At 60.7% G+C, this 459941-nt stretch carries 408 protein-coding genes, 16 tRNA genes, 3 pseudogenes and 2 riboswitches (2 of these 429 only partly in view); of the genes and pseudogenes, 278 read left to right on the forward strand and 149 right to left on the reverse strand.

The annotated features are described in order from the left end of the window. From ACIOU9_RS02195 to ACIOU9_RS02220, 6 genes are all read left to right on the forward strand, one after another. Positions 1 to 100, forward strand: partial view of a VOC family protein gene (locus ACIOU9_RS02195; protein ID WP_400342142.1) — the final stretch only. It extends 587 nt beyond the left edge of the window; the window shows 100 of its 687 coding nt (coding positions 588-687); the start codon falls outside the window, past its left edge; its stop codon occupies positions 98 to 100. 60 nt (positions 101 to 160) lie between these two features. After that, positions 161 to 880: a lysoplasmalogenase gene (locus tag ACIOU9_RS02200; RefSeq protein WP_208294235.1), complete on the forward strand. Its 720-nt coding sequence runs from the start codon at positions 161 to 163 to the stop codon at positions 878 to 880. After that, complete coding sequence (locus tag ACIOU9_RS02205) at positions 871 to 1665, forward strand: alpha/beta fold hydrolase (protein WP_181149016.1); 795 nt, start codon at positions 871 to 873, stop codon at positions 1663 to 1665. The genes ACIOU9_RS02200 and ACIOU9_RS02205 overlap by 10 nt, the downstream gene beginning before the upstream one ends. A 121-nt stretch (positions 1666 to 1786) precedes the next feature. Then, positions 1787 to 2221: a GNAT family N-acetyltransferase gene (locus ACIOU9_RS02210; RefSeq protein WP_166650724.1), complete on the forward strand. Its 435-nt coding sequence runs from the start codon at positions 1787 to 1789 to the stop codon at positions 2219 to 2221. Between the two features lie 31 nt (positions 2222 to 2252). Further along, positions 2253 to 2684, forward strand: coding sequence for an OsmC family protein (locus tag ACIOU9_RS02215; RefSeq protein WP_105661525.1), 432 nt, complete (start codon positions 2253 to 2255; stop codon positions 2682 to 2684). A 294-nt stretch (positions 2685 to 2978) separates the two neighbouring features. Next, a complete protein-coding gene (locus ACIOU9_RS02220; protein ID WP_332594813.1) occupies positions 2979 to 4199 on the forward strand; it encodes a mechanosensitive ion channel in 1221 nt (406 codons plus the stop codon). 83 nt (positions 4200 to 4282) lie between these two features. On the opposite strand, the gene ACIOU9_RS02225 is transcribed toward ACIOU9_RS02220, so the two are convergent. Further along, positions 4283 to 5242: a GNAT family N-acetyltransferase gene (locus ACIOU9_RS02225; RefSeq protein WP_402695948.1), complete on the reverse strand. Its 960-nt coding sequence runs from the start codon at positions 5240 to 5242 to the stop codon at positions 4283 to 4285. A gap of 79 nt (positions 5243 to 5321) precedes the next feature. Further along, positions 5322 to 5426: riboswitch (TPP riboswitch) on the forward strand. Here ACIOU9_RS02225 and thiO point away from each other — a divergent pair. The 7 genes from thiO (at position 5424) to ACIOU9_RS02260 (ending at position 11842) form a co-directional block, all read left to right on the forward strand. Beyond that, complete coding sequence (gene thiO, locus ACIOU9_RS02230; protein ID WP_402695950.1) at positions 5424 to 6521, forward strand: glycine oxidase ThiO; 1098 nt, start codon at positions 5424 to 5426, stop codon at positions 6519 to 6521. (Overlaps the previous riboswitch by 3 nt.) 26 nt (positions 6522 to 6547) lie before the next feature. Continuing rightward, positions 6548 to 6793, forward strand: coding sequence for a sulfur carrier protein ThiS (gene thiS, locus ACIOU9_RS02235; RefSeq protein WP_105657546.1), 246 nt, complete (start codon positions 6548 to 6550; stop codon positions 6791 to 6793). Positions 6794 to 6795: 2 nt separating this feature from the next. After that, a complete protein-coding gene (locus ACIOU9_RS02240; RefSeq protein WP_402695952.1) occupies positions 6796 to 7617 on the forward strand; it encodes a thiazole synthase in 822 nt (273 codons plus the stop codon). Further along, positions 7614 to 8759: a molybdopterin-synthase adenylyltransferase MoeB gene (moeB, locus tag ACIOU9_RS02245; RefSeq protein ID WP_402695954.1), complete on the forward strand. Its 1146-nt coding sequence runs from the start codon at positions 7614 to 7616 to the stop codon at positions 8757 to 8759. Before ACIOU9_RS02240 ends, moeB begins: the two co-directional genes overlap by 4 nt. A gap of 67 nt (positions 8760 to 8826) precedes the next feature. Continuing rightward, complete coding sequence (locus ACIOU9_RS02250) at positions 8827 to 9369, forward strand: GNAT family N-acetyltransferase (protein ID WP_181148843.1); 543 nt, start codon at positions 8827 to 8829, stop codon at positions 9367 to 9369. Positions 9370 to 9516: 147 nt separating this feature from the next. Next, positions 9517 to 11424 carry a translational GTPase TypA gene (gene typA / locus ACIOU9_RS02255; protein ID WP_105657542.1) on the forward strand — a complete coding sequence of 636 codons (1908 nt, stop codon included), beginning with the start codon at positions 9517 to 9519 and terminating at the stop codon, positions 11422 to 11424. After that, positions 11405 to 11842, forward strand: coding sequence for a hypothetical protein (locus ACIOU9_RS02260; RefSeq protein ID WP_402695956.1), 438 nt, complete (start codon positions 11405 to 11407; stop codon positions 11840 to 11842). Before typA ends, ACIOU9_RS02260 begins: the two co-directional genes overlap by 20 nt. A 63-nt stretch (positions 11843 to 11905) precedes the next feature. Here ACIOU9_RS02260 and ACIOU9_RS02265 read toward each other — a convergent pair whose 3' ends face one another. Together ACIOU9_RS02265 and ACIOU9_RS02270 are read right to left on the reverse strand one after the other, a co-directional pair. Beyond that, complete coding sequence (locus ACIOU9_RS02265; protein ID WP_105657540.1) at positions 11906 to 12415, reverse strand: helix-turn-helix domain-containing protein; 510 nt, start codon at positions 12413 to 12415, stop codon at positions 11906 to 11908. Positions 12416 to 12540: 125 nt separating this feature from the next. Beyond that, the gene (locus tag ACIOU9_RS02270; protein ID WP_133833693.1) at positions 12541 to 12783 is read right to left on the reverse strand and encodes a hypothetical protein; all 243 of its coding nucleotides are present in this window, start codon (positions 12781 to 12783) and stop codon (positions 12541 to 12543) included. 214 nt (positions 12784 to 12997) lie between these two features. Here ACIOU9_RS02270 and fdxA point away from each other — a divergent pair, with 214 nt between their 5' ends. From fdxA to ACIOU9_RS02290, 4 genes are all read left to right on the forward strand, one after another. Then, positions 12998 to 13321: a ferredoxin gene (fdxA, locus tag ACIOU9_RS02275; protein ID WP_013349521.1), complete on the forward strand. Its 324-nt coding sequence runs from the start codon at positions 12998 to 13000 to the stop codon at positions 13319 to 13321. Between the two features lie 12 nt (positions 13322 to 13333). Continuing rightward, the gene (gene dapC / locus ACIOU9_RS02280) at positions 13334 to 14449 is read left to right on the forward strand and encodes a succinyldiaminopimelate transaminase (RefSeq protein ID WP_105657538.1); all 1116 of its coding nucleotides are present in this window, start codon (positions 13334 to 13336) and stop codon (positions 14447 to 14449) included. 98 nt (positions 14450 to 14547) lie between these two features. Continuing rightward, entirely contained in the window at positions 14548 to 15834 is a 1287-nt protein-coding gene (locus ACIOU9_RS02285; protein WP_105657537.1) for a citrate synthase, read from the forward strand. A 202-nt stretch (positions 15835 to 16036) separates the two neighbouring features. Continuing rightward, positions 16037 to 16585, forward strand: a complete 549-nt coding sequence (locus ACIOU9_RS02290; RefSeq protein WP_133833694.1) for a hypothetical protein — start codon at positions 16037 to 16039, stop codon at positions 16583 to 16585. 62 nt (positions 16586 to 16647) lie between these two features. Here ACIOU9_RS02290 and dapD read toward each other — a convergent pair whose 3' ends face one another. Beyond that, a complete protein-coding gene (dapD, locus tag ACIOU9_RS02295; RefSeq protein ID WP_105657535.1) occupies positions 16648 to 17601 on the reverse strand; it encodes a 2,3,4,5-tetrahydropyridine-2,6-dicarboxylate N-succinyltransferase in 954 nt (317 codons plus the stop codon). An 82-nt stretch (positions 17602 to 17683) separates the two neighbouring features. On the opposite strand from dapD, the gene dapE reads away from it, so the two are divergent. Next, entirely contained in the window at positions 17684 to 18760 is a 1077-nt protein-coding gene (gene dapE, locus ACIOU9_RS02300; RefSeq protein WP_105661518.1) for a succinyl-diaminopimelate desuccinylase, read from the forward strand. An 87-nt stretch (positions 18761 to 18847) separates the two neighbouring features. On the opposite strand, the gene ACIOU9_RS02305 is transcribed toward dapE, so the two are convergent. The 4 genes from ACIOU9_RS02305 to ACIOU9_RS02320 form a co-directional block, all read right to left on the reverse strand. Continuing rightward, the gene (locus ACIOU9_RS02305) at positions 18848 to 19759 is read right to left on the reverse strand and encodes an amino acid ABC transporter permease (RefSeq protein ID WP_105661517.1); all 912 of its coding nucleotides are present in this window, start codon (positions 19757 to 19759) and stop codon (positions 18848 to 18850) included. After that, the gene (locus ACIOU9_RS02310) at positions 19756 to 20433 is read right to left on the reverse strand and encodes an amino acid ABC transporter permease (protein ID WP_105657532.1); all 678 of its coding nucleotides are present in this window, start codon (positions 20431 to 20433) and stop codon (positions 19756 to 19758) included. Before ACIOU9_RS02310 ends, ACIOU9_RS02305 begins: the two co-directional genes overlap by 4 nt. Positions 20434 to 20572: 139 nt before the next feature. Next, a complete protein-coding gene (locus tag ACIOU9_RS02315) occupies positions 20573 to 21403 on the reverse strand; it encodes a glutamate ABC transporter substrate-binding protein (protein WP_105657531.1) in 831 nt (276 codons plus the stop codon). A gap of 31 nt (positions 21404 to 21434) precedes the next feature. After that, on the reverse strand, positions 21435 to 22166 hold the full coding sequence (locus ACIOU9_RS02320; protein ID WP_181148852.1) for an amino acid ABC transporter ATP-binding protein: 732 nt from the start codon (positions 22164 to 22166) through the stop codon (positions 21435 to 21437). Positions 22167 to 22343: 177 nt separating this feature from the next. On the opposite strand from ACIOU9_RS02320, the gene ACIOU9_RS02325 reads away from it, so the two are divergent. The 3 genes from ACIOU9_RS02325 to ACIOU9_RS02335 all read left to right on the forward strand — a co-directional run bounded on the left by ACIOU9_RS02325 (position 22344) and on the right by ACIOU9_RS02335 (position 23768). Further along, positions 22344 to 23129 carry a TIGR00730 family Rossman fold protein gene (locus ACIOU9_RS02325; RefSeq protein ID WP_105661516.1) on the forward strand — a complete coding sequence of 262 codons (786 nt, stop codon included), beginning with the start codon at positions 22344 to 22346 and terminating at the stop codon, positions 23127 to 23129. 3 nt (positions 23130 to 23132) lie between these two features. Beyond that, positions 23133 to 23477, forward strand: coding sequence for a DivIVA domain-containing protein (locus tag ACIOU9_RS02330; RefSeq protein WP_105657528.1), 345 nt, complete (start codon positions 23133 to 23135; stop codon positions 23475 to 23477). 123 nt (positions 23478 to 23600) lie between these two features. Next, positions 23601 to 23768, forward strand: coding sequence for a DUF3117 domain-containing protein (locus ACIOU9_RS02335; RefSeq protein WP_013349509.1), 168 nt, complete (start codon positions 23601 to 23603; stop codon positions 23766 to 23768). A gap of 96 nt (positions 23769 to 23864) precedes the next feature. Here ACIOU9_RS02335 and ACIOU9_RS02340 read toward each other — a convergent pair whose 3' ends face one another. Next, positions 23865 to 24530, reverse strand: a complete 666-nt coding sequence (locus ACIOU9_RS02340) for an O-methyltransferase (protein WP_105657527.1) — start codon at positions 24528 to 24530, stop codon at positions 23865 to 23867. Positions 24531 to 24668: 138 nt separating this feature from the next. Here ACIOU9_RS02340 and sigE point away from each other — a divergent pair, with 138 nt between their 5' ends. Further along, on the forward strand, positions 24669 to 25286 hold the full coding sequence (sigE, locus tag ACIOU9_RS02345; RefSeq protein WP_105657526.1) for an RNA polymerase sigma factor SigE: 618 nt from the start codon (positions 24669 to 24671) through the stop codon (positions 25284 to 25286). 77 nt (positions 25287 to 25363) lie between these two features. Next, positions 25364 to 25768, forward strand: coding sequence for a sec-independent translocase (locus ACIOU9_RS02350; protein ID WP_133833695.1), 405 nt, complete (start codon positions 25364 to 25366; stop codon positions 25766 to 25768). Between the two features lie 12 nt (positions 25769 to 25780). On the opposite strand, the gene ACIOU9_RS02355 is transcribed toward ACIOU9_RS02350, so the two are convergent. From ACIOU9_RS02355 to ACIOU9_RS02365, 3 genes are read right to left on the reverse strand one after another with little or no spacing between them, the layout of a single operon-like run. After that, entirely contained in the window at positions 25781 to 26884 is a 1104-nt protein-coding gene (locus ACIOU9_RS02355) for an Mrp/NBP35 family ATP-binding protein (protein ID WP_133833696.1), read from the reverse strand. Between the two features lie 3 nt (positions 26885 to 26887). Continuing rightward, the gene (locus tag ACIOU9_RS02360; protein ID WP_105657523.1) at positions 26888 to 27496 is read right to left on the reverse strand and encodes a DUF1003 domain-containing protein; all 609 of its coding nucleotides are present in this window, start codon (positions 27494 to 27496) and stop codon (positions 26888 to 26890) included. 42 nt (positions 27497 to 27538) lie between these two features. Continuing rightward, positions 27539 to 28789: a magnesium transporter MgtE N-terminal domain-containing protein gene (locus ACIOU9_RS02365; protein ID WP_105657522.1), complete on the reverse strand. Its 1251-nt coding sequence runs from the start codon at positions 28787 to 28789 to the stop codon at positions 27539 to 27541. Between the two features lie 132 nt (positions 28790 to 28921). On the opposite strand from ACIOU9_RS02365, the gene ACIOU9_RS02370 reads away from it, so the two are divergent. Beyond that, positions 28922 to 29779: a general stress protein gene (locus ACIOU9_RS02370; protein WP_208294236.1), complete on the forward strand. Its 858-nt coding sequence runs from the start codon at positions 28922 to 28924 to the stop codon at positions 29777 to 29779. An 86-nt stretch (positions 29780 to 29865) separates the two neighbouring features. Here ACIOU9_RS02370 and ACIOU9_RS02375 read toward each other — a convergent pair whose 3' ends face one another. After that, positions 29866 to 31413, reverse strand: coding sequence for an aminopeptidase P family protein (locus tag ACIOU9_RS02375; protein ID WP_133833697.1), 1548 nt, complete (start codon positions 31411 to 31413; stop codon positions 29866 to 29868). 65 nt (positions 31414 to 31478) lie between these two features. Between ACIOU9_RS02375 and ACIOU9_RS02380 the strand changes: the two genes are divergently transcribed. Then, a complete protein-coding gene (locus ACIOU9_RS02380; RefSeq protein ID WP_133833698.1) occupies positions 31479 to 32324 on the forward strand; it encodes a PHP domain-containing protein in 846 nt (281 codons plus the stop codon). Here the strand turns inward: ACIOU9_RS02380 and ACIOU9_RS02385 are convergent. From ACIOU9_RS02385 to ACIOU9_RS02410, 6 genes are all read right to left on the reverse strand, one after another. Next, a complete protein-coding gene (locus ACIOU9_RS02385; RefSeq protein WP_105657678.1) occupies positions 32309 to 33193 on the reverse strand; it encodes a site-specific DNA-methyltransferase in 885 nt (294 codons plus the stop codon). The two genes, ACIOU9_RS02380 and ACIOU9_RS02385, sit on opposite strands and share 16 nt — an antisense overlap. Before the next feature lie 78 nt (positions 33194 to 33271). Beyond that, on the reverse strand, positions 33272 to 34897 hold the full coding sequence (locus ACIOU9_RS02390) for a DEAD/DEAH box helicase (protein ID WP_105657519.1): 1626 nt from the start codon (positions 34895 to 34897) through the stop codon (positions 33272 to 33274). A gap of 264 nt (positions 34898 to 35161) precedes the next feature. Further along, positions 35162 to 36607, reverse strand: coding sequence for an RNB domain-containing ribonuclease (locus tag ACIOU9_RS02395; RefSeq protein ID WP_105657518.1), 1446 nt, complete (start codon positions 36605 to 36607; stop codon positions 35162 to 35164). Positions 36608 to 36728: 121 nt separating this feature from the next. Next, positions 36729 to 36950 (reverse strand): DUF3107 domain-containing protein, encoded by a 222-nt coding sequence (locus ACIOU9_RS02400; protein ID WP_105657517.1) that lies wholly within the window; start codon positions 36948 to 36950, stop codon positions 36729 to 36731. A gap of 64 nt (positions 36951 to 37014) precedes the next feature. Beyond that, entirely contained in the window at positions 37015 to 37638 is a 624-nt protein-coding gene (locus ACIOU9_RS02405) for a TetR/AcrR family transcriptional regulator (RefSeq protein ID WP_105657677.1), read from the reverse strand. A 138-nt stretch (positions 37639 to 37776) separates the two neighbouring features. Then, on the reverse strand, positions 37777 to 39096 hold the full coding sequence (locus ACIOU9_RS02410) for a glutamyl-tRNA reductase (protein WP_105657516.1): 1320 nt from the start codon (positions 39094 to 39096) through the stop codon (positions 37777 to 37779). A gap of 148 nt (positions 39097 to 39244) precedes the next feature. On the opposite strand from ACIOU9_RS02410, the gene hemE reads away from it, so the two are divergent. The 8 genes from hemE to hemL all read left to right on the forward strand — a co-directional run bounded on the left by hemE (position 39245) and on the right by hemL (position 48110). Continuing rightward, positions 39245 to 40300, forward strand: coding sequence for a uroporphyrinogen decarboxylase (gene hemE / locus ACIOU9_RS02415; protein WP_332594821.1), 1056 nt, complete (start codon positions 39245 to 39247; stop codon positions 40298 to 40300). Positions 40301 to 40406: 106 nt separating this feature from the next. Continuing rightward, a complete protein-coding gene (hemG, locus tag ACIOU9_RS02420) occupies positions 40407 to 41999 on the forward strand; it encodes a protoporphyrinogen oxidase (RefSeq protein WP_166650727.1) in 1593 nt (530 codons plus the stop codon). Positions 42000 to 42091: 92 nt separating this feature from the next. Continuing rightward, positions 42092 to 42778, forward strand: a complete 687-nt coding sequence (hemQ, locus tag ACIOU9_RS02425) for a hydrogen peroxide-dependent heme synthase (RefSeq protein WP_105657676.1) — start codon at positions 42092 to 42094, stop codon at positions 42776 to 42778. Then, positions 42775 to 43980, forward strand: a complete 1206-nt coding sequence (locus tag ACIOU9_RS02430; RefSeq protein ID WP_133833702.1) for a ferrochelatase — start codon at positions 42775 to 42777, stop codon at positions 43978 to 43980. The genes hemQ and ACIOU9_RS02430 overlap by 4 nt, the downstream gene beginning before the upstream one ends. Beyond that, complete coding sequence (gene hemC / locus ACIOU9_RS02435) at positions 43977 to 44951, forward strand: hydroxymethylbilane synthase (RefSeq protein WP_133833703.1); 975 nt, start codon at positions 43977 to 43979, stop codon at positions 44949 to 44951. The genes ACIOU9_RS02430 and hemC overlap by 4 nt, the downstream gene beginning before the upstream one ends. A gap of 9 nt (positions 44952 to 44960) precedes the next feature. Then, a complete protein-coding gene (locus ACIOU9_RS02440; RefSeq protein ID WP_133833704.1) occupies positions 44961 to 45752 on the forward strand; it encodes a uroporphyrinogen-III synthase in 792 nt (263 codons plus the stop codon). Between the two features lie 62 nt (positions 45753 to 45814). Further along, the gene (hemB, locus tag ACIOU9_RS02445) at positions 45815 to 46798 is read left to right on the forward strand and encodes a porphobilinogen synthase (protein ID WP_402695961.1); all 984 of its coding nucleotides are present in this window, start codon (positions 45815 to 45817) and stop codon (positions 46796 to 46798) included. Between the two features lie 4 nt (positions 46799 to 46802). Then, a complete protein-coding gene (gene hemL / locus ACIOU9_RS02450; RefSeq protein ID WP_402695962.1) occupies positions 46803 to 48110 on the forward strand; it encodes a glutamate-1-semialdehyde 2,1-aminomutase in 1308 nt (435 codons plus the stop codon). Between the two features lie 176 nt (positions 48111 to 48286). Here hemL and ACIOU9_RS02455 read toward each other — a convergent pair whose 3' ends face one another. From ACIOU9_RS02455 to ACIOU9_RS02470, 4 genes are all read right to left on the reverse strand, one after another. Further along, positions 48287 to 49135 (reverse strand): MetQ/NlpA family ABC transporter substrate-binding protein, encoded by an 849-nt coding sequence (locus ACIOU9_RS02455; protein WP_332489383.1) that lies wholly within the window; start codon positions 49133 to 49135, stop codon positions 48287 to 48289. Between the two features lie 103 nt (positions 49136 to 49238). Further along, entirely contained in the window at positions 49239 to 49904 is a 666-nt protein-coding gene (locus ACIOU9_RS02460) for a methionine ABC transporter permease (protein ID WP_105657507.1), read from the reverse strand. A gap of 3 nt (positions 49905 to 49907) precedes the next feature. Then, positions 49908 to 50900 carry a methionine ABC transporter ATP-binding protein gene (locus ACIOU9_RS02465; protein WP_105657506.1) on the reverse strand — a complete coding sequence of 331 codons (993 nt, stop codon included), beginning with the start codon at positions 50898 to 50900 and terminating at the stop codon, positions 49908 to 49910. Positions 50901 to 51146: 246 nt separating this feature from the next. Further along, positions 51147 to 51830, reverse strand: coding sequence for a 3'-5' exonuclease (locus ACIOU9_RS02470; protein ID WP_105657505.1), 684 nt, complete (start codon positions 51828 to 51830; stop codon positions 51147 to 51149). A gap of 88 nt (positions 51831 to 51918) precedes the next feature. On the opposite strand from ACIOU9_RS02470, the gene ACIOU9_RS02475 reads away from it, so the two are divergent. The 3 genes from ACIOU9_RS02475 to ACIOU9_RS02485 are packed head-to-tail and all read left to right on the forward strand — an operon-like array spanning position 51919 to position 58831. After that, on the forward strand, positions 51919 to 52308 hold the full coding sequence (locus ACIOU9_RS02475; protein ID WP_166650728.1) for an MGMT family protein: 390 nt from the start codon (positions 51919 to 51921) through the stop codon (positions 52306 to 52308). Beyond that, complete coding sequence (locus ACIOU9_RS02480; RefSeq protein ID WP_133833705.1) at positions 52305 to 55517, forward strand: ATP-dependent DNA helicase; 3213 nt, start codon at positions 52305 to 52307, stop codon at positions 55515 to 55517. Before ACIOU9_RS02475 ends, ACIOU9_RS02480 begins: the two co-directional genes overlap by 4 nt. Continuing rightward, the gene (locus ACIOU9_RS02485) at positions 55514 to 58831 is read left to right on the forward strand and encodes an ATP-dependent DNA helicase (RefSeq protein ID WP_105661508.1); all 3318 of its coding nucleotides are present in this window, start codon (positions 55514 to 55516) and stop codon (positions 58829 to 58831) included. The genes ACIOU9_RS02480 and ACIOU9_RS02485 overlap by 4 nt, the downstream gene beginning before the upstream one ends. A 23-nt stretch (positions 58832 to 58854) precedes the next feature. On the opposite strand, the gene ACIOU9_RS02490 is transcribed toward ACIOU9_RS02485, so the two are convergent. Further along, positions 58855 to 60165, reverse strand: coding sequence for a phosphotransferase (locus ACIOU9_RS02490; RefSeq protein WP_105657502.1), 1311 nt, complete (start codon positions 60163 to 60165; stop codon positions 58855 to 58857). A gap of 166 nt (positions 60166 to 60331) precedes the next feature. On the opposite strand from ACIOU9_RS02490, the gene nudC reads away from it, so the two are divergent. The 3 genes from nudC (at position 60332) to ACIOU9_RS02505 (ending at position 64118) form a co-directional block, all read left to right on the forward strand. Further along, positions 60332 to 61261, forward strand: a complete 930-nt coding sequence (gene nudC / locus ACIOU9_RS02495; protein WP_105657501.1) for an NAD(+) diphosphatase — start codon at positions 60332 to 60334, stop codon at positions 61259 to 61261. Continuing rightward, positions 61258 to 63381, forward strand: a complete 2124-nt coding sequence (locus ACIOU9_RS02500; RefSeq protein ID WP_105661506.1) for an ATP-dependent DNA helicase UvrD2 — start codon at positions 61258 to 61260, stop codon at positions 63379 to 63381. The genes nudC and ACIOU9_RS02500 overlap by 4 nt, the downstream gene beginning before the upstream one ends. A gap of 125 nt (positions 63382 to 63506) precedes the next feature. Continuing rightward, positions 63507 to 64118, forward strand: coding sequence for a M48 family metallopeptidase (locus ACIOU9_RS02505; protein WP_105661505.1), 612 nt, complete (start codon positions 63507 to 63509; stop codon positions 64116 to 64118). A 61-nt stretch (positions 64119 to 64179) separates the two neighbouring features. On the opposite strand, the gene ACIOU9_RS02510 is transcribed toward ACIOU9_RS02505, so the two are convergent. After that, on the reverse strand, positions 64180 to 65607 hold the full coding sequence (locus tag ACIOU9_RS02510) for a zinc-dependent metalloprotease (RefSeq protein ID WP_105661504.1): 1428 nt from the start codon (positions 65605 to 65607) through the stop codon (positions 64180 to 64182). Between the two features lie 256 nt (positions 65608 to 65863). Between ACIOU9_RS02510 and ACIOU9_RS02515 the strand changes: the two genes are divergently transcribed. The 4 genes from ACIOU9_RS02515 to ACIOU9_RS02530 all read left to right on the forward strand — a co-directional run bounded on the left by ACIOU9_RS02515 (position 65864) and on the right by ACIOU9_RS02530 (position 70745). Beyond that, positions 65864 to 66904: a PDZ domain-containing protein gene (locus ACIOU9_RS02515; protein WP_133833706.1), complete on the forward strand. Its 1041-nt coding sequence runs from the start codon at positions 65864 to 65866 to the stop codon at positions 66902 to 66904. Between the two features lie 130 nt (positions 66905 to 67034). Beyond that, on the forward strand, positions 67035 to 70070 hold the full coding sequence (locus ACIOU9_RS02520; RefSeq protein ID WP_105657496.1) for a UPF0182 family protein: 3036 nt from the start codon (positions 67035 to 67037) through the stop codon (positions 70068 to 70070). A gap of 62 nt (positions 70071 to 70132) precedes the next feature. Next, positions 70133 to 70206 (forward strand) — tRNA-Met (locus ACIOU9_RS02525). Between the two features lie 465 nt (positions 70207 to 70671). Then, positions 70672 to 70745, forward strand: a tRNA-Met gene (locus tag ACIOU9_RS02530). A 161-nt stretch (positions 70746 to 70906) separates the two neighbouring features. Here ACIOU9_RS02530 and ACIOU9_RS02535 read toward each other — a convergent pair. After that, positions 70907 to 72106 carry an IS1249 family transposase gene (locus ACIOU9_RS02535; protein WP_402695966.1) on the reverse strand — a complete coding sequence of 400 codons (1200 nt, stop codon included), beginning with the start codon at positions 72104 to 72106 and terminating at the stop codon, positions 70907 to 70909. Positions 72107 to 72356: 250 nt separating this feature from the next. Between ACIOU9_RS02535 and ACIOU9_RS02540 the strand changes: the two genes are divergently transcribed. Further along, a tRNA-Met gene (locus ACIOU9_RS02540) sits at positions 72357 to 72430 on the forward strand. 358 nt (positions 72431 to 72788) lie between these two features. Next, a tRNA-Met gene (locus ACIOU9_RS02545) sits at positions 72789 to 72862 on the forward strand. Between the two features lie 116 nt (positions 72863 to 72978). On the opposite strand, the gene ACIOU9_RS02550 is transcribed toward ACIOU9_RS02545, so the two are convergent. Then, positions 72979 to 73710, reverse strand: a complete 732-nt coding sequence (locus tag ACIOU9_RS02550; RefSeq protein WP_402695967.1) for a PspA/IM30 family protein — start codon at positions 73708 to 73710, stop codon at positions 72979 to 72981. 70 nt (positions 73711 to 73780) lie between these two features. Continuing rightward, complete coding sequence (locus ACIOU9_RS02555; protein ID WP_402695968.1) at positions 73781 to 75766, reverse strand: TPM domain-containing protein; 1986 nt, start codon at positions 75764 to 75766, stop codon at positions 73781 to 73783. Positions 75767 to 76085: 319 nt separating this feature from the next. On the opposite strand from ACIOU9_RS02555, the gene ACIOU9_RS02560 reads away from it, so the two are divergent. The 4 genes from ACIOU9_RS02560 (at position 76086) to ACIOU9_RS02575 (ending at position 80336) form a co-directional block, all read left to right on the forward strand. Then, complete coding sequence (locus ACIOU9_RS02560; protein WP_133834294.1) at positions 76086 to 77609, forward strand: S1C family serine protease; 1524 nt, start codon at positions 76086 to 76088, stop codon at positions 77607 to 77609. A 190-nt stretch (positions 77610 to 77799) separates the two neighbouring features. Next, entirely contained in the window at positions 77800 to 78621 is an 822-nt protein-coding gene (locus ACIOU9_RS02565) for an electron transfer flavoprotein subunit beta/FixA family protein (RefSeq protein ID WP_181149011.1), read from the forward strand. Between the two features lie 12 nt (positions 78622 to 78633). Next, positions 78634 to 79578 (forward strand): electron transfer flavoprotein subunit alpha/FixB family protein, encoded by a 945-nt coding sequence (locus ACIOU9_RS02570; RefSeq protein WP_133834293.1) that lies wholly within the window; start codon positions 78634 to 78636, stop codon positions 79576 to 79578. Further along, positions 79575 to 80336, forward strand: a complete 762-nt coding sequence (locus tag ACIOU9_RS02575; protein ID WP_105661499.1) for a PIG-L deacetylase family protein — start codon at positions 79575 to 79577, stop codon at positions 80334 to 80336. The genes ACIOU9_RS02570 and ACIOU9_RS02575 overlap by 4 nt, the downstream gene beginning before the upstream one ends. Positions 80337 to 80427: 91 nt before the next feature. Here the strand turns inward: ACIOU9_RS02575 and ACIOU9_RS02580 are convergent, their stop codons facing one another. The 3 genes from ACIOU9_RS02580 to ACIOU9_RS02590 form a co-directional block, all read right to left on the reverse strand. Further along, positions 80428 to 80985 carry an anti-sigma factor domain-containing protein gene (locus ACIOU9_RS02580; RefSeq protein WP_105656839.1) on the reverse strand — a complete coding sequence of 186 codons (558 nt, stop codon included), beginning with the start codon at positions 80983 to 80985 and terminating at the stop codon, positions 80428 to 80430. Positions 80986 to 81108: 123 nt separating this feature from the next. After that, positions 81109 to 81570: a tRNA (cytidine(34)-2'-O)-methyltransferase gene (locus tag ACIOU9_RS02585; RefSeq protein WP_105656838.1), complete on the reverse strand. Its 462-nt coding sequence runs from the start codon at positions 81568 to 81570 to the stop codon at positions 81109 to 81111. A 44-nt stretch (positions 81571 to 81614) separates the two neighbouring features. After that, entirely contained in the window at positions 81615 to 82514 is a 900-nt protein-coding gene (locus tag ACIOU9_RS02590; RefSeq protein WP_105656837.1) for a J domain-containing protein, read from the reverse strand. A 117-nt stretch (positions 82515 to 82631) separates the two neighbouring features. On the opposite strand from ACIOU9_RS02590, the gene ACIOU9_RS02595 reads away from it, so the two are divergent. Beyond that, positions 82632 to 83531, forward strand: a complete 900-nt coding sequence (locus ACIOU9_RS02595) for a diacylglycerol kinase family protein (protein ID WP_166650798.1) — start codon at positions 82632 to 82634, stop codon at positions 83529 to 83531. Here ACIOU9_RS02595 and ACIOU9_RS02600 read toward each other — a convergent pair. Beyond that, entirely contained in the window at positions 83500 to 84258 is a 759-nt protein-coding gene (locus tag ACIOU9_RS02600) for a pyrimidine reductase family protein (RefSeq protein WP_105661497.1), read from the reverse strand. The genes ACIOU9_RS02595 and ACIOU9_RS02600 overlap by 32 nt on opposite strands. Before the next feature lie 12 nt (positions 84259 to 84270). Then, entirely contained in the window at positions 84271 to 85197 is a 927-nt protein-coding gene (folP, locus tag ACIOU9_RS02605; protein WP_105656834.1) for a dihydropteroate synthase, read from the reverse strand. A 112-nt stretch (positions 85198 to 85309) separates the two neighbouring features. On the opposite strand from folP, the gene ACIOU9_RS02610 reads away from it, so the two are divergent. The 3 genes from ACIOU9_RS02610 to mnmA are packed head-to-tail and all read left to right on the forward strand — an operon-like array spanning position 85310 to position 88517. After that, a complete protein-coding gene (locus ACIOU9_RS02610; RefSeq protein ID WP_105656833.1) occupies positions 85310 to 86119 on the forward strand; it encodes a hypothetical protein in 810 nt (269 codons plus the stop codon). Between the two features lie 29 nt (positions 86120 to 86148). Then, positions 86149 to 87384: a cysteine desulfurase family protein gene (locus ACIOU9_RS02615; RefSeq protein ID WP_105656832.1), complete on the forward strand. Its 1236-nt coding sequence runs from the start codon at positions 86149 to 86151 to the stop codon at positions 87382 to 87384. Next, positions 87381 to 88517 carry a tRNA 2-thiouridine(34) synthase MnmA gene (gene mnmA / locus ACIOU9_RS02620; RefSeq protein ID WP_105656831.1) on the forward strand — a complete coding sequence of 379 codons (1137 nt, stop codon included), beginning with the start codon at positions 87381 to 87383 and terminating at the stop codon, positions 88515 to 88517. Before ACIOU9_RS02615 ends, mnmA begins: the two co-directional genes overlap by 4 nt. Positions 88518 to 89196: 679 nt before the next feature. Here mnmA and ACIOU9_RS02625 read toward each other — a convergent pair. After that, positions 89197 to 89556 carry a hypothetical protein gene (locus ACIOU9_RS02625; RefSeq protein WP_105656830.1) on the reverse strand — a complete coding sequence of 120 codons (360 nt, stop codon included), beginning with the start codon at positions 89554 to 89556 and terminating at the stop codon, positions 89197 to 89199. A 227-nt stretch (positions 89557 to 89783) separates the two neighbouring features. Between ACIOU9_RS02625 and ACIOU9_RS02630 the strand changes: the two genes are divergently transcribed. The 13 genes from ACIOU9_RS02630 to secA all read left to right on the forward strand — a co-directional run bounded on the left by ACIOU9_RS02630 (position 89784) and on the right by secA (position 106910). Then, positions 89784 to 91415: an ABC transporter substrate-binding protein gene (locus ACIOU9_RS02630; protein ID WP_133834292.1), complete on the forward strand. Its 1632-nt coding sequence runs from the start codon at positions 89784 to 89786 to the stop codon at positions 91413 to 91415. Positions 91416 to 91561: 146 nt separating this feature from the next. Further along, positions 91562 to 92653 carry an ABC transporter permease gene (locus ACIOU9_RS02635; protein WP_105656828.1) on the forward strand — a complete coding sequence of 364 codons (1092 nt, stop codon included), beginning with the start codon at positions 91562 to 91564 and terminating at the stop codon, positions 92651 to 92653. Positions 92654 to 92655: 2 nt separating this feature from the next. Then, complete coding sequence (locus ACIOU9_RS02640) at positions 92656 to 93642, forward strand: ABC transporter permease (protein ID WP_105656827.1); 987 nt, start codon at positions 92656 to 92658, stop codon at positions 93640 to 93642. Next, a complete protein-coding gene (locus ACIOU9_RS02645; RefSeq protein WP_105656826.1) occupies positions 93639 to 95333 on the forward strand; it encodes an ABC transporter ATP-binding protein in 1695 nt (564 codons plus the stop codon). The genes ACIOU9_RS02640 and ACIOU9_RS02645 overlap by 4 nt, the downstream gene beginning before the upstream one ends. A gap of 110 nt (positions 95334 to 95443) precedes the next feature. Continuing rightward, on the forward strand, positions 95444 to 95815 hold the full coding sequence (locus ACIOU9_RS02650) for a chorismate mutase (RefSeq protein WP_105656864.1): 372 nt from the start codon (positions 95444 to 95446) through the stop codon (positions 95813 to 95815). Beyond that, positions 95808 to 96872 carry a hypothetical protein gene (locus tag ACIOU9_RS02655; protein WP_105656825.1) on the forward strand — a complete coding sequence of 355 codons (1065 nt, stop codon included), beginning with the start codon at positions 95808 to 95810 and terminating at the stop codon, positions 96870 to 96872. The genes ACIOU9_RS02650 and ACIOU9_RS02655 overlap by 8 nt, the downstream gene beginning before the upstream one ends. Positions 96873 to 97008: 136 nt before the next feature. Continuing rightward, on the forward strand, positions 97009 to 97689 hold the full coding sequence (gene mtrA, locus ACIOU9_RS02660) for an MtrAB system response regulator MtrA (protein WP_105656824.1): 681 nt from the start codon (positions 97009 to 97011) through the stop codon (positions 97687 to 97689). Further along, positions 97686 to 99506 (forward strand): MtrAB system histidine kinase MtrB, encoded by a 1821-nt coding sequence (gene mtrB / locus ACIOU9_RS02665; protein WP_105656823.1) that lies wholly within the window; start codon positions 97686 to 97688, stop codon positions 99504 to 99506. The genes mtrA and mtrB overlap by 4 nt, the downstream gene beginning before the upstream one ends. Next, positions 99506 to 101209, forward strand: coding sequence for an LpqB family beta-propeller domain-containing protein (locus tag ACIOU9_RS02670; RefSeq protein ID WP_133834291.1), 1704 nt, complete (start codon positions 99506 to 99508; stop codon positions 101207 to 101209). Before mtrB ends, ACIOU9_RS02670 begins: the two co-directional genes overlap by 1 nt. Positions 101210 to 101278: 69 nt before the next feature. After that, positions 101279 to 102067: a ComF family protein gene (locus tag ACIOU9_RS02675; protein WP_402695972.1), complete on the forward strand. Its 789-nt coding sequence runs from the start codon at positions 101279 to 101281 to the stop codon at positions 102065 to 102067. 169 nt (positions 102068 to 102236) lie between these two features. Beyond that, positions 102237 to 102935, forward strand: coding sequence for a ribosome hibernation-promoting factor, HPF/YfiA family (hpf, locus tag ACIOU9_RS02680; protein ID WP_105656863.1), 699 nt, complete (start codon positions 102237 to 102239; stop codon positions 102933 to 102935). A 20-nt stretch (positions 102936 to 102955) separates the two neighbouring features. Beyond that, entirely contained in the window at positions 102956 to 104128 is a 1173-nt protein-coding gene (locus ACIOU9_RS02685) for a winged helix-turn-helix domain-containing protein (protein WP_166650797.1), read from the forward strand. Between the two features lie 133 nt (positions 104129 to 104261). Continuing rightward, a complete protein-coding gene (gene secA / locus ACIOU9_RS02690) occupies positions 104262 to 106910 on the forward strand; it encodes a preprotein translocase subunit SecA (RefSeq protein ID WP_105661490.1) in 2649 nt (882 codons plus the stop codon). Here the strand turns inward: secA and ACIOU9_RS02695 are convergent. Both ACIOU9_RS02695 and ACIOU9_RS02700 read right to left on the reverse strand, forming a co-directional pair. Further along, positions 106907 to 107431, reverse strand: a complete 525-nt coding sequence (locus ACIOU9_RS02695; RefSeq protein ID WP_105656818.1) for an Rv3235 family protein — start codon at positions 107429 to 107431, stop codon at positions 106907 to 106909. The two genes, secA and ACIOU9_RS02695, sit on opposite strands and share 4 nt — an antisense overlap. A 40-nt stretch (positions 107432 to 107471) precedes the next feature. Next, a complete protein-coding gene (locus ACIOU9_RS02700) occupies positions 107472 to 108194 on the reverse strand; it encodes a hypothetical protein (RefSeq protein WP_133834289.1) in 723 nt (240 codons plus the stop codon). Positions 108195 to 108271: 77 nt separating this feature from the next. Here ACIOU9_RS02700 and ACIOU9_RS02705 point away from each other — a divergent pair, with 77 nt between their 5' ends. The 5 genes from ACIOU9_RS02705 to ACIOU9_RS02725 all read left to right on the forward strand — a co-directional run bounded on the left by ACIOU9_RS02705 (position 108272) and on the right by ACIOU9_RS02725 (position 117293). Further along, the gene (locus tag ACIOU9_RS02705) at positions 108272 to 108877 is read left to right on the forward strand and encodes a hypothetical protein (protein ID WP_146112238.1); all 606 of its coding nucleotides are present in this window, start codon (positions 108272 to 108274) and stop codon (positions 108875 to 108877) included. A gap of 90 nt (positions 108878 to 108967) precedes the next feature. Then, positions 108968 to 109633, forward strand: a complete 666-nt coding sequence (locus ACIOU9_RS02710) for a flagella basal body P-ring formation protein FlgA (protein WP_166650796.1) — start codon at positions 108968 to 108970, stop codon at positions 109631 to 109633. Then, positions 109630 to 110877, forward strand: coding sequence for a chromosome partitioning protein (locus ACIOU9_RS02715; protein WP_133834287.1), 1248 nt, complete (start codon positions 109630 to 109632; stop codon positions 110875 to 110877). Before ACIOU9_RS02710 ends, ACIOU9_RS02715 begins: the two co-directional genes overlap by 4 nt. Before the next feature lie 125 nt (positions 110878 to 111002). After that, complete coding sequence (locus ACIOU9_RS02720; protein ID WP_105656862.1) at positions 111003 to 115796, forward strand: NAD-glutamate dehydrogenase; 4794 nt, start codon at positions 111003 to 111005, stop codon at positions 115794 to 115796. A gap of 9 nt (positions 115797 to 115805) precedes the next feature. Then, positions 115806 to 117293 (forward strand): sensor histidine kinase, encoded by a 1488-nt coding sequence (locus tag ACIOU9_RS02725; RefSeq protein ID WP_105656813.1) that lies wholly within the window; start codon positions 115806 to 115808, stop codon positions 117291 to 117293. 77 nt (positions 117294 to 117370) lie between these two features. Here the strand turns inward: ACIOU9_RS02725 and ACIOU9_RS02730 are convergent, their stop codons facing one another. Beyond that, complete coding sequence (locus ACIOU9_RS02730) at positions 117371 to 119092, reverse strand: lytic transglycosylase domain-containing protein (protein ID WP_166650794.1); 1722 nt, start codon at positions 119090 to 119092, stop codon at positions 117371 to 117373. A 206-nt stretch (positions 119093 to 119298) separates the two neighbouring features. Between ACIOU9_RS02730 and ACIOU9_RS02735 the strand changes: the two genes are divergently transcribed. Next, entirely contained in the window at positions 119299 to 119652 is a 354-nt protein-coding gene (locus ACIOU9_RS02735) for an Rv2175c family DNA-binding protein (RefSeq protein ID WP_105656811.1), read from the forward strand. Positions 119653 to 119752: 100 nt separating this feature from the next. Here the strand turns inward: ACIOU9_RS02735 and ACIOU9_RS02740 are convergent, their stop codons facing one another. Continuing rightward, the gene (locus tag ACIOU9_RS02740; RefSeq protein WP_105656810.1) at positions 119753 to 120859 is read right to left on the reverse strand and encodes a polyprenyl synthetase family protein; all 1107 of its coding nucleotides are present in this window, start codon (positions 120857 to 120859) and stop codon (positions 119753 to 119755) included. A gap of 162 nt (positions 120860 to 121021) precedes the next feature. Between ACIOU9_RS02740 and dinB the strand changes: the two genes are divergently transcribed. From dinB to nrdR, 24 genes are all read left to right on the forward strand, one after another. Further along, positions 121022 to 122188 (forward strand): DNA polymerase IV, encoded by a 1167-nt coding sequence (dinB, locus tag ACIOU9_RS02745; protein WP_133834285.1) that lies wholly within the window; start codon positions 121022 to 121024, stop codon positions 122186 to 122188. Between the two features lie 182 nt (positions 122189 to 122370). Further along, a complete protein-coding gene (locus ACIOU9_RS02750; protein WP_105656808.1) occupies positions 122371 to 122754 on the forward strand; it encodes a DUF3040 domain-containing protein in 384 nt (127 codons plus the stop codon). 527 nt (positions 122755 to 123281) lie between these two features. Then, positions 123282 to 123695: a division/cell wall cluster transcriptional repressor MraZ gene (gene mraZ / locus ACIOU9_RS02755; RefSeq protein ID WP_038990697.1), complete on the forward strand. Its 414-nt coding sequence runs from the start codon at positions 123282 to 123284 to the stop codon at positions 123693 to 123695. 170 nt (positions 123696 to 123865) lie between these two features. Further along, a complete protein-coding gene (rsmH, locus tag ACIOU9_RS02760) occupies positions 123866 to 124858 on the forward strand; it encodes a 16S rRNA (cytosine(1402)-N(4))-methyltransferase RsmH (protein WP_181148802.1) in 993 nt (330 codons plus the stop codon). Between the two features lies 1 nt (position 124859). Continuing rightward, a complete protein-coding gene (locus ACIOU9_RS02765; RefSeq protein WP_105656806.1) occupies positions 124860 to 125630 on the forward strand; it encodes a hypothetical protein in 771 nt (256 codons plus the stop codon). Positions 125631 to 125704: 74 nt separating this feature from the next. Beyond that, positions 125705 to 127519: a penicillin-binding protein 2 gene (locus tag ACIOU9_RS02770; RefSeq protein ID WP_286134108.1), complete on the forward strand. Its 1815-nt coding sequence runs from the start codon at positions 125705 to 125707 to the stop codon at positions 127517 to 127519. Continuing rightward, on the forward strand, positions 127513 to 129105 hold the full coding sequence (locus ACIOU9_RS02775) for a UDP-N-acetylmuramoyl-L-alanyl-D-glutamate--2,6-diaminopimelate ligase (protein WP_105656805.1): 1593 nt from the start codon (positions 127513 to 127515) through the stop codon (positions 129103 to 129105). The genes ACIOU9_RS02770 and ACIOU9_RS02775 overlap by 7 nt, the downstream gene beginning before the upstream one ends. 50 nt (positions 129106 to 129155) lie before the next feature. Then, positions 129156 to 130613 (forward strand): UDP-N-acetylmuramoyl-tripeptide--D-alanyl-D-alanine ligase, encoded by a 1458-nt coding sequence (gene murF, locus ACIOU9_RS02780; RefSeq protein ID WP_402695977.1) that lies wholly within the window; start codon positions 129156 to 129158, stop codon positions 130611 to 130613. Further along, positions 130610 to 131713 (forward strand): phospho-N-acetylmuramoyl-pentapeptide-transferase, encoded by a 1104-nt coding sequence (gene mraY / locus ACIOU9_RS02785; RefSeq protein WP_105656803.1) that lies wholly within the window; start codon positions 130610 to 130612, stop codon positions 131711 to 131713. Before murF ends, mraY begins: the two co-directional genes overlap by 4 nt. After that, positions 131695 to 133239, forward strand: a complete 1545-nt coding sequence (murD, locus tag ACIOU9_RS02790; protein WP_133834284.1) for a UDP-N-acetylmuramoyl-L-alanine--D-glutamate ligase — start codon at positions 131695 to 131697, stop codon at positions 133237 to 133239. Before mraY ends, murD begins: the two co-directional genes overlap by 19 nt. A gap of 43 nt (positions 133240 to 133282) precedes the next feature. Further along, positions 133283 to 134536 carry a putative lipid II flippase FtsW gene (ftsW, locus tag ACIOU9_RS02795; protein WP_133834283.1) on the forward strand — a complete coding sequence of 418 codons (1254 nt, stop codon included), beginning with the start codon at positions 133283 to 133285 and terminating at the stop codon, positions 134534 to 134536. A 99-nt stretch (positions 134537 to 134635) separates the two neighbouring features. Beyond that, positions 134636 to 135757 carry an undecaprenyldiphospho-muramoylpentapeptide beta-N-acetylglucosaminyltransferase gene (gene murG, locus ACIOU9_RS02800; protein ID WP_133834282.1) on the forward strand — a complete coding sequence of 374 codons (1122 nt, stop codon included), beginning with the start codon at positions 134636 to 134638 and terminating at the stop codon, positions 135755 to 135757. 4 nt (positions 135758 to 135761) lie between these two features. Further along, positions 135762 to 137159 carry a UDP-N-acetylmuramate--L-alanine ligase gene (gene murC / locus ACIOU9_RS02805; RefSeq protein ID WP_133834281.1) on the forward strand — a complete coding sequence of 466 codons (1398 nt, stop codon included), beginning with the start codon at positions 135762 to 135764 and terminating at the stop codon, positions 137157 to 137159. A 62-nt stretch (positions 137160 to 137221) separates the two neighbouring features. Further along, positions 137222 to 137956 carry a cell division protein FtsQ/DivIB gene (locus ACIOU9_RS02810; protein WP_133834280.1) on the forward strand — a complete coding sequence of 245 codons (735 nt, stop codon included), beginning with the start codon at positions 137222 to 137224 and terminating at the stop codon, positions 137954 to 137956. Between the two features lie 219 nt (positions 137957 to 138175). Continuing rightward, positions 138176 to 139375: a cell division protein FtsZ gene (gene ftsZ, locus ACIOU9_RS02815; protein WP_105656797.1), complete on the forward strand. Its 1200-nt coding sequence runs from the start codon at positions 138176 to 138178 to the stop codon at positions 139373 to 139375. A gap of 20 nt (positions 139376 to 139395) precedes the next feature. Then, entirely contained in the window at positions 139396 to 140118 is a 723-nt protein-coding gene (locus tag ACIOU9_RS02820; RefSeq protein WP_133834279.1) for a polyphenol oxidase family protein, read from the forward strand. A 125-nt stretch (positions 140119 to 140243) separates the two neighbouring features. Beyond that, on the forward strand, positions 140244 to 140795 hold the full coding sequence (locus ACIOU9_RS02825; protein ID WP_105656795.1) for a cell division protein SepF: 552 nt from the start codon (positions 140244 to 140246) through the stop codon (positions 140793 to 140795). A gap of 23 nt (positions 140796 to 140818) precedes the next feature. Continuing rightward, on the forward strand, positions 140819 to 141115 hold the full coding sequence (locus ACIOU9_RS02830; RefSeq protein WP_105656794.1) for a YggT family protein: 297 nt from the start codon (positions 140819 to 140821) through the stop codon (positions 141113 to 141115). A 230-nt stretch (positions 141116 to 141345) separates the two neighbouring features. Next, entirely contained in the window at positions 141346 to 142095 is a 750-nt protein-coding gene (locus ACIOU9_RS02835) for a DivIVA domain-containing protein (RefSeq protein WP_105656793.1), read from the forward strand. A gap of 97 nt (positions 142096 to 142192) precedes the next feature. Further along, on the forward strand, positions 142193 to 142774 hold the full coding sequence (gene lspA / locus ACIOU9_RS02840) for a signal peptidase II (protein WP_332485981.1): 582 nt from the start codon (positions 142193 to 142195) through the stop codon (positions 142772 to 142774). Then, entirely contained in the window at positions 142771 to 143715 is a 945-nt protein-coding gene (locus tag ACIOU9_RS02845) for an RluA family pseudouridine synthase (protein ID WP_105656791.1), read from the forward strand. Before lspA ends, ACIOU9_RS02845 begins: the two co-directional genes overlap by 4 nt. 106 nt (positions 143716 to 143821) lie before the next feature. Further along, on the forward strand, positions 143822 to 147385 hold the full coding sequence (dnaE, locus tag ACIOU9_RS02850) for a DNA polymerase III subunit alpha (protein WP_105656790.1): 3564 nt from the start codon (positions 143822 to 143824) through the stop codon (positions 147383 to 147385). Between the two features lie 77 nt (positions 147386 to 147462). Further along, the gene (gene hisD / locus ACIOU9_RS02855) at positions 147463 to 148815 is read left to right on the forward strand and encodes a histidinol dehydrogenase (protein WP_105656789.1); all 1353 of its coding nucleotides are present in this window, start codon (positions 147463 to 147465) and stop codon (positions 148813 to 148815) included. Positions 148816 to 148899: 84 nt separating this feature from the next. Further along, complete coding sequence (gene nrdR, locus ACIOU9_RS02860) at positions 148900 to 149388, forward strand: transcriptional regulator NrdR (RefSeq protein WP_105656788.1); 489 nt, start codon at positions 148900 to 148902, stop codon at positions 149386 to 149388. Between the two features lie 82 nt (positions 149389 to 149470). On the opposite strand, the gene map is transcribed toward nrdR, so the two are convergent. After that, entirely contained in the window at positions 149471 to 150346 is an 876-nt protein-coding gene (gene map / locus ACIOU9_RS02865) for a type I methionyl aminopeptidase (RefSeq protein ID WP_402695979.1), read from the reverse strand. 133 nt (positions 150347 to 150479) lie between these two features. Here map and ACIOU9_RS02870 point away from each other — a divergent pair, with 133 nt between their 5' ends. Beyond that, positions 150480 to 150674, forward strand: a complete 195-nt coding sequence (locus ACIOU9_RS02870) for a hypothetical protein (RefSeq protein WP_105656786.1) — start codon at positions 150480 to 150482, stop codon at positions 150672 to 150674. Positions 150675 to 150784: 110 nt separating this feature from the next. On the opposite strand, the gene panB is transcribed toward ACIOU9_RS02870, so the two are convergent. Next, complete coding sequence (gene panB / locus ACIOU9_RS02875) at positions 150785 to 151621, reverse strand: 3-methyl-2-oxobutanoate hydroxymethyltransferase (RefSeq protein WP_133834276.1); 837 nt, start codon at positions 151619 to 151621, stop codon at positions 150785 to 150787. Between the two features lie 136 nt (positions 151622 to 151757). On the opposite strand from panB, the gene glnA (ACIOU9_RS02880) reads away from it, so the two are divergent. The 4 genes from glnA (ACIOU9_RS02880) to ACIOU9_RS02895 all read left to right on the forward strand — a co-directional run bounded on the left by glnA (ACIOU9_RS02880) (position 151758) and on the right by ACIOU9_RS02895 (position 157245). Continuing rightward, on the forward strand, positions 151758 to 153098 hold the full coding sequence (gene glnA / locus ACIOU9_RS02880) for a type I glutamate--ammonia ligase (RefSeq protein ID WP_105656784.1): 1341 nt from the start codon (positions 151758 to 151760) through the stop codon (positions 153096 to 153098). A 52-nt stretch (positions 153099 to 153150) separates the two neighbouring features. After that, a complete protein-coding gene (locus ACIOU9_RS02885) occupies positions 153151 to 156177 on the forward strand; it encodes a bifunctional [glutamine synthetase] adenylyltransferase/[glutamine synthetase]-adenylyl-L-tyrosine phosphorylase (RefSeq protein ID WP_402695980.1) in 3027 nt (1008 codons plus the stop codon). Positions 156178 to 156185: 8 nt separating this feature from the next. After that, a complete protein-coding gene (locus ACIOU9_RS02890; protein WP_105661476.1) occupies positions 156186 to 156668 on the forward strand; it encodes a DUF1990 family protein in 483 nt (160 codons plus the stop codon). A gap of 106 nt (positions 156669 to 156774) precedes the next feature. Continuing rightward, positions 156775 to 157245 carry a nucleoside deaminase gene (locus ACIOU9_RS02895; RefSeq protein WP_105656781.1) on the forward strand — a complete coding sequence of 157 codons (471 nt, stop codon included), beginning with the start codon at positions 156775 to 156777 and terminating at the stop codon, positions 157243 to 157245. 162 nt (positions 157246 to 157407) lie between these two features. Here ACIOU9_RS02895 and glnA (ACIOU9_RS02900) read toward each other — a convergent pair whose 3' ends face one another. Beyond that, positions 157408 to 158832 (reverse strand): type I glutamate--ammonia ligase, encoded by a 1425-nt coding sequence (gene glnA, locus ACIOU9_RS02900; RefSeq protein ID WP_105656780.1) that lies wholly within the window; start codon positions 158830 to 158832, stop codon positions 157408 to 157410. A gap of 274 nt (positions 158833 to 159106) precedes the next feature. Between glnA (ACIOU9_RS02900) and ACIOU9_RS02905 the strand changes: the two genes are divergently transcribed. After that, positions 159107 to 159544 carry an RDD family protein gene (locus tag ACIOU9_RS02905; protein WP_400288256.1) on the forward strand — a complete coding sequence of 146 codons (438 nt, stop codon included), beginning with the start codon at positions 159107 to 159109 and terminating at the stop codon, positions 159542 to 159544. A 70-nt stretch (positions 159545 to 159614) separates the two neighbouring features. Here the strand turns inward: ACIOU9_RS02905 and ACIOU9_RS02910 are convergent, their stop codons facing one another. From ACIOU9_RS02910 to lipB, 3 genes are all read right to left on the reverse strand, one after another. Then, positions 159615 to 160364 (reverse strand): DUF4191 domain-containing protein, encoded by a 750-nt coding sequence (locus ACIOU9_RS02910; RefSeq protein ID WP_105656779.1) that lies wholly within the window; start codon positions 160362 to 160364, stop codon positions 159615 to 159617. A 166-nt stretch (positions 160365 to 160530) separates the two neighbouring features. After that, the gene (gene lipA, locus ACIOU9_RS02915) at positions 160531 to 161529 is read right to left on the reverse strand and encodes a lipoyl synthase (RefSeq protein WP_105656778.1); all 999 of its coding nucleotides are present in this window, start codon (positions 161527 to 161529) and stop codon (positions 160531 to 160533) included. A 34-nt stretch (positions 161530 to 161563) separates the two neighbouring features. Continuing rightward, positions 161564 to 162238 carry a lipoyl(octanoyl) transferase LipB gene (gene lipB, locus ACIOU9_RS02920; RefSeq protein WP_286134117.1) on the reverse strand — a complete coding sequence of 225 codons (675 nt, stop codon included), beginning with the start codon at positions 162236 to 162238 and terminating at the stop codon, positions 161564 to 161566. On the opposite strand from lipB, the gene ACIOU9_RS02925 reads away from it, so the two are divergent. Continuing rightward, a complete protein-coding gene (locus ACIOU9_RS02925; protein WP_402695982.1) occupies positions 162230 to 163828 on the forward strand; it encodes a serine/threonine-protein kinase in 1599 nt (532 codons plus the stop codon). The genes lipB and ACIOU9_RS02925 overlap by 9 nt on opposite strands. A 78-nt stretch (positions 163829 to 163906) precedes the next feature. On the opposite strand, the gene ACIOU9_RS02930 is transcribed toward ACIOU9_RS02925, so the two are convergent. From ACIOU9_RS02930 to ACIOU9_RS02945, 4 genes are all read right to left on the reverse strand, one after another. Continuing rightward, positions 163907 to 164257, reverse strand: coding sequence for a hypothetical protein (locus tag ACIOU9_RS02930; protein ID WP_105656775.1), 351 nt, complete (start codon positions 164255 to 164257; stop codon positions 163907 to 163909). A 111-nt stretch (positions 164258 to 164368) separates the two neighbouring features. After that, positions 164369 to 166075 carry a 2-oxoglutarate dehydrogenase, E2 component, dihydrolipoamide succinyltransferase gene (sucB, locus tag ACIOU9_RS02935; RefSeq protein WP_402695984.1) on the reverse strand — a complete coding sequence of 569 codons (1707 nt, stop codon included), beginning with the start codon at positions 166073 to 166075 and terminating at the stop codon, positions 164369 to 164371. 117 nt (positions 166076 to 166192) lie between these two features. Beyond that, entirely contained in the window at positions 166193 to 167572 is a 1380-nt protein-coding gene (gene lpdA / locus ACIOU9_RS02940) for a dihydrolipoyl dehydrogenase (RefSeq protein ID WP_105656773.1), read from the reverse strand. A gap of 283 nt (positions 167573 to 167855) precedes the next feature. Beyond that, positions 167856 to 169370, reverse strand: coding sequence for a leucyl aminopeptidase (locus ACIOU9_RS02945; protein ID WP_105656772.1), 1515 nt, complete (start codon positions 169368 to 169370; stop codon positions 167856 to 167858). A 254-nt stretch (positions 169371 to 169624) separates the two neighbouring features. Between ACIOU9_RS02945 and ACIOU9_RS02950 the strand changes: the two genes are divergently transcribed. From ACIOU9_RS02950 to ACIOU9_RS02965, 4 genes are all read left to right on the forward strand, one after another. After that, complete coding sequence (locus ACIOU9_RS02950) at positions 169625 to 170587, forward strand: proteasome assembly chaperone family protein (RefSeq protein WP_105656771.1); 963 nt, start codon at positions 169625 to 169627, stop codon at positions 170585 to 170587. Next, the gene (locus tag ACIOU9_RS02955; RefSeq protein WP_105656770.1) at positions 170584 to 171846 is read left to right on the forward strand and encodes a nitrate/nitrite transporter; all 1263 of its coding nucleotides are present in this window, start codon (positions 170584 to 170586) and stop codon (positions 171844 to 171846) included. The genes ACIOU9_RS02950 and ACIOU9_RS02955 overlap by 4 nt, the downstream gene beginning before the upstream one ends. A gap of 85 nt (positions 171847 to 171931) precedes the next feature. Beyond that, positions 171932 to 173035, forward strand: coding sequence for a DUF4192 family protein (locus tag ACIOU9_RS02960; RefSeq protein ID WP_402695986.1), 1104 nt, complete (start codon positions 171932 to 171934; stop codon positions 173033 to 173035). 254 nt (positions 173036 to 173289) lie between these two features. Further along, positions 173290 to 174501 (forward strand): RNA polymerase sigma factor, encoded by a 1212-nt coding sequence (locus ACIOU9_RS02965; RefSeq protein ID WP_332485997.1) that lies wholly within the window; start codon positions 173290 to 173292, stop codon positions 174499 to 174501. Positions 174502 to 174627: 126 nt separating this feature from the next. On the opposite strand, the gene ACIOU9_RS02970 is transcribed toward ACIOU9_RS02965, so the two are convergent. Next, the gene (locus tag ACIOU9_RS02970) at positions 174628 to 174852 is read right to left on the reverse strand and encodes a hypothetical protein (RefSeq protein ID WP_105656767.1); all 225 of its coding nucleotides are present in this window, start codon (positions 174850 to 174852) and stop codon (positions 174628 to 174630) included. A gap of 221 nt (positions 174853 to 175073) precedes the next feature. On the opposite strand from ACIOU9_RS02970, the gene ACIOU9_RS02975 reads away from it, so the two are divergent. Further along, positions 175074 to 177182, forward strand: a complete 2109-nt coding sequence (locus ACIOU9_RS02975) for a type IIA DNA topoisomerase subunit B (protein ID WP_105656859.1) — start codon at positions 175074 to 175076, stop codon at positions 177180 to 177182. Positions 177183 to 177252: 70 nt separating this feature from the next. On the opposite strand, the gene ACIOU9_RS02980 is transcribed toward ACIOU9_RS02975, so the two are convergent. Further along, positions 177253 to 177981 carry a M56 family metallopeptidase gene (locus tag ACIOU9_RS02980; RefSeq protein ID WP_332727150.1) on the reverse strand — a complete coding sequence of 243 codons (729 nt, stop codon included), beginning with the start codon at positions 177979 to 177981 and terminating at the stop codon, positions 177253 to 177255. Here ACIOU9_RS02980 and ACIOU9_RS02985 point away from each other — a divergent pair. Next, complete coding sequence (locus ACIOU9_RS02985; RefSeq protein ID WP_353615986.1) at positions 177904 to 178083, forward strand: hypothetical protein; 180 nt, start codon at positions 177904 to 177906, stop codon at positions 178081 to 178083. The two genes, ACIOU9_RS02980 and ACIOU9_RS02985, sit on opposite strands and share 78 nt — an antisense overlap. 155 nt (positions 178084 to 178238) lie before the next feature. Here ACIOU9_RS02985 and ACIOU9_RS02990 read toward each other — a convergent pair whose 3' ends face one another. Then, positions 178239 to 178610 (reverse strand): BlaI/MecI/CopY family transcriptional regulator, encoded by a 372-nt coding sequence (locus ACIOU9_RS02990; RefSeq protein ID WP_066144398.1) that lies wholly within the window; start codon positions 178608 to 178610, stop codon positions 178239 to 178241. Positions 178611 to 179007: 397 nt separating this feature from the next. Between ACIOU9_RS02990 and ACIOU9_RS02995 the strand changes: the two genes are divergently transcribed. From ACIOU9_RS02995 to cydC, 3 genes are read left to right on the forward strand one after another with little or no spacing between them, the layout of a single operon-like run. Beyond that, positions 179008 to 180606, forward strand: a complete 1599-nt coding sequence (locus ACIOU9_RS02995) for a cytochrome ubiquinol oxidase subunit I (protein ID WP_402695987.1) — start codon at positions 179008 to 179010, stop codon at positions 180604 to 180606. Between the two features lie 24 nt (positions 180607 to 180630). Next, positions 180631 to 181656 carry a cytochrome d ubiquinol oxidase subunit II gene (gene cydB, locus ACIOU9_RS03000; protein ID WP_402695988.1) on the forward strand — a complete coding sequence of 342 codons (1026 nt, stop codon included), beginning with the start codon at positions 180631 to 180633 and terminating at the stop codon, positions 181654 to 181656. 27 nt (positions 181657 to 181683) lie between these two features. Further along, positions 181684 to 185013, forward strand: coding sequence for a thiol reductant ABC exporter subunit CydC (cydC, locus tag ACIOU9_RS03005; protein WP_402695990.1), 3330 nt, complete (start codon positions 181684 to 181686; stop codon positions 185011 to 185013). A gap of 71 nt (positions 185014 to 185084) precedes the next feature. On the opposite strand, the gene ACIOU9_RS03010 is transcribed toward cydC, so the two are convergent. Further along, positions 185085 to 187718: a DNA topoisomerase (ATP-hydrolyzing) subunit A gene (locus ACIOU9_RS03010; protein WP_402695992.1), complete on the reverse strand. Its 2634-nt coding sequence runs from the start codon at positions 187716 to 187718 to the stop codon at positions 185085 to 185087. Positions 187719 to 187816: 98 nt separating this feature from the next. Here ACIOU9_RS03010 and ACIOU9_RS03015 point away from each other — a divergent pair, with 98 nt between their 5' ends. Genes ACIOU9_RS03015 through ACIOU9_RS03025 form a run of 3 tightly spaced genes read left to right on the forward strand, consistent with a single transcriptional unit; the run spans position 187817 to position 192303 of the window. Continuing rightward, the gene (locus tag ACIOU9_RS03015; protein WP_402695994.1) at positions 187817 to 190477 is read left to right on the forward strand and encodes a GNAT family N-acetyltransferase; all 2661 of its coding nucleotides are present in this window, start codon (positions 187817 to 187819) and stop codon (positions 190475 to 190477) included. A gap of 51 nt (positions 190478 to 190528) precedes the next feature. Beyond that, entirely contained in the window at positions 190529 to 191116 is a 588-nt protein-coding gene (locus tag ACIOU9_RS03020; RefSeq protein ID WP_105656760.1) for a DUF5998 family protein, read from the forward strand. Positions 191117 to 191118: 2 nt separating this feature from the next. Continuing rightward, positions 191119 to 192303: an alkaline phosphatase family protein gene (locus ACIOU9_RS03025; protein WP_402695995.1), complete on the forward strand. Its 1185-nt coding sequence runs from the start codon at positions 191119 to 191121 to the stop codon at positions 192301 to 192303. Between the two features lie 89 nt (positions 192304 to 192392). Here ACIOU9_RS03025 and sepH read toward each other — a convergent pair whose 3' ends face one another. Then, positions 192393 to 193460, reverse strand: a complete 1068-nt coding sequence (gene sepH / locus ACIOU9_RS03030) for a septation protein SepH (RefSeq protein WP_402695997.1) — start codon at positions 193458 to 193460, stop codon at positions 192393 to 192395. A gap of 260 nt (positions 193461 to 193720) precedes the next feature. On the opposite strand from sepH, the gene ACIOU9_RS03035 reads away from it, so the two are divergent. Then, complete coding sequence (locus tag ACIOU9_RS03035) at positions 193721 to 194020, forward strand: DUF4193 family protein (RefSeq protein ID WP_105656757.1); 300 nt, start codon at positions 193721 to 193723, stop codon at positions 194018 to 194020. Positions 194021 to 194107: 87 nt separating this feature from the next. On the opposite strand, the gene ACIOU9_RS03040 is transcribed toward ACIOU9_RS03035, so the two are convergent. After that, entirely contained in the window at positions 194108 to 194641 is a 534-nt protein-coding gene (locus ACIOU9_RS03040) for a DUF3093 domain-containing protein (protein ID WP_402695999.1), read from the reverse strand. 140 nt (positions 194642 to 194781) lie between these two features. Here ACIOU9_RS03040 and dut point away from each other — a divergent pair, with 140 nt between their 5' ends. The 4 genes from dut to ACIOU9_RS03060 all read left to right on the forward strand — a co-directional run bounded on the left by dut (position 194782) and on the right by ACIOU9_RS03060 (position 197151). After that, complete coding sequence (gene dut / locus ACIOU9_RS03045; protein WP_105656755.1) at positions 194782 to 195240, forward strand: dUTP diphosphatase; 459 nt, start codon at positions 194782 to 194784, stop codon at positions 195238 to 195240. Positions 195241 to 195278: 38 nt separating this feature from the next. Next, positions 195279 to 195980: a DUF3710 domain-containing protein gene (locus tag ACIOU9_RS03050; protein ID WP_105656754.1), complete on the forward strand. Its 702-nt coding sequence runs from the start codon at positions 195279 to 195281 to the stop codon at positions 195978 to 195980. Between the two features lie 3 nt (positions 195981 to 195983). Continuing rightward, entirely contained in the window at positions 195984 to 196358 is a 375-nt protein-coding gene (locus ACIOU9_RS03055; RefSeq protein WP_105656753.1) for a hypothetical protein, read from the forward strand. A 61-nt stretch (positions 196359 to 196419) separates the two neighbouring features. Further along, positions 196420 to 197151, forward strand: a complete 732-nt coding sequence (locus tag ACIOU9_RS03060; protein WP_402696000.1) for a DUF3159 domain-containing protein — start codon at positions 196420 to 196422, stop codon at positions 197149 to 197151. On the opposite strand, the gene ACIOU9_RS03065 is transcribed toward ACIOU9_RS03060, so the two are convergent. After that, positions 197148 to 197813 (reverse strand): TrkA family potassium uptake protein, encoded by a 666-nt coding sequence (locus ACIOU9_RS03065; protein WP_105656752.1) that lies wholly within the window; start codon positions 197811 to 197813, stop codon positions 197148 to 197150. The genes ACIOU9_RS03060 and ACIOU9_RS03065 overlap by 4 nt on opposite strands. A 16-nt stretch (positions 197814 to 197829) precedes the next feature. Beyond that, complete coding sequence (locus ACIOU9_RS03070) at positions 197830 to 198507, reverse strand: TrkA family potassium uptake protein (RefSeq protein ID WP_133834263.1); 678 nt, start codon at positions 198505 to 198507, stop codon at positions 197830 to 197832. 145 nt (positions 198508 to 198652) lie between these two features. Here ACIOU9_RS03070 and ACIOU9_RS03075 point away from each other — a divergent pair, with 145 nt between their 5' ends. The 3 genes from ACIOU9_RS03075 (at position 198653) to acnA (ending at position 204900) form a co-directional block, all read left to right on the forward strand. After that, positions 198653 to 200647 carry an APC family permease gene (locus tag ACIOU9_RS03075; RefSeq protein ID WP_181148801.1) on the forward strand — a complete coding sequence of 665 codons (1995 nt, stop codon included), beginning with the start codon at positions 198653 to 198655 and terminating at the stop codon, positions 200645 to 200647. Positions 200648 to 200677: 30 nt separating this feature from the next. Further along, the gene (locus ACIOU9_RS03080; protein ID WP_402696002.1) at positions 200678 to 202000 is read left to right on the forward strand and encodes a class I SAM-dependent RNA methyltransferase; all 1323 of its coding nucleotides are present in this window, start codon (positions 200678 to 200680) and stop codon (positions 201998 to 202000) included. Positions 202001 to 202164: 164 nt separating this feature from the next. Further along, complete coding sequence (acnA, locus tag ACIOU9_RS03085; protein WP_208294266.1) at positions 202165 to 204900, forward strand: aconitate hydratase AcnA; 2736 nt, start codon at positions 202165 to 202167, stop codon at positions 204898 to 204900. Positions 204901 to 204996: 96 nt separating this feature from the next. On the opposite strand, the gene ACIOU9_RS03090 is transcribed toward acnA, so the two are convergent. Beyond that, positions 204997 to 205611, reverse strand: a complete 615-nt coding sequence (locus tag ACIOU9_RS03090) for a class I SAM-dependent methyltransferase (protein WP_402696004.1) — start codon at positions 205609 to 205611, stop codon at positions 204997 to 204999. A gap of 94 nt (positions 205612 to 205705) precedes the next feature. On the opposite strand from ACIOU9_RS03090, the gene ACIOU9_RS03095 reads away from it, so the two are divergent. The 6 genes from ACIOU9_RS03095 (at position 205706) to ACIOU9_RS03120 (ending at position 210766) form a co-directional block, all read left to right on the forward strand. Next, positions 205706 to 206560: a phosphotransferase gene (locus tag ACIOU9_RS03095; RefSeq protein ID WP_105656747.1), complete on the forward strand. Its 855-nt coding sequence runs from the start codon at positions 205706 to 205708 to the stop codon at positions 206558 to 206560. A gap of 168 nt (positions 206561 to 206728) precedes the next feature. Further along, positions 206729 to 208696: a 1-deoxy-D-xylulose-5-phosphate synthase gene (gene dxs / locus ACIOU9_RS03100; protein WP_105656856.1), complete on the forward strand. Its 1968-nt coding sequence runs from the start codon at positions 206729 to 206731 to the stop codon at positions 208694 to 208696. 65 nt (positions 208697 to 208761) lie between these two features. Then, positions 208762 to 209313 carry a DUF402 domain-containing protein gene (locus tag ACIOU9_RS03105; RefSeq protein WP_286134572.1) on the forward strand — a complete coding sequence of 184 codons (552 nt, stop codon included), beginning with the start codon at positions 208762 to 208764 and terminating at the stop codon, positions 209311 to 209313. Positions 209314 to 209341: 28 nt separating this feature from the next. Further along, positions 209342 to 209911, forward strand: coding sequence for a hypothetical protein (locus ACIOU9_RS03110; protein WP_133834259.1), 570 nt, complete (start codon positions 209342 to 209344; stop codon positions 209909 to 209911). Between the two features lie 36 nt (positions 209912 to 209947). Further along, complete coding sequence (locus ACIOU9_RS03115) at positions 209948 to 210409, forward strand: GNAT family N-acetyltransferase (RefSeq protein WP_286172232.1); 462 nt, start codon at positions 209948 to 209950, stop codon at positions 210407 to 210409. A gap of 21 nt (positions 210410 to 210430) precedes the next feature. Beyond that, positions 210431 to 210766, forward strand: a complete 336-nt coding sequence (locus ACIOU9_RS03120) for a hypothetical protein (RefSeq protein ID WP_105656743.1) — start codon at positions 210431 to 210433, stop codon at positions 210764 to 210766. A gap of 144 nt (positions 210767 to 210910) precedes the next feature. Here ACIOU9_RS03120 and argG read toward each other — a convergent pair whose 3' ends face one another. After that, the gene (argG, locus tag ACIOU9_RS03125; protein WP_105661468.1) at positions 210911 to 212338 is read right to left on the reverse strand and encodes an argininosuccinate synthase; all 1428 of its coding nucleotides are present in this window, start codon (positions 212336 to 212338) and stop codon (positions 210911 to 210913) included. Positions 212339 to 212473: 135 nt separating this feature from the next. Between argG and ACIOU9_RS03130 the strand changes: the two genes are divergently transcribed. Beyond that, on the forward strand, positions 212474 to 213448 hold the full coding sequence (locus ACIOU9_RS03130; protein ID WP_133834303.1) for an aldo/keto reductase: 975 nt from the start codon (positions 212474 to 212476) through the stop codon (positions 213446 to 213448). Between the two features lie 74 nt (positions 213449 to 213522). Here ACIOU9_RS03130 and ACIOU9_RS03135 read toward each other — a convergent pair whose 3' ends face one another. Beyond that, entirely contained in the window at positions 213523 to 213996 is a 474-nt protein-coding gene (locus ACIOU9_RS03135) for a Rieske (2Fe-2S) protein (RefSeq protein WP_133834257.1), read from the reverse strand. Between the two features lie 1001 nt (positions 213997 to 214997). Between ACIOU9_RS03135 and ACIOU9_RS03140 the strand changes: the two genes are divergently transcribed. The 3 genes from ACIOU9_RS03140 to ACIOU9_RS03150 all read left to right on the forward strand — a co-directional run bounded on the left by ACIOU9_RS03140 (position 214998) and on the right by ACIOU9_RS03150 (position 218623). Next, positions 214998 to 216689, forward strand: coding sequence for a sodium:solute symporter family protein (locus tag ACIOU9_RS03140; RefSeq protein WP_402696006.1), 1692 nt, complete (start codon positions 214998 to 215000; stop codon positions 216687 to 216689). After that, positions 216689 to 216820, forward strand: coding sequence for a putative transporter small subunit (locus tag ACIOU9_RS03145; protein ID WP_219844114.1), 132 nt, complete (start codon positions 216689 to 216691; stop codon positions 216818 to 216820). Before ACIOU9_RS03140 ends, ACIOU9_RS03145 begins: the two co-directional genes overlap by 1 nt. Before the next feature lie 603 nt (positions 216821 to 217423). Next, positions 217424 to 218623, forward strand: a complete 1200-nt coding sequence (locus ACIOU9_RS03150) for an IS30 family transposase (protein WP_402696315.1) — start codon at positions 217424 to 217426, stop codon at positions 218621 to 218623. A gap of 110 nt (positions 218624 to 218733) precedes the next feature. Here the strand turns inward: ACIOU9_RS03150 and ACIOU9_RS03155 are convergent, their stop codons facing one another. The 8 genes from ACIOU9_RS03155 to msrB all read right to left on the reverse strand — a co-directional run bounded on the left by ACIOU9_RS03155 (position 218734) and on the right by msrB (position 228123). Further along, positions 218734 to 220857: a 3-hydroxyacyl-CoA dehydrogenase NAD-binding domain-containing protein gene (locus tag ACIOU9_RS03155; protein WP_402696007.1), complete on the reverse strand. Its 2124-nt coding sequence runs from the start codon at positions 220855 to 220857 to the stop codon at positions 218734 to 218736. A 10-nt stretch (positions 220858 to 220867) separates the two neighbouring features. Continuing rightward, complete coding sequence (locus ACIOU9_RS03160; RefSeq protein ID WP_388022393.1) at positions 220868 to 222118, reverse strand: thiolase family protein; 1251 nt, start codon at positions 222116 to 222118, stop codon at positions 220868 to 220870. 158 nt (positions 222119 to 222276) lie between these two features. Next, a complete protein-coding gene (locus tag ACIOU9_RS03165; protein WP_332486048.1) occupies positions 222277 to 223527 on the reverse strand; it encodes an HRDC domain-containing protein in 1251 nt (416 codons plus the stop codon). A gap of 46 nt (positions 223528 to 223573) precedes the next feature. Next, positions 223574 to 224212: a DUF3000 domain-containing protein gene (locus ACIOU9_RS03170; protein ID WP_105656736.1), complete on the reverse strand. Its 639-nt coding sequence runs from the start codon at positions 224210 to 224212 to the stop codon at positions 223574 to 223576. Positions 224213 to 224273: 61 nt separating this feature from the next. Beyond that, positions 224274 to 225335 (reverse strand): low specificity L-threonine aldolase, encoded by a 1062-nt coding sequence (locus tag ACIOU9_RS03175; RefSeq protein WP_332503008.1) that lies wholly within the window; start codon positions 225333 to 225335, stop codon positions 224274 to 224276. Between the two features lie 82 nt (positions 225336 to 225417). Next, positions 225418 to 226122 (reverse strand): SDR family oxidoreductase, encoded by a 705-nt coding sequence (locus ACIOU9_RS03180; RefSeq protein WP_332486052.1) that lies wholly within the window; start codon positions 226120 to 226122, stop codon positions 225418 to 225420. 22 nt (positions 226123 to 226144) lie between these two features. Next, positions 226145 to 227530: a DUF6421 family protein gene (locus tag ACIOU9_RS03185; RefSeq protein WP_332486054.1), complete on the reverse strand. Its 1386-nt coding sequence runs from the start codon at positions 227528 to 227530 to the stop codon at positions 226145 to 226147. 149 nt (positions 227531 to 227679) lie between these two features. Further along, on the reverse strand, positions 227680 to 228123 hold the full coding sequence (msrB, locus tag ACIOU9_RS03190) for a peptide-methionine (R)-S-oxide reductase MsrB (RefSeq protein ID WP_402696010.1): 444 nt from the start codon (positions 228121 to 228123) through the stop codon (positions 227680 to 227682). A gap of 62 nt (positions 228124 to 228185) precedes the next feature. Between msrB and ACIOU9_RS03195 the strand changes: the two genes are divergently transcribed. Further along, complete coding sequence (locus tag ACIOU9_RS03195; RefSeq protein WP_332503005.1) at positions 228186 to 229409, forward strand: alpha/beta fold hydrolase; 1224 nt, start codon at positions 228186 to 228188, stop codon at positions 229407 to 229409. A gap of 85 nt (positions 229410 to 229494) precedes the next feature. Here ACIOU9_RS03195 and ybaK read toward each other — a convergent pair whose 3' ends face one another. From ybaK to ACIOU9_RS03210, 3 genes are read right to left on the reverse strand one after another with little or no spacing between them, the layout of a single operon-like run. Next, complete coding sequence (gene ybaK / locus ACIOU9_RS03200) at positions 229495 to 229998, reverse strand: Cys-tRNA(Pro) deacylase (RefSeq protein WP_332486060.1); 504 nt, start codon at positions 229996 to 229998, stop codon at positions 229495 to 229497. A 57-nt stretch (positions 229999 to 230055) separates the two neighbouring features. Beyond that, positions 230056 to 230496 (reverse strand): SufE family protein, encoded by a 441-nt coding sequence (locus ACIOU9_RS03205; protein WP_402696013.1) that lies wholly within the window; start codon positions 230494 to 230496, stop codon positions 230056 to 230058. Then, positions 230493 to 231407 (reverse strand): sulfurtransferase, encoded by a 915-nt coding sequence (locus ACIOU9_RS03210; RefSeq protein ID WP_332486062.1) that lies wholly within the window; start codon positions 231405 to 231407, stop codon positions 230493 to 230495. The genes ACIOU9_RS03205 and ACIOU9_RS03210 overlap by 4 nt, the downstream gene beginning before the upstream one ends. Before the next feature lie 214 nt (positions 231408 to 231621). Here ACIOU9_RS03210 and zapE point away from each other — a divergent pair, with 214 nt between their 5' ends. Continuing rightward, positions 231622 to 232662, forward strand: coding sequence for a cell division protein ZapE (zapE, locus tag ACIOU9_RS03215; protein ID WP_332486064.1), 1041 nt, complete (start codon positions 231622 to 231624; stop codon positions 232660 to 232662). 24 nt (positions 232663 to 232686) lie between these two features. Here zapE and ACIOU9_RS03220 read toward each other — a convergent pair whose 3' ends face one another. The 7 genes from ACIOU9_RS03220 to ACIOU9_RS03250 form a co-directional block, all read right to left on the reverse strand. Continuing rightward, a complete protein-coding gene (locus ACIOU9_RS03220; protein ID WP_332728042.1) occupies positions 232687 to 233874 on the reverse strand; it encodes a benzoate/H(+) symporter BenE family transporter in 1188 nt (395 codons plus the stop codon). A 145-nt stretch (positions 233875 to 234019) separates the two neighbouring features. Beyond that, a complete protein-coding gene (locus ACIOU9_RS03225) occupies positions 234020 to 234229 on the reverse strand; it encodes an antitoxin (protein ID WP_133834248.1) in 210 nt (69 codons plus the stop codon). 237 nt (positions 234230 to 234466) lie between these two features. After that, positions 234467 to 234542, reverse strand: a tRNA-Gly gene (locus ACIOU9_RS03230). 19 nt (positions 234543 to 234561) lie between these two features. Beyond that, positions 234562 to 234637: transfer RNA gene (locus ACIOU9_RS03235), tRNA-Gly, on the reverse strand. Between the two features lie 45 nt (positions 234638 to 234682). After that, positions 234683 to 234754: transfer RNA gene (locus tag ACIOU9_RS03240), tRNA-Val, on the reverse strand. A gap of 27 nt (positions 234755 to 234781) precedes the next feature. After that, positions 234782 to 234852 (reverse strand) — tRNA-Cys (locus ACIOU9_RS03245). Between the two features lie 54 nt (positions 234853 to 234906). Further along, positions 234907 to 234979: transfer RNA gene (locus ACIOU9_RS03250), tRNA-Gly, on the reverse strand. A 192-nt stretch (positions 234980 to 235171) separates the two neighbouring features. On the opposite strand from ACIOU9_RS03250, the gene ACIOU9_RS03255 reads away from it, so the two are divergent. The 13 genes from ACIOU9_RS03255 to hisF all read left to right on the forward strand — a co-directional run bounded on the left by ACIOU9_RS03255 (position 235172) and on the right by hisF (position 246422). Continuing rightward, entirely contained in the window at positions 235172 to 236014 is an 843-nt protein-coding gene (locus ACIOU9_RS03255; RefSeq protein ID WP_332486708.1) for a PD-(D/E)XK nuclease family protein, read from the forward strand. 93 nt (positions 236015 to 236107) lie between these two features. Beyond that, positions 236108 to 236671, forward strand: a complete 564-nt coding sequence (gene def / locus ACIOU9_RS03260; RefSeq protein WP_332486710.1) for a peptide deformylase — start codon at positions 236108 to 236110, stop codon at positions 236669 to 236671. A gap of 3 nt (positions 236672 to 236674) precedes the next feature. Continuing rightward, positions 236675 to 237607 carry a methionyl-tRNA formyltransferase gene (fmt, locus tag ACIOU9_RS03265; protein WP_402696015.1) on the forward strand — a complete coding sequence of 311 codons (933 nt, stop codon included), beginning with the start codon at positions 236675 to 236677 and terminating at the stop codon, positions 237605 to 237607. After that, on the forward strand, positions 237604 to 239127 hold the full coding sequence (locus ACIOU9_RS03270; protein WP_133834245.1) for an RsmB/NOP family class I SAM-dependent RNA methyltransferase: 1524 nt from the start codon (positions 237604 to 237606) through the stop codon (positions 239125 to 239127). Before fmt ends, ACIOU9_RS03270 begins: the two co-directional genes overlap by 4 nt. Positions 239128 to 239155: 28 nt before the next feature. Then, positions 239156 to 239818, forward strand: coding sequence for a ribulose-phosphate 3-epimerase (gene rpe, locus ACIOU9_RS03275; protein WP_105661463.1), 663 nt, complete (start codon positions 239156 to 239158; stop codon positions 239816 to 239818). 41 nt (positions 239819 to 239859) lie between these two features. Next, positions 239860 to 239997, forward strand: a riboswitch (FMN riboswitch). A 115-nt stretch (positions 239998 to 240112) separates the two neighbouring features. After that, positions 240113 to 240814, forward strand: a complete 702-nt coding sequence (pnuC, locus tag ACIOU9_RS03280; protein WP_105661574.1) for a nicotinamide riboside transporter PnuC — start codon at positions 240113 to 240115, stop codon at positions 240812 to 240814. Between the two features lie 15 nt (positions 240815 to 240829). Then, positions 240830 to 241870 (forward strand): bifunctional diaminohydroxyphosphoribosylaminopyrimidine deaminase/5-amino-6-(5-phosphoribosylamino)uracil reductase RibD, encoded by a 1041-nt coding sequence (gene ribD / locus ACIOU9_RS03285; protein ID WP_402696018.1) that lies wholly within the window; start codon positions 240830 to 240832, stop codon positions 241868 to 241870. Between the two features lie 34 nt (positions 241871 to 241904). After that, the gene (locus ACIOU9_RS03290) at positions 241905 to 242528 is read left to right on the forward strand and encodes a riboflavin synthase (protein WP_105661461.1); all 624 of its coding nucleotides are present in this window, start codon (positions 241905 to 241907) and stop codon (positions 242526 to 242528) included. Continuing rightward, positions 242528 to 243775 carry a 3,4-dihydroxy-2-butanone-4-phosphate synthase gene (gene ribB / locus ACIOU9_RS03295; protein ID WP_105656718.1) on the forward strand — a complete coding sequence of 416 codons (1248 nt, stop codon included), beginning with the start codon at positions 242528 to 242530 and terminating at the stop codon, positions 243773 to 243775. The genes ACIOU9_RS03290 and ribB overlap by 1 nt, the downstream gene beginning before the upstream one ends. 36 nt (positions 243776 to 243811) lie before the next feature. Then, entirely contained in the window at positions 243812 to 244303 is a 492-nt protein-coding gene (ribH, locus tag ACIOU9_RS03300) for a 6,7-dimethyl-8-ribityllumazine synthase (protein ID WP_332594955.1), read from the forward strand. Positions 244304 to 244375: 72 nt separating this feature from the next. Then, on the forward strand, positions 244376 to 244639 hold the full coding sequence (locus tag ACIOU9_RS03305; protein ID WP_038991810.1) for a phosphoribosyl-ATP diphosphatase: 264 nt from the start codon (positions 244376 to 244378) through the stop codon (positions 244637 to 244639). A gap of 142 nt (positions 244640 to 244781) precedes the next feature. Further along, a complete protein-coding gene (hisG, locus tag ACIOU9_RS03310; RefSeq protein ID WP_105656716.1) occupies positions 244782 to 245630 on the forward strand; it encodes an ATP phosphoribosyltransferase in 849 nt (282 codons plus the stop codon). Positions 245631 to 245651: 21 nt separating this feature from the next. Beyond that, positions 245652 to 246422, forward strand: a complete 771-nt coding sequence (gene hisF / locus ACIOU9_RS03315; protein ID WP_105656715.1) for an imidazole glycerol phosphate synthase subunit HisF — start codon at positions 245652 to 245654, stop codon at positions 246420 to 246422. Positions 246423 to 246476: 54 nt separating this feature from the next. On the opposite strand, the gene ACIOU9_RS03320 is transcribed toward hisF, so the two are convergent. The 4 genes from ACIOU9_RS03320 to ACIOU9_RS03335 all read right to left on the reverse strand — a co-directional run bounded on the left by ACIOU9_RS03320 (position 246477) and on the right by ACIOU9_RS03335 (position 249617). Next, a complete protein-coding gene (locus tag ACIOU9_RS03320) occupies positions 246477 to 247376 on the reverse strand; it encodes a PKD domain-containing protein (protein ID WP_402696020.1) in 900 nt (299 codons plus the stop codon). Next, positions 247376 to 248011, reverse strand: coding sequence for a DUF6318 family protein (locus ACIOU9_RS03325; protein WP_133834239.1), 636 nt, complete (start codon positions 248009 to 248011; stop codon positions 247376 to 247378). The genes ACIOU9_RS03320 and ACIOU9_RS03325 overlap by 1 nt, the downstream gene beginning before the upstream one ends. Positions 248012 to 248240: 229 nt before the next feature. Beyond that, on the reverse strand, positions 248241 to 248873 hold the full coding sequence (locus tag ACIOU9_RS03330) for a hypothetical protein (protein ID WP_402696022.1): 633 nt from the start codon (positions 248871 to 248873) through the stop codon (positions 248241 to 248243). A gap of 102 nt (positions 248874 to 248975) precedes the next feature. Next, on the reverse strand, positions 248976 to 249617 hold the full coding sequence (locus ACIOU9_RS03335; protein ID WP_286134102.1) for a TIGR03085 family metal-binding protein: 642 nt from the start codon (positions 249615 to 249617) through the stop codon (positions 248976 to 248978). Between the two features lie 134 nt (positions 249618 to 249751). On the opposite strand from ACIOU9_RS03335, the gene hisI reads away from it, so the two are divergent. The 12 genes from hisI (at position 249752) to pyk (ending at position 265111) form a co-directional block, all read left to right on the forward strand. Continuing rightward, positions 249752 to 250153, forward strand: a complete 402-nt coding sequence (hisI, locus tag ACIOU9_RS03340) for a phosphoribosyl-AMP cyclohydrolase (RefSeq protein ID WP_105656852.1) — start codon at positions 249752 to 249754, stop codon at positions 250151 to 250153. Between the two features lie 103 nt (positions 250154 to 250256). Further along, positions 250257 to 251828, forward strand: a complete 1572-nt coding sequence (locus tag ACIOU9_RS03345) for an anthranilate synthase component I (protein ID WP_332504010.1) — start codon at positions 250257 to 250259, stop codon at positions 251826 to 251828. Beyond that, the gene (locus ACIOU9_RS03350) at positions 251825 to 252415 is read left to right on the forward strand and encodes a Trp biosynthesis-associated membrane protein (RefSeq protein ID WP_105656710.1); all 591 of its coding nucleotides are present in this window, start codon (positions 251825 to 251827) and stop codon (positions 252413 to 252415) included. The genes ACIOU9_RS03345 and ACIOU9_RS03350 overlap by 4 nt, the downstream gene beginning before the upstream one ends. Positions 252416 to 252571: 156 nt before the next feature. Then, positions 252572 to 252820, forward strand: a complete 249-nt coding sequence (locus tag ACIOU9_RS03355) for an HGxxPAAW family protein (RefSeq protein ID WP_402696024.1) — start codon at positions 252572 to 252574, stop codon at positions 252818 to 252820. A 1-nt stretch (position 252821) separates the two neighbouring features. Then, positions 252822 to 253646 (forward strand): indole-3-glycerol phosphate synthase TrpC, encoded by an 825-nt coding sequence (gene trpC / locus ACIOU9_RS03360; RefSeq protein ID WP_105661458.1) that lies wholly within the window; start codon positions 252822 to 252824, stop codon positions 253644 to 253646. Between the two features lie 110 nt (positions 253647 to 253756). Next, positions 253757 to 255088, forward strand: coding sequence for a tryptophan synthase subunit beta (trpB, locus tag ACIOU9_RS03365; protein ID WP_105656707.1), 1332 nt, complete (start codon positions 253757 to 253759; stop codon positions 255086 to 255088). Continuing rightward, positions 255089 to 255871 (forward strand): tryptophan synthase subunit alpha, encoded by a 783-nt coding sequence (gene trpA / locus ACIOU9_RS03370; RefSeq protein WP_105656706.1) that lies wholly within the window; start codon positions 255089 to 255091, stop codon positions 255869 to 255871. Further along, complete coding sequence (gene lgt, locus ACIOU9_RS03375; RefSeq protein ID WP_286134101.1) at positions 255871 to 256869, forward strand: prolipoprotein diacylglyceryl transferase; 999 nt, start codon at positions 255871 to 255873, stop codon at positions 256867 to 256869. Before trpA ends, lgt begins: the two co-directional genes overlap by 1 nt. Positions 256870 to 256961: 92 nt before the next feature. Further along, complete coding sequence (locus ACIOU9_RS03380) at positions 256962 to 257126, forward strand: hypothetical protein (protein WP_181149008.1); 165 nt, start codon at positions 256962 to 256964, stop codon at positions 257124 to 257126. A gap of 305 nt (positions 257127 to 257431) precedes the next feature. Beyond that, positions 257432 to 262051 (forward strand): glutamate synthase large subunit, encoded by a 4620-nt coding sequence (gene gltB / locus ACIOU9_RS03385; RefSeq protein WP_402696027.1) that lies wholly within the window; start codon positions 257432 to 257434, stop codon positions 262049 to 262051. Further along, positions 262044 to 263513 carry a glutamate synthase subunit beta gene (locus ACIOU9_RS03390; RefSeq protein ID WP_105656705.1) on the forward strand — a complete coding sequence of 490 codons (1470 nt, stop codon included), beginning with the start codon at positions 262044 to 262046 and terminating at the stop codon, positions 263511 to 263513. The genes gltB and ACIOU9_RS03390 overlap by 8 nt, the downstream gene beginning before the upstream one ends. A gap of 86 nt (positions 263514 to 263599) precedes the next feature. Beyond that, positions 263600 to 265111, forward strand: a complete 1512-nt coding sequence (gene pyk, locus ACIOU9_RS03395) for a pyruvate kinase (RefSeq protein ID WP_133834232.1) — start codon at positions 263600 to 263602, stop codon at positions 265109 to 265111. A gap of 182 nt (positions 265112 to 265293) precedes the next feature. On the opposite strand, the gene ACIOU9_RS03400 is transcribed toward pyk, so the two are convergent. Beyond that, a tRNA-Leu gene (locus ACIOU9_RS03400) sits at positions 265294 to 265378 on the reverse strand. A gap of 189 nt (positions 265379 to 265567) precedes the next feature. On the opposite strand from ACIOU9_RS03400, the gene ACIOU9_RS03405 reads away from it, so the two are divergent. From ACIOU9_RS03405 to ACIOU9_RS03420, 4 genes are all read left to right on the forward strand, one after another. Next, positions 265568 to 266185: an ANTAR domain-containing response regulator gene (locus ACIOU9_RS03405; RefSeq protein ID WP_105656703.1), complete on the forward strand. Its 618-nt coding sequence runs from the start codon at positions 265568 to 265570 to the stop codon at positions 266183 to 266185. A 290-nt stretch (positions 266186 to 266475) separates the two neighbouring features. Next, positions 266476 to 267708 carry an inorganic phosphate transporter gene (locus ACIOU9_RS03410; protein ID WP_332486740.1) on the forward strand — a complete coding sequence of 411 codons (1233 nt, stop codon included), beginning with the start codon at positions 266476 to 266478 and terminating at the stop codon, positions 267706 to 267708. After that, positions 267705 to 267953 carry a hypothetical protein gene (locus tag ACIOU9_RS03415; RefSeq protein WP_402696030.1) on the forward strand — a complete coding sequence of 83 codons (249 nt, stop codon included), beginning with the start codon at positions 267705 to 267707 and terminating at the stop codon, positions 267951 to 267953. The genes ACIOU9_RS03410 and ACIOU9_RS03415 overlap by 4 nt, the downstream gene beginning before the upstream one ends. A gap of 94 nt (positions 267954 to 268047) precedes the next feature. Next, positions 268048 to 268593, forward strand: coding sequence for a dihydrofolate reductase family protein (locus ACIOU9_RS03420; protein WP_105656700.1), 546 nt, complete (start codon positions 268048 to 268050; stop codon positions 268591 to 268593). A gap of 84 nt (positions 268594 to 268677) precedes the next feature. Here the strand turns inward: ACIOU9_RS03420 and ACIOU9_RS03425 are convergent, their stop codons facing one another. Beyond that, positions 268678 to 269163, reverse strand: a complete 486-nt coding sequence (locus ACIOU9_RS03425) for a hotdog fold thioesterase (protein WP_105656699.1) — start codon at positions 269161 to 269163, stop codon at positions 268678 to 268680. A gap of 85 nt (positions 269164 to 269248) precedes the next feature. Here ACIOU9_RS03425 and polA point away from each other — a divergent pair, with 85 nt between their 5' ends. The 5 genes from polA (at position 269249) to ACIOU9_RS03450 (ending at position 277480) form a co-directional block, all read left to right on the forward strand. Continuing rightward, positions 269249 to 271861: a DNA polymerase I gene (gene polA / locus ACIOU9_RS03430; protein WP_402696317.1), complete on the forward strand. Its 2613-nt coding sequence runs from the start codon at positions 269249 to 269251 to the stop codon at positions 271859 to 271861. A 67-nt stretch (positions 271862 to 271928) separates the two neighbouring features. Further along, positions 271929 to 272846 carry a polysaccharide deacetylase family protein gene (locus ACIOU9_RS03435; protein WP_402696032.1) on the forward strand — a complete coding sequence of 306 codons (918 nt, stop codon included), beginning with the start codon at positions 271929 to 271931 and terminating at the stop codon, positions 272844 to 272846. A 69-nt stretch (positions 272847 to 272915) separates the two neighbouring features. Then, a complete protein-coding gene (locus ACIOU9_RS03440) occupies positions 272916 to 274229 on the forward strand; it encodes a GNAT family N-acetyltransferase (protein ID WP_166650792.1) in 1314 nt (437 codons plus the stop codon). Between the two features lie 218 nt (positions 274230 to 274447). Continuing rightward, a complete protein-coding gene (gene rpsA, locus ACIOU9_RS03445) occupies positions 274448 to 275923 on the forward strand; it encodes a 30S ribosomal protein S1 (RefSeq protein WP_013349277.1) in 1476 nt (491 codons plus the stop codon). A 246-nt stretch (positions 275924 to 276169) separates the two neighbouring features. Beyond that, positions 276170 to 277480, forward strand: coding sequence for a hypothetical protein (locus tag ACIOU9_RS03450; RefSeq protein WP_105656695.1), 1311 nt, complete (start codon positions 276170 to 276172; stop codon positions 277478 to 277480). A 28-nt stretch (positions 277481 to 277508) separates the two neighbouring features. Here ACIOU9_RS03450 and ACIOU9_RS03455 read toward each other — a convergent pair whose 3' ends face one another. From ACIOU9_RS03455 to ACIOU9_RS03465, 3 genes are all read right to left on the reverse strand, one after another. After that, positions 277509 to 279185: an HNH endonuclease signature motif containing protein gene (locus ACIOU9_RS03455; protein ID WP_332486753.1), complete on the reverse strand. Its 1677-nt coding sequence runs from the start codon at positions 279183 to 279185 to the stop codon at positions 277509 to 277511. Positions 279186 to 279247: 62 nt separating this feature from the next. Then, a complete protein-coding gene (locus tag ACIOU9_RS03460) occupies positions 279248 to 280432 on the reverse strand; it encodes a methyltransferase (protein WP_332486755.1) in 1185 nt (394 codons plus the stop codon). Next, positions 280429 to 281103 (reverse strand): YigZ family protein, encoded by a 675-nt coding sequence (locus ACIOU9_RS03465; protein ID WP_105656693.1) that lies wholly within the window; start codon positions 281101 to 281103, stop codon positions 280429 to 280431. The genes ACIOU9_RS03460 and ACIOU9_RS03465 overlap by 4 nt, the downstream gene beginning before the upstream one ends. A gap of 25 nt (positions 281104 to 281128) precedes the next feature. On the opposite strand from ACIOU9_RS03465, the gene coaE reads away from it, so the two are divergent. The 5 genes from coaE (at position 281129) to ACIOU9_RS03490 (ending at position 285976) form a co-directional block, all read left to right on the forward strand. Next, complete coding sequence (coaE, locus tag ACIOU9_RS03470; protein WP_105656692.1) at positions 281129 to 281725, forward strand: dephospho-CoA kinase; 597 nt, start codon at positions 281129 to 281131, stop codon at positions 281723 to 281725. Between the two features lie 2 nt (positions 281726 to 281727). Then, positions 281728 to 281976 carry a hypothetical protein gene (locus ACIOU9_RS03475; protein ID WP_105656691.1) on the forward strand — a complete coding sequence of 83 codons (249 nt, stop codon included), beginning with the start codon at positions 281728 to 281730 and terminating at the stop codon, positions 281974 to 281976. A 72-nt stretch (positions 281977 to 282048) separates the two neighbouring features. After that, positions 282049 to 284136: an excinuclease ABC subunit UvrB gene (gene uvrB / locus ACIOU9_RS03480; protein ID WP_105656690.1), complete on the forward strand. Its 2088-nt coding sequence runs from the start codon at positions 282049 to 282051 to the stop codon at positions 284134 to 284136. 246 nt (positions 284137 to 284382) lie between these two features. Beyond that, on the forward strand, positions 284383 to 285423 hold the full coding sequence (locus tag ACIOU9_RS03485; protein WP_105656689.1) for a TerC family protein: 1041 nt from the start codon (positions 284383 to 284385) through the stop codon (positions 285421 to 285423). 100 nt (positions 285424 to 285523) lie between these two features. Next, positions 285524 to 285976, forward strand: coding sequence for a MarR family winged helix-turn-helix transcriptional regulator (locus ACIOU9_RS03490; RefSeq protein ID WP_105656688.1), 453 nt, complete (start codon positions 285524 to 285526; stop codon positions 285974 to 285976). Positions 285977 to 286057: 81 nt separating this feature from the next. Here the strand turns inward: ACIOU9_RS03490 and ACIOU9_RS03495 are convergent, their stop codons facing one another. Together ACIOU9_RS03495 and ACIOU9_RS03500 are read right to left on the reverse strand one after the other, a co-directional pair. Continuing rightward, positions 286058 to 287344, reverse strand: a complete 1287-nt coding sequence (locus ACIOU9_RS03495; RefSeq protein ID WP_332486761.1) for an alpha/beta fold hydrolase — start codon at positions 287342 to 287344, stop codon at positions 286058 to 286060. Beyond that, positions 287344 to 287832: a GNAT family N-acetyltransferase gene (locus ACIOU9_RS03500; RefSeq protein WP_133834222.1), complete on the reverse strand. Its 489-nt coding sequence runs from the start codon at positions 287830 to 287832 to the stop codon at positions 287344 to 287346. Before ACIOU9_RS03500 ends, ACIOU9_RS03495 begins: the two co-directional genes overlap by 1 nt. A gap of 62 nt (positions 287833 to 287894) precedes the next feature. Here ACIOU9_RS03500 and ACIOU9_RS03505 point away from each other — a divergent pair, with 62 nt between their 5' ends. Together ACIOU9_RS03505 and ACIOU9_RS03510 are read left to right on the forward strand one after the other, a co-directional pair. Next, entirely contained in the window at positions 287895 to 288647 is a 753-nt protein-coding gene (locus ACIOU9_RS03505) for a metal-dependent hydrolase (RefSeq protein ID WP_105656685.1), read from the forward strand. Between the two features lie 78 nt (positions 288648 to 288725). After that, the gene (locus ACIOU9_RS03510; RefSeq protein WP_402696036.1) at positions 288726 to 289664 is read left to right on the forward strand and encodes a phosphotransferase; all 939 of its coding nucleotides are present in this window, start codon (positions 288726 to 288728) and stop codon (positions 289662 to 289664) included. Between the two features lie 16 nt (positions 289665 to 289680). Here ACIOU9_RS03510 and ACIOU9_RS03515 read toward each other — a convergent pair whose 3' ends face one another. The 3 genes from ACIOU9_RS03515 to ACIOU9_RS03525 form a co-directional block, all read right to left on the reverse strand. Then, positions 289681 to 289872, reverse strand: coding sequence for a hypothetical protein (locus tag ACIOU9_RS03515; protein ID WP_332486767.1), 192 nt, complete (start codon positions 289870 to 289872; stop codon positions 289681 to 289683). Positions 289873 to 289946: 74 nt separating this feature from the next. After that, complete coding sequence (locus ACIOU9_RS03520) at positions 289947 to 290414, reverse strand: NUDIX domain-containing protein (RefSeq protein WP_332486769.1); 468 nt, start codon at positions 290412 to 290414, stop codon at positions 289947 to 289949. Then, on the reverse strand, positions 290414 to 292948 hold the full coding sequence (locus ACIOU9_RS03525; RefSeq protein ID WP_402696038.1) for a DEAD/DEAH box helicase: 2535 nt from the start codon (positions 292946 to 292948) through the stop codon (positions 290414 to 290416). The genes ACIOU9_RS03520 and ACIOU9_RS03525 overlap by 1 nt, the downstream gene beginning before the upstream one ends. Before the next feature lie 197 nt (positions 292949 to 293145). On the opposite strand from ACIOU9_RS03525, the gene ACIOU9_RS03530 reads away from it, so the two are divergent. Both ACIOU9_RS03530 and ACIOU9_RS03535 read left to right on the forward strand, forming a co-directional pair. Next, entirely contained in the window at positions 293146 to 295614 is a 2469-nt protein-coding gene (locus ACIOU9_RS03530; RefSeq protein ID WP_402696319.1) for an SIR2 family protein, read from the forward strand. Between the two features lie 134 nt (positions 295615 to 295748). Then, a complete protein-coding gene (locus tag ACIOU9_RS03535; RefSeq protein WP_402696039.1) occupies positions 295749 to 296540 on the forward strand; it encodes a trans-aconitate 2-methyltransferase in 792 nt (263 codons plus the stop codon). A gap of 45 nt (positions 296541 to 296585) precedes the next feature. Here the strand turns inward: ACIOU9_RS03535 and ACIOU9_RS03540 are convergent, their stop codons facing one another. Both ACIOU9_RS03540 and ACIOU9_RS03545 read right to left on the reverse strand, forming a co-directional pair. Then, positions 296586 to 297227, reverse strand: a complete 642-nt coding sequence (locus ACIOU9_RS03540; protein WP_402696041.1) for a phosphatase PAP2 family protein — start codon at positions 297225 to 297227, stop codon at positions 296586 to 296588. Between the two features lie 111 nt (positions 297228 to 297338). Continuing rightward, positions 297339 to 297992 (reverse strand): MBL fold metallo-hydrolase, encoded by a 654-nt coding sequence (locus ACIOU9_RS03545; RefSeq protein WP_402696043.1) that lies wholly within the window; start codon positions 297990 to 297992, stop codon positions 297339 to 297341. Between the two features lie 82 nt (positions 297993 to 298074). Between ACIOU9_RS03545 and ACIOU9_RS03550 the strand changes: the two genes are divergently transcribed. After that, positions 298075 to 298452, forward strand: coding sequence for a GntR family transcriptional regulator (locus tag ACIOU9_RS03550; RefSeq protein ID WP_402696044.1), 378 nt, complete (start codon positions 298075 to 298077; stop codon positions 298450 to 298452). Positions 298453 to 299103: 651 nt separating this feature from the next. On the opposite strand, the gene ACIOU9_RS03555 is transcribed toward ACIOU9_RS03550, so the two are convergent. Then, on the reverse strand, positions 299104 to 299400 hold the full coding sequence (locus ACIOU9_RS03555; RefSeq protein WP_402696046.1) for a hypothetical protein: 297 nt from the start codon (positions 299398 to 299400) through the stop codon (positions 299104 to 299106). A 259-nt stretch (positions 299401 to 299659) separates the two neighbouring features. On the opposite strand from ACIOU9_RS03555, the gene ACIOU9_RS03560 reads away from it, so the two are divergent. Together ACIOU9_RS03560 and ACIOU9_RS03565 are read left to right on the forward strand one after the other, a co-directional pair. After that, complete coding sequence (locus tag ACIOU9_RS03560) at positions 299660 to 300058, forward strand: hypothetical protein (protein WP_402696048.1); 399 nt, start codon at positions 299660 to 299662, stop codon at positions 300056 to 300058. A 193-nt stretch (positions 300059 to 300251) separates the two neighbouring features. Further along, a complete protein-coding gene (locus ACIOU9_RS03565; protein ID WP_402696050.1) occupies positions 300252 to 300686 on the forward strand; it encodes a GNAT family N-acetyltransferase in 435 nt (144 codons plus the stop codon). A 172-nt stretch (positions 300687 to 300858) separates the two neighbouring features. Here ACIOU9_RS03565 and ACIOU9_RS03570 read toward each other — a convergent pair whose 3' ends face one another. Then, a complete protein-coding gene (locus ACIOU9_RS03570) occupies positions 300859 to 301356 on the reverse strand; it encodes a GNAT family N-acetyltransferase (RefSeq protein ID WP_402696052.1) in 498 nt (165 codons plus the stop codon). Between the two features lie 237 nt (positions 301357 to 301593). Here ACIOU9_RS03570 and ACIOU9_RS03575 point away from each other — a divergent pair, with 237 nt between their 5' ends. Next, complete coding sequence (locus tag ACIOU9_RS03575; protein ID WP_402696054.1) at positions 301594 to 302115, forward strand: hypothetical protein; 522 nt, start codon at positions 301594 to 301596, stop codon at positions 302113 to 302115. Between the two features lie 156 nt (positions 302116 to 302271). Here ACIOU9_RS03575 and ACIOU9_RS03580 read toward each other — a convergent pair whose 3' ends face one another. From ACIOU9_RS03580 to ACIOU9_RS03600, 5 genes and pseudogenes are all read right to left on the reverse strand, one after another. Further along, positions 302272 to 302433 (reverse strand): hypothetical protein, encoded by a 162-nt coding sequence (locus tag ACIOU9_RS03580; RefSeq protein ID WP_402696056.1) that lies wholly within the window; start codon positions 302431 to 302433, stop codon positions 302272 to 302274. Positions 302434 to 303815: 1382 nt separating this feature from the next. Next, positions 303816 to 304856, reverse strand: a pseudogene (trpS, locus tag ACIOU9_RS03585) (tryptophan--tRNA ligase). Positions 304857 to 305156: 300 nt separating this feature from the next. Continuing rightward, positions 305157 to 306095, reverse strand: coding sequence for a ketopantoate reductase family protein (locus tag ACIOU9_RS03590; protein WP_402696058.1), 939 nt, complete (start codon positions 306093 to 306095; stop codon positions 305157 to 305159). Positions 306096 to 306357: 262 nt separating this feature from the next. Then, positions 306358 to 306831, reverse strand: a complete 474-nt coding sequence (locus tag ACIOU9_RS03595; RefSeq protein WP_402696320.1) for a nuclear transport factor 2 family protein — start codon at positions 306829 to 306831, stop codon at positions 306358 to 306360. A 664-nt stretch (positions 306832 to 307495) separates the two neighbouring features. Beyond that, on the reverse strand, positions 307496 to 307798 hold the full coding sequence (locus ACIOU9_RS03600) for a hypothetical protein (RefSeq protein ID WP_402696060.1): 303 nt from the start codon (positions 307796 to 307798) through the stop codon (positions 307496 to 307498). A gap of 659 nt (positions 307799 to 308457) precedes the next feature. On the opposite strand from ACIOU9_RS03600, the gene uvrA reads away from it, so the two are divergent. From uvrA to secG, 12 genes are all read left to right on the forward strand, one after another. Beyond that, positions 308458 to 311328 (forward strand): excinuclease ABC subunit UvrA, encoded by a 2871-nt coding sequence (gene uvrA / locus ACIOU9_RS03605; protein WP_332730836.1) that lies wholly within the window; start codon positions 308458 to 308460, stop codon positions 311326 to 311328. Positions 311329 to 311414: 86 nt separating this feature from the next. After that, positions 311415 to 312122 (forward strand): HAD hydrolase-like protein, encoded by a 708-nt coding sequence (locus ACIOU9_RS03610; protein ID WP_332486783.1) that lies wholly within the window; start codon positions 311415 to 311417, stop codon positions 312120 to 312122. After that, a complete protein-coding gene (locus ACIOU9_RS03615; RefSeq protein WP_105656671.1) occupies positions 312123 to 312794 on the forward strand; it encodes a 1-acyl-sn-glycerol-3-phosphate acyltransferase in 672 nt (223 codons plus the stop codon). 3 nt (positions 312795 to 312797) lie between these two features. Continuing rightward, positions 312798 to 314741 carry an excinuclease ABC subunit UvrC gene (gene uvrC, locus ACIOU9_RS03620; protein WP_332486786.1) on the forward strand — a complete coding sequence of 648 codons (1944 nt, stop codon included), beginning with the start codon at positions 312798 to 312800 and terminating at the stop codon, positions 314739 to 314741. 9 nt (positions 314742 to 314750) lie between these two features. Further along, positions 314751 to 315644 carry an RNase adapter RapZ gene (rapZ, locus tag ACIOU9_RS03625; RefSeq protein WP_105656669.1) on the forward strand — a complete coding sequence of 298 codons (894 nt, stop codon included), beginning with the start codon at positions 314751 to 314753 and terminating at the stop codon, positions 315642 to 315644. A 5-nt stretch (positions 315645 to 315649) separates the two neighbouring features. After that, a complete protein-coding gene (yvcK, locus tag ACIOU9_RS03630; RefSeq protein ID WP_105656668.1) occupies positions 315650 to 316675 on the forward strand; it encodes a uridine diphosphate-N-acetylglucosamine-binding protein YvcK in 1026 nt (341 codons plus the stop codon). Positions 316676 to 316702: 27 nt separating this feature from the next. Then, the gene (gene whiA / locus ACIOU9_RS03635; RefSeq protein ID WP_105656667.1) at positions 316703 to 317683 is read left to right on the forward strand and encodes a DNA-binding protein WhiA; all 981 of its coding nucleotides are present in this window, start codon (positions 316703 to 316705) and stop codon (positions 317681 to 317683) included. 60 nt (positions 317684 to 317743) lie between these two features. Beyond that, positions 317744 to 318373 carry a superoxide dismutase gene (locus ACIOU9_RS03640; protein ID WP_105656666.1) on the forward strand — a complete coding sequence of 210 codons (630 nt, stop codon included), beginning with the start codon at positions 317744 to 317746 and terminating at the stop codon, positions 318371 to 318373. 184 nt (positions 318374 to 318557) lie between these two features. After that, on the forward strand, positions 318558 to 319565 hold the full coding sequence (gap, locus tag ACIOU9_RS03645) for a type I glyceraldehyde-3-phosphate dehydrogenase (RefSeq protein WP_332498357.1): 1008 nt from the start codon (positions 318558 to 318560) through the stop codon (positions 319563 to 319565). 16 nt (positions 319566 to 319581) lie between these two features. Beyond that, complete coding sequence (locus ACIOU9_RS03650; RefSeq protein WP_133834207.1) at positions 319582 to 320811, forward strand: phosphoglycerate kinase; 1230 nt, start codon at positions 319582 to 319584, stop codon at positions 320809 to 320811. A gap of 2 nt (positions 320812 to 320813) precedes the next feature. After that, positions 320814 to 321629: a triose-phosphate isomerase gene (gene tpiA / locus ACIOU9_RS03655; RefSeq protein ID WP_105656663.1), complete on the forward strand. Its 816-nt coding sequence runs from the start codon at positions 320814 to 320816 to the stop codon at positions 321627 to 321629. 22 nt (positions 321630 to 321651) lie between these two features. Continuing rightward, positions 321652 to 321903 (forward strand): preprotein translocase subunit SecG, encoded by a 252-nt coding sequence (gene secG / locus ACIOU9_RS03660; RefSeq protein ID WP_105656662.1) that lies wholly within the window; start codon positions 321652 to 321654, stop codon positions 321901 to 321903. A 66-nt stretch (positions 321904 to 321969) separates the two neighbouring features. On the opposite strand, the gene ACIOU9_RS03665 is transcribed toward secG, so the two are convergent. The 9 genes from ACIOU9_RS03665 to tkt all read right to left on the reverse strand — a co-directional run bounded on the left by ACIOU9_RS03665 (position 321970) and on the right by tkt (position 333330). Continuing rightward, entirely contained in the window at positions 321970 to 322665 is a 696-nt protein-coding gene (locus ACIOU9_RS03665) for a TrkA family potassium uptake protein (protein ID WP_181148794.1), read from the reverse strand. Continuing rightward, entirely contained in the window at positions 322658 to 324019 is a 1362-nt protein-coding gene (locus tag ACIOU9_RS03670) for a TrkH family potassium uptake protein (RefSeq protein WP_105656661.1), read from the reverse strand. The genes ACIOU9_RS03665 and ACIOU9_RS03670 overlap by 8 nt, the downstream gene beginning before the upstream one ends. 229 nt (positions 324020 to 324248) lie before the next feature. Then, positions 324249 to 325232 (reverse strand): NAD(P)/FAD-dependent oxidoreductase, encoded by a 984-nt coding sequence (locus ACIOU9_RS03675; RefSeq protein WP_402696064.1) that lies wholly within the window; start codon positions 325230 to 325232, stop codon positions 324249 to 324251. A gap of 91 nt (positions 325233 to 325323) precedes the next feature. Further along, a complete protein-coding gene (gene pgl / locus ACIOU9_RS03680; RefSeq protein WP_105656659.1) occupies positions 325324 to 326064 on the reverse strand; it encodes a 6-phosphogluconolactonase in 741 nt (246 codons plus the stop codon). After that, complete coding sequence (locus tag ACIOU9_RS03685; RefSeq protein ID WP_105656658.1) at positions 326054 to 326995, reverse strand: glucose-6-phosphate dehydrogenase assembly protein OpcA; 942 nt, start codon at positions 326993 to 326995, stop codon at positions 326054 to 326056. The genes pgl and ACIOU9_RS03685 overlap by 11 nt, the downstream gene beginning before the upstream one ends. Next, on the reverse strand, positions 326992 to 328512 hold the full coding sequence (gene zwf, locus ACIOU9_RS03690; RefSeq protein WP_105656657.1) for a glucose-6-phosphate dehydrogenase: 1521 nt from the start codon (positions 328510 to 328512) through the stop codon (positions 326992 to 326994). The genes ACIOU9_RS03685 and zwf overlap by 4 nt, the downstream gene beginning before the upstream one ends. A 6-nt stretch (positions 328513 to 328518) precedes the next feature. Then, a complete protein-coding gene (locus ACIOU9_RS03695) occupies positions 328519 to 330093 on the reverse strand; it encodes a glucose-6-phosphate isomerase (protein WP_402696066.1) in 1575 nt (524 codons plus the stop codon). After that, positions 330094 to 331197 (reverse strand): transaldolase, encoded by a 1104-nt coding sequence (tal, locus tag ACIOU9_RS03700; protein ID WP_105656655.1) that lies wholly within the window; start codon positions 331195 to 331197, stop codon positions 330094 to 330096. An 18-nt stretch (positions 331198 to 331215) separates the two neighbouring features. Next, positions 331216 to 333330: a transketolase gene (gene tkt / locus ACIOU9_RS03705; protein WP_402696068.1), complete on the reverse strand. Its 2115-nt coding sequence runs from the start codon at positions 333328 to 333330 to the stop codon at positions 331216 to 331218. Between the two features lie 808 nt (positions 333331 to 334138). Between tkt and ACIOU9_RS03710 the strand changes: the two genes are divergently transcribed. The 3 genes from ACIOU9_RS03710 to ACIOU9_RS03720 all read left to right on the forward strand — a co-directional run bounded on the left by ACIOU9_RS03710 (position 334139) and on the right by ACIOU9_RS03720 (position 336590). After that, the gene (locus tag ACIOU9_RS03710) at positions 334139 to 335086 is read left to right on the forward strand and encodes a heme o synthase (protein ID WP_105656652.1); all 948 of its coding nucleotides are present in this window, start codon (positions 334139 to 334141) and stop codon (positions 335084 to 335086) included. A gap of 213 nt (positions 335087 to 335299) precedes the next feature. Further along, complete coding sequence (locus ACIOU9_RS03715) at positions 335300 to 335650, forward strand: PadR family transcriptional regulator (protein ID WP_105656651.1); 351 nt, start codon at positions 335300 to 335302, stop codon at positions 335648 to 335650. Beyond that, a complete protein-coding gene (locus ACIOU9_RS03720; RefSeq protein ID WP_332727184.1) occupies positions 335634 to 336590 on the forward strand; it encodes an HAAS signaling domain-containing protein in 957 nt (318 codons plus the stop codon). Before ACIOU9_RS03715 ends, ACIOU9_RS03720 begins: the two co-directional genes overlap by 17 nt. Before the next feature lie 61 nt (positions 336591 to 336651). Here the strand turns inward: ACIOU9_RS03720 and ACIOU9_RS03725 are convergent, their stop codons facing one another. From ACIOU9_RS03725 to ACIOU9_RS03735, 3 genes are read right to left on the reverse strand one after another with little or no spacing between them, the layout of a single operon-like run. Continuing rightward, positions 336652 to 337590 (reverse strand): heme A synthase, encoded by a 939-nt coding sequence (locus ACIOU9_RS03725; protein WP_105656845.1) that lies wholly within the window; start codon positions 337588 to 337590, stop codon positions 336652 to 336654. 32 nt (positions 337591 to 337622) lie between these two features. Further along, positions 337623 to 338387, reverse strand: coding sequence for an ABC transporter permease (locus ACIOU9_RS03730; RefSeq protein WP_402696070.1), 765 nt, complete (start codon positions 338385 to 338387; stop codon positions 337623 to 337625). After that, positions 338384 to 339337 (reverse strand): ABC transporter ATP-binding protein, encoded by a 954-nt coding sequence (locus ACIOU9_RS03735; protein WP_402696072.1) that lies wholly within the window; start codon positions 339335 to 339337, stop codon positions 338384 to 338386. The genes ACIOU9_RS03730 and ACIOU9_RS03735 overlap by 4 nt, the downstream gene beginning before the upstream one ends. 190 nt (positions 339338 to 339527) lie before the next feature. Here ACIOU9_RS03735 and ACIOU9_RS03740 point away from each other — a divergent pair, with 190 nt between their 5' ends. From ACIOU9_RS03740 to ACIOU9_RS03765, 6 genes are all read left to right on the forward strand, one after another. After that, entirely contained in the window at positions 339528 to 340313 is a 786-nt protein-coding gene (locus ACIOU9_RS03740) for a metalloregulator ArsR/SmtB family transcription factor (RefSeq protein ID WP_105656647.1), read from the forward strand. Beyond that, positions 340310 to 341770 carry a Fe-S cluster assembly protein SufB gene (gene sufB / locus ACIOU9_RS03745; protein WP_133834195.1) on the forward strand — a complete coding sequence of 487 codons (1461 nt, stop codon included), beginning with the start codon at positions 340310 to 340312 and terminating at the stop codon, positions 341768 to 341770. Before ACIOU9_RS03740 ends, sufB begins: the two co-directional genes overlap by 4 nt. 2 nt (positions 341771 to 341772) lie before the next feature. Beyond that, positions 341773 to 343053, forward strand: coding sequence for a Fe-S cluster assembly protein SufD (gene sufD / locus ACIOU9_RS03750; protein WP_133834194.1), 1281 nt, complete (start codon positions 341773 to 341775; stop codon positions 343051 to 343053). Positions 343054 to 343114: 61 nt separating this feature from the next. Then, a complete protein-coding gene (sufC, locus tag ACIOU9_RS03755; protein ID WP_105656644.1) occupies positions 343115 to 343873 on the forward strand; it encodes a Fe-S cluster assembly ATPase SufC in 759 nt (252 codons plus the stop codon). Positions 343874 to 343883: 10 nt separating this feature from the next. After that, positions 343884 to 344228 carry a metal-sulfur cluster assembly factor gene (locus ACIOU9_RS03760; RefSeq protein WP_133834193.1) on the forward strand — a complete coding sequence of 115 codons (345 nt, stop codon included), beginning with the start codon at positions 343884 to 343886 and terminating at the stop codon, positions 344226 to 344228. A 147-nt stretch (positions 344229 to 344375) separates the two neighbouring features. Beyond that, entirely contained in the window at positions 344376 to 344660 is a 285-nt protein-coding gene (locus ACIOU9_RS03765) for a metal-sulfur cluster assembly factor (protein WP_402696074.1), read from the forward strand. 17 nt (positions 344661 to 344677) lie between these two features. Here ACIOU9_RS03765 and ACIOU9_RS03770 read toward each other — a convergent pair whose 3' ends face one another. The 6 genes from ACIOU9_RS03770 to ACIOU9_RS03795 form a co-directional block, all read right to left on the reverse strand. Next, on the reverse strand, positions 344678 to 345841 hold the full coding sequence (locus ACIOU9_RS03770) for a thiolase family protein (protein ID WP_402696076.1): 1164 nt from the start codon (positions 345839 to 345841) through the stop codon (positions 344678 to 344680). After that, on the reverse strand, positions 345838 to 347277 hold the full coding sequence (locus tag ACIOU9_RS03775; RefSeq protein WP_402696078.1) for a class I adenylate-forming enzyme family protein: 1440 nt from the start codon (positions 347275 to 347277) through the stop codon (positions 345838 to 345840). Before ACIOU9_RS03775 ends, ACIOU9_RS03770 begins: the two co-directional genes overlap by 4 nt. A 4-nt stretch (positions 347278 to 347281) precedes the next feature. Further along, entirely contained in the window at positions 347282 to 347863 is a 582-nt protein-coding gene (locus ACIOU9_RS03780) for a biotin transporter BioY (protein WP_332728176.1), read from the reverse strand. Positions 347864 to 347908: 45 nt separating this feature from the next. Beyond that, positions 347909 to 348514 (reverse strand): energy-coupling factor transporter transmembrane component T, encoded by a 606-nt coding sequence (locus tag ACIOU9_RS03785; protein WP_332498347.1) that lies wholly within the window; start codon positions 348512 to 348514, stop codon positions 347909 to 347911. Then, positions 348511 to 349200, reverse strand: a complete 690-nt coding sequence (locus ACIOU9_RS03790) for an ABC transporter ATP-binding protein (RefSeq protein ID WP_332486819.1) — start codon at positions 349198 to 349200, stop codon at positions 348511 to 348513. Before ACIOU9_RS03790 ends, ACIOU9_RS03785 begins: the two co-directional genes overlap by 4 nt. Positions 349201 to 349348: 148 nt before the next feature. Beyond that, positions 349349 to 350065, reverse strand: coding sequence for a LysE family translocator (locus tag ACIOU9_RS03795; RefSeq protein WP_105661450.1), 717 nt, complete (start codon positions 350063 to 350065; stop codon positions 349349 to 349351). A gap of 154 nt (positions 350066 to 350219) precedes the next feature. Here ACIOU9_RS03795 and ACIOU9_RS03800 point away from each other — a divergent pair, with 154 nt between their 5' ends. Further along, positions 350220 to 350666, forward strand: coding sequence for an Lrp/AsnC family transcriptional regulator (locus ACIOU9_RS03800; RefSeq protein WP_105659214.1), 447 nt, complete (start codon positions 350220 to 350222; stop codon positions 350664 to 350666). Here the strand turns inward: ACIOU9_RS03800 and ACIOU9_RS03805 are convergent. Further along, complete coding sequence (locus tag ACIOU9_RS03805) at positions 350663 to 351880, reverse strand: MFS transporter (RefSeq protein WP_105659215.1); 1218 nt, start codon at positions 351878 to 351880, stop codon at positions 350663 to 350665. The two genes, ACIOU9_RS03800 and ACIOU9_RS03805, sit on opposite strands and share 4 nt — an antisense overlap. A gap of 248 nt (positions 351881 to 352128) precedes the next feature. Here ACIOU9_RS03805 and ACIOU9_RS03810 point away from each other — a divergent pair. Beyond that, positions 352129 to 353887: pseudogene (locus ACIOU9_RS03810) on the forward strand (FAD-binding dehydrogenase). 80 nt (positions 353888 to 353967) lie between these two features. On the opposite strand, the gene ACIOU9_RS03815 reads toward ACIOU9_RS03810, so the two are convergent. Beyond that, positions 353968 to 354041, reverse strand: a tRNA-Arg gene (locus tag ACIOU9_RS03815). Positions 354042 to 354167: 126 nt separating this feature from the next. Here ACIOU9_RS03815 and ACIOU9_RS03820 point away from each other — a divergent pair. The 3 genes from ACIOU9_RS03820 (at position 354168) to ettA (ending at position 357380) form a co-directional block, all read left to right on the forward strand. After that, positions 354168 to 355043: a lysostaphin resistance A-like protein gene (locus ACIOU9_RS03820; protein WP_400342454.1), complete on the forward strand. Its 876-nt coding sequence runs from the start codon at positions 354168 to 354170 to the stop codon at positions 355041 to 355043. 91 nt (positions 355044 to 355134) lie between these two features. After that, positions 355135 to 355584 (forward strand): single-stranded DNA-binding protein, encoded by a 450-nt coding sequence (locus tag ACIOU9_RS03825; protein ID WP_400342453.1) that lies wholly within the window; start codon positions 355135 to 355137, stop codon positions 355582 to 355584. Positions 355585 to 355697: 113 nt separating this feature from the next. Next, a complete protein-coding gene (gene ettA, locus ACIOU9_RS03830) occupies positions 355698 to 357380 on the forward strand; it encodes an energy-dependent translational throttle protein EttA (RefSeq protein WP_105661447.1) in 1683 nt (560 codons plus the stop codon). 68 nt (positions 357381 to 357448) lie between these two features. Here the strand turns inward: ettA and ACIOU9_RS03835 are convergent, their stop codons facing one another. Further along, positions 357449 to 357955, reverse strand: coding sequence for a flavin reductase family protein (locus tag ACIOU9_RS03835; protein ID WP_166650788.1), 507 nt, complete (start codon positions 357953 to 357955; stop codon positions 357449 to 357451). A gap of 132 nt (positions 357956 to 358087) precedes the next feature. Here ACIOU9_RS03835 and soxR point away from each other — a divergent pair, with 132 nt between their 5' ends. Together soxR and ACIOU9_RS03845 are read left to right on the forward strand one after the other, a co-directional pair. Beyond that, positions 358088 to 358594 (forward strand): redox-sensitive transcriptional activator SoxR, encoded by a 507-nt coding sequence (gene soxR, locus ACIOU9_RS03840; RefSeq protein ID WP_400342489.1) that lies wholly within the window; start codon positions 358088 to 358090, stop codon positions 358592 to 358594. 109 nt (positions 358595 to 358703) lie between these two features. Next, positions 358704 to 360440, forward strand: coding sequence for an MOSC domain-containing protein (locus ACIOU9_RS03845; RefSeq protein ID WP_332486833.1), 1737 nt, complete (start codon positions 358704 to 358706; stop codon positions 360438 to 360440). A 31-nt stretch (positions 360441 to 360471) separates the two neighbouring features. On the opposite strand, the gene ACIOU9_RS03850 is transcribed toward ACIOU9_RS03845, so the two are convergent. Continuing rightward, positions 360472 to 361365, reverse strand: coding sequence for an acyl-CoA thioesterase II (locus ACIOU9_RS03850; protein WP_105659197.1), 894 nt, complete (start codon positions 361363 to 361365; stop codon positions 360472 to 360474). A 173-nt stretch (positions 361366 to 361538) separates the two neighbouring features. On the opposite strand from ACIOU9_RS03850, the gene ACIOU9_RS03855 reads away from it, so the two are divergent. Further along, positions 361539 to 362198: a hypothetical protein gene (locus ACIOU9_RS03855; protein WP_332486837.1), complete on the forward strand. Its 660-nt coding sequence runs from the start codon at positions 361539 to 361541 to the stop codon at positions 362196 to 362198. Between the two features lie 56 nt (positions 362199 to 362254). Here the strand turns inward: ACIOU9_RS03855 and ACIOU9_RS03860 are convergent, their stop codons facing one another. From ACIOU9_RS03860 to pepN, 3 genes are all read right to left on the reverse strand, one after another. Continuing rightward, positions 362255 to 362773 (reverse strand): globin, encoded by a 519-nt coding sequence (locus tag ACIOU9_RS03860; protein WP_105659199.1) that lies wholly within the window; start codon positions 362771 to 362773, stop codon positions 362255 to 362257. A gap of 12 nt (positions 362774 to 362785) precedes the next feature. Next, on the reverse strand, positions 362786 to 363262 hold the full coding sequence (locus ACIOU9_RS03865) for an OsmC family protein (protein ID WP_332486839.1): 477 nt from the start codon (positions 363260 to 363262) through the stop codon (positions 362786 to 362788). Positions 363263 to 363343: 81 nt separating this feature from the next. Next, positions 363344 to 365899, reverse strand: a complete 2556-nt coding sequence (gene pepN, locus ACIOU9_RS03870) for an aminopeptidase N (protein ID WP_105659201.1) — start codon at positions 365897 to 365899, stop codon at positions 363344 to 363346. A 289-nt stretch (positions 365900 to 366188) separates the two neighbouring features. On the opposite strand from pepN, the gene ACIOU9_RS03875 reads away from it, so the two are divergent. From ACIOU9_RS03875 to ACIOU9_RS03935, 13 genes are all read left to right on the forward strand, one after another. Next, positions 366189 to 366662 carry a ribose-5-phosphate isomerase gene (locus ACIOU9_RS03875; RefSeq protein ID WP_105659202.1) on the forward strand — a complete coding sequence of 158 codons (474 nt, stop codon included), beginning with the start codon at positions 366189 to 366191 and terminating at the stop codon, positions 366660 to 366662. A 2-nt stretch (positions 366663 to 366664) separates the two neighbouring features. Next, positions 366665 to 367633, forward strand: a complete 969-nt coding sequence (locus tag ACIOU9_RS03880) for an Fpg/Nei family DNA glycosylase (RefSeq protein ID WP_105659203.1) — start codon at positions 366665 to 366667, stop codon at positions 367631 to 367633. Between the two features lie 186 nt (positions 367634 to 367819). Beyond that, positions 367820 to 367893 (forward strand) — tRNA-Gly (locus ACIOU9_RS03885). 812 nt (positions 367894 to 368705) lie between these two features. Continuing rightward, a tRNA-Pro gene (locus ACIOU9_RS03890) sits at positions 368706 to 368780 on the forward strand. A gap of 142 nt (positions 368781 to 368922) precedes the next feature. Continuing rightward, a tRNA-Pro gene (locus ACIOU9_RS03895) sits at positions 368923 to 368997 on the forward strand. 157 nt (positions 368998 to 369154) lie between these two features. Continuing rightward, a tRNA-Pro gene (locus ACIOU9_RS03900) sits at positions 369155 to 369229 on the forward strand. Between the two features lie 87 nt (positions 369230 to 369316). Further along, positions 369317 to 370648, forward strand: a complete 1332-nt coding sequence (gene tig / locus ACIOU9_RS03905) for a trigger factor (protein WP_105658461.1) — start codon at positions 369317 to 369319, stop codon at positions 370646 to 370648. Positions 370649 to 370871: 223 nt separating this feature from the next. Then, the gene (locus ACIOU9_RS03910; protein ID WP_286134321.1) at positions 370872 to 371495 is read left to right on the forward strand and encodes an ATP-dependent Clp protease proteolytic subunit; all 624 of its coding nucleotides are present in this window, start codon (positions 370872 to 370874) and stop codon (positions 371493 to 371495) included. Between the two features lie 46 nt (positions 371496 to 371541). After that, positions 371542 to 372201 carry an ATP-dependent Clp protease proteolytic subunit gene (locus tag ACIOU9_RS03915; RefSeq protein ID WP_105658463.1) on the forward strand — a complete coding sequence of 220 codons (660 nt, stop codon included), beginning with the start codon at positions 371542 to 371544 and terminating at the stop codon, positions 372199 to 372201. Positions 372202 to 372368: 167 nt separating this feature from the next. Continuing rightward, positions 372369 to 373661, forward strand: coding sequence for an ATP-dependent Clp protease ATP-binding subunit ClpX (clpX, locus tag ACIOU9_RS03920; RefSeq protein WP_105658464.1), 1293 nt, complete (start codon positions 372369 to 372371; stop codon positions 373659 to 373661). Between the two features lie 40 nt (positions 373662 to 373701). After that, the gene (locus ACIOU9_RS03925; RefSeq protein ID WP_402696081.1) at positions 373702 to 374310 is read left to right on the forward strand and encodes a DsbA family protein; all 609 of its coding nucleotides are present in this window, start codon (positions 373702 to 373704) and stop codon (positions 374308 to 374310) included. 898 nt (positions 374311 to 375208) lie between these two features. Further along, a complete protein-coding gene (locus tag ACIOU9_RS03930) occupies positions 375209 to 376216 on the forward strand; it encodes a trypsin-like serine peptidase (protein WP_402696083.1) in 1008 nt (335 codons plus the stop codon). Positions 376217 to 376286: 70 nt separating this feature from the next. Continuing rightward, complete coding sequence (locus ACIOU9_RS03935; protein WP_146112904.1) at positions 376287 to 376481, forward strand: hypothetical protein; 195 nt, start codon at positions 376287 to 376289, stop codon at positions 376479 to 376481. Positions 376482 to 376537: 56 nt separating this feature from the next. On the opposite strand, the gene valS is transcribed toward ACIOU9_RS03935, so the two are convergent. Then, entirely contained in the window at positions 376538 to 379159 is a 2622-nt protein-coding gene (valS, locus tag ACIOU9_RS03940) for a valine--tRNA ligase (protein ID WP_105658467.1), read from the reverse strand. 459 nt (positions 379160 to 379618) lie between these two features. Here valS and ACIOU9_RS03945 point away from each other — a divergent pair, with 459 nt between their 5' ends. The 11 genes from ACIOU9_RS03945 to ACIOU9_RS03995 all read left to right on the forward strand — a co-directional run bounded on the left by ACIOU9_RS03945 (position 379619) and on the right by ACIOU9_RS03995 (position 390772). Further along, positions 379619 to 380383, forward strand: a complete 765-nt coding sequence (locus ACIOU9_RS03945) for an SDR family oxidoreductase (protein ID WP_332486850.1) — start codon at positions 379619 to 379621, stop codon at positions 380381 to 380383. Positions 380384 to 380413: 30 nt separating this feature from the next. Beyond that, positions 380414 to 381154 carry a sirohydrochlorin chelatase gene (locus ACIOU9_RS03950; RefSeq protein ID WP_105658469.1) on the forward strand — a complete coding sequence of 247 codons (741 nt, stop codon included), beginning with the start codon at positions 380414 to 380416 and terminating at the stop codon, positions 381152 to 381154. Between the two features lie 67 nt (positions 381155 to 381221). After that, positions 381222 to 382922 (forward strand): nitrite/sulfite reductase, encoded by a 1701-nt coding sequence (locus ACIOU9_RS03955; RefSeq protein ID WP_402696085.1) that lies wholly within the window; start codon positions 381222 to 381224, stop codon positions 382920 to 382922. Then, positions 382919 to 383641: a phosphoadenylyl-sulfate reductase gene (locus tag ACIOU9_RS03960; protein WP_402696087.1), complete on the forward strand. Its 723-nt coding sequence runs from the start codon at positions 382919 to 382921 to the stop codon at positions 383639 to 383641. Before ACIOU9_RS03955 ends, ACIOU9_RS03960 begins: the two co-directional genes overlap by 4 nt. Positions 383642 to 383651: 10 nt before the next feature. Further along, on the forward strand, positions 383652 to 384575 hold the full coding sequence (cysD, locus tag ACIOU9_RS03965; RefSeq protein WP_402696089.1) for a sulfate adenylyltransferase subunit CysD: 924 nt from the start codon (positions 383652 to 383654) through the stop codon (positions 384573 to 384575). Position 384576: 1 nt separating this feature from the next. Continuing rightward, positions 384577 to 385872, forward strand: coding sequence for a GTP-binding protein (locus ACIOU9_RS03970; protein ID WP_332594710.1), 1296 nt, complete (start codon positions 384577 to 384579; stop codon positions 385870 to 385872). Beyond that, complete coding sequence (locus ACIOU9_RS03975; RefSeq protein ID WP_105658474.1) at positions 385859 to 386956, forward strand: ABC transporter substrate-binding protein; 1098 nt, start codon at positions 385859 to 385861, stop codon at positions 386954 to 386956. The genes ACIOU9_RS03970 and ACIOU9_RS03975 overlap by 14 nt, the downstream gene beginning before the upstream one ends. Next, positions 386956 to 387699, forward strand: coding sequence for an ABC transporter ATP-binding protein (locus ACIOU9_RS03980; protein ID WP_105658475.1), 744 nt, complete (start codon positions 386956 to 386958; stop codon positions 387697 to 387699). The genes ACIOU9_RS03975 and ACIOU9_RS03980 overlap by 1 nt, the downstream gene beginning before the upstream one ends. After that, the gene (locus tag ACIOU9_RS03985) at positions 387671 to 388528 is read left to right on the forward strand and encodes an ABC transporter permease (RefSeq protein ID WP_402696091.1); all 858 of its coding nucleotides are present in this window, start codon (positions 387671 to 387673) and stop codon (positions 388526 to 388528) included. Before ACIOU9_RS03980 ends, ACIOU9_RS03985 begins: the two co-directional genes overlap by 29 nt. Beyond that, positions 388521 to 389300 carry a uroporphyrinogen-III C-methyltransferase gene (cobA, locus tag ACIOU9_RS03990; RefSeq protein ID WP_105658477.1) on the forward strand — a complete coding sequence of 260 codons (780 nt, stop codon included), beginning with the start codon at positions 388521 to 388523 and terminating at the stop codon, positions 389298 to 389300. Before ACIOU9_RS03985 ends, cobA begins: the two co-directional genes overlap by 8 nt. A 17-nt stretch (positions 389301 to 389317) precedes the next feature. Beyond that, positions 389318 to 390772: an FAD-dependent oxidoreductase gene (locus ACIOU9_RS03995; RefSeq protein WP_105658478.1), complete on the forward strand. Its 1455-nt coding sequence runs from the start codon at positions 389318 to 389320 to the stop codon at positions 390770 to 390772. A gap of 90 nt (positions 390773 to 390862) precedes the next feature. On the opposite strand, the gene ACIOU9_RS04000 is transcribed toward ACIOU9_RS03995, so the two are convergent. From ACIOU9_RS04000 to helR, 6 genes are all read right to left on the reverse strand, one after another. After that, positions 390863 to 392101: an exonuclease domain-containing protein gene (locus tag ACIOU9_RS04000; protein ID WP_402696093.1), complete on the reverse strand. Its 1239-nt coding sequence runs from the start codon at positions 392099 to 392101 to the stop codon at positions 390863 to 390865. A 176-nt stretch (positions 392102 to 392277) separates the two neighbouring features. Further along, positions 392278 to 392721, reverse strand: coding sequence for a DUF2871 domain-containing protein (locus ACIOU9_RS04005; RefSeq protein WP_402696095.1), 444 nt, complete (start codon positions 392719 to 392721; stop codon positions 392278 to 392280). Beyond that, the gene (locus ACIOU9_RS04010) at positions 392714 to 394816 is read right to left on the reverse strand and encodes an MMPL family transporter (protein ID WP_402696097.1); all 2103 of its coding nucleotides are present in this window, start codon (positions 394814 to 394816) and stop codon (positions 392714 to 392716) included. Before ACIOU9_RS04010 ends, ACIOU9_RS04005 begins: the two co-directional genes overlap by 8 nt. Before the next feature lie 112 nt (positions 394817 to 394928). Continuing rightward, positions 394929 to 395546, reverse strand: coding sequence for a response regulator (locus tag ACIOU9_RS04015; RefSeq protein ID WP_388022204.1), 618 nt, complete (start codon positions 395544 to 395546; stop codon positions 394929 to 394931). Next, positions 395543 to 396790 (reverse strand): sensor histidine kinase, encoded by a 1248-nt coding sequence (locus tag ACIOU9_RS04020; RefSeq protein WP_388022202.1) that lies wholly within the window; start codon positions 396788 to 396790, stop codon positions 395543 to 395545. Before ACIOU9_RS04020 ends, ACIOU9_RS04015 begins: the two co-directional genes overlap by 4 nt. A gap of 30 nt (positions 396791 to 396820) precedes the next feature. Continuing rightward, complete coding sequence (helR, locus tag ACIOU9_RS04025) at positions 396821 to 398980, reverse strand: RNA polymerase recycling motor ATPase HelR (protein ID WP_402696099.1); 2160 nt, start codon at positions 398978 to 398980, stop codon at positions 396821 to 396823. Between the two features lie 428 nt (positions 398981 to 399408). On the opposite strand from helR, the gene ileS reads away from it, so the two are divergent. From ileS to ndk, 4 genes are read left to right on the forward strand one after another with little or no spacing between them, the layout of a single operon-like run. Continuing rightward, complete coding sequence (gene ileS / locus ACIOU9_RS04030) at positions 399409 to 402669, forward strand: isoleucine--tRNA ligase (protein WP_402696101.1); 3261 nt, start codon at positions 399409 to 399411, stop codon at positions 402667 to 402669. Positions 402670 to 402725: 56 nt separating this feature from the next. Continuing rightward, complete coding sequence (locus ACIOU9_RS04035; RefSeq protein ID WP_388022955.1) at positions 402726 to 404021, forward strand: bifunctional folylpolyglutamate synthase/dihydrofolate synthase; 1296 nt, start codon at positions 402726 to 402728, stop codon at positions 404019 to 404021. Then, the gene (locus ACIOU9_RS04040; RefSeq protein WP_105658487.1) at positions 404021 to 404455 is read left to right on the forward strand and encodes a DUF4233 domain-containing protein; all 435 of its coding nucleotides are present in this window, start codon (positions 404021 to 404023) and stop codon (positions 404453 to 404455) included. The genes ACIOU9_RS04035 and ACIOU9_RS04040 overlap by 1 nt, the downstream gene beginning before the upstream one ends. A 40-nt stretch (positions 404456 to 404495) precedes the next feature. Further along, positions 404496 to 404912: a nucleoside-diphosphate kinase gene (ndk, locus tag ACIOU9_RS04045; protein WP_105658488.1), complete on the forward strand. Its 417-nt coding sequence runs from the start codon at positions 404496 to 404498 to the stop codon at positions 404910 to 404912. Between the two features lie 63 nt (positions 404913 to 404975). Here ndk and ACIOU9_RS04050 read toward each other — a convergent pair whose 3' ends face one another. Next, entirely contained in the window at positions 404976 to 405182 is a 207-nt protein-coding gene (locus ACIOU9_RS04050; protein WP_105661425.1) for a hypothetical protein, read from the reverse strand. Positions 405183 to 405534: 352 nt separating this feature from the next. Further along, positions 405535 to 406824: an AI-2E family transporter gene (locus ACIOU9_RS04055; RefSeq protein ID WP_105658490.1), complete on the reverse strand. Its 1290-nt coding sequence runs from the start codon at positions 406822 to 406824 to the stop codon at positions 405535 to 405537. Positions 406825 to 407231: 407 nt separating this feature from the next. On the opposite strand from ACIOU9_RS04055, the gene ACIOU9_RS04060 reads away from it, so the two are divergent. After that, a complete protein-coding gene (locus ACIOU9_RS04060) occupies positions 407232 to 408380 on the forward strand; it encodes a M14 family zinc carboxypeptidase (RefSeq protein ID WP_402696103.1) in 1149 nt (382 codons plus the stop codon). A gap of 75 nt (positions 408381 to 408455) precedes the next feature. On the opposite strand, the gene ACIOU9_RS04065 is transcribed toward ACIOU9_RS04060, so the two are convergent. Then, positions 408456 to 409043 (reverse strand): GNAT family N-acetyltransferase, encoded by a 588-nt coding sequence (locus ACIOU9_RS04065; protein WP_105658492.1) that lies wholly within the window; start codon positions 409041 to 409043, stop codon positions 408456 to 408458. A 260-nt stretch (positions 409044 to 409303) separates the two neighbouring features. Continuing rightward, on the reverse strand, positions 409304 to 409927 hold the full coding sequence (locus ACIOU9_RS04070) for a vitamin K epoxide reductase family protein (protein WP_402696105.1): 624 nt from the start codon (positions 409925 to 409927) through the stop codon (positions 409304 to 409306). A 606-nt stretch (positions 409928 to 410533) separates the two neighbouring features. Here ACIOU9_RS04070 and ACIOU9_RS04075 point away from each other — a divergent pair. The 15 genes from ACIOU9_RS04075 (at position 410534) to ACIOU9_RS04145 (ending at position 425702) form a co-directional block, all read left to right on the forward strand. Next, complete coding sequence (locus tag ACIOU9_RS04075; RefSeq protein ID WP_332489128.1) at positions 410534 to 413377, forward strand: Rne/Rng family ribonuclease; 2844 nt, start codon at positions 410534 to 410536, stop codon at positions 413375 to 413377. A gap of 228 nt (positions 413378 to 413605) precedes the next feature. Further along, positions 413606 to 413914, forward strand: coding sequence for a 50S ribosomal protein L21 (gene rplU / locus ACIOU9_RS04080; protein ID WP_013349163.1), 309 nt, complete (start codon positions 413606 to 413608; stop codon positions 413912 to 413914). Positions 413915 to 413962: 48 nt separating this feature from the next. Beyond that, on the forward strand, positions 413963 to 414217 hold the full coding sequence (rpmA, locus tag ACIOU9_RS04085; protein ID WP_013349162.1) for a 50S ribosomal protein L27: 255 nt from the start codon (positions 413963 to 413965) through the stop codon (positions 414215 to 414217). 124 nt (positions 414218 to 414341) lie between these two features. Further along, complete coding sequence (gene obgE / locus ACIOU9_RS04090; RefSeq protein ID WP_402696107.1) at positions 414342 to 415931, forward strand: GTPase ObgE; 1590 nt, start codon at positions 414342 to 414344, stop codon at positions 415929 to 415931. Between the two features lie 3 nt (positions 415932 to 415934). Continuing rightward, on the forward strand, positions 415935 to 417092 hold the full coding sequence (gene proB / locus ACIOU9_RS04095; protein WP_105658496.1) for a glutamate 5-kinase: 1158 nt from the start codon (positions 415935 to 415937) through the stop codon (positions 417090 to 417092). 16 nt (positions 417093 to 417108) lie between these two features. Then, positions 417109 to 418395 carry a glutamate-5-semialdehyde dehydrogenase gene (locus ACIOU9_RS04100; protein ID WP_105658497.1) on the forward strand — a complete coding sequence of 429 codons (1287 nt, stop codon included), beginning with the start codon at positions 417109 to 417111 and terminating at the stop codon, positions 418393 to 418395. 118 nt (positions 418396 to 418513) lie between these two features. Beyond that, positions 418514 to 418726, forward strand: a complete 213-nt coding sequence (locus ACIOU9_RS04105) for a hypothetical protein (RefSeq protein WP_105658498.1) — start codon at positions 418514 to 418516, stop codon at positions 418724 to 418726. 2 nt (positions 418727 to 418728) lie between these two features. Continuing rightward, positions 418729 to 419334 carry a nicotinate-nucleotide adenylyltransferase gene (gene nadD / locus ACIOU9_RS04110; RefSeq protein WP_105658499.1) on the forward strand — a complete coding sequence of 202 codons (606 nt, stop codon included), beginning with the start codon at positions 418729 to 418731 and terminating at the stop codon, positions 419332 to 419334. 82 nt (positions 419335 to 419416) lie between these two features. Next, a complete protein-coding gene (locus tag ACIOU9_RS04115; RefSeq protein WP_402696109.1) occupies positions 419417 to 420742 on the forward strand; it encodes a hypothetical protein in 1326 nt (441 codons plus the stop codon). Positions 420743 to 420799: 57 nt separating this feature from the next. Continuing rightward, complete coding sequence (gene rsfS, locus ACIOU9_RS04120) at positions 420800 to 421180, forward strand: ribosome silencing factor (RefSeq protein ID WP_105658500.1); 381 nt, start codon at positions 420800 to 420802, stop codon at positions 421178 to 421180. 72 nt (positions 421181 to 421252) lie between these two features. Beyond that, a tRNA-Ala gene (locus tag ACIOU9_RS04125) sits at positions 421253 to 421325 on the forward strand. Positions 421326 to 421436: 111 nt separating this feature from the next. Further along, the gene (locus ACIOU9_RS04130; RefSeq protein WP_105661571.1) at positions 421437 to 423173 is read left to right on the forward strand and encodes an HNH endonuclease signature motif containing protein; all 1737 of its coding nucleotides are present in this window, start codon (positions 421437 to 421439) and stop codon (positions 423171 to 423173) included. A gap of 179 nt (positions 423174 to 423352) precedes the next feature. Further along, positions 423353 to 424372 (forward strand): magnesium and cobalt transport protein CorA, encoded by a 1020-nt coding sequence (locus ACIOU9_RS04135; protein WP_332488796.1) that lies wholly within the window; start codon positions 423353 to 423355, stop codon positions 424370 to 424372. After that, complete coding sequence (locus tag ACIOU9_RS04140) at positions 424354 to 425013, forward strand: GyrI-like domain-containing protein (protein ID WP_133833283.1); 660 nt, start codon at positions 424354 to 424356, stop codon at positions 425011 to 425013. Before ACIOU9_RS04135 ends, ACIOU9_RS04140 begins: the two co-directional genes overlap by 19 nt. A 14-nt stretch (positions 425014 to 425027) precedes the next feature. Further along, complete coding sequence (locus ACIOU9_RS04145) at positions 425028 to 425702, forward strand: DNA alkylation repair protein (protein WP_105658503.1); 675 nt, start codon at positions 425028 to 425030, stop codon at positions 425700 to 425702. A gap of 33 nt (positions 425703 to 425735) precedes the next feature. Here ACIOU9_RS04145 and ACIOU9_RS04150 read toward each other — a convergent pair whose 3' ends face one another. From ACIOU9_RS04150 to ACIOU9_RS04160, 3 genes are all read right to left on the reverse strand, one after another. Then, entirely contained in the window at positions 425736 to 427112 is a 1377-nt protein-coding gene (locus tag ACIOU9_RS04150) for an amino acid permease (protein ID WP_105658504.1), read from the reverse strand. Then, positions 427109 to 428170 (reverse strand): histidinol-phosphate transaminase, encoded by a 1062-nt coding sequence (gene hisC / locus ACIOU9_RS04155; protein ID WP_332499062.1) that lies wholly within the window; start codon positions 428168 to 428170, stop codon positions 427109 to 427111. Before hisC ends, ACIOU9_RS04150 begins: the two co-directional genes overlap by 4 nt. A 209-nt stretch (positions 428171 to 428379) precedes the next feature. Continuing rightward, on the reverse strand, positions 428380 to 428886 hold the full coding sequence (locus ACIOU9_RS04160) for an Lrp/AsnC family transcriptional regulator (RefSeq protein ID WP_133833499.1): 507 nt from the start codon (positions 428884 to 428886) through the stop codon (positions 428380 to 428382). 135 nt (positions 428887 to 429021) lie between these two features. Between ACIOU9_RS04160 and ACIOU9_RS04165 the strand changes: the two genes are divergently transcribed. The 4 genes from ACIOU9_RS04165 to ACIOU9_RS04180 all read left to right on the forward strand — a co-directional run bounded on the left by ACIOU9_RS04165 (position 429022) and on the right by ACIOU9_RS04180 (position 432466). Beyond that, positions 429022 to 429870: an SDR family oxidoreductase gene (locus tag ACIOU9_RS04165; protein WP_105661416.1), complete on the forward strand. Its 849-nt coding sequence runs from the start codon at positions 429022 to 429024 to the stop codon at positions 429868 to 429870. Between the two features lie 75 nt (positions 429871 to 429945). Beyond that, a complete protein-coding gene (locus ACIOU9_RS04170) occupies positions 429946 to 430821 on the forward strand; it encodes a VOC family protein (RefSeq protein WP_332488789.1) in 876 nt (291 codons plus the stop codon). A 10-nt stretch (positions 430822 to 430831) separates the two neighbouring features. Then, positions 430832 to 431830 carry an epimerase gene (locus tag ACIOU9_RS04175; protein ID WP_105661414.1) on the forward strand — a complete coding sequence of 333 codons (999 nt, stop codon included), beginning with the start codon at positions 430832 to 430834 and terminating at the stop codon, positions 431828 to 431830. Between the two features lie 9 nt (positions 431831 to 431839). After that, entirely contained in the window at positions 431840 to 432466 is a 627-nt protein-coding gene (locus tag ACIOU9_RS04180) for a pentapeptide repeat-containing protein (protein ID WP_105661413.1), read from the forward strand. Here the strand turns inward: ACIOU9_RS04180 and ACIOU9_RS04185 are convergent. Continuing rightward, entirely contained in the window at positions 432450 to 433370 is a 921-nt protein-coding gene (locus ACIOU9_RS04185) for a LysR family transcriptional regulator (protein WP_105658510.1), read from the reverse strand. The two genes, ACIOU9_RS04180 and ACIOU9_RS04185, sit on opposite strands and share 17 nt — an antisense overlap. A 78-nt stretch (positions 433371 to 433448) precedes the next feature. Here ACIOU9_RS04185 and ACIOU9_RS04190 point away from each other — a divergent pair, with 78 nt between their 5' ends. The 9 genes from ACIOU9_RS04190 (at position 433449) to ACIOU9_RS04230 (ending at position 441377) form a co-directional block, all read left to right on the forward strand. Beyond that, positions 433449 to 435173 carry an FAD-binding protein gene (locus ACIOU9_RS04190; protein WP_402696112.1) on the forward strand — a complete coding sequence of 575 codons (1725 nt, stop codon included), beginning with the start codon at positions 433449 to 433451 and terminating at the stop codon, positions 435171 to 435173. A gap of 376 nt (positions 435174 to 435549) precedes the next feature. Next, positions 435550 to 435852, forward strand: coding sequence for an urease subunit gamma (locus ACIOU9_RS04195; RefSeq protein WP_105658537.1), 303 nt, complete (start codon positions 435550 to 435552; stop codon positions 435850 to 435852). A gap of 27 nt (positions 435853 to 435879) precedes the next feature. Continuing rightward, positions 435880 to 436440, forward strand: coding sequence for an urease subunit beta (locus ACIOU9_RS04200; RefSeq protein ID WP_402696114.1), 561 nt, complete (start codon positions 435880 to 435882; stop codon positions 436438 to 436440). 2 nt (positions 436441 to 436442) lie between these two features. Next, positions 436443 to 438155, forward strand: coding sequence for an urease subunit alpha (ureC, locus tag ACIOU9_RS04205; RefSeq protein WP_332488784.1), 1713 nt, complete (start codon positions 436443 to 436445; stop codon positions 438153 to 438155). 27 nt (positions 438156 to 438182) lie between these two features. Further along, positions 438183 to 438653, forward strand: a complete 471-nt coding sequence (gene ureE, locus ACIOU9_RS04210; RefSeq protein ID WP_402696116.1) for an urease accessory protein UreE — start codon at positions 438183 to 438185, stop codon at positions 438651 to 438653. After that, positions 438634 to 439329 carry an urease accessory protein UreF gene (locus tag ACIOU9_RS04215; RefSeq protein WP_105658514.1) on the forward strand — a complete coding sequence of 232 codons (696 nt, stop codon included), beginning with the start codon at positions 438634 to 438636 and terminating at the stop codon, positions 439327 to 439329. The genes ureE and ACIOU9_RS04215 overlap by 20 nt, the downstream gene beginning before the upstream one ends. A gap of 44 nt (positions 439330 to 439373) precedes the next feature. Continuing rightward, on the forward strand, positions 439374 to 439985 hold the full coding sequence (gene ureG, locus ACIOU9_RS04220) for an urease accessory protein UreG (RefSeq protein ID WP_105658515.1): 612 nt from the start codon (positions 439374 to 439376) through the stop codon (positions 439983 to 439985). Continuing rightward, positions 439946 to 440872: an urease accessory protein UreD gene (locus tag ACIOU9_RS04225; protein ID WP_286134328.1), complete on the forward strand. Its 927-nt coding sequence runs from the start codon at positions 439946 to 439948 to the stop codon at positions 440870 to 440872. The genes ureG and ACIOU9_RS04225 overlap by 40 nt, the downstream gene beginning before the upstream one ends. Before the next feature lie 316 nt (positions 440873 to 441188). Then, a complete protein-coding gene (locus ACIOU9_RS04230) occupies positions 441189 to 441377 on the forward strand; it encodes a hypothetical protein (protein ID WP_105658516.1) in 189 nt (62 codons plus the stop codon). Here ACIOU9_RS04230 and ACIOU9_RS04235 read toward each other — a convergent pair. Genes ACIOU9_RS04235 through ACIOU9_RS04250 form a run of 4 tightly spaced genes read right to left on the reverse strand, consistent with a single transcriptional unit; the run spans position 441327 to position 446248 of the window. Next, positions 441327 to 442061 carry an ATP-binding cassette domain-containing protein gene (locus tag ACIOU9_RS04235; protein ID WP_332728451.1) on the reverse strand — a complete coding sequence of 245 codons (735 nt, stop codon included), beginning with the start codon at positions 442059 to 442061 and terminating at the stop codon, positions 441327 to 441329. The genes ACIOU9_RS04230 and ACIOU9_RS04235 overlap by 51 nt on opposite strands. Then, a complete protein-coding gene (locus ACIOU9_RS04240) occupies positions 442058 to 443665 on the reverse strand; it encodes an ABC transporter permease subunit (RefSeq protein WP_402696120.1) in 1608 nt (535 codons plus the stop codon). The genes ACIOU9_RS04235 and ACIOU9_RS04240 overlap by 4 nt, the downstream gene beginning before the upstream one ends. Next, on the reverse strand, positions 443658 to 444662 hold the full coding sequence (locus tag ACIOU9_RS04245) for an ABC transporter permease (RefSeq protein ID WP_105661406.1): 1005 nt from the start codon (positions 444660 to 444662) through the stop codon (positions 443658 to 443660). Before ACIOU9_RS04245 ends, ACIOU9_RS04240 begins: the two co-directional genes overlap by 8 nt. Beyond that, a complete protein-coding gene (locus ACIOU9_RS04250) occupies positions 444659 to 446248 on the reverse strand; it encodes an ABC transporter substrate-binding protein (protein ID WP_332488771.1) in 1590 nt (529 codons plus the stop codon). The genes ACIOU9_RS04245 and ACIOU9_RS04250 overlap by 4 nt, the downstream gene beginning before the upstream one ends. 115 nt (positions 446249 to 446363) lie before the next feature. On the opposite strand from ACIOU9_RS04250, the gene ACIOU9_RS04255 reads away from it, so the two are divergent. Continuing rightward, positions 446364 to 446708, forward strand: coding sequence for a helix-turn-helix transcriptional regulator (locus ACIOU9_RS04255; RefSeq protein ID WP_105658520.1), 345 nt, complete (start codon positions 446364 to 446366; stop codon positions 446706 to 446708). Positions 446709 to 446809: 101 nt separating this feature from the next. Here ACIOU9_RS04255 and ACIOU9_RS04260 read toward each other — a convergent pair whose 3' ends face one another. Then, on the reverse strand, positions 446810 to 448492 hold the full coding sequence (locus tag ACIOU9_RS04260) for an ABC-F family ATP-binding cassette domain-containing protein (protein ID WP_105661405.1): 1683 nt from the start codon (positions 448490 to 448492) through the stop codon (positions 446810 to 446812). A 30-nt stretch (positions 448493 to 448522) separates the two neighbouring features. Here ACIOU9_RS04260 and ACIOU9_RS04265 point away from each other — a divergent pair, with 30 nt between their 5' ends. Beyond that, on the forward strand, positions 448523 to 448933 hold the full coding sequence (locus tag ACIOU9_RS04265; protein WP_332488767.1) for a hypothetical protein: 411 nt from the start codon (positions 448523 to 448525) through the stop codon (positions 448931 to 448933). Here the strand turns inward: ACIOU9_RS04265 and ACIOU9_RS04270 are convergent. After that, positions 448930 to 449775: a 3-hydroxyacyl-CoA dehydrogenase gene (locus ACIOU9_RS04270; RefSeq protein ID WP_219844345.1), complete on the reverse strand. Its 846-nt coding sequence runs from the start codon at positions 449773 to 449775 to the stop codon at positions 448930 to 448932. The genes ACIOU9_RS04265 and ACIOU9_RS04270 overlap by 4 nt on opposite strands. Before the next feature lie 178 nt (positions 449776 to 449953). Between ACIOU9_RS04270 and ACIOU9_RS04275 the strand changes: the two genes are divergently transcribed. Continuing rightward, positions 449954 to 452488, forward strand: coding sequence for an esterase-like activity of phytase family protein (locus tag ACIOU9_RS04275; RefSeq protein ID WP_332499184.1), 2535 nt, complete (start codon positions 449954 to 449956; stop codon positions 452486 to 452488). A 73-nt stretch (positions 452489 to 452561) separates the two neighbouring features. Here the strand turns inward: ACIOU9_RS04275 and ACIOU9_RS04280 are convergent, their stop codons facing one another. Together ACIOU9_RS04280 and ACIOU9_RS04285 are read right to left on the reverse strand one after the other, a co-directional pair. After that, positions 452562 to 452909 carry a hypothetical protein gene (locus ACIOU9_RS04280; protein ID WP_105658525.1) on the reverse strand — a complete coding sequence of 116 codons (348 nt, stop codon included), beginning with the start codon at positions 452907 to 452909 and terminating at the stop codon, positions 452562 to 452564. A 117-nt stretch (positions 452910 to 453026) separates the two neighbouring features. Further along, positions 453027 to 453815 carry a hypothetical protein gene (locus ACIOU9_RS04285; protein ID WP_105661401.1) on the reverse strand — a complete coding sequence of 263 codons (789 nt, stop codon included), beginning with the start codon at positions 453813 to 453815 and terminating at the stop codon, positions 453027 to 453029. A gap of 60 nt (positions 453816 to 453875) precedes the next feature. On the opposite strand from ACIOU9_RS04285, the gene ACIOU9_RS04290 reads away from it, so the two are divergent. After that, positions 453876 to 454937, forward strand: coding sequence for a PLP-dependent cysteine synthase family protein (locus ACIOU9_RS04290; RefSeq protein ID WP_402696123.1), 1062 nt, complete (start codon positions 453876 to 453878; stop codon positions 454935 to 454937). On the opposite strand, the gene ACIOU9_RS04295 is transcribed toward ACIOU9_RS04290, so the two are convergent. Next, complete coding sequence (locus ACIOU9_RS04295; RefSeq protein ID WP_400342420.1) at positions 454934 to 455293, reverse strand: cupin domain-containing protein; 360 nt, start codon at positions 455291 to 455293, stop codon at positions 454934 to 454936. The two genes, ACIOU9_RS04290 and ACIOU9_RS04295, sit on opposite strands and share 4 nt — an antisense overlap. 84 nt (positions 455294 to 455377) lie before the next feature. On the opposite strand from ACIOU9_RS04295, the pseudogene ACIOU9_RS04300 reads away from it, so the two are divergent. From ACIOU9_RS04300 to nrdE, 6 genes and pseudogenes are all read left to right on the forward strand, one after another. Next, a pseudogene (locus ACIOU9_RS04300) lies at positions 455378 to 455761 on the forward strand (Cmx/CmrA family chloramphenicol efflux MFS transporter); the annotation flags it as partial. Positions 455762 to 456082: 321 nt separating this feature from the next. After that, the gene (poxB, locus tag ACIOU9_RS04305) at positions 456083 to 457807 is read left to right on the forward strand and encodes a ubiquinone-dependent pyruvate dehydrogenase (RefSeq protein ID WP_105658529.1); all 1725 of its coding nucleotides are present in this window, start codon (positions 456083 to 456085) and stop codon (positions 457805 to 457807) included. A 75-nt stretch (positions 457808 to 457882) separates the two neighbouring features. Continuing rightward, a complete protein-coding gene (locus tag ACIOU9_RS04310) occupies positions 457883 to 458620 on the forward strand; it encodes a YggS family pyridoxal phosphate-dependent enzyme (protein WP_105661399.1) in 738 nt (245 codons plus the stop codon). A 514-nt stretch (positions 458621 to 459134) separates the two neighbouring features. Beyond that, positions 459135 to 459365 (forward strand): glutaredoxin-like protein NrdH, encoded by a 231-nt coding sequence (gene nrdH / locus ACIOU9_RS04315; protein ID WP_013349130.1) that lies wholly within the window; start codon positions 459135 to 459137, stop codon positions 459363 to 459365. A 42-nt stretch (positions 459366 to 459407) separates the two neighbouring features. Further along, complete coding sequence (nrdI, locus tag ACIOU9_RS04320) at positions 459408 to 459893, forward strand: class Ib ribonucleoside-diphosphate reductase assembly flavoprotein NrdI (protein ID WP_105661398.1); 486 nt, start codon at positions 459408 to 459410, stop codon at positions 459891 to 459893. Next, positions 459890 to 459941, forward strand: the 5' end (the start) of a protein-coding gene (nrdE, locus tag ACIOU9_RS04325; RefSeq protein WP_105661397.1) for a class 1b ribonucleoside-diphosphate reductase subunit alpha. 2087 nt of this gene lie beyond the right edge of the window; the window shows 52 of its 2139 coding nt (coding positions 1-52); it begins with the start codon at positions 459890 to 459892; its stop codon lies off the right edge, out of view. Before nrdI ends, nrdE begins: the two co-directional genes overlap by 4 nt.

Raw genomic sequence — 459941 nt, forward strand, 5'->3', positions numbered from 1 at the left:
GGAACTGGACCGTCCGTGGGGTACGCTGCCATGGCGGGTATTCCAGGACCGCTCGGGCAATGAATTCTGCGTCCTGGCCCCGTCGGCTTCCAACCGGTGACGGATCCGGCAACGCTCCGAGGCCGCTAAACGCAATTATCGGCACTACCCAAGGAAGAAAGTGCAACCACACCTAGGCAATGAGCACACCGTTGCGGTGATCCCGGGGCAGTCACGCCGCGGGATCGCGGCTCTGGCGCTCCTGCTCGCAACTGCCACCCATTTGCTGGCACAACTGTTCTGGCCTTCGGGGCTGCTGGCGGACGCCACGCAGATCCTGCTGATGCCGCTGTTGGCAGGAACGGTTCTCGCCCTCACCACCTCGCCGCGTGGCACACTGATCCGGCTGGTGCTCATAGCCCTTTTCTTCTCCTGGGTCGGTGACACCTTGCCCCGGTTCATGGACGGCGATTCTGCATTCCTGGCCATGGTTAGCGCATTCCTGGTTGCGCAGTTCTTCTACATCGCCGCTCTGGCAAGATACTGGAAATCTTCGATACTGCGCCATTGGTGGATGCCGCTTCCTTATCTTGCCGCATTTGCCCTGCTGCTGGTCCTCTGCTCACCCGGTGCGGGAGTGCTGCTCGCCCCGGTGATCATCTATGGCTTGGCATTGATGATGATGGCCATCCTCAGTACCGGGCTGGGTCCGATCGCAGGCTTCGGCGGCGCAATATTCTTCCTCTCCGATTCCTTGATCGCGCTGCGCTCATTTGCGGATATCGATGTCCCCGGAATGGGATTCTGGATTATGCTCACCTACGTAGCTGGCCAATGGATGATCAGCTACGCTGCGAGCCAGCGCGAGGCACAGGAGAAGAGCACGGTGAAATGCGAGTAGCCCCAAAGAGCAGGATCCCGTTGTTCATGGTGCATGGCAACGGGGTAGACCACCGTATCCTCAAGCCGCTGGAAGCAGAGCTGGCCAACGCGCAGATCTTCGACTTGCACTACGTCGACTTGCCCGGCTTCGGAACCTGTCCACCGCTAGGGAACCCCGGGGGACTGCCAGAACTTGCAAACTGGTTGGAGGAACTGATCAGGCAAACCGCGGGAGAGGGGCCGTTCGCACTGCTGGGCAACTCCCTTGGCGCCTTGCTCTGCCAGGAGATGGCCGACAGGTTTCCCGGCCAGACCCAAGGACTATTCCTCCTGGCCCCAGTGGTCTTTCCCGATGCCTCGCGGCGCACTGTGCCCGAAGCGCAGGTAGTCGTAGAGGATCCCGGGCTGTTGGCCCGGATAGATCCCCGCCAAGCACAGCAATTCTCCGATATTGCCGTGGTGCAATCGCAGCAGGCGTGGCAGAGCTTCGCGCAGTGGGTGCTACCCGGGCTGGACTGCGCGAACTTGCGCTCTATGGCCAAGCTATCCAAGCGCTACTTCCTGGATCCTCTGCCCGTGGAGCGTAAACGCCAGCTGGATATTCCGGTAACCATCCTGTGCGGGAAACAAGACCACATCACCGGATACCGGGATCCCGAGCAGCTATCGCGCCGGTACCCCTCGATGAGGATCCGCGTGCTTGATTCTGCAGGGCATAACGTGCACCTTGAGCAGCCCGAGCAGGCCGCGGCCGAATTGCGGGACTGGGCCCACCGCACGGGCCGCATGAACGAGCCGGCTTAAGCCGGGGAAAAACCGCATGCTGGTGTGCCGCAACGATCCATGAAAACTTGAGGAATCGCTGGCACCCGGCTACATTTCGAATCAGCAAGTACGGATTCGCTTGAGCATGAAGGAATATGGCATGGAAGAGACTCTCCTGCTGCGCGAGCTGTCGAGCGTAGATGAAGTGCCTGACCTGCTCGACATTTGGCGCAGTTCGGTGGAACGCCGGGGAGACTTCCTCTCGGCTGCTGATATTGATGCGGTGGCCGTCGCCCTGGAAGCTGTCTATAGCCAATCGGTCTCAGTCAGGATTGCCCAGCATGGTCGACGCATTGTTGGCTTTGCGGCATGGAGCAGTACACGCATCGAACTGCTCTGGGTGAGGCACACTGATCGCCAGAAGGGTGTGGGCCGCATCCTGCTGGATGAAATCATCGCCAGCATTCCCGGGATCAGCGTTCATCTCGATTGCCAGCGCCAGCCTGCCATTGCGTTCTTTGGCGACTGCGGATTCGTGCCTGTGCCCGGGGAATCTGCATCGTCGCCGCAACGAGTCGTATTGCGCCACGTGTAGTCTTCAGCCTGGATCGTGGCACGATAGTTTCATGAGTGAAAATAGCCGTGAGATCCGTGAAGTCAGCATCGAACGCGTCGAGGCACGCAAGTACAAGGCCACCAGCCTCGAATCGGGAGCCAGCCTAGAATTCGGCCAGGGCGAAGGGTTGCTAACCCCGGTGGAGTTGCTGCTTGCTGCCATCGCAGGGTGTTCCGCAATTGATGTTGATGTGGCGACCACCAGGAGAAGCGAGCCTGAGAAATTCGAAGTCAAAGCGGGCGGCTACAAGGTCTCTGAGAACTCGGCGAGCCGGATGGAGGACATTCATCTTGGTTTCGATTTGAAGTTCCCCGACACCGAGGAAGGCCGCAAGGCAGCCAGCATGGTGGAGCGCATCGTCAAGCTTTCGCATGACAAATACTGCACCGTCTCCCGCACCGTTGAACTGGGTGCTTCCGTGCGGAGCGAAGTCATCAACTAGGTAGCGGGACTTCCGGTAATTCCCGGATTGATAAAGATCAATGGCTGAATCCGCAATAGCTTCCATGGCAATTCACGGGTTTGGACGCAGCCGCGAACTTTCTAATATTGCGTGGATCGGTTGTCGGTAGGGCCTTATTGTTCGGAATTCGTTGAATCCATCGGGATATAGTCAGCTTTTCGCAATTCGAGCTGTGAAAGTCCAATGATTCAAGCTGGGAGCATGGGTCTTTGCCCTAGTCAGCGGAGAACCTTCATCGTAGGGTCGGATTGTCCCTACGTTGAAGGAGCAGCAATGCAGTCTGAGAACGTTTTAGGCAATATCGACTGGGCGTCGATGCTACAAAAGGTTGGCATCGCGCTAATCATCCTCATCATTACGTGGCTAGTTGCACGCATAGTTCGTTGGGCTGCCGCCAAACTGGTGAACAGGGTGAAGTTCCTGCAAAAGCAGGGCAATGACGGAGAACAAATAGGCCAATCCCTGGGCAAGGTCGCGGGGTTGATTGTCTGGCTCTTCGGCCTCGTGGCAATCCTGCAAGTCTTCGCTCTATCCGAAGTGCTATCGCCGGTGCAGGGCATGCTCGGCGGCGTCATGGCCTTCATCCCCAACCTCATCGGTGCGGGCTTCATCTTCTTCATTGGCTACGTCATCGCGAATATTGTTCGCCAGCTGCTGAGGACCGGTTTGGGAACTGTCGATTTTAGCGGACTGGTCCGCAAGGTCACCCCAGGCAACGAACCAGTAGATGAAGTTCAGTCTCGCGAATCCCAAGCGAAGATCGTTGACATCATTGCCAACATCGTCTTCGCCTTGATCCTGCTAGTCGTCGCAATTTCAGCCCTGCAGGTTCTGGGCATCGCGGCAATTTCGGTACCTGCCCAGCAGATGCTGCAGCTGGTCTTCACCGCAATCCCGCAGGTCATCATGGCCTTGGCGCTCTTGGCCGTGGGTATCCTGATTGCCAAGTTCGTCGGGCAGCTACTTGAATCCACCCTCCACGGCGTGGGTACCGACACTGTTGTTGCCCAGTGGGGCGTAGTTCCCGAGGGCAAGAGCGCTTCGGGAATCATCGCTGGCATCGTCAAGATTGCTATCGTGCTGTTCTTCGGTGTGATGGCGGCCCAGATGCTGAACTTCCCAGCGATCACCAATATCCTCAATGAGATCCTGGCCTTGGGCGGCAAGATCCTCTTCGGCGCAGCAATTATCGCCGCAGGTTTCGTCATCGCCAACGTCATTGGCCGCTTCTTGGGTGACACTACTGCTTCGAAGATCATCCGCTACACGGCAATTGCGCTGTTCGTGGCGATGGGCCTGAAGTACATGGGTATCGCCGATTCGATCATCAACATGGCCTTCGGCGCAATCGTCATTGGCGCAGCATTGGCAGCGGCTCTGGCCTTTGGCCTCGGCGGTCGTGATGCTGCGGCCCGCACGCTGAAAAAGATGGAGGCCCAACAGACCACCAATGGCCCGGACTCGACGCCACCGGCATCGAGCCCAGGCATCTAACCACGCATCACAAAACCTGAGGGACAGATAAGAAGTCGCGGAATCCAAGACCGGATTCCGCGACTTTTTTGATGCCCGCCAAGCTACTGCTGCGTGCCCCACGGCAAGGGCATGACCGCAGAGCCGCCATCGGTACGCAACCGTGCGTAGGTGTGCACATCGATGCGTTCTCCGGCAACCAGGAATTTGCCCCGTTCGACACCTTCGTGCAGGAAGGCGTTGCTTTCTGCCACATGCTTCGACCCGGGATTATTTGCCCGCAAGCCCAGCTCCAAGCGGTACAGTCCCAGCTCGTCGAACAGGTAATCCACTAAGGTTGCCACGGCGCGGGTGGCCAGCGACCGGCCCCGGTAATTCTGGTTCATCCAATACCAAATCCACGCGTTCCGATTGGCCGGGTCTACCGTACCGCACACCAGTCCCACCAGCCGATCCCGATATGCGACGGCCAACGCCTGCTGGCGTTCCCCGGCCTCCAGCAGTGCGCGCACATACGACTCAGCCTTTTGCGGGGAATCGGCGTCGCCTTGGCGCAACATGTCGGGGTTCGAGGAAAATGCCTCGTAGACCGCTTCGGCATCCGAAAGGCGCAGCCGGCGCACCGAGAATTCACCGCCGGCATGCACGGCTTCCTCCGGTCCTGCAGATGGCTGCGGATGAGCGGCGGCCGTGCCCTGGTGGAAGAGCAGCTGCCAGCGGCCCTGCTCATGGATCCACAGTGAACTGCGTTCGCTGGGGGAACCGGCGAGCAGCTTCCAGCGCAGCAGCACCAGCTGGTCTGAAAGCTGGAGAGCCACCGGGCTTTCGACTTTCAACGCCCCGGCATCCCGTGCCGGCTCCCGGGCCAGCTGGGCAATGATGGCCTCGCGATCATAGACTCGCCCGCTGGCTCCCACCTCGGCGAACCGAGGATGCAAGCGCCGCTGCAATTGCTCCTGGCTATGGCGTTGGCTGGATTCCAAGAGTTCTTGCTCCAACGAGATGATGGTGCTGGATAGCGCAGAACCTTGGGGAAGCACGATAGGGAAGTCATGGAATGCCATGTCAGCAAGTACATCACAGAAGATGACGGAACTGCGTTCAATGAAGTTCGACTTTATGAGCTGCATCATGCTTATAATCGCTGTAATCCGCGGGAGCCTGAATCGACCAGGCTGAGAGGGCACCGAGCCGACCGCTACACCTGATGCGGGTCATGCCGCCGTAGGAAGGAAGCGTGCCCTTGTGCATGTCAACATTGTTGGCGCCGGGATAATCGGCCTGGCCGTCGCGTTCGAGCTGGAATCACGCGCACACACCGTCACCCTCATCGATCCGGCACCCGGCCAAGGTGCAAGCTACGCGGCAGCAGGAATGCTGGCCCCGGCAGCTGAAACGGTCTGGGGCAATGGCCCGTTGCACCAGCTGCTTGCCGCCTCGAATGCCGCCTATCCGCAGTTCATCGAGCGCATCGCATCGGCCACCGGGCAACGCCCGGACTACTTGCAGAACTCCACGCTCGTTGTCGCCGCAGAGCCTGCGGACCGCGAAGCCCTGCACGAGCTGGCCGAACTGCAGATATCCCTCGGCCTGTCAGCGCAAAAGCTGCTGCCCAGCCAAGCCCGCAAGCTCGAACCAGCCTTGGCCGCCAATATTGCTGGCGCGGTCCTGTGCCAAGATGACCACCAGGTCGACCCTCGATCCATCGTCAAGATCCTGTTGGAGCATCTGCGTCCGCACCTGGTCGAGGAACGGGCGCAGGCACTGGTGACCGACGGGAAGCGGACCACCGCTGTGCGGACCGCATCGGGCCGAATCCTCGAAGCGGAGCAGACCATCGTGGCCACCGGTCTTGGCACCCTCGATGGCTTGAACGAACTTCCGCTGCGCCCGGTCTACGGGGACATCCTCCGGATCCAGGGACCAGCAGGCCCGCCGCTCATCACCCGCACCATCCGCGGCCTCGTGCACCGGGAACAGGTGTATCTGGTGCCGAGAAGGGACGGCAGCCTCGTCCTTGGCGCCAGCGTCCGTGAAGACCGGCAACAAGCGGTGAACATTGGCGCGATGCACCTGCTGCTGGACAACGCGAGAAAGCTGGTCCCCGGCATCAGCGACTACACGCTGAACGAGGCAACGGCCCGGGCACGTCCCGCCACGCCAGATGACCGGCCGCTGCTTGGACGCCTTGATCCAGGGCTGCTGCTCTGCACCGGGTACTCCCGGCACGGCGTGCTGCTGGCTCCGCTGGGCGCAACGCTCACTGCGGATCTCGCCCACGGCCACCAATCCCACCCCTTGCACCAGGCTGTGGATCCCCACCGCTTTGCCAACGCAACCTAGACCGCTCACCGAACGGAGCAGCAACCATGACAAGCATCGGCATTAATTTCAATTCACGGCAACTGAACCTGGACGAAGGAACCACCCTTCGCGAATTCATCAGCACGCAAATCGGCAAGGAACTGGACGCCAACTCGGTGGCCGCTGACGGCAGCAAGCTCGGAGTTGCCGCCGCCGTCAATGGCGCTGTCGTTCCACGCAGCGCCTGGAATAGCTACCTGCTGGCCGAAGGGCACAGCATTGAACTCGTTACCGCGGCCCAGGGAGGCTAGGCATGGAAACGCGCAACATCACCGAGCTGGACATCCACAGCGACCCATTCCAGATCGCCGGACGCACCTTGTCCTCGCGCTTGATCCTCGGCACCGGGGGAGCGAGTTCGCTGACCTCCCTGGAAAGCGCCCTGCAGGCCTCCGGAACGGAGCTGACCACCGTGGCCATCCGCCACTTTTCGGCGGCCGGCGCAGGCAACGTGTATGAACTGCTGCAGCGCAACAACGTGATTGCGCTGCCCAACACCGCTGGATGCTTCACCGCCCGCGATGCGATCCTCACCGCGCACCTGGCCCGTGAAGCTCTGGAAACCAATTGGATCAAGCTCGAAGTCATTGCCGATGAGCACACGCTGCTGCCGGACCCGCTGGAACTGCATGCGGCCACCGAGCAACTAGTGGCCGACGGGTTCCAGGTCTTCGCCTATACCAATGATGATCCGGCACTTGCCCAACGCCTGCAGGACGCCGGGGTTGCGGCAATCATGCCGGCCGGAGCGCCGATCGGCTCGGGCCTGGGGATCCTGAATCCGCACAATATTTCCACCATCGTCTCCCGCGCGCAGGTACCGGTGATCCTTGACGCCGGGGTGGGCACCGCCTCGGATGCGGCCCTGGCCATGGAGCTCGGCTGCGACGCGGTGCTGCTGGCCAGCGCGGTGACCCGGGCGCACAACGCGCCGCTCATGGCCAGGGCCATGAAGGATGCTGTGCGTGCCGGGCGCGCCGCGCGGCTCGCTGGCCGGATCCCGCGCCGCGATACCGCACTGGCCTCCTCGCCGGACGAAGGCATGATGCAAACCCTGGTCGGTGACTTCTCGTGAGCCGGGAAGCCCTGGTAGCACCCGGCGCGGAGCTGGAACCGGAAGAGCTGGCGCGCTACTCCCGGCACTTGTCCCTGCCCGGGGTGGGAGAAGAAGGGCAACGCCGCATCGCCAACGCCAAGGTGCTGGTTATCGGAGCCGGGGGCCTGGGCAGTCCCATTGCCAGCTACCTGGTCGCTGCGGGAATCGGCACCCTCGGGGTCATCGACGATGACACCGTCGAGCTGTCCAATCTGCAACGACAAACCATGCACCGGCAACAGGATGCAGGGCGCCTGAAAGTGGATTCGGTGCGGCGGATGGCCCACGAGCAGAACCGGAACGTCCAGATCATCACCGTGGATGAAAAGCTGGATGAATCCAACGCCGTGGCGCTTTTCAGTGAATACGACTTGGTCATCGACGGCAGCGACAACTTTGCCACGCGGTACCTGTCCAATGATGCCGCGGAAATCACCGGCACCCCGCTGGTGTGGGGAACCCTCGTCCAGTTCTCCGGGCAGGTGTCCGTCTTCGATCCGCGCACCGGCCCGATGCTGCGTGATCTTTTTCCTGAAATCCCCGACGCGGACTCCGTGCCCAGCTGCGCCGAAGGAGGAGTCTTCGGCGCACTGTGCGGCGTTATCGGTTCGGTGATGTGCGCCGAAGCCCTGAAGCTCATTACCGGAATCGGGACCACCCTGAGCGGCAAGCTCTGGCTCTATGATGCGCTGGAAGCCACTGTGCGGACCCTCGAATTCGCCAGGGATCCGCAACGTGAGCCGGTGACCGGGCTGGGGGAGTACCAGCCGGTTTCCTGCGCTGCCGAAGGGCATGTCCCGGAGCTCACGGTTCAGCAGCTAGCGGAGCTGGAAACGGAAGAACCGGTATTGCTGGTGGATGTGCGCGAATCCTGGGAACGCGACATCATAGCGATCCCGCACAGCCAGCACCTTCCGCTCGCGCAGCTCAAAGAACGGGGACTGGGAAAGCTCGCGCACAGCGCTTCGGCGGTCGTATTCGTGTGCAAAACCGGTGCCCGTTCGCAGCAGGCAGCGCGGATCACCATGTCCGGTCGGGATGCAGGCATTGCCGTCTACAGCCTCAGCGGCGGAACCGTGGAATGGGCCAGGCAAGTGCGGGGCCAGCAGGTGGCCTACTAGGGCTCAGGCGCATCTTTGGCGCGCAATTCACCGGTGGGAAGTGGAGGCGCTCTGGCATACTGGCGCTATGACGTTGGGAAAGACGCTGGAGATCCGTGAATTGGAAAGCCAGGACGAACAGCAGGCAATCGACGCCCACCACTTGATGCTTCGCGAAGACTTCGAGTTCTTGCCGACTTGGTCTGCAGCCGAGGACTGGGAGGACTATATCTACCGGATGAAGGCAGGGCGCCGAGGCGAGCACATTCCAGAAGGCTGGGTTCGCTCGGCGCTGTTCGCCGCCTTTGACGAGGGGGACCTGGTGGGCCGGGTTTCCGTCAGATATGAAATCAACGAGAGCCTTTTTCAGGTCGGCGGACATATCGGCTATGGTGTAGTTCCCGAGTATCGTCGCCGTGGTGTGGCACAGGAACTGTGCAAATTCGGGTTGCAGGAACTTCGCGAATCAGGAATTGAACATGCGCTGGTTACCTGTGATTCCGATAACATCGGTTCAAAATCCACCATAGAAAAATGCGGCGGCTTGCTTGACGCTGAACTCCCGGAAATTGAAGTCAACTTTGGGCCTAGCAAGCTGCGTTTTTGGATGCCAACGCGGTTAATCCGCTGAATTCTTTGCGACAGATACATGAAATTCCTGTATGTTCTGACACAGATCAACAGACTATGAGTCTCGAGCGCGTAAACTGGATTGTTGGGTCGACTTTGGCCCCGACTCCACAGACCCAAATTTTCGAGCGGAAGTGAGCCTTCACGCATGTCAGCAAACACCATTACTCGCGATGAACTTCGCAATGTAGCCATCGTTGCGCACGTTGACCACGGCAAGACCACCCTCGTCAACGCCATGCTCCAGCAGACTGGCGCATTCGACAGCCATGGTGAAACCGAAGATCGCGTGATGGACTCAGGTGAGCTGGAACGCGAGAAGGGCATCACCATTCTTGCTAAGAACACCACCGTGTTCTACAACGGCCCAGCAGCCGAGGGCAAGAAGATGACCATCAACGTCATTGACACCCCAGGCCACGCCGACTTCGGTGGCGAGGTGGAACGCGGCCTGTCCATGGTTGACGGCGTGGTTCTGCTCGTTGACGCATCCGAGGGCCCGCTCCCGCAGACCCGCTTCGTGCTGCGCAAGGCATTGAGCGCCAACCTGCCAGTGATCATCGTGGTCAACAAGACCGACCGTCCCGACTCCCGCATCGATGGCGTCATCTCCGACTCCATGGACCTGCTGCTGGGCTTGGCTTCGGACTTGGCTGACGAAGCTCCGGATCTGGATCTGGACGCAATCTTGAACGTTCCTGTCGTCTTCGCCTCGGGCAAGGCCGGCTACGCTTCGATGAACCAGCCTGGCGATGGCACCCTGCCGGACAACGAAGATCTTGAGCCACTGTTCGAGACCATCATCAAGCACGTTCCTGCACCGACCTACACCGAAGGTGAAGTCCTGCAGGCCCACGTCACCAACCTTGACGCTTCGCCATTCCTTGGCCGCCTGGCGCTGCTGCGCATGATCAACGGCACCTTGCGCAAGGGCCAGCAGGTTAACTGGGCCCGCCAGGATGGCACCATGAAGCAGGTCAAGATCACCGAACTGCTGGCCACCCAGGGCTTGACCCGCGTTCCAGCTGACGAAGCTGGTCCAGGCGAGATCGTTGCAGTTGCCGGTATCGAAGACATCATGATCGGCGAGACCCTCACCGACCTTGAGAACCCTAAGCCACTGCCACTGATCACCGTTGATCCACCTGCGATCTCGATGACCATCGGTATCAACACCTCGCCACTGGCTGGCAAGGTCAAGGGCGCCAAGGTCACCGCACGACAGGTCAAGGATCGCCTGGACAAGGAACTGATCGGCAACGTTTCGCTGAACATCCTGCCTACCGAGCGTCCAGATGCTTGGGAAGTCCAGGGCCGTGGCGAATTGGCACTGGCCATCCTCGTTGAGCAGATGCGCCGTGAAGGCTTCGAGCTGACCGTTGGCAAGCCACAGGTTGTTACCAAGATGGTTGACGGCAAGGTTCACGAGCCAATGGAACGCATGACCATCGACGTGCCTGAAGAGTACCTGGGTGCTATCACCCAGCTGATGGCATCGCGCAAGGGCCGCATGACCGACATGGCTAACCACGGCACCGGCTGGGTTCGCATGGAATTCATGGTTCCAGCACGTGGCCTGATCGGCTTCCGTACCCGCTTCATGACCGAAACCCGCGGCGCCGGCATTGCTGCTTCGCTGGCTGAAGGCTACGAGCCATGGGCAGGCCCAATCGAATACCGCATCAACGGTTCGATCGTTGCCGACCGTTCAGGCGTTGTGACTCCATTCGCGATGATCAACCTGCAGGAGCGCATGAACTTCTTCGTGAAGCCAACCGAAGAGGTTTACGAGGGCATGATCGTCGGCGAGAACTCCCGCGCCGACGACATGGACGTGAACATCACCAAGGAAAAGAAGCTCACCAACATGCGTGCTGCTTCCTCGGACTCGTTCGAGAACCTGACCCCACCACGTAACTTGACCTTGGAAGAGTCGCTCGAATTCGCTCGCGAAGACGAGTGCGTTGAGGTTACCCCGGAAGCCATCCGCATCCGCAAGGTTCTGCTGAACGCCAACGACCGTGCCAAGGCTACCCGTGCACGCGCTCGCTCCTAATAAGCGCAAATCCCTCGGCAGCAACTTCTCCGTGCTCTGGCGCGGTGTTGTTGCCGCCGTGGCAGCAGGATTATTCGGGACCGCAATCCACGCCTCCATCAGCTATGTCGGAAACGACATCCCGCTGGTTTGGGGTGTGGGTCTGGCCTGGCTCCTGCTCGGAGTTCTGGTGTACTGGGCTGCGGTTTCTTCATCGAAGCTGTGGGCCGGTGCGCTGGGGTTCATCGGTTGCTATGTGACCGTTGGCCTGATTTCCTATGTGGGCGATGACCAGCTGATCTTGGGCATGGAGTACTACAAGTACCTGCCCGGGCCAACGCTGGCCTCGGCCTTGTGGATGTATGGAATGGTTATTCCATCCGTGATTGCCCTGCTGTGCTCCTTGCGAGTGCTGCGCAAGCAACAACGCCAGAACTGAAAACAGAAGGAGCTCTTCCCAACGGGAAGAGCTCCTTCTGTGTTTAATTAGGCGAAAAGCAGGCTACTGGTCTTTGCGCGCATTGCCGGTGATATCCAGGTGGTGGGCCAAGAACAACGAGGTGGCAACGCCATCTGGATCCGGATCTCGCATCGCGTAGTCCTCAATCACAGCGCGCAGCCGGCTCATGAGATCCTTCTGGCTTTCCTCATTGAGCTTCAGGCCCAAACGAATTACCTGTATCTCCTGGGGATCAAGTCCCTCGATTTCCTGCAGGAAGGTGTCCACCAGCATGGGGGCCGCGTCGGGAATGCGCGTGCCCCAGGACTGCTTGGTGCTGCGGTAGGGCACTTCTTTGGCGCCACGGTTGCCTCGGCGTGATTCTTCTGCCGCGAGGTAACCGTTGCTGACCAGGGTTCGCACGTGATGCAAGGAGGTGGCGGGATTCAAATCGAGAATGTCCGCAATTTCCTTGTTCGTTCGTGACTCATGCAGGCACAAGCGCAAGATGCGAAGCCTCAGCGGGGAGCTGAGGGCTCGTGCTCGCGATTGGACAAGTTTATCGGAGGGCATGGAAACAGCATACGCGAAAAGCGCTGAGTGATTGGCAGTTTCAAATCACATGTCGTCCCAAGCGGTATGGGTGTGCCCGCGGCAGCAACACCTGGAAGCAGGAAAATTGCACGGCTTGCAGGCTGCTACTCGGTGCGAGGGGCACGGGGCCTGCGGCGCGCCGGAGCCGGCGGTACCCGCTTGGCGTGAGTGATCGCCGCGCGGGGGATGCATACCAGTTCAGCCCGGGTTTGGATGCTCACCGATTCCTCCGTCACTTCCTGCAGCTCGCCCAGTGCATCGGAAAAATGCTCACCGGCCCGGCCGTCGGCCAAGCGGTAGCGGACAACAAGCCGTTCACCGGGCGTCACATCACTGAAATTAAGCATTTGGAAGCGTCATCTTTTCGTAAGAAGAATTCATCTGGACCCCGGGAAGCTGAAATGTGAATGGTCGATTACGTCACAGCGAGCCAATGGGCGGTCCGATGCATGGGTATCAGGACTAGACTGTAGTTTGAGCTGGTAAAGGATTCAAAGAGCATCTGAGGAAACCACTAGCTCCTGTTGAAACCACCCAGTGCAAGGAAAGGTCTCGGCCCTCGTGACTTACATCATCGCTCAGCCGTGCGTCGACGTTAAAGACAAGGCGTGCGTCGAAGAGTGCCCGGTAGATTGTATCTATGAAGGTGAGCGCTCGCTCTACATTCACCCGGATGAATGCGTTGACTGCGGCGCCTGCGAACCTGTCTGCCCCGTTGAAGCCATCTACTACGAAGATGACGTGCCGGATGAATGGGCCGACTATTACAAGGCAAACGTCGACTTTTTCGACGAACTTGGATCCCCGGGCGGCGCCGCTAAAATTGGTAACACCGGCACTGACCACCCACTGATCAGCGCCTTGCCACCACAGAACCAAGGCTAGGTTTTCACTTTTATGCTTGAGCTCCCCGATTACCCCTGGAACCAGCTCGCCCCATACCGCGAGCAAGCATCCACGCATCCGGGGGGAGTCGTGGACCTGTCGATCGGCACGCCGATCGATGGCACGCCGCAACTGATCCAGCAGGCGCTGGCCGAGGCGGCGAACTCGCACGGATACCCGACCACGCACGGCACCATTGAAGTTCGCCAGGCCATCGTCGACTGGTTCGCCCGTCGCCGCAATGTCACCGGTTTGAGCACCGATGATGTCATGCCAACGGTCGGTTCCAAGGAAATGGTGGCATGGCTGCCGCTGTTCCTGGGCCTGGGTGCCGGCGACATAGTGGTACGTCCAGAGATCGCCTACCCCACCTATGACATCGGCGCCCAGCTGGTTGGCGCGACCCCCATCGCCACCGACGACCTTTCGGATTTGACTGCTGAGCAGCGTGAACGCGTGAAGCTCATCTGGGTCAACTCGCCAGGCAACCCGACCGGCAAGGTCCGTGCTACTGCCGAGCTGGCAAGCATCGTGGCCCAGGCGCGTGAGATGGGTGCCGTCGTGGCCTCCGATGAGTGCTACGCCGAACTGGGATGGGATGAATACGAGGGCCAGGTGCCAAGCATCCTGGACCCGGCGGTCAACGGAGGAAACCTCGATGACCTGTTCGCCCTGTACTCGCTGTCCAAGCAGTCGAACCTCGCCGGATACCGCGCCGCTTTCGTTGCCGGCGCCCCGAACCTGATGCCAACTCTGGTCAACAGTCGAAAGCATGCGGGCATGATCGTGCCCGGTCCAATCCAGCACGCCATGGTGGTGGCATTGAATGACGACGAGCATGTTGCGGCGCAGCGCGAGCTGTACCGGGCACGCCGGGCCATGCTGCGGCCAGCGCTGGAGAACTTCGGCTTGGCCATCGATGATTCGGTGGCAGGACTGTACCTGTGGTGCACCGCTGGGCGGCCAAGCTTCGAAACCATCGGGGCGCTGGCGGAACTGGGCATCGTTGCCGGTCCTGGCGTCTTCTACGGCACCGCGGGGGAACGCCATGTACGCGTGGCCTTGACCGCCTCCGATGAGCGGATCGCGGCTGCCGTTGAACGGTTGAATTCTTCCGCCAACCGGTGAAGATGACACCCTAATTAGCTTGAATGGGTCAAATCGCGGTATGTTCTACGGTGACGACTGACCTTTCGGAACTACACGCTTTCCGGTTAGGAGATGCAATGACAGATACCACATCTGCACAGCTACACTTTGGAGAATCCAACCTCGAGCTGCCAGTAATTCAGGCAGCAGAGGGCAATGACGGATTTGGCGTAGCCCCACTTTTGAAGACTACCGGGAACGTGACCTACGATCCCGGCTTCATGAACACCGCGGCTACCAAGTCCGCGATTACCTACATCGACGGCGACGCGGGCATCCTGCGCTACCGCGGTTACCCAATCGAGCAGCTGGCCGAGAAGTCCAGCTTCATCGAGGTAACCTACCTGCTGATCTACGGCGAACTGCCGACTGCTGATCAGCTGGCCGAGTTCGACAATTCGCTGCGCCGCCATACCCTGCTGCACGAAGAGCTCAAGGGCTTCTTCGGCGGCTTCCCGCGCGACGCGCACCCGATGCCGGTCTTGTCCTCGGCTGTTTCGGCCCTGTCGACCTGGTACCAGGATTCGCTGGATCCGAAGGATGACGCACAGGTTGAGCGTTCGACCCTGCGCCTGCTGGCAAAGCTGCCGGTATTGGCTGCGTACGCGCACAAGAAGTCCATCGGCCAGGCATTGCTGTACCCGGACAACTCGATGAACATGGTCGAGAACTTCCTGCGCCTGTGCTTCGGCACCGCTGCCGAGCCTTACCTTGCGGATCCGGATGTGGTCAAGGCCCTCGACTTGCTGCTGATCCTGCACGCTGACCACGAGCAGAACTGCTCCACCTCCACCGTGCGCCTGGTCGGTTCCTCCGAAGCCAACATGTTCGCTTCGGTTTCTGCAGGTATCCATGCACTGTCCGGCCCAGCCCACGGCGGCGCCAACGAAGCCGTGCTGAAGATGCTGCGCGAGATCCAGTCCTCCGGCATCTCCCCAGAAGACTTCATGCAGAAGGTCAAGAACAAGGAAGACGGCGTACGCCTGATGGGCTTCGGCCACCGTGTGTACAAGAACTACGATCCACGCGCCAAGATCATCAAGAAGACCGCTCACGACCTGCTGGCAAAGCAGGGCAAGAACGAGCTGCTTGAGATCGCGATGAAGCTGGAAGAGACTGCGCTGAATGATGAGTACTTCATCTCGCGCAAGCTCTACCCGAACGTGGACTTCTACACCGGCTTGATCTACACCGCAATGGGCTTCCCGGAGAAGATGTTCACCGTGCTGTTCGCCATCGGCCGTCTGCCAGGCTGGATCGCACAGTGGCGCGAAATGATCAAGGACCCAGAGCTGAAGATCGGCCGCCCACGCCAGCTGTACATGGGTGAAACCGCTCGCGACTATCCCGGCTACCAGGCCTAGGGCGAGTTTCCGGATCCCGGCGGCAGGACCTGTCTTCCCACACAAGTGGGGCGACAGGTCCTTCCCTGTTTTAAGCGGTACTTCGGGAGTATCCTATGAGGCAGAGGGAACGACAAGTGTGCCGAAGAGTCAGGTGGTATGCATGTACCAACGTCGTGGAAATAATTGGTCGCTAGCCATAAATACCAATCAGAATATGCTGATGGCGTTGTACCTGCGCGAACTGTCAGGCGTCCACCCCGCGGAGGCCGGACCCAATAGCCGGCTGGCTTCCAATATCAAGAACCGCAACAAGATCGACGACTCGCATGGACAGCTCAAGCAGGAATGGAGCTCCTGGTGGGATTCGCTGACCGCAATAGCGCCGGCCAAGGAGCCGGCGGCCAGCGATGCACTGATTGAACGGCTTCAAGACGACGGCTACCCGGCCCTGGCCCGGCTGGCCCGCGCGCACTACGGCCAGGCCACGGTTTTTGCCCAGCAGCATGCCCAGGACTTTGCAGAAAACAGTGGCAAGTACGTGCCGCACCGCATGGATGAGCTGGAAAGAATCCTCATCGACCACGGGGTGGAGCACGGCATGCAATCCACCCGCCAGGAAATCCAGCTCATTGACGTGCCCCTGGACGAGCCCAGGGCATGGCTGACCGGCACGGCTACCATCGTTGCCAGTACGTCGCTGCTACGCGACTCCAAGGCCTTCCACGGCTTCATCCAGCCGATGGTGACCATCATCTTCCCCGGCGGATAGCCGAGCAATAAAAAACTGGCAGATCACTTCCGTGATCTGCCAGTTGGATTGCAGGGCAAGAACTAGTTGGCGTGCAGTGCGCTGTTCAGCTCTACGGTCTGGCCGGCGCGCGGCAACGCCTCAACGGCGCCGGTGATCGAATTGCGGCGGAAGAGCAGGTTCGGCACGCCGGAAAGCTCCAGCGCCTTGACCTGCTTCTCGCCCAGAACCACTCGGGTGCCGGCAGTCACGTACAGGCCAGCTTCCACTACCGAGTCGTCACCGATGGAAATGCCTACACCGGCGTTGGCGCCCAGCAGTACGCGTTCGCCAATGACAATGCGCTCCTTGCCGCCACCGGAGAGGGTGCCCATGATCGAGGCGCCGCCACCGACATCCGAACCATCGCCGACAACGACCGAAGCGGACACGCGGCCTTCCACCATCGAAGTGCCCAAGGTGCCGGCGTTGAAATTGACGAATCCTTCATGCATGACGGTGGTGCCTTCGGCCAGGTGTGCGCCGAGGCGCACGCGGCCAGCGTCGGCAATGCGTACGCCGGCTGGGACCACGTAGTCGACCATGCGCGGGAACTTGTCCACGCCGTACACGGTGACCGCTCCACGGGCGCGCAGCTTCAAGCGCGTCACCTCGAAGCCCTCTACCTGGCAAGGCCCGAAGTTGGTCCACACGACATTGGCGAGGTGGCCGAAGATGCCGTCGAGGTTGATGCTGTTCGGCTGGACCAGACGGTGCGAGAGCAGGTGCAGGCGCAGCCACACATCGGCGGTGTCAGCTGGTGCTACATCAAGATTAATGGTCAGTGAAACGACCTTCTGGGTGGTGCCGCGGGCTGCATCGTCCTGCGCGGCGGCAGCGAGTTCACCGGAGAGCCCTTCAGCCTTGGCGAGTTCGCCCAAGACTGGAGCCGGGTACCAAACATCAAGGATCGTTCCATCGGATGCGACCGTTGCCAGGCCATGGGCTGAGGCTAAACGGACAGATGATTCGCTGGATGTCACAGATTCTGAAGTCATACACTGATCGTATCTTTGTTGCCCGGAGTAACGTTGATAAATGACAAAAAAGTGAAGCTAGAGACTCAGGACGTAGCCAGCCGTGAACGAATTGGACCTGCAGCAAGACGTTGCCCTGCTTACCGAGCAGATCATGAACATTGAATCCGTTTCCGGCAACGAGCAAGAGCTGGCCGACAAGGTGCACCAGGCGCTGCGGAAGCAGGCGCACCTTGATGTGCACCGGGACCAGGACGCCATCGTAGCGCGCACCAACTTCGGCCGCGAACGCCGCGTCGTGCTGGCCGGGCACCTCGATACCGTGCCTTTGCCGCGCACCGAGGGCGCCAAGGGCACCGTGCCCGCAGAAGTCATCGACGGGGTGCTCTATGGCCGTGGTGCCACGGACATGAAAGGCGGGGTCGCCGTGCAGCTTGCGCTGGCTGCAGAACTGACCGAGGCCAAATACGATATCACCTACGTCTTCTACGACCACGAGGAAGTAGAAGCAGCCAAATCCGGTCTGGGCCGCCTGGCCAAGAACAGCCCGGAACTCTTGGAGGCCGACTTCGCGATCCTGCTGGAACCGACCGACGGCACCGTCGAAGGCGGCTGCAACGGAACCAGCCGCTTCGTCATCCGCACCCGCGGCAAGGCAGCCCACTCGGGACGTGCATGGATGGGGCATAACGCGATCCACGATGCGGGGGAGATCCTGCAGCGCTTGGCTGCCTACCAGCCCCGGACCATCACCGTTGAGGGCTTGGACTACCGTGAAGGCATGAACGCGGTCCGTGTTGCCGGCGGCATTGCCGGCAACGTGATTCCCGATTACTGCGAGGTGGAAGTGAACTACCGCTTCGCTCCGGACAAGACACTGGCCCAAGCTGAAGCCGTGGTCCTTGAGCTTTTCGACGGCTTCGACATTGAACGCACCGATGGCGCTGATGGCGCCAAACCCGGTTTGGACCAGGAGATCGCCGCAGACCTGATCAAGGTACTGGGCCAGGAACCGAAGCCGAAGTACGGATGGACCGATGTTTCCCGCTTCTCCGCCCTGGGCATCTCTGCCGTGAACTTCGGCCCGGGCGATGCGCTGCTGGCGCACAGCGATGATGAGCATGTGCCGCAGCAGGCCATCCGCGATTGCCTGCAGACCCTGCGTACTTGGTTGGGCTAGCGAGGCTGGGATGATCAGCCTTTGAAGAGACAAAAAATCTCCGTACCGCGCGAATCATGCGGTACGGAGATTTTTTTGTTTCAGCTGCTAGGCCTTGGGATCGGAAGGATCCTGTGGCGCTGGCACGTCGAGGCCGGCTGGGGCGCCGACTATGGCTGCGGCCGGGCCGGCCGGGGCATTCTTCTCCTTCTTCACCCGGCTGCTCAGCCGGCGCGAGACAATCACGGCAATCTTGCTCAAGGTGAAGTTGATGATGATGAAGATGGCTGCCGCCACAATCAGCGCCTGCAGGACGTTGCCGTTAGGCGAGGAGTAGGTGCGGGCGAAGAACAGCAACTCGTTGAAGCTGATGATGTAGCCCAAAGCCGAGTCCTTCAAGATCACAACGAACTGGCCGATTAACGCCGGCAGCATGGCGACCAGCGCCTGCGGAATCTCGATGTGGCGCAGCGACATGCCACGGGTCAGGCCGATCGCTATGCCTGCCTCGCGCTGTCCCTTGGGCAGATTGTGAACGCCGGAACGGACCAGCTCCGCAACGACCGAGCCGTTGTAGAAGATCAGCGCCGCGACCACGGCCCACATCGCCGTATCACCTGACAGCTGCAGGGAACGGGAGAAGAAGACGTTGAAGAACACGATCATCAGCAGCACTGGTACCGCGCGGAAGAATTCGACAATCACGGTGGAGATTCCGTTGATCAGCTTATTCTGCGCCAAGCGGCCGACACCGAAGATCAGGCCGAAGATCACCGAGCCGATGATGCCCAGGACTGCTGCCTTGGTGGTGTTCCACAAGCCCGGAAGCAGGTAGTTCTTCCAGGTGCTGCCTTCGATGAAGTCATCCCATTGCGAAGGCTGCATCTGGTCCTTGGCGGCCAGGCCGAGGACGATCCACGCCACGATGCCCAAGGCAATCAAGGCGCCGACTATGTTTACCGCCAAGATGCGGCGGCGGGCCTTTGGCCCGGGAGTATCAAAAAGAATCGACGCGCTCATCGTGCCACCGCCAGTTTCTTAGAAGCCCAAGTAGTCAACAGGCCCACCGGAATGACGATGATCACGAAGCCCACTGCGAAGGTCAAGAAGATCGGGATCACGATATCTGCGCGGAACTCAATCATGGTCTTCATGACCGAGGAGGATTCCGTGGCAACCGAACCGACCGCTGCGACGGTGGAGTTCTTGATCAAGGCGATCAAGGTGTTGCCCAAGGGGACAATCGCGCCGCGGAAGGCCTGCGGCAGAATCACCAAGCGCGCTGCGGGCAAGAAGCTCAGGCCGATGGCACGAGCAGCTTCTGCCTGTCCCAGGGGAACCGTGTTCACGCCCGAGCGGATCGCTTCGCACACGAACGCCGCGTGGTAAACCGCAAGGCCAAGGACGGCGAGGCGGAAGAAGTTTCCCTGGAAATCGCTGCTGAGCACGAATCCGAGCTGGCCGTAGAGGGCCAGCACGCAGAACAGGATGATGATGGTCAGCGGGGTATTGCGAATCAGGTTAACGTAGCTGGTGCCCAGGGCCTGGAAGCTCCCCACGGGGGAGATGCGCAGCAAGGCCAAGATGGTGCCCAGCACGAGGGCGCCAATGGCAGCCCAGAAAGTTAGTTGGATATTGACCCAGAAAGCTCCGGGAATGTCGTACTCAGTGAATATGGATAAGTAATTCTCCACTGCAAGCCTCTGTCTCGATGGCCGGAAAACCGGCCAAGCGGCTATGGGTCCGGTACCTGCATTAGCTGGTACCTGGGAAACGCAGATTGCAGATGGGGGCCAAACACGCTGCGTTTGGCCCCCATCGCATCAGATGCTGCTAGGCGCAGGAATCCGAAAGGGTTGGCGGGTTGGTTTCAGCGTTCGGCTTGTAACCGGTGCCTTCGGTGTTCTTGTCCAGGGCCTTCTGCCACTCGCCGGACTCGATCATCTTGGTGATTGCCGCATTGATGTCGCCGCACTTGTCGGTGCCATCAGGCAGGCCCACGCCGTAGTTCTCTTCGGTGAATGGCGCGCCGACAACCTTGAACTTGCCCTTGTAGGCAGGCTGCGCAGCCAGGCCGGCAAGGATGATGTCATCGGTGGTAACCGCGTCAATGGTACCGCCACTCATCTGGGTGGTGCACTCTGCATAGCCCGGAAGTTCCTGCAGGTTGGTGTTCTGGGCGTAGTTGTCCTTGACCTTCTGGGCCGAGGTGGAACCGGTGACCGAGCACAGGTTCTTGCCATCGAGGTCTTCTGGGCCGGCGATATCCGAGTCGGATGGAACCAGCAGGTCCTGGCCGGCGACAAAGTATGGACCAGCGAAGTCGACAACCTTGTTGCGCTCATCGGTGATCGAGTAGGTTGCGAAGATCATGTCAACCTGGTTGTTCTGCAGCATGGTCTCGCGGTTGGCCGACGGTGCCGAAATGAATTCGATCTTGTCCTCGGTGTAGCCCAGTTCGCTGGCTACGTACTTGGCGACGTCAACGTCGAAACCGGTGTAGTTATCGCCGTCCTTGAAGCCGAGTCCCGGCTGGTCGTACTTGATGCCGATGCGGATCTTGTCGCCGTCGGCTTCGCTGTCGCCGGAGCCGCCACATGAAGTCAGGGCCAGGGCTGCGACGGCGGCCATTGCGGCTACAGTGCCGAAACGAGTCTTGCGCATTGTTCCTCCTATTGGATGCGTGATGATGAAATTAGTGGTTGGTGATCAACTTGCCAAGGAAATCCTTGGCACGGTCGGATTTGGGATTGGTGAAGAATTCCTCAGGAGTGGCCTGCTCGACGATCTGGCCGTCGGCCATGAAGATCACGCGGTCCGCCGCCTTGCGGGCGAAGCCCATCTCGTGGGTGACCACGAGCATGGTCATGCCTTCCTTGGCAAGACCCACCATGGTGTCCAGAACCTCGTTGATCATTTCCGGGTCCAGGGCACTGGTTGGCTCGTCGAAAAGCATCACCTTCGGCTTCATGGCCAGTGCGCGGGCGATCGCCACACGCTGCTGCTGGCCGCCAGAAAGCTGTGCGGGCAGTTTGCCGGCCTGATTGGCCACGCCCACACGCTCCAGCAGCTGCATCGCCAATTTCTTGGCCTCATCCTTCTTCATGCCCTTGACCTTCATCGGACCGAGGGTCACGTTCTCCAAGATCGACTTGTGGGCAAAGAGGTTGAAGGACTGGAAGACCATGCCGACATCGGCCCGGAGATTGGCCAGTGCCTTGCCCTCTTCGGGAAGGGTCTTGCCATCAATCTTGATGGTGCCTTCGTCGATGGTTTCCAGTCGGTTGATGGCGCGGCACAGCGTGGACTTGCCCGAGCCCGACGGGCCGAGGATCACAACGACCTCGCCCTTGGTCACTTCGAGATTGATGCCGTTGAGCACATGCAGCGCACCGTAGTGCTTATTGACCCCAGTCAGCTGGACGATAGGGCCTTCAGAAGAAGCTTGAGCCTGATGATCGCTTTTCATGTTGTAGACATTACTTGATGTGACGGCGACTACGCGACCCGTCGACCATGTCACACCTAGTTGTTATCAAACTGTTCTCCAATCCGCGGTAGGTCACATCCGAAGATGCGCAGGAGTAACCGATAGAGTGAAGCTATGGTTCATCAGCGTAAGAGTGAAGAAAATGCCCGGGTCGGGCAAAAGCGCCACATCGAAGCGAGCTGGCCAGGAAAGCAACCGGAAGATCAGCTTGACCACCATCTTCTGGAAAGCCCGCAGGTCGATGTCACGCATAGCGACGTGTGGCGCGTGTTGCGAATCCAATCGGAATTCGTCTCCGGCTTTGGAAATATGGCCGGCACCGGTCCTGCCATCGCGGTTTTCGGTTCCGCGCGCACGGATCCAGGCAGCCCGTACTATGCGATGGCCCAGCGTGTCGGCAGCCGCTTGGCCGAGGAAGGCATCACTACCATCACCGGTGGCGGCCCCGGCGCCATGGAAGCGGCCAACAAGGGAGCTGCTGACAAGGACGGCGTTTCCGTAGGCCTGGGCATTGAGCTGCCTTTTGAAACTGGACTGAATGCCTGGGTCAACAAGGGCCTGAACTTCCGCTACTTCTTCGTGCGCAAGACGATGTTCGTGAAGTACTCGCAGGGCTTCATCGTGCTCCCCGGGGGTTTTGGCACCCTGGACGAACTGTTCGAAGCATTGACCTTGGTCCAGACCAAGAAGATCACCAGCTTCCCGATTGTGCTTGTGGGCACCGAATACTGGGGCGGCCTGGTGGACTGGATGACCAAGACGCTCGTTGCTGAAGGCACCATTTCGCCCGGTGATCTGGACTTGTTCACTATCACCGATGATCCTGATGAAGCGGTGGATCTGGTGCTGCGTGCGCATAAAGAAAACCTGAAGGTCGGCGACCTGGCGAAGGGGCAGTAGGCGATGCCGTTCCTCCTTGTTGCCATCGCAGTATTGCTGGTGGGTGCTGTTGCGCTGCTGCTGTCCAGCCAGCGGAAGAATGTACCGGCAGGTCGCCACTTCGAATCCACTGGGGAGCCCATCACGGGATTGGTAGAGCACCAGGCTTCGTTGCCGCCGGTGCTGCTGGCCAAGAATCCGCGCGCTGAAGATGTGGAGAAAGTTCGCTTCTCCTTGGGCTTGCGCGGTTACCGCTGCGACCAGGTGGATGAGGTGCTCGATGTCCTCGCGGCAGAAATTACCGAGCTGGAGAATACGGTTCGTGACCTTGAGTCACGGCGTGTGATTAGCGACACGGGCGAAAATTAGTAATAATAAAAGATAAGTGTCCCAACTCAGCAGGGAATCCTTGCTGAGGATGGACTAGGCATTCGGTTGTATGCACGGCAAGCGCCAGTGCATGCGTTAGCCACAGACGAAGGGAACAGCTTAATGGCTGCTATGAAGCCACGCACCGGTGATGGACCAATGGAAGTCGCTAAGGAAGGCCGCAGCCTCATCTTGCGCCTGCCAATCGACGGAGGCGGACGACTGGTAGTCGAGTTGAACAACGACGAGGCAACCGAATTGCGTGAGTGCCTGCTCAAGGTAACTGAGTAAGCTTGCCCAAGTTCTAGCTTTGGCCGCACGGGTTGCTGGTGCGGCAATCGAGGACCGACAGAAATGTCGGTCCTTTGTTTTTCCCGAAATCAGCCGCTAGAGGCGGGTCGCGGCCTTGGCGGGAAGGACAGTGGCCACAAACAGGCCCTGCTCGGTAGGGAACAGGTGGGTCTGCAAGCGCGGGTCCTCGCGCAGCATGCGCAGCGCATCTCGGGTCGTGACGGTGGAGGGGCGGCGAACCGCGGGCTTGGCCAGGCGGTGCTCGTCGTAGGCGTTGTTCACTATGATCACCCCGCCGGTTCCGACCAGCCGCTTGGCCTCGGCCACGTACTCGAGCAGCAGCTCAGCGCCGGCGTCGATGAGTACCAGGTCGTAGGCGTGGTCGGCCAAGCGCGAGAGCACGTTCTCTGCGCGCTCATTGATAATGCGGGCGCGGGCCGTGGGGATGCCTGAATCGCGCAGGCCCTGGCGCATCGCGTTGGCGTGCTCCAGATCCGATTCAATCGCGGTCAACGTCATGGCGTTGCCCATGACCTCGAGCATCGCCAGCGATGCGACACCCACACCGGATCCGATCTCCACGATATTGCGCGGCTGGCGCAGGGTGCAGAGCATCTGCAGCATCGAGCGGCCGGCCTGATCGATGCAGCGCACGCCCAGGTCTTCCGCACGTTCGCGAACCGGGGCGACATGCTCTGGTTCGTTGACGTGGTTCTGGGTGTAGGTCCAGCTCGCGAAGAGTTCTGGATTCATCGATGGCATCGGCGGAGGTCCTCAAGGGTTGAATTGGCGGGGCCAGTTCCCATCGTACCTACGTCGTTACCTGAAGTTGTTGAACTTGGAGGTTCTCGCGCAGGGTATTCTTAGCTTCAGCTCAGCTTCCCATTTCATACTTGGAGTGTGAACAATGCACGAAGTGAAACAGTTTCTTCTACGGTGACTGCCGAAACCACGACTCCGACATGGGATCAGATGGTCCAAGAACATGGGCAACGGGTCTTCCGTTTGTCCTACCGTTTGACTGGTAACCGCCAAGATGCCGAGGACCTCTCGCAGGAGGCATTCGTTCGCGCATTCAAAGCCTTGGAAAATTACACCCCCGGAACCATGGGCGGATGGCTGCACCGCATTACCACCAACCTGTTCCTGGACCAGGCTCGGCGCAAGAGCAAGATCCGCTTCGACCGTTTCGCCGAGGGATCCGAAGACCGGATGCCCGGTACCGCGGTAACCCCGGAACGCTATTTCGAATTCAACAACTTGGATGTCGACGTGCAAGAAGCCCTGCGTGCGTTGTCGCCGGAGTTCCGTGCCGCTATTGTCCTGTGCGATATGGAAGGCTTCTCCTACGAGGAAGTCTCACGCATCCTGGATGTCAAGCTCGGGACCGTGCGTTCTCGCATCCACCGTGGCCGCGCCATGCTTCGTGATGCGCTCGCTCACCGCAATCCAGCCAACCGCCCTGCAAAGACCATGTCGTTGCCGCGCATCCCGCGAGGCTTGCGCGCCGCCAGCTAACCCCGTTCATCGCGTGTTCACCGTTGGCGTGGCGCGGTGACTTCGTTAGTGGCACTGGAACAAGGTAATCTTCTTACGTGGATCTTTTTGGTATTAATGGTGGCGAGTTTATCGTTCTCGCCGTGCTGGCGGTCGTTATTCTGGGCCCCGAAAAGCTTCCTGAGTACGCCAAAAAGCTAGCGAACCTGGTCAAGGAAGTGCGGCGCATGGCCAATGGCGCCAAGGAGCAGCTGCGCGAGGAAGTAGGCGACGAGGTTGCCGACATCGACTGGAAGAAGCTGGACCCGCGCCAGTATGATCCACGTCGAATCATCAAGGAGGCGCTTGTCGATGAATTCGACGACGCCGTGAATGCCGCAAAGGGTTCTCCAGCCAAGACCGTGGCCCCAGCACCGGTGCGCACCGCGGTCCCTTCGGCTACCGCGCAGCAGCTGCAGCTGGGCGCCAACGAACCGGCACCCTTCGACTCAGAAGCCACCTAGGCCCAGAAGTCCTCAGAAAGACATCGGCAGCGATCGCCCGGCAAGCCCGCGCGGTCGCTGTTCCAATTTCCCGGCCAATTCACGCATCGCTGCCGCGGCCGGTGCCCCCGGGGTGCTGAGCACTACCGGCTGGCCATGATCCGAACCCACGCGTACGGACTCTTCCAGCGGAATCTGGGCCAGCATCCCAACAGGGTAGCCCAGCTGCTGGCTCAGCGATTCGCTGAGCTTGGCACCGCCACCGGAACCGAAGACCTCCATGCGCGACCCGTCGGGCAGCTGCAGGAAGCTCATGTTCTCAACCACCCCGATCACCTTCTGATGGGTCTGCAAGGCGATGGTGCCGGCGCGTTCGGCAACCTCGGTAGCCGTGGACTGCGGAGTCGTGACCACCAGCAGCTCGCTATTGGGCAGCAGCTGGGACACGGAGATGGCCATGTCCCCGGTGCCTGGCGGCAGGTCCAGCAACAAGTAGTCCAGGTCCCCGAAGTAGACATCCGAGAGGAACTGCTCCAGGGCCCGGTGCAGCATTGGGCCGCGCCAGATCACCGGCTGGTTGGAATCCAGGAACATGCCAATGGAAATGACCTTCACTCCGTGCGCCACCGGCGGCAGGATCATGTCATCAACCCGGGTGGGGTTCTGCGAAATACCCATCAGCGAGGGAATGGAGAAACCATGGACATCGGCGTCGATCAGGCCGACCTTCAAACCCTGGGAGGCTAGCTGGCAGGCCAGATTCGCGGTAATCGACGACTTGCCCACGCCGCCCTTGCCGCTGGCCACAGCGATCACCCGGGTCAGGGAAGCAGGATCGGAGAACGGGGTGCGGCGGCTGGCCAGTGACTCGCGCAGCTCCGCGCGCTGCTGCGGATCCATGACGCCCAGGCTCACCTCAACGCGCTGCACCGCTGCTACGGTCAGCAGGGCCGCGGTGGCCTCTTCCTCGATGGTGGAGCGCATAGGGCAACCGGCGATGGTCAGCAAGATCTTGACCTTGGCGGTGCCATCGGCCAGGACAGCTGATTCCACCATGCCCAATTCGGTGATCGGCCGGCGAAGCTCCGGGTCGTTGACCTTTGCGAGGGCGGCTAGGAGTTCTGGCGTGGTGCTCAATGCTTATTTGCTCTTCCGGTGCTGGCCCTGCTGGGGCTTGACGGTTTCGATCATCCCGGTTTGCGGGTGCGAATTCTTATTGCCGCCCTTTTTCTTCGCGCGCAGGTGCAGCTCTTCGCCATCAGAGGTTTCCAGCAGCTCTTCAAGCACATTGCGCAGTTCGGAACGCACGTAGTCGCGGGTGGCAACATCGCGCAGTGCCAAGCGCAGGGAAGCCAGCTCGCGGGTCAGGTACTCGGTGTCGTACAGATTGCGTTCAGCACGGGCGCGGTCCTCGGTCAGCGAGACGCGGTCGCGGTCATCCTGGCGGTTCTGCGCCAGCAGGAGCAGCGGAGCCGCGTAGGAGGCCTGCAAGGAGAGCATCAAGGTCAGCGCGGTGAAGCCGATGGTGGCATCGTCAAAACGCCAATTGATCGGGGCGACCGAGTTCCAGATCAGCCAGAAGGCGCAGAACACCGTCATGTACAGCAGGAAGGTAGGGGTGCCCATGAAGCGGGCGAACTTCTCCGTGGCCGAACCAAAGAGGTCGGGGTTCGGGGAGAACCGGGGCCAGAAGCGTTGTCGTGCTGCAAGCGGGGTATCCAGGCCGTTACTCTTGCGCTGCTCAGCCATAGCTGGAACTCCTTTGCTGCTGATGGGTGGGTGGGGCGTTGGCTAGTCTTGGGAACGCCAGTCATCCGGGAGGATGTGGTCCAGCACGTCATCCACGGTGATGGCCCCTACAAGCCGGCCTTCCTTGTTGGTCACGCCTACGCTGGTGAGGTTGTAGGTGGCCAAATGGCGAACCACTTCGGTGATGTTGGCCAGATCCGACATGGGCTCCAGCTCCGTATCAAGGATATCGCCCAGCGGCTCCGGGGGAGCGGCACGCAGCAGCGCCTGGATGTGGACTTGGCCCAGGTAGCGTCCCGTGGGCGTCTCCAGCGGCGGGCGCACCACATATACGGTCGAAGCAAGCGCCGGGCTCAATTCCTCCAGGCGCACCGAGGCCAGGGCTTCAGCGACCGTGGATTCAGGGGTGAGAATCACCGGAACCGGGGTCATGATCGACCCGGCGGTACCTTCCGGGTAGGCGAGCAAGCGGCGGACATCCTTGGCCTCTTCCTCGTTCATCAGATCCAGCAGCTGGTGCTTGGTCTCTTCGCTGACTTCAGCCAGAAGGTCGGCCGCGTCATCCGGGTCCATTTCCTCAAGCACGTCCGCGGCACGTTCCAGGCCCAGGGCGGAGAGGATCTCCACCTGCTCGCGGTCCGGAAGTTCCTGGAGCACGTCGGCCAGGCGCTCATCTTGCAGATGGGCCGCGATTTCCAGGCGGCGCTTCTCATTCATTTCATGCAGGGCGTCAGCAAAGTCGGCAGGCTTCATCTCATCGTGGGCGGCCACGAAGGTGTCAGCGGACTGCGGTTCATTCTTCGAACCGTGGCTGACCTCGTCCCAGGAGACCAGCACCTTGTTGCGGCGGCGCGAACGCAGTCCCAGCAAATTGGCCGTCGGTTCTCCACGCTGGACATAGTATTCGTTGATTTCCCAGTCCCCGCGACGGGTCTGCGCCAAACCGATGTCCTCGATGACACCGCGACCGGAACCATCAACGAAGGTGATGGTGCGGTCGAACATTTCGGCGACAACCAGAATTTCCTGGCCGCGCTGCTGGAAGCGGCGCATGTTCACCAGGCCGTTGCAGATCACCTGGTTGGCTTCCATGGACTGGATGCGGGTCATCGGAACGAACACCCGCCGTTTGCCGGGGACCTCGACGACCAAGCCCACGCAGGCGGCGGGTTTCTTGGGGCCGCGGGAGACCACCACGACATCGCGCAAGCGGCCTAAGCGGTCGCCCAAGGGGTCAAAGACATCAAGCCCGAGCAGCCGGGCGACGAAGATTTTAGACACTTGTGCGCTCACCCTCCTAGACTATCGCGTTTCAGCCCCGTTCCCGGTGTGCAAAGCCACAGGGCCAGTGCTGTTTCTTTCACCCTCAGCGATAGTTGCTTCACAACTAGGCAGGCTCACAGTAAACCTGTGCACAATATAGTTATGACCTCGCCTCATGGAGTAAATTCGATTAGCACCAGCGGCCTGCCGCGCGGAGAACTGCTTGGACGTTACACCAGCTATCTCGACGCGCAGAAGCTCGTGGATTACCTGGCCGATAATGATTTCCCGGTCGCCGCGGTAAGCATCGTCGGCAATGACGTACGCACCGTGGAGCGAGTCACCGCGAAACTTTCCTACCCGCGCGTGGCGCTGGCTGGCGCGGCCCAGGGCGGCATGATGGGCCTGTTTGTCGGCCTGCTCCTGACCCTCTTCGGCGGTGGCGGCAACGGGCTGTACCAGATTCTCTCCGCCATCGGCCTGGGCATGGCTATTTGGATGATCGCCGGCGTGATCAGCTATTCGACCCGTCGCGGCAAGCGCGATTTCGCGTCCTCCAGCCAGTTCGTGGCCACCAGCTTTGACGTGGTGGTGGATTTCGAGCATGCGCAGTCGGCCCGCATCCTGGCCTCCAAGCTGCCCATGCGTCCGCAGCAGGCACCTGCGCAACCAGTTGCCCAAGCCCCGCAGCAGCAGCCTGCCGCAGCTGCCGCACCGTCGGCCCAGGCAGCCGCCGCAGTGCCGGCCACGCCTGCGCAGCCGGCCGCCGAGGAAGAGCGCAGCTCGCAGTTCCCCGACCTGCCCGATGGGCGTCCCCGCTATGGCGTGCGCGTCAACGAAGCCAAGCCAGCTGCGCCAGTTGAGCCGGTCGAGCAGCCAGCCAAGGACGAAGCGCAAGCACCGGCCGCCGAGGCCAAGGACACGCAGGACCTGTCGCAGGTAGAGCCGCGAGTGGATACTTCGCAGCAGCCTCAGGCCCCGGTCCAGGAACCAGCGCCTCGCAAGGATCCTGAAGCATAGGGACCAGCTAGGCCAAAGAAAGGCATGGGCGCAGTTACCTCGGTAACTGCGCCCATGCCTTTCGCTGGTTAACGCTGCGGGACGAATTAGCCGCGCAACCTAGCCATCCACGCTTCAACTTCCTCAGGCTTGCGTGGCAGGGCAACGCTCAAGTTCTCGGCGCCATCGGCGGTGACCAGGATGTCATCCTCGATGCGCACGCCCAGGCCGCGGTACTCCTCGGGGATCGCCAGATCCTCGTCCTTGAAGTAGAGTCCGGGCTCGATGGTGAAGACCATGCCCTCCTCCAGCTCGGCATCCAGGTACAGCTCGGCGCGTGCCTGGGCGCAGTCGTGCACGTCCAGACCGAGATGGTGGCTGGTGCCATGCGGCATCCAGCGGCGGTGATGCTGCCCCTCTGGATCCATGGCTTCTTCCACAGATACCGGCAAGATGCCCCACTCGGAGAGCCGCTCAGCCAAAACGCGGGTAGCCACCAGATGCAGGTCGCGGAACTTCAGGCCCGGCTTGGCCGCAGCGAAGGCGGCATCGGCGGCATCCAGCACGGCCTGGTAGACCTTGCGCTGCACCTCGGTGTACTTGCCGGACACCGGCAGCGAGCGGGTGATGTCTGCGGTGTACAGGGATTCGGCCTCGACACCTGCATCCAGCAGCAGCACCTCGCCCTGCTTGACGGTTCCGGTGTTGCGGATCCAGTGCAAGATGGTGGCGTTGTTGCCCGAGGCAGCGATGGTGTCGTAGCCCAGCTCGTTGCCTTCAAGCCGGGCGCGGGCGAAGAACGCGCCTTCGACAACGCGTTCGCCGCGTTCGTGCGCGACGGCCTTGTCCAGGTTGCGCACCACGTCTTCGAAGCCGTTGATGGTCGCGGCAACCGACTTGCGCAGTTCGGCGATTTCGTACGCGTCCTTGACCAGGCGAAGCTCGGAAACGAACTCGGCCAGCTCGGTATCCAGGGCATCGCTGGCTTCCAGGTCCTGGCCGGTGTTGATGCGCGAGGTATCCACCAGCGCCTCGATGTTCAGATCCACCTCGCGCACCAGACGGATGCGGATGCCGCCCAGGGCCTGCGGGCCGGAATTCTTGGTGATCGCGATTTCCAGCTGTTCCAACGAATCGGTGGGCATCCCGGTGCGCGCCGACAGCGAGGACAGGGTTGGGCGCGGGCCCACCCAGAATTCGCCGGAACGCGAATTCAAATAGAAATCGGTGGTGTCGCGGCCGGCCATCGGCGCGAAATACAGGGTGGAAACGTGGTTGGAGCCGTGCTCGCCCACGCCGTCATCGGTCGGTTCCATGACCAGTACGGCATCGGGCTCGTGGTCGACGCCCAGGCCGGTCAGGTGGGCGAACGCAGAATGAGGGCGGAAACGGTAGTCCGTGTCGTTGGAGCGGACCTTGAGCGGGCCTGCCGGAATGACGATGCGCTCACCGGGGAAATTCTCCGAGAGCTTGGCACGGCGAGCGGCTGCGTAGCTGGCAGCGGCATCTTGTTCTGGCAGATCAGAAGTGTCTTGCGCCCACGAGGAGGCCATGAAGTCCTGGAATGCCTTGGACGTTGGACGCTGGGAACGGTTGTTCACGCGGTCTTCCAACGGCTGATCAGTGCTTGGTGCAGATGAATCTTGATTGGTCATGTTCCAAGTGTGTCACCATCAGCTGTATCCCAGCAAAGAATCAGCGCAGGGGATAACCTAGGCATATGCGAATCGACCTGCACACCCACTCCAATGTGTCCGACGGAACTGAAACTCCGGCCGAGCTCATGCGCGCCGCTTCGGTTGCGGGCCTGGATGTCGTGGCGTTGACAGATCATGACCAGACCACCGGTTGGGCCGAAGCCGCGGCGCAAGCCGGGAAGCTGGGACTGGGATTCATACCGGGCATGGAAATCACCTGCCAGGATACCCACGGCATCAGCGTGCATCTGCTCAGCTACCTGCATGACCCCACCTACCAGCCGCTGCTCGATGAGCTGGATATTGCGCTGAACTCGCGGATCGTTCGTGCCCGCCGCATTGTCGACCTGCTGGCCGAGGACTATCCGATCAGCTGGGATCTGGTGGGGGAGCATTGCCTGCCGGGTTCAACCGTGGGCCGCCCGCATATTGCCGATGCGCTGGTGACTGCGGGGGTGGTGGATAACCGCAATGAAGCGTTCGCCAACATCCTCTCCTCGCGTTCGCGCTACTACGTTTCGCATCCAGCGGTGAATCCTGCCACTGCGGTGCAATTGGTGCGGGAAGCCGGTGGCGTTCCGGTGTTCGCGCATCCCAAGGCCTCTGCACGCGGACGGGTAGTTCCCGATTCCACCTTCTACGAGATGATCGATGCCGGGCTAGCGGGGGTCGAAGCGCACCACCGGGACAATACCGCCGAGGGAAAGGCCTGGTTGCTCAAGCTGGCCGCCGATCGCGATCTGATTGTCACCGGATCTTCCGACTACCACGGCACCGGAAAGCTGAACCGGCTCGGCGAGAATCTCACCGAGCCGGAAATGCTGCATAGGATTATTGCCCAGGGGACCGGAACTCAAGCCTCGATATAGCTGGTGCTTCCAGGCAAACGAGCCTTCATCACCTCGATGGCCTCGGGGTTCTGGTCAATCAGCACATACTGGCGTCCCAGCTTCGCGGACACCGCACCGGTGGTGCCTGAGCCGGCAAAGAAGTCCAGCACCCAATCGCCGGGGCGCGACGACGCGGCCACAATCCGGCGCAGCACGCCTTCGGGCTTCTGCGTCGGGTAGCCGGTCTTTTCCTTGCCGGTCGGCGAGACGATGGTGTGCCACCAGACATCGGTCGGCAACTTGCCCAGGGCGCGCTTCTCCGGGGTGACCAGGCCGGGAGCCATATACGGCTCGCGGTCCACCTCAGCCGAATCGAAGTGGTACTTCTTCGGATCCTTCACGTAGACCAGGATGGTGTCGTGCTTGGCCGGCCAGCGGCTCTTGGCGCGGGCACCATAGTCGTAGGCCCAGATCAGTTCGTTCAGGAAGCAGTCCCGGCCGAAAATCCCATCGAGCAGCACCTTCACGTAGTGCACCTCGCGGTAGTCGAGGTGCACATAGAGCGTGCCGTCCTCGGCCAGCAGGCGGTGGGCCTCGCGTAGCCGCGGCTCGATGAAGCTGAGGTAGTCGTCGAAGGTATCGTGATACGAACGGGCGATCCCCAGCTCGGTGTTGTACTCGCGTCCCTTGAATCCGGTGCGGTCGCCTTCGCCTTCGGCAGCGCGAACCATGGTGCGCTGGGCACGGGTCTGCTTGCGCCCGGTGTTGAACGGCGGGTCCACATAGATCAAGGTGAAGCTTTGATCGGGCAGGGTGCCAAGGATGGAGAGGTTATCACCGTGATACACGGTATTACCCGAAGCTGGAACGACGGATGCCGGAGCATCCTGCGTTCCAGCGTCGGGCAAAGCTGGTTCTTCGGGTAGAGCGAGCACCGCTGGTGTAGGTTCCTTTCGGAAAAGTTGGCTGACCGGTTGGACTGGGGATTAGTCCTGGCCGCCTGCTTCGGTGCTGCGGGTGCGGCGGCGCGGACGGCGTCGGCGGGCAGCGGATGCGCCCTCGGTCGCCTCCTGCTCCCCGCCGGAAGCATGGGTTTCGCGGTGGCGCTCGTTTTCGCGTGCCGGACGGTCCTGCTTGCCCTTGGAGTGGCCGTGGCGTGCGCCCTCCTGCTCGGCGCCGGAGTCCTGCGCACCGCGCTGCTGGGTCTGCTCGCCGTTCACGGTGCGGGTGCGGGTACGCGAATTGCTGCGGCGGCGCGGGGTGCGCGCCGAATCCTCGCGGCGTGGCGAGCCATCGCCCTCAGCTGCCGCGGTCTTCTTGGCACGCTGCAAGCGGCCCTTGGTGCCCTTGGGGATTCCCAAGTCGGCGAAGAAATGCGGCGAGGACGAGTAGGTCTCTACCGGCTCGGGAACGTTCAGGCCCAGCGCCTTGTTGATCAGCGACCAGCGGGGCACCGAATCCCAATCCACGAAGGTGACCGCAATACCGGTGTTGCCGGCACGACCGGTACGGCCTACGCGGTGCAGATAGGTGTTCTCATCATCCGGGCACTGCAGGTTGACCACGTGGGTGACGTCATCCACGTCGATGCCGCGGGCCGCGACATCGGTAGCTACCAGGATGTCGACCTTGCCGGCGCGGAAGGCCTTCAAGGCCTGCTCGCGGGCGCCCTGGCCCAGATCGCCGTGCAGCGAACCGGCGTTGAAGCCGCGGTCCACCAGCTCATCGGACAGCTTGGCAGCCGAGCGCTTGGTCTGGGTGAAGATGATGGTCTTGCCGCGGCCCTCGGCCTGCAGCAGGCGGGCCACCATCTCGTCCTTGTCCATGTTGTGCGCGCGGTAGACCAGCTGGCGGATGTTGCGCTTGGTCAGCGAGTCATCATCGCCGGGATCCTGGGCGCGGATGTGGGTGGGACGGGTCATGTAGCGGCGGGCCATGGTGATCACGGCGCCGGGCATGGTGGCGGAGAACAGCATCGCCTGGCGTACCGGCGGCAAGGCGGCCAGAATGCGCTCGACATCGGGCAGGAAGCCCAGGTCCAGCATCTCGTCGGCCTCATCCAGTACCACGGTGCGAACCTGCTTGAGGTTCAGCACGCGCTGGCGGTTCAGGTCGATCAAGCGGCCCGGGGTGCCGACAATCACGTCGGTGCCGGCCTTCAGGGCATTGATCTGCTCTTCGTAGGGGCGGCCACCGTAGATGGTGGTGATCGAGATGTTCGAGTGCTTCGACGCCTGGGCCAGGTCGGCGCCGACCTGGATGGCCAGCTCGCGGGTCGGGGCCACGATCAGTGCCTGCGGGGCACCGGGGAATTCAAGATCCCCGTAGCCCTTGTCGCCTTCGCGGATCACGCGCTGCAGGGCAGGGATGCCAAAGCCCAGGGTCTTGCCGGTGCCGGTCTTGGCCTGGCCGATGATGTCGTTGCCGCCCAGGGCAACTGGCAGGGTCAGGGCCTGGATGGGGAACGGGTACTCGATCCCGGCTTCCGAAAGCGAAGCAACGATGTCTTCGCGAACCTTCAAATCGGCAAAGCTCTGCTTGATCGGCTCTGCGATGGTTGGCTCATTGTCTTGTGGTTCGGCCACTGGGGCCGAAAGCGTCGTGTCAGTCACGATGTCTTTGTTCTCGTTTCATGTGGGCACGGTACCTGCTCCATTCCGGCTTGCAACAAGCCAGGAGCATGCGGATACCGCACGAATCCAGCGGAGCCGATCGCTACTTTCACGTTAGGTGGCTTGGTCAAGCACCTGCGGGATGGCGGCCGCTGGGAAGTCGCCATAAAACTGTTTCATCTATCAGCCCATTGCGATCGGGCATCCTATTTACTAATAGGCCAAGCATAGCCGGTTTTGCCCGGAAACCCGGGTTTAGGAGTCTCAGGCCACGATTTCGAAGCTGATCTTGCGGGCCACGGGATCAGCTTGGACCAGCTTTACGCGCACCAAGGTGCCCGGCTGGGCGGAACCGGAAAACTCTCCGGTGACCGGTTCATCGGCCAGCTGCAGCACTCCGGGACGAATCTTTCCATCTTCCTTTTGCTCGGCTGACTTCAGCACGATGGCTTGGAATTCTTCCCCGACACGTGTTTTGAGCACATAGGCTTCGAGCAGGTCGACGGCCGCATTGTTCACCCGGTTGGCGGCAATGCTGCTGGTACGCATCAGCCCGGGCAGCTCTTCCAGGGCCGAGGCGAGCTGCTCGGGGATCGGTTGGCCGGTGGAAAGCAGGTGGCAGGTGAGCAGCACGAAGCGGTCCACGAGCCGGCGCAGCGGCGCGGTGGTGTGCGCGTAGGGTGCCGCCAGTGCCGCTTGGATCAGTTCCTCTTCGGGCTGCCCGGCTATGACCCGGTAGTCCGCACCGCGGAACAGCGCGGCGGCACGATGCATGATCACCAGTTGCTTCGGGTCGCTGACATCCAATGCATGCAGGTACTGCCCATAGCTTTGCGTTGCGTCCCACGGCGTGCCCAGCAACTGGGTCTGGGTGCGGAATTCCTGCTGGTCCGCTTCATCCGGTGCGGGCATGGTGCGCAGGATGCCCACACCGGCCTCGAGCATGATGCGGGCCGCGGCTATGCCGGTGAGCAGGGAAATCTGCGCGTTGTGCCCTTCCAGGGGCAGCGGGGTGCGGCTGACCAGCTTGTAGCCGTCGCCTGCTTCTTCAATTTCCTGGTCCGGCAGGTTCAATGAGGCGCCGCCGCGCAGTTGCTCCTGCAGCAGGCGCGCAGCACCGATTTCGGCGAGCAATTCCAGCTGCTCATCGGGTTCCCCCGAATCCAGCCGGGCCTGGGCGGAGGCGTAGTCGAGCTGGGCGCGGGAACGGATGCGCGCGCGGTTCAGCTGGACCTCGCCCAGGGCGCCATCGGCATCCAGGGAAATTTTCCAGTGGAAGGCCGGCCGGTCCTGGTCTGGCAGCAGCGAGCCCTGGTCTTCGGAAATCAGGGGCGGGTGCAAGGTGATCTTGCGGTGCGGCAGGTAATAGGTCTGACCGCGTTGGCGGGCCACCTGGTCCAGCTGGCTGCCCAAGGTCACGAACGCGGGAACGTCCGCGATCGCATAGTGCACGGTATAGCCCTGGCCGTTTCGTTCAAGGAACATCGCCTGGTCGAGATCGGTGGCGCCGAGCGGGTCAATGGTGAAGAACGGGATGCCGGTGGCGTCTTCTTCGGGGTGCTGGACCTGGGCTACCGCCAGTTCCGCGGCTTTCAGGGTTTGCTCGTCGAAGGGTGCCGGTACCTCGAACTCTGCTTCAAGGCCGAGCAGTAGCTGGGCCAGCGAGTTGGCGGGAACCGGGCGGGGGCTGCGGATTCTTCGTTCAGTCACCCCTTAGCAATACCATGACTCGGTGAGTCAAATCACCATTTGGGCGAAGAAATAGCCGGTTTCGCTTCTAAGCGAAACCGGCCACCAGCTGCCAAGGCGATGCCTCGGCGCGCAACAAGCTCTACTGTGCGAAGCCGACGCGGCGGACTTCTTCCGGGCCAACCTCAACGTAAGCGATGCCAGCAGCAGGCACCAGGACCTCGCGGCCCTTTGGATCCTTCAGTGCCAGAACGGTGCCGTCGGCGATCGCCTTCGAGACCAGCTCATTGACTTCGGCGTTGCTGAGCTCGGATTCAAGTACAACTTCGCGGGCTACATTCTGAATGCCAATGCGGATTTCCATGATTGTCGCAGATCCTCTCGAACGAAATAGGTGTCCCGTATGGGGCCTCTGAACACTAATTTAGCTAGTTTTCTTTCGGGAACTGCGAAATTCCGCGCCAAGCTAAACGGGAGATGAGATCCACGGCGGCATTCTGGTCCACCGAGGAGCTGCTGGTGGCCCAGTAACGCGCCGAAACCTGGGAGAGGCCTGCCAGGGCACGGCCTGCCAGCAGGCCTTCCTCCTCGCTCATGTCGGTATCTTCGACCACGACGCGGGCGATGGAGGAAGCCAGCGAACTGTTGAACTGCTCGATGCGATGGGCGATCAGCGGGTCCGAGAGCACATCGGATTCGAAGATCAGGCGGTACGCCTGGGATTCGCCCTTGATGTAGCTGTAGTAGGTGTTGATGGTGGCGAAGACGCGCTCGCGATTGTCGCTGGTGGAGCGGATCGCTTCATCCAGCTGACGGCTGAAGTCGGCCAGGTGCGAATCCAGCAAGGCGAGGTAGAGTTCGCGTTTGCCGGGGAAATGCTGGTAGAGCACCGGTTTGGAAACCAGAGCGACTTCAGCGATTTCGTCCATGGACGCACCATGGTACCCATGGGCCACGAAAACCTGGTGCGCTGCCTGCAGCAGCTGGCGACGACGCGCTTCACGGGGCATCCGTTGCGGGCGGGTGCCTTTGATATTTTCGAGTTCCGTCATGTCGAATGGGGCCTTTCCAGCTGCAGAGTGATCAGCTCCCAAGTCATCAAAGGAATTCTCGGGTGGATAATCTACTTGGAAGTAGTATTCCATGCTTCTGTGCGGAAAGTGGAAATATGCTGGGGGAAATCAGGTTTTCTACGCTGATTTGGCTTCCGGGGCGGCTGGACAGTTGCCCAGGGCCTGCGTAGTCTCCGATTTCCCGGGCTCCGGCTGCGAGAGCTCCAAGCCGTAGAGGGTTTCCAGGGCCGAGACGTATTCGCCGGTGCGGCCTTCGCCTGCCAGTTCGCGGGCACGCACGGTAGGCACATGCAAAAGCTGGCGCACCATGCGGCGCATGGCCAGCTCGACTTCCTCGGCCGCGGCGCTGCAGCCGTGCTGGGCACGGACCTTCGCGATCTCGGCATCCAGAACGGCTTTGGTGTGCTGGCGCAGCGCGACAATCGCGAAGTCGGCCTCGCGTTCACGCTGAGCGGCGGCAAATTCTGCGGTGGCGTTCTTGACGATGCGGCTAGCCGCGTGAACGGCCATGGCCTGCTCGGTCGGGGCGGCCATGCGCACCGATTCCAAGGTAATCAGTTCAACATCGGGCAGTTCGACCATGGTCGGATCGAAGTCGTGGGTGAGCGCCATGTCGATGGCGATCAGCGGGTGCTTCTTCACGCGCAGCGCTTCAAGCTCTGCACGGGCCAACTGGTGACCGCCGCCGGAGCAGCCAACGATGATGTCAGCTTCGCGCAGGGCCTGCGGCAGCAATTCGTCGCTGAGCGGGAAACCGCCGCGCTTCGCGGTGAAATCTGCGGCGCGCCCGGAATGCGAGTAAACCGAAATGCGCTGGACGCCGCGTTCCTTGAGCAACGCCATGGTGGCGCCAGCGTAGGAACCGGTGCCAAAGAGCACAACATCCTGCTCGGACCAGTCGCGGCCTTCAGTGGCCAGTTCTTCGGCCAGATCGAGGGCCACCGAAACCACGGACTTGCCCTGGGTGCCAAGGTCGGTATTCGAACCGACATCCTTGGCCGCGCGGGTGGCGTTCTGGAACAGGCGGGTGAGGTTGCTGGTTGTGGTCTTCTCTTGCTGCGCCTGGGTCAGTGCTCGACGCACCTGGCCAGCGATTTCGCGTTCGCCGACAACGGCCGAGTCCAGTCCGGCGCCTACGGAGAAGAGGTGCTCAACTACCGGGTCGCCTTCCAGCGTGGTGAGACGGCGGGCCAGGAATTCGGGGGAGAGGTCGGTGCTTGCTGCCAGCTCGTTGACCAGATGTTCTGCTGCGTCCTCCACGTGGTCCACGTCTGCGTAGACTTCGAAGCGGTTGCAGGTGGCCAGCACGACGGCGCCATTGATAGCCGCCGAACCGTTAACGGAGGCAGCTGCCAGCCCGTCGGCCGAAGCACTGATTTGTGCGACGGTCTCCAGATCGAGCTGGGAATGCGATGCGACAAGAGATAAGAAAACCACAGTGACCCCAGAATAGGCCGGAAAATACCGGCAGACAACGCAGGTGTGCCTAAATCCGCATGGTTCCAAGGGGTTAGTTTGCTCACCTTCCCCTGCGGGCGAACGCAGTAAATGGGCTTTTAATCTGAAGAGTTGGCAGAATTGGGGCATGACCCTGTCGCAGAACCATCCGTTGATTGATGGACGTACCCAAGATTCCGCTTTGATCCACGCTTTGACCGGCAAGAAGCCGTCGCATCACCCGGTGTGGTTCATGCGCCAGGCTGGCCGTTCGCTGCCTGAATACCTGAAGCTGCGTGAAGGAGTGAGCATGCTCGACTCCTGCCTTGACCCTGCCATGGCCAGCGAGATCACCTTGCAGCCGGTGCGCCGCCACAAGGTGGACGCCGGCATCTTCTTCTCGGACATCGTCATCCCGCTGCGCCTTGCAGGCATTGGCGTGGACATCGTGCCAGGCGTTGGCCCGGTGCTGGACACCCCGATTCGCACCAGGGAGCAGGTAGCTGCCCTTCCGGAGCTGACGGACGAGTCGCTGGAACCCATCCGCGAAGCCGTGCGCTTGACCGTGGCCGAGCTGGGCAAGACCCCGCTGATCGGTTTCGCCGGTGCGCCATTCACCGTGGCCGCCTACATGGTCGAGGGCAAGCCAAGCCGCGACCACCTGGGCCCGCGCACCATGATGCACACCGACCCGGATGTCTGGGACGGACTGATGACCTGGGCTGCCGACGCCTCGGGCAAGTTCCTGCGGGCGCAGGTTGAAGCCGGCGCCTCGGCCGCGCAGCTCTTCGACTCCTGGGCTGGTTCGCTCTCGCTTCCGGACTACCAGAAGCACGTCGCCCCGTACTCGGTGAAGTCCCTGGACTACGTCCGCGACCTGGGCGTGCCGTTGATCCACTTCGGAACCGGCACCGGCGAACTGCTCACCGCCATGCGCGATGCTGGCGTGGATACCGTGGGCGTGGATTACCGCATCCCGCTGGAAACCGCGATTGAACGCTTGGGCCAGGACGTTTCGGTCCAGGGCAACATCGACCCGGCGTTGCTCGATGCCCCGTGGGAAGTCCTCGAGGCGCACGTGCGCGAAGTGGTTGCAGCAGGCAAGAAGGCCCGCGGACATGTGGTGAACCTGGGCCATGGCGTTCCGCCAACCACCGACCCAACCGTGTTGACCCGTGTGGTGGAGCTCATTCACTCGCTGTAATTCAACAGGTCTAAGCTAGGTTTAACGCTGTGTTCCAACTGGCCCTCGAGGCCATGGGCAGGGAACAGGGCATCGGCATATTGTGAAGGTAGAAGGTGCTAGGCACGTGAGCAAGGAACAGCGCAATCTGCGCGCAGGGGATTCAGCTGAAGCCACCGGCGCGTCCAAACCGCGACGCGATATTGCCAACGATGCCGCAGCGCATGCCTTGCGCCTGCTGGAAAAGGTACGCAGCGCCAGCGAAGCACGCCTAGCGAAGAGCGAATCGGCCGATCAGGCCCAGAAGCCATTGGCCCCGCATGCGGTGGTGATCGGTGGCGGCATCGCCGGCCTGGTCGCTGCCCGTGAACTTCGCCAGACCGGACACGAAGTGACCGTGCTGGAAGCAACCGCGAACTTCGGTGGCTGCGTGCGCACCACCGAAGTTGCCGGCATGGAGATTGATGCTGGCGCGGAATCCTTCGCTCTGCGTGGCGGCATTGTTTCCTCCTACCTCGACGAGCTGGATCTAGGCGGGCAGATCGCCAGGACCTCCGGAGAGCGGGCCTGGCTCATCCAGGGGGAAGAGCAGGAAATCCATGCTCACCAGATGCCTGCCACCGCAATGCTGGGCATCCCGGGCAATGTGCGCACCGACGAGGTGCGCGGCATCATTGGCCGACCGGCCACCGTGCGTGCCGCAGCGGATCTGATCACGCCCATGAACAAGAAGTGGGCCACGGAGAACCTGACCATCGCTGAAGTGGTCCGTTCCCGCATGGGACAGGCGGTACTGGACCAGCTGGTGGCCCCGGTCATCAACGGCGTCTATTCCACCGACCCTGCCAAGATTTCCATTGACGCCGCCGCGCCTGGCCTGCGCCAAGCCATGCAGGAGACCGGTTCGCTGGCCCGCGCCGTCACCCGGCTGCAGGCTTCGGCTCCGGCTGGTTCCCGTGTGGCTGGCCTCAACGGCGGCATGTACACCATGGTCGAAGCCCTGGTGTCCCAGCTGGAGCAGGCTGGCGTTGCGCTGGTGCGCAATTCGCCGGTGACCTCCTTGCGCCACGATGCGCAGTCGCCAACTCCGTATGCAGTCACGACCTTGGGCCATGAACTGCTCGCTGACCGGGTAGTTCTCGCGACGCCGGCCGAGCCGGCACTGGACCTGCTGAACCCCCTGCTGGCACCAGAAGAGCGGATCGCCGGCGAAAGCGGTGCCAATGCCATTGCCTTGGCGATCCTGGTGGTCGATAAGCCGGAACTCGATGATGCCCCGCGCGGATCGGGTGTGCTGGTCTCCAGGAACGCCCCGCTGACGGCCAAGGCGCTGACCCATTCCACGGCCAAGTGGCCCTGGCTCGCCGCAGAGGCCGGCCCTGGCACCCACGTACTGCGCCTGTCCTTTGGACGAATCGGCGAACATGAGCAACTTGTCGAATCCGGAGATGATTCAGCTCTCATCGACCAGGCAATCAAAGATGCTTCAAAGATTCTCGGTGTTCAATTGCATCTTGATGATGTCTTGGGAAGCACCGTTTCACGCTTCAGCGACATGGTTCCGCTGCAGGGCCAGGCCGCTACCACGCGCCGCGCGCAACTGCAGCGCAGCCTGTCGGGCTTCGAAGGGCTCGATGTGGTTGGCGCATGGATTGCCGGCACCGGACTGGCGCGAGTTATCGCCCAAGCCCGCAGTGCCGTCGCGATCAGCGCCCGCTAACCGCACCCGGGCCAACTATCCTGGACTTTTGTCCGAAACCAGATCAAGGAGAATATCAAGTGAGCAACGCACCGGAGCATAATTCCCCAGTAATTCGTGAACGCGAAAATGCAGGAGAAAACCCGACGTTCTTCTACACTCTCTGGACCATTTTCAAGCGTTCGGAAATTGTCGAGCGTTCCGAGGCTGCTGCCGCTGAATTCGATGCGCTGGTCGCCGAGCTGGCCGCCGAAGGCGCCACCGTGCGCGGCATCTACGACGTTTCGGCCATGCGCGAGGACGCTGACGTGATGTTCTGGGTGCACGGGCCATCGGCCCAGCTGCTGCAGGCATCGATGCGCAAGATCCGCCGTTCGGCCCTGCTGGCCGGCACCGAAATCGTTTACTCCACCATGGCCGTGCACCGTGAAGCGGAATTCGCCAAGGACCACTCGCCAGCGTTCGCGCGCGGCCTGGATCCGAAGGAATGGATGACCGTTTACCCATTCGTCCGCTCCACCGAGTGGTACACCCTGGATCCGGCGGCCCGCGGCAAGATGCTGCGCGACCACGGCATCCTGGGCCGCGAATTCCCGAACGTGCTGGCCAACACCGTAGCGGCCTTCTCCTTCGGCGACTACGAATGGCAGATCTGCCTCGAAGCCGACGACATGATCGATCTCGTCGACATGATGCGCCACCTGCGCTACACCGAAGCTCGCCACCATGTGCGTGAGGAGACTCCGTTCTACACCGGCCGCCGCATCTCGGCAGCTGAAGCGCTAGAGGTACTGAAGTGAGCCAGGCCTTTGACCCCCGCGAGGGATATGACCGCAACGGCCAGATGATTCCCAAGTCCTACGATGCCATCTTGCTGGCATCCTTCGGCGGACCGGAAGGGCAGGATGATGTCATCCCGTTCCTGCGCAAGGTCACCGAGGGCCGCGGCATCCCTGACGAGCGCCTGGAAGAAGTTGCGGTGCACTACCGCAAGAACGGCGGCGTCTCGCCAATCAACGCGCAGAACCGTGCACTGAAGGCCGCGCTGGAGGCAGAGCTGGCTACCCGCGGCATCGACCTGCCCATTTACTGGGGCAACCGCAACTGGCACCCGTTTATCGACGACACCCTCAAGCAGCTGGCTGCCGACGGCCACCGCAAGGTGCTGCTTATGGGCACCGGCGCCTACTCCGGCTACTCGGCCTGCCGCCAGTACCGCGAGGATGCGGGCATGGGCCTAGTCAACACCGGGCTGGACGGTGTGGTGGAAGTGGACAAGCTGCGCCAGTTCTTCGACACTCCTGCCTTCGTGACGCCCTTTGCGCAGTCCTTGCGTTCCTCGCTGGCCAATGTGCGTGCGCAGCTGGCCGAAGCGGGCAAGGAAGACGGGGCGATCAAGATCGTCTTCGTCACCCACTCCATTCCGATGGCCGACGCCGAGGCCGCAGGACCCGAAGGTATCCGGGCCGCAGGCTACGGGAATCTCTACACCAGCCAGCACCAGGCGGTGGCCAACTACATCCTGTCCCAGGTGGAGGAGGCCAAGGGCCTGGAGCACAGCCTGGTCTACCAGTCCCGCTCCGGGGCACCGCATGTGCCATGGCTGGAACCGGATATCAACGACGCGCTGGAAGAGGATGCCGCAGCCGGTGTCGCCGGCGTCGTGGTCGTGCCCATCGGCTTCATCTCGGACCACATGGAAGTCATGTGGGATCTGGATACCGAAGCCAAGGACAGCTGCGCCCAACTGGGCCTGGCCTTTGACCGCGTCGCCACCCCGGGCACCCACCAGGCGTTCATCTCCGGACTGGTGGACTTGGTCGAAGAACGCCTGGCCGGCCCCGATGGCAAGGCCCTGCGCGCCGGCCGCACCTCGGTTCTCGAATGCGGCCCATGGTTTGATGTCTGCCGTCCGGGCTGCTGCGAGAAGCGCGCCCTGGACGGAACCTTGCGCCCGACCATCGGCGCAGTCGATTCAGAAGTTGGTGTACCCCAGCCATGACCGAAGCATTTCGCGTAGGAACGCGCGGCAGCGCGCTGGCGACCACCCAGACCGGATGGGCCGCGCAGAAGCTGGCCGGGATTTCCGGGTTGGCCGCGCAGACCGTGCTGGTCAAGACCGAAGGCGATGTGGTGACCGGCTCGCTGGCCACCCTCGGAGGCACCGGCGTCTTCGCCGCCGCGCTGCGCCAGCACCTGCTCGATTCCGGCTGCGACCTGGCCGTGCACTCGCTCAAGGACCTGCCCACTGCGCAGCCCGAGGGCCTGGTCCTGGCCTCGATCCCGCCGCGCGAGGATGTCCGCGATGCCCTGTGCTCGCGCGACTCGCTGGGCTTGGACCAGCTGCCCCAGGGTGCGAAGATCGGTACCGGTTCGCCGCGCCGTGCAGCCCAGCTGCTGGCCTACCGCAGCGACTTCGAGATTGTCGATATCCGCGGCAACGTCCCCACCCGCTTAGGCCGGGTCAAGGGTGTCGGGAAGACGCTGGATGATGGCAGCGTGGGCCGCGGCACCCAGGGTGACCTGGACGCGGTGATCCTGGCAGCTGCCGGGATGCGCCGCCTGGGCTTGGACAAGCACATCACCGAGTACCTGGATCCCTCCATCATGCTGCCCGCCCCGGGCCAGGGCGCCTTGGCGCTGGAAACCCGTACCGCGGGCACCGGCCACGGCGCATTGGATGCGGCTCTGGCGCAGTTCGATGATGCCGCCACCCGCATGCAGGTGGAGGCCGAACGTGCGCTGCTCTCCGAATTGGAAGCCGGCTGTGCTGCCCCGATTGGCGCCTTGGCCCATATCGAGGGCGATGAGCTGGTCCTCGAAGCGGTGGCCTGCAACCCCGATGGCTCGCAGACCATGCGCCGCAGTGCGCGGATCTCCTGCAGCACGGCGGATGCAGCACAGCAGCTGGGCCGTTCGCTGGCGCAGTCGATGATCGCTGATGGCGCTGCCGTAGTTGCCGGGCTGGCCTAGTTCCGGACCATGGCTTATCAAGCACTGATCCTGCGCAACCCGGCACGTGCCGCGGCCACCGTGCAGGAATTCGATCGGCTGGGCATCACCTCGTGGTGCGCCCAGCTGATCGAAACTGTTTGGCCCGCCGACCGCAGCGCATTGCAGCGCATGGCCAGCGATCTGGTCGCCGGAGACTACTCCTGGCTGGTCTTCACCTCGGTGAATACCGTCAAGGTGGTGCAGCAGGTGCTGGCTGGAGCGCTCCTGCCGGAGCAGCTGCGTCTGGCCTCGGTTGGAGAGAAGTCCACCGAGGCCATCAAGCGGCACTTGGGCCGCAGCGTGGACTTCGAAGCTGAAGAGCAATCGGCTGCCGGCATGCTTGCGGCATGGATCCCTGAGCCGGGTGCCAGGATCTGCTATCCGCACGGCGATCTGGCCAGCTCCACGCTGGCTGATGGGCTGGGCAAATACCCGGTGCAGGTCAACGAATTCATTGCCTATGAAACCGTGGATGCCCCGGCGCCCGGCACCCCGGTCTCTGAGCCGGAAGCGGCAGCCGGACTCAACGTCCTACCGGCGAACCGGATCGGTGACAGACTGGAAGAACAGGATTTGGTGGTCTTCTCGGCGCCCAGCGTGGTCCGCCGCTTCGTGCAGCTGGCAGGGACGCAGCTGCCCGGGAAGCTGCAGACCATCGCGATTGGCCATCCAACGGCCCGGGCTATGGAGCGTGCCGGGCTGCCGGTGCATGCCGTGGCCTCCGCTCCCACCCCGCAGGGCCTGGCCCGTGCGGCCCAAGATTTGCTCCGGCACCGGTAACTCCGGGACCGGAAGTGTGCACAACGGAATAAGAAGTTATGAGAACTGGAGAAAGAGGAGCCATGGGTTTCCCTCAGCATCGCCCGCGCCGGTTGCGGCAGAATCCTGCCATCCGCCGCCTGGTGGCAGAAAATGAGCTTTCGGCACGCCAACTGATCTTGCCTGCCTTCGTGCGCGAGGGACTGGTCGAACCCAACGAGATCACCTCCATGCCGGGGGTCTACCAGCACACCATGGACTCGCTGAAGGCTGCCGCGGCGTACGCGGCCGAGCTGGGGCTGGGTGGCATCATGCTCTTTGGCATCCCGGAAGTACGCGACGAGAACGGCTCGGTCGGTCTGGACCCGCAGGGCATCTTGAACCGCGGCATTGCCGCGGTGCGCGCCGAGGTAGGCGATGAACTGGTGGTCATGTCCGATGTCTGTCTGGATGAATTCACCTCGCACGGCCATTGCGGCGTGCTCGATGCCCAGGGCAACGTGGATAACGATGCCACCTTGGAAATCTACGGTCAGATGGCCGTGGCCCAGGCCGAAGCCGGCGCCCACATGCTGGGCCCGTCGGGCATGATGGACGGCCAGATCGGTGTCATCCGCCAGGCACTGGATGCTGCCGGGCGCCAGGATGTCTCCATCCTCGCCTACAGCGCCAAGTACGCCAGCGCTTTCTACGGCCCGTTCCGCGAGGCAGTGGACTCCCAGCTGGTGGGGGACCGCCGCACCTACCAGATGGATTCGGCCAACCGCAGCGAAGCGGTGCTGGAAGCTGAACTGGATATTGCCGAAGGCGCGGACATGATCATGGTCAAGCCGGCCATGAGCTACCTGGATATCGTGCGCGATATTGCCGATATTTCCCCAGTTCCAGTCTCCGCCTACCAGATTTCCGGCGAGTACTCGATGATCGAGGCCGCCGCCGCCAACGGCTGGATTGACCGCAAGGCGTCCGTGCTTGAATCGCTGCTGTCGATCAAGCGCTCCGGTGCCCAGCAGATCCTCACCTACTATGCAGCCGAAGTTGCCGGCTGGCTCAAGGAAGGCAAGTAATAACATGTCGAACTCTGAAAAGCTTTTCGCCGAAGCCCGCGAAGTCATGCCAGGTGGCGTGAACTCCCCGGTGCGCGCCTTCGGTTCGGTCGGCGGTGTTCCTCCTTTCATGGTCGGCGCCAAGGGCGCATACCTGACCGACGCCGACGGCAAGGAGTATGTCGACCTGGTGTGCTCATGGGGTCCGGCACTGCTGGGCCACGCCCACCCGGAGATACAGACTGCAGTGCACGCGGCCGTGGACCGCGGTTTGTCCTTCGGCGCATCCACTCCGGATGAGGCCAAGCTCGGCGCGCTGATCAAGTCCCGCATGGGCGGGGTGGAACGCGTGCGCATGGTCTCCACCGGCACCGAAGCCACCATGACCGCCGTCCGCCTGGCCCGCGGCTACACCGGCCGTGACCTTGTCATCAAGTTCTCCGGCTGCTACCACGGCCACCTCGATGGCCTGCTGGCCGACGCCGGCTCGGGTGTTGCCACCCTGGCCTTGCCAGGTTCCGCCGGCGTGACCGCTGCCACGGCAGCAGAGACCTTGGTGCTGCCCTATAACGATCGCGCCGCCATCGAGGCCGCCTTCGCCGAGCACGGTGCGAATATCGCTGCGGTGATTACCGAATCTGCTCCGTGCAACATGGGTGTCGTAGTTCCAGAGGACGGATTCAACAAGTTCCTGAAGGAAACTACCGCCAAGCACGGCGCGCTGCTGATCCTCGACGAGGTCCTCACCGGCTTCCGCGCTTCCTCATCGGGCTACTGGGGCCTGACCGGCAAGGAAGAGGGCTGGAACGCAGACCTCTACACCTTCGGCAAGGTCATCGGCGGCGGTTTGCCCACCGCGGCCCTGGGCGGACGCGCTGAGGTCATGGACTACCTGGCACCATTGGGTCCGGTCTACCAGGCAGGCACGCTGTCGGGCAACCCGGTAGCGATGGCTGCCGGCATCGCCCAGCTGACCCACGCGACCGAGGACGTCTACGCGCACCTGGCCAAGCAGTCCGAGGCGCTGCAGGGTGCCATCACCGAATCCTTCAATGCCGCTGGCCTGGACCACTCGATCCAGCGCGCCGGTACCTTGTTCTCGGTAGCTTTCGGCACCTCCGAAAGGGGAGTGCGCAACTACGCTGACGCGCAGGGGCAGGAAGCCTTCCGCTATGCACCGTTCTTCCACTCGATGCTGGACTCCGGGGTGTACCTGCCGCCAAGCGTCTTCGAAGCATGGTTCGTCTCGGCGGCCCATGATGATGCCGCAATGGAGAAGATCTTCGCGGCCCTCCCAGCAGCTGCCCGGGCCGCTGCGGCCGCCACGGCCTAATTGCAGGCTCCCGAGGGCAACAGCCAGGGCCAGGCAGGCACCGTGAGGTGCTTGTCTGGCCCTGGCTCATTTAAGCCTGGAAAGACGGTGGGAAACGGAACTGCCCGAGTTCCGTATACGGAACTCGGGCAGTCAAGGTTCAAGCGTTCGGGAATGCCCCGTGGCTGGAAACCGGATTAGAAAGCGGCGATAACGCTGCCGTCGGTCCAGGTCTTCTCGATGTAATCGCGGACCTCATCGGAGTGCAACAGCTCTTCAAGCTTCGCAACAGCCGGGGTCTCTTCGCCGTCGCGCCAGGTCAGGAAGTTGGCGTTGGGGTTGTTCTCGCCCGACTCCTGGGCAAGCATCTCTGCTTTGTCCAGCTTGGCCTGGACGATGTAGTTGCCGTTGATGACCGCCAAGCCGATGGAATCATCGGACTTGTAGTACTGGACGACCTGCTCGGCGTTGGCGTCAGTGATTTCGAGGTTCAGCGGGTTCTTGTCCGCGTTGCCGTTGACGGTCAGCAGGGAATCATCATCGCTGAGGTTCTGCAGCAGCCCTGCTTCTTCCAGGACGCGCATGCCGCGGATCTGATTCACCGGGTCGTTGTTCAGCAGTACCTTGGTGCCTTCTGCGACGTCCTTGGCGTCCTTGAACTTCTTCGAGAAGACGGTCATTGGCTCCACATGAACGCCAGCGCCGTGCGCGAACTCGTAGCCCTTTTCCTTCATCTCGGTAGCCAGGTAGGCCTCGGTCTGGAAGTAGTTGGCATCCAGCGAGCCGTCGGCAAGTCCGGTGTTCGGGGTGACGTAGTCATCGATCTCCATGACTTCCAAGTCGATGCCGGCTTCCTTCGCCAAGTTCTCATCGATGAAGTTCAGGATGTCTGCCTGTGGGACCGGGCTGGCGCCTACCTTGATAACCGTAGGGTTTGCCGGATCCAGGGTCGCTGCAGCATCAGCAGTTGGTTCGCTGCTGCCGCAAGCAGTCAGGGCGAATGCGGTGGCAACACCGGTGATGGCGAGTGCGAGTTTCTTGCGCATAACTTGTCTTTCCTTAGGTAGAGCCGTGAGGCACGATGCGAGTGGATTTGCCGTGTCCTCAGCGGTTCCACGGCTCCGCCGGATAGACCGGCGGAAGTTTTGACTAGCGGTGATCGACCTTGCGGGCGATCGCATCACCGATGACCTGCACCAGCTGGACCATGATCACGATAATCACGATGGTCGCAAGCATGATGGGCATGTTGTAGCGGACGTAGCCGTAGTTGTAGGCCAGACGACCCAAACCGCCACCGCCTACCAAGCCAGCCATCGCGGAGTAGCCGATCAAGGTCACCAGAGTGGTGGTGACGGCCGAAATGATGCCGGGCATGGCTTCAGGCACCAGGACCTTGCGAATGGTTTGCAGCTTGGTGGAACCCATCACCAGCGCGGCATCGACCTTGCCAGCGGAAACATCGCGCAAGGCGGTTTCCACCAGGCGGGCGAAAAATGGGACCGTGCCGATGGTCAAAGAGACCGAGGCAGCGATCGGGCCCAGCGCGGTGCCGATGAGCATCGCGGCGAACGGAATCAGGGCGACCATTAAGATGGCGAACGGGACGGAACGGGTGATGTTCACGATCACCGTGGAGAGAATCGCGTTTAGCCAGCGGACCGGCGCCAGTCCGCCTTTGCCAGTGACATGCAGCAAGATACCCAGCAGCAGTCCGATGATCACGGTGATCACACCTGAGATCAAGACCATCTGCAGGGTTTCGACGGTCGCTTGGCCTACGGCCTTGAGTACGGTGGGGGTGAAGAAATCCATTGATTACTTGGCTCCCTTCACGGTTACGGCGATGCCGGTGGACTTCAGGTGGTTCACGATTGCATCCAGATCCGCGTCGGGAGCCAGCTGCAGGCGCAAGTGCGCGTACTGCTGGTTGCCAAGCTGCTCGACCGAACCAGCCAAGACATTGACATCGGTATTGAACAAGCGGGCAATGGAAGAGATGACAGGCTGGGTCGCCTGGCCGCCGGTGTAGAGCAGGTCCAGGATCGGTCCTTCGCCCTCGATGCGTGGTGCGTCGCCCGGAAGCGGGAGCAACGTGGAAGCCAAAGTGCCTTCGGCGTTGGTGATGACCTGTTCGATATTGCCGTGCTCCACGATCTTGCCGCCTTCCAGCAGCGAAACGGAATCGCAGGCTTGCTTCACGACGTGCATTTCGTGGGTAATGATCAGCACGGTGATGTTCAACCGATCGCGCAGCTTCTTGACCAAATCGAGGATTTCATCGGTGGTCTTCGGATCCAAGGCACTGGTCGGCTCATCACAGAGCAGGACATCCGGATCGGTGGCCAGCGCCCGGGCGATACCAACGCGCTGGCGCTGGCCACCGGAAAGCTGGGATGGGTACCCTTTGGCGAACCTGGTTAGGCCCACGAGCTCCAGGAGTTCAGCGACCTTGGCATCAATTTCGGCTTTGGGCATGCCACCAAGCTCCAGCGGGTATGCCACATTCTGCTCGGTGGTGCGCGAGTCGAAGAGGTTCGCGTGCTGGAAAACCATGCCAATTCGACGTCGCGCATTCCGTAACTCGTCGGTGCTGACGTTGGTCAGCTCCTTGCCGTTAACGGCAACGGTTCCGGATGTAGGCTGATCGAGCAAGGTCAAGCAACGGACGAGAGTGGATTTACCCGCTCCGGAATGTCCGACGATGCCATGAATTTTCCCGGTAGGGACTTCAAGGCTGACACCATCAAGGGCAACAACATCCTTGCCGTCTTGCTGGTAGACCTTGCGCAGGTCACTGACTGTGATCACTAGGCGTGTTCCTTCAGATTCTCAAAGGGTGTAGAGAGTACCCTCCATTGAATCATCATCGAACAAAATCGCCCGAATCAAGGGGAAATTACAGTCAAGATTCTTAGTATGAGGTCTTAATGGGGGAGCCTTCGAATATAATTTGTTGATTTGTGACAGAAAATGAACGATTGGCTTCCGCATGGTGGTCGCGAGGCCTGTTGACCCCATGTGAAACGGGGCACAAGAAGCTGATTATTTCAATCTTTACGACTCGGTGATAGGCCAAGCGCCGTCGACAACAGCTTCAGGCTTCGTCTTGCGCAAGTATTTCTGGAAACTTTCTGCCTGTTCTTTCGCCCAACCGATCTGCCAGCCGTGCAGCACCATCGGATCTACTTGCAACTGCGGATAGCGTTCGCCCAGCTGGCGAGCGACCTCGACGCAGGCAACTGCATCGGCCAACGAGGTGTGCGCATTTTCGAGGACTACACCGTAGAACTCGCAAGCCGCCGCAAGGGTGCGCTTCCCCTTGCGGAACTTGTCAACCTGCTTGTCGATGATGAACGGATCGATCACATTGCCCGGGAAAAACGGCTCAAGGTCGTAGCGAACGGCTTCGCTGTAGAGCACTGAGAAATCGTACGAAGCATTAAAAGCAACGATTGGCGCTTGCTCCGAGGCGAACTTCAGCAAATTCAAGATCTCCTGAACGGACTGTTTCGCCGGGGCACCGTCGGCGCGGGCTTTCTCGGTGGAGATTCCGTGAACTGCGGCCGCGGCCTCTGGAATCTCGACCCCGGGGTTTACCAGCCACTCGCGGTTGTTCACCACTTTGCCATCGGCATCCAGCAAGACAACCGATGCCGTAACGATGCGTGCAGTATTGGTATCAACACCAGTGGTTTCCAAATCAAAGCCAATTGCCAGGCCCTTGTGCCATTCAGTCATGGATATAACGCTACAGCCAAGGCGGGACAGGACGGCCCTGCGAATTGCGTGTTGTGGAGTCCTGCAAGCTAATTGGCAGAATAGGGCTATGACATCTGACGCAGCCGAAAAGCCCCTGGACTATTCAGAGGCGGTGCATCGCCTCGCAGCACTCGTCCCGGCAGGGGCGGTGCTCAGCTACAAGGACGTGGCAGAACTTCTCGGAAGCGGGGGAGCACGCCAAACGGGCAAGGCGATGGCAAGCGCGCCGGAAGGGACACCATGGTGGCGGATTATCCGCTCCAACGGTTCCATGGCCGATGCGCTTGCCGAAGCAGCAGAACGGCACTGGATCGCAGAAGAACTGGCAGCACCTGGCCGTCACGTGAACATGAATAGATACCGCTGGAACCCCAACGACTGGGCGTGGGAAAAAATTGACGCGCTGCGTACGGCGCTGGGCAACCCCAAAATGTCCGAGATGGATGATCAACTATGAGTATGGAAGAGACCCGAAGCCAGCCCCGCGAAGAAGCCACCTCGGTCCTTGGCCACTTGCATTCGGTGGAAAGCCCGGTCCTGGTCACTGGGGCTCCGGGTACCGGCAAGACCCATCTGCTCATCGACACCGCGGTGGCGCACCTTGACGCCGGGCTCGATCCGCAGGCCCTCTTGATCATCGGGCCAACTCGACTGACCGCTGCCTCGATCCGTGATGAGCTCAGCCGCCGAGCAGAACGGACTTTCACCGAACCGGTGGTTCGCACCTGGTCGGCTTATGCCTTTGACTTGATCCGCCGTGCCCGCGTTGAAGGACTCTTGCCCCAGCTCGAACGCATTCCCCGCTTGCTCTCCGGTCCGGAACAGGACACCCTCATCGGCCACCTGCTGGAAGGCCATGCCGAAGGCCTCACCGAAGGACCGCAGTGGCCAAGCGAACTGGCGCTGGCAGTAGGGACTCGCGGCTTCCGCAAGGAAATCCGCGAGTTCTTCGACCGTGTTTCAGAGCTGGGATTGGAACCTGCAGACATCGCTGACCTCGGCCAGCAAGCCAACCGCCCCGAATGGCACGCTGCTGCGCTGTTCTACCAGGAATACCGCGACCTGCTGGACTTGGGCAGCGCCGAAGCCTTCGACCCGGCAGGGCTGATTACCCGGGCGGCACAAATTCTGGAAGACAATGAAGCGTTCCTGCACGCAGAACAGGACCGGTTGGCCCTGATCCTCGTGGATGACCTGCAAGAAGCCACCCTGTCGCAGCACCGCCTCCTGGCTCTGCTCGGCAAGGACCGCGCCATGGTCGCTTTCGCTGCACCCGACAGCGTAGTTCAGGGATTCCGCGGTGCCCGCACCGATGAATTGCATCGTTTCGCACAGAATTACGCGAGTGCTGGCGAAGCGACCTGCCTCGAACTGACCCACGGCTATCGAATGTCTGGACAGATCACCGAGGCATGGAAACGGATCGTCAGCCGCGTGCCGCTGGCTGCAGGCTTGCGCGGACGAGCTATTGAGCCGTTGAACGTGCCGGAACACGAACTGTGCCAGGCACTGGTATTCGAGAATTCCACCTTGGAAGAACGTTTCATTGCCCAGCGGATAGTGCATCTGAACCTCTACGAGAACCGCAGCCTCGCTGAAATTGCGATTGTGGTGCGCAACGGTTCACAGGTGCGCTCCTTCAGCCGTTTTCTTGAAGGCCAGGGAATCGGCGTGCAGGTGCCGCCGGCCGAAATTCCATTGAAGGATGAAGGTGCGGTCCGTCCGCTGCTTGACCTGTTGAACTTGGCGTTCAGCGATTCTGTCACCGATGACCCGCTCCTGATGCAGAACCTGCTGCTGTCGCGTTATGGGATGAGCACTGCCTTGGAAATCCGCCGGATCCGCCAGCTCTTGCGCCAGCAGGAAGCCGCAGCCGGCGGACGCCGCTCCAGCCAGGAGTTGCTTGAATCCTGCCTGCGTGAACCGGCAATGGCCGAGAAATTGGGCAAGCCGGGTTACGGATTGAACCGGCTGCTGAAGATGTACTCCGCGCTGCAAGACGAACTGGCCAGCGGAACCGCTACACCGGAAACAGCGCTCTGGGTGATGTGGGAGGCCTCGGGCCGGGCAAAGGCCTGGCGCGAAGAGGCCCTGGGCACCGGCACTGCCGCCCGCCGCGCAGATCATGACCTGGATGCTGTCCTGTCGCTTTTCCAAGCCGCAGAACGTTTTGTGGATCAGCTTCCCGGCGCCAGCGTCCAGCAGTTCATCGAGCACATCTTGCAGCAGGAATTGCCCATGGACTCCTTGGCAACCCGTGCTGCCGGTGGGCAAACCGTCACGGTTCTCACTACCGCTGCCGCTGCCGGAAAGCAATGGCCAGTGGTCTTTATCCCCGGGCTGCAAGAAGGCTCCTGGCCCAACCTCCGGCTCCGTGGCGAGCTGCTCGGTTCCAATGCGCTCGCCGACGCCGCGGAGCATGGCATTGAATTCCTGGCCACCCGAACGCCAACGCATCTGGTACGCCAAATCCGCAACGACGAATTGCGCAGCTTCAGCAATGCCGTCTCCCGTGCTGGAGACCAGCTGATTTGCACGGCGGTCGATAACGAAGACAGCCAGCCTTCCTCTTTCCTGGATCTGGTCGAGCCACCGGGGCCAGAAGGCAGGGAACCAACCGCGGTTCCGCGCATCCGTTCGCTTCCAACCTTGGTGGCAGAGCTGCGCAGCACCGCCGAGAGAGCCAGGGCCGCCGGCCTTGGGGCAGCGCCAGCGCCGGACGATGTGGAAGCAGCTAACCTGTACCAGGACGCCACCCACGTGCTTGGACGCCTGGCTCAGGCAGAGCGCCCGGTGCGAGGAGCGCATCCAAGTTCCTGGTGGGGGTTGCGCGAACTGACTACCCATGAACCGGTTATCCCGGAAGACCAGCCTCGGCGGGTGTCACCGTCGAAGGTGGAAACCCTGGTGAAATCGCCGCTGAACTGGTTTGTGCAAAGCGCTGGTGGAACCGCTGCCCGCGATTTCGCGGCCTCCTTGGGTACGCTGATCCACTCCATCGCCGAAGAGCATCCCGATGCAAGCGGAAGCGAATACCAGCAGATCCTGGAGCAACGCTGGCCAGAGCTGGAAAAACTGGAGAACTGGGAAGGTCAAAGGGACTTCGACCGTGCCAATAGCATGCTCAAGAAGTTCGCCGCCTACTGCGTCACCATGCGCCAAGAAGGACGCGAACTGGTGGCTCGCGAGATGCCGTTCCAGATCGAGGTCCCGGCCCCTGACGGCACGCATATCCAGCTTCGCGGAATTATCGACCGCGTCGAAGCTGACGCCAACGGCAAGGTGAGGGTCGTTGACCTGAAAACCGGTTCCACTGCGCCATCCAAGGACGCAACCTTGGAACACCCGCAGCTAGGCGTCTACCAAACCGCAATCCAGCTCGGCGCGTTGCAAGATCACGAGGAAACTGCAGGACTCCCGGATGAGCCAGCCGGCGCATCCTTGGTCTACGTCGGTACCAGCACCAAGGGCGCCTCGGTCCGTGAACAACCATCAATTGGTGAAGGGGACTGGGCCCGCGCGCTCATCTTCGAAGCTGCCTCGCTGATGGGAAACAGTGAATTCATCACCCGGCACGTTTCGGGAGCCGCAGGGATCCTCGGCAACTGCACGCTGCCTGAAATCTGCCCTTTGTGCGCCCAAGGACGACAGGTCACCGAACCATGAGCAATATCAGATTCACTCCAGAAGAACTCTCCGCAGCCCTGGGCGAGCAGTTTCCGCCCACCGCGCAGCAGGCTGAGATAGTCGCTGCGCCATTGGAACCGATGCTGGTCATCGCCGGCGCCGGCTCGGGCAAGACCAAAACCATGGCGGATAAAGTCGTCTGGCTGGTAGCCAACCAGCTGGTCCGGCCGGAAGAGATTCTCGGGGTGACCTTTACCCGCAAGGCAGCGGGAGAGCTTTCCGTGCGTATCCGTGCCAAGATCGCGCAGCTTGTGGCCACCGGTCTGCTCAGCCCAGAAGAAACCCGGGACTTCCTTGACCCTGCGGTATCCACCTACCACTCCTACGCCAACACCCTGGTCCAAGACCATGGGCTGCGGCTTGGCCTTGAAGAAGACAGTGCCTTGTTGGGCGCGGCCCAATCATGGCAGGTGGCCCACTCGGTGCTGGAAAGATACACCGGCAACTACGAGCACCTGAACAGTGCCACCAGCACACTGATTGATGCCATCGTTTCCTTCAGTTCGGAAGCATCCGAGCACTTGGTCACCGCACCTGAGGCCCATCAGTGGATTGATGACCTGGTGGCACGCCTGCGCACCTTGCCGATGGACGCAGAGAAGCCCAAGAAAACTACCCAAGCAGCCCTCAAGCTCATCGACAAGCTGGCTTCACGTGCCACCATCGCTGAGTTGGCTGAAGAGTACGCCCGGGAAAAGAAGCGCCTCGGGGTGATGGACTACGGCGACTTGGTGGCCCACGCAGCGCGTATCGCCCAGGAGGTGCCGGCAGCTGCGCTCGCCGAACGGGCTAGCCACAAGGTGGTGCTGCTGGATGAATTCCAGGACACCTCGCACGCGCAGATGGTGCTCTTCTCTCAACTCTATGGCGAAGGCCATCCGGTCACCGCGGTGGGTGACCCTAACCAATCCATCTACGGATTCCGCGGGGCTAGTGCCGGTCAGCTGTTCCGATTCCCAGAAGTCTTCCCGATTGTTCGGGACACAGGCCGGGACGTCGCCCACGTGAAGCACCTGACCATCGCATGGCGCAATACCGTCAACGTGCTCGCGGCAGCGAATAGCATCACTGCCGGCGGGCCGCAGCATCAAGGCCCGGTCTCGGTCAAGCCCTTGGATTCCTCGGCGCATGCCAAGCCAGGTCGTGTGGTGCTCAACCGTTGCGCAACGGTTCGCGACGAGGCAGACGCCATAGCCGACATGATTGTTGCCGAGAATAGGGCATCTTCCGAGCCGAAGACCAGTGCGGTGCTCTCGCGAAATCGTACCCAGTTGAGCATCATGGGCGAGGTGCTCGCTGAGCGGGGCATCAAATACCAGCTCGTGGGACTATCCGGATTGCTGAGCACCCCTGAGCTCACCGACCTGGTCTCGTACCTGCACGTGCTGGTTGACCCGCTGCGCTCCGACAAGCTCATGCGCTTATTGGCTGGAGCGCGCTGGCGGCTGGGTGCCGCAGACCTGATGGCCTTCGCCGATTGGTCCCGCCAGCTGGAACGGCGGCGAGCCCGCGGGCTGCAGCCAGACCCGGCAGAAAGCGAAGAGGCGCAGAGCCCCGAAGAAGCAGTGACCGAGGCGGCCCGCGCCGAACTCAATGATGCGGCCAGCCTCGTCGAAGCACTGGACTTCCTGCCCAGGGAAGGGTGGACCAGCAATGACGGCAGGACCATTAGCGCAGCGGGCTACGAGCGCTTGGCGGCCCTGCGCGATGAACTCGCCGGCCTGCGGCTGCTGGCCAATGACGACCTTGAAACGCTGATTCGCGAGACCGAACGCGCCATGAACCTGGACATCGAGGTGGCTGCCCGTCCGTGGATATCTCGAGACAAGGCGCGAGCCAACCTCGATGCCTTCGCCGATGTGGTACGCGAATACTGCCGCAATGCGCCACGCGTTGAACTGTCCGGCTTCTTGATGTGGCTGGAACAGGCCGCCGAAAAGGAAAAGGGACTACCGCTGCCAAGCGAAGATGCTGACCCCGCGGCAGTCCAATTGCTGACGGTTCACGCGTCCAAGGGATTGGAATGGGACATCGTGGCGGTGATGACCTTGAACGACGGGGTGTTCCCGGGTTCCAAATCCGACCGGTGGACCAGCGGTGACAAAGCGCTGCCCTGGGAAATCCGTGGCGACGCCCGCGACCTGCCCCAATGGGACACCGAACAGCCGGCCTTGAAGGAACTGCTGGAAGCCGAATCGGTCTTCAAGGACCAGGTAGAGGACCACCACATTGCCGAAGAGCGTCGCCTGGCCTATGTTGCGGTGACCCGCGCCAAGTCATTGCTGATTTGCAGTAGCAGCGTCTGGACGAGCACCCGTACCAAGCCAACCGAGCCATCAGAATTCTTCACCTGTTTGCTTCCGCTGGCCGAAGGCGAGGAACCCCAGGCGGAGATCGGGGTCTGGGTGAAGGACGAAGAAGCGCCGGAACAAAACCCGAGCACTTTGACGCCCCTTGAAGCGCTGTGGCCGTACGATCCATTGGAAGGCCCCGTCGTCACGGGGGGAGTGCAAAAGACTCCATACCCGTATTCACGGCGCAATGTCATTGCGGAAGTGGCGAAGGATCTCGAATCCGTTCCAACAGATCATGAGCCGCTGACCAGCTTCGGGAGGCAGTGGGCTGAAGAAGCCGAGAAACTTCTAGGCCAGCGCGAGTTCTTGGCTGGCCGTGAGCGCAGCATCGAGGCACCAGAGCATGTGCGTGCTTCATTGTTTGTCGAGCTGGCCGAGGACCCGGTTGGGGTACTGGAAAACCTTCGACGCCCGGTGCCGCGTCGACCGGGGCTCGCTGCACGGCGCGGTACCGCGTTCCATGCCTGGATTGAAGAGTTCTACGAGAAGACGTCAATGCTTGATCTGGGAGACCTGCAGGATCCGGCAGATGGCTATCTTGATGAGGCGCTGGACCTTGAATCCATGAAGGAAGCGTTCCTATGCAGCGAATGGTCCAAGCTGCAGCCGGCCTATGTCGAGGTTCCATTGGAGACCCGTGTGGGTCCGGTGGCTGTGCGTGGCCGCATTGATGCCGTCTTCCGGATGGACGACGGTACGTGGCTGATGCTGGACTGGAAAACCGGTCGAGTTCCTAGCGGCAAGGATCTGAAGAGCAAGCTGGTCCAGCTCGCGGTGTATCGTCTGGGCTGGTCACGCCTGCACGGAATCCCGCTAGAGGAGATCAAGGCCGCCTTCTACTATGTGGCGGCGGGCATTACGATCCACGCGGAGTATCTCTCCGATGAGCAAGAACTGGAACAGATGATCAGCAGCGCGTTTGAACAGCTCGAAGGCTAGCCGCTCAGGACGCTGGGAAGTCTTTACTTCTCGGCGTCCTCAACAGGCTTGTTGTTCTTTTCAGCAGGCTCAGCCGTGCTCATTGGCCGTGCGGCAGCTGACTCGGCCTCCGCTGCATCACTATCGTGTTCGGCGGCCTTGGAGGCGGGTTCATCCTTCGCAGGCGAACTGTTCTTGGCATCAGCCTGAACAGCATCAGATTTTGGCTGGTCACCAGACTCCTCTGGCGCGGCCTGGACATTGGACGCTGTGCTTCGGGGTGTTGCGGAGTTCGGCGATTCCGCTGCCAGGGGAGTGACCTTGTCGGTGTTAATGCTTGGCGCGGCGACGGCGGCCGGCTTTTCCGGAGCCTTCTGGGCCGGTGCTTCTGGCTGGGGAGCCAAAGGGCGCGGAGCTTCCACGACCGACAATGGCTGGCCACCGTACTCCGCGATGTTCTGGTCCAATTCGCGTAGCATCTCTTCGGCCTCGGCGATGCGCTCGTAGTCCTTGGAATCCAAAGACTTCACCAGCCACTGCGCCAGCGCGAATTCGGCGGCCAGCGCGGCGCGACGCATGATGTGCGGATCCGCAGCCTTGCCGCGGGCTTCGACATAGGCGGTGAAAACGCGCTCGCTGAAGCTCTGGTCTTCTATGGCCGAAAGCCAAGCGAAGTCATCAGCGGGATCACCGACGTGCAAATCTGTCCAGCCCTTGACTGCAGTGATGCTGGAATGGGAAATCTGCAGCTGCTCTTCATCGAAGTCGCCGTGAACTACGGCAGCGTTGAAACGCCACAGCGCCACGTCCTCCATGGCGTGTTCCCAACGGCGCAGTAAACCGCTTGGCACCTTGCCCGTAGCCGCGGCCGTATCCAGTTCGTTGAGTTTGCGCTGTCGAATCTCGTCGGCAGTGTAGGTCGGCAGGCCTGCCACTTCAACAGCTTCATCTGGGATCTGGTGGATGGCAGCCATGCATTGGCCCAGCGACTTGGCCAGGTTGCTGCCGACATCAACCAATTCATCGAGGGTCGGAACGTGTCCGGGCATATCCTTGTAGACAAAGGTGCGCAGTGGGCCCTGGCGCACGGTGCCGGCTACGGCAGGCAAGGAAAACGGCAGTGAAGCGCGGACCTTGGCGGAGAAAGCGCGCAAGGCCGAAAGCTCTGCTTCCAGACGCATGCTTGCCTCGTCATGCCGAGGTGAACGAACGCGCCAGCGATGCTTGAGTGCGTCGACGATCAATGCTGAGTCAAAATCTTCTGCATCGTCGGACAGCGCCGCGAAGCCTACCGGAGTCAATCCGGGGACGGCGGCGGTGGCAATTGCGGCGAGTTCCATGGCAGTGCGTTTCACAAGTTCCACCGTATGCGAGATTCCCTTTTCTATCGTTGAATGACGCACGGAATATGGCGGGATTCACCGGCAACATTCAGAGTTGCGACGAATCTCATTGATCAACAGCTATCCACATTGAGCAAGCATCAAGATTCTGGAGCGCTATGTGCATTAGGTTAGAGGTATGGCTCTGGCAGAAACTTATCGAACCCCACTTACCGGACTTCACTTCGGACAGTCTCTGATTGAGCGCCCACTGACCGAAAAGCAAGACCCGATGCTTTTGCCTGGCCTATTTAAGCAGCGCAGCACCAAGGTGCTGCTGATCAGTGGTGGTGGCGCGGCAACTATCGGCTCTGATCTCTTCTTTCTCAACGGCACGGACTACCTCGCAAAAGACTCCGAGCGCCAGGTGTACCTGGGGCGTGCATCAGGCACGGAATACGTTCTGGCTCTCGTTGATGCCGAGGACTATGCCTCCAGCGGCATCGAGCGCTGGACGACGCTACGTGAAGGCTTCAACCTGCTCAATGAACTGCATGCAGAACTCTTCGTTGAAGCGCAGGCGATCGCCAATTGGATCCGTTCAGAGAAATTCTGCCCACGCTGCGGTTCACCCGTTAGGGCTGCCACCTTCGGGTGGGGCCAGCGTTGCGTGAACAATGACCACGAGCTTTTTCCACGTACCGACCCGGCAATCATTGCCTCGGTGATCGACAGCCAAGATCGATTGCTGCTCGGATCCAACGCCACCTTCAAGCACCGGATGTACTCGGTGCTTGCAGGATTCGTCGAAGCAGGGGAGTCCCTAGAGTCTGCTGTGCGCCGCGAGATCTTTGAAGAATCCGGTGTGCGTATTGGAGAGGTCGCCTACCGCGGTTCCCAGCCCTGGCCAATGCCGCGATCGCTGATGCTCGGTTTCGCTGCTGAAGCCTTGAGCGAAGAGCTGGTTCCGGATGGTGCAGAAATCATGGACCTTCGCTGGTTCACACGAGCCGAACTGCGTGAAGCTCTGGAATCAGGAACAATAGATATACCGCGCGGAGTCTCGATAGCCCACGCATTGATCCGTACCTGGTACGGCGAACCCCTTCCGGAGGCCCTGAGCAAGTGACCGAATACGACAATCCGCCAGCAGACAATTTGCTGGCGGGACTGGATGCTGAACAGCGGCAAGCAGCTGAAACCCTCAGCGGTCCACTGTGTATTCTGGCGGGCGCAGGAACCGGCAAGACCAGAGCAATTACCCACCGGATCGCCCACGGCGTGCATACTGGCATCTACAACCCGACCAGTGTTCTCGCGCTGACTTTCACCACGCGTGCAGCTGCGGAGATGCGTACCCGCTTGCGTCAGCTCGGCGCACCCGGCGTGCAGACGCGTACCTTCCACGCAGCTGCCTTGCGCCAGCTGCAGTACTTCTGGCCGCAGGCCGTTGGCGGTACCCTGCCGAACTTGGTAGAACACAAGGCCCCGCTCATTGCGGAGGCGGCGCGTCGCCTGCGCATTTCCAGCGACCGCGCCATGGTCCGTGATCTGGCTGCGGAAATCGAATGGGCCAAGGTCTCCATGCATACCCCGGAAAGCTACGCCAAGATTGCGTCTTCCCGAGAACTGCCCAACGGTCTCGAAGCAGTGAGCATGGCCCGCATCTTCCAAACCTACGAAGAGCTCAAAGATGACCGCGGAGTTATCGACTTTGAAGACGTACTGCTGCTGACCATTGCAATTCTTGAAGACAATGAAAAAGTCGCAGCCAGTGTACGCCAGCAGTACCGCCACTTCGTCGTCGACGAGTACCAGGACGTTTCGCCGTTGCAGCAACGGCTCCTGGATCTCTGGCTTGGCCAGCGCAACGAACTGTGCGTGGTGGGCGATGCCTCCCAGACCATCTATTCTTTCACCGGTGCACGCCCAGACTTCTTGCTGAACTTCGGCACACGGTTTCCGGAAGCAAAGGTCGTGAAGCTGGTACGCGATTACCGCTCCACTCCTGAAGTCGTGAACCTGGCGAATAAGGTGCTTGCTAATCGGCGCATTGAATCCCAAGTCCCTGACCGTAACGTGACCTGGCCCGAACCACTGGAACTCATCGCGCAACGCGATCACGGTCCGGCCCCTGAATTCTTTGAAGCGACGGATGACGAAAATGAAGCCGAGGAAGTCGCCCAGCGCATCAAGCAGCTGCTCAAAAACGGCCAGGACATCTCCGAGATTGCCATCTTGTACCGCACTAACGGGCAGTCCCAGGCTTTTGAGCAAGCACTGACGGCGTATTCCATCCCCTACGTAATGCGTGGTGCCGAGCGGTTCTTCTCCCGTCGCGAAGTCAAGGAAGGGATGCTGGCCTTGCGGGCCGGCTTGAGCGTCGCCGCAGATACTCCGGTTGCGCAGATGGTGCGCGATGTGCTCTCCTCGCACGGCTACTCGGCGAATGCCCCAAGCGGCGGCACTGGTGCGGTGCGCCAGCGTTGGGAATCGATGTCGGCACTGGTTCGCCTGGCCGACGAAGTCGTTGCGCTTAAAAAAGAACAAGACATTGATGCCACATTGCACGATGTGGTCAAGGAATTGGAAGACCGCGCAGCGATCCAGCACGCGCCAACTCTGGATGGCGTCACCTTGGCATCATTCCACGCAGCCAAGGGGCTGGAATGGGATGCTGTATTCCTGGTTGGATTGAACGAAGGCCTGGTCCCGATCTCCTATGCCAAGGACCAAGCGGGCTTCGATGAAGAACGGCGGCTGCTGTACGTGGGTATTACCCGCGCACGGAAGCACCTGTACCTGTCCTGGTCGCTGGCAAGGACCCCGGGCGGACGCGCGCACCGATACCCATCACGATTCCTCGATGGAATTAAATCGGTACGCCAAGCCAGCAGCAGGCAGCAGACCACCTACCGCAAACGCGAACAGAAAATCACGCCCGCAGTCTGCATGACCTGTGGATCCTTCTTGACCAGTGCAAAAGAGCGAAAGCTCAAACGTTGCGCCTCGTGCCCTGCTGCCTATGATGAAGCGTTGTTTGAGACTTTGCGTGAATGGCGATCGGAGGTTGCCCAATCCAACGCGGTCCCGGCATTCGTCATATTCACCGATGCAACCCTCATGTCCATCGCGGAGCACCAGCCGGATTCAATCCAGGGATTGTCGAAGATTCCCGGGGTGGGACGTAGCAAGCTTGAACGATATGGCGAGGCGGTGCTTGCGGTCGTTGACGAGCGCCGCGCATAGGGTTCTCCACAAGTTGGCGAATTGGTCCGAAGCTGTTCAGGCTAGGACGTAGCTTAGAGATCACGTAGTGAGCGGACAGGAAGGTCCCCGGCCGCTGCCATAGATGAGGAAAGAGGCGCAATGCAATGCCAGCTTTTCCAAACACCGTCGACTTCGTCGCGCCGGATGAGATTCCAGTGCGGGTTCTCCGCTCGGCCAAGCGCAAGAAGACCATTTCCTCCCAGTGGCGCGATAACCGGCTGATTATCCAAGTCCCTGCAGCGCTGGACGAAAAAACGGAACGCGCTTTCGTTGATGAGATGATCTCGAAGTATCGCAAGGGACGCCAAGCGCGTACCGCGGGTCATACCGATGATGCGCTGGAGCGCCGAGCGGCATCTCTTGACCAGCAGTACTTCGCCGGCGAAGCCGCGCCGCAATCCGTGCGTTGGGTAGCCAACCAAAATAAGCGTTGGGGTTCGGCTTCATATCGGCAGCGCAGTATCCGCTTATCGGTCACGTTGCAGCATATGCCCAGCTGGGTGCAGGACTATGTTCTAGTCCACGAGCTTGCGCATCTGGTGGTCCCGCGGGCCGGCCACGGACCTAGGTTCCAGGCTTTGCTGAACCGGTTCGAACGCCGAGCGCAGGCGGATATTTTCTTGGAGGCATTCCACGCAGGCTACAACGCTCACGCCAAGGAATTGGGCCGGGCCCAGGATGAACTTTCGGGTTTCGGCCATGACGAGGAACAGTAGCTCAATGCACGAAGGAGGGATGTGCACTCGTGCACATCCCTCCTTCGAGGTTTCGATCTAATCAGTTCTTCGGATCCTCTGGATTCCCTGAACCGTCATCGCCTTCGGCTTCGGGTTCAGCGTTGTCGAAGCCGCCGTCCAGAAGCTTACCCAGTGCTGCGTCAAAGTCGTCGAACTCGGTCGCGGCAACTTCACGGCGATGCGTGAAGCCCTTGGGATCGGTGAGGTCTTCCGCGGTAGGCATCAGATCTGGGTGATCCCATACGGCATCACGGCCCTCGATTCCACGTTCGTCGTACAAGTGCTCCCACAGGGCAGCCGCTTCGCGCAGCTTGCGTGGGCGCAATTCAAGGCCAACCAGAGATGCGAAGGCAGTCTCAGCTGGGCCACCCGAAGCTCGGCGGCGACGCATCGTCTCGCGCAGGTGACCAGCAAATGGAAGGTTCTGGGCGGCCAAGGAGACCACATGATCAACCCAGCCCTCGATCAATGCCAACGTCAGTTCTAGGTTTTCTAGAGCCTTCTCCTGAGCGGGGGTGCGCTGCGGGGTGAACAATCCTTCACCCAGCATCGACTGCAGCGCTTCAGGGTTGGACGGATCGATACCGCGTACTGCTTCTTCAATGCGCGACATGTCGATATGGATGCCCCGAGCATAGGATTCCACGGCACCAATCAACTTGGAGCTTAGCCAAGGGACCCGGTTGAACAATCGTGCGTGTGCGTTCTCCCGCAGAATCACATACAGCAGGACTTCCTGCTCTGGGATTTCAAGGCCATCGCCGAACTTGCTGACGTTGGCCGCGATAATGCCTGGAGTGGTTCCTGCCAAAGGCAGGCCGATATCGGTGCCGCCAAGCACATCGGTTGCCAAGCCGCCCAGTGCAGTGCCCAGCTGCATGCCGAACATGCTGGCTCCGAGATTGCGGAACATGCCATCGGAATTGCCGAGCATGCCCTTCATCTCTTCGGGGATCTGATCCTTCATCGCGGTGGTGATTGCGTTAGCTACCGACTCGGCAACAGGCTCGGTGACCTGCTTCCAGGTGGCCAGGGTCTTGTCATACCATCGTTTACGAGTCCATGCCTCGGTCGAGCGGCCGTTCGACTCGAACACCGTAGCGTTGTTCAGCCACAGTTCAGAAAGGTTTGACGCATCGCTGATGGCGTTGTTGCGCGCGTCCGATACCGCCGGATCATCGCTGGCATATGCCTGCAAAGCGGTGTCGGATGCAAGCTTCCAGTTCACCGGACCGGAAGACGCGTTATTGCTCATCATCGCGGACATCATGGCCTGGGCCTGCTGCATCATTTTCTGCATCGCAGCCGGATCGCCTTGAGCACCAAGGGCATCACGAAGCTGCGGCGGGAGGTCATTCGGGTCGAATCCGCCACCGAAGAGCTGACCAAACATTGCAGAAAATGGGTCCTGCGGATTGTTTTCGTCGTCATCGCCGTTAGGGCGGTTATTCGGGGGGTTCTGTGCCATGCCTTTAAAACTACCGCGAGTAGCTGATAGTTCCCATGAATCTGGGCTTCAGTTCGCTTTCGGCACATCGAATACGCCTTGATGCTGATGCTTTTAAACCCAGGGCTTCAGTAGGCTAAGGGTGGGGATGTCTGCAAGGACGGATCCGCGTATTTTTTGACAGTTGGCGGGAGCAGGATCAGTGCACGTACAGGAACCACAAGACTCGACTTTGGAGCCAGGCGATTCCAGCCGCACTCCGCGAGGTTCCAAAACCATGAAACGCACCAGCTCCGGCGTCGTTGCGCTCCTCCTGATCGGCGTCATGATGTTTCTCCCGACGAATTTCATGATCCGGTCGCCTGGCCCAGTGTTTAACACTCTTGGCGAGGACAACGGGCACGATGTGGTCTCCATCAAGGGAGCCCAGTCATACCCTTCGGAGAGCGTCTTGGATCTGTTGACCATTTACGTCCAGGGTGGCGGGCAGAACCGAATCACCATACCTGTCGTACTTGAAGCATTGGTCAATTCGGCCAAGGATCTAGTTCCTGAAGAAACCATCATTTCTCGTGGTGTCTCTTCGGAAGAGAAGAATGAACAAAATGATTTCATGATGACTTCATCGCAGGACTTGGCTGTGGCAGCGGCTTTGGCCGAGCTGGATCAGGGCTTTACCGAGTGGCTTACGGTCGCTGAGTTCTCCACCGGCACGAATGAAAAAGTGCTTGAGCCCAAGGATCGCCTTCTGAAATTCGAAGGAGAGCAGATCACTTCGCTGGAACAGCTGAAGGAAGAACTGAATTCCCGCGGTGCAGAACCAGCAATCTTGACCGTTGGCAGACCGGATAAGCATGGCGTCTACAGCGACGTAGATGTCACTGTGAACACCAAGGAAGCCGAGAATGGCGAACGCCAGTTGGGTGTCTTCCTGGGCAACGAATACGAGTTCCCTATCGATGTGAGCTTCGGGTTGGAAAATGTTGGCGGTCCCAGCGCCGGCATGATGTTTGCCTTGGCGATCATTGACCGCCTGACGGAAGGCTCATTGGCGGGAGACCACCACATCGCAGGTACCGGTGAGATTTCAGCCGATGGCAAGGTCGGTCCAATCGGTGGAATCGCCCAGAAGATGGTGGCGGCGAAGAATGCCGGAGCAACCGTCTTCTTGGCCCCAGCCGACAACTGCGCTGAAGCCATAGGGCGTATTCCTGCCGGACTGGATGTCATCAAGGTTGCAACCCTGTCAGAAGCTCGCCAGGCATTGGAGAAGATCGCCGCAGGTGAAGACCCGGCGACTTTCACGACATGCGAATAGATTTAGCCGGGCATCAAGGGAAGAATGTGATGCAAGGAAACCAGTCTCGTACACAACGCCCGTACAAGAATTAGGTACACGAGTTCTCTTGTTGGGAACAACGGGAAGAACCCAAAGTAAGGAATAGATAGTGTCTTTCGGATCGGATAGTCCGTTCGGGGGTCCGCCGCGGCCCCAAGAACCACAACGACCTTCCAACCCTTCGGGCAAGAAAGCCTCGCCGCTGACCCTGACCATCTTCGCGGTGGTCATTCTCGTCGCAGTCTTCGTTTTCTTGTCGAATTTCTACGCTGATATCCTCTGGTTCAACCAGCTGGGTTTCTCCGAGGTCTACTGGACTGAGCGGATCTCCAAATTAGTGATCTTCCTGATCGCTTTGGTGCTGATGGCGGTTCCAATGTGGTTCTCGATGCGCAGTGCCTACAAGCACCGCCCTGTCTATGCGCCAAACTCGACCCGACCTGATTCCATGTCGCGCTACCAGGCCCAGCTGGAACCAGTCCGCCGATTCCTGATGGTTGGCATTCCATTGGTGATCGGCATTTTCGCTGCCGTTGCCGTGGCCGGACAGTGGCAGACCATCTTGCTGTTCTTCAACCAGGTCGGTTTCGGTAGCACTGACCCCCAGTTCAACATGGATCTGGGCTTCTTCGTTTTCTCCCTTCCATTCATCGCACTGGTCAACGGCTTCCTGATCTCGGTCGTGCTGCTCAGCGGCGTGGCTGGTCTGCTGACCCACTACCTCTACGGCGGAATCCGCGTTGAAGAGCGTGGCGGCATAACCGTTGGCAAGGCCGCTCGGGTGCACACCGCAGTTGTTGTCGGAGTCTTCTTGATCTTCCAGGCTGTGAACTTCTGGATCGGCCAGTACGAGACCCTCACCGACCAGTCCGGCCGTGTCGCCGGTGCACTGTACAAGGATGTCCACGCTGTCATCCCTGCACAGATGATTCTGGCCATTGTGGCAGTCCTTATCGCCATCACCTTCGTGATTGCGGCAATCAACGGTCGCTGGCGTTTGCCATTGATCGGCACCGCCATGCTGGTAGCAACGATGATCGTTGCCAGCGGCGTCTACCCGTTCCTGATCCAGCAGTACAAGGTGGTCCCTTCCCAAAGGGCGTTGGAGAGCGACTATATTGAGCGCAACATCGAAATGACGCGCTTGGCTTTCGGTCTCGACGATGTCGAAGTTACTGACTACGATGCGAAGATCTCGACTGAGAAGAATGCGCTGGCCGAGGAAACCTCAACCACCGCGAATATCCGCCTGCTGGATCCAAACCTGGTTTCGGCTGCTTTCGCGCAGCTGCAGCAGTTCCGCGGCTACTACACCTTCGCCGAGACCCTTAACGTCGACCGTTACGAGATCGACGGCAAGGTGGAAGATACCGTTATTGCGGCCCGTGAAGTGAACGTGGACCCAACCGACACGTGGGTGAACCAGCACATCAACTACACCCATGGCTACGGCCTGGTGGCTGCCTACGGTAACCGCGTGGCTGCCGGTGGTCGTCCGGACTTCATGCTCGGTGGCATCCCGACCTCCGGTGATTTGATTACCGACGAGGATTACGAGCCGCGGATCTACTTCGGTGAGAATTCTCCGTCCTACTCCATTGTCGGCGGGCCGGATGAGGGATGGACCGACCAGGAACTTGACCGTCCAGGTACCGGTGGCGAGAACCAAGACACCCGCTATACCTTCCAGGGCGATGGCGGTCCGAACGTTGGCAACATGTTCAACCGCTTGGTCTACGCACTGAAGTTCGCCTCCACTGACCTCTTGCTCTCACAGAACGTCAATAGCGAATCGCAGATCCTCTACGATCGTGATCCTCGCGATCGCGTGAGCAAGGTTGCTCCGTACCTGACGCTGGATTCCCAGGCTTACCCTGCCATCATTGATGGCCGCGTGCAGTGGATCATCGATGGCTACACCACCTCCAACGACTTCCCGTATTCGCAGCAGCAGCAATTGGACTCGGCAGTGACCGACTCGCTGACTAATGCGCAGGACCTGTCTTTGACCGGCCGCGTGAACTACCTGCGCAACTCGGTGAAGGCCACCGTCGACGCCTATGACGGAACGGTCAAGCTTTACGCCTGGGACACCGAAGACCCGATCCTGCAGTCCTGGCAGAAGGTCTTCCCTACGGCATTGAACCCGTTGGATGACATGTCGGCTGAGTTGATGGAGCACGTACGTTACCCTGAGGACATGTTCAAGGTGCAGCGCGAAGTGCTAACCACCTACCACGTGGACAACCCGGACGCGTTCTACGAGTCCAACGACGCGTGGGCTGTGCCGGATGATCCGACCTCATCCGCCGCTGGCGTGAAGCAGCCGCCATACTTCATGTCCTTGAAGATGCCGACCCAGGATGAAGCGTCGTTCTCGCTGACCTCGACGTTTATCCCTGCTGCCGCGGCCAACGGCCAGCAGCGCAACGTGCTCTTCGGCTTCCTTTCGGCCAACGCCGATGCCGGCTCCGAACCTGGGGCGAAGGCCGAAGACTACGGCAAGCTGCGCCTGCTCGAGCTGCCACGAGATACTGCGGTTCCTGGCCCAGGCCAAGCACAGCAGAACTTCGATACCAACACACGCGTGACCACTGAATTGAACCTGCTGCGTCAGGGTGCTTCGGAGGTCAAGAACGGCAACCTGCTGTCGCTGCCAGTTGGCGGCGGTATCCTCTACGTTCAGCCGGTCTACGTTCAGTCCTCGGGACAGACCAGCTACCCGACCTTGCGTAAGGTCCTGGTTTCCTTCGGCGACAAGGTTGGCTTCGCCGATACCTTGGCTGAAGCACTGGATGAGGTCTTCGGCGGTGAGTCCGGTGCAGTGACTGGTGAGACCGAAGGCGTTACGCCAGAGGATGATCCAAAGGGCGAGAAGGAACCAACCAAGACTGATACCCAGAAGCTCTCCGAAGCTCTGGCTGATGCGAATGAAGCCATCAAGAATGGCCAGGAAGCGCTGGCCAAGAGCGACTTCGGAGCCTACGGCGAATCGCAGAAGCAGTTGGAGGATGCCTTGACCCGCGCGATGGACGCAGATGCGGCCATCAACGGCACCGAGGTTGACGGGGATGTGAAACTGGACGACGGACAAAATCAGGACGCAGCCCAATCGCCAGCACCCCAGGACGGTGCTGAAGGCTAAGCACTAGCATCAGCTGACCGATTTGCTTTCACTCCGCGATGATGCAAGAATTATCTAGTCATCGCGGGGTGGAGCAGTTCGGTAGCTCGCCGGGCTCATAACCCGGAGGTCGCAAGTTCAAATCTTGCCCCCGCCACGAATGGCAAAATGGAGATCCTAACGGATCTCCATTTTGCGTTAATCTGCAAGTTGCCCGTTGCCGGATCAGTACCCGTGAATTGATGCGGGAACTGCCGTCAACCCATGTACGGGAAGGGGGCGGTCGCCGGCATATGTGTAAGTTGGGGCCGAAGGCTGACGCAGTTCCAGGCCTACCGCAGGGCCCCGGGCGCTGGAAGGCCCGAGAATCTTCCCCTGAGCGGGCTAGGGTGATCGCAGCAGACTCTCAGGCACCTTGTGGCGACGGGCTACCCGCCGGAGTGTGCAATCATGCGGCGGAAGACCCCTGGGGTCTTTGAAACCCGGGTAACGCCGGGCCAAGGCATCTGGATATAACCAAAGGATAATTCGGATCAGGTCGGACATTTAGGCGTAGTGCGATTAAGGACACTCTTTTCGATTCGCTATTGAGTTCACCAGTTGGTAATGTTGTATTTACCGACGCGGGGTGGAGCAGTTCGGTAGCTCGCCGGGCTCATAACCCGGAGGTCAGAGGTTCAAATCCTCTCCCCGCCACGAAAGTGGAAACGGAGATCCGGAAGGGTCTCCGTTTTTGGTTTAACCGGACTTCTCAGGCCTGCGCCAATGGGCGACCGTGGCGTTTATTTTGGGCTATAGGCAATAAAGTGTGTCTGACCCGGGCGTGTTCCCGGGCCAGACAACCTTAAAACCCTGCTCTAGTAGATATTCCTCATCCACTCACTGCGAATGAATTGCCCATCCTCAGTGCTGGCGCCAGTGCCATAAAGCTCCGGGCCGATTGGTGCTTCATCAACTATGTGCTGCGCCTTCTTCTTCGCTTCGGGAGTGTAATGCTCCGGGCGCAACAGTGTCCGCAAGGCCGGGTGGTTCCCGTCATCCGCATGCGTCCAGCAGAACCACTCGCACGCCCGCCGGCGATGCTCAATGGGCATCCCTCGGTGATAGAAAATCATGGCCCGGATGCCGGAGTTCACCGCACCTTCAATCATGTTCGTCGTCGCGTTGATCCCCAAGCCGTTCAGATCTGTATCCAGGTAGGTGAACAGGTGCCCGCGTCGCAGGGCGTTATTCATGGACTCGTAGGCGCTGCGTAGCCGATCGTGGGTGTACCACCACTTGCGGTTGCGTCGCAGGCCCCGCGGCCAGGCACCGGACCAGTCAGCAGCGTAGGTGCGTTCATTGATCAGCTCGTGGTTTTCGGCATGCCACGCAGCGAAGGCGGCAATCCATTCTGCTGCGGCTTCCTGCGTCCGGATTTTCGTGAGTTTCAGGCTCAATCGACGTAATGACTTCCCTGCAGGCAAACGCGGATTCAGGGTCAGGTAGGTGCGCACGTTGCGCTGGATATGCACCAAGCAGCGTTGAATTTTCACGTTCGGCCAGAACTCTTTGAGCGCTTTCATCAGGCCTGATCCGCCGTCGGTCACCACGACTTTCGGTCCGGGGAAATGCTGCAGCAACACGGTCCAGGCCTCGGCTTTTTCGCGGTCGCACCACTGCCATCCGATGACACGTCCGTGAGCGATGGCGATCAGCAGGCACCAGCCTTGGCGCAGATAGATGCCGTCGACTTGGATCTCGTCGAAGACTTCGCCGGTGTGATGCAGGTAGGGGTGCACGTTCCAGCACCAAGCGGTCTGATGCCGGAAGGTGCGGCCGGTTCCGCCGCCGAATTCGGCTTGGGAATGTTTGCTCATCAGCCAGGTGACGAAGCCGGTGAGTTGGTTGCGGGCGGTGGTGTCTTCGCGTTTGAAAACGGTGCTGGCATTGCAGGTGATGCAGCGCCAGCGCTGGGTTCCTTTGGAGGTGGTTCCGTTTTTCTTCAGTCGGGAATGACAGATAATACAAGTATGGGATTGTCCAGTAAGCTTCACACTTATGGATTCAATACCCATGTGAACCTTGATCCTGCCCCGGCTGTCCGGGGCAGGATCAGGTTTTCAGACACACTTTATTGCCTATAGCCCTTTATTTTTATTCAAGCTCGCCGGATGGGTCTGAAAAGCTTTCCCTTCATCCGGGGGAGAGCCTGTGCAGAGTTGGGCGGTTGCCCCCGCTTCGCGAGCCGGGGGTGTCCTGGTGATGCAATGCACTATCCCAGGATTGGCCAAGTCATTCACTGATTGGTAATGTTGTATTTACCGACGCGGGGTGGAGCAGTTCGGTAGCTCGCCGGGCTCATAACCCGGAGGTCAGAGGTTCAAATCCTCTCCCCGCCACGAAAGTGGAAACGGAGATCCGGAAGGGTCTCCGTTTTTGGTTTAATTGGATTTCTCAGGACGGCGCCAACGGGTGAGCGTGGCCAAGCGCCAGTAGGCACATGATCGACTTCCCGATGGGGGAGCAACTAATATGTCCGCATTCACTGGGCCGAGGCGGACAGGCAGCGGACCCATGGCGTTGATTTTGTTTCGAGCCCGCCGGATGGTCCTGAAAAGCTTTCCCTTGACCCTGTGGAGATGCCGTGGGGAGTGGGGCGATTTCCCCGCTTCATGAGCCAGGGGTCTCTTGGTGACGCAATGCACTATCCCAGGATTGGCCAAGTCATTCACTGATTGGTAATGTTGTATTTACCGACGCGGGGTGGAGCAGTTCGGTAGCTCGCCGGGCTCATAACCCGGAGGTCAGAGGTTCAAATCCTCTCCCCGCCACGAAAGTGGAAGCGGAGATCCGGAAGGGTCTCCGCTTTTGGTTTAAGCATTAAAGAAGTTGGCTGGCAATGCTTTCGCACTGCCAGCCAATTGACACAGTTCAGAGAGCAGAAAGTTTAGCTCTCCAAAGCATCGGTTTGTTTGGCCTTCAGAGCGGCCAGACGGGCTTCCACCTCGGTCTGCTCACCCAGATCTTCCAGAGACTCGAACTGGGAGTCCAGGCTTGATGCCTGCAATTCTGCAGCACCGCGAACGCGGGCTTCTTCGCGACGAACCTTTTCTTCGAAGCGACCAATTTCGCTGGACGGATCCATGATGTTCACGGACTTGATGACTTCATTGACCTGGTTTTGAGCGTGTGCCGACTTGGAACGGGCGACCAGCTCGTCGCGCTTGCTTGCCAGTTCGGTACGCTTTTCCTTCATCATGTTCAAGCCGCTTTTGAGCTTGTCCACGATCTCGCGTTGCGAAGCGATCGTCGGCTCGGCGGTCTTCATCTCGGACTCGGCCTGCATCTGGCGCTGGATGGCGACCTTAGCCAAGTTGTCGAACTTCGAGGCATCATCGGCATTGCCTGCAACACGGAACTCTTCTGCCTTGTTGGATGCTGCCAGAGCCTTGTTGCCCCACTCGGAAGCTGCCTGCTCGTCTTCGCGGAAGTCGTCTTCCAGCATGCGCAAGTTGCCGATGGTCTGGGCAATCGCCTGCTCTGCTTCAGCAATATTGTCGTTGTAGTCGCGCACCATCTGATCCATCATTTTCTGGGGATCTTCAGCTGAGTCGAGCATTGCATTGATATTGGCCTTGGCCAACTGGGAAATGCGTCCGAAGATTGACTGCTTGATCATGGTTGGACCTTTCTGTCCGTCAAGAAAACACTATGAACTTGAAACCTTCTGGTGAAACTGGTCCGGCAAGCTAGAAGTTGCCGCCTCCTCCGCCTCCGAAGTCACCTCCTCCAAAGCCGCCTCCGCCGCCGCCGAAGCCACCGAAGCCGCCCCCGCCAAAGAAACCTCCACCGTCGCCGCCATCGGAATGACCGCCATGGCCTCCGCCGCCGAGGATGGTATTGATCAGGATGCCTCCGAGCATCGCGCCACCGATGCCATCAAACATCCCGCCCCCGCGGCCACGGCCGTAGTTCCCGTAACCGCGCGAGTCGCCGAAGCCGTCGAATCCGCTGACGTCGCTTTCGGCCATCTGCGCAGCTTGGTCAGCTAGCTGAATGGCACGCTGTGCGGAACCTACAGCACGCAGCGGATCGCTGCCAGAAAGCGAGCGCGCCTCATCGAAGGTGCGCTGCGCCTCAGCAAGGCGGGTTCGAGCTGAAGAGCGGACGCCGCCGCGACGGGCACGGATGTAATCGTCGGTACCGCTGATGCGCGACGCTGCGGTGTGCAGCAACGAATCCAGTTGTGCACGGGCTGATTGTTCCTGCTGAGCCTGGTTACGCGTACTTGAAAGAGCTTCTGAAAGCGGGCGAACGGACTCATCGAGCTGGGTGATCAAAGCCAGCGGGTTGTATTTGCCGCTGCTCAGTGCTTGCTTGGTATTCGCCAGAGTGCTTTCGACACCGGCCGCGGCGCTGGAAAGGCGGGGATTTGCTCCGTTGCCAACGAAGGCGTTCGCTTGAGCCAGGTCGCGTTCGGCCAGCGCGATTGCGGACTTCAAGTCTTGCTGGGCCTGCCCCAAGGCTTCGCCAGCCTTGTTGATGGCCTTGAGCAGCACATCGGCCTGGTCGTGGGCTTCTTCCGCATTCTGGATCAAGATCGCGGCATTGGATCGGTCAGTGGCCAGTTTCTCTGATGCCTGCTTCAAGGCGGAAGAAGCAAAGGTCAGGCGCTCGGCGGCCTGGTCGGCGTTGTCCTTGATCTGCGATACTGCGCTGGCGTCATATTGGCCGGCAAGGCGTTCCAAGTCTGCCACGCGGGCCGACAGCCTCTGGTTGAGCGGTTCCTGGTTCGCCGATACCTCAGTAATGCGATCCTCGGCATTCTGCTCCAGCTGGCGCAATTGCTTGAACTCGTCAGCATGGGCCTGCAGGGAACTGTTGACCTTCTTGCAACGGTCGATGATTTCATTCAACCATGAACGCTGATCTTGCTCGGTATCGGGGATATCGTCATCCAACTGCTGCTGCAGGCGGAAAGATTCAGTCAGGTGGTTCTTGGCTTGTTCAATATCCTCCACATAGACCTGGACAGCCTGCTTGCCGTATTGTGCTTCGGCGAAGCCCAATTCTTGCTGCGAAGAACGGATCGAGTCATCTGCAGCCACCAGCAATTGGTCTGCCTGCAAACGGAGCTTGTCCAGGGGGACCAGTTGCTGCTGCGGAGCAGGGGCGCCGTACTGTCCTGGGTGTTGGCCTTGGCTCTGGCCGAGTTGCGCGGTCTTCTTCTTGCTGCGCCGTGAAAGGAAAAGGAACCCAACCACAGCAACGGCACCAATGGCCAGTACGACGGTTAGGAAACCACCGCCAGAGGATGAACCATCTGGGCTGCCTCCACCTTCAACGCTGCGTATGCCAGCGATGGCCCCCTCGACTGCACCGGCCCAGTTTTTCTCACTGAGTGCCGGGCTGATTTGGCTGCTGTAGATTTCAGTATCGGCTTTGGCAATCGGACCGCCTTCGGCGCCAGCAAAATATGCTTGGCGGGTCTCGGTTGCCACCACCAGGATGGAGTCAGCGCTGCCCAAACCCTTTTGGTTGGCAACTTCGGCGGCCCATTGATCTGCCTGGTCTGGGTTGGAGAACTCGTCGACGAATATCGCAAACAGGTTTAGTCCGGTATTGCTGCGAAGTTCCTTAATTTCGGATTCCAAACGCGTTTCGTCGGAGCCGAGCACGCCTGAAGAATCGACGACGAAGTCGCCAGGTGGAATCGTTACAGGCGATTCAGCCATCGCAGGTGCCGATAAGCCGAAAGAGGCTACCGTTGCCAATATTGCTCCAGCAATCAGCCGTCGAGCTTTCATACGCATGTCTTGTTCCCCACCTGAAATGCATCAGTCAATCTAAAATCGGGAGAATCCCGATCTGGTGATCCCCGAGATTGGGTTCACACTTATGATTGATTCTATTTGCCCTAATGAACAACGTCTACGACATTCAGCTGGCAGAATAGTTAACTCACAGCCGGTGCTCAGACACCACAATTCGATGCCACAGACCAGAGTTGGATAATAGAACTCAAGAGATTCGACAGTTCGAAAGAGGCAAGCCATGAGCCAGACACCGAATGAGCCACGTGGGAACGATGCGGGCGATTCAGCAGAGCCAATTAACGACACCAATAACGACCCAATTGCTTCGGCCGAACCTACGGTGCGCTACCCGCGAGTGAATCAGGCTCCAAGCGCCAGCGAGAATCCAACCAGCGTTTACCCCGCGCCGTCCGTTGACAGAACGCAGAACGCGGCCCACTCCCACGGACAGCATTCCGACGCCCAGCAAGTCCAGAACGGCTCTCCCTACGGTTCCCCTTACGGCCCTCCGTCCAACGAGCCTGCGAATTACCCGATCCCGCCCGAGAAGCCTTCCAAGGACAAGAAGTCCTTCTCTGGCAGCACGCTCATCGCCGGAATGATTGCCGCGGCCTTGGTAGGTGGCGTCACTGCCGCTGGCACGACCTACCTGATGAATGACGACGCGGGGTCTTCCTCGGTGAGCAGTTCGCCGCGTGAGGGCGTGGTGATCAACAACCCGGACAAGGTCACCGAAGTCACCGCCGCTGCCGCCAAGGCAAGCCCAAGCGTGGTGACCATCGAGGTTTCCGGCAACGGTTCTGGCGGTTCCGGATCGGGCATCGTCATGGACGACAAGGGCAATATTCTGACCAACACCCACGTGGTTACCCTGGGTGGCGAAGTTGCCAATCCCAAAATTTCGGTCCAGATGAACGACGGTTCGGTGCATAGTGCCACCGTGGTAGGCACAGATCCTCTATCGGACCTGGCAGTCATCAATATCCAGGCCGACGGCCTGGTGCCTGCCGCCGTGGGTTCCTCGGCCGAGCTGAATGTCGGGGATACCGCTGTCGCCATCGGCGCACCGCTGGGTCTAAGCGGCACCGTCACCGACGGCATCATTTCCACCTTGAACCGCACCATCTCCATCGCTTCTTCGGCCGTTCCGAAGGAAAGCGACCAGAGCGAGGGCGGGGATGGCAACCAATTCAACTTCCAATTCCCGGGACAGGAACAAGAGCAGCAGCGTTCAAGCGGTTCGATCTACGTAAACGTCATCCAGACTGACGCGGCGATCAACCACGGCAATTCCGGCGGCGCATTGGTCAACGCCAATGGTGAAATCATTGGTGTCAACGTTGCTATTGCCTCGGCAGGCAACAGTGAAGAAGGCGGATCGATTGGCGTTGGCTTCGCGATCCCTATCGACTACGCAAAGCGTGTTGCCCAGGAACTGATCGATAACGGCGTGGCTACCCACGGTCTGCTCGGAGCCACGGTGACCCCGCAGGGCGCAGCTGGATCGAACCAGCAGAACGCTTCGGCGTTCTCGGTGGGTGCCCGCGTTGTTGAAATTAGCCCTGACTCGGCAGCTGATAAGGCCGGTCTGAAGTCCGGTGACGTGATCACCGGCGTCAACGGCCGTGCAGTCCAGGACTCGCAGACCGTGACCGCGGCCATCCGCGAGATTCCAGCCGGGGGAGAAGTGGAAATCAGCTACCTTCGCAATGGCAAGGAACAGACCGCAACAGCAACTGTCGGAGCGCTGTCAAATAACTAAACAAATCGTCATGATGACGCTGTGAAACAAGTAACGCGGGCTGGTGATCGACTAGCCCGCGTCACTTGTTGATCTGAGAGCGATAAACACCCAGTGAACTGCATTGTGTCGATACGATAGACACTGAAGGAATTAGCCTGCCCCGGTGCCCCGCACCGGTGCGGGCATCGAAGCTCGTAGGAAGGCGCGAATGAGCGAGGAAAGCACCACTCCACTGAAAATAGTGGTCCTGGTCAAACACGTCCCAGATGTTCAATTTGACCGTCATATCGATTCGGGAACGCTGCGCCTTGACCGTGCAGAATCAGTACTCTCCGAACTTGACGAATACGCCGTGGAAGCTGCTGTTTCCATCGTGGAAGCCAACGGCGGATTCGCCGCCGGGCATGAAGTCATCGCCGCGACCATGGGCGGCAAGGGATCGGGCAACTCCGTCAAGAAGGCCCTGCAGATGGGTGCCAGCTCAGGGCTGCATCTGAACGATGACGCCTTGGCCGGTTCCGACACCATCGCCACGTCGAAAGCGCTTGCGGCGCTGGTTGAGCATGCCGGCAACGTGGACCTGGTTATTACCGGGATGTCCTCGACCGACGCTGAAACCTCGGTTGTTCCAGCCCAGCTCGCAGAACGGCTGGGCTTTGCGCAGCTGACTCACGCGCTGGCCGTTGAGTTCGATGCCGCACAGCGTGAACTGGCCATTAAGCGCGATCACCTGGACCGCACTTTGACCCTGAAGGCGAACCTGCCGGCAGTGCTCTCGGTCACCGACCAGGCCAACGAGCCGCGCTACCCGAATTTCAAGGCAATCATGGCTGCCAAGAAGAAGACTGTCACCGAGCTGGACCTGGCCGCTATCGGCCTGGATGCAGCCGCGGTCGGCGCCCTCGGCTCGAACACCGAAGTTATCGCAGCTGAAGCCCGCCCTGCGCGCCAAGCCGGAACGGTCATCAACGACAGCGGCCAGGCAGGTATCGCCTTGGTTGATTTCTTGGCCGAACAGAAGCTGATCTAAGGAATATTGAACATGCCTTCAGCACTAGTATTTTTCACTGAGCTTTCCGCGGCTCCCTCCAAAGGCCAGCGCGAACTGCTGACCCTGGTCTCTGGTTTCGAGAACCCGGCCGTGGCCGTTGCCAACCAAGTCAGCGACGAAGCCCAGCAGGTTCTCGCTTCCTATGGCGTGGTGAAGCTATTCACCGCTTCCGGCGATGCCCCAGTTTTCGGCCAGCACGAAATTTCCGTGCTTGACGCAGCCGTGCAGGCTACTGCCGCCAAATTGGTCTTGCTTGCTAATGACAATTTCAGCCGTGAGCTCGGTGCCCGTTTGGCTGTGCGCCGCAACGGTGCGATTATCACCGACGTCATTGGCATCAGCGGGGATCTTGTAGCTACCAAGGATGAACTGGCAGGAAGCTACAGCGTTCAGGCCAGGGCAACCAACGGCACCCTGTTTGCCACCTTGAAGCCGAACAGCATCGAAGACGCGCCAGCGGCCTCCAGCACCGCCTTGGCAGTTGAGGAATTGGCTTTGGAGAACTCCAACGATGCCAAGGTCCGGATTGCTGCGGCGGAGGCGAAAGTCGCAAGTGATCGACCTGCCCTGACCGAAGCGCGCGTCGTGGTTGCTGGTGGTCGTGGTGTCAACGGAGACTTTGGCCCGGTTGAAGACCTTGCCGATGCCCTGGGAGCTGCCGTGGGCGCTTCTCGTGCAGCTACCGATGCCGGCTGGATCTCGCACGATGCGCAGATCGGCCAGACCGGTGCCACCGTCGCACCGCAGCTGTACATCTCTGCCGGCATCTCGGGAGCGATACAGCAGAAGGCCGGAATGCAGACCAGCAAGTTCATCATCGCGATCAACAAGGATGTCGACGCCCCGGTGTTCGAGATCGCAGACCTGGGTATCGTTGGTGACCTGGCCAAGGTCCTGCCGCAGGCCGCCGAAGAGATTCGACGTCGCAAGGCATGATCGATACAGCGCAATTCATTGGTGCAGGCGCCCAACGGGTCCTGGCCTTCGGCGCCCATCCCGATGATCTGGACTTTGGGGCAGCCGGGACGGTAGCGGCCCTGACCGCGGCGGGGGCAGAGGTTCAGTATTGCATCATGACTGACGGCGACGCCGGCGGTTTTGATGACCGGGATCCTGAGGAAACGGCTAAGCTGCGCCACGAAGAGCAGAAACAGGCCGCCGCCAAGGTGGGTGTGAAAACGGTCCACTTCCTTGGCGAACGCGATGGCTTCCTGGAAGCCAACCACGATGTCATGCGCAAGGTGGTCCGGCTGATGCGCCAGGTGAAGCCAACCATCGTGATTGCAATGCACCCGGAGCGCAAGTGGGATCGGATACAGGCCTCGCACCCAGACCATCTGGCCTGCGGTGAAGCGGTCACCCGTGCGATCTACCCGGCGGTGGAGAATCCGTTCTCCTACCCGGAGCTGCTGCATGGCGAAGGACTGGAAGCCTACAAGGTGCCTTGGCTCTGGTTGTGCGGGGCTCCGCAGGAACGCGAGAACGCCTATGTGGACATCACCGAATTCTTCGAGAAGAAGATGGACGCCTTGCGTTCGCACTTCACCCAGCACCCGGATGTTGCCGCCATGGAAAACTACGTTTTGCAGCAGTGCGAGGAAAACGCCGAGCGTGGCCAGCTGGGAAAGGGCAAGCTTGCCGAAGCATTCCACGCAGTTGCCGTGAACGCCCGCGACACGATAGCCGGGTTCTGAGTATCCAGGCAAAGCAGACCGGAAAAAGTTCGGGGCGAAGATCAAGAATTGATCTTCGCCCCGAACTTTTTGGCTGGCCAGAGGTGAGCTGCTAGCTCTCGTCTTCCGTTGCCTTGTCTTGAGCCAGTGGCAGGTCGACCGATGCTTCAGCATCTTCAGATGGAGCGTCAGGGATCTTGGATCCCTCAATGGTGATGTGGAGGGCAATCACGTCTTCAGCTGGAGACAGCCCAGCCGCGGCATCTTCACCGGTGCTGGAAACGATCACGGAGACGCTGCCGGACTCATGCACGGCCCATGCAACGTACTGTTCCGAACCGTCCAGGGCAGGCAGCTCGGAGAGCTCGACACCCACAGCGCTTTCGGACTTCGACGAGCTGAGCACCGCTTGGCCTCCGCTCTTCAATTCGACGGTCTCGGTGACTGCATCATCGGCCTTGGATGCTTTGGACGCCTTGGTGCCTCCATTGAGCAGGGAGAAAATGACCACCGCTAGGACAACGATGATGGCAAGTCCCGTGACAGCGAAGATCCAGCGCTTAGGCTTTTTCTTGGCTGCACGTGAACTGCTGGCCACTTGGCTCACCAGATCTAGACCCAGGTTCTCGTCCTGGGGCTCGTCGCGGTGCTGAGAATGGCTACCGTTCATTGTCTTGGATTCTCCCGAAATGTAGTCGGCACAGTTCAATACCCGAAAACTGCGGGTACAGACTCGAGCCTACTTTATAAAGATTAGGTAAAGCTGTATGCGTGGCGCGGGCTGGCTGGTACTTTATGCGCCAGCGAAGCCGTGCTGGCGCCAAGCTTCGAAGGCTACCACCGAAGCGGTATTGGCCAGATTCATCGATCGGCGGCCTGGAAGCATCGGCAAGCGGACCAGGTCGTTGATGCGCGGATGCTTCTTGTCTTCTGCGCTCAAGCCAACCGATTCACGGCCGAAGAGCAGGATGTCGCTGGCCTCGTAGCTGATATCCGAATAGACAGTAGTTCCTTCGGATGTGAAGGCAAAGACCCGGCCTTCTCCCAGTGCTTCAAAGGCTGCGTCAAGATTTTCATGCACCGTGACGTAAGCCAGGTCGTGGTAGTCCAATCCTGCGCGACGCAGGTTGGCATCCTCGAAGTTGAAGCCTAATGGCTTGACCAAATGCAGTTCTGCGCCGGTGATGGCGGCTAGTCGGATAGCGTTGCCGGAATTACCCGGGATCTCTGGGGCATTGAAAACGATACGAAACACTCAACCAGTTTAAGCTCTCACCAACAAGAAATAGGCCATTGACCTTAGTACATCGCTTCACGTAACTGCGCCAGGGCTAGGCGATCGACGACATTCGGCGATGGGCCAGAGCCCAAGAAGAGTTTCAACTCGCGAATCAATCCCGCTGCATTGAGCACATTCGGAGTCGATGCAAGTGTTGGATCGGCATTGCGCCGGTACTCAATGACCGGTTCGTGGTGATTGCCGTTGGCAGAAAGCACCAAGGTGAACGCAACTACGTTCATCTGCATGAATTGCCGTTGCAAACCGGAGATGGAGAACTGCGGAGGCTGCGTCAGCTTATTGCCGTGGCGCAAGACATTGCCATCAAATGAATAGTAGCCATCGGGCAGAGTCATCGTATTGATCACCGCCATGCGGTAACCGGCAATCAGCACATGATCGTAGTGCCCCGACGCGGGCGAACGCAGGCCGTTGACCAAACGGGCAGCTGGCAAGATATTCAGGACGTTCTTGGAAAGCAGGTTGATGGTCTGCGCCTCGCGGATCAGCCGTGCACGGTTGGAGAACAGACCGCGTTTTCGGGGTTCTCCATGAACGCGCTGCTCACAGACTTTTCTGTCCAGCAATGTAGGAGACGTATCCGAGAACGGTGGAACATATTCGGTGGGCAACTGCGCCTTGGGCTGCTGAGGGCTCTTGCGCAGGCGCTCGTCAAAAGGACGGGCGCTGAACCCGGCGCGTGGAGCGTTGCCCGGAGACTGGAAGGTCTGCTCATAACCCAGCGGAGACGCCATCTCGCTGAGCTGCTGGAAAGCGCGCTGTACTTCTTTGAACTTTTCTTCGCTGCCACCGAGATCGGGATGGGTCGCGCGAGCGGCCCTTCGGTAAGCGACCTTGATATCTTCCATGCTCGCAGTAGGCGCGACACCAAGAATTTCGTATGGGCTTGGTGTACTCATTGAACGGAGGAATCCTCTCGGTGAAAAAGACCGGATGGCCAGTGTTCCCCAGTTTAGCGAATCCAACCCAGCAAATTCTTTGTAGAAGCGTCAAGTTGCTGGGTAATCTCTATGGTCATGAGCTCGTTTGGTCGCACCGCAGAAATCCGCATCATCTTCCACCCCGCCTCAGGCCGAGGCCGGGGGATGCGCCTTGCCCAGCAGCTTGCCCACGCGCTTGGCAAGCTCGGGCTGGAACATGGGCTAGTTGATACTTCAAGGACGAGCGTGGAACTGGTGGGGGACCAGCTCAGAGCTTCGCGGGCGATCGTCATCATTGGCGGTGATGGGCTGATCCACCACTGCATCCAGCACGTTGCGGGAACTTCGATTCCCATCGGTGTCATCCCCGCAGGCAGCGGCAACGACTTCTGGCGCATGACAGGGGACGCGAATGCAGAAGAATCCTTGGCCAAGGTGATTGCGTTTTGCAAGCAGCCGGGAGCAACTATGCCCATTGACGTGCTGGAGCTGCGGTTTGACCAGGCCGGCAGAACACCGCGCTATGCACTGGGTGCCGTGTCCTGGGGATTTGAAGCCACCGTCAACGCGAAAGCCAACGCGTTGCCGCGGCAGCTGGGAGCACTGCGGTATATCGCCGGTTTGATCCTGTGCCTTCCCCAGCTGCGCGGATGCCCCAGTGGGGTGAGGGCCGACGGGCTGCGATTCAGCGGAAGCGTCCTGGCCGCCAGCGTCGCGAATATCAAGTCCCTTGGTGGCGGCATCAAGCTCTTCCCGCATGCTGATTTCACCGACGGTACCGCGGAATTGGCTATCGTACGCGGACCAAATATTCTGCGGGTCCTTCCGTATCTGGCAAGGATCCTCACCGGAGCGCCGCATCCATGGAAGGTCAGCGCAAACCTCACGCGGGCCCGCATCGAGACATCCCGGGACAGCTATGCTGACGGGGAATGCATGGGGGCCGGGTCCTTTGAGCTAGCTGTTATTCCCGCGGGGATCCAGCTGATTTCCTAAGTCGATAGTCGCAGAAGAGCATGCTGTCCTCTTCAAACAAGGAATGCAGCTCGAAGGCGTGGAACCCCTGACGATCGTGAACCGCTATTCTCATGCCATCACCTGCCACAAGGACAGGAGAGTAGCTGATGCAAACCGAATCCACCGCGCCAGCCGAGGCGAACTGCCCAAAAACGTGAGGACCGCCTTCAGCGTGGATGAAGCCGTATCCCTTGGAATGCAGATATGCGATGATTTCGGTCGGATCACACCCGCCCTCGGTTTCGGAAACCTGCACGAGAGTGGCATTGGGTCCAAAGGACCGACGCTGTTCGTCGGTGACCTGAACGCTGGTGAAAAGCAGAACCGGAACCGGGGATTGGGCAAACACCGGGGCCGTTGGCTCCAGATGCAATCCTCGTGAGATGAGCGCCAGCACGGGCTGTGGCGGCAGGCCATGTTCGATACGCCACGCCATGTCCTCCGCGGACAGGAGCTGGCCTTCGTAGCCCTCGGCACGAACCGTTCCAGCACCCACCATGATCACGTCGGCAAGCCGGCGCAAGAGTGCGAAAACCCTCTGATCGCCAGGAGAGCCCAATGCTTTGGAGAGCCCATCAACCTGGGCACTTCCGTCGATGCTGCTGACGAAGTTGAAACGCACGAATGGGCGATGCTCGCTGGAATAGCGCTCAAGCAGGAACTGGTCATCAACCTGATCTGCTGGTTGGGGAAGCAGGGCACGCATCTGGGAAAATCCTTACTTGCTGACTTCGGGTTCTGGGTGAGCAGGAGGATTGACATCCCCCATGTTGTGTATCTGGTAGGCAGGCTCCCGCCACCCTTGTGCTGCTTCGAGCAGGCGTACTGTCTGCACCGATTCAGGAATATTGTGCATCCGCAATATGCGGGCACCGTTCATGGCACAGATCGTTGCTGCCACCATAGAACCAACCATGCGCTCAGCCTTCGGCAAGTTCAAGGTTTCACCGATGAAGTCCTTGTTCGAGACCGCTGCCAAGGCCGGATAGCCCAAATCGGCAAAGGCCTGGAACCCAGCGGTCAAATCCAGAGTGTGGCGGGTGTTCTTGTTCAGGTCGTGCCCTGGATCAACAATGATCTTTGCCGGAGAAACACCAGCGTCCAACGCAATCTGGATTTTCTCCAGCAGATACTGGCGGATCTCGGCCACCACATCGTCGTAGCTAGGGCGCGGGTAAACGGTGCGGGGCTTGGCTAGCGAATGGGTGATCACCACATGCACGTTGTTCTTGGCTACCACCCGGGCCAAACCGGGATAGGAAAAGCCTGTGGTGTCATTGATGACATCAGCGCCGGCATCAATGGCAGCCTGCGCCACCTGTGGATGGAAAGTGTCTGCAGAAATAATCACCGAACTGCGGCTACGCACTTGATGGATAACCGGCACAATTCGCTCTGCTTCCTCCTGCCACGGGAGCTCCGGGCCCGGAGAGAAGGGGACTCCGCCGATATCCACCCAGTCAGCACCTGCCTCGACCGCACGCATGGCAGCGGCCACAGCATCATCCAAGCCAAAGGTCGACCCGGCATCGTAGAAAGAATCCGGAGTGCGGTTGATCACTGCCATCACCGCGATCCGCTGTGAGAAATCCAGGGAGCGCTGGGAGAAATCATGGACTGGAACCAAGAAATCAGGCTTGAACATGCAGGAAGGCTCCCTTAGCTGGAATCGACACGTCATCAGTTGTTCCTCTATTCATACCACCGACCACGGTTCGGAGGAGGAATCCGCCCGCTGCTCTCGCTAGGCTTGGACCATGCAGTTTTCACACCTCTCCGCAGCCCACGGGCAATGGATCGCCGCAGCTTGTGCATCAGCCGACCCCAGCACGGTAGTAGCCCAGATCCCGCATGGCTACGAACGCTACGTCCGCATCCTTCACCCAGCACTGGATGAAGATGACCAGTTGGTGCGCTGGGAGACGGTGGCACAGAGCCGCAAGCACATCATCACCGCCGCGGATCTTTTTGAAACCGTGGCCGGACTGGACGCGCAAGGCAATCCTGCGACCGAAGACGCCTGGGTAGATACCGACCTGCCGCTGGACCAGCTCCCGGAATCGCAATGGCAAGCACTAGCCGCCGAAATGGTCCGGGTTTCTGCCAAAGACCAGAAGTTCGTGGTGGGCTTGTGGGCCGGTTACGCATTTATCGCGGGCGGGGAACGCATACAGATTGAGCGCGAGCCGGATCCTGCATTGAGCGATGACGAGAACCAGCGGGTGTACGAGTTGGCGCTCGCCGAGGCGCAGAAACCTGCCTTTGGTCCCGAGATCATCCAGGCAGAACCGTTCGACCTGGGTGGCGGATACCGGAACTACCACCTGTTCGAAGCGGACGCGGAGTTCCTGGCGCAGCCCGAATGGGCCAGAACTGCCGACGGCGCCCAACGCCAGCGCCCGGCGCTGGCGTTTGCGGCGGACCATTCCTGGATGCTGTCGACAGAACCGTTTGATGATTGCACCATCCTGGGTGGTCCTGCTTCATTGATTGAGGCGGTCTTGAACAATCCGGCGCTGGAGGCCATTGAGGTTGGCCAATTCACACGGATCGGCCATTCAAACTAGGGCGCCCCACCCCGTACCATTGAAGTGTTATGAAAACTTCCGCCGTATACCTGGATCACGCGGCAACCACCGATCTGAATCCAGCAGCTCTGGCTGCCATCACCGAACAGTATTCCCGCACCGGAAACCCGTCTTCTTTGCATGGGGCCGGACGTCGCGCCAACCGTGCGGTGGATGATGCCCGCCAAGCTATCGCCATGGCCGCCGGGGCGCACTCCAGCGAATTGATCTTCACATCTGGTGGGACTGAATCGGATAACTTGGCGCTGAAGGGACTGTTCTGGAACCGCGTGGCGGCCAATGAGCAGGCGCGTGCCATCGTGCTCACCGGCATTGAGCACCACGCGGTCCTGGATACGGCTACCTGGCTGCAGGACCATGAGAATGCCACCTTGCTGTGGCTCGCCGTGGATGAAGACGGTGTCGTTGATCTGCAGGCGGCCGAAAAGCTATTTGAAGAGCAGCACGAGCAGATCGCTTTGGCCACCTTGATGTGGGCCAACAATGAAGTCGGCACCGTTCAGCCGATCCGTGAATTTGCTGCCCTAGCTGGCAAGTACGGGGTCCCGGTGCATTCGGATGCGGTGCAGGCCTTTGGTGCGCTCGCGGTCGACTTCGGCTCCTCGAATCTGGCCACCATGGCGATTAGCGCGCATAAGATCGGTGGCCCGGTAGGCATCGGCGGGCTACTGGTTCGCCGCGATATTGTGCTCACCCCGGTCCAGCACGGCGGTGGACACGAACGCAAGCTGCGATCGGGGACTTTGAATGCTGCCCACGCGGCCGGCTTTGCCGCCGCGGCTACCGCGGTGCGTTCTGGATTGCGGCAGGAAGCTGCGCGGCTGAGCGAACTGCGTGAATATGCGATTGAGAAGATCACCGGCTTGATTCCGGAAGCGGTGCTGAACGGACCACGGGATCAGGGCAATGAGGGCCAGCGCCTCCCGGGCAATCTGCACTTCACCTTCCCGGAATGCGAGGGGGACTCCTTGCTATTCGGCTTGGACATGGTTGGCATCGCATCATCCACCGGTTCGGCGTGCACCGCTGGTGTTCCGCAGCCTTCGCATGTTTTGCTGGCTATGGGACGCGATGCGCGCACCTCGCGCAGTGTGCAACGCTTCACATTGGGGCATACATCCACACGCGCCGACGTTGACGCATTATTAGAGGCTTTGCCCCAAGCGTATGCTCAGGCAAAGAAGGCTGGCATGGCAGCCGATGAAAGCAGCATCCACACGGCAGGAACAGGTTTTACACGATGAAAGTACTAGCAGCGATGTCCGGAGGCGTGGACTCGGCGGTAGCCGCGGCCCGCGCAGTTGAAGCCGGCCATGATGTGGTCGGCGTGCACCTGGCCCTGTCTCGCATGCCGGGGACCCTTCGCACCGGTTCGCGCGGTTGCTGCACCTTGGAAGACTCCAATGATGCATGGCGTGCCTGCGACAAGCTGGGCATCCCATACTACGTCTGGGACTTCTCGGACCGCTTCGCAGAAGACGTGGTGCAGGACTTCGTGGATGAATACGAAGCTGGCCGCACCCCGAATCCCTGCATGCGATGCAATGAGAAGATCAAGTTCGCTGCCTTGCTGGAAAAGGCATTGGCCCTGGGCTTCGACGCGGTATGCACCGGGCACTACGCCAAGGTGCTGCGCGATTCCGAGGGCAACCCGGAGCTGCACCGAGCCGCAGACTGGGCCAAGGACCAGTCCTACGTTTTGGGCGTGCTGACCCACGAACAGCTGGAACACTGCATGTTCCCGCTAGCCGAGACTCCCTCCAAGGCGGAAGTTCGCGCCGAAGCCGCAGCGCGCGGACTGACCGTGGCGAACAAGCCAGATAGCTATGACATCTGCTTCATTCCCGATGGCGATACCCGCGGTTGGCTGGCTGAACGCATCGAGATGAAACCAGGCGAGATCGTTGACCACGAGGGCAACCAGCTCGGTGAGCACGAAGGCGCCCAAGCCTTCACGGTTGGCCAGCGCAAGGGTCTTCGACTGGGTCGTCCGGCCGCCGACGGCAAACCGCGCTTCGTCTTGGAAATCCGTCCGAAGGACAACAAGGTCATCGTCGGTCCAGAGGCCCTGCTGGCTGTGGACCAGCTGCGCGGCATCCGCATTTCCTGGGCTGGCCTGCCGATCGCTGAAGTTTTCAGCGGAGACAAGTTCGACTGCATGGTGCAGGTGCGCGCGCACGGCGATCCGGTCGCCGCGGTAGCCCACATGGAGCGCTCGGAAGAAGGCCGCGACGAGTTGGTTGTCAACCTTCCCGAAGGCATGCGTGGAGTCGCGCCGGGCCAGACCATGGTCGTCTACCAGGACAGCCGCGTGCTGGGCCAAGCGACCATCGATTCTGCTCGTTCCAGCGAATGGGACTCCAGCATGGTCAATTAATTAGCCATCCAAAGAAACCCTTGGTCCAGTTCAAGATAATGAACTGGACCAAGGGTTTCTTCGCGTCGTGATTCAAGTTAGACGAACGGCTGGTTGCAACGGAGCTCGGCGGCCATCCGCTTCGGCCGTGGGCGTCCGGCACGTATTCGCCCGGCATTGCCGGCGATTACCGGTGGTGTGTGGGATTCGGCCTGTCTTCAAGGGCCGCTTGGGGCTTGCTGGCTCACTGCATTGGTTCGACCCTCTAGGTTTCGCTATTGAATTGGGCTGCCGACCCTGTTGCGCCACCGGATGCCCTGGCTTCCAATGCGCTCGCTGCGATGTTCTCGAGAATGCTCACCAGCGGTAGCTGGGCGGATAGGGGCGCATCGTCCAGAACAACGGATCATTCCAGTCGGCAGAACCAATTCGTACCAATCCGGAAGGCCTCCACGAGCTAGATGCCCGAGGGGCTCGGGCAGCAGTACTCAAGGCCTTCGCAAGATCCAGCCGACGGCCGGTGCATGGAACCTGCACTGGATGATGCTGGACTCTGTCCGGTTGCCCGCTGCATGCATTCCCGTGGCGGAAAGGACGCCCAGGGGGATGAACCGAGTGAAGAGCACGAGCTTGCGCGACAGCGAAGGGTGCCGGACCAATATCGGTCCGGCACCCTTCGCCATTGTGTTGTATTCAGCTTTTAGCCTTCATCGACAATGCCGAACATATGAGCGGAAATATCTTGGTACTCCACCCGGGTCTTGCCCTTTTCCAGCTTTGGAAGCTGCGCCGGGGAGTGGGTGTGGCAGTGAACGAAATCGAAGGCAGGCCACCACTTCTTGGGGCGTTCGTATTCGCTGAAGCCGCAGACTTCGCAGACCAGATGAATCCACACGGGGCGTTTGCCGGTGCGGTTGGCGCGCGACTGCTCCAACCAAGCTGGTGGATTGGTGTTCAGCTCACGGAATTCTGCTTCGCTCATTTTGGAAGGAATGCCGTGGCGCTTGGCCATTTCTACTGGGATATCCAACGCGATTGCCGCGTCTCTACGAGTCATCATTGACATCTAGCTTATGCCACCTGGCCAACGAGCCGGAAGGAATCCCAACCCATCTCACCATTGAGTTAGAAAGGCTATGGGCTGAAGCACAAAAAGTGGGCGTCGAGACCACGTTTTTGCCAATTTCCGCCGGTTCCATTCGTATTTTGTGCCCTGCATCACTTAGGCTATGTGAAGCATGTGTTAATCATCACAGCCCATGCATGTACCTAGACGAAGGATGACTCATGACTCGCAAGAAGAACGGGCTGCGACTCGCAGCAGCCGTTGTGGGTATCTCTGCCCTGGCTCTGACCGGCTGCACCCAAGCTGCAGACAGTGGCAATGAAGAGGGCGGCAGCGGCGATGCCAGCGCTCCAATCACCCTGGGCACCACCGACAAAGTGACCTCCCTGGACCCTGCTGGATCTTACGACAACGGTTCGTTCATGGTCATGAACCAGATCTACCCATTCCTGCTCAACTCCGAGCCGGGCAGCCCGGACCCATCGATGAGCCTTGCCGAGTCCGCAGAGTTCACCACCCCGACTGAATACACGGTCAAGCTGAAGCCGGGCTTGAAGTGGGCCAATGACCACGACCTTGATTCCAAGGACGTCAAGTTCACCTTCGACCGCCAGCTGAAGATCGCGGACCCTAACGGCCCATCCTCGCTGCTGGGCAACGTTGAGTCCATCGAGGCGCCTGACGCCACTACCGTAGTCTTCAAGCTGAAGGTCGGCAATGACCAGACCTTCCCGCAGGTGCTGACTTCCCCGGTCGGCCCGATCGTCGATGACGAAGTCTTCCCCGCAGACGCAGTCATGGACGACCAGAAGATCGTTGAGGCCAAGGCCTTCGGAGGCCAATACGTTATTGATTCGTACAACAAGAACAACCTGATCTCCTTCAGCGCTAACGAGTCCTACCAGGGCGTTCTGGGCCCTGCAGCCAACGACAAGGCAGCGATCAAGTACTACGCGGACGCCAATAACCTGAAGCTCGAAGTCCAAGAAGGCAAGATCGACGTCGCATGGCGTTCGCTGACCCCAACCGACATCGAAGACTTGGGCAAGGATGAGAATCTGGCGGTCCACAAGGGACCGGGTGGCGAGCTGCGCTACATCGTCTTCAACTTCGATTCCATGCCATACGGTGCCAAGACCGATGATGCTGATGAAGCGAAGTCACTGGCCGTACGCCAGGCAGCGGCGCACCTTGTGGACCGCGAAGCCATCGCGAAGAACGTCTATAAGGACACCTACACCCCGGCTTACTCGTACGTGCCGCAAGGCTTCACCGGCGCCACCGAGCCGCTGAAGGACATGTACGGCACCGACGGCAAGCCGGATGCAGCCAAGGCCAAGAAGGTTCTGGAAGATGCCGGAGTGAAGACCCCGGTCAAGCTCGCGCTGCAGTACAACCCGGATCACTATGGCCCGAACTCCGGTGACGAATACGCACTGGTTGAAAAGCAGCTGGAGGCCGATGGCCTGTTCGAAGTGGATTTGAAGTCCACCGAATGGGTGACCTACCAGAAGCAGCGCGTCACGGATTACCCGGCCTACCAGCTGGGCTGGTTCCCGGACTACTCGGATGCCGACAACTACCTGTCGCCGTTCTTTGCCAAGGAGAACTTCCTTTCGAACAACTACGACAACCCCGAGGTTGACAAGCTGATCTCCGATCAGCGAGGAATGGTCGACGCTGCGGAGCGCACCAAGGCCATCGAAGAACTGCAGACGATGGTGGCTGAGGACTTGTCCACGCTTCCACTGCTGCAGGGTGCCCAGGTGGCCATTGCAGGCAAGGACGTCAAGGACGTTGACAAGACCTTGGACGCATCGTTCAAGTTCCGTCTCGGTGTGCTGAGCAAGTAATTCGGCTCTCGCCTCGCAGACACCAAACCTGAGGGGATCTGCCACGCGCCAACCCTTGGCGCGCGCGGTGGATCCCCTTGGCATGCGCCGTCATTGACCGCTCAAGGCGGCGCATTGCCACGCATCCTGAACCATAAGGACAGACGATGACTATCACGTCGCCACCGGGCCAAGAAGCAAGCCCGCTAGCAACACCCAAACCAGCAAAGCAAAAAGGCGGAGGATTCCTCCGTTACTTGATTACCCGATTCTTGCTGATCATTCCCACTGTCTTCATCCTCATCACAGTGGTGTTCTTCCTGATGCGCGTGACCGGAGACCCGATCACCGCAGCCTTGGGCGGACGGCTCACCCCGGACCAGCTGGCCCAGCGCATCCATGAAGCCGGATACGACCGGCCGATCCTGATCCAGTACTTCGAGTACCTGGGCCAGATCTTCACCGGCGACCTGGGCCGCACCATGAGCGATAACCGGGCGGTCACCGAGGTGCTGGCCACCTACGGCGCAGCAACTTTGGAACTGGCCATCAACGCGGTCCTCGTCGCACTGCTGGTCGGCATCCCGCTGGGCCTGGTTGCCGCGAAGTTCCGCGACCGCTACCCGGATGCCGTGTTGCGCATCCTTGCAATCCTCTCCTACGCCACCCCGGTGTTCTTCGCCGGCTTGCTGCTCAAGCTGGTCTTCGGCGTATGGCTAGGCTGGCTGCCGATCAGCGGCCGTGCCGACTGGCAGACCGAGCTTGAACTGACCGGCCTGCAGAGCCCATCGGGCATCTACTGGCTCGATGCGCTGCGCAGCGGCAATAGCGCTGCCTTCTGGAATGTCACCGAGCATGCGATCCTGCCAGCCCTGGCACTGGGCCTGCTCACCGGCGGCGTGTTCCTGCGCCTGGTGCGCACCAACGCAATTGGCACGCTGGGCCGCGAATACGTGGAAGCCGGCCGTTCGCGCGGTGTCAGCGAATTCCGCCTCACCACCAAGCACGCCTACCGTCCGGCGCTGATTCCGATTATCACTGTCATGGGCCTGCAGATTGCCATGCTGCTCGGTGGAGCAGTGCTGACCGAGACCACCTTCGAATGGTCGGGATTGGGCTTCAAGCTCGCCGAATACCTCACCGCCCGCGACTTCGTGGCTGTGCAGGGCATCGTGGTGCTGCTGGCCATTATCGTCGCCGTCACCAACTTCATCGTTGACGTGCTGGCCGCCTTGATCGACCCGAGAGTCAGGTACTAATCATGAGTACAGCTACCTTGCCGGCTTCGAACAAGTCCTGGCTGGACCGGCTCCCGGTCATCTCCCACCTGCGCATGTCCTCGGGCCTGCAGCGGGGCATGCTGGTTGCCGGTCTGGCGCTCTCCGGCCTGTTCATCGTTACCGCCCTGTTCGCGCCGCTGATTGCGCCTTTCGATTTCGCGCAGTCCTCGGATGCATCCGGGGACTTCCCGCGCCAGGCGGCTCCGGACAGCAAATTCATCTGGGGCACCACCGCCACCGGCTATGACGTGTTCTCGCGGACCCTCTTCGGTGCGCAGACGGCCATCTGGGTGATCCTGGCGGCCGTGGTCATGTCCCTGTTCCTGGGCGTATTGCTGGGCTTGATCTCCGGCTACCTCGGCGGCTGGTTCGACCGCATCGCCGTGGTGTTGGCCGATGCGATCTACGCGTTCCCATCCCTGCTGCTGGCCATCGTGATGTCCATCGTGATTTCCCAGGGCCAGTCTTCGCTCTTCGGCGGCGTGATGGCAGCGGCCATCTCCATCACCGTGGTATTCATCCCGCAGTACTTCCGCGTGGTCCGCGCCGAAGTGATGCGGCTGAAGGCGGAACCCTTCGTAGAATCCGCACAGGTGATCGGCGCCAGCCCATGGCGAGTGATGTTCGCGCACCTGCTGCGCAACGCCACCCGCACCTTGCCGCTGATCTTCACGCTGAATGCCACCGAGGCATTGCTGACCCTGGCGGGCCTGGGCTTCCTGGGCTTCGGCATCGAACCGACCAGTGCTTCGGAATGGGGCTACGACCTGAACCGAGCGATGTCAGATGCCACTAGCGGAATCTGGTGGACCGGCCTGTTCCCGGGCTTGGCCATCGTGCTCACCGTGATGGGCTTGACCCTGGTTGGCGAGTCCATGAATGACCTCAATGACCCGCGCCTGCGCCGCTTCAGCCGCAAGAAGGCCAAGCGCATCACCCAGTCCGGACAGGTAGGAGCAAACAAATGACCAACAGTCCTCTCCTCGACTCCGAGGCCAACGTCGGCACACCCGCTGTCTTGCGCATCGAAGACCTGAACATTGATTTCGTCACGGACGCCGGCGCAGTGCCGGCAGTGCGCGGCGTTGATTTGCAAGTCAGGGCCGGCGAGATCCTGGCCATCGTGGGCGAATCCGGATCCGGCAAGTCCGTCACGGCACGCACTGCTCTGGGCATCCTGGCCGAGAACGGTGCCTCGCACGGCGGGGTCTACCTCAAAGGCAAGAACATGCTCACCCTGCGCGGCCGCGAGCTGCGCGCGGCTCGCGGCCGGGATGTGGCCATGGTCTTCCAGGAACCATCCACGGCACTGAACCCGGTGTACACCGTGGGGTGGCAGATCATGGAGGGCATCCGCGCGCACAACAGGATTTCCAAGAAGGAGGCCAGGACGCGCGCCATCGAGGCAATGCGCCAGGTCGGCATCCCGGATCCAGAGCAGCGCGTGGACTACTACCCGCACCAGTTCTCCGGTGGCCAGAAGCAGCGCGTGGTCATCGCCGCGGCGCTGGCCCTGAAGCCGGAACTGATTGTGGCAGATGAGCCAACCACCGCATTGGATGTCACGGTGCAGGCTGAAATTCTCCAGCTGCTGCGCGACCTGCGTGATCAGCTGGGTACCGCCATCGTCATCATCACCCACAATATGGGGGTGGTGGCCGATATCGCCGACCGCGTGATCGTGATGAACCAGGGGCAGATCGTTGAGCAAGCACCATCGATCCAGCTCTTCGAAGCACCGCAAGAGGACTACACCAAGTCCCTGCTGGCTGCCGTGCCGCACCTGGGGCGCGAAAGCGCCTCGGAGGGACTAGTCGAACGTCCGAACCAGGATGCTGAATTGCTGGTGGAAGCCAAGGGCCTGAAGGTGCATTTCCCGGGACGCCTCGGGGCCCCGGGCTTCACCGCGGTCGATGAGGTGGATCTGAAGATCCACGCCGGCGAGGTCTACGGACTGGTGGGCGAGTCCGGTTCGGGGAAAACCACCATCGGACGCAGCATCGCGGGATTGAACCGCATCACCGGTGGCTCGCTGAAGGTGCTGGGCTACGAGATGGCCCACTTCAAGGAACGCACCTTCAAGCCGCTGCGTGAGCAGATCGGCTTCGTGTTCCAGGATCCAGCGGCAAGCTTCAATCCGCACTTGACCGTAGGCGAATGCGTGGCCGAGCCACTGGCCGTGCACCGTGATCTGAACCCGCTGCAGACCCGCAACAAGGTGGCCGAACTGCTTGAGGCCGTGCAGCTTCCAGCCGGTTTTGCCAACCGCTACCCGCACGAACTCTCCGGCGGCCAGCGCCAGCGCGCGTCGCTGGCCCGCGCACTGGCCTTGGAGCCGAAGCTGCTGATTGCCGATGAGCCAACCAGCGCACTGGACGTTTCGGTGCAGGCCAAGGTGCTGGAGCTGTTCCGCGAATTGCAGACCGAACTGGGCTTCGCAGCCCTGTTCGTCTCGCATGATCTGGCAGTGGTGGACCAGCTGGCTACCTGGGTGGGCGTCCTGTTCCGGGGCACCTTGCTGGAAGAAGGCTTGGGCTCCAAGGTTCTGGCCAACCCGCAGCATGAATACACCCAGCGCCTGATCGCCTCGCTTCCGGTTCCGGACCCGCGCGAACAGGCGCAGCGACGCAAACTGATTGAACAGCTGAACGCCTCCTGAGCAGCTGGCAATCAAGGAACAACGGGCATGCCCCGGGCACGGTCAGGCACCGTGTCCGGGGCATGTCACCTTGTGGGTAATCCGTCATGCGAACCCGTAAACTGGTGATCATGAACGAGCCGAAGAACACTGAGACCACCCAGTCATTCGACCCGCACGCCAGCTCGTTGCAGGGCGAGGTCCAGAATGAAGTCCTCGAAGAGCTGTACGCCATCCGCGGCAGCATCGACAACTTCGATGCGCAGCTGGTTTTCCTGTTGGCTGAACGCTTCAAGGCGACCCAGCGCGTAGGGGTCCTGAAGGCCGAGCACCAGTTGCCGCCGAGCGACCCTAGCCGCGAGAAGGCGCAGATCGAGCGCCTGCGCGCCCTGGCCCACGAAGCGCATCTTGATCCAGAATTCGCCGAAAAATTCCTGAATTTCGTGATCTCTGAAGTCATCCGCCACCACCAGAACATTTCTGACTCGCACAACAATGACTGAGCAGGAACACGAGGCCGCTGAACGCCGCGATGTTCACGCCACCGCTTTCTGCCAGTTCCCGGGCAGCGACCCGTCGGCCATCCACGAAGTGGTGCGCGGGGAATTGGGAGAACCCAACCTCGCGGTCTTCCCGCAGCTGCCGGATCGTGGCGTCGGCGCCGATGCGGTAGGGCGCAGCGCCACCTTGCTGGCAGACCTCGGCTTCGATCTGCAGCCGCACGGCTGGAGGATCGGTGCCAAGGACGGTATCGATGCCCGTCGTGCCCGCAGCATCCTGCGCAGTGACGAGAATCTGCTAGCTGATGTACTCGGCGCGGAAGCGAAACCTGCCCAGCGCCTCAAGCTCACCTTGCTCGGTCCGTGGACCTTGGCCGCCAGCCTGTACCTGTCGAACGGGGAGCGGGTGATCAGCGATCATGGGGCGCGCCGCGACATCATCGAGTCCTACGCCCACGGAGCACGCGAGCATCTGGACCGACTGGCCCGCATTACCTCGCTGGCGGACTTCACTATCCAGATTGATGAGCCGCTGCTGGGCGACGCGCTCGACGGCACAATCAGTACCGCCAGCGGATACCGGACCCTGCGCTCGATCCCACGCGCCGAAGTGCGAAGCGCCTATGCGCAGTTCTTCAAGGTGCTCGCTGGCGAGGCCGAAGGCCAACGGGTCACCTCGCTGCTGAATCTGCCTACCCAGGATGAACACTGGATTGAACGGGTGGATCTGCTGCACCAAGCCGGTGCCGGCGCGCTGGTCATCGACCCTGGAGGCTTGACGCACCGCAAGTGGGAGCGGGTAGCGGGACTTGTCGAAGGCGGGGGCCGCGTCTTCTTGCAGGTGCTCGCCCCCGGAACCCGGGCACCAGGTGTTGTAGAAGGGGTGAACTCCATTCTTCGTCCTTGGCGTCAGCTGGGCTTGGGCTTGGGGCAGCTAGGTGCACTAACCCTGATGCCGCGTGGAGACTTCTCGCGCAGCAGCTCGGCGCAGGCCATCGAGAACCTGCGACGGCTGGCCAGTTATGCCCAAGCGTTGGAGCAGACACGCGTCGATGCGTAGCTAACTGCCTGATTCCTGCCGGTCACAGCCCGAAAAGGGCGGTTGATCATGTATCTTAGGAATAGTGGGGTAGCGGATCTACCCGGTTTGGCCAGTTGGCTGAAACCTCAAACCTACGGTTTCAGGGGGACATGGGATGAAGGCACGGATTTTAGTCGTTGACGATGACGAAGCGTTGTCGGAAATGATTGGCATTGTCCTGCAAAATGACGGCTTCGATGCCTCATTCTGCTACGACGGTTCCGGTGCTCTGGAAGCATTCCGTGAAGCGAACCCCGACCTGGTGCTCCTTGACCTGATGCTGCCTGGCATTGACGGCATCGAGGTATGCAAGCAGATCCGCGCGGAATCCGACGTTCCCGTCGTGATGCTCACCGCCAAGTCGGACACTGCCGACGTTGTCCGCGGGCTGGAATCCGGTGCCGATGACTACGTGCCCAAGCCTTTCAAGCCAGCCGAGCTGGTGGCCCGCGTGCGAGCCCGTTTGCGTCCAAGCGAAACCCACGCCGCGGAGACTTTGCAAGTTGGCGAAGTGACCATCGACGTGGCCGGGCACCGAGTGACCCGCGGAACCGATGTCGTGTCGCTGACCCCGCTGGAATTCGACCTCCTGGTCACCATGGCCCGCAAGCCATGGCAGGTCTTCAGCCGCGAGCAGCTGCTGGAAGCCGTCTGGGGCTACCGGCACGCTGCAGATACCCGCTTGGTCAACGTGCACGTGCAGCGCCTGCGCTCGAAGATTGAAATTGACCCGGAGAAGCCGCAGATTATCGAGACCGTTCGCGGTGTCGGATACAAGGCTGGTTCGGCAAGTTGAGTTCGCACACGTCGACCGGTGCAGAGTTGGTTCCGGTCGATGTGCATGCCCAGTCGCAGTCCAAACCCGCCCGGTGGAGCAAAATCGAGCAGTGGATCAAGCGTCCCTGGCACACCGCCAAGCTGCGTTGGCAACGCCACCTGCTGTTCCGCACCGTCATTTCGACGCTGCTTTTCACTGCGCTGGCTTTGGTTGCCGCCGGCGCCTTCCTTTCCAACCAGATCGCCTCCACGCTTTTCGAAGAGCGCGTGAACCAGATATCCAAGGAATCGGAACGCGGCCTGGTCCAGGCCCGCTCCATTCTCGAATCGGCTTCCACCACCGATCGCGCCTCCACCCAGGCCCTGGTGAATTCGACCTTGGCTTCCCTGGAAGGCGATGGCGCAACCGTAGTCCGCGATTTCGTGCTGATGCCCATTGCCGGTGACCAAAGCCTTTATGTTGGGCCAATGGCTTCCGGTTCCCTGACCACCCGCGTGATCCCTGGCGATCTCGCGGAGCGGGTTGCAGGGGAGCAAGGCATCTATTGGCGTTCCATCGAGCTGGGTGCCGATACCGCAACCAAGCCCGGTCTCATTGTCGGCACCAAGGTACTGATTCCGCCTGGACGCGAGTACGGACTGTATCTGGTCTACGACCTGTCCAGCGTGCAGGATACCCTCGAATTCATCAATCGTGCGATGGCTTTCACCGGGCTGATTCTGCTGGCAGTGGTTGGCTTCGTTGCGTGGTCGGTCGCCCGTACCGTGGTCCGCCCGGTGGCCGATGCCGCGTATGTTTCGGAGAGGATTGCTTCCGGTGACCTCGACCGCCGAATGAAGGTCGCCGGCAAGGACGAGGTGGCCCGATTGGGGACGGCCTTCAACCACATGGCCCATTCATTGCAAGAGCAGATCACCGCATTGAATAATCTCTCGGCCATGCAGCAACGCTTCGTTTCCGATGTCTCGCACGAATTGCGCACCCCGCTGACCACCGTGCGCATGGCTGCCGAAGTGATCCACGATGCCCGCGAGGACTTCGATCCGCTTACCGCGCGGTCCGCCGAACTGATGTACAACCAGATCGAGCGTTTCCAGCACCTGCTCAATGACCTGCTGGAAGTGTCCCGCTTCGATGCCGGCGTCGCGGTGCTTGACCGTGAGTCAACGGACTTGAACGTCATAGCCCGCAAGGTTATCGATACCGCCACCCCGGTGGCTGATGAATACGGTTCGCTCATCCGCCTGAACGCGCCCAGCGACGGTTGCGTCGCAGAAGTGGATCCGCGCCGCGTCGAGCGTGTGATCCGCAATCTGGTGCTCAACGCGGTGGAGCACGGTGAAAGCAAGCCAATCGATATCACCATCGGCGCCAACCAGAGCGCGGTGGCGATCACCGTGCGCGACTACGGCATCGGCATGTCCGAAGAGGCGTGCAACCACGTCTTCGACCGATTCTGGCGCGCTGATCCGGCCCGTGCACGGACCACCGGAGGTTCCGGCCTGGGCTTGTCGATCTCGATGGAGGACACCAGGTTGCACGATGGCCGATTGGAAGCGTGGGGCAAGCCGGGGGTCGGCTCGGTCTTCCGCCTGACCTTGCCACGCAGCGAGGACCTGGAGATCGCTTCGTCGCCGCTTCCACTGGAACCGCCAGTTCCTGAAAGCCTGGCTACGGTGATTTTGGGAGACAGCTTCCCGCTGACCGGTGAAGTGCCAAAGATCGGATACACGCCGCTGGTTCTTGATCCGGATTTGGATGCGGATTCGCCAGATGACGATGTCACCAATCCGAACCTCGGCAGCAACGAGCAGAAGAAGGAAGGGGAGAGCTGATGCGGAAGAAATTCTTTTCCAGCCTCGCGATCATCCTTGCTGCTGCGCTTGCGATCTCTGGCTGCGCCTCGATTCCTAGAACTTCCACCGTCCAGCAGATTGAAGCCGGAACCGACACTAGCGGGGCTGAAAGCTACAGCTATGCGGCCGATGGACCGGCAGCAGGTGCTGATGCCAGGGCCATCGTCGAGGGGTTCGTCGAGGCTGGGCGTTCGGTATCCGAAGATTATGCTGTCTCCCGCGAATTCATGGACGCGCAGCTGAGCAACACCTGGCGCGGTGATACGCAGACGCTGATCTACGATGCCTTCAATGTGGTCAACGGGGCCGATGCGAACAAGTACACCATCCAGCTCGAAATCACCGGTGAAGTCGACGCGCATGGCGTGCGCACCGACTACCCGGATCACTCGACCCGTGCAGTGGATATCGAAGTCGCCAAGGTAGACGACGAATGGCGCATTACCAAAGCCCCGGACGGCACGATGCTCGAAGCCTCGACGTTCACCAAGATCTTTGCCGCGCAGACCCTGTACTTCTACGATGCGAGCTTCGCCTATTTGGTTCCCGACATACGGTGGTTCACCTCGGGTTCGGGCACCACCACGTCGATGGTGGAAGCCTTGTTGGCAGGACCAGCCCCGTACCTGCAAAATGCTGTCGTCTCCGCTTTCTCGACGGCCAGCGGACTGGTGCGTTCAGCGGTGCCGGTGCGCGATGGCGAAGCGACCATCGATTTGAACTCCAATACCTTCGCAGATGCTACCGACCGGAGCATCTTGCTGATGAAGCAGCAGATGGAAGCCACGCTGACCAGCCTAGCTCCGGTGGACTCGGTAAAGCTGCTGCGGGAGGAAAACGAAGTCAACCTTTCGACCGAAGACACTAACTTCGAGCCGGCTACGTCCAACCCCAGCACGCAGGATACGCTGATCGGCATTTCGGACCAGTACTTGGTCTACGTCAAGGGACTCTCGGTCATTCCGGTGGGCGGCGTCCCGGATATTTCCGGATACAACCCACGGGACCCGGCCATGTCTCCGGTCGGCAATCGCTATGCCTTCCTCAACGGCCGCCGCACCCAGCTGTGGGGGATTGACGACAAGGGCAGCCTGCGCCTTTCGCTGGAGGGCGAGGAGCTCATCCAGCCGTCCATGGATCTGGCCGGCTGGACCTGGACCGCGGATAACGGGGCAGCTACCCCGATCAGGGCGGTCCCTGCCGACACCGAAATGAAGGGTGAAGCCCGTCCAATCGATGTGGCCTGGCTGGAAGATGCCCAGATCGATTCCTTGCGGATTTCCCGCGACGGCGCGCGGGCGCTGATCGTGGCAACCATCGGCAAGACCACGTCGGTTTACGTCGCCGGCGTGATCCGCGATGCTGAAGGTGTGCCCCGCGGACTCACGGATTCGCCAATGAAGATCTATCCAGAAGTTCCGGTGAATACCGCGCTATGGGATTCGGACAGATCCATTATTGTTGCCGAGCTCGGTGATGACCAAGCTGTTGAAGCGGCCCAGATCACCTTCGAAGGCGGCAGCGAGCACCTGCAGCTGCTGTTGGGCATGGTCGGCATCGCTACCGGTGTCGGCAGCCGCCGCGAAGTGTATGCCGAGACCAACGAGAAGCTGTATACCCGCGTGGGCAATTCCTGGCACGAGCTTGAGGATTTTGCCCAGGACGTCGCCTATCCCGGCTAAGCAGGACCTTGCTCCACAGCTCGTTGGCGACCAGACCGATCGACGCGGTTCATCGGCCAGTCTGGCCGTATGGAAATTCCCGAAGAGTGGCTGCGGTACTTCGATGAGCTGTCCCGCAGCAGGCCCATGCGCTGGCTGGGATTCGGCACCAGGGAAATCGCGAACTTCCTGCTTCCGGCCTGTTGCGCGGTCTGCGCCCGGGCAGATTTTCGGCTTTGCCCCGAATGCCGCAGTGAAATCCAACGCCAACTGAGCCTGCCGCCCCTGCCGGACACGCATCATCTCTATGTCGAGCTTCCCGCGCTCGGCCAGCAGCTTGCCGTTAGTTCCTGCGGCGCTTACGGCAAGGAGCTGGCTCGGGCTTTGCTGGCATTCAAGAACAAGCAGCGCTACTTCCTCGTCTCGCTCTTCGCCCCTTATCTTGCTGCCGCGCTGAACGCCGGATGCATCCCGCAGCGCGCGAATCTTCCTACCCTGGTGGTGCCGGTGCCCAGTTCGCTCAAGGCAACAGCGCAGCGTGGCTACTCTCCGGTGAAGACGATGCTCGACCACGGCTTCGCTCGCGGGCTGCTGTCGGCAGATCTAGAGTGCCGCACGCTGCTGCACTACCGCCTCGGTTCCGCCTTGGGCGGGGCGCAAAAAACCAAGAGCGGTTCAGACCGGCGCGGCGGCCTAACCCATTTCGTTGCCGAGCGTGCCAGCGCTAATGGCCAGCCGGTCATCCTGGTCGACGACGTCCTAACCACCGGTTCGACGTTGCGGCACGCGGCCATGGCCTGCCATGAGGCAGGATATGACGTCACCAGCGCGGTGGTACTGGCTTTGACGAGACCGCCAAATAATGCACCTGAACAGTAATTACGCTTACCGCGATCGGAAATTGTGAGCCCGGATACTTGAATCTTGGCCACGGTGGCATAAGGTGAAGTATGGGATGCATCACAGATGCAGCTAAAAGCCCATCTTCAGTCCGAAAGGATGGAACTTTCGGACTGTTGTGTCACCCGACTCCCTATTGGAGGACACCATGGAGCTGAACTACAGCGGACGCAACATCACCATTTCGGATCGTTTCCGTGAGTATGTTGACGAGAAAATCACCAAGGTTGACCAGCTGGCCACCAAAATACAGCGCATCGACGTCAAGGTCCTCAAAGAAGCACACGCTCGTGATCAGAGCACTGCACTGTCCGTTGAATTGACCGTTGTTGGCCGTGGCCCAGCAATTCGAGCCGAGGCTCGCGGCGCTGACAAGTTCGCGGCTTTCGACATCGCGTTCGCAAAACTGCTTGAACGCCTGCGCAAGGCCCGCGACAAGCGCAAGGTGCATCGCGGCAACCACACCCCGCTGGCTGTCCACCAGGCAACTGGCGGCCTGCCTACCGCATCGAGCGGCAAGTCGTTGGTTGAAGAAACCATCGAAGCCCAGAAAGCCGCGGAAGCTGCCGAAGTCGAGGCCAACGCCGAGTACTCGCCAGTGGTCATCCGCCGCAAGTCCTTCCCTGCAGAAGTGATGAGCGTTGATGACGCAGTGGACCGCATGGAACTGGTCGGCCATCCGTTCTACCTTTTCATCGATGAAGCCACCGGCGAGCACGCCGTGGTCTATGGCCGCACCCAGTACCAGTACGGTGTCATCTCCTTGGATCCATCACTGAACTCCAATGAAGAAGCCACCAGGGAAACTCGCGGCTACCGTGACAAAGCCTTGGCAACAGAAGGCTAGTCATCGGAACCACAACTAGCGTGGGCGGCCAACGCATTCTCAGCCTCAAGCAGGCACGAAGAATCGCGTTGGCCGCCCAAGGCCTGTCCAAGGGCAGGAAAGAACAACCCGTCACCGCGCGGAGAATCGTCAGCGCTATCGGCAGTATCGCGCAATTGCAGATTGACTCGGTGAACGTCGTTCGCAGGGCCCATTACATGCCGATGTTCGCCCGGCTCGGCGCCTATGACACCAAGGTGCTGGACCAGCTTCTGGCCAAACCGCTCAGCCCTATCACCGAATATTGGGCCCATGAGGCCTCGGTGGTCAGCTCCGAACTCATTCAAGACCTGCGGGTATGGCAGCGCCGAACCTGGATCGATAAATCAGATGGGTTCTCCGCCGAACAGCATGACCTCTCGGATCGCGTCCTTGAATACCTGTCCAATAATCCAGGCTCCAGCGCCCGGCAAATCAGCCAGGCTTTGGACGTCGCCCCGGTCGGGGAGAAAAAGCATTGGGGGTGGAATTGGAATGACACCAAGTTCGTCACCGAGTCCCTTTTCGCCCAAGCCAGGATCTTGACGCTGGGACGCAACTCCCAGTTTGAACGCCGTTACGCACTAGCCGCGGATGTGGTGGGCACGCAACAGGAACTCGATGCGGCGCAGCGGCACGAGGCCCTCGCCCGGCTGGTTGTCCGGGCCATGGATGCCCTTGGCATCGCCACCGCTCACTGCGTCGCAGAGTATTTCCGTCTTCCGGTGCGCGCGGCGAAAGAAGAGCTCGCCCAGCAGGCACGTGCTGGTCTCATCGAAGAAGTACAGGTTGCCGGCATTGCCGAGCCTTGCTATTTGCAGGCCGGCACCGAGATTCCGCGCAGGATCGATCCTGACCTGCGTTTGCTGTCACCTTTTGATTCGATGGTTTTCAATCGCCGCCGGCTGGAGAAGTTCTTCGGGTTCGAATACCGCATCGAAATCTACGTGCCGGAAAATCAGCGCCGCTACGGCTACTACGTTTTCCCGATGCTTTTCGGCGAAGAGTTCGTGGGCCGAGTGGATCTGAAAGCTGACCGGGCCAGGTCGGTGCTGCACGCAAAGCAGGTGCATTACGAGCAGGGTGTCGACGCCAGTGTCGAGGCTGGATTGCGAGCCGAGCTGGATCGCATGGCGCGCTGGCTGGAACTTGAACGAGTGGAAATCGGGCTGTGAAGGGCCTGTTGATCAAATCGCTGTTCGCTATAAGAACAGCGCAAATGGGATTGAAATAGCCAGATGTGCTGTTTTCCTCACGTAGACTGAAGACGCCAGAAATTACTGTGCTTGAGATATTGGGAGCTACCACGTGGCATCATTGCTAGAACGTATTTTGCGTACCGGCGACAAGAAGATTCTGAAGACTCTTCGTAAGTACGCCGACACGATCAATACGTTGGAAGTCGAAATTCGCGAACTTTCGGACGAAGAGCTCAAGGGTGAAACCGACAAGTTCCGCGAACGTTTGGCTAACGGTGAGACGTTGGATGACTTGCTCCCAGAAGCTTTTGCGGTGGTCCGCGAAGCCTCGGACCGGGTCCTTGGCATGCGCCACTTCGATGTCCAGCTCATGGGCGGTGCTGCCCTGCATCTGGGAAACATCGCTGAAATGCGTACCGGTGAAGGCAAGACCCTGGTCGCTACCGCACCGGCTTACCTGAACGCGTTGACCGGTGACGGCGTGCACGTGGTGACAACCAACGACTTCCTCGCCCAGTACCAGTCGGATCTGATGGGTCGCGTCTTCCGCTTCCTCGGTCTGACCTGCGGCTGCATTCTCTCCAGCCAGAAGCCTGCCGAGCGGCGCAAGCAGTATGAAGCCGATATCACCTACGGCACGAACAACGAGTTCGGATTCGACTACCTGCGCGACAACATGGCGTGGAGCAAGGACGAGCTGGTCCAGCGCGGACACAACTTCGTCATCGTCGATGAGGTCGACTCGATCCTGATCGATGAGGCGCGTACCCCGCTGATCATTTCCGGACAGGCTTCGGGAGATGTGAACCGCTGGTACACCGAATTCTCCAAGATCGTCTCGCGACTGAAGCGTGAAGACGATTACGAGGTCGACGAAAAGAAGCGCACCATCGGCGTGCTGGAGTCGGGCATCGAAAAGGTCGAGGACTACCTGGGCATCGATAACCTCTACGAAGCGAACAACACCCCGCTGATCGGCTTCCTGAACAGCGCCATTAAGGCCAAGGAACTGTTCAAGAAGGACAAGGACTACGTCGTTGTCAACGGCGAAGTCATGATCGTTGACGAGCATACCGGCCGTGCACTGGCTGGCCGCCGCTACTCCGAGGGCATGCACCAGGCCATCGAGGCCAAGGAAAACGTTGAGATCAAGGCCGAGAACCAGACTCTGGCCACCGTGACCTTGCAGAACTACTTCCGCATGTACGCCAAGATCTCGGGCATGACCGGTACGGCGCAGACCGAGGCCGCGGAATTCATGGGTACCTACAAGCTGGGCGTGGTGGAGATTCCCACCAATAAGCCAGCAATCCGCATGGACCAGTCGGACTACATCTACAAGAATGAAGTCGCCAAGTTCAATGCTGTGGTTGAGGACATTGCCGAGCGCCATGCGACGGGACAGCCGATCCTGGTGGGCACCACCAGCGTGGAAAAGAGCGAATACCTCTCCCGGCTGCTCTCCAAGAAGGGCATCCGCCACGAGGTGCTCAACGCCAAGCAGCACGCTCGCGAAGCTGCCGTGGTCGCGATGGCCGGCCGCAAGAACGCGGTGACCGTTTCTACCAACATGGCCGGCCGCGGTACCGACATCATGCTCGGCGGCAACGCTGAGTTCCTGGCCGTGGCCGAGATGGAGCGCCGTGGCCTGGATGCGGAGAACAACCCGGAAGAGTACAACACGGTCTGGGACGAAGTCTTTGACAAGGCGAAGGAAACCGTCGCCAACGAATCGAAGGAAGTTGCGGCGCTCGGCGGCCTGTACGTGCTGGGCACCGAACGGCACGAATCACGCCGCATCGATAACCAGCTGCGTGGTCGCTCCGGCCGCCAGGGCGACCCGGGCGAATCGCGTTTCTACCTGTCGATGACCGATGACCTGATGCGCCGGTTCAACTCCGGGATGGCCGAGCGCATCATGAACAACCCGTCGATGCCAGATGACGTGGCGCTGGAATCCAAGATGGTTTCGCGCGCCATTGAGTCCGCCCAGGCACAGGTGGAAGGCGTCAACGCCGAGCAGCGCAAGAATGTGCTGAAATACGATGACGTGATGAACCGCCAGCGTGAAGCGATCTACGCTGACCGCCGTTCCATCCTGGAAGGCGACGACCTCGAAGAAAAGGTCGGCCACTTCCTGGAAGATGTCGTCAAGGCAATGGTCCTGGAAGCGACCCAGGTCGGCGACCCGGACGATTGGGAGCTCAAGTCGTTGTGGACCAACCTCAAGCAGCTGTACCCGATCGGCATCACCATCGATGAAGTTCTCGAAGAGGCCGGCGGAGTGGGGCACCTCTCCGCGCAGTTCCTGGAACGCGAAATCCTCTCGGATGCCCAGTACCAGTACGAAGAGCGGGAAAAGCTTGTTGGTTCTTCCACCATGCGCGATCTGGAGCGCCGTGTAGTGCTCTCGACCATCGGTCGCAAGTGGCAGGAGCACCTGTACGAGATGGATTACCTCAAGGAAGGAATCGGACTGCGTGCCATGGCCCAGCGCGACCCGCTGGTGGAATATCAGCGTGAAGGCTACACCATGTTCCAGACCATGATGGAAGGCATCCGCGAGGAAAGCATCGGAACCCTCTTCAACTTGGAGATCCCCACCGGAGCTGAAGCAGCTGCCGCGCCAGTGGTTGACGAATCGGCGAAGCCGAAGAACCTGCAGTTCACCGGCCCGGATGAAGATGGCGAAGCCAGCACCACTCGCGCCCAGGCAACGTCGAGCAAGAAGAAGAACAAGAAGGCCAAGCGCAGCTAGATTAGCTCCACATCGGTCACCTGCCACCGTCCGTGCCAGGGCTCAATTTTCAGAGCCACGGCACGGACGCGGTATTTAAAGCCCAAGATGACGGTGCATTCCCAAGAACCTGATATGCACCGGTCCAGGTGCAATGAGATGATCTGCCCGTGTGCCGTGCCCGGCAGCGGCTCGAGCGTGTAGCACTGGGTCTCCAGGAGGGCCCGGCGCCGGAGCTTGGCAATGCAAGAGGGCTCCATCACGAATGCCAGCTGATTCACGGTGCGGTACCCAGCCACGATTTCGAAGACCGCGCGGGCTACTGCATGCGAAATCTCAACGATGGCCCGGTGCTCGCTGCGGTAGACAGCAGAGCGATGGAAGATATTGTCCATTGCCCGACGCAGGTGAGCCGGAGCCTGGCAAGGCTCGGCGGCCGAGGTGGCGCCAGCCGGGTTCGGGTCTGGGAGGTTGGCTGCGTAGATGTCCGGTTGATAGTAGCCGGTGTTGGCGCTACGGGGGCTGATGGCGATGGTGCTCATGATGACTCCTAGTTGGGCGTGGGGAAGTTCTTGAATGCGCTTAGCCGGCTGGCGGTAGTTCAAGTACCGTTCCAACTCGCAGCAGGTCCGGGTCGGTGCCGATGGACTTCTTGTTGCGTTGATAGATCTTTGGCCAATAGGCAGAAATTTCTTCCACGGTGGCCTGGGCACCTAGATGTTCTGCCGCTATGGTCCACAGATTCTGCCCTTCAGCGACGACAACTTCTGTGCGTTGCACCGAACGTTGGCCTGGATTCCTGGCCCCGGGGGATACCAGTGGGCTCAGGGGAACGCTCATGGATTCGGGGAACCATTGCGGGCTCGGTACGGAGTTTTGCTGCGGGCCTGCATAGCTGGCTAGTTCTTGGCTGGCGTTTTCCGCCGGGACCTGTGCCAGGGAAACTGCCAGTGGTTCACCCGCGTAGGCTGCAGCGACTGAAGAGAGGGCAATCGAGGTTCCAAGCATTGAGCCTAGAATTCTTCTGCTCAGTGCGGGGGCGATTCGTTCGAAGAACCGCGCTAGCTTCGGCTTGCGGTGGGTGAACGCCCAGCGGATCATCTGGGCCAAGGCCACGCGCAGCAAGTACAGCGTAAGTAACGCCAGGAACGAAAGGCTGACGAGAAGCCTTATGTGGTCCGCTGTGGCGAGCCCATCGACTGGGGGCCGGAAGTAATCAGATATCCACTGGATTCCCACATAGATAATGACCAATGACGCTGCCGAAAAGAGCAGCAGCACGAATATTTGCCGTTGGCGAGACACCCGAATCACTTCCTTGAATGAATTTTGATGTCATTTGATGTTGTTTGATGTTCATAGTGACACTTAGAGATCGTTTTGTGAATAGGGTTACGCAAAAATGTTTATTCTCGTACAGTGGGCGCATGCGGTGGGATTCACTCTTCGACGACTTGGAGGCTCAGCTAGCAGAACAGAGCCGGGCGCAGCTGCGTGAAGAAATTGCCGAAAACATCAGGGTTGAACGGGCAACTGCCGAACTGCTGCCTACTCTGATGCGGTTCTACGGACACGAATTGAGCCTCCGGCTGGCCGGGGGAAGCGAACTCCGCGCGAAGCTCGGCCCTTGCGCGACCGATTACATCTGCCTGGAAACAGAGCAGGCCCAATGGGTGATCCGCAGTGGAGCGATTGAATCCTTTGCCCTTCCGCCGAGGCGCGCACCTGCGGTGGAACGGCGGGCGCCGGGCCGCTCGGTGAAGTTTTCCTCGGTTCTGCGGGGATTGCTCCGGGACCGCGCACGATGCCATGTTTTTGGCCGTGCGGGCAGCTCCATGGCTGAAGGAACTCTGACTCAGGTAGCCAAGGATTTTTTGATTATTCTGGTGCATCCTCGCGATGAATTCGCCAGAGCCCAGCAGGCCTCAACGCAACTGCTGATTCCACTGGATGCTATCGGATGGGTCGAAGCGATCACTCTTTCGTGATCCACAAGTGCACGCAAGGTCTTTCCAGCAGGACCAAGTTGTCGTAGGCTCACCATCCATAAGCACCTATGCTGGCGGAAGGTCAAAGCCTTGATCACAGAACAGATCGCCCAGGACGCGCGGACAACCTCGGCCTCGCGTGTGCGACGGCCTAGTTGGAAGGACCCACGCCTGGCTCTCGGCGCGGTGCTCGTAGTCGCTTCGGTCGCGGGAACCGTGTACCTGGTCGGCGAATTGCATCAGACGTCCACGGTGTATGTCGCCAGCACCAATATCACCCTCGGAGAAAAGCTGACCAGCGAGAACATGAAAACTCAAGAAGTCCAGCTTGGCGAAACTCTCGAGAACTACCTGCACACAGATGCGCAGCTCGGCCAGGACGCCCGAGCGAACACCTTTATCAGCGAAGGGCAGCTGATTCCAGTCACCTCGATAATGCACAGTGAAGTGGGATCGCGCAGGCCGGTCAATGTCGATCTTCCGGCAGACCTTTCTTCGTCGATTACCCCCGGTAGCTTTGTTGACGTATGGATTGCCAAACGCGAAACCAGCGGCAGCACCTACGGAGTCCCGGAAAAGCTCTCCTCCATGGTCGAAGTCGCCGCACGCGTTGAAAGCGGCGGGGGACTGGTGGGAACCCAAGGCACCAACCTGGAACTGCTGGTGGAACCGAATCAGCTTGAACCGCTGCTTCAAGCGCTGGCAAACGAATCGAGAATTATCGTCGTCTACAACCCGGCCGGGACCGAACAATGAGTATTTCGGTCGTAGTGCTCGGCGACCAGGAGAAAATCGTCCGGCAAATCGAAGGGTACCGCGGGGAACTGATGGTCACCCGCGTCTGCTCCGGCATAGCCGAAGCCATTGCCGCTTGCGATACCGGAATGGCTGATGTGCTGATCGTTGCCGACGCCCAGCTGGTGCCGCCCATGGAACAACTTGATGCGTTGCTGATGCGCCAGACAGCGGTTGTCCTGTTCTTTGACCGGCCCGAAGACTGGAAGCCATTGCCTGATGTCCTTCATCTGCCTGCGGATTCCGGCATGGCCGAGCTGGAAGGACGCATCAGGGGCGTAGTTCAGTCATTGAATCATTCTGGAACCGACGGAACGCTCGCGGTTCCCGAACCGGAGGACGACTCTACGGGCCGGAACGGAAGAATCGTCAGCTTCTGGAGCGCCCCTGGATCTCCCGGGCGCAGTACCGTCGCGCTGAATTATGCGGTGGAAACGGCGGCAGCAGGAAAAACCGTGGTGCTTCTGGACGCAGATACCTACGCCGCCAGCATCGCCATTCAATTGGGGCTCATGGACGAATCGGCATCCATCGCGCAGTTGTGCCGTGCCATCGGCGCCGGCTCGATGGATGTTGCCCGACTCAACGCTGCATGTTCCTTGGTCCAGGTCGGGGAGGCGACCATGCGCGTGGCGACCGGAATCCCGCGTGCTAGCCGGTGGCCCGAGGTCCGGGCCTCGGCGCTGCGGCGAGCGGCCATGCTGCTCAAAGTTCACTACGACCTGGTCGTATTGGATTTGGCTCCGTACATTGAATTGGACGAACAGCTCAGTTTCGATACCCAAGCACCACAGCGAAACGCTGTCACCGTCGAGATGCTCCAGTGCTCCGATGAGCTTTTCATGATCGTGCGTGCCGACAGCTTGGGAATTCCGCGTGCACTTCGCGCCATCGACGAATTGGAGGATGCACTGCCCGGGCTGAATCCGAAAATCGTCTTCAACCGCGTGGGAGCCAGCAGTACCGGGCGCAGCCCGAAGCGCAGGTTGATTGAAGCGTGGGACCGGTTTGGGCCGACGCACCAAATCGCAGGGTATCTGCCCGAGGACAGCGCCGCGTGCAACGCGGCAGTGCTGGGAGGAAGCCCATTGCTCGAAATCGCACCTCGGTGCCTATTGCGTATGGAAATACGGTCTTTGGCCGGCATAAATTCCACGGATTCACCCAAGAAATGGAATAGTCGTCGATTTCACTCCGAAGCTTGAACCCCAGAGGTGAAAACCGAGTAATGTGGGTAAAACTAGAGATCCGCAAAGGCGCGGGTTGATCGAACTTTGTTCTTGGAGGCGTTCTTTTGAACTCGTCGGAATCCAGCATGTCAGAATCATTCATGGATGAGACACTCACCTCGAAATTGGTGAGCGAGTACTATGGCCAAATTGCGACCGAAGACGTGGCGGCCTACCGGCCAGACGAACTCGAAGCTCGCGTGGCAGCACATCTGGAAATCGGGTATCAGCGTGATGCTGAAAACGCTAATGTCGCCATTACCCGCAACAACGGAATTTCAGTGGTCCACATCGTCACCGATGACATGCCATTCCTTGTTGATTCGGTAACTGCCGCACTAGTGCAGCTGAATTCACCAATTCAGCTGGTAGTGCATCCGACGTTCGTTGTCTCCCGCAAGACCGAGACCGGCGAAATTTCAAAGATCAGCCATGCTGGTCTGCAGCATGTTGCCAGCGGTGACACCGCTGCGCTCTCGGATTTGAGCACCCTGATTTCGGCCGGTGCAGAAACCCGCATCGAATCGTGGATTTCAGTCGAGCTCGCTCGCGAGCTCAGCGATGAGCAGGCCAAGGAATTTGTTGAGCGCCTCTATAGCGTTCTGGCAGATGTGCGTGTTGCAGTGAAGGACTGGCCGGCCATGCTGGACCGGGCCAAGGATATTGCGCAGAGCCTTCCGCAGACTCCGAAGGCTGAGGAAATCGCCGAGGTGCAGCAGGCATCGGAGCTGCTGGACTGGTTAGCTGACGGAAAGTTCACGTTCCTGGGCTACCGCGACTACTCGCTGGAAACCATCAACGGCGAAGACGTCCTGGTCGCCCGCCCAGGCAGCGGCTTGGGACTGATGCGCGATCTGGCGGACCAAGGTCCACAGCACCTGACCAAGCGCGGCCGCATCACCGCTCGCGACAAGCGTGCGCTGATCGTGACCAAGGCGAACTCCCGTTCCACCGTTCACCGTGGCGTGTACCTGGACTATGTCGGAGTCAAGAGCTTCGATGCCAATGGCGAAGTCAACGGCGAACGCCGTTTCATCGGCCTCTTCTCCTCCAGTGTTTACACCTCGAGCGTGAAGACCGTCCCGCTGGTACGCGAAAAGGTTGAAGCGGTGCTGAAGCGCACCGGCTTCGCGCCTGATTCCCACTCGGGCAAGGACATCACCACCATTCTGGAAAGCTACCCACGCGATGAGATGTTCCAGATCTCTGTCGACGAGTTGACCAAGATTGCCCTCGGTATCCTGCGCCTGCAGGAACGCCGCCGCACCTCGGTCTTCCTTCGCAAGGACGACTACGGCCGCTTCGTCACTGCCATGGTGTTCCTGCCACGTGATCGTTTCTCCACCGCAGTGCGCCTGCGGGTGGAGCAGGAGCTGCAGCGCAGCTTCAACGCAGAATCCGTTGAATATGAAGCGCAGCTGGGTGCCGGCGCGCTCGTTCGCTTGTTCTACCGGCTGCGCCTGCAACGCCACGGACTGGCCCCCGTGGTTGACCGCAAGGCACTGGAGGATCGTATTGCCAAGGCCGTGCGCTCCTGGTCTGACGCCATCGTTGACACCGCCCGCGCGCGCCTGGAACTGGGCGATGCCAACACGCTGTCCAATGCTTGGGCCGAAGCTTTCCCGGCTTCCTACAAGGTGCAGTTCGAAATCGAAGATGCGCTGAAGGATATTGACCTGCTCACCGAGTTGAGCAGTCCGGAAGTCGATGGCCCGGTTGTCTCCTTCTACGATGACGAGAAGCAGGATGAGGATTCTGCTGTTTCCAAGCGCATGAAGATCTATGTGACCAAGCCGCTGCTGCTCTCGCGCATACTGCCAGTTCTGCAGCATCTGGGTCTGGAAGTCGTCGATGAACGCCCCTACGAGCTGAATCCAGAAGGAATCGGCGAACGCTACATCTACGACATGGGCCTGAAGATCGATGAGGAGATCAACTTCCAGGCCGTGGAAGCCAAGCTGGCTGAGGCCTACTGCGCAGTGGTCCGCAACCTCGCCGAATCCGACAGCCTTAACGCACTGGTGCTGCACGAGGGACTCACGTGGGAGGAAGTCTCGATGCTTCGTGCCTACGCCCACTACCTGCTGCAGCTCGGGGTTCCGAACTCCACTGGCTTCATCGCCAGCACCCTGGTTGGCAACCCGTCAGTCACCCACGCCATTGTGGAGCTGTTCCAGGCCACCTTCGACCCGCAGCTGAGCTCCGTGGCTTCGGAAGCTGCTCGGCAGAAGGCGCACGCAAAGGTCGCCGAAGCGCTGGAATCCGTGCCAACGTTGGATGCCGACACCTTGCTGCGCCGTTTCGTGAAGGTGATCGAAGCGACCAAACGCACCAACTACTTCACCACCCACAAGGCACTGGCATTCAAGCTGGCCCCGGAAGAGATCGATTTCGCGCCATTCCCGCGTCCGAAGCACGAACTGTGGGTCTACTCGCCGCGTGTTGAGGGTACCCACTTCCGCTTCGGCGCCGTGGCCCGCGGTGGCCTGCGCTGGTCCGATCGCCGAGAAGATTTCCGTACGGAAGTGCTAGGTCTGGTCAAGGCCCAGATGGTCAAGAACTCCGTCATCGTGCCAACTGGTGCCAAGGGCGGTTTCTACGCCAAGCAGCTTCCCAATCCAGCTCTCGACCGCGGTGCATGGATGGAAGAAGGCAAGGGCGCGTACAAGGTCTTCATCCGCACCCTGCTGGAGCTGACCGACAACATGGTTACCGACGAAAACGGTGAGCACATCGAAGCCCCTGCCAACGTGGTTCGTCGCGATGGCGATGATTCCTACCTGGTGGTCGCTGCCGACAAGGGCACCGCGAGCTTCTCCGATATCGCCAACTCGATCTCGGCCGACAAGGGCCACTGGCTGGGCGATGCCTTTGCTTCGGGCGGCTCGGTGGGCTACGACCACAAGGGCATGGGCATCACCGCACGCGGCGCCTGGGAATCGGTGAAGCGCCACTTCTTCGAGTTGGGCATCGACACCCAGAAGGACGAATTCACCGCCGTCGGCGTGGGCGATATGTCCGGAGACGTGTTCGGCAACGGTTTGCGCCGTACCCCCACCGTGAAGCTGGTGGCGGCCTTCGACCACCGTGATATCTTCCTGGATCCGAACCCGAATCCCCAGGTCGCCTTTGACGAGCGCCAGCGCCTGTATGATCTGCCACGCTCCAGCTGGGCAGACTACAACAAGGAGCTGCTCTCGGCCGGAGGCGGCGTGTACTCGCGCAGCCTCAAGTCCGTGCCGGTTAGCGCCGAGGTCCGCGAGGTCCTGGGATTGGACGCCGGCACCACCAAGCTGAGCCCTAACGAACTGCTCAAGGCCATCCTCTCAGCGCCAGTGGACCTGCTCTACAACGGCGGTATTGGTACCTACGTGAAGTCAGCGGCTGAAACCCACGGCCAGGTCGGCGACCGAGCCAACGACGCCATCCGCGTCGACGGCGCAGATCTGCGCGTGAAAGTTGTTGGCGAAGGCGGCAACTTGGGCATGACCCAGCTGGGCCGTATTGAGGCAGCCCGCAAGGGCGTCCTGCTGAACACCGATGCCATTGACAACTCTGCTGGCGTGGACACTTCTGACCGCGAAGTGAACATCAAGATCTTCGTGGACCGCCAGATCAAGGCGGGCAATCTCACCGAGGCTGAACGCACGGAGTTCCTGCTCTCGATGACCGATAACATCGGTGATCTGGTGCTGACGACCAACTTCGAACAGAACGTGTTGTTGCTCAATGAGAAGCATGCGGCACTGACCTGGACACCAGCGTACGAGCGCCTGATGCAGTGGCTGGAAGCCCATGCTGACTTGAACCGTGGCTTGGAGTTCTTGCCAAACGCGGATCAGCTGGAAGAGCGCCGCGCCGCTGGCGAGGCGATGACCACCCCAGAGCTCTCGGTGCTGGCCGCATACGCGAAGATCCAGCTGGCGAACGCGCTGACCGAATCCGATCTCGCCGATGATCCGTACTTCACCCGGACCCTGCGCCGCTACTTCCCAACCAAGTTGGTAGAGCGTTTCGGGGATCAGCTCGAAAGCCATCCGTTGCGCCGAGAAATCATCGCGACCGTGATCGCCAACGACATCGTGAACATGGGCGGCATCACCTACGTCTTCCGTGCCATGGAAGAAACCAGTGCCAGCGAAGTCCAGATTGCCAAGGTCTTCTGCGCGCTGCGTGAGATCTACGGATTCGACCGCCAGTTCGATGCGATCAATGCACAGCCTGCCGGAACCGATCTGGAACACTGGGGCCGCCAGCACCACGACATGCGCCGCCTGCTGGACCGTGCCACCCGCTGGTTCATCAACCGCGTCGATCAGGAACTGCTGGTCACCGAAGCGGTCAAACGCTACGAAGCGACGGTTACCGAACTGCGTGAGGCCCTGCCAACCTTGGTTCGGGGCACTGACCTCCAGAGATTCCAGGAGTGGCGTGAAGAGGCCATGGACCAGGGGATCCCGGAGCGTCGTGCCAGCATGTGGGCGACTCAGTTCGAATCCTACGCGCTGCTGGACGTGGCAGAATATGTGCACCGCACCGGGACCGCTCCGGTCAAGGTTGCAGAAACATACTACGTGCTCTACGACTTGTTCGATGTGGACAGCCTGCTGAATCGCATCACCAACCTTCCTCGCTCGGATCGTTGGCAGGCGCTGGCTCGTGCCGCAATGCGCGATGACCTGTACACCACGATCATCGACCTGACCGGCAACATCCTGGATGCCCACGGCGATATTGCTGACCCGGCAGAGCGTGTTGCTGCATGGGAAGAGGCAAACGCGGCTAACCTTGATCGTGCGAAGACTATGTTCGCGGAAGTGAACAGCCTGGAACGAGACGACATGGCTTCACTTTCCGTGGCACTTCGCCTCTTGCGTTCCATCGTCCGAAGGTAAATACCGCCAATGGCCCTCATCACCGAAGAATTACGTCAACGTGCTGCACTAGCGCCCGGTGATGAGGATTGGCTCCACCTCCTGGTGGGGGACTGGCAACTGGTCTCGGATCTAGCATTCGCAGACCTGGTGCTCTGGTTCCCCACCGGGGACGGTTCCTATACGGCTTTGGCACACGTGCGCCCTTCCACCTCGCATACCGCCTTCCATAGCGACTTCGTGGGAGAACGGATCCGCAAGGATCTGCGCATCATGGTGGACCGCGCTTGGGAAACCAAGCAAGTGCAACGCTCGGCCGAACAAGCCGGCAAAGATATCATCATGGGGTTGACCACGGTGCAGGCGATTCCGCTAGTGCGCCAGAACCAACCGGTTGCGGTCATCACTTCCCACTTCGATCCGAACCAGTCCCGCACACCCAGCAATCTGGAATTGGTCTACCGGCAAAGCGCTGATGACCTGTTGCAGATGGGTACCCAAGGGCTGTGGCCGGACTTCGCCAGCCCTACCGGCTCCCGCCGTGGCGCGCCGCGCGTCGGTGATGGTTTCATCCGGCTCAACGTTGATGGAGCCGTCGAATTCGCCAGCCCGAACGCTGTTTCAGCTTTCCGCCGATTAGGCGCAGCTGATGTCCTCCAGGGCCAGCCACTGGCTGATCTGACGATGGCACTGGTCAGCGACCGTCGTGTAGTCGACGAAACTCTTCCGCTGGTGCTCCAGGGCAAGATGCCATGGCGTACCGAGGTGGAACATCGCGGAGTCACCCTCTCCCTGCGTGCCATTCCGCTGCGCAACGAATCAAAGCGCTGGGGCGCACTGGTGCTGTGCCGCGATGTGTCCGAACTGCGCCGTCGCGAAAAAGAACTGGTCACCAAGGACGCTACGATCCGTGAAATCCATCATCGCGTGAAGAACAACTTGCAGACTGTCGCGGCGCTGTTGCGCATGCAATCGCGCAGGATGAGCTCAGAGGACGGCAAGCAGGGCCTGGAGCAGGCAATGCGACGAGTCTCCACTATCGCTTCGGTCCACGACTTCCTGTCCAAGGGCCTGAACGAAACCGTCAAATTTGATGATCTGATGGATCGCCAGTTCCGTCTGATCGTGGAAATCGCTTCTCCGGAGCAAAGGGTATCCACGCGTCGTGAAGGCGAATTCGGCATGCTTGACGCTGATTTGGCGACACCGTTGTCACTGGTGATCAATGAGCTGGTGACTAATGCCGTGGAACATGGACTAGCGCATCGCAACGGTGAAGTCGCGCTGGTTGCCGAACGCTACAAGGGTGCCGATAGCAAGGATTGGCTACGGGTTGTCATTGAAGATGACGGCCACGGGTTGCCAGAAGAGCCACGCCGCGAGGGACTTGGGCTGCAAATTGTCCGCACTCTGGTTACCAGCGAACTATCGGGTGAAATCCGTTGGGTACAGAGCGAGAAGGGCGGGACCAAGGTGGTAATCGACATGCCATTGGATCTTGACCACCGTACAGGCTAGGAGCAGCCTGATCAGCTGCAACAAAAAAAGAGGCACTTCCAACACACCGTGTTGGAATCGCCTCTCCTTTTGGCTATTTAGCGGTAATTCTTCATGTGAGCCTTGATGCTGGCTACATAATGCTTGGTGTCTTCGTACATGCCGTTGTTACGAACACCGGCCAGGCCCTGGTAGTACGATGCGATTGCGTTGTCCAGGTTGTCGGTGTTGTCCAAATTGTAGGCAATTACTGCGACACCAGCGACAACGTTATCCCGTGGGTTCAGGACGTTCAGGTCCTGGCCAATGACCGATGCGATCCAGTCACCGGTGCTTGGCAGTACCTGCATGGCGCCAACGGCGTTAGCAGGGGAGACCGCACGCATGTTGAAGCCAGACTCCTGGTACGCGTGAGCCAACGCCAGAGCCGGGTCAACGCCCATGCTCTTTGCAGTGGAACGGATCAGGTCCTGCATCTCGCCGCGGCTCGGGACACTGATCGAGTCAAGGTAGTCCTTGTTCGAGTTAGCATCTCGCACAACGTGATCTGCGTAGGTACGACCAGCGAAGCTATTGCCGATCTTCTGCTTCTTGACCTGACCCGACGGTGCAACCGAGGAGCCCGAAACCTTCAGCTTGGCGCCGATCTTCAATGGCGTGCTCGAGCTGTACTCGGGGTTCAAATCCAGCAAGGTGGCCAGCTTCATGTCGTGGCTGGTCGCGATGCCACTGAGAGTATCGCCGGACTTCACGGAGTAGGTCGACGTCTTGGCCTTGGCCTTGGGCGCAGCAGTGCTCTTCGGCGAGGAGCTCGAAGACGACGTGCCACCCGAGACCTTGATCTTGCTGCCTGGGAAGATCGGCTTGCTGGCAGAGATGTCATTGGTCTTCAACAGATCGGACAAGCTCATGCCGTGCTTGGCCGCAATGCCGCTGAGCGTGTCACCGGACTTGACGGTGTAGCTTGAAGAACCGGAGGAGGAGGACTTCTTCTGGGAGGACTTCGACGAAGAGCCAGAGGACGAAGAACCCTTGACCTTGATCTTGTCGCCAGGGAAGATCACCTTGCTGGCCGAGATATCGTTCTTGCTAAGGAGCGAAGACAAGCTCATATTGTGCTTGATGGCGATGCTTCCGAGCGTGTCACCGTTCTTCACAGTGTAGGTTGAAGAACCCGACGAAGAAGAAGTTTTCTTCGTCTGCGTCGTATTGCTGGAGCTCGACGCCGAACCCTTGACCTTCAGCTTATTGCCGGGGAAGATTACCTTGCTTGCAGAGATGTCATTCTTCTTCAACAGATCAGACAAGCTCATGTCGTGCTTGCTCGCAATGCCGCTGAGGGTGTCACCGTTCTTGACGGTGTAAGTGGCGGTACTTGAAGATGACGAGCTCGAAGACTTGCCCTTGGGGCTGTTTTTCGAAGCATGACCGGAGACCTTGAGTGTCTTGCCGGCGACGATTGAATCATTCTTAAGATTATTGAGCTTCTTCAGCTCTGACACGGTTGTGTCATATTCCCGAGCGATGCTCCATAGGGACGCACCTGCCGGGATCTTGATTTCGGAAACATCTCGTTTAGCTGGTAATCCCAGCGTAGATACTCGCGAAGCGATCAGGTGGGCCTTGATCTGGTCTTCAGCGACCTTGATGGTCTCCGGAGTTACCGACTTGGCAAAGCTTCCTGAGGTGTTGGGAACAGTCATCGGTGCTGCCTGCGCTGCGGGAGCTAAGGCGAGGCTGCCAATGACCGCAGCGGGAATGGCCGCGCCTGCTACAACGCCTAACGCATGCTTGGAAGCATGTTTGGATTCGTGGGGCATGGAGTCAATCCTCATTTATACGGTGAAAATAACGGGCTTTGCTCCGCAGGTAACAGAGGGGAAGTGGTACCCCATGTTGACTGTGATGCAATTGTTATCAAAGTGATACAAGAAAATTTACACTACTCCTGTGACTCATGGGAACTGCTGAGGTGAGTTTCATCCAAATTTCTGCGCGGATCAGGAATTTGTGGGAACCTTAAGGGGTGAAGGAAACCGTAGATCTCGTCGGCCAGTGGCTGACCCTGCCCGATGTGGCTGAAGAATTAGATGTAGATATTCGCCGCGTGCACCGACTGCTGGATGAGCGTGCCATTGTTTCGTTGAGAATTGGCGCTCGCAATGTCCGTTCGATCCCTGCAGATTTTCTCCAAGACGGAGTAGTGGTGGAAAGCCTGAAGGGCACTCTTTCGGTACTCTTGGATGCCGGCTTCTCCGATGAGGAATCGGTTATTTGGCTGTTCACCGAGGATGAATCGCTGCCCGGCACTCCAATGAATGCTCTGCGCACCGGACGTAAAACTGAAATCCGTCGGCGGGCGCAGGCCATGGGCTGGTAATGGCCCGGACGAACTAGCCTCAGTAATAACAAAAGGTCTCAACCGTATTCCATATCGCATGGATGGTTGAGACCTTTCGTTATGTCTTAGTAACGAATCGCTATTTACTTCTCTTTGTCACTGCATCACTGAGCTGCTGCATTCCCGCTAAGGCGAGGGGCGTGACGTGCAATGCGTTCAGGGCGAGATCTGATTGGGTGGTCAACTCACTAATGCTCTGCTCGGTGGCCGCCAGGGCGCCGCTATCGCGCAGAATACCGCTTAGTCTCAACACTTCTTCTTCGCTGAGATCCACTGCGCCGAGGCGACTCTGAATGAAGTCCTGTTCGTCAGAAGTTGATAGCAAGAGGGCGTGGGCAATCAATTCCGTGCGCTTGCCTTCTTGCAAATCGCCGCCGGTCGGCTTCCCTGTGACTGCTGGATCGCCAAACACGCCCAGAACATCGTCACGTAGCTGGAATGCCTCACCCAGCGGAAGCGCGAATGCGGAGTAGCGCTCCATAAGAGCCTCGCTGGCGCCGGCCAACGCGCCGCCAAGCAAGAATGGGTTTTCAGTGGAGTATTTGGCTGACTTGAAGCGCACGATAGTGCGAGCTCGCTTGACCGCTTCCTTCGGATCGTAGGCGGGGCCCGCAGACTCTTCTAGAACATCAAGATACTGCCCGGCCATCACCTGGGTGCGCATCTGATTGAAGATGGTACGCGCCCGAGCGTTGAGGGAAGCAATACCTGAGAAGACTTCCTCGCTCAACGACAGGCATAGGTCGCCGGTAAGGATTGCGCTGGCCATGCCGTAGCTCGTTGCGCTCCCCGCAAGCCCAAGTTCTCGGTGCTGGGCCTCGAAGCGCTTGTGAACGCTCGGCTGACCGCGTCGTGTATCGGAATTGTCGATGATGTCGTCATGAATCAGCGCGGCTCCTTGGAAGAGTTCCAAGGCCACCCCGAGTTGGACGATGTCGCGTTCATCGGGCCGACCACCTGCACCGAGGTAACCCCAGAAAGCGAACAGGGCGCGAAGCCGCTTGCCGCCACGGGTCAGTGACGTGATCGCATTGACGATTTCGACGGCGCTGCTAGTAATCTGACCAACTTCAACGCTTTTCGCAGCCAGGAATTCTTCCAATAACTGAGCAACGTCAGAAGTGTAGGTACGGCTCAAGCTCTGGGCTTCAGTGTTGAGGTCCGGCACAGAATCAGGCATCGACATGCAAAATCATTTCTACGGGTAAACAACTAGTGGTTAGCAACAACTCTACCGGTGATTCCCGCCCGGCGAAGAAGGCACCCAAAGTACGCGGGGTGGGAACGGAATCCGAATATACATTCGAGTAAGCTGGTGGTGCAGCCGAACGAGGGGAGAGGAATTGAAATGGTGGATCGTGCAATCCTCCATGTCGATATGGACGCCTTCTTTGTTTCAGTGGAACTGCGGGACCGCCCTGACCTAGTAGGCAAGCCAGTTATTGTAGGCCACCGTTCAGGCCGGAGCGTGGTGCTCTCTGCGTCTTATGACTGCCGAGCTCGCGGGATCCATTCGGCCATGCCGATGAGCCAAGCCATCCCGCTGCTACCGCAAGCTACCGTGATCGAGCCGAGCCATCACAAGTACACGCAAGCCTCGGCCCAGATCATGGCGTACTTCCGCACATTGACGCCTCTGGTTGAGCAAGTCAGTGTCGACGAAGCGTTCCTAGACGTTACTGGAAGCATGCGCATGCTTGGCGGGCCAGTGCAGATCGCTCAGCAGATCCGCGAATATATACGCAAAGAAATGGGACTGCCGGCCAGCGTGGGCATTGCAAGGAATAAATTCGTTGCGAAACTCGCTTCGACGTACGCCAAGCCTGACGGCATGGCGGTAGTTGCGCCCGAGCGAACCGAAGAATTCCTGCACGAATTACCCGTGTCGAAAATGTGGGGCGTGGGAAAACGAACCGCTAGTCAGCTTCACTCCTTGGGGATTGAGACCGTGGGGCAACTCGCTGGCGAGCCAGAAGCAAGATTGATTAGCCGGTTGGGGGAACACGGCCGCGCCCTTTATTTGCTCTCGCGGGGGATCGATAACCGTCCGGTGGAGGTTAGCCGGGATGAGAAGAGCATTTCATCGGAACATACCTTTGCGGTGGATATCACCGATCCCCAGGTGCTTGAGGGCGAACTTTTGCGGCTGAGCCATAAGGTCGGTCAACGGCTGCGGCAGCACGGCAAATCAGCCAACGGTGTTGGGCTCAAGATCAAGTACAAGGACTTTTCTGGAATTACGCGTTCGAAGGCGCTCGCAGCTGCGACAGATTCTTCAACGAAAATTAGCGAGTCCGCGCTGGCCCTTCTGCGAAAATTGACCCCTATGCCGCAACCGGTCCGGCTGATCGGGGTGAAAGCTGAACGGTTGCAAGATTACGAGTTGGGTCTGCAATTTAGCTTGGACCCCCGCGAAGAGAAAGCCCGAGAAGCGGAACGCATCGCTGACCAGATCGGACAGAGATTCCCGCAGTCCATCGTGACCCCAGCACGTTTTCTGCGCCCCAAGGAATAAACACATTCTGTGTAGAACGTATGGATATCTGGACAGTGGGGAAGATCAACTAGCAGGGCGGGTGCAAAAGAGACTATCCTTGAATTAAGTTCGATCGAATCCAGGGAACTTTTCCCTTCGACCCGACGTTGAACTTGAAGACGGTGGACGACCGTCGAGATTGCCTTTGGAAGGAGAAGACGATGCCGCTATCGGAACACGAGCAGCGTTTGTTGGAGCAGTTGGAAAAGCAGCTGCATGAAGACCGTCGCTTCGCTTCGAGCATGAAAGGCCCATCGGGCACGGGACGTTTGTCGACCCGCAATATTGCTCTGGGTATCTTGCTGGTAATCGTCGGCCTAGCGGGACTCATCTTTGGAATCTCGCAGCACATCATCATCGTAGGCGTTCTCGGCTTTGCGGTGATGTTCGCGGGTGTACTGCTTGCCCTGACTAAATCGGCTACTGGAAAAATTGGTCCGTCCAACGGAACGGGATCAAAATCTGCAGCCAAGAACAATTCGCAGTTCCTTTCCGGCCTGGAAGAAAAATGGAACCAGCGAAAGCGTGATCAGTCCGATAGCTGATCTGCATTGATATTGAGGTGTGACCCCTAGGGTTGCACCTCTTTTCTGTTTAAGCCCCGCTTCTCACATCCCTACGGTCACCGTGCACCTCATGCCGGGGCGCATGGGTTTCATTCAATTCGGGAAGTTGGATGTCCTGGATATTCGGTGCGCCTATCTGAAGGCCGCGCGACTTTGCAAGTGATCTTGAATTCTCTGCAGATTCCAAGGTTCACGTCCACCTCGCCGGTCAGGCAGGCCCCCACTTCCCTCCCCAGGTTCCTCCACTTCCCACCACCGCGCCTAAAAATAGCAATATTCCGCGGATTTGCGTGTGGAATCTCTGAAAAATACTGGATCATGCAGCTGGACGATTCCCATCCCTCCACCTGAACATAGGCTGAGCATCCGCTAGATTCAGGTGTTTTTTAAGTCCAGACCCTCGCGAAACCACTGAAATTGCATTGACAGTGGAGGGTTGTGGAGTAAAGTGGAGGCAAGTAGAGAAGAATGGGGCTTCTGGCCACTTCACGGGAAAGGTGGTGTGCATGTTCCTTGGAACTTACACACCGCGTCTTGATGAAAAAGGTCGGTTGATTCTTCCAGCTAAATATCGAGATGAGCTGTCCTATGGGCTGGTTCTCACTCGCGGCCAAGAGCGTTGCATATACGTTTTCAGCCAGCGGGAATTTGAGAAGCAGCACGAGCAGCTGGCGCAGGCATCCTTGACCTCCCGGCGAGCACGCGACTATGCGCGTGTGTTCCTCTCAGGGGCCTCGGATGAAGTTCCAGATAAGCAGGGGCGCGTAACGATTCCGCAAGTGCTGCGCACTTATGGAGGCCTTGATCGGGAGGTCACAGTTATCGGTGCGGGCAACCGTATTGAAATCTGGGATTCGACCGCATGGCAGCAGTACTTGGATGAACAAGAAGACGTGTTCTCCGATACTGACGAAGATTAGGGCTTTGTGCCCTACACCGACAAAACACCACGTTTGTTGAGATGAGATCTCCAGCCACCTTGGGGTAGAAAATCGTCTGGCTTCACTTCCCCGGAGCCAGAAGGTTGGATCGCCACTTGGTTGGAGGGGGATCTGATCTCAACAGCAGATCGAAAGCGAAAGGGGGCGCAGTGCCAAATCAGGATTCCCAGCGACCAGCATCCGAACGCCACGTTCCAGTACTTCTGGACCGATGCGTTAATTTGCTAGCTCCAGGTATTGAGCGAGCCAATGCTGAAGGCCGTCGGGCAATTGTGGTTGACTGCACCCTCGGGATGGGTGGGCACTCCGAAGCCATCCTCAAGCGGTTCGACAACTTGCACCTGATCGGTCTAGACCGTGACGAGCAGGCTCACGAACTTGCCGGTGCACGACTCGCCCCGTTCCAGGACCGCATCGACCTCGTGCACGCGGTGTATGACGAAATTGCGGATGTCGTGGAAGATCTTGGGTTCCCGGGGGTCGACGGCGTTCTGTTCGACCTTGGCGTTTCCTCGCTGCAGCTCGATGAGCGTGAACGGGGTTTCGCCTATTCGTATGATGCACCGCTGGATATGCGCATGGACACCTCTGTTGGCCCAACTGCCGAGGACCTGGTCAACGACTTGGAACGCGACGAACTGCTTCGAATTATTCGACAGTGGGGCGAAGAGAAGTTTGCTGGACGCATCTCGACGGCAATCGTCGAGGCACGCGCCAAGAGCCGCATCACTACCACTGCTGAACTAGTTGAAGTGATCCGCAGCGTTGTGCCCGCGGCGGCTGCTCGAAACCATGGACACCCGGCCAAGAGGACCTTCCAAGCATTGCGTATTGCAGTGAATGAGGAACTTGACGTCTTGGAACGTGCGATCCCGGCGGCAATGGGAGCTTTGAACGTCGGCGGAAGAGTCGTCGTGATGAGTTACCACTCCTTGGAAGACAAAATCACCAAGCGGCACTTCGTCCATGGATCTACCTCGTCGGCCCCTCCGGGATTCCCGGTGGAGCTGGACGAACACAAAGCTGAATACAAGGTGCTCACCAAGGGCACCGAGAAGCCAAGCGACCACGAAATAGCAGAAAATTCACGTGCAGCCTCAGCCCGCTTGCGAGCTGTGGAACGAGTGTTGAAGAGGAGCTAGCATGAGCCAACGAGCCCAGCGCCGCGTGCAGAAGACCGCAGCCGTGAACAACCAGCCTGTTGTCGACGGTAATACTGCGCGTGCAATGCGACCCGAGCCCGTCCCAGCTAGCAACCTGCCTAAAGGCGATTCGCGTCAGCGCGTAACTCTTTCGTTGGTTCCTAAGATGAACGAAACCAGCAAGCGCTCCATGTTCACCATGTCTGCGGTGCTCGTTGTCTTGGCATTCAGCGTGATTGTTACGCTGGTGCTGCTCAATACTTCTGTAGCTCAGCGGCAGTACGACATCGTGAACTTGCGTTCGCAAGAGCGTGCGCTTTCCCAAGAGAATCAGGCACTGCTGAAGGAGGCCCAGTCGTTGGCGGCGCCACAGGCACTGGCCGCCAAGGCAAAGGACCTCGGTTTGGTTTCGCCAGGTGCTCCAGGGCTGATCAGCCTGTCTGAGGGCAAGGTTGCCCAAGACGCTGAGAAGGCGGTCAAGGCAAAGAACAGCAAGCAGGAATACGGAACTATTCCGCTGCCGGGCGACAGCATCCGCAAGGGTGAAAGCAAAACTGAAGCCAACGCATCAAACACGCCGAAGACCACTGTGGGTAAAGCCTCAGCAGATTCACAGAAGGAGTCCGGTGCCACTGAAGGTTCCAAGGAACCAGAGGTGAAGCCGGAGAAAGCTGAACGTGAAGTTGCCAGTGATGGCCGCCCAGTGTTCAATGACGCTGAGCTTAACGGGGGCACGATCCCTGCACCAAGCATCAAATCCCCAGCAGAGTAGTTAGCCCTTTCTAAGCTAGATACAGGTGGCCTACGCTGCTGGAAAACCACGCTGAGGGAAAGTTAGGTTCTTTTGTGAGCTCGACGGCAATCGACACTGCGAAAAAGCGAATGCGCTTTGTGCTGCTCCTCTCCGTGGTTTTGCTGCTGGTGATCCTGGGCAGGCTGGTCTGGGTCCAGGGCATCAACTCGGCAACCATTGCCAACGCTGCACAGGAAAACCGCGAACGCGTTGAAAACATTGCGCCAAATCGAGGATCCATCGAAGACCGCAATGGCACCACCCTCGCCGTCTCAGTAGACCGCTATGATCTGGTCATCGACCAGCGCGAGCAGGGTGAGAACATTCGCCGTGCGAAGCGGGATGGAACCAATGGCCAGGAACGCATCACGTGGGACCAAGCCATTGACGAACTAGCCGATACCCTTGACCAGGACCGTGAGGAACTTGCCACGAAGGTTCGCCCGCAGGGCGATGCCAAGCCCAAAGGGTACGTCATGCTCGCCAAGAGCGTGACCCCGGAAGTACGCAACGAAGTCCTCGAAATCGGTATTCCGCGACTTGCCTCATTGCTGCGCAGCGAACGCCAGTACCCGCAAGGCGTAATTGCAGGACCACTGCTGGGGTTCGTGCGCAACTCCGAAGACCAAACAGCCGTGGTGGGAGCCGAAGGCCTGGAACTGAGCCAGGAGGAACACCTGGCCGGCACGGCCGGCAGCCGCAAGTTCGAGATCAGCGCCGATGGCGTGCGCATTCCCGTCACCGAGGTCGAAGAAACCCCTGCAGTCGATGGCCAGGACGTCATCCTGACCATCGACTCCGACATCAACTACGTTGCCCAGCGTGCAGCAGAAAAGAAGCAAGCTCAGTTCAACGCTGAGTGGGTTTCCGTGGTCGTCATGAAAGCGGATACCGGCAAGATCCTCGCCATCGGCGACTCCGCTGAATTGGACCCGAATGATCCAGGCGCTACCAAGCCGGAGTTCCGCCGCTCCACCTCCATCACCCGTGCTTTCGAGCCAGGTTCCACCGGCAAGGCCGCGATCTTCGCGGCGGCCATCGACCAGGGCGGAGTGGATCCGCTGACCGAGATGCGTGTGCCGAATAAGAAGACGTTCACCAAGGAAACCATCAATGACTCGTTGGAACACCCAACGTACGACATGACGGTCTCGGGCATCTTCGCCCGTTCCTACAACACCGGCACCGTGATGGTCGGAAATACCATGAGCAAGCAGACCCGTTACGACTACATGCGTGCCTTCGGATTGGGTTCGCCCATCCGCGTCGGCTTGAATGGCGCTAGCGCTGGCCAATTGGCGCATCCCGATAATTGGGACCGCCGCCAGCAGTACACCACCATGTTCGGCCAGGGCTATTCGCAGACCGTGCTGCACACCGCTTCAATTTTCCAGTCCTTGGCCAACGGCGGCGTTCGCCTTTCGCCAAGCCTGATTGAGGGCTACCGCAACGAAGACGGTACCATCACCAAGATCCCCGCACCGGAAAAGAAGCGCGTGGTCAAGAAAAGCACCGCTGACGAAATGCTCAAGCTCATGGAATCGGTCGTTGACGACGGTACCGGCTACAAGGAGCGCATTCCCGGGTACCGCGTGGGCGGCAAGACCGGTACAGGCCAGGCGGCAAGCGCCAAGGGCTATGACGGATATACTTATTCCTTTGCAGGTGTCGCTCCCTTGGAAGATCCGCAGTTCGTCGTCGTGGCAACCATGTACAGGCCAAAGGGCAACTGGAAAGACTTCTCGGTAGCTGACACGTTTACCGATGTTATGAGCCATACTCTCAACACATTCAATGTGCCACCGAGCACGACAAAGTCAGAGGCGTATGACGTCTTTGTAGGTGAGGATCAGAAGAAATCTTGGTAGTCCAGAACCCCGACACTCCGCGTGAGCTAGAACGGTACCTACGCCCAGAGAGCATCGCCGGTCTTGGCTTCGACCAGCTCTGCGGCACAGCTGGCGCGGTGCGAACTGGAGCGCTGCTCAATGCCGCTCCGCAAATCCTCGGCGTCAGCCTCAACCCGCAGATCGTACAGAGCGGTGACGTCTTCCTGGGTATTTCCGGCGCCAAGCGCCACGGTGCCGAATTCGTGGAAACCGCCATCGGCAACGGTGCTGTCGCACTGATCACCGATACTGCAGGACTCGAATTCCTCAGCGATGACCTCTCGATCCCGGTGGCCGTCGTTGCAGATGTACGCAAATCCGCAGCCGTGATCGCGCAGAGCGTCTACGGAACCGACCAGCGCAGCCCGAAGCTGTTCGCTGTCACCGGCACCAACGGCAAGACCACCACAACCTTCATGATCCGCGCGATCCTGGATGCGCTGGGTGAAGAAACCGGCCTGATCGGCACGATTGAGATGTCCGCCCGCGGGCAGATCATCCCCAGCGTGCTGACCACCCCGGAGTCCACCCAGCTGCACGGCGTGCTCTCGCGCATGGCGCAGCAGGAAGTCACGTCGGTGGCCATGGAGGTATCCAGCCACTCGCTGAGCTATGGCCGCGTTGATGCCCTGCGCTTTGCCGTTTCCGGTTACACCAACCTGACCCAGGACCACTTGGACCTGCACGGCACGATGGACGAGTACTTCGAAACCAAGGCCGAACTATTCACCGCGGAACGCTCCGAGCGCGCAGTGGTCATGGTAGACGATGAATACGGCCAGCGCCTGGCCGAGCGCGCCCTGGTGCCTACCGAGACCCTGAGCCTCGACGGCGAACACCCTTCGGCGCACTGGAGGGTTGCCGAACTGGCGCACTGCGGATTGGGCCACAGTTTCACCCTGGTGCACCGGGATGGACGCCAGCTGCGGACCCGGACCCTGCTTCCAGGCATGTTCAACGTCGCCAACGGAGCACTGGCGGCCTTGATGGTGCTGGCCGGCGGTGCGGACCTCGAAGCCCTGCAGCAGGCCTTGGACTCCAAGGATCCGCTGTCGGTCGCCGTTCCAGGGCGGATGCAGGTCGTAGCCGAATCTCCGGTAGCCGTAGTCGATTTCGCCCATAATTCGGATGCACTGGCAAAGGCTTTGGATTCCATCCGTCCGGGGGAGCAGGGACGCCGGATCGTCGTCTTCGGCGCCACCGGAGAGCGCGATAAGACCAAGCGCCCGGATATGGGAGCGGTGGCAGCCCGCCACGCGGATATCGTCATTGTGACCGACGACGACCCGCACAGCGAAGACCCGGCTCCGATCCGCGCCCAGGTTGCCGCCGGAGCACAGCAAGTTCTCGATTCCGAGCGTCCGCAGGTGCAGCTTCACAACATCGCGCCACGCGCCAAAGCCGTAGAGTTCGCTGTGAGTTTGGCCGAAGCCAACGACGCGATTCTCGTGGCCGGGCGGGGACATGAAGTCAGCCAAGACGTCGCGGGAATTGACGTGGAACTGGATGATCGAGTGGAACTAGCGAAAGCACTGAATCTTCATGGATTTGTGACCAATTCCTAGAACGTACAAGTCCACTATCGCCACCGCTCAAGTGTAAAGTCCTTATTGCCATGATTGAACTGTCTCTGACCGACCTGCTGGAAATCACCGGCGGAAAAGCGACTGCTACAGCCGCCTCCGACACGGTGATCACTTCCGTGACCACTGACTCGCGCGAAGTCGTCCCGGGTGCCTTATTCGTCGCCAAGCCCGGAGAACTCTCCGACGGGCACGCCTTTATCGACCGTGCACGCGCCGCCGGCGCAGTGCTGGCCCTAGCTGAACGCATTACCCACGATGAAGACCGCAGGGAACACCCGGTGATCATCATTGAAGACGCGGTAGAAGCAATGGGCAAAATTGCCGCGCACATCGTTGCGCTTCTCAAGGAAAAGAACGACGCCAAGGTCGTGGGAATCACCGGTTCGGCCGGCAAGACCACCACCAAGGACCTGCTCGCCGGTATTCTGTCGCAAGTGGCGCCGACCGTGTCGCCAATCGGCTCGTACAATGGCGAAGTCGGCGTCCCGCTGACGGTATTCAGCGCCACCGAAGAGACCAAGTACTTTGTCATCGAGATGGGGGCCACCGGCATTGGCCACCTGACGTACCTGACAGATATGGTGCACCCGCAGGTCGGTGTCGTGTTGTGCGTCGGTACCGCCCATGCCGGCGAATTCGGCGGGGTGGAGAACATCGAGAAGGCCAAGGGCGAACTCGTTGAAGCCCTGCCAGCCGATGGCACGGCCATCTTGAATGCTGAAGACCCCCGCGTGGCACGCATGGACTTGCGTTCCGGGGGAGCCGTGCGCTTCTTCGGCACCGGAAAGAACAAGCCGGAAAACGCTGGGGTCTGGGCCACCGACGTTGTTGTGAATTCCCACGGGCAGCCAGAACTCACTCTTGAATTCCCTGGCGGCTACAGCAAGCGCATCACCTCGGGCCTCCTGGGACGCCATCACGTCTCGAATATCCTCGCCGCGGCCAACGCTGCACTGGCCCTGGATATCGCCCCGGAATTGATCGCCGCAGGCCTGGAAGGCCGCGCTGCCGGCAGCCGCTGGCGCATGGAGCGCATCGAGCGCGCTGACGGCGTGAGCATCATCAACGACGCGTACAACGCGAACCCTGAATCAATGCGCGCTGCGCTGGTGACCCTGGCCGAATTGGGCCTGGGCGCCGACGGCGCACCGGGCCGACGCACTTGGGCAGTCCTGGGCGAAATGCTGGAACTGGGCGATGACAGCATCCACCAGCACGACCTGCTGGGCCGCATGGCAGTTCGCATGAACATCAAGAAACTTGTAGTGGTAGGCCGTGGCGCAAAGCCCGCCTACAACTCCGCTGTGCTCGAAGGCAGCTGGGGCGACGAGGCCTTCTACGTTGAAGACGTAGATGAGGCTCGCGCGCTGCTGCAAGAGCAGCTTCAGCCAGGCGACATCGCCTTGTTCAAGTCCTCTAACGGGGCCGGTCTACGCTTCCTCGGCGACGACATTGCAGCATTCGCGAAGGAAGGCGACAACGCATGATCGCATTGATTCTGGGGGCCGGCATTGCCCTCGTGCTGACCATGGTGGCCATGCCGCTGTACATCCGCCTGCTCACCAAGAAGCAATACGGGCAGGTCGTGCGCGACGACGGGCCGAACTCGCACGCCATCAAGTCCGGCACCCCGACCATGGGCGGAGTGGTCTTCGTCCTGGCCGTGTTCGTGGCGTACTTCGCCACCCATGGCATCCTTTCGCTCATGGGACGCACTTCTTCGGGAATTACCGCCAGCGGAATGCTGGTCCTGATGCTCTTCGGCGGCATGGGACTGGTCGGCTTCCTCGATGACTTCATCAAGATCTTCAAGAAGCGCTCATTGGGCTTGCGCGCCTGGCAGAAGATTGTCCTGCAGGCATTCTTCGGCATCAGCTTCGCCGTGCTGGCCTTGCAGTTCCCCAATGACCAGGGCCTGACTCCGGGCTCTACCGCGATCTCCTTCCTGCGCGACACCAACATCGACCTGGCCTTCGCAGGCCCGATGCTGGGCATGATCCTGTTCGTGCTCTGGGCGAACTTCATCGTGACCGGTGCTACCAACGGCGTGAACCTGACCGATGGCCTGGACGGACTGGCTACCGGTGCCTCGATCATGGTCTTCGGCGCCTACACCCTGATGGGAATCTGGCAGCAGAACCAGGCCTGCAGCAACATGGACTCGCTGGACGTCTGCTACTCGGTACGCGACCCGCAGGACCTGGCCCTGCTGGGGGCCACCCTCTCCGGTGCGCTGATCGCCTTCCTCTGGTTCAACGCCAAGCCGGCGAAGATCTTCATGGGCGACACCGGATCGCTGGCCATCGGCGGCGCCGTGGCTGCCTTCGCGATCCTCTCGCGCACCCAGCTGCTGCTGGTGGTAATTGCCGGCCTGTTCGTGATCATCTCCCTGTCGGTGATCATCCAGGTGGGCTACTTCAAGCTCTCGGGCGGCAAGCGCGTGTTCAAGATGGCGCCGCTGCAGCACCACTTCGAGCTTTCGGGCTGGTCCGAAGAAAACGTTGTTATCCGATTCTGGATCCTTGCCGGCCTGTTCGTGGCCGCGGGCCTGGGTCTCTTCTACTCTGAATGGGTTGTCGCACTGTGAGCGTAGACGCTGGCAAATCTCTTGACTCGCTAACCAGCTGGGATGCTGATTGGAAAGGCCTGCGCGTAGTCGTCGCCGGACTGGGACTCTCCGGATTCTCTGCGGCCGACACCCTCATCGAGCTGGGTGCCATCGTCACCGTCATCGACGGCCGCGATGACCAGCTGAACCAGCAACGTGCCGAGACGCTGAAGATCGTCGGGGCCCATGAGGTGCTGCTGGGCGACGGGAACGTACAAGCCCTGCCGTTGGTCGATGGCAAGCCGGCCCAGCTGGTCATGGTTTCCCCAGGCTGGAATCCCCGTAATCCGGTCATCGCAGAGGCCGAGTCCGAGGGCATCGAGATCTGGAGCGATATCGAGCTGGCTTGGCGCGTGCAGAACCGTGCCGGCCACACAGCACCACAGTGGCTGGCGATTACCGGCACCAACGGCAAGACCACCACTGTGGGTATGACCGAGGCGATCCTGCGCGCCGATGGGCTGAAGGCCATCGCCGTCGGCAACGTCGGCACCCCGATCCTGGATGCCGTACGCGAACCGGTGGACTATGACGTATTCGCCGTCGAGCTCTCCAGCTTCCAGCTGCACTACACGCATAGCATTTCTCCGCTTGCCTCGGTGGTCTTGAACCTGGCCGAAGACCACGTGGACTGGCATGGCGGCTTCGACAACTACAAGGCCGCCAAGGCCAAGATCTACGAACGCACCCAGGTAGCTGCGATCTTCAACGCCGCCGATGAGCGCACCATCACCATGGTGGAAAACGCGGAAGTCATCGAAGGCTGCCGTGCTATCGGCTTCACCACCGATACCCCAGCAGTATCGATGGTGGGTGTTGTCGAAGGCCTGCTGGTGGACCGCGCCTTCATCGAAGAGCGCAAGACCAGTGCCGTGGAACTGATCGCCCTGAAGGACATCGGCGAGATTGTTCCGCGCCACACCGCCGCGAACGCGGCTGCCGCCGCGGCGCTGACCCGCGCGTACGGAGTGAATGCAGAAGCTGTCGCTGCGGGTTTGGCGAACTTCGATTCCGGCGATCACCGGATCCAGGCCGTCGCCCGCAAGAACGACATCCTGTGGATCAATGATTCCAAGGCCACTAATCCGCATGCGGCCGATGCTTCGTTGGCCGCATTCACCCGTGTGGTCTGGATTGCCGGTGGCTTGTCCAAGGGCGTGGAATACGGCGACTTGATCGCCAAGCACGCGCAGCGCCTGGCCAAGGTCTTGCTCATCGGCACCGACACCGCCGGTTTGCGCCAAGCACTCGCTGCCCACGCGCCAGAGGTTGAAGTCATCGACATCACCGGAGCAGCGCAGGGCGGTGACGGTTCGGTTCCAAGCGGCGCCCAGGTCATGACGCGTGCGGTCTCCAAGGCTGCCGAAGTAGCCGAAGCAGGGGATACCGTGCTCATGGCTCCCGCCGCGGCCTCGATGGACCAATTCAGTTCCTACGCCCAGCGTGGCAACGCATTTATCGCTGCCGTCAGTGATCTGATGGATAAAACTGGCGAAGACCAGTAATCGAAAGCTGACCGAATAAACGACACCGAGGCAGGAGGCACCGATGGCGATGAAAATGAACAAGAAGCCAGCAGGTTCCAAAGCCGAACTCCCTTGGTACGTGAGATTCGGCAGGATGCTCGGAACCGTCGAGAACTCCAGCGGCCGCATGGCCTCCACGGACTACTGGCTGGTGCTCGTGGGCTCCATCGTGCTGGCCGTTTTCGGTGTGGTCATGGTCCAGTCATCGGCGTCGGTTGAAGCGATCGCGAAGGGCAGGGACGGTTTCACCGTGGCGCTGTCCCAGGGTGGCTTTGCCGCCTTGGGTATTCTCTGCATGCTGGTCATGCAGCGGATCAGGCCGGAAACGCTGAAGCGGCTGGCCTGGCCTTCGGTTATTGCGGCAGTGGTCCTGTTGTTCCTCGTGGCGTTCACGCCATTGGGCCATACGGTGCTCGGCAACCGAAACTGGATCCGCATCGGCGGCTTCGGCCTGCAGCCCAGCGAGTTCGCCAAACTGGCGTTGTCTGTTTTTGCCGCGTTCATGCTGGAAAAGAAGCAGCATCTGCTGCACGACATCAAGCATTTGGTCGTCCCAGTGGTTGCCCCGGTGGGGGTCTTCATTGTTGGCCTCATCGTGGTCGGCAAGGACGTAGGTACAGCGCTGGTCTTGTTGATGATCATTGCCTCGGCGATGTTCTTGGGCGGCATCCGGATGAAGTGGCTGGCGGCGTTTTCGGTGGTCGGTGTCCTGGGCCTGTCCGTGGCGATCTTCGCTTCCTCCAACCGCCGCCAGCGCATCCTCGCTTGGCTTGATACCGATTGCGGCCCGAGCAGCGACCTTTGCTACCAGGCCAGCATGGGCCTTCACGCCTTCGCCTCCGGCGGCTGGTTCGGTGTGGGCGCAGGCCAGTCCCGCATGAAGTGGTCCTATGTGCCTGAGGCGCAGAACGACTTCATCTTCTCCATCCTGGGTGAAGAGTTCGGCCTGATCGGCGTGCTGTTCGTCCTGGTCATGTTCATGCTGCTGGCCTTGGCGATGTATCGCATTGCAGCACGCGCCAAGGACTTGTACACCAAGGTGCTCATGGGTTGCCTGATGTCCTGGGTCATCGGCCAGACCTTCGTGAATCTGGGTACCGTCACCGGCGTACTTCCCGTGATCGGTGTTCCGCTGCCGTTCATTTCCTCCGGCGGCTCGGCGATGCTCGCCATCATGCTGGCAATGGGCTATGTCCTCTCCTCGGCCCGGGCGCAAAAACTTGAATTCGAAGCAACGCTGGAAAAGAAACCGGCAAAGAGCAAGAAAACCAAATAGTGCGCCGCAAGCGGCCGCTATCAGAAGCAGAGGCCCATCGCTGAATCTGCGGTGGACGTTGATCCTGCCCATTGGCAGGACGAAGGAGTACAGCAACAGATGAGCGAAGCACTTCGTCTAGTCGTCGCCGGCGGCGGAACTGCCGGCCATATCTCGCCCATGCTGGCCATAGCTGATGCCGTGAAGGCCGAGCATCCCGAAGCAATGGTCACAGCACTGGGTTCTCCCGGTGGCCTGGAAACCAAGCTGGTGCCGGAAGCCGGCTACCCGCTCGAACTCATCCCCAAGGCCCCGATGCCACGCAGCATCAACATGGATCTGCTCAAGTTTCCTTTCCGTTTCATCAAGGCCATTAACAACGCCAAGAACGTTCTGCGCACCACCAAGGCCGAGGCCGTCCTGGGCGTCGGCGGTTATGTCTGCACCCCGGCATATCTTGCCGCGAAGCAGCTGAAGCTGCCGATCTTCGTGCATGAGGCCAACTCCGTTGCCGGCATGGCCAACAAGCTCGGGGCAAAGAACGCGGCATTCGTCGGAACCACTTTCGCCAACACCGGGCTGCCCGGTGAGATGCAGGTGGGCATGCCGATGCGCTGCAACGTTGCCACCATGGACAAAGCCGCGCTGCGGGGAGAAGCACGCGGGTACTTCGGTATCACCGGGCAGAAGCCGGTACTTCTGGTCACCGGTGGATCCTCCGGAGCGCAGAGCATCAATACCGCCATCGAGCAGTCCCTGGACGAGCTGAACGCAGCTGGCATCCACACTATCCACATCACCGGACGCGGAAAGCAGATTCTGGACGCCTCGGGCAATCTGCTGTCCCATGAAGGCTACAGCCAGACCGAATACGTGGACCGCATGGACTACGCCTACGCCGTCGCGGATTTGATGATCTGCCGCTCCGGCGCGGGCACCGTCTGCGAACTGGCCGTAGCTGGCACCGCCTCGGTACTGGTTCCGCTGCCCATCGGCAACGGCGAGCAAAAGCTCAACGCCCGTGAGCTGGTCGCTGCCGGGGGAGCCGTCCTGGTTTCCGACGCGGGGTTCACAAAGTCCTATATCACCGAAAATGTCATCAATCTGCTGACCGATCAGCATAAAATTGAAAAGATGTCTCAAGCCGCTGCCTCATTGGGGCAGCGCGACGCCGCGCAGATCATGGCGCGACGGATTATTGATGAAGTTTCAACCCGCCGCCGTGCGGGTCAGGAAGGCTAGAACCATGGCACTGCGAGCCGACGAACTGAACGCCGATCTGGGCAAGGTACACCTGATGGGTGTAGGCGGGGTTGGCGTATCAGCGGTTGCACGGCTGCTGCTCGACTACGGCCTGGCTGTCTCCGGCACCGATGCCAAGGATCTTCCGGTGCTCGATGGCTTGCGTGAGCGCGGCGCGCGCATCCACGTAGGCTACGACCCAGCGAACCTCGGCGACGCCGACACCGTGGTGATCTCCTCGATCATCAAGGCCGGAAACCCGGAATACGACGAAGCCCTGCGCCGCGGACTGCGAATCTTGCACCGCTCCGAAGGCCTGGAAGCTACCATGCGCGGCCACGAGAAGATCGTGGCCATCGCCGGTACTCACGGCAAGACCACCACTACTTCGCTGACCGCCCATATGCTCAAGACCATTGGCGCGCGTCCGAGCTTCGCCGTGGGAGCGAATATTCCAAGCCTGGGCACCAACGCCGAGCTCGGATCCGGATCCTACTTCGTGGCCGAAGCGGACGAATCCGACGCTTCCTTCCTCAACTACCGGCCGGATGCCATCATCGTGACCAACGTCGAAGCCGACCACCTGGATCACTACGGTACCGCTGAAGCAGTGCACCAGGCCTTCGTGGACTTCGCCAGGCTATTGCCGGCAGACGGCTTGCTGATCTGCTGTGCAGATGATGAGGGTTCCAACGACCTGGCGCACAAGATGCGCGCAGAGCGTCCGGAAATCCGCGTGCAGACCTACGGCTTCAGCGATCACGCCGACCGCCGCCTTTCCGATGCCCGCGCCACCGAAGACGGCCGCTTCACCGCAACCATCGAATGGGGCAGCGGACAAAGCCGCATCCTGGATCTGGCAGTGCCCGGCCAGCACAACCTGCTTAATGCTGCCGCCGCATTGTCTGTCGGCATTGATGCAGGTGTGGACGTTGACGAAGCGCTGCAGGCGCTCTCCAGTTTCTCCGGGGCAGCTCGCCGATTCGAATTCAAGGGTGAAGCCGCAGAGGTCCGTGTCTACGACGACTACGCGCACCACCCGACCGAGGTGCAGGCAGCGCTGACCGCCGGCCGTACGGTGGCCGGCACCGGCCGGCTGCACATTGTCTTCCAGCCGCACCTGTTCAGCCGTACCCAAGAGTTCTTCCGCCAATTTGCCCAGGCCTTGTCCCTGGCCGATTCGGTGGCCGTGCTGGATATCTACCCGGCACGTGAAGAACCTATCGATGGCGTGGACAGCGAACTGATCGCATCGCGCATCGAGGTTCCTGCCCAGGTACTTTCGCCGGCAGCCGCTGTAGCGCACGTGGTTGAGCAGTCCGAGCCGGGCGATGTCATCATGACCATTGGCGCCGGCGATGTCACAGCGCTAGGTCCAGACATCGTCAAGTCGCTGAGCTGACGAATTCCGTCCCGAGTCCGAGGCCATCGCAGTTGGTCCACTTCCGTCTACCAAGGTGATCCATGGGTGAAGCAGCAAAAGTCGTAGAACTTCCGGAGAGCCCGGAGAAAAAACGGCGCAAGATCCTGATTATTCTCGCGGCATGCATCGTCGTGCTCAGCCTCGCTGCGGTTTTGATCTTGAGCTTCTCACCGGTGATCGCTGCCAAGAAGATCGAAGTAACCGGCACCAAGCTGGTCAATTCCGAGAAGCTGGGGAAGTCCCTGGAACCATTGAAGGGCGTTCCGCTGCCGCGGATCTCTGAATCGAGGGTCCAGGAGCTGATCGGCGAGCAGCCGGCCATCGACGAAATCGTGGTCAAGGCCCAGATGCCCAACACCTTGGTCGTTGAGGTAATCGAAGCTGTGCCGGTGGCCATCTTGCTGGAGGGCAAGAAGCAGTACCTGGTCTCCGAGACCGGCAAGAAGCTTCGCACCGTCGGCAAGAATGACAAGGACAAGTTGCCCAAGATCAAGGCCACCGACGTCACTGCTGATCCGGAGCAGTTCAAGCTGCTGACCGGAATCTTGAGCACCGTTGACAAGAAAGTGCTCAAGGAAGTCTCAACGGCATCCTTGTCCAAGGCAGGGTTCGCCGAACTGGCGTTGCCGAAGAACCGTACTTTGATTTGGGGAGACGCCAAGAAAGCGGCCCTGAAAAATGAAGTGGCGACGATCTTCTTGAAAGAGCTTGAGAAAAAGCACGCGGCCAAGACGACCATCGACGTCACCAACCCAGAAAATCCCGTGGTCTATTAAGTCGCGGTGCTCTGGGCGCGGGAAGACCAATAAGCCAAGAAATTCTGGAAAGATAGTTTTGAATAAGCGACACGCCTAGGCGGTCGTTGCAGAAAGACCACACGACTCATAGCGTTTCTAATAACGACAGCTTGACAGAATCTTAACCTTAAGGCTAAAGGTGAAGGTCTTTAGCTGGAGTCGTGAAATATGTAGCACATCTAACAAGGGAAGCGGGACGTGGCAGCTCCACAGAATTACCTCGCGGTCATTAAAGTCGTCGGAATCGGCGGTGGCGGTGTAAACGCAGTCAATCGAATGATCGAAGTCGGTCTCAAGGGCGTAGAGTTCATCGCCATTAACACCGATGCCCAGGCTCTGCTTATGAGTGATGCCGACGTCAAACTCGACGTAGGACGCGAACTGACTCGTGGCCTGGGCGCTGGCGCCAACCCTGATGTGGGACGCCAGGCAGCGGAAGATCATGTAGAAGAAATCGAAGACGTCCTGCGCGGCGCGGACATGGTCTTCGTGACCGCTGGCGAAGGCGGCGGTACTGGTACTGGTGGCGCGCCGGTCGTGGCCCGCATTGCCCGCTCGCTTGGCGCGCTGACCATCGGCGTGGTCACCCGTCCATTCACCTTCGAGGGTCGCCGCCGCGCTAACTCCGCCGAGTCGGGCATCGAAGCCCTGCGCGACGAAGTGGATACCCTCATTGTGATCCCGAACGATCGACTGCTGTCGATCTCGGATCGCAACGTATCGGTGCTCGATGCATTCCGCCAGGCAGACCAGGTTCTGCTCTCCGGCGTGCAGGGCATTACCGACCTGATCACCACCTCGGGCCTGATCAACCTCGACTTCGCCGACGTGAAGTCCGTTATGCAGGGCGCAGGCTCGGCATTGATGGGCATCGGTTCGGCGCGGGGCGAAGACCGTGCAGTGAAGGCAGCGGAGCTGGCTATTGCCTCGCCACTGCTCGAAGCTTCTATCGATGGCGCCCACGGCGTCCTGCTCTCCATCCAGGGCGGCTCCGACCTCGGCTTGTTCGAAATCAACGAAGCTGCACGCCTCGTGCAGGAAGTTGCCCACCCGGAAGCCAACATCATCTTCGGCGCCGTCATTGACGACGCCTTGGGCGACGAAGCACGTGTCACCGTGATTGCAGCCGGCTTCGACGAGCCAGATGTCACCAGCAAGCCAATGGCACCGGTCGCAGCAAAGCCAGCTGTCTCCGCGCGCCCGGCTGAGCAAGTGCCAGCGAGCATTCCAGAAACACCAGCACCTGCTGCAACCGAAGCTGCGAAGCCAGCCCAGGTTGCTCATGAGAAGCCAGCTGCCGCAGAGCAGGCCAGCTCCTTCCAGGACCTTCCAGATGTTGTCGACTCGGACCTGAACGGTTCGAACGACGACCTGGATGTCCCGGACTTCCTGAAGTAAAAACAGCAAGAAGCTGAGCAGTGCTACATTTCGCGTCGAACCTCGATCCGAGCATCCAACTGGCATTCACATCGCAGGCTGAGGGAAACCTCGCCCTGCACGTGAATGACGATCCCCGCCTTGTGGCGGAGAATCGAGCCAAATTGGAGGACTTGATCGGGGTTCGACGCTTCTCGCTTAACTTCATGAACCAGGTGCACTCCGCCGATGTATATGAGGTCACGCCGGTGCGGCGCACCTCGTGGCTAGAGCCGGCAGCGCCAACCTGCGATGGATTGCTGGACCCAACTGGCACCCAGCCCCTGGCAGTGATGGTCGCCGACTGCCTTCCGGTGCTCTTTGTCGGAAGAAACACGCGCAATGGGCAAACCCTGAGTGCCGCAACCCACGCCGGCAGGCGCGGGCTGCTCGACGGGATCCTGGCGAAAACGGTCGAGGGCCTGAAGGCTCATGGTGCCGACACAGTGGAAGCCGTGATCGGCCCTTCGATCTGCGGCCGATGCTATGAAGTTCCAGAAAGCATGGCCCAGGAATCCGAAGAGTTGCGCACCGGGATTCGCACCACGACTCGCTGGGGGACCCATGGGCTGGACCTTCCGGCCTCAGCCGAACAAGAACTGCGCGGCCTCGGGGTGGACGTGCGGCAATCCGGTGTCTGCACCTTGGAAGACGAAAGCTACTATTCCTACCGGCGTTCAAGCCGTGCAGGACGACTTGCCGGACTCATCTGGACCGCCGCGTAGGCGTGCGCGACACACCGCCAAGAATTGATCGAATGAACGATGCCTGCATTATTTTGTGCGGTAGCGTCGAAGTAGCGGAAGCGTGCAATGGGGTTGCATGCATGGGATAAACGAGGAGAAACATCGTGGCTGACGGACTGCGTAAGGCAATGGTATATCTCGGCTTGGCGGACGCCGTCGAGCAGGAAGAGACCCAGACACAACACGCTGAGCCCAAAACCCAGGTTCGGGTAGTTGAGGACACAGCTCCAAAGCGACCTGCCGAAGCCCCACGCCCACAGCCTGTTGCAAGGCAGGCTGCGCCGCAAACTCAAGCTAGAGAACCAGAGACGGAATACCGTGCTCCGGTCACCCCTATTAAGCGTGCCCCTTCAGTACGGGATGAGGATTCCGAATTGCGTCAGATTACTACCGTCCACCCTCGTTCTTATAACGATGCCAAGATCATCGGTGAGAACTTCCGTGACGGCATCCCGGTGATTATGAATGTCACCGACATGGGTGAAACCGATGCCAAGCGCCTCGTCGACTTCTCGGCCGGTCTTGTTTTCGCCCTGCACGGCTCCATTGAGCGAGTCACGAACAAGGTCTTCTTGCTCTCACCAGCGACCGTTGAGGTCCTCGGCGAAGATCGCAAGCAGTCCGAAGCGCAAGCAACCTTCTTTAATCAGAGCTAAGACACCAGGAGCACAAGCACAAAATGGTGTTCGGGATCATCTATCTCGCCTTAGCCATCCTCCAGATTCTGCTCTTAATGAGAATTGTGTTGGATGTAACGGAAAGCTTTGCTCGCCACTGGCGACCCAAAGGCATCGCATTGATTGTCGCAAGTGCAATCGTGTCGATTACCGATCCTCCGCTGCGCTGGTTGCGCCGGAAGATCAAACCCCTGGATCTCGGCGGAATCCGTCTTGACCTGTCCTTTCTTGTGTTGTTCATCGTCGTAATCATTCTTAAAGCGGTGGTAGCCAACCTGGGCCTCAGGACAGGGATCTGATTAGGGCATTTCCGTGCTTCACGGGGATTGTCCTGAGCAGTCAAAAGCTGTAGATTCAAAGAATAAGAGACTCGCGCGTAAGCTCGATTTCGTAATAATTGTCCAAATCGTTATATCCTTTAGGAAATGGTGCTCCGACTTCACCGGTCGCGACACTGACAAAAACGGTAAGTGTTTCGCAAGGCAAGACAATGGTCGTGCGGAAATGATCCCAGTATTGAGGTGACCCAATGGCTCTGACGCCAGAAGACGTAGTCAATAAGCGGTTTCAGCCGACCAAGTTCCGTGAAGGCTACGACCAAGACGAGGTAGATGACTTCCTCGACGAAATCGTTGTGGAGCTGCGTCGCCTAACCGGTGAGAACGAGGCTCTGCGCAGCCGCCTTGCCGAACTTGGCGAAGATGCGGGTTCGGTATCGAAGGAGCAGGCTGTTCCTGCACCTGTTTCGGCCGCTCCAGTTACTCCTGCTGCTCCAGCTGCTAAGCCAGCTGAAGAGAAGAAGGCAGAAGCTAAGCCTGCAGAGCCAGCGAAGGCAGAAACCCCAGCTGCCAAGCCAGCTGAGGAAAAGAAGGCAGAAGCTAAGCCAGCTGCCGCTGAGAAGGCACCTGCAGCTCCGGCCGCAGCAGCAGCGCCAGCTGCAACTCCTCGCTCCGAATCCGCAGAGTCGGCAGCCAACGTGCTGTCCATGGCTCAGCGTCTGCACGACGAGTACGTCGCTGCCGGTGTCGAGCAGCGCGACAAGATCATCTCCGAAGCGAAGACCGAAGCTAACACCTTGGTCACCACCGCTGAAGAGAAGAGCCGCAAGACCTTGTCGGCCTTGGAGCAGCAGAAGTCGGTTCTGGAGCGCAAGCTCGAGCAGTTGCGTGGCTTCGAACGCGATTACCGTGCTCGCCTGAAGACCTACATCGAAGGACAGCTGCGTGACCTTGAGTCCCAGGGTTCGATCGATGCTGGTGCGGCAGGCAAGACCAGCTAGTCGCTGACAGTTCATAACTTGATCTAGCTATCAAGTAAGATCAACGGTGGTGAACGGATACATTCCGATCACCACCGTTGACGTTTAAGAGGAAATAATGGGTACCACTGTGGACGCAGTTCAATCCGGAAACGCGGGCGCGAAGGCGAAGAAATACGTTGGCCTTGGCCTCGTGATCGCTCTGATCGCGCTGGTACTGGACCAAACCGTCAAAATTGCCGTTGAACAGAACATGCGGCTTGGCCAATCGATTGAAGTGATTCCCGGATTCTTCAACATCCACTACATCCTGAACCCTGGTGCCGCCTTCTCCATCGGCGAAGACTTCACCATAGTCTTCGCGATCCTGCAATCGGCAGTCGCGGTCTACGTCATTTACCTGTTTTTCCGCAAGGTGCTGTCCAGAAGCTGGGCCATAGCCCTGGGCTGCCTGCTCGGCGGTGTCCTGGGCAATGTCGTGGACCGGCTGTTCCGTGAACCGGGCTTCGGATTCGGCCATGTGGTAGACATGTTTTCCGTCACCCACTTCGCTATCTTCAACGTCGCCGACTCGTTCATCGTCTGTTCCATGATCGCGGTGGCGTACATGCTCATCCGCGGGCGCAACCTCGATGGCAGCATTGGCGATCCTCCAAAGAAAGACAAGTCCAACAAGGACGAAGCAGAACCAAACGCATGATCTCGAACGAAACCACCATTCACGAACTGCTGGTTGACCCAGCCGATGCCGGCGCACGCCTTGACGCCTATATCTCCCGGTCCCTGCAGATCCCGCGCACCTTGGCTTCGAGCCTTTGCAAGGATTCGCAGATCCAGGTCAACGGACGAACCATTGCCAAATCTCTGAAGATCAAGGCGGGGGACCAGCTGGTAGTCACCATCCCGCCGCAGGCAGACCCATTAGAAATTAAGGTTGAGAAAGTGGAAGAGCTGAAGATTATCGCGGACGACGATGACTATGTGGTCATCGACAAGCCCGTGGGTGTCGCAGCCCATCCATCCCCGGGGTGGGTGGGCCCGACAGTTGTCGGCGCACTCATGGCCGAGGGCTACAACATCACCACTTCCGGTGCCGCCGAACGCCAAGGCATAGTGCACCGCTTGGACGTGGGCACCAGCGGCCTGATGGTCGTGGCGAAAACCGAGCGCGCCTACACCGAACTGAAGCGCGCCTTCAAGGAACGCACCCCCAAGAAGATCTACCATGCGGTGGTGCAGGGCCTGCCTGACCCGCTGGAAGGCACCATCGACGCGCCGATCGGGCGCCACCCGGGCCACGACTGGAAGTTCGCTGTCCTGGATGGCGGGCGGGACTCGGTCACCCACTACAAGGTGATCGAGGCCTTCGGCCGCGCCTCGCTGGTCGAGGTGCAACTGGAAACCGGGCGCACCCACCAGATCCGCGTCCACTTCTCAGCCTTCGGGCACCCTTGTGCCGGAGACCAGACCTACGGAGCGGATCCCAAGCTGGGTGCCGCTCTGGGCCTGACCCGGCAGTGGCTGCATGCAAAACGTCTTGGATTCTCCCATCCGGTCTCCGGCCAGTGGATGGAATACGAAAGCGAATATCCTGCGGATCTGGCAGGCGCCGTCGAGCTGCTGCGCGAAGGCGGATACTGAGTTCCAAGGTGCTGTTGGCCACTGGCCGGCAGCACCTTGTGTCGTGCTAGCCACAGCACCGCGCCGGGGTGGGCCCAAGTCCGGGTTTGATCGCTAGACTGGTTGGGTGAGTGCTACACGTGACGGATTTGTCCATCTTCATACCCACACCGAATACTCCATGCTGGACGGTGCGGCGCGCCTAGGCGAACTCTTCGCCGAAGCTAACCGGCAGGGCATGGAAGCCATGGCGATTACCGACCATGGCTACCTGTTCGGTGCCTTCGATTTCTGGCGCCAAGCCACCGGAGCTGGCGTTAAGCCGATCATCGGCGTAGAAGCCTATGTCACCCCGGGCACCGCGCGCGACGACAAGACCCGCGTGAAATGGCGTACCGACGAATCGCAAAAGGGCGATGACGTTTCCGGTGGCGGCCTGTACAACCACATGACCCTGCTCTCGTACAACAACAAGGGCATGGACAACCTTTTCAAGGGTTCGTCCCGCGCCTCGCTGGACTCCGTGTTCGGCAAATACCCGCGCTGGGACCGCGAGCTGCTCAACGAGCACCACGAAGGCCTCATTGCCACGACCGGCTGCCCTTCGGGTGAAGTCCAGACCAAGCTTCGCCTGGGCCAGTACGATGCGGCGAAGGCGGCCGCGGCTGAACTGCAGGATTTATTCGGCAAGGAAAACTACTTCTGCGAGATCATGGACCACGGTCTGGAGATCGAACGCCGCATCACCAAGGACCTGCTGCGCCTGGCCAAGGAACTGGGCATTCCGCTGGTGGCTACCAACGACCTGCACTACACCCATGAATCCGATGCCAAAGCCCACGAGGCGCTGCTGGCCATCAACTCCGGCTCCACGCTCGACGAGCCCACCTATGACCAGGGCGGCAGCCGCTTCGCTTTTTCCGGCACCGGCTACTACCTGAAATCGGCGCGCGAAATGCGCGATTTGTTCAAGGAATTTCCTGAAGCCTGCGACAACACCCTGGCGATCGCTGACCGGGTCGAGGTCTCCTTCGACACGAACGCCAACTACATGCCGAAATTCCCTTGCCCGCCGGGGGAGGACGAAACCAGCTGGCTGATCAAGGAAGTCGACAAGGGACTGCACTACCGCTACCCGAACGGCATCCCAGAAGCTTCGCGCAAGCAGGCAGACTACGAGCTGGACGTCATCATCAAGATGGGCTTCCCGGGATACTTCCTGGTCGTGGCCGACTTCATCAACTGGTCCAAGGACCACGGCATCCGTGTTGGCCCGGGGCGTGGTTCGGGTGCAGGCTCCATGGTCGCCTACGCCATGCGGATCACGGACCTCGATCCGCTGGTGCACGGCCTGATCTTCGAGCGTTTCCTGAACCCGGAACGTGTTTCCATGCCCGACTTCGATGTCGACTTCGATGATCGCCGCCGTTCCGAGGTCATCAAGTACGTGACCGAGAAGTACGGTGATGAGCGCGTATCGATGATCGTGACCTACGGTTCAATCAAGACCAAGCAGGCGCTGAAGGACTCATCGCGCGTGCTCGGCTACCCGTTCAGCATGGGCGAGACCCTGACCAAGGCGCTGCCGCCGGCGGTGATGGCCAAGGACATCCCGCTGAACGACATCGAGAACCCGCAATCCAAGCGCTATTCGGAGGCGGGGGACTTCCGCAACCTGGTGGCCAATGACCCGGAGGCGGCCCGCGTCTTCGAGACGGCCAAGGGCCTGGAAGGCCTGAAGCGCCAGTGGGGCGTGCACGCCGCCGGCGTGATCATGAGCTCGGACCCGATCATCGACGTCATCCCCATCATGCGGCGCATCCAGGATGGACAGGTCATTACCCAGTTCGACTACCCGACCTGTGAAGGCCTGGGGCTGATCAAGATGGACTTCCTGGGGTTGCGCAACCTCACCATCATTTCCGATGCCCTGGAGAACATCGAGTACAACACCGGCACCAAAATCGACCTCGAGACCCTGAGTATCGAGGACCCCGAGGCCTACAACCTGCTGGCCCGCGGCGACACCCTGGGCGTGTTCCAGCTCGATGGCGGTCCCATGCGCTCGCTGCTGAAGATGATGCGCCCCGATAACTTCGAAGACATCTCCGCAGTGATCGCGCTGTACCGTCCGGGCCCGATGGGCGCCAACTCCCACACCAACTACGCCCTGCGCAAGACCGGGTTGCAGGAAGTCACCCCAATCCACCCGGAGCTCGCTGAACCGCTGGCAGAGATCCTCGGCGGCACCTACGGCCTGATCGTGTATCAGGAGCAGGTTATGGCTATTGCGCAGAAGCTGGCCGGCTACTCGCTGGGCCAGGCCGATATCTTGCGCCGTGCCATGGGCAAGAAGAAGAAGTCGGAACTGGATAAGCAGTTCGCCGGCTTCAAGCAGGGCATGAACGACAACGGCTACTCGGACGCCGCCGTGCAGACCCTGTGGGACATCTTGCTGCCATTCTCCGACTACGCGTTCAACAAGGCCCACTCGGCCGCGTACGGCGTGGTCTCCTACTGGACCGCCTACCTCAAGGCGCACTACCCGGCCGAATACATGGCCGCGCTGCTGACCTCGGTGGGCGATGACAAGGACAAGCTGGCACTGTACCTGAACGAATGCCGCCACATCGGCATCACCGTGCTGCCGCCGGATGTCAACGAATCGGCGTTGAACTTCACCCCAGTGGGCAAGGATATCCGCTTCGGCATGGGCGCCATCCGCAACGTCGGCACCAATGCGGTGGCCGGCATGGTCGAGGCCCGCACGGAGAAGGGCAACTACAACGACTTCAACGATTTCCTGGGCAAGGTCCCGGCCGTGGTCTGCAACAAGCGAACCATTGAATCGCTGATCAAGGCCGGTGCCTTCGACTCCATGAAGCATCCACGCCGGGCGCTGGTGGCCATCCACGAAGAAGCCGTGGATTCGGTGATCCAGGTCAAGCGCAACGAGGCGGCCAACCAGTTCGACCTGTTCAGCGCCCTGGGCGCGGATGAGTCCTCGGAGTCGATGCACGTGGCGATCCCCGACATGCCCGATTGGGACAAGAAGGAAAAACTGGCCTACGAGCGCGACATGCTCGGCCTGTACGTTTCCGACCACCCGCTGCAGGGACTGGGCTCGGCCCTGGACCAGTACGCTGACATGCCGGTCACGCACGTGCTCTCGGATGACGGCCCGCAGGATGGCCACATCATTTCCATCGCCGGCATGATTTCCGGTCTGCAGCGGCGCATCGCCAAGAAGAGCGGCAACCCGTATGCGCGCTGCGAGATCGAAGACCTCTCCGGTTCGATGGAGGTCATGTTCTTCGGCCAGGCCTACCAGCCGATCGCCGAGATCCTGGCCGATGACCTGATCGTGGTCATCAAGGGGCGCGTGCAGCGCCGCGATGACGGCTCCATCACCCTGAACGCGCAGGAAATGATGATCCCGGAAATTTCCGAGGATGCCAACGGGGGACCGGTAGTCATCGGCATTCCGACACACAAGGCCACCGAGACCCTGGTGCAGAAGCTGGGCGATGTGCTGCGCACCCACAGCGGCAACACCGAGGTGCGGGTGAAGCTCACCGGCAGCCGCGGCACCTCGCTGCTGCGCCTGGGCATGAACTTCAGGGTGAACCCCAATCCTGCCCTGTTCGGCGATTTGAAGGTGCTGCTGGGCCCTCACTGCCTGGACGTATAGGGAAACGGATCACGGCTTGGATGACCGGGGAAGGTAACTAATGAACCTTCCCCGGTCATCGGCGTTAAACTAGGTAGGTGAGCACTATTCCAGAAACCGAATTCTCAGCACTCGCCACCCTTGATTGGCGCAACGAATCCCTGGGCTACGCACAGCTGAAAGCCAAGCTGCCGCGCCCGGAGATGAACTCCCAGACCGCAGCCGAAACCGTGCAGCAGATCATCGATGATGTCCGCGCCCATGGCATGGAAACACTCAAGGACCTGGCCCAGCGCTTTGACCACGTTGAGCTGGAGCATACCCGTGTGCCGCAGCATGAGCTGGACCGCGCCCTGGAAGAACTGGACCCGCAGGTCCGCCTGGCGCTGGAAGAATCCATTGACCGCGCCCGCGTATTCGCCAAGGCCCAGCGCCCGGACGACGCCGAAGTCCGCTACGCTACCGGGGCAACTGTCACCCAGCGCTGGGTCCCGGTGCGCCGCGTCGGCCTGTACGTGCCAGGTGGCCTGGCCGTCTACCCGTCCTCGGTCATCATGAACGCCGTACCTGCCCAGGCAGCCGGCGTCAGCTCGCTAGCCCTGGCCAGCCCGCCGCAGAAGGAATTCGCCGGACTGCCGCACCCCACCATCTTGGCTGCCGCCAAGCTGCTGGGCATCGACGAGGTGCACGCCATGGGCGGTGCCCAGGCTGTTGCCGCGTTCGCCTACGGGGTGGACATGCCGAACGATGAGCGTGGCGGGATCGAACCGGTTGACGTGATCTCCGGTCCAGGCAACGTGTTCGTGGCAACCGCCAAGCGCTTGGTCAAGGGCGTGGTAGGCATTGACGCTGAAGCTGGTCCTACGGAAATCGCGATTCTTGCCGACAAGGGAGCTAACCCGGGCTTCGTCGCTGCCGATATGATTTCGCAGGCAGAACACGATGCCAACGCCGCGGCCGTGCTGATTACCGATTCACCTGAACTAGCTGCTGGCGTGCGCAAGGAACTCATGGTGCAGGTTGCCGCCACCAAGCACTCCGCCCGTGTGACAGAGGCACTGTCAGGATCCCAATCGGCCGTCATCTTGGTCAAGGACCTGGAGCAGGGGATCGAGGTGTGCAACGCCTACGCCGCCGAGCACCTGGAAATCATGGTGGCCGAGGCGGAATCCACCGCGGCCCGCATCACCGCTGCTGGCGCCGTGTTTGTCGGCGCCTATGCCCCGGTTTCGCTGGGCGACTACTGCGCAGGATCCAACCACGTGCTGCCGACCAGTGGCACCGCGCTGCACGCCTCGGGGCTGAACGTGAATACCTTCTTGAAAGCCATCCAGGTGATCAACTACGACAAGGCCGCGCTGGGCGAAGTGGCCGCTCACGTGATTAATCTTGCCAATGCCGAGGACCTGCCAGCCCATGGAGACGCGGTCGCGGTGCGAAACGCGCAATAGACGCTAAACTGTTAGGTGACATGAGTTGATTCTTGCCACCATGGGTGAACCGAGAATGCTTCTTAGGCTACAGATGGAGGTGCCGTGAACTGCCCGTATTGCCGCAATGCGGATTCCCGAGTGGTCGATAGTCGAGTTGCCGACGACGGCGTCTCGATCCGCCGCCGACGCCAGTGCACGGCTTGTTCGCGCCGTTTCACCACCACCGAAACTGCCAGCCTCAACGTGCTCAAGCAGTCCGGTGCCGTAGAACCGTTCTCGCGCAACAAGGTCATTAACGGTGTTCGCAAGGCCTGCCAGGGCCGCCCGGTCACCGATCACGACCTTGCCGTCCTGGCCCAGGAAGTCGAAGAGGCAGTCCGGACCTCCGGGGCTGCTGAAATCCCGGCCCACCAGGTGGGCTTGGCCATCTTGGAGCCATTGTCGCGCCTCGACGAGGTTGCTTACTTGCGCTTTGCCAGTGTCTACCACAACTTCCAGTCGCTGACTGATTTCGAGACCGCCATTGCCCGGCTGCGCGATCGCCGTGGCAAGGTTCCGCAGGGAAACCAGCGTCCGCTCTCGGCCGACTAGCAGTTTTCGCATAGAGCAAACGCCAGTGCCCCAGACCTTTCGAGGTCGCGGGCACTGGCGTTTGGCGTAGGCGTCGCAGCGGCTATGGCAGGGTGAGAATTTCCGCGCCATCGTCGGTGACCAGCAGGGTGTGCTCGAACTGCGCGGTGCGCTTCTTGTCCTTGGTGGTCACGGTCCAGTCGTCTTCCCACATGTCCCATTCGACGGTGCCCAAGGTGAGCATCGGCTCGATGGTGAAAACCATGCCCGGCTCGATGGGAGTGTTGTAGGCCGGCGCCGCATCGTAATGCGGGATGATCAAGCCGGAATGGAAGGCCTCGCCGACGCCGTGGCCGGTGAAGTCGCGGACCACGCCGTAGCCGAACCGCTTGGCGTAGGTTTCAATGCTTCGGCCGATCACATTGATCTCACGCCCTGGCATCACGGCCTTGATGGCGCGCTTCAGCGAGTTTTCGGTGCGCTCGACCAGCAGGCGCGATTCTTCATCCACGTCACCGACCAGGAAGGTGGCGTTGTTATCTCCGTGAACGCCACCGATGAAGGCGGTGATATCGATATTGATGATGTCGCCATCTTGCAACACGGTGGTGTCCGGGATGCCGTGGCAGATGACCTCGTTCAACGAGGAGCACAGCGACTTGGGGAATCCGCGGTAGCCCAAGGTTGACGGGTAGGCGTTGTGATCCATGAGGAATTCGTGGCCAAGCCGATCGAGCTGGTCGGTGGTGGCTCCCGGCTGGCAAGCCATGCCAACTTCCTGCAGTGCCTGAGCGGCAATCCTTGAAGCTATGCGAATGCGTTCGATGACTTCTGGGCTTTTGATTTCCGAAGCCGTGTTGCTGGCAGGTTCCTTCTTGCCAACGTATTCGGGGCGTTCAATGTGTTTCGGTACCGGAAGTTCCGGGGAGACCGTGCCGGCGGTGAGATTTCCAAGGGGTGCAGTTGAAGCAATAGCCATGCTTTTATTCTAGCTTCACGTATCTGCCGCTTCGCTAGGAGATAGCCGATAGAACAGGTGGTGTTGCACCTATTTTCCGCCGGTTGGGATACCGTGGAAGAAGCAGCAAGAATCGAGAATAGAGGAGTTTTCCATGAGCTCAGTTGGCACCCCGGGCGAGGGGCAGTACTGGTACAACGTCTCGACCAAGACCGTGGAGAATGGCCCGCAGTCTGATTGGTCGCAGTTGCTTGGCCCATATGACACGGTTGCTGAAGCCGAAGCGGCAATGGCGAAGGTCCAGGCACGCAATGAGGCGTGGGACGACGCAGAGGAAGACGACGAGTAGAAGTCAAGGGCACCGAGCCAGGCCGGTGCGGCGAATGGCAAAGCGGTGCGCTGCCACGATGGATGACATCGAGGCAGCGCACCGCTTTGCGATATGGCGTGAGCCGGCTTCTATTCCTTGAACTCGTACTCTGCCGAGGGGAAGGTGCCGGAAACCACGTCCTGGTGGTACTCGCGCACCGCGTTGCCGACAACCTCACGCAGATCAGCGTACTTCTTCACGAAGCGCGGGGTGCGGCCCCCGCCAAGACCCAGCATGTCCTGCCAAACCAGGACCTGTCCGGTGGTGGAATTGCCAGCGCCGATGCCGATGGTCGGCACCTTCAGCGCGGCATCGATTTTGGCAGCGACCGGGCTTGGCACCATTTCCATCAGGATGCAGAAGGCGCCTGCATCCTGCAATTGCACAGCGTCGTGCTTCATCTGCTCTACTGCGTCGCCACGGCCCTGCACACGGTACCCGCCCAATGCATGCTCGGACTGCGGAGTGAATCCGATGTGCCCGATAACGGGAACTCCGGCAAGGACCATGGCGCGGACATGCTCGGCGTATTGCGCGGTGCCCTCCATCTTGACCGCGTGGGCATGGCCCTCCTTCATCAGGCGCACCGCAGTGGCAACGGCCTGGGCAGGGGACTGCTCGTAGCTGCCAAACGGGAGGTCGGCAACGACCATGGCGCGTTTGGCCCCGTTGGCGACAGCTTTGGTGAACATGATCATTTCGTCGAGGGTAATCGGCAGCGTGGACTCGTAGCCGAGTACGGTATTGGCAGCGGAGTCGCCAACCAGCAGCATCTCGATCCCGGCCGAATCGAAAATCTCTGCCATCATTACGTCATAAGCAGTTAACATCGCGAATTTTTCGCCATTGTCCTTGGCCTGCTGCAAATGATGAAGTCGGATACGGGACGGGCCTTTTTCAGGGTTCCCTAGGTATGGTTGTGGCATGAATCGACTTTATCGCACTTGGACAGGGCGATGCTGATCGTTGGGACGGTTCTGAACCGATATAGTGTTGCCACAGGTCAATTTTCTTACCGGTTGTGATCAGCGCCGGATATCAGAATCCCAAAGGTGGTGGAAAATGGATCGTCAGCAGGAATTTGTACTGCGCACCATTGAAGAACGCGACGTTCGATTTGTGCGAATGTGGTTTACTGACGTCGTTGGTTCGCTCAAGTCGGTGGCGTTGGCTCCTGCTGAAGTTGAAGATGCTTTCGAAGAAGGTCTGGGATTCGATGGTTCCTCCATTGATGGACTGTCCCGGATCTCCGAGTCTGACATGTTGCTTCAGCCAGATCCTGCCACCTTCCAGATCCTGCCGTGGCGCGGCGAAGTCGAACCGACCTCCCGCATGTTCTGCGACATCCTGACCCCTGAGGGCCAGCCGTCCAATGCAGATCCGCGCCAGGTGCTCAAGCGCCAGCTGGCCGAAGCATCGAATATGGGTTTCACTTGCTACACCCACCCGGAGATCGAATTCTATTTGCTGGAGAACGATCAACTGGATGCCAATGGCCGTCCCCAGCCGATCGACAACGGTGGCTACTTCGACCACGTGCCAGATGGCGTGGGGCAGGACTTCCGCCGTGCTTCCGTGACCACGCTGGAAGCGCTGGGCATTTCGGTGGAGTTCTCCCACCACGAAACAGGTCCAGGCCAGAACGAAATCGATCTGCGCTACGCAGATGCCTTGCAGACCGCCGATAACATCATGACCTTCCGTACCGTCATCAAGGAGATGGCGATGCAGAAAGGCATCCACGCAACCTTCATGCCCAAGCCATTTGCCGACCATCCGGGCAGCGGCATGCATACCCACTTCTCCTTGTTCGAAGGTGACGCTAACGCGTTCTTCGAAGCTGGCCGCGAATACCAGCTCTCCGATGTGGCCCGGTCCTTCATCGCCGGCATCTTGCACCATGCGCCGGAAATGACCGCCATCACCAACCAGTACGTGAACTCGTACAAGCGGTTGTGGGGTGGAGGCGAGGCGCCGAGCCACCGTTCGTGGGGGCACAACAACCGCTCGGCACTGGTCCGCGTGCCGCTGTACAAGCCAGGCAAGGGACAGTCCGCCCGCGTGGAATACCGCGGTATCGACTCGGCAGCCAATCCGTACCTGGCCTACGCAGTATTGCTGGGCGCTGGGCTGAAGGGCATCCGCGAAGGCTACGAGCTGGAAGAGCCAACCGAGGATGATGTCTGGAGCCTGTCCACGGCAGAACGCCGCGCCTCGGGCCACGTTCCGCTGCCTGGCAGCCTGCACGACGCATTGCGCGCCATGGAAGAGTCGGAACTGATGGCCGAGATCCTCGGCGAGCAGGTATTCAACTCGTTCCTGTCGAACAAGCGCACCGAATGGGAAGAGTACCGTCAGGTCATTACCCCCTACGAACTGAACAAGTATTTGGGAATCCTCTAGAGACTTCGCCGCGTGAAGCTGCGCGGCGAAATGCGGGAGAACACGAGACACCATGCCGGAAGTACCCTCGCGAGCATTGCTCAACGCTGGCTTCAGCGACATCGAAAGGGCCAAGAAATTCCTTCAGGCCGAGGAACTGTCCCGGATTGATCCCAGCCTGATCGTGAGCAAGATGGCGCATGCGCCAGATCCGGACCAGGCACTGCTGCTGGCCCTGCGGTTGGTAGATCGGCACCCGGAAGTCATCGATATCTTCCTGGAGCCCGATAGCTGCCAAGGGCTCGTCAGGCTTCTGGGCAGCTCTTCTGCGCTCGGGGAGTTCCTCATGCGTTGTCCCGAGGCGCTGGAGATCGTCCGCCACGCCCCACCCGGTGAATTCGTCCCCGTGCCCGCGGAACAGCTGGTCGAGGACTTGCTGGCATCGATCGAGGCCAAGCAATCAGACGGCGGGCACTGGGTCTCTTCCCATACCGGTGCTGAAGCGCGACAGCGCTTGCGCACCGCCTACCGCAAGGCCTTGCTCTCGCTGGCCCACCGGGACTTGGGTTCCACCCAGCCGCAGCGCATTCTGCCCCTGGTCGCCGCCGAACTGGCCGACATGGCTGGTGCCGCGTTGGAGGGGGCATTGGCCATTGCCCGGGCCGAAGCCGCCGAACAATATGATGCTGGCGACGTTGATCGGGTTAAGATCACCATCATTGGCATGGGCAAGTGCGGTGCACGTGAACTGAACTATATTTCGGACGTCGATGTCATTTACGCCCACGATTCCACGCCGGGAATCGATGACGACCTGGCCGCCGCGATCGCGACGGTGATCTGCGGGAACACGGCACGTGCACTGATGGTCCCTGGCCCTGAGCCGATGCTCTGGGAAGTGGATGCGAATCTTCGCCCCGAGGGCAAGGACGGGGCCTTGACCCGTACGCTCTCATCCCATGAAGCGTATTACCGCCGGTGGGCTCATTCATGGGAATTCCAAGCCCTGCTCAAGGCCCGCGCGATTGCCGGCGACAAGGAACTGGGACGCTCTTATGAGCGGATGGTTTCGCCAATGGTTTGGTCCAGTTCCGAGCGTGAGGGCTTCGTTGAATCCGTCCAGGCCATGCGCCGACGCGTCAGCGACAACATCGACAAGCAAGATGTTGCGTGGCAAATCAAGCTGGGCCCCGGTGGACTGCGCGATGTCGAATTCACCGTCCAGCTGCTCCAACTCGTCCATGGTCGAGTCGACCCCGCCATCCAGGTGCCAACCACCACCCTGGCCATCCAAGCGATGAGCGATATCGGCTACATCGGCCGTGATGATGCGACGAATTTCGATGACTCATACCGTTTCCTGCGCTTGCTGGAGCACCGGATACAGCTCAGCCAATTGCGCCGTACCCACTTGATGCCCCGGGCAGAAAGCGCCCAGCGCGTGCTTGCACGATCGATCCGTGGTGCCGGAGACCTGCAGCTCAGCAGCCCGGAGAAGCTGATGCGCCGCTGGAATGAAACCAAGCGCATGGTGCGTTCGCTGCACGAGCGTATTTTCTACCGTCCGCTCCTGGTCAGTAGTTCCAACCTCTCGGCCGATGATGTCAAGCTCACCGCCGAATCGGCGCAAGCCCGCCTGCGCGCCCTGGGCTATCTCGACCCGAAGGCGGCGATGCGGCACATTGAAGCCCTGACCGGTGGGGTCTCGCGCAGTGCGTCATTGCAACGGCAATTGCTGCCGGTACTCCTGGACTGGTTTGCCCGCGGGGTGGACCCGGATGCTGGATTGCTGGGCTTCCGCCGGCTCAGCGAAGCGCTGGGCAAGTCCCATTGGTTCCTCGGCATGCTGCGCGATACCAACGCTGCCGCCGAACGGCTGAGCCACTTGCTCTCCAATACGCGCTTCCTGACCGACCTGCTGGCCAATGAGCCGGCGGCGGCCGCTTGGCTGGGCTCCGACGCGTCCTTGACGCCGCAGACATTCGAGAACCTGCTGCAGCAGAACACCTCGATCATCCATCGCACGAAGCAGCCAGAAGCTGCCATCCGCATGATCCGCATGGTGCGCCGCCGCGAGTTCTTGCGTGTCGCGCTTGCCGACGGCGCCGGCCTGCTGACCGTTGACGAAGTTGGCGTAGCACTCTCTAACATCGACGCCGCCATGGTTGACGGGGTGCTGAAGGTCCTCTTGGCTGCTGACCAGGCCAAGAACGGGGAACATGCTGTCGTTTCGGTCATTGCCATGGGCCGCCAAGGCGGTCGGGAAATCGGCTACGGCTCTGATGCGGACGTCCTGTTCGTGCAGCGCCCGGTTCCTGGCGCCACGGCCCAAGCTGCTCAAGAACAAGCGCTTCGGGTAGTTACCGACCTGGTGTCGTGGACCGCCAAACCGTTGAAACCAGCCATTCCAGCTGAAGTGAAATTGAAAGTGGACTCGGATCTGCGCCCCGAGGGCCGCCAGGGAATGCTGGTCCGTTCTCTGGACGCCTACGCCACCTATTACCAGCGATGGGTGGAAATCTGGGAACGCCAGGCGTTGCAGCGTGCACGCCCGTTTGCCGGCGATGACCAGTTGGCTGAAGATTTCATGGAATTGATTAGGCCGGTGCGCTACGGCAAGGGACTGGACGAGTCGGAGATCCGGGATATCCGCAAGATCAAGGCCCGCGTTGAGTCCGAACGGCTCCCACGAGGTGCCGACCCCAACCGCCACCTGAAACTGGGACGAGGCTCGCTCTCGGACATTGAATGGCTGGTGCAGTTCTACCAGTTGCAATACGCCTGGAAGCACGAATCCCTGCGCACCACCTCGACGCTCCGGGCGTTGGAAGAGCTGGCGAAATTGGAGCTCATTGCGCAAGACGATAGCGAACTGCTGGCGATTGCTTGGCGGCTGGCTACGCAGATTCGCAGTGCTGAAATCATCACGTCCGGACGTTCCAGCGATGTCTTGCCGAGTTCGGCGCGCGATATGGAAGCCGTGGCTCGGTGGTGCGGCTATGAGCCGCACTTTGGCGTGGAACTCGAAGAGGACTACTTGCGTGCAACCCGGCACGCGCGTGGCATCTTTGAACTGCTGTTCTACGGCTTTGAGAACTAGGAACCGCGGTGGCCGTTGAAACGCTGCTGGAACGTACCTGGAGCCCGCTGGCTGCTTCATCCAGGCCGTGGCAACGCCGCGTGCTGCTAGGTAGGGGAGTAGCCCTGTGGAACGTTGCGTGCGCTGCCTTGCTCCGTTGGGAAGTCAAGACACGCAGCGGGTTCAGGCTTCAGCCGCAGTTGCCGGTCGCCGTGGGCCAGCAACCCTTGATCACCATCGGTGTCGGACCGTTGCGCATCCATGAACCTGTGGAGGTCGTTGACGTCGTTGCGGAAAGTGATTGGGTAGGGTTTTCCTACCGGACGCTGCCGGGGCATCCGGTTCAGGGTGTGGAAGCTTTCATTCTTGAACGCGCGGACGAGCAAGTTTTCCTGCTGATCAGGTCGGTCACGGCACCTTCTGATGTGCCTGCTTGGCGTCGAGTCTTCAAGGCGCTGCTCCTGGCGCAGTGGGTGACACGTCAGCGTTACCTTCGTGCGCTGAAACCTTAGTCCGCAACCGGCAATTTCCTGCGCTTCCCGCCGAAACAGGATGCTGGGGGACTAGGGTGGGGATTGTAATCTCTACGCGAATAATGAGTGCAGGGGAGCTTCGAAAATGCTGGACCCAAAGATGCTGCAGGCTGCCATTGATCAGTCCTTGCTGGCCCTGGAATCCAATGACAGCGGACCATTTGGCGCGGTGGTAGTCCTTGACGGAAAAGTCGTTTCCGCTGGCTACAACTCGGTGGTGGGTAGCCAGGATCCAACGGCGCACGCCGAAATCAATGCCATCCGCGCAGCGGGACAAGCACTGGGAACCTTCGATCTGTCGCAATGCGAGCTCTACACCAGCTGCGAGCCATGTCCCATGTGCCTGGGTGCCATCTATTGGTCCCGCTTCGAGCATGTCTACTACGCGAATACGCGCGACGAAGCCGCGAAGATCGGCTTCGATGATGATTTCATTTACAAGGAGCTTGAGCTTCCCATGAGCGAGCGGAAAATTCCGTTTACCAAGGTTGAAGATTCCGGTGCGCTCAGGGCATTTGAGCTTTGGGAAGCAAAGAGCGACAAGCAGGAATACTAGTACTTGTTATCGGGGCGGCACTTGCCCTGAGCGCGATGGCCGCCCATGTGCGGGCCCGCACTGATGCTTAAACAGAGGAGTCCGCACAAGTGCCAGAACATAGTTCTTGCGCTTTGTGCAGACTCCTCTGCAAACTACACGGGGCGATGCCCCGTCAGCTGATTAGCAACCGTAGTAGAGCTCGAACTCGTATGGGTTCGGGCGCAGGCTCAATGGCTTGATTTCGTTTTCACGCTTGTACTCGACCCAAGTCTGGATCAGGTCCTCGGTGAAGACGCCGCCTTCGAGCAGGAACTCGTGATCAGCTTCCAGGGCCTTGAGCGCCTCTTCGAGGCTTTCAGGTGCGCGCTGGATTTCCTTGGCCTCTTCGGCAGGAAGCTCGTAGAGGTCCTTGTCGATTGGCTCTGCAGGTTCAATGCGGTTCTTGATGCCGTCCAGGCCAGCCATCAGCTGGGCTGCGAACGCCAGGTATGGGTTCGAGGAAGCATCCGGAGCGCGGAACTCGATGCGCTTCGCCTTAGGGTTCGAACCGGTGATCGGGATACGGATACCGGCAGAGCGGTTGCCCTGCGAGTAAACCATGTTCACTGGAGCTTCGTAGCCCTTGACCAGGCGGCGGTAGGAGTTCACGGTTGGGTTGGTGAACGCGAGCACGGCGTCTGCGTGCTTCAGCAGGCCGCCGATGTACCAGCGTGCGGTATCGGACAGGCCAGCGTAGCCCTTTTCATCGTAGAACAGCGGTTCGCCGTTGGCCCACAGCGACTGGTGCACGTGCATGCCCGAGCCGTTGTCGCCGAAGACTGGCTTTGGCATGAAGGTTGCGGACTTGCCCCACGCGTCAGCGACGTTCTTCACGATGTACTTGAAGAGCATCAGTTCATCAGCGGAGTGAACCATGGTGTTGAACTTGTAGTTGATTTCTGCCTGGCCAGCAGCGCCCACCTCGTGGTGGCTGCGTTCAACCTCAAGGCCAGCCTTGTCCAGCTCGACGCAGATCGCGTCGCGCAGGTCAGCCTGCTTGTCAGTCGGTGCAACTGGGAAGTAGCCGCCCTTGTACGGGGTCTTGTAACCCTGGTTGCCGCCTTCTTCCTTGCGGCCGGTGTTCCAAGGTGCCTCGTCGGAATCGATCGAGTAGAACGCGCCCTGTGGCTTGGATTCGTAGCGAACGTCTTCGAAGATGAAGAATTCTGCTTCTGGGGCGAAGAACGCGGTGTCAGCGATACCGGTCGATTCCAGGTATGCCTCGGCACGTTCCGCAACGCCACGTGGGTCGCGGTGGTACGGCTCACCGGTGCGTGGGTTGATGATCGAGAAGTTGAAGGCCAGGGTCTTTTCCAGGCGGAAGGGATCGATGAAGCCGGTGGTGACGTCCGGGATCAGCTGCATGTCGGAATCAGAGATGCCGGCGAAGCCGCGGATGGAAGAACCATCGAAGAGCTGGCCGTTGACGAAGAAGTCGGCATCCACGGACTTGGCAGGCACGTTGAAGTGCTGCTGTACACCTGGTAGGTCGGTGAAACGGATATCGACGAACTTGATGTCCTCTTCGGCAATATATGCCAAGACTTCTTCTGGACTGGTAAACATGTGCAGGTGACTCCCTGGTGAGATATAAGGTTTGGTAAACGGAACCGGTAGCCGGAATGATCCGGCTGGTCCTCTTGCTTACGTATCAAGCTTACCTATAATCCATTTCTGAATGGTGTCTCTATTGTTTCCAACCTGTTACAAGCGGAGAATCCGGGCGTGTCGTATCGCGCTGATCTGCGCTGATTGCCTGCTGTAACAATCTGACTTGGATACTTGCTACCTGGTTATCGCGTTCTAACTGGCGCACAGAATCGCTGGATAGACTGTATTGGTGGAAAGAAAAGACTTCAGCTCGTGGCTTGAAGGGCCGCCGCAGCATAATACGCAACAATGGCCCGGGCAGGATATGGGGCGCCCCGAGAAGGGCCCCGGCTCCATTGCCAGATTCCCGCGACGGGTCGGTGCACTGCTCTTGGACTGGGGGCTCTCGATGCTGCTGAGCTGGTGGCTGTTTGACAGCCACGATCTGGCAACATTGAGCCTGTTCTGCGCCGGGCAGATCATCGGTGTCGGATTCACCGGGCACACGATCGGGCACCGTACCTTTGGAATGCAGGTGCAGTCGCTGGATGGAACCGCAATCAAGCCGTTGCAAGGCCTGATTCGTTCCTTGCTGCTTTGCCTGGCTATTCCGGCCTTCGTCACCGACAAGGACCAGCGTGGACTGCATGATCGTTTGCCCAAGACCATCCTGGTGAATATCTCCTAGCAATAGATCCGGACAGCAAGAAAGAAGCCGCAACTAGAAATTTCAGTTGCGGCTTCTTTAGTAGTTGTCTTTAGCGTCCGCGCGTAGCGCGGCGGTTTGGACGGACGCGGTTCGGGTCTACGCCCTTGGGGATAGGCAGACGATTCGCGGTCAACGTGCTCAAGCGCTTGTCGATTGCGCTGACTTCCAGCTTCGTAATCGACTTTGGAAGCTTCTTCATTGCCTTGCCGACTTCAGCCAACGGAGTCTGGCCTTCTTCGGAACCAGCGTTGATGATGTGCACGGGAACGTTCGGCAGAACGCGGGCGATGCGCTTGCGCTCGGAAGAGGCAAGCTCACGAACCCGGCTCTTTGGTCCCTCAGTGACCAGGACGATGCCCGGGCGACCGATACCGAGGAACACCAGATCCTGGTGGCGGTTGTAGGCAACTGGTTCCTGCTTCAGGATCCAGCCGCGACGCAGCACGCTCATGGCGGCGCCGGCAGCGCCGGGGCGGCCCTCAAGCTGCGAGAACGCAGCTTTCTCTGCGCGGCGGGACATCACGAACATTGCAGCAAGGAGCGCCAGCGGGATTGCGATGATCAACATCGTGATCCAGTTTTTGATCAAGAAGCCGATGACCAAGCAGACAGCAATGACGGCCAAGGCTGCCAATGCCATCCACCACACGACCATCGGGTCATTGCGGCGAGTCATCTGGAAGACCTGGCCAATTTGCTTCAGGCGGCCCGGTTCTTTGTTCTTCTTCTCAGCTTTTGGTTTACGCGAAAACAAGCCACGCTTAGGCGCGGCTGCGTCGTTGTCGGAGTTTTTGGCCATAGTGCCTTAATTCTACGCGATGAAGTTGATAGTTCTAAGCCGAGCCGGATCGAACACGGCATTTTCAGCTGAATTGCCCATGGACGGGCAGTGGGAAAGCCCCGGAACCCTCGATGGATTCCATCAGGAGTTCCGGGGCCTTAGCCGTGGGGTCCACTGGACCGAGCTACTTGATCAGCGAAGCTGCTTCCTGGCGCGTGTTGCCCGAGGACTCGATATGTGCCAATGCCTCAGGGATTTCGCGGCCCTTCTTGCGCATGGCGCCGGCCCACAGGCGGCCAGCGCGGTAGGAAGAACGGACCAGCGGCCCAGCCATGACTCCGGCAAAGCCTAGTTCTTCGGCTTCTTGCTGAAGCTCCAGGAACTCCTGCGGGGTGACCCAGCGGTCGACTGGCAGATGCAGGTCGGTTGGGCGCAGGTACTGGGTCAAAGTCAGCAGATCGCAGCCTGCCTCATGGAGATCACGCATGGCCTCGGAAATTTCTTCTCGAGTTTCGCCCATACCCAGAATCAGGTTGGACTTGGTGATCAAGCCACGCTTGCGGCCATGGGTGATCACATCCATGGAACGCTCGTAACGGAAAGCCGGGCGGATGCGCTTGAACAGGCGAGGCACAGTCTCTACGTTGTGGGCGTAGACTTCTGGCTCCGAATCGCAGATGGTATCCAGGTTCTCCGGCTTGCCGCTGAAATCGGGGATCAGCAGCTCTACGCCGGTGCTTGGATTCATCTTGTGGATCTGCCGCACAGTCTCGGCATACAGCCAGGTGCCCTCGTCTTCGAGGTCATCACGGGCGACGCCGGTTACGGTGGCGTAGCGCAGATCCATCTTCTTCACGCTCATGGCGACCTTGAATGGCTCTGAGCGGTCAATTGCCAAGGGCTTGCCGGTGGCGATCTGGCAGAAGTCGCAACGGCGGGTGCACTCTGAACCGCCGATCAGGAAGGAAGCCTCGCGGTCTTCCCAGCACTCGAAGATGTTCGGGCAGCCTGCTTCTTCGCAGACCGTATGCAAGCCTTCGCTCTGTACGAGATTTTTCAGGCCAACGTATTCAGGGCCAATGCTCAACTTGGCCTTGATCCATTCTGGCTTACGCTCCACAGGTACGGCAGCGTTGCGCTTTTCTACGCGCAGCATACGGCGGCCTTCTGGTTCGACGCTCATTAAACAGCTCTTTCTTTGGTGAGGGCGTGACTGTCTAGACGACTTGAGGGGTGAGCAGACGCTCTATTTCGGTTTGTACGCGGTCAACGACGTCTTCGGGGGTGACGGTACGGCCGAGTTCTTCGGAAATGGTGGTGACACCTGCATCGGAGATGCCACAGGGGATGATCTGTTCGTAGGCGGAAAGCGCGTTCGAGCAGTTCAATGCGAAACCGTGCATGGTGACACCGTGGTTGATGCGGATTCCAATGGCTGCGATTTTGCGGTCCTGAGCGCCATCTTTGCCCGGTACCCAGACCCCGGAGCGGCCCTTGATCTGGGCCGTCGGAATGCCTAGCTCGCTGACCACGTTAATCAGGGCTTCTTCCAAGGTCTCCACGTAAAGTCGGATTGCGCTGATCTTGCGTAGCTTGACGATGGGGTAGCCAATGAGCTGTCCCGGGCCATGCCAGGTCAACTTTCCACCGCGGTCCACATCCACCACGGGGGTCCCGTCCATCGGGAGATCTTCAGGTTCAGTTCGCTTGCCTGCGGTGTAAACCGCTTCGTGCTCCAGGAACAGGACTTTTGGGGTTTGCGTGTCCGCGGCTACCGCATCATGCAGTTGGATTTGGTAATCCCAAGCTTCCATGTAGGGCACAAATTTTGAGCCTAGTCCGACTCGTTCGAATTCGATCGCCATGACGGCTAGCCTACGCTCTTGAACGATCGGTCGCTAATTCAGAGCCGTCGAATCCATCTGTGGATATCCAGCTTGCAATTTACGATTCTGGGTTACAACGGAGTCATGGATGATTCTACGAATGTTCTAGCGTGGCCGACAAGCCCCGGGCATGTCACGGTAAGGCCGCTAAGTTCCAAGTCACCGTGTAAAGTTTGGCTGATCCGGAGGGAAAACGACCAGTTGTACCTCACGCTAAAACTTAGCCTGACTATGGAAAACATCACTTCGCTTCGCCAAGAGCAGGTAACGCAGTCAAGGAAATATGTCGTTGATTTCTACGGAACCCTGTCGACACAATTGGGCGAGGGGCTGGTTATGGAATATTGCCCCGGTGGCAGCGTGGCTGATCTTGTGGCAAGTCGAAGCGCCTTTGGCCTGGGGGAGTGCGTGACCGCGCTGGCACCCATCGCCCAGACGCTTTCGGTGATGCATGCGCAGGGCCGACGCCATGGAGACTTATCGCCGGCCAATATATTGCTCACTGCCAAGGGAATGCCGAAGATCATTGACTTCCAGGAATCAGCTTCAGCACGGCAGGCGCTCACCGGCTCCGGTACGCCAGGATTCATGGCCCCTGAAATGCAGGCCGGGGTACGGGAAAGCCAAGTTGGAGAGCAGGACGTGTTTTCGCTGGGCGCCTGCTTGTGGTTTCTTCTATCCGGACGGATTCCCGAAGAGGAACTGATGCGTCCACCGGCAAGCGTGATGTTCCCCGGAATCCCTTCGATCATTCATGAACTGTTGATCGATTCGCTGAATCCAGATCCGCAAGCACGACCGACCGCAGATCAGTTTGCTCGAACGTTGTTCGCAAGCTGTCCGGCAGAGCCCATCAGCTGGGAAGGGCATGTAGCTCCAGAAGCTACTCATCTGATGGAGACCATCCATCCATCCGCGGAACAGAATGCTGCGCACAAGCGCTTCAAGCGCCAGGCCGATACCGCAAGCAGGCAGCGAAGCCCCAGCCGCGATGACTCCTGGCATAGCCATCGATTGCGCCGGACCCCCGGGGCCGTGAAATTGGCCGGTGCCGCAGCACTGGGCTCGTTGGTTATTATCGGGAGCCTCGTGGGCGTCAATCATTTCCGTGCGGCTGTGGCCACCGAAACGACTGCGGCTACGGCAGTACCGTCAGCAGAGCAAAGCTGCAGAATTGAAGACGGGGCGCACGTTCCAGCTTGTGCCTTGAATCGGGACACCGTGATCTCTGCATTCCTCGCGCTTTCAAGAGAGCGCGATGAAGCGATGGAGCAGCTGGCGGGGGAGAAGCTCAAGGGGCTCTACACTTCAGGAGCGGAGCAGCTGCAACGAGATCTCGAAACAATCGATCAGCTTCGGAAATTGGGTTTGGAATTTGCGGGATTGCGCACGAGACTCACGGACGTCACGGTATCGGCGCGTGGGCAGGGGGACTCTGTCATTCTTGCTGCCACTTCTACCCAAGAGGAATACCGCTACGTGGATGCCCGCGGAGCCACGGTTCACGCCGTCCAGGCCGCGCAGCCGCAACGCATCGAAGTGGAACTAGTGCTGGAAGACGAGCGCTGGAAAATTGGCAAGGTATTGCGCCGTTAAAAGCGAAACGGCGGGAGGTGCAACCACAGCTTGCTCCAAGCTGATGGTTGCGGCTCCCGCCGTCAATGCTAATGCTGATTAGTTCCAGAGTACCGCGATGGCGATGTTGATCAAGGCCATGCCACCCACGGCGTGAGCGATCCCCGTAGGAACTTCCTCGCCGTTCTTCATCTTCTTCCGGCCAAGGAACGCTGCCACCAAGATAATGATTGCAATCAGCGACTTGATTCCAATCTTCATGTGGTTTGGCGAACCGTCGCCAGCCTCGAGAATACCGACCATGGCCAGACCCGTAACGACCTGAACGATAGCGCCATACCACTGCCATACGGAGACGGTTGGAGTCTTGAAATTAGCAAGCCAGCCGCCGAAGATAGCTGCTGCACCCAAGATATGCACGAATATCAGGATTGAAAGAAGAATAGTCATGATACTAGCCTAATCTATTTTCGACTGATCGTAGAAAACGCAGAATCGCCCCTGTCGAATCAACGACAGGGGCGATTATCTACCTAGGCTGCGAAAGCGAAAGCTGGATCTTTACAGTCCCAGTTCGCCTTCGAAAGCGCCGCCTTCAAGGCGAGCCTTGACGGTCTGCAGGAAGCGGCCTGCATCGGCACCGTCTACCAGACGGTGATCGTAGGTCAGGCACAGGTACATCATGTGGCGGATGGCAATCGAATCGTTGCCCTCTGCGTCGGTAACGACCATTGGACGCTTCACGATCGCACCGGTGCCCAGGATGGCTACCTGTGGCTGGTTGATGATCGGGGTGTCGAACAGTGCGCCAACCGAACCGATGTTGGTGATCGAGAAGGTGCCACCGGAGAGCTCATCCGGACCGATCTTGTTGCTGCGGGTGCGTGCAGCAACATCAGCGATACGCGAAGCCATGCCAGCCAGGTTCAGATCGCCAGCGTTCGATACAACAGGAACCAGCAGGCCCTTGTCGGTGTCGACTGCGAATGCCAAGTGCTCGGCATTGTGGTAGGTGATCTTCTGGGTCTCTTCGTTGTACTCGGCGTTCAACTTAGGGTGTGCCTTCAGGCCCTCGGCAACAGCCTTGGCGATGAATGGCAAGTAAGTGAGGTTCACGCCGTTGGTGGCCTTGAAGTTGGCCTTTGCCGAAGCACGCAGCTTCACGATGCGGGTCATATCGATCTCGTGGACCTGGGTCAGCTGAGTCGATACGTCCAGGGATTCGCGCATGCGGCGAGCGATGACCTGGCGGATACGTGGAGCCTTCTCATCGGTGCCGCGCAGCGAGGAAACCTCAACTGCAGGAGCAGCTGGCTTCGCGGCGGCAGGAGCAGGGGCGGCAGCTGGTGCAGCAGCTTCCTGGGCGGCAACAGCGTCCAAGACATCCTGCTTGCGGATGCGACCGCCAACGCCGGTACCCTTCACCGAAGCAATGTCGATGCTGTGCTGGTTAGCCAAGCGGCGGACCAGTGGGGTGACGTAGCCGGACTCATTGGTTGCCTCAGCGGCAGGTGCCTCTTCCTTTGCAGGAGCGGGAGCGGCCGGAGCGGCAGGTGCCTCTTCCTTAGCGGGAGCCGGAGCGGCCGGAGCCTCTTCCTTTGCAGGAGCCGGAGTAGCGGCAGGTGCTTCTTCCTTGGCTGGGGCGGCAGCTGGAGCAGCGCCAGCTGCACCGATAACAGCCAGAACAGCGCCAACTTCAGCGGTCTCATCTTCTGGAACGCGAATTTCCAGCAGGGTACCTGCAACGGGGGAAGGAACTTCGGTGTCAACCTTGTCGGTGGAAACCTCAAGCAGTGGCTCGTCGACGGAGACTTCCTCGCCAACTTCCTTCAGCCAGCGGGTGACGGTACCTTCGGTAACCGACTCGCCCAGAGCTGGAAGGGTCACGTCGGTGCCTGAAGCAGCGCCGGCGGCTGGTGCAGCTGCTGGAGCTTCTTCGGCTGCAGGTGCTGCTGGTGCTTCTTCAGCGGCTGGTTCGGCAGGTGCTTCTTCAGCAGCCGGAGCTGCTGGTGCAGCTTCGCCAGCGCCGGAGCCATCGCCAATGCGAACCAGTGGGGCGCCAACTTCAGCGTCCTCGTCTTCGGCTACGAAGATTTCCTCGATGATGCCGGCAACCGGCGAAGGAACTTCAGTGTCAACCTTGTCGGTGGAAACTTCCACCAACGGCTCGTCTACCTCTACACGGTCGCCGACCTGCTTCAGCCAGCGGGTTACCGTACCTTCGGTAACGCTTTCACCCAGTGCGGGTAGGTTTACGGTTTCAGACATCGTCCCGTATCTCCTTGTTTTATAAAGCTTGAAAAGTGGTGGGAGGCGTTGCCTCCGAGCCTAGTGCATACAGGCAGCGCGTTGAACTAACGCGCTGCCTGTATGACCAAAGCGTGATTAACCGTGCAGCGGGGCGCCGGCCAAAGCCATTGCGGCTTCGCCCAGGGACTCGTTCTGGGTTGGGTGTGCGTGGATCAGCTGCGATACGTCCTCTGGGTAAGCTTCCCAGTTCACGATCAGCTGGGCTTCACCGATCTGCTCGCCAATGCGGCCGCCGATGCCGTGAACGCCAACGATTGGGCCGTTCTTGACGCGAACCATCTTGATGATGCCGCTGGTGCCCAGGATCGAGGACTTGCCATTGCCAGCCAAGTTGTACTCGGTGGTTTCAATCTGGTCGGCACCGAACTTCTCCTTGGCCTTCGGCTCGGAGTAGCCCACGGAAGCGATCTCTGGCTCGCAGAAAGTCACCTTCGGGATGTTGATGTCCTCGACGATGGTTGGCTTCATGCCGTGGATTTCCTCGGCTACGAAGCGGCCATGCTGGTAACCGCGGTGTGCAAGCTGTACGCCTGGAACGATGTCGCCGATTGCGTAGATGTTGCCAACGCCGGTGTGCAGGCGCTCATCGGTGATCACGAAGCCGCGGTCAATGGTGATGCCCTGCTCTTCGAAGCCGAGGCCCTCGGTTACCGGACCGCGACCCACTGCAACCAGAACGATCTCTGCTTCCAGGACCTTGCCGTCAGCCAGGGAGACCTTGGCGCCGTTAGCATCCTGCTCGACCTTCTCGAAGAAGACGCCGGTGTTGAACTTGATGCCGCGCTTCTTGAAAGCGCGCTCCAGGTTCTTGATGATGGCTGGGTCCTCGTTCGGAACCAGCGAAGGCAGGCCCTCGACGATGGTGACGTCGACGCCGAAGGACTTCCATACGGAAGCGAACTCGACACCGATGACGCCGCCGCCGAGCACGATGGCGCTCTTTGGCAGGTCTTCCATGTTCAGTGCTTCGGTGCTGGTCAGTACGCGGCCGCCGATTTCCAGACCCATGGTCTTGGAGGTGGAGCCGGTAGCCAGGATGATGTACTTGCCCTTGTAGACGGTGCCATCAACATCGATGGAATCCTGGGAGACCAGTCGGCCGTTACCGGTGATAACGTTGACCTTCTTCATCTTCAGCAAGCCCTGGAGACCCTTGTGCTTTCCAGCAACAATGTCTTCCTTGTACTTGCGCACGCCAGCCAGGTCGATCGACTCCAGCGAGGAGTTGATGCCGAACTTGGCACCCTCGCGAGCGTTCTCGGCCAGCTCTGCTGCGTGCAGGTAAGCCTTGGTTGGGATGCAGCCGGTGTGCAGGCAGGTGCCGCCCAGCTTTTCCTTCTCGATCAATCCAACGGTGTAGCCCAGCTGGATGGCGCGCAATGCTGCCGAGTATCCAGCGGATCCGCCGCCGAGGATGAGGACATCAAATTCTTGCGTTGCTGCCGAATCGGCCACGTGAACGCTCCCTCGTATTCGCTTAGTGAGGCCGGCTTAGGCCGACCAGGGGATCGGGTGTGGACTTCCTGGAGCGTGACACATGCGGGCGCGCACCATTAATCCACGGTGATGTTTCAAAACTTACCTTAGTACCGTCCAATGGTTGCAGTCACCTTCGGGGCATTAAAAGTCAGGTATGTCTCTTATTTTTAAACTCATCCCGGCATCGTGCAGATAGTTCTGGCGATACCAGGATGAGTTCCAGGACACAGGAACTGCCATTAGTCCTGCGTTGCTGCGGCTAGTTTGCTGCAGCGAGCTGCTCTGCGTAGGCAACTAGGGTGCGTACCTGGGAGCCGGTGCCGTTCTTCGGAGTGTAGCCCCAGGCGCTGCCTTCGTTGAACGCAGGACCAGCGAAGTCGATGTGGGCCCAAGGGATCTTCTTGCCGTCCACTTCACCGACGAACTCTTCGAGGAACACGGCGGCAGTCATCATGCCGCCCATGCGCTCACCGATGTTCGCCAGATCGGCAACCTGCGACTCGATGGACGGGCGCAGCTCCTCCGGAAGCGGCATGGCCCAAGCCAATTCGCCCACCTTGTCCGAGACGGCAACCAAGTCGCTGGCGACCTGCTTGTCGCCCATGACACCTGCGGTGCGCAGGCCCAGGGCCAGCATCTGGGCGCCGGTCAGCGTAGCGATGTCGATCATGACATCCGGCTTCTCCAAGCTGGCAGCTGCCAGGCCATCGGCCATGACCAAGCGGCCTTCGGCGTCGGTATTGAGCACTTCAACGGTCTTGCCGCCGAACATGGTCAGCACATCGCCCGGACGGGTCGAGGCGCCGCCAGGCATGTTTTCTGCCAGGCACAGCCAGGCAGTGACCTTGACATTCAGGCCAAGCTCGGCGACTGCGGCAACGGTCTGGAAAACCGCGGCGGCACCGGACATGTCGGACTTCATGGCGTGCATGCCGGCAGCAGGCTTCAGCGAGGTGCCACCGGTGTCGAAGGTAATGCCCTTGCCGATCAAGGCGATGTGCTTGGCGGCCTTCGACGGCGCGTATTCGATCTTGACCATGCGCGGCTGGCGAACCGAACCGCCGCCAACACCGATCAGGCCGCCGAAGCCGTCCTTGGCAAGGCGCTTCTCGTCGAAAATGGTGACCTTCAGCGGCAGGGACTTGGAGTGGTCCTTCACTGCTGCGGCGAAGGACTCCGGGTACAGCACGTTGGCTGGGGCGTTGATCAGATCGCGGGTGCCGCGTACTGCGCGGCCCAGGATGGCAGCGCGCTTGAGTACTGCTGGCAGGTCCTTGGACGTCGCTACCGAGGTGACGATCTGGGCTTCGGCCAGTACCGGCTTCTCGCTCTTCTTCGAACGGTGGTTCTCGTAGCGGTAGCTGCCCAGCGCGATGCCTTCTGCGATGGCGGCCACGCGCTCCACGCTGTCAGCAGGCAGGGCGAAAATGGCGCTCTTGGCGTTGCTCAGCTGGCGGGCAGCCGAACCGGCGGCACGGCGCAGCTTCTCCTCGGTCAGATCAGCTAGCTCGTCAACGCCCAGGCCGATGAACTGCAAGGTCTTGGTCTTGGCACCGTCTACGCCTGGCAGCGCGGTGATTTCGTCGGCCTTCCCGGCAACGCCCAAAGCTGAAAGCGACTGCTCCAGGGAAGTGGTGGTTTCGGCGGTGAATGGGGATGCCGCGATGGACACCTTTTCGCCGTTCTTGAGTACACCCAGGATGAGGGTGTCAGCGCTCTTGCGCTTGATGTCGGCGCCAATGGCGCTCAAAGTGAGATCACTGGAGTTGATCACAAAATCATTCCTTCTATGCCTTTGTAGGGTCTAAGGTCGCGACAGCCCCTGTGGTTTTCCGGAACAGGTCATGCCGGCGGGCTGTGCGTCTCCTACCCCAAGGTTATCCGAGGTTCCGCGTCATCGTGCGTTACTTCACAGCGAGCGAAAGCCAAGTAGCGATAAGATGGACCATTGATCTGTACTTGAAGTGCAGTCCCAGCCGATGGTTGCCGCTCCCGCTTTGCCGGATGCCGACCCTGAATGAGGAGAATATGTCCAAGGAATCGTTGATGACGCTGGTCGCAGACGACTTGGATGACTCGCGCCTTCAAGGTCTTGGCATGTTCGTCTCGCTGAAGAGCATCAGCGATGCCGGGCATAACCATTCGCAGGTCTCCAACGAGCTTTTCGGACGCCTCGACTCGGAGCTCTTCGCCACTTTCGACGCCGATGAGCTGATCGCCTACACCTCCCAGCGCCCGCGGGTCTCTTTCCTGGGTGACCACTTCGCTGGATACCAGGCTCCACGCATGGAGATCTACCTGATGACCGATGAGATGGACCGCAAGTTCTGGTTCCTCACCGGTGTAGAACCCGACTTGAAGTGGGAACGCGTGATCGCGGAACTGCATTCCTTCATTGAAGCCTTCAACGTATCGCTGGTTGTGGGGACCGCATCGTTGCCGATGCCGGTGCCGCATACCCGCCCGGTAGGCGTTACCGCACATGGAAACCGCAAGGATCTGATCGAGAACATCTCGACGTGGAGCCCTACGGTGGAATCGCCAGCAGGTCTGGCCTCGCTGCTCGAAATTCGCCTGAGCGAAGCTGGCCGTGATGTCGTGGGATACTCCCTGCACACCCCGCACTACCTCGCCGAATCCGAGTACCCGGCCGTTGCCGTTGCGACGCTGGAATACGTAGGAGCGGCACTGAAGCTGGCTTTGCCAACGGACAAGCTGCGTGAGGCAGGTCGACTGGTCGACCAGCAGCTAGCCGAACAGCTTGAAACCAATAGCGATGTTCGCCAAATGGTCGACGGATTCGAAGAACGGTTCGATGCGCATGCCAAAGAGCATGAACCGCGCTCGCTGTTGCTGGATGAAGACGAGCAGATGGCGGATGCCGAGGAATTGGGCGCCAGCGCCGAGCATTTCCTTGCGGCCATTGAGAGCACTGAAGATTGGTTGAAAAACGGTCACATCGAACCGTTGCCAGGTGATCACGACCAGTGAGCCAGGCCCATCTGAATTCACCAAAGTCGTGGGTTGTCTTCGGCTTCGCAATTCTTGCCTACATTTCTGCAATTTCGCAGCGCACCAGCTTCGGCGTCGCTGGCATCCAAGCCACCGAACGATTTGATGCCAGCGCGCAGATTTTGGCGACCTTCTCCGTCGTGCAGCTGGTTGTCTATGCCGGCGCGCAGGTGCCCGTAGGGCTGCTGCTGGATAAATTCGGTCCGCGCATCCTGATTACCTGCGGCGCCCTGCTGATGGCCGCAGGTCAAGCGTTCCTTGCGATTTCAGTCAACGTCCCCATGGGGTTGGCCGGGCGCGTCATGGTTGGCATGGGCGATGCGATGGTCTTCGTATCGGTGCTCAAGCTGTTGCCCCTATGGTTCTCCGGCTCGCGAATCCCGGTGCTGACCCAGCTCACCGGTACCTTCGGCCAGCTCGGCCAGCTCATCAGCCTCTTTCCTTTCCATATGATCTTGCTGGGCGTCGGCTGGTCCGCGGCGTTCTCGGTCATGTCCGGTTTCGCTTTTGCCACCTTCATCACCACGATCGCTTTCGTGCGCAATGGCAGGACCTGGGAAGGGTCCGGCCAGGGGGAGCAGGAGACCGGCTCGCGGATCGCCCGGGCCTGGAAACAGCCAGGAACCCGTTTGGGGTTCTGGACCCACTTCTCCACGGCATTCATGATCAACACCTTCATGATGACCTGGGGCTATCCTTTCCTTGTCGAAGGCCAAGGCATAGACGGTGCGCTGGCATCGGGCTTGATGGCGGTGTTCGTTGTCGTTTCCATCGTGGTGGGACCGATCCTCGGCGCCCTGACCTCGCGCCATGCCAGCCAGCGTTCCAACTTTGCCCTGGGCATTGTCGGCTCAATCCTGGTGATGTGGGCAGTCGTCCTATTCTGGCCAGGGCAGGCCCCGCTATGGATTCTGGTGCTATTGATGATCGCCATTGCCGCCGGTGGCCCGGCCTCCGTAATCGGCTTCGACTTCGCCCGAACGTTCAACCCGCCGCAGGTGCTGGGAACGGCCACCGGCCTGGTGAACACCGGCGGGTTCATAGGTGCCTTTGTCACGATCTACGTCATCGGATTCATCATGGACATGCTGTATAAGGCCAACGGCTCGGTGGGCGAGCTCTACAATCTTCAGGCCTTCCGCGTGGCCCTGTCAGTCCAGTTCGCCATGGCATTGCTCGGTATGGTGTTCATGGTCGTTGAACGCCGCAAGGCGCGCCGCTTCCTCGCCGAGCAGTAAGCCCGCACCGGGGCGATCCGAAAGGTTCTCCACAGCTCGCAGCCTCTGACCTCATGCGCCTAGCGCAGCGTTGCACCGTGGAGCCATGACAACTACACCGGAACGCCACCCTCTCTCGCTGTCCAGTTGCGAGGACATCTTGGCGTATGTGCCCCATACCCTAGGTTTCTATCCTCAGAATTCGGCCGTGCTGATGCTGATAGACGAGGACCATCTGGAAGCGACCTTGCGAGTTGATCTGCCCGAGGAAAACACCGCGGCGGAACGCGGGACGTGGACCGCGCAGCTGCTGAGCCTGCTAGAACGAATGCCCCATATCCAAGGGGTGGTTCTGGTGGTCTATGCGCCTGAAGGAACGTCGGCCGGCTCCGGTATTCCCTACGCGGATCTGGTCGCGCAGCTAGAGCAGGGGCTGACAAGCAAAAAGGTCTTGCTGCGTCACAGCTGGTGCCGGCAGGATCGTGTGGTCTGGAACTACGCGACCGATGATTACGCAGAGCCGACCCCCGTGCGCCCGGTGGAAACGAACGAAACGCATTTGTCGTTGGTCTTCGCCGGGTCGGCTCCGTTGGACATTCCATGGGACGGTAGCGGAATCCCGCAATGGCCGCAGGCTGCTGAGATCCTGAAGATCATCTCGAATCAGCAGCACAACGTCGTCAACTGCTTGGAAGCGTGGCTGCAGACCATGGACCTGGCTGAGCCGGAAGCCCGGGCCTGGATTCACGATGAGCATGAGCACGCCGCATTGCTACTGGGTTCCTTGGAAGTGAAAATCGTGCGTGACCTTCTTCCGTACCTGGCTGGTCAAGGACTCGAAGCATCACTGGATGTGCTGTTCGGCGTGATGCGCGGGGATCGCGAAGCTGCCGCCGCGCCGTTGACCAACTATTTGCTGGGACGTGGTTGGCATGCTCCGGACTGGCAGCGGATTGACCGGTTGTGGCTGGTCGCCAGAGACCTGCTCGGCGTTGCTGAAGGCAACGCGCGGCAGGCCCTGCTGTGCATTCTTGCGTGGATCGAGTGGGCGCGAGGCAGGGGAACCATGGCGTTGTGCCTGTTGGGGCGATCGGTCGAGGAAAACCCGAATTACGAGCTGGCCAGGCTGCTGCAAAAGCTGATGTCCCATGGAATCATGCCAGAATGGGCGACCGACCAATTGCGGGCATGGCGTGCTAGTTTCAGCTGAGCAGCAACAGCCGGAGTGTCTCAAGTGGTGTCCTGGTGGCAATTCATGGATAATGGGACAACAGACCCGGTTAGGTTCGAATTGCCTGTGTCTTGAAATCTCCGGATTTCGGGAACATTAGGCGGGCTTGATGCGTTGATATTAACGTGCCAGCCCTCGGTGTTTAGTCAATGATTAAACGCCATCGGACTTGACAGGGTCATAGTGGTGTTACCGGCAGGTGCATCCGGAACGCATCGTTAGAAAGGTTATTCGTGTCATCTTCTGAGACGAACGCTAATCGCAAAGCAACTGAGGCCGAGGTTGAAGCGGCCGAGGTCGAGGCAGCCGCCCCTGCAGCGAAGAAGCGCGCTACCAAGGCCAAGCCTCGGACTAAAAAGGTCGCTGCTGAAACTGCAGCGCAAGACGAATCAACCGGAGCGTCGGCTGACGCCGATGACGATGTTGAGCAAGGCACCGATTCGAAGGACTCGAAGTCTGACGATGATTCGAAGGGCTTCACCCTTTCAACCGGTGACGATGATGCTCCACAGCAGCAGGTCATGGTCGCTGGAGCGACCGCTGACCCAGTCAAGGATTACCTGAAGCAGATCGGCAAGGTCGCGCTGCTGAACGCTGAGCAGGAAGTTGACTTGGCTCTGCGCATCGAAGCGGGCCTGTTCGCAACTGACAAGTTGGAAAAGGACGACGGCTCGATGGACCAGCGCTTGCGCTGGGACTATGAGCAGATCATCCACGACGGCAAGATCGCCAAGAACCACTTGCTGGAAGCCAACCTTCGCCTCGTAGTTTCGCTGGCCAAGCGCTACACCGGCCGCGGCATGCTGTTCCTGGACCTGATCCAGGAAGGCAACCTTGGCCTGATCCGTGCAGTGGAAAAATTCGACTACACCAAGGGCTTCAAGTTCTCGACCTACGCCACCTGGTGGATCCGCCAGGCAATTACCCGTGCCATGGCTGACCAGGCACGTACCATTCGTATTCCAGTGCACATGGTTGAAGTCATCAACAAGCTGGCACGTGTCCAGCGCCAGATGCTCCAGGACCTGGGCCGCGAACCAACCCCAGAAGAGCTGGCCAAGGAATTGGACATGACCCCTGAAAAGGTTGTCGAAGTCCAGAAGTATGGTCGCGAACCAATTTCCTTGCACACCCCATTGGGTGAAGACGGCGACTCCGAATTCGGTGACCTCATTGAAGACTCGGAAGCAGTAGTCCCAGCCGATGCAGTTTCGTTCACCTTGTTGCAGGAGCAGCTCCACTCGGTGCTCGACACGCTCTCAGAGCGTGAAGCAGGTGTGGTGGCCATGCGCTTCGGCCTGACCGATGGCCAGCCTAAGACCTTGGATGAAATCGGCAAGGTCTACGGTGTGACTCGTGAACGCATTCGCCAGATCGAGTCCAAGACGATGTCCAAGCTTCGTCACCCATCGCGTTCCCAGGTACTGCGCGATTACCTAGACTAAGAATCTGAGGATGTGGCCAGTAGTTCATTCATTGAACTGCTGGCCACATTTTTTATTTGCCGTTAATGCAAGAAGAAGGTGACCCAGAATTGGGTCACCTTCTCGAATTAGTGGCTGGCAACGAGTTTAGTCGTTGGCGTCCACCTTGGGCTTTTCATAGAGTCGCGAGGACTCATCCTGCCAGACCGAAGTCTGCGGACGCAGTTTCGGTTCTACATCGCGGGCATGGTGAGCGCAGAAGAGCAACTCACCGCCTGTCGAAGCCAGCACGGCTCGCACGTAGGCCTGTGCGCCGCAGCGGTCGCACCGGTCGAGGGCGTTCAGTTCACGACTAGCGGTCGTAGTAGTCATTGCCAGCCTCCTAAAGTTGATGGTTACTCTATACAACCAGCTTGGGCTCCGACTTTATCCCGATTTGCCTGTTCTTTCGCTCACCGCGTAGCGCATGTGGATAAGGTCATAGGAGACCGGCGTGCTGGGCAGCACCGGAAAATAGCGGGTATTCGAACACATTAACGATTAGAATATGGAATAAGACGTACTTTCTCATGCAAGTAGGAGACAACAGCTCAGTGGCTTCATCCGACAATTACAGCGCCCGGCACCTTTCGGTCTTGGAAGGCCTGGAAGCGGTTCGTAAGCGCCCAGGCATGTACATCGGCTCCACCGACTCCCGTGGCTTGATGCATTGCCTCTGGGAGATCATCGATAACTCAGTTGACGAAGCGCTGGGCGGTTTCGGCCAGGCAATTGACGTCATCTTGCACTCTGACGGCTCCGTTGAAGTCCAGGATGACGGCCGCGGCATTCCTGTCGATGTTGAACCCAAGACAGGCTTGAGCGGTTTGGAAGTTGTCTTCACCAAGCTGCACGCCGGCGGCAAGTTCGGTGGCGGCTCCTACAGTGCTTCGGGCGGTCTGCACGGCGTGGGCGCCTCGGTCGTCAACGCCTTGTCGGCCCGTTTGGACGTCGAAGTTGACCGCGGCGGCAAGACCTACGGCCTGCAGTTCCGTCGTGGAGAGCCAGGCAAATTTACCGATAAGGGCCGCAAGAAAGCGGACGCTTCTTTCAAGGCCCATGAGACGGCGACGGCTCCGGGCGTTATCGGCAAAGCCAAGCGGGGCGTGACTGGAACGCGCATTCGCTACTGGGCGGATAACCATATCTTCACCCCGGATGCGAAGTTCTCCTATAAGGATTTGCAGGATCGAGCGCGCCAGACCTCCTTCTTGGTTCCTGGGTTGCGCATCACCCTGCGCGATGAACGTGGATTACCGGATACCCCGGGTGCGGACGGGCCTCATGAGGAAGTGTTCCAGCATGATGGCGGCATCAGCGAGTTCGTCGACTATCTGAGCAGCGACTCGCCGGTCACGGACATCTGGCGTTTCCATGGCAGCGGATCGTTCCATGAAAAGGTTCCGGTCATCGATGGCAGTGGTCGCAGCCATATTGAAGATGTGCAGCGTGTCTGCGAAGTTGACGTCGCGGTGCGTTGGGGAATCGGCTACGAAACCTCGCTGCGCAGCTTCGTGAATATCATTGCGACCCCCAAGGGCGGTACGCATACTGCCGGCTTCGAACAGGCCATGCTCAAGTCCTTCCGCAAGAATGTGGAGGCCAATGCGCGGAAGCTCAAGTTCGGCCAGAAGGACAAGCTGGAGAAGGACGACGTGCTGGCGGGCATGACTGCCGTGCTGACCGTCCGACTGGCAGAGCCGCAGTTCGAAGGGCAGACCAAGGAAATTTTGGGTACACCGCAGGTGCGCCAGATTGTTTCCAAGGTGCTGGAGAAGGCACTCAACGACCGACTGGGATCCAATAAGCGCAACGAGAAGGCTGAAGCGTCCACGCTGCTGGAGAAGGTCGTCAACGAGATGAAATCTCGCGTGTCGGCACGTATGCACAAGGAAACCCAGCGTCGCAAGACCGCTTTGGAGTCTTCTTCGCTGCCAACCAAACTGCTCGATTGCCGCAGCAAGGAAGTTGGAAAGTCTGAACTGTTCATCGTCGAGGGCGACAGCGCATTGGGCACTGCCCGTCTCGCGCGCTCCAGCGAGTACCAGGCGCTGCTGCCAATTCGAGGCAAGATCCTCAACGTGCAAAAAGCCTCGATTTCGGACATGCTCTCGAACGCGGAGTGCGCAGCGATGATCCAGGTGATTGGGGCCGGTTCGGGGCGCAGCTTCGACATTGAGCAAGCCCGATACGGCAAGATCATCTTGATGACTGATGCTGATGTTGACGGTGCGCACATTCGGACATTGCTGTTGACGTTGTTCTATCGCTACATGCGTCCCATGATCGAGCACGGTCGCGTCTATGCAGCGGTTCCGCCGCTGCACCGCATTGAGGTGATCAATCCGGGGTCGAAGCAGAATGAGGTTATCTACACCTACTCTGAGGCGGAAATGACCAAGCTGCTGGCCAACTTGGAGAAGGAAGGCCGACGCTACAAGGAGCCGATCCAGCGCTATAAGGGCCTAGGCGAAATGGACGCGGACCAGCTGGCTGAAACCACCATGGACCTGCGTCATCGTATGCTGCGCCGTGTCGGCATCGAGCATGCGCAGGCAGCCGAGGAGGTCTTTGATCTGCTGATGGGCTCCGACGTAGCGCCTCGCAAGAAGTTCATTATCGACGGCGCCGACGATCTTGAACGAGATCGTATCGACGTCTAGAGCAATGCAAACGGCGAAGTCCCTGGCCCTAACGGGGTCCAGGGACTTCGCTGTTTGCGCCAAGAGAGTGCTACCAGTCCAGCAACCGCGGTGCGATGAGCAGGACTGTCGGGCAGATCAGCAACATGATGGTGCTCAGGAGCACTAGTGCGCGCTGCGGGCGGCCCAGCGGATCCTGCGGGGAGAGCAAGCGTTGCAGCCGGCGGGAGGAGACTTCACCATCTGGCATGCCAACTAGGCCGGCACTGGACGAATGATTCTTTGACGACGAATCATCCATTGCTGCGGCGGTGGCGACAGTGACAATGGCTTTGAGCAAAGTGTGCCTATTGACCTTTTCCAGTGCTTTGTCGTCGGCGAGCATTTCTATCAGTTGGCGCACTGCGTCGAGGGCAAGGCGTGAAGTCGGTAGCCAAGGCAACGCTTCGTGCCACGCCGTGAATGCCAGGATCAGCAGATCATGCCGTTGATCCAAATGGGAGCGTTCATGGGCAATAACCGCCTGTTGCTCTTCGGCAGAGAGCTGGGTGAGCAATCCGCGCGATAGCACGGTCACCGATTGCGAAATCCCCGGCACGCAATATGCAACAGGCATGTCGTGATCAATCACTAGGGTATTTGGCCGCGTCTGGGACGGGTTGCTCAAGAGGCGCAGCAGATGCCGGTGCTTGGCTCGTTGGCGAGAGATGCGCCAAGCCGCTCGTATGAGGGTTAATACCAGGTGAAATCCGAAGAGCAGTGCTGCGCTCAAGGCGAACAGGTGCACTTCGCCGGGGTCGGGCACACTGGGATCTCCCATTATCAGGAGCCAGCCGCCATGAAGCGCGGAGATGAGGTCATCGCCCAATGGGGCCAAGCCCCAGACAAGCATCGAGCCGATCATGGAAAGTCCACCGCCTAATGCGATGGCTTGCCAAAGGAGTACCGCTTGCACTGGTGAGCGGGCGGTCCATTTAGCCTTGGATAAAGCCAACGGCGTCGGCCACGCCAATGCGATAGCCAACGCCGCTAGGAAATATGAGGTGAGAAGCACTCAGTCCCCGAAGTTCTTCTAAATTATGCGGACTTTACTGAGTCCAAGATAGCACGCAGGGATGCTGCCTCGTCGGGGGAGATGCCTCCGATGAATCGTGCCAGGACTGCTTCACGGTCCTGGGCGGTGCCCAGGGCGTCGTTGAGCAGTCCAACGGTGTGATCCTCACGGGAGGATGAAGCTGCGTACCGGTGAGGGCGGGTAGTGCGCTCGCGCTCTACCAAACCCTTCTTTTCGAGACGGGCTAGCACAGTCAGCACCGTAGTGACTGCGAGTTCTTTCGCGTCGGTGCCAAGCGCCGCCAAATCATCACGAAGGTCATTCGCGGTGAGTGGTTCTGCAGAATCCCACAGAAGATCCATGACGGAGCGTTCCAGATCGCCAAGGCTGGCCACTAGGTCGTACCTCACTTGCATTAGTTTTGACGCGGTTGCTTGACTCATGGAGTGCAAGCACACTGCTTGGGTTCTTAATTGTAGCCATCTTTCCACAATATTTCTACGGCATGTAAAAGAGAGGGGTGAGTACATGCTTTACCCGTTTCGCAATGAGGTGCGAGAATGTCGCGGGTGAAACTTGTTGACTTGGGTTTTTTAAGAACCGTAGACACAACCCTGTCAATAGGCTTAGTATTTGCGCCCACGTGCGCACTGGCGAAGTTTCCAGTTTCTGAAATTGCTCATCGTCTCGATTTCTACACGCTGTCGAAATCGTCTATGGTGGCCTTGGAGAACTTTTCTACGGAACGTAGAAAAGTGATTGAACTTCGATCCCACGATAGTTGAGGAATCCATGGATGCTCTAGAGATTGCCCGCTGGCAATTCGGCATTACGACGGTCTACCACTTCCTGATGGTGCCCCTGACCATTGGACTAGGCCTGACCGTGGCCACGCTGCAAACCATGTGGCATCGCACCGGCAACGAGCACTGGCTGCGAATGACAAAATTCTGGGGCAAGCTTTTCCTGATCAACTTCATCATGGGCATCGCCACGGGCATTGTCCAAGAGTTCCAGTTCGGCATGGCTTGGAGCGAATACAGCCGCTATGTAGGGGACGTATTCGGAGCGCCGTTGGCCATGGAAGCACTGCTGGCCTTTTTCGTAGAATCTACATTCCTGGGGCTCTGGATCTTCGGCTGGAAGAAGCTTCCCAAACGCGTGCACCTGGCAACCATCTGGTGCGCATCCCTGGCAACGATCTTTTCCGCCTACTTCATCCTTGTTGCGAACTCATGGATGCAGCACCCGGTTGGAACGAAAATAGTTGACGGCCGAGCCGTGATGACCGACGCATGGGCGGTGTTCACCAACAACACGGCGCTAGTGACGTTCCCGCACACTATTTTCGGTGCCTTCGCCGTTGCCGGCGGCTTCCTGCTGGGCATCTCATGGTTCCATCTCTACCGCCGACGCAAAGAAGGCATCGACTCGGTGGATGCCAACGGATATGTTGTCGTGGGCGAAGATCCCAGCCGCGGTAAAAGCCGTGACAAGGTGGACTACCAAGTCTGGATCAAGTCCCTGCGCATCGGCGCCGCGGTAGCAATGGTCGCGTTCCTCGGTGTGGCACTGAGCGGGCACGAACAAGCAAAGCTCATGTTCGAGCAGCAGCCGATGAAAATGGCTGCTGCGGAGGCAGCTTGCCACGATGGAACAGGCTTCTCGGTGCTGTCCTTGGGAGATATCACCGCCAAGGGTTCAACCAACTGCGACAACGTCGTAGCGGTCTTCGAAATCCCGGGCATTCTCTCGTATCTGGCCAATGGGGATTTCACCACCGAAATCAAGGGCGTGAACACGCTGATTCCGGAATACCAGGAAAAATACGGCAAGTACTATCCGAACGATGAATCCTTCGGCAAGTACGCAGGCCAGGAAATCAACTACTTGCCAGTGATGGAAGTGACCTACTGGGGCTTCCGCTTGATGATCACCCTCGGCGGGCTCTCGGCATTGGCTGCTGGCGTTGCGCTATGGATCACTCGCAAGGGCACCGTCCCAGAAAACAAATGGCTCTCGCGCCTTGCCCTGCTAGGCATTGCCGCACCCTTCGGCGCAAACGCCACTGGCTGGATTTTCACCGAAATGGGCCGGCAGCCATTCACTGTAGTCCCCAACCCGCAGATGGGTGGCGTGGACCAGGTGTTCATGTACACCGCAGCATCGGTCTCTCCGACAGTGAGCGCAGGAGAACTGCTCTTCTCGCTGATCGCGCTCACGACAATCTACGGTCTGCTGCTCGTCGTGGAACTGGTGCTGCTCAGCCGCTACATTCGTGGCGGCGTGGCATCGGCAATGCCGGAGCTTGAACCGTCAGATCATTCACCAGCGGACGGCCCCTCGGACCCGGACAACGATGACGACGACGTACTGGCCTTCGCCTACTAGCGGCACGGACTAAGGAGAACATCAATGGATTGGCTTCCAACACTTTGGTTCATTGTGATCGCGCTGCTCTGGTGCGGCTATCTCTTCCTCGAAGGCTTTGACCTCGGGGTGGGCATGCTCATCGGTCTCGGCCGTTCCACCGAGAAGCGCAAACGGCTCTTGCTCAATACCATCGGCCCGGTCTGGGATGGCAATGAGGTATGGCTGCTGACCGCCGGCGGTGCGACCTTCGCAGCGTTTCCGCACTGGTACGCCTCGCTGTTCTCGGCCCTCTACATTCCGCTGACCTTTGTCCTGCTGGCGTTGATTTTCCGTGCCGTTGCCATTGAGTACCGAGGCAAGGCGATCACCGCAGCAACCCGGAAAGCTTGGGACCTGGCCTTGGGAATCGGATCGCTGGTGGCCGCCTTCGGTGTCGGTGCCATGCTGGCATTGACCACCTTGGGTCTGCCTTTGAACGAGAACGGCGACCGAATCGGAGGGGCCTTCGCGTGGCTGAACTGGCATGCCGTCCTCGGCGGCGCAGCAGTGGTGGCGTTCTGCTGGATCCATGCGTTGGCATTCCTGCGGTTGAAAACCGACGGAAAAGTCCGCCATGAAGCAGGAAAGCTCGTAGGCCGCTGGCTGCCGCTAGCAATCCTGCCCTTAGTTGCGTGGGTCCTGCTGGTGCTGCTGGACAACGATTCCACCATCGCCTGGGCGGTGTTGGGCCTGGCAGCGGTCTGCCTGGCCATTTCGATAGCCAGCGGCCGCGCTGGGCGCGAGGGACTCTCCTTCATCGGCCTGGGCGCCACCTTGCTCGCCGGGGTCGCAGCGATCTTCACCGCCGCTTACCCGGTAGTGCTGCCATCGACCATCGACCCGGCCTTCGACCTGACCGTGGCTAACGCGTCCAGCACTGCCTACACCCTGAAGCTCATGAGCGTCGTGGCCGCCTTCGGCGTGCCAATGGTCCTGGCGTACCAGGCCTGGAGCTACTGGGTCTTCCGCAAGCGCTTGCGCGAAGAGCACATTCCAGAAACTCATCGAGTCGTCTCCATCATCAAGTAACCGCATTTCCGAGGGAAAGAAGTAGTAATGCCAGCCCCGCGATTCCTGCCGCGTGAACTGATCACGCCACGACAATTCCTGGTTTTGGCGCTGTTCTCCGCGCTCAAAGTCGTCGGGCTGGTATTCGTCGCCTACGCGCTGGGCCAATGGATCGCCACCATGGCCGATGGAGGGGCCAATAAATCGCACCTGCTGATCCTGGCGCTGGCCGGCGCCGCGCTTCGAGCGCTCAGCGCATGGGGATTGAACGCCGGCGCCCGCCGCATGGGCCTGGGCGCGAAGGAACGGCTACGGCTGAACCTGGTGCGCAGGCAAGCCGCGCAACCGGCCATCGTCCCCGCGGCGGAACAGCATTCCATACCGGTCACCGCCACCTTGGCCAGCCATGGCCTTGAGAAGCTCGATGACTACTTCACCAAATTCATTCCTGCGCTCATCGGCGCCCTGGCCGTCCCGCTGCTGCTTGGCCTCTACATTCTGCAGCTGGACTGGATCAGCGCAGTGGTGCTGCTCCTGACGATCCCGCTGGTGCCGGTGTTCATGGCATTGATCGGCATGCACACCCAGGACACCCTCAACGAATCCCAAGCCACCTTGGATCGGCTTGCCCACCAGCTCTACGAACTCGCCCAGGGCTTGCCCGCACTGCTGGGCTTGGGCCGGGCACGGGCCCACGGCAGCGCCATCGCCGCCGTCAGCAGCAAATACCGGGCGGCCACCATGGCCAACCTGAAAACCGTATTCATGTCCAGCTTCTGGCTGGAACTGATCGCAACCCTTTCGGTGGCGGTACTCGCGGTGATGATCGGCGTGAGACTGGTCAGCGGGAATATGGATCTCGCCGCCGGGCTGATAATCCTCATCCTGGCACCCGAGCTGTTCTCGGCACTGCGCGAAGTGGGCTCTGCCTACCATGCGGCCGATGACGGGCTGGCTGCCTACCAGAAGTACACAGCCATCACCGCTGCCACCCCGGTCCATCAGCTTCGTGCCAGCACTGCCAGGAATGCAGATAGCGTCCTGGACGTCGCGGACCTGCGGATCAGCTACGATGGCATGCATCCAATCCACCAAGCCGTGAATATTCAGTTGCGCGCGGGGGAGCGCCTTGTATTGTCCACTGCCAGCGGTTCGGGCAAGAGCACGCTGCTCAAGCTGATCGCCGAGGCGCACAGCAGCGACAACACCTTCGATCCGGCCTTGGCCACCGGGCGGGTCTTCATAGCCGGCCAGCTTGCAGTGATTAGCCAGCATCCGCAATTCAACGCAGCAACCGGCAACGGGCAACTGGACCAGGACGCCCCCGCGGCATCGGCTGAACTGCGCCGAGAGCTCAGCTCCCGGCTATCGATGGAGTCCATGCTCGAGCGCCCGATCGGTGAATATTCACCCGGCGAGCTGCGCCGCCTGGAAGTGCTGCGCGCGTTGCTGCGGGTTCACAGCGACGACCACTGCACCGTGCTGCTGGCCGATGAGCCTACCGCGCACCTCGATGAGCGCAACGCCCAGCAAGTACGCGAACTGCTGAGTGAACTTCCAGCCCGCTGCGCGATGCTGGTCGCCAGCCACGACCCCGCCTTCGGGCAGGACGAACGTGCGGGCAGCATAGCGCATGGTGCTGGCCCTGCCCACCGTGAAGAATCCGCAGGCAACCGGTCGCGAGCCACCGCGGCAACGCAGCCTGGCGCCACTGGCCAACGGCCGGTGAAGTCCAAGTTCACCCCGATGCGCGACTTGCTTGCCGGGTACAAAGCTGCCCCCAAGGGCGTGCTCTGGGGGACAGTCAGCGTGCTATGCGCCGTGGCGCTCGCGGCCCTGAGCGGTTGGCTGATCGTTGAAGCCAGCTACCAGCCTCCCATCTTGCACCTGACCGTAGCCTTCGCGATGGTCCGAGGCCTGGGAATCGGACGAGCTGCCTTCCGCTACCTGGAACAGCTCGCGATTCACGACGCGGTGCTGGCCTATGCCTCGGATTTGCGCGAGAAGATGTGGAACGCGATGGTGGCCAACCCCGCACAGTGGGGCTTGCTGACCCGTTCCTCGGTCATCCTGCGATTCTTGCTGGCCGAGGTCGATGAACTGCGCGACCTATTGGCCCGGGTGCTGTTCCCGCCGCTGCAGGCAATCGTAGTGTGGGTTGCAGCAGCAACGGCCTTGTACTTCATCCAGCCCGAATTCGGATATCTGGCCCTCGGTGCGCTGCTGGTGCTGGTCTTCCCGGTGCGTTGGCTTGTGCAGCGCATTGAAGGCGAACACCTCGTGCATCAGCTCAGCCACCGGATGCAGATGAACCAGAGCGTGCTGGGCATCTTGCGGCACAAGTCCGCACTGCGCAGCAATCAGGCCATGGAACGGACCATTGGCCGGTTCCAGGACGCCGAAGCACGCAATACGCAGCGCGCTCGCCGGCATGCCCTGGGCCAAGGCAGCGCCACGGCCCTGGCCGCGTTGACCAGCGTATTGCTTGCCATTGCCATCACCGCGCTATCGCACAGCAGCGCATCGTTTACGGCACTGGCCGTGCTCCTGGGCCTGGCCTTGGGGGAGAGCGCTGGCAATGCCCTGCTGGCGGTGCAGCAGGGGCGGGCGCTGAAGGTACTGTCATCGAAGCTGGAAGAACGCGGCATGCAAAGCCACGGCGCACGAGCAGCGCAGCACAACCCGCCGGTGAAGCAAAGCAGGATCGCCGGCTTCGATGCGCAAGCGCTGAGCCTCGGGTACGAGCAGGGAACGCCAGTTCTGGAGAATCTGAACGCCCGCATCCCGGCAGGGCAATGGACGGCCATTACCGGTCCATCGGGTTCTGGCAAATCGACGTTGCTCACCGCGTTGCTGGGCGCGTTGCCAGCGCAGGCGGGCACGTTGAAGGGCATCGATGCCCGCGGGAACCTGCTGGATCTAGAGCAGGCAGACCTGTCATCGGTTGCCTGGTGCCCGCAAGAGGCGCACCTCTTCGACTCCTCGATTCGCCGGAACCTGATGCTGGGCGTCACTGAAGGCCAGCTGCGCAGCGATGCGCAGCTGGAAGAAGTGCTGGAGCAAGTCGGGCTGTCGGACTGGTTGGCAACACAGCCAGAAGGCCTCGAGGCACGCATCGGTTCCGGCGGGCACCAGCTCTCCGGCGGTCAGCGGTGCAAGCTCGCCGTGGCCCGTGCCATGGTGGGCGGCCACCAGATCATCTTGCTTGATGAACCGACTGCCCATCTGGGGGTGGATGAAGCCCAGGAGCTGCTTTCCACCTTGCATCTCGCCCTTGCCGGACGAACCGTCGTCTTGATCACCCATGACCAGATGCTTGCCGGGCAGTGCACCCACCGCATTGAACTGGGAAGCCAGAAGCCCAGGGTCAGCGCATAGGACTGCGGCGTCGCTTCCACCCACGGATAGGAGGTGGAAACGACGCCGCGTTCAGTTCTGGCGCTGCTGGATTAGAGGATTACTCCACCGTCGTCGAAAGGCAGCGCGTCTTCGCCCGGCGTGATCGCCGGGGCCGCTTTTGCCTTGGTTGTCTCGGGAATCAACGCTTCTTGCCGCGCGGTTGCCTGGAGGTCCTGGGCAGCAGGTGCTGCAGAAGCATCGTGCCCGCCGGCAATGGTTCCGCCAATGATGTTCACTGACTGGGCCAAAGGCGCGCCCGAACCATCGCGCTTGCCATATTCGGTAGGCAAAGCACGCACTACGCCTGCCGTGGAGCTGGCACGCGCAGGACCCTGGCCGGCATAGCCTAGCTGCAGGTAGTCCTCACCCTTGACGAAACGGTGAGCGCGCACGCCCGCGGTGGCGCGGCCCTTCGCCGGGAACTCGGAGAAGTCGGTGAGCTTCACCGACTGGCCCGAGGTGCCAGGAAGGGTCTGCGAACCGGCAGCGATCGTGGCCACCACCGCGTCGCCAGCACCGGCAGGAACCACACCGAAGAAGATCACCTGGTCATCGGCGGCGAGCTTGATGCCGGCCATGCCTTGTCCGGTGCGGCCCTGGGCACGCACCGCCGAAGCGCTGAAACGCAGCAGCTGAGCCTGCCTGGTCAGGAACACCAGCTCATCGGCATCCTCGGCCGGCGCCGCGGCAATCACGACGTCGGTGTCCTTGAGCGTGATCGCCTCGAACTCGTCACGGTTCAGCGGGTAGTCCGGGGTGACCCGCTTGACCACACCGTTCTTGGTGCCCACGGCAATCACCTGGTTCAGCGGAACCAGTGCCACCGCGCTTTCGCCCTTGCCCAGCTTGAGGAATTCGGAGATCGGCACGCCATGGGCCAGCTGCGGGAAGCCATGGGATTCGGGAAGCACCGGAACATCGATCAGCGAGATGCGAATAATCCGTCCGGTACTCGTCAGCGCTCCGATCTCACCACGGGCGCTGGAGGCAACCTGCGAGGTGAGCACGTCGTGCTTGATGCGCGCCGCGGAGTAGTCCACGACGTCCCGATCAGGAGTCCGGGCGAGCTGCCCCGTGGCCGAGAGCAATACCCAGCACGGGCTGTCGGAGACTTCCATGGCCAACTTGGCCTTCTTGCCTGTCCCGACTTCTTCAGGCAACGCGGTGCCCTTCAGTGGTGCCAGCTGAGCAGACTTCAGCAGCTTGGTCCGGCGCGGGGTGCCGAAAGTGTCGGCCATTTCCCCGAGCTCATCGGAAACCAGGGTGCGCAGCAGCTCATCGGACTCCAAAATGGCGCGCAGTTCCTCGATTTCGTTGCGCAGCTGCTCGGCTTCGGTCTCCAGCTCCAGCGTGGAGTACTTGGTCAGCTGGCGCAACCGCAGTTCCAGGATGTGGCTGGCCTGCGGCTCGCTCAGGTCGAAGACCGTCATCAGGCGTTCGCGTGCTTCTGCGGTCTGCTCGGAGGAACGGATAATGGCAATGACATCGTCAATATCAACGATGGCAATCAGCAGGCCCTCCACCAGATGCAAACGGTCTTCACGCTTGGCCAGGCGATGCGCGGTGCGACGGCGTACAACATCCAGCCGGTGGTCCACATACACGGTGAGCAGCTCGCCCAGCCCCATGGTGCGTGGCTGGCCGTCGACCAGGGCAACGTTATTGATGCCGAAGGAGTCTTCCATCGGGGTGTACTTGTACAGGCTGGCCAGGACAGCGTTCGGGTTGAAACCGTTCTTCAGCTCGATAACCAGCTTCAGGCCGTGATGCCGGTCGGTCAGGTCGACAACATCGGAGATGCCGGAGATCTTCTTGCTGTTGACGCCATCCTTGATCTTCTCAATGACCTTTTCAGGGCCCACGCCATAAGGCAGTTCGGTGACTACCAGGCCCGACTTGCGTGCGGAGATCTTCTCCAGGGCCACGGTAGCTCGGGTGCGGAACAAGCCACGACCGGTGCGGTAGGCATCCTTGATGCCGTCCAAACCGGTAATGCTGCCGCCCGAGGGCAAATCCGGGCCCGGAATGAACTTCATGAGTTCTTCGACGGTGGCGTCAGGTTCCTTGAGCAGGTGTTGCGCAGCAGCGACAACTTCGCCCAGATTGTGGGGAGCCATGTTGGTGGCCATGCCCACGGCAATGCCGGTGGTGCCATTGACCAGCAGATTGGGGAATGCTGCCGGCAGCACTTCGGGCTGCATGAACTGGTTGTCGTAGTTCGGGACGAAGTTCACGACCTCTTCATCCAGGTTAGCGGTCATGGCAACAGCGGAGGCTGCCAGACGGGCCTCGGTGTAACGCGGGGCTGCCGGGCCGTCATCGAGCGATCCGAAGTTTCCGTGGCCATCGATCAATGGCAGCCGAAGGGAGAAGTCTTGGGCCAGGCGGACCATGGCGTCGTAGATCGCGGTGTCGCCATGGGGGTGCAGCTTGCCCATCACTTCGCCGACCACGCGGGCAGACTTGACATGGCCCTTCTCCGGGCGCAAGCCCATTTGCGCCATCTGGAAGAGGATGCGGCGCTGAACTGGCTTCAGCCCATCACGGGCATCGGGAAGCGCGCGGGAGTAGATCACCGAGTAGGCATACTCCAAGAAGGATGATTCCATTTCATTGGTGACGTCTATATCGACGATATTTTCAACGAAATCCGCTGGAATCTCTTCAGACTTCTTACGAGCCATTACTCTGTTCGTCCTTCATCTACTGTCTTAGGGCCGGAACTGCCGAATCTTCGTGTTGCATCTGGGCGCAACGCCGAACTGCCGACTATCCTAAGCCTATGGTGGATCGTAAACTTTCGGCGGCATATCCGGCGCATTGGGAAGCAGATGTTGTGCTTCGCGATGGGACAACTGCACACCTGCGGCCGATTACTCCGCAGGATGCCCAAGCGCTCCAGGAGATGCACAAGCAGCAGTCTGAGACGTCAGTCTACTTACGCTATTTTACGTATAAGTCGTCACTGACCCCTAAAGAGCTCGAACGGTTCACCAATGTCGACCATGTGAATCGCGTCGCCTTCACCGTGGTTCGTGGCGCAAGGATCATCGGCGTCGGCCGCTACGACCGCTTGGATGACCCGCGGGAGGCGGAAGTCGCCTTCAACGTCTCGGACGAATACCAGGGCACTGGTATCGGCTCGATCCTCTTGGAGCATCTGGCCGCGGCGGCCCGTGAAAACGACATCGAGAAGTTCTCGGCCGAGGTTCTTCCAGAGAACCGGAAGATGCTCACCGTCTTCTCCGATGCCGGGTACGCGGTCGCACGGCATTTTGAAGACGGCGTAGTCATGCTCGAATTTTCCATCAGTCCCACCGAGAAATCCCGCGAAGTGACCGAGGCGCGAGAACACCGCGCCGAGGCGAGCAGTGTTGCTGCTCTTCTGGCGCCTAGGTCCGTTGCCGTCATCGGAGCCAGCCGCACCTGGGGCAAGCTGGGGCACGACGTGCTGGAACAAATTGTGGAATCCGGGTACACCGGTGCCGTGTATGCGGTGAACGATGCGGCCTTGGAAGTGGGCGGCATGGTGGCCTATGGGAAGATCACCGAAATCCCGGGACCGGTGGATGTCGCCTTCCTGTGCATTCCGCGCGAAGGGGTCATGGAAGCCATCGGGGACTGCGCCACCCACGGGGTCAAATCCCTGGTCATCATGACCACCGGCTACGAAACTCCGGAAGGGTTGAGTGCCCAGCGTGAACTTGTGTCGCTGGCTCGTGCCAACGGCATGCGGGTGGTAGGGCCGGGTTCTGCCGGGCTGATGAATACCGACCCGCAGGTGAAGCTGTATGCCACCGGAAGCCACCACGTTCCGCCATCCGGAAACGTCGGATTCTTCACCCAATCGGCCGCCATGGGCACAATCATCCAGGGTGTGGCCTTGCAGCAAGGTGTTGGCCCCAGCAGCGCCATTTCCGCAGGCCTGCGCGCTGATGTATCCGGCAACGACGCGATGCAGTTCTTTGAGGACGACCTGCGTACCCATGTTGTCGCGTTGTACCTGGAATCCTTTGGCAACCCACGCAAGTTCGCACGCATCGCCCGGCGCCTGGCCCGCAGCAAGCCTGTGATCGTGGCTAAATCCGATGTGATGGGCCGCCGCCTTCCTCCGGGCCACTCGGTGCGCGTAGGCCAAGCGCCACCAGGTGCAATGAACGCAATTCTTCGCCAGTCTGGCGTGATTCGCGTGCGTTCATCAGAAGAGCTGCTGGATGTCACGGCCCTGCTTTCGGTCTTCCCTGCGCCGAAGGGCCCGAACGTTGCGATCCTGTCCAACTCCTCGACCATCGCAGAGGTGGTGTGCGACGTCGCCGAGGACAGGAACCTGAACACCGTCGTGCAGAGCGAAGAGCTGGACTACAGCATGGGCCAGTCCAAGGCCATTCCGGTGCTGCGCACCCGGATCAAGGAACTGGTGGAAGACCCGCAGATCCACACCATTCTGCTGGCGCACCTGCCCTACTCGGAGCTGGATACCAGCGCAGTTCTGAAGGTCGCCAAGGAGTTCATTGGCCAGCCAAAACCAGTGGTGGCATTGGTTCCGGGCCTGGCGGATACGAAAATTACTGGCGGCCTGAAGCAGGGGATTCCGGTATACACCTCGCCAACCACCGTCATCGGCGCCCTGGCCAAGGCCTATGGATACCAGCAGTGGGTTGACGTTCCCTACGAGCCGATGAAGGATCCAGCTGGAATCGACGTGGACGGTGCCGCGGAGTACCTTGATGAATTGGTGCAGACCATCTCGGGGACCAACCTGCTGGAATTGGACGACGCGCAGGTGCAGAAGCTGCTGGACTTCTACGGGATCAAGTTCCTGTCCCATCGGGTGGTGCACACCGCAGAAGAAGCTGTTGCGGCGGCCGAAGAATTCGGCTGGCCGGTGGCACTGAAAGCCAACGACCCTGATCTGCGCCAACGCCTGGACTTGGGCGGCGTGCGCTTGAGCATCCCGGACAAGCAGAGCCTGGAAGCGAACTTCACGCATATGAAGTCGCTGATGGCGGTTTACGGCGTGGACTCCCTGGAAGTGCAGAGCATGGCTCCTGCTGGCCAGGCTTGCGTGGTCAAGGCCGTGGAAGACCCGTTGCTTGGTCCAGTCATTTCCTTCGGGCTCAGCGGCGATCCGGTAAACCTGCTCGATGATTGGGCCCACGGCGTGGCGCCGTTCTCCACCCATGATCTGGAACAGCTCATCCGCCGTCCGCGCAGCAGCGTGCGGCTCTTCGGCTACCAGGGATTGCCGGCGGTGGATCTTGATGCCCTGAAGGACTTCATCACCCGCGTCTCGCTCTTCAAGGACAACCATCCTGAAGTGACCGTTGCCAAATTCGCGCCGATCACCGTTGCCACCGATTCGTTGAGCGTGCTGGCGGTGAACATCCAGATCAGCAACGCTGAGCAACGCACAGATAGCGTCCGCCGGGCATTGCGTAATTGAGTGCAATCGCCGAAACGTGAATTGCCTGTGGCGACTGAGTAGAATTGGGGCATGAGTTCTCCAACGTATTCGACCACTCCTGGCGCTGAGCTTCAGCATGATCTGGTCCGTGCGGGTTTTTATCCGCAGATGGTCCAGGATGTACTGGCTGAAGCCATGATGGGCCAACCAGTGCTTGACCACTATGTACATCTGGAAACTCACTTCGACCATACCGAAGTGCACCGCCATATCACCGTTATGGTGATGAGTGAAAAGGTGCTTTTCATTGTGCACGTCGATGACCAGCAGCTTGACGACCACGGCAAGGACGTCATGGCGCAGGTCTCCGTCGAAATGATTTCCCTGGCCCGCATCGCCTCGGTTGCCACCAGTTACGTCTACCACCAGCCGCAGCATTACTCGGCCGCTGACCCGGTCAAGGAATTGACCTTTGGACTGTCCTGGAACGGAACCAAGCGGATTGATCTGGCCCCTGCCGCCTGTGCCGATCCGCAGTGCGATGCCGACCACGGGCTGAACGGCACCTCGCAGCCTGAGGACTTGGTCATCCGCGTCAGCGCCGAGGCCGACGGCCAGCAGGCCGTGAACAAGGCACGGGAATTCGCTGTCCGCCTGCGCCTGGCCACGATCGCCTGAGCATGATCGAGGAACAGAAACGCAGCAACCTGCCTGTCCCGGCACAGAAAATCCCGGACGCGCCCAAATACGGCCAAGCTACACTGTCGGAGATCCTTCCGTCGGCAGCCGCTGCAATGGGCGTTCCGGGCTACGAGAACGCTTTGGGCTTTGCCCCGACAAAACGTGTGGCACTGATTATGGTTGACGGACTGGGCTGGAACCAGCTCAAGAGCCATCTCGGGCATGCACCCTTCCTGCGCGGCCTGTTCGAAAAGGGGCAGAAGCTGGGAACGGGATTCCCTTCCACCACCGCGACGTCCCTGAGCAGCCTGGCCACGGGCCTGGCTCCCGGCGAACATGGAATGGTTGGCTATGACGTCATCGATCCGGCCAAGCGCCGTGTAGTTAACCAGCTCGGAGGATGGCCAGGGGACTTGGACCCCGAAGCGTGGCAGACTCGCCCGACCGTTTTCCAGAAAGTCGCCGAGCACGGCATCCACGTGGCTACCGTGTCTATTCCGATGTTCGCCAAGTCGGCCCTGACTCGCGCGTCGTTGCGCGGCCCCAAATTCGTGCCGGCGAACCAGCCTGCGGCCCGTGCGCGTGCTACCCGAACCATTTTCGAGTCGAACCGCAATTCGCTGGTCTACACGTACTTCAATGAATTGGACAAGGCCGGACACAAATTCGGCGTGGACTCCAGCCAATGGCGGGACACGCTCGAAGAGTTGGATTACGTCACTAAGAACCTGGTCTCCAAGCTGCCAGAAGAAACCACGGTGCTGATTACCGGTGACCATGGAATGGTGGACATCCCCGCATCCCAACGCATCGACTACAGCCAGCAGCCGGACCTTATCGAAGGCGTGGAGCTGACCAGCGGCGAACCTCGTGGAGTCCAATTGACCTTCGACACGCAGACCGACGCGGCTAGCCGGTTACGCGTACGCGAGGCCTGGCAGCAGGCCTACGGCACCAAAGCCTGGGTGATGACGCGCGAGGAAGCCATTGAACTGGGCTACTTCGGCGCCATTACCGAAGAGCATGCAGCCCGGCTGGGTGATCTGATGATTCTGGCAGCGGAAGCTATCGCTTTCTACGACGGCCGACGCGTTACGCCGATGGCGTTTGACATGGTAGGGCAGCACGGATCGCTCACTGCGGGGGAGCGCTTCATCCCGCTGCTGGTGCACCGCACCACCTAGTTCTCAACGGAACAAGCGCATACGGGTGCGGGAGCAGCATTGAATAAATGCTGCTCCCGCACCCGTATGCGCTCTAGCTCGGCGGCGCGTCAGGAATCGGTGTCCTTCTTGCGCTTGCCGAACATGATGTCATCCCAGCTGGGGACCGAAGACCGCTTGGCCTTGCGCGGAGCGGACTCCTCGGTATTCTGCTCGGACGGCTTGTCCTCAGTGCTGTTCGCACCGCCGGCATCCTGATCGGTGACGACCACCAGCTGCGAAGTGCGTGCCGAAATTCCTTGCGGAAGGTGCGGCAGCGAGTCCTCATCGTCGGCGTCGTACTTGCTCATGCTGCGTTCGATGATCTCGTTGTAGCGTGACTCGCGCTCCGGATCCTGGTCCTTCGTGCGCTGCCCACGACGAGCGTTCAGCAACGTGACCAGTTCTTCGGTCTCATCCGGTTCCGGGGTGCTGGCTGCAGGAGCCGGCTCAGGCTCTGGCTGGTTCAGCGCAGAGACCGGGCGAAAGTACTCAGGGGCCACCTGTTCGCTCAAGGTTTGTGCCCAGCGGTTCAGATTTTTCAACGACTTGCGTGCCGGGGTGAATGCCCACCGCGCACTGTTCGAGGAAGCTTCAGTGGAATCCGAGCCCAGGGACTCGACATTCTCGGTCGGCAGCGGGGAATCGAACTGCACGGTAACGATCCATTGGCCTTCTGGATCTTTCCAGGCGTTCCATCGAGCCGAGTCGGCGTCGATGTGCAGCTGGTGCAGGCGGTGGACCACCATGGAACCAAGATCCGCAGGCTCTTCGCCGAATACTTCGCGGTATTCGGCATCGGTTTGTGGTCCTGAAACCTCGACACGACGTGCTAGCTCGGCGATGTGCTCGCGCTCAGCCAGTACCGGACCTTCGTACTTGACGATGTCCTCGACTGGGATATCCCACTCGAGAGACAGATCGTAGGCGGAAGCACCAGCGCGCACTCGCGCTTGAATTTCGCGCGGCGAATGGACCGAGGACTCCTCACGGTTCCTTGGAGCCCGCGAACGGGCAATTTCGGCCATTGCACTGCGCAGTGCATCGTCAACAGGTAGCTCGAAGCTCATCCCGTCGTCGCTGCTGACCTGCAGGCTGGAACCATTTTCATGAATTCCTACCAGTCTCAGCTGACGCATTCCTACCCTCCACACGCTCTATTTCCTGTGTAAAACTCTGCCACCTCGAGGCCTGAATTCCTACCACCGCGCAGGGTGTGGCGCAAGATTAGTCATCAACCTCACGCAGTAATTCCTTGAACCTTCCGCCCATGGCATAGCGTGGCATGAACGGGAATGGATGACCCGGAATAACGCTATACTTCTATGCCGGTATAAGTTTTCACCTTGTGAAGCAGCCGGCTAGGACGAAGACCTGCAGGAAAGAGCGAAAAACGATTATGGCAAATGAATCTGCTGCACCCGTGGCAATGTCAGAAGCGGAACGAGCCAAGGAAATCGCTCAGCTCAAGGCAGGCAAGACCGCAGCCATGGCCAACCTGGTTGACGAGGCCGAAACACCCTTGGCTGAGGAATATGTTTTGCCCGGCGGCGAAGCATCGCAGGAAGAAGCGAGCATCGAGATCCTGCCGGAGCAGGCAGACGAGTTCACCTGCGCATCTTGCTTCATGGTGCGTCACCGCACGCAGCTGGCCCGTGAAGACAACGGGCAGAAATTCTGCAGCGAGTGCGAAGGGTAGGAAGCTTACGCAACAGTTCTGAAAGCGATGGCGTCCTGGACCGGAAGGTCCAGGACGCCATCGCTTTATTCCATGGAGCCGTGAATGCTATTCGCCTGAAGCGTCTTCTGCCTGTTCCTCCTTGGCTGCTTCGGCCTTGCCTTCCTCGGTGAATTCGTACATCACGCCCGAGAGTGCGGCAGCCAGCTCTTCGGGGCGGCGGGTGGAAGTCAGCCAGTACGGCGTGGTGTCTCGCTCGTCGGTCACTTCCATGCGCACGGCACCGTCGATCCAGCCACGCAACAGCATGTAGGCCAAGCCGTGAAGCTTCTGTCCACGCTGCTTGAAAGCTTCGTCGCCACGGTAGCCGACGACGTTGCCGATGTACTTGCGTTCAATGCTGGCCCGGCCAACGGTGACCAGATCATCGGTGACTTCGATGGCTGGCACGCGCAGCAGGAACACCGCGACCAGTGAAATCAAAACTACGCCACCGGCAACCCATCCAAGGATGCTGTTAATCGGTGCTACTGCGATACCTGCGGTGATGGAAATGATGATCGGCCAAATCCAGGTGCTGGCCGATGGCCAGAGCTTTTCGCTGTACAGGACGTTCGAACCCTCGGGGCTGGAATTACTCATGGTTCCAAGTTTAGGCAATATTTCCTGGTTCCATGACCTCGGGGCTGGCGGCAGGGGATTGCCCTGCGCGCGCGATAGAGTTAGCCACGAGAAACTATCGAGTGACTATTTCACATAACTCCGGGGGAAGACCTACACCGATGAGTGAGCCATCAATTTCCATTGCCATCAAGATGCTTGACACCGAACTGCCGGTTCCCAGCTACGCGCATCCGTCAGATGCCGGTGCTGACTTGCATGCTCGCGAGTCGCTGGTGCTGGAGCCTGGCGCCCGCGCGCTCATTCCAACAGGCATTGCGCTGGCCATCCCGCATGGCTATGTCGGTCTCGTGCATCCGCGCAGCGGCTTGGCTGCTAAGCACGGCATTACCGTTGTGAATGCACCGGGTACTGTTGACGCGGGGTACCGTGGTGAGATCATGGTCACCTTGCTGAATACCGACACGTCTGAGTCTTTCGAAGTCAGCCGAGGCGACCGAATCGCCCAGCTGGTAATCCAGAAAGTCGAGCAGGCAGCGTTCATCCAAGTCGATTCGCTGGACGGCAGTGCTCGCGGCGCTGGCGGGTTCGGTTCGACCGGCGGATTCAGTTCCAAGTAAGTACCCTTGAGTGCAAGACGAGATTTTCTAAGGACACCATGATTTTCAAGCGCAAGAAAGCCCAAGACCAGCCAGTCGACGCACCAGCTGCTGAGGCAGGCCAGGGCGAGGCCGAGCCGAAGGACGGCCCGTTCGACTACAGCGAGGTCGAGAATACGCAGGAATACCTTGACTTCGGCTCGATCCTGATCAAGCCAGTAGCAGGCTTGAAGGTCCGCATGGACGTTGAAGAGTCCAACAAGCGTGTCATCGCGGTGTCGCTGGAGATCGCCGAGTCGCGTATCCAGCTGATGGCTTTCTCTTCCTCGAAGTCCGAATCGCTGTGGCCTGGCATCAGCGACAAGATCAAGAGCGATATCAGTGCCCAGAACGGCGAAATTTTCACCCGCGACGGCGATTACGGCCAGGAGCTGCTCGCCAAGGTGCCGCAGCAGCTGCCTGATGGTCGCGCCGGGCATGTCGCCCTGCGCTTTGTCGGCATCGACGGCCACCGCTGGTTCCTGCGTGCGGTCATTGGCGGCGCTGCCATTGGAGACGAAGAAGCGGCTGGCATCGTTGACGGGATCCTGCGCACTGTCGTGGTCAACCGCGGCGACAAGCCACTGCCACCGGCCGAACTCTTGCCCCTGAGTGTTCCGGCCAATGCGCAGGCCCGCCCGGCAGGCACTGAGCAGAACCCTGAGCAGAACTCTGAGCTGAAGCGTCCAGAACGCGGACCAGAGATCACCCAGATCGGCTAATGCATGTCGCTGAAGGACAAACCCGTCACTGCGCTGCTTGGCCCCTCGGGCCAAAAGCTCAGCTACCAGCGGCTGGACAGCTTGGAACAGCTGCCTGTCAAGGGCAGGGTGGAGCACACGGGCTACATCCAATCGGTTAGCTATTCCGCGCCACACGTCGCACCCACGCTGACCGCGGTGGTGGTCGACCGGCTCGGTGCGGTGTCTGCTCGTCGCGGGACTGTACCGCATGTGCGTTTGGCGTTCATGGGCCAGAAATCCGTTCCGGGAATCAAGCCGGGCGTGAAGGTGGAATACTCGGGAATGGTCGCTCCCGTGGATCAAGTTCCGACGATCTTTAATCCGCGCTACGTAATCGTGCCGGAGGCCCGCGGGTGATCCGCGCGTTCCCTCAAGGTCTTGGGAACGAGAGCATGCTGGCGTCTAACTGGAAGAAAACATGATGAACAACGACGAATCGCGTCCGGAAGATGGATCCACGCCGGAAGCAAAGCATCCAAGCTTCGCGGAAATGATTGGCTCGAACGCCAACATCGCGCAAAATGCCGACGGCGGGATAGATCTGCTCTCCACCGTCGGTGGCGTGCGCGGAATCCTGGAAACGGTGCTTCCCGGTTTCGTGTTCATCATGGTCTTCGCGCTGACCTCCAATCTGGGCTGGGGGCTGATCGCTTCGATCAGTCTTGGCGTGGTGTTCATGATCATCCGCCTAGCCAAGCGCTCGACGCTGATCCAGGCCGGCTCCGGGCTGATCGGCATCCTGATCTGCGCGTTCGCCGCACGCAATTCAGGCAATGCCAAGGACTACTACATTCCAGGGTTCTGCGTATCGGCCGCCTACTTGGCGGGATTGCTGATTTCGGTGATGGCCCGCTGGCCGCTGATCGGCCTGCTCTTCGGGTTCATCCGCAATGAAGGCACCGAGTGGCGCAAGAAACCCGCGCGCTTGCGCCGCTACCAGGTGGCCACCTGGATCATCATTGCTGTTTTCGCGCTGCGCCTTGCAGTGCAGATCCCGATGTACATCGCAGATGACGTCGTGGCCTTGGGCTTGGCCCGCGCCTTGATGGGGGTGCCGCTGTATGCAGCGGGGCTCTGGTTTGCCTGGCTGGTCTCGAAGCCTGCAGCAGAAGCCAGCAACGGGACCAGCCCTCCAGCACAAGCCGTCTAGCGGGTGGCGTCGCGCAGCGTGCGGCGCAACAAGGCTTCGGCTTGCGGGGTGGTGATGAAGAAGATTTCATCGCCACCCTCAATCACATCATCGGCACTGGGCGGGAACGGCGTTTTATCGCGAACCACTGCCATCATGGTGGTGTCTTCGGGCCAGGAGATGCGCCCGATGCTGCGGCCAATCAACGCCGAATCGTGCGGGACGGTGAACTCGACCATGTAGACCTCGCCGGTCTTCAGCGTCAGCAGCCGCACCAGGTCGCCCACCTCCACGGCTTCTTCCACCAGCGCGGTCATCAGCCGCGGGGTGCTGACCGCTACATCTACGCCCCAGGCGTCATCGAACATCCACTCATTCTTCGGATTGTTCACGCGGCCTACGGTGCGCCGGATGCCGAATTCGCTCTTGGCCAGCAACGAGACCACAAGGTTCACCTTGTCATCGCCGGTTGCCGAAACGACCACGTCGTACTCTTCCAGCTGTGCCTGCTGCAAGACAGCTAATTCGCAGGCATCGCCAATCAGCCACTTCACCGCTTCCAGGTCGGCGCGCTCGGCCATTTCCGGCTGCAGGTCGATAAGCAGGACTTCGTGATGGTTGATCACAAGTTCGCGGGCAATGGAGGAACCGACCGAGCCGGCCCCGGCAATCATGACCTTCATGGGGGTGCCTCTCAGATTATTCGTTGGCCTGCGCAGCCGGCGGGCTGGCAAGGATCTTTTCGATGTCCTTGGACTCATCGAGCCGCATCATCACGTGCACCAGGTCGCCGCCCTGCAATCGGGTGCGGCTCTCGGGGATGGTGCCTTCGCCGAAGCGGGTCAGATAGGCCACTCGTACCCCGGCGGCCGCTTCCAGCTCCTTGACCAGCCGTCCATACCAGTCGCGGTGCAGGGCAACTTCGGAAAGCACCAGGCGCCCCGATGGCTCCCGGAAGTCACCGCGCATCGAATAGTCGGGCAGGATCCGGCGCAGCACCTGATCGGTGCTCCAACGGACCGCGGCCACGGTGGGGATACCCAGGCGCTGGTAGATCTCGGCGCGCCCTGGATCGTAGATGCGGGCCACGACATGGGGGACGTTGTAGGTTTCGCGCGATACGCGAGTGGCGAGAATGTTGGAATTATCACCGCTGGATACGGCGGCGAAAGCATAGGCCTCATCGATTTTGGCAGCTTCCAGGGTGTCCTTGTCGAACCCCATGCCGGTCACCGTGGAACCTGAGAAGCCTTTGCTCAGCCGGCGGAAGGCATGCGGGTCCTGGTCAATGACTGCCACGGAATGCCCCGCTGAATCCAGCGTGTGGGCTAGCGAGACACCGACGCGTCCGCACCCCATGATCACGAAATGTGCCACCGAGAACTCCTTGGGTCTACTGCTTGCTGCATGTCCAGTGGCGCACACAAGCTGTGTGCTCCGAATGCAACAATAGCGCTGATCGCACCCAGTTTATCGGTGGTGCAGCACCCATGTGCCTTGCACCCTGCGATAACGTTGTGTCGTGCCTGCATTATTTGACGGTCTGAAGCGGATCTTGGTGGGCCGGCCTTTCAGAACTGAACAGCTGAAAAAGAAGCCGTTGCCACCTAACGTCGCGTTGCCGATTTTCTCGTCCAGCGCCCTGTCGTCCTTGGCGTACGCGCCAGACGAAATCTTGCTGACCCTGGCCATTGCGGGCATCGCGGCCACCGCGCTTTCGCCGATGGTCGGACTTGCTGTCCTTGCCGTGCTGGTGGTGCTGGTGCTGTCCTACCGGCAATCGGTCATGGAGTACCCCTCTGGCGGTGGCGACTACGAGATCGTGAAGAAGAACCTGGGTGCGCGCCCGGGAACAGCGGTCGCCGCTGCGCTGCTGGTCGACTTCGTGCTCACCGTTGCTGTGTCCAGCTCATCAGCTGCCCTGTATCTCGCCGCCATTTTCCCTGCAGTGGCCGAGTACAAGGCTTGGGTGGCTGCTGGACTTGTCGCATTCCTCGTGGTCGGTAATCTGCGCGGCAGGGGACAAGGGCGCTGGACCCTGGCCATTCCGGTCTACCTCTTCGTGATCGGCATGCTGCTGCTGGTCGCTATCGGCGGGGTGATGGCGCTGACCGGTACCCTCGGGCTTGCCCCGAGCGCGGATTTCACGATTGTGCCGGAAGAAGAGTTTGCCAATGGGCTGCACGGTGTCGTCGGTGCATTGCTGATCCTGCGTGCTTTCAGTACGGGTTCGGCGGCGCTGACCGGTATCGAGGTCCCGATCTCGAACGTGCAGACCCTGGCCAAGCCGCGGGCCAAGAACGCGGCGCGGATCCTGCTGGTGCTGGGCCTGCTCTCCGGGGTACTGACACTTGGCACGCTGATGCTTGCCCGTGCCACCGGCATCAAGGTCGTCGCCGACCCGCAGGCCTCATTCTTGCTCGACGGTGCCCCGATCCCTGAAGGGTTTGTGCAGGTCCCGGTCCTTGGCCAGCTGGCGCAAGCCGTGTTCGGCGATTTCACCTTCGGCCTGGTCATTGTTTCGGTGCTGACCATTGCCGTGCTGCTGCTGGCCGGAAACCAGGCCTTCAACTCCTTCCCCCTGCTGGCCAGCCATCTGGCTACCGACGGCTTCCTGCCACGCCAGCTGCGTACCCGCGGTGATCGGCTGGGCTTCTCCAACGGCATATTGTCCCTGGGCGTTGCCGCGATTGCACTGGTGCTGCTGTTCCAAGGCGATGTCACCTTGCTGGTCCAGCTGTACGTGGTGGGCGTGTTCGTTTCCTTTACGCTCAGCCAGCTGGCCATGCTCAAGCACTGGAAACGCGTGCTGGTTCCCATTGCCGACCGCAGGATCCGTGCGGCCAAGCAGCGCAAGCGCCTGCTGAACCTGGTGGGCCTGGTCCTATCGGCACTGGTGCTGGTGGTCGTCTTGGCCACCCGCTTGGTCCACGGCGCGTGGTTGGCCGTGCTGGGCATTGCGGCCTTGATGCTGATCATGGATTCACTGCAGCGCCACTACCAGAAGGTTGACGACGAGCTGGCGGTGGATGAGGACGTTGCCGCCACGGCCTTGCCCTCCCGGGTGCATGCACTGGTGCTGGTCTCCACCGTGCGCAAGCCGGTGCTGCGGGCCTTGGCCTTCGCCCGAGCTTCGCGTCCCTCGAAGCTCGAAGCAATCATCGTGGATGTGGAACGAAGCAAAACCGAAAAGACCCTCCGGGACTGGGAACGCCTGCAGATTCCGGTGCCGATCACCGCCCTGGCTTCTCCGTACCGCGATATCCCCGGGGCGCTGATTGAGCATATTCGTTCCATCAAGCGTGAATCCCCGCGGGAACTGATCGTCGTGTACATCCCTGAATACGTAGTGGGCCACTGGTGGGAACAGCTGGTGCACAACCAAACCGCTTTACGAGTGAAAAACCGGCTGCACTATGAACCGGGCGTCTTGATCGCCTCGGTTCCATGGCGCCTGCTCAGTGCTTCGCATGCCCTGGGCGGCGGGCCGACCGAAGAATCTTCGGCACACCGCTGAATTCAATGCTTCTGATGAAAGACAAGATCGATGACTGAAACACCAATGCTCACCGTCCGCCTGGGCAAGATTGCCCATGGCGGCCACACCGTCGCCCGCCATGAGGGCCGCGTGATCTTCGTGCGCCACGGCATTCCCGGAGAGCTGGTGAATGTGCGCCTGACGGACAGTGCGCCGGAGGCCAAATTCTGGCGTGCCGACGTCGCCGAGGTGCTCGAAGCCAGCGAGCACCGCGTGCCCCACTTCTGGGATGCCGCTGATGCCCTGAAGCATCGTGACCCGGTGGGTGGCGCAGAGTTCGGCCACATCACCCTTGAGCACCAGCGTGAGCTCAAGTCGCAGGTTGCTGCCGAGCAGATGACCCGTCTAGGCGGCCTGAAGGCGGAGGACTACAACTTCCCTGCGGTGCAAGCGGTCAAGGGCGCGGCCGACGGCCTGGGCTGGCGTACCCGGATGTCCTATTCGGTGGACGCACAGGGCAAGCTCGCGATGAGCGCATTCCGCAGTAACCAGTTGACCGGCATCGCGCAGATGCCATTGGCCCATCCGGCTATCGAGGCCACCGGCTTGTACTCTGTGTACTACAGCGGAATCGAGCGTGTCGAGGCTGCGGTATCCAGCCAGGATGACCAGACCGTGCTGATCCTGCTGGCTGAAGCAAGTACCGGCGCCGCGGCAAAGGTGGCAAAGCAGTTCCCGGAGGGTGTCAATGTCGCCGCTTTCAGCCAGCGGGGCGGCTCGGCGGCTGACGGCAAAGGCAGCTTGCAGACCTTGGCTGGTTCGGCGTTCCTGACCGAAAAGGTACTGGGGGAGAAGTTCCGGATTACCGGTGAAGGCTTCTGGCAGGTGCATCGAGAGGCGGCCAGCCTGCTTTCCCAGCGCGTAGTTGAACTGACCGAGCCAGCCGCTGGCGAGCAAATCGCCGACCTCTATGCGGGTGCTGGCTTGTTCTCCGTCCCGTTGGCTAAGGCAGTTGGCTCCCAGGGCCGGGTCTTCTCAATTGAAGGCGCTCCGGGCACGCATGCCGATGCGAAGAAGAATCTGCGCTCCTATTCGCAGGCCACGGTGATCCGAGGCCGTGTTGAGCGAGTGTTACGGCAGGTCGCCGGGGATGCCTCCCTGGACGCCGTGGTACTTGACCCGCCCCGCACCGGGATCGATAAGCAGGTGGCTGCGGAGCTGGCTTCCATTGCTGCATCCCGGATTTGTTACGTGTCCTGCGACCCTGCGGCTTTCGCCCGTGATACCGCGCGTTTGATGGGCCGCGGCTACGAATTAGAGCATATGGAGATTCACGATTTGTACCCGCATACCCACCATATGGAGTCCATCGGGCTCTTCGTGCGCCGTTAAACACCTGAAATTGTCCGATTAGACACGAATTCGGATGAAAATTTATTCCGAGGAGTCTTTTTATGAGCTTAGGCGATAGACTGTTTTTAGCTCTGCCACGCTAGGAGCCTGACTATCTCAGTTAGGAACTCCTAACTGGAATTACAGTGTGCGTGTGCAACAGAATGAGTGTCTGGCGAGAGGAGTCCCACGTGAGCAATGTGGACAGCTTCGGTGCCAAGGGCGTACTTGACGTCAATGGAACCGAATACGAAATTTACCGACTAAATACGGTTGAAGGCTCGGACAGCCTTCCTTACAGCCTTAAGGTTCTTCTTGAGAACCTGCTTCGCACCGAAGACGGCGCGAACGTAACCAACGAGCACATCAATGCACTGGGTCAGTGGGATGCTTCGGCTCAGCCGAACACCGAAATCCAGTTCACCCCTGCACGTGTGCTGATGCAGGACTTCACCGGCGTGCCTTGTGTCGTTGACTTGGCAACCATGCGCGAGGCCGTCAAGGACCTCGGCGGTGACCCAACCCGCGTTAACCCGCTGGCACCAGCCGAAATGGTCATCGACCACTCCGTGCAGATCGACACCTTCGGTTTCGAAGGCGCTGTCGAGCGCAACATGGAGATCGAGTACCAGCGCAACGGCGAGCGTTACCAGTTCCTGCGCTGGGGCCAGACTGCATTCGATGACTTCAAGGTCGTCCCACCGGGCACCGGTATCGTGCACCAGGTCAACATCGAGTACCTGGCACGCACCGTCATGACCCGCGAGGTCAACGGCGTACTGCGCGCTTACCCGGATAGCTGCGTAGGCACCGACTCCCACACCACCATGGTCAACGGCCTGGGCGTGCTGGGTTGGGGCGTTGGCGGCATCGAAGCCGAGGCAGCAATGCTCGGCCAGCCTGTCTCCATGCTGATCCCACGCGTTGTCGGCTTCAAGCTGGCTGGCTCGATCCCAGCTGGCGCCACCGCAACCGACGTGGTGCTGACCATCACCGAAATGCTGCGCAAGCACGGCGTTGTTGGCAAGTTCGTTGAGTTCTACGGCGAAGGCGTGGCAGCAGTGCCACTGGCCAACCGTGCAACCATCGGCAACATGTCCCCAGAATTCGGCTCCACTGCCGCGATGTTCCCGATCGACGATGTCACCCTCGACTACCTGCGCCTGACCGGCCGCAGCGACGAGAACGTGGCACTGGTCGAGGCTTACGCCAAGGAACAGGGCATGTGGCACGATCCAAGCCGCGAGATCCGTTTCTCGGAATACCTCGAGCTGGATCTGTCGACCGTGGTTCCATCGATCGCCGGCCCGAAGCGTCCACAGGACCGCATCGAGCTGTCTTCCTCGAAGGAACAGTTCCGCAAGGACCTGCACAACTACGTATCGAACGCCGACGACACCCAGGGCGCTGGCCGCCCGTCGGTAGCCGTCGATGTCACCAAGGAAGATGGCACCCAGTTCACCCTGGACCACGGCCTGGTTTCGATCGCTTCGATCACCTCGTGCACCAACACCTCCAACCCTTCGGTCATGCTGGCCGCAGCCGTACTGGCTCGCAACGCAGCTGACAAGGGCCTGACCTCCAAGCCATGGGTCAAGACTTCGGTCGCGCCAGGCTCGAAGGTCGTTACCGAGTACTACGAGAAGTCCGGCCTGCTGCCATACCTGGAGAAGCTCGGCTTCTTCGTTGTTGGCTACGGTTGCGCAACGTGCATCGGCAACTCCGGTCCATTGGATGCCGAGATCTCCGAGGCCATCAACGCCAACGACCTCGCAGCTACCGCAGTTCTTTCGGGCAACCGCAACTTCGAAGGCCGCATCAACCCAGACGTGAAGATGAACTACCTGGCTTCCCCGCCACTGGTCATCGCCTACGCACTGGCTGGCACCATGGACTTCGACTTCGAGACCGACGCACTGGGCCAGGACGCCGAGGGCAACGATGTCTTCCTGAAGGACATCTGGCCATCGCCTGTCGAGGTCCAGGAGATCATTGACTCGTCGATCGACAAGGAAATGTTCGCCAAGGGCTACGACGGAGTCTTCGAAGGCGACGCTCGCTGGAAGGCACTGGACACCCCGGAGGGTTCGACCTTCGCATGGGACGAGAAGTCGACCTACGCACGCAAGGCACCGTACTTCGACGGCATGACCGCCGAGCCGCAGCCAGTCCAGGACATCAGCGGCGCACGCGTGCTGCTGAAGCTGGGCGACTCGGTGACCACCGACCACATCTCGCCTGCAGGTTCGTTCAAGTCGGAAACCCCGGCTGGCCGCTACCTGATCGAGAACGGCGTGGATCGCAAGGACTTCAACTCCTACGGCTCGCGCCGTGGCAACCACGAAGTCATGATCCGCGGTACCTTCGCCAACATCCGCATCAAGAACCAGCTGCTGGACGGCGTCGAGGGTGGCTTCACCCGCGACTTCACCCAGGCTGATGCTCCGCAGGCTTACGTCTACGACGCTGCAGAGAACTACAAGGCTGCCGGCACCCCGCTGGTCGTTCTTGGCGGCAAGGAATACGGCTCGGGCTCCTCGCGTGACTGGGCTGCCAAGGGCACCGCATTGCTGGGCGTCAAGGCCGTCATCACCGAATCATTCGAGCGTATCCACCGCTCGAACCTGATCGGCATGGGCGTTCTGCCGCTGCAGTTCCCAGAGGGCGAATCCGCTGATTCGCTGGGTCTGACCGGAACCGAGACCTTCGCTGTCTCCGGCGTGACCGAGCTGAACAACGGCACCACCCCGAAGACCCTGAAGGTTACCGCAACCGCACAAGACGGCAAGGTTACCGAGTTCGACGCAGTTCTGCGCATCGACACCCCAGGTGAAGCTGACTACTACCGCAACGGTGGCATCCTGCAGTACGTACTGCGCCAGATCGCCGCTGCCAACTAGCAGATCCACCTCGGCTCCGGTCGAAGCGAATCTCTAAGTAGTTCCGCATCGCGGGAAAACCTGAGACCCAAGGCAATTGCCTTGGGTCTCAGGTTTTTAACCAGCCTTTTGCGCACTCAGCTGACCATGGGTGCGGGCCGTGGACCGGGTGCGGGTGCCAACTTCCAGCACGCTGAAGCCTGACGTTTCCAACAACAGCTCCAATTCCCCGGGCGGCCAATACCAGGCCGGGGCGACCTGGTGGCCAAAGGCTTCTAGCTGATCCCCGGCAAAGAATCCGAGCAGCAGCTTGCCGCGTGGCTTGAGCACCCGGGCAAACTCGCCCAACAGCTGCGGAAGCTCGGCTGGAGGAGCATGGATTACCGAGTACCAGGCGAGCACCCCGGAAAAATGGTGGTCTTCGAACGGCAACTGTGCCAAGTCCGCACGCAGGAAATCGGGCTTCTGGAAGTTGCGCCGTGCGAAGTGCAGAAACTCCGGAACGAGGTCAACGCCTGTAGCCGGCTGATGGGCATCGGCGATGAACTGTGTCCAATGCCCAGGCCCGCAGCCAGCGTCCAGGACCGGCCCCTCCAGCTGCCCCGCCCACGCCGCAATCAGCTCCCGGTCTTCAAGCTCCGCCTGCTCGGGCGAAGCGAACAGATCGATATAGGCGCTGGCGAGACTCGAATAACTCGCTGAGACGTGATGAGGATCGAAGGAAGATGGCATACGCTCAGCTTAGCGCCGCCCGCAGGGAGCCTGGAGATCAATTGCTAGACTCGGGAATCACTTCCAGAAAACTGTTGGCGGAGAGGAACTTCCGATGACGTCACCTGCCCTTGAAGATCTGCTGAATGCGGGCCAAGTGCACCAAGTGCGTTCCTGGCTCGGAGAGGCAACAGTCGTTTCGGACATGTCTTGGGGGCTGACAGACATTAAAGTCCTCCATTTGGATGCAGCCGGAAAGCACTTCGTGCTCAAGACCGCGGGCGAAAGCAACCATCACATCATCCGGGAGCTGGAAGCACATCGCCGGTACACGCGTGTACTTGCCGAAGCCGGGCTGGCCGCGCGGCTGCGTTTTTCAAGCGATGTGCACCGCCTGGCAGTGCTGGACTACCAACCCGGAGAACTGTGCGTAGGGACAGAACATGAATACGCGCCGGATTCGCATCGACAGGCGGGACACGCGCTCAGGTTGCTGCACGATCAAGAACAGCGTGTTGCTCATGGCTACGAAGCCCGGCTGACGGCAAAATTCCTTCAGCTGCTTGAACGCAAGCACCGCATTGGTGCTTCACGGTGCCGGCAGATCAGGGACCTGTTCACCAGCTACGAGCCTAAATCCGTGGCCGTCGTCCCAACGCACGGAGACTGGCAGCCTCGTAATTGGCTCGTAGACCAAGGAAAACTGAAAGTCATTGATTTTGGACGTTTTGAATTCCGTCCAGCTTCCAGCGACTTCGCGCGACTCTCACTACAGCAGTGGGTGGGGCATCCGGAGCTGGAACAAGCCTTCCTTCAGGGCTACGGCTATGATCCGCGCGAAGAATTATCATGGAAAATGATGCAACTACGTGAAGGCCTGGGCACGGCCGTCTGGTCTTATGAAGTTGGAGATGAATCCTTCGAAGCGCAAGGGCTGCAAATGCTGGCCGATACGCTGGACCGCAACTAGGCTCGCACGCGAACGGGCACATGCGTTCGGGGTAGTGAACGTCATTGCTAGGAAATTAGCACCAGCACGGACGTTGACGGATAATGAAAAAAGCCTTGAACGCGGTAAACTAGGTATTTCGCATGGGCTTTCCAGCCTATTGTCGGCGAATTTGTGAAGGGGATGAACGTGTCTTTATTGAAGACCATCAAGAAACCAAGTGACCTGCGGGCGCTTACCCTCGAGCAGCTCGACGACTTGGCGGAGGAAATCCGCGGCTTCCTCATCGACAATGTTGCTCGTACTGGCGGCCATTTGGGTCCCAATCTCGGTGTTATCGAGCTGACCTTGGGCATCCATCGTGTCTTCGATTCCCCAACTGACTCCATCGTCTTCGATACGGGACACCAGTCGTATGTGCACAAGTTGGTTACCGGACGCCAGAATTTCGAGACCTTGCGCCAGCAAGGAGGCCTGTCGGGCTACCCTGACCGCGGTGAATCAGAACACGATGTGGTTGAGTCCTCCCATGCTTCCTCCTCGCTGTCGTGGGTTGATGGAATTTCCCGCGCCAACAAGCTGATGAATAACAATGACCGCTACGCCGTAGCCCTGGTGGGCGATGGCGCCTTGACCGGCGGCATGGCCTGGGAAGCAGTCAACAACATCGCTGCCGACAAGGACCGCAAAGCAGTCATCGTGGTCAACGACAACGGCCGCTCCTACGCCCCGACCATCGGCGGCCTGGCCAACCAGCTTTCGGGACTGCGCCAGCAGCTGGACAAGTTCCGTACCCACCCGGCCTACGAGAACGCCATGGACAAGCTCAAGGTCAAGCTCAAGGGATCCGGGCCAGTAGGCGATTTCACTTACAAGTCCCTTCACGCCACCAAGAAGGGCATCAAGGACTGGTGGGCACCGCAAGGCCTGTTCGAGGACCTGGGCCTGAAGTACATCGGCCCGATCGATGGCCACAACCAGCGCGCAGTAGAAGAAGCGCTGCAGCAGGCCAAGCAGTACGCGGGCCCAGTGCTCGTGCATGCCCTGACTGAGAAGGGCCACGGCTACGCTCCGGCCCGCGCCGATGAAGCTGACCAGTTCCACGCCGTTGGCGTTATCGACCCAATCACCGGTCTGCCGGTTTCCAAGTCCAGCGCGCAGAGCTGGACCAGCGTCTTCGGCGAAGAGATCGCGGCGGTGGCCAACGAGCGCGAGGACATTGTGGCGATCACCGGTGCCATGCTGCAGCCAGTGGGCCTGAAGAAAATGTCCCAGGAACACCCTGAACGCGTCATTGACGTGGGCATCGCCGAACAGCACGCCATGACTACTGCCGCCGGCCTTGCCTTTGGCGGACTGCACCCGGTGGTCTGCGTCTACGCGACCTTCCTCAACCGTGCCTTTGACCAATTGCTGATGGACGTGGCCCTGCATAAGGCAGGTGTCACCATCGTGCTGGACCGCGCTGGAGTCACCGGCCCGGACGGCGCCAGCCACCACGGCATGTGGGATATGGCGCTGACCCAGATCGTGCCTAACCTGCATCTGGCTGCGCCGCGCGATGCCGACCGCCTGCGGGAGGAACTGCGTGAAGCCCTTGACATCAATGATGCGCCAAGTGTCGTGCGATTCTCCAAGGGGTCGGTGGGTGAACCCATCGAAGCTGTGGACCGCCTGCCAGATGGCGTGGATGTTCTGGCACGCTTGGGGGACCGTTCCGCACCGGATGTTCTCATCGTTTCCGTGGGCGCCATGAGCGAGCTTTCGCTGGATGTCGCAGAACGACTGAACAGCCAGGGCGTATCGGTGACCGTGGTGGATCCTCGTTGGGTTCTACCAATGCCAACCTCGGTGATTTCACTGGCAGCCCGTCACCGCATTGTGGTCTGCATCGAAGATGGCGTCCGAGCCGGCGGTGTGGGTTCGCGCTTGCGCACCGAAATGCGTGCAGCGGGTGTCGATACGGCTCTGAACGAAGTAGGTTTGCCTACCGAATTCTTGGCGCACGGAACTCGTGCTGAGGTCTTGGACCGCGTTGGACTGACTGCACAGCAGGTAGCCCGCGATACCCTGGCGCAGGTTCTGGGAACCAAGGTTCCATTCGCCCGGCCCCTCCCTGGACAAGACCTGCCTACCGGTCAGATTCCGAAGCTGTGAGCTCACCGTCCGGCTGCCCGGTAGACCTGCCCCGTAGCCCAGAAACTATCGCCGAGGGTTCCTTGGTGGTAGCGCGCGCCTGGAAGTATGATTCCAGCCCGCACTGGGTGGTGCCCGGATTTTATCTCGGACAGGACAAATACGGACATTGGCTTCACCAGCCGGCCGGCGCACTGGTAGCCCGTCCGGGCACCGCACACTTGGCAGCGAGTAATGCGCTCTGCCTGATTCCACACTCGGGCCAGTGGATTGCCACCCTCTATGCGGATGCACTGGAAGATTTTGATGTCTACATCGACCTGTCCAGCAACATCGGATGGCGACGGATGAAGCGTGGCGCTTGGGAAGTCAACTCCATTGACATGGATTTGGACGTGATTCGTTCACGTAGCCAAGGCGTGTTCCTTGATGATGAAGATGAATTCGCCGAACATGAAATAGGCATGAACTATCCAGCTTCCCTAGTTCGTAGTATTGGAAGAGAAGCTGGACTGTTGCTCGGCACCGTGATCAACAACGATGCACCGTTCAATGCCGAACACCGCGCCACCTGGCAATCCAAGGCTGAGCGCCTAGCCGCACAGCTTGCCGAAGCCTCCAAAAATTTAGATAACTAAGCACACCGTAGACCCAAGGGGTAATCACATGGCGATCATTCGCACCTACCGGATGAACGAAAAGAACGAACTGGAATTCCGCGAAGCATGGTTCCAGCAGTTCGAGGACGATGAATTGGGTCAGTTCGTGATCAATCACGGCACCGTGGGACATATGTCCAAGACCAATGAAGTCCAGGACGTAAACACCGACCGCGCCGACGAATTGTTCGCTGGTTTCGCTGAAGCCTGTGCTGCCGAAGGCTATGCAGAGATCAAGGAAGAAGATCAGTCGTGGGTTATCGTGCAGTACGCGCTGAAATCCGCAAATGGCACCGAGCGCGACCAGTACCTGGACAAGAAGGCCAAGGAAGCGCTGACCGGCCACTTGGCATGGCGCGGACTTGGCACGGTGGAGTCCAGCGATTTCGGTAACCGAAAGCTGAACATCCGAGTCCTATCACCAGCTCCAAAGCTTGCAGTCGCTGCGATCAAGACGTGCATCCGCGAAGCCAAGCTGGACTTCACCAAGATGAGTATCGGTGTTGCGCCCTATGCGGAATTGAACAAGCTGAAGATGGCGCACCCGATGCCACCAAAGCCGATGTCCATCGACTGATCACGAATGATAAGCCCCATAGTTGCGACGCAGCCAATGCAGGCAGCGGACCACCCGGCCATCCGTCGGCTGTCGGAGAGTTTGGGGCGTCAGGCTGAACCTGGAAATTGGGGCGCTGGTGAATGCCAGGTAGTCGTCAAGAACCCGGCCGGAGAGCTGCTTGGCTGGGCTCGAGCCCATTGGTGGGAGCCTGCTGATCCGTTGGCGCCAGCTGGCTATTACCTTGCCGGGATCGAGGTTGCCTGCGGATACCGGCAACGGGGCGTGGCACGAAGCCTAACCGAGGCCAGGCTGTCATGGATTGCGCAGCGCGCTTCGACCGCATGGTGCGTGGTCAACGCGCAGAATACTGCGTCTTTGGCGCTTCATCGTGCCCTGGGATTCGAAGAAGTAGCCCGGGCTCCACGGTTCGGTACTGTGGTTTTTAACGGCGGCAGTGGCCTGCTGTTGTCCAAGGAAGTGGTGTCTTCGCGCGGCCCCGCGAAAGCACAGGTTTAAACGAGCAGGAAACAAGGAGAAATGATTCCACAAGAAGACCGGGACGAGACCCCCGGTGCCCAGCGTAAAGTCCCGCGGATGGGAGCAACCCGCACGCCGTTGCACCTGGTTTTCCAGGCTTGCGTCGGTGTCATCATCGGCATTGGAGTGGTGTCCCTGCTTTCTGGCCTCGCCCCAGCGCAGGTTGCCTTGACCGGAGTTGTCATTGCCATATTGGTGTGGATCGTTGAACAGGGCTTCCGCCTGCCAGAACCGAATACCAAGCAGGGAGCACGTGTCCGCATGGTACTTCGACTGATTTCCTTGATTGGTTTCACCATCGCGGTGAGCCCGCTGCTGTCCTTGATCGAGGGCTGACAGCCTGCAACCCAGGCTAGTCCCGGACGTTCACACGTCTGGGACTATTTTTTGCGCTGACCGGTTTCCGGGCAGAATAAAAGATCGGCCAGGTTCTCCCCGTGAAGGGAGAACCTGGCCGATCCTCTAGCTGTGCCTTGGCGTCTAGTCGGTGCCTGCGTCGAATGCAGCAGACTCGATAGCGCGGTCGGTCGCCAGGTCATCGCTATCAACCTGGGTTGCGTTCACGATGTCATCAGCTCCGCCAGCTTCCAGCGAGCCGACGAGTTCAGCGGTGGTGCCGCCGACCAGGCCCATGTTGGCGTACTGCTCCAGGCGGCCGCGGGAGTCCGCGATATCCAGGTTGCGCATGGTCAGCTGGCCGATGCGGTCCACTGGGCCGAAAGCGGCGTCGCCTACGCGCTCCATCGAAAGCTTGTCCGGGTGGTAGCTCAGGTTCTCGCCCTCGGTGTTCACGATCGTGTAGTCGTCGCCACGGCGCAAGCGGATGGTGACGGTACCGGTGATGGCCGAGCCGACCCAGCGCTGCAGCGATTCGCGCAGCATCAGGGCCTGCGGGTCCAGCCAGCGGCCTTCGTACATCAGACGGCCCAAGCGGCGGCCTTCGTTGTGGTAGCTGGCCACGGTGTCTTCGTTGTGGATCGCGTTCACGAGGCGTTCGTAGGCGATGTACAGCAGCGCCATTGCTGGTGCTTCGTAGATGCCACGGGACTTGGCCTCGATGATGCGGTTCTCGATCTGGTCGCTCATGCCCAGACCATGGCGTCCGCCGATGATATTAGCTTCGTTGACCAGAGCCACCGGATCGGTGAACTCCTTGCCATTGATGGCTACCGGGCGGCCAGCGACGAAGGAAACCGAGACATCTTCGGTCTTGATCTCTACGTTCTCGTCCCAGTACTTCACGCCCATGATCGGCTCAACAGACTCGATGGAGCTGTTCAGCAGTTCCAGGGTCTTCGCCTCGTGGGTTGCGCCCCAGATGTTGGCATCGGTTGAGTAGGCCTTTTCGGCCGAATCGCGGTAAGGGAAACCGTGCTCCTGCAGCCATTCGGACATTTCCTGGCGGCCACCAAGCTCTGCAACGAAGTTGGGGTCGAGCCATGGCTTGTAGATGCGCAGCTTAGGGTTGGCCATCAAGCCGTAGCGGTAGAAGCGCTCGATGTCGTTGCCCTTGTAGGTCGAACCGTCGCCCCAGACATCCACGCCATCTTCGCGCATTGCGCGGACCAGCAGGGTGCCGGTGACGGCGCGGCCCAGCGGGGTGGTGTTGAAGTAGGTCTTGCCGCCAGTGCGGATGTGGAAAGCGCCGCAGGCGAGTGCTGCGAAGCCTTCTTCAACCAGAGCAGGCTTGCAATCAACCAGGCGGGAGTTCTCTGCACCGTACTCCAGTGCACGGCCAGGTACAGCGTCGATATCTGGCTCGTCGTACTGGCCGAGGTCGCCAGTGTAGGTGTAAGGGATGGCGCCCTTGTCGCGCATCCAGGCTACTGCCACCGAGGTGTCGAGGCCACCGGAGAACGCGATACCTACGCGCTCGCCTACAGGGAGATTGGTAAGAACTTTAGACATGTTTCCATCCTAATGGATAAATATGCAATGCAGTGAATTGTGCTGTGAAATGTTGAGCACAACTACCTACCGGATAGCCTATGGGTATAACGTCGCTCAGTGAAGCGGATGAACAAACCAACAGATGAGGTGTCCATGGAATTCCGTCAGCTAGGCCGCAGCGGCCTGAGTGTTTCCGTCGTCGGGCTGGGCTGCAACAATCTTGGCCGCGCAGGTACTGCGACCGAATCCCAAGAAGGAACCGACGCGGTTATCCATGCGGCGCTTGATGCGGGTATTACGCTCTTCGATGTCGCGGATGTCTATGGAAAGGAACCAGGGCTTTCCGAAATCCGTCTGGGCAAAGCGCTAGGGCAAGCACGCAATGACATCGTGCTGGCCACCAAATTCGGCATGGATATGCAGGGCGCAAATGGTCCGGACTTCAATGCACGTGGTTCGCGCCGTTATATCGTCAAAGCCGTCGAAGCGTCGCTCAAGCGGCTCGGTACCGACTACATCGACCTGTATCAGTTCCATACCCCAGATGCGAACACTCCCATCGAAGAAACCTTGCGGGCTATGGATGAGCTAGTCACCAGCGGCAAGGTTCGCTACATCGGTCATTCCAACCGTGCCGGCTGGCAAATCGCCCAGGCGGAGTACGTGGCCCGTGAATTGGGAACCGAGCGATTCGTCTCGGCACAGAATCACTACAACCTGATTGACCGCCGTGCAGAACTGGAAGTGCTTCCAGCGGCTCGTGAATTCGATCTGGGCGTCTTGCCCTACTTCCCGCTGGCAAACGGCCTGCTGACCGGGAAATACTCCAAGGGGCATGCCCCAGAAGGCAGTCGCCTGACTCACGCTCGTCAGCATCTCGTGGAAACCAGCGATTTCGAGCAGTTGGATCAATTCGATGCGTTTGCCGCCGAACGGGATCTGACGCCGATCGAATTGGCGTTTTCGTGGCTGGCAGCGCAGTCGCCGGTGGCCTCAGTGATTGCCGGTGCCACCCGTCCCGAGCAGATTCGAGCCAACGCTGCAGCGGTGCGTTGGGTTCCGAGCGCTGCGGAACGGGTCCAGATGGATGAGCTCTTCCCGACCCCGCAGAAGGTTGCATTGTTCTAAACGAACCAATTAGAAAGCACGAAAGGCTGAACCCATCCGGGTTCAGCCTTTCGTGCTTTAAAAGAGCTGGGAAACTACTCTGCGGCGGTGATATAGGCGACGATGTCGTCACCTTCAATTGCCGCCGCGTAGCGTGGCAGAGCCGCGATAGCTGGACCTTCGTCCACGGTACCGTCAGCGGGTGCGAATCGTGAGCCATGGCAGGCGCAGTAGAAATCTTCCTTGCTGGACTTCGGGCTCACGGCACAACCCTGGTGGGTGCAGACGTTCGAGTAGGCCAAAACTGTCTTCTCATCCTTGCGGAAGAGCAAAACGCCTACTTCTTTTCCGGAAGGATCCTTGGCTGGAGCGAGTGCACGCGATCCGATGGCAAGGTCCTTGGCCTTCATGAGCGCCTGTCCTTCTCCGGTTGGTTCAGGGATCGGCAATGCCTCGGGGGTGTCGGCTTCAGAATGTCCATCACCGCAGGCGGTGAGCAGTGCGGCGGAACCAAGTGCTGCCGAGGCGCACATGAACGTACGACGGGCTGGTCGGGCGATGTCAGTCATGCACCCATTCTGGCAGAGATCTCTGTGCCGGCGCTAAGAGCAAAGCGTCCGCGTCAGGAGGATGCGGCATGCGGTGAGTTTGATCGGCGGGGGAGCGGTCTGCATGCGTTCGCCAGGCGGTATCGAATACTATGAATATTTATGCAGTGTTTTCGAAGTCCCGAGAGTATCCATAGCGCCGGGTGCTCCCTCGGCATGGCTCTGAATCCCGCACTTTGGAGAGGTTAGTAATCCAGGTGGGGCATTTCGAGTGGTGTAATTGGGGCATGCCCGCCCGTCTCCCAGTGGGGAATAGAACGGCCAGAACTAGATATTTTTTACCCCGGTTTTCCGCACTTATGTGCGCACCGTTACACGCATCTGCAAGGTAGTCCCGTGATTGATACAGGCGATGGGCTGATTCAACATCGTGCCCCCTGCCGGCCGATCGGTGATTGGGTTGCCCCGCTGCCTTGCGGCGGAAGATTCGAATATCTTTGCATTCATGCTAATATTTGTATGTAGTTAGTTGAAGCTACTAATTTCGGAGAGAGCTTTCGCTGTTTTCCCGTGCGGCATTTTATCGCCGACTGAGTTACTCCACGCAGTAATCGCGTGTTGAGTTCCGGGCAGCAGTCCTCCGATGGAAGGCAGGCGGCATTCGCCAACGCGAGTACCGCGCCTGAACTGACCCGAAGCGCCATTGCGCGCCAATATGGCTAGCCGCAAGTGCGATGCAGGCAAACCATGGGTCCGGATTCACGTTGTGAAGCCAAAAGCGCCAGGTTCTGGAGCGAATCCACGAGCTGGTGCTCCCCGTGACTAGGGATGAACGATACGAATGAGAAACGAACGAAACTTGAGTGTTGGGAAGTGGTTCATGGGCCCAGGGGCTTGTGCGCGTCAGCTGAAATTTACCCCTTGCGATGACATCTCGCAGGAAGACGTGCAGGATAAGTCGCCGGTTGAGCATTTAGCTCCCGGCGCGAATCTCATCACTGTCTATTAGAGGGAGGTGGCGCGTGAATAACGAAATAGTGCAGTTCAGCGCCCTAACTGTTGTCTTGCTATTGGTGTTCTTCTATGGAGGAACCTTCTATATTTCCACCCGAATCGGGAAGAAGAAAGAAAACGCCGATGACTACATGACGGCGGGAAATAAAATTGGATTCGGCATTTCCGCTGCAAGCATGACCGCTACCTGGATCTGGGCCTCATCGATGTATGCCTCGGCCACGTCCGGGTACACCTACGGAATCTCCGGCCCGATCCACTATGGGCTCTGGGGTGCGTTGATGATTCTGTTCATCTACCCATTCGGCAAGCGGATACGCAAGGTCGCGCCACGCGCGCACACGCTCGCAGAGGTCATGCACGCACGCCATGGGCGCTCCAGCCAGCTGATGCTCGCCGGGTCGAATATCGTTGGTTCGGTCATCTCCTTGATGTCCAACTTCATTGCCGGTGGCGTATTGATTTCGATGCTTTCGCCCTTCAACTTCATCCAAGGCGTGCTGGCCGTTGCCGGCGGCGTTCTGCTCTACACGCTGTGGTCCGGATTCCGTGCCTCGGTATTGACCGACTTTGTCCAGGTCGTTGCCATGCTCGGCGCTGTAGCAATTATTGTCCCAGTAATCTTCTTTGCCTCAGGGTTCCCGGCCGCATTCGAAACCGGTGCGAGCAACTTGACCCCGCAGCAGTCCAATTTCTTCTCTTCTGAAGCATTCTTGGGCCAGGGCGCACCATACATTGCCGCTGTTCTGGCCTACGCAATTGGCAACCAGACCATTGCCCAGCGTCTCTTCGCAGTACGCGAGGACCTGATCAAGCCAACTTTCATCACTGCAACCATCGGCTACGGCGCGATGGTCATTGGCGTGGGCATGCTCGGCGTGCTCGCCCTGTACATTGGGTTCGAGCCATCCGGTGGCGACATGAACAACCTCATCCCTGAGATGGCAGCCAGCTACCTGCCAGGTGTACTGCTGGCGCTGTTCTTCATCATGATCATTGGTGCACTGTCGTCAACTGCTGACTCGGACTTGGCAGCTTTGTCCTCGATCATGATGGCCGACGTGTACGGACAGAACGTCGCAGGCAAGGACAAGGCTGATCCGAAGAAGATGCTTCTCATTGGCCGTGCGACCATGGTCGTTGCCACCGCGTTGGCAGTCGCTTTCGCGAGCATGCAACTGAACATCCTGGACCTGCTGGTCTTCGTAGGAGCTCTTTGGGGCGCGCTGGTCTTCCCGGTTTTGGCCAGCTTCTACTGGAAGAAGGTCACGAACAAGGCTTTCACCGTTTCAGTACTGGTTGCTCTGGCGATCTTCATCCCGGTTCGCTTCGAGCTGATCCCTATCAATGGCGTCACCGGCTTGCTGATCGAGTTGCTGTCGGTGATTGGCATTGGCGTGGTCTTGGCATTGATGAGCTTCGGGTTCTTCGGTCTGCGCGTAGCCAAAATTGTTGGGGTCGTCGCGATGCTGGCCAGCGCACCATTCGTCTTCGGATTCTTGCGCGACTACACGACCTTGAGCGCCTCGCTGGTTGCCTACTCGGTAAGTACCATCGTCTGCTACCTCATGTCATTCAGATCCAAGATGGAATTCGACTTCGATGTCATCGCAGTACGCACCGGTGACTTCGACGCAGTACCTGCAAAGACCGGGGCTGCAGAAGCCGGACACGACGCAAAGAGCCTGGGAGGCAAATAATGACGACGTTTTTCCTGAGCCTGTACGTACTGGTATGGCCAGTTATAGTGGCCGGAGTACTGTTCTTCATCAGCAGGGGATTTATCCAGGAATGGCTGGAAGCCCGCCGCAATGGTGAAGACATCATCTAAGTAACTGGGCATGCGAAGCCCAGCTCCATGGAGCGCAGGAACCCCGTACAGCAACATTTTCCAGCTGTACGGGGTTCCCGCATCTTAACGGGGCAGCAAGAAGCCGGGACCAGCTTTCCTCATGGGGGGCGGGTTCCAACGGTCGTTGCAACACCTGAACAATCAGGAGTTGCAACGACCGTGCCTCATTTAACCTGCACTTCAGTACCTACCACCCCTCGACTAGCGTCAAGAGCAAGGCTAAGCGAAGTCGAGAAGCGACGATTCAAGGAAGTCCTCGACCGAACCCAACGCGTCAAAGACGCAGCCCAAGCCATTGGTATTCCCCTGCCAACCGCTTATCTACTCGCTAAGAAATACGGCTGGGCATCATCTCGAACTGGTCCGTCTGCGACACTTGGCAAGCCCAAAACGCGATACACCCAAGAACAGAAAGAAACTTTCTTCAACGCTTTCGACAAGCACCAAAACGTCAGTAAAGCAGCACGCGAAGTCAACATCCCCATCCACACCTGCTATCAATGGGCGGTCAAAACGGGGTTGAAAATCCCTCAAACACGTGCGGGCAAGCGCGAGGAGTTCTTACGCCTACGCGTCGAAGGTATGAGCCTTCGGGATGCCGCCAATCAGGTGGGCGTCCATGCGGAAACCGGCCGAGAGTGGGACCATGGCATCCGCAAGTGCGGAAACAAACGGATCTATCCTGACGGTCGGGTGGTGGACTATAACAGTGGAATGACTACCTATACCACTGAGGCAGGCCGGCGACAGAGTACAGCGAATCCGAGCATACTGGCGTTGGACAAGCTGATTGATCCACGATTCTTATCCATGACTGAACGTGAAGAAATCTATGCGCTCACCATCGCTGGACATTCCATTCGTCAGATCGCAATCAAGCTCCACCGATCACCGTCCACGATCAGCAGGGAACTGCGACGAAACCGCACTGCTCAAGATGATTACTATCCTTACGCAGCGCACCGGCAGGCCGTGACACGCCGGGCACGGTCTAAGACAGCGAAGCTTGCTTGCCCTGGCCCGTTACGTGATTACGTGACTTACGGTTTAAGTCTAAGGTGGTCACCGGGACAAATCTGTTCCCGAATGAGGACTGATCACCCCGAGGATTTGGAGATGCGAGTGACTCACGAAACGGTGTATCAAGCGATCTATCTGCAGGCTCGCGGTGGGTTGAAACGAGAAGTTGCCCAAGCATTGCGTTCAGGCCGGGCCCGACGTAAGCCGCAGAAGAAGGTTGACGAGCGCCGTCCGCGTTTCCGTGACCCGATGATCAACTTCAGTGAGCGGCCTGCCGAAGTTGAAGATCGTGCCGTGCCAGGTCATTGGGAGGGCGACTTGATCATGGGTGCAGGGAATCAAACAGCGATTGGTACGTTGGTGGAACGCGCCACGAGGTTCGTGATGCTAGTGCATTTGCCAGAGGACCATACGGCAGAGACCGTGCGTGATGGCTTGATCAAGACGATGGCGTCGTTGCCTGAGGCGTTGCGTGGTTCATTGACCTGGGATCAAGGAATTGAAATGGCGTTGCACAAGTCGTTTAGCGAGGCAACGGATATGGATGTGTATTTCTGTGATCCGCACAGTCCTTGGCAACGTGGATCGAACGAGAACACTAACGGGTTGTTGCGTCAGTTCTTTCCGAAAGGTGCTGATTTGAGCATGTATGGTCCGGAGGATTTGGAGCAGGTGGCTGTGATGCTTAATGGGCGGCCACGCAAAACGCTCGACTGGAAGACTCCAGCCGAGCGTATGCATGAATTACTATCGGAAGCCTAGACCGTTGGTGTTGCAACGACCGTTAGAACCCGCCGGGAAGCGGTCCCGGCTTTTCGCATGGTTCCAGCACTCAGGGAGAAGCACCGGAACCATGAACGGCCTGGAAGGTACTAGCCGTTGAACTTCTTCCCGTTGACACGTTCGGAGGCGCCAACCTGGTCCAGGTACGGGGTGATGCCACCGAGGTGCATTGGCCAGCCGGCACCGGTGATCATGCACAGATCGACGTCGGCCGCTTCGGCAACGACGCCCTCATCCAGCAGCAGCCCGATTTCCTCGGCCAGCGCATCTTGAACACGAGCCAGGATCTGTTCCTTGCTCGAGTGCTGATCGCCGAAGGCCATCAGCTTTTCAGCCTCGGGATTCAGCACCTGGTTGCCAGCCTCATCCTTGACCCAGAGGGCAGTGATCTTCGCGTCGATCAGTTTCTGCAGATTCTCCGAGACGGCAAATCGTTCGCCGAAAGCGGCGTTCAGCGACTCGTTGACATGCTGCGCGACCGGCAGACCTACCATCGCCAACAAGGTCAACGGGCTCATTGGCAGGCCCATGGGGGTCAGTGCCGAGTCAGCTGTCTTCGCGTCGGTGCCCTCGTCGAAAGCGGCCTGGACTTCACTCATCAGGCGAAGCAGTACGCGGTTGACCACGAATGCGGCAGAATCCTTGGTTTTCACCGTGGTCTTCTTCAGCTTCTTGCCCAGCACGAATGCAGTGGACAGCGAGGAATCGTTGGTCCACTCCGTAGCAGCAATTTCCAGCAGTGGCATCACGGCTACCGGGTTGAAGAAGTGGAAACCGACCAGGCGCTCTGGATACGACAAGTCGCGGCCCATCTCGGTGACAGAGAGCGAGGAAGTGTTGGTGGCCAGGATGCACTCGGGGGAGACCACCGCTTCAACCTCTGCGAAAACCTGCTTCTTCACATTCAGCTCTTCGAAGACGGCCTCGATGACGAAGTCGGCATCCGCGAACGCCTTCTTGGTGACCGATCCGGTAACCAGAGCCTTGGTGCGGTTGACCGCATCCTGGCTCATGCGGCCCTTGGCGCGCAGCTTGTCGATCTCGCCATGGATGTAGGCAAGGCCCTTGTCCACGCGCGATTGATCCAGATCGGTGATAACCACCGGAACGTTCAGGCGGCGGGCGAACAGCAGGGCCAGCTGGCCAGCCATCAACCCTGCGCCAACGACACCCACTTTGGTGACGGGGCGCGCGAGCTTGGGATCCGGTGCGCCGGCGGGGCGCTTGCCGCGCTTCTGGACCAGGTCCAGGAAGGCGTACACGGTGTTCTGGAACTGCGGGGTGCTCATCAGGCCAGTCAGCGCTTCGACTTCAAGGACTGCTGATTCCTGCTGCGAGATGGCCAGGCCCTTGCGGAAGACCTCAAGCACCTTGTACGGTGCCGGGGCCGCGCCGGACAGCTTCGCATCGACGAACTTTTCGGCAGCGTCGGCCGCATCCAGCCAGCGGCGAGCAACCTCGGGATCGGTTGGATCGACCGCATTGGGGCGCTTGACCTCTGTGGTTCCGGAGATGACACCGTCAGCGAAGGCAATGGAGTGCTCGATGAAGTCAGCTGGTTCGAACAGGGCGTCGGCCACCCCCATCTTGGCAGCTGCCGGACCGGAGAGGGTGCGGTTGCTGTTCAGCGGGTTCTCGATCATGACCTTCAGCGCGTTCTCGGGGCCGACTAGGCGGGGCAGGCGGTATACGCCGGCCCAACCCGGAATCAGGCCGAGGAAACCTTCTGGCAGGCCCAAAGCGCCCGCGGCGGTGCTGACCGTGCGGTAGTTGCAAGCCAGCGCGATTTCCAAGCCGCCGCCGAGCGCCAGGCCGTTGATGAAAGCGAAGGTCGGAACGCCCAAATCGGCAAGCAGCTCATAGGTGTAGTGGCCCAGCGAAGCCATGGCGGTTGCTTGATCCGGTGCGCTCAGGCGGGTGACGGCCGACAGGTCGGCACCGGCAATCAGGAAGTACGGCTTGCCGGTGATCGCCAGGGCATCGATCTCGCCATTCTTGGCGCGTTCTGCTTGGACTTCCAGCGCGGCGCGCAGTTCCAGCAGGCCATTGGGCCCGAGGGTGGTCGGCTTCTTGTGGTCCAGGCCGTTATCCAGGGTCAGCAGTGCCAGTGTCTTGCCGGTTGGCAAGGCCACGTCCTTCACGAAGGTGTGGGTGACGGTCTCATCGTGCATCAGCTGCGCGACAGCCTGGAAATCTTTGCTCATTGCAGTCATTGTCTCTTCCTTATGCCTTGCTGCCGAAGTCCGCGTGGTTTGGGTTCTCCCAGATCACTGTGCCGCCCATGCCCAAGCCGATGCACATGGTGGTGATGCCATAGCGCACCGAATGGTCTTCGGAGAACTGGCGGGCCAGCTGGGACATCAGGCGCACGCCGGAAGAGGCCAGCGGGTGGCCCACGGCGATGGCACCGCCGTACCGGTTCACGCGCTCATCGTCCTGGTCGATTCCGTAGTAGTCGAGGAAGGACAGCACTTGCACGGCGAAAGCCTCGTTGATTTCGAACAGGCCGATGTCGTTGATGCCAAGGCCGGCCTTGGCCAGGGCCTTTTCGGTGGCCGGCACCGGCCCGTAGCCCATCACGTCCGGGTCCACGCCGGCGAAGGCGAAGGAGACCATGCGCATCTTCGGTTCCAGGCCCAGTTCGCGCACTGCCTCGCCGCTGGCCAGCAGGGCGGCGGTGGCTCCGTCGTTCAAGCCTGCTGCGTTGCCTGCGGTCACGCGTCCGTGGGCGCGGAAGGGGGTGCGCAGTTCGGCCAGCGATTCCATGGTGGTGCCTGGCCGTGGCGGCTCGTCAACCGAGTTCACGGCCCAGCCTTCGCCCGGCCGCTTGGCTGCCACGGGGATCAGATCGGCCTGGATCTGCTGGTTCTCGTAGGCCTTGGCCAGCTTGGCCTGCGATGCGACAGCATAGCGGTCGGCGCGTTCCTTGGTGATCGCAGGGAAGCGGTCGTGCAGGTTCTCCGCGGTATTGCCCATGTTCAATGCTTGCGGGTCGACGATGCGCTCGGAGAGGAAGCGCGGGTTCGGGTCCGCTCCGGCGCCCATGGGGTGGTTGCCCATGTGCTCCACGCCGCCGGCGACCACTACGTCGTAGGCGCCGAAAGCGATGCCGCCGGCGGTCGCGGTGACGGCGGTCATCGCTCCGGCGCACATGCGGTCGATGGCGAAGCCCGGAACGGACTTGGGGATGCCGGAGAGCAGGCCCACGGTGCGGCCCAAGGTCAAGCCCTGGTCGCCGGACTGCGTAGTTGCGGCCATGGAGATCTCGTCGATCTTCTCGGCAGGAACTTCCGGGTTGCGTTCCAGCAGGCCGCGTACGGCTTTGACGGCAAGGTCATCGGCGCGGGTACCGTGGTAGATCCCCTTCTCGCCGGCTTTGCCAAATGGGGTGCGTACCCCGTCGATGAAGACGACATCGCGGTCGTCGAGCGAAGGGCGCGCATTGTTGCGCACGGTCGAAGCGTTGGCACTCACCGTCGGGCTCCTTGGGGTTAGTTCATGCTGCCCGTGAAGACCGGGCAGTGGCCAGCATCACTGTGACCTGAACCATACGTTACTCAGTAGTAACTTGAAGTGCAAGTGCAGCACCTCGCAAATCCGGGAACCCGCGGTGAATCCTTCTTGGAAACCGCCTAGGCCTGCTTCAACGCGATGGCCAGCTTGTCCGCAAGAAGTCCACGCTGCCACTGGCGGGCACCGAGATTTTCCAGCATGTCCGCTACGCTTGCCTCGCTGATGCGAGCCGGCGCATTCCAGCACAATTCACGCAGGTACTTCGGGGTCAAGAGATTCTCGCCGGGAATATTCCAGTGCTCGCTCACCTCATTGACGACCAGCTTGGCCGCGTCCAGCCGGTTCGCCGCGGCCGGGTTCTTTTCGGCCCATGAACGAGGGTGCGGCAAGTCCGGCTTGGGGGCGCGCAGGTCGGGCAGGTCCCTGGTGCTATTGCCGCGCTTGATCGCGTCGACCCAGCGTGCGGCATCGCGTTTGGCATTGCGCGTGTGGAACCCGGGGATCTGCAAGAGCGCTGGAACGCTGGTGGCGCGCTGATCCACAGCGGCCATGATGGCGCGGTCGGGAATGAGCCGACCCGGGGCAACGTCGCGGCTCTGCGCCAGGGCTTCGCGGGAAAGCCACAGTTCGCGAGCTACCGCCAGGTTGCGTCGGCTCTTGAGCTTATGGATGCCGGACAATTTGCGCCACGGCACCTGTGCCGGGGAAGGGTCAGGCAGATTGCGTTCGTACTCGAATTCCTGGAAGGCGAAATCCAGCTTGCCCTGCTCTTCCAGCACCGCGGTGATGGCCTGGCGCAGCTCTTCGAGAACTTCCACATCCAGTGCGGCGTAGTTCAGCCACGATTCAGGCAACGGGCGGGTGGACCAGTCCACTGCCGAATGTTCTTTGGCCAACTGCAGCTCGAGCAATTCGCCCACCATGGTACCCAGCGAGACGCGGGGGAATCCCGCAAGACGGCCAGCCATCTCGGTATCGAACAGCGAGGTAGGGGACATGCCCAATTCGTGCAGGCACGGCAAATCCTGGGTGGCCGCATGCAGGATCCAGGGCTGCTCGTTGACGAACTCGCGCAACGGGGACAGATCGTCCAGGGTTTCCGGGTCGATCAGCCAAGTACCCGCACCTTCTCGGCGAATCTGCAGCAAGAAGGCGCGCTGGCCGTAGCGGAACCCGCTGGCTCTTTCGGTATCCACGGCCAGATCGCCGGTGCCGGCTTCCAGTGCGCGCACTGCACGGCGCAAGGCAGGTGCGGTGTCGATGACTTCGGGGATCCCGTCGCGCGGCGCACTTAGTGGCGTCAGAACGGGTGCGGCGGCCTCGTTGGCAGTGGTGGATGATGCGGGAGCGGAAGAGTCAGAATTCGGCATGGTGCTTCCATTCTAGGACTATTCGGCTCCATCGCATTGATAATCGCTAGCTCAGGCGGCGATGAGGCAGCTGCTGCACGCCTTCGGGCAGGGGAGGCAGGCCGGCGAAAGTGCAAACCATATCGGCCCACGCGCTCAGATGCGTTCCCAGATGGTCAGAGTCCGGGGACCAGGAAGCACGCAGCTCGATATCGATATGGTCTTGTTCCCCGGCGAGATTGCCGAAGGATTCGGAAATTACCCGAGTCGCAGTACCGCCAGCGGAATGGTATGCGGCGTCGCGATCGCGCAGGGCTTCTTCGAGCCATGACCACGCGACGGAAGCCAGCATGGAATCCTGGCCCATTTCATGATCCAGACGGGCCCGAATGTAGGTGACGATGCGGAACTGGCCATTCCACAGTTCTTGGCCTGCGGGGTCGAAGAGGAGGATGAAGCGTCCGGTGGCCAGCTGCTCGGCTGGTTGGAGGAACGGGGTGCGGCCAATCTCCTGGCCCTGGGGGCCGTGTCCGGGAGCAACCACATCCATCACGTCGCCACTGAGTGCCAGCGCGAACGGCGCCAGCCTGCCAGGGGCCGGAATTTCGGTGAATTTCAGTTCCTTGCGCACCTTGGCATGCGACAACTCTTCAAGGGCCGTGGCAAAGGCCTTCGGAATGGCGGAAGCAGGGCGATCATTGGTCACAATTTGAGTCTAAGCGCGCCGTACCCGAGCATGGGTACGGCGCGCCGACCGCGGGTTCATGCTAAGCGGCGGCGTAGGCGCCAAGCAGCTCGTGCAGCTTGGCAATGAACGCTGCAACATCTTCCTCGGTGGTGTCGAACGAGCACATCCAGCGCACTTGGCCGGCCGCGCGATCCCAGTCGTAGAAGCGGAAGTGCTCGCGCAGCTGGTCGCTGACCTCGGTAGGCAGCTGGGCGAAGACGCCGTTGGCCTGAGTCGGGTAGACCAGCTGGACTCCGTCAATTTCCTCAACTGCCTGCGAGAGCTTGGCGGCCATGGCGTTGGAGTGGCTTGCCAATTCGCGCCACAGATCGGTGCCGTAGAGCTCGATCAGCTGTGCGGAGATGAAGCGCATTTTCGAACCCAGCTGCATGTTCATCTTGCGCAGGTACTTCAGGTCCTGGGCCAGTTCGCTGCGCAGGGTCAAAATGCCCTCACCGAGCAGGATGCCGTTCTTGGTACCGCCGAGGGAAACAATGTCCACGCCGACGTCAGTGGTCAGCGCGCGCAACGGCACGCCCAGGGAGGCCGCGGCGTTGGACAGGCGCGAGCCATCCAGATGCACTTTCATGCCCAGCTCGTGCGCGTGGTCGGTGATGGCCTTGATTTCCCCAGGGGTGTACAGGGTGCCCAGCTCGGTGGCCTGGGTGATCGACACGGCCAGCGGCTGCGCGCGGTGCTCGTCGCCCCAGCCCCATGCTTCCTGGTCGATCAGCTCTGGAGTCAGTTTGCCGTCGGGAGTGTCAACCTGCAGCAGCTTGAAGCCGCCGATACGCTCCGGCGCACCGTTCTCATCCACATTGATATGTGCAGAAGATGCGCAGATGACAGCGCCCCAGCGTGGAAGCAAGGACTGCAAGGCGATGACATTGGCGCCGGTGCCGTTGAAAACCGGGAAGATCTGGGCTTCCGGGCCAAAGGCATTGCGGGCGACGTTGCCTAGTTCCTCGGTGTACTGGTCCTCACCGTAGGAGATCTGGTGGCCGCCGTTGGCGCGGGCAATCGCATCCATGATGCGCGGGTGCACGCCAGAATAGTTATCCGAAGCGAATCCGCGAATCGAAGCGTCGTGGGTAAAAGTCATGCTGTGGAGGTCCTTAGTAGTTCAAGGGGTGAAGTCGAAAGCTATGCCAGTGCAGCGCCCAGAGGTGTGCAGCGGCCAGTAATCAGGCCTTGGGCAATGCAACCCGGGTGCCATTGAGCTCGCGGGCATCCTGGCCAAGCAAAGCCACTGCGGCCTGGGCAAGAAACTGCACCGGGGTCTGCCCGGAAGGCGTTTCTTCGGGAGACTTGTCGCTCAATGCCTTGACGACCCAACTCACCGCGGCGGCATTTTCTGCCTGCTTGGCGAACAGGCGGGCGATGGCATTGACCCAGTGTTCCGCTGCGGCCTTGACCGCACCGTAGTTGGCATTGGACGGGGTCGGATTCAGCACTGCCTCCGCACTGACTATCGCCAAGCGGCCTGCGGGGGAGGCGACCAGATCATCGACGAAGGCGCGGGAGGTGTTGCGCAGAGTGGTCAGCACGCTGCTGTGCAAGAAATCCCAGTCCTCGTCGCTTTGGCCGGTGATCGACTTACCGCCACGCCAGCCACCTACCAGATGGATCAGCGCATCGATGCTGCCGTGCTCTTCATGAATCCGCAGCGCCAATTGCTTGACCGCTGCGAAGTCGCCCAGATCGCATTCATAGCGGGCATGAACGAACGGGAGGCGTTCGTCGAGGCGCTCTTGGTTGCTTCCCACTGCAAGCACACGCGCTCCGGCATCAACCAGCGCGGTGGCGCTGGCAATGCCGGAGGCGGAAGTAGCACCGGCAAGGAGCACTAGTCTGGATGTCTCGTTCAAGGAGATTCTTTCTTTGCTCACATTTTCTAGCCTAGAGGAAAGGCTAGATTTTCGTTGCCCCGGTCATGCCCTTGGTCGATTCGATGACGGTGGCCATTTTCTTATTCAGAGCTTCGTAGAACATCGACAGCGGGAATTCATCGTCCATGACCTGGTCGGTGATTTCACGTAGTGGTGCGGTCAGCGGCAGGGCATCCGGACCCTTGGCCCAGACCGACGCGGGGTTCGGGGTGACGGTGGCCGAAACCAGTTCGTAGGCAGCAAGCCAGTGGGCCAGCTTCGGACGGTCGATGGACTTCCAATACAGTTCGTCGATCGCATCCCCCAAGGCTGCAACCACCTCGGGTACCTGATCCCAATCGATGCTCAGCTTGGTGTCGGTCCAGTGCAGCACATGGTGCTGGTGCATCCATGCGAACAGCAACTGGCCACCGAGACCGTCGTAGTTGCGTACGCGCGAACCGGTGATGGCGAAGCGGAAGATGCGGTCGAAGATCACCGCGTATTGCACCAGCTTGGCCATCTTGGCGCTCTTCTGATCCGAAGCCGGGTTGGCGGCGATCTTCATGCATTCGCGGAACGCGGTCAAATCGCAACGCAGTTCTTCGAGCGAGTAAAGGAAGAACGGCATGCGCTGCTTGATCATGAACGGGTCGAATGGCAGATCGCCACGCATGTGGGTGCGGTCGTGAATCAGGTCCCACATGATGAAGGTTTCTTCGGTCAGGTGCTGGTCCTTGAGCAGCTCTGCGGCGTCATCGGGCAGTTCGAGGTTGGTGATGCGTGTAGCTTCCTGCAGGACCTTGCGGAAGCGTACAGCCTCACGATCCTGGAAGATCGCGCCCCAAGTGAATGACGGAGTCTGCCGAATGGCGACCGACTCCGGGAAGAGCACCGCGGAATTGGTGTTGTAGCCTTCGGTGAAGTCGATGAAGCGCAGCGGCACGAACAGGGCGTTGGCGTAGTCCTTGCTCTCCAGGTCGGCAATGAACTCAGGCCACATGACCTGCACCAGCACGGCTTCGAGGTGGCGGTTGGTTGAACCGTTTTGGGTGTACATCGGGAAAAGCACCAGATGCAGCAGGCCGTCAATGCGCTGGGCCTGGGGCTGGAACTGCATCAGCGAATCGAGGAAGTCGGGAACGCCGAAGCCTGCATCTGCCCACTGGCGCAGGTCCGTGACCAGCTGCTCAAGATACTCTGCGTCGTGCTCGAAGTGCACGCGCAAGGACTGCACCGACTCGATGATGGAATCAACAAGCTTGGCAGCCTGTGGTGCAGATGCGCTGTCGGCCAAGGAACCGTCCTGTGCCTGGAGGCCCTGGAACTCGGTGGCGGCAGACTTCAGCGTCAGCCAAGCTTCCGAGTTTGCGATCTGCAGTACTTCTGCGTCGGTGGCCGGTACTGGCTTGGAGGAAATCTGAGTCATTTCATACACCTTCTTTTCATGTTTGGGGCAGCGCTCAAGTGCTTACCTTGAACGCTACGCTCAAACAACAGAAAAGGTGATGCTAAGTCATCAGTGAATAAGCAACTCTTGCTCTAAGTGTGATCCATGCCTTGCCACCGACAAAGGCATTAGCCCTGAGCAGGACGCAGGGTCAAGCTCAAAGAGTTCATGCAGTAACGCAGATCGGTTGGGGTTTGGAAACCTTCACCCTCGAAAACGTGGCCCATATGCGAATCGCAATTGGCGCAACGCACCTCAACACGCTTCATGCCCATGGACTCGTCGCTGATATAGCGCACCCGATCTTCGGCCAACGGCGCGAAGAAGGAAGGCCAGCCGCAACCGGCATCGAACTTCGTAGTGCTGGCGAACAGTTCCGAACCGCAGGCTCGGCAGGAGTACACGCCCTCGGTAGTGGTATCCCAGTATTCGCCGGTAAATGGACGCTCGGTCCCTGATTGGCGCAATACGCGGAATTCCTCGGAAGAGAGGATCTGCTGCCACTGCACATCGCTGCGCGCGGCTGCTTCGTCTGCTGGCTGTGCTGATTGGTTTACCGATTCATCATTCATGCAATATAAAACGCTTGAGCAGGCTAGATGATTCCCGGGCCAGGTCATGGAAAGATGAAAACATGGCTCGGAACATCGTAGATACCATGCAACCCCGCAGCGCAGTGCCTGCAACCCTGATTGGGGTTGGGCTGGGACTGGGCGCCGGTTCCCTTGTGGCCGCCAGCGTATCAGCGCTCGCCGGTTACTTCGCCCGACGTGTAGTGACCCCGGAAGAACGCCGCACCGGCAACAGCATCATCCGGGAGGTCGTCACCGATGCCGAGGGCAAACTCTGGTTGCATTTCAACAAGGACGCCGATACCAGCGAACCTGGTCCGTGCAGCTTCCTCACCGAATTCGACTCCTGCGCGCTGCGGCTTTCCGCGCCGGAAGCCGTTCCGGGCAAATCCCGCCTGGTTGCGCGCAAAATCGAGAAGATCTATCACGGCACCCTCCAGGGAGTACGCCGCGGCAACCTATCCGGGGCAATTTACGAGCACCCCGCGGACCTGGGCTTTGACGCAGAAGACGTAGTCGTGCCCCTGGATGGCGGCGACGGTCCAGCCTGGCTGGTGCGTGGCTCCACGAACGAAGATGTCTGGGTGATTGGCGTGCACGGCCGAGGCGCCCGACGTAATGAGACCATTCGGGCGCTGCCTGCCTTGAGCGAACTCGGGGTTACGACCTTGCTGATGAGCTACCGCAATGACGGTTTGGCTCCGAGCGCCCCGGATGGCCGCTACGGTCTGGGCGATACCGAATGGCATGACGTGGAATCGGGTATCCAATTCGCACTGGACCGCGGAGCGAAACAGATCATCTTGCTGGGCTGGTCCATGGGAGGTGCCATCAGCCTGCAGACCGCCGATCGGAGCAAGCTGGCCCACCATATTGACTCGCTCATGCTGGTCGGCCCGGTAATCAATTGGGTAGATGTGCTTTCGCACCAGGCCCGGGCCAATAAGATCCCGCAATCGGTGGGCCTGTTCGGCCAGTGGCTGCTGTCCAATAAGGCAGGGCGCTGGGTCACCGGCCAAGCGGCCCCGGTCAATCTGCGCCGGTTGAATTGGGTGGACCGCGCGGACGAATTGAAATTCCCGACGCTGATAATGCACAGCCGTGATGACGAGTTCGTCCCTAATGGCCCGAGCTTGAAACTGGCGGCGCTGCGCCCGGATTTGGTCACGCTCAAGACCTTTGCCAAGGCAGGGCACACGCGTGAGCCGAATGTGGATCCACAGGGTTTTGCCCGGGCGATCACCGACTTCTTGAGCAAGCGCATGCCGCTGCCTCAAGTCCAATAGCCCAAGGCGGCAAAGGGCCCTGCCCGCGAGAACGATCAACAGATCTCGATCCCGCAGGCAGGGCCCTTTTTTGGCCAAGCGCTGTCTAGCCGGAGGCGATTGGCGCCCAAATGGCTCCGGTCGCCTTCGCGGCATCTCGCGGAGCGATCTCCAGGCTGAAACCGCGGCGCCCGCCAGAAATGAATACCGTCTCGAACTGCTGCGCACTGGAGTCAATGACGGTAGCGGTTTTCTGGCGCTGCCCGAACGGGGAAATCCCGCCCAGGACATAGCCGCTGCGTCGCTGGGCGGCAGCCTTGTCAGCCATCTGCGCCTTCTTCTTGCCCAACGCGGTGCCAATCGCCTTCAGATCCAGCTTCGCATTCACTGGCACCACTGCGACGGCCAGATCCTGGGCGGCGTTGGCCCCGGTGGAGACCATCAGGGTCTTGAAGACCCGGTCGCCACTGGCACCCAATTGCTCGGCTGCTTCGGCGCCGTAGCTTTCGGCCAAGTCGCTATGCGCATAGCTGTGCGCTACATAGTTGATACCTGCCGCATCCAGCGCGGCGGTCGCCGGGGTGGAGGCGGCCTGCTTCTTCTTGCCCACGTGCTTGGGGATCCTTAACTACTGCTTATTGGCTTCTAGCTGCGTTCGATGCAAAACCTACACAGGCAGCTGCTCTGAAATCTGGCGCTTAATGCGGCCGAGCATGGCGGTCATGCCGCGCATGCGCAACGGCGACAGCGCACGGGTCAGACCCAGCTGCTGGGGCATGTCATCGGGAACGGCGAGAATCGCTGCGGCCTCCGCGCCGTCCAGGCCGGCAGCCAGCACCGAGGCGAAGCCGCGGGTGGTTGGAGCCTCCGGGGGAGCGGAGAAGAACAGTCCCACCAGGTTATTCGCTTCGGCCGAGACCTCGACGGCCAAGAACAGCGGCGACTGGCATTCGACAACCTGCTCGAATAGTTCAGGATGATCAGCCAGGCGTGCTGGAAGCTCGGGCAGCTCGCGCGAGTACTCCAGCAGCAGTTCCAAGCGGTCGGCCTCGGGCACCTCGGTGAACTCCTCGACGATTTCGTTCAGTGCATCGGGGAGCTGGCTCATGCGCGGGCTCCGCGCTGCGCAGGCATCTCGCCGGCGGCTTCGCCGCGAACGATGGGCACGCCAACCGCGTTGCCCCACTCGGTCCATGAACCGTCGTAGTTGCGCACGGTTTCGAAGCCCAGCAGGTGCTTGAGCACGAACCAGGTATGGCTCGAACGTTCACCGATGCGGCAGTAGGCCACCACATCGTCGCCCGGCTTCAGGCCGGCGCCGTCGAGGTAGATAGCTTCCAATTCTCCGCGCGAGCGGAAGGTGCCGTCCTCGGCCGCAGCCTTGGCCCATGGCACCGATGCGGCGGTTGGAATGTGCCCGCCGCGCAGGGCGCCTTCTTCCGGGTAATTCGGCATGTGGGTACGTTCGCCGGTGTATTCCTCGGCCGAACGCACGTCGATCAGCGGGTTGCCCAGGTGCTTCAGGACCTCCGGAAGGAAAGCGCGGATCTCGGAGTCGACGCGCTCGACCACCGGGTATTCGGTGGCGGTCACGGCCGGCTTCTCGGTGCTCAGCTCGCGGCCTTCAGCGATCCACTTGTCGCGGCCGCCGTCCATCAGGCGGACATCTTCGTGGCCGAAAAGTGTGAAGACCCACAGCGCGTAGGCGGCCCACCAGTTGGACTTGTCCCCGTAGATGACCACGGTCGACTCGCGGGTGATGCCCTTGGCGGCCATCAGCTGTGCGAAGCCTTCGCCGTCGACGTAGTCGCGCGTGACTTCGTCATTCAGCTCCGTGTGCCAGTCAATCTTCAGCGCGCCTGGCACGTGGCCAGTGGAATACAGCAAGATGTCCTCATCCGATTCCAGTACTACGAGATTCTCGGCTCCGAGGTTGTCTGCCACCCACTGGGTGGAAACCAGTCGTTCTGGGTGAGCATAGGCAGCATATTTCTCGTTGGATTCGACGGGCAACGACATTCCTAATCACGATCCTTGCGGGTGTCAGTTTTTGCCACGCTGGAAACAGCGGGCACGGGCATTACTTCTAGCCTAGTCCTCATCCATTGCGAACCCAGTGTGCTCTACGACATTTTCGGCAATGATTCGCCGCGTTCAAGGTAAACTGGCCGATGGGAAAGCCACGGCTTCCCGACCATTTCCTGAGCAATCAACTGAAGGACTCCCACAGCCAATGGCGACGATCACCCACCTGAGCGAGACCAAGCCGAATCTTTCAATCGAAGAACTGCTGGCCGGATTCCACCCGTCCTACCGCTTTGGTGAAGTGTCCTTCAATACCTATCGCCCGGATCCTAACCAGCCTTCGCAGACCGAAGCCGTCAATAAGCTCAAGGCTTTCGCAGAAACCGTGGGCAAGAACAGCTCCGGTTCGTTCTTCTCCAAGCTTTTCGGCAAGAAGAAGGAAACCAAGAACGGCATCTACCTCGATGGCGGCTTCGGCGTAGGCAAGACCCACCTGCTCGCCTCCCTGTGGCATGCAGCCCCGGGCCGCAAGGCCTTCGGCACCTTCGTTGAGTACACCAACCTGGTTGGCGCGCTGTCCTTCCGCCAGACCGTTGAAGTGCTCAGCCAATACTCGCTGGTCTGCATCGACGAGTTCGAACTGGATGATCCGGGGGACACCGTGCTGATGTCCCGGTTGATGCGCGAGCTGTCCGATGGTGGCGTGAAGCTGGCGGCAACCTCCAACACCCTGCCTGGTGCGCTGGGCGAGGGGCGCTTCGCGGCAGTGGATTTCCAGCGTGAAATCAAGACCCTGTCAGAGCAGTTCGACGTGCACCGCGTCGAAGGCGAAGACTTCCGCCACCGTGGCCTGCCCGATGCCCCCGAGCCCTTGGAAGATGAGAGCATCAAGGCATTCGCCCTGGATCGCTACCCGGACAAGACCTTGGCCGATGACAACTTCGACGATCTGGTGGCTCACCTTTCGAAGGTTCACCCGTCGCGTTACCGCCAGTTGCTTTCCGAGACTGATGTGCTGGTTCTGCACAATGTGGATACCATCACCGATCAGGCCATCGCCCTGCGTTTCGTGGTTCTTGCTGACCGCCTGTACGACAAGGACGTGCCAATCGTTGCCTCAGGCAAGCCATTCAGCGAACTGTTCACCCCGGAAATGATGTCCGGCGGCTACCAGAAAAAGTACTTCCGCGCCGTCTCGCGCCTGACCGCTTTGGCTCGTGAAGGCCAAGTTGGAGAACCAGCGCTCTAAGCCGGAAACACCGGTCCCGCCACTTCATCGTCGAGCCCTGCGCTCGACGATGAAGTGCGTTAAGAGCCCTGCCACCAAGGCCCAGAAGGCACCGCCGATCCCGAAGAGCGTGAGATTGCCGGCAGCGACCAGGACCGTGGCCAATGCGCTCAACCGCCAGGAGGAATCGGCCATCGCTCCGAGCAGCGCATTGGCGAGTGTTGCCAGCAACGCCAAGCCCGCCGCCGCCTGGAACAGCCCCTCGGGCGAGGCGCTGGCCACCGATACGATCAGCGCGCTCAAGGCACCGAAGACCAAGTAGAAGACGCCTGAACTCGCCGCCGCCCGCCAACGCAGCCGGGGGTCCGGGCCGGCCTGCTCTCCGGCAGCCAGCGCCGCGGTGATTGCCGCCAGGTTGATGGCATGCCCGCCGAAGAACGCGCCGCTAGCCGACCCCACTCCGGTCGCCAGCATGGTGGGGCGCCACGGCGCTGTGTACCCGAAGGAGCTGAGCACGGCCACGCCCGGAATATTCTGCGATGCCATCGTCACCACGAACAACGGAACGCTGATGCTGGCAATGGCCTGCCAGGAGAATTCAAGACCGACCCACTGCAGCTGCGGAAGAACTTCGAGTGAATCCCACGTCGCGGTGCGTCCAATATGCCATAGGCCGAACCCCACCGCCGCCAGCATGCTCAGCGCTACAGCGAATTTCGGAAGGATCCTGAGCCCGACGAAGAACACCAGGAGGATACCCAACGCGGGCAACGGGATGCTGGCCACGGCTGTAAATGGTTTCAGGCACAGCGGGATCAAGACACCGGCGAGCATGCCTTGGGCAATTGGGACCGGAATACGAGTGAGCAGCCGGTGCAAGGACGGTACCAGACCGGTCAACATGATCAGTGCGCCGCTGACGATGAATGCCCCCACTGCCTGATTGAACCCGAACACTCCGGGAGCCAGTGAGGCGAGCATCGCGGCACCGGGAGTGGACCATGCAATGCTGATCGGCTGGCGGTATCGCAGCGAAAGCGCAATGGTGCTCAGGCCTATGCAGAGGGACAGGACGAATAAGCCTGAGGCGGCCTGTTCGCTAGAAGCTCCGACCTGGAATAATCCGGCCAGTACGACGGCGAAGGATGCTACAAACCCCACCATGGTGGTGATCAATCCCGCAAGCACGGAATGGAAAAGGCCAGCTCCATCTGGGGGCGTGTGACGAGTCATACTCTTTTTCTACAGGGTGGCGCCGGTTGGCCGAAAATCGGCATGAATTAATTCCCCTGATATGACGTTAAAGCAGGGAAGGTACCGACCTCGGTCGGTACCTTCCCAGGATGCTCGGGCAAGCCGAGGGGAGTGCGTCGAGGAATTAGGCCTCGTTATTCTCGCCTTCGCCTCCGCCAAGGCCATTGAGGTAGTCGCCAGCGCCCTGCTGGACACCGTCTACCTGCTCGGCGAACTTGCCGCCGGTCTTGTCATCGACAAAATCACCAGCCTGTTCGATACCCTGGGATACCTGCTCCGGGTTCTCCTTGGCGAATTCCTCTGCCTTGCCACGCAGATCATCAAATCCTGCCATGCTGCACCTCCATTCGTCTGTGGGAACCCCTGTAGCTCCACAACTACTACCCACCCTAAAGGCTCAGGCCAACGCATGGAAGTGCATTAGGGACATTTCCCCAGTTGCCTAGGTGTTTTGCTGGTGGCTGTCAGATTGCACACAGGTTAGCTATTTACTAGTCAGGGAAGTGGTGGCCGCCTGGAACGATGGTTAAAGCAAAGATGGGAATCACGAAAAGTGATTCCCATCTTTATTTGGAGCGGTCAACGAGGTTCGAACTCGCGACCTCAACCTTGGCAAGGTTGCGCTCTACCAGCTGAGCTATGACCGCAAAACTATATTCAATTATTTGGAGCGGTCAACGAGGTTCGAACTCGCGACCTCAACCTTGGCAAGGTTGCGCTCTACCAGCTGAGCTATGACCGCATATATTTAGTTATTAGATCCATGGTCTGGTGAACCATGATTCCGTGCGCGATACTGGGATCGAACCAGTGACCTCTTCCGTGTCAGGGAAGCGCGCTACCGCTGCGCCAATCGCGCAAAAAAGATCAAGCAATCTTCATTGCGAGGTGGGGACGGGATTCGAACCCGCGTATACGGCTTTGCAGGCCGCTGCCTCGCCTCTCGGCCACCCCACCATACTGACCGAAGTCAGAGTGACTAGTTTTACCTAGTCGGTGAATCTTTTTGCGAGCGGACAACGAGGTTCGAACTCGCGACCTCAACCTTGGCAAGGTTGCGCTCTACCAGCTGAGCTATGTCCGCAAAATGTGTTGTTTTGTGAACGTTTCCGTTCGCTCCAACGAGTAAAAACTCTATACGAGTTTTCGCATCCCCACAAATCGAGACGCTGAGATCTGGTTCACATGGCCTAAAAACCGCGGAACTACGCGGAAAATTGATTTTTCCGTCTCGACTAGGAGCGAAGCAAGCCGAGCGCATGCCATGATCGTGTGCATGACGTCACCAAAACTGGCTATTCAAACAGACCTGGGCCGCATGTACAGCCGAAAAGTCGGCGGGGAAGCGATTGTCCCATCCATCACCACAGTCATTGGCATGGACAAGCTCGACCTCTCCGGCTGGGCCGGGTACATGGCGGCCAAGTCGCTTTCCGATGATCATCGGCTGGTGCAAGCGGTGGGGGACCCGCGCCAATTGCGCTCACTCGTGCGAGATGCAGCCGGTGCGGCCGAAGCTTATCGGGATTCCGCGGCCATGCGCGGGGACCGGGTGCATAACTACGCGGAGCAGCGCGCCCTGCAAGCGCTGGATCTGGAACATGACCTAGGCTCAGCCCAAGCCGCGCTCGAAGCGAATATGGAGCTGGGCTTCGCACGCCACTTCGACCAATGGTGGGAAGACTACGATGTCCGGCCCCTTGCCGCCGAGGTGACGGTTTGGAATCACAGCGTCGGCTACGCCGGCACCATCGACCTGGTCGCCAAGATCGGCGGTCGAACCTGTCTCGTTGACTACAAGACCAAAAACACCGACCGCGACGGCTTCGTCAAGCGTCCTGACGACAAGGTGATCATGCAGCTCGCGGCCGCATGCAAAGCCGAAGAGCAAGTCGTCGATGCCGAACAAGGCACGTGGGAAGAGTGGGAGCACGGGACCGATGCCATGCTGCTCGCCGTAGCCCTGGGCGAGACCGGGGCGCGCACCTTCATGGCCCCGCCTCCAGCTTTGCCCGACTACTGGTCCAAGTTCTATGCCTTGCGCCGGAATTGGGAAGCCTCATTCAGGATCGCGCAGTCGCGTGCCTCACTGGCCGAAATCACGCCGCCAGCTCAATAAAGTCGCACGCCCACCGCGTAGACTGGAACGGTTAGCTTTCGGCATTGCGAAACCTAATACCAATGTCCACGGCAGGGAAGGTACCAGCGGATTATGGCGATTTTGGGAATTCGGATCATCGGAGACCCCGTTCTACGCACCCCAGCGCAGGAGGTGACCGACTTTGGCCCGGAGCTCCAGAAGCTCGTCGAAGACATGGACCAGACGATGGAAAACGTCACCGGTGCAGGACTTGCCGCACCGCAGGTCGGTGTTTCCCTGCGCGTCTTCACCTACCAAATTGGCGAAAAACGCGGACATATCGTGAATCCGGTGCTGGAGCTCAGCGAGGATTACCAGGAAGACCAGGTGGAGGGCTGCCTGTCCATCCCGGGCATTGCAGCACCAGTTCGGCGCCGGCGCTATGCCAGGGCCACCGGCTTCGATAAGTTCGGCAACCCGGTAGAACTCGAAGGCGCCGACATGCTCGCCCGCTGCTTCCAGCACGAAACCGATCACCTGGACGGCATCTTGTTCCTGGACCGGCTGGCACCAGAAGAAAAGAAAGCGGCGTGGCGCACCTTGCGGGCCAACAACTACTCGCAGACCGCTAACGCCACCGTAAAGAAACGTTCCGGAGCCCTGGGCTCCAGCTTTGGCGCAGGATTGGGGTTCTAACTCATGCGTATTTTATTCGCCGGCACACCACAGGTCGCCGTCACTTCCCTGGATTACCTGCACGAGGCCGGTTTTGAAATTGCCGCAGTGCTCACCCGTCCCGATGCCCCGTTGGGACGCAAACGCGTGCTGACCCCATCGCCGGTTGCCGCTCGCGCCGCAGAACTTGGCCTGCCGATCATCAAGGCTGCCAAGATCACCGAAGAAACTACCGCCGAACTTGCGGCCTTGGATCTTCAAGCCGCGGCCATCGTCGCCTATGGAGGGCTAGTGCCGGAGGCGGCATTGGCAGTTCCAACCTATGGCTGGATCAACCTGCACTTCTCCTTGCTGCCGCACTGGCGGGGTGCCGCTCCGGTGCAGCATTCCATTATCAACGGCGACGACATCACCGGTGCAGTCACCTTCCAGCTGGAAACCGGACTGGACACAGGTCCGGTATTCGGACAGGTCACCGAGAGAATTGGTGAACTGGACACCGCAGGCATCATGCTCGAACGGCTCAGCCGGTCCGGCTCGAACCTGCTGGTGCAGACCTTGCAAGCTCTGGATTCCGGGCAGGCCATTGCCATTCCGCAGTCCGGATCGCACACCTACGCACCGAAGCTTACCGACGTGGATGCGGAGCTGGACTTCACCCGGACCGCCACGGAAATCCGTCGGCGCGCCCACGGAACGACCCCGTCCCCGGGCGCCTGGGTCAAGGCCGAAGACAAGCGCTTCAAATTCGGTCCACTGCGTGAGCACCGCGAGATCACCGACCTTGCGCCAGGCGAAGTGCGCATCGAGCCAGGCAAGCAGCCGAAGGTATACATCGGCACCGCCACCTGGGCCCTGCAGCCCACCGGAATCCAGCCTCCGGGCAAGAAAATGATGAACGCCAGCGACTGGGCACGTGGAGTGCTCACCCAGGGAACGAAAGTGAGCTTCGCATGAGCGGACAGGAACCACGCGGCGGATACCGCGACAATGATCGCCGCAATGAGCAGGGCCGTACCCGCAACCGCGGCCAGGCCGGCCCGCGCAAGTATTCGGCATCCGCACCCGGCCAGCGAAAGCGCGCGGCCGACCCGGCACGCCTGGTAGCTTTCAAGACCCTGCGTGAGGTATCCGGCGCGGATGCCTACGCCAACCTGGTGCTGCCGAAGATGATCCGCGAATACCAGCTTGACCGCCGCGACGCGGGCTTCGCCACCGAACTGGCCTACGGGGCACTGCGCGGACAGGGGTTCTACGACGCGATCCTGACCACCCTGGTTGACCGTCCGCTGGCCGAGCTGGATCCGGCCATCCTCGATGCGCTGCGCCTGGGCGCCCACCAGCTGCTGGCCATGCGTGTGCCCAAGCATGCCGCCCTGGATGAAACCGTGTCGCTGGCTCGTGCGCAGATCGGTGCCGGTCCGTCCGGCCTGATCAACGCCGTACTGCGGCGCGTTTCGGCCAAGGAAGCCGATGAATGGACTGAGCTGCTGGGCAATGCTGCCGCTTCGGAGTCCGAGCGGCTGGCCATCGAGCACTCGCACCCGGATTGGATTGTCCGTGCCTTGCGCGGCGCGCTGATTTCCCATGGCCGCGACGCCAGCGAACTCGAAGCCCTGCTGGAGGCGGATAACCTGGCGCCGCTGGTGAACCTGGTGTCCCTGCCAGGGCTGGGCGATCTGTCCGGCGCCCTGGAATCCGGGGCGGAACCGGGCACCTTGCTGGCTGATTCGGCCACCTACAAGCACGGCGACGTCTCGCGTGTGCCAGGTGTCAAGGAAGGCACCGTGCGTGTCCAGGATGCCGGCAGCCAGGTCATGGCCCGCGCCCTGGCTACTATCGAATTGCCCGAAGCCGGCGAGGACCGCTACTGGCTGGATCTTTGCGCAGGTCCAGGCGGAAAGGCGGCGCTGCTCGCAGCGATCGCCGTGCAGCGCGACGCCCGCCTGACTGCCAACGAGCCAACACCGCACCGCGCTCGCCTGGTCGAGAACTCGTTGGCTGCGGTGCCGCATGACTACTGGATGGTCACCGGTGACGACGGACGCAGCTTCGGCGGTCTGGACTATGCAGGGGACTACGACCGCATCATGGTCGATGCCCCTTGCTCCGGCTTGGGCGCATTGCGCCGCCGCCCGGAATCGCGTTGGCGCAAAGCCCCGCGCGACATTCCGGAACTGACCAAGTTGCAAGGCGAGCTGCTCGCTGCAGCCTTCAACGCGGTCCGCGTCGGCGGCGTCATCGGCTTCGTCACCTGTTCGCCGCATCAGGCCGAAACCCGCCTGGTTGTGGAAGACTTCTTGAAGCACCACGAAAACGCGGCACTGCTGGATACCAGCGCCGCGGTTTCCTCGGTGATGTATCAGGACGCGCCATCGGCAGGCCATGCACTGGGCGATGGGAGCACCGTGCAGCTGTGGCCGCACGTGCACGGCACCGACGCCATGTTCATGGCAATCCTGACCAAAAAAGCCTAGCCAAGCCCGAGTATTCCAAGGAGCATCCATGCGTAATGCGCGGATCAACCCGTCGATCCTGTCCGCTGATTTTGCGAACCTCGCTAGCGAGCTGGACCGCATCCACACTGCCGACGCGGTCCACGTGGATGTCATGGACAACCATTTCGTTCCCAATCTGACCTTGGGCTTGCCCGTGGTTGATGCGCTGCACAAGGTCAGCAAGCTGCCGATCGATGTGCACCTGATGATTGAGAACGCGGATCGCTGGGCCCCGGAATACGCGCAGCTCGGCGTGGATTCGGTAACTTTCCACGCCGAGGCTTCGGCAGCTCCTGTCCGCTTGGCTCGTGAATTGCGTTCCGCCGGGTCCAGGGCCGCCATGGCCTTGCGCCCGGCCACGCCGATCGAACCCTACCTGGACATGCTCGGCGAGCTGGACATGGTTCTGCTGATGACCGTGGAACCAGGTTTCGGCGGCCAGAAGTTCCTGGATCTGGTCCTTCCCAAGATCAAGCGTGCCCGGGCTGCCATTGACGGCAGCGGCAAGCCGATTGCGCTGCAGGTTGACGGCGGCATTTCGCGCGACACGATCCTGCGCGCCGCCGAAGCCGGTGCGGATGTCTTCGTCGCCGGTTCCGCGGTGTACTCGGCCCAGGAGCCATCGGTGGAAATCGATGTATTACGCAATCTTGCGCTGGGCGGTCACTAGCGGCGCACAAAGTGTGTCAGAATAAACCCAGTAAACACGAATACGTGCTCCGGGGTCGGTGAAAGTCCGAACCGGCGGTGATAGTCCGCGACCCGCAACCAAAGCCACAAGCTGAGGGAACGGTTGAACTGGTGAAATTCCGGTACCGACAGTTAAAGTCTGGATGGGAGAAGCACGAATTTGAGATGCCTACTGGTACTGCCGATAGCCCGCACCGGGTCTATCTCCTAAAGCAGAGCCACAGGCCCATCAAATGCACACCCCCGGAGCCGCCGCTTCGAGAAGGGTGGAATGATGGATTTCCTGCGGTGGCTCATTGAAGCTTTCAACTCACAAATTGCGATCGGCTCGTCGGCACTTTTGGTGCGCGAAGTCGTAGGCAATATCTTCGGCCTGGCCAGCGCCGTGGGCGGCATGCGCCGCAAAGTCTGGGCCTGGCCTATCGGAATCGTCGGCAACCTGTTGCTGCTGACGGTGTTCCTGGGCAGCATTTTCGATACCGGATACACTGCCAACCTCTGGGGCCAAGCCGGCCGGCAGATCATGTTCATCGCCGTCTCGGTCTTCGGCTGGTACCGCTGGAAGCAGGCCAAGAACGGCACCGGTAGCGCCGTCACCCCTGAATGGGCTTCCAACAAGGCTCGCCTGGGCCTGATCGCCGTGCTGATCCTCGGTACCCTCGCAGTGACACCGATCTTCCGCCTCCTCGGCTCCTATGAACCTGTCTGGGCTGATGCGTGGACCTTCGTTGGCTCGATGCTCGCCACGTACGGCATGGCCAAGGGCTGGGTCGAATTCTGGCTGATCTGGGTCGCCGTCGACGCCGTAGGCGTGCCGCTGCTGTTCTCCGCCGGCTACTACGCCAGCGCGTTCATGTACCTGTTCTACGGGGCATTCACCCTGGTCGGCTTCTTCGTCTGGGCCAAGTCCAAGCGCGACGCGAAACCCCAGATTGAAACCGAAATGCTCGATCCAACCATCTCGCGCCAACGCTGAAAGGGGAGCAGCACCATGATTACGACCCAGCAGCTCGACGCCGCATTGCGCACCGCGCTGGAAACCGCCGGACGCGGCCACCGCGGGGCCAACCCGCTGGTCGGCGCCTGCGTCCTGGATGCCGAGGGAAATATCATCGCCACCGGTTTTCATATCGGGGCGGGGCATCCGCACGCCGAGGTCGACGCACTGCGCCGCCTGGGCAAGATGCCTCCTGCCAAGGCCCGCGAACTAACGATGGTAGTGACCCTCGAACCGTGCAACCACACCGGTCGCACAGGTCCCTGTGCCCGAGCCATCGTGGAAGCCGGCGTCGGGCAGGTGTACTACGCAGTCTCGGATAACACCGCCGCCAGCGGAGGTGCCGACTACCTGCGCAGCCACGGAACCCAAGCCACCCAGCTGGAGGATTTCTCCGCGGCGAAGCAGCTGAACCACCGCTGGTTCATCGCCAAGGCCGAAGTCCGACCGTTCATCACGGTAAAAATTGCCCAGTCGCTCGACGGCCGGATCAACGCACCGGATGGCACGAGCCAATGGATCACCTCCGAGGCCTCGCGCAACCACGCGCACACCCTGCGCTCCCGCGTGGATGGCATCCTGGTCGGCACGAACACGGCGATCATCGACAATCCGCGGCTGACCGCCCGCACTCCCGAGGGGCAGCTGCATGAACGCCAGCCCTTCCGCCTGGTCATGGGCGAACGCGATTTGCCAGCAGATCTGGCACTCGCCCAGGGAAGCGATTGGTCGCAGATCCGCAGCCACGACGTGCAAGAGGCCATCGCCCGGGCTAACGAGTTGGGCCTGGCCCACCTGCTGATTGAAGGTGGCGCCACGGTCGCCTCGGCCTTCATCGCAGCAGATCTGGCCGACGAAATCTACTGCTACCAAGCACCAGTGCTGATCGGCGCAGGCAGCTCATCGGTCAACATGCCAAGCACCACCACACTCAGTGACGCGCAGCGTTTCCGGCTGGATTCGGCCAGCAACGAATCGTTGACCCGGCTGGGCGATGATATTGCCCTGCATCTAGAACCGTTGCCCCGCGCCTAAGCGCCAGCAACCCCAAACTTTTCAAGGAGTAATCATGTTCACCGGAATTGTCACCGGCCAGGGAGTCATAGAAGGCATCGAGACCTTCAGCGGCAAGGATCTGGCAGTACTGACCCTGCGTGCCCCGGGCCACACCGAAAACCTGGGCCTTGGCGGTTCTCTTGCCGTCAACGGGGTCTGCCTGACCGCCACCGAGCTGGAAGGCGACACGCTCAGCGTCGACGTCATGGGCGAAACCCTGCGCCGCACCACCATCGGCGCCTTGAAAACCGGCGACCAGGTCAACCTCGAACGCTGCACCCCCGCCGGAGGCCGGCTCGATGGGCATGTGGTGCAGGGCCACGTAGACTCCGTCGGCGAGGTGCTGGCCCGCGAAGACCACGGCCAGTGGACCACCTTCCGCATTGGAATCGACGCTGCTTACGCGCCGCTGACCGCGGAAAAGGGTTCCATTGCGCTGGACGGCATCTCGCTGACCATTACCGCAGTCTCCCCGGCAACGAATTCCGGTGGGCACTGGGTCGAGGTCGGCATCATCCCGATCACCCTCGCCGAGACCACCATGGGCACCCGCCAAGTGGGCGAGAAGATCAATATCGAGGTCGACGTGCTCGCCAAGTACGTGGCACGCCTGAATGAATTCGGAGGCCAGCAGTAATGGGCACCTCGACTTTGGATTCCATCCCTACCGCGCTGGCAGCCCTGGCCGCCGGCCGAGCCGTAGTGGTCGTCGACGACGAGGACCGGGAAAACGAGGGCGACATCATCTTCGCCGCCCAGCACGCTACGGCCGAGCTGATGGCCTTCACCATCCGCTACACCTCAGGGGTGATTTGCGTGCCCTTGGGCGCCAAGCGGGCCGACGCGCTGCGCCTGGCCCCGATGGTCGGCATCAACCAGGATGCCAAGGGCACTGCCTTCACCGTCACCTGCGACGCCGCCGAAGGGATCACCACCGGCATTTCCGCTGCCGATCGTGCGCTGACCAGCCGACTGCTGGCCGACCCGGCCACCGAACCGGCCCAGCTCTCCCGCCCGGGCCATATCTTCCCGCTGCGAGCTGCGGCCGGGGGAGTGCTGGAACGTCGCGGGCACACCGAAGCGGCGGTCGACCTGTGCCAGGCCGCCGGCTTGGAACCGGTTGGGGTGATCGGCGAAATCACCAAGGACGACGGTGAAATGATGCGCCTGGATGACCTGCGCGTCTTCGCAGCTGAACACAACTTGCCGCTGATCTCCATCGACGACCTGGCCCGCTGGCGCCGAGTCAACGACGAGATCGAGCTGACCGATCCGATCAAGCTGCCCACCGCCTTCGGGGACTTCACCGCCCGCGCTGCTACCGCAGAAGGCCACGAGCACGTCGTGCTCAGCCACGCCGGCCCCGACGGCGCTAAGCCCGGCAACCTGGTGCGCATCCATTCGGAGTGCCTCACCGGGGACATTTTCGGTTCCTACCGGTGCGACTGCGGCGAACAGCTGCATGCTTCGATGGAAACCATCGCCCGCGAAGGCGGTCACGTCATCTACATCCGCGGGCACGAAGGCCGCGGCATCGGCCTGGCCAACAAGCTGCGCGCCTACGCCCTGCAGGAAGGCGGCATGGATACCCTGGACGCCAACCTGCATCTGGGCTTCCCTGCCGACGCACGCGAGTACTTCGCCGTCGCTGCCATCCTCAAGGCCATGGGCATGGACGAAATCCGATTGCTGAGCAACAACCCGGACAAGCAGGAACAGCTGAATGACGCTGGAATCAAGGTAGCAGAGCTGATCGGCCTGCAGATTGCACCGCGTGAGCAGAACTCGGCCTACCTGCGCACCAAGCAGACGCGCTTCGGCCACCACCTGGATCTGCCCGATGCCGACGATGACCAGCAGGCCGACGCCTACCACGGCGCCTGAACCCCACGAATCCAGAAGAATATAAGGAGCATCAAGATGAGCAAGCATGGCGCACCTGCCGATGTCAGCGAACAGCTGAAGGCCCTGGCCGTTCAGGAGAAGTTCTCACAGCTCAAGGTGGCCATCGTGGCCGCGAGCTGGCACGAGGTGATCATGAACGGACTGATTGACGGCGCCGAGCGCGCCGCCAAGGATGCCGGTCTGGAATCGAGCACCACCCTGGTCCGTGTACCGGGCACCTTCGAATTGCCGGTCGCTGCCTCCACCCTTGCCGGCGACTACGACGCGGTCATCGCGCTCGGCGTGGTCATCCGTGGCGGTACCCCGCACTTTGACTACGTCTGCTTGGCCGCGACCAATGGCTTAACCAATGTGAGCGTGGACACCAAAACACCAATCGGTTTTGGCGTGCTCACCTGCGATAACGAAGAGCAGGCCCTTGACCGCGCTGGCTTGGAAAACTCCAGCGAGGACAAAGGCTATGAAGCCTACTCGGCTGCCGTCATGACGGTAGCCGCACTGCCATAGCATTCGGGTGGCCCTGTCACAAAGGGCCACCAGAATGCAGCCCCTGCAGAGAAAACAGCTAGGATAAGTTCCGTGAAAACTTTTGACGAGCTCTTCAGCGAACTATCGCTCAAGGCACAATCCCGCCCGGAAGGCTCACGTACCGTCACCGAACTCGACTCTGGTGTCCATGGCATCGGCAAGAAGATCGTCGAGGAAGCCGCTGAAGTTTGGATGGCTGCGGAGTACGAAACCGATGAGGCCGCGGCGGAGGAGATCTCCCAGCTGCTGTACCACCTTCAGGTCCTCATGATCGCCAAGGGAATGACCTTGGCCGACGTTTACAAGCATCTATAGCCGTCGCGCGATTGCGGCCTGATCCACTGCCGATCAGGGCGCAGTCAACGCACGGCGGCAGAAACAACGGCCAACGAATTAATCCTTGGCGCTTGTTTATGGCTAATCGCCGCAGCGCCATTCATGACGAAATGAGTCAATAATGCTCCGCGTAGCCCTACCCAATAAGGGTGCCCTATCCGAAATCGCTTCCACCATGTTCAAGGAAGCCGGCTACCTCCAGCGCCGCGATTCCCGCGAACTGGTCCTGGTCGATGAGGAAAACCAAGTTGAATTCTTCTACCTGCGTCCGCGCGACATCGCAGTCTATGTCGGCCGGGGAATCCTGGACGTAGGCATCACCGGTCGCGATCTGTACCTTGACGCAGATGTCGACGACGCTGTCGAAGAGCAGCTCTCGCTAGGCATCGGGAAATCGGCTTTCCGCTTCGCTGCCCCGGTTGGCGCCTTCAACGATGCACAGCAGCTCAATGGCAAGCGCATTGCCACCAGCTATGACGTGCTGCTGCGCCACTACCTCGAAAAGTCCGGCATCCAGGCTTCGATCGTGCGCCTTGACGGTGCCATCGAATCCTCGGTCCGGCTGGGCGTGGCCGATGCCATCGCTGACGTTGTAGAAACCGGCAATACCATCAAGGCCGCTGGCATGGAGATCTTCGGCGATCCGCTGCTGAACTCCGAAGCAGTCATGATCGGCCGTGTCGGCCACAAGCCATCCGGCTTGGACGTACTGATCCGCCGCCTGAACGGTGTGCTCGTTGCCCGCCAGTACGTCATGCTCGACTACGACGTCCGCCGCGAGCTTGCCGACCAGGCTTGCGAGCTGACCCCTGGCCTGGAATCGCCAACCGTGTCGGACCTTGCAAACTCCGATTGGGTGGCCGTGCGCGCCATGGTCAAGAAGTCGCAGACCAATAACATCATGGACGAGCTGTACGAAGTTGGCGCCCGCGCCATCTTGGTCAGCCAGATCCACGCCTGCCGCATCTAAGTAGACAAGGAAAATTCGCTGATGAGCGTTGCAATTCGTGTTATTCCTTGCCTCGACGTTGACGCCGGACGTGTTGTGAAGGGCGTGAACTTTGCGGGGCTTCGCGATGCTGGCGATCCCGTTGAGCTTGCCCGTCGCTACAATGATGCAGGTGCCGACGAGTTGACCTTCTTGGATGTCACCGCATCCAGCGCGGATCGTGAAACTACTTATGAGGTCGTTCGCCATACCGCAGAAGAAGTTTTCATCCCGCTGACCGTAGGCGGAGGCGTCCGCGCTGCCGAAGACGTCGATCGCCTGCTGCGCAACGGCGCCGACAAGGCCTCGATCAATACCGCGGCGGTGAACCGTCCTGAGGTCATCAACGAGATTACCCAGCGCTTCGGCTCCCAGGTACTCGTGCTGTCGCTCGACGCCCGACGCACAGATGATCCGACGATTGCATCGGGCTACGAGGTTACTACTCATGGTGGTCGGACCGGCACGGGCATGTGCGCCGTAGCTTGGGCCAAGGAAGCGGCTGAACGAGGCGTGGGGGAGATCCTGCTGAACTCGATCGATGCTGATGGCACCAAGGATGGTTTCGATCTGGAAATGATCCGTGCAGTTCGCGCCGAGGTCTCGGTCCCGCTGATCGCATCGGGTGGTGCAGGAAAGCCTGAGGACTTCCCTCCAGCAATCGAAGCAGGCGCCGACGCTGTTTTGGCCGCCTCGATTTTCCACTTCGGTCCGAAGGACATGATCGCCAAGGTCAAACAGGCCATCCGCGAAGCTGGCTACCCAGTTCGCTAGGCACGTAAGCCGAAGGCCCAGCACCAAATGGAGCTGGGCCTTAGCTGTACCCGGCTAATCGTTGGCAATCAGTTCCTTCTCGGTCCGCCAGACGTCAATTTCAATAGGAACGCTGGCGACGGCAGCCTGGCCGGGTATAGCTTGCCACGCGCCACCATCGACGCTGAATTCTCCGCGGTAGAGAGTGGTCACCCCTACTTTGAATGTGCCAGTCTCGCTGTACGAATGACTCGTGGGGGTTTTATCTCTCAGCGTATGGTGAGGCATCGGATCTCCAGGGAAATCAAGATTTCGAGTAGTCCCATCGCCATAGTTCCAGTTCCACTGAATCGGTATTGCCCTGATACTTATATTTGAGCCAGAGAGGTTAGATGAGAAAGATTGGACTTCTTCGGTAGCCAAGAAATGCGTATTCCCGTTTCTTAGAGAAAATTTCTTTGGGTAACTCATTATTTTCGAAGGGAGTATTGGATATTCTTTGAATGTGTTTATATCTATCAATATTTCCTGGGTAATCGAGTCTTCAGGTAGGTCGATTTTTGGTGGGTTTCCGGCGCAGTAACGGTACTGCCGAACGACGTAACCTTGACTATCGATCACTTGGCGATATACCGGGGCCGCCCCATCTGGGCAATTTCCTTCCTCAGGAATGCTGATACAGAATCGCGCCTTCGAGCTTCTGGGGTCACAACTTTCGTAATCGCGTATGGAGAATTGCTCTTTAGGAGAAGGCTTCGAATGGGGTTGTTTTTTGGGTTGCGAATTTCGAGATTCCTCCTGATAGTTGAAATCTTTCTTTTCGTCGTGACTTTCGTGAATTGATTCGGGGCGCATGCGAATCCCGCGCTCATCTTGGTCTGCTAAACCGAGGGGTGCTTGTATGCCAAGAAGAGCTGGTAAGCCAACGGAAAATGTGAGAACTAACGACACTCTCATTGATACTTTCAACTTCATTATTCCGCACCGATAATTTCGTAAACTTTCCAGTCACGATCGAATTTCACGCCCACAGCTACAGTAGTTGGTTCTAGCTTGTCTAATTTAGAAGCAAGTTCATGTGGGGCGAGATAAATTTCTGCATTATCAGCTGTGTACTCGACAGTGACCGCCGCTAAGTTTTCCCCAGTTATATAGGCATCAAGAATCTTGGGGTGATGTTTTCCACCGACCTGCCATTTACCTAATTCCTCCGCTTCTGTCGCTTCATCGATTATTGAAACGCCACACACAATACATTCTTTGGTGGTTACCTTTTTTAGAGGCGCCGCATCGTTAGTTTCGATGGAATAGTTCACTAGATCAAAATAGAACTTGGTGAAGGCGGCTGCTCCGTCCTCGCTGTACTCGCCCGCAAGTGCTGGCCGTTCCGGGACAGGAACATTTTCTGCGGGTCCATCGGCTGAGGCAGGCTTGTACTTGAGGCTTTCGGCCGGCGACGGCTTCTCTGCTGTCGAAACCGGATTCGGTGACGTCTCGATAGCGGCGGACGGTGAGGTCTTTGGCCCTTCAGCGTTCCCGGCGTTGCAGCCTGATAGTGCGAGCGCAACAGCTGCAACGGACGCGACAACTGCAATTTTCCGAGTGTCCATTCGAACTCTCCATGATCATTGGGAATGCCAGGTTGTGCGCCATCCTATGCCCGTGTTTCAAGAAAGTGGAGAGTTTTCGAGGAATCTGTGGAAAACTCAGGGCAGCTAAATCCCGAATCCCAACTACCTGTAACCACGTTTGATGACGGACTGGAGTGAAACGATGCGGCTGGCGACGTTTGATTTCAGGACTCATGGAATCGCCTAGCCTGAAATCAGGCACGTTCAATTAGCTGAGCGGTGCTTTACTCGGGGGACTCTCAAGCGCGATGGCAGAAACTTTCCATCCGTTGTCGGTGTATTCAAGTCCCATGGTGATTTCACCCAGATTTTGTTCTTCGACAATGATGTTTTCCTGATCGGGACGAAGGCGCGAACGTTCAGACAAAGTCAGCTCGCCCATCAGATAAGCAGAATTACCGTCAAACCGGACGATATAGTCCGTGTGCAGGAAGTAGTAGCCGCCGGTTTGCATGTATTCCGGACCTGTTCGGAGGTCTTCTTGCTCGCGGAAGGTCTTCCAGCACTGTTCCGCTTTGCATGTTCCGGTAACTATCGGGGTGAAATCGGCGGAGTCTTGGTAGATGATTTCATAATTGAGCAAGTCGAAGAAGTACGTTGCGGCGTCCTGGACTCCGTAATCCGATTTTTCATACGTGATATCTGCCGACTCCGGAAGCTCCAGTTCGCTTGATGGAGGTGCCTGCGTGGTACTTGAAGCAGTCGGCAATGAAGCCGAGGACGCCGGATCGGCGGGAGCGACTGAAACGAAGAGTGCTGAAACCAGGGCAACCAAGACGAACGCGGGCACGATGGCGATAGCGACACTGGGGTAATGCTCAAGGACTCTGCGCGTGTTCATGGCCAAGCTCCAGACCTGTTGGATATCGATTGCTCGAAATCCTAGGCCGGTGCGACGCGAACTTGGACGGCACACCCACGAATGTGGATAACCAAGGGAGCTTTATAGCCCTGGCTTGAAGCCCTTGACGATTTCCAATGCGGTTTCCCCGCCTTCGAACAAGACCAGGCTCTGGTCGATGCGGCCGAACGAGTACATCATCAGCTCGGTGACCGGGCCGGTAATCGAAACAGCGTTCGGAGCCTTCTTGGCGACATGACGCTGGCCATCGGGACGCGTCAGGATGATGCCAATTGGCGCATGGCGGAACAGCAGGCGAGACATGCGGGTCAGCGACTGCCAGAGCAGTTCGGTGTACTCGGTGTCCAGGACCCGCGGAGCCCACTGGCCGCGGGCACGCCGCACATCTTCGGTGTGGATGAAGAACTCGGAGAGGTTCGCCGACTGGTTGACCTTGTCGATGGCGAAGGGCGAGAAAGCGGGTGGACCCGATCGGAAGCTGCGGACCAACCCGGCATAGCCTTCGGGAGTCTGCGCCGCGATCACCATTTGGTTCTGCTTCGCCTCGAGCTTCTTGGACAGCGGTTTGAAGAACATGCCGGCAGAAAGCAGTGAGCTTTCGCGCAACACAAGGTGAGCGGCGAGATGGCGGGTCTGCCACCCGTCGCAAAGGGTGTCGGCGGTAGGTCCTGCCGCAAGCAGGGTCTCGGCCAACGCAAGTCTGGAAGCCTGAACTAAGTGCATCACTTCTGAAACTAGCACGCTCCAAGTGACTAATTGTGCAAGGTGAAAGTGGTGTCGCCAAGACGGCGTGGCGCGTCGACGAGCGGTACGTCACAGGTCTCTGGATTCCGCGGAAAACCAGTATGCTAATGGTGATGTCTACTTCTAACGACGGCTCGAATCCGAGCCCTGAATCCCATAGCCTCGACCCGGCTATTGCCAGGCGTCTCAAGCGAGATGCCAATGGCCTGTTTGCTGCCATCGCGCAGCAGTACGACTCCGGGAAAGTGCTGATGCTCGGCTGGATGGACGATGAAGCGTTGCACCGCACGTTGACCACTGGTCGGGTCACCTTCTACTCCCGTTCCCGCCAGGAGTACTGGCGCAAGGGCGACACCTCCGGCCACTTCCAGTTCGTGAAGTCCGTTGCCCTGGATTGCGATGGGGACGCGCTGCTGGTGCAGGTCGACCAGGTAGGCGCCGCCTGCCACACCGGCACCGAATCCTGCTTCACCGATCGTGAATTGCCGGCCGTCGTGGGCCACCGCCCCGAGTAGGACTTTCGAAGCATCGGCACACGCGGTTGGCTAGCGCCGGGAATGCCGCGCCCAGCTGCGCATCGCAGCACGCGCTCGAAGAATACGTAGAAGAAGAACACAGATGAAAACCCTTGGCAAGATTTCCCCGTCCCGCGAGTCCTTCCGCGCCATGGCCGCGAACCGTCGTGTCATCCCCGTGACTATCACCGTGCTGGCTGACTCGCTCACGCCCATCGGCCTCTACCGCACCCTGGCGCAGGGCCGCCCGGGCACTTTCCTGATGGAATCGGCTGCCCCGGGCGGTGTCTGGAGCCGCTATTCCTTCATTGGAGTGAACTCCCCGGCAACGCTGAGCACCCGTGGTTCAGAAGCCTACTGGCAGGGCCATGCGCCAGCTGGCCTGCCTACCGGCGGTGCGGGCGTGGAGGTCTTGCGCGACACCGTGCGCGCGCTGAAGACCGAACCCGTTCCCGGCATGCCTCCCTTGACCGGCGGCATGGTCGGCTTCATCGGCTGGGAATGCGTGCGCCACTGGGAGAAGCTGCCCAACCCGCCGGCCGATGATCTGAACCTGCCTGAGCTGAGCATGAACCTGGTAGCAGACATGGCTGCCCATGATGCGGCCGAAGGCACCGTCACGCTGATCGCCAACGCGATCAATTTCGATGGCAGCGACGAGAATGTCGACGACGCCTACGACCGTGCCGTCACCCGCCTGCAGGCGATGCTCGACCAGCTCGCGGTGCCGGTGGATTCGGCCGCGGCGGTGCTCACCGGTACCGATGTGCCGCGCGAAACCCTGATGGAAGCTGTCACCCACTCCTGGGATGAGAACGAGTACCTCAAGGCGCTGGCCAAGTCCAAGACCGCGATCGTGGACGGAGAGGTCTTCCAGATCGTCGTCTCGCGCCGCTTCGAGCTGGAAACGCAGGCCGACGCGCTGGATGTCTACCGCGTGCTGCGCGCGACTAACCCGAGCCCGTACATGTACCTGTTCAACTTCGTCAACGAGCACGGCGAACGGTTCGAGATCGTCGGCTCCTCGCCCGAAGCGCTGGTCACCGTCAACGATTCGCACGTGGTCACCCACCCGATCGCCGGTTCCCGCCCGCGCGGGGCGAACTACGAGGACGACCAGTTGCACGAGAAGTCGCTGCTCAACGACGAGAAGGAGCGCGCCGAGCACCTGATGCTGGTTGACCTTTCGCGCAACGACCTCTCGCGGGTCTGCAAGGCCGGCACCGTGGAAGTCACCCAGTTCATGGAGGTCGAGCGCTTCAGCCACATCATGCACCTGGTCTCCAATGTGGTGGGCAAGACCCGCGACGACGTGGACGCCTACGACGTGCTGGCCGCGACCTTCCCGGCCGGCACGCTCTCCGGCGCACCGAAGCCCCGCGCCCTGCAGCTGCTGGACGAGTACGAACCGTACCGCCGCGGCATCTACGGCGGCGTGGTCGGCTACCTGGACTTCGCCGGCGACATGGACATGGCCATCGCCATCCGCTCCGCCCTGCTCAAGGGGGAACGCGCCTATGTGCAAGCCGGCGGCGGCATCGTCAATGACTCGAAGTTCGCCGACGAAGCCCTGGAAACCGTGAACAAGGCAGCCGCCCCGCTGCGCGCCGTCTGGGCTGCGCAGTCGATGCGTGCGGCCCACAACATCAACACCGAATCAGGTGAAACGAAGTGAAGAAATTGACCAGCGCCCGCACCCTCGCCCTCTTCGGCATGGCCGGCGCACTGATCGGCCTCTGGTCGGCCACCCGCACATGGATCACCGTCGATGTGGCCTCCAGCTCCGTGCAGATCCCGCAGATCGCCATCGACGGCGCCACCGCGGCCGCCTCGGTCACCGCGGTCTCCGTGGTGGTGCTGGCCGGTTCGCTGGCGCTGCTGATCGCCGGGAAGATCGCCCGCTACATCATTGCGGCGATCTGCCTGCTCGCCGGTGCCACCGTGGTTGCCGCCGGCCTCGGGGCGCTGCGCGATCCGCAGGCCGTCGCCTCCACCACCGTGGCCGAAGCTACCGGATTGGCCCAGAACGTCGGCGAGTACACGCTCAGCGCGTGGCCAGCGGTGGCGGTGTTCGCCGGAGCGCTGATGGTGCTGCAGGCCGTGCTGGTGTTCGTCTTCGCCGGCCGCTGGCCCGCCAAGGCCAGCAAGTACGATCGGCAGGCGGCAAGGTCCAGCGCGGAGCCCAAGGACCAGTCCTCGCGCAACATCGCCAGCTGGGAGCAGCTCTCGGACGGCGAAGACCCGACTGCTGGCCGGAAATAACCCGGGCGGATCGTGATTCGCACCACCGGCGCGAAACGAAGGCTTCCGGAATAGGAGGTTCCCGCGCGCAGGTGGCAGAATGGAACCTGAAGACCAACGTCCCGGGCAGCAACGCCCTGCCGGGACGCAGCATCACAACATGAGGAGACATCGAACATGTCGCAGAACACCGAGCTCGATCCGGTATACACCGAAGAGATTGGCCACGGTAACTCCATCGCAGCGTGGGCCTGCATACTGACCATGATTGCCGGTTCAATCGTGGCCGGCATCGCCTTCGCCTACTTCGCCTGGTCCATCGTCTGGGTCGGTTGCGGCATCATGGTGGTTGGCCTGCTCCTGGGCTGGATCCTGAAGGCAGCCGGTTTCGGCGTGGGCGGCGCTCGCAGCGGAGCATCGCACTAAATTGACTGTTCTTGATGAGATCATCGCGGGCGTCCGGGAAGACCTGGGCGCCCGTCGCGCAATCACCAGCCTGGAAGCGATCAAGCAGGCCGCGGCAGCGGCAGCTCCTGCGCGCGATGCTTTCGCCGCGCTCGGTGGCCATGCCGACCAGGCCGCCCGCGACACCACGCTGCGTGTCATCTCCGAGGTCAAGCGCAAGTCCCCGTCCAAGGGCGCGCTGGCAGATATCCCGGAGCCTGCCGTACTGGCCGCTGAATACGAGGCCGGTGGCGCCTCGGTGATTTCCGTGCTCACCGAAGCCCGCCGTTTCGGCGGTTCGCTCCAGGATCTCGACGCGGTACGCGCTGCCGTGCAGATTCCGGTGCTGCGCAAGGATTTCACGGTCGACGAGTACCAGATCTACGAAGCCCGCGCCCACGGCGCTGACCTCGTGTTGCTCATTGTTGCGGCGCTGAATGATGAATTGCTGGCATCTTTCCTAGAATTGACTCACCAGCTGGGAATGAACGCCCTGGTGGAGACCCACACCGAGGAGGAAATCGCCCGCGCCAGCAAGGCCGGAGCGAGGATCATCGGCGTGAACGTGCGCAACCTGAAGACGCTGGACGTCGATCCAGCCACCTTCGGCAAGCTCGCTCCGCTGCTGCCGGCCCAGGCGGTGATCGTCGCCGAGTCCGGTGTGGAATCCACCGAACAGGTCGTCCAATACGGTGCGGCCGGCGCCGACGCGGTCTTGGTGGGCGAAGCGCTGGTGAAGCATGCCGATCCGCGCGCTTCGGTCGCCGCGTTCATCAAGGCCGGTACCGGCGCCAAGCCGCAGCGCTAGCCGCGCACGGCGGCGAAGGACCCAGAACTGCTTTTCGTGCCCCGCAGGAGTTTCCGGCGGGGCACGAGACTTACCACGAATCAAGCTCCGTACGAGGAAAGAGGGAATCGATGAGCACTCCGGAAAACTCCGAGCACCGCCAGTCGATCGATGCACAGTCGCTAAGGCACGCAAGCGGCCCGTACTTTGGTGCCTACGGCGGGCGATGGATGCCCGAGTCCCTCATGGCCGCCATGGACGAGCTGAACGAGACCTTCGAAGCGGCCAAGAACGACCCCGAGTTCATCGCCCAGGTCAAGGACCTGAACAAGAACTACTCGGGGCGCCCCTCGCTGCTCACCGAAGCCAAGCGCTTTTCCGAGCAGTACTGCGGCGGGGTGCGGATCTTCCTCAAGCGCGAGGACTTGAACCACACCGGCAGCCACAAGATCAACAACGTGCTCGGCCAGGCGCTGCTGGCCAAGCGCATGGGCAAGACCCGCATCATCGCCGAGACCGGTGCCGGCCAGCACGGCGTCGCCTCGGCCACCGCCGCGGCCCTGATGGGCCTGGAATGCGTGGTCTACATGGGCGCGGAAGACACCCGCCGGCAGGCGCTGAATGTCGCGCGCATGCGCCTGCTCGGCGCCACCGTCATCCCGGTCACCGTCGGCTCCCAGACGCTGAAGGACGCGATCAACGAGGCGCTGCGCGACTGGGTGGCCAACGTGGATAACACCCACTACCTGCTGGGCACCGCCGCCGGCGGCGCACCGTTCCCGGCCATGGTCCGCTACTTCCACGAGGTCATCGGTGACGAGGCCCGCGAGCAGATCCTGGCCCAGGCCGGCCGCCTGCCCGACGCGGTGACCGCCTGCATCGGCGGCGGATCGAACGCGATCGGCATCTTCCACGGCTTCCTCGACGATCCCGAGGTGGAGATCTACGGCTACGAGGCCGGCGGCGACGGCGTGGACACCGACCGCCACGCCGCGACCATCACCCTGGGCCGCCCGGGCGTGCTGCACGGCGCGAAGTCCTACCTGATGCAGGACGAGGACGGGCAGACCGTCGAATCGCACTCCATCTCCGCGGGCCTGGACTACCCGGGCGTCGGCCCGGAGCACGCCTACCTGGCCGACATCGGCCGCGTGAAGTACGAGCCGGTCACCGACACCGAGGCGATGGACGCGTTCAAGGCGCTGTGCCGCACCGAGGGCATCCTGCCGGCGATCGAGTCCGCGCACGCCCTGGCCGGCACCATCCGCCTGGCGGCGCGCAAGATCGCCGAAGGCGCGGTCCCCGAAGAGACCATCATCATCGCGAACCTCTCGGGCCGCGGGGACAAGGACGTGGGCACCGCTGCCGCCTGGTTCAACATGATCGACGAAAAAGACGCCGAGGCCGAAATCAACGCGGCCACTGCGCAGAACTCCGGCTCGCAGAAATCCGAGGAGAAGTAGATGACCCGCGTGACCAGCGCCCAGAAGATCGCCGCAGCCCGCGCCGAGGGCCGCCCGGCCCTCATCGGCTACCTGCCTGCCGGCTTCCCCGACGTCGCCACCAGCATCGAGGCCGCCGTGGCGCTGGCCGAGAACGGCGTGGATGTCATCGAGATCGGCATCCCGTACTCCGACCCGGTGATGGACGGTTCGGTGATCCAGGAAGCGACCGTGCAGGCGCTGGCCAACGGCTTCAAGGTCCCGCAGATCTTCGACATCGTGCGCGGAATCACCGAACGCACCGACGTGGCCGTAATGGTCATGACCTACTGGAACCCGGTGCTGCGCCTGGGCGTGGACGAGTTCTCCCGGCGCTTCGCCGAAGCCGGCGGCGCCGGCCTGATCACCCCGGATCTGGTGCCCGACGAGGCCGCCGAATGGATCCAGGCCAGCGAGAAGCACGGCCTGGAGCGCGTGTTCCTCATTGCCCCTTCGTCCACCGAAGCGAGGGTGCAGCGCACCGTGGATGCGTCCTCCGGCTTCGTCTACTGCGTGTCGCTGATGGGCGTCACCGGCGCCCGTACCGAGGTTTCCTCCGCCGCGCAGGCAGTGGTCGCCGCCGCCCACAACGCCGGCGCCGAGAATGCCTGCGTGGGCCTGGGCGTCTCGCGCCGCGAGCACGTGGAAGAAATCGGCGCCTACGCCGACGGCGTGATCGTCGGCACCGCGCTGGTCGCCGCCCTGCGTGACGGGGGAGTGCCGGCCGTGGGCGCCCTGGCCGCCGAACTGAGCGGACGGGCCTGATGGCTTTTGCCGCGCAGCTGGCGCTTGCCTTGCCCGCCTCCATCCCTTCGCCGCCGCCGGAATTCGCCAGGATCTCGATCGGCCCGCTGACCATCCACGCCTACGCGCTGTGCATCCTCGCGGGCATCCTGATCGCGCTGTGGCTGACCAACAAGCGCCTCGGTGCCCGCGGCGGCAACTCCGACATGCTCTGGGACATCGCCATCTGGACGATCCCCTTCGGCATCATCGGCGGACGCCTCTACCATGTGCTGATCACCGACCCGATGTACTACTTCGGGCTCGGCGGGCAAACCGCCCACCTGGCCGAGATCCCGCAGATCTGGCTTGGCGGGCTGGGCATCATGGGCGCGGTGTCGCTCGGTGCACTCGGAGCGTGGATCGGTTGCCGGAAAGCCGGCATCCGGCTCTCGGCCTTCGTCGACGCGGCCGTGCCCGGCCTGCTGCTGGCGCAGGCGGCCGGGCGCTGGGGCAACTGGTTCAACCAGGAGCTGTTCGGCGCGCCGACCGACTTGCCGTGGGGCCTGGAGATCGATGCGGACAGCTACAACTTCCCGGCCGGGCTGCCCGCGGACACGCTCTTCCACCCGACCTTCCTGTACGAGTCGCTGTGGAATGTGCTGGGCGCCTTCGTGCTGATCGCGCTGGACCGGAAGTTCAAGCTGCGCCGCGGCGCACTGTTCTGCTGCTACATGATCTGGTACGGCATCGGCCGCACCTTCACCGAATCGCTGCGCCTGGACCCGGCCGAAATCATCGCCATCGGGCCGCTGGCCCTGCGCGTGCACCAGTGGCTGGCGATCGGCATCGCCATCGCCGGCATCCTCGCGCTGATCGTGGTCCTGGGCAAGCTGCGCAAGCAGCAGGTCGATCCGTTCTACCTGCCAGGCAGGGCCCCGGCGCAGCCGGTCGAAGCAGATCGCGCCAAGCCCGCCGCGCACTCACCGGCGGAGTCCAGCTCCGATCCGGGCAGCGACGCCACAGAGCGGCAGCAATAATTCCATAGCCCCATTCCGGTGGCCGGCAAGCATCCACGCTTGCCGGCCACCGGTGGTTTAAGCCGCGCCAGCAGCTGCCCGGATCCGCTTTCATGACGCGCTCTGGCCCCAATATGGCGAAATGTCCGGAAAATCTGGGCAGTTTTCCGTCCCTCGGGCGCAACATGCCCGAAACATTGGGCGGCTATCAAAACCGGCTGGCAAAACCGGTTTTCGCGATCCCCGCCCGCAAAAAACTGCTTTTTCCGCGCCGGTAGCGGCAGAAGTTTTTAACATTCCTGAAACACAAGCACGCGCATGCGAGAAACAAAACCTGCGTAACGTGTGATCCACGCGCCACGCTGGTCGATCGACCCCTGGAAAGGCCAGCTGGTGCAGCACCACAACGAGGTGGGAAATGTTCGTCCCCGAAACCTCGATGCGCAAGCAGACCCCGCTTAGCACTGTCGAAAAGTTTCAGCTAGATGAAACATCCAGGCGGCCGGAAGCCCTTGCCAAGAATAAGCCCTTTACCGGGGGCTGCCGCGCGCCTATCCTGCATGAACCACAGAAAGGCACGCTCATGAGCATGACCGGAGTCCAGATGAACGCCTCGCCAGGTTTTGGCGAGGAGGTCCCCTCGCCCTACACCCGTTTTTCCGCGCTGCCTGGCGCGCAGGGTCTGTATGACCCAGCGGCCGAAAAGGATGCCTGCGGCCTGGCGATGATCGCGTCCCTGAAGAACGATGCCAGCCACGAGATCGTCGCCCACGCGCTGACCGCCCTGCGCCGGCTTGAGCACCGCGGCGCCATCGGGGCCGATGAAGGCACCGGCGACGGCGCCGGCATCCTGCTGCATCTGCCCGACGCCTTCCTGCGCAGCGTCACCGCATTCGATCTTCCCGCCGCCGGCTCCTACGCCGTGGGCATGGGCTTCCTCCCGGCCGACGCCGGCGAACGTGCCTTCGCCCAGGAAGAACTGGAAACCATGGCCGCCGAGGAGAACCTGGCGGTGCTCGGCTGGCGCGAGGTACCGGTTGATTCCGACGTGCTCGGCGCCTCGGCCCGCAAGGTGATGCCGTACATCGCCCAGATCTTCATCGGCGCCCACGCTGGCGCCCCGGCCGCCACCCGCCGCGAGCTGGACGCCGCCGCCTGGCGCATCCGCCGCCGCGCGCACAACAAGATGGGCGTGTACTTCGCCTCGTTCTCCTCGCAGTCCATCGTCTACAAGGGCATGGTCTCCACCGCGCAGCTCGAGCCGTTCTACCCGGACCTGTCCGACGCCCGCTTCACCAGCCGCTGCGCGATCGTGCACTCGCGCTTCTCCACCAACACCTTCCCGTCGTGGCCGCTGGCCCAGCCTTTCCGCACCATCGCGCACAACGGCGAGATCAACACCGTCAAGGGCAACCGCAACTGGATGCGCGCCCGCCAGTCGACCCTGGAATCCGAGCTGCTCGGCGAGGTGCCCGAGGAACTGTTCCCGATCTGCACCGCCGGCGCCTCGGACTCGGCCTCCTTCGACGAGGTCGCCGAAATGCTCATGCTCTCGGGCCGCAACGTGACCGAGACCATCATGATGATGATCCCGCAGCCGTGGGAAAACGACGATCAGATGGACGCGGACCTGCGCGCCTTCTACCGGTACCAGTCCATGCTCATCGAGCCGTGGGATGGCCCCGCCGCCGTCTGCTTCACCGATGGCGCGATGGCCGGCGCGGTGCTGGACCGCAATGGCCTGCGCCCAGCCCGCTGGTGGGTCACCGACGACGGCCTGGTGGTCCTGGCCAGCGAAGTCGGCGTGATCGACGTCGACGAAGAGCACATCGTGAAGAAGGGCCGTGTCGCCCCGGGCAAGATGTTCGCCGTGGACCTGGACGCCCAGCGTATTGTCGAGGACGCCGAGATCAAGGCCGAAGTGGCCGCCGCCAAGCCATGGCGCGAATGGGTTTCGCAGAACCTGAAGACGCTGGCCGACTTCCCGGACCTGGAGCACGTGCGCCACAACTCCGCCTCCGTGGCCCTGCGCCAGCTGACCTTCGGCTACACCACCGAGGAGCTGCGCGTGCTGCTCGCTCCCATGGCCGCCACCGGTGCCGAACCGCTGGCCGCCATGGGCACCGACACCCCGATTGCCGCCCTGGCTGACCGGGCGCGCCTGCTGTTCGACTACTTCACCCAGTCCTTCGCCCAGGTCACCAACCCGCCGCTGGATGCAATCCGCGAAGAGCTGGTCACCTCGATGGGCACCGCGATCGGCCCCGACGGCAACCTGCTGTCCCTGGACCGTGTCCCGCAAACCCAGATCGCGCTGGACTACCCGGTGCTGACCAACGACCAGCTGGCCAAGATCGTGCACCTGCGCGACGAATCCGGGTCCAAGTACTCGCTGAAGGTGCGCGGCCTGTACCGCCCGGCCGGCGGCGAATCCGAGCTGCGCGCCCGCCTGCAGGAAATCTGCGAGAAGGTTTCCGCCGCGGTGAACCGCGGGGTGCGCTACATCGTGCTCTCGGACCGCGATTCCTCCGCGGCCTGGGCGCCGATCCCGTCGCTGCTGCTGACCTCCGCGGTGCACCACCACCTGCTCAAGAGCTCCAACCGCACCCGCGTTTCGCTGATCATCGAGTCCGGCGACGCCCGCGAAGTGCACCACATCGCCCTGCTCATCGGCTACGGCGCCAGCGCCATCAACCCCTACCTCGCTCTGGAATCGGTCGAGCAGATGGCCGAGAACGGCGAGCTGCCCGGAGTTGACGGGCACCAGGCCAGCAGCAACCTGATCAAGGCGCTGGGCAAGGGAGTGCTGAAGATCATGTCCAAGATGGGCATCTCCACGGTCTCCAGCTACTGCGGCGCGCAGACCTTCGAGGCCGTGGGCCTGTCCCAGCGCGTGGTCGACCAGTACTTCACCGGCACCGCCACCAAGCTCTCGGGCATCGAGCTGGATGTGGTGGCCGCCGAGGCCGCCGCCCGCCATGCCCGCGCCTACCCGGAGATCGACGGCGGCGCCCAGCCGCTGGAACTGGAAACCGGGGGAGAGTACCAGTGGCGCCGCGAAGGCCCGCCGCACCTGTTCAACCCGGAAACCGTCTTCCGCCTGCAGCACTCCACCCGCACCCGCCGCTACGACGTGTTCAAGGAGTACACCAAGGCCGTCGACGACCAGGCCGCACAGCTCAAGACCCTGCGCGGGCTGCTGAAGTTCAAGACCGAGGGGATCACCCCGATCGCCATCGACGAGGTGGAGCCGGTCAGCTCCATCGTGAAGCGCTTCGCCACCGGCGCGATGAGCTACGGCTCGATTTCGGCCGAGGCCCACGAAACCCTGGCCATCGCGATGAACCAGCTGGGCGCGAAGTCCAACACCGGCGAAGGCGGCGAGGATCCGGAGCGGCTGCTCGATCCGGTGCGCCGCAGCGCGGTCAAGCAGATCGCCTCGGGCCGCTTCGGGGTGACCAGCTTGTACCTGGCCAACGCCGATGACATCCAGATCAAGATGGCCCAGGGCGCCAAGCCCGGCGAAGGCGGCCAGCTGATGAGCGCCAAGCTCTACCCCTGGATCGCCAAGACTCGCCACTCCACCCCGGGTGTCGGGCTGATCTCCCCGCCGCCGCACCACGACATCTACTCGATCGAGGACCTGGCCCAGCTGATCCACGACGCGAAGTGCGCCAACCCTTCCGCCCGCGTGCACGTGAAGCTGGTCTCCGAGTCCGGCATCGGCACCGTCGCGGCCGGCGTGGCCAAGGCCAAGGCCGACGTCGTGCTGATTTCCGGGCACGATGGCGGCACCGGCGCCTCGCCGATGAATTCGCTGAAGCATGCCGGCACCCCGTGGGAAATCGGCTTGGCCGAAGCGCAGCAGACGCTGATCCTCAACGGGTTGCGCGACCGCGTCACCGTGCAGGTCGACGGCCAGCTGAAAACCGGGCGCGACGTGCTGATCGGCGCCCTGCTGGGTGCCGAGGAATTCGGCTTCGCCACCGCGCCGCTGGTGGTCTCGGGCTGCATCATGATGCGCGTGTGCCACCTGGACACCTGCCCGGTGGGTGTGGCCACGCAGAATCCTGCGCTGCGCGAACGCTTCACCGGCAAGGCCGAGTTCGTGGTGAACTTCTTCGAGTTCATCGCCCAGGAGGTGCGAGAGCTGCTCGCCTCGCTGGGGGCGCGCACCCTGGACGAGGTGATCGGCAAGGTCGAACTGCTCCAGGCCGATCCCGCCCAGTTCGCCGCGCACGACAAGGTCTCCGGGCTGGCGCTGGATGCGATCACCCACGTGCCGGATACCGAGCTGGCGGCGCGCCGCCGCCGCATCGGCCAGGACCACGGGCTGGACACGCACCTGGACCAGCAGCTGCTCGCCGCGGCCGGACCGGCGCTGGCTGACCGCCTGCCGGTCAGCATCGACGCGGCGATCGTGAATACCGACCGCTCCACCGGCACGCTGCTGGGCCACCATGTGACCAAGACCTTCGGGCTGCAGACCCTGGAGCGGGACACCATCAAGGTGAACCTCTCGGGCCGCGCCGGCCAGTCGCTGGGCGCCTTCCTTCCCGAGGGCATTACGCTCAAGCTCTCGGGCGACGCGAATGACTACGTCGGCAAGGGATTGTCCGGCGGCCGGATCGCGATCCACCCGCCGCACACCACCCTGTCCAAGCCCGAGGAGCAGGTCATCGCCGGCAACGTGGTCGGCTACGGCGCCACCAGCGGCGAACTGTTCATCAACGGCATGGTCGGCGAACGCTTCGCGGTGCGCAACTCCGGGGCCACAATTGTCACCGAAGGCATCGGCGAGCACGGCTGCGAGTACATGACCGGGGGACAGGTGCTGATCCTGGGGGCCACCGGCCGCAACTTCGGCGCCGGGTTCTCTGGCGGCGTGGCCTGGGTGCTGGACTTCGATGCAGCCAAGCTGAACCCGCTGGCTGCCGGGCAGTCGGACCTGCTGGTAGCGCCGATTACCGATGCCGAAGCCGAACGCATCCACGAGCTGCTCACCGAGCACATCGCATTGACCGCATCCCCGCTGGCCTCCCGCCTGCTGCTGGACTGGGAACGAACCCGCAGCCGGCTGACCAGCATCACCCCGCGCGACTTCGCCGCCGTGCAGCAGCTGCGCAGCGACGCAGTAGCCAACGGGCAGAACCCGGATTCGCCGCAGGTATGGAACAAGATTTTGGAGGTGACCCGTGGCTGATCCACGTGGATTCCTGAAGGTGACCGAACGTGTCACCCAGCCCAAGCGCCCGGTGCCGGTGCGCCTGATGGACTACAAGGAGGTCGTCGAGCGCCAGAAGTCCGGCATCCTGGAGGAGCAGGCCGGCCGTTGCATGGACTGCGGCGTCCCGTTCTGCCATTCGGGATGCCCGCTGGGCAACCTGATCCCGGAGTTCAACGACCTGGCCTACAGGGGCCGGATGGATGATGCGGCCGCCCGGCTGCTGAGCACCAACAATTTCCCGGAGCTCACCGGCAAGCTGTGCCCGGCCCCGTGCGAGTCCTCCTGCGTGCTGGGCATCAACCAGCCCGCGGTGACCATCAAGCAGGTCGAAGCCGAACTGGCTGGCCACCTGATGGACGCCGGCGACTTCGTGCCGCAGCCGCCTGCCCGCCACACCGAGCACCGCGTGGCGATCGTCGGTTCGGGGCCGGCCGGATTGGCCGCCGCCCAGCAGCTGACCCGTGCCGGGCACACCGTGGCCGTCTACGAGCGCGACGAAGCCATCGGCGGCCTGCTGCGCTTCGGCATCCCGGACTTCAAGCTGGAGAAGCAGGTCATCGACCTGCGCCTGGCCCAGATGGAAGCCGAAGGAACGATCTTCCGCACCGGCATCGAGATCGGCAAGGACATCTCCTGGAAGCAGCTGCGCCGCGACTACGACGCGGTCATCGTGGCCACCGGTGCCACGGTGCCGCGCGAGCTGCCGGTGCCGGGCAACAAGCTCGAGGGCGTGCACCATGCCATGGAGTTCCTCACCGAGAGCAACCGCGTGGTCGCCGGCCAGCTCGATGCCCCGCGCATCGATGCGGCGGGCAAGCACGTGATCGTGCTGGGCGGCGGAGACACCGGCTCGGACTGCATCGGCACCGCCCTGCGCCAGGGAGCGGCGAGCGTCACGACGCTGGCCATCGGCCAGCAGCCGGGCACCGAGCGCCGCGAAGACCAGCCGTGGCCGATGATGCCGGTGCTTTTCGAGGTGCAGACCTCCCATGAGGAAGGCGGCGAGCGAACCTACCTGGCTTCGACCGTGAACTTCATCTCCGGCGAGGGAACTGAGCAAAACAAGGTGATCGGTGTTACAGTTGCAGAGACAGAATTTGTTGCTGGCAAGCGCCTCCCGAAGCCTGGAACCGAACGCGTAATCAAAGCGGATCTGGTTCTGCTTGCCCTCGGGTTCACCGGTCCGGAAGTTTCCGGATTGGACGAACAGGTCAGTATCGAATTCGACAACCGGGGCAACGTCGCCCGAGATGGCTACTACATGACGAACACCGAATCGGTATTCGTCGCCGGAGACGCCGGTCGGGGACAGTCGCTGATCGTGTGGGCTATCGCCGAAGGACGCGCTTGCGCGGCCGCGGTCGACAAGTTCCTCATGGGTTCGACTACCCTTCCTGCACCGGTTGCTCCAACCGATAGGGCCATCAGCATCATTTGAGTGACATAGGCTTGAATGCGGCGCACCCGGATGCCGGGTGGGCCGCATTTTGCCTATGTGAACATGAAAGGCATTTGGCTGACGGAATGAGACGCGCAAAGATTGTGGCAACCTGGGGCCCGGCCCTGGCAAGTTATGAAAATACTGTAGCGGTACTGAAGGCGGGCGTAGACGTAGCCCGCCTGAACATGAGCCATGGAGACCACTCCATGCACGCACAATCCCTGGCGAATGTGCGCAATGCGGCCGCGGAGATCGGCCGCGCGGTTGGCATCTTCGCCGACCTGCAGGGTCCGAAGATCCGCCTTGGCCGCTTCAAGGACAACGCCAAGTACATCCTCGAGGCTGGTGAGGAATTCACCATCACCATCGAGGACATCGAAGGTACCCGCAACCTGTGCTCCACCACCTTCAAGGGCCTTCCCACCGATGTCCAGCCGGGCGATTTCCTGCTGATCAACGACGGCAAGGTCAAGCTCAAGGCGCTGGCAGTTGACCAGACCTCGGTGCGTTCCGAGGTCGTCGTCGGAGGCGAGGTGTCCAATAACAAGGGCATCAACCTGCCAGGCGTCGCGGTGAACGTTCCCGCATTGAGCGAAAAGGACGAGGACGACCTGCGCTGGGCACTGCGTGCCGGCATCGACATGGTCGCACTGTCCTTCGTGCGCAACGCCGAGGACATCGAGCGCGTGCACGAGATCATGGACGAAGAAGGCCGACGCGTGCCGGTGATCGCCAAGATCGAGAAGCCGCAGGCCGTGGCCGCGCTGGAAGAAATCATCAATGCCTTCGACGCCATCATGGTCGCCCGCGGGGACTTGGGCGTGGAGCTGCCGCTGGAAGAAGTTCCGGTCGTGCAGAAGCGTGCCGTGGAGCTGGCACGCCGCTGGGCCAAGCCGGTCATCGTCGCCACCCAGGTGCTCGAATCGATGATCGAATCGCCGACCCCGACCCGCGCCGAGGCTTCGGACTGCGCCAATGCGGTGCTCGACGGCGCCGACGCGGTCATGCTCTCGGGGGAGACCTCCGTGGGCGCGTACCCGGTGGAAACTGTGGAGACCATGTCGCGCATCATCTCCTCGACCGAGCAGCACGGCCTGGATCGCATTCCCCGCTTGGGCTCCCAGCCGAAGACCCGCGGCGGCGCGATCACCCGTGCCGCGGTGGAGATCGCCGATCAGCTCGACGCGAAGTACATCGTCGCCTTCACCCAGTCCGGCGACTCGGCACGGCGCCTCTCGCGCCTGCGCCCGAAGAAGCCGGTCCTGGCTTTCACCCCGCTGCAGCAGACCTACAACATCATGACCCTGATGTGGGGTGTGCAGGCACGCCTGGTGGCCTACGCCGACCACACTGACAAGATGACCGCCCAGGTGGACGAGGCGCTGCTCTCCGAAGGCCTGGCGGAGCTCAACGATATCGTGTGCATCGCCGCCGGGTCCCCTCCGGGACAGGCAGGGTCCACCAACTCGCTGCGCGTGCACAAGGTCGGCGACCTCGCCGATGCCGGCCAGCTGGTCAATGGCAAGCCGATGCCTGCTCGCGAGAAGGTCGGTCCGTGGGCACCGGAAAACGTCTCCACGCCGAAAAACCTGTAGACGCTCTTTCGCGCACTAGCTGAGGCAAGAAAATCCGCCCTGCTCCAGAATTCTGGAGCAGGGCGGATTTTTTGCCTTGGCGCCCGCAAAGCGCGATTGTGAACTCGAGCACGTGCCCTGTGGTTGCGCGCGCAAAAAAAGGCCGTTGAACCGGACAATTTCCGATCCAACGGCCTTCATGCTGGTGCCCAAGGTGGGACTCGAACCCACACATCTTTCGATACCGCATTTTGAGTGCGGCGCGTCTACCGATTCCGCCACTTGGGCTGGCACTTTGACTACTTTACTAGAGGTTTTCCAGATTTCCTAATCAGGAACCTCGCGTCTTCGCCTCAACAAGAGTACATGCCAGTAGGCTTAGATGTGAAACCGAGGCAACGTGGCTTCGCTGAACTGAAACCATCTAGATACTGCCCATTCAGCGGGCAGGATTTCTGACCATGGAGGAAGGCGCCAATGAGCGAACTACCTGAAATCACCCGCATCCCATCCGAGGTGCAATCCACTCCGCGTCGAGTGGTCGTTGCCGAGGATGAAACCCTGATCCGCTTGGATATCGTCGAAATTCTCCGTTCCGAAGGGTACGACGTCGTCGCCGAAGCCGACAACGGCCAGACCGCCCTGGAGAAGGCGCGCGAATTGAAGCCCGATCTGGTGCTCATGGACGTGAAGATGCCGGTCATGGATGGCATCACCGCCGCCGAAGCCATCGTCAAGGAACGCATCGCCCCGGTCGTCTTGCTGACCGCCTTCAGCCAGAAGGAACTGGTGGAGCGTGCCCGCGAAGCCGGTGCCATGGCCTACGTGGTCAAGCCGTTCACCCCGGCAGACCTCACTCCGGCCATCGAAATCGCGATTTCCCGCAATGACGAGCTGCGCGCGCTGGAGGAAGAAGTCAGCAACCTGGCCGAGCAGTTCGAAACCCGCAAGCTGGTTGATCGCGCCAAGTCGCTGCTCATCACCAAGATGGGCTTGACCGAGCCGGAAGCGTTCCGCTGGATCCAGAAGACCTCCATGGATCGCCGCCTGAGCATGCGCCAGGTTGCCGAGACGGTCGTCGACCAGGTCAAGTAGGGACCGCCAAGCACTGGATTGTGCGCCAAGCCACTTATGGTTTGGCGCACATTTTTTATGCCTGCGATGCGCCGATACCGCGCTTGGAGGCTAGTTAACCCTCTGGTAACCAGTTGTTCATCCGAGTTTTCCCCGGATGGGGTTGAAGTTCCGGATTGACGTACTGCGCCGTACGCCTAAGATGGAAATTGCGCTTAGAACGAAGTCCTGCACGCCAATGCCTTTCGCAGGATCCTATTTCTGGCCCGTTCTCTTTTTCCTTGCCGTTCGACCCCTCAGGCTGGTATTCAATGGATTTGACGCTTATCGTCGTCCTGGTCATTGCCTTGGCGTTGTTTTTCGACTTCACCAATGGTTTCCATGACACGGCCAATGCGATGGCCACCCCAATCGCAACCGGAGCAATTTCCCCTAAGAAGGCAGTTGCCCTCGCCGCAATTCTGAACCTGGTTGGCGCATTCCTCTCCACCGAGGTAGCGAAGACCATTTCAGGTGGCATCATCAACGAAGACCCGACCTCGGGCGTGGCTATTGGGCCGGCGATGATTTTCGCCGGCCTGATGGGCGCCGTGATCTGGAACCTGTTCACCTGGTTGCTGGGACTGCCTTCGAGCTCCTCCCACGCATTGTTCGGCGGCCTGGTAGGCGCCGCGATCGTCGGTGCAGGCTTCGCCTCGGTGAACTACAGCGTGCTGCTCTCCAAGGTGCTGCTTCCGGCCCTGTGCGCGCCGGTGATCGCCGGCATCTCCGCGTACCTGTGCACCAAGCTGGCCTACGCGATCACCAAGCGCGAGAATGGCGCGGCGCCCAAGCGCGGCGGCTTCCGCTACGGGCAGATCTTCTCTTCCTCGCTGGTCGCGCTGTCCCACGGCACTAACGATGCGCAGAAGACCATGGGCATCATCACCCTGACCCTGGTGGCTTCTGGCCTGCAGGATTCCGACTCCGGCGTGCAGTTCTGGGTTGTTGCCACCTGTGCCTTCGCCATCGCGCTGGGTACCTACACCGGCGGCTGGCGCATCATCGCCACCATGGGTTCGGGCCTGACCGACGTGAAGCCCGCGCAGGGCTTCGCAGCCGAGATGTCCACCGCTTCGGCGATCCTGACCTCCTCGCACCTGGGCTTCGCGCTGTCCACCACCCAGGTAGCCTCCGGCTCCGTGATCGGTTCGGGCATGGGCCGCAAGGGCGGCGAAGTCCGCTGGGGCACCGCGGGACGCATCGCGTTGGGCTGGCTGTTCACCCTGCCAGCAGCCGCGGCCGTCGGCGGCGTGGCCGCAGCGATCACCCACCTGGGCACCATCGGCATCGTGATCGTCGCGATCGCCGGCACCGGCGCCATGCTGACCATCTGGTTCCTCTCGCGCAAGCAGCCGCATGACCACGAGTCGAACATTTCCGACATCGACAACTCGGGTGCAGCGGTGAACATCCTGACCAAGAAGGAACGCCGTGCCAAGGCCAAGGCGGAAGCCAAGCTGGCCAAGGTTGCCGCAGCGCAGAAGGAAGCCGATAATTCATGATTGACTGGACAGCCTTTCTCATCGTCGCCGCCATCACCTGGTTTTCCGCGATGGCGATCGTGGCGGCCTACTCCTTCGGCGTCCGCCTGCTGGCAGTTGCCAAGGACGGGGGCCGCAACCAGAGCCTGAGCAATGCCGGAGCCTACGCTTGCTTCGCGATTTGCGGCCTGATCGTCCTCTTCGGCGTGGTGCTGATCGTGCCGCAGCTGAGCGAAGCGATCCTGGGCTTCTCCTCGAGCCACTAGGAACTGCTCGCGGCTGCGGGTGGATCCGACACGATTTTCGGGTCCCTCGACAACTTGATATTGCCTTCGATGGAGGCACCTCTAGACTGGAGCCATGACTAGCTTCAAGTACTACGTGGGTGCCTCCATCGATGGTTTTATCGCCGATCGCAGCGGAAGCGTCCAATGGTTCATCCCCTATGCCACGCAGCCGGGAGTGAAAAAGCATTTCGACGAGTTCTTCGGGAGCGTCGGCGCCGTAGTGATCGGTGGCAAGACCTACGAGAACATCGTCCGTGATGCTGCCGAGGGAACCGTGCCGTGGGTGTTCGGCGAGAAGCCGGTGTGGGTCTTCACACACCATGAACTGCCGACACTGCCCGGAGCGGACCTGACCTTCATCCGCGGCGAGGTGGGCTTCTGGAGCCGGGACATCGCCCAGAGCGCAGGGGCCGGGGACGTGTGGGTGGTTGGCGGTGCCGACCTGGCTGGAGCGTTCGTCGAAGCCGATGCGCTCGATGAGCTGCTTCTGGTCACCGTTCCGGAGGTGCTGGGCGACGGGGCCAATATCTTTGGCCGCGGGATCAGCACGCAGCTCTCGGCCCTGGGGATCACCGAGCTCGGCGCGGATATCTTCCTCTCGCGCTACGCGATCGGCTAAACGGCCAAGGGGACCAGCCGGCCAGGGCCAGCGCTCCGGAAAAGCCGGATCCGCCGCGCTTGGCGCGAACGGCGCCTGCGGGGATCAGTTTTCGACCGGCAGCAGCATATTGGTGATGCGAGCGGTCGCGACACGCTGGCCCTGCTCATTGCTGATCACGATCTCATGGCAGGTGCTGCTGCGGCCCAGATGCACCGGCGTGCATACCCCGGTGACCAGCCCGGTGCGCCCGGCCTTGTGGTGGGTGATGTTCAAATCCACGCCGACCGGGTTGGCCCGGCCGGCACCGTGCAGCGCAGCGGCCATCGAACCGAGGGTTTCGGCAAGTGCCGCCGAAGCGCCGCCATGCAGGATGCCGTAGACCTGGGTGTTGCCCGCCACCGGCATGGTGGCGGCAACGCGCTGGGGTTCGAACCCGGTGAAGATGATTTCCAGTTTCTCCACGAGTTCGCCCACGCCATTGTGCAGCAGGTAGGGCCACATGGATTCGGGAATACCGTGGCGGGCCAGCTGCGCGGCAAACGGATGTGCCGAAGATTGCGTGGTTCGAGAAGTGAAATTGTCGCTCATGGCAACTAGGCTTTCAGGTGTGAGCGAAACTACCAAACCGACTGCTTCGTCGGACAAGAGACTGCTGATTATTGACGGACACTCCATGGCCTTCCGCGCGTTCTATGCGCTGCCTGCAGAGAACTTCGCAACAAGCACCGGCCAGCACACCAATGCCGTGCACGGATTCGTATCGATGCTGCTGACGATGATCCGCCAGCAAAAGCCCACCCACGTTGCGGTGGCCTTCGACTTGGACACCCCGACTTTCCGCTCGCTGGAGTACACCGAGTACAAGGGCGGACGCAATAAGACGCCCGAAGAGTTCTACGGGCAGATCGATCTGATCCAGGAAGTCATGAAGGCGATGAACATCCCTTCGATCACCCTGGAGAGCTTCGAGGCCGATGACATCCTGGCCACGCTGGCCACCCAGGGCGAAGAAGCCGGTTTCAACGTGCTGGTGGTGTCCGGCGACCGCGACGCCTTCCAGCTGATCACCGACAAGACCTTGGTGCTGTACCCGAAGAAGGGCATCAGCGATATCCCGCCGATGGATGCCGCAGCGGTGGAAGCCAAGTACTTCGTGCGTCCCGAGCGCTACTCGGATTTGGCGGCTCTGGTCGGCGAAACCGCGGATAACTTGCCCGGTGTGCCAGGCGTGGGGCCGAAGACCGCCGCCAAATGGATCAACCTCTACGGGGACCTGGCTGGCATCCTGGAGAATGTGGAGAACATCAAGGGCAAGGTCGGCGAGTCGCTGCGCGAGCACGTGGACAACGTGACCCGCAACCGCCGGTTGAACCAGCTCAAGCACGACCTGGAACTCCCGGTCACGCTCGATCAGATGGAACTCGAAGCCCCGAACCGCGAAGAGATCGAGAACCTGTTCGACGCGCTGGAATTCAACACCCTGCGCAAGCGCCTGTTCGACCTGTTTGCAGCCCAGGAAGAGGAAGCGGCACCCGAAGTTGCCGAATTCTCCCGGGTGCTCGGCGCCGATGCCGACGCACTGGACGGATTCATCGGGGCCGGGAAGGGCGCGCCGATCGCAATCCAGCCTGCTGCGGTTGACGGCGAAGCCGTGGGTCTGGCCCTTTTCCGCGGGTCGGAAGCCCTCTGGCTGGAACTGGCCGAACTCGATGAAGCCACCGAAGGCGTGCTTGCGCAGTTCCTGGCCGATGAGAACGCGCCGAAGCTCTTCCACGATGCCAAGGCCGCCATGCACCTGCTCATCGAGCGCGGGCTGCGGATCGCCGGCGTCAAGGACGACACCTTGATCAGCGCCTACCTGATCCAGCCCGATCGCCGCAGCCACGACCTGGTGGACGTGGTGCAGTACCACCTGAAGTACGCCGTGCCGGTGCATCAGGCCAAGAAGGGCGAACTGGATCTGGGGCTCACTTCGGATCTTGCCGAGCCAACGTTGGCCCAGGCGCAGGCCATCCACGACCTCTCCGCCTACCTGGCTACCAAGCTGGCCGAGAAGCACGCGGACAAACTGGCTGCCGAGATGGAGCTGCCGCTGATTCCGGTACTCTTCGAGATGGAACGCGCCGGCGTGGCAGTGGACGTGGATCGCCTGAACGAACTGCGTGCCCACTTCACCGAGCAGGTGGACCAGGCCACCAACGACGCGTTCGCCGCGATCGGCCACGAAGTCAACCTCTCCAGCCCGAAGCAGCTGCAGGTGGTGTTGTTCGAAGAGCTGGATCTGCCGCGCACCAAGAAGATCAAGACCGGTTTCACCACCGATGCCGAGTCGCTGCAGGATCTGCTGGTCAAGACCGGGCACCCGTTCCTGGTCGCGCTGATGGCCTACCGCGACGCGATCAAGCTGCGCCAGACCGTGGACGGCCTGCTCAAGGCCACCCACGATGATGGCCGGATCCACACCACCTATGCGCAGACCGTGGCCGCGACCGGGCGCCTCTCCAGCCTGAACCCGAACCTGCAGAACATCCCGGTGCGTTCGGAAGAGGGCCGTCGCATCCGCGACGTCTTCATGGTCGGGGCCGGCTACCAGAGCCTGCTGACAGTGGACTACTCGCAGATCGAAATGCGCATCATGGCGCACCTCTCCGAAGACGAGGGGCTGATCGAGGCCTACCAGAACGGCGAGGACCTGCACCGCTATGTCGGTTCGCGCGTGTTCAACGTCGAGCCGGACGAGGTCACCTCGGAGATGCGCTCGAAGGTCAAGGCGATGAGCTACGGCCTGGCCTATGGGCTGAGCAGCTTCGGGCTGTCCAAGCAGCTGAAGATCGGCGTGGACGAGGCCCGCAAGCTGATGAAGGACTACTTCGACCGCTTCGGTGCCGTGCGCACCTACCTGCGTTCGGTCGTCGACCAGGCCCGCAAGGATGGCTACACCGAAACCATTTTCGGACGCCGCCGCTACCTGCCGGAGCTGAACAGCTCGGATCGCCGGCTGCGCGACATCGCCGAGCGTGCCGCGTTGAACGCCCCGATCCAGGGTTCGGCCGCCGACCTGGTGAAGGTGGCCATGCTGCGCATCGATGAGGGACTGCGCGCTGGGCAGTACAAGTCCCGGATGCTGCTGCAGGTCCATGACGAACTCATCCTGGAGATCGCCGAGGGGGAGCTGGAAGCAGTGCAGGAGCTGGTGACCCGCGAAATGGGACAGGCCGCAGATCTGCTGGTGCCGCTGGATGTCCAGCCGGGCATCGGCCGGACCTGGCACGACGCCGCGCACTAGGGGCAGCAATCGAAAGGGGCAGGGGCACCGCGGGTGTTCCTGCCCCTTTCGGCAGGATCGAATGGGCTTGGGGAAAGAGACGAACTTGGAGCACTACTCGCGCCGTTGGGCGCTGAAAACCGGAAGCCTGGGGCTGGGGGCGCTGGCCGCCGCGCTGGTCTCCGGTTGCAGTACCGGCGGACCGGCGGAACGAGCCGGGTCCGCGGCGGCCTCGGCAACGGCGAGTCCTTCGCCCACCGCCACTGCTTCACCCCGGCCTACCGCCAGCCTCCAGACGGTGTATCCGAGCCGGAGCCAGGTCATGGAAAAGTTCAAGAATGTTCCTGCAGGGCAGTTCGGGCTGGAAGTCCCGGGCATCGAGCTGGGCCTGCCCAAGGGCAATGCCGCCGCGGCGTTGACCTTCGATGCCTGCGGGGGACCCCGGGGCTCGGGGGTGGATGGGGCCCTGCTGGACGCCTTGCGTGCCAAGCAGGTGCCCGCGACCCTCTTCGTGAACGAACGCTGGGCACGCGCCAACGCGCCGCTGATGGCCGAGCTGGCCAGCGACGAGCTGTTCGAGATCGCCAACCACGGAACCAGCCACGCCCCGCTGGCCACTTCCGGGCAGGCAGCCTACGGCATCGGGGGCACGGAGTCGATCGGCCAGGCCTACGACGAGGTGATGGGCAACCAGCGGTATCTTGCCGACCAATTCGGCATCACCGCGAAATTCTTCCGCTCCGGCACCGCCCATATGGACGAAGCCGGCGCGGCAATGTGCCGGGACCTGGGCGTGGTGCCGATGAACTTCACCGTCAACCTGGACGCCGGGGCGACCTTTGGCGAGCAAGCCGTGGCCGCCCAGGTCCGCCAGCTGGCCGCCGGGGACGTCGGCATCGGGCACTTCAACCAGCCCGCCTCGGGTACTGCCAAGGGCGTGGCGCTCGGGCTGGGGCAGGTGCTGGATTCCGGCCTGCGGTTCACCACGCTCTCCGCTGCCTGGTGAATGCACCCCTTGCGCCGGCCGGACAGGCGCATAGACTGTGATCAGCCGATTTCCTCGCCAAGGAGCACGATGAGACCAGAGACCCCGCCGCAGCTGGAAACCCGGACCTGCCAGGCTGCGATCCGCAGTCCGGAACTCGACGAATCGATCAAGCTGTTCCATCAGGCCACCGGGATCGGCTTCTACGAGCAGCTGCCCGAAGAGCCCAATTGGACGCACTACCTGGACCTGACTTATGCGCAGAAAATGCGCTTCTCCCTGGTGTTCGATCAGCAGGCCGAACCGCACTCGCGCCATGCAACCTACCCGGTGCACACCTATGGAGCATTCCCCGGGCTGCTCAATGCCGGCGGCGAGGCGCCGGTGGCAACGCACAAGATCTCCGCGGTCACCGTCGCGCCGAGCTATCGGCGCCGCGGCATCCTGTCCAGGCAAATCACCGCCGACCTGGCCTATGCCCAGCAGGCGGGTTTCCCTATTGCGGCTTTGACCGCGTCGGAAGCGACGATCTACGGGCGGTACGGCTTCGAGCCAGCTACCTACCAAAGCCGATTCACGCTCAAGTGCGCCCACGGGGTGAAGCTGCGCGTGCAGGTACCCGGCCGGGTGGTGGATGCCGATCCGCAGCATTTCGGGCCCGGCTATGCCGCGCTGGCCGTGCGCGCGCTCGAGCAGACCTTCGGCTCCGTGGACAGCACCGAGTTCGACAATGGCTTTGCCCTGGGCCGCTGGGACACCTGGGAGACCCTGGAAAAGCCGAAGAACCTGCGTTTTGCCGCCTACTACGATGACGCTGGCCAGCTCGGCGGATTCGCCACCTACAAGTTCGGCGGCTGGGACGAGCCCAAGGCGAAGTTGGTGGTGCACAAGTTGGTGGCCACCAGCGACGCCGCGCGCATCAAGCTCTTCGAGTACCTGGGCAACCATGATCTGGTGGAAGAAGTGCATGGCCAAGGCCCGGTGGCCGATCCACTGCGCCAGGTGCTGGAGAACGTGCGGGACTACCACGTGCGTTCCATTGACGATGTGCTGTGGCTGCGCGTGCTCGATGTTGTTGCCGCCTTCCAAGCGCGCGGCTACCAGCGCGATGCCCGGCTGCTATTGAGCGTGAGCGACCGGCTGGAGCTGATCTCCGGAACCTACCTCTTCGAGGTGTCCGATTCCCGCGCCACGGTGAGCCGGATTGAGGACGGGCAGGCCGACTCCGGGCTGCCGCGCGTGGCGCTTTCGGAGCGGGAGCTGGCTGGACTGTACCTGGGCACCGTGCAGCTGGACCAATTGCTGGATTCGGGACGCGCCGAACTGGTCGGCGGGGGAGCTGCGGGGGACTGGGTTCACTTGTTCAGCGTGGCTCGCGAGGGTTTCACGCCGCACGGTTTCTAGTGGGACGGGTCGCATTATCCGGTTGATATGACGAAGTTCACAAAATGCTGGCGAGGATGTTAGCGGGTTACGCTTTGACCCGCGGTGTGCTAGGCGCGTAGACTTGAACAGCGTGCCATGGCTTCGTCATGTCCGCATTCATGTTCTACCCCCTTCGAAATTCCGGGACTTCCGGGGTTTCGACTGATCAAATCTATCCACATCGGAGTCCCTACTACATGACCATCACCTCGAACGAGAACAACAGCGCACCAGTCGTCGCAATCAACGACATTGGATCTGCTGAGGACTTCTTGGCCGCAGTCGACGCCACCATCAAGTACTTCAACGATGGTGACCTCGTCGAAGGCACCGTCGTCAAGGTTGACCACGACGAAGTTCTGCTCGACATCGGTTACAAGACCGAAGGTGTCATCCCTTCCCGCGAGCTTTCCATCAAGCATGACGTTGACCCAGGTGAAGTTGTCACCGTTGGCGACAGCGTCGAAGCCTTGGTCCTGACCAAGGAAGACAAGGAAGGCCGCCTGATCCTGTCCAAGAAGCGTGCGCAGTACGAGCGCGCTTGGGGCGACATCGAAAAGATCAAGGAAGAGGACGGCGTCGTTACCGGTACCGTCATCGAGGTTGTCAAGGGTGGCCTCATCCTGGACATCGGCCTGCGTGGCTTCCTGCCAGCATCGCTCGTCGAGATGCGCCGTGTGCGCGACCTGGCTCCATACATCGGCCAGGAAATCGAAGCCAAGATCATCGAGCTGGACAAGAACCGCAACAACGTTGTGCTTTCCCGCCGTGCATGGCTCGAGCAGACCCAGTCCGAGGTTCGCTCGACCTTCCTCAACAAGCTGGAAAAGGGCCAGGTTCGTCCGGGCGTTGTTTCCTCCATCGTCAACTTCGGTGCATTCGTGGACCTGGGCGGCGTAGACGGCCTGGTACACGTTTCCGAACTGTCCTGGAAGCACATCGACCACCCATCCGAGGTTGTCGAGGTTGGCCAGGAAGTAACCGTAGAGGTTCTGGAAGTCGATCTGGACCGCGAGCGCGTTTCCCTGTCGCTGAAGGCTACCCAGGAAGATCCTTGGCAGACCTTCGCCCGCACCCACGCACTGGGTCAGGTTGTACCGGGCAAGGTTACCAAGCTGGTTCCATTCGGTGCGTTCGTACGCGTCGAAGACGGCATCGAAGGCCTGGTTCACATCTCCGAGCTTGCAGTTCGCCACGTTGAACTGGCTGAGCAGGTTGTCTCCGTTGGCGACGAACTGTTCGTCAAGGTCATCGACATCGACCTGGAGCGCCGCCGCATCTCGCTGTCGCTCAAGCAGGCTAACGAAGGTGTTGACCCAGAGGGCACCGAGTTCGACCCAGCACTCTACGGCATGGCTGCAGAGTACGACGAGGCCGGCAACTACAAGTACCCAGAGGGCTTCGACCCAGAGTCGAACGAATGGCTCGAGGGCTTCGACACCCAGCGCGCTGCATGGGAAGCACAGTACGCTGCTGCCCAGGAGCGTTGGGAAGCACACAAGAAGCAGGTTGTTGCCGCTATCGCTGCCGACGCAGAAGCAGAGCCTGCTGCTGCCGGTGGTTCCGAGCCAGCTCCAGCTTCGTACTCCTCGGAGGCACCAGCCACCGATGCAGGCACCCTGGCTTCGGACGAAGCACTGGCTGCACTGCGCGAGAAGCTGACCGGCAACTAATTCCGGCTTCTGCCTCGTGCAGAGATCGTGATTAGCTTTAGCTGATTCACGAAGGTCCAACCCTGCAAGGGTTGGACCTTCGTTGTTTAACTGGTTTTTTGCTTGCCGGCATGGCTGGCACGTCATTATTTCTGCTGACATCCGCCGGGCAGGAATAGCTCCGAAGGAGCACTGCTCTTAATACTTGCTGAGGTTAGACTAAAAGTGCACCGATCAGGTGGACTCACTAACGGCAGGTAGTAGCACATGGCAACGACAGGAAATTCGCCGGCAGACTATGCGGCAGGCGCAACTGCCGGACAGCAGATCCCGGTGCGCCAGGTCAGCCGCGAGGAGTGGGAAACTGTACCGCGCACTATTCCCAATTTCTGGGTTGCCGTAGCGACCTGGCTTCCGCTGGTTGCACTGGTGGTCTTCGTCCGTTCGGATCTTCTGCATTCCCCGTACCTGGACAAGGGCTTCATGGACATCCTCTCCTTCTCCATGGTCGCTACCGTCCTGGCCATGATCTTTGGCGGCGGACGGCAATCACCCTGGATGGGCTTGGGCGTAGCCGCCGGAATCTATTTCCTGCTGGCTCCTGCCGGGGACCTGCAAAGGATCCTGATGCTGGCGCTGGGCTATTTCCTGCTGCTCGCACTGTCCGTAGGTCTCATGGACGCACGGTTCCGACGCCTGCTGAGAACCTGGAAGCGTGAAGCCTCAGGAGGCATCGCCTTGGCGCCGGGGCAAGAGAGCGATTTTGGAATCACCAAGCAAATGTCGCCCATGGTATGGAAGCTTGCGGTAGGAGCACTGATCTACCCGCTGCTCCGGCTGGGCTGGGAACTGGTCAGCACGGAAGTTTATTCGCTGCATGACTTGGATGAAGGCTACCGTCTTGACGTGTACGCCGCGGCCGTCCTGCTGGGCATCAGCCTGCTGCTGAGCATGCTGCGCTGGATGCGCTTGAAATCGATGGGACTTTTCGCACTCGAAGTTCCAGCGGACCACCGAATTGGTCCAACGTCATTGCGGGCCTATGGCAACGCGATCCTCATCGAAACGGAAGAAACCGGGGCCTGCCTGTGCCGCAACGACGACAAGAACGGATCCAAGCAGAAATTTGAGGATCCGCGATTCATTTTCTGCTCAGAGGTGTGCCCGGTGCACGGGGTGCATGCGGTCAACCAGCGCTCGGCCGAAGAGTTCCTGGGCATCGCCTCCCAGCCCTGGGTCTATGGGGAGAACCTGAATGGGAAACTGCTAGAGGCAACCGGCCAGCGCTTGGTCATTGCAGGGCTCAGCGGCTGGGGCTCACGCCCGGTCGCGGTGCGCGTTTCATGGCTCTACGGTGGAGGGAAGCAGGCCAGCGCCTACTACGTCCCGGCATCGGCACGCGAGCCTCTGGCCAGAACCAAGCGCCGCCTGGCGGTTCTGACCCCTGCCGGTGATTCGGTTACGGCTGATACTTTCGAGAATAATGAGCGGGGCGAGATCGACCGGATCGACCTTCGTCCATTGGGGATCAACGCCCAAGCCGTCCGCGTGCACGGTGGACGCCCTTTCTTGATCTAGCCGGATGGCGCCGGCGCATTGCCGCGAACTAGGCGGCCTTGGCCATGTGGTAGCTGTTGCGCACCGGGGTCTGGGTGGGATCGACGAAGCTGGGCAGGATGACCTTGGGTACGCCATCGTCGGCAATGACCTTGATCAACCCGGCATGAACGTCATGATGATGCGTGTCGCAGAGCATCGCGCTCCAGTAGACCGCAGTGACACCGCCCTCGGACCAGAACCAGATGTGGTGGATGTTGCAGCGTTCGGGATCCATGGTGCACCCGGGAACTATGCAGCCGCGATCGCGCACCGCAACACCCAGACGCATGTAGTTCGGATGCTTGCGCTGGCTGCGCCCGATATCAAGCAGCTCGCCCCTGCCGCCGAGCACCATCGGGATGATGCGTGCCCTGGACAGGGTCTGGCGCAGGTCAGTTGCATCGAGCTTGAAACCGTGCTGGGTGATGCCATGGGTTCTCGCGCGGCCTTCCAACTCGTCCAAGGTCAGCATGACCACGACCTGCGGGGTGATGGTGGGGACATCCACGGTGCCTGCATCATTCCCATCGGCGCCCTTGGGGGTCCCGCCATTGCGCGCGGCATCCAGCAGCTCCTGGAGCCGCTTCGTGTTGATCTCCAGCAGATTCATCAGGCCGTTGAGGCGGCGTGCCGCGGGAGAAAGCGGTGGGGAAACAGGATCTTCGCTGGCGGCAGCTTCCTCATCGGTCAAGAAGTCCGGATGGCCTCCGGCGTCGGCCTGGTAGGAAGTGCCAGGGGCAGCATCCTGCTCTGTACGTTGTCCCGGAGACTGGGCAAAAGCCTCCCGTGCGGCTTGGCCGGAACCGGAGCGGGGATTGTCGCTTTGCGAAATGCCCGATTCGAAGAGTTCTGCGCGCGTAGGGCGCAGGGCGAGGTCGTAGTGGACCAGGCCGCCGCGTTCGCCCCGCCGGTACAGGCCTTCCTGGGCTTCGGGCCGCTTCTTGCCCAAGCGTTCCTTCTGGGATTTCAGGAAGCTGTTGACCAATTGCCTGCGGGTGCCGGGGTCGGGCTCGTCCAATTGCTGGTTGACGATGGATTCAAGCAGCTCGCCATCTTCGGTGAGCGCCGAGGCGGTGGCCGGTGCGGCGTATTCGTCGCGTTGGGGTTCCAGAGCGCCCAGGCGCCGGGCCGCGCTGAGCACTTCGGCTGGCGGCTGGCGCAGATCGGCGAAGCGCCGCGCCAGCAAAGGGAACTGTGCCTGGTGCCGCTGATGTTGGTAGTCGTATTGCGCGAAGACGTGGCTGGCGGACTGGATGCGGCGCTTGGCCTCGAAATGGTCGGTGCGCAGCCAGGATGCCAGCAGTGCCGCAGGGCCGGTGAAGCTGGGCCGCTTTCCGGTGCGCTGGGCAGGGACGGAGAAATCGGTGGTGCCCTGGCGGGCTGCGGCGAGTTCAACCTGGGCCAGGGTGTGCGCCGCGGTGTCATCGACCAGGTGGGCTGCGTAGATCTGGGTGCGAAGGGCCTGGTGGGCCGAAGCTTCAGCCGCGGTGGACAGGGCCAAGGCGTAGCGCGGATCGTGCAGGTAGTGGGACTCGGGGCCGGTGGCTGGATCGGCGCAGAGCAGGGTCTGGTGCAGGACGGGGATGAACGCGGCGACGGCCAGGGCGTCGTCCACCGCGAGGGCCGGCGCGTCCTTGATCGCTTGGGCAAGCCCGGCTAGCGCCTGGCTGACAGTTCTGTTCATGGCCCCAGCATGCGCCAGGCGGTGCGCGGCGTGCCGGCCGGCAATACGGCCTGTGGAAAAGCCTAGTGCGCGCGGGTTGATGCAGTCACGGTGAAGGTCCTGTCGCGGGCCAGCTGTTCGGTGGGGCCAACGCGGCGGGCCAATTCGCTGCGGTAGCGCAGGTGCGAGTTGAACACGCACAGCAGGGTGCCTCCGGGAGCGAGCACGCGGGCGGCGTCGTCGATCAGCTTGAACGCGATGTCGGCGGTGACGGTGTTGCCGATGTGGAAGGGCGGGTTCAGCGTGACCAGGGTGGCGCTGGCGTCGGGCAGGCGGCCCAGGGCGTCATCCTGCACGGCAGTGAGGCGACCGTCCAGGTTGTTGCGTTGAGCGGCGGCCAGGGTGGAGGCGACCGCGGAGGCCGAATGGTCCGAGGCGTCCACGCGCAGCTGCGGGTTTTCCAGTGCTGCGCAGATGCCGATCGCGCCGTTGCCGCAGGCCAGATCGACCAGCGTGGCGTGCCCGGAGAGGTCCGGAAGGTTTTCCAGCAGCAGCCGGGTGCCCGGATCCAGCCGGGCGGCACCGAAGGTCCCGGCACCGGCATGCAGCGTGAAGCTGGTGCCGCGCACCTGGTGGGTGGCAGTGGCCGGGAAGCTGCTGGCGGGCTGTTCGGCGCGCGGGGTGCTGGCGGTGAGCACCCGGGATTTCTGCCGGGCCAGCGAGACGTCGACGCGGGTGAAATGCTCCGCGAGCACCTCGTTCATGGAACGGCTCATGTGCTTGATGCGGCCTCCGGCGAAAAGCTTCGCGCCGGGATCGGCGACGGCTGCTGCCGCGGCGGCCTGTTCGCCCAGCACGTCCAGTCCGCGAGGCAGGGCCAGCAGGATCGAACTGGCGCCCTGGGCAACCTGTTCCAGGGTGCAGAATTCGAGGTGTCCGGCCCGCTCGGGCATGAGCCGGGCGAGGTTGGCCTCGATGGCCCGGCGCGCGGTGAGCGAATCGGTGTGCACGCGCACGCTCGTGCTGCCTAGTGCCAGTGCGCCCAGGGCCAGCGCGCCGTAGTGGTCGCCGATGACCGCGATGGCATCCGGCCAGCGGTCCGAGGGTCCGGCCGCGGCGGCGCAGGTGTCCAGGATGAGCCGGTCGCAGGCGTCGGCGGCGTAGAGGTTGGCGGCTTCGACATCGGGCCAGCGGCGCAGGGCGGGCAGCAGGGCCTGGAGGCTGCTGGCGGCAGCGGGCGTGCCTTCGGGATTGGCGGCGGAGTTCAAATCAGATCAACCCATTGCGTGTTGGCGGCGGCCAGTTCCCCGGCGCCGGAGGTGAGTGAGGCGATGCCGGTGCGCAGCTGCGCGGCGGCTTCGGGCGTGTCCGGGATGCCGATCTGCACGATTGCGGCATCGGCCTGCCAGAGGGTCGGTTCGACCTGGTAGCCGGCGGCGCGCAGCTCGTTCTCGTAGCGGGCCGCGTCGGCGTGGGCGGCGGCGAAGGTGAAGATCCGCATGCGCTGGCGCAGGTGCAGCTGCGCATTGTCCAGCCCGGAAGATACCGCCTCGGAATATGCGCGGACCAGTCCGCCGGCGCCAAGCTTGATCCCGCCGAAGTAGCGGACCACCACGGCCAGCACGTCCGAGAGCACGCTGCCGTCGGCGATTTCGCGCTTGGCCAGGGCATCGAGCATCGGGATGCCGGCGGTGCCCGAGGGCTCGCCGTCGTCGTTGGAGCGCTGGGCCATGCGATCGGGGCCCAGGATGAACGCGCTGCAGTGGTGGCGGGCATCGAAGTGGGTCTTGCGCAGGGCCGCGATCTGCGCGCGGGCGGCGGCCTCGGTTTCGACCCGGTAGAGGTAGGTGATGAATCGCGAACGCTTGATTTCCAGCTCGTGCACGCAATCGCTGGTCAAGGTCGTGTACCGTGTCGCGGCCGAGTCGTTGGTGTTCATCCCTCTTAGTTTATAGGGTGGGAACATGATGCATGTGGGACTGACCGGGGGAGTGGCCTCCGGAAAATCTGCGGTCGCGGCCAAATTGGCCGCCCTGGGAGCCGTAGTCATCGATGCCGACGCGTTGGCGCGCCAGGTGGTCGAACCCGGCACGCCCGGGCTGGCTGCGATCAAGGACACGTTTGGCGAAGCCGTTTTGCTGGCCGACGGGTCGCTGAACCGTCCCGCATTAGGCGCGATAGTCTTCGCCGACGAGGCGGCGCGGGCCAAGCTCAACGCGATCGTGCACCCGCTGGTGCGGGAGCAAGCGGCGAAGTTGCGCCAAGGAGCGCCAGCCGGCTCGCTGGTGGTCGAGGACATCCCGCTGCTGGTCGAGACCGGCCAGCTGGACAGCTTCGACGCGGTGGTCGTCGTGGCCGCCCCGCACGCCGAACGCATTCGCCGCATGGTCCAGGATCGCGGCTGGACCCGGGAAGACGCCGAGGCCCGGATGGCCGCGCAGGCCACGGATGACCAGCGGGCGGCCGTAGCCGACTACCTGCTGGATAATTCCGGTACCTTGGAAGAACTGGAGGGGCAGGTTTCTGCCCTCTACCGCCAATTGGCGCCAGCACAGGAGTAGGAATGTACAAGATCTGCAAGTGGAGCACCCTGATCGCTTTCGCCGTCGCCTTGGTGCTGTGGCTCGGTTTTGGCGGCCGCGCCGAATTCGTTGCCAGCGAATCCGGGCCGTATTCGCCGGTGGTCTACATTTCCGGCTGCCTGGCCTTGCTGGGGCTGATTGCCGCCACCATCATGACCGTGGGATTCTTCGGCAGCAGCATCCAGCGCACCGTCAAGCGCAATGCGATCCGCTACGGGATGCGCAAATAGCACCCCGGGTTTAAGCTGAAAGCTGGCTAGGGCGCAGCCCCAACGGTCGGGGCAAGTGGATATGCTGGAAGCATGAGTCTTGCACAGCCGATCAAGCGCGTGGTCGCCCCCTTCGAAGTCATCAGCGAGTACCAGCCTGCCGGCGACCAGCCGCAGGCCATCAAGCAGCTGACCGAGCGGATCAACGCCGGCGAGAAGGACATCGTGCTGCTCGGTGCCACCGGTACCGGCAAGTCCGCGACCACCGCCTGGCTGGTGGAGCAGGTGCAGCGCCCCACCCTGGTGCTGGTGCAGAACAAGACCCTGGCCGCCCAGCTGGCCAACGAGTTCCGCGAGCTGATGCCCAATAACGCGGTGGAGTACTTCGTCTCCTACTACGACTACTACCAGCCCGAGGCCTACGTCCCGCAGACCGATACCTTCATCGAGAAGGACTCCTCGATCAACGAGGAAGTCGAGCGCCTGCGCCACTCGGCCACCAACTCCCTGCTCACCCGCCGCGACACCATTGTGGTCGCCACCGTCTCGTGCATCTACGGCCTGGGCACTCCCGAGGAATACGTGGCCGGGATGGTCACCGTGCGCACCGGCGAGGAACTGAACCGCGACGCGATGCTGCGCCAGTTCGTGGCCATGCAGTACACCCGCAACGACATGGACTTCCACCGCGGCACCTTCCGCGTGCGCGGGGACACGGTGGAGATCATCCCGATGTACGAAGAGCAGGCCGTGCGCATCGAGTTCTTCGGCGACGAGGTGGAAGCGATCCACACCCTGCACCCGGTCACCGGCGAGGTGATCCGCGAGGAGACCGAGATGTACATCTTCCCGGCCAGCCACTATGTGGCCGGTGCCGAGCGGATGCACAAGGCGATCAAGCGGATCGAGGACGAGCTGGCGGTGCGCCTGAAGGAGCTGGAATCGCAGAACAAGCTCGTCGAGGCCCAGCGGCTGCGCATGCGCACCACCTACGACCTGGAAATGATGGAGCAGATGGGTTTCTGCAACGGCATCGAGAACTACTCGCGCCATATCGACGGCCGCGATGCCGGCAGCGCCCCGCACTGCCTGATCGACTATTTCCCCGATGACTTCCTGCTGGTGATCGACGAGTCGCATGTCACCGTGCCGCAGATCGGCGCCATGTACGAGGGCGACATGTCCCGCAAGCGCACGCTGGTGGAACACGGCTTCCGCCTGCCAAGTGCCATGGACAACCGCCCGCTGAAATGGGATGAGTTCCTTGAGCGCATCGGGCAGACCGTGTACCTTTCGGCCACCCCGGGCAAGTACGAGCTGGGCAAGTCCGACGGGTTCGTGGAGCAGATCATCCGCCCCACCGGGCTGATCGACCCCGAGATCATCGTCAAGCCCACCAAGGGCCAGATCGATGACCTGCTCGATGAGATCCGTACCCGTGTGGATCGCGATGAGCGCGTGCTGGTCACCACGCTGACCAAGCGCATGGCCGAGGACCTGACAGACTACCTCACCGAGCACCAGGTGCGGGTGCAGTACCTGCACTCCGATGTGGACACGATCCGCCGCGTGGAGCTGCTGCGCGAGCTGCGCATGGGTTCCTTCGACGTGCTGGTGGGCATTAACCTGCTGCGCGAGGGCCTGGATTTGCCCGAGGTTTCGCTGGTCGCGATCCTGGATGCCGACAAGCAGGGCTTCCTGCGTTCGGCCACCAGCCTGATCCAGACCATCGGCCGTGCCGCGCGTAACGTCTCGGGCCAGGTGATCATGTATGCCGACAAGATCACCGATGCGATGGACCAGGCGATCGAGGAGACCAATCGCCGACGGGCAATCCAGGAAGCGCACAACAAGGAGCACGGGATCGACCCCACGCCGCTGCGCAAGAAGATCGCTGACATCACCGACCAGCTGGCGCGTGAGGATGCCGACACCCAGGAACTGCTGAACAACAACCGGTTGGCGAAGAATGCCAAGCGCACCAAGGCCTCGTCCGCGGTGCGCAAGGATGGGCTGGCCGCCGCCCCGGCCGAGGACCTGCTGGCCCAGATCGGGGAAATGACCGAGCAGATGCACGCCGCGGCCGCTGAGTTGCAGTTCGAACTGGCCGCCCGGATCCGCGATGAAGTTTCCGAGTTGAAGAAGGAATTGCGCCAGATGAAGGCTGCCGGGCACGCGTAGCCCTGCTGCTGTCCGGCGCAGTAATTGGGACATGCGCCAAGCCTGTGCAGTTCCTGTGCGCTACACTTGATCACTGGACGTAGGGGAGTATCCCAATGCTGTGGACGTCAACACGCGAACCAATGATGTTTCGCCGGGCACAGCAGCCGATCACTGAGCCAGCTATCGAAGTGTTTCGAATTCTGGTGTGGCGGCGGAGAGACTTGCGGCGATTTTCCATACCCTCCAACGAAAGGTCGCTCGTCCGTGGGCACTAATGGGTTAACTATTCAATTCGAGATCATCGCGCTGATTGTTCTGTGCGCGGTGCTCATCGCAGACCTGCTGTACGTCACCAAGCGTCCGCACATTCCTTCCATGAAGGAAGCAGGCATTTTTGTCGGCATCTACATCTCCTTGGCATTGATCTTCGGTGCCGTGATCTGGACGCAGGCTGGACCCCAGCTTGGCCAGGAATTCTACGCCGGCTGGGTCACCGAATACGCGTTGTCGGTGGACAACCTGTTCGTCTTCATCATCATCATGGCGCGCTTCTCGGTACCGCGTAAGTACCAGCAGGAAGTGCTGATGTTCGGCATCATCATCGCGTTGGTCCTGCGCGCAATCTTCATTGTGCTCGGCGCCGCGATCATCGAGCAGTGGTCGTGGGTCTTCTACATCTTCGGTGCCTTCCTGCTCTGGACCGCATGGAACCAGCTCAAGGACGAGGATGAGGACGAGGAAAGCGGCCTGGTCAAGAAGCTGACCTCCAAGCTGCCGATTTCCAAGGACTTCGATGGCGCCAAGCTGCGCACCGTGGTCGACGGCAAGAAGCTGTTCACCCCGATGGTGCTGGTCTTCGTGACCATCGGCATGACCGACCTGCTGTTCGCCTTCGACTCGATCCCGGCGATCTTCGGCCTGACCAAGTCCGCGTTCATTGTGTTCACCGCGAACATCTTCGCGCTGATGGGCTTGCGCCAGCTGTACTTCCTGCTCGGTGGCCTGATGAACCGCCTGGTCTTCCTGAAGCACGCACTGAGCTTCATCCTCGCTTTCATCGGCGTGAAGCTGGTCTTCCACGCCCTGCACGAGAACAGCCTGCCGTTCATCAACGGCGGCGAGCCGCTGCATTACGCGTGGCTGGACATTTCCGTGGGTGTTTCGCTGCTGGTCATCCTGGGCGCGATCGTTATCGCAACCGTGCTGTCGCTGTGGAGCCCATGGGGCAAGCGCGCCGCTGCTTCGGCTGAAGCCGCGGAGCTCGCCGGCGCAGCGGAAGCTGCAGAGCAGGACGCGGCCAAGTAATCCGCACAATTACCCGCCGGGACCAGTTGCTTCCAACTGGCCCCGGCGGGTTTTCCGCACCCGCATAGTGTGCCTATGCTGTTCTGCTAAGGTATTTTCCATGAGCGACCTATCGACAGAAGCCAGTGGCATTGCCACCGGCGTAGCACTAGCGTCGGGCACCATGTCCCGGCTGCTTGGACGCGCGGCCGGGCAAGGCCGATCGGTGACCGCTTGGCGGGTGCTTTCCACCCTGGACCGGTTGGGCCCCCAGCGCGTGGGCGACTTGGCGATCGAGCAGCGCGTGGCCCAGCCGACCATGACCGGTCTGGTCATCCGCATGGAAAACGACCAGTTGGTCCAGCGCCAACCGGACCCTGGGGACGGGCGCGCCAGCCTGGTGAGCCTGACCGGCGACGGCAAGGAGGCCATCGAAGCCTACCGGCAACGCGCGATTTCCTCGCTGGCCGGCGGCATCGATTCCTTCAGCGCCGAGGAACGGCGGATTCTGGCGCAGGCTGTGCCGCTGCTGCAGCGGTTGAATGACCAGGTTGCCGCGAAGCTGGACCATTAGCAGCAGAAGGATTAACGCGCAGGGCGCTTGAATCCCCGGGGGATTCAAGCGCCCTGCGCGTTAACCTAGCCGGTGCGCGGGCTAGCTGTCCTGGGCCGCGGCGTCCGGGTCTTCGCCGTTGGCCATGGCCAGCAGCCGGCGGAAGATCGCCGGGCCATCGTCGCCGATGCCGTCATGGTGGAATTGATCGGTCACCCAGGTCTGCAACCCGGCCACCTGCGAGGCGGTGCGCAGCGAGAGCTCGCGGTCCACATAGACGTCGTCATGGTAGACCGCGGCGGCCACAGGCACGGTGTTCTTGGCCAGGACGTCCAGATCGTAGAGCGGGCCGAAGCCTTCGTGCTCGGCCAGGATGCGGGCCACGTCCTCCAGGGGGCGCAGGGCAGGATCTTCGGCGAAGTGCCAGCTGTAGATCATCTCGCCGGTCAGCAGCGGGGTCGCCGCGTGGCGGGTGAAGTCGGCGAATTCCGGCAGGACTTGTTCGGCCGCGAAATTGGTCGGCTCGCCTTGGGCATAGATGGTTTCATGCATCAGCGCATAGAGCGGGTTCGAGGCGAAAGAGCTCTGGGCCAAGAGCGCTTCGAGGAAGCTATCCGAGAGGCGGTCGCCGCCCGGGGTGAAGCTGAAGGCCTCCTCGAAGATGTGATGCAGCAGGTGCACCCGGGTGTTTCCGCCCAGGTACATGCCCAGCATCTGCACCAGCGGCACGGTGACGCGCTGGCCGTTGGGCAGCAGCTCATCGTCATTGGTGCGCACATGCTCGTAGATCCTGTGCAGGGTCTGGAAGTCCTCGGGGTACCAGGAGAAGTACTCGCGGTTGCGTTCTGCCATCCGCTGGTAGGTGGCGCGGTAGACGGTCTTCGCATCGGCATCCAGCGAGGCCAGCCCGCCGGTGACCAGGCAGCGGGTGAGCGACTGCGGGAAGAGCGAGAGATAGGTCAGGGTGCAGAACCCGCCGTAGCTCTGCCCCAGGGTGCTCCACTGCTCGATGCCCAGGTGCTCGCGCAGGGCTTCGGCGTCGCGCACAATCGAGTCGGCGCGGAAATGCGAGAGGTAGCGGGCCTGGGCGGCCGAGTCCCCGCGCAGCGGCAGGGACTTGCGGTTAGCCGGGGTGGACAGTCCGGTGCCGCGCTGGTCCAGCAGCAGCACGCGGAAGTGCTTGGTGGCTTCGGCCAACCACCCCGACAAGGAACCGGGGCGCGGGGATTTGCCCCCTGGACCGCCCTGCAGGAACAGCAGCCAGGGCTTGGCCGTGCCGGTGCTGATCTCGCGGGCGAAGACCGAGATCTTTTCGCCCTGCGGATCGGCGTGATCCAGTGGAACCTCGATGCGATGGTCGGTGACATCCATACCGCGGTAGTGGCGCATTAGCTCGCTCCTTGCATGCCAAGTTGTTGCAGTGCTTCGCCGTCCAGGCGCCGGGTGCTCCAGCCGTCCATGGAGCTGGAACCGATGGCGTCGTAGAACCTGATGGCCGGCTCGTTCCAATCCAGCACTGACCATTCCAGGCGCTTGTAGCCGCGTTCGACGCAGATCTGCGCCAGCGTGCGCAGCAACGCGGTGCCGGTGCCTGAACCGCGCTGGGATTCGCGCACATACAGATCCTCCAGATGGATGCCGTGCCGGCCTTCCCAAGTGGAGTAGGTCAGATACCACAGGGCCATGCCCCTGAGCGTCCCGGTTTCATCCTCGGCAACATGGGCGAAGACCTGGGGATTGGGGCCGAACAGATGGGATTGGAGGTCTGCTGCGGTGTTGAGCACCGCATCAGGTTCCCTTTCATAGTCGGCCAATTCCTGGATCATCGCCAAGATCTGCGGGCAGTCGCCCGGAACAGCTTCACGCACAATACTCATGTGTTCCAGCTTACCTCCGTCGCACCGCTAAAACGTCGGTGACCAGACCTAAGGTTGAATGCATGATGGGTGGACACCACGCGGTGAGCGGCGCAGCCGCATGGTTGGCAATTACAACTGACGTCACCGTGGGTTCGGTGAACCTGGGGCTGGGAACTTTCCAGATGGACCGCTGGGAAACCCTGGCCGGCGCGATCGTCTGCGCTGGCGCGGCCCTGCTGCCCGACGCGGATCACCATGGGGCCACGATCGCGCGCTCGCTGCCCCCGTTCTCCAGCATTTTCACGCGGATTGTCGGTTCGGTTTCGGGCGGGCACCGCAACGGCACCCATTCGCTGATCGGCATCGCCTTCTTCATCTTCCTGGCCTGGCTGGCCAACGGCTGGGATGTGCAGACCGCGGCGTTGGGCACGGTCTACCCGGCCGCGGCGCTGTTCGCGATCCTGCTGATTTCCTTCGCGGTGAAGACCATGAAATTCATGCCGCCGCTGCTGTGCTGGATTATCGCCTTGGCCGCCGGGACTTTCGTCGGGATGAATGCGCCGGAGCAGAACCTCTGGTTCCTGATGGCAGTCTCCCTGGGCGCGATCGTGCACGTGCTGGGCGACATGCTGACCATCGGCGGCTGCAACCTGCTGTGGCCGATCAAGATCGGCTCGCCGCGCTGGTTCCGCCGGCTGCCGCTGATTGGCGGCTGCTGGAAGTCCAATGGGCGGGTGGCATTGCCGATTCTGGCCGAGACGGGCTCCACCGCAGAATGGCTGCTCGCGACGCTGCTCACTACCTATGTGGGCATCGCGCTGATCGTCGCCTGAGGGCCCCCGGCCCGCTGCCGGCTCGCCGCAGTGCAACGCGCTGTGGCTGGCAGCCGGTGATCTGGCATGATTCGAACCATGCAGATTCAATTCACCCGGCGCATCACCTGGGATCAGCTTCCTGGCGAACTGCGCGCTCGGATCGAATCGCACCTTGGATCCCGGGTGATCCGGGCGCTAAGCCAAGCCTCGGGGTTTTCCCCGGGCAGCGCCGATCGGCTGCTCACCGCCGATGGCCAGCGGGTCTTCGCCAAGGCGGTGCATCCGGGCCTCAGTGCCCCGGCCACGGCATTGCACGCCCGCGAAGCGGCAATAGCGGCCAAGCTCCCGGCGGCCTTGCCGGTTCCGCAGTTCCTGGGGCGCATCAGCTGGCAAGGCTGGGAGGCCTTGGTCTTCGCTGAAGGCCCAGGGGCCAGCCCGCAGCTTCCCTGGCCGGCCGGACAGCTCGAACGGGTACTGGACACGCTGGCGCAGCTGGCTCATCAGGCCCCTTTTTCCTTGATCGAGCTGCTGCCGCCGCTGGAAGAGGAACTGCGCGAGGACGTAGCCGGTTTTGGGCGGATCATGCAGGACGGCTGGCTTCCAGCTGATCCCTGGGTGGCACAGAACCTGGAAGAACTCCATGGGCTGGCCATGGACGGTATCGGGGCGCTGGCCGGAGACCAGCTGGTGCATTCGGATCTGCGCTCGGACAACATCCTGCTGGGCGACGGCGGAGAAGTGCTGCTGGTGGATTGGCCGTGGGCTTCGCGGGGCGCCGCATGGTATGACGCGTTGACGGTGCTGGTTGAAGCGCGGATCTTCGACCCGGCGCTGGATGCGGATGCCATTGCCGCCTCCCACCCGATCTTCGAATCGGTGGGCGCGGACGCGGTCAGCGCGGTCTTAGCTGGACTGGCCGCCTACTATGTGGACGCGGCGCGCAGGCCCGAGGTTCCCGGGCTGCCCACGCTGCGCAGCTATCACGCGAAGCAGGCGGCAGCCACCGTTGGATGGCTCAAGGCGCGGCTAGCCTAGCTGGCTGTTGCAGGGGCTAACTGAACCGGGCCGGCGTGGCATTTTCCCCGCGGTAGACCAGGGCCAGGCCCAGGACCAGCGAACCGAGCTGGACCAAGGTCGCCAGCCACGCGCCGGAAGCAAAGAGCTCGGACCAGCCGCTGAGCAGCCCGACCAGGACCAGCAGCAGGAGGACTGCCCCGAGCAGGCGAAGCTTGTACCCGTTCATGGCCATACCCTACGGCACTGTCCGCGGCATTGCCACCGGACTCCGGGAAGATGCCTCGGGCATCGAGTGCGCGACTAGCCCAGATGCCGGGGCTGGTCCAGCGCCGTGCCGGATCCCATGCAGATAATTGGCGGCAAGCCGGAATCCAGCCGGGAAAGTACCAGCTGTTCCTGCGCAACGAGGTTCTGCGGCAGGGCATCGAGCGGGAACCAGCGAAGCTCGCAGGCTTTCTCCGGTTCCATGAGGCGCGGAGTACCGTCCCACTGGCGCGCCAGGAAGAAGAAATCCACAGGGGATTGGGCGCCGCTGCCCGCTTGCAGGTAGCGGTGCACCGTGCACAGCGGCTGGAGCTGGTCTGCCGCGATCCGGATGCCCAGTTCCTCACGGGCTTCGCGAACGGCGGCGGCAACGGCAGCCTCGCCGGGCTCAACGTGCCCGGCGGCCGCCGTGCTCCAGAACCCGTCCATGTAGCCGGTTCCCGACCTCAGTTGAAGCAGGACTTCGTCGGCGCGCCGCAAGATGGCGTAGCTGATGGCGGGCATCAGGAGTCCAGGCGGCCCACCGAAGTCACCTTGACCACAGGTTCGCCGGCCTCGTCCGAGTCATCCAGCGAGATGGTGGCGGTGATGCCCCAGTCGTGGTGCTCGGATGGGTCGGCGAAGATCTGGCGCACCTCCCAGGTGCGCTGGGGCATGTCCTTGATGATGAACAGCTTCGAGCCGCGTCCGGCGGGACCGTCGTCGATGTCCTCGTGCTCGTCGAAGTAGCCGTCCATGGCATCGGCCCAGGTGTCCGCGTCGAAGCCGCTATGCCCGTCGAGCTCGCCCAGGGCCTTGTCCTGCTCATCGGCGAACAGCTTCACGCGGCGGAACATCTCGTTGCGGACCATTACGCGGAAGGCGCGCACATTGCTGGTCAGCTTTTCCGGTGCCGGAGGCGGTGCGGTTTCGGTTGCCTCGCTCAGCTCGCCGCGGGAGAGCTCTTCCCATTCGTCCAGCAGCGAGGAGTCGATCTGGCGGATCATCTCGCCGAGCCATTCGATCAGGTCTTCGAGGTCCTCGCGCAGCGCGTCCTGGGGAACGGTCTGTCGCAGGGCCTTGTAGGCATCGGTGAGGTAGCGCAGCAGCACGCCCTCGGAGCGGGCCAGCTGGTAGTACTGGACGAAATCGGAGAAGCCCATGGCGCGTTCGTACATGTCGCGCACGATCGACTTCGGCGCCAGTTCGAAGTCCGAGAGCCACGGCGCGCCGGAGCGGTACTGCTCGAAGGCGCTCTCCAGCTTCTCGGCCAGCGGCATCGCATAGGTGATTTCATCCAGTGCGTTCATGCGGTCGTTGTAGTCCATGCCTTCGGCCTTCATCGCGGCGATGGCCTCGCCGCGGGCCTTCTTCTCCTGGCCGGAGAGCACCTGGCGCGGCTTTTCCAAGGTCGCCTCGATCACCGAAACGACATCCAGCGCATAGCTGGCCGAATCCGGATCCAGCAGGTCCAGGGCGGCCAGCGCGAAGGGCGAGAGCGGCTGGTTCAGCGCGAAGTTCTGCTGCAGGTGCACGGTCAGCTCATAGTAGTTGCCGTATTCGTCTGGCTCATTGCGGCGCACGACCACCTCGGTGGCGATCAGTTCGCGCAGGATTCCCAGGGCGCGCAGCTTCAGCTTGCGCTGGGACGCCGGGGTCTCGTGGTTTTCGCTGAGCAGGCGCTGGGCGGCCTCGAACGAATTGTCCTCGCGCTCCAGCAGGTTCAGCAGCATCGAGTGCGAGACCTGGAATGAGGACTTCAGCGTCTCGGGGGCGGCCTCGACGATCTTCTCGAAGGTCTTCTCGCCCCAGGTCACGAAGTTCTGCGGCGGCTTCTTCTTCGGGATCTGCTTGAGCTTGGACGAGCCCTCGCCGTGCTTCTTCAGCGCCTTTTCCATGGCCTTGTGGTTCTCGATCGCATGCTCCGGAGCCTGCACCAGCACGGTGCCTGCGGTATCGAAACCTGCGCGGCCCGCGCGCCCGGCAATCTGGTGGAATTCGCGGGCGTTCACGATGCGCGTACGGGTGCCGTCGAACTTGGACAGCGCGGTGATCACCACGGTGCGGATCGGCACGTTGATTCCCACCCCCAGGGTGTCGGTGCCGCAGATGACCTTGAGCAGGCCGGCCTGTGCCAGCTGCTCGACCAGGCGGCGGTACTTGGGCAGCATGCCGGCGTGGTGGATGCCGATGCCGTGGCGCACCAGGCGGTTCAGCGTCTTGCCGAACCCGGCGGCAAAGCGGAATCCGCCGATCATCTCGGAGATCTTTTCCTTCTCCTCGCGCGTGGCCACATTCACGCTCATCAGCCCGGTGGCGCGGTCGATGGCATCGAGCTGCGAGAAGTGCACGATGTAGATCGGCACCTGCTTGGTCTTGATCAGTTCCTCCACGGCCTCCTGCACCGGCTCCATGGAGTAGTAGAAGTGCAGCGGGATTGGGCGCTCGGTGTGCGCGACGGTCACCGTCGGGGTGCCGGTGCGCTCTTCGAGTTCCTGCTCGAAGCGGGTGACATCGCCCAGGGTGGCGCTCATCAGCAGGAACTGCGCCTGCGGCAGTTCGATCAGCGGCACCTGCCAGGCCCAGCCGCGCTGCGGATCGGCGTAGAAGTGGAACTCGTCCATGATCACGCAGCCCACGTCCGCCTTGGAGCCTTCGCGCAGGGCGATGTTCGCCAGGATCTCAGCGGTGCAGCAGATGATCGGGGCGTCGGCGTTCACCGAGGAATCGCCGGTGACCATGCCGACGTTCTCTGCGCCGAAGATCTTGCACAGGTCGAAGAACTTCTCGGAGACCAGCGCCTTGATCGGCGCGGTGTAGAAGCTGATCTGGTCTCGGGCCATGGCGTAGAAGTGGGCTGCGATGGCAACCATGGACTTGCCCGAGCCGGTGGGGGTGGCCAGGATGACGTTGTTGCCGCCGGCCAGCGCCATCGACGCTTCGTCCTGTGCGGGATAGAGGTTGATGCCACGGGTCGCGACCCATTGGCCGAAAGCCTCGTAGATTTCGTCGTCGGATACGTTCTTGGCGTCTGCTGGCAGATAATCGGTGAGCAACATGATGTTCCTAGCCTATCGGTTGAGAACTGTGACTGGGGGCTGGAACGTGTGTACGGTGCTTCTGTTCCCCCTCGTTGGACTTACAGAAACGGTTGAATCAAAAATAAATATTTGAGAACTTTAAGAAAGTAGTAGACTTTCTCACTTTAAAGATAGAAGTTTGTCTTGAACGGAACTTTTATGAGCACGAGGTGGAAATGTTGCCAGAATTTGATGATTCGAGATTGCAGGCTATCCGGAGAGCTGCGTTAAATGGTGAGTATCATCTATTGCTCGGGGCGGGCGCCAGCCGTGACTCTATTTCGGAAAGAGGTGCTAAATTACCGGGCAGTGTCGAACTGAGCCACGAGATCTCTTCAGCGTTCGACGTATTTTTGGAAGAAGGTGATTTTCTGTGGCGTGTGTATGACCGCGCCGTGCAAAAGGCGGGTATTGAAAAGGTTTATTCGTGGTTGAAAAGTAAATTCTGGAATGTTACTCCGCCGTATTGGATGGAATACTATGCTCGATTCCCCTGGAATTCAGTATGGACGCTAAATATTGATGATTCTTTTGAGTCCGCGTATAAAGACGCGGCAGGTCCGAGTTCACGTACTCTCCGTGTGTTGAACTGGGACGACGAATATAGTAGATCGAAAAATCTCGACGTTATTCATCTTCATGGTTTGGTTGACAACGAAAAAACTCGTGAGCTTGTTTTTTCATTGTCCGAATATGCAGGTTCGGCCGTCGTTAGGGCCGCGTGGCCACTTAACTTCCGTGATTCTTATGGAAATTCTCCTTTCGTAATTCTCGGTGCGAGGTTGAGGGATGAGCCCGATATCGAAGCGGTTATTGCTAGACGAAACCCGGCCAATGACGCGCCAAGCTTCTACGTGTCCCGTACGATTTCTGAAGGGATGCGCGATGATTTGGAGCGCTGGGGGCTAATTCCAATTGAGATGACGGCTGAAGACTTTGTGATGCAGTGGAGTGAACTTACAAAACTGGATTTGGAAAGACCAGTAGACAACGAATTCGAAGTTGGTCTAAGAGTTGGCCAACAATTCATTGAACTCAATAGTTACAAAAAGATGGGGAAGCAGAAAGATCATGATTTCTATGGTGGTGATGAACCGTCGTGGTCTGATGTTCTTCAAGAGCTTCCCGCTGAACTGGAGTGGGTTACTGACGCTAAAAGTAAATGCGGTGATCTAGGCACTAGGTTGAGGACAGCGTCCGTAATCGCGTATTCTGGAAGACGTCTTTCAGGAAGATCGACCGGCTTATTGCAGATCGCCTACTATTTGCACAAGACCGCATGGCGAGTTTTTTACTTTCGCAGCGAAGAAAGAATTGATATTGAGGCAATTATTTCCTATGCCGGAAATGGTAGAGAAGTAGCCTTAATGTTTGATGGGATAGCGGATATAGTCGATGACGTAAACGAGCTGATAACTCGCGCGCGGGCCGCTGATTTGAAAATTGTCTGTATAGCAGTTGAGGATACGAAACGAGTGGCCAGTATCCTAGGTCGTGTTGAACCCGCCTACCTTGCCTATAACCGTGTACACGCAATTCGGAGTAGGCTGAGTGGCAGCGATTCCACGCAGATCATCAAAAAGCTCGATAGCTATGGTCGGCTTGGCATTTTAGAAGGACAAACCCCTGCGACGCAGAATAAGCATTTCCGTGGGAAAGAGTTATTCGACGCCATGTCGAGGGTTGAGAATGCGCCAGGGTTTGGTCGTCGAGTAGGTGAGCTGCTAACCGGCATTGTTTCTAATGCAACACTTGAGATTGTACTGATTGCATCCTACGCCTCCTATGTGGATAGAAAACTGATTATCGTGGATGCCGCCCGCATGGTGAGTATGGATACGGATGACCTGATAGCGCTCGTTGAGAACGATGAGCATTTGGGGTCGTTGTTAACCACGGACGGCCTTCAGCTTCGCACTCGTCATCGTTGGATGGCATTGGACCATGTATTGGCACGATTAGGAACGCCGAATGCGCTGGCCGCGATAAGTCGAGGAATTCGACGAGTCGGGCCCAGGCTTAATCAGTCGAGCTATCGTGAGCGTAATGCAACGACGATGCTTGTTGGGTCAATGATGCAGCATAAGAATTTGGACAACTATTTTCATAGCGATGATCTGGACGAGTGGTATTCGGGGCTCATCGACGTTTTTGGTCAGTGGAGTGGGCACTACTGGGAACAACGTGCGATTCAAGCCCGGAGGGCTTCAAATGTCGACGTGGGACTTTTGGCCAAAGCTGAGTCATTTGCAATGCGTGCTAAAGAATTCTTGCCGGATACTTATAGGTACACGACTCTTGGGACTGTCCTCATGGAAAAGGCCGCACGGGCTGATGTTGACGTCCACGTATACTTCGAACGAGCCGAGAGTGCATTTCTGACTGCAGCGGAGCGCGACAGGGACTTATCTTCCAGTTTTGTGACTTGGAATGCCTACCTTCAATTTGCGCTTTATGTATTGGAGCGACTTAAAAAATCAATAATCGATGAGTCTTCCGCTGAGGGCGTCCATGACCTTTATGAAAAGGTTAAGGTGGCGTGGATGCATCGGTATAAAATGGTCAGGTTGATTGCGGAATCCAACGATGATACATCTGAATCTTTAGAACGTTTACGCTCTAAATTTGATTCAATAGTTTATTGAATCTTGAATGCCCTAGATAGTAATTCGATTTTTTTGCTCGTATTTAAGGTCAAGAAGAGATGCTCTAGCCTATCGGTTGAGAACTGTGACTGGGGGCTGGATGTTGCGTGCGCCTCGGGTTTAGGCTCAGGAATATGAAATGGGATCCGACGAAATACACTGAATTCTCCGATTACCGTGGCCGACCATACAAGGATTTGCTGGGGCAGCTGGTCGCGGTTGATGCGTCGAAGATCATCGACCTGGGGTGCGGCCCGGGAAACATGACCCGGCTGCTGGCCCAGCGCTGGCCGCAAGCGCAGGTCACGGGCCTTGATTCCTCGAAGGAGATGATCTCCAAAGCCACCGAGAACGAGCACGAAAGCAACCTTGATTTCGCGCTCGCCGACGCCACGGCGTGGAACCCTGATGCCGACACGGACCTGCTATTCTCCAACGCAATGCTGCAATGGCTTCCGGGGCACCGCGAGCTGCTTGATCGATGGCTGAACAAGCTGAAGCCCGGTGCGAACGTGGCCATCCAGGTCCCGGGCAACTTCGGCTCTCCGTCGCATGCGGTGATGCGCGCAATTGCCGACAGCCCGAAGTGGTCAGGCAAGCTGGCAGGGGTGCTGCGCCACGACGACGTGGTGGGCGAGCCAGATGAATACCAGCGGATCTTCCTGGAGGCGGGGTTCCAGGCTAATGTCTGGGAAACCACCTACCATCAGCTGCTCGCGGGGGAGAACCCGATCCTGAACTGGGTTCGCGGGACGGCGCTGCTGCCCATTCGCCACACGCTCAGCGACGAAGACTATCGGGAGTTCGAAAACGACTACCGGGCCGAAGTCTCCACGCACTACCCGTCATTTGCTTCGCAGGACGGTACCGTCCTGACGAACTTCCCGTTCCGCAGGATTTTCATGATCGGGCACAAACTCGGCTGACTCGCTCCAGGACCGGCAACGGGATAGCCGTGGGGGCGCGCTGCTTCAGCGGACGGTTCCCGGGGTGTGCCTTTGCACCAGTCGCGGCAGCACATGGACGCAGACCAGGACGACCAGGGTGCCCAGCGCCGCCCCGGAGAAGACGTCGTGGACGAAGTGGGCGCCTACGCCCACGCGGGAGAGGGCAATGAGCAAGACGGCAGGTATCGCGTACATGGCCAGCTTCGGAAGGGCCAGCGTGCAGGCTGCGGCAATGCCCGCGGCGACGACCGAATGGTTGGACGGCCAGGACCAGTCGCCTGCCTCCGGGCAGGCCACCGCGGTGACGGCATCCAGGGCGCGGCAGGGGCGTTCTTCGGTAACCAGAATCTTGGCCAGTTCGCTCAGGCCATAGGCCGCTACCGCGCCAATGGCGCCTGGAACCAGGCGCCAGAACGCAACGCGGTCACGGAACCAGCAGTGGACTGCGAGCGTGCAGGCTCCGGCCATCAGCAGCATGAGCAAGGTCTCGGAAAAGAACACAGCTGCCGCGGAGAGCTGCGCTGACTGCGCAACTGTTCCTGAAATCCCCAGATACAAGGCATCACGCACCGGATAGGCGGCCATCGCCATCAACGCGAGGACCGCAATGAAGATGGCTGGCCGTGAAGGGGTGATGGCGATTCGTGCGGGGGAGGGAGAATTCACAGTGGAGATTATACGGATCTGATCCGGCTGCAGGCACCAGAAGTAAGAAGAGCCTCTGCCAGAGGAGGCTGGTGCCAGCGGCACGTCAGCCGCTGGCAACGCAGCCAGGGGCTACCACCCGCGTTCGCGCCACAGCTCCAAATTCGGGCGTTCCGCCCCCAGCGTCGTCGAATCGCCATGCCCCGGCAGAACCTTGGTTTCGTCGGGGAACCGGCCGAAGATGCGTTCGGAGACGTCTGTGAGCAGCGATAGGAACCGCTGCGGATCCTTCCAGGTGTTGCCCACGCCTCCGGGGAACAAGCTGTCGCCGCTGAGGACGACTGGCTGCCCGGAGGAATCTACCAGCGCATAGCCGATCGAACCTGGCGTATGCCCGCGCAAGTGGATCGCCTCGATGGTCACATCGCCCAGCTTCAGCTGGTCGCCGTGATTCAGCGCATGGTCGATCTTGACCCCGGATTCTTCAGCGATGCCGGCCACGTCGTCTGCACCGGCGTAGGTTGGCACCGGGTACTTCTCCACGGCGTCGGCCAGCGCGCGCACGTGGTCCCAGTGCTGATGCGTCGTGGCGATGCCGATAATGCGCGGATCGCTGGCGTCTTCACTGGCTGCCTGGATGAGCCGCTCGATGGCCTGCATGTCATCCGCCGCATCCACCAGCAGCTGCTCGCCGGTCTTCCGATTAGTCACCAGGTACACGTTGTTTGCCATGTCGGATACAGATACCCAACGGACGGTCACATCGTTCAGTAATAGTTCGTTCATGCAACCAGACTACGGTGCAGATCCCGGCTAACGCGATAGGCTCGGGTAAATACCAATCGAAGTCCAAAGGATGGAGCGCAGGATGACCGAACTGGAATTCATCAAGATCGAACCGAACTCGGGCGTGGCACCGTATCAGCAGATCCGCGAGCAGATCCTCGCTGCGATCGCCGAGGGCAAACTTGCTCCGGGCACCAAGTTGCCGTCGGTTCGCGCATTCTCCAGTACCCTCAACCTTGCGGTGAATACCGTCGCCAAGGTCTACAAGGAACTTGAGCTGCAGGGTGCCGTTGTCACCCGCGGCCGTCATGGAACCGTGGTCCAAGCTGCGGAGAATCGTGCTGAGCAGGAAGTCAGCGACGCGGCCGCCGACCTGGCCCGCATCGCCCAACTTTGGTCGGTCGACGAATCAACCGCGGTAAAGTACCTTCGCGCGGCGTTCAGCTCCTTGCCAAGGTAGCTCCGGGCGGCTCTGGAACTGATTCCGGGATCCAGCGGCAGGTGGAGCCTGATGAACGCGAGACGGGATAGGGGCATTCATTCCGGCACCAACCCTACGGCGATTAGCTGGCAAGGGAGCAGGACTCGGAACCTGGGGGGCACCTAACTCCAACAGACGATACCTGACTAGCACGGACCCACCATCGAGCGGGGACTATCCGCGAACCCGCCGCAATCCAAACCTGTGGGCCGTTCGGCGGGGACCTGCTGGAGCTGGCCCGCAAAAAGTGGCCGTTGGCGATAGCTGCGGAGATTGCCGACTGGAGCCTGGGAAACTAGGCCAACGCGCTGCGCCGGGCCGATCCTGCCTGCACGGTCCGCGCCTACGCGGACGCCTTCTGGCATCGCTCGGCATTGTGAGTATGTGCGCTCCGCTTCTCGGTCCAGACCCCCTAAGTCGCCCAAGCGAGTGGGAGCTCTAGAACCCAGGAATGCTGAATTGAAAGGAATGCCATGCGCGTGGGCGAGAATGTTCTGGATCATCTGCTCGATGCGAAGCATGCCCAATGCCGTGGAACACGTTGGGGTAGTCCACTTCATGGAAATGAGGCGACACCGGTGGGCAGGCCTCAGCACAGGATCAGGAAACCTGGCTCGTGAAATGATGGCGTTATGCGGTGTATTGCTGAATCACTGCCGGGATGGCAGTTAACATCGAGAAGAGCGCCAAGGCGGCAATGGCGTATCCAACCACGAGCGCAACGATTGCCAGCCAGCGGCCGCGTCCGCCGCGCAGGGCGATCTGGCTTAGCGCGACGTGGCCTGCGCCCACTGCCAAGATGGCCAGACCTGAATTGCCAAGGAACCACAGGCTCAACACGGCAAAGGTCACGAGGGTCAGGGCTGCAACGGAGAACTTGTTGATCGGTGCCGTATCCGCGAGTGGCAGGACTCTTTGCGTTGGCATGCGTTTCCTCCATCGATTGCTGTTACGACGGAGTCTGGATGTTTCGGCACTCGAAAGGCGAGAGTGGCCAGAAGATAAGTAGGATTCATGAGCTTCGGATCATCAGTATTGGCCGGGCAGTGGTCGTCCGGTTTGATATTTCGAACTGGTCTAGGTGGGTACGGCCAGGGGAACTCGCTGCGGGGCACGAGCGCGGACTGATTGTGGATGGCTTAGATGCATGAACGGATCACAAACGAATGATGCTAGTTTTTGGCTCATGAAAGATGACCAAAAGGTGCTGGACTACCTCGCCCAGCTGAAGGATCAGGTTGGGAAGGTCATAATAAATTTGCCGAAGGAAATTAGCTCTCAAGTCTACGTTTGTAAGCACCATATTCACATAGATCTTCAAGGTCCCAGGCTTAGTGTCTTCACACTGGTACTGGGCGGTGAAGCACCGGAACTCGTCTACGATGGGCGGTATATAGGATTTCGAACGATTCCCGCAGGCTTGGACGAAGTCATGGAATTTACGGAAGAAACGATCGATGACGTTGCGACTTTTGTCCTGAGCACGAAACCGCTATTAGCTCATAAAAGCTCCGTCTTTCGACGCGCTTTTATCTGCATACCGAGCAATCACGGACCGGAGTGGAAACTCAAGCAGTTCAGTTAACGCATTGGCGACTGGGAACATTATCCGGGGTGGTCAGCAGTACTGCCTATTGTCCTCCGGTCTGTGCCGTCCAAACGTGAAACTCTGTGCCAGGTGCTCATTTCCATCCGAGTATGCTCAGGATTACCTTGCGGGCGACGCGTTGCTGGCACTTGAACTGATCCGGGATTCCGTCGCGTACTAGAATGAGGCCATGGTTTCTATCCGCACAGCCGTTGATACCGACTATCCTTCTCTACTTGCGATTTGGCGCCGCTCAGTCGAGGCTACACACGAGTTCTTGACGCCAGCGGATATCGACTCCATTGAACCGGACGTAGCAAAATATTTGCCTCAGATGTCCGATTTGCGCGTAGCCGAAGAAGTTGGGCAACCGATGGGGTTCATCGCGATCGAGAACGACATTGTTGAGATGCTGTTTGTTGATGCTTTCGCACAGGGTCGTGGGATTGGGAGCGCCCTGCTTAATTCGGTCGTCACCGGCCGTGAATCCGTACGAGTCGACGTCAATGAACAGAATCCATCGGGACGAAACTTCTACGCCGCAAAGGGATTCACGCAGATAGGTCGGTCCGAAACCGACGGTGAGGGCCGAGCGTTCCCAATTCTGCACCTCGTGAGCACATAGGCACATTGACCACAAAGCTATCCGGGGCACATCCACACCGTCCCATATGGCTGTCCTTTAAACGAGCGCCCGCAAGAGGAACGCTTAGGGGGAGTGAGAAAATCAATATGGGTGAGGCACGTTGACGGTGCCAGGCCTCGCTTTCGCAAGGCATGACACCGCCGCTATTCTCTTAGGGCAATTCGCGGAACCCAAGCCGTTTATATAGAGCCAGCGCAGAACCAGACGTTCCCTCGCTAATCCGCAGACTTAAAGTGTTAGCACCATTCTTCTTACATGCAGCCATGGCAGCGGTAATCAAGATACGGCCCAGTCCATGCCCCTGGTGCTGGGGATCAACGAAAAGGTCGATGATGAACGGGCCGGCTAAGTCTTCATCCCAGATCGATACTTCGACAACAAAAATCGCCCCAATCGGCGTATCTTGGTGCAACGCGACAAAACAAGCATTCTCGACGAGCTGCCCAAACTCGTGGGCAAATGTTCCTCCCATTTCTGCTTGCGCTTCTGCAAGAGTTCCCGCCGCAATGCCAGGTGGGTATGCTGCAAAATACGCATCAGCTAGCGCTGTTAAGGATGATGATTCCGCATTGCAGATACCTGCGTTTGAAAAATCAGTGGGATTGAAATGTGAGTGCTGAAGGTCAGCTTGTAGAACATCAGAGGGCATGACAAATCCATTCGTTGGTTTTCTGAACTAGTTGAGGGGAAACCTTATGAATGGATCATGATTCGAATCTACCACCGATAAATCATTGATCGACCGGAGTTTGTCCAATATTTGACGGGTTGAGAAGGCATGGTTGCCTATCAAAGGAACCCTACCGTCGGCCTGTTCACTAGCGGAACGTCCGCATGGGAAACCTCTAACGGTGATGTTTCGATACCTGCGAGGTAAGCTCACAATATGTCTCAGACTGACCCTTCATTGGAACTGATTCCCGCTCCTGGCACTGTTGTGGAACTCGTCAGAAAATTGGTCGACGAGCCTCGGCCAGGATGCGACGAAGAACGCGAAAATCTCTTTGCACGCCTTGGATTCACATCTGGGGACCGGTCCGAGTTGGTGAATGATGAATCGCCCCACCAGATAACCGAGCTGGATGTCGACCTCGGTGGGCAACCCCTCGGTTCATGGGACACGTACAACGGCCAGTTTCTAGGCTTAACCCTCCACCTTTACAGCACTCAAGAATCCGGTGATCCAGGTGCTCAAAGCGGATTCCATGAACTACGGATCCAGCTCACCGAACTCTTCGGAAAACCAGAGCACCCGTGGGACGGCGAAGAGACGCCTCCCTGCATTTGGAATGCCAACGGTTGGACGATCACTACGCACCTCTTTAATCGTCGGGACAGCAGCGTGATGTTGAGCGTGGCCGATACGGCCCTATCCGCCGTTGCAGAGGCCGACGCAATCTCCGGATAGGCAATCGCAGACAGTCCTTGAAGGGCGCATCTCCTGGGAAGCAGACAACCTGTTGCGCATGCGGCGTATGGAGGCGTCCTGTAAGTGGGGTGTCTGGCTTGGGAATTGCCGGTCCCGTTTGCCGGTCTGTTAGAGGAGCTCCCGTAACAGGGATCGTTACTGGGATGTTTTCCCTGCACCTTGCCGCGCGTGTTGTTCTTCAAGGAGCACAAGGGCTTTTTCGCTCGCATTCCTGATCCGATTCAACGCGCCAATGATGCTTATGCTCGCGAAGAGATTAACGAGAACTAGAACAACGAGCAGCCAGGTGTTTTCCATGCCGCGACTCTTCCAGATCTTTTCACCGGTGTCTATCGAGGACGCTCAGCACTGCGGAGAGGAACAATCAGGTCAAATCAAGCATGCGTTCTAGTCACCGAACGCTCAACGGGACAGGTGGAGAGCTGTTAAGGGGTCCTTGATAGTGCCACGTTTTCGTTGCCACCCACGAAGTGCAAGCCACGGCTTTATTTGATCCATTGTTGTATGGTTCCTAGTGCAAAAACGGCAAAGAAGAAGGAGCAAACCCAGAAGGCGAAGAGAACCCAGTTTCTAAAGAACTTGCTTTCCTGTGAACCGGTTCGTTTGCGGTCTCGACGTTCCCATTCGAATATTCCGAGAAATAACAAGGCCAGGAGCAAGGTGATGACGGCTGCGGTTAGCAAGGTGATCCTTCTTTCGGCTGACCTGAATATTAGGCTTTTATGTTCAGATTAGTATTCAGTTGAAATGCCCGTGTGGCTAGTAACGACACGTGTGCTCGTGAAAGTGCAACCAAAATGTCGGTACAACCAACGTGTGCTCGACATTCACTATGTGTCGGATTCAAGGGACCTTGATGATTTCTCTTCCATATCCGGGAAACATGTCTAACCATTTACGGGAATACTGTCCCACGTAAAGTGGCCGTTATGTATAAGTCAAGGACACTCCGGAAGCATCTTCGAATAGTCAAACAAGTTCGAGACGCGGGTATTCCAGACCAAGGGTGGGGCCCAACAACGCAAAGTCTCGAAGCTGGGAGACGAGAATTCTATGGGATTGCTCTATCCGACACTTGGGCGCAAACGCGAGTTCTCATTTACTTCTATTCCGACGAAAAGACGCAGTTACCGGGTTCCTTTGAGCTCCGTTTGATAGACCCTCAAGGAAGAGAAGTGTCTGAATTATCGGACAATTTTTCCAGTGGGGACATATGGTGGGTGACTGAGTTCGAGCATCTTATTTCTTCCCTGGGTCCAGGGAAAATCTTTTGGCTCGATCCTGTGGAGTCGTTCAGGCTGGCCTACGTGTGAGGATAAAAAGTTCCACTCGCAACAAGGAACGCCTGGATAACGACTCGCATTGCCATGGCGCAGGGCAACAAAACCTACGAGGCTAGGAGCCGAGATGTCGCTGGGTCTCACACGCTCGACGGGGTGGCATCCCGCGTGCATCTCTGGCCGTCCCGCAAGCCGGTCGTTCACCGGTGTGACTGCATTGGGTGTTCGTTGCCTTCTACAACGAGACAGTGCGCCCGCAAGGGGAACCCTCACCGGGATGGTTCGCCGCCACGCACTGACACGACCCCTGTTGCCAGGGTGGCTCACTTCTGCGCCGCGAACTAGAAATGAACCACCCCAGCAGTGGCGAGCTAAACAGCTACGCGTGCCTGATGGGTGCTAGTAGTTTGTGCCCATGGCTATACGCACTTCATCAAGGGTTTGGTTTGCCTCAAGGTTGGCTCGTTCGTTGCCCCGTTTACGGATCTCGCTGATGTATCCGGGGTCCTTGGCTAATTCTGACCGGCGCTCCCGGTAGCCTGCAAGGAAGTCGTTGACGGCCTCAGTTGTTAGCTGCTTCAGCGCACCACTTCCTGAATCCCCGATCCTTTCCGCAATCTCCTCTGGGGCCTCGCCCAGGCACAGTGCAGCAGTGGAAAGGAGCGCAGAGACCCCGGGGCGCGACTGGGGGTCGAAGGTGATCCTGCGTTCCGCATCGGTGGTGGTGCGCCGGATGACCTGGGCCGTCTCATCCGGTGACATGCCCAACGCAATGGCGTTCCCGTAGCTCTTGGACATCTTGCGCCCGTCAAGGCCCAACACCTCTGGGGTTGAGGTAATCAGCGCCTCAGGTTCCGGGAAAACCGTGTCGTAACGTTCGTTGAAACGACGGGCAATCAGCCGGGTCATCTCGATATGCGGCAGGTTGTCCTTTCCCACGGGGACTAGGTTCCCCTTGCAGAAAAGGATGTCCGCTGCCTAATGCACCGGGTAGGTGAGCAACAGCCCACTGAGGGCGCGTCCCGAGGCTGCCAGTTCCGCCTTCACCGTGGGGTTGCGATGCAGTTCAGCCTCGGTGACGAGGCTGAGAAACGGCAGCATCAATTGGTTAAGAGCTGGCACCGACGAGTGGGTGAAAATCGTGGTCTGCTCCGGGTCCATGCCCGCAGCGAGGTAGTCCAAGACGGCCCCGTGCACGAACTCACGCACGCGGGGCATTAGATCGCGGTCCGTGATCACCTGGTAGTCGGCCAGGATCACGAAGGATTCGACCCCGGACCGTTAGAGTCTCAAACGCTCCACAATACTGCCGAAGAAGTGCCCTAAATGTAGTGGTCCGGTTGGTCGTTCCCCCGTGAGGACCCGGTAGTTCTGGGGTGCATCGGCGATGGATTGAGTTAATTCGGTGGAGCGCAGTCGTGTTGTTGCAAATGAATTCATGGTGATTCCTCTATCTGAGCGTGGGAGGCTGCACAACACTGCGGATAGCGGAGAGAAAGTCTTCGCGGGCTGTTGTACAGCCCGCGGACATGATTGAACCGGCTGTTAGGACAGCCACCACCAAGACATGCAGTTAAGGTTCATGTTCCCAATACTAAGCCCCGTGGTCTCAGGAAATGAACCAATGACATGAGGTTATTTTCCACCAAGGCAAAGACAGGGCTTTCACATCCGCAACGGGAACCCTGACCGGGGCAATGCTGGCGAAACCACAGTGCCGCCCCCAGTAGGCGAGGGCCGTTAGGCTGTGGGGTGTAAGGCGGTTCCGTCGAGCAGAATCATGGCACGGTAGATGGTGTGGTGGATGGGGACCGGGACTCCGTGATGCTGCGCCAGCCGGACGACGGTGCCGTTTTGCTCCTCGAGTTCCGAGGAACGTCCTGCGGCCAAATCGCGTTGCATGGAGGCGGTGCTGTCCGGGCCGAAGGCATCGAATTGTGCCATCATCCGGGCCACGTCCGTTTCGCCCAGCTTCGCCCCGGCATGGCCGGCGAGCGTTGCAACCTCTCGCATGGCGTCTTCGACCAGGGCGCGGGTTTGCGGGTTGGTGCGGGTACGGCCAACCGGTTCGCGGCATAGTGCGCCGACCCCGCCGTAGGAGGTGATGAGCATGAATTTTCGCCACATGTCGGTGATGATGTCGGCCGAGACTTTTGTTGCGACTCCTGCTGCGTCCAGGGCCTTGGCTAGTTGCGTGGTACGGGGCGTGGTTGTTCCGTCGAGTTCGCCCAGGGTGATGGCCGGTTGCCCGCCAACGTGATGGACGGTGCCGGGTTGCTGGAGGTAGGAGATGATCATGGCGACCCCGCCTAGTGCGTGGCCCGGGCCGACCGCTTCGGTGATGCGTTCGGTGGCCGTGACGCCGTTTTGCAGCGGCAGGACAGCGGTGTTCGGCCCGATCAAGGCGTGTGCCCCGCTCATGGCTGCGGAGACTTGTCCGGCTTTGCAGGCCAGGATGACCGCGTCGCACGGGCCGATGGATTCTGCCGTGGTGCTGACACTGGCCAGTGGGGTAGTGAAGCCGGGACTCCCGTCCCCTGTGGTGACGGTGATCCCGTGGTCGGTGATGGGTGCGATGTGTCGTTCGGTGGCTAGCAGGTGTACTTCGGATCCGCTTTTGGCCAGTGCGGCGGCGAAGTATGCGCCGACGCCGCCGGCGCCGATGACTCCGATTTTCACAGTATTGCTCCTAATTGGTCGGGTTGGGGATGCTGTCCGGTGTCTTGGTCCTGGTGGCGCATGGCCTGGCCGGCCGGCACCAGATGTTGCACCCCAATGCGGACGGTAGCATCTTCATTCCCCTATTTGACGAGTCGTCCACCAATGGCTGGGAAATGGTAATATCCGGTCAGCACCCGTCTTTTAATGCATATAGGGAACGGCTACCGGGGCAGGGTGGGCCGAACGGGTCACCCTCGATGGCAGGTCGTCGAACGGGGTCTCAGATGCTGAGTGGAGAGCCTGGTCGCAGGTGGTACCCGTCTTTGACGTGTGAGTAGTCTCGTGCTGTTGTTACTAAGCCGGAATCGTCGAATGAAAGTACTGTGCACCCCGAAACCGTCATTGGTTTGTCCTGGATAAACATGACGACCCAGTACTCGACGGAGGCTGAACTTCCATCCACAAGTGGTTCACTGAACCATGTCTCTGCCGGTTTGGTTTCCTCCGCGAAGCATTCCTCCAGATAAGCGCGCAGGGCGCTAGGCCCGTGCAATGGCCTAAACATCGAGGCCCAGTGGTAACCGTCCTCAGCCTGCAGTTCGACAATTGCGTCTGCGTCCTTAAGCGGCCATGCCTTGGCCCATGTCCTCGCCCAGCGTTGTGAAGCTTCGATAGTTTGCATGTTAGTTTCCTCGTGACTTAGATGAGTGGTGGCCGCTGGTTTGTTCGAGAGGATGAGCAGCCCAGTTCCCATAAGACAGGCAGTCGTTTGCAATGATACTTTCGGCCGAGCGGATTTACAGCGTAGGTTCTTCTAGCTTAGCCCCGTGCTGATTTACTCACGTTTCGCCGTAAACAGATCCTCTAGCGGAGCGCCCGTAAGGGGAACCTCAGCTGGTGCGCTGTTTCCGACACTGATAGTCGAAAGTAACTTGAGCGACAGGATTTGCCAGTAGCGTCCTGGTGCATGCTTGTACATTGGTCCCATGCGAGCCATTGAAACAGTTCACGCAGAACCACGCGACTCGGATGATTCGCCCTGCTATCGAGTCAATTTTTGGGAACAACCTCCTCCTGAGTATGGCTGGAACTTAGATGCTTTTGTACTGGTTGAAGTGCAGGACAGATCAGAGGCACTCCGTTGGGTGGAGGAGCACGCGAATGGGCGGCCCTTCGGACTGTTCGCAGAAATAGGTTCCAAGCCCGAGAAACAGCTCGGTGCTCCGCGAAAAGCATCTCTTGTACGTTTACTCGGAAACAATCCCAATTCCGGCTAAACCTGCGAGGGTCATTAACAATTGGCGTTCGGATCGCAGCGCTAAATAACGTTACGCGCGCTCCCAGCAGAGGAATGCTTAGCGGCCATCCTAATGGCATGTAGCGCGTTTTGTTCTCCGTACTCGGCAGTCCGTGCCTGATTACTGACGGAAATAAGGGTCACTGGCAGAAGGCGAGCCCGCCTCGGTTGGTTCCCACCCGTGAAGCCGAGCCATGCCTATTCCGCCTTCAAAGATGTATTCAACCCAGATCACGGCATAGCGGCCGTGGCGGTTTGCTTCTGCCCATGAGAGGACATCGACGATGCTCTCTGCGTTTTCTATGCGGTACTCGGAGCAGGCACGGTCTTCGTCCCAGAAATCTACCCGATACATGGGATCTGGATTTTCCTGACTGACGTATCGAGGATCAACGAGAGTCGCCTTGATTTTTTCTGCACTCATGCTCACAACCTATCCCGTTCGAGGATAAGCAGGTAGGAATTCCCGACCTGTCTCGTAAGCTGGTCGCGTACAGGAACACACCACGTGCTGGCTTGAATTGCAGAAGTTTCATGGATTCACAGGAAAGCCGGACGTTCCGTATGCCCCGTCCGGTGTATTGACCGGTGAGGGGGCGTGAAACGGAACGATCTGGCGCTACGTCATGATGTTGCTAATGCGGATTTAGCAGATGGAGGCTGCCGGTTGGGCGAACTCCAACGTTAAGTGCGGCAGGCTGGCAGAGGTCGGTGGATCTCGACCGGTTAGGTGATCCGGCAGCCAGCGTATTCGACCATAAAGCCCATCGGTTCCAGTCCGGAACAGCAGGCTTCCCGGAGGTTCGGCATAAGCCGGCGTTGAGGCAGCACACCAGCGGGGAACGCGGAAGCCGGCCAAGTCCATCCCGTGAGCGCGGAGTTCCAAGGGCAACCGCAACCTCGAATGGGAGGACGAGGTCCCGCCCTTGTTCTCAGCGTGGCCCGTTCACCGGTCGCCTTTTCGGACGAATGAACGAGCACGCATAGCGCTCGCCGTGCGCCGGATCGGGGCTTTGGAGAATTAACTGTGAGTTGCGTCCATTCGTACACGTATTCGAAGTAGTTTTCGATTAGTATGGCCTCGTGGCTATTTCATCGCAGAGTAAAAGAACTGATCTGACTCGCCTGGTCGTCAAGGGTGCACGCGAGCACAACCTGAAAAACGTGGACATTGATCTCCCGCGTGACGCAATGATTGTCTTTACCGGCCTTTCCGGTTCGGGCAAGTCCTCCTTGGCCTTCGACACCATCTTTGCCGAAGGCCAGCGCCGCTACGTCGAATCGCTCTCTGCCTACGCCCGCATGTTCCTCGGCCAGGTGGACAAGCCCGATGTGGATTTCATCGAGGGACTGTCGCCAGCGGTGTCCATCGACCAGAAGTCGACCAGCCGCAACCCGCGTTCCACCGTGGGCACGATTACCGAAGTGTACGACTACATGCGTCTGTTGTGGGCACGCGTGGGCCGTCCGCATTGCCCGATCTGCCACGAACCGATCTCCAAGCAGACTCCGCAGCAGATCGTCGACCAGCTGATGGAGCTACCGGAGAAAACCCGCTTCCAGATCCTCGCCCCGGTAGTGCGCTCGCGCAAGGGTGAATTCGTCGACCTGTTCGCGGAGCTCTCTTCCAAGGGCTTCGCCCGTGCCCGCGTTGACGGCACCACCATCCAGCTGAACGATCCGCCGAAGCTGGCCAAGCAGGTCAAGCACACCATTGAGGTGGTCGTCGACCGCCTGGCCATCAAGGAAGATGCCCGCCAGCGCTTGACCGACTCCATCGAAACGGCCCTGGGCATCGCCGAAGGCCGCGTGCTCGCCGACTTCGTGGACCTGGACGAGGATGATCCCCAGCGCGTGCGCGCGTTCTCCGAGAACCTGGCCTGCCCCAATGAGCATCCGCTGGCCATCGATGAGATCGAGCCGCGTACTTTCTCCTTCAATAACCCGTTCGGTGCCTGCTCGGCCTGTTCCGGCATCGGCACCAAGCTGGAAGTCGATGAGCACCTGATCGTTCCGGACGGCGAGGTCACCTTGGCCGAGGGCGCGATCGCCCCATGGTCGCTGGGCAAGGCCACCACCGAATACTGGAACCGCTTGATCGAAGGCCTGGGCCATGAGTTGGGCTTCACCATGGACACCCAATGGCAGGACCTGCCGGCTGCTGCCCGCGAAGCGATCCTGAACGGCAAGGACCACAAGGTGGTCGTGCAGTACAAGAACCGCTTCGGCCGCGAGCGCAAGTACTCCACCGGCTTCGAGGGCGTCATCTCCTACGTGCACCGCAAGCACCAGGAAACCGAATCGGATCACGCCCGCGACCGCTACGAGCAGTACATGCGCCAGATTCCGTGCCCTACCTGCGGCGGCGCGCGCCTGAACCCGGCGTCGCTCTCGGTATTGGTGGGCGGGCGTTCCATCGCTGAAGTTGCCGCCATGGACCTGCGCAGCGCCGCGGAATTCCTCTCCACGATCGTGCTCACCGCGCGAGAGGCGCAGATCGCCGCGCAGGTGCTCAAGGAAATCGACGCGCGCATGAAGTTCTTGCTGGACGTCGGACTGGAGTACCTGACCCTGGAACGCGCTGCTGGCACCTTGTCCGGCGGCGAGGCGCAGCGCATTCGCCTGGCTACCCAGATCGGTTCGGGCCTGGTGGGCGTGCTCTACGTTCTGGACGAGCCGTCCATCGGCCTGCACCAGCGCGATAACCGCCGCCTGATCGACACCCTGCTGCACCTGCGATCGCTGGGCAACACCCTGATCGTGGTGGAGCACGACGAAGACACCATTGCCGAAGCCGACTGGATCGTGGACATCGGCCCGGGCGCCGGTGAGCACGGCGGCGAAGTGGTGCACTCCGGATCCCTGGAGGGCCTGAAGCAGAACACCAAGTCGCTGACCGGAGACTACCTTTCGGGCCGCAAGCAGATCGACATCCCGTCCAAGCGCCGCAAGATCGACAAGGAGCGCAAGCTCAAGGTGGTCGGTGCCAACGAGAACAACCTGCAGAACGTGTCGGTGGAGTTCCCGCTGGGCGTGCTGACCGCGGTGACCGGCGTGTCCGGCTCGGGCAAGTCCACCCTGGTCAACGACATCCTGTACAAGGTGCTGGCCAACAAGCTCAACGGCGCCAAGCAGGTGCCCGGCCGCCACACCCGCGTGCAGGGCCTGGAACACCTGGACAAGGTGGTCCACGTTGACCAGTCGCCGATCGGCCGGACCCCGCGTTCGAACCCTGCGACCTATACCGGCGTGTTCGACCACATCCGCAAGCTGTTTGCGGAGACCAATGAGGCGAAGCTGCGCGGCTACCAGCCGGGCCGTTTCTCCTTCAACGTCAAGGGCGGACGCTGCGAATCCTGCTCGGGTGACGGCACGCTGAAGATCGAGATGAACTTCCTGCCGGACGTCTACGTGCCCTGCGAGGTCTGCCAGGGCGCCCGCTACAACCGCGAAACCCTGCAGGTGCTGTACAAGGGCAAGAACATTGCCGATGTGCTGGATATGCCGATTGCCGAAGGCGCCGAGTTCTTCAGTGCCTTCACCCCGATCGCCCGCCACCTGCGCACGCTGGTGGACGTGGGTTTGGGCTACGTGCGCCTGGGTCAGCCGGCAACCACCCTCTCCGGCGGCGAGGCCCAGCGCGTGAAGCTGGCTGCGGAACTGCAGAAGCGTTCCAATGGCCGCTCCATCTACGTCCTGGACGAGCCGACCACCGGTCTGCACTTCGAAGATATCCGCAAGCTGCTCAAGGTGCTGCAGGGATTGGTCGACAAGGGCAACACCGTGTTGACCATCGAGCACAACCTGGATGTCATCAAGTCGGCTGACTGGGTCATCGACCTCGGCCCGGAAGGCGGCTCAGGCGGCGGCACGATCCTGGCTGCTGGCACCCCGGAAAAGGTGGCCAAGGTGAGCGAATCGCACACCGGGAAGTTCCTCTCCGAGATCCTGTAATGCCTGGCGGAGAATGTTCGACATATGCGATTTCAGTTATGGATTGCTAACCCGCGTCCGCTTCATGGGAAGATGGCTAGGTGAATATGTCGGTAACAAGTGTGCTCTTCGATCTGGATGGGACCCTCGTGGACCCTGCCGGTGCCATAACTTCGGGTATCCGCCACGCGGTCACCTCCCATGGTTTGGCCGATCCGGGCGAAGCACGAGTTGAAGCGCTGGTAGGCCCGCCCCTCCAAATCGGGCTGCGTACGCTTGACGGCGTCACCGACGAGAACATCGACTCCATCATCGCGGCCTACCGCGCCCGCTATGCCGAGGTGGGCATGGCAGAATCCGTGATCTACCCGGGCATTGTGGCGCTCCTGGACGCGTTGCGCGCGGCCGGGATCTACGTCGCAGTGACCACGGCCAAGCCCATCAACATTGCGCGCCAGCTCATTGCACGCAAGGGGCTGGATGAGCATCTCGATGCGATTCACGGCAACGCGGATGAGCACGGGAGCATGGGTTCGAGCAAGACGCACATTGTCGCTGAAGCTTTGGAGCACGGGCAGCTGGACCCGGCGAGCAGCGTCGTTGTGGGTGACCGCTACTACGATTGGGATGCCGCCCGCGAGAATTCGGTGGCTTCGGTCGGCGTCGCGTGGGGCTTTGCCCAGGACGATGATGAACTGCAGCAGGCAGGCGCAACTGTGGCGACAACCCGGGACCTTGCTGAGCTCCTGCTCGGAGCACAGCTGGCAAACACGCTGAACCTCGACGATGACCTCATGCAGGAAGGTGCAAAGTAGATGAGCATCTACACCATGACCCGTTCGTCGATTCGGGGCGTCATCCACGGTGTATGCCGTGCGGAAGTGACCGGGCTTGAGAACGTTCCCAAGGAAGGCGGCTTCATTGTCGCCTCCAACCACCTGTCATTCTTCGACTCCTTGATCATTCAGGCGCTGACCCCGCGCGACGTGGCGTTCTTCGCCAAGGCGGAATACTTCACCACCCCGGGACTGAAGGGCAAGGTGATGAAGACCTTCTTCGAATCCGTGGGATCCATTCCGGTGCAGCGTGGCGAACAGGCAGCTTCGGTTGCCGCCCTCGATTCCCTGGTGGAAATCGTCGAAGGCGGCAAGGGCATCGGCATCTACCCCGAGGGCACTCGCTCGCGCGATGGCAAGTTGTACCGCGGACGCACCGGCGTGGGCTGGCTGGCGCTGACCACCGGTGTACCAGTGGTGCCGGTGGGCTTGATCGGCACGGAGAAGCTGCAGCCTGCTGGTTCAAAGGGTTTCCGTCCTGCCAAATTCCATATCCACTATGGCGAGCCGCTGTACTTCGACCAGCTCGGACGCAAGCACCCGTTGCCGCAGCGCCGCCAGGCCACGGACCGGATCGTTGATGCGATTGCCGAGCTTTCCGGCCAGGAACGCGTCGATTCCTACAACCAACTGCCACCGGACGCGAAATAGACCATGGCTGATCCGGCAAGTTACCGTCCGAGAACTTCGGACATTCCCACGAAACCGGGCGTGTACCGTTTCCGCGATGAACACGGCCGTGTCATCTACGTTGGCAAGGCCAAGGTCCTGCGCAACCGCTTGACCTCCTACTTCGCCAATCCTGACCGGCTCACGCCCAAAACCCGGGCCATGGTATTCACCGCCGGCAGCGTGGAGTGGACCGTGGTGGGTTCCGAATTGGAAGCGCTGCAGCTGGAGTACTCCTGGATCAAGGAATACAATCCCCGGTTCAATATTGTTTTCCGTGATGACAAGACCTACCCGTACCTTGCTGTCACCTTGAACGAAAAGTACCCGCGCGCCCTGGTCATGCGCGGGGACAAGCGCAAGGGCGTGAAGTATTTCGGGCCGTTCTATCCGGCCAAGGCCATCCGGGAAACCCTCGATACGCTGTTGCGGGTCTTTCCTGTGCGCAGCTGTGCGCCGGGCGTGTTCAAGCGTGCCGAAGCATCGGGTCGCCCTTGCCTCTTGGGGTACATAGACAAATGCTCGGCGCCTTGCGTGGGGCGCATCAGCGAAGAAGACCACCGTCAACTGGCTGATGACCTATGCACCTTCATGAGCGGTGAGGCTACTAAGTTCACCAAGGCCCTGACAGCCAAGATGCAAGAGGCGGTGGCAGAACTCGAATACGAGAAGGCCGCCCGCTACCGCGATGACATTGCGGCACTGAACAGAGTTTTTGAACGCAACGCCGTGGTCCTTGATGACCGTACCGAAGCTGATATCTTCGGCATTCATGGCGATGAATTGGAAGCCGCCGTGCAGGTATTCCATGTCCGCGACGGCCGTATCCGTTCGCAACGAGGCTGGGTCGTCGAAAAGGTTGCGGATACCACCGGCGCTGAATTCGTCGAGCAGCTTCTCACCCAGGTCTACGCAGATCACGCGGACCGGATTCCCAAGGAAATCCTGGTTCCGACTCTGCCCGAAGACATTGAGGATGTCACGACCTGGCTCACTGAGCTGCGCGGTTCCAAAGTCTCCTTGCGCGTCGCCCAACGCGGCGACAAGGCGGCACTGGCATCCACCGTCGTGGAGAACGCCGAACAAGCGCTGCGCCTGCACAAATCGAAGCGAGCAGGTGATATCACCACGCGTTCGCTGGCGATGCAGGAACTGCAGGATGCACTGGGAGCCGAACAAGCACTGCTTCGCATCGAATGCTATGACGCGTCGCATACCCAAGGCACCAACGTGGTTGCTTCCATGGTGGTCTTTGAAGATGGATTGCCCAAGAAGAGCGAATATCGAAAGTTCTCCATCACCGGTGATGCAGCACGCGATGATACCGCCAGCATGTACGACGTGATCTACCGTCGCTTCAGCCGCTATCTGAAGGAGAAGATCGACCCCAAGAGCTTTGCAACCGGGGAAATGAATGAAGAAACCGGTGAGCAGGAAAAGAAGCGATTCTCCTACCCGCCATCTCTGGTGATCGTTGACGGCGGACCGCCCCAGGTGGCCGCGGCGCAGAAGGCCATGGACGACCTGGGAATCGATGACATTCCAGTGGTCGGCCTGGCTAAGCGCTTGGAAGAACTGTGGCTGCCCGACGATCCGTTCCCGGTGATCCTGCCGCGTGCCTCAGCTGCCCTGTATTTGGTGCAGCGGCTTCGCGACGAGGCGCACCGTTTTGCGATCAACTTCCACCGCGCCAAGCGTGCTAAATCCATGATCGCCTCGGATTTGGACGCGATCCCGGGGCTGGGCAAGTCCAAGCAGGCTGCCCTGCGCAAGCACTTCGGGTCGATGAAGAAGATCCGTGCGGCGAGCATCGAGGAGCTGATGGACGTGCCAGGAGTCGGTGAAAAACTTGCGACTTCCATCAAAGAGTCCCTAGAAGACGCTTCATTAACCGGTGTGAATATGACTACAGGCGAAATTGTCGACTAGCCTTGTGATATGACCGCTGAGTATGAAGCAGTAAAACCCCCTGAGTCCGAACTCGTGATCGTAACCGGCATGTCAGGTGCCGGTCGCACCACAGTCGCGCATGCTCTGGAAGACCAGGGCTGGTACGTAGTGGAGAACCTTCCACCGGCCATGCTTGGACCCTTGACGGAGATGATGAGCCGTTCGCAGGGCTCCATCCCGAAGATGGCTGTCGTGATGGACGTGCGCTCCAAGGAAATGTTCCCGGAAATCCGCGATGCCTTGGCGAACCTGACAGCCAGCGGGGTGAAGTTCCGCCTGGTCTACCTCGACGCCAGCGACGAGGTGCTGATCCGCCGCTTCGAGCAGGGTCGCCGGCCGCATCCGCTGCAGGATGACGGCCGCATTGTCGACGGCATCAAGCGCGAACGCGGGATCACCGATCAATTGCGTGAAGCTGCCGAAATCATCTTGGATTCCACGACCATGTCGGTGCACGACCTGGCACGTGCAGTCAACGAACTGTTCAGCGAATCCGGGCCGATCATCCTGCGCATCAACGTGATGAGCTTCGGGTTCAAGTACGGCCTGCCCGCTGATGCCAACTACGTGGCAGATGTCCGTTTCATCCCCAACCCCCATTGGGTACCTGAACTGCGCCCGCAGACAGGCAAGGACAAAGAAGTGTCGGACTATGTGCTGAGCCAGGAAGGCACGAGCGAGTTCATCGAGAACTACCTCAAGGCATTGGAACCGGTCTTTGAAGGTTACCGCCGCGAGAATAAGCACTACGCGACTATTGCCGTGGGCTGCACCGGCGGCAAGCACCGCTCGGTAGCAACCACCATTGAGCTGGGCCGGCGCCTGGCGCAGTTCCCGAACGTCAGGGTGAATATCAGCCACCGTGATCTGGGGCGTGAGTAGCCGCCATGGCCTTTGCTACAGGTCCGATCCCGATCCAGGGACTGACTCGAAGTGATGATTACCGCAACCCATCGGTGGTGGCCTTGGGCGGGGGACACGGGCTGTCCTCGTCGCTCTCTGCCCTGCGCCGTCTGACTACCGACCTCACCGCCGTAGTAACGGTGGCCGATGACGGCGGCAGTTCCGGGCGGCTTCGGGGATCCTTCGATGTGCTGCCCCCGGGAGACTTGCGCATGGCGCTGGCTGCGCTGTGCGACGACAATGACTGGGGCCGTACCTGGCGCGATGTCATGCAGTACCGCTTTGAATCGACCGAAAACGCCGACGAGCCATTGAACGGCCATGCCGTTGGCAATTTGCTGATCCTGGCGCTGTGGGAGTTGCTCGATAACCCGGTAGCTGGCCTGCGTTGGGCAGGTGCCCTGCTTGGCGCGCGCGGGCAGGTCCTGCCAATGAGCACGGTTCCGCTGTCCATCCATGGCGAGGTTCTTGAATCCGACCCGGTGAACGACACCTTGGTGCGTCGCCGAATCGATGGGCAGGCCAAGCTGGCTCGCGCCGGTTCCGGCGGCCTGGTTACCCACGTGTACCTGGAACCGTCCGATGCGCCGGCCTGCTCCGAAGCGCTGGAATCCATCGATCTGGCGGACTGGGTGATTCTCGGTCCCGGTTCCTGGTACACCTCGGTGCTCCCGCATCTGCTGCTGCCGGATATGCGCCAGGCCCTGGCATCGACCACGGCCAAGAAGCTGCTGACCATGAACCTGGCCTTTGATACGGCAGAGACTTCCGGGATGGACGCCGCGGCGCACTTGGAGGTGCTGGGACGTTACGCACCCGAGGTCAAATTCGATGCAATTATTGCCGACGAATCAAAGATTCTTAACAGGGATCGATTTGAGCTGGCAGCGCAAAAACTCGGTGCGCGTGTCTTTTTTAGTACAGTAGGAGTATCTGACGGTCGTGCTGTGCACGACCCGTTGCGACTAGCGGCGGCCTATCACGAGGTGTTTACCGCGATCGGGTCTTAGGAAGATCCAAGTAAGGGAGTTTGATTCATGGCATTGACGGCTTCCGTCAAAGACGAGCTGTCGCGGGTAGAGATTCGCAAGCCATCGGTCCGCAAGGCCGAGGTTTCGACCATGCTCCGCTTCAGCGGCGGGCTGCACATCGTCTCCGGACGAATTGTCATCGAAGCAGAAGTGGACCTCGCGGCGACGGCCCGGCGGTTGAAGATTGCTATCGGCGAGCTGTACGGCCACGATGCCGAAATCGTCATGGTTTCCGGATCGGGCATCCGCAAGGGGAGCCGCTACATTGTGCGTGTTTCCAAGGACGGCGAAGTGCTTGCACGCCAAACTGGCCTGCTTGACCAGCGCGGCCGGCCGGTACGCGGCCTGCCCTCGGTGATCGTCAACGGTTCCACCGCCGACGCTGAAGCTGTATGGCGCGGCGCATTCCTGTCCCACGGATCGTTGACCGAACCCGGACGCAGCTCCGCTTTGGAAATCACCTGCCCTGGGCCAGAAGCCGCTTTGGCGCTGGTCGGTGCAGCTCGCCGCCTGGGACTGACGGTCAAGGCGCGTGAAGTGCGCGGTGTGGACCGCGTTGTGATCCGTGATGGCGATGCCATCGCCCAACTGCTGACCCGCATGGGCGCTCACGATGCGCTCATGGTCTGGGAAGAACGGCGCATGCGCAAGGAAGTGCGCGCGACGGCGAACCGCTTGGCGAACTTCGACGACGCCAACCTGCGGCGCAGTGCCCAGGCAGCGGTAGCTGCCGGTGCCCGCGTTGAGCGTGCACTGGGCATCTTGGGCGACGAGGTTCCCGAGCACTTGCGCTATGCGGGACTGCTGCGCCTTGAGCACAAGCAAGCCTCCTTGGATGAGCTCGGCCGCATGGCCGAACCGCCAATGACCAAGGACGCCATCGCTGGCCGAATCCGCCGCCTTTTGGCTATGGCGGATAAAAAGGCGAGCGATCTGGGAATACCAGGTACGGAGTCCAGCGTTCCAGGAGATGAACTGGAACATTAAAATGTCCCCGCGGGAGCCCTCCCGCGGAGATTCAACCAATTGAGAAGATTGAGGAGAATCATGGCTGTTTATTCACTGCCAGAACTGCAGTACGACTACGCCGCACTGGAGCCGAACATCTCGGCTCGCATCATGGAACTGCACCACTCCAAGCACCATGCAACTTACGTTGCTGGCGCAAACTCGGCACTGGAGCAGTTGGCTGAAGCTCGCGAAAAGGGCGAATTCGGCAATATCCCTAAGCTGTCCAAGGACCTGGCGTTCCACCTGGGTGGCCACACCAACCACTCGATCTTCTGGAACAACCTGTCCCCAGAGGGTGGCGACAAGCCTGAGGGCGAGCTGGCAGCGGCCATCGACGACTTCTTCGGTTCGTTCGACGCTTTCCGTGGCCACTTCACCGCTTCGGCCATGAGCCTGCAGGGCTCGGGCTGGGCAGTGCTGGCTTACGACGCACTGGGCGGCCAGCTGGTCATCGAGCAGCTGTACGACCAGCAGGGCAACATCCCAGTGGCAACCACCCCGCTGCTGATGCTGGACATGTGGGAGCACGCCTTCTACCTGGACTACGTCAACGTCAAGGCTGACTACGTCAAGGCATTCTGGAACATCGTGAACTGGGCAGATGTCCAGGCTCGTTTCGAAGCTGCCCGCAACGGCGCAGCAGCGCTGATCCTTCCAGGTAAGTAAGACTTATCTGGTAAGTTAGCTCACATTCTGCGCTAATGTAGCGTAGTATGTTTCAAGTGTGTTGCGGATCCCGGCAATTCGTTGGGATCCGCAAGCACGGCACAACGGAGTGTCCTCTTAAAGAAGGCCACCTCCGCTCGCGTGCGGTCGTGGCATCATCATCCCATTTAGAGGAGATAGTCACGTGACAACCCGTGTTGGAATCAATGGTTTCGGTCGTATCGGACGCAACTTCCTGCGTGCAGTTCTGGCCCATAAGGCAGACATTGAAATCGTCGCCGTCAATGACCTTGGTTCAATCGATTCGCTTGCTCACCTGGTGAAGTTCGATTCCGTGCTCGGCCCAGTGGGCGAGCTGGTATCCGTGGACGGCGATACCATCGTCGTCGGAGAACGCCGTATCAAGGTTCTGTCTGAGCGCGAGCCAGCCAACCTTCCATGGGGCGAATTGAACGTCGATGTCGTCATTGAATCGACCGGATTCTTCACCAACGCAGAAGACGCCAAGAAGCACGTAGCTGCTGGCGCAAAGAAGGTCATCATCTCGGCTCCTGCCAAGAATGAAGACATCACCATCGTGATGGGCGTCAACCAGGACAAGTACGATCCTGCAAACCACGCCATCATTTCGAACGCGTCATGCACCACCAACTGCCTGGCTCCAGTAGCCAAGGTGCTGAACGAAGAGTTCGGCATTGTTGATGGCCTGATGACCACCATCCACGCTTACACCGCAGACCAGCGCCTGCAGGATGCACCGCACAGCGACCCACGCCGTGCCCGCGCCGCGGCGCTGAACGTCATCCCGACCTCGACCGGTGCCGCAAAGGCCATCGGCGTGGTGCTCCCAGAGCTGAAGGGCAAGCTGCACGGTTACGCTATGCGCGTACCAGTTCCAACCGGTTCGGCCACCGACCTGACCGTGAACCTGGCCCGCACCGCAACTGTGGAAGAAATCAACGCAGCATTCGAGAAGGCAGCTGCCGAGGGTGCATTGAGCGGATACCTTGAGTACTCCACCGATCCACTGGTTTCTTCGGACATCGTGACCAACCCCCACTCGGCAGTTTTCGACTCCGGTCTGACCACCGTGATGGGCAACAGCGTGAAGGTCGTCGCGTGGTACGACAACGAGTGGGGCTACTCCTCGCGACTTGTTGACCTCGTTGAATTCGTGGGATCCAGCCTCTAGTCGATAACCTAGAGACATGTCTTCTCACACCATTGACGAATTGATCGCTGACAACGGCGTCCGCGGACGGTACGTTCTGGTCCGCAGTGACCTGAACGTACCGCTCGACGGTGCAACTGTGACCGATGATGGCCGCGTCCGCGCGTCGCTGCCAGTCATCGGCAAGCTGGCTGAAGCTGGCGCAAAGGTCATCGTAATGGCCCACTTGGGACGCCCCAAGGGCCAGGTCGATGCCAAGTACTCCATCGCTCCTGCGGCTAACCGCCTGGACGAACTGGCTGACTTCGACGTAGCTGTTGCCGAAGACGTGGTGGGCGACTCCGCTCGCCAGTTGGCGGCAAACCTCGAAGAGGGCTCCGTGCTGGTTCTGGAGAACGTCCGCTTCGATGCTCGCGAAACCTCCAAGGATGATGCGCAGCGCGAAGAGTTCGCCAAGGAATTGGCTGCGCTGACCGGTCAGAACGGCGCTTACGTGAACGACGCTTTCGGTGCTGTGCACCGGAAGCACGCTTCGGTCTACGACATCGCCAGTCTGCTCCCTAGCTACCAGGGCGACCTGGTTGCTACCGAGGTCAAGGTCCTCAAGACCCTGACCGAGGCCCCGAAGCGCCCATACGTTGTGGTGCTCGGAGGGTCCAAGGTATCGGACAAGCTCGCTGTCATCGACAACCTACTGGGCAAGGCCGATCAGCTGCTGATCGGTGGCGGCATGGCCTTCACTTTCCTCAAGGCGCAGGGCTTCGCCATTGGCAGCTCGCTGCTTGAAGAAGACCAGATCGCGACCTGCCAGGAATACCTGCAGCGGGCCGAGAAGCTCGGCTGCGACATCATCGTGCCTAGCGACGTCGTAGTGGCAAGCAAGTTCGGTGCCGACGCAGAGCACGAGGTGCTGGCCGCAGACATGATCGAAGAAGCCAGCTTCGGCTCCAACGGCCTTGGCCTGGACATCGGACCAAAGTCCGCTGAACTGTTCGCAAGCTACATCACCAGCGCAAATACCGTGTTCTGGAATGGCCCGATGGGCGTCTTCGAGATCCCTGCTTTCGCCGAAGGTACCCGTACCGTCGCGCAGGCTCTGGCGGACTCGGAAGCGTTCAGCGTCGTAGGCGGCGGCGATTCCGCTGCAGCCGTGCGCGCACTGGGCTTCTCGGAGGATGACTTCGGCCATATCTCCACCGGTGGCGGCGCTTCGCTGGAGTACCTCGAAGGCAAGACCCTGCCGGGTGTTGCCGCATTGGAAGGCTAATAATGACCATTTCGCAGAACGGCGCCTTTGTGCGCCAGCCGCTGATTGCCGGCAACTGGAAGATGAACATGGACCACGTCCAGGGCATCACCCTGGTGCAGAAGCTGGCGTGGACCCTGAAGGACCATGAGCACGATTACGATCGTGCCGAGGTCGCAGTGTTCCCTCCCTTCACCGACATCCGCGGCGTGCAGACACTGACCCTGGGCGACAAACTGGATATCGTTTACGGTGCCCAGGATCTGTCCGCACAGGACTCAGGTGCGTACACTGGTGAAATTTCGGGCCAGTTCCTCAAGAAGCTCGGCTGCACCTACGTTTTGGTAGGCCACTCCGAGCGTCGCGAGTACCACAATGAAACCAACCAGGTGATTGCCGCCAAGCTGGCTGCTGCCTACCGCCACGACCTGACCCCGATGCTCTGCGTCGGCGAAGGCCTGGAAGTACGCAAGGCCGGCGAGCATGTGGCATTCACCCTGGACCAGTTGGCTCAGTCGCTGGAAGGCGTAACCGCTGAGCAGGCCGCAAGCCTGGTCATCGCCTACGAACCAGTCTGGGCCATCGGTACGGGCGAAGTTGCCGGACCAGCTGACGCGCAGGAAATGTGCGCCGCAATTCGCGGTGCGCTGGCTGAACGCTTCGGTGCAGAGATTGCCGAGAAGACTCAACTGCTCTATGGCGGTAGTGTTAAGGCAGCAAATGCCGCATCGATCATGCGCGAACGCGATGTTGATGGCGTGTTGGTTGGCGGTGCCAGCCTGGATGCCGAGGAATTTGCTAATATTGTCAGGTTCGAGCATCATCTCGTCACCGACTGAATCTAACTAAGGAACCGTCGACTTGGATATTATCAAGATCATTTTGCAGGTATTGCTGGGCATTACAAGCGTCCTGCTGACCCTGCTGATCCTTTTGCACAAGGGCCGTGGTGGCGGTATGTCCGACATGTTCGGCGGCGGCATGACCAGCTCAATGGGATCTTCGGGTGTAGCCGAGCGCAACCTGAACCGCATCACCATTATTCTTGGTCTGATCTGGGGTGCCGTGATTATCGGCCTCGCTCTGGTCCTGCGATTCAGCATCGAAGCCTAGGCAGTACCCTTCCGTAGCAGTCAATAGGCGCCTTCCACATCATGTGGAAGGCGCCTATTGCGCGTCTCAGGCCAGTTGCCCGAACTTCTCGGTATCGGCAATCGATCCCAGCACGAGGATCTTGTCTCCGGTCTGCAGGACGGTGTTTCCGTCCGTGTTCTTCCATTCGCCGGCCGCATTGGTCGTGGCAGCGATGGTCACCCGGTATTTATTGCGTACCCCGGCATCACTGAGTTTCACACCGTGCAATGTGGCTGGTGCGCTCATTTTCACCATGGCATAGCCTGGATCGACTTCCAGGTAGTCCATCATGGATCCGCGCACCAGGTGGGCGACTCGCTTGCCCATGTCCTTCTCCGGGTAGACGATGTGGTGGATTCCGAGCTGCTCCAGGATCAGACCGTGCCGATCGTCCTGCGCCTTGGCCCAGATCTGCGGGATCCCCATGCTGACCAAGAGCGAGCAGCACAGGATGGATGACTGCAGGTGGCTGCCTACGGCAACCACCACGCGGTCGAACTCGTGGATCGAGAGCTGTTCAAGGATTTCCCGGCTTGAGGCGTCGGCGCGAACCACCTGAGTCAATTCCCCATTCAGGGACTGGACGATGTTCTCGTGCACGTCAATGCCCAGGACATGGGTACCGGACTTCATCAGTTCCAGGGCCAGGGATTCGCCAAATCGCCCGAGCCCGATCACTGCAACGGAGTCCGCCTTAGACAGGCCCTTGGCGTCATTTCGAAAATTCAGTAGCTTAGCCAATTGAAGGCCTTTCCTTGGGGAGTTCGTAGAGCGCTTTTCGATCGCGCAGGGCCAGCGCGGAGCCCAGCGAGAGGACCCCGACGCGGCCCAGGTACATCAATGCAATGAGGATGCCCTTGGCAGGGTCCGGCAAATCCGGGGTAATGCCGGTGGACAGCCCGACGGTGCCGAATGCGGAGGTGGCTTCAAAGAGGCAGCGGTCCAGGGAATAGCCGGTCAGCAGCAGCAGGCCCATGGTGCCGACGAATACCGCCGCTACGCCCATCAGCGCCACCGTGATGGCCTGCCGGTGCACCGAGCGGGACAGGCGCTTGCCTAGGACATTGACGGCGGTCTCGCCGCGAAGTTCGGTCATGATGATGAACAGCAGGATCGCAGCCGTGGTGATCTTAATGCCGCCGGCGGTGCCGGCAGGCCCTCCGCCGATGAACATCAGCACATCCATGCCCAGCCAGGAGGCTGGATGCATCGCGCCGATATCGATGGAATTGAAGCCAGCGGTACGTGTCTGCACCGATTGGAAGAATCCAGCCAGGATCCGCTGGGCAGGTTCAAGCTCGCCCAGCGTCTTCGGATTGGACCATTCCATGGCGGTGATGAAGATGGTGCCGCCAAGCAGCAGCAATGCGGTCATGAGCAGGACCAGGCGAGTGTTCATCGTCCACTTCAGCGAATTCCGCCAGTGATGCCTGAGCTGGACCAGAACCGGGAAGCCCAAGCCGCCGAGGATGATGGCGATGCTGATGGGGATGCATAGCCACGGGTCCGCGACGAAATCCATCAGGTTATTCGAGTAGAGGGCGAATCCCGCGTTATTGAAGGAAGAGACCGCATGGAACAGGCCATGCCAGATCGCCCTGGCGGGTTCGTAGTCGTAGGCCAGCCAGAAGCGGAGGGCCAAGACGAAGGCCACTGCGGATTCGATGGCCAGTGACAGCTTGATGATCATCAATGCCGAGGTGCGCACGTCGGCGCCGGAAACGGCGGAGCTTTCGCGCTGGGTGGAGAGCCGGGTGAGGTAGCCGATTCGGCCCATGACCAGCATGCTCAGCAATGATGCGACGAGCATCAGACCCAGGCCGCCGACCTGAATCAGGACCAGGATGACGATCTTGCCGAAGAGGGTGTAGTGGGTTGCCGTATCCAAGACAGTCAGGCCGGTGACGCACACCGCTGACGTCGCGGTGAAGATCCCGTCCACCAAGGATGTGAAGGTGCCTTGCGTGTTGGCCGCCGGTGAAGACAGGAGCAATCCGCCAATGAGGATTGCGCCGGCAAAGGCGAAGGCTACTGCGCGTGCGGGTTTGGCCAGCACGCTGTGCTGCGCGGCGGACCGCGCATTGGGAAGATTCATGGAGATCGCAATGGTCGAAATAACGTCTCGCGAAACCGTGGGACGAGTAGTACGAATGAAATAATACGCTCGGAAAAGCCGGTGTCAATGGTGATTCCCGTCACCTGGCCCGTAGTTGATAGCGGACCTGCGGGAGCGCCTGGTCCGTTCTGCCACAGTCCCGCCGCCGGTTAAAGCAGACCGGCAGCCACGCGGAAAACGCGTGGCTGCCGGTTTGCCGCTGGTACTGCTAAGTTTCGAGCAATTCCACGACCCGCTGTGCGGTACCCCAGGAAAGGGTGACCCCAGCCCCGCCGTGGCCGTAGGCCGCAATGACAGGCACCGCGTGCCCGTCGACGCGCTCCAAGCGGATCGTCTCGCGTGCCGGGCGCAGCCCCACCTTGTGCTCCAGGATCTCGCAGCCGGCCAGCTGGGGGACCAGGCCGATGGCACGGCGCAGCATGTCGGTGGCGGTCTGCGGGTCGACCTCGGCGTTGAAGTCGTTGGCCACGTCGGTACCGCCAACAATGATGTCATCGCGGCGCGGAATGATGTAGGTGACGCCCTGGGGATGCTCGTCATAGCAGAGCCAGTGGACCAACCCTGCGGTGTTTGCCAGGCGAATCACCTGGCCTCGGATGGGGTAGACAGTGCCGTCATCCCCGGTGAGTTCGCCGCCGCGCAGGCCCGTGGCCAATACGACGGCGTCGGCCTCTTCCTGCAACTCGTCGATGGATCCGATGGTGCGCTGGATGAACTTGACGCCCTTGGCCAAGGCTTGTTCATGCAGCCAGGAGAGGTAGAGAGGCATAGTGATCACCGGGACGGTGGCACGCATGCCGGCGGCGGCAATGCGCGGGATGTCTTCTGCTGGGGCTTCGGCGGCGTTGGCGACGATCTGTGCCCAAGAGCGGTCTTCCTCCGGGGACGCTTCCAGATTCAGGCCGCGGCGCAGGTCGATGCCGGTTTCCTTGATGCCGGAGAGCTCCTCGAAGCGTGCCAGCGAACGGGCGAGCAGCAGATCGGCGGCTGCGGAGTTCTGCGAGTGGTACGGGAACCAGATGGCTGCGGCCACCGCGGAGACGGTCTGCAGCGGCAGCTGGTCGGCGATGACGGTGACCTGGTGGCCGGCGGCAGCCAGCTCATGGGCGGTGGAGAGCCCGATGACGCCGGCGCCGATCACCGTGACCTTGCGGGATGGCTGCGCGGCATCGGGCAGCGGGGCGGAATGCATGGGAACCTTTCGGGCAGGTGGCGAGGGGAAAGCAAAGGCCGGTGCCGTGATCCTGGAGTGCAGGATCGCGGCACCGGCGATGCGGTGCAGGCTAGAGCAAGGTGGCCGCGGCGCGGTCGATGATCCAGCGGGTCGCTTGGGTGCCGTGCACGGCGGAGGCCGGGACAGCGGTCTCGTTGACCTCGTGCTGGGCCTTGGCCAGCGCCGGCGCCTTGTCGGCACCGGCCACGATCAGCCAGACCTCCTTGGCGGTGTTGATGGTGCCCATGGTGAGCGTGACGCGGTGCGCAGGCGGCTTGGGGGAGTCGTGGACCGCGATGACTCCTGGCTCATCGGACCGGGTGTGGTTCGGGAAGAGCGAGGCGACATGCGAGTCCGGGCCCATGCCCAGCATCAGCACATCGAACGCGGGGTTCAAGGCGCTGTCTTCGGCTTCCCCGGCCAGTTCCTCGGCGTAGGCCGCGGCGGCCTGCTCGGCGGACTCGTACTTGTCGCTGGCGCCCATGGCGTGCACGGTGGCGCGGTCCAGGCCCAATTCATCCAGCGCGTCGAACAGGGCTGCGGCCTGCAGCACGTTGCGATCTGCTGAATCGGTGGCGACAAAGCGCTCGTCGCCCCACCAGAAGTGCACCTGCGACCAGTTGACCGAGGCCTTGGCGGGGTTGGCCGCGACGGCTTCCAGGGCGGCGATGCCCAGCGAACCGCCGGTCACCACCACGTGGGCAACTCCGCGGGCGGCCAGTGCATCGGCGATCGCGGTGATCAGCCGGGCCGCAATGGCGTGGGCGGTAGCTTCCGGGTTCTCATGGATCAGTATTTGCCTAGCGATCACTGGATCTGATGCTCCTCAGGTTGGTCAGGTTCAGGCCCTTGGTGATGACCTCGCCGAAGACGTCATCGGCGTCCAGGCGGCGCATCTCTTCGGCCAGGCATTCGGCCACCGAACGCCGTGGCAGGGAGATGCGTTGCGGGGCCGATCCGGGCAGGTAAAGGTGGGCTACCGCGCCGGAAGGGCGCGAAAGCTCCACGTCGCCGGCTTCGCGTGCCAGCCGGACGCTGGAGAGCCCGCCATTGGACTTGTCCGCGGCGATGGTCACCGGGACGTCCAGGCACAGGGTCAGCCAGGCGGCCAGCAAGGTGGTGGACGGGGAATTATCCGAGCCCTTCACGGTGATGCCCGAGAGCCCCTCGGTGCCGATCAGGTCGATGATGCTCGCCAGCTGGGCACGCCACAGGGTCAGCCGCGTCCAGGCGAGGTCGGTGTCGCCGGCCTGGTAGGTCTCGATGCGGCTGAACAGCGCGGCGGTGGGGTCTTCGGTTTCCGCCGAATCGGTGATGCGGCGGTGCGCCAGCTTGCCCAGCGCGGTGCCGGCCGGATCCTGCGGCACGCCATGCGGCCACCAGGCTACGATCGGCGCATCGGGCAGCAGCAGTGCGGAGATCAGCGCCTCGTCGGCCACGACATCCGGGCCGTAGGTGCGCATCACGATCACCTCGGAGGCGCCGGCGTCCCCGCCCACGCGGATTTGCACGTCCAGCCGGTTGGCCTCGGACTTGTTGCCGCGGACCACCACGATGATCCGGCAGGGGTGCTCGCGGCTGGCCAGGTTGGCCGCCTCGATCGCGTTCTCGGCGAACCCCTCGCGGGTGATGACCACCAGGGTCATCACGCGGGAGAGCGCTACCACGCCGTGGGTGCGGCGCGAGGAGATCAGCTTCTTGGCCACCTTGGAGGTGGTGGTGTTGGGAAGATCGATCATCATGGTCGTCTCCAGGTCCTTCCATCCTTGGCCATCAGCTCATCGCTGCTTTCGGGTCCCCAGGAGCCCGGAGCGTAGGGATCGGGCTGGGTGGGCTGCGAGGCCCAGAACTCCTCAAAAGGATCCAGGATGCGCCAGGACTGCTCGACTTCCTCATGGCGCGGGAACAGCGGCGGCTCACCGAGCAGCACATCGAGGATCAGCCGCTCGTAGGCCTCGGGCGAGGATTCGGTGAAGGCGTTGCCGTAGCCGAAGTCCATGGTCACATCGCGGATCTCCATCTGGGTGCCGGGCACCTTGGAGGAGAAGCGGATGGTCGCGCCTTCATCGGGCTGCACGCGGATCACGAACGCGTTCTGGCCGAATTCGTCGTCCTTGTGGTCGGTGAACAGCAGGTTCGGCGCCTTCTTGAAGACCACCGCGATTTCGGTGACGCGGCGGCCCAGGCGCTTGCCGGCACGCAGGTAGAACGGCACCCCGGACCAGCGGCGGGTATTGATGTTCAGGCGCACCGCCGCGTAGGTCTCGGTTTTGGACTTCGGGTTGAAGCCCTCCTCGTCGAGGAAGCCGACGACCTCCTCGGCGCCCTGCCAGCCAGAGGTGTACTGGCCGCGGGCACTGGCCGCGCCCAGGTCCTCGGGCAGCTGGACGGCGGTGAGCACCTTCTCCTTTTCGCTGCGCAGGTGGTCCGCGTCGAAGGAAATGGGTTCCTCCATGGCGGTCAGCGCCAGCAGCTGGAGCAGGTGGTTCTGGATGACGTCGCGGGCGGCGCCCACACCGTCGTAGTAGCTGGCGCGGCCGCCAATGCCGATGTCCTCGGCCATGGTGATCTGCACGTGGTCCACGTACTTGTTGTTCCACAGCGGCTCGAACATCTGGTTGCCGAAACGCAGAGCCAGCAGGTTCTGCACGGTTTCCTTGCCCAGATAGTGGTCGATGCGGAACACCGCGTCCGGCGGGAACACGGACTCCACGATCTCGTTCAGTTCGCGGGCGCTTTGCAGGTCGTGGCCGAAGGGCTTCTCGATGACCACGCGTTCCCAGCCCGGGTTCTTGTCCTTGGCCAGCTTGTGCTCGGAGAGCTTCTGGCAGACAACCTCGAACCAGCTCGGCGGGATCGAGAGGTAGAAGGCGTGGTTGCGCCCGGTGGACCGGGATTCGGCCAGTTCGTCCAGGGTCGCGGCCAGCTTCTCGTAGGCGCCATCATCGTCGAAGGCGCCGGAGATGAAGCGCATGCCGGCGGCCAGCTGGGCGAACACGGTTTCGTTGAAGGGGGTGCGGGCGCTGGCGAGGATCCATTCGCGGGCCTGGTCGGCGAAGTCCTGTGCCGTCCAGTCGCGGCGGCCGAAGCCGACAATCGCAAAATTCGGGGGAAGCAGTCCGCGGTTAGCCAGGTCGTAGACCGCTGGCATGAGTTTCTTGCGGGCAAGGTCGCCGGTGATTCCGAAGAACACCAGCGCGCCCGGACCGGCAATGCGGTTAAGCCGCCGGTCGCGGGCGTCGCGTAGTGGGTTGCTCATAGTGCCTTACTTCGCTGCCTCTAGCAGGGCAGCGATTCCGGCGGCGCGGTCCGTGAGGTTCACGCGCAGCACTGGGCGGTTATGTTCGGCGTCAGCCAGTACTGCGCCATCGCCGATCGCCTGGGCGGTGATCAGGCCGCCGAAGGTGTACGGACGCTCCGGGATCCCAAGGTCTTCCTTGTGATCCGCGGTGACCTGCAAGAACACGCCCTGTGCCGGGCCGCCCTTGTGGTACTGGCCGGTGGAGTGCAAGAAGCGCGGACCCCAGCCGAAGGTGACTGGACGGCCGGTCTTCTTGGCGAGCAGATCGCGCAGCGCGGCAAGCTCCTGGTCCGCATTGCGGTTCAGGTATGCCTGGATGGCGAGGTAGCCGTCTGCCGGAAGCTGCGCGGCGAGCTGCTCCACAGCCGCCTCCAAGGTCTTGGCCCCGGTGCCGTAGAGCTCAACTGGTCCGTCCACTGCATCCGGTGCGCTCTGCGCCGGAGCATCGAGCATGGAACGGGCGGCGATCTTCGCGGCCTCGACATCAGGCTGGTCGAAGGGGCTGATGCCCAGCAGGTAGCCGGCCACGGCGGTGGCGTACTCGAAGATCATGAAGGCGGTGCCCAGCGGTGCACTGAAGTGCACGGCGGTGGCGTCCTCGTCGAAATCCTCAGGCAGCGCGTCGTAGACGAACAGCGGCAGCACGTCCTGAGCCGGGTTCGCCAGCTCCGGTGCATCCACATGCGCGGCAACAGGCAGCACGCCCTTGCCTTCCTTGCCGGTGGACTCGGCGATCAGCTGCTCGGCCCAATCGCCGAAGCCCGGCAGGGCATCGCCCACACAGGCAATCAGCAGCTTGTCGCGGCCCGCGGTAGCCATGGCGGCACCCAGGTGCAGCGCGAGGTTGTCCTCGTCGTCCAGAGCCAGCACATCGTTGATCAGCCCGGATTCTTCAACCAGGGCTTCGATGTCCGCGCCGGCCAGGCCCGAAGGGACCAGGCCGAAAGCGGTCAGCGCCGAGTAGCGCCCGCCGACATTCGGATCCGCAGTGAATACCGCGCGCACGCCATCAGGATTATCCATGGGCGAGCCCGGATCGGTGACCAGCACCAAGCGGGTCGCCGGATCAATGCCGGCAGCCTGGAAAGCTGCGGTGAACGCACGGCGCTGCGAATCGGTTTCCACGGTGGAACCCGACTTGGAAGCAACCACCACGACGGTGCGCTGCAGGTCGGTTTCCACGATCTGCTTGACCATCGACGGATCGGTGGTGTCGCAGATGACCAGTTCCACCTCGTCATGGGCGGTGATGACCTCAGGAGCCAGCGAGGAGCCGCCCATGCCGCACAGCACGATGCGGGTCAGGCCCTCTTCTTGCAGCTCATCGCGCAGATCCAGGATCTGCGGGATCAGTTTGCCAGCTGCCTCGAAGGGGTTGACCCAACCGAGGCGGATGGCCGATTCAGCTTCTGTCTCAGGACCCCAAATGGTCGGGTCCTGGGCGGCGATGCGGCTGCCGATCTTCGCTTCGATCAGCTTCGGGAGCAACGCATCGACGGAGGCCAGGGCCTCGCCGGAGGTTACCAGACCAAGCTCCATCTACTTGGCTCCCTTCAATGCCACAGCCATGTCCTCAAGCAGCTCGTTCCATGCGACGTCGAACTTCTGAACGCCTTCGACCTCGAGCAGGTCCACGACCTCGTTGTAGTCGATGCCCAGTGCAGCGAGCTTGTCCAGCACGCGGTTGGCCGCATCGTAGCCGCCGGCGATCGCGTTGCCGCGCACCTCGGCTTCAGCCGCGGTGGCGTCCAGGGTCTTCTCCGGCATGGTGTTCACGGTCTGCGGCGCGACCAGTTCGGTCACGTACAGGGTCGATGGGTAGGCAGGATCCTTCACGCCGGTCGAAGCCCACAGCGGACGCTGGACGTTGGCGCCGGCAGCTGCCAGCACCTCGTAGCGTGCCGAAGCGAAGGACTCTTCGAAGACCTGGTAAGCCAGGCGGGCATTGGCCACGCCGGCCTGGCCGCGCACGGCGGCCGCGGCATCGGTGCCGATGGCGTCCAGGCGCTTGTCGATTTCCGAATCCACGCGGGAAACGAAGAAGGAAGCGACCGAGTGGATCTTGGACAGGTCCACGCCGGCAGCGTGGGCCTTCTCCAGGCCCAGCAGGTAGGCGTTGATGACCTCGCGGTAGCGTTCCAGCGAGAAGATCAGGGTGACGTTCACCGAAATGCCGGCGGCAATGGTTTCGGTGATGGCTTCCAGGCCCTCGACGGTTGCCGGGATCTTGATCAGCACATTCTCGCGGTTCACGCGTTCGTACAGGGCCTTGGCCTGGGCGATGGTTGGTGCGGTCTCGTGAGCCAGGCGGGGATCGACCTCGATGGACACGCGGCCGTCGAAGCCCTGGGAGGACTCGTAGACGCCCTTGAACAGGTCGCAGGCAGCTGCCACGTCGTCGCTGGTGATTTCGGTGATCGCGTCTTCCACCGAGCGGTGCTTCTGCTCGGCGATGGCCTCGCCGTACACCTCTGCCTTGGACAGCGATGCCGCGAAGATTGCCGGGTTGGTTGTCACGCCGACCACGTTCTTCTCTTCGATCAGCTTGGCCAGCGAGCCGCTGGTCAGCCGTTCACGCGAAAGGTCGTCCAGCCAGATGGAGACGCCGGCATCGGACAGGGCCTGGGTATTCGGGTTGCTCATAATCTTTACTTCGGTTCCTTACTTGGCAGCGTTCTGCATGGAGGTTTCGGCAGCGGCTACAACAGCCTCGGTGGTGATGCCGAACTCGGAGTACAGCTTCTTGTAATCGGCGGAAGCGCCGAAGTGATCCAGCGAAATGATTTCGCCGTGCGCGCCGACCAGCTCGCGCCAGCCCTGGGCCACGCCGGCTTCAACCGAAACGCGGGCGGTGATGGCTGCCGGCAGGACCTCTTCGCGGTAGGCCGCGTCCTGCTTGGCGAACCATTCCAGCGACGGCAGCGAAACGACGCGGGCCGCGACGTTCTTGGCAGCCAGGGCTTCGCGGGCTTCGATAGCCAGCTCGACCTCGGAGCCGGTGGCCAGCAAGATGACATCCGGAGTGGTCTCCGCGCCATCGCGCACAGCCTCGGCGAGGATGTAGCCGCCCTTCAGCGTGCCTTCGGCGCCGCGGAAGCCGGTGGCCGCGCGGTCGTAGATTGGCAGGTTCTGACGGGAGAGGACGATGCCCGACGGGGTGTCGGTCAGCTCGAGGATGCCGCGCCATGCGTAGGCGACTTCGTTGGCATCCGCTGGGCGGACGACGTCGAAGTTGGGGATGATGCGCAGCGAAGCGAGCTGCTCCACTGGCTGGTGGGTCGGGCCGTCTTCGCCCAGGCCGATGGAGTCGTGGGTCCACACGAAGATCGAGGGGACACCCATCAGCGCGGCCAAGCGGATCGCCGGACGCTGGTAGTCCGAGAAGATCAGGAAGGTTCCGGAGAATGCACGGGTCGGGCTGGAGAGCACGATGCCGTTCACGATCGAGGCGGCGGCGTGCTCGCGGATGCCGAAGTGCAGCACGCGGCCGAACGGGCTGGCGGACCAGGAATCGGTGGAGCGGCGCTCGGGAGCGAAGGACTTCGCGGTCTCGATGGTGGTGTTGTTCGAACCGGCGAGGTCGGCAGAGCCGCCCCAGAGTTCTGGCAATTCATCGGCGATCGCGTTGATGACCTTGCCCGACGCGGCGCGGGTAGCCATGGTGGAGCCTGGCTCGAAGGCCGGGATCTTCTCGGTCCAGCCCTCTGGCAATTCGCCAGCCTGCAGGCGCTCAAGCAGGGCGGCTTCTTCCGGATTGGCTGACTTCCAGGCCTCGAAGGTCTCGTTCCACGAGGCGTGCAGCTGCGCACCGCGGGTTACGACCTCGCGGGCGTGAGCCAGTACATCGTCCTCGATCTGGAAGTTCTTCTCGGGGTCGAAGCCCAGGATCGTCTTCAGGCCGGAAACTTCCTCGGTACCCAGCTTCGAGCCGTGGATGCCGCCGGTGTTCTGCTTGGTCGGCGATGGCCATCCGATGATGGTGCGCAGGCTGATGATCGATGGGCGGGAGGTCTCGGCCTTCGCGGCGCGCACAGCAGCATCGAGTGCGGCCATGTCCTCGACGTATTCTCCGGTGACGGTCCAGTCCACGCGCTGGGTGTGCCAGCCGTAGGACTCGTAGCGGCCCAGCACGTCTTCGGTGAAGGCGATGTCGGTGTCGTTCTCGATGGAGATCTTGTTGTCATCGTAGATCACAACGAGGTTGCCCAGTTCCTGGTGGCCGGCCAGCGAGGAGGCCTCGGAGGTGACGCCTTCCTGCAGGTCGCCATCGGAAGCGATGACGTAGACAGTGTGGTCGAACGGGCTGGTCCCTGCCTCGGCAGCTGGATCCAGCAGGCCGCGCATGCGGCGCTGGGAGTAGGCGAAACCAACGGCGGAAGCCAGGCCCTGGCCCAGCGGACCGGTGGTGATCTCAACGCCGGCGGTGTGGCCGAACTCCGGGTGGCCCGGGGTCTTGGCGCCCCAGGTGCGCAGCGCTTCGATGTCTTCCATCTCCAGACCGTAGCCCGAGAGGAACAGCTGCAGGTACAGGGTCAGCGAGGTGTGGCCCGGGGAAAGCACGAAACGGTCGCGGCCGATCCAGTTCGGATCCTTCGGATCGTGGCGCAGGTGCTTCTGGAAAATCAAGTAGGCGGCCGGAGCCAAGCTCATTGCGGTACCGGGGTGGCCATTGCCAACCTTTTCGACGGCGTCGGCTGCCAGGACACGGGTGGTGTCGATGGCCTTACGGTCCAACTCGGTCAGTGAGAATTCTTCTACTAAGGATTCAGTCGCCACAGCGGCGTTCCTTCCATTCAGGCTTGGACGGGAGATATCTCCCGCTGACACGCAATACGCCGTCGCCTCCTGCTTCCTCCGGCTGTGCTTTATTCAGAGGGATGCAGGTCGCGACGGCGCAATCTGAGTCAACTCTATCGCGAAAAGGCGTATTGGGGCGTTGGATTTAGCAAGATGACACAGAATTATTCGGTTTGCGCAGAAGGTGGACTTGATACGGCTATTCATGCCACGGCGTGAGCGAATTGCTCAGGCATTCTGCGCATTCGTGCGCAGGTGGCAGCCGGGGGATATGGGTGGCCGGGCACTTCTGCCAGCCGGTGCACGGCAACCAGCCAACGCTACAAAGAACAAGATTTGTTCCACTAGCGGCCATCAGTTGCCATCTTTGTTCATTTGGGAGCAGGGTCCGGGGGACCGCGCGCAATCTGCCGAAATGCTGTTGGGCATTTGGAACTGGATGAGTTCTCCCGCCGCGCGGGGTTATTCCATCGAAGGCTCCCGGCTTGTCGACTTTGGCGTGCTGCAACGGTACGCGGGAAACGCTGGTTGGGGCGGGGGCTGCCTGCGGAAGATCGGTTCGAGGAGCAGAATCCGATGGGAGCGTGAAGCCGCAAAGGTGCATGGCTAGCCGCCGGGCAGGCGATTGTAGCGTCTTGAATTGAGCCAAATCACCATTTTTCAACTGTGATCCTCTCCTGGGGAGTTTCAATCAATTTCTATCCAGCGTAGAATGACAGTGTCTGTCTTGTACCCGTGAAGAACTGAGTGCGTTTAATTGAAGACTCAAAGTGTCGCCGCAGCATCAGTGCCCCGCGCATCGCGTCAGCCTGATGAAAATGCCGGCGATTTTCTGAAGCGCAAGGCCAATGCCTACGTGGCGTTGACGAAGCCTCGCGTAATCGAGTTGCTGCTAGTGAGCACCCTTCCGACCATGATCTTTGCCGAACGGGGTTTCCCCTCCGTCTGGCTCATGATCTCCACCCTTGTTGGTGGAGCTATGGCCGCAGGTGCTTCTGGTGCATTCAACTGCTATATCGATCGCGATATGGATAAGTTGATGAAGCGTACCAAGGGGCGCCCTTTAGTCACTGGGGACCTCACCCCGAGGGAAGCACTGGTCTTCTCTTGGGTATTGGCCATAGCCTCCCTGGTGGTTCTCTGGGTTGGCACCAATCCGCTGACGACCGCCTTGGGCCTGGCTGCAATCCTCCTCTACGTCGTGTTCTACACTTTGATCCTCAAGCGCCGTACCGCTCAGAACATTGTCTGGGGTGGCATCGCCGGCTGCATGCCTGTGCTGATCGCTTGGGCCGCAGTGACCAACACAATTGAATGGCCAGCGATCATCCTGTTCCTGGTGATCTTCCTCTGGACCCCGCCGCATTACTGGCCGCTGTCCATGAAGTATGCGGATGACTACAACGCGGCTTCAGTGCCTATGCTGGGCGCGATCGCCAACGCTCGCCGCGTTTCGGTACAGGTTGTGCTCTACGCTTGGGCCACTGTCGTTTGCTCGATGCTGCTGGTCCCACTGGGTAGCGCAGGAATCGTTTACACCGCAATCGCTGGTGGCGCGGGCATCTGGTTCGTCTACGAATCGCACGTGCTCTACCGCGAAGCGCAGAGCGACCATAAGCCGGCTGAGATCAACCGCAAGGCCATGAAGGTCTTCCATATCTCCATTACCTACTTGTCGATCGTATTCCTGGCCTTGGCCATTGACCCGTTCGTGGGTAGCCCGCTGTTCGGCTAGGTTCAACGCCGCAGCTGAGCGTCGGTTAGCGCCCTTCCTGGAATCCAAATGAAAATGGATTCCAGGAAGGGCGCTTTTCTGCGTTCGAGCGTAGTTGCCCTTCGCATCGGCCAATGCATGCGCACTATGCGTTTAGGCAGAAATTACTCTCATCGAGGGAAATAAGACTAGATCTTGCTATGCAAGTCTTGCTACGCAAGGTATGGTTATCGCATGTCCGATCAACGCGAGAAAATCGCCACGAATATACGCAAGGGCGTCCTTGAGTACTGTGTGCTGGCTTCGTTAGCCAGCGGAGATAAATACGGGTTGGAGCTGGCAGAAGAGCTCACCGCGCGGAAGCTTACCGCCGGCGAGGGGAGCCTGTATCCGTTGCTGGCGCGCATGAAAGCCACTGGGCTGGTAGAAACCTACTGGGAAGAAGGCGCGTCGGGACGCAAACGGAAGTACTACACCATTACCGAGCACGGGCATCTGATGGTTGGCGAGTTCCGCGGGGTATGGGAAGCAATTTCAATGCAAGTCACCGATCTACTTGGAGAGCAACATGGCATCGACAGCTGAGCAGTACAGTGCGGAAGCGTATTTGCGGGAATTGGGGAAGCTCCTGCGCGGTGCTCCAAGGGATATGGGCTTAGAGCTTCTGGAGGATGTGGCGCAGCATATCGAGGATGGCCGAGCCCTAGGCAGGGATGATGACCAGATCCTCGCCGCGCTAGGCAGTCCTGAAACTGTTGCAGCCCCTCTGATGGCCGAGTACGCGGCTCCGCAGGAGCGGGCCATCCTACGCAGGAATAGCTTGGTGCTCGGTGCGGTGGCACTGGTCCTCGGTGTCCTTGTCTCCATCATCGATACGACTCTGGCAGATACCCTGGGTGACCTGATTTTTGGCGCTTCTGTGCCAGAAGGTGAGGGCAGTAGCTACGACTCGATATATGAGCAAGGCGCATTGCAACTGCTGATCTTCGCAATATTCGGACTTGGCGTAGCGGCCACCGCGGTCATGAAGGGAAAAACGGCACGAATCTACGGCTACGCGGCGGCCTTGTGCATGACAGCGCTCGTTGCCGGATTAATTACCAGCAGTGGAATCTTCTATATCCCGTCAATGGTCGCAGCATGGATGCTAGTCGGAATCAATGGGCGTTCGTCCAAATCGGTGAATCGAGAACCGCGTTCAAAGTTGATCCGCATCATTGGTGGCACTGCTCTGCTATTGCCAGTCGTGCTCCTGGGAGCCGCATCGTTCACGAGTATCGAGCCGAACGTCGCCGTATACGCATACCTTGCCCTGGGCTTGGCCTGCGGCATCGGGTTCTTGTCCAATTCCCGGATTGCTCTATGGGCTACCTGCGCTAACGGCGCCGCCCTTCTTGCGGTTTCCACCGTGGATCAAGGCCTGCTGCTTGCGGCATTCTGGCTAGCCGGAACAGTCTATTTCTTCTTTGGACTTTATGGTTTGATGTGGTTCACGCGCCGTGGAACGGCCGGGGGACAGCGTTAAGCAACTGGGGGTTGCCTTGCACATCGAGTGCAGGGCAACCCCCAGTCATTTACTCAGGATTCTAGGAATCGTTGCGCTGGTATTCCGGAAGGATGGCAGCCCGATCCCAGACGTTTGCGGAGGCGGCAAGCAGCAAGCTCGCGCCGAGCATGTGGGAGAGTACCAGGGCGACTGGCAGCCCATTGAAATGCTGGATGTAGCCGATTGCTGCCTGGACCGCAATTGCCGCGACAAGCCACCAGATGGCGATACGAAGCTGGATGTTTCCGCCCTGCTTGTAGGCCAGAATCAGCACCACGATGGTTGCGGCAACGAGCAAGTACACCGGAGCAGTATGCATGCGGGTTACCAGCAGCGGATCGAACAAGTGGCGCGGGGCATCGGCATCGCCTGCATGCGGTCCGGTGCCGGTCACGATAGTTCCGAATGCCACTGCGAGCAGGGAGAAGATCCATGCGGCGAAGGAGAGCTGGCGGATCGACTTGCTGCTCTGATCGAACTTGCGGTTCTTCAGTTCCTTGGCGGTGCGGTTCACCTGGAATGTTGCCATGATGACCAGTGCGCCGGAAATCAGGAAGTGCACCGAAACGACCCAAGCGTTCAGTCCGGTCCACACGGTGATGGCTCCGATGAGTGCCTGCAACGCGATGCCGGCGAGCAAGCCGATGGACAGCTTGAACAGGGTGCGGTGGGTAGGGCGCATCTTCCAGATGGAGATCAGGAACGCGACAGCGATGACCAGCAGGACAAAGGTCAGCAGGCGGTTGCCGAACTCGATGATTCCATGGATGCCCATTTCCGGGACAGGGGTCATCGAACCGGGAACGCAATTGGGCCAGTGGGAGCAGCCGAGGCCCGAATTCGTCAAGCGTACGGCTCCACCGGTGACGATAATGCCAATCTGCGAGATCAGGGATGCGATCGCGAGACCATGCACGAGGCGAGTGACCTTCGTGGGCAGTTTATCGGCCCAGCTCTGGGTGGCTTGGGCTGAAGACATTGAAATCTCCCTTTTCGGAATTTGGGTGGTGGTCAGCTCCATTTGAACAGCTTGATGGCTGCAAAGGAGCCAACTGCTGACCAAAGGATCAAGAAGATAAGGCCAGCAATGCTGAACTGGCCGTGGATCAGGGCATCGCGCATGGCATCGCCCAGCGCTGCCGATGGCAGCGCATTCAGGGTTGGCTGGGCCCAATCAGGGGCCATGCTCAAGGGGTAGAGGACACCGCCGGCACCGGCCAGCAGGATCCAGGCAAGGTTGGTGATCGCCAACGTCGCTTCAGGGCGGACGGTGCCGGCAATCAGCAGGCCTAGCGCGGTAAACGCGGCTGCGCCCAAGAACAGGAAGAGTATAGCCGGAGCAATGCCCCAAGGGTTCGGATGCCAGTCCAGGAACAACAAGGAGACAGAGCAGATTAAGACGACCTGGATCAGCAGGACCGACAGCACGGCAATGACCTTGCCGAAAATCAGTCCGGTTTTCCCCAGCGGCGTAGTGGAGAACATGGTCAGCACGCCATAGCGGCGGTCAAATCCGGTGCCAATTCCCTGCCCGGTGAAAGCCGTCGAAATGACGCACAAGGCCAAGACGCCAGGAACGGCGGCATCAATGCTGCGGTCTGCGACATCCTTGACCAGATCGGTCAGGGTGAGCACGAAGAGCGCAATGAGCGGCATGACAACAGCGAGAATGAGCTGTTCGCCATTGCTGAGCATCTGGATGGATTCGTATTTACCCTGGTTCAGGATTCGGCGCAGTGGCGAGACAGCATTGGAGCGTGCCTGTGTTTGGCTCATGCCCTTCCCTCCTTCTGTGCGATTTCAAGGAAAACGTCTTCGAGGCTTCGTGACTGCAAGTTGAGCTCGGTTGGCAAAATGCCCTCCTGGAGCCACCAATGGGTTAGCCAGTTCAAGTGTTCGGGGGAGTTGACCCCGTCGAGCCGGTATTGGCCGGCTCCGGTCTCCTCCAGGTGCAATCCTGCCGGTGGTTCAGGTAGGCGCAGCCCTGCTGGGGCGGAGAAGGACACCGGGCGGGTGTCCTGGTCTTCGGCAGCGCGGGCCGTCAGCTCGGCCACGGTGCCTTGCGCCACGGTGCAGCCCTTGTCGATGATGTAGACGTAGTCGCTGAGGCGTTGCGCGTCATCCATGAGGTGGGTGGTGAGGATGATGGCCTTTCCTGCATCGCGAAGTTCGGCAATGAGGTCGAAGACTACCTGGCGGGACTGCGGATCCAGCCCAGCACTTGGTTCATCGAGGAAGAGCACTTCCGGATCTCCGGCCAGCGCCAGGGCCAAGGCGACGCGCTGCTTCTGGCCACCAGAGAGACGGCGGATCGTGCGGGTGCCAAATGATTCGAGATCCAACCGTGTGATCAACGCATCAATATCAATGGGCTTCTGATAGAGGGAAGCGACGTGCCTCAAGAGCGGAACCGGTCGCATTGAGGGTGGCAACCCTCCGTCTTGGAGCATGACTCCGACGCGGGAACGCAATTCGGGATTGTCGCCGAAGGGGTTCTGGCCCAGGAGTTTGACGGTTCCGCCTTCGGGCTGAAGCAGCCCCTGGGCACAAGCGAGGGTCGTGGATTTGCCGGCTCCGTTAGCTCCTAAAAGCGTGGTGACCTGACCCGGATAAGCTTTTAGGGACACCGACTCCAGGACTCGCAACATGCGATTGTCCAAGGCGGGGACTGGACCTAAATCTTTAGCCAGCTCGTTGATGACAAGGCTGGGAGTTACAGAAGACACTGAAACATTCTACGACATGTCGAACTGGCTGAGCTGAGTGTTTTGTCACCAACCCTCGAGTTCCGTTGAGGTGGGCGGGACAATGGGAGTGTCAGAGGTTCGATTCAAGTAACGCACTAGTCGGGCAAGCATGTCCTTAGTAAGTCCTTCCTTACTAGACCTAGAGCAAAAATTTACGCATGATTGTGTTGTGTATTCATCAAATTCAGAATCAGCTAGTGGCTCCACTGCCGCGACAGTTGGCGCAGTTGGGGATACCGAGGAGCGTACGCGCGACCGCGTCCTGTACGCAGTACTCGAGGACGGGCCGGTCAGTGCTGCCGAGCTTGGAAGCAAGCTGGGCTTCACGCCTGCTGCGGTCCGCCGTCACCTCGACGCGCTCTCAAAATCGGGACTCGTAGAGGTGAAACTGGTAGCCAACCAGAAAACCGGTGCTGGACGTCCGTCGCGTCGCTACGTGCTTTCGCACCGCGGGCAGACGAAGTTGGGCAACGATTACCTGGAGATTGCTTCCGACGCATTGAAGATGCTCGGCGATGCGGCCGGAGAGGACGCGATTCGCAAGTTTGCGCGTAACCGCTTCGCATCAATGGAAGACCGATACGCCAAGGCGCTGGTCGGCGTTGAAGGGCTGGAAGCACGAGCCGAGGTGCTGGGCAATTTGCTCAGTGCAGATGGATTCGTGGGATACACCCGAAAAGTGGATACCAAAGTGGCAACTGCCCTGATGCATAGCGTGCAGCTATGCCAGGGACACTGCCCGATACAAGACTTGGCACGAGAGTTTCCAGTGTTTTGCGACATGGAAACGGAAATGTTCGCCCGCTTGCTAGGCGTCGACGTCCGACGACTGTCGACCTTGGCCGGTGGAGGACACGTGTGCACGACCCACATCCCTGTGGGGCGTGAAAAGGCGCCAATGCGCGCTGAGAAAAGAACTCGAATTCAGTTCACGAAGCAGGAGAGGCCGCGATGACGGATCAGATTGCACAGGAGTCTGCCGACCCGGGTGTAATTTCCGAAATTCTGGAGAAGAACCCCGAACTCCACGGAATCGGCAATTACGAATACGGCTGGTCAGACAAGAACGACGCGGGTGCAAATGCGCGCCGTGGCGTCGACAAGGACGTAGTGGCGAATATTTCCGCCCTGAAGTCCGAGCCAGAATGGATGCTGGAGCGTCGCCAGAAGGCGCTGAAGTACTTCGATCGCAAGCCAATGCCTACCTGGGGTCCAGACCTCTCGGGTATTGATTTCGACAACATCAAGTACTTCGTGCGTTCCACCGAGAAGCAGGCGACCTCCTGGGAAGAACTTCCAGAAGACATCAAGAACACCTACGACAAGTTGGGTATTCCAGAGGCTGAAAAGCAGCGTCTGGTGTCCGGCGTTGCCGCCCAGTACGAGTCCGAGGTTGTCTACCACCAGCTGCGTGAAGACCTTGAAGCCCAGGGCGTCATCTTCCTTGACACCGACACTGGACTGAAGGAGCACCCGGAGATCTTCCAGGAGTACTTCGGCTCGGTCATTCCAGCGGGCGACAACAAGTTCGCTTCGCTGAACACTGCCGTGTGGTCCGGCGGCTCGTTCGTGTACGTCCCGAAGGGCGTACATGTGGAGATCCCGCTGCAGGCTTACTTCCGCATCAACACGGAAAACATGGGCCAGTTCGAACGCACCCTGATCATCGCTGATGAGGGCTCCTACGTTCACTACATCGAGGGTTGCACCGCACCGATCTACCAGTCGGATTCGCTGCACTCTGCCGTTGTGGAAATCATTGTGAAGAAGGACGCCCGCGTTCGCTACACCACGATCCAGAACTGGTCGAACAACGTCTACAACCTGGTGACCAAGCGTGCCGTCTGCGAAGAAGGCGCCACCATGGAATGGGTCGATGGCAACATCGGCTCGAAGGTCACCATGAAGTACCCAGCCGTTTACCTCGTTGGCGAACGCGCCAAGGGTGAGACCCTGTCCATCGCCTTCGCCGGCGAGGGCCAGCACCAGGACACCGGATCCAAGATGGTCCACATCGCTCCGAACACCTCTTCGGCCATTGTGGCCAAGTCGGTGGCTCGTAACGGTGGCCGCTCGGCTTACCGCGGCCTGGTCCAGGTCCAGGAAGGCGCCAAGGGCACCAAGAACTCGGTGGTCTGCGACGCGTTGCTGGTCGACCAGATCTCGCGTTCGGATACCTACCCGTACATCGACGTCCGCGAGGACGACGTAACCATGGGCCACGAGGCGACCGTCTCGCGCGTTTCCGAAGAGCAGCTGTTCTACCTGATGTCCCGCGGCATGGCCGAGGACGAGGCCATGGCAATGATCGTGCGCGGCTTCGTTGAGCCAATCGCACGCGAGCTGCCTATGGAGTACGCGCTGGAACTGAACCGCCTTATTGAACTTCAGATGGAAGGATCGGTCGGCTAAGAATGTCGGAGACCACCACCCATATCCCAGCAGAGAAGGCGCGCATCGGCGCACCATCGATTCCTGGTTTCACCGAAGAGGGCGAAGACCTTTCGCCGATCAACGACAACGACAGCTCGCCGCTGGCCGGTGCCTCCACCAAGGCGCACAGCCACGGCGGCGGAGTTGGAGTTCCCGATTCATCGCGTGCCGGTCGACTGACCAGCACCAATGTAGATGACTTCGCCAAGCTGACCGGTCGTGAAGAGGACTGGCGCTTCACCCCGCTCAAGCGCCTGAAGGGCCTGCACAGCGATGACCTCACCGGCGCGGCTCCCAAGATAGAGCTCGCCGGCAACGGAATCGCCAAGCTGTCGGTTGTTCCGGCTGGCGACGCGCTGAACGGTGTTGCGCATACCCCGGATGACCGCGTGTCGGCCAACGCTTGGAAGTTCGCTTCCGAGACCCACGTTGTGACGATCCCGAAGAACGCCGAAGGTGCCAACGCAACCCTGCGCATCACCGGCGAGTCGCTGGCAGCGGCGGCTCAGCACCTCATCGTTGTTGCCGAGGAAAATTCCGAGGCTACTGTTGTGCTGGACCACGTCGGTTCGGCAGTGCTGGCACAGAACGTCGAGTTCGACGTCCAGGCCAACGCCCGCTTGACCGTGATCTCCCTGCAGGCTTGGGAAGATGACGCCGTTCACGCTTCCTCGCAGCAGGCGCTGGTAGCTGCTGGCGCTTCGTTCAAGCACATTGTTGTTTCCTTCGGTGGCGACCTGGTTCGCGTGAACCCGTCGGCTCGCTTCACCGGCGAACGCGCTGAGATCGAGCTCTACGGCTTGTACTTCGCAGATGCCGGCCAGCACCTGGAGCACCGCTTGTTCGTTGACCACGCTGTGGCCAACTGCAAGTCGAACGTGCTGTACAAGGGTGCGCTGCAGGGCAAGGACGCACACACCGTGTGGGTTGGCGATGTGCTGATCCAGAAGGCTGCTGTTGGTACCGACTCCTACGAAGCCAACCGCAACCTGGTTCTGACCGATGGCGCCCGCGCTGATTCGGTTCCGAACCTTGAAATCGAAACCGGTCTGATCGATGGTGCTGGCCACGCATCGACCACCGGCCGCTTCGACGATGAGCACCTCTTCTACCTGATGGCTCGCGGCATCGATGAAAAGACCGCACGCCGCTTGGTAGTTCGCGGATTCCTGAACGAAATCGTTCAGCAGATCGGCGATGAGGCTCTGCAGGAGCGACTGACCGACACCATCGAAGAAGAATTGGCTGCTACCGAGAACTAGGTAGTGCTCGCTTCACCAGCTTTTTAGCCTTAGCGCTTTTTAGAAAGAAACGGAACGACGTATGTCTACTCTGGAAATCAAGGACCTGCACGTCTCGATTGACACCGAGCAGGGCGAGAAGGAAATTCTCAAGGGTGTAACCCTGACCATCAAGACCGGCGAAACCCACGCAATCATGGGCCCTAACGGCTCGGGCAAGTCGACCTTGGCTTCGACCATCGCTGGCCACCCGCGCTACAACGTCACCTCCGGCTCCATCACCCTCGATGGTGAAGATGTCCTGGAGATGAGCGTCGACGAGCGCGCCAAGGCTGGCCTGTTCCTGGCTATGCAGTACCCGGTAGAGGTACCAGGCGTAACCATGACCAACTTCCTGCGTACCGCCAAGACCGCCATCGACGGCGAAGCTCCAAAGCTTCGTACTTGGACCAAGGACGTCAAGGAAGCTATGAGCAAGCTGAAGATCGATGCCGACTTCGCTGGCCGTAACGTCAACGAAGGCTTCTCCGGTGGCGAGAAGAAGCGCGTCGAGATCCTGCAGCTGGAACTGTTCAAGCCCAAGTTCGCAGTTCTGGACGAGACCGACTCCGGCCTGGACGTCGACGCTCTGAAGGTTGTCTCCGAGGGCGTTAACCGCGCACAGGACGAGAACGAAATGGGCACCCTGCTCATCACCCACTACACCCGCATCCTGCGCTACATCAAGCCAGAATTCGTGCACGTGTTCGTGGATGGCCGAGTTGCAGAACAGGGCGGTCCGGAACTGGCTGACCGTCTGGAAGAAGAAGGCTACGACCGTTACCTGAACGTCAAGGCCTAAGGTTACAATCATGAGCGAATCGACCGAACAGAGCACGGGAGCCGCTACGACTCCTCTGGAAGACGTTGAGGAAGCGCTCAAGGACGTCATTGACCCTGAACTGGGTGTCAATATTGTCGACCTGGGTTTGCTGTACGGCCTGAAGTACGCGGATGACGGCGTACTCTTGCTGGACCTCACACTGACAACCGCCGCTTGCCCGCTCACCGATATTATCGAAGAGCAGGTCGGCCAGGCGCTGGAGAGCGTTGTGGACGACCACCGTTTGAACTGGGTCTGGATGCCGCCTTGGGGTCCAGAACGAATCACCGATGACGGTCGCGATCAGATGCGAGCCCTGGGCTTCAACATCTAATTTAGGCTGTTTCAAGCAGAACCGCTTGCTCCCTACGGGGGTGAGCGGTTCTGTTCGTTAACGCCCGAGGGGCCTGCATTCCTTCTGGTATCTCGTGGAAGAGCCGAAAGGGAAAGGGGTACCCGGGGCAGAATCGGGGAGCAGCGCATGTCCGAAGCCGCAAATGGTGCACATGAGAGCGCAACGTGGCCGATCGCAGAAATCGACGAAGCACCCAAGGACGTGAATGACCTCGAGCTGGGAGTCAACATTGTTGGCCTGGGCCTGCTTTACGGACGGTGTTTCGACGGCGATTCAGTCCTGGAAATCGACTTGACGTTGACGACGCCTGCCTGCCCGCTGACCGATCTACTCGAAGCGCAGATTGATGAAGTGCTGAAGAACCTTGTCGACGGCCGGAATCAGATGCAGGTCTTGGGGTTCAACATCTAGGCCAATGCCCCAAGGGCTCAATGCGGTACTGACTCGAAAGCAAACGCGCTTCCGGTGCCACCCGCGGCGGCCATGAGCGCGATCGCCCTTTGCCCAGGTATCCGAGCCTGGTTGGCCTGCCAGAACAGCCGAGTCGCAAGAATCGCGCCGCTAGCACCGTAGGGGTGTCCCAACGCCAAGGCCCCGCCACCTTGGTTCACCGTCACCTCGGTGATCCCTAGCTCATCGAGGCATGCCAGGGCCTGGACCGCAAAGGCTTCGTTGAACTCGATCAGTGGAGTGCTGGAAGCAGCAGCGGATGGCAGCAGGCCGATGAGCTTGCGGTACGCCGGTACCGCCGCCATGCCGAGAATGCTGGGATCGCAAGCACCTGAAGCAGAAGCAAGGTAGCGCATTGCGAAGGTTGGGTTCAGTCTCTGGCGCATTTGTTCGCTCACCAAGATTACCGCAGCTGCACCATCGTTAATCGGGCAGGAGTTTCCCGCAGTCACGGTGCCACCGGGTACGAATGCCGGCTTGAGCGCAGCGAGCTTGCGAAGTGTCAGTCCGGGCCTGGGGCAGGTGTCGGCCGCTACTTGCCCGTTGCTTGTATCCACGGTGACAAGCTCGCGATCAAAGAGTCCAGCCGCTTGAGCGCGCAGCGCACGCTGGTGGCTCTGCAATGCGAAAGAATCTTGCCGCTCTTGTGCAATGCCGTAGGACTGGGCAATATTCTCCGCAGCTTCGCCCATTTCGGGGTCCGGGTCTCGCTCTGGAGTGAATCGGGCACGCGAGTAGAGGCGCGGAGGCTGGATTACGGAGGTTTGCTTTTCAACCCGCCATGGCGCGGTACTCACCGACTCCACGCCACCGGCCACCACGACATGCGCTTCACCGCAACGTATCATCCGCGCAGCGGCGGCAATTGCGTCCAGTCCACTGGCGCATTGGGCATCGATGCTGGTCGCGCTGACGGTCTTGGGCAGCACCGACGCCAAAGCAGACACTCGCGCTATATTTCCGCCCGGTCCCGCCGCATTGCCGGCAAATACGTGGTCTACATCCGCAGGGGAGATGCCGCTTCGATCTATTAGCGCGTTGATCACCCGAGCCAGCATTTGGTCTGCGGTAATGCGGGAATACTCCTTGCCTGCTCTAACGATGGGCGTGCGTGCTGCATTGATAATGAAGGCGTCATTCATCTGAGCCAGTCGCTCCGTTCAATGTCCAGATCCTGGAAGTCCAAAGCCGAGGCATTCAATTTTCCGCTGAAGGTCTCGGGCCACGATCGCAAGTAGATGATTTGGTGCGGGATCTTGTACTGGGGCAAATGCTTCTGCAGGCCGGTGAGAAGAGCGGACGGATTGCGGGGTGGCGAAACCGTGTAGGCCAGCAACCTGGCTGGTGCGCTCGATGCATCGATCCGCACTACGGCATTGGCCAGCCCCTCGGCATTAAGCGCTGCGCCCACTTCGCCCGGGTGGATATTGTTTCCGTTGAGATTCATCATCCCGTCGTTGCGACGGGACAGGACGATGCGATTTGAACCCAGGAGCTTCGCCTGATCACCAATGCCGATTGCTGTGCCGCACCGAGCGATGACAGAGTCCGAGCTAAGGTCGTACCCCTTGGCGTTGAACGGGCTATCGATATAGAGCGAGCCAAAGCCTGAACCCGGCGTTGCCTCATGGGTGTGAGCCTGCACCCCGGGAAACAGCTGACCGTCGAAATAGGGAGTTCGCGGATGGTTGGCCAGTCGCTCGCGATACGCGATGAGGCTGTGCTCGCTGCTCCCGAAATATTCAACGCAGCGCGCCGAGGGAGCCATCTGGTGAAGAGTTTGCATGGTCTCCTGGTCCAGGGATTCCCCTCCGCTGATGACCAATCGCAGGCTGGAGAACCGTGCCGGGTCATCCAGGGCCAGCACCTTGCCTAGAATTGTCGGTACGCTGACGATACGGGTGCAGCTGACGCGCGCCAGCAATGATGCAACGCCCTTTTGATCCCATTTTCCGGAAGCCACGAAGGTGCCGCCAGTATGCAGGGACTCGACCATCGCGTAGAGGCCCAGACCGTGGGAAATGGGACTCGGGCAAAGAGTGGAATCATCTGGCGAAGCGCCCAAGATCGTGGCACCGGCACTCAGGGACGCTTCCCACGATGCAGCACTCCGGAGCACAGCCTTGGGACGCGATGAGCTTCCAGAAGTACAAATGATCAGCAGGTCTTCAGCGCAATGAGTCTTGGTCGCGGGCGCAATGTATTCACCGGGCTCGGGTGGCTCGGGCGGCAAGGCGAATCTTGGGACGCCGGGCAAAGGCCGCGGAACCGTCGATTCAAGCACGAAATCGCATTGAAGAGCGGTTGCCATGGAAGTGGCCAGATTTCCGGGCCAAGCAGGGTCAATCACCACCAATGTCTTGCCACTGCGCGCGATCGCATAAAAAGCGATGGCCATCTCAATCGGATCGCTGGTGTGCACGGCGATCCGATTGCCTGGAACGGATTCTAGCCGCTTGGCCAGAGCACCGCTGCTGCTGGCCAACTGCGCATAAGTCAGCCGGCTTTCAACCGTGAGCAGGGCAAGATGATCCGGTCGTTGATTGGCCCACCTTGCCAGTGCCTGCCACAGTTCCATCGAGCTACTTCATCAACCCGCGGTAGCTACGGTGCACGGTCAGGGCCACCAGGGTGGCGACTACGGCTTTGAGGACGTCCCCGGGCAGGAATCCGAGAGACCCCAGCAAGGATGTGCCCAGATCAAGCCCGGTAACAGCAGCGGTCCACGGAACGCCAAACAGATAGATGACGACGATTCCGCCAACGAGAGCCGAGGCCAGTCCGGACATGAATCGGGCGACCTTGTTTTCGTTGCGCAGAACCCAGTATTTGAAGAGGGCTCCAATAACGAGTGAGCCGAAAATCCATCCAATGAGATATCCGCCGGTCGGCCCGAACAGGACTCCAAGCCCACCACGCCCACCAGCCAACAAGGGCAGCCCTGCCAAAGACAGGACTACGACAACCAGTGAGGCCAACGAACCTCGCCAAGGTCCCAATAAGGCGCCGGCCAGCATGACACCCAGGGTTTGCAGGGTAATGGGTACCGGGATGATCCCCAATGTAATAGGGGGAAGGAGCCCCATGGCCGCGATCATGGCGGCAAAGACTGCGACGTATACCGTATTGCGAGTTTGCGAAGTTGAGTCGGTGCGAGTTGGCATTGTGTTTCCTTGGAAGTGCGAGCGAGATGGAAGTAGCTGATGCGCTTAGCGTCGGTAAGGTGCTGAATCGTAGCCGCGGGCGTCTAACGCTTCGGCCGTCTCGTCAGCGATTTTTAGTGATCTGATAACTAATGGGACACTCACGGCCAACGGATTGTTGCCCAGACCCCGAGCATGCTGGGCTTCGCGGACTTCGAGGTATACCTTTTTCAACTCCGGAATGAACCGTATTGTCATGGACAGTCCCAATGCGATTTGCGCTGGATTAGCTCCAAGGAATCGTAATGGAGAGGCAACCTGTTGGAAGAGCTCGAGCATCGCGTCAAAGCTTGTGGTGAGGCTGACGGCGTAGGCCATCAGGCACATGGTCAGCAGCCGCAGGACCGAGACCACGGCGTTGGCCCAATCGGTTTGCAGGCCGAGAAGAATGAAGACGATGCCGAGAATCATGGCCAATGAGAACAGTGGCATGCGCAGCTGCTTGAGGTCGACCCTAGCCGAAAGCAGCAGTATCGCACTGAGAATGAACAGGGGCAGCAAGACCTGCCACGAGCTAATCAAGTAAAGCCCGATGCTCAGAACCAGCAATGTCCCGAATTTCCATCCCGGCTTAACACGCGCTAGATACGAAGTATTCTTGGACGCGATCATGCGTGGCTCCATTGGCGGTAATGGGCGATTGCTTCTTCCGGTCGGCCATCGAATTCGATAGCTCCGTCGGTGACCACGAGAACGCGGTCGAAATCTTCAAGTATTTCTAAATCGTGCGTCACCACAATTGCACGTTGTGCCAGCTTGGCAATTTCGCGTTGGAAAGCAAGTCGATTGCGCAGATCCAGCATCGTAGTGGGTTCATCGAAAACAATGGTTCGTGGCCGCATGGCAAGGACGGAAGCGAGTGCGACCATTTGCTGCTCGCCGCCGGAAAGAGTGTGGCTTTCGCGATCTGCCAGATGCGAGATGTTGAGCTCTGCCAGTGTCTCATGCACGCGCAATTGGCGCTCTGCTTTGGGAATTTGCAAATTCTTCAGTCCGAACGCAATGTCTTCATAGACCAGCGGCATGATGATTTGATTTGCTGGATTCTGGAAGACAAAACCCACATCGCGGCGGATCTGCTTTGCATGATTCCGAGTGTTCAGGTCGCCAACGTGCACGGATCCTTCAGTAGGCAAAACGAGGCCATTGATGAGCCGGGAGAGCGTACTCTTCCCAGCACCGTTTGCCCCGATAATGCCGATGCGCTGTTCGTTGAGAGTCAAGCGCACATCTTTGAGGACATCGCGCTCTTCAAAGCGGACAGTGACATTCTCAAATCGAATTGGGGGTAGTTCCACGAGTGCTCCAGCGCAAGGTTCGTAGCTTGAACGGCGGGCTCCATGATCGGACAGCCATTCATGCTTGCGTTACAGATGACCGAAGAGCCATCGATTAAGAGCATACTTGATCACCGTTCAATTGTCTTGATCAGTGTTCAATAAATTCTTATGCAACGAAGAATTGTTCGTAGACCAAGCCCAGGGCCAAGAGGATCATTATGGTTCCGGAGCACATGGTTACGATGCGTGCCGCCATGGGCCGGGAGCGAAGCAGCACCCTGGCAGCCAATGCAACGGAGAAGTACACGAGGATCGATACCGCGAAATGAGTAAGCCCAAGAGCGCCGGTTTGCAGGGAGAGCGGAAGATCCAGGGATGAATCCAGGTACTGCGGGATGAGGGCCACATACAGCAGTAGTGCCTTGGGGTTAGTGCCGCTGGTGAGCAGGCCCTTGAGGAATTGGCCGCGTAGCGATCGATGCCGGACCTTGTCCAACAGCGCGACGGTGCTATCGGTAGGTTCGGGATTGCTCCGAGGGTAATCGCCATCGAGTGCTTCAATTTCGGAGGTAGATGGAGCATTGGCATCAAAGAACCTGGCGTTCCTGCAGGAACGCAGGGTCGCAATGCCTAGCCACAGCAGATAGACCGATCCGGCTGCCGTGAGCCAGAGGAGAAGTGACGGGGAACTCGCGACCAGGGCCGCAATTCCGCACACCAGCAATGCAGTATGAACCAGGTATCCCGAGAGCAATCCCCATACGGCTGGGCGATAGCTGGTTTTGCCCAGTGCAGAGGAAATGATGTACGCCCAGTCGGCGCCGGGCGTGCACGCCAACGTCACCGATACCAAGAGGAACCCGGTGAACTGCGAGAGATCCATTGCTTCTCCAAATCTAGAAACCTGTGCTCTGATAACAGTAAGGAAAAAATCGTGAAATGTGCTTGCCGATTCTTTGGGGATACCCGGCCCTTCGGCAAGAAAAAATTGCTCTGGCGTTAAATGGCGCAAATTATTTGTGCTGTAGTCTGATTTCATGGATGAACTAGACCGTGCGATCTTGGCCGAGTTGCAGAATGACGGACGGATGAGCGCTACCGCGGTAGCTGCAAAAGTTGGGCTATCGGTGGCTCCCTGCCATCGCCGGATCAAAGATCTTGAGCGCAGGGGAGTCATCAGCGGCTACCAAGCGGTGATTGACCCGGAGAAGGTTGGACTGGGATTCGAGGCCCTGGTTTTCGTCACGTTGAAAGACAGAGCGCAGCTTAAGCATTTTGAATTAGCAGTAGAGAGGGAAGAGCTAATAGTTGATGCGCAGCGCCTTTTCGGCGAGCCAGACTTCCTATTGCGAGTCTTTGCCAAGGATCTGCCGCATTACCAGCGTGTATACGACGAGGTCCTAGTTGATCTACCGGGCGTGGAAAAATTGACGAGCACCATAGTCATGCGAAACATCAAGGAGCGTGCGGTTCTGCCCGTCTAGGACGTCTTGTCGGACGGCTTCCGGTTGCGGGTTACCGCCGGCGTCAAGGACAACGAAATAATCAGAACTACCGCGCAAATCCATAAGGCCTGAGGCAACTTCAAGGTATCGACGACGAAACCAATAAATGGCGGACCGCCAAGCATTGCTCCATATCCAAACGCACTGACGATGCTCACCGCTTTTGGACCCAGGCGTTCTCCGCGGGAAGCAGCGATGCTCATGCCCAAGGGGAAGCCGAGCGAGCTACCGAGGCCCCACAATGCTGCACCGAGGCCTACTAGGGAGGGACTTGTGCCGGTGATGAACAAGCCGACGCCGAGAAGGCCGATAATTCCCATGATCAGGAGTGTATTTTTCGTGCCGAAGCGGTCCACAAGGCGACCGCCGACAAAGCGTCCCAGCGTCATTGCTGCGACGAACAAGGTGAACATGAGCGCGCCAATTTGATGCTTGAAACCGTGCCCGTCAACCGAAGTAACGGCAATCCAATCATTGGCCGCACCCTCGCTGAAACTTAAACCGGCGACCATTATGCCAAGCAGCAGCAAGAGTCCCATTTTGTGCGTTGATTGAATTCGGTTCTGGGGGACATCCTTGTTGATTGGAACCAAATTTTCGTTTTCCCAGCAGGTAATACCTCGATGGGCAACGTAAGCGAGAAGAAGAATGATGACCGCGACAAACGAGAAGTGCCAAAGGCTCGAGATATTCAAGGAAATGGTTGCTGTTGCCACCCCGGCGCCAATTAGGGTTCCCAGGCTGAAGAACCCATGAAGGGAAGGCATGATGCTGCGGCCGACACGACGTTCAACCTGTGCGCCGCTGACGTTCATCATGATGTCCAAACAGCCAAAAGTAAGCCCGTAAAAGAACAGGGCTACGTAGGCAAGAGTGGCTTCCTCGGTTATCGAAATGGCTATGCCCAGTACGACCAAGCATGCTGCTAATCCGATGGGCAAACAGCACAACAGGCGGCGTGTTGGAACGAATTTGCTCACCGACGGAATAAGGGAGATTCCGAGCAAAGTTCCGATGGTGCTGCAAATCAAGAACGATCCGAGGTTCAAGCCAGAGAAATCGAAAACAGCGTCGATAATGGAGAGGCGGCCTGCCCAAGTCGCAAAAGATAATCCTGCAAGAAGGAATATTAGATTGATGCTGGTGCGTTCCGTGATTCTCTGTCGCGCGAGGTGGGCGACCAGTTGGGTCATCGGGCACTGTCCCTTTCGATTTCTACAATTCCTAGAGTTTATCTCAAATTAGGGGGATAAGTTACTGTTCAGTCGGGATTCTGAGTGATTATGCGCCGCTGCACGGCTCACGATCATGACATTCACAGATTCGACGGCCGGACCAGGAAAAGAAACGGTGGTGAAGAACGAAAGTTCTCGCTAGTCAGCAGATTTCTTTGCGGAAAATACGGGTATGGTGGCATTGCCCACCGGGAAGTACGCTCGAGATGAAAACTCGTAAATTTCTTGCGTGCAGAGGTGGGATCGTGAAGTTGAGTTCCGAACAATGCGGAGTGATCATCGTGGGTGCTGGATTGGCCGGGCTGGTTGCAGCGTCCGAGGCACTTGATGCAGGACTGAGAGTCCGAATCCTGGATCAGGAAAACAGGGGTAATCTCGGCGGCCAGGCTTACTGGTCTTTTGGGGGGACTGTTTCTCGTTGATACTCCTGAACAGCGCCGCTTGGGAGTTCGTGATTCTTTTGACCTTGCCTGGTCGGATTGGCAGCATAGTGCACAATTTGACCGGTTGGACGATGAGGACCTGTGGGCGCAACGTTGGGCCAAAGCCTACGTGGAGTTCGCAGCTACTGAAAAACGGTCCTGGATCAAGCAAAAAGGCATAGATCTGACTCCAGTTGTGGGCTGGGCAGAGCGCGGCGATGGTCGCGCCGAAGGGCATGGGAATTCTGTACCCAGATTTCACATCGCCTGGGGAACTGGCACCGGGGTATCGATGCCATTTGTGAATAGGGTGCTCGACGGACTGCAAACGGGACATGCCGAGTTGCTCAACCGCCACAGGGTTACTGGATTGGTGACCACTGACGGTTCAGTTACCGGCGTTCGCGGTGAGGTCTTGTCGCCTGATGACGCTCCACGCGGGCAACAGTCGTCAAGAAACGTGGTTTCGGAGTTCGAGTTTTCGGCTGAAGCAGTGGTGATTGCAACCGGGGGAATAGGCGGAAATCAGGACCTGGTTCGGAAACTCTGGCCCGACAGGCTCGGCATCGCGCCGGGGCGCATGATTACCGGCGTTCCGAATTATGTTGACGGCAGCGGCATTGAACTCTCGCAGGAGGTGGGGGCGCGTCTTGTTAACCGCGATCGAATGTGGCATTACACAGAGGGAATCCAGAATTGGAACCCAATTTGGCCCGCTCATGGAATTAGAATTTTGCCCGGTCCAAGCCCGATGTGGTTCGATGCCGAAGGGAACCGCCTTCGTCCTCCTTGCCTTCCGGGGCACGACACTTTGGGCACGTTGAAATACCTGCGCACCGATCCCACTGCGCGAAAGTACGACTATTCATGGTTCGTGCTGAATCAGCGAATTATCGAGAAGGAGTTTGCGCTGTCAGGGTCGGAGCAAAATCCAGATCTGACTAATCGGGATAAAGCCGGAGTTATCAAGGACCGGTTCTTTGGCAAGGGTGCTCCGGGGCCGGTCACGGATTTCTTGAACAAAGGTGCGGATTTCGTTTCAGCGACTACCGTCGAGGAGCTCGTGACGAAGATGAATGCAATCGCGCCGGAAGCACATATTGATCCGATGCGGCTTCACCAGCAATTAATGGTTCGTGATTCGCAAACTGAAAATCCATTTAGCAAAGATCGCCAAATTCAATCTATCCGCAATGCCCGAAAGTACATCGGAGACCGTTTGACCCGAGCAGTTGCTCCGCACAGGATACTCGATCCTGCGGCGGGGCCATTGATAGCTGTGAAGCTGCACATTCTGACGCGAAAGTCATTAGGCGGACTGCAGACAGACCTATCTGGGCGAGTCCTCAAATACGACGGAACAGTTCTTGACGGGCTTTATGCGGCCGGTGAAGCTTCTGGATTCGGGGGCGGCGGGATGCATGGGTACAACGCGCTGGAAGGAACTTTCTTGGGCGGGTGCTTATTTAGTGGCCGGCAAATAGGACGAGGGCTGGCTGACAGGCTCGGCCGGAAAGGGCCTCAAGCTAGAAATGAGGCCTAACACTGGTCAAATTCCTAGATCTGGATAGATGCGAAAACCGCCGTTCACTTGTATTACCAAGTGAACGGCGGTTTATTTCGTACCCCCGGCCGGATTCGAACCGGCGACCTAGAGATTAGAAGGCTCTTGCTCTATCCAGCTGAGCTACGGAGGCATAACCGAAAATAGTTTAGCTCATTGATCACCAAAAATACGACTTGAGGCCGATAGGCTGGAGAAGCGAATGTAGATCATCATCTGATTAGGAGTAGGTAAGTTGCCGAAATTGAGAATCGGTAGCGTGTTGAGCATCGTGTGCTTCTGTGTGCTAAGCGTGGTTTTAGCTTGGGCCGTAGCGTTGCCGCTTTGGATGGGAGAAGGCATAAATGATGCCAAGCTTCCAGGAATCGCCATGGCAATGATGTTTACCCCGACCATCGCTGCTCTAGTGATTGCCATTGTCGAACGCCGGCTAACGAGCTTCACCTCCGAGGTTGGGCTCTGGCCAATCAAGCGTCCGGGGAAGTTTGCCATCGCACTGGTGCTGTCCTATGTGATTCCGCTCGGGCTCATACTTCAAGCGCCCTTCATCGGAACATGGCTAGGGGTCTTCCCTGGTGATCTGCAGAATTTCACCGTACTGCGCGTTGTCTCCGGCCAGGAAGGCCCGACAATCTACCTTCTCGGACAGGCGGGGTTGATAGTTGTCGCTGGCCTCATGAATTCCTTGTTTGCTTTAGGAGAGGAGATTGGTTGGCGGGGATGGCTTTGGATTCGCCTGCAGCCTTATGGGCAACTTGTATCAATTCTTGTATCCGGCGTCGTCTGGGGGATCTGGCATGCACCATTGGTGCTTCTGGGCTACAACTATCCGATGGCTGCGGGCGCGTGGGGAGTCATGGCTATGTGCGGCATGTGTACCGTATTTGGCGCCTTCCTTGGCTGGTTGCGTACCTACAGTGATTCCGTATGGCCAGCGGCTTTGGCGCATGGAGCCTTCAACGCCAGCGTGGGATTGGTTTCACTGTTTATGGTGATGGGAGTTCCTTTGGACGCAACAAAAGCATCAATCATGGGTTGGTCCGGCTGGATCTTGCCAGGAATCGTCATAGCCGCCATGCTATTGAAAGGCGCATTCAAACCTCAATGGGCTAAAGATTTATCCACAGGCCGTTGACTTTGCGTCCGACCGGATCTTGCGGTGCGCCATCATCGGATTCAATGGCAGAAAAGGCTTCTGCCATTTGTATCCAATAGGAGGCAGTCCAATGAGCGATCTTGTGACAATCCGCGGAATTGTCGGAACGGAACCTCAACTCAGCATTACGCCCAAGGGCGTTTCTATCTTGAAATTCCGAGTAGCGACGCATGAGCGAAAACGCGATCTTGAAACAGGGCAGTGGGTCGACGGGCCGACCAATTGGTATGCGGTTTCGGCGTTCCGTACCCTGGGAGAGAATTCCATGGAATCCCTGGGGCAAGGCGACCATGTAATGATTTTCGGAAAGTTGCAGATCCGAGAATTCGAACGAGCAGATGGCTCGCGAGGGAATAGCGCAGATATCGAGGCTTATTCAATTGGTCACGATCTGCGTTTTGGAACGAGTTCCTTCAACCGTGTACGGACAGATACCGGCGAAATGGAGCGTGTGCAGCACCCGTCACGTTCGTCCGACACTGAAGCGAGCTGGCAAAGCGAGGATGGGGAAGCGGCCTGAAGACGCGTGTTCTGGTGGTGTTTGAGGGTTTCGTGTGAATCCGGGCACCACCAACCCAAAATAGTGGTGTGTGGATTCGGAAATGACCCCCGCAACAGACTAGCCTTAAGAACATGGCGGAATTCATTTACACGATGACCAAGGCTCGCAAGGCCGTTGGCGACAAAGTCATCCTTGACAATGTCAGCATGTCGTTCTTCCCCGGTGCCAAAATTGGCGTCGTGGGACCCAACGGTGCTGGTAAGTCAACGATCCTAAAGATCATGGCGGGGATCGATACTCCCTCCAACGGTGAAGCGCGTCTTTCACCGGGCTACTCGGTAGGCATCCTGCTGCAGGAACCCCCACTGAATGAAGAAAAGACCGTCCTGGGCAACGTCCAGGAAGGTGTTGGCGAGATCTATGAAAAGATCACTCGCTTCAACGAAATCTCGGAAGAGATGGCACAGGACGGTGCCGACTTCGACACGCTCCTGGAAGAAATGGGCAAGCTGCAGGAAGCGATTGACGCTGCCGACGCTTGGGACATTGACAATCAGCTCGAACAGGCAATGGACGCGCTGCGCTGCCCACCAGGCGACGAGAAAGTTACCCACCTCTCCGGTGGTGAACGTCGACGTGTAGCACTGTGCAAGCTTCTCCTGCAGAAGCCGGACTTGCTGCTGCTCGATGAGCCTACTAACCACTTGGACGCAGAGTCCGTACTGTGGCTGGAACAGCACCTGGCATCTTACCCGGGCGCCGTGCTGGCCGTAACCCACGACCGCTACTTCCTGGACCATGTCGCCGAATGGATCTGTGAAGTTGACCGCGGTCGCCTGCACCCATACGAGGGCAACTACTCCACTTACCTGGAGAAGAAGCGCGAGCGCATGGAAGTTCAGGGCAAGAAAGACCAGAAGCTTGCTAAGCGTCTGGCAGAAGAACTCGAGTGGGTTCGTTCGAACGCCAAGGGCCGTCAGACTAAGTCGAAGGCTCGTCTGGCGCGCTACGAGGAAATGGCTGCGGAAGCCGAGCGCACCCGCAAGCTGGACTTCGAAGAAATCCAGATTCCGCCAGGCCCGCGCCTGGGCCAGCTGGTAATCGAAGCCGAAAACTTGAAGAAGGGATTCGGCGATCGTGTATTGATCGATGGTCTGTCCTTCTCGCTACCGCGCAACGGCATCGTGGGTGTCATTGGTCCCAACGGCGTCGGCAAGTCGACCCTGTTCAAGACCATCGTTGGCATGGAAGAGCTTGACGGTGGCACCCTGAAGGTCGGCGACACGGTCAAGATTTCCTATGTCGACCAGAATCGCGAAAATATCGACCCAGAGAAGTCGTTGTGGGAGGTCGTTTCTGACGGCCTCGATTACATCAACGTCGGTCAAGTTGAGATGCCATCGCGTGCCTACGTTTCGGCGTTCGGGTTCAAGGGCCCAGACCAGCAGAAGAAGGCAGGTGTTCTCTCCGGTGGTGAGCGCAACCGTCTGAACCTGGCACTGACCCTCAAGCAGGGTGGCAACCTGTTGCTGCTCGATGAGCCTACTAACGACTTGGACGTTGAAACCCTGTCGTCGTTGGAAAACGCGCTGCTTGAGTTCCCGGGTTGCGCTGTAGTGGTCTCCCACGACCGTTGGTTCCTGGACCGAGTCGCGACCCACATCTTGTCGTACGAGGGCACTGAGGAGAACCCATCGAACTGGTACTGGTTCGAAGGCAACTTCGACTCTTACGAGAGCAACAAGGTTGAACGATTGGGTGCCGACGCGGCTAAGCCGCACCGTGTTACCCACCGTCGCCTGACCCGCGACTAATCCACGGGCATGAAAATAGCCGCCACATTTGTGGCGGCTATTTTTATGCCGCAGGAGGCATCGTTCAATTAGCTCGTCGTCGAATCGGCACGCAATCCGGACAATTTCAGATACTCGCGATCCTGGTAAAGCAGGTGTTGCTGTTGCGCATGCCCGAAGAGTACCGCATGGACTTCAGCAGCAATCAGGCGGGAGCCTCCAACGCTGATGGAGGAGTGGATACTGGCGCGGAAAGCAACGGGAGCCTCGATGAAATGTGGCTCGCCGGTGGGCAAGACCCGGAAATGTTGATCGCTGGTAAATCGTGGGGCACCCGGGCGCGCGAAATTATTTGCCAGCTCGTGCTGGTCTTCGCCGAGCATATGGATCACGAAACTCGGTGCTGCTAGCACAGCGCCGGCAGCGCCGGATTCTTTGGCCAGCGAGAACGAAACGGCAACGGGATCAATGGAAAGTGAAGCGAGGGAAGAGATAGTTAAACCGTAGAATGCCCCGTCGACCGCTGCAGTAATCACTGCTACTCCAGCAGGATGGTGACGGAAGGCTGTACGGAATCCATCTGATAATTCGCTCACTGAGCCGCTCCTTTGCCTGGAGTTGGAATAAAACTCCAGTAACTGATGCAAAAGCCCGAGCTTTTGCCAACAACTTTGAATACTTCCACCCTAAGACCTCAAGTAAACTTGAGGTCAAGGAAAGGGGTGGTGATGCTTCACACAGCGGAATCTGGGGATTGCGAAAAAGATTTTCCCGGGCGTGAGCTGCTAAGCATCGGGCAGGTTAGCGAACGCACTGGTGTGGCCAGATCTGCACTGCATTATTACGAAGATATTGGGCTGATCGTTTCCATGCGGACAGCGGGGAATCAGCGACGCTATCCTCGCCACTTGCTGCGTCGTATCTCGTTGATCAGTGTCGGCCGGAAGTTGGGCATCCCACTCAGCGACATCAAGCGTGCTTTGGCACCAGTGCCGATGGGAAAAATCCCCGAGGAAAGAGACTGGCTTCGCGCGACAGAGGAATGGAAGAAAGTACTCGAAGCGAGGCGGCGTGCCATCGAGGAATTAGAAGATCGGCTTATGGGATGCATTGGATGCGGCTGCCTGTCGATGCAGGCCTGCAGCCTCCTGAATCCGGAAGACCAATTGGCGCGTGAAGGTGTGGGCGCGCGGCGATTGGAAGCACCCGCAGATGCCGGGGAGCAGTCCATGTAGCCGGAGGGGCAGAACATTACCTGTTTTGAAATTCCGATATCCTCTGGCGCCTTCGATTGGCGCCGCCTGGAACTCCCGTACTGAACTCGGCACTTACTAGAATGTAATCATGAAAATTGCTCAAATATATCGCTTTCCTGTTAAAGGGCTACCAGGCGAAGCAGTCAGTTCGGTCGCAGCCAAAAAGGGAAGCGGGCTAGAGGGCGATCGCTGTGTCGCCTTCGGAAACGGCACAATTGAGCACCAAGACGGGCAGTGGCAGAGCTGCCTAAGCTTCACTATTCTCAAGAACAACAAGAGCCTGCAAAAGTGGCAAGTTGAATCCAGTTTTCCACTTATCACCATGACCGCGCCAGCATCTACAGGTGCGGCACCATTGACCTTTGATGCCAGTAGCCAGCATGGCAGGGATGCCGCCAGCGCCTATCTGTCGAATCACTTGCCGGCGCAGGGGCCAAAACCGCGAAGATTGGTGTCTGCACCGCAAGGAATGTTCGATTCGCGACTGTCGGGCATTTCGATTATTAACCCCAATACGGTTGCGGAGCTGTCGCGAGTATCCGGGGTGCACTTGGATCCCCGGCGGTATCGAGGCAACCTTGTGGTGGAAGGCCTGCCCGCATACTCGGAATATGGGCTTATTGGCAAAGTGCTGCGCATAGGCGAAACCCGTATTGCCATTACCAAATCAATCGCCCGTTGCTCAGCAACCTCGGTAAATCCGGATACTACCGAAGTCGATACCAACGGACCCCGTTTGCTGGCAACGCACTTTGGCCACGTTCACTGTGGCATTTATGGAACCGTTCTGGAATCCGGGGTCTTGGAGACTGGCGCCTCAATTGAAATAGAAAACGAAGCAACAGAAGCCGAAGAACTGGTTCCAGTGAAGATCTCTCCACGGTTCATGACCATACTTCGAAACGAGGACTTGGGCTCAGGAGTAGTCGAACTGCTGCTTCACGATCCTTACGGATGGATTAAGTCTGAGTATGAACCGGGCATGCATCTAAGGGTTCACTTGCCAGATCCGCTGTGGAGAAATTACACCATCACCTCGGTGAGCGACCGGGGCATTAGTATCGCCGTTCGCATCCAAGGTGAAGCTTCAGCGAAAATAGCACAGCTGCAGGAGGACGAGCAACTTCTTGTCTCAGGGCCGTACGGTGTGCTGACCTCGGCTAATGTACTAGGCTCCAGCACTGCCATCGTCAGCGCTGGAATTGGCATCACTCCTGCTTTGGGGCTGCTCGGGGATGCTGCAGCGGTGAATGGCAGCCAAGATCTGAGGTTCATCCATGTCGAACGTGGCGGAGCCAGTGCCTTGTACTGCCGGCTGGAACAGATGGCTGCCGGGCTGAAGGCGCCAATCAGCTTGGATCGCATCGACACCTCCGAGGGGCGGCCAGCGGCTGCTGCGATCGCAGCACGACTACGCGGTTGCAGCAGGGTGGTGGTGTGCGGGCCTGAAGAGTTCACCAAGATGGTATTCGAGGCGTGCGAGCAAGCGGGAATTTCTGCTTCGCAGATTTACAGCGAAACCTTCGCATCACCAGCGACCGATCTGGAACGCCTTTTTGAGAACTATCCGCCCGCAGAAGTCTCTTGTCGTGGGAGCGAAAAGAATTTCACCTGGAGTGCGGAGAATGGAGTGTTGCTTGATGCGCTGGAAGAGCAAGGGCTTGAACCGGCTAGTCTTTGCCGCTCGGGTTCTTGCGGCGAATGCGCCGTTAGCCTGCTCAGGGGCAGGATTTCCTACCCGTTGGAGCCGAGCGCCCGCGTAGCACCGGGCCAGATCCTCGCCTGTATGGCCGTACCAGCAGGCGATATTGAACTGGACGCATGAACCACGCGGGCGGTGCGCTATCGATTGAGGGCTAGTGCCCCTCTGCGAACTCAGGCAGGCGGATCATGCCTTCCTGGGCGACGGTCGCGACGAGCTCGCCTGCCTTGTTGTAGAACTTTCCCGCACCAAGTCCGCGGGCCGACGAGGCCGATGGCGAATGAAGTACGTAGAGCAGCCATTCATCGACTCGGAAATCCCGGTGCCACCACATTGCGTGATCGAGGCTGGCGATGCTCAAGCCGCGATGTACCCATGGCACTCCATGGGCTCGCAGGGCAGGCTCAAGTAGCATGTAGTCGCTCGCGTAAGCCAAGGCAGCTCGGTGCAGGGCGGGCTCATTGGGCATTGCCGAGGTGGTGCGCAGCCAAACCGCACTATCGGCAAGCTTGGCCGAATTTCCTGGAAGGTAGATCGGTTCCGAAACATGCCGGACGTCGAAAGGCCGTTCGAAAGCCCATTCCTTTGCCACTGGATGGTCCAGGTGCCCCACGAGATCTGCGGTAGTCGGAAGCGACTCGGGATCCGGGATTCCGGCAGGCATTGGATCATGGTGTTCGAGGCCGTTTGCCGGTTCCTGGAATGAGGTGATCATTGACAGGATCGGTTCGCCATTTTGGTAGGCGTGCACTCGACGTGCGGAAAATGAGCGGCCATCGCGCAGGCGCTGTACGCCGAAAGTGATGTTCTGGTTCGGGTCTCCCGGACGCAGGAAGTAACCGTGCAGGGAATGGATCGCACGGGTCGCTTCAACTGTACGCGTGGCGGCCATGATCGATTGGGCCAGAACCTGCCCGCCAAAGACGCGAGGTCGAGTCTGCCCAGGGGTATGGCCGATGAAGATATCCTCATCCGTGCGCGCCTGGTCTTCTCCATCCAGATTCAACAGATCCAGCAGGATCTGGGTGGTGCCTAGGTCTTCGGTCACTGTGCGGGCTCCTTGGAATGCGATAGCGGAACAAAACCAAATTTAATGCTACTCGAAAGTAATATTTTCAGTTGAGATTCGGGCTCATAGGAAAACTATACGTTTCACGGAGCAGCATCACGCCATGAGCAAAGTCGCCACGCGTAGTTGCCGCTCCGTGAGACGATAAATATATGGCTAGTGATGCGGTGATTTTCGACGACAGTAATTCAGTAAGCGACTTAGCGAACTTTATTAGCCGGGCGAAAACAATTGAAGATGATGCGGCCCAATTCGTCGCTCGAAATACGGCCTTGGCTGTCTATGTACCTGTTTTGGTCCCTTCCGACCTCGGTCAAGGCGGCTATACCATCCTCGGAATGCGAGTTCATCGCTTGGCGCAGCCTGCAGATCTCAAGGCCAGCTATTCCTTGGCATCGATCCAGGATCGCCTTGCTCGCATGGGGGAGTCAACCGTCGACTTCGCGCTCCCACCGGTTGAAGAGAATCCTAAATGGGCTGGGATCTCCGTGCCGGTCTCAGGCTGGGAAGATGCAGGAGCCGTAGCGAACGACATGCTAACTTCCTCAGCTCAAAACGGCATCGACGCCGTCGCCCAAGCATTGCCGGAAAACCCGGGATTGCCTGTGCTTGTGCAGATACGGCAGCGAATTTGGGCTGCGGATGTGCAAGGAGAAGATTTGAAGATTCCTATGGGCTCCGCATTTGCCATGCATGCCTTGGGTTTCCTGGCGCCTGGCGGGCAAAGCCGAGTATTCCGCAATGGCAGTTGGACTCGACTGAGTAACGAGCGAGGGCATGTCCTTGTCCGCAAAGCCTCTTTGCTCGGCTAAGCAGTAATAAGGATATGGACTAGAACTCGCCCGTGGCGGTTCTAGTCCATAAATTCTTAGAGCAGATTCCGGTGTTCATCCGGAGTGTTCAGCAACGAGTGAGCCGCACGCTCAAAGTAGTCCCGAAGGGTTTCGGCCTGCAGCATTGGCAGCTCTAGCTGGTCGATAGCCTTGTTCATATGGCCCAGCCAGACATCACGGTAGTGGCCGTTCACCGGGTAATTTGCATGACGCATGCGGAGCCGAGGGTGGCCACGATGCTCGGAGAACGTTGTCGGACCACCCCAGTATTGTTCCAGGAACAGCTGGAGGCGAACTTGGGCAGCCCGAAGCTCCTTCTCTGGATACATCCGACGGAAATCCTCGTCTTCGGCAACGGAACTGTAGAAATTCTTGGTCAGCTGAGCGAAAATCTCGCGACCGCCAACCTCTGCGTAGAAGGTACCGGGATAGTTGGCAACGTCGATCGGCGTTTCGGCGGCATCCAAGAATTCTTGGCTGGATCGGCCTAGAACCAGGGGATTGCTGAAGGGATCCTTTTTCGGGTCATGTGCAAGTGGCAGGTTTTCAGTCATTCGTAAAAATCCTCAGGAGGAGCTAGGGGATACCGGCTCGTGGAGAACCGGGAAGTTGACGGACCGGGCGATGAAGCAAACCTTGTTCGCCTGGGAGTGGAGCGAATCGGCAAGTTCTCGTTGGGATTCATCGGCAAGGTAAACGACGGGCCGCAAGATGGCTTGGGTGAATTCACCGCTGTTATCCCGATTGAGACGCAGTGTTCCAGAAGCATCGTCCGTATAACCCGTGATATTCACGCCGTGGGTAACTGCTACATGCAGATACGAGAGCATGTGGCATTGGCTCAGGGCAGCAAGCAGGAGTTGTTCTGGATTCCAGCGATCGCGATCCCCATGGAATGTTGGATCCGCGGTGCCCGGCAAATCTGGCAAGCCCGATGCGCGCAATACATGGTCCCGGCCGTAGCTGCGGTAGCTTTCCGTTCCGGTTCCACGATTGCCTGTCCATTCGAGCCCTACCCGATATTCATGTTGCGAGAGGTCCATAGGTCTATTCTCCCACTTTTAACCGAAAGGTGGCGGCGGCTTCCGCATTGAGCAGAAGCCGCCGCCACCATCCGAGCGACCCTAGATTTCTAGTGCCTCGGCGTCCGCCCGACGCGCAGCGAGAGCCCGGACCACGTCGGCACGCGATTCCACCAGCAGACGGCGCATCGCCGCGTGCTTGGATCCCAGGGATTCCAGGAATGCATCCGTCTGGTCCAAAGTTTCCTGCGAGACGTTGGAGCTGGGGTAGAAGCCGATCACAATCTGCTTGGCCATCTCATGCGAGTAGGATTCCCACGCGTTGACGAGCAGCCCGAAGTAGTCCTCGGCGTATCCGGAGATCAACGCGTTCTGGTGCACGTTGTTGAAACCGGAAATGACGGCGCTTTGCTGATCGTTGGACAAGGTAGCAGCGGTTGCCGCCCCGAATGCCTCTGCCTTTGCTTCTGCAGTTGGGCGGGAAGCTCGCGCGGTGTACCACGACGCCTTGCCCTTGGCCGTGTCGTCGCTGGCCAGAACTGCGTCGAGATCAGCATCGCTCAGGTAGCCGCCGGCACTCAGCGCGATTGCGAAGGACCAGCGCAAATCGGTGTCAACGGCCAGGCCTGGCAAGCTTGCCGAGCCGTCGAACAAGTTCCTGACGCGATCCAACTGGGCGGCGGCGCGCGAGCGGTGCGCGAAGGCCTTGACGAACTGCAGCTGCGCGTCGGAGCCTGCTTCAGCATTGGAAGCCAGCTGCCACAGCTGGTCGGCAGCCTGCACCGAAAGTTCTTCGCTGCGTTCTGCAGCAACAAAAAGATCCAGCGAGGTGTTCAGCTGGCGCAACAGCACCATGATCACCGTGGAATCCACCTCGTGGCCAATATTGTTCAGCAGCAACTGGACGTAGGTGCTTGCAGGGGCTTCGGCATCACGTACAGAGTCCCACGCGGCTGACCAAACAAGAGTGCGCGGCAGCGACTCCTGGAAGTCCTTCAGATGCTCGGTGGCAGTCGCCAAGGAAACTTCATCCAGGCGGATCTTCGCGTAGGTCAGGTCATCGTCATTGAGCAGAACCAAATCCGGGCGCTTCATGCCGGCCAGCGCGGGAACGAAGGTGAGCTCGCCATCGATATCAAGTTCTTCGCGGTGCACGCGCTGCAGCGTTCCGGCCTCATCGAGCGAGTAGAAGCCAACAGCAAGTCGGTGCTGGCGCAAAGTCGGGAACTGGGCAACGGCGGACTGGCGAATGGCAAAGGACGTAATAGCACCGTCATTGCCGGTTTCAATTTCGGCTTTGAGGGTGTTCACACCAGCGGTTTCCAGCCAGGATGCGCCCCAGCCGCTGAGATCGCGGCCGCTGGCGGCTTCCAGTTCCTTGAGCAGGTCTGGCAGCTCGGTGTTCTTCCAGGCATGCTTGGCGAAGTACTCGCGTACGCCAGCCATGAATTCTTCCTGGCCTACGAAAGCTACCAGCTGGCGCAGAACGCTGGCCCCCTTGGCATAGGTGATTCCATCGAAGTTGACCTCTACGTCTTCAAGGTCATTGATCTCCGCGACAATGGGGTGGGTGGAAGGCAACTGGTCCTGGCGGTAGGCCCAGTTCTTCTCCAACGTATTGAAGGTGGTCCAAGCGCTGGTGAACTCGGTGTTCTGCGCGGCCGCCAGAGTGGACATGAATTCTGCGAAGGACTCATTGAGCCACAGATCGTTCCACCACTTCATGGTGACCAGGTCACCGAACCACATGTGTGCCAGCTCATGCAGGATGGTGATCGCGCGGCGCTCAATCATGGCACCGGTTGGACGGGAACGGAAGATGTATTCCTCGAGGAAGGTCACCGCTCCAGCGTTTTCCATGGCGCCTGCGTTGAATTCGGGAACGAACAACTGATCGTACTTCTCGAATGGGTATGGGGTGCCGAAGTTCTTCTCGTAGAATTCGAAACCCTGACGGGTCACGGTGACGATGTTCTCGACGTCCAGGTACTGCATCATGGATGCGCGGGCGAAGACACCCAGCTCGATGGTGCGGCCGCTGGAGGAAACCAGCGAATCGCGGGCGACCTGGTAGGGGCCTGCGATCAGGGCAGTGATGTAGCACGAGATCCGCTGGGTTGGGGCAAAGGCCCAAGTTGCTGAATTCCCGTTTTCCTCTGGCGCAGGAGTCGGGGCGTTGGAAACAACGTTCCAGTATTTTGGCGCGGTGACCGAGAACTGGAAGGTGGCCTTCAAATCAGGCTGCTCGAAGACGGCGAACATGCGCCGGCAGTCCGCGACCTCGAACTGGGTGTACAAGTAGACTTCCTGGTCCACTGGGTCTACGAATCGATGCAGGCCTTCGCCGGTGTTCATGTACAGCGCGTCCGCGTCGATCACGAGTAGGTTTTCTGCGGCGAGGTTCGGCAACTGGATACGGATGCCATCTGAATGCTGCGCTGGGTCCAGCTCGACGCCATTGAGATTGATGGAGCGTACCGAGTCGGTGACTGCATCAATGAATGTCGAAGCGCCGGCGGTGGCGGAGAACCGCACCGTAGTCTTGGAAGTGAAGACGCGCTCACCGCGAGTAAGATCCAGGCTTACCTCATAGCTGTCAACGTTGAGCAGATTTGCGCGTTCGCTGGCCTCGGCGCGAGTGAGGTTCATTCCTGGCATGGGTTCTCCAATTCTTGGCGATGGCTATCCACCGGTGGAAGTTGTGAAATGAATATTGAATATCTGTCTATTGTGTCACCTTTGACCGGGCATTGCGCAAGTCATCGGGCCGAACAATTTACTCAATTTTCCAATAGCGTCCCGAAATTGCACGCTTTGGGACGCCTCGGAGACTTATTCGGTTCATACTCCGTGATGCGCAGCTGAGAAGTAGCCGGAGCGCGTGCCGCGGTCGCTATCCTAGATAGGAAAGTAAAAGAACCCTCCCTAGTAAATGAGGCAATCGACTATGCGCGTGCATATCGCTACTGACCATGCAGGACTTGAGCTCAGCGACTACCTGGTAAAGCACCTGACCGCCAAGGGCTACGAAATGGTCAACCACGGCCCGAAGTCCTATGACCCGGAGGATGATTACCCGGCATTCTGCATCAACGCGGCACAAGCTGTTGTTGATGACCAGCGCGCGGGCGTGGACGCACTGGGTATCGTCTTGGGCGGCTCCGGCAACGGCGAACAAATTGCTGCCAACAAGGTCGAAGGGATTCGCGCCGCACTGGCGTGGAACATGGATACCGCGAAATTGGCCCGTGAGCACAACAACGCCAACGTCATAGCCGTTGGCGGGCGCCAGCACTCAGTAGAAGAAGCTGCGGAACTTATCGAGGCCTTCCTCGCTGAACCATTTAGCGAAGCGGAGCGCCACGTACGCCGCATCGGCAAGATCGCCACGTATGAAACGACCGGCGAGGTCATCGACTAGTCGTGCCTGAAGGTCATTCCCTTCACCGACTTGCCCGCCAGTTCGACGATGTCTTTGGCGGGCAAACGGTCCTGGTTACTTCTCCGCAGGGCCGTTTCAGCTCCGATGCCGCGCGCATCGACGGCCATCAGCTGGAACAGGCCTTTGCCAAGGGCAAGCAGCTCTTCTGCCGCTTTTCCAACGATCTCTATCTGCGAGTGCATCTGGGGCTCTATGGCGCGTTCAATTTCGGGGGAGACAGCTACTTTACGGGTGCTTCCTCGATTGGCGCCCCTCGGAAGATTGGTGAAATCGAAGCCAGTGCCAGTACGGATGCTGAGAAGTACACCGGCCCGCCCGCACCGGTAGGAGCAGTTAGAGCGCGGATCGTTTCCGAACACGGCTGGGCTGATTTGCGCGGGCCAACTGCATGCGAGGTTCTGGAATACGAACAGGTCCAGATTCATCTGGATAAGCTCGGCCCGGATCCATTGATTGGGTCCGCAGTGCGTTTCAGGGCAGCCAAAGGCCAGGCTGATTTAGCGGACGCAGATATTCGGCTTGAAGCGGGCTTCAAGGAATTCCGGGCGAACCTGATGAAGACCAAGACAGCCATTGGCATCGTGCTCATGAACCAGGCGCTCATTTCTGGTGTCGGCAATATCTACCGAGCGGAAGCCCTATTCCGGAATCGAATCGCTCCGGAATTGCCGGCGAATGAACTCAGTGCTCAAAAGGCCAAATCACTTTGGTGGGACATCGTATCGGTAATGGAAGACGGCGTTCGCGATGGCAAGATCATCACTACCTTGCCCGAAGACCGCGACCCACAGGGCGTGGTTTGGCCCGATAACGCGTACTACGTTTATCAGCGGCAGGGAATGGGGTGCCGGAAATGTTCGGCGCAGATTTCCCTGGCCGAAATCGCGGCTCGCAAGCTGTACTGGTGCCCTCGTTGCCAGAAGCTTCCGCGCAAACATGTGAAGGCATAAGCTGCAGATTCGTCGATGGGACGAGCGGAGTTCTTTTCGTTCAGGCTCGTCGGCGTGTTTTGCTAACCATCACCGTACGGCAGTGATAAGGGAGAGGTGCCAAGTGAGACATGGAATCCCCGATTTGCAAAGCAAGAGTTTTATGGTCTAGACTGAATCTTGTTCGAAGCGCAGAAGCTTCGAAATGGGGATGTAGCTTAGTGGTAAAGCCTTAGTCTTCCAAACTAATGATGCGGGTTCGATTCCCGTCATCCCCTCCAAATGAAAAGGTCTCGCCGTGCGGGGCCTTTTCGCGTATCTGGACGAAGGCCGCTCTTTTCCTGGCCTCCTCTGCGTAGTGCAGCCATTTCGGGTCACTGCAGAAATGAGGCTCCGATAATGTTTGCGGCTTCCATTTTTTTCTGCTCCTGGACGTCAAATCGCATTCTTATGCATCGGCGGGGAGCGTTTTTCCCAGGCCCCTTCACTTCGTCAGCGGCGGAGAAGAGTCGTCGCCGAACGTCGCTAATTGATTCGATGAGCCTCGCGTTCCGGGGTGCAGCTTCGGGAATTGGCGATTTCCCGCTTTCAAATATGCCAAACTCGCACCCTCCTCACGCCTGCCTGGGAGCTGTTGGCATGGCGTCAGGTTTGCAAGCGTGACGCTTGGTTTCGACCGGGGTTTAGTCCAGCAGCCACGGATTATGTGCCGGTTCGCCGAGCAAAGCAACAGTCGCTGCTTGAACACCTGGAAAAAATAATCGGCCGCATCTGGGTCCCAGTCAATGCTTCAAAGGAGAATGGGTGGTTCTTGTCTTCCAGTCGGCCGGCGGCACTGGTGTTGCGGTCGTTCGAAAATCCACCTGTAATTCAACTCACGAAAAAGCGAGTTTTGGCTAAATTCTGGCTTGTGAAACGAGGAAAACCGCTAAATCATGCGGATGTCTTTCTGCAACATGCAAAATCCTCGATTTTGCTTTTGGTCCGAACCCGTGTAACTTAGTTTCTTGTGATCAGCACGGGAAACAAAACATTCCCGGACCGATTGCAAAACGGTTAGTCCAGATGAAACAAGCTTTCTTCTGAACTTTACCGGGGTGTAGCTCAGCTTGGCTAGAGCGCGCGCTTTGGGAGCGTGAGGTCGCAGGTTCGAATCCTGTCACCCCGACTTTATGGCTGAAGCTATTCAGCCGTAGAATTGAGAACTGAGAGATCAGTCCTCGTGAGTGGCGGAAATTGAAAAATTCTCGGTATTCAAGCAAAACGGTTAGTTGGAGCAAAGCATCGCTTGATGCGGCTTCCTGGCTAATCGGGGTGTAGCTCAGCTTGGCTAGAGCGCGCGCTTTGGGAGCGTGAGGTCGCAGGTTCGAATCCTGTCACCCCGACTTTACGAGTGAAAAATCTTCGGATTCAGCTCGTGAAATTTGAGAGCTAAATATAATTTAGATCTTGTGATCACTAAGAACCGTAAAAAGTAACTAGTAAGCATCACAAACGATTAGTGGATACAGGATAACTCGGGTTAGACTGTTCACTGCTAATCGGGGTGTAGCTCAGCTTGGCTAGAGCGCGCGCTTTGGGAGCGTGAGGTCGCAGGTTCGAATCCTGTCACCCCGACTCTGTCGAACAACCCCGCAACGCCACCATGTTGCGGGGTTTTTTGCAGATTAGACCTAATATTAGACAACTCAGGAGTACAACGCTGTGAAGAGCGCCGTCGAAAACGTCAACCCGACCCGGGTTAAGCTGACCGTTGAAGTTCCTTACGAGGAACTGAAGCCCCGCGTCGATGAGGCGTACAAGACCATCGCTCAGCAGATTCAGATCCCAGGCTTCCGCAAGGGCAAAGTTCCTGCAAAGATGATCGACCAGCGCGTCGGTCGCGGCCATGTCATCGAGACTGCCGTCAACGAAGGTCTGAACGAGTACTACCAGAAGGCAATGGTTGAGAACGAACTCACCCCGCTGTCCCGCCCAGAGGTAGACATCACCGAATTGCCATCCCTCGAAAAGGAAGGCGAAGGCCAGCTGGTCTTCACCCTCGAGGTAGACGTACGTCCGAAGGTTGAACTTCCGGACTACAAGGGCATCGAAGTTTCTGTTGAGGCCAAGGAAGTTGCTGACGAGGACATCGAGAAGGCTCTCGACGATCTGCGCGGCCGCTTCGGCACCCTGAAGGAAGTTGAAGCTCCAGCAGCTGCAGACTCCTTCGTGACCATCGACCTGACCGCTGCTGTAGAAGGCGAAGAAGTCGACTCCGCACAGGGCCTGTCCTACCAGATCGGTTCCGGCAACATGCTTGAGGGCATGGACGAGGCTGTTACCGGCCTGTCTGCCGGCGAAGACGCAACCTTCGAGACCACCCTGGCTGGCGGCGAGCACGCCGGCAAGACCGCAACCGTCAAGGTTGTCGTCAACGCTGTGAAGCAGCGCGAACTGCCAGAAGCTAACGATGACTTCGCTCAGCTGGCTTCGGAATTCGACACCATCGCCGAGCTGCGCGAGAACCTGTCGAAGGACGCTGCAGAGGGCAAGGTTGTCGAGCAGGGCGTAGAGGCTCGCGAGCTGGTTCTGGACAAGCTGGTTGAACTGGTTGAGGTTCCTGTTCCTGCATCGGTTATCGATGAGCAGATCGAGCAGCACTTCAACGCACCAGACGCTGAAGCAGACCACGACACCGAAGAGCACCGCGCAGAGGTTCGCGAGAACACCGAGCGTGCTTTCAAGAACGAGATCATCCTCGACGCTGTTGCAGATGCTGAAGAAGTTGGCGTCGAGCAGTCCGAGCTGATCGACTACATCGTTCAGACCGCAGGCCAGTACGGCATGGAGCCAAACCAGTTTGCACAGATGCTGGACGGCGCAGGCCAGGTTCCAATGCTCATGGGCGAAGTTCGCCGCCGCAAGGCACTTGCAAAGGTTCTCGAGTTCGCTAAGGTTACCGATTCCAACGGTGCCGCAGTTGACCTGACCTCCTTCGTCAAGCCAGCCGGTGAAGAAGAAGCTGCTGAGGTTGAGGCCGAAGAGGCCAAGTAGTCTTCACTAAACTCTGATGGCCATCGGCCGCTTGTTCAAAACAAGCCGCCGATGGCCATTTTTGTTCGCTGCGGGCGTGCATCATGCGCCGTGAGCGAAACAGGGGCATGAAACGGCCCAAGAATGGCTTGAAGTAAGTAATCTCAAAGTAACCAGTTGTAGCTATGGGATTAGAAACAGAGATTCCAGAAACTGATCTACACGTTTGGAAGAGGTAGAGAACATGTCAAATGATTCGCGCACTCCCACTATGGCAGCCGCAGAGCCGGCCGGCCGTGATGACTACATCTACAACCGCCTGCTCAAGGAGCGCATCATCTGGCTGGGCTCCGACGTCCGCGACGACAATGCGAATGCCATTTGCTCGCAGTTGCTGCTGCTCTCGGCAGAGGATCCTGAGAAGGACATCTACCTGTACATCAACTCGCCAGGTGGATCGATCACCGCTGGCATGGCCATCTACGACACCATGAACTTCATCCCGAATGACGTCGTGACCGTAGCAACCGGTCTGGCCGCATCGATGGGCCAGTTCCTGCTGTCCTCGGGCACCCCGGGCAAGCGTTTCGCTACGCCGAACGCCCGCATCCTGATGCACCAGCCATCGGGCGGCATCGGCGGTACCGCCTCGGATATCAAGATCCAGGCTGAACTGATCATGCACATGAAGAAGGTCATGAGCGAGTTGACTGCAGAACAGACCGGTCAGACCGTGGAGCAGATCCTCATCGACAACCAGCGTGATAAGTGGTTCACCGCAGAAGATGGCTTGAAGTACGGCTTCTTCGATCAGATCGCAACCCACGCAGGCTCGGTCAACGGTTTCGTAGGCGACGACAACAAATAGTCGCACGCATCGCTTGATACCCAAAGATTTGTCCTAGGAGAAAACCATGAACTTCAATCCGGAAGCCGTTAGCGGTCAAATGCCGTCGGCCCGCTACATCCTGCCACAGTTCGAAGAGCGCACCCCATACGGCTTCAAGCGCCAGGACCCATACGCAAAGCTATTCGAAGATCGCATCATCTTCCTCGGCGCCCAGGTTGATGACGCATCGGCCGATGACGTGATGGCCCAGCTGCTGGTCCTGGAATCCATGGACCCCGAGCGCGACGTTACCCTGTACATCAATTCGCCAGGTGGTTCCTTCACCGCGATGACTGCAATCTACGACACGATTCAGTTCATCCGCCCAGAGGTCCAGACCGTGTGCCTTGGCCAGGCGGCGTCCGCAGCAGCAGTACTGCTCGCAGCTGGTACCCCGGGCAAGCGTTTGGCCCTGCCTAACGCGCGCGTATTGATCCACCAGCCAGCAATGGGTGGCGGCGAACGCGGCACCGCGACTGACCTGCAGATCCAGGCCGAGGAAGTTATGCGCATGCGCAGCTGGCTGGAAGAGACCATTGCCTCCCACTCCGGCCAGGACGTTGAGAAGGTGCGCGGCGACGTGGAGCGTGACTTGTTCATGACTGCTAGCGAAGCCAAGGTGTACGGCATCGTAGACGAGGTATTGACTCCTCGTAAGCTGAACCGTGCTCAGCTGGGAAGCTAGCGCATACTTGGAATAATCCATGATGAATGGCGGTTTACCTAGTTGCTGGTCTGTCCAAAGGCAGACGGCACAACACAGGTAAACCGCCATATTCATCTAATTTGGGGGACTACTAGCCTAGAATTGAGTAAGTCCACAGCTACTCAAGTAAACGGGAGAATGGTGCGATGGGACGCATGGGTGAAGGCTCGGATCTGTTGAAATGCTCTTTCTGCGGGAAGAGCCAGAAGCAGGTTAAGAAGCTAATTGCAGGCCATGGTGTCTACATTTGTACTGAATGCATCGAACTCTGCAACGAAATCATCGCTGAAGAGTTCGCCGAAGAGCAGGTGCACGAAGAGTTCTCCTTGGCTAAGCCACGCGAGATCTTCAACTCGCTGCAGGAATACGTCATCGGCCAGGAGAACGCCAAGCGTGCTCTCTCGGTCGCTGTCTATAACCACTACAAGCGTATCCACGGCAACCAGGACCACGGTCCTGTTGCGGCGCTGACTAACGATGACCCGCTGGATGATGTGGAAGTCTCGAAGTCCAACATCATGCTTATTGGTCCTACCGGATGCGGTAAGACGTACCTGGCGCAGTCGCTGGCGAAGAAGCTGAATGTTCCTTTCGCTGTCGCCGACGCTACAAGCCTGACTGAAGCAGGCTACGTGGGTGAAGATGTGGAAAATATTCTTCTCAAGCTGCTTCAAGCTGCCGACTATGACGTCAAGAAGGCCGAGACCGGCATCATCTATATTGACGAGATCGACAAGATTTCCCGCAAGAGCGAGAACCCTTCGATCACCCGGGACGTTTCCGGTGAAGGCGTCCAGCAGGCGCTTCTGAAGATCCTTGAAGGCACTGTCGCTGCGGTGCCGCCCCAGGGTGGCCGCAAGCACCCTCACCAGGATTTCATTCAGCTCGACACCACCAATATCCTGTTCATCGTTGCCGGCGCCTTTGCCGGACTGGAAGAAATTATTTCTTCACGGGCAGGGCAGAAAGGCATCGGTTTCGGTGCTCCGCTGAAAGCGCTGAAGTCGGAGACCGCTTCCTACTCGGATGTTCGGCCGGAAGACTTGCTCAAGTTCGGCCTGATTCCAGAATTCATTGGTCGCCTGCCGGTGATCACCACGGTGGAGCATCTGGATAAGGACGCGCTAGTGCGCGTACTGACCGAACCAAAGAACGCACTTCTCAAGCAGTACCAGAAGATGTTCCAGATGGATGGCGTAGCTTTGAGCTTCGACCAGTCGGCACTGGAAGCAATCGCAGAACAGGCTATTGCGCGCGAGACCGGCGCGCGTGGTTTGCGGTCGATTCTTGAGGAAACCCTTGGCGGCGTAATGTTCGACCTTCCAAGCCGCGACGATGTTGCCGAGGTGGTCATTACTCGGGCAACCGTCATTGACCGTGAAGATCCCACGTTGCTCTCTCACGCGATGGTGGCCAAGCGCGATATGAAGTCCGCCTAGCCGTATTCAAAAATTCTCTTCGGAAGAAAGTTGGTAGTTCATGGCTGAACGTCAGCAAGTAGATTTTTGGTTCGATCCAATCTGCCCGTTCGCTTGGGCGACGAGCCGCTGGATCAAGGAAGTGGAGAAGGTCCGCGACATCGACGTGAACTGGAACGTCATGAGCCTCTCGACGCTTAACGAAGGCCGCGACCTTCCAGCTGACTACCGCGCCAAGATGGACATCTCATGGGGTCCGGTGCGGGTGGTCACGCGTGCTGCCCAGGAACACGGCGAGGGAGTCAAGGACAGCTTGTACACCGCCATGGGTGAACTATTCCATTACGAGAAGATCGAAGATCGTGATGAAGTCATCGCCAAGGCGCTGAAGAAGGCGGGATTGCCGGCGGAACTCGCTGAAGCTGCGAATACCGATGCCAACGATGACGTGCTGCGCTCGAGCCACGAGGCAGGCATCAACTTGGTGGGGCAGGATGTAGGCACGCCAATCGTCGCCGTTGATGGCGTTGCTTTCTTCGGTCCGGTCATTACCCGTATTCCAACTGGGGAAGATGCAGGAAAGATGTTTGACGCTGCGGCGCAGCTCGCATCCTTCCCGTACTTCTTCGAAATGAAGCGCACTCGTACCGAAAGCCCGGTTTTCGACTAAGCGGGAATTTTCTGTTCCAAGGACGTTGTCTCATTGCGAGGCAGCGTCCTTGGTTTTTAATCAGTGAAGGCGCTTGGCATGGAGGGCCGGGTGTTCGCCCTCCGATGCCACTAATCCACGGGACGATTGGCTATCCGCCGACGGAGGAAGGTGCGCCATCAAGGCGCCGATCCGCATGGGCCGGACCAGTATTCTGTGCATCCGCCATTCGTTGCACCGGTGCTTCACCTTCTCGTCGGATCGCGGAGCACGCGGTTCATATTGGCCAGGGACGGTTCCGCAGTCCAATTGGTGCGTCGTTCGAACCTCCGTTTCTTAGGCTCGGATGATGACTCATCAATCCAGGGCAACGGCGCGCGGCGGGCGGACAGTTCAAGCTGCCTTTGCAGAGTGCGCAGGCGTCATCGGATTGCAAGGCAAGTCGTGGAGGTAGGCCGTCGGCATCGGCAACCGGCTCTATTGGGTGTCGAATAAGTCCAATTTTAAAGCCTAATTAATGCATATTTTTTCCTACAGGGCAGACATCGCGGAGCCGGGAAAGTATCTGTTACCGAAGCTTCTATTTCATATATTCAGACACGCTTCTCCGGTCTCGCGCGGCAAGGCCGGACTCTGGGCGTGTGATTCGGCTCACTGGTATTCAGGGGCTGGTTTGAAATCACCAGAAATGCACGGGCTCATTCGAAGGGGAGTCGTGGCGCCGGGGAATCGATTGAAAGTATCTGTTTCAAAACTATTTCGCTTCACAACTTGGTGGCCGTTGCAGGTCGGTGACGCGGCGGGCGGAGGAAAATATTCCTGTAGAAAATGCTTGAAGTGTGTGTTTGACTGTTTCCCACGAGTGCAACAGCACCCCCATCGATAGTGGCAAAGAAGCCACTGGACAAGGAGTTAAATCGTGCAGATTCGTTCTCTAATTACGGATTCATCCAAGGGCAAGGGGCGCCGCAAGCTGGCAAGCGCCGCGGTTCTTGCAGGCGCGCTGATGCTCGGCGTGGCACCGATGGCCTCGGCAGCGCCGACGACCACTGGTGGCGACGTCGAGTCAATCACGATCTCGGAACAGAAGGCTGACGCAGCGGTATCCTACTGGACCGCGGATCGGATGAAAGCCGCAAAGAACGCAGATTCACTCGTAGCTGGCAAGTCGGGTTCGGCTGCCAAGGTTGAAGCCGGCAAGCCGGCCAAGGTCGCCGGTCATGGCGCGCAGGCGGCAGCCGGAAAGCAGGCCCAAACGAAGGGTGGCAAGACTCGCGCTACCCAGGAAACACCGGTTTCGCACATCGGCAAGGTGTTCTTCACTCTCGGCGGATCAGACTACGTGTGCTCTGGCAACGCTGTCGTCTCCGCCAACGAGTCGACGGTCTCCACCGCTGGCCACTGCCTGAATGAAGGACCCGGTTCATTCGCAACCCGTTGGGTCTTCGTTCCAGCCTATGAAAACGGCAAAGCACCCTACGGTTCCTTCGCAGCGACCGAGCTGGTGGCACCAACTGAATGGTCAAATGGCGGGGACATCACCTATGACACAGGCTTCGCCGTGGTCAGCTCCAGCGGTGGTGCGTCCTTGACTGATGCTGTTGGCGCTTCGGGGGTCGCCTTCAACCAGGCGCGCGGAGAGTACTACACTGCTTACGGCTACCCAGCTGCTTCGCCATTCAACGGCGAGACCTTGCAATCGTGCAGCGGATACTCCAGCGACGATCCGTTTGGCCAGTCCCAGTCCCAAGGCATTCCATGCAACATGACCGGCGGCTCGTCCGGTGGCCCATGGTTCCTGGGGAGTGGATCTAACGGCTACCAGAACTCTGTGAACAGCTTCGGCTACAGCTCGGTGCGCGACACCATGTTCGGACCGTACTGGGGCTCGGTGATCCAGCAGGCATACCAGAGCGCGCAGAACTAAGCACTAATAACCCAGCAGCTGGACATCGATGGGGATCCAGCTGCTGGCTGCAAGTAGATGGGAAGAGAAGATGACCGACGGAAATTCGCCAGCTGCCGGGTCAGAAGACTCGGTCCAGAAGCATCGTCTTGAGTCCAGCGCGGAAGACCAACTGGAACACTTCACCGGCGAACGTCGACGCGCGGCTCGGCCCATGGAGAAAACCGTCCAGTCTCCACCCGAGACGGATGACCCTGATGCGGGGGAGGAGCAAGGGCAGAAATAGCAAAACCGGTTGCCATCCCGATGACGGGATGGCAACCGGTTTTTCTGGTTCAACTGCTATTCGGTTTCTTCAGCCGGAGCCAATTCAACGTTGGTGACAGTCATTTCACCGTCGGCTTCAACCAGGGTCAGCTCACGGGCGTTCGCCGCGGACTTCAAGTCCTCGAATCCTGCCTTGAGCTGCGCAACCTGAGACGCTGGAGCGTGGATCTCGCCCGAGAGCACTTCGGTACGCTGCTTGACCTTCGCATCGGACTTGGCCTTGCGGATGCCCGAGAGAGCGACGCCAACCAGTGGCAGTACCGCCGGGTCGGAGCCCTCCACTGCAGCGGACAAGTGCCCGGTGCTTGGCCACTGGGTCAGGTGCACCGACCCGGTGCGCCACCAACCCCAAACCTCTTCGGTAGCGAATGGCAGGAATGGCGCGAACAGCCGCAGCACGGAATCAAGGGTGGTGGCCAGGGTAGCCAGAACCGACGCCTGCTCGGCTTCGCCGTGGCCGCCGTAGGCGCGGTCCTTGACCAATTCGACGTAGTCGTCGGTGAACGACCAGAAGAACGACTCGGTGATATCCAGCGCGCGAGCATAGTCGTAGTTGTCGAAAGCGCGCTGGGCGTCTTCGATAACGGTCGACAGGCGAGCGAGCAGCGAACGATCCAGCCCGTTGGTGACTACCGAAGCGTCATCGGTCAAGACGTTGGCGTCGGTCGCGCCCAAGTTCAGCACGAACTTCGAGGCGTTGAGGATCTTGATGGCCAGGCGGCGGCCGATCTTCATCTGGTTGATTTCATACGCGGTATCGGCACCCAGCTTGGCACTGGCCGCCCAGTAGCGTACGGCGTCCGCGCCGAACTTATCCAGGACTTCGTTAGGTACAACCACGTTGCCCTTGGACTTGGACATCTTCTTGCGGTCCGGATCCAGGATCCAGCCCGAAATCGCAGCGTGCTTCCACGGAGCGTTGCCGTGCAGGGAATCTGCGCGAACCGCGGTGGAGAACAGCCAAGTACGGATGATGTCGTGGCCCTGCGGGCGCAGGTCGAAGGGGTAGACCTTCGAGAAGAACTCGTCGTCACGGCCCCAACGGCCAGCGATTTGCGGGGTCAGCGAGCTGGTTGCCCAGGTGTCCAGGACATCGGCATCGCCAATGAAGCCGTTAGCGGAGCCGCGCTGGTCCTCGGTGTAGCCGGTCGGCGCGTCTGCTGCCGGGTCAACCGGAAGCTGGTCGATGGTCGGCAACAGCGGCGCATCGTAGTTCGGTTCGCCGTGCTCGTTGACCTGGTACCACACTGGCACTGGTACGCCGAAGAAGCGCTGGCGGGAAACGAGCCAGTCGCCGTTCAGGCCCGAAACCCAGTTTTCGTAGCGCGAGCGCATGAACGACGGGTGGAAATCAATTTCCTGGCCGCGTGCGATCATCTGGTTGCGGCGTTCTTCATCACGGCCGCCGTTGCGGATGTACCACTGGCGCGAGGTCACGATTTCCAGCGGCTTGTCGCCCTTTTCGAAGAAGTTCACCGGACGGGAAATCTTCTTCGGCTCGCCATCAAGCAGGCCCGCGTCGGAAAGCATCTCGACGACGGTTTCCTTGGCGGAGAACACGGTCTTTGCCGAAATCTGGGCGTACGCTTCCTTGCCGGCCTCGGTGGTGATCCACTCGGGGGTGTCTGCAAGGATGCGGCCGTCGCGTCCAATGATCGGACGGGTTGGCAGCTGCAGTTCGCGCCACCAGGTCACGTCGGTCAAGTCGCCAAACGTGCACACCATGGCAATGCCAGAACCCTTGTCGGCCTGGGCCAATGGGTGCGGGTGGACGGTGACGGGAACTCCGAAGATCGGCGAGGTCACGGTCTTGCCGAACAAGTGCTGGTAGCGCTCGTCATCCGGGTGGGCCACTAGCGCGGCGCAAGCAGCGAGCAGTTCCGGGCGGGTGGTCTCGATGAAGACCTGCTCGCCGTTTTCAGCGTCGAATGCATAACGGTAGTAGGCGCCGGGCATTTCCCGGTCTTCGAGTTCGGCCTGGGCCACTGCGGTACGGAAGGTCACGTCCCACAGGGTTGGAGCTTCAGCCATGTAGGCGTCGCCCTTTGCCAGGTTGTCCAGGAAGGCGCGCTGCGAAGTTGCACGCGAATTGTCGTCGATCGTGCGGTAGGTCATGCGCCAGTCCACCGAAAGGCCCAGGGTGGTGAACAGCTGCTCGAAGACCTTTTCGTCTTCGACCGCCAGCTCTTCACAGATCTCGATGAAGTTCTTGCGGCTGATGACATCCCAGTCGCGCTGGTTCTTCGCAGGCTTTTCCGGTGGACGGTAGCCCTCGATGTACGGCTTGGTTGGGTCGCAACGGACGCCGAAGTAGTTCTGCACGCGGCGCTCGGTAGGCAAGCCGTTGTCATCCCAACCAAGTGGGTAGAACACGTTCTTGCCGATCATGCGCTGGTAGCGAGCCAACACGTCGGTCTGCGTGTACGAGAACATGTGTCCTACGTGCAGCGAACCCGAAGCGGTTGGCGGGGGAGTGTCGATGGAGTACACGGCTTCGCGAGTCGTGTCCTCATTGAAGTGATAGGTGCCCTCGGTGCGCCACCGGGACGAAAGACGTTCTTCCAAGCCTTCCAAAGCGGGCTTGTCAGGAACGGAAACCGTTGCGGGCGTGTCTGTGCCCAAGTTTTCTTCTGCCATACGTCTATTCTTCCATGTTTTGCCCGGCGCACAGTCATTGTTGCCCATGGCTTGCACCACGCCGCTGTCCAGCCGGGACCAGCTGGATCAAAAGCCTGTGCCGGACCGGCGGCCCTTGGCTCAGCCGTCCTGCCGCGACCGCCGAATCGCCTTGTCGCCCGCACCAGCGGCACGGTGCACCCGGGCATAGCAGCGCCGTCTGGCGTTGGCGCATTCCTGCATGGCTCCGCTTACGCAAGATATTCCCTCCGATTGCATTCCTCCGGCAGCCGCGCCAGCTGCACGTTGCCGCCGCGCAGTAGGCGCAGGCGGGACAGCATCGGCCATGGCCCTGGCGGCACCGCCGACGCTCGCCGCCCTGGATTCCAGGCCCTGGCCCGGAAGAAAATCTTGCCGCATGAAATGTAAGAGAAATTCATGCCTTACCAACTGGTAATGATCTGGTTCTACAGTTGACGTATGACAATTACAGATAAGACTTCTTCCCGTTCGGCCGTTGTTACCGGAGCTTCCAGCGGAATTGGCCAGGCAACAGTCCGTGCGTTGCGCGCACAAGGATGGACCGTCTTCGCAGTAGCCCGCCGGGCCGACCGCTTGGAAAAGCTCGCCGCTGAATGCGGTGCGATCGCGGTGCCAGCAGATGTCAGCGTGCAGGCAGATGTCGACGCACTGGTAGAAACGGTCACCGCGCAAGGCGGCGCAGATACGCTGGTCAATTGCGCCGGCGGTGCGCGTGGAACCGAAACCTGGGCCGACGCGGTCGATGAAAACTGGGACTTCATGTGGCAAGCCAATGTCATGGGAACCATGCGCTTGACCCGTGCACTGCTGCCCCAGCTTCGCGAGGCGCGAGGCACCGTCTTGAACGTTACCTCCACCGCCGCACTGGCCAGCTACGAAGGCGGCAGCGGCTACAACGCGGCAAAGGCCGCTGAACGTGCCATGACCCAGGCGCTTCGTCTTGAAGAAGTCGAGAACGGGCTGCGGGTAATCGAGATCCTGCCCGGCCTGGTGCAGACAGAAGAGTTCGCGCTCCGTCGCCTGGGAAGCCAGAGCGCCGCCGACAACGTCTACGCCGGTGTGGAGAATCCCTTGACCGGTGAAGACGTTGCCGAAGTCATCCGCTATGCGGTCAGCGCCCCGGCCCACGTGAATCTGGATGAAATTGTCATCCGCCCGCAGGCGCAGGCCGCCAACCACAAGCTAGTGCGCAGCGCCAAATAGGCGCCCAACAACATCGGTGAGGATCAATTCATGAGTCAAGCGACCCAGCAGAAGATACATGTTGTCGCAACATCCCACGGCACGGACAACGCCAACGGGCAGCAACTAATCCATGATCTGCGTGCCGACCTGGAACGGCGGAGCGAAGAGCGATTCCCGGTGCAGCTTGTCTGGCACGAAGCCTATGTGGATGTCCAAGAGCCCCGGCTTGAAACGGTTATCGCCGGTTTGCCTGAAGGCGAGCCGGCAGTGGTCTTGCCGCTGCTGGTCTCCGACGGCGTTCATACGACGCACGACATTGCGCAGGCGGTCGCCTCGCGCGCGGGAACCTCCGCCGCCCTGCCATTGGGTCCGCTGCCGGAGCTGGCCCAAGTCCTGGCGCAACGCGCCGCAGGGCACCTGGCCAACGACCCGCTCGTTGTCTTGGCGGCGGCGGGCACGAGATTGGAAGTCGGCCAAAACCAGGTCAAGAATCTCGCCGAGCAGCTCGCTGTCCTATTGGAGCGCGAAGTGCAGGTGGGCTACTGCGCAGGGGCCCAGCCGCGGATCGCTGACGTCGTGGGAAATGCTGCCGCGCGTCCAGTGCTCGTGCTCAGCTCGCTGCTCGCCGACGGATTCTTCCAGCAGAAGCTGGCTAGCACGGGGGCAGGCGTGGTGACAAGCCCCCTGCTTCCTGACGTAATGATTGCTCAATGTTTCCTTGTGCGACTGCAAAAGGCGCTCGAAGAGGAGCTTTTCATGTCTCCAGATGACGAAGTCCTAACTCGTTAGGCAACGCGTAGCCATGTGACACCGGCAGGTTGCCGACCCCCTGGGGGCAGTTCCTACGCTGGTGGACATGACGCAGACAACCACACCAGTTCGCTCCACAAGAGCGGCAAAACCCAACGGCCAATGGAAAATCGACGGCCCTGTCCCGTTGAATGCCAACGAAGAGATGAAGGCCGCCGACAACGGCCTGAACGTGCGCCAGCGCATCGAGGAAATCTACTCGAAGCAGGGCTTCGATTCCATTGAACCCGAGGATCTGCACGGCCGCTTCCGCTGGTGGGGCCTCTACACCCAGCGTGCCCAGGGGATCCCCGGCGGCAAGACGGCGACGCTGAGCCCAGAAGAACTTGAAGACCGCTACTTCATGCTGCGCGTGCGCATCGACGGCGGCGCCCTGACCACCGAGCAGCTGCGCGTCATCGGCCAGATCTCCACCGACTTCGCCCGCGACACCGCCGACCTGACAGATCGCCAGAACGTCCAGCTGCACTGGATCGACGTCGTCGATGTCCCGGAGATCTGGCAGCGGCTGGAAGCCGTCGGCCTGCACACCACCGAGGCCTGCGGCGACGTGCCCCGTGTCATCCTCGGCTCTCCGGTGGCGGGCATCAGCAAGGACGAGATCATCGATCCCAGCCCGGTGATCGCCGAAATTTCCCGCCGCTACATCGGCAAGCCGGAATTCGCGAACCTCCCGCGCAAGTTCAAGACCGCCATCACCGGCCACCCAAGCCAGGATGTCGTCCACGAAATCAACGACATCGCCTTGATCGGCACCGTCCACCCGGAACTCGGCCCCGGATACGACCTGTGGGTCGGCGGCGGGCTGTCGGCAAACCCCCGCCTGGGCGAACGCCTCGGCGCCTTCGTGACCGAAGAGCAGGCACCGGATGTCTGGGAGGGCGTTGTTTCCATCTTTCGGGACTACGGATACCGCCGCTTGCGCAACCGCGCACGCCTGAAGTTCCTGCTGGCCGAATGGGGCACGGAAAAAATGCGCCAGGTGCTGCAAGATGAGTACCTGGGCTATGAGCTGCCCGACGGCCCGTTGCCGGAGCAGCCCACCGAAGCAGGAGACCACAGCGGGGTCAACGAGCAGAAGGACGGCAAGTTCTATATCGGGTTGACCGCTCCGGCTGGCCGCGTATCCGGTACTGCGCTGACCGGCCTTGCCGATTTGGCCGAAGCCCATGGATCCACCCGGCTGCGCACCACCCCGCACCAGAAGATCATCGCCCTGGACATCGCCGAAGAGCAGGTGCAGGACTTCGTCGCTTCGGCTCGCGCCCTGGGCTTGGAGGCATTCCCCAGCTTGTTCAAGCGTTCGGCCATTGCCTGCACCGGTATCGAATTCTGCAAGCTGGCCATTGTGGACACCAAAGACACCATGATTGACGCGGTAGCAAAAATCGAGGATCGCCTGGCCGACCACGAGGGCAAGCTGCCTCGCCAGCTGTCCCTGCACGTCAACGGCTGCCCGAACTCCTGCGCCCGCATCCAAACCGCGGACCTCGGATTCAAGGGGCAGCTGATTACCAACGACCAGGGAGAACAGGTCTCCGGATTCCAGGTTCACCTCGGTGGCACCCTGGCCGGTTTCGAAAATGGCGAAGCCGCCCTGGGGCGCACGGTGCGCGGGCTCAAGGTCGCGGCTGATGAATTGCCCGAATACGTGGAGCGGGTAGTGAAGAACTACTCGGCCTCGGCTGCCGAAGGGGAATCCTTCGCTGCCTGGGCCCACCGAGCTGAAGAGGATGACCTGAAATGAGCAAGCCGACCCCAGTACGTACCCGCAGCGAGGCTGAACTGCGGCGCATCGCCAAGCTGGGCGCCGCCGAGCTGGGCTGGGATGCCACAGCGGCCCAGGTCGTCGCTTTCGCTGCTGAGCACCTCGAAGCCGAGGAGGTAGCGGTGGCCTGCTCGATGGCCGATGCCGTGCTGCCGCACCTGGTCTGCGCGCAGCTGCCCAAGGTCGATGTGCTGTTCCTGGAAACCGGATACCACTTTGCCGAAACCCATGGAACCCGCGACGAGGTGGCCCGCACGCTGGACGTGAACATCGTCGACGTGCTGCCTGCCTTGACCGTGGCCGAACAGGATCAGAAGTTCGGCAAGGACCTGTTCTCCCGGGATCCGGCTGCCTGCTGCCAGTTGCGCAAGATGGACCCGCTGGCCAGATCCCTGTCCGGATACAGCGCGTGGTTCACCGGGGTACGCCGTGACGAGGCTGAGACCCGCATCAACACGCCCCTGGTCGCTTTCGACGAGAAGCACGGACTGGTCAAATTCAATCCCGTGGCGCCCTGGAGCTTCGATCAGCTGATCGACTACGCCACCGGGCACCAAGTACCCGTGAACCTGCTGCTGTCCAACGGCTACCCGTCCATCGGATGCCAGCCTTGCACCCGGCCGGTAGCCGAGGGCGAGGACCCGCGGGCTGGCCGCTGGGCCGGGCTGAATAAAACCGAATGCGGAATCCACGTCTAAGGAGCGAATCATGACCATCACCGCTAACGCGCCCGCAGGCACCCAGCGCAGCGTCCTGGACGCCTTGGAAGCCGAATCGATCCACATCATCCGCGAAGTGCTCGCCGAATTCGACAAGCCCGGACTGCTGTTCTCCGGCGGCAAGGACTCCGTAGTCGTCCTGCACCTGCTGGCCAAGGCCGTCTACCCGGGCCGCGTGCCCATCCCCGTCGTGCACATCGATACCGGCCACAACTTCGCCGAGGTGCTCAACTTCCGCGACGCGGTCGTGGAAAAGTACGGGCTGAACCTCGTCGTCGGCTCCGTGCAGGAGTACATCGACCGCGGAGAGCTGGCCGAGCTGCCCGACGGCACCCGCAACCGCCTGCAGACCCGGGTCCTGCTGGACACCATCGAATCCAACGGCTTCGACGTGGTCTTCGGCGGGGCGCGCCGCGATGAGGACAAGGCCCGCGCCAAGGAGCGCATCCTGTCCCTGCGCGACGAGTTCGGCGTCTGGGATCCGCGCAACCAGCGCCCGGAAATCTGGAGCCTGTACAACGGGCGGCACGAGCCGGATTGGCATGTGCGCGCCTTCCCGATCTCCAACTGGACCGAACGCGATATCTGGGCCTACATCCAGCGCGAGAACATCGAGCTGCCGCCGATCTACTTCGCGCACTGCCGCCAGGTCTTCGAACGCGACGGCATGTGGCGGGCACTGACCAGCGTCAGCCAGCCCAACGCCGATGAGCCGGTCGTCGTCAAGCAGGTGCGCTACCGCACCGTGGGCGACGCCAGCTGCACCGGTGCGGTGCTCTCCGCCGCCGACACCGTGGCGAAGGTGCTCGATGAATTGGCCGTCGCCACCATCACCGAACGCGGAGCCACCCGCGCCGACGACCGTATTTCCGCCGCGGGAATGGAAGACCGCAAGACCGAAGGGTACTTCTAAGATGACCACCACACTATTGCGCATCGCTACCGCCGGTTCGGTCGACGACGGCAAGTCCACTCTCGTGGGCCGCCTGCTCCATGACGCCAAGGCCATCCTCGCCGACTCGCTCGATGACCTGGCCCGTACCAGCGCCGAACGCGGCTTCGGCGGCAGCGCTGGAACCCTGGACCTCGCGCTGGTCACCGACGGGCTGCGCGCCGAACGCGAGCAGGGCATCACTATCGACGTGGCCTACCGCTACTTCTCCACCGACAAGCGGTCCTTCATCTTGGCCGATTGCCCCGGACACGTGCAGTACACCCGCAACACCGTCACCGGCGCGTCGACCGCAGACGCGGCGATCGTGCTGGTTGACGCGAGGCACGGCGTGCTGGAGCAGACCCGGCGCCACCTTGGCGTGCTCGCCTTGCTGCGGGTTCCGCAACTGGTCATCGCCGTGAACAAGATGGACCTGATCGACTGGGACGAAGCGGCCTTCAGCCAGATCGAGGCCGAAGTACTCGCGCTCGCCGGAGAACTCGGCCTGAAGTCAACCACCGTCATCCCGGTCTCCGCGCTTCAGGGAGATAACATCGTCGATCCTTCGGCTTCCGCGCACTGGTATGCCGGCCCGACCTTGCTCGGGCTGCTCGAGGACATCGAGCCACGGCTCGGCGGGGGCACTGCCCGTCTGGATGTCCAGTACGTGATCCGCCCGCAGGGCGCCTTGGCTCCAGGCCTGGACCCGGACGCGTACCGCGACTACCGCGGATATGCCGGAACCCTGGTTGACGGCAGCTTGGCCGTGGGGGAGTCCGTGCAGGTGCTCTCCAACGGCCAGCCCGTGAGCAGCCGGATCAAGGCCATCAGCACGCCTGCTGGTACCGCGCACAGCGCCCAGGCCGGCGACGCCATCGTTGTCGAGCTGGAGACCGACTTGGATATTGCCCGCGGCGACACCATCGTCGCCGGCGAACTGCCAACCGCGCACCGGGAGTTCCAGGCGAACATCTGCGTATTGGACCCAGTGAAGCTCACTAGCGGCCAACGGCTGTTGATCAAGCACGGTACCAAGGTCGCCGCAGCCAAGCTGTCAACCATCGACTACGTCATCAACGTGGCCGACTATTCGCAGCAGCCCGCCCACTCCTTGGAGCTCAACGACCTGGGCCGGATCACCTTGCGCAGCCAGGCAGCGTTGGCCATCGAGCAGTACGCCACCTCGCGCACTGGCGGAAGCTTCCTGCTAATCGATCCAGCTACGGGGCGCACCCTTGCGGCGGGGATCATCGAGGAAAATAATGAAGCAGCCTGATGTTGGCCAGCCAACAGGAAACCAAGGGCGGGTCCGGCTGACGGCTCATGGGCAGAAGACCGGCTTCCGAGGACGCTTCCTCGGGCTGGCGGCGGTCGGAGCATTGAGCGCAGTTGCTGTGGCGACGACGTTTCTTCCGGGACCAAATGAAGTACCAGCGCAGGCGGCACATCACGGCCCGGCAGATGAGCTGAAGATTGGCTATTTCGCCAACCTCACCCATGCTCCGGCCTTGATCGCCCAGTCCGAAGGTCTTCTCCAAGATCACCTTGAAGAAGACGGTACCAGTGTCCAAAGCCAGATATTCAACGCGGGACCGGCAGCTGTAGAAGCCTTGAACTCGGGGGCCATCGACGCCGCATATCTGGGGCCAAACCCGGCGTTGAACAGCTACCTGTCCAGCGATGGCGAGTCGTTGAACGTGGTGTCCGGCGTCGCCTACGGCGGAGCCAGCCTGGTTGTCGACAAGAAGATCACTAAGCCCGAGGAACTGGCCGGCAGCAATCTGGCCAGCCCGCAATTCGGCGGAACCCAGGATGTTGCCTTGCGCAGCTACCTGAAGGGCCTGGGCTTGAAACAGGACGCCACAGTGACCCCGAGCTCCAATGGAACCGTCGCACAGCTTTTCGGCCGCGGTGAAATTGACGGTGCTTGGCTCCCGGAGCCCTACGCTTCATTGCTAGTCGAGAAGAACGGGGGACACCGCTTGGTGAATGAAGCCGAGCTCTGGCCCGACGGCAAGTTCCCGACAACGGTTCTGGTGGTCTCCAAGGAATTCATGGCTAGCCATCCGCAAACCGTGCAGAAGCTGGTCGATGCAAATACCCAAGCCATCGATTGGCTCAATCATGCGGACGAAAAACAGAAGTTGGCGGCAGTGCAGAAAGCTTTGGTCGAAGCCAACGGAAGTTCCTTTGACGAATCAGTGATCGCTGAAGCCTTGAAGCAGGTGCACTTCAGCGAGGACCCCCTGCCTGAAACCTACCAGTCACTCGTGGACCACGCATTAGCCGTAGGAGTGGGGTCTGGCGGTAACGCAGACGGACTCGTGGATACGCGTTTTCTTGAACAGCAGGAGAAGTAATGGGAGTACGGCTGAATGAAGTTTCCCTGAGCTATCCAGGCACTGGCTTGGTCATAGATCGCCTCAGTGCAGAAATTGAAGACGGAGAGTTTATCGCTGTCTTGGGGGCCTCAGGCTGCGGCAAGTCGTCCTTGCTCAACATGATCGCTGGGCTACTGGCGCCAAGCTCCGGCTGGCTTGAAGTACCTGAAGACGGCGCGGCATTCATGTTCCAGGATGCCAACCTCCTGCCGTGGCTGACTGCCAGCGAGAACGTTGACCTGGCGCTCAAGCTCGCGGGGAAGCCAGCTCCGGAACGCCAGCAACGCGTGGAGAAACTGCTCAACCTCGTTCAGCTGGGGCATGCAAGCGGCAAGAAGCCGCATGAACTTTCTGGCGGCATGCGCCAACGCGTCGCTTTGGCCAGGGCTTTGGCTCAGGACCGCCAGGTTCTGTTGATGGATGAGCCATTTGCCGCCCTGGACGCCATCACGCGTGACATGCTCCATGAGCAGTTGCGGGCCTTGTGGAGGCAAACGGGCAAGACCATCATCTTCGTCACCCACAATGTGCGTGAGGCGATTCGCCTCTCCGGCCGCATTCTGGTGCTTTCTTCGCACCCCGGGCGCATCCTGGAGACTCGCCGGATCACCGGCGAACTCCGCAATAACCCGGCCGAGGCCGCCGCATTGGCCGATGAACTAACCACGATTCTCAGAAAGGAGCAGCGGAAACATGAGCTCACTGACAGAATCTCGAACTAGGTTCAAACCCGTGCGCGTTATCAAGCTACGCCCGAACAACCAGCTCGATTCATGGGTTGCCCCCTTGCTCACTGTGGTTGTGCTTCTGAGCCTGTGGCAAATTATTTCCTGGGCAAGCCCACTGCGCGAAGACCTTTTTCCCGGTCCACTGGCTGTCGCGGCTAAGCTTCCGCAACTGCTGGCAGATGGATCATTGGTTGCGGCCGTGGGCAATTCGTTGTTCCGCGCCGTGAGCGGATTTGCGATTGCCGTGATTATTTCCACCCCGCTGGCGTTGCTGCTGGCGCATCAGTCGCTGTTGCGCAAGGGGGTGGGGCCACTGGTATCGGCCATGCAGGTATTGCCCTCTATTGCGTGGGTTCCCGCAGCCATCATTCTTTTTGGCCTGAGCGATGCGACCATCTACACGGTTCTGCTGCTCGGCGCGATTCCATCCATCATCAATGGCCTGCTCGCCGGGATCGACATGATTCCAGCGCAGTACAAGTCCTTGTCCAAGGTGCTCGGTGCCTCCAAATGGGAGCATGTGCTGCACATTGAGCTGCCAGCTGCCATGCCAGGGTATGTAGCCGGACTGCGTCAGGGCTGGGCTTTCGCTTGGCGTTCGTTGATGGCTGCCGAATTGATTGCCGTGGGCGGTTCGCTGGCCCTAGGCGTCGGTTCACTGCTGCAACGGGGCCGCGATCTGGCAGACCTGCCATTGGTCATGCTGGTGATCTTGACCATCCTGCTGGTGGGTGTGCTGATCGAATTGGTATTTTTCGCTCCGATTGAACGCAAGCTGTTGCGCGATCGAGGAATGACCCGAACGGGAGAAAACAATGGCTAAAGGGCATATCACCCTGATTGGCGGTGGACCGGGGGATCCCGAGCTGATTACCATCGCCGGCTATAAGGCCCTGCTTGCCGCGGAAGTGGTTTTGGCCGACAAGCTGGGACCTACCGCGTTGCTGGCAGAACTTTCCGATGATGTGGTTGTCATCGATGTGGGCAAGTCACCAGGCTGCCACGTCAAAACCCAGGATGAAACCAATGAATTACTGGTCAAGTACGCTTCAGAAGGTAAGCGGGTAGTTCGCCTCAAAGGTGGCGACCCGTTTGTACTTGGACGCGGCGGCGAAGAACTGCTCCACGCCGCGAAATACGGGATCCCTACGCGTGTGATTCCCGGCATTACCAGTGCAGTCTCCGTGCCCATGGCCGCTGGCATTCCCGTCACGCACCGGGGAATTGCGGCCGGTTTTACCGTAGTCAGTGGACACAGCGAACTCGCGGACGTGCCGATCCGCTCCGATCACACCCTTGCGGTGCTGATGGGAGTATCGAATTTGCCACAAATTGTTGAGACATTGCTTACCCGTGGTTTACCGTCAAGTACACCGATTGCGATAGTTGAGCGAGGTTACTCACAGACGCAGCGCACAACTATCGGTACGCTAGAAGGGATAGTAAAGCGCGCCCGCAAGGCCGCAGTGGCGAATCCGGCCGTTATCGTTATTGGTGACGTCGTTCGGCTAGCCCCGGAAGCCTCCGACCAACTGGTAGACCTCCTGCCGCTAGAGAATGCCGATGCCACCGCGCCGGCCTCATTCGTTGACTAAGAAAGAGAAGTTGTTTGATGAGTGAAATTATCGTCCCTGAGCACCTCCATTCCCGGGCGCTGCGTGTTGCCATCGTTGGTGCCGGTCCGGCCGGCATCTACGCCGCTGACCTGCTCAACAAGAGCCAGCCGGTCGCATCGGGAGAACTGAAGCTGCACGTTGATCTCTTTGACGAGCTTCCTACGCCATTCGGTCTGATCCGTTACGGAGTTTCCCCGGATCATCCGCGTATCAAGGGCATCATCAACGCCCTGCACAAGGTGCTGGACAACGACTGGATCGACTTCTACGGCAACGTCGGCTTGGGCCGCGACATCTCGCTGGAAGACCTGCATACCCGTTACGACGCAGTGATCATCTCCACCGGCGCCCAGAAGGACGCTGACCTGAACATCCCAGGTGTCGATCTTGAAGGGTCCTTCGGCGGCGCCGACTTCGTGTCCTGGTATGACGCACACCCAGATGTTGACAAGAATTGGGACCTGTCCGCCAAGGAAGTTGCTGTCATCGGCAACGGCAACGTTGCCCTGGACGTGGCCCGCATCCTTTCCAAGCATGCTGACCAGCTGCTGGAAACCGAAATCCCTGAGCACATCTACGAGCAGCTGAATGACTCGGCCGTCACCGACGTGCATGTCTTCGGCCGCCGTGGCCCGGCCCAGGTGAAGTTCACCCCGCTGGAACTGCGCGAACTCTCGCACTCCAAGGACGTTGACATCGTCCTGTATCCAGAGGACTTCGAGTTCGACAAGGCTTCGGATGAAGCCATGAAGACCAATAACCAGACCAAGACCATGGTCTCCACCCTGACCAACTGGCTGATCGAGCAGGAAGAGCGTGAAGAAGCTCCAAGCGCCTCGCGCCGCCTGCACCTGCACTTCCTGCAGTCGCCAGTCGAGGTATTGGGCGAAGATGGCAAGGTCACCGGCTTGAAGGTGGAGCGCAACGAGCTCGACGGAAATGGCGGCGCACGCGGCACCGGCGAATTCGTCGAGTACCCGCTGCAGGCCATCTACCGTGCCGTCGGCTACTTCGGTTCGGCAGTCGACGACATTGAATACGACGGGGCCAAGGGCGTTTTGCCCAACGTGGAAGGCCGCGTGCTGAACGCGTCCGGCGCTCACGTTCCCGGCCTGTATGCCACTGGCTGGATCAAGCGTGGCCCGATTGGGCTGATTGGCCACACCAAGGGCGACGCCCTGGAGACCATTACCCACTTGCTTGAAGACCTCACTAAGCTGGCGCAGCCGGATTCTTCCCAGAAGATCTCGGAACTGCTCGAAAGCCGCGGCGTGAACTTCTCCAACTGGGATGGCTGGAAGAACTTGGACGCGCACGAGAAGGAACTGGGCGCCACAGCCGGCACCGTTTCGACTCGCTTCGGCGAGATCACTCGCGACCGCGTCAAGGTCGTAGAGCGCGAAGCGATGATGGAATTCTCTTCGGCAAAAAAATTGGTTGAGAGCCTGTAAGTTTCACCCCGGGCTCTAGCAACTATGGGCGATGTCCCTCGGCAAATCATTGCTGGGGGACATCGCCCATTGCTGTACCTGGCGCGGGTGTCAGCGGAGTAGGGTGTTCCAGAGATAATCTTCGCCGACAACAGGGATGCAGTAGTCGCGTGCTTTCTTGGCTTTGCCGGAGAGCGAGTCAGGATCCGCGGCCACCAGCAAGGCTACTTTCTTGGTGATCGCGCGATGAGGGGTGAACCCTGCGGACGCAAGCTGAGCTTCAATCTCCGAACGCGGACGAGTCATATCGCCGGTGAGCACCACCATGGCGCCGAGATCGATCTGATGATTGCCCTGAGGCTCGCGGATGGGTTCGTGATCTTCGGAAGCCACCGGCGCCACCTTGGCTACCTCGATTAGCTGCGGCGGAAGTCCTAGCAATCCGATGACTTTCGCCAGATCGGCTATTTCGTCTTCGGTCAGTACGCCATCGGACCAAGCCGTTGCGACAAGCTGTTGGAAGTACAGTTCGTGCAATCTCAGCGCTTGGTGCTTATCCAAACCAATTTCAGTGGCGGCCTGGAGCAGCTGGGCTTCTTCATGGGCTGATACGTAGCGGTCCATCAAAGCTAAATCCAGTACGGCCAAGTAGTTCTCCTCCGTAGCCGTGCCCGAAAATTCCGGCAACCGGGTCGCAAGCTTTTCCAGAAAATGCCCGGCAGATTCAGCTCTGTACTGGGACCGCTTAACTGGAACGACGCGCGAGCGCGGCGTGGAATCAAACCACCGCCCTGTCGAGGCTAAACGCAGTCGTCCGTCCCATTCTGGTTCATCGGGATCCAGTTCCATGTAGCGCGAAAGCAATGTCGCTGTGGCCGTCGCATCTCCCACTGCGCTGTGAGCCTGTTGCAACTCGATGCCAAAGGAATCGCAGCAGTCTTGAAGCGAGCGGCCTGCGCCTTGCAGGTAGCGGTGGGACATTCGCATGGTGCACATTCCTTGCGCCAGGAAGGTCTCGGGCACCGGCAGGCCGCACTTGCGGAATTCAGCCTCAAGGAATCTGGAATCGAAGGAAAGATTGTGTGCCACGAGCACTGTGCCCGATAGCCTCCAATGCAGTTCTTCTGCCAGGTCCTTGAAGCTGGGCGCATCGAGCACGTCGCGGCTCTGGATGCCATGGATTGATTGCTTGCCAAGATCGCGTTGCGGGTTGATCAGTGTTTCCCACGAGTCGACAATCGTGCCCTGCCGATTCATGGTGACTATCGCAATTTCGGCGATGCGGTCGTTCCCTCCGGGGAACAGGCCGGTGGTTTCGGTATCCACGATGGAAAAGAATTCGTCGCTCATGACCGCTCCTGGGAGAAAGATTGTTAGTTCAATCTATAGCAGCAGCGGATCATTTTATCCTTAGCCAAGTGGCCAATCTTGGGGTCCTGGCAGTGGGGGCCAGAAGCGCGAGCGAACTGGGCCCAGACGATCTTCGTCTGGGCCGAGTTTCAGTTCCGCTGTGGTACTTGGCTGGTCTAGCCGGCCAGCTCAACCTTTTGGGTTGGCTTCTGGGCGCCGACACTGCGGCGCAGCATGATGAACAGCAAGATCATGCCTGCGGTGATCGACATGTGGCCAAGACCCGCGATGCCCGAGATCATCTTGGACGACTCAACGCCTAGTACGGTCATGATGCCGTGGGTGAGCTGCATGCCCGCGGTTAGGATCACGCCCGCGTTGTAGGTGCCCATGAACCACGCGAAGAGCTTGCGGTGCTCGCTCAGGCCGAAGGCCTTTTCCAGAAGGAGCACCAGCAGCAAGATGATGAAGCCCAGCACCAGCAGGTGGGTGTGGACTACGGAGAGCTGGGTCCACTGGCCTTCAGCGAAGCCGTTCATCTTGGTGAATTCACGGTAGAAAAGACCGGAAGCTACACCGAGGACCATGTAGGCGAAGGAGAAAATCACGAGCTTACGCATTGATTTTGTTTTCTTTCTGAACGGTTGGTTCTGCAGTTGCTTCTGCAGCGGAGGAGGTTGTGCCGAAGAGTGGATGCTTGCCTGAGTCCAGGACTGCGAACAGCGCCGGGAGCAGCAGGGTGCGAACGACGAAGGTGTCCAGCAGGACGCCGAGTCCGACGATCAGGCCGAGCTGGCCTAATACCGTGAGCGGCAGTGTTGCCAGTGCCGCGAAGACACCTGCCAGCACGAGCCCGGCACTGGTGATCACCGAACCGGTGCGGCTTGCGGCCAGTACCACTGCGTCGCCCAGCGCCAGCACCTGCGAGTCTTGGCGAACTCGCTGGGTCAAGAAGATGGTGTAGTCCACGCCCAAGGCGACCAAGAAGACGAAGGCCAGCAGCGGCACCTGGACATCCAAGGCGTTGGCCTCGAAGACCACCGAGGAAACCAGGGAACCCAAGCCGACGGCGGCGGCCGCGCTGAGCAAATTCACCAGACCCAAGGCAAGTGCGGTTCGCCAGGAACGGGTCAGCCAGCCGAGCATCACGAAGCAGATGACCATGATCAGCGGGGTAATCACGAACAGGTCGCGCAGGTGCATCTGGTGCGAATCAAGCTGTTCGGCGCTCTGCCCGCCAATGAGCACCTGCCCGGTGCTGCCGGTTGCCGCAGCACCGCGCAGGTCCGCTATCAGGTCCTGCGCCATGGCCGAGCTGGGATCGACAGCCGAGATGACAGAGAACTGCTGCCATGGCGTGGTGCCGAGCTGGGAGGATTCGCCAACACGCTTGACGTTTTCGACTCCGGAGAATTCATCTCGCAGGACCTGGACATCGGTCCCCTGCGCCAACACGGTGATCGGCTGGGTTTCACCTGCGGGGAAGTGCTCAGCCAGGGTCTGCATGGCACTGGAAGACTCGGTGGCGGTACGGAACTGCTGGGTCTGGTCCAGGCCGATACGCGTACCGGTCAACGCTCCAGCCAGCACCATGAGCAAGACCGCCAATGCTGCCAAGTTCAGGCCCGGACGGGTCATCACAGCACGAGCAGCACGTCCGAAGAAGTTTTCTTTCTTGCTTTCCTGTCCCGGACGGGGGACCAGCGGCCAGAACGCCTTGCGCCCGGCAAAGGCCAGGATCGGTGGCAGCGCAAAGAGCACGAAGAACGCAGCGATCAGCAAGCCAGCGGCGCAGACGATGCCCAGCCCGCGGGTATCTTCCATGACGGCCAGTCCCAAGGTCAGCAGGGCCAGCACTACGGTGAGGTTGGAGGTCAGAATCGCTTCGAAGCTGGCCGCCCACGCCTTGGACAGCGCCTGGCGGTGATCAGCATTCTTCTGCAGTTCATCGCGGTAACGGGAGATCAGCAGCAAGGCGTAGTTGGTACCGGCGCCGAAGACCAGCACGCTGAGCACGCCGGAGTCGAAGTGCAGATTGAAGGCGTTGCCCAGCAGGTTCGCCACCAGGGAGGCGCTGCGATCGGCGAGGGCAACAACGACCAGCGGGATCAGCCAGAGTACCGGCGAACGGTAGGTGAGGATCAGCAAGACTGCCACGATGCCCACCGTGACGGCCAGCAGGGTGAAGTCCGCCCCGGCGAAGGCATTGGTGATATCTACTGCGAAGGCGGTAGAACCAGTGACCTGCACGGCCAGCCCCTGAATGGGATGGGCCTGGATCCAGTTGCGGACCTCATCCAGCTTCTGGCGGTCGGCCGTATCGGAGACCGTATCCCAGGTGAGCGGAACCATGGCTGCCTGCTGGTCTTCGCTGGCCATGGTGCGGCCGGCGGACACCTCCGCGTCGTGGGCTAGCGCCGCGGTCTGCTCATCAAGGGCAGCGGTGTCGGCATTGCTCAACGCATGGCCATCGGTGCGGTTGGCCACCAGCAAAGCCGAGCTCTGGGAATCGCTGGTGTTGGCATCCAGGATTTCGGCGACCTGTGCCGATTCGGAGCCTTCGACCAGGGAGCTGGCCGCACGGGTTGGGGCTTGGATGCTGCTCAGCGCACCAAAGAGAACGAGAACTACTGCAAAGATGCCGGCGGCCCAAATGCGGGCTCCGCGGCGGTTGGTCAGCGAATCGCCGATCCGGGGGATAACTGGAACTTTCATAGTTCCAGTTAACGAGATTTCGCAGGTCAGGCCATCGTGGAAAGGGGTGAATAAAACTTCAACCGAAAGGTTGAGACGCACCCCGGCGTGTCACCGGGATTCTGTTGATCAGCTACAGCAGTCCGTGGTCTTTGGCCTTGTTGATCGCGTCGGTACGCGTAGTTGCTTGGAGCTTGTCGAAAATGTGGACCAGGTGGGTTTTGACCGTCGCCTCCGAGACGAACAGGGCCTTGGCGATCTGCTTGTTGCCGGCACCGGTAGACAGTTGGACCAATACGTCCTTTTCGCGCTTGGTGAGCTCGATTTTGGGACGGCGCATGCCCTCGACAACGCGCTGGGTCATCTCCGGGGCCAGGACCATGTGCCCGGCGGAGGCTTGGCGGATGGATTCGACGATGGTCTGGGCACTGACATCCTTGAGCAGGTAGCCGGCAGCTCCAGCTTCGATGCAAGTGAGCAGCTCTGAGTCCTTGTCGAAGGTGGTCAGGATCAGCACATAAGGCGGTTTGGCCAGTTGGCGGATCGCCGCGGTGGTTTGTGCGCCATTCATCCCGGCACCCAAGCGCAAGTCGCAGAGCACCACATCGACGGTGCTGGCCTTGACGAATTCCACCGCTTCCTCGCCGCTGGAAACCTCGCCAATGACAACGATGTCGTCGTAGTTCTCGAACAGCGCGCGCAGGCCGGTCCGCACGATGGGGTGGTCGTCGACCAGCAGGATCCGGATCATGAGTTGTCCTTTGCTAAGCGAAGCGGAAGGTGGGCGCACAGGGCGGTGCCTTCACCGGGTGAGCTCTCGACATCCAAACCGCCGCCGAGTTCGCGCAGGCGCTGGTTCATTGCGGTCAGGCCGAAGCCTCCGGTGTGCGTACTGGTTTGCACGCGACCAGTATTGGGAACGAAGCCGATGCCGTCATCGACAATATCCAAACGTACCTCGTCGCCGCTGGACCCCAGGCTGAGCGCCACCGTGGAGGCCTGGGCATGGCGCAGCACGTTGGACAGGGCGGATTGGGTGGTGCGCAGCAGCGCGATCTGCACATTCGGATCCAAAGTGGGCAGCCCCGGTTCGATATCCAATCGGGTCTCCAACTTCGAATCGGCCTTGAAATTCTCCAAGACGCGGCCCAAGGCTCCGGCGAGCGCCTGGGAATCGAGTTCTGCCGGAGCCAGGGCGGCGATGATGCGACGCAAATCGGTCAGCGCCTGCCCGGAAAGCTCATCGATGCGGCTCAGGGCCGCCGAGGCAGCTTCGGGATCCCTGGACGCTTCGGCCGCCTTGGCATGCAATCCGATGGAGGAGAGCTGCTGGGCGACGGTGTCGTGGATTTCGCGGGCCAGACGGGTGCGTTCGGTGGCGATGCCAGCCTCATGCTGGGAGCGGGCCAATTCTCCTTGCAGGTCTGCCATTTCCTGCTGGGCTCGCACCAGGGAATCCACCAGGGAAGTACGTGCTTCCGCGTCGCGTTCCATCTGCAGGTATCCGCGGGAGATGCCCCAGGCGAATAGCCCGCCAACCAAGGGGCCGGCAATGGCGGCAATGCTGAGCTCGGCATTGTGCAGGTAGGGAGCGAGCAAAGTAAAGGCGTAGACGACCACTGACCACAATATTGAGGGAAGAAATGGCAGCTGGTGGCCCAGGAGAAGCCAAAGGCTGAAGGCCAACCACATGAATTCAGCGGAAACGAAGAGGCTTGCAATCCAGATCCCTAGCAGCAGCGCCAACCACCACGCGGGCTTGGCGAAGACTCCTTTCTTGGCACGGGAAACGAAGCCGAGGCTGTACCAAGTGGCGAAGAGTACCGAGACGAGGATCGCGGGCAGGACATTTCCTTGCGCTGAAATCTGTCGCAGCAACGCGATGGCAAGCAGGATTGCCGTCACCAGGTGCTGCCCCCAGCGCAGCACCACTGGCGAGGCCAACGAGTGCTGCTGATTCTGGGTGTCCAACCACTGCGGCTCGGAAGTACTCATGAATGCCAGCCTACTAAAGGCTGCTGCCGGTTATTGATCGGCAAGTATTACCAGTTGAGCTGTCGCTCTGGTCATGGCCACGTATCTGCGCACGGCTCCGCTTAATCCGGTGCCGAAGGAGCGTGGCTGGCAGACGAGCACCAGATCGAATTCCAGGCCCTTGGCGTTCTCTGGCGAAAGAAAGCGGACCCTGCCAGAGTTGTGGAAGCCAGAGGCCCCGATAACTGCCGCCGTGCCCTCGGCATTTTCGCCTAGCCAATCATCGAGTATTAATTCCAGTTCGGTCAGGCGGGCATAACGCACCGGTGCACCATCCGTGCGCAATGATCGCGGCACGTTCGCCTCGGGCATCTGTGCCTGGATCTGTTCTGCGGCTGCTTCCATGATCTGTGCCGTGCTGCGGTAGTTGACCCGCAAGCGGGATACGGAGATGCCGCGAATGCCAATCCTGGCCAAACGCTGTTCCCATGTCGTGTTGAAGCCGTGAACGGCCTGGGCCCTATCGCCCACAATCGTCAGGCTCCCTGATGGGCAACGGCGTTGGATCATTGCCCATTGCGCATCGGTCAGGTCCTGGGCTTCATCGATGATGACATGCGAAAAGGGTCCGTCGTAATTGAGCGAGGCCAAATTGTTCTCCGGAGCTCCGGCGAGAAGCTGCTCCTGGAGATCGTGGTGGATGAGCTGGGATGCCAGATCCTCGTTGTCGTCAACCGAGTCCATCAGATCATCAACGACGTTTTTCCATCGAGTACGCTCGGCGTGCACTCTGAACTGTTCATCACGACGTTTCGCTTCGCTGTGCGGGTCGCCAATGAGAAAGCGCGCAAGGTCAATCAGCGGAATATCCGACGTGGTCCATCGGCCAGAAGCCGAACTTGCCAGTAGCTTTTCGATCTCTTCGTTGCCAAGGTCTCTGCCGCTGTAGCGGAGCAGCTCCGGGGTTGAATAGAGCGCCCGCAGCAGCTTGCATGGATCCAGGACAGGCCAGTGCTCATCGAGCAACCCATTCAGTGCTGGATTTCTCTCCCACTCCGAGCGCGGCAGTGGCTTCGTGTCTTCGCCAATGAGGGCTTGGGGGAGCAATTGATCAATGAGGGCATCACGCAATTCGATGCGTGCTTCATTGTGCGGCGTTGCTTCGCCAATCATGGTGACCGCAGTGCGCCACAGCTGCGTTGTCAGAGTGGCTTGAGCTTCCCCAAAGTCGATTTGAAGGTCAGCCGAGGGGGGCTCTTCAAAGACCTGCACGGCCCTCTTGACTGCATCCAGCATTGCCAGGCTGGATTTAATGCGGTGGACTCCGTGATCCGGTTCCGAGGGCAAATCATCGCCAATCGAAACTATGTTCGAAGGTGTTGAAATGAGCACCTCGTCCTCGCCGAGATTCGGAAGAATGTCAGCGACATAGGAGCTATAGGCCTCGTGCGGGCTTACCACCAAAACCTTGCCACCCTGGCGTTGAAGCCGTGGGTCCGCATGCAGCAAATAGGCGGCTCGATGCAGGGCGACCACCGTCTTGCCGGTACCCGGCCCTCCGTCAACTACCAGCGCGCCTTGCGAGCTTCTCCGGATGATCGCGTCCTGGTCCGACTGGATGGTTGCGAGCACGTCCTGCATTTTTGGTGAACGCTTGCTGCCAAGGGAAGCGAGAAATGAAGAGTGGTCATCCAGGCGGGCATGGGAAGCCAGCTGGGAGGAATCAAACACTTCATCCCAATAGTCGCAGATGCGTTGCCGGCGCCAACGGTAGCGGCGTCTCATGGCCAACCCATGGTCCTTCTCATGGGTAGCGGCGAAGAATGGTTCTGCTGCAGGGGCTCGCCAATCAAGCAGCAGCTGCTTGCCCTGGTCGTCGCTCAAGCCACTGCGGCCAATGTAGAGGCGCTCGCCGGTCCCGGCTGTTTCCATGAAGCCCAAGCAGGCGTAGGGGCCCATGCGGTCCAGCTGGCGCAGCCGCTGGGCTAATTCGCTGAGTTCAACATCGCGTTCAAGGGATTGCTGCAGCACGCCGGCCTGGTCTTGTCCTCGTCGGGCGATGCGCTCCAAAATTTCGGATCGAAGCTGCCCAACCCGGTTGGCAATTTCGCAGAGCCGTTGCTGGTCCTCGCCAATCTCGGCCGAGTTCTCCGGTACTGGACTGTGTTCGATGGCATCGAAATAGCTGGTGTTTGCGATTTTGGCAGGCACGCGGGCTCCTTGGTCTAGCTAGTTCTCGTGGGGAAGATATTGATTATGGACCCTCTGCGGGGCCTTGCGGCAAGGCCCCCTGGGCGCGCTATCCTGAAAATGCAGGGAATGGCGTTTTCGGTTTTCCAGCTGCGTACTGTGAGCCTGCGCTCACTTGCATTTCGAAGGCTGCCGGGAATTTTCAGCTGGGGCATCACGCGGTAGGATATAAGGACTGCGACTTTGATCCGGCTATCACCGGTGAGTCTTCGGAAGAACCGCGAACATCATGAACGCCAAGTAGAACCGAACGGGACCAGCCCGTCACAGCTGAAGATAAGCGATTCCCCATCATTGCGGCGGGGGATAAGCGGGGTGGTACCGCGGCATTCGTGCCGTCCTCGTAGGCAAGGATTTATCGACCCTACGCTTGAAGGACGGCCCATTCGATGAGCTTCTACCCGAAGGTCACTACAGACCCAACCGGTTCGACCCCGGCTTCACCGCGATTCCCAGATCTTGAGAAGCGCGTCCTCGAATACTGGAAGAACGACGACACTTTCCAGGCCTCCATTGACCAGCGCGAGGGCGAAGAATTCGTCTTCTACGATGGCCCTCCCTTCGCTAACGGCCTGCCGCACTACGGCCACCTGCTCACCGGCTACGTCAAGGACCTGGTAGCGCGCTACCAGACCCAGCGCGGCAAGCGCGTGGAGCGCCGCTTCGGCTGGGACACCCACGGCCTGCCAGCCGAGCTGGAAGCCATGAAGCAGCTGGGCATGACCGACAAGAAGCAGATCGAAGCCATGGGCATCGACAAGTTCAACGACGCCTGCCGCACCTCGGTGATGAAGTATGCCGATGAGTGGAAGCAGTACGTGAACCGCCAGGCTCGCTGGGTCGACTTCGAAAACGACTACAAGACCCTGAACGTCGAGTTCATGGAATCGGTCATCTGGGCTTTCAAGCAGCTTTCGGACAAGGATCTGACCTACAAGGGCTTCCGCGTGCTTCCGTACTGCTGGAAGGACGAGACCCCGCTGTCCAACCACGAGCTGCGCATGGACGACGACGTCTACAAGAACCGCCAGGACCAGACCGTCACCGTGGGCTTCACCATCCTTGCCGGTGAAACCGAAGCCTCCAAGGCACTTGCCGGCGTGCAGGCCCTGGCGTGGACCACCACCCCGTGGACCCTGCCAACCAACGCCGCACTGGCCGTGCACCCGGCGATCGACTACGTCGTGGTTCCTGCAGGCGAGGCCGGCGTGAAGGCTTCGGCCGCCGCCGGGCCATTCCTGCTGGCCCGCGACCTGCTGGGCTCCTACGCCAAGGACCTGGGCTACAAGGATGCCAAGGAAGCCGCTGCGGCCATCACCTCCAGCTACACCGGTGAGCAGCTTGCCGGCGTGCGCTACCAGCCGCTGTGGGACACGTACACCGACACCGAGAAGTACGGCACCGAAAACGCCTGGCAGATTCTCACCGCCGACTACGTCACTGTGGCCGACGGCACCGGCATCGTGCACCAGGCTCCGGCCTACGGCGAGGATGACCAGAAGGTCTGCGAAGAGCACGGCATCCCGGTGATCCTCTCGGTAGACGAGGGCGCCAAGTTCCTTCCTGTCTTCGGCAACGGCCCGCTGGCCGAGATCGCCGGTGTGCAGGTCTTCGACGCCAACAAGACCATCACCAATGTGCTCAAGGACGAGGCCAAGCTGGTCAAGCAGGCCTCCTACGAGCACTCCTACCCGCATTGCTGGCGCTGCCGCACCCCGCTGATCTACCGCGCGATCTCCTCGTGGTACGTCGAGGTCTCCAAATTCAAGGACCGCATGGTCGAGCTGAACGAGCAGATCAACTGGATCCCGGGCAACGTCAAGCACGGCCAGTTCGGCAAGTGGCTGGAAAACGCCCGCGACTGGTCCATCTCGCGCAACCGCTACTGGGGTTCGCCGATCCCGGTGTGGGAATGCACCGGTGCCGAATGCGAGCACCGCGAAGTCTTCGGCTCGCTGCAGGAAATGCAGGACTTCTTCGGCCGCATGCCGGTCAACCACGAAGGCCAGCCTGACCTGCACCGCCCATTCATCGACGAGCTGACCAAGGCCCATGAGGGCTGCGCCGAATCCGGCACCCTCAAGCGCGTGGAAGACGTGCTCGATGTCTGGTTCGACTCCGGCTCGATGCCGTACGCCCAGGTGCACTACCCGTTCAACAACCAGGAATGGTTCGATTCCGGCCACCACCCGGCGGACTTCATCGTGGAGTACATCGGACAGACCCGCGGCTGGTTCTACACCATGCACGTGCTCTCCACCGCGCTCTTCGACCGCCCGGCCTACACCAACGTGATCTCCCACGGCATCGTGCTGGGCTCGGACGGGCAGAAGATGTCCAAGTCCCTGCGTAACTACCCGGATGTCACCGAGGTCCTGGACCGCGACGGCTCCGATGCCATGCGCTGGTTCCTGATGGCCTCGCCGATCCTGCGCGGCGGCAACCTGGTCGTGACCGAACAGGGCATCCGCGATGGCGTGCGCCAGGTGCTGCTGCCGCTGTGGAACGTCTGGCACTTCTTCAACCTCTACACCAACTCCGCCAACAACGGGGCCGGCTACGAGGCCAAGCGCTCGATGGACTCCACCGACCCGCTGGACCAGTACATGCTGGCCGCCACGGGCCAGCTGGTACGCGAAGTCACCGAGGCACTGGATTCCTACGAGGTCTCCGATGCTACCGAGGCCGTGCGCCAGTACATGGACACCCTGACCAACTGGTACGTGCGCCGTAGCCGCCAGCGTTTCTTCGATGAAGACACCCAGGCCTTCGACACCCTGTACACCGCGCTGGAAACCCTGGTGAAGGTCACCGCTTCGCTGCTGCCGCTGGCCAGCGAAGAGATCTTCCGCGGGCTGACCGGCGAACGTTCGGTGCACCTGGAGGACTGGCCAGAAGCCAGCGAATTCCCAACCGACGCCGCGTTGCTGGAAACCATGGAAACCACCCGCAAGATCTGCTCCGTGGGCTCCTCGCTGCGCAAGGCCAAGAACCTGCGCGTGCGCCTGCCGCTGGCCGAGCTGAAGGTTGTGCTCACCGGCGCTGCCCGCCTGGAAGGCACCTACGCGTCGATCATCAAGGACGAGCTGAACCTGAAGGCCGTCACCTTGATCGATGCCGAAGGCGTCGACGCCGCCAGCTACGGCATCAGCCAGCAGCTGGTAGTGAACGCCCGTGCGGCCGGTCCGCGCCTGGGCAAGAACGTGCAGCAGGCGATCAAGGGCGCCAAGTCCGGGGACTGGTCGGTCACCGACGGGGTGGTCACCGCGGGAGGACTGGAACTGGCCGAGGGCGAATACACCCTGGACACCGTGGTGGATGCAGCAGGCGAAATTGCCGCGGCAGTCATCGACGGCGGCTTCCTGGTGCTGGATACCGAGGTAACCGAGGCACTGGCTGCCGAAGGCACCGCACGCGACATGATCCGCTCCATCCAGTCCGCCCGCAAGGACGCGGACCTGCAGGTATCGGATCGCATCCACACCGTGGTCACCGCCAACACGGCCGCCATCGCGGCACTGGAAGCGAACCGCGAGCTGGTGGCAGGTGAAACCCTGACCGCGCAGCTGGAACTTGTCGCCGATGATTCGGTAGATGGCGAGCAGGTCACCGTGGCCAAGCTGGATTCTGGAAAAGTCGAGGCCAACTAGTGAGCGAATTGGACCGCGTCTACGCGCAACTGCTTTCCCGTGCGCCGGAAAACAAGATGGAACCGCGCATGGATCCGATGTTCCGCGCGATGGAGATCCTCGGCGAGCCGAACAAGGCTTGCCCGGTCATCCACATCACCGGCACCAACGGCAAGACCTCGACCGCACGCATGATCGAGTCGCTCTTGATGGCGCACGACTTGCGCACCGGCCGCTACTCCTCGCCGCACCTGATCTCGGTCACCGAGCGCATCGCCATTGACGGTGCCCCGGTAGACGACGGGACCTTCGTGCGCGTGTGGGATGAAATCAGCCCGTTCCTTCAGATCGTGGACACCGAGCTCGTCGAGCGCGGCGAAAACAAGCTGACCTACTTCGAAGCTGTCACCATCCTGGCCTTCGCGGTTTTCGCCGAGGTTCCGGTGGATGTCGTGGTGCTCGAAGTCGGCCTGGGCGGCATCACCGACGCCACCAACGTGGCAGATGCCGACGTTTCGGTGATCACCCCGATCTCCTTGGACCACACCGATCTGCTGGGGGATACCCCGGGCGAGATTGCCGAAGAAAAGGTCGGCATCCTCAAGCCCGGCGGCTACCTGGTCTCTTCGGTGCAACCGGTGGATGCCGCCGACGTGCTGCTGGCTCGCGCCCGCGAGCTTGAGGTGCCGGCAGCTTTCGACAGCCTGGACTTCAAGCTCCTGGAACGCCAGCATGGCGTGGGTGGGCAGCTGCTGTCCATCCAGGGCCAAGCGGCGCGCTACGACGAGATCTTCCTGCCATTGTTCGGTGCCCACCAGGCGCAGAACGCCACCGTGGCCTTGGCTGCGGTGGAGGCCTTCCTGGGCGGCGGCCAGCGCGAGCTGAATGCCGATCTGGTCCGCGACGGCTTCGCGGCCGCCACCAGCCCGGGCCGCCTGGAACTGGTCCGCGCGGCACCGAGCATCCTGGTGGATGCCGGCCACAACCCGGATGGCATACGCGTCACCGCAGAGGCGATCAAGGAATCCTTCGGCTTCACCCGCCTGGTGCTGATGGTTGGCATCTTGCAGGAGAAGGACGCCGAAGCAATGCTTTACACCATGCGCGAGCAGTACGGTGACATGGTTGAGGACATTTGCATCACCCAGTCGTCCTCGCCGCGGGCCATCCCGGCCGGCGAACTGTCCACCATGGCGATCGACGCTGGCTGGCCGGAAGAGGACATCCACGTCACCGAGGACCTGGAAGATGCCATCGAATGGTCGGTGGGCCGCGCCGAGGCAGGCAACGACTTGTCCGGCGGCGTGCTGGTGACCGGTTCGATTACGCTGGTGGGCGAGATTTCACTGTTGCTCAAGGGAGGCGAATCCTGATGGCTAAACTCACCCGTGCCCAGCGCGAGTGGCGTCCTGGGATGAAGAAGAAGCAGCGCTCCACGAAAATGATGTTCGCATCAACAGTGCTGGTCTGCGAGGCGCTGCTGGCGGTGTTCGTCACCCTCGCGGCCTTCGGGCTCAAGCGTGGCGGAGAACCGGTGGTCGTGCTCAGCCTCGGCGCTGCCGTGGCGCTGCTGTGCATCTTCAACTGCGCCCTGCTGGGCAAGAAGATCGGCTACATCATCGGCTGGATCCTGCAGGTAGTGTTCTTCCTGTGCGGCTTCATCCTGCCGGACATGTTCTACCTCGCAGCGGCCTTCGCCCTGTGCTGGTGGTATGCGCTGAACAAGGGCGGCGAAATCGACGCAGTGAACAAGCGCCGCGCCGCCGCCCAAGAAGCCTGGGAAAAAGCGAACCCCGAGCAAGCCTGAGAACCTAAGAAGTACATCAACGATACGAAGAGGTAGTCACATGACTGAACGTACCCTGATCCTGGTCAAGCCAGATGGCGTCAAGCGCGGTCTGACCGGACAGATCCTTGGCCGCATTGAAGCCAAGGGCTACACCATTGCCAAGCTGCAGCAGCTGGAAGCTACTCGCGAGCTGCTCGCCGAGCACTATGCAGAGCACGAAGGCAAGCCATTCTACGAGCCGCTGGTTGAGTTCATGCTCTCCGGTCCGGTGGTAGCGATCGTGGCTGAAGGCCAGGGCGTTATCCCCGGCTTCCGTTCGCTGGCTGGCACCACCGACCCGACCACCGCGGCTCCAGGCACCATCCGTGGCGACTTCGGCCGCGACTGGGGCCTGAAGGTCCAGCAGAACCTGGTCCACGGTTCGGACTCCGTCGAGTCCGCCGAGCGCGAGATCGGCATCTGGTTCGGCAAGTAGATCGAAACGCGAAAATCCCGGCAGTTGGAAACTGCCGGGATTTTTCATGCCTGGAAGCGGGTCCTAGAACCAGTCATCCAAACTGTCCTGGGCGAGCATAGCTCCTTGCGGGCTAGCTGCCTGCTGCACCGAACTTCCGAGCGCCTGTGCGGTCGAGTCCAGCGGCAGCTGCTCTGCAGCGCCGATCCTGACCACCTGGTGGTGGTCGGTGATAGGGCCGACTATGTGCGAAAGATACTTATCTGCTCCGTCATTGCTGAATTCCAGCACGTGGATACCTCCCAGTCTTCAGTGCGCGTTAGCACATTGATTGCGGGCGAAGCGTGGCGCGGGTTTTCCCTGTTGGGGAAAACGAAGAGATGCAGCAAAACTTCTCAAGGCGATTGCGCATCCCGCGTCGCTCCACTTCCATCACTTCAGTCACATTAAACACACAAACCACATCCACGGCAACGCGGGATCGGGTCCACCGGTCTTGTCCCCAGCGCGAAAACCCCGGGAAGCCGGGGCTGGATGAGGGCATGAACTCTTTGAGAATTAATTGGAAATAATTCGATCAAGAGCATTTAAGTGGCAAAAGGAAGGGCGCCCCTGACGTGCAGGAGCGCCCCAGCCGCAACAGCTACTCGGAATCCTTGAGGGATTCCTGGTGCTGTTCCTTCGCTTCGAGTTTGTCGAAAGCCGCTTGCTCTTCGCTGATCTCGACTTCAGACTTGATGTCCTCGCTGGCTTCAGCCACCGCATCGGATTTGTCGCGCCCGGTCCATACCTTGATCACCGCCCATGAAGCGGCCACCAGTGGCACCGCCAGGACGGCGCCAACGATGCCTGCCAGGACGGTGCCTGCGGTCAGTGCCATCAGCACGACCAGTGCATGCAGGCTCAGGGCGTTGGCCATGACGACCGGCTGCAGGAAGTTGCCCTCCAGCTGGTTCACCAGGATCACCGCAGCCAGCACGATCAGCGCCACCACAGGTCCGTTGGTAACCAATGCAATCAGCGTGGCCAAGATGCCGGCAACGGTCGCACCTACCATCGGCACGAAGGAGCCGAGGAAGACGATGACGCCTAGCGGGATGGCCAGTGGAACCTGCACGATCAGCAGCGTCGCGGTGATGCCCAAAGCATCCACTGCGGCCACGGTGGCAGTACCGCGGATGTAGCCGCCGAAGGTGCGCAGCGCGCGGTCGCCGGAAAGAATCCACTTGTTGCGGTAGTGGCGTGGAGTCCATGACACGGCAAAGGCCCAGATCTTGTCGCCGTCCTTCAGGAAGAAGAACAGGATTACCAGCAACAGGACCAAGCCGGTCACGAAGCTGCCTGCTGCGCTCAGCGTGTTCAAAGCGCCGGTGCCGAACTGGGAACTGGTCAAGAAGCCGGTTACCGTTTCGACAACATTATCGATCTGGCTCTGGTCGACGCTGAAAGGCATCGTGCCGATGAAGCCCTGAACCATGTCATTGAGCTGGTTGAAGCCCTCAACAGCTTGGTCAACGAGCTTTGGCCATTCCTTGATGACCGAGAAGACCAGGCCGGTGCCAATGCCTCCGAGGACCAATAGGGATCCGAGGAAAACGATCCATGCTGCCAGCATCGGGGAAACAAACTTGCGCAGCTTGACCACCAGGGGCCACAACGCACAGGAAATGATGACGGCCAGCAACGTCGGGATCACGATCATGGTCAAGCGGAGCATGCCGATGATGAGGAATGTTGCCAGCGCGCCAACTACCAGCAGCTGGGCGCTTCGAATGCCTAGGCGTCCTAGCAAGTCGGTCCACAGGCTGGTGACCGTGAAATCTGGTTTGGCGTCCCTGGCCGGAACACGGTGGTGCTCGGCAGGTGTCGGCTTGTCGTCCTGAGGTTGCTTTTTCAACAACGCGGCGGGCCTGACCTTACGGAAAAAAGCCATAGTCGCTCCTTGTAGCTGGTTCTGATAGCTCTAACAATAGGCTAACGACTTGACAAGGTCCCAAGGCAACACCGAAATGCTGATTTTTTGGCGTTCGCACTGGCCACTAACCCGTTTTCGTGCCCGAAGGCTTTGATTCGTGCACCCACGGGCTGATTTCCCCGGCATTCCTGCGGCGGGAATGGCTCTGCGGCGACGGTGGCTGCAATGATGCCCGGCTTTTCGCAAATCCGTTCTTGAAGTGCAATGTCGCGGTATGCGCCGGTCCATTGTCATCGTGCGGCAGGTCACATAAGGTGAGGTGTGGCTGGTGCCATTTGGATTAGTCAATCGGAATGCTCCACGGGCCATTCGAGCACTCGCACGGTACAAGGAGCAAAGCTTTGCCAGATCCCAGGAAATCATCATTGTCCAAGCGATCCATCGCGCTGGGTGCGGCGGTCTTCGCCGTCGTTGCGCCGTTGGGGTTAGCGGCGCCGGCCAACGCCGATGCCAATTTCCCGTCGCCTAACGGAGAAACAAATATTTCGAGCATTCTCAGCTACGAAGACACAGTCAAGGAATTGCAGAAGATCGAATCCAATTCCCGGTTCGACGTTGATGCGTTCACGCTCCAAGAGGCAGGAACGCAGGTCAGCGAGTCAGAACAGGGCAGGGATCTGTATGTGGCAACTGCGGGGCACGGCCCTGAGGACGTTTGGCTGCAGGGGCGCATCCACGGCAATGAGCCCTATGGAACCGACTCGCTCCTGACGCTGCTCAAGGAGCTTGGCGCCAACGGATCGGCAGACTACGACCTGCTCCGTGACAAGTACACCTTCCACTTCATCCCGATGTACAACCCCGACGGTTCGGAGGAGAATGTTCGGCAGACAATTTTGTGGGATCAGGAAACGAATGCTCCGCAGCTTGATGCCAGGGGCAACCAGCAAAGAGTCGACCTGAACCGCGATTGGACGCTGGAGGGCTTCGTTGCCAACGAATCACTGGCGTATTACGAGTACTGGACAATGGTGGATCCCGCGTTCGGCGTCGATGTGCATCACCAGGGCCTGAAGAAGGAGTGGGGTACAGGCGATGACGTGACTTTGTCGCTCGGTATCTCCCTCGCGCCAGGTGGCCCGACCTTGCCTGGAATCGAGAATGGCGCTTATGACGTGCTTACTCGCCAGATGCAAGTGCATGTGTATGACGAGCTGTCGAAGTACGGCGCGTTCAACATCGACCGCTACCAGGTGGGCGACGGAATGGAAATCGACATCAAGGGCGGCGTCGTCTCTGCAATGATGCTGGGCTTGAACTACCGGGGGCTCAATGCCGACGGGCATCGAAACCCGGTGGTCTTCTTTGAAACCAGTGGAAATAGCAGTGACGGAAGCCTCGGGCAGAAGTCCCGCGGCAAGTTGATTCGCCAAAATGTTCTTGCGCTCAAGGAATTGCTGCTCGGAATGGCATCGGGCGAAGTCCAGCAAGAAGATCCAGAACGCTGGGAAGAAATCCCTCACCAGCCTGTAACGGGCTATCAGACCGATTATGCGGGTCTGGTCCAGAAGTGAACTGACGCAGCAGAGCTGGGGCCGCGCAGTGCGCGGCCCCAGCTCTGTTGAGGTCTCGTTCTCTGCCTGTGCGGACTACCTGGCGTTGAAGTACTCCTTGGCCAGCAGGCCCATGATGATCTTGTCGTGGAACGACCCATCGTGGAATCCAGCCTGGCGCACCCGGCCCTCTTCGCGGAATCCTGCGCGGTTAAAGGTGCGCAGTGCGCGCTCGTTGTACGCCCAGGCATTCAAGCCGATGCGGTTCAAGCCCATCTCGCGGAAGCCGTAGTCGATGATCATCTTGGTGGCCAAGGTGCCATAGCCTTGGCCCACATTTGAACCACCGATCATGATCATCAATTCGGCCGAACGGGCCGGCGCGTTGTAGTCGTACAAAGCGGTGTGCCCGATCAGCGTGTCATCGGGAAGCGTGATGGAAAGTCCCACGCCGTCGGTAGTGCCACGGTTGACGCTGCGCGATTTGAAGAGTTCTGCGGCTTCGGTGATCGGGTGGGGAAGTACCAGGTTGCCCTGCAGGGCCATGAATTCTGGGCTATTCCACCATTGGGTGAGGAACGCAAGATCTTCCTCTTGTAGTTCACGGAGCCGAAGGTGTTCGGAAATCAGCAGGTTGATTCCGTAGTCCTGGGCATTTTCTGTGTTCCATATGTCACTTGCCATGCTTCTAATCTACCGGGTCTAGCTGGGCAGTATCCGGAAGATCGTTGACGGCGAACCCTTCCCGGCCTTGCCGATGGCCGTTTTGACGCGGATCGAATGCCGAAGCGGGATGTCTTGGCGCCGGTGGCGCGCCGGGGTGCAACAAGCAGTGGCACAAGGCCGGCCGACCTGGTTGGCGGCGGGGTGGGGGAGCGCCAGGAACAGCACTGCGGGGCCGCTACCGAAGTAGCGGCCCCGCAGGTGGGCATGGAAGCCGGGCTCTAGCCGAAGAAGGCGAGCGGGAAACGCAGGACGACCGATGCGGCAACGAGCGCCCAGATGACGGCGGTAATGATCCAGCTCCACTCGGCGAAGAACTTCTTCACGCCGGCTCCAGCAGGAATCACGCCGGTAAGCACATTGCGTGCGGTCGTGAACACGAACAAGGGAATCGTCATGGCCCACACGACCATGCAGTAAGGGCACAGGGCGTTGATTTCATACAGGGCCTGGGACCAGAACCAGATCACCAAGCCCATAGCGGCGGTGATGCCCAGCTGGAAGCACAGCCAGAACCAGCGCTTCAGGTTTGTTGCGCCGGCCAGCAGGGCGAAGCCGATGGCGATAACAACAGCGAAGCAAACGATCCCGAAGAAGGGATTGGGGAATCCGAAGATTCCTGCCTGCTCGGATTTCATCACGGTGCCACAGGAGATCCAGGGATTGACGTCGCAACTGGTGATGTAGTCGGGGTTCTTGTACAACTCCAAGCGTTCCAGGACCAGGATTCCGGCGGCGAGCCAAGAGATCAATCCCGTAACGATGATGAACAGCCCGAAGCCGCGTTCCTTAGCCCACCAGGGCAACACGCCCGAGCCGTGGCTATTTTCTTGTAATGAAACCATGTTTTGACTATTCCATAAGTTCATAGGAAAGCGGGTTATTCCGCCAAGGCCTTTTTCATACTAGGAAGCATTTCTGTGCATCTGGTGAGAAGCAATGAACAAGGCGTGAACGAAATATGAGAGAATGGGAATGGTTGTTCGCGGATCCACAGTCTGCTTTCAACCCGACGACAGACTTTTGAAACAACAGATCGACAGGCGATGCATCGCTTCGGTTGAGTGCCCAATATGTGCGCCTCCCGGGGGAATACCGCGGATCGTAGGGCTGCAAAGGAAAGCAGCCGGTTTTCTTAGGCCACGTTGATCCGCAGGATTTGCGCCTGGTTCAGAAATTTGGACCAGCGTCGAACCCGCGGAAAATAGCGAGCTTTTGTGTCCGGACTACTGGAAGATAAGTAGGCCAAGCGACACGTGATGATTGTAGTTTCAGCAACGGCGCCGTCTGTGGAGGATGCCCGAGCGGGACATAGTAGGAGTACGCGAATTTAAATGAGCGCAGCAAATCAACGAAAGGGCGGAACGCAAGGTAATAAGCGGGGCAACCGTTCAACACGAGCCCGCCGTACCAGTGTTTCAACCACACCCGCGCGACCACTGCGTCGCGCCATGACCTTGGCCGAACTCAATGCCGCTGCCGGCGTCGAGGAAAGCCCATACCGCTGGCGGGCCACCCGCCGCACCCAGATTTCCACCCCTGATTCCACCAAGCGGGCCAGCCGCCAGGCCGAACGCCGGGCGCAGGCAGTGCGCAATACCGCGAATGACGAGGCCGTAGAGGTCGCCGCGGCCAAGCAGGAAGACGTCCAGGACAAGCAGGAAGACGTCCAGGAGCAGAGCGCTGAAATCGCTGCCCCGGCCGAGCAGGAAGTTGCACCGGTTGAGGAAGCGAACGACGTTGACCAGACCGGCATGCTGCTGGCCGAACACGGCAGCACCATGATCTTGAATCCTTTCGCCGTGCCGGAAACAGCTCAGGCTGTTCTGGCCCAGGCTGTTGCGAAGAAGCAGGAACCTGCTCGCCGCGCAGCTGCCGCAGATCCCGAGGCAGACGCCGATGCCGACGACGTGACTTCGCGCCGCCGCCGCCGCCGTCGCCGCGGGGAAGTGGATCTGGAACTTGAGGGCGGCTCGCAGGATGATCCGCCGAACACCGTTACCCGTGTGCGCGCCCCGCGTGGCAGTATCGAAAGCCACAGCTCGGTCAACGACAAGGTCGCTTCGGTGCGCGGTTCCACCCGATTGGAAGCCAAGCGCCAGCGCCGCCGCGAATCACGCGAAACCGGTCGCCGCCGCCAGGTGATCACCGAGGCCGAGTTCCTGGCCCGCCGCGAATCCGTCGAGCGCAAGATGATCGTGCGCCAGCGCGAGGACCGCATCCAGATCGGCGTACTGGAAGATGGAGTGCTTGCAGAGCACTTCGTCTCCAAGACCCAGCAGGATTCGCTGATCGGCAACGTGTACGTCGGCAAGGTGCAGAATGTGCTGCCATCCATGGAAGCTGCTTTCGTGGATATCGGCCGCGGCCGCAACGCCGTGCTGTACGCAGGCGAAGTGAACTGGGACGTAGCGGCTCTCGAAGGCGCGCCGCGCCGTATCGAGAACGCCCTGAAGGCTGGCGACTCGGTCCTGGTGCAGGTCACCAAGGACCCGGTAGGCCATAAGGGCGCCCGGCTGACCAGCCAGATCTCCCTGCCTGGCCGCTACCTGGTCTACGTGCCAGGTGGATCGATGACCGGCATCTCGCGCAAGCTCCCTGATGTCGAACGCCAGCGCCTGAAGAAGATCCTGAAGGACCACCTGCCGGAAAACGCGGGCGTCATCGTGCGCACCGCCGCCGAAGGCGCTTCCGAGGAAGAACTGACCAACGATATCAACCGGCTGCGTGCGCAGTGGGAAGGCATCGAAGAGCAGGCCAACTCCACCAAGACCCTGGCTCCGGAACTGCTGTACTCGGAACCCGATCTGACCATCAAGGTGGTCCGCGACGTCTTCAACGAGGACTTCACCAAGCTGATCGTCTCCGGTGACCACGCCTGGGACACCATCGAGGCCTACGTCATGTACGTGGCACCGGATCTGATGGGCCGCCTGGAGAAGTGGGAAGCCGAAGAGGACATCTTCGCCAACTTCCGTGTGGACGAGCAGATCGCCAAGGCGCTGGACCGCAAGGTCTTCCTGCCTTCGGGTGGTTCGCTGGTCATCGACCGCACCGAAGCGATGACCGTCATCGACGTGAACACCGGCAAATTCACCGGTTCGGGCGGCAACCTCGAAGAGACCGTGACCAAGAACAACCTGGAAGCGGCCGAAGAAGTGGTCCGCCAGCTGCGCCTGCGTGACATCGGCGGCATCATCGTCATCGACTTCATCGACATGGTCCTGGAATCCAACCGCGATCTGGTGCTGCGCCGCCTGGTGGAGTGCCTGGGCCGCGACCGGACCAAGCACCAGGTTGCTGAAGTGACCTCGCTGGGTCTGGTCCAGATGACGCGCAAGCGCATGGGCACCGGCCTGCTCGAAGTCTTCGGTGAAGAGTGCGAGCACTGTGCAGGTGCTGGCTTCATCACCCACGAAGAGCCAGTTGAATCGCGCAAGACCTTCAACTCGCAGGGCGAAGCGCACAGCAAGAAGTTCAACGACAAGCCAAGCCGCAACTCCCGCCGCCGTCGTGGCGGCGAGAAGGACGAGCAGAAGCCAGTTGAGAAGCAGGAGCCGGCAGCAGGGGAGAAGGACGAAGCCACGCGCAACGCCCTGGCCAGCATTGCCGCCGCTTCGCACCTGGATGCCGCTGCTGAAAACGCAGTGAGCATCGAGGGCGAACAGATTCCTGTGGCCAAGTCCGCGGCGTCTGCGCAGGGCACCGAGGCCTCGGTTACCCTGGAAGCGCTGGAAGCAGCGTTGCCGGGCCAGGATGAGTCCAGCGACGAGCAGGACGGCAGCCGCAAGCCGCGCCGCCGTTCACGCTCCCGTGGACGCGGACGCAACCAGTCCGAGGAAAACGCTTCGGGCAACGAGGAAGCTCAGGCCAACCAGGAGCAGCAGGCTGCTCCTGAACCTGTTGCCGCCTCGACGTCCCAGGAGCAGCCGCGCAAGCGTTCACGCCGTGCTTCGCGTCCGCAGGAAGCGGCACAGCAGGACCAGCCGGTGCTCACCGGCCTGGCCATGCCTGCTGCCAGCGCGCCAGCTGAGTCCAGCAGCCCCGCGGCTTCCGTCCCAGTTGCCGCCACCGCGGCAGCCCCACAGAATTCCACGAAGCCAAAGCGTCGCAGTCGTCGGGCCACCTCGGTCCAGGGCGATGCGACTGCAGAGGTTCTCGTGGCAGAGGTATCCGCCGCTACCGGTTCGGTAGTTCAGATGGATGCCTCCGGTTCGCAGAAAGATAAGCCAGCTGAGCCTGCCGGGCAACCGGTAATGCTCGGTGTGGGTGTTCCAGTACGCGAACTGAAATAGATGAACTTGATCACGCTTCCCTCGCTGGGGCAGTTTGTATTTGCTCCAGCGGTGTGGACTAGCGTAATCTAGTTGATCGGTGCTAAACGCCAAGATCACGGACTTTTGGTCCGCTCGGCGTCAAGGCACAAGCGCATGAGATCCCCGGGATCGCATCCACTTTGTGGGTGTTCGGGTCGATATCTGCGCCGGTAAGACAATAAACGTCGAGTAGAAGTGAGTACCCACGTGGTGTACGCAATTGTCCGCGCAGGCGGCCACCAGGAGAAGGTTTCCGTTGGAGACCTCATCACCGTTGACCGTCTTCAGGCTGCCCCAGGCAGCTCCATCGAGCTTCCAGCTTTGCTGTTGGTAGATGGCGAGAAGGTAACTTCCGCAGCTGCCGATCTGGCTAAGGTCACGGTCACCGCTGAGGTTGTAGAAAACCTTCGCGGCGAGAAGATCGTAATCCAGAAGTACAAGAACAAGACCGGTTACAAGAAGCGCCAGGGCTTCCGTGCCGCTCTGACCAAGGTCAAGGTCACCTCGATCGCCTAATTCAGGCAATCGTAGAATCCATTTTTGTAGCGAAAGAGGCTAAAAGGCATGGCACATAAGAAAGGTGCGAGTTCCACTCGCAACGGTCGCGATTCCAACGCACAGTACCTAGGCGTAAAGCGCTATGGTGGACAGGAAGTCAAGGCAGGCGAAATCATCGTTCGCCAGCGTGGCACCCACTTCCATCCAGGCGCCGGCGTAGGCCGTGGCAAGGATGACACCCTGTTCGCATTGGCTGCTGGCGCAGTCGAGTTCGGCACCCGTCGTGGTCGCCGCGTGGTGAACATTGTGGCTGCTGCCTAATTCAGGCAACAGGCAAATTTTTTAGTACACAAGGGGTGGGCCGATTTCGGTCCGCCCCTTGCGTGCATAGTTAGACTTTTAAGCGAGTAACCCTCGCAACCCCGTACTAGGAGAAGATGGCCCCGTGGCTGCATTCGTTGATCGCGTAACCCTTCATGTCACCGCAGGTAATGGTGGCCACGGTTGTGTGTCCATCAAGCGTGAGAAGTTCAAGCCGCTTGGCGGTCCCGACGGCGGCAACGGCGGCAAGGGCGGAGACATCATCCTGCGCGTCGACCCCCAGGTCACCACGCTGCTGGACTTCCACCACCTGCCGCACCGCAAGGCCGGCAACGGCGAGCCGGGCAAGGGCGGTCTGCACCCGGGCAAGAGCGGCGAGGACCTGGTCCTGGGCGTACCTGCCGGCACCGTCATCAAGACCAAGGACGGCGACATCCTCGGCGACCTGGTCAAGCCGGGCGATGAATACATCGCCGCAATAGGCGGCATGGGCGGCCTGGGCAATGCGTCCATCGCCTCGGACAAGCGCAAGGCCCCGGGCTTCGCGTTGCTGGGCATTCCCGGAACCGGCCAGGATATTGTCCTGGAACTGAAGTCCATGGCGGATATCGCGCTGGTGGGCTACCCATCGGCCGGCAAATCCTCGCTGATCGCCGCCGTGTCCGCGGCACGCCCGAAGATCGCCGACTACCCGTTCACCACCCTGGTGCCTAACCTGGGTGTCGTCGAAGCAGGCGAAACCCGCTTCACTGTCGCCGACGTGCCTGGCCTGATCCCTGGAGCCTCCGAAGGCAAGGGGCTGGGCCACGAGTTCCTGCGCCACGTTGAGCGCTGTGCCGCCATCGTGCACGTGCTGGACTGCGCCTCGCTGGAAGCGGACCGCGACCCAATCAGCGACCTGGACATCATCGAAGCAGAGCTGGCCAACTACGAAGCCGACTCCACCTTCGCCGGTACCGACGGCACCATCGTGCCGCTGATCGAGCGCCCGAAGCTGATCGCACTTAATAAGGTTGACATGCCAGACGGTGCCGACATGGCTGAATTCGTACGCCCTGAGTTGGAAAAACGCGGTTACCGCGTCTTCGAGATCTCCGCGCTCTCGCGTAACGGATTGCGTGATCTGTCCTTCGCTATGGCTGAATTGGTAGAGCAGGCACGCGCTGAACAGGTTGTTGAAGCCCCAGTAGTCGAGGTGCCTGTGATTCGTCCACGTACCACCAAGCGTACCGAGTTCACCATCCGCCGCGAGGAGCAGAACTTTGAGCCAATGTGGCGAGTTATCGGTGAAAAGCCGGAACGCTGGATTATGCAGACCGATTTCCGCAACGATGAAGCTGTCGGCTACCTGGCTGACCGCCTGGCCAAGCTGGGTGTCGAAAACCAGCTGTTCAAGGCCGGCGCCAAGCCAGGGGACGCGGTAATCATCGGCGCCGAGGACAACGCAGTGGTCTTCGATTGGGAGCCAACTATGGCAGCCGGCGCCGAACTGCTCGGCGGCAGCCGACGCGGCGAGGACATCCGCCTCGAGGATCGCGGCGATCGCAAGACCCGCGAGGAAAAGCGTGCCGAGCACGAAGAGCGCCGGGCGGCCAAGGCATCGGCTCGCGCCGAGCTGGAAGCCGAACGCAAGGCCGGCGTCTGGACCGAATCGGTTGACTCCAAGTACGGACGAAAGACTGCGGAACCAAAGGCAACCCAGGAGGAAAATTAAAGTATGAGTGAAAGTGCCACCAAAACAATTTCAGCCATTACCTCGCCCCACCAACTGCCTCAAGCCAAGCGCTTAGTGGTCAAAGTTGGATCCAGCTCGCTGACCACGGTCAGCGGCGGGATATCCCACGAGCGGTTGAAGTTCCTGGTGGACACTCTCGCTGAAACTGTCAACAACGGTACCGAGGTCATTCTTGTATCCTCAGGTGCCATTGCCGCCGGTCTGGCCCCGCTCGGGTTGGCCAAGCGTCCCAAGGACCTTGCCACCCAGCAGGCCGCGGCGGCCGTTGGCCAGGGTCTGCTGCTGGCGCAGTACACCCAGCTTTTCGATGAGTACGACCAGCGCGTAGGCCAGGTGCTGCTCACCGCCGACGACCTGATGCGCCGCTCTTCCTACACCAACGCGCTGCGCTCCCTGGTTCGCTTGCTGAACCTGGGCGTGCTGCCCATCGTGAACGAAAATGACGCGGTCGCCACCCGCGAAATCCGCTTCGGCGACAACGACCGCCTCGCCTCGCTGGTGGCCCACCTGGTCAAGGCCGACGCGCTGCTGCTCTTCTCCGACGTGGACTCGGTCTACGACGCGCACCCTGATGACGGTGGCAGCCGCATCACCACCATCGAGCACCCCGACGAACTCGAAGCGGTGGACCTGGGCACCCCGGGGGCAGCCGGAGTCGGCACCGGCGGCATGATCACCAAGGTCGATGCCGCGACCCTGAGCTCCTCGGCGGGCATTCCCACCCTGGTGACCAGCACCGACAATGCCGCCAAGGCGCTGCGCGGACAGGATGTAGGCACCTGGTTCGCCGCCCGCAACTCCCGCCGTTCGGCCCGCGACGTCTGGCTGGCCTATCTGGCTTCCATCGAAGGCAAGCTGATCCTGGATGCCGGCGCAGTCAAGGCCATCGAAAAGGGAACCAACTCGCTGCTGGCAGCCGGCATTACCGCCGTCCGCGGGGAATTCGAGGCTGGTGACGCCGTAGAGATCTGCGACGCGGAAGGAACCCCCTTCGCTCGCGGGCTGGTGAACTTCAGCTCCCATGAACTGCCCGAGATGCTCGGACACAACACCACGGATCTGGTTGAGGAGCTGGGCGAAGGTTACGACAGATCAGTAGTGCATGTTGACGACCTAGCTTTGATCGAACCCATTTTCTAGAATGAGGAGCATGAGTATGGATGCCGTAAACACCGAAGAAACGACCACCGACGTCACCACCTCGGTCCACCAGCTGGCCGACCGTGCACGCCGCGCCGCACGGATCCTCAAGCGCGCCAACCGCGACTGGAAGGACCGCGCCCTCGCGGCCATGGCTTCGCGCATCGACCAGAATCGTGCGATGATCCTGCGCGCCAACGAGAAGGACCTGGCTGCCGGCCGCGCCAATGGCACCTCCGAGGCCCTGCTGGACCGGTTGAAGCTCGATGGCAAGCGCATCGACGGCTTGATTTCCGCGCTGCATGAACTCGCTGGCCTGCCCGACCCGGTCGGTCGCGTGGTGCGCGGGGAAACCCTGCCCAACGGCCTGCGCATGCGCCAGGTCAACGTCCCGCTGGGCGTCATCGGCACCATCTACGAAGCGCGTCCGAACGTCACCGTGGACATCGCTGGCCTGGCGCTCAAGAGCGGCAACTCGGTGCTGCTGCGTGGCGGTTCGGCGGCGCTGAACTCCAACCAGGCGCTGGTCGCGGTGATCCGCGACGCGCTGGAGTCCGTCTCCCTGCCCCGCGACATCGTGATCTCGGTCGACGAATTCGGCCGCGCCGGTGCCGACGCCATGATGGGCGCGCGCGGAAAGATCGACGTGCTCATCCCGCGTGGCGGCCGCGAGCTGATCCAGCGCGTGGTCACCACCGCCAAGGTCCCGGTAATTGAAACCGGCGAAGGCAATGTGCACATCTTCCTCGACGCGAGCGCCGACGAGGAAATGGCCGTCGATATCCTGCTCAACGCGAAAACCCACCGCCCCAGCGTCTGCAACACCGTGGAGACCCTGCTGGTCCACAAGGATGCCGCTGTGGCCCCGGCAGTGCTGCAGGCCCTGGCCGCAGCCGGCGTGAGATTGCACACGGACGACCGAGCCGCCGCGCTGGTTCCGCAGCTGCCGACCATCCCGGCGGGGGAGGATGACTGGCGCAACGAGTACCTGGACTTGGATATCGCGGTGAAGGTCGTCGATGGCATGGACCAGGCCCTGGAGCACATCCGCGCCTACTCCACCGGCCATACCGAGGCGATCATCACCTCCACGCTGGCTGCTTCCGAGCAGTTCGTGGCGGAGATCGACTCGGCTGCGGTGATTGTCAACGCCTCGACCCGGTTCACCGACGGCGGGCAGCTGGGCCTGGGCGCAGAAGTAGGCATCTCGACCCAGAAGATGCACGCTCGCGGCCCGATGGGCCTGGCCGAACTGACCACGACCAAGTGGATCGTCCAGGGCGACGGGCACATTCGCAAATAGTTTCTGACCGCCCTTTTCGGTACGATGTAGAAGAAACGTACCGTTACTTTTCGAGCTACTGATCCAGCCGCCCAGGTTGCTGGCTTAGCGAACTCGTGAAAACGACTGGAGAATTATCTTGAACGCGCTGATTTTGGCTTCGGAAGCCGCTTCCACCGGCATGGATCCTCACACTTTCGCTGTGATCGTCGGTGGGGGCATCTTCGCAGCACTGATGGTCCTGCTGCTGATTACCGTTTCCTACACCAACGTAGGCAACCGCCACGAGGCAAAGCCTGAACCAGAGGACACCCACCGCCAGTTCAAGACTCACGTACCACATAGCCACTAGTCTTGGCAGAGCAAAAGCCTCAAGACCGCCCATTGCGCCTCGGCGTGATGGGCGGTACTTTTGACCCCATCCACAATGGCCACTTGGTCGCTGCCAGCGAGGTAGCCGCCGAGTACGGCCTGGATGAGGTCGTTTTCGTGCCCACCGGCCAGCCTTGGCAGAAGGCCGATCGCCAGGTCACCAGCGCTGAGCACCGCTACCTGATGACCGTGATCGCCACCGCGTCGAACCCGCGCTTCACCGTAAGCCGGGTCGACGTCGACCGCGAAGGCGCCACCTACACGCGTGACACCTTGCTCGATCTGCGCGCCTTGCGCCCGGATGCGGAGCTCTTCTTCATTACCGGTGCCGACGCGATGAGCCAGATCATGAGCTGGCGCGACATCGACCAGGTCTTCGACCTCGCCCACTTCGTTGGCGTGAGCCGCCCTGGCTATGTCATCGCGGATGTGGGTCGCGACAATGTCTCGCAATTGGAAATTCCGGCACTGGCAATTTCCTCTACCGATTGCCGGGAGCGTGTCGCCGCCGACAAGCCGGTTTGGTATCTTGTGCCGGACGGTGTGGTGCAGTACATTGCAAAATATGGGCTGTATACCGAGTCGTAACCTCACATAAGGTGGGGTAGCACGGCATAATCTCTAGGTAAGGGTGACGGTATTTGTCTATGCGGTCGGGAGAAGTATCAGGATGAGCGATAACTCGCAGCCGGTTTCAAGCAGGCGAGCTCTGCGCGAAAAACGACGTGCTGAGATGGAAGCTTTGCTGGCCAACAGCAAGGCCGAGCAGGCAGCCAAGGAGCACGCGTCGAAAAGCGCGGAAAAGGCCGAGGATTCGGCGAAGCCAGCGAAATCTGACGCGACCCCAAAGGCCAAGCCGGCACCCAAGGCAGAGCCAGCAAAACCAGCTCCAGCCAAGCCGCAGCCGGCCAAGCCAGCCGCCAAGACCGCAGGTGCCAAGCCAGAAGCGGCCAAGCCGGCTGGAGCCCCAGCCAAGGCTCCCAGCGCAAAGCCTGCAGCTGAGCCAGCTAGCGCACCACAGTCCGAAGAGTCCCTGGGTGAACGGGCGTCGTTGCGCCGTGCCCGTGACCGCGAGGCCTTGCGCGAGCGTCGTCGACTGGAAGAAGAGGTCGGCGCGCTGACCACTAATATTCCAACGGTCGCCCCCGCGGAGGAACCTAAGCCGCTGACCCGCCGTCAACTGCGCCTCCAGGCGCTGGCAGACCAGGGCAAGGCCGAGCCGAAGGCCCCGGCCGCCAAGAAGCCTGCGCCCAAGGAAGACGACCCGGAGACTACGGTCATGAGCGTCGAGCAGGCGCTAGCCGCCCGCCGTGCCCACGCGCCGAAGACCCCGGTCGATCCAAACCTGCTGGGGGAGGACGATTCCGAGATCGATCTCGAAGTGCTCGCCCACCAGCGTGAAATGGCAGCCCGCGCGGCCATCATTTCCCGCCGTGCCGCGGAACGTGAACGCCTGCGCATCCAGAATGCCAACCAGGGCAAGGACGACAAGGCCTCCGATCCTTTCACCGGCGCCATGGGCAACATTCGCGAGGTCGAGGACCGCATCGCCAAAACCGGCGTGCAAGGGCCCAAGACCCAGAGTGTTTCGCTGGACTTCAACGCCGGCGGCAAGCTCAGCTCCAAGAAGGACGAAGCGGCACCAGCAGCCAAGAAGCCTATGGCCAAGCCGGCGCCCAAACCCGCAGCGAAGGCCCCCGCCAAGCCTGCGGCCAAGGCACCGGCCAAGCCTGCAGCCAAGCCAGTTGCAAAACCAGCCGCTAAGCCTGCGCCAAAGGCGCCGGCGGATCAGAAGGCTGAAACCCATACGGCCCAACCGGCCCCGGACGTTGACATGCCACGCATCGATGCGGTCAATGCACAGGGATTGCAGCCACTTGACGTGCAGGCGCACGGCCTCCGCCGCGCCAATAACATGCTGATCGCGATGATCGTCGCCCTCAGCGTGGGCGGTGCAGCATTGATTGCTGGCTTGATCATGTTGCTTGGCAACTAGTTTTCGTAGGACAATTAGGTTCTCGATCTACACCTCTATAAGGAGACACTCCACTCTATGGGAGCACACGCCGAATCAATTGCCCTCGTGAAAGTTGCCGCGCACGCGGCTTCCGAGAAGATGGCAGAAAACATGGTCGCGCTGGACGTTGCCGACCGCTTGGGCGTCACCGACGCTTTCTTGATTGTCTCTGGTGGATCAGAACCTCAGGTGAACGCAATCGTCGATGAAATCGTCGCTGAGGTGCTCGACGAGTACAGCATGCGTCCGATTCGCCGTGAAGGCTTCGGCCAGGGACGCTGGGTCCTGCTGGACTACGGCGACGTAGTCGTCCACGTTCAGCACCAGGAAGACCGCATCTTCTACGCGCTCGAACGCCTGTGGGCCGACTGCCCAGTCATCGAGCTGCCTGAGGAACTTTCTGAAAACCAGAAGTAACCCTCAATTTGCATCCTGATCAGGTAGTCATCTATGATTATGGAGTTGCCTGATCAGGGCAGCAATCCTTTTGGGGGTATGGCGCAGTTGGTAGCGCGTCTGCATGGCATGCAGAAGGTCAGGGGTTCGAATCCCCTTACCTCCACAAATTAAAATCCTGAAATTTCGGTTTGTCCGAGATTTCAGGATTTTTTGTTTTCCACAAACCGTGTTGCCCACCGCCGGTGCCCGCGATGCCCACGGCATGCTGTATCCCATGAGCACAGTGACGGCACAAGCACTATCGAATCTGGTCGAGGCGGGCAAGCTAATCGCCTTGGCTACTTCGATCCTGTCCGGCGACGTACCGGCCGGCCACGCTGCGATATTCGCGCTGTATGTCGAGGAAATCAACCAAAAGCTCAGTCGGGCACAGATCCACGCAGCTCATGCCCTACGCCGCACCGGTGCACACAAACTTGATCAGGCCTCCTTCCAAGCGGTCAGCGATGCTGGTGTCGATCCCACGCTGGAACAACTTGAAGCCGCCGAAGGACATGCCACTACCGGGCGCACCCATTTCAAAGACGCCAAAGGCATGATGACCGACTGGCTGAATATTCCGCGCGGCACTGCAGGAACTCGGCTAGTCCAAGCCGACTGCCTGCTAGGTGGTGTCGATCAAGCAGGGCAACCGGTAGAGCCGTGGCTCCCGGAGCTAGCCGCGCAATTCGAAGCCCCGAATGTGGACCCGCGATTGGTAGCTTCTACGGCCTTGAAGCTGCATTCGGCACGTAATGATTTCGGCGACGATGAAACCGGCCAGGCGGAGAAAGCGCGATTGGAAGCAGAATCAGTCGCTTTCCTGCGCTCAGAACCCAAATCGGCTCGTAAGCACATCAATGACTTGGTGGCTCAGGTGAAAGCCGGCAAACGCCCGCTGAAAGCTCTGCTGGAGCGCATTGGCATCTTCAAGAAGGGCATGCGCCAGGGCCTGATCGAGTATACGCTTCGTGTGTTGCCCTCCCAGGCGGCGTATATCGAGGCCTACTTCGCGCAACTGGACAATCCTGCCACCGTGGCCGGGAACAGGGACGGCTTGAAAGACGCCGAGGCTCAATTCACGGGTCAGCAGGACTCCGGTTGGGACGATGCGGAGTCCAAACCGGACTGGGCAAAAGACGATCCGGTGGCGGACGAAGAAACCGAAGACGATAGTCCGCCGGCAGACAACAACGAACAAGTTTCGGAGACCTCGGATGACGAGGAAGAATGTTGCCGGCCGGGGGATCCTGAAGAACGTAATACTGAATCAGCTACCAATGGTGCAGTCACTCCATGGGAGGATTTGAAGCCCGAGCGACGCCGTTTAGTTGGATTCATGGCAATGCTGATGAGTGACAGGACGAGCACCAGTGACCCGCCGGGTCAACGTGCTGGGTTGGTCGCACCGCAGGTGAGCATCATTCTGAATTGGGACAAGATGCAAGAGCAAGCACAAGACTTCGCGGTCACCAGCAGTGGGATGTCCTTGTCTGCTGGTGAAGTCAGAACTGCGCTGTGCAATGCCGGAGTGTATCCGGTAGTGCTCAATGGCCAGAGCCTGCCCCTCGATTTAGGCCGGACGCAACGACTGTATTCGAAGTCCCAGCGCCGTGCGATCCGAGCCGCCTACCGGGGCTGTTCCTATCCTGGATGCAGCATGCCCGTAGAACGGTGCGAAATTGATCATCTGGACGCGTGGGAAAAGGGTGGACGAACGGATATCAAGTCTGCCGGGTTGAATTGCCTGATACACCACACTGCCCGGCATTGCGGGTTGTTCCACGCGGTGAAGATTCCGGAGAGCAGGCCGATGGTATTGCTTTCACCAGAATTGGATCCGGAACAGAAATTGCGGATCAATACGTATTTCATGACTCCCGCAGAGGCATTGGAAGCTGAAGCGTTGGCGGATGAAACGACAGCGAAGTGGCGCGCGGGGGAGCTGGACGTAGAAATCGTCGAACCTTGAGATCCCCCTAGCAAGATTCAGCCGCCGACGAGCGGAGGACCGTTTCAGCGCCGATATTCTCGCCGGAGTTGCGATACTTGAATGAACGAAGATCATTCAGGAGCAATATGTCACGTGTTCAACGCCGGGCTGCGAATTCCCGACCATTTTTCGGTACCCAGAATTCGTCGCATACCTCGATGGCTGTTCGCTATATTGATGATGGCAACGTGGAATCCGCTCCGGAAGGCACGAGCGCGGCCGATGCGCTGGCGTTCGGCCAGACTGGTGATCAGCGCATTGCTTTGTCCTTGTATCCCACACCAGATGAAGCTGACATCCACGATCTCACCGAGGCGTGGGAACTGCATCCAGTGCTAGCCGAAGACCTCGTGCACGCCCGCCAGCGGCCTAAACTCGAACGCTACGGCGAGGTGCTCCTGCTGGTAGTTCGCTCAGCGTTGTACCTCGATGAATCCGAAGAAGTCGAGCTGTCCGAGTTCCACATCCTGATGCGCAAAGGCGCTGTGGCGGTGCTCTGCCAGGACCACCGGTGGATCGACGGCACAGACGGCGAGGAATTCGTCGAGTCAATCAGGAACGGCAAGCTTCGCAAGGACCAGGTGCTGCTCAAAGACCCGGAGCTGCTCCGGTTGGGCGCCGAAGCAGTGCTGTACCGGATACTTGATGCGATTGTTGATGGATACGCCCCCGTGCTCCACGGCCTGGGGATCGACAAGGAGCAGATCGAACGGCAAGTCTTCAGTGGCGATGCCGCAGTCACCGAACGCATTTATCGCCTCAGCCAAGAAGTGATCGACATGCAGCATGCGACCGCGTCATTGCTGGAGGTCGTGCAATCGCTCGACGACGGGTTCAAGAAGTACCCGGTGCCCGCTGAGCTGGAAACCTACCTGCAGGATGTCACTGACCACCTCACCCGCGCGCATACCCAAGCCGTGGAATACCGGGATGCGCTATCGCAGATCTTGAGCGTCAATTCCACCCTCGTAGCCCAGCGCCAAAACGAGGACATGAAGAAGATTTCCGGTTGGGCAGCGATCCTCTTCGCCCCGACCTTGATTGCAGCGATTTACGGGATGAACTTCGAGAACATGCCAGAACTGCATTGGACCTTCGGCTACCCGATTGCGGCCGGCCTCATGCTGGGATTTGCTGCCGCACTATATGGTGTATTCAAATGGCGCAAGTGGTTCTGAGCGGAAAGATTCCAGGGGAGACATTGACGGCGAAAATCGACTTCAAGAAGTCGCTGGACAGCTATCGGTCCGTGGCCGGGCAGTTCCGTGTCCTGCAGCTGCCAGCGATGCACTACCTGATGTTCGATGGATCAGGTGACCCGAATACCAGCAACTTGTACCAGCAAGCCCTGCAAACCTTGTATCCGGTGGCCTACAAACTCAAATTCGCGAGCAAGGCGCAGGGCAAGGACTATGTCGTCCCGCCGCTGGAAGGCTTGTGGTGGGCCGAGGACATGGCGGTCTTTACCGAACGGAGAGACAAGGAACAGTGGAGCTGGACCATGATGCTGATGGTCCCGGCGTGGATCAACGAGGACGACTACGCGACGGCTCTGGAAACCGCCCAGGCGAAGAAGCCGTTGCCTTGCCCTGGGCGCATCCGGTTCCAGTCGCTTGCTGAAGGCCAATGCGTGCAGACGCTGCACATTGGCCCCTACGATGCAGAAGCCGAAATCCTGGCCGCGATGCACCACGAATTCATACCCGGCCAGGGACTGCGCATGACTGGCAAGCACCACGAGATCTACCTCGGCGACCCTCGTAGGGTGGCACCGGAAAAGCTTCGCACGATCCTGCGCCAACCCGTTGAGCCCAACTAGCGAGAGGAAAATAGATGGAACTGGCACCCCAGAGCACAGTTGCCCAAGTGCAACAGGCACTGGCCGAGCTCGAAGACCCCAAGTACCGCGCGGTCAATGAGAAGCACGGCGATGATTTCGGCGTGAATCTAGGCAAGCTCCGCGCCTTGGCCAAGTCGTTGAAGAGCAACCAGGAGCTTGCCGAGGAACTCTGGGCCACCGGCGAAACCGCAACCCGGCTGGTCGCGCTGCTGATCGCCAAACCACGGAGCTTTACCTTGGAACAGCTGCAGGTGTGGAGCCAAGGCGCCAGCACTCCCAAGGTCCAAGCATGGTTCCTGAGCTACATCGTCAAGAAATCCAAGCTGCTCGAGGAGCTCCGCCTGCTGCTCATGAGCCAGAGCGACCCGGTACAGCTGGCTGCCGGCTGGGAGCTGACTGCCCACCAGGTAGTCAAGGCCCCGGAACTGCTGGACCTGGAACAGCTGCTTGACACGATCGAAGCCCGAATGAGCGCCGCACCGGATCGCCTGCAGTGGGCGATGAATACGACCCTGGCGCACATCGGCATCGAGCATGAGCATTTGCGCCGACGTGCCCTGGCCATCGGCGAGACCTTGCAGGTGCTGGCGGACTACCCGACCTCCGCCGGGTGCATTTCACCATTCGCTCCCATCTGGATCACCGAAATGGCCAAAAGAAAAGCCTAGGTCCAGCAATCGCTGGACCTAGGCTTCCGGGAGCTAGGCGTCCGCCGGTTCCTCGCGCTTATCGCGCAGCGCGATCTTGGAGATCACCCAGATCACGGCGGTCAGCCCGCCGGTGAGCAGCAGCTGGGTGCGCGCCGCGGGATCAGTCATCGCGATGGCGACAATCGCCGCAAGGACGATGATCGTAGCGATCGACAGGCCCGGGAAACCCCACAGCCGCAACGGCAGATGCCCGCCATCGCGGTCCGCGCGGCGACGCAGGATCAGCTGCGTCACGGCAATGAACGCCCAGATGAAGATGATGGTCGAACCCACCACGTTCAGCAAGATCGGCATCACAGCCTCGGGCCAGATCCAGTTCAGGCCCACGGCCAGGAAGGAGAAGGCCACGGAGGCGATCACGGCCTTCGACGGCACGCCCTTGCCGGTCACGTGGGTGACGGCGCTCGGGGCGAGCTTGCGCTGGCCCAGCGAGTACAGCATGCGCGAGGAACCGTAGATATTCGCGTTCATCGCCGAAAGCAAGGCGACCACGACCACGGCGTTCATCAAGAAGCCCACGCCTGGAATGTGCATGACATCCAGTGCAGCCGCAAATGGGCCGTCCACGATCGCCGGATCATTCCAGGGCACCAGGGCGACAATGACCAGGATCGAGCCGAGGTAGAAGAACAGGATACGCATCATCACGGACTTGACCACGCGCTTGATGTTGCCGGCCGGGTCCTTGGACTCGGCGGCCGCGATGGACACCACCTCGGTACCGCCGAAGGAGAAGATGACGATCAGGACTGCGGCGGCGATGCCGGCCATGCCACCGGGGGCGAAGCCGCCATGGGCGGCCAGATTGGCGAAGCCAACTGGTTCCGGCGTCGGGATCACCCGGGTCAGCACCAAGGCGCCGAAGACCAGGAACGCGATGATCGCAGCCACCTTGATCACGGCAAACCAGTATTCGAAACGGCCGTAATTCCTTACGCCGAGCAGATTCGCTCCGGTCAGGACCACCACGAAGCCGAGCACCCATGCCCACTGCGGGAAGGCCGGAACCCAGCCGGCGGTAATAGCCGCGGCCCCGGTAGCCTCGGCAGCGATCACCACGACCAGCTGGATCCAGTAGAGCCAGCCCAGGGTAGACCCTGCGCTGCGCCCCATGGCTTGGCCAGCGAAGGTGGAGAACGCGCCGGAGGACGGATTGGCGGCTACCATCTCCGCGAGCATGGCCATGATCACGATGATCACGGTTCCAGCGATCAGGTAGGAGACCAGCACTGCCGGACCAGCAATGGAAATGGCCTGGCCGGAGCCGACGAACAGGCCAGCGCCGATCGCGCCGCCCAGGCCCATCATGGAGATCTGGCGCCGGGTCAGCCCGGTATGCAGCTGCTCGGGGGCTTTGACTGCGCTCACGCGGTGGCCTCCTGGACGGACAGGGCCGCGAGCACGCGATCGACGTCGTGTGCGGTACCGGAGGAAATCCTCAACCCGTCTCCGGGGAAGGCGCGAACCACTACACCGCCGGCGGCGAGCTTGGCTTCAAGCTGTTCGGTTGACTCTCCGGCATCCACCCAGACGAAGTTCGCCTGCGACTTCACGACCGGGTACCCGGCAGCGGCCAGGCCCTCGTACATCCGCTCGCGCTGGGTGACGACTTCCTCGATGCGCAGCGACAGCTCGCCGATGGCGGCCAGCGAGGCCACCGCCGCGCGCTGTGCCAAGTCGGAGACGCCAAATGGCACGGCCACCTTGCGCAGGTTCCCGGCAACTTCCAGCGGGCTGATGGCGTACCCGACGCGCAGGCCAGCCAGGCCGTAGGCCTTGGAGAAGGTGTGCAGCACGGCCACATGCGGGTACTTGCGGAACAGCTCGATGCCATCGGCCCGCACGGCCGAGCGGTCGAAGTGCACGTAGGCTTCGTCGACGACGACCAGCACGTTGCGCGGCACGGCATTGATGAACTCATCCAGCGCGCGGGCCTCCACCACCGTGCCGGTCGGGTTGTTCGGGTTGCAGATGAAGACCAATCGGGTCTTATCGGTGATCGCGGCCAGCATGGCGGGCAGATCATGGCGGCTATCGGCATCCAGGGGCACCTCGACCGGGGTGGCGCCGGCGATCCGCACCAGCGAAGGATACGCCTCGAAGGAGCGCCACGCGTAGATGACTTCGTCGCCCTCGGCGGCAACCGCATGGATGATCTGGGCCGCGACCTCGACCGAGCCCGCGCCCAGGGTGATGTGCTCCGCCGGGACGCCGAACTGCGAGCTGAGGGCGCCGGTCAATTCGGGCGCCGCGATGCTCGGGTAGCGGTGGATCGTGGCCAGGCCCTCCTGGATGCTGGACAGCACCGAGGGCAGCGGGCTATGCGGGGATTCGTTGGATGAGAGCTTGGAGGCTCCAGCGGCTGCGGGCTTGCCCTGCTTGTAAGCGGGCACTTCCTGCAAGGAGGGGCGCTGGTGAAGGGTCATGAGTTTCCTCTCTGACTGCCAGAGCTGCACGAGGTTGGCAATCGTTCGTATGACAAAGCCGTGGTGCGTGGTCAGCGGTGGCCCTGCTCATATCCTCGCGTGTCGCGATTCACAAGCATCGACTGTAGGTTGAATGAATCTGCCGGCGCAATCGCAAACCCTGTTTCTATGCAGGCTGCATAGCAATCGCCGCCAATCAACCCATTTTACTAGTCAATCTGCCCAGTGTTTTCCACTTCTGCCTCGGCCCTAGCGCACGCTGCGACCAGTGGCAGTGTCCTTCCCTGGAAATGCTCGTGCAGGGCGAAGGAGGATGAGGTCCTTGCCACACCCGGCACCTTGTTGATGCGGTTGAAAATCGCCTGCAGGTCCTCGGGGGTCCGGGCCACAACGCGCAGCTGCAAGTCCGAACTGCCGGTCACGGTGTACATGTCGAGGATTTCCGGGATGGATTCCTCCAATGCGCTCGCGACCGGATCGTGCCCGTAGCGCTGGATGATCTCCACCTGGCAGAACGCGACCAGCGTGTACCCGAACCCCGCAGGCTTGACCCGCGGGACGATGCCCTGGATGACGCCGGCCTCGTGGAGCCGGGCCAGCCGGCTGCTGATCGTGCCGCGGGCAACACCCAAGCGCCGGGCGCACTCCATCACCGGAAGCATCGGCGATTCGGTGAGCAGTTCGATCAAATCCGCGTCCAGGCGGTCAATGCGCACGGTCGTCCTTTCGACGAGTCGGTCCAATGATCCAAGGCTAGCGGTGTTTGCTGGGCGCGCTCGATGAAAATGAGCCAAGTGTAATCCGCGCCACAGGCTAGGCTGTTGCCATACTGATCCTCAAGGAGTTCACTGATGGGCAAGACACCTCTCCAGTCGGTAGCCGGTTTGCACGTCCTTGTCACCGGGGCCGCGCAGGGCATGGGTTTGCTTTTCGCCAGGCAGGCTTGCCTCGAGGGCGCGGCACGGGTGGTCATCTGGGACATCGACGCGGCCAAGCTCGACGCGGCTGCCGAGGAGCTGCGCCAGCTCGGCGGCACTGTCGAGACCCATGTGGTGGACCTTGCCGACCAGAGCCAAATCCAGCGCTACGCCGCCACGGCGGTGGAGGGCGGGGGAATCGACGTGCTGGTCAACAACGCCGGGGTGGTCACCGGCACCTCCTTCGCGAAGCACAGCACCGCGCAGATCACCGCGGCCATGCAGGTGAACGCGCTCGCCCCGATGTACTTGACCCACGCCCTGCTTCCGCAGCTGGGCCGACGGGGCAAGGGCCGGGTGCTGACCATCGCCTCGGCGGCCGCGCTGGTGTCCAACCCGAATATGAGCGTCTACGCGGCCTCCAAGGCTGCGGCCCTGTCCTTCAGCGATTCGCTGCGGCTGGAGCTGGAAGGCAACGACCAGATCGCCGTGAGCACCATTTGCCCGACCTATATCAGCACCGGCATGTTCGCGGGCGCCAAGCCGATGCTGCTGACCCCGATCCTGGAGCCGGAAGTCGTGGTGGACCGGGCGTGGCGGGCGATGCTTGCCGGCACGCCGCTGGTGCTGATGCCGTGGACCAGCAAGCTGGGCCAGCTGCTGCGCGGCGTGCTGCCGCGACCGGCCTGGGATTTCGTGGCCGGCAAGGTTATCGGCGTATACCGCTCGATGGACGAGTTCACCGGGCGAACAACGCGGGACGAGCAGATGAATCGGGGCTGAAAGTTCGCTGGCCCATCTGTTGCTGGAGGGCCCTGCGGGGTAGCTTTGGAGCATCGCCCAGCTAGGAGGACCGTCATGCAAAAGCTCACCGTCAATTTATGGATGCAAGGCACTGCAGAGGAAGCGGGGGAATTCTATGCCCGCGCCCTGCCAGAGGCAAAAACCGAAGTCGAATCGCGCTATCCCACCGAGGGCCTGCTGGAATTCCAGGAACCCTTCGCCGGCAAGGCGCTGACCGTTTCGCTGTGGGTGCGGGGAACCAAGATCACGCTGATCAACGCGGGCCAGGAATTCATGCCGAATCCGGCGATCTCGATCATCGTGGTCTTCAACGCCGGCCAGCGCGAGTCCCTCGATGCCACCTGGGCCGCGCTGCTGGAGAGCGGCACGGCGCTGATGCCGCTGGACACCTACCCGTTCAGCGCGCGCTACGGCTGGGTGAACGACAAGTACGGTGTCTCCTGGCAGCTGATGGAGTCCGATGAGCCCGTTGAGCCGCGCGCCTCGGTCTTTCCTGCGCTGATGTTCGGCGGTGCGGCCCAGAACCGCGCGGTCGAGGCCATCGAGTACTACAGCCAGGTGCTCGGCGCGAAACTGGACAGCGCCTTCCCGTACGGGGAGCCGACCGAAGCCGCTACCGCCGAAGCGCTGATGTACGCCCAATTCACGCTCGGCGAGGATAGCGTTGCGGCCATGGATTCGGCCGTGCCGCAGGACTTCACCTTCACTCCCGGCGTCTCGCTGGAATGGCCATGCGATGGCCAGGCGGAGATCGACCGCGTCTGGGAGGCGCTGTCCGCGGTGCCTGAAGCCGAGGCCTGCGGCTGGCTGACCGACAAATTCGGGGTGAGCTGGCAGATCGTGCCCTCGAACATGGGCGAGCTGATGGAGCGACCCGGCGCATTCGAGCATATGCTGAAGATGAAGAAACTGGTGATCAACGACTTCTGAGCGGGGAACGATGCAGAGCGCTGCACGGCGGGCGGTAGTGGCAGGAGCCAGCGGGTTCATTGGCGAACGGCTGATCGCGCAGCTGCGCGGGGCTGGATACCAGGTGGCGGTCATCGGCCGCGGCCGGACAGCGGATGCGCAGTGGGGCGATGGCCCGGCGCTGGCGGCACTCATCGATGGTGCAGAACTGCTGGTCAATCTGGCCGGGAAGAATGTCGGCTGCCGCTATCACGAGGCGGCGCGCAACGAGATCCTCGCCTCGCGCGTGGACACGACCCGCGCGCTGCACGAGGCAGTGTCCCAGGCCGCTGATCCGCCGGCGCTGTGGCTGAACGCGTCCACCGCGACCATCTACCGGCACAGCATGGATGCGCCGAACACCGAAGACGGCCGGATCGGCGAAGGGTTCTCGGTGGATGTGGCGCGCAACTGGGAACGCGAGTTCTTCCGCGGCGAGCTGCCCACGCGCCGGGTCGCCCTGCGCATGGCCATCGTGCTCGGCGACGGCCCGGCCACGCGCAAGCTGCTTGCCGTCGCGCGGCTGGGGCTGGGCGGGGCGCAGCACGATAGCTGGTGGCCGGCGCATCGGCGCTACCGCGGCATCGGCCCGGATCCGAGCGGAGCCGAACGCAGCGGCTGGCACCGCACGCGCGGGAACCAGCGCTTCAGCTGGATCCATGTCGATGATGCGATCGGCGCGATCGGGCATATCATCGACCACCGCGAAATCACCGGCCCGGTCAACCTCAGCTCGCCGAACCCGGTTGCCAACCGGGCGCTGATGGCCTCGCTGCGCCGCGCCACCGGCGCGAAATTCGGGCTGCCCGCGTATCGTTGGATGCTGGAGCCGGCCATGTTCGTGCTGCGCGTGGAACCGGAAATGCTGCTCAAGTCCCGCTGGGCGCTGCCCGGGGTGCTGCAGGGGACCGGGTACGAGTTCCGCTGGCCGCACCTGGATGCGGCACTGGATGACGTGGCCGGGAACCTGGCTGCGAAGCAAGCACTTTAAGGACGCGCATTGGCACCGAGAATCCGACGCTTCACCCTGCCCGAACTGGCCCCTGGCTACCGCGGGGATCTGGGCGACGACTACGTTGAACTGCTGCACTTCAGGGATTTCGATGAGCCGCTGGCGGCCGATGGCGCGCGGCTGGAGGAATGCCGTTTCAGCTCCGTGCAGATCGAGGCCTTGCGCAATGCTCGGCTAATCCAGTGCGAACTGGACCAATCCGGGGCTCCCGCCCTGCAAGCCGCTGGTGCGTTCCTCAACGATGTGCGGGTGACCCACAGCCGCTTCGGTTCCGCGGATTTCGCCGAGGCCCAGCTCGATGGCGTGGTATTCGAGAACTGCAAATTCGGCTGGCTGAATTTGCGCGGTGCAACGGTGCGCGATGTGCTCTTCGTCAATTGCCAATTCGAGGAGATCGACCTGGGCGGGCAGATCCAGCGCCTGGGCTTCGTCGATTCGCGGGCCGGGCAAATTACCGCTGCCGGGGCGCAATTGCGCGAGGTCGACCTGCAGGGGCTGGACTTCGCCCAGGTTGAGGGGGTCGACGGGTTGCGCGGGGCACGGATCAGTGCGCTGCAGCTGAGCCTGCTCGCCGAGGCGATGGCCAGCCACCTGGGGATCAAGCTAGGGAGTTGATTTGCCCGTGGCCGGCGGCCAGCTGCTGCGCGGTTTCGGCCAGCAGCTGCGCCATGGCCGCGGCGGCTCGGGTCAATGAGACATCGCGCCGGTGCGCCAGCCCGATGGTGCGGGCCAGCGGTTCGCGCAAGGCAATGGAGCGCACTCCCGGAGCGTCCAGCGCCACCGTCGCCGGAACCACGGCGACTCCGAGCCCGCGCTGCACGAAGCGCAGCACCGCGTCCATCTCCCCGCCTTCCACGACGATATTGGGCACCAGGCCGGCGTTCTTGTAGGCCAGGGCGGTGCTGGCGCGCAGATCGTAGCTGTGCGAGAAGGCCAGCTGGGGCACCGGAGCCAACGCGCGCAAATCAAGCTCCTGGCCAGCTAGGTGCGGGTGCTCCAGTGCGTCGATGACCACCAATTCCTCTTCGAGCAGCGGCAGGTTCTCCAGATGGTTGTCGTTCACCGCATGCTCCGAGGTCACGATGAGCGCCAGATCCAGTGCGCCGCCGTCCAGCTGCTCCAGCAGCTTGTGCGAGCCCGCTTCGAAAATCTGCAGTTGCACCCCGGGGTAGCGGGTGCGGAAGATGGACAGCGCCTCGGCGACCAGCGACACGCACAGGGTAGGCGGGGCGCCCAGGCGCACCCGCCCGCGATGCAGCCCGGCCAGGTCGGCCATTTCGGTGCGGATGGACTCCTCGTCGGCCAGCATCCGGCGCGCACGGGGCAGCAATGCCTGCCCGGCGGCGGTAAGCGTGATGTTGCCGCGGGCCCGGTGGAACAGCTCGGAGCCCAGTTCCTGTTCCAGCGTGGCGATCTGCCGGCTGAGCGATGGCTGGGCCAGGTGCAGCTGCTCGGCGGCCCGGGTGAAGTGCCCCACTTCGGCGATGGCGGTGAAGCCGCGCAATTGCTCTAGGTTCATGGTGCATAGCCTACTGCTATCAACATCATGCCAATAATTCATTGGACGTATTCTGGGCGCGGGGCGATGCTGGAAACCATGAGAAACGAACAGCAGATATCCACCTCCGTACTGGTCATCGGCACCGGTGGTTCAGGCTTGCGCGCGGCCATCGAGCTGGCAGAATCGGGCACCGACGTGCTGGCCGTGGGCAAGCGCCCGCGCCACGACGCGCACACCGCGCTGGCCGCCGGCGGCATCAACGCCGCACTGGGCACGATGGACGCCGAGGACAGCTGGCAGCAGCACGCGGCGGACACCATCAAGGAAAGCTACTACCTGGCCGATCCGCGCACCGTGCAGGTGGTCGCCCAAGGCGCGGCCCGCGGCATCGAGGACCTGGAACGCTACGGCATGAACTTCGCCCGCGAAACCGACGGCCGGATCTCCCAGCGCTTCTTCGGTGCCCACAAATTCCGGCGCACCGCCTTCGCTGGGGACTACACCGGGCTGGAAATCCAGCGCACCCTGGTCCGCCGTGCGCAGCAGCTGCAGGTCCCGATCCTGGACTCGGTCTATATCACCGAGCTGCTGGTCGCCGAGGGGCGGATCTTCGGCGCCTACGGCTTCGACGTCAACGACGGCACCGGGTACCTGATCCATGCCGACGCGGTCATCCTGGCCGCCGGCGGCCACACCCGCATCTGGCGGCGCAGCAGCTCGCGGCGCGACGAGAACACCGGCGACGCCTTCCGCCTGGCCGTGGAGGCCGGTGCCCGGCTGCGCGATGCCGAGCTCGTACAATTCCACCCCTCGGGCATCATCGAACCCGAATCGGTGGCCGGGACCCTGGTCTCCGAGGCGGCCCGCGGCGAAGGCGGGATCCTGACCAACGCCATGGGCGAACGCTTCATGGAGCGCTACGATCCCCAGCGCATGGAATTGTCCACCCGCGACCGGGTCGCCCTGGCCGCCTACACCGAGATCGCCGCCGGGCGCGGCACCGCCAAGGGCGGGGTCTGGCTGGATGTCTCGCACCTGCCCCGGGCCACCATCATGGAACGGCTGCCCCGGGTCTACCAGACGCTGCTCGAGGAGCAGATGCTGGACATTACCGAGCAGAAGATCGAGATCGCCCCGACGGCGCACTATTCCATGGGCGGGGTGCAGGTGGACCCGCTCACCCATGAGACGGCGGTCCCCGGCCTGTACGCGATCGGTGAAGCCTCCTCGGGCCTGCACGGGGCCAACCGGCTGGGCGGCAACTCGCTGATCGAGCTGCTGGTCTTCGGCCGGATCGTCGGGCAGGGAGCTGCCCGGTATTCGCGTGCGCTCACTTCCCAGCCGCGTTCGCAGGCGGCCATCGAGAAGGCGCGCGGGGAAGTGGACCGGCTGCTGGCCGCCGATGGGCAGGAAAATGTCCGGTCCCTGCAGCGGGCGATCCGCGACATCATGACCCAGCACGCCGGAGTCGTGCGCGAGGAGGCGGGGCTGAAGCTGGGGCTGGAGAAACTGGCAGAGGTCGAAGCGCGGATGGCGCGGGTGGGCATCCACCCGGACATCGCCGGCTACCAGGACCTGTGCCACGCCTTCGACCTGAAGTCCTCGGCTCTGGCCGCGCGCGCCACCTTGGAGTCGGCGCTGGAGCGCCGGGAAACCCGCGGCTGCCATAACCGCAGTGACTATCCGCACACCGATCCGCAGCTGCAGGTGAACCTCATCTGGTCGCCTGAGGGCATCACCCGTGAGCCGATCCCCGAAGTGCCTGCGGAAGTGGCCGCGCTGATCACCGAGGTATCGCAGGCAGGCAAGCTCGTGGAATGACGCATCGGGCCCGGTGCATGGAAACTGCTCCCGGTCGCCCTGGAGGACCGAGCGGGAGCAGTTTCCTGCCGGAGCCATGGCTGGAAACAGGCAGGGAATCCGGAATTAAATCCCCGGGGAACGTTGCATTGTGCTGGAATGGAAAGTCGTGGCTTTTCGACGCGCTGGAGAGGTTCGGGTTGTTTTCCGTGAAAACTTCTTTGACTTGGGTGGATAAATTTTGTCAATGGTTGTTTTATGGATGGATTCCGGGTCGAAAAAACCTTTTCCGAAGGTCTGCTATTCTAGCCATATCCACAGCTGTTACGGCGTTTTCTGGCCGGAATTCAGCGATCTTGGTGGACACTCTTAAACACTCTTGAACGGGGAATTGTCGATGCATTTAACGCCGAGGGAGCAAGAGAAGCTGATGATCGTCGTCGCCGCCGATCTGGCACGCCGACGACAGGCGCGTGGACTGAAGCTGAACTTCCCGGAGGCCGTCGCGGTCATCACCTACGAATTGATCGAAGGGGCCCGCGACGGACGGACCGTGGCTGAATTGATGAGCTACGGGACCACGATCCTCCGCCGCGAAGACGTCATGGATGGCATTGCGGAAATGGTGGACCAAGTCCAGGTCGAAGCGACCTTCCTCGACGGGACCAAGCTGGTCACCGTCCACAACCCCATTCGCTAGTTCCCTCTGCGCAGAAAGGCACAGATCATGATCCCGGGAGAATACATCCTGCGCGATGAACCCATCGCCTGCAATGCACAGCAGCAAACCCGCATCCTGAACCTGGTGAACCGCGGGGACCGGCCGGTGCAGGTCGGCTCGCATTACCATTTCGCCGAAGTCAACTCGCAGCTGGAGTTCGACCGAGTGGCCGCGCGCGGATTCCGGCTCGATATTCCCGCCGGCACCGCAGTGCGCTTCGAGCCGGGCGATGCACGCACCGTCCACCTGGTCGAATTCTCCGGAGCCCGCGAGGTGCACGGCTTCCAGGACCGGATCAACGGGCCGCTGGGCCTGCCGGTCCCGGCCGTTGAAACGGACGCGATCGGCGGCACCGCAGGCATCGATGCCGAGCGCGAGGCCGAGGTCGTCGAAGACTACAGCATCGACCTTCCCAACCAGGGCGATGCGGCCTCCGGGCTGGGCACCACCTTCGGCGTGGACCCGGTCGACGAGAATCTCCCGCCGCAGCCGCATGAGGCACGGCTTGCAGCAGAGGCGGAAAACGCCGGCAAGTCCTCGGCCGCCGACGAAGAGCAGGAGAACTAGGCATGGGCTTCGAGCTGACCCGCAAGCAGTACTCGGAAATGTACGGGCCGACCACGGGGGATGCCATCCGCTTGGCGGATACCGAGCTGCTGGCCGAGATCGAGCACGACTACACCACCTACGGCGAAGAAGTGGTCTTCGGCGGCGGCAAGGTCATCCGCGACGGCATGGGGCAGAACGGCCGCGTCACCCGCGACCAGGATGTGCCCGACACGGTGATCACCAATGTGGTGGTGCTGGACTACACCGGCATCTACAAGGCCGATGTCGCCCTGCGCGACGGGCATATCTTCAAGATCGGCAAGGCCGGCAACCCGGACATCTCCGACGGGGTGGATATCGTCATCGGCGCGTCCACCGACGTGATCGCCGGGGAGCACAAGATCCTCACCGCCGGAGCGATCGACACGCACATCCACTTCGTTTCCCCGGACCAGGTGCCAGTCGCCTTGGCCAACGGCACTACCACGCTGATCGGCGGCGGCGCCGGTCCTTCGGACGCGTCCAAGGCAACCAGCCTCACCCCGGGCCCATGGCACATCGCAAGGATGCTGCAGGCGGTGGAGAACCTGCCGATCAACATCGGGCTGCTGGGCAAGGGGCACGCCAGCGACCGCGCACCGCTGGCCGAGCAGATCCGCGCCGGCGCGATCGGCCTGAAGATCCACGAGGACTGGGGTGCGACCACCTCGTCCATCGACAACTCGCTGAAGGTCGCCGACGAGTTCGACGTGCAGGTGGCCATCCACGCCGATACGCTGAACGAATGCGGCTTCGTGGAGGACACCATCGAAGCGATCGCCGGCCGGGTGATCCACACCTTCCACACCGAAGGCGCCGGTGGCGGGCACGCCCCGGATATCATCCGCATGGCCGCGCTGCCCAATGTGATGCCGGCCTCGACCAATCCGACCCTGCCGTTCACCACGAACACCGTGGACGAGCACCTGGACATGCTCATGGTGGCCCACCACCTGAACCCGGACATCCCCGAGGACGTGGCCTTCGCCGATTCGCGGATCCGCCCCGAGACCATCGCCGCCGAGGACGTGCTGCACGACATGGGGGTCTTCTCCATCACCTCCTCTGACTCGCAGGCCATGGGCCGCGTGGGCGAAGTGGTGCTGCGCACCTGGCAGGTGGCCGACGCGATGAAGCGCCAGCGCGGCAAGCTGGAAGGCGACCCGGAGATCGGCGATAACCAGCGGCTGAAGCGCTATGTCGCCAAGTACACCATCAACCCGGCCATCGCCCACGGCATCGCCGACTCCATCGGCAGCGTCGAGGAAGGCAAATTTGCCGACCTGGTACTTTGGGATCCGGCCTTCTTCGGCGTCAAGCCGGAAATGGTGATCAAGGGCGGGCTGATCGTCCAGTCGCTGATGGGCGATTCCAACGGCTCGATCCCGACCCCGCAGCCGCGCACGCTGCGGCTGAACTTCGGTGCCCTGGGCAGCGCGGTCCACGCCTCCTCGATCACCTTCCTGTCCAAGGCAGCGATCGAAGAGGGCATCCCCGAGCGCCTGCGCCTGCGCAAGGTGATCCGCCCCTGCCACGGCATCCGCGATTTGGTGAAGTCCGATCTGAAGCACAACGGAGCCACCCCGGATATCCAGGTGGATGCGCAGACCTACGAGGTGTTCGTCGACGGGGAACTGGCCACCTGCGAGCCCTCGGACGAGCTGCCCATGGCCCAGCGCTACTTCCTGTTCTAGCCGGCCCGCCAACCACCAAGGGGATAGATGATTATCGACGAACTCGTGGGCAACCTCCACGAGCAGCCCGAGCAGCTGGCCGGGCGGCACCACGAAAAGGTGGTGCTGCCCAGCGCCGAGCTGGTCAAGCGCATCCAGCGCGTGAAGACCGACCACGGGCGGGAGCTGGGCCTGCGCCTGGCCCCGGGCCCGGATCTGCGTGACGGGGACATCCTGTTCCTCTCGGAGACCGAAGTGATCAGCGTGTCGGTGCTGCCCACCGACGTGCTGGTCATCGCCCCGCGCGCGGTGCTGGAGATGGGCGTGATCGCCCACTCGCTGGGCAACCGGCACCTGCAGGCGCAGTTCTTCGGCGCCGACTCGGAGTATTGCGCCGAGGTGATGGTGGTGCAGTACGACCACACCGTCGAGGACTTCCTCAAGCACCACGACGCGCCCTACCAGCGCCAGGAACGGGTTATGCCCGTGCCCTTCCGCCATGCCGAGCACACCCACTAGCGCCCCGCACCTGCTCACGCTGCTCCAGCTATCGGACTCGGCACTGCCCACCGGCGCGTTCAGCCACTCCTTCGGCATGGAGAGCTACCTGGAGTCCGGGCAGGTGCACGACGAGGCCAGCTTCGCGACGTGGCTGCACCAGTTCCTGTCCCAGGCCCTGGCCTATACCGACGGGCTGCTGCTGCGCCTGGCCTATGAGGCGCCGGACCAGGAGCGGATCGCGCAGCTCGACGCGCTGATCCATGCCTCGGCCCTGCCCCGCCAGCTGCGCGAGGCAGCCACCAAGATGGGCGCGCGGATGCTCGCCGTGGCCAACTCGGCGTTCCCCACCGCGGACGTGGCGGCCTATGCGCGCAGCGTGCGCAGCGGGCAGTGCGCCGGGCACCCGGCCATCGCCTTCGCCCTGGGTGCCCGCGGGGCCGGCGCCCCGGTGGCCGACGCGCTGGGCAGCTACTTGTTCTCCACGGTGACCAGCCTGACGCAGAATGCGATCCGCGCCATCCCGCTGGGCCAGGACGCCGGCCAGCGGGTGATCCGGGCGATGCACGAACCGGTGGCGGACGCCGTCGCGGCGATCTTCACCCTGGAGGAGATGGATCTGGGCGCCGCGGCGCCCGGGCTGGAAATCGCCCAGATGCGCCACGAGCACCAGCGCGCCCGCATGTTCATGTCCTGACCCCGCCGCGCACCTGCGGCCCCAACAGATTCGAGGAAATACCCATGGAACCCATCAAGATTGGCATCGGCGGACCAGTCGGTGCCGGCAAGACCCAGCTGATTGAACGCATCACCCGGGCCCTGGAGCACGAGATCTCCATGGCGGCGATCACCAACGACATCTACACCATCGAGGACGCCAAGATCCTGGCCGCCAACGGCGTGCTGCCGCTGGATCGGATCGTCGGCATCGAAACCGGCGGCTGCCCGCATACCGCGATCCGCGAGGACACCTCGATGAACGCCGCGGCCATCGAGGAGCTGAAAGCCAAGCACCCTGACCTGCAGGTGATCTTCGTCGAATCCGGCGGGGACAACCTCTCGGCCACGTTCTCCCCGGAGCTGGTGGACTTCTCCATCTACATCATCGACGTGGCCCAGGGCGAGAAGATCCCGCGCAAGGCCGGGCAGGGCATGATCAAGTCCGACCTGTTCATCATCAACAAGACCGACCTGGCCCCGTACGTGGGCGCGGATTTGTCGGTGATGGAGTCGGATTCCAAGCAGTTCCGCGGGGACAAGCCCTTCTGCTTCACCAACCTGAAGACCGACGAGGGGCTGGAGAAGGTCATCGCGTGGCTGAAGCACGACGTGCTGATGACGGACCTGGCGTAGTGGCCGCTTCGAGCCCGGGCTTGGGCTCCGGGCTGGAGCCCAGTCCGTTCCCGGATGGCCTGGTCGGCGAGCTGCGGCTGCACGTCGGCTCGCGGGCCGGGAAGGACATCGCGCTGCGGCAATACCACCAGGGGGCGCTGCGCGTGCTGCGCCCGCATTACCTCGATGACACCGCCCAGGTCTGCTACACCATCGTGAACCCCGGCGGCGGCTACCTGGGCGCCGACAAGTACGGCATCGAGATCCGTGTGGCCGAGGGCAGCAGCCTGCTGCTGACCACCCAGTCCGCCACCAAGGTCTACCGCACCCCGCAGGGCCCGGCGCAGCAGGACATGCGCATCAGGCTGGAACCCGGCGCGGTGCTCGAATACCTGCCGGACCAGCTGATCGCCTATAAGGACGCCAGCTACTTCCAGCGCACCGAGGTGCACATGGCCGCCGATGCCTCGCTGGTGCTGTGCGAGGTCCTCACCCCGGGCTGGAGCCCGGACGGCAGCCGGTTCAGCTACGAGCAGCTGCGCCTGCGCACCGAGGTCCACCTGGACGGGCGGCTCGGGGCGCTGGATAACCTGTGGGTGAAGCCGGGCAAGGATTCCATCGACTCGCTGCTGTACTTGCAGGAATCCACCCACGTGGGCATGCTGCTGGCCATCGACCCGCGCATCGACGCGGCAATGGTCGCTCGCCTGCGCGAACTGGCCTACGAGATCGCCGGGCAGCAGCGCGACGGAATTTCTGTGGGCATTTCCCAGGCCCCGGTGCCCGGTCTTGCGGTACGCACCTTGGGAGGCTCCACGGAATCGGCGAATGCGGTGCTGCACGCCCTCGTGAACCAGCTGCGCATCGAGCTGCGCGGACAGCAGCCGGTGAACCTGCGCAAGTACTAGCCTGTTCCGGAATTGATCCAACGGCCGCCGACGTTCCTCCCGCAGGGGATCCCGGCGGCCGTTTCGCATCCCGGCGAGGTCACAGGGCGGCGGTGCGCCGGCACAATTCGCCAATAAATGCCGTACCTGTGCCTGTCCGGAGCGCTGAGCGACGCAGGCCAACCGCAGCTTGACGCTATTGCTGATCATTTTGGTGTCCTTGACTAGCCGCGGACCCCACAAGTCAATCCGATAAACTGGCCATGGTGGTGCATCGCAAAATCCCGAGCTGATTCCACTCTTTGGCCGCCAGGTGCGCAGGCTGCATCAGGAACGGATGCTAGGGGACAACAAGCGCTCCGACCGCGTTTTCATTCTGGCTTGGCTGCCAGAGGTGCAGGCTGATCTGCAGGGCCACCACGAATTCTGGCTGGAAATTCCCCAGTTGGTGGAGCCCGACGTGCCGATTACACCGCTACCTGCGCTCGACATCATCGCTTGGCATTTGGGCGGGGAGTCCAAGTAGTGCCCCTTGGTCTGGGCGCCGCAGCGCCGACAGCTGGTGGATCGAATCGCAGTGCTCGGCCAGCGAGGCATTGTCGTGGGAGGCGATGAGCACCGCCGCCCCGGCTCGAGCCCGCTCACGCAGCACCGTGAAGATCTGCGCAGTGGTGCCGGGATCCAGGGCTGACGTCGGCTCGTCGCACACCAGCAGCGCCGGGTCCAGGGCCAACGCCCTGCCCAGCAGGGCTCGTTGCAGCTGCCCGTCGGAAACCTGCCCGGGCTTCCGCTCCAGCAGCGCCGGTTCAAGGCTCGCCTCCCGGGCCAGTTCCTCCAGCTCGCGGCGATAGCGGCCCGGACGGGGGAACGCCAGCCCGTCGCGCAGGGCTAACGGCTCGGCCATGATCGCGCCCAGGGCGAGCCGGGGGTTCGCGAAGCTGCGCGGGTTTTGCGGCAGGATGCCGATGCGCTGGCGCAGTTCGGCCGGGACGTGCCCTCGGGCAGGTACCGCTTGGCCGTCGATGCGCAGCTTGCCCTCTGTCGGGGCCAGCATCAGCGACGCGATGGCCAGCAGGGTGGACTTCCCGGCACCCGAGGGCCCGACCAGACCGATCACCGAGCCGGACGTGACCTCCAGGTCCAGTTGATCCAGGATTCTGGGGACGTTCTTGGCATAGCGGTGGCTCACCGCAGACAATTCAAGGCTCATGGGGTGCTATCCTCCAATTCCGGGATGACCTGCCCGTCGCCGGAAGCGGATGCGAGCACTTGCCCATCACTGACCACGGTCAGCGTGTCGGCGAGTTCCGCGGCCAGTTCAGCGTCGTGGGTGACCATAACGATGGTGCACCCGGTGTCCGCCAAGCGGCGCAGGATCCGAGCGATGGCCGCCGCGGTATCCGCATCCAGGGCGCTGGTGGGCTCGTCCAGCACAACGCAGCTGGCGCGGGATGCCAAGCCCAGGGCCAGCACTACACGCTGGGCCTGGCCTCCGGACAGCTCGTGCGGGTAGCGATGGAGCAGTTCGGGAACCAGTTCGAAGTCCTTGAACACCGCCGCCAGCGCGGCCGGCGAGCTGTCCAGGCCGTGGCTCCTGCGTACGCGGCGCAAGGCGGTGCCCACGCTGAGCACCGGGTTCAGCGCCGTGGCCGCCGACCCGGGAATGAAAACCAGATCTTCACCCAGCTTGGGGGCATGGCAGGGCCCGCCAGCGGTTCCCGGCACGAGGACGCTGCCGGTGGATTCCAGCGATTGAGGCAGTAGCCCGGCGGCGGCGCGCAGCAGCATGGTCTTTCCTGCGCCCGAGGCACCCATGACCACGTTGACCGCTCCGGCGGCGGCAGTGAAGCTGACGTTATCCAGCAGCACGGAGCGTTCTGGGGAATCATCCTTGCTCCATACCGACAATCCCCGCAAGACCAAGCCTGCGCCCCGTGGAAGCGGATGCCCATCGGCTTTTTCTGCGGCACCGCCCTTTCGTCGCGGAGCGAGAGAATCGAGGCGCCGCGCGGAGCGGCGGCGTTGCGGCTGTGGGTGCGCCAGGGCGGCAAAGGACCAGCTGAGCAGCACCAGCAGCGCGGCCGGGAACACCAGCATCCACCAAGCGCCGACCAGGATGCCTGTGCGGGCGTCCTCCAGCAGCAAACCCAGCGACGCGGATTGTGGCGGCAGCCCCACGCCTAGGAAGGACAGCGCGGATTCGTGCCAGATGGCATGGGGCAGCTGCAGGACCACGGCGATGCCCGCCTGCGGGAGCACCGCGGGAATCAGGTGCGTGCACCACAGCGCCAGCGGCCGGGCGCCGGAGGCCCGGCTGAGCTTGACGTATCCGGCCTCCCGTTCGGCCAACAGCCTGGCCCTAACGATACGCGCCACCTGGGTCCAGTGGGTCAGCGCGATGGACAGGATGATCGCCCACCCCTGCCCGGGCCACAGCGCCAGGATCACCACACCCAGCAGCAGGTGCGGGATCGCGCTGACGCTGTCTACCAGCCGGGTGATGATCCGGTCCACCAGCCCGCCGGCGGTGGCGGACAGGGTTCCGGCCAGCACCCCCAGCAGCGTGGAGGACAGCGCCGATGCGACGGCGAGCAGCATCGACAGCCGCAGCGCGGCCGCGGCCCGCACCCACACGTCGCGCCCGAGCTGATCGGTGCCGAAGAAATGCTCGGCCCCCGGCGGCAGGTACACCGCGGCCAGGTCGATGTTCTCCACCGCCTCGGGGGAGAAGAACGGAACGAGCACCGCATAAACCACGGCCAGCAGGATGATGCCCAGCGGCAGCAAGCGGGAATCACGGATGATGCTAGACATCGCCCACCCGCGGATCAAGCAGCAGGTAGCCGGCGTCGGCCAGGGCATTGCCCAGGAACACGGCCAGCGCCGAGCAGGCGGTCACCGCGGCCAGCAGCGCGAAGTCCGCGGACACCGCGGAATCGATCACCGCCGAGGCAATCCCGGGCCAGCCGAACACCGTTTCAACCAGCAGCGCTCCGGTGATCAGTTCGCCCAGGCGGGAGCCGATCACCGTGATGAAGGGCAGCAGGGCGCCGGGCAGCACCTCGAGCACCAAGATCCGTCCGGCTCCCTCGCCGCGTCCGCGAGCCGCGAGAACCGCATCCGAGTCCAGCAGATCGAACATGGAGGCCCGCAGGTTCAGCACCAGCCAGGGCAGCAGGCTGATGGCCATCACCGTGGCCGGCAGCAGCAGGTGCACGGCCAGCGACCCGGCGGTCGGCTCCTGCCCTGGAGGCGCCACGCCGCCGGTGGGAAGCCCGAGCCGCAGCGAGAACACAGCGATGAACACCAGCGCCAGCACGAAGGGCGGGATGGCCTGGGCCAGCTGGGCGATCCAGGTGGTGGCGCGGTCGGCCAACCCGCCGCGGCACAGACCAGCGGCACAGGCCAGCAGTACCGCGAGCACCACGGCAAGCAGCAGCCCGGCAAGCATCAGCAGCAGGGTATAGGGCACGCGCTCGGCGAGCACCTCGGTGACCGGCCGGGCCAGCATGCGCGAGGTGCCCAGCTCGCCGTGCACCGCCGAGCCCAGCCAGCCGAGCCAGGCACCGAACCAGGAGTCGTCCAGGCCCAGCTCGGCGCGCAGGGCCGCGCGTTCGGCGGCGCCGGTGTGCTCGTAGCGGCTGCCCAGATAGGCAGCCAGCGGATTGAACGGGGCGACGGAAGCCAAGAAGAACACCACTGCGGTCAGCCCCGCGGTCAGCGGGATGGCCAGCAGCATCCGGCGGAGCACCAGCAGCCCGGCTCTTGGCAGCCGCGGCACGCCTCGCGGGCGCAGGACGGTCAGGCTCATTTGCCGGTCCACTGGCCGATTTTCACCCACGGGCCCCATGCGGTGCCGTGGTCATGGGGTTCGAGCAGGGTGCCGGCGGTGTTCCACGTCTCATGGACGTCGCTGCGCTGCACGTAGTTGTGGTCGGTGAAGGCCAGCAGCAGCATCGATGGCTGCTTGACGTAAAGTTCCTGGACCTTGCGGTAGGCCTGGTCGCGGGCCGTTGGGTCGGTGCTGGTCCGGCCGATGTGCAGCAGCCGGTCCATCGCCGCGTCCGCGTAGCGGCTGGGGTTGTCGTAGTAGGCGCCGTCCTCCGGGTAGCTTGAATGCAGCATCTTGTAGAGCTGGGTGTCCACATCGTAAGGGGTGTCGCCGCCGCCCAGCATCAGCGCGTCCGTGCCGATGCGCGGCTCGGCTTCGTCGAAGGTGGCGGGCACGACCTCGGCGGTGATGCCGTGCTCCTTGAGCTGGGCGGCCAAGGCCAGGGACAGGTCCCGTCGCAGCGTGTCGCCCGGGTTGTACATGATCGTGAATGCGGCGTCCTGGCCGTCCTTGGAGCGCATCGAGCCGTCCAGCGTCCACCCCGACTGCTCCAGCAGCTGCTCGGCCCGCTGGGGGTCGTGGGCGAACACGGCGTCAGAGTTGTAGGCCTTGCCGTACTGGGCCGGGACGAAGGTGTAGGCAGGGCGCCCGGAGCCCGCCAGCACCCCGTCGATCAGCGCTTGGCGGTCCACCAGCAGGTTCAGCGCCAGGCGCACGGAAGGATCGGCGGTGAACGGGTGGTCGGCGGGCAGCGAGATGCCGCGCCAGTCCGCGCTGGTTGCGGTGACCACCTCGAACCCGTCGCGATCCGCGAAGCTGGCCGCTAGCCGCGGAGGCAGCACGGTGCCGGTGTAGCCGCCGCCTGCCAGTGCCTGCGAGCGGGCGTTGTCGTCGGCTGACTGCTCGTAGACCACCCGGGCCACGTCGGGGGCGCCGGAACGGTAGTCGGGATTGGCACCCAGCACCAGCTGGGCGGAATCGAATTTCTGCACCGTGTAGGGGCCGGTACCCACCGGGGTGCGGTTCAGGCTGGAATTGCTCACCGGCCCGTCGGCGATCAGTTCTTCGGGGGCGATGCCGATCAGCAGTGCGGTCTTGAAGGAGACCTGGGGCTCCTTGAGCGTGAATTCGACGGTGTGCTCGTCCACGGCACGCACCGTATCGAGGTTTTCCAGCACGCCGGCGATGGGCGAGGCACTGGCGGGGTCCAGGATGGCCCGGTAGCTGGCGGCCACATCCCCGGCGTCGAAGCCGCTGCCGTCGCTGAAGCTGATGCCGGGCTGCAGCGCAATGCTCCAGCGCAGCCCGTCGGCGCTGATCTGCGGTTCGCCCTCGGCCAGCAGCGGCACCAAATTCGGCAGGCTGCCAGTTTCCCCGTCCAGGGTATACAGCGATTCGTTGATCTTGCCCGTACCGTTGTTGTCGAAACCTGCCAGCGGATTCAGGGTTTCGGGCAGCGCAGGGGTCAGCAGCAGCACGTCGTCGCTGGGGACGGCGGCCTGGCAGCCTGCGGTGGCCAGTAGGATGGGGAGCATCAGTGCGGCGCGCCGGACGTAGCTGTGCACGAACGAGGTCCTTCCGAGCGGTGCGTGGGGTAGATGTTCACAGACTACAGGTGTTTGATCACACAGATGAGGGGTTGCGTGGTGATTTTGCCAACCACTATTTCGCGGGGGCGGCATGCCTGAGTCCGAGCGCGGCCAGGTGGGCGCCAACGCCCTGGAGGAAGTGCAGGAATCGCTGCAGGACTGGATCGACGTGTTCGCCCTGTGCGCGGATGCCACCCGCATGAAAATACTGATTGCCATGCACGCCGCGCCGCTGTCCTCGGTCACCCAGCTGGCCGATGCCGCGCAGCTGGGCGCAAACACCGTGACCCAGTCGTTGGCCACGTTGCGCAAGGCCGGGGTAGTTCAGGTGCAGCGGGATGGAAAGTACCGCCGCTGGGAGCTGGTGCACCCCGGCGTGCATCAGCTGCTGCACCAGATGGACGCCCCGCATTCTCACCTGCACCCCGAGCATTAGTCCCGCGTGCAAACGCGCCGCAGAACGCAGAAGGCGCAACTGAAGGCACGGGCTTGGCATCATATTGTGCCGGACCCATACCCGCGGGCAGTTCCCTGGGATTAGCGCTTGCGCTGCACCCGGGCCTCGTCCCAGACCGGCTCGTCGGACTCGTAGACGGTGCCGTCGGAGCCGAAGACCAGGAAGCGGTCGAAGCCGCGGGCGAACCAGCGGTCGTGGGTCACCGCCAGCACCGTGCCCTCGAACGCGTCGATGGCCCGTTCCAGGGCTTCGCCCGAGTGCAGGTCCAGGTTGTCGGTGGGCTCATCGAGCAGCAGCAGGGTTGCCCCCGAGAGCTGCAGCAGCAGGATCTGGAAGCGCGCCTGCTGGCCTCCGGAGAGCGATTCGAACTTCTGCTCGGACTGCGCTGCCAGCCCGTAGCCATCCAGCGCTCCGGCCGCTGCCTCGCGCGGCATTCCGGAGCGGTGCTCGTCGCCGCGGTGCAGGATTTCGAGCAGGGTGCGGCCAAACAGGTCCGGGCGGCTGTGGGTCTGGGCGAAGTAGCCCGGGCGGATGCGCGCTCCCAGCTTCACCGTGCCGGCATGCGCCACCGGGGCGATCACCACATCGGAGACCGGCAGGTGCTCGCGCTCCGGGTCGGATCCGCCGGAGGCCAGCAGGCGCAGGAAGTGCGACTTGCCCGAGCCGTTCGAACCCAGCACGCCCACCCGGTCGCCGAACCAGATTTCGGTATTGAAGGGCTTCATCAGCCCGGTCAGCTCGAGCTTTTCGGCCACGACCGCGCGCTTGGCGGTGCGCCCGCCCTTCAGCCGCATCTGCACGTTCTGCTCCAGCGGGATCGCCTGCGGCGGGCCGGCCTCCAGGAACTTCTCCAGCCGGGTGGTGGCCGCCTGGTAGCGGTTGGCCATGTCGGAACGGAACGCGGCCTTGGTCTTGTACATGTTGACCAGTTCCTTGAGCTTGGCGTGCTCCTCGTCCCAGCGCTTGCGCAGCTCCTCGAAGCGCTCGTTGCGCTCCTTGCGGGCTTCCACATAGGAGCCGAACGCGCCGCCGTGCACCCAGGCGGTGGCCCCGCCGTGGCCCGGTTCCAGGGTCACGATGCGGGTGGCGGCGTTGTCCAGCAGCTCGCGGTCGTGGCTGATGAACAGCACGGTCTTGTTGGAGCGCGACATGATCTCTTCCAGCCAGCGCTTGCCGGGCACGTCAAGGTAGTTATCCGGCTCGTCGAGCAGCAGCAGTTCGTCGTTGCCTTCGAAGAGCGCTTCGAGGACCAGGCGCTTCTGCTCGCCGCCGGACAGGGTGCGCGCCAGCCGGTCCCCGGCCTTGTCGAACCCGATGCCCAAGGCGGCCATGCAGACCTTGTCCCAGGTGGTTTCCAGCTCGTAGCCGCCGGCGTCGCCCCACTCGATGATCGCCTCGGCGTAGCGCATGTGGACTTTCTCGTCCTCGCTGGTGAGCATTTTGGCCTCGTACTCGGCGACCTTGGCGGCGGCCTGGGCCAAAGCCGGTGCGGCGGTGGACAGCAGCAGGTCCTTCACCGTGGAGTCGTCGCGCACCTGCCCGACGAACTGGCGCATGATGCCCAGGGTGCCGGTGCGGTTGATGGAGCCTTCGTCGGCCTTCAGGTCTCCTGCGATGATCTTGAACAGGGTTGTCTTGCCGGTGCCGTTGGGTCCGATCAGCGCGGTCTTGGAGCCGGCGGTGACCTTGAAGGCCGCGCCGCCCAGAAGCTGGGTGCCGTCGGAAAGGAAATACTGGATGTCTGTCACGTCTATATGGGCCACCTGGCAATCCTATCGGGTAGATTGCCGAACATGCAGATCACAGTAGAAATTTACGGAGCGCTCCATGCCTGCTGCCATTCAGCGTTTTCGGTAGGAGATCACGTGCGCTGGCAGCTGGCCCAGGTGCGCAACGGGCGCGGGGAAATTTCCTTCGAGCTCGATGACCACGGCACCTTCGATGGCACGGGGGTGCCCGTGGCAGCAGTCGCCGCCCGGGTGGTGCGCATCCAGTACCGGGATCATGAACGTGCGGCGAAGGCCGGGGGACTGGCAGGTGGCCCTGTCCCGGTGGTCGATACCCTGCATGTTCCCGAAGGCACGGATTTCGACCACAACTGGATCGTGGTGGGACTGGAAGTAGCGGATCCGAAGAGCCTTCCGCCGCTGGCCGACTGGGATGAGGGCGCGCCCCTGCCTGGTGGCGCGCCCCGCGGCGGCTAGTTGTACTTGTAGAACCCTTCGCCGGCCGCTGCGCCGAGCTTGCCCTGATCGATGTACTGGGTCTTGAGCAGCTCGGCGAACTTCTGGCTGGTTGCATCGCCTGCACGGGAAATGTTGTAGGCGGTGTTCAGCCCCACGATGTCGTAGATCTCGAACGGACCATGCGGCGCTCCGGTGCCCAGCTTCCAGGTCTTGTCGATGGTCTGCGCATCGGCGACCCCGTTGACCAGCAGGTGGCTGGCGGACTGCAGGAAGGGGACCAGCAGCGAGTTCAGCACGTAGCCCGGCTGCTCCTTGAGCACCCGGATCGCGACCAGCCCGGTACGCTCGGCGAAATCGACCACTGCTTCGTAGGCTTCGGGGGTGGTTGCTGGTGTGCCCATGACTTCGCCGGTGTTGTTGGACCAGATGCGGTTGGCATAGTGCAGGGCGAGGAATTGTCCGGGGCGGCCAGTGAACTCGGCGATATCCGAGGGCAGCAGGGTCGATGAATTGGTGGCGAATATGGCCTGTTCGGGGGCCAGCACGGCCAGCTTCCGGTAGGTCTGCGCCTTGATCTCCAGATTCTCGGGCACCGCCTCGATGACTAGGTCGGCCTCCCGCACCGCGTCGGCCAGATCGCTGGTCAGTTCGATGGACTCGCGGGCGGATTGGGCCTTCTGCGGGTTCCCGAAGTACTGGGCGTACTGCGCAACCAGGGCATCCAGCCGCTGGTTTGCGGCGGCCAGCGCTTGCTCGCTGATGTCGTAGCCGATGACGGGCAAGCCGTGGTAGGCGGTTTGGAAGATGATTTGTGCGCCGAGCACGCCAGTGCCCAGAACGGTGATGCGTTGCAGTTCCATGATTCTCCTTGGGGTACAGCTTCACTCTCCGCTTTTAGTTGCGCCATTTCAACTAAATGTGAGCGGGAGAACGCCCGACACCTGCTGGTTGGCTTCCAGTTGCCGAACATTCACTTTCTGGCTAGGTGGTGCTGGAACTCTTGGGGAGTCATCCGCAACCAGCATGGGGGAGAACTACGTGCACCGCATATCCAAGAAGGCCCCGGGAGTCCTGGCCGCCGCCGTCATCGCCGCGAGCCTGTCGCCGCTAGCCGCCGCCGCGGACCCGGGGGAGTACTTCGAACGCGAGGCCACCTACCCGGTCTACCAGAACCATCCCGAGGGCGCCGCGGCCCAGACCGCCGCAGAAATCTCCACCGTATCGGCGGACGGCAACACGCTGATCTACTCCGATGCGCTCTCGCGCAGCGTCGGCTTTCTGGACATTTCCAACCCTGCCGCGCCGAAGGGCCTGGGCCTGCTGGGCCTGCACCAGCTGGGCAGCGCCGAGGACGAGCCCACCAGCGTGGCCGCCTACGGCGACTACGTGTTCGTGGTGGTGAACACCTCGGCCAGCTACAGCGACCCCTCGGGGCGGGTGGATGTGGTGCGGATTGCCGACCGCACGCTGGTGCACAGTTTTGCGCTGCCAGGCCAGCCCGATTCCATCGCGCTGTCTGCCGACGGTGCCTACGCGGGCATCGCCATCGAGAATGAACGCGACGAGGACGCTGGCGAAGGCGCGCTGCCGCAAGCCCCGGCCGGATCGATCGCCATCATGGACCTGCAAGGCGCGGACCCGGCCGGCTGGAAGCTGCGCGAAGTCCCGCTCACCTCCGGTTCCCGCACCGAACCGATTGCGCTGCCGCTGCTGGCCGCGGCCGGTCTCGACACCCCGCAAGACCCCGAGCCCGAGTACGTCACGATCAACGAGAAGAACCAGCTGGCGGCAACCCTCCAGGAAAACAACGGCGTGGTGCTGGTGGACCTGGCCTCGGGCGGGGTTACCGGCGCCTTCAGCACCGGGACCGTGGATCTGGCGGGGATCGACACCGAAAAGGACGGCGTGCTCGATCCCAGCGGGGAGCTGAAGCGCGTGCCGCGCGAGCCCGATGCCATCGGCTGGATCCAGGACCGCTATCTGGCCACGGCCAATGAGGGCGACTGGAAGGGCGGCAGCCGCGGATTCACGATTTTCGATTCCGCCACCGGCGACGTGGTGTGGGATGCGGGCAATAGCTTCGAGCACCTCGCGCTATCCCAGGGCTTGTTCCCGGAGCAGCGCGCAGGGAAGAAGGGCGTTGAGCCCGAAGGGCTGGCCATCGCCGAATTCGGCGGCGTGGACTACGGATTCATCGCGGCCGAACGCGGGAACTTCGTGGCCGTGTACGACCTGTCCGAGCCATCCAGCCCGCGCTATCTGCAAAGCTTGCCGACCACCAACGGCCCGGAAGGGATCTTGCCGATCCCCGGGCGCAACCTGCTGGCCATCGCCTCGGAAACCGATGAGGGCCAGGTGCGCTCGGCGGTGTCCCTGTACTCCTTCGGCGCCGCCGCGCCGCAGTTCCCGCAGCTGTCCTCGGATGCCGCCGATCCGGTGCCATTCGGTGCGCTCAGCGGCCTGTCGGCCAACCCGGCCGATGCTTCGCAGCTCTTCGCGGTCAGCGACAACGCGTACCAGCCGCGCATCTACACCCTGGGCGCCGGCACCCCGGCCACCGTGGAATCGTCGATGGCGGTGACCTCGGCCAGTACCGAACTGGACCTGGAAGGCATTGCCGCCCGCGCGGAGGGCGGTTTCTGGGCCGCCCATGAAGGGGCCACCGGGGCGGAAAACCTGCTGGTGCGCATCGACGCGGCCGGTGCGGTGCAAGAAGAAGTCGCGCTGCCTGCACTGGCGGGGCTGGGCAAGCACGGGCTGGAAGGCATTGCCGCGACCGGCTCCGGGAAACAGGAAGAAGTAGTGTTCGCCGTGCAGCGCGAACTGCCCGGCGAGGACTTCGTCCGCCTGGGCAAGTACCTGCCGTCCACCGGGGAATTCAGCTGGTACGGCTACCGGCTGGACGCGGCTGCCGAAGGTGCATGGAATGGCCTGTCGGAAATCACCGCCCTGCCCGATGGCTCCTATGCGGTGATCGAACGCGATAACCAGGTGGGTCCGAACGCCAAGCACAAGGCGATCTACCAGTTCCGGCTTCCGCAAGCCGTAGCCGGAGAGGTGCCGCTGGTCGAGAAGAAGCTGGCGGCCGATGCGTTGCCTGCCCTGCAGGAAACCAACGGATGGACCCAGGAAAAGCTGGAGGGGCTGGCCGTAGCCGATGGCCACCTCTACATGGTGACCGATAACGATGCGGTGGATGAGGCCACCGGCGAGACCGTCTTCGCGAACCTCGGTGCGGTGGAAGAGGTCTTCGAGCTGGCCGGCCAGGCACCAAGCGACGCGCCAGGCGAAGAACAGGGTGAAGACCAGGGCGAAGAGCTAGCCGCGGAACCAACCCGGAACCCCTCGCCGCAGCCGAGCGGGGAATCGCACGATCCTTCGCAGGTCCCGGATCCGACCCGGGAAGCTGGCCAGTCCCAGGCGCCGCAGGCCGCGGATCCAGCCCAGCCGGAAGCCAGCGAACACCTCGCCGATACCGGTGCGAACAGCTTCTGGCTGATTCCGGTGGGTGCAGTGATCGCGCTGCTCGGCGCCGCGGCGGCCCTCAAGACCGCACGGGCCCGGGCGAAGTAGGCCGAGCGGAAGGAACCAGGAAAACAGCGAAGGCGTGGCACCTATGCAGGTGCCACGCCTTCGGTATTGACAGCTAGTTCTTCTTCTGCGAAATCACGACCGCGGCCACGACGGCGATGATCAGCGAGATGACCAGGAACTTGCCGCCATTGCCGGACTTCTTGTCCTGGGCGGCGAGGTTCTTCTGCGCGGCCTGCACAGCGCTCTCCACCGAGGCGCGGGCACGCTTGGCGGCCTTGGAATTCCCGCCGACATTCTCGATCAGGTTGGCGCCGGCCTTGCTGATGGCTTCGGTGTTGACACCGGAGACGGCCTCGTTCCAGCCGCCACGGATTTCCTTCGGCAGCTCTTCCTTGGCAGCCTTGGCGAGTTTCGCCAGCGACTTTTCAACTTGCTTCAAGCTCTTGGCAGTCTTCGACATGTTGTTCCTCTCTGATGGACCTTGAGTCTGGTGGACCTTGAGGTCTCAGCTCCCAGCCTAGCCAGCCGGGGGTGGGCACTCAAGGCCGCGCCGTTGCGCTGACTGCGAACTGGGAATTTACTGGGAGGCTGCGGGCGGGCGCAGCTTGCGAATGCGGGTCCGCAGCGCGCTGAGCAGGCACAGCAGCATCAGTATCGCCGCGATCGAAAGCACCGTGGCAAACCCGGGAGAGGTGGCGTGGCCGGTGTAGCGATCCACGATGATCCAGCCGATCACCCACAGCGCGCCGGCGTTCAGGTAGATCCCCATGGGATTCTTGAAGCTCACCGCGCTGAGGAACAGCGCCAGGAGCAGCACCGACAGGGCGCAGGCGCCCTTGAACATCAGGGAGCTGGCGTCGGCCCCGGACAGGGCGGCGAAGGCGACAGTTTCGGCCAGCACGATCACCGAAAGCCACCCGGTGAACAGCCCGAAACTGGCGCGGGTAATCCACCGGTCCACTTGCTGCAGGGCAGGGGTCTTGCCGATCATCACCACGATGCGGATCAGCAATGCCAGCAGGAGCAGGCCGAACACCAGCGAAGTGCCGATGCGGTCGCGCTCCAAGAACGCCACCCACAGCGCATTGCACAGCACCGCGCCGAGCACCCAGGGGCGCAGCCGCCGATGGAACCCGGTGCGTTCTTGCGGCAGGCATTGCCAGATCGCGTAGAACGCCACTGCGGCCATCAGCCCGAACCAGGGCAGCTGCCCGATGCGCGGCACCGAGGTGACGGTGGCGTCCTGCCCCATCCACCCGCCGGCGAGTGTTTCCAGCCCGGCGGCGGAAAGCACCGCCCACGCCGCCCAGCCCAAGCCGAGCAGGATGATGGCGGCATAACCGCCGGTAACCAGCCTTCTTTTCACGATTCCGAAGGTACCACGCCGCCAAGGGTTAAAACCGTTCGCCACGGTTAGAGTGGAGCCATGACAGATCTTTGGGTACGCCATGCCATTTCCCTGCTCGACGCTGACGCGAACCGCAGCGCCGACACCCACCTGCATCGCTTCGAACTTCCCGCCCACTGGGGGATCGAGCTCTATTTGAAGGACGAGTCGGTGCACCCCACCGGTTCGCTCAAGCACCGGCTGGCACGCTCGCTGATCCTCTACGGGCTGGTCAACGGGAAGATCGGCGAAGGCACCACGCTGGTGGAGGCCTCCAGCGGATCCACGGCCGTTTCCGAAGCCTACTTCGCGCGGATGCTGGGGCTGGACTTCATCGCGGTGGTGCCCAAATCCACCAGCGGCGAGAAGATCGAGCTGATCGAGTTCTACGGCGGGCGCTGCCACCTGGTGGACGCGGCCGGCCAGGTCGATGAGGCGGCCCGCGCGCTGGCGGCCGAAACCGGCGGCTACTACCTGGACCAGTTCACCTATGCCGAGCGGGCGACGGATTGGCGCGGGAACAATAACATTGCCGAGTCGGTGTACGCGCAGATGGCCGCCGAAACCCACCCGATCCCCAGCTGGATCGTGGTCGGTGCCGGGACCGGCGGCACCAGCGCCACCTTCGGGCGCTATGCGCGCTACAAGCGGCACGAAACCAGGATCTGCGTGGGCGATCCGGAAGGCTCCTCCTTCTACGGGGGATGGCGCACCGGGGACATGGGCTACGCGACGGGGCAGGGATCTCGCATCGAGGGGATCGGCCGGCCCAGCGTGGAACCGAGCTTCGTGCCCGGGGTAATCGACCAGATGGTGCAGGTGCCCGACGCCGCCTCGCTGGCAGCCATGCATTTCCTGCGCGCCAAGACCCGCTACTTTGCCGGCGGCTCCACCGGGACCAACCTCTACGCGGCGTTCGGGATCATCGCCCAGATGCTCGAACGCGGCGAGCAGGGCTCGGTGGTGACGCTGATCTGCGACTCCGGCGAGCGCTACGCGAACACCTACTACAACGAGCAGTGGGTGGCCGAGCAGGGCCTGGACCTGGAGCCCTACGCCGCGCAGCTGGAGCGCTTCATCCAGACCGGGGCCTGGAGCTAGCTGCCACGCAGGGCGGGCATGAGCCCGGCCCGCTTCTTGCGCTGGTGCACCGAGAAGTAGCCCAGGCCCGCTTCGCCGGCCACGAAGCGCCGTTGGGAGCGGGCGGGCAGGTAGATGATGTCGCCGATGGCCAGCTCGATGGATCCGCTGGCGGTATGCAGCACCCCGGAGCCGGCGAAGACGTGCAGCACCACGTCCAGCTCCGGGCCCTGGTGCTCCCCGATTTCCCCGGCCGGGGCCAGCGAGATCACGTTGGCGTCGAGGTCGCGCTGCCCGGGTTCCAGCTTCCAGATCGCTCCGTTGGTTTTTCCGGCGGCCAGCTCGGTGGTATTGGCCATGCGGCGCGGTTCGGGCATCGTCTCTCCTTGAAGTTCTCTGCTGCAGCTTCCAGCCTATCCAATGGCGGGCAGCGCCCCGGTCCACCCGGCGGTGACGCGGTGCGTGCCGAACTGAGCCAGTTGGCCACGCGGCCGCTCATCCTGGCCATGGCACTGGGAACGCTGGTCAACGGGGGCACCTTCGCGGCGTTCACCTTCATCGCGCCGGTTGCGGCTATCACCGCCGGCGTGGCCGAGGGATGGGTTTGGGCCGCGCTGGTCCTGTTCGGGCTCGGATCCTTCCTCGGCGTAACCAGCGCAGGGCGGCTATCGGATCGGCGACCGGGCCTGGTGCTCTTCTCCGGAGGACCGCTGCTGCTGGCCGGTTGGGTCGTGTTGGCTTGGACCGCGTCGCATCCCATGGCGCTGCTCTGCCTTGTCTTCATCCAGGGTTTCCTGATTTTCGGCGTCGGCAGCACCGTGATTGCGCGGGTGCTCTACGCGGCCTGGGCATTGGCGGCGGCCGCTCCCTTGGCCATGCTGCTGAGCCGGCGCATGCTGTTGGATACCACGGCTGGCTCCCATCGATGATCCGCCGCGGCGCGCTTCGCCCACAGGCCCCGGGACGCCGGGAAAGAAGGCGCGGTGGACCTGGGTGGACCGGTGCGGGGTAGCCGGCGTTGCCCGGTAGGCAGCGCTCGTTGCGTGCGCCACCTGCCGGTGTGTTGGGAGGAACCTTCGGCAGCGTCAAAAACCCATGACACAAGGTGGCTGGCGCAGTAGGGTGAAGAATAGACCCACTGGAAAATTGTGTGCAGGAGGAATGTTTTGCCTACCGTAGCCGACCACCTGATTGAACAGCTCGATACCCAGGGAGTGCGCCGGATTTACGGCCTTCCGGGGGATTCCCTGAACGGCTTGACCGATTCATTGCGGGAGAACGGGCGGATCGAATGGGTCCACCACCGCCATGAGGAAGCCGCTGCCTTCGCCGCGGCGGCCGAAGCCGGAATCACCGGAGAGCTGACGGTATGCGTCGGCTCTTGCGGTCCGGGGAACCTGCACCTGATCAACGGGCTGTACGACGCGAACCGCTCGCGCGTGCCGGTGCTGGCGATTGCAGCGCACATCCCTACCGAGGAGATCGGTTCCAACTACTTCCAGGAGACCCACCCGGTGGAAGTCTTCCGTGGCTGCTCGGTCTATGCCGAACAGGTTTCCGACCCCAAGCAGATGCCGCGCATGCTGCGCATTGCGATGCGCGAGGCCATCGAGAAGCGCGGCGTGGCAGTACTGGTGATTTCCGGCGATGTCGCGTTGGCGGAGATGGAACGCACGCCCACCCAGGAAATCACCAAGACCAACCCGCGGGTGCTGCCCAATGAAGACGAGCTGGAGCGTACCGCAGAGATCCTCGAAGGCTCGCGCAAGGTCACCATTCTGGCCGGTGCGGGCGTGGCAGGAGCTCATGACGAGGTGATCGCGCTGGCTGGCAAGCTCGGGGCGCCGATCGTGCATGCGATGCGAGGCAAGGAGCATATCGAGTACGAGAACCCCTTCGATGTGGGCATGACGGGCCTGCTGGGTTTCGCTTCGGGCGCCAAGGCGATTGCCGAATGCGACGTGCTCCTGATGCTGGGCACCGACTTCCCCTACCAGCAGTTCTACCCGCAGGACGCGACCATCATCCAGGTGGATATCCGCGGCGAGCAGATCGGCAAGCGCACCCGGGTGGACATCCCGCTGGTGGGCACCGTGAAGGACACCGCGGCGGCTCTGGATGCGCTGCTGCCGGTGCAGACCCACCGCAAGCACCTGGAGACAGCGGTGGAGCATTACCGCAAGACCCGTACGAAGCTCGACGAGCTCGCCACGCCCTCCAAGCCGGGTGCTGCAATCCATCCGCAGTATCTGGCCCGGCTGATCGACCAGCACGCAGATGAGGATGCGATTTTCACCGCCGATGTGGGATCTCCGGTGATTTGGGCAGCCCGCTACCTGACCATGACCGGCAAGCGACGGGTGCTCGGCTCCTTCAACCACGGTTCCATGGCCAACGCACTGTGCCATGCCCTGGGCGCCCAGGCAATTGACCGGCAGCGCCAGGTTATCGCGTTCGCCGGTGACGGCGGATTGGCCATGATGCTCGGTGAGCTGCTGACCGCCACGCAGAACAAGCTGCCGATCAAGATCGTGGTGTTCAACAACTCCTCGCTGAATTTCGTGGAACTGGAAATGAAGGCCGCCGGGTTCGTCACCTACGCCACCGATCTGCACAACCCCGACTTCGGGGCCGTGGCTACCGCCTCGGGGCTCAAGGGCTACCGGGTAGATGATTCGGCGCAGCTTGAAGCCACGGTGCAAGAATTCCTGGCCCATGACGGTCCTGCGCTGCTGGATGTGGTGACCGACCGCCAGGAGATGTCGATGCCACCGGAAATCAAGTTGGAACAAGCCAAGGGATTTGCCTTGTATGCCATACGCACCGTGCTCTCCGGGCGTGGCGACGAGCTGCTGAATCTGGCTAAAACCAATTGGCGGCAATTGTTCTAGTCCTTTTATGCCTATGCTTGTTGCTGGTGCCCTTGGCACCAGCAACACGTTTGTGACATCAAGAAAGTTGGCGCTTTGGCTTCGCAACCTGCCGCTACCCACGCGGCCACCATCGAGGATTTCACCCGCAACCTGGCTGCTGTCAACCAGAAGATCGCCGCGGCGGCGCTGGCTGCCGGCCGCGACGCTGGCTCGGTTCGGCTGCTGCCGGTCACCAAAACCATCGATTTCGAGCGCTTGGCATTGGCCATTGCTGCCGGTGTGGACACGCTGGGGGAAAATAAGGTCCAAGAGGCCCAAGGCAAGTACGAGCACTTCTGCGAGGATTTCCCGCACCTGCGTTATGCGATTATCGGTCCCTTGCAGACCAACAAGGCGAAGTTCGTGGCGAAGTTCGCTGATGAGTTCCATGCCTTGGACTCGCTGAAACTGGCACAGACCCTGCAACGCCGTTTGGAGGCAGAGGATCGGACGCTCGAAGTCTTCATCCAGGTCAATACCTCCGGCGAGGAAAGCAAATCAGGCATCGAAGCTGCTGGGGCAGCGGACTTGCTTGGCGGGTTGGCGCCGCTGGATCGGTTGACGCCAGTGGGCTTGATGACCATGGCCGCAAATACCAAGGACGAAGCATCTATCCGTGGCAGCTTTGCGTTGCTGCGCGAAACCCGTGACCAATTGCAGCAGGATGCTCCTGAAAGCTTCCAGCACCTGTCCATGGGCATGAGCGGAGACTACGAGCTGGCCATCGCCGAGGGGGCCACCGTCGTGCGTGTAGGCCAGGGAATCTTCGGTGCCCGCACCTACCCGGACTAAGTCGCTTCTGCGTCGCCACTGAGCTTCGTTGCAAGGGCAGCTGGCAAATCGCCAGCTGCCCTTGCTGCGCGTTCTCCACAGCCGGTCGTGCGTCGGCCAAACTGTGGGTGCCAGGGGCGACACTACATGTAGTGGTGCACACCGTGTACCCCGAACTACATGGAGGGTGCAGAACACGCCGACGAACATCTCACAAGAAGAATTTTTAACCCACAGCGGACTTCTGCCAACCTGTGGACAAAGGTCTCGAGTCCGCGAGAAATCGCGGTTTAAACGGGGGTTAATATCCACAGTTCCTGTGGACGTTGCCGTGGATGAATGACATACTTGTAATACATCATGTTGTGGCCGCTTGACCCGCCAAACACAAGATGTAGTATTGAACCCGTCGGTGCGGCTCGCACCAGAAGCACCTCGAAACAGTGGTTTTGAGGCATCCGAGAGGATGGCTAGGACTTTTCCGAAAATCCGGGATCTTAGCCGAAACCAAGACTTTTTAAAGGGGATCAGGGACATGGCCATCACGGTTTACACGAAGCCTTCCTGCGTTCAGTGCAACGCTACGTACCGCGCGCTGGATAAGAAGGGTGTCGAGTACAACAAGGTAGACATCTCTCAGGATGCGGCAGCTTTGGAGCACGTTCGTGGCTTGGGCTACATGCAGGCACCTGTCGTAATCACCGATGACGATCACTGGTCGGGCTTCCGCCCAGACAAGATCGAGCTGCTGGCTCCAGCCAACTAATCAAGAATTCCATCCGCTAGCTTGTAGTGGAGGCGAAAAGCAATGTCACCTGCAGCGCTTGCCGATAGGCAACATGCTGAGGCCCAGGAACCGCTGGAACTCACCGATTCGAAACTGATCTATTTTTCATCTGTTTCGGAGAACACCAAGCGTTTCGTGGACAAACTTGAGATGGATGCCGCACGGATTCCGGTCTATGCGACCGAACCGCAGCTGATCTCAACTGCACCGTACGTGCTGCTCATACCCACTTATGGCGGAGAGCGTGGCAAGCGCTCGATCATGCCGCAGATCATGAAGTTCCTGCGGCATGAAGCGAACCGCGTGAATCTTCGCGGCGTGATCGGTGCAGGGAACACAAACTTTGGCGAGTACTACTGCATTGCGGCAAAACGCATTGCCGAGAAATGCAACGTACCCGTGCTTTACACATTCGAAATTATGGGAACCTCAGAAGACGTTCTCAACGTCAAAGAAGGGCTTGAAACCTTTTGGACACCAGCGTCGCAGAACCGGCAGCAACGATGAATAGCTCAAAGGAGCTCCCAGCCCAGTTCCAGGGCTTGAGCTACAACG

It is taken from the genome of Glutamicibacter sp. NPDC087583 (assembly GCF_044743685.1).
GTDB lineage: Bacteria > Actinomycetota > Actinomycetes > Actinomycetales > Micrococcaceae > Glutamicibacter.

Bases quoted from the DNA above. Each gene is read 5' to 3' on its own strand.
- ACIOU9_RS02205 (WP_181149016.1), top strand. From the start codon at position 871: ATGCGAGTAGCCCCAAAGAGCAGGATCCCGTTGTTCATGGTGCATGGC.
- ACIOU9_RS02210 (WP_166650724.1), top strand. From the start codon at position 1,787: ATGGAAGAGACTCTCCTGCTGCGCGAGCTGTCGAGCGTAGATGAAGTG.
- ACIOU9_RS02215 (WP_105661525.1), top strand. From the start codon at position 2,253: ATGAGTGAAAATAGCCGTGAGATCCGTGAAGTCAGCATCGAACGCGTC.
- ACIOU9_RS02220 (WP_332594813.1), top strand. From the start codon at position 2,979: ATGCAGTCTGAGAACGTTTTAGGCAATATCGACTGGGCGTCGATGCTA.
- ACIOU9_RS02225 (WP_402695948.1), bottom strand. From the start codon at position 5,242: ATGGCATTCCATGACTTCCCTATCGTGCTTCCCCAAGGTTCTGCGCTA.
- thiS (WP_105657546.1), top strand. From the start codon at position 6,548: ATGACAAGCATCGGCATTAATTTCAATTCACGGCAACTGAACCTGGAC.
- ACIOU9_RS02240 (WP_402695952.1), top strand. From the start codon at position 6,796: ATGGAAACGCGCAACATCACCGAGCTGGACATCCACAGCGACCCATTC.
- ACIOU9_RS02250 (WP_181148843.1), top strand. From the start codon at position 8,827: ATGACGTTGGGAAAGACGCTGGAGATCCGTGAATTGGAAAGCCAGGAC.
- typA (WP_105657542.1), top strand. From the start codon at position 9,517: ATGTCAGCAAACACCATTACTCGCGATGAACTTCGCAATGTAGCCATC.
- ACIOU9_RS02265 (WP_105657540.1), bottom strand. From the start codon at position 12,415: ATGCCCTCCGATAAACTTGTCCAATCGCGAGCACGAGCCCTCAGCTCC.
- ACIOU9_RS02270 (WP_133833693.1), bottom strand. From the start codon at position 12,783: ATGCTTAATTTCAGTGATGTGACGCCCGGTGAACGGCTTGTTGTCCGC.
- dapC (WP_105657538.1), top strand. From the start codon at position 13,334: ATGCTTGAGCTCCCCGATTACCCCTGGAACCAGCTCGCCCCATACCGC.
- ACIOU9_RS02285 (WP_105657537.1), top strand. From the start codon at position 14,548: ATGACAGATACCACATCTGCACAGCTACACTTTGGAGAATCCAACCTC.
- ACIOU9_RS02290 (WP_133833694.1), top strand. From the start codon at position 16,037: ATGGCGTTGTACCTGCGCGAACTGTCAGGCGTCCACCCCGCGGAGGCC.
- dapD (WP_105657535.1), bottom strand. From the start codon at position 17,601: ATGACTTCAGAATCTGTGACATCCAGCGAATCATCTGTCCGTTTAGCC.
- ACIOU9_RS02305 (WP_105661517.1), bottom strand. From the start codon at position 19,759: ATGAGCGCGTCGATTCTTTTTGATACTCCCGGGCCAAAGGCCCGCCGC.
- ACIOU9_RS02315 (WP_105657531.1), bottom strand. From the start codon at position 21,403: ATGCGCAAGACTCGTTTCGGCACTGTAGCCGCAATGGCCGCCGTCGCA.
- ACIOU9_RS02325 (WP_105661516.1), top strand. From the start codon at position 22,344: ATGGTTCATCAGCGTAAGAGTGAAGAAAATGCCCGGGTCGGGCAAAAG.
- ACIOU9_RS02330 (WP_105657528.1), top strand. From the start codon at position 23,133: ATGCCGTTCCTCCTTGTTGCCATCGCAGTATTGCTGGTGGGTGCTGTT.
- ACIOU9_RS02335 (WP_013349509.1), top strand. From the start codon at position 23,601: ATGGCTGCTATGAAGCCACGCACCGGTGATGGACCAATGGAAGTCGCT.
- ACIOU9_RS02340 (WP_105657527.1), bottom strand. From the start codon at position 24,530: ATGCCATCGATGAATCCAGAACTCTTCGCGAGCTGGACCTACACCCAG.
- ACIOU9_RS02360 (WP_105657523.1), bottom strand. From the start codon at position 27,496: ATGGCTGAGCAGCGCAAGAGTAACGGCCTGGATACCCCGCTTGCAGCA.
- ACIOU9_RS02370 (WP_208294236.1), top strand. From the start codon at position 28,922: ATGACCTCGCCTCATGGAGTAAATTCGATTAGCACCAGCGGCCTGCCG.
- ACIOU9_RS02375 (WP_133833697.1), bottom strand. From the start codon at position 31,413: ATGACCAATCAAGATTCATCTGCACCAAGCACTGATCAGCCGTTGGAA.
- ACIOU9_RS02380 (WP_133833698.1), top strand. From the start codon at position 31,479: ATGCGAATCGACCTGCACACCCACTCCAATGTGTCCGACGGAACTGAA.
- ACIOU9_RS02400 (WP_105657517.1), bottom strand. From the start codon at position 36,950: ATGGAAATCCGCATTGGCATTCAGAATGTAGCCCGCGAAGTTGTACTT.
- ACIOU9_RS02405 (WP_105657677.1), bottom strand. From the start codon at position 37,638: ATGACGGAACTCGAAAATATCAAAGGCACCCGCCCGCAACGGATGCCC.
- hemE (WP_332594821.1), top strand. From the start codon at position 39,245: ATGACCCTGTCGCAGAACCATCCGTTGATTGATGGACGTACCCAAGAT.
- hemC (WP_133833703.1), top strand. From the start codon at position 43,977: ATGACCGAAGCATTTCGCGTAGGAACGCGCGGCAGCGCGCTGGCGACC.
- ACIOU9_RS02440 (WP_133833704.1), top strand. From the start codon at position 44,961: ATGGCTTATCAAGCACTGATCCTGCGCAACCCGGCACGTGCCGCGGCC.
- hemB (WP_402695961.1), top strand. From the start codon at position 45,815: ATGGGTTTCCCTCAGCATCGCCCGCGCCGGTTGCGGCAGAATCCTGCC.
- hemL (WP_402695962.1), top strand. From the start codon at position 46,803: ATGTCGAACTCTGAAAAGCTTTTCGCCGAAGCCCGCGAAGTCATGCCA.
- ACIOU9_RS02455 (WP_332489383.1), bottom strand. From the start codon at position 49,135: ATGCGCAAGAAACTCGCACTCGCCATCACCGGTGTTGCCACCGCATTC.
- ACIOU9_RS02460 (WP_105657507.1), bottom strand. From the start codon at position 49,904: ATGGATTTCTTCACCCCCACCGTACTCAAGGCCGTAGGCCAAGCGACC.
- ACIOU9_RS02470 (WP_105657505.1), bottom strand. From the start codon at position 51,830: ATGACTGAATGGCACAAGGGCCTGGCAATTGGCTTTGATTTGGAAACC.
- ACIOU9_RS02475 (WP_166650728.1), top strand. From the start codon at position 51,919: ATGACATCTGACGCAGCCGAAAAGCCCCTGGACTATTCAGAGGCGGTG.
- ACIOU9_RS02480 (WP_133833705.1), top strand. From the start codon at position 52,305: ATGAGTATGGAAGAGACCCGAAGCCAGCCCCGCGAAGAAGCCACCTCG.
- ACIOU9_RS02485 (WP_105661508.1), top strand. From the start codon at position 55,514: ATGAGCAATATCAGATTCACTCCAGAAGAACTCTCCGCAGCCCTGGGC.
- nudC (WP_105657501.1), top strand. From the start codon at position 60,332: ATGGCTCTGGCAGAAACTTATCGAACCCCACTTACCGGACTTCACTTC.
- ACIOU9_RS02505 (WP_105661505.1), top strand. From the start codon at position 63,507: ATGCCAGCTTTTCCAAACACCGTCGACTTCGTCGCGCCGGATGAGATT.
- ACIOU9_RS02510 (WP_105661504.1), bottom strand. From the start codon at position 65,607: ATGGCACAGAACCCCCCGAATAACCGCCCTAACGGCGATGACGACGAA.
- ACIOU9_RS02515 (WP_133833706.1), top strand. From the start codon at position 65,864: ATGAAACGCACCAGCTCCGGCGTCGTTGCGCTCCTCCTGATCGGCGTC.
- ACIOU9_RS02535 (WP_402695966.1), bottom strand. From the start codon at position 72,106: ATGGGTATTGAATCCATAAGTGTGAAGCTTACTGGACAATCCCATACT.
- ACIOU9_RS02550 (WP_402695967.1), bottom strand. From the start codon at position 73,710: ATGATCAAGCAGTCAATCTTCGGACGCATTTCCCAGTTGGCCAAGGCC.
- ACIOU9_RS02555 (WP_402695968.1), bottom strand. From the start codon at position 75,766: ATGGCTGAATCGCCTGTAACGATTCCACCTGGCGACTTCGTCGTCGAT.
- ACIOU9_RS02560 (WP_133834294.1), top strand. From the start codon at position 76,086: ATGAGCCAGACACCGAATGAGCCACGTGGGAACGATGCGGGCGATTCA.
- ACIOU9_RS02565 (WP_181149011.1), top strand. From the start codon at position 77,800: ATGAGCGAGGAAAGCACCACTCCACTGAAAATAGTGGTCCTGGTCAAA.
- ACIOU9_RS02570 (WP_133834293.1), top strand. From the start codon at position 78,634: ATGCCTTCAGCACTAGTATTTTTCACTGAGCTTTCCGCGGCTCCCTCC.
- ACIOU9_RS02575 (WP_105661499.1), top strand. From the start codon at position 79,575: ATGATCGATACAGCGCAATTCATTGGTGCAGGCGCCCAACGGGTCCTG.
- ACIOU9_RS02580 (WP_105656839.1), bottom strand. From the start codon at position 80,985: ATGAACGGTAGCCATTCTCAGCACCGCGACGAGCCCCAGGACGAGAAC.
- ACIOU9_RS02590 (WP_105656837.1), bottom strand. From the start codon at position 82,514: ATGAGTACACCAAGCCCATACGAAATTCTTGGTGTCGCGCCTACTGCG.
- ACIOU9_RS02595 (WP_166650798.1), top strand. From the start codon at position 82,632: ATGAGCTCGTTTGGTCGCACCGCAGAAATCCGCATCATCTTCCACCCC.
- ACIOU9_RS02600 (WP_105661497.1), bottom strand. From the start codon at position 84,258: ATGCGTGCCCTGCTTCCCCAACCAGCAGATCAGGTTGATGACCAGTTC.
- folP (WP_105656834.1), bottom strand. From the start codon at position 85,197: ATGTTCAAGCCTGATTTCTTGGTTCCAGTCCATGATTTCTCCCAGCGC.
- ACIOU9_RS02610 (WP_105656833.1), top strand. From the start codon at position 85,310: ATGCAGTTTTCACACCTCTCCGCAGCCCACGGGCAATGGATCGCCGCA.
- ACIOU9_RS02615 (WP_105656832.1), top strand. From the start codon at position 86,149: ATGAAAACTTCCGCCGTATACCTGGATCACGCGGCAACCACCGATCTG.
- mnmA (WP_105656831.1), top strand. From the start codon at position 87,381: ATGAAAGTACTAGCAGCGATGTCCGGAGGCGTGGACTCGGCGGTAGCC.
- ACIOU9_RS02625 (WP_105656830.1), bottom strand. From the start codon at position 89,556: ATGATGACTCGTAGAGACGCGGCAATCGCGTTGGATATCCCAGTAGAA.
- ACIOU9_RS02630 (WP_133834292.1), top strand. From the start codon at position 89,784: ATGACTCGCAAGAAGAACGGGCTGCGACTCGCAGCAGCCGTTGTGGGT.
- ACIOU9_RS02635 (WP_105656828.1), top strand. From the start codon at position 91,562: ATGACTATCACGTCGCCACCGGGCCAAGAAGCAAGCCCGCTAGCAACA.
- ACIOU9_RS02640 (WP_105656827.1), top strand. From the start codon at position 92,656: ATGAGTACAGCTACCTTGCCGGCTTCGAACAAGTCCTGGCTGGACCGG.
- ACIOU9_RS02645 (WP_105656826.1), top strand. From the start codon at position 93,639: ATGACCAACAGTCCTCTCCTCGACTCCGAGGCCAACGTCGGCACACCC.
- ACIOU9_RS02650 (WP_105656864.1), top strand. From the start codon at position 95,444: ATGAACGAGCCGAAGAACACTGAGACCACCCAGTCATTCGACCCGCAC.
- ACIOU9_RS02655 (WP_105656825.1), top strand. From the start codon at position 95,808: ATGACTGAGCAGGAACACGAGGCCGCTGAACGCCGCGATGTTCACGCC.
- mtrA (WP_105656824.1), top strand. From the start codon at position 97,009: ATGAAGGCACGGATTTTAGTCGTTGACGATGACGAAGCGTTGTCGGAA.
- ACIOU9_RS02670 (WP_133834291.1), top strand. From the start codon at position 99,506: ATGCGGAAGAAATTCTTTTCCAGCCTCGCGATCATCCTTGCTGCTGCG.
- ACIOU9_RS02675 (WP_402695972.1), top strand. From the start codon at position 101,279: ATGGAAATTCCCGAAGAGTGGCTGCGGTACTTCGATGAGCTGTCCCGC.
- hpf (WP_105656863.1), top strand. From the start codon at position 102,237: ATGGAGCTGAACTACAGCGGACGCAACATCACCATTTCGGATCGTTTC.
- ACIOU9_RS02695 (WP_105656818.1), bottom strand. From the start codon at position 107,431: ATGAGCACCATCGCCATCAGCCCCCGTAGCGCCAACACCGGCTACTAT.
- ACIOU9_RS02715 (WP_133834287.1), top strand. From the start codon at position 109,630: ATGAGTATTTCGGTCGTAGTGCTCGGCGACCAGGAGAAAATCGTCCGG.
- ACIOU9_RS02720 (WP_105656862.1), top strand. From the start codon at position 111,003: ATGGATGAGACACTCACCTCGAAATTGGTGAGCGAGTACTATGGCCAA.
- ACIOU9_RS02725 (WP_105656813.1), top strand. From the start codon at position 115,806: ATGGCCCTCATCACCGAAGAATTACGTCAACGTGCTGCACTAGCGCCC.
- ACIOU9_RS02730 (WP_166650794.1), bottom strand. From the start codon at position 119,092: ATGCCCCACGAATCCAAACATGCTTCCAAGCATGCGTTAGGCGTTGTA.
- ACIOU9_RS02740 (WP_105656810.1), bottom strand. From the start codon at position 120,859: ATGTCGATGCCTGATTCTGTGCCGGACCTCAACACTGAAGCCCAGAGC.
- dinB (WP_133834285.1), top strand. From the start codon at position 121,022: ATGGTGGATCGTGCAATCCTCCATGTCGATATGGACGCCTTCTTTGTT.
- ACIOU9_RS02750 (WP_105656808.1), top strand. From the start codon at position 122,371: ATGCCGCTATCGGAACACGAGCAGCGTTTGTTGGAGCAGTTGGAAAAG.
- mraZ (WP_038990697.1), top strand. From the start codon at position 123,282: ATGTTCCTTGGAACTTACACACCGCGTCTTGATGAAAAAGGTCGGTTG.
- ACIOU9_RS02765 (WP_105656806.1), top strand. From the start codon at position 124,860: ATGAGCCAACGAGCCCAGCGCCGCGTGCAGAAGACCGCAGCCGTGAAC.
- murF (WP_402695977.1), top strand. From the start codon at position 129,156: ATGATTGAACTGTCTCTGACCGACCTGCTGGAAATCACCGGCGGAAAA.
- mraY (WP_105656803.1), top strand. From the start codon at position 130,610: ATGATCGCATTGATTCTGGGGGCCGGCATTGCCCTCGTGCTGACCATG.
- murD (WP_133834284.1), top strand. From the start codon at position 131,695: ATGGGTTGTCGCACTGTGAGCGTAGACGCTGGCAAATCTCTTGACTCG.
- ftsW (WP_133834283.1), top strand. From the start codon at position 133,283: ATGGCGATGAAAATGAACAAGAAGCCAGCAGGTTCCAAAGCCGAACTC.
- murG (WP_133834282.1), top strand. From the start codon at position 134,636: ATGAGCGAAGCACTTCGTCTAGTCGTCGCCGGCGGCGGAACTGCCGGC.
- murC (WP_133834281.1), top strand. From the start codon at position 135,762: ATGGCACTGCGAGCCGACGAACTGAACGCCGATCTGGGCAAGGTACAC.
- ACIOU9_RS02810 (WP_133834280.1), top strand. From the start codon at position 137,222: ATGGGTGAAGCAGCAAAAGTCGTAGAACTTCCGGAGAGCCCGGAGAAA.
- ACIOU9_RS02830 (WP_105656794.1), top strand. From the start codon at position 140,819: ATGGTGTTCGGGATCATCTATCTCGCCTTAGCCATCCTCCAGATTCTG.
- ACIOU9_RS02835 (WP_105656793.1), top strand. From the start codon at position 141,346: ATGGCTCTGACGCCAGAAGACGTAGTCAATAAGCGGTTTCAGCCGACC.
- lspA (WP_332485981.1), top strand. From the start codon at position 142,193: ATGGGTACCACTGTGGACGCAGTTCAATCCGGAAACGCGGGCGCGAAG.
- ACIOU9_RS02845 (WP_105656791.1), top strand. From the start codon at position 142,771: ATGATCTCGAACGAAACCACCATTCACGAACTGCTGGTTGACCCAGCC.
- map (WP_402695979.1), bottom strand. From the start codon at position 150,346: ATGGCTATTGCTTCAACTGCACCCCTTGGAAATCTCACCGCCGGCACG.
- ACIOU9_RS02870 (WP_105656786.1), top strand. From the start codon at position 150,480: ATGAGCTCAGTTGGCACCCCGGGCGAGGGGCAGTACTGGTACAACGTC.
- panB (WP_133834276.1), bottom strand. From the start codon at position 151,621: ATGCCACAACCATACCTAGGGAACCCTGAAAAAGGCCCGTCCCGTATC.
- glnA (WP_105656784.1), top strand. From the start codon at position 151,758: ATGGATCGTCAGCAGGAATTTGTACTGCGCACCATTGAAGAACGCGAC.
- ACIOU9_RS02885 (WP_402695980.1), top strand. From the start codon at position 153,151: ATGCCGGAAGTACCCTCGCGAGCATTGCTCAACGCTGGCTTCAGCGAC.
- ACIOU9_RS02895 (WP_105656781.1), top strand. From the start codon at position 156,775: ATGCTGGACCCAAAGATGCTGCAGGCTGCCATTGATCAGTCCTTGCTG.
- glnA (WP_105656780.1), bottom strand. From the start codon at position 158,832: ATGTTTACCAGTCCAGAAGAAGTCTTGGCATATATTGCCGAAGAGGAC.
- ACIOU9_RS02910 (WP_105656779.1), bottom strand. From the start codon at position 160,364: ATGGCCAAAAACTCCGACAACGACGCAGCCGCGCCTAAGCGTGGCTTG.
- lipA (WP_105656778.1), bottom strand. From the start codon at position 161,529: ATGAGCGTCGAACCAGAAGGCCGCCGTATGCTGCGCGTAGAAAAGCGC.
- ACIOU9_RS02930 (WP_105656775.1), bottom strand. From the start codon at position 164,257: ATGACTATTCTTCTTTCAATCCTGATATTCGTGCATATCTTGGGTGCA.
- sucB (WP_402695984.1), bottom strand. From the start codon at position 166,075: ATGTCTGAAACCGTAAACCTACCCGCACTGGGTGAAAGCGTTACCGAA.
- ACIOU9_RS02950 (WP_105656771.1), top strand. From the start codon at position 169,625: ATGTCCAAGGAATCGTTGATGACGCTGGTCGCAGACGACTTGGATGAC.
- ACIOU9_RS02960 (WP_402695986.1), top strand. From the start codon at position 171,932: ATGACAACTACACCGGAACGCCACCCTCTCTCGCTGTCCAGTTGCGAG.
- ACIOU9_RS02970 (WP_105656767.1), bottom strand. From the start codon at position 174,852: ATGACTACTACGACCGCTAGTCGTGAACTGAACGCCCTCGACCGGTGC.
- ACIOU9_RS02980 (WP_332727150.1), bottom strand. From the start codon at position 177,981: ATGGGAGATCCCAGTGTGCCCGACCCCGGCGAAGTGCACCTGTTCGCC.
- ACIOU9_RS02995 (WP_402695987.1), top strand. From the start codon at position 179,008: ATGGATGCTCTAGAGATTGCCCGCTGGCAATTCGGCATTACGACGGTC.
- cydB (WP_402695988.1), top strand. From the start codon at position 180,631: ATGGATTGGCTTCCAACACTTTGGTTCATTGTGATCGCGCTGCTCTGG.
- cydC (WP_402695990.1), top strand. From the start codon at position 181,684: ATGCCAGCCCCGCGATTCCTGCCGCGTGAACTGATCACGCCACGACAA.
- ACIOU9_RS03010 (WP_402695992.1), bottom strand. From the start codon at position 187,718: ATGGCTCGTAAGAAGTCTGAAGAGATTCCAGCGGATTTCGTTGAAAAT.
- ACIOU9_RS03015 (WP_402695994.1), top strand. From the start codon at position 187,817: ATGGTGGATCGTAAACTTTCGGCGGCATATCCGGCGCATTGGGAAGCA.
- ACIOU9_RS03020 (WP_105656760.1), top strand. From the start codon at position 190,529: ATGAGTTCTCCAACGTATTCGACCACTCCTGGCGCTGAGCTTCAGCAT.
- ACIOU9_RS03025 (WP_402695995.1), top strand. From the start codon at position 191,119: ATGATCGAGGAACAGAAACGCAGCAACCTGCCTGTCCCGGCACAGAAA.
- sepH (WP_402695997.1), bottom strand. From the start codon at position 193,460: ATGCGTCAGCTGAGACTGGTAGGAATTCATGAAAATGGTTCCAGCCTG.
- ACIOU9_RS03035 (WP_105656757.1), top strand. From the start codon at position 193,721: ATGGCAAATGAATCTGCTGCACCCGTGGCAATGTCAGAAGCGGAACGA.
- ACIOU9_RS03040 (WP_402695999.1), bottom strand. From the start codon at position 194,641: ATGAGTAATTCCAGCCCCGAGGGTTCGAACGTCCTGTACAGCGAAAAG.
- dut (WP_105656755.1), top strand. From the start codon at position 194,782: ATGAGTGAGCCATCAATTTCCATTGCCATCAAGATGCTTGACACCGAA.
- ACIOU9_RS03050 (WP_105656754.1), top strand. From the start codon at position 195,279: ATGATTTTCAAGCGCAAGAAAGCCCAAGACCAGCCAGTCGACGCACCA.
- ACIOU9_RS03055 (WP_105656753.1), top strand. From the start codon at position 195,984: ATGTCGCTGAAGGACAAACCCGTCACTGCGCTGCTTGGCCCCTCGGGC.
- ACIOU9_RS03060 (WP_402696000.1), top strand. From the start codon at position 196,420: ATGATGAACAACGACGAATCGCGTCCGGAAGATGGATCCACGCCGGAA.
- ACIOU9_RS03065 (WP_105656752.1), bottom strand. From the start codon at position 197,813: ATGAAGGTCATGATTGCCGGGGCCGGCTCGGTCGGTTCCTCCATTGCC.
- ACIOU9_RS03080 (WP_402696002.1), top strand. From the start codon at position 200,678: ATGACTGAAACACCAATGCTCACCGTCCGCCTGGGCAAGATTGCCCAT.
- acnA (WP_208294266.1), top strand. From the start codon at position 202,165: ATGAGTGTCTGGCGAGAGGAGTCCCACGTGAGCAATGTGGACAGCTTC.
- ACIOU9_RS03090 (WP_402696004.1), bottom strand. From the start codon at position 205,611: ATGCCATCTTCCTTCGATCCTCATCACGTCTCAGCGAGTTATTCGAGT.
- ACIOU9_RS03095 (WP_105656747.1), top strand. From the start codon at position 205,706: ATGACGTCACCTGCCCTTGAAGATCTGCTGAATGCGGGCCAAGTGCAC.
- ACIOU9_RS03110 (WP_133834259.1), top strand. From the start codon at position 209,342: ATGGCGATCATTCGCACCTACCGGATGAACGAAAAGAACGAACTGGAA.
- ACIOU9_RS03115 (WP_286172232.1), top strand. From the start codon at position 209,948: ATGCAGGCAGCGGACCACCCGGCCATCCGTCGGCTGTCGGAGAGTTTG.
- ACIOU9_RS03120 (WP_105656743.1), top strand. From the start codon at position 210,431: ATGATTCCACAAGAAGACCGGGACGAGACCCCCGGTGCCCAGCGTAAA.
- argG (WP_105661468.1), bottom strand. From the start codon at position 212,338: ATGTCTAAAGTTCTTACCAATCTCCCTGTAGGCGAGCGCGTAGGTATC.
- ACIOU9_RS03130 (WP_133834303.1), top strand. From the start codon at position 212,474: ATGGAATTCCGTCAGCTAGGCCGCAGCGGCCTGAGTGTTTCCGTCGTC.
- ACIOU9_RS03135 (WP_133834257.1), bottom strand. From the start codon at position 213,996: ATGACTGACATCGCCCGACCAGCCCGTCGTACGTTCATGTGCGCCTCG.
- ACIOU9_RS03145 (WP_219844114.1), top strand. From the start codon at position 216,689: ATGACGACGTTTTTCCTGAGCCTGTACGTACTGGTATGGCCAGTTATA.
- ACIOU9_RS03150 (WP_402696315.1), top strand. From the start codon at position 217,424: ATGAGCCTTCGGGATGCCGCCAATCAGGTGGGCGTCCATGCGGAAACC.
- ACIOU9_RS03155 (WP_402696007.1), bottom strand. From the start codon at position 220,857: ATGACTGCAATGAGCAAAGATTTCCAGGCTGTCGCGCAGCTGATGCAC.
- ACIOU9_RS03165 (WP_332486048.1), bottom strand. From the start codon at position 223,527: ATGCCGAATTCTGACTCTTCCGCTCCCGCATCATCCACCACTGCCAAC.
- ACIOU9_RS03175 (WP_332503008.1), bottom strand. From the start codon at position 225,335: ATGACTTTTACCCACGACGCTTCGATTCGCGGATTCGCTTCGGATAAC.
- ACIOU9_RS03185 (WP_332486054.1), bottom strand. From the start codon at position 227,530: ATGACTCAGATTTCCTCCAAGCCAGTACCGGCCACCGACGCAGAAGTA.
- msrB (WP_402696010.1), bottom strand. From the start codon at position 228,123: ATGAATGATGAATCGGTAAACCAATCAGCACAGCCAGCAGACGAAGCA.
- ACIOU9_RS03195 (WP_332503005.1), top strand. From the start codon at position 228,186: ATGGCTCGGAACATCGTAGATACCATGCAACCCCGCAGCGCAGTGCCT.
- ACIOU9_RS03205 (WP_402696013.1), bottom strand. From the start codon at position 230,496: ATGAGCCAGCTCCCCGATGCACTGAACGAAATCGTCGAGGAGTTCACC.
- ACIOU9_RS03210 (WP_332486062.1), bottom strand. From the start codon at position 231,407: ATGTCGTTGCCCGTCGAATCCAACGAGAAATATGCTGCCTATGCTCAC.
- zapE (WP_332486064.1), top strand. From the start codon at position 231,622: ATGGCGACGATCACCCACCTGAGCGAGACCAAGCCGAATCTTTCAATC.
- ACIOU9_RS03220 (WP_332728042.1), bottom strand. From the start codon at position 233,874: ATGACTCGTCACACGCCCCCAGATGGAGCTGGCCTTTTCCATTCCGTG.
- ACIOU9_RS03225 (WP_133834248.1), bottom strand. From the start codon at position 234,229: ATGGCAGGATTTGATGATCTGCGTGGCAAGGCAGAGGAATTCGCCAAG.
- ACIOU9_RS03255 (WP_332486708.1), top strand. From the start codon at position 235,172: ATGACGTCACCAAAACTGGCTATTCAAACAGACCTGGGCCGCATGTAC.
- def (WP_332486710.1), top strand. From the start codon at position 236,108: ATGGCGATTTTGGGAATTCGGATCATCGGAGACCCCGTTCTACGCACC.
- fmt (WP_402696015.1), top strand. From the start codon at position 236,675: ATGCGTATTTTATTCGCCGGCACACCACAGGTCGCCGTCACTTCCCTG.
- ACIOU9_RS03270 (WP_133834245.1), top strand. From the start codon at position 237,604: ATGAGCGGACAGGAACCACGCGGCGGATACCGCGACAATGATCGCCGC.
- rpe (WP_105661463.1), top strand. From the start codon at position 239,156: ATGCGTAATGCGCGGATCAACCCGTCGATCCTGTCCGCTGATTTTGCG.
- pnuC (WP_105661574.1), top strand. From the start codon at position 240,113: ATGGATTTCCTGCGGTGGCTCATTGAAGCTTTCAACTCACAAATTGCG.
- ribD (WP_402696018.1), top strand. From the start codon at position 240,830: ATGATTACGACCCAGCAGCTCGACGCCGCATTGCGCACCGCGCTGGAA.
- ACIOU9_RS03290 (WP_105661461.1), top strand. From the start codon at position 241,905: ATGTTCACCGGAATTGTCACCGGCCAGGGAGTCATAGAAGGCATCGAG.
- ribB (WP_105656718.1), top strand. From the start codon at position 242,528: ATGGGCACCTCGACTTTGGATTCCATCCCTACCGCGCTGGCAGCCCTG.
- ribH (WP_332594955.1), top strand. From the start codon at position 243,812: ATGAGCAAGCATGGCGCACCTGCCGATGTCAGCGAACAGCTGAAGGCC.
- hisG (WP_105656716.1), top strand. From the start codon at position 244,782: ATGCTCCGCGTAGCCCTACCCAATAAGGGTGCCCTATCCGAAATCGCT.
- hisF (WP_105656715.1), top strand. From the start codon at position 245,652: ATGAGCGTTGCAATTCGTGTTATTCCTTGCCTCGACGTTGACGCCGGA.
- ACIOU9_RS03320 (WP_402696020.1), bottom strand. From the start codon at position 247,376: ATGAAGTTGAAAGTATCAATGAGAGTGTCGTTAGTTCTCACATTTTCC.
- ACIOU9_RS03325 (WP_133834239.1), bottom strand. From the start codon at position 248,011: ATGGACACTCGGAAAATTGCAGTTGTCGCGTCCGTTGCAGCTGTTGCG.
- ACIOU9_RS03330 (WP_402696022.1), bottom strand. From the start codon at position 248,873: ATGAACACGCGCAGAGTCCTTGAGCATTACCCCAGTGTCGCTATCGCC.
- ACIOU9_RS03335 (WP_286134102.1), bottom strand. From the start codon at position 249,617: ATGCACTTAGTTCAGGCTTCCAGACTTGCGTTGGCCGAGACCCTGCTT.
- hisI (WP_105656852.1), top strand. From the start codon at position 249,752: ATGTCTACTTCTAACGACGGCTCGAATCCGAGCCCTGAATCCCATAGC.
- ACIOU9_RS03345 (WP_332504010.1), top strand. From the start codon at position 250,257: ATGAAAACCCTTGGCAAGATTTCCCCGTCCCGCGAGTCCTTCCGCGCC.
- ACIOU9_RS03355 (WP_402696024.1), top strand. From the start codon at position 252,572: ATGTCGCAGAACACCGAGCTCGATCCGGTATACACCGAAGAGATTGGC.
- trpB (WP_105656707.1), top strand. From the start codon at position 253,757: ATGAGCACTCCGGAAAACTCCGAGCACCGCCAGTCGATCGATGCACAG.
- trpA (WP_105656706.1), top strand. From the start codon at position 255,089: ATGACCCGCGTGACCAGCGCCCAGAAGATCGCCGCAGCCCGCGCCGAG.
- lgt (WP_286134101.1), top strand. From the start codon at position 255,871: ATGGCTTTTGCCGCGCAGCTGGCGCTTGCCTTGCCCGCCTCCATCCCT.
- ACIOU9_RS03380 (WP_181149008.1), top strand. From the start codon at position 256,962: ATGACGCGCTCTGGCCCCAATATGGCGAAATGTCCGGAAAATCTGGGC.
- gltB (WP_402696027.1), top strand. From the start codon at position 257,432: ATGAGCATGACCGGAGTCCAGATGAACGCCTCGCCAGGTTTTGGCGAG.
- pyk (WP_133834232.1), top strand. From the start codon at position 263,600: ATGAGACGCGCAAAGATTGTGGCAACCTGGGGCCCGGCCCTGGCAAGT.
- ACIOU9_RS03405 (WP_105656703.1), top strand. From the start codon at position 265,568: ATGAGCGAACTACCTGAAATCACCCGCATCCCATCCGAGGTGCAATCC.
- ACIOU9_RS03410 (WP_332486740.1), top strand. From the start codon at position 266,476: ATGGATTTGACGCTTATCGTCGTCCTGGTCATTGCCTTGGCGTTGTTT.
- ACIOU9_RS03415 (WP_402696030.1), top strand. From the start codon at position 267,705: ATGATTGACTGGACAGCCTTTCTCATCGTCGCCGCCATCACCTGGTTT.
- ACIOU9_RS03420 (WP_105656700.1), top strand. From the start codon at position 268,048: ATGACTAGCTTCAAGTACTACGTGGGTGCCTCCATCGATGGTTTTATC.
- ACIOU9_RS03425 (WP_105656699.1), bottom strand. From the start codon at position 269,163: ATGAGCGACAATTTCACTTCTCGAACCACGCAATCTTCGGCACATCCG.
- polA (WP_402696317.1), top strand. From the start codon at position 269,249: ATGGCCTTCCGCGCGTTCTATGCGCTGCCTGCAGAGAACTTCGCAACA.
- ACIOU9_RS03440 (WP_166650792.1), top strand. From the start codon at position 272,916: ATGAGACCAGAGACCCCGCCGCAGCTGGAAACCCGGACCTGCCAGGCT.
- rpsA (WP_013349277.1), top strand. From the start codon at position 274,448: ATGACCATCACCTCGAACGAGAACAACAGCGCACCAGTCGTCGCAATC.
- ACIOU9_RS03450 (WP_105656695.1), top strand. From the start codon at position 276,170: ATGGCAACGACAGGAAATTCGCCGGCAGACTATGCGGCAGGCGCAACT.
- ACIOU9_RS03455 (WP_332486753.1), bottom strand. From the start codon at position 279,185: ATGAACAGAACTGTCAGCCAGGCGCTAGCCGGGCTTGCCCAAGCGATC.
- ACIOU9_RS03465 (WP_105656693.1), bottom strand. From the start codon at position 281,103: ATGAACACCAACGACTCGGCCGCGACACGGTACACGACCTTGACCAGC.
- coaE (WP_105656692.1), top strand. From the start codon at position 281,129: ATGATGCATGTGGGACTGACCGGGGGAGTGGCCTCCGGAAAATCTGCG.
- ACIOU9_RS03475 (WP_105656691.1), top strand. From the start codon at position 281,728: ATGTACAAGATCTGCAAGTGGAGCACCCTGATCGCTTTCGCCGTCGCC.
- uvrB (WP_105656690.1), top strand. From the start codon at position 282,049: ATGAGTCTTGCACAGCCGATCAAGCGCGTGGTCGCCCCCTTCGAAGTC.
- ACIOU9_RS03490 (WP_105656688.1), top strand. From the start codon at position 285,524: ATGAGCGACCTATCGACAGAAGCCAGTGGCATTGCCACCGGCGTAGCA.
- ACIOU9_RS03495 (WP_332486761.1), bottom strand. From the start codon at position 287,344: ATGCGCCACTACCGCGGTATGGATGTCACCGACCATCGCATCGAGGTT.
- ACIOU9_RS03500 (WP_133834222.1), bottom strand. From the start codon at position 287,832: ATGAGTATTGTGCGTGAAGCTGTTCCGGGCGACTGCCCGCAGATCTTG.
- ACIOU9_RS03505 (WP_105656685.1), top strand. From the start codon at position 287,895: ATGATGGGTGGACACCACGCGGTGAGCGGCGCAGCCGCATGGTTGGCA.
- ACIOU9_RS03510 (WP_402696036.1), top strand. From the start codon at position 288,726: ATGCAGATTCAATTCACCCGGCGCATCACCTGGGATCAGCTTCCTGGC.
- ACIOU9_RS03515 (WP_332486767.1), bottom strand. From the start codon at position 289,872: ATGAACGGGTACAAGCTTCGCCTGCTCGGGGCAGTCCTCCTGCTGCTG.
- ACIOU9_RS03520 (WP_332486769.1), bottom strand. From the start codon at position 290,414: ATGCCCGCCATCAGCTACGCCATCTTGCGGCGCGCCGACGAAGTCCTG.
- ACIOU9_RS03525 (WP_402696038.1), bottom strand. From the start codon at position 292,948: ATGTTGCTCACCGATTATCTGCCAGCAGACGCCAAGAACGTATCCGAC.
- ACIOU9_RS03530 (WP_402696319.1), top strand. From the start codon at position 293,146: ATGTTGCCAGAATTTGATGATTCGAGATTGCAGGCTATCCGGAGAGCT.
- ACIOU9_RS03535 (WP_402696039.1), top strand. From the start codon at position 295,749: ATGAAATGGGATCCGACGAAATACACTGAATTCTCCGATTACCGTGGC.
- ACIOU9_RS03545 (WP_402696043.1), bottom strand. From the start codon at position 297,992: ATGAACGAACTATTACTGAACGATGTGACCGTCCGTTGGGTATCTGTA.
- ACIOU9_RS03550 (WP_402696044.1), top strand. From the start codon at position 298,075: ATGACCGAACTGGAATTCATCAAGATCGAACCGAACTCGGGCGTGGCA.
- ACIOU9_RS03555 (WP_402696046.1), bottom strand. From the start codon at position 299,400: ATGCCAACGCAAAGAGTCCTGCCACTCGCGGATACGGCACCGATCAAC.
- ACIOU9_RS03560 (WP_402696048.1), top strand. From the start codon at position 299,660: ATGAAAGATGACCAAAAGGTGCTGGACTACCTCGCCCAGCTGAAGGAT.
- ACIOU9_RS03565 (WP_402696050.1), top strand. From the start codon at position 300,252: ATGGTTTCTATCCGCACAGCCGTTGATACCGACTATCCTTCTCTACTT.
- ACIOU9_RS03570 (WP_402696052.1), bottom strand. From the start codon at position 301,356: ATGCCCTCTGATGTTCTACAAGCTGACCTTCAGCACTCACATTTCAAT.
- ACIOU9_RS03575 (WP_402696054.1), top strand. From the start codon at position 301,594: ATGTCTCAGACTGACCCTTCATTGGAACTGATTCCCGCTCCTGGCACT.
- ACIOU9_RS03580 (WP_402696056.1), bottom strand. From the start codon at position 302,433: ATGGAAAACACCTGGCTGCTCGTTGTTCTAGTTCTCGTTAATCTCTTC.
- ACIOU9_RS03595 (WP_402696320.1), bottom strand. From the start codon at position 306,831: ATGGGAACTGGGCTGCTCATCCTCTCGAACAAACCAGCGGCCACCACT.
- ACIOU9_RS03600 (WP_402696060.1), bottom strand. From the start codon at position 307,798: ATGAGTGCAGAAAAAATCAAGGCGACTCTCGTTGATCCTCGATACGTC.
- ACIOU9_RS03610 (WP_332486783.1), top strand. From the start codon at position 311,415: ATGTCGGTAACAAGTGTGCTCTTCGATCTGGATGGGACCCTCGTGGAC.
- ACIOU9_RS03615 (WP_105656671.1), top strand. From the start codon at position 312,123: ATGAGCATCTACACCATGACCCGTTCGTCGATTCGGGGCGTCATCCAC.
- uvrC (WP_332486786.1), top strand. From the start codon at position 312,798: ATGGCTGATCCGGCAAGTTACCGTCCGAGAACTTCGGACATTCCCACG.
- rapZ (WP_105656669.1), top strand. From the start codon at position 314,751: ATGACCGCTGAGTATGAAGCAGTAAAACCCCCTGAGTCCGAACTCGTG.
- yvcK (WP_105656668.1), top strand. From the start codon at position 315,650: ATGGCCTTTGCTACAGGTCCGATCCCGATCCAGGGACTGACTCGAAGT.
- whiA (WP_105656667.1), top strand. From the start codon at position 316,703: ATGGCATTGACGGCTTCCGTCAAAGACGAGCTGTCGCGGGTAGAGATT.
- ACIOU9_RS03640 (WP_105656666.1), top strand. From the start codon at position 317,744: ATGGCTGTTTATTCACTGCCAGAACTGCAGTACGACTACGCCGCACTG.
- ACIOU9_RS03650 (WP_133834207.1), top strand. From the start codon at position 319,582: ATGTCTTCTCACACCATTGACGAATTGATCGCTGACAACGGCGTCCGC.
- tpiA (WP_105656663.1), top strand. From the start codon at position 320,814: ATGACCATTTCGCAGAACGGCGCCTTTGTGCGCCAGCCGCTGATTGCC.
- ACIOU9_RS03670 (WP_105656661.1), bottom strand. From the start codon at position 324,019: ATGAATCTTCCCAATGCGCGGTCCGCCGCGCAGCACAGCGTGCTGGCC.
- ACIOU9_RS03675 (WP_402696064.1), bottom strand. From the start codon at position 325,232: ATGCATTCCGCCCCGCTGCCCGATGCCGCGCAGCCATCCCGCAAGGTC.
- ACIOU9_RS03685 (WP_105656658.1), bottom strand. From the start codon at position 326,995: ATGATGATCGATCTTCCCAACACCACCACCTCCAAGGTGGCCAAGAAG.
- zwf (WP_105656657.1), bottom strand. From the start codon at position 328,512: ATGAGCAACCCACTACGCGACGCCCGCGACCGGCGGCTTAACCGCATT.
- ACIOU9_RS03695 (WP_402696066.1), bottom strand. From the start codon at position 330,093: ATGGAGCTTGGTCTGGTAACCTCCGGCGAGGCCCTGGCCTCCGTCGAT.
- tal (WP_105656655.1), bottom strand. From the start codon at position 331,197: ATGAGCAACCCGAATACCCAGGCCCTGTCCGATGCCGGCGTCTCCATC.
- ACIOU9_RS03715 (WP_105656651.1), top strand. From the start codon at position 335,300: ATGTCCGATCAACGCGAGAAAATCGCCACGAATATACGCAAGGGCGTC.
- ACIOU9_RS03720 (WP_332727184.1), top strand. From the start codon at position 335,634: ATGGCATCGACAGCTGAGCAGTACAGTGCGGAAGCGTATTTGCGGGAA.
- ACIOU9_RS03725 (WP_105656845.1), bottom strand. From the start codon at position 337,590: ATGTCTTCAGCCCAAGCCACCCAGAGCTGGGCCGATAAACTGCCCACG.
- ACIOU9_RS03730 (WP_402696070.1), bottom strand. From the start codon at position 338,387: ATGAGCCAAACACAGGCACGCTCCAATGCTGTCTCGCCACTGCGCCGA.
- sufB (WP_133834195.1), top strand. From the start codon at position 340,310: ATGACGGATCAGATTGCACAGGAGTCTGCCGACCCGGGTGTAATTTCC.
- sufD (WP_133834194.1), top strand. From the start codon at position 341,773: ATGTCGGAGACCACCACCCATATCCCAGCAGAGAAGGCGCGCATCGGC.
- sufC (WP_105656644.1), top strand. From the start codon at position 343,115: ATGTCTACTCTGGAAATCAAGGACCTGCACGTCTCGATTGACACCGAG.
- ACIOU9_RS03760 (WP_133834193.1), top strand. From the start codon at position 343,884: ATGAGCGAATCGACCGAACAGAGCACGGGAGCCGCTACGACTCCTCTG.
- ACIOU9_RS03765 (WP_402696074.1), top strand. From the start codon at position 344,376: ATGTCCGAAGCCGCAAATGGTGCACATGAGAGCGCAACGTGGCCGATC.
- ACIOU9_RS03770 (WP_402696076.1), bottom strand. From the start codon at position 345,841: ATGAATGACGCCTTCATTATCAATGCAGCACGCACGCCCATCGTTAGA.
- ACIOU9_RS03775 (WP_402696078.1), bottom strand. From the start codon at position 347,277: ATGGAACTGTGGCAGGCACTGGCAAGGTGGGCCAATCAACGACCGGAT.
- ACIOU9_RS03780 (WP_332728176.1), bottom strand. From the start codon at position 347,863: ATGCCAACTCGCACCGACTCAACTTCGCAAACTCGCAATACGGTATAC.
- ACIOU9_RS03785 (WP_332498347.1), bottom strand. From the start codon at position 348,514: ATGATCGCGTCCAAGAATACTTCGTATCTAGCGCGTGTTAAGCCGGGA.
- ACIOU9_RS03795 (WP_105661450.1), bottom strand. From the start codon at position 350,065: ATGGATCTCTCGCAGTTCACCGGGTTCCTCTTGGTATCGGTGACGTTG.
- ACIOU9_RS03800 (WP_105659214.1), top strand. From the start codon at position 350,220: ATGGATGAACTAGACCGTGCGATCTTGGCCGAGTTGCAGAATGACGGA.
- ACIOU9_RS03805 (WP_105659215.1), bottom strand. From the start codon at position 351,880: ATGACCCAACTGGTCGCCCACCTCGCGCGACAGAGAATCACGGAACGC.
- ACIOU9_RS03825 (WP_400342453.1), top strand. From the start codon at position 355,135: ATGAGCGATCTTGTGACAATCCGCGGAATTGTCGGAACGGAACCTCAA.
- ettA (WP_105661447.1), top strand. From the start codon at position 355,698: ATGGCGGAATTCATTTACACGATGACCAAGGCTCGCAAGGCCGTTGGC.
- soxR (WP_400342489.1), top strand. From the start codon at position 358,088: ATGCTTCACACAGCGGAATCTGGGGATTGCGAAAAAGATTTTCCCGGG.
- ACIOU9_RS03845 (WP_332486833.1), top strand. From the start codon at position 358,704: ATGAAAATTGCTCAAATATATCGCTTTCCTGTTAAAGGGCTACCAGGC.
- ACIOU9_RS03855 (WP_332486837.1), top strand. From the start codon at position 361,539: ATGGCTAGTGATGCGGTGATTTTCGACGACAGTAATTCAGTAAGCGAC.
- ACIOU9_RS03860 (WP_105659199.1), bottom strand. From the start codon at position 362,773: ATGACTGAAAACCTGCCACTTGCACATGACCCGAAAAAGGATCCCTTC.
- ACIOU9_RS03865 (WP_332486839.1), bottom strand. From the start codon at position 363,262: ATGGACCTCTCGCAACATGAATATCGGGTAGGGCTCGAATGGACAGGC.
- pepN (WP_105659201.1), bottom strand. From the start codon at position 365,899: ATGCCAGGAATGAACCTCACTCGCGCCGAGGCCAGCGAACGCGCAAAT.
- ACIOU9_RS03875 (WP_105659202.1), top strand. From the start codon at position 366,189: ATGCGCGTGCATATCGCTACTGACCATGCAGGACTTGAGCTCAGCGAC.
- ACIOU9_RS03910 (WP_286134321.1), top strand. From the start codon at position 370,872: ATGTCAAATGATTCGCGCACTCCCACTATGGCAGCCGCAGAGCCGGCC.
- ACIOU9_RS03915 (WP_105658463.1), top strand. From the start codon at position 371,542: ATGAACTTCAATCCGGAAGCCGTTAGCGGTCAAATGCCGTCGGCCCGC.
- clpX (WP_105658464.1), top strand. From the start codon at position 372,369: ATGGGACGCATGGGTGAAGGCTCGGATCTGTTGAAATGCTCTTTCTGC.
- ACIOU9_RS03925 (WP_402696081.1), top strand. From the start codon at position 373,702: ATGGCTGAACGTCAGCAAGTAGATTTTTGGTTCGATCCAATCTGCCCG.
- ACIOU9_RS03935 (WP_146112904.1), top strand. From the start codon at position 376,287: ATGACCGACGGAAATTCGCCAGCTGCCGGGTCAGAAGACTCGGTCCAG.
- valS (WP_105658467.1), bottom strand. From the start codon at position 379,159: ATGGCAGAAGAAAACTTGGGCACAGACACGCCCGCAACGGTTTCCGTT.
- ACIOU9_RS03945 (WP_332486850.1), top strand. From the start codon at position 379,619: ATGACAATTACAGATAAGACTTCTTCCCGTTCGGCCGTTGTTACCGGA.
- ACIOU9_RS03950 (WP_105658469.1), top strand. From the start codon at position 380,414: ATGAGTCAAGCGACCCAGCAGAAGATACATGTTGTCGCAACATCCCAC.
- ACIOU9_RS03955 (WP_402696085.1), top strand. From the start codon at position 381,222: ATGACGCAGACAACCACACCAGTTCGCTCCACAAGAGCGGCAAAACCC.
- ACIOU9_RS03960 (WP_402696087.1), top strand. From the start codon at position 382,919: ATGAGCAAGCCGACCCCAGTACGTACCCGCAGCGAGGCTGAACTGCGG.
- cysD (WP_402696089.1), top strand. From the start codon at position 383,652: ATGACCATCACCGCTAACGCGCCCGCAGGCACCCAGCGCAGCGTCCTG.
- ACIOU9_RS03970 (WP_332594710.1), top strand. From the start codon at position 384,577: ATGACCACCACACTATTGCGCATCGCTACCGCCGGTTCGGTCGACGAC.
- ACIOU9_RS03975 (WP_105658474.1), top strand. From the start codon at position 385,859: ATGAAGCAGCCTGATGTTGGCCAGCCAACAGGAAACCAAGGGCGGGTC.
- ACIOU9_RS03980 (WP_105658475.1), top strand. From the start codon at position 386,956: ATGGGAGTACGGCTGAATGAAGTTTCCCTGAGCTATCCAGGCACTGGC.
- ACIOU9_RS03985 (WP_402696091.1), top strand. From the start codon at position 387,671: ATGAGCTCACTGACAGAATCTCGAACTAGGTTCAAACCCGTGCGCGTT.
- cobA (WP_105658477.1), top strand. From the start codon at position 388,521: ATGGCTAAAGGGCATATCACCCTGATTGGCGGTGGACCGGGGGATCCC.
- ACIOU9_RS03995 (WP_105658478.1), top strand. From the start codon at position 389,318: ATGAGTGAAATTATCGTCCCTGAGCACCTCCATTCCCGGGCGCTGCGT.
- ACIOU9_RS04000 (WP_402696093.1), bottom strand. From the start codon at position 392,101: ATGAGCGACGAATTCTTTTCCATCGTGGATACCGAAACCACCGGCCTG.
- ACIOU9_RS04005 (WP_402696095.1), bottom strand. From the start codon at position 392,721: ATGCGTAAGCTCGTGATTTTCTCCTTCGCCTACATGGTCCTCGGTGTA.
- ACIOU9_RS04010 (WP_402696097.1), bottom strand. From the start codon at position 394,816: ATGAAAGTTCCAGTTATCCCCCGGATCGGCGATTCGCTGACCAACCGC.
- ACIOU9_RS04015 (WP_388022204.1), bottom strand. From the start codon at position 395,546: ATGATCCGGATCCTGCTGGTCGACGACCACCCCATCGTGCGGACCGGC.
- ACIOU9_RS04020 (WP_388022202.1), bottom strand. From the start codon at position 396,790: ATGAGTACTTCCGAGCCGCAGTGGTTGGACACCCAGAATCAGCAGCAC.
- ileS (WP_402696101.1), top strand. From the start codon at position 399,409: ATGAGCTTCTACCCGAAGGTCACTACAGACCCAACCGGTTCGACCCCG.
- ACIOU9_RS04035 (WP_388022955.1), top strand. From the start codon at position 402,726: ATGGAACCGCGCATGGATCCGATGTTCCGCGCGATGGAGATCCTCGGC.
- ACIOU9_RS04040 (WP_105658487.1), top strand. From the start codon at position 404,021: ATGGCTAAACTCACCCGTGCCCAGCGCGAGTGGCGTCCTGGGATGAAG.
- ndk (WP_105658488.1), top strand. From the start codon at position 404,496: ATGACTGAACGTACCCTGATCCTGGTCAAGCCAGATGGCGTCAAGCGC.
- ACIOU9_RS04055 (WP_105658490.1), bottom strand. From the start codon at position 406,824: ATGGCTTTTTTCCGTAAGGTCAGGCCCGCCGCGTTGTTGAAAAAGCAA.
- ACIOU9_RS04065 (WP_105658492.1), bottom strand. From the start codon at position 409,043: ATGGCAAGTGACATATGGAACACAGAAAATGCCCAGGACTACGGAATC.
- ACIOU9_RS04070 (WP_402696105.1), bottom strand. From the start codon at position 409,927: ATGGTTTCATTACAAGAAAATAGCCACGGCTCGGGCGTGTTGCCCTGG.
- ACIOU9_RS04075 (WP_332489128.1), top strand. From the start codon at position 410,534: ATGACCTTGGCCGAACTCAATGCCGCTGCCGGCGTCGAGGAAAGCCCA.
- rpmA (WP_013349162.1), top strand. From the start codon at position 413,963: ATGGCACATAAGAAAGGTGCGAGTTCCACTCGCAACGGTCGCGATTCC.
- proB (WP_105658496.1), top strand. From the start codon at position 415,935: ATGAGTGAAAGTGCCACCAAAACAATTTCAGCCATTACCTCGCCCCAC.
- ACIOU9_RS04100 (WP_105658497.1), top strand. From the start codon at position 417,109: ATGGATGCCGTAAACACCGAAGAAACGACCACCGACGTCACCACCTCG.
- ACIOU9_RS04115 (WP_402696109.1), top strand. From the start codon at position 419,417: ATGAGCGATAACTCGCAGCCGGTTTCAAGCAGGCGAGCTCTGCGCGAA.
- rsfS (WP_105658500.1), top strand. From the start codon at position 420,800: ATGGGAGCACACGCCGAATCAATTGCCCTCGTGAAAGTTGCCGCGCAC.
- ACIOU9_RS04130 (WP_105661571.1), top strand. From the start codon at position 421,437: ATGAGCACAGTGACGGCACAAGCACTATCGAATCTGGTCGAGGCGGGC.
- ACIOU9_RS04135 (WP_332488796.1), top strand. From the start codon at position 423,353: ATGGCTGTTCGCTATATTGATGATGGCAACGTGGAATCCGCTCCGGAA.
- ACIOU9_RS04140 (WP_133833283.1), top strand. From the start codon at position 424,354: ATGGCGCAAGTGGTTCTGAGCGGAAAGATTCCAGGGGAGACATTGACG.
- ACIOU9_RS04145 (WP_105658503.1), top strand. From the start codon at position 425,028: ATGGAACTGGCACCCCAGAGCACAGTTGCCCAAGTGCAACAGGCACTG.
- hisC (WP_332499062.1), bottom strand. From the start codon at position 428,170: ATGACCCTTCACCAGCGCCCCTCCTTGCAGGAAGTGCCCGCTTACAAG.
- ACIOU9_RS04165 (WP_105661416.1), top strand. From the start codon at position 429,022: ATGGGCAAGACACCTCTCCAGTCGGTAGCCGGTTTGCACGTCCTTGTC.
- ACIOU9_RS04170 (WP_332488789.1), top strand. From the start codon at position 429,946: ATGCAAAAGCTCACCGTCAATTTATGGATGCAAGGCACTGCAGAGGAA.
- ACIOU9_RS04175 (WP_105661414.1), top strand. From the start codon at position 430,832: ATGCAGAGCGCTGCACGGCGGGCGGTAGTGGCAGGAGCCAGCGGGTTC.
- ACIOU9_RS04185 (WP_105658510.1), bottom strand. From the start codon at position 433,370: ATGAACCTAGAGCAATTGCGCGGCTTCACCGCCATCGCCGAAGTGGGG.
- ACIOU9_RS04190 (WP_402696112.1), top strand. From the start codon at position 433,449: ATGAGAAACGAACAGCAGATATCCACCTCCGTACTGGTCATCGGCACC.
- ACIOU9_RS04195 (WP_105658537.1), top strand. From the start codon at position 435,550: ATGCATTTAACGCCGAGGGAGCAAGAGAAGCTGATGATCGTCGTCGCC.
- ACIOU9_RS04200 (WP_402696114.1), top strand. From the start codon at position 435,880: ATGATCCCGGGAGAATACATCCTGCGCGATGAACCCATCGCCTGCAAT.
- ureC (WP_332488784.1), top strand. From the start codon at position 436,443: ATGGGCTTCGAGCTGACCCGCAAGCAGTACTCGGAAATGTACGGGCCG.
- ureE (WP_402696116.1), top strand. From the start codon at position 438,183: ATGATTATCGACGAACTCGTGGGCAACCTCCACGAGCAGCCCGAGCAG.
- ACIOU9_RS04215 (WP_105658514.1), top strand. From the start codon at position 438,634: ATGCCGAGCACACCCACTAGCGCCCCGCACCTGCTCACGCTGCTCCAG.
- ureG (WP_105658515.1), top strand. From the start codon at position 439,374: ATGGAACCCATCAAGATTGGCATCGGCGGACCAGTCGGTGCCGGCAAG.
- ACIOU9_RS04230 (WP_105658516.1), top strand. From the start codon at position 441,189: ATGCTAGGGGACAACAAGCGCTCCGACCGCGTTTTCATTCTGGCTTGG.
- ACIOU9_RS04235 (WP_332728451.1), bottom strand. From the start codon at position 442,061: ATGAGCCTTGAATTGTCTGCGGTGAGCCACCGCTATGCCAAGAACGTC.
- ACIOU9_RS04240 (WP_402696120.1), bottom strand. From the start codon at position 443,665: ATGTCTAGCATCATCCGTGATTCCCGCTTGCTGCCGCTGGGCATCATC.
- ACIOU9_RS04245 (WP_105661406.1), bottom strand. From the start codon at position 444,662: ATGAGCCTGACCGTCCTGCGCCCGCGAGGCGTGCCGCGGCTGCCAAGA.
- ACIOU9_RS04255 (WP_105658520.1), top strand. From the start codon at position 446,364: ATGCCTGAGTCCGAGCGCGGCCAGGTGGGCGCCAACGCCCTGGAGGAA.
- ACIOU9_RS04265 (WP_332488767.1), top strand. From the start codon at position 448,523: ATGCAGATCACAGTAGAAATTTACGGAGCGCTCCATGCCTGCTGCCAT.
- ACIOU9_RS04270 (WP_219844345.1), bottom strand. From the start codon at position 449,775: ATGGAACTGCAACGCATCACCGTTCTGGGCACTGGCGTGCTCGGCGCA.
- ACIOU9_RS04280 (WP_105658525.1), bottom strand. From the start codon at position 452,909: ATGTCGAAGACTGCCAAGAGCTTGAAGCAAGTTGAAAAGTCGCTGGCG.
- ACIOU9_RS04290 (WP_402696123.1), top strand. From the start codon at position 453,876: ATGACAGATCTTTGGGTACGCCATGCCATTTCCCTGCTCGACGCTGAC.
- ACIOU9_RS04295 (WP_400342420.1), bottom strand. From the start codon at position 455,293: ATGCCCGAACCGCGCCGCATGGCCAATACCACCGAGCTGGCCGCCGGA.
- nrdH (WP_013349130.1), top strand. From the start codon at position 459,135: ATGGCCATCACGGTTTACACGAAGCCTTCCTGCGTTCAGTGCAACGCT.
- nrdI (WP_105661398.1), top strand. From the start codon at position 459,408: ATGTCACCTGCAGCGCTTGCCGATAGGCAACATGCTGAGGCCCAGGAA.